Here is a 386792-nt window from a genome sequence, read left to right as displayed (position 1 = left end):
ATGGCCCGTCGCGGCGGCCCGCGGAACCGGGCCGGAGTGCGGGCATGCCGAGCCTAAGCGAGGCACCGAGTGGTGGGGCAAAGACCTTTTACTTTTGGCTGGGCCGGCATTCCGGGCGTTTGCCAAAAGTGACCCGCTGTAAGAGCGGAACCATAAGTCGCCGTTACCTAAATAGCGGATATGCCCCCAAGCAACCGCTCAGCGCCCCCTAGCGAACAATCTTGTCCACCTGAATCCCCAGCTTCTTCAACCGATACCAAAAACTGCGCTCGGAAATCCCGATCTTCTGCGCCGCCGCAGCCTGCACCCCGTTGCTCTCCTGCAACGCAGCCATGATGTAAGCCTTCTCCACCTCAGCCAGCGCCGCATCCAGATCCTGCGGCACACCCGGCCCGTTGCTGAGTATCGCACCCACCCCATCCTCAGCAGGCGTCGAAGCAAACAGATACGCCGGCAAATCAATATCCTCGATCACCGGCGTCGCCGCGACAATGGTCGCCCGCTCCACACAGTTCTGCAGCTCACGAATATTGCCCGGCCAGGAATACGCCGCCATGGCCTGCAACGCCTCGGGGCTGAAACCGGTGATGCGTTTGCCCGCCGTGGCACTCAAGGTCTGGGCAAAGTGCCGGGCCAGCGGCGCGATATCTTCCACCCGCTCACGCAAGGCCGGCAGCGGAATCGGAAATACGTTCAAGCGGTAGTAAAGGTCTTCACGAAACTCTTTGTTCGCCACCGCATCCAGCAAATTCTTGTTGGTGGCAGCGATCACTCGCACATCCACCTTGCGCTCGCGCGGGTCACCCACCGGCTCGATCACCCGCTCCTGCAAGGCCCGCAGGATTTTCGCCTGCAACGCCAACGGCATGTCACCCACCTCATCGAGAAACAACGTGCCCTTGTCGGCCTGCATGAAGCGCCCGACCCGATCCGCCACGGCGCCAGTGAAGGCGCCCTTGCGGTGGCCGAACATCTCGCTTTCCAGCAAGCCTTCGGGGATTGCCGCGCAGTTGACCGCCACAAACGGCTTGTCGGCGCGGTTGCCGTGTTTGTGGATGGCACGGGCGACCATCTCCTTGCCGGTGCCGCTTTCGCCCGTCAGCAGCACCGTAGCGTTGCTGTCGCGCACCGAGTCCACGGCGTGCAGCACGCGGCGGAACGCCGGGCTGTCACCCACCAGGCTGTCGAACTGCGCATGTTCATCCAACTCGGCACGCATGCGCGCGTTGTCGCGCATGATGTCGCGAAACTGCAGGGCCTTCGCCACCGTGATGTCCAGCTCGTCGATATCGAAGGGCTTGGCGATGTAGTCGTAGGCGCCGTTGCGCATCGACTGCACCGCGTTCTTCACGGTGCTGTAGGCGGTCATCACGATCACCGGCAGTTGCGGGTAGCGCACCTTGATTTCCGCCAGCAGCGCCGGCCCGTCCATGCCGGGCATGCGCCAGTCGCTGATCACCAGGTCGATGTCTTCCTGCTCCAGCACCTTGAGCGCGTGCAGGCCGTTGCCGGCGGTAAACACCTGGATCCCGCTCTGGCTCAAGGCCGACGAAAGCAAGTCACAGAGCTTGGGTTCGTCGTCAACTACCAATACGTTATGCGTCATCACCATCCTCATCATCGCCGTCGTCTGCACCCTGGGCCGGAATGTACAGGCTGAAGGTGGCGCCGGCATCTGTCTCGCTGACACATTCGATGCTGCCGTCATGACTTTCCATGATCGAGAACACTTTGGCCAGACCCAAGCCCGTGCCCGATGCCTTGGTGGTGACGAATGGTGTGAAGATCCGCTCGATCATGTCCGGCGCAATGCCCTCGCCGGTATCGCCGATGCTGATCACCGTGTTGCCGCCCACGCTGTGGATGCCCAGGGTCAGGCGCCCGCCTCCGGGCATGGCGTCGATGGCGTTGAGAATCAGGTTCAGGCACGCCTGCTTGAGCTGCTTGGCATCGGCATAAATCGTCGCGCCGGGAGCCGCATCATCAATTTGCGCGTCGATGTTATGGGTCGCAAGCTCAGGCCCGCAGAAGCCGAGGATCTCCTCCACCACCGGGCGTGCCGCCTGCACGGTGCGCAGCGGTGCACTGGGTTTGGCGAAGTCGAGGAATTCGGTGATCAGGTCGTTGATCCGGCTGACTTCGCTGATCACGTATTCGAGGTGACGCTTGTCGGTTTCCGGCAAATCGGCGCGGCGATGCAGCAACTGGGTGGCCGTCTTGATAATGCCCAGCGGGTTGCGAATTTCGTGGGCCAGGCCCATGGCCACTTCGCCCAGTGCATGCAGGCGGTCGCGGCGGCGCAGTTGCGCTTCCAGGTGATGCAACTCACCGAGGCGCTCGGTCATGTGGTTGAAGGTGCTGCTCAGTTGCGCCAACTCGTCGCCGCCGCTGACCGCCACACGGTGCTGATAGTTACCCGAGATCACCGCGCTGACGCCTTCGGACAGATCCCGCAATGGCCGGGTCAGGCGCTGGGACACCAGCATGCCCGCACCAAGGGACAACGCCGAGCTGAGCAGGAAGATCAACACGAACAGATTGCTCTGGTTCACCAGGCCCACCAGGCTGGTATGGCGCAGCAAGCCACTGAAGATCACCCCTTGCAGCTCGCCGGCATCGTTGAAGATCGGCCAGTACAAACCGCTGTAGTTGTTGGTGAATTGTTCGCTGGGCTGCTTGGTGCTGCGCAGCGCAGATTCGATACTCGAAGGAATCCGCGCGGGGTGATCGACAAAGCGCTGGGTGGAGAAAATCTCCGAAAACCCGCTGGGGTTGGCCAGGTACAAGCGCAGGTCGAGGGAATGCACATCGGCCACGCTGGTCAGGAAACTGCTGTCCAGATAAGTGGCCACCAGCAGTTGATAATCGACGCCGTCCTCGCTGGTCTCGAAGGTGGACACCACAACCCCGGTGGTCACGCCACCCACTTCGACCGTCTGCAACACCGCATTACTGGCCAGGTTTATTTGCTTGACGATGTCGTCGGCGGCGGTGGTAAACACGATTTTGTGGTCACTGCTGCGGATCAGCGCGACCACGTCGATGTCGGTGGCGGCGGCAATATCAGCGGTCAGCTTGTCGTGTTTCTCGGCCTGGCGCGACGACGGCGGCTTGGTGTAGCGCAGGAACAGTTGGGCGACCCGGGCGTTGTCGTGGAGGATGTCGCCGATCTCGTCCTTGACGATCTTGGTCGACTCCTGCAGCCAGATACGCACGTTACTGTCGAAGATCTGCGACAACGTCGTGGCGGCCAGCTCCGCCGCGATCATCGTCGGAATTACCGTCACCAGCCAGAACGCCAACACCAGCTTGCGCTGGACGCTCCAACGCGAAATGGCAAAGGGGCGGGCTTTTTGGCGGGTCTTGTTGATCATCAGGTTTCGCTTATCGCAGCAGCCATGGCAGGGTCGGATCGATCCGGTCGGAGAAACACTTTTGCAACGAACAGCGCACGGTTGACCAGCCAGTTACGGTGGCGGAAAAACATGCTGTTGCCCTGGAACTCGCAGCCCAGCAGCAACTTGCTGGCATAGCCGGCCTGACCACATTCATATAACGCAATATCGTTGCGAATACAGTAGTCGATGTTGGTTAACCAACTGCGCACCGCCAGGCTGTATTCGCGACTGTAGTTACTGTCTTCGCCGAAAAACTTGTCAATCAGGCGATCCCGGTTAAGCAGGATCAGGTTGAACGCCACCAGTTGCTCGTCCACCCAATAAAGCACACAGACCGCACGTTCCTGCAGCTGTTCAAGGATACCGGTGAAATAGCCTGCCGGCAGTCGCTCGAACTGCAGGTCGGAGCGTTCCAGGGTGGCCTCATACAGCGCCATGATGCGCGGCAGTACGTCGTCGATGTTGCGTCGCCACTCGACACGCGGCCCCGGCGCACGCAGTTTGCGACGCAGGTCCTTGCGGGTGGCTTTGTCCAGGGAACCGAGGTAGGCGTCCACTGAACCAAAAGGGATCGGCAACAAGGCCGTTGGCAGGCTGGGCATGCTCTGGAAACCCGCGCCAAGGCAGCTGTTTGACCAGCCTTCGTCCCTGGTCGGTGCATCCTTGACCGCCACCAGCCCGACGCCGAACGTATCGGCATCCTGGCGCGCGGCAGCGAGCAATTGCGCAAGCAGAGCCTCGCGCCCTGATTCGGCAACGTGGCTGGCGATGCCCGCATTGCACTGCTCCGCCACCGGCGAGCCGATGGCATACAGGCCCAACTTCAAAACACCCGGCCACAGTCGCTCCAGGCGCTCGGTAAAGCGCTTGCCTACGCCTGACACGGTGGTGTCGAGGCGATACCGCGTGATGAACGCCGGCGCGACCGCCACCAGCCTTGCATCGTCAAACACCGCGAGGTAGCGCCACTGAAAGTCATCAATAGCGGCGTTTTCCACGGCCACGTAATAGTCCCAATCCTCCAGGGCATCGGGAAAACAGTCGTTCCAGGCACTGCGTTCGATGGCCCGAATGGTCGAAAAGGCTTGGGCGGTGATCACGTCAAATCCTTAGGGTTCAAGCCAGCTGTCGATAATCTTCAGGTGCCTCTGTGGCGTGTGCGTGCTGCCCGACAAACTCGGCACTCAACTCGATCACCCGACGGTATTGCAGGTCGACGGTGATCATGTGGTAGCAGTTGTCCAGCAGGATCTTGGTCACGGGGCCGCCGAGATGGCGTTCCACGTAATCGGCGTTCCAACGGCTGGTGATGTCATCCTCGATGGAATGCAGCACCAGGGCCGGGGTCTTGATCGATGGCATGAGCTTCTTCACCACGGCATTCATCCAGTGCAACTCGCGCACCGTGACGCCCTCCATGGTCAAGAGACCCGCCTCGCTGCTCTCCCCTTCCTTCATCTGCCGCTCGACGATCGCCCGCAGGCGCTCGTTCTTGATGCCGTAGGGCGGCTTTTCAGTAAAGCGGAACAGGCGCACACCGAAGGGAATACGGATCAGCAAGGGCGTGATGAACGCCATCTTGTTGATGCTCCAGCCGTCGTACTTCAACGTCGTGGAGTACATCAGCAAGCCGGCAACCTGGCCGGGGAACTGCGACGCCACGTACATCGACATCACCGCGCCCATCGACAAGCCGCCGACGAATACCTGCTCGTGACGCTGTTTCACCGCGACGAAGGTCTTGCGCACGCCTTCGTACCAGTCCTGCCAGCCGGTGGCTTGCAGGTCGCTGTTGTCCCCGCAGTGGCCGGCCAGGGTCGGCACGTACACCGTGCAGTTACCGACCTTGGCCAACCCCTGGGCCACCCGACGGAGTTCCGTCGGGGTGCCCGTCAGGCCGTGGATCAACAGGATCCCAATCGGACCGCTACCGAGAACGAAGCCGGCATCACCTTCACCGAGGTCGATCTCGTGGCTGCTCACCGTTTGGTCGCTCGCACAAGCAGTTGCTCGAGCAGCTTCAGGCCCAGGTCGATTTCCGGGTAGCTGATTTCCAGCGACGGTGCCAGGGTGATCACGTTCTTGTAGTAGCCGCCCACGTCGAGGATCAGGCCGAGTTTCTGACCGTCAACCACCATGTCGCCCTTCATGCCTTCCTCGACCATGTAGTCCAGGGTCGCCTTGTCCGGAGTGAAGCCGTCCGGGCCGCAGATTTCGCAGCGCAGTGCCAGGCCCAGGCCGTCGACGTCGCCGATGATCGGGAAGCGTTTTTGCAGCTCTTGCAGGCCGGCCAGGAAGTATTTGCCCTTGGCCATGACCATTGCGCCGTAGTCGACTTCGCTGGTCATCTTGAACATTTCCAGGCCTACCGCGGTGCCCAACGGGTTGGACGCGAAGGTGGAGTGAGTGGAGCCTGGCGGGAAGATCTTAGGGTTGATCAACTCTTCCTTGGCCCAGATGCCGCCCAGCGGGTTCAGGCCGTTGGTCAATGCCTTGCCGAAGACGATCACGTCCGGCTTGACGTCGAAGTGTTCGATCGACCACAGCTTGCCGGTACGCCAGAAGCCCATCTGGATTTCGTCGACGACCATCAGGATGCCGTGCTGGTCGAGGACCTGCTTGAGCTCGCTGTAGAAGTTCATCGGCGGGATCACGTAGCCGCCGGTGCCCTGGATCGGCTCGACGTAGAAGGCGGCGTATTCGCTCTGGCCGACTTTCGGGTCCCACACACCGTTGTATTCGGTTTCGAACAGACGGGCGAACTGCTGCACGCAGTGGCTGCCGTATTCTTCCTTGGTCATGCCTTTAGGGCCGCGGAAGTGGTACGGGAACGGGATGAAGTTGGCGCGCTCGCCGAAGTGGCCATAGCGACGACGGTAGCGGTAGCTCGAAGTGATCGACGAAGCGCCAAGGGTACGGCCGTGGTAGCCGCCTTCGAAGGCGAACATCAGGCTCTTGCCGTTGGTGGCGTTACGCACCACTTTCAGGGAGTCTTCGATGGACTGCGAACCGCCCACGTTGAAGTGCACACGACCGTCGAGGCCGAATTTTTTCTTGGCGTCGACTGCGATCATTTCCGACAGCTCGATCTTGCCTTTGTGCAGGTACTGGCTGGCGATTTGCGGCAGGGTGTCGATCTGCTGTTTCAGCGCGTTGTTCAGGCGCGGGTTGGCGTAACCGAAGTTAACGGCCGAGTACCACATTTGCAGGTCGAGGTAAGCCTGGTCTTCGGTGTCCCACACGTAGGAGCCTTCGCAACGGCTGAAAATGCGCGGCGGGTCGATGTAGTGAACGGTGTCGCCGTAGGAGCAGTACTTGGCTTCTTTATCCAGAAGAACCTGGTCTTCTGCGGTAGCGATGCGGATATCAGACATGGTGGAAGAGTTCCTGATTGTCGGAAGAGGTGCTGAAGGAGGTGGCGTTGGCGGCGATGCCCTGAGGCAGCTTGGCCAGCAATGCCGGCAGTTCGGCGAAGGTGTCGAACCGCGCGTAAGGGATGTTGTTGGTTTCGCAGTAGTCGGCCAGGCTGGCCTTGGCGAAGACGAAGTCGGCGGTGGAGGCTACGCACATGTCGGACTTGCCGTCGCCGATCACCAGCACGCGCTTGTTGCGCGGCGTGGACTTGCACTTGCAGTTGCCGGAGGCGGCACGGCAGGCGTCGCTGGCATACGGGAAGTCGATGCGCCAGCTGTTCTGGTCGACCTGGCGCAGGCGGTTGGCGAGGATCGGCAGCAAGGTCACGTAGTTGCGCGACAGAATCCGCGCGATGCCTTGTTCGATGCCATCGCTGACCACTTCAATGGAAGCGCCCAGGCCCATGACGTGGTCGACGAAGTCCGGGAAGTCCGGATCGATCTCGACGCTGTCGAAATACGCCAGCAACTCGGCCGGGGTCGCCTTGATCAGCGCCAGTTGACGGCTCAGGCATTCGCGCGAACCGATGTGCCCATCCAGCCATTCCTGCTCGATGGTTTCCCACTCGGGGCCGGCGAAGCGTTGGAGGACGTTGTCGATGACGTCGGTAGGAGTGATAGTCCCGTCGAAGTCACACACGATATGCCAGTGGATCATCTGCATTTACCTATGAAGTAGGAACGCGCTGTTGCGCTTGCAGGGGATAGAGCATGGAGTGTGCCAAGTGCCACCAACCCCTGTTTTCAAAGGGTTTGGCGGGTATCGGCGTGTGGTTGTGTCGGAACTTGCTACAATTTTTGTAGCTTGCTACAACCTAGATGAGTGCTTGCCTAAGGCAGGGCGTTTGCGCGTTCATGCGCGCATGTTCACAAAAGGAAATGGCTCCATGTTCAGGGTTACTTTTGCTGTATTCACCGGTTTGCTGGGGCTGTGGGGCGTTTGCGGCGCTGCGCTGGCGGACGGAATTACCGGTGAAGCCGGCGCAGGCGTCAGCTATCAGCCCCACGATCCCACGGGCAGCCGCTACGAAACGCGGCCGATCCCTTATTTCGATCTGGATTGGGGGAGTGTCAGCCTGGGTACCGACGATGGGCTGACCTGGAGTGCGCTCAATACCAACGGTTTTACCGCGGGGCCCTATATCAATTACCTGCCGGGGCGCACGGCCAATGGCTCGTTGCGTGGGTTACGCGATGTTTCGGACATGGCCGAGATCGGCGGTTTCATCCAATACGCTCCGGCTGAGTTCTGGCGGGTGTATGCACAGGTGGGTCAGGCCGTGGGCGGGGCGCGTGATCAAAGCGGCGTGGTGGGCAAGCTCGGCGGCGAGTTGGGTTATCCGTTGGGGAGCGGCATTATCGGCAGCACCGGCTTGATGGCGCACTTTGCCGATGCCCGCCAGGCGCAGACGTTTTTCGGGGTGGATGCCAATGAGGCTGCGGCCTCCGGGTTTCGGCCGTATAACGCCAGTGCCGGGTTTCAGAACCTGACGTTGACGCAGAGTTTTGAGTTTCCTTTGGATGCGAAGTGGTCGCTGTTGACCAGTGCCAGTTGGATACACCTGGTGGGGTCAGCGGCCAATAGCAGCATCGTCAAGGAGACCGGGGATGTGAATCAGGGGCAGGTGCAGACGGCCATCAGCTATAAGTTTGATTGAAGCAACAGCAAAATCAAAGGCGGGCACGCTCCAAATGTGGGAGCGGGCTTGCTCGCGAAGGTCGTTAACGATGACTCGGGCATCCTGATTCAACGCGGCGCCCTCTGGTTCTTCGCGAGCAAGCCCGCTCCCACATAAAGCGGCTCTGCTTTTGCTTCTAACACTCAGGTCGGCTGCTTTTGATTTTTATCTGACAGCCCCATTCAGCCCTTGGCCTCACTGATAATCTGCCGAATCGCCCCGACAAACGCCTCAGCCGGCTGCCCACCACTCACCGCGTACTGATCGTTGAACACGATGGTAGGCACAGAAGTCACCCCGCGAGACACCCACAACTGCTCCTGCTCCCGCACCTCGGCGGCATATTCGTCCGAAGCCAGAATTTCCTCTGCCCGCACACGGTCCAGCCCAACACCCTCGGCAATCCCCGCCAACGTCCCGTGATCAGACGGATCCTGCTGGTCAGTGAAATACGCCTTGAACAATGCTTCCTTGAGGTTGTACTGCAACCCCTCAAGCCCCGCCCAATGCAACAGGCGATGCGCATCAAACGTGTTGTAGATACGACTCTGCCCGTCAGTACGAAACGCAAACCCCAACTCCGCACCCATATCACGAATCCGCGCCCGGTTAGCTTGGGACTGCTCAGCCGTGGAACCGTACTTTTCAGTGATGTGCTCGGTAATGTTCTGCCCTTCGGCAGCCATGTTGGGGTTCAGCTCAAACGGCTGGAAATGAATCTCGGCCTGCACCTCCGGACCCAGTTGGTCCAGGGCCTCGGTCAAGCCACGCAGGCCAATGATGCACCAGGGACACGACACGTCGCTGACGAAATCGATTTTCAGGGGAGTACTCATGACTAGGCAACCTCGCTGGCATTAAACGCCGGAAAGGTCCCACGATACACCCCGTCAAGCCCTTACAAAACCTTCGCAGGCACCACCGGGTCGATCTGCGCCCAATGCGCCGCATCCTGCCGATGCGCTTGCAAGTAGGGCAAGACCGCCGCCAGCAACGGCGCCTTGAACGCCTCCTGGAAACGATGGGCCAGCCCCGGAATCAGCCGCAACTGGCTGCCCTGGATATGCGCCGCCAGGTGCACCCCATGCATCACCGGCAACAACGGATCGGCCGTGCCATGCACCACCAGCGTCGGCACCCGCAGTTGATTGAGCAACGGCACCCGGCTCGGTTCGGCAAGGATCGCCATGATCTGGCGCTTCACACCGTCAGGGTTGAACGCCCGGTCGTACGACTGCGCCGCCTGCTGCAACAGCACCTTGCGATCATCCTTCACATAAGGACTGCCCAGCGCCGCCAGCAGGTCGGCCTGTTGTTCCAGGGCCACTTCACGATTGGGCGCGCTGCGGCGCGACAACAGTTGCACCAGCGCCGCACTCGGTGCCGGCAGGCCTTCGGCGCCGGAGCTGGTCATGATCAGCGTCAGGCTTTCCACTCGTTGCGGCGCCATGGCCGCCAGGTGCTGGGCGATCATGCCGCCCATGCTCGCGCCCAGCACGTGGAATTGCTGGATGTGCAAGCCGTCCATCAAGCCCAGTGCGTCGTCCGCCATGTCGGTCAGGGTGTAGGGCGCCGCCACCGGCAGGCCGAGCTTGTAGCGCAGCACTTCAAAGGTCAGGTTGGCGCTGGCCGGTGCCTGGCGCCAGGTGGACAGCCCGACATCACGGTTGTCATAACGAATCACCCGAAAGCCCTGCTCACACAGGGCCACCACCACTTCGTCCGGCCAGTGGATCAACTGCCCGCCCAGGCCCATCACCAGCAGCAAGGCCGGGTCGGAGGCACGACCAATGCTCTGGTAGGCCAGGCTCACCTGTTCCAGATCAACCCGTTCAGTCGGGACATTCACATCACATCGAGAAGCCGCAAAGGACGGCAGGCCGAATAACAGAGCGGCCATGAAAAACAACACGCGCATGAAAAACACCGAAACGCAGAACCCCAGTAGAGCGCGAGTCTGATGAACTTTGTACAAGCGCGCTGCCACAGTTCAGTGACAGTTTGATGAAGGGCGCCCAACGGTCATCCGCGTATCTATCTATCACCTCACGCCCTGGCCCCGCCTTTTTAATGGTGCATTCACCGGCAAGCCCGGTCTCACCAGAGCATGAACACACCATCATGAGTGACCTCACCCTACTTCCCCCGTCTGCCACCCTGAGCGACTTCGCCTCACCGTCGCTTCCAGGCCAGGCCCGCCTCCAGGACCAGAGCCTGTCCCTGCAAGCCTCAGCGCGCTGGCGCGAAAGCCAACAGGAACTGCATCAACTGATTGCCCAGGCACCCGGCGTGCGCGACTCCATCGAACAACTGCTCACAGAGCATTGGCAACTGGGCGCCGCACCGGTCGGCCTGGGTTTTCTCAAGACCGAAGATCACGACGAGCACTTCGTCAGCCTGGTGGATGCCTGGGGATTTATCTGCCAGTTTCCAGACATCTCCCCCACCCTGGATGCCCGCAGCACCGTGGTCGGCCTGGCGTCCCACCGCCTGTCAGCCCTCACGCCCGTGCAATTGCTCAAGCGGCTCCAGGCACTGGGCCTGGGGAAACTGCTCAGCGCCCGCTGGGAAAACTATTGGAGTACCCGGGCGCCGGGTACGCCGTTGTCCCGTCGCGAGCGGGCGGCACAACTGTACTGCCAGCATTTCGAGGCCTGCGGGCAATCGGCCTATGCCCAGGGAAGGCTGGGTGCCCAACAACTGATCTCGTTGCAGACAGTGCTCAACCCGGTCACCACCCCCAATGGCGTACGCCCCGTCGAGACCTGCCAGCTGGCGTTGCTGCTGCCCGACCAGAGCAAGGTCAAATTGGCTGGCGCCTGGGTCATCTCCGTGGGCCAGGAGCCGCTGTTGACACAAACCCTGTACCTGCCCTGCCGGCAACCCGGCGTGATGGTCTTCAGCCAACGCCGCGACATGGAGCAGTGGCTGGTCGCAGCGCATCAGCAACTGATCCCGCCGGACGTCGCGGCTGACGCTGTCACCGTCGAATACAGCTCGCGCACCGAACCCCTGGAGCACGGCATTCTGGACCTGCTGTCGCACCTGCACGCGGCTCAGCTGGAAAGCCTGCGCAACCGTCATCGCAATGGCAGTGACCTGGCCCGTTACGCCAGCCATGCCCTGGATGATGCCGACCGCCTGGACAGCCAGCGCCGGGAAATCCCGATGCTTATCGCACCGCATCAACCGGCAGATACGCCCGGCCCGGACGCTGACGACCTGCCTCCTGCCCTGCCCTTCGGCCATCTCAGCGCCGACATTGCCCTGGGCCAACGCTGGGCCGCGATCAGGCTGCAACGCAGCGCACTGGAGCGCTTCCTGGGCGATGGCCCTGAGCAAACCGCCCGGCTGGCGCAGTTGAAGGGTTTGATGCAAGCGCTGAAAGACGCAGAGCAGGCCGGCAATGATGCCGCCAGCGGCCTGCTGGCAAAAAAAGCCGCCTTCGATCAACTTGAGCTGCGGCAAAAACCCAATCCGGACTATGACGCGCTCTACCAGGCGCGGCTCGCCGCCCTGCGCGCCGAGGGCGCCATCCAGCACGCGCTCCAGCAGATCAGCGATGAAGAACACGGCCTGCTCCTGGCCGTCACGGAACACCCCGCGGCCCCGGAACGCCGCCCGGCTGTCGCGGTGACCCGCCTGATCCTCTCCAGCCGTGACCCAAGGGAAGGTTCCGAGGAGCTGACAGGCCTGTTGCTCATCACCCAGACCAGCGCGCTGACCTCTTCGGCGCCCCACAGCCTGTTGCTGTACTGGCCCGGCAATGCAGGGGGCCTGCAGCGTTTCGAATCCCGCCAAGCCCTGGAACACTCGCTGTTCAAGCTGTCGAGCGAAGCGCAGGACGTCACCCTGCAATTGTCGCTGCTCACCGGCGACCCGATTGAATACTCGTTGCAACAGCAGCTGTACGCCAGCGAACAACAGGCGTATGCGCTGATCTCCCTCTTCCCGGTGCCTCCGTTCGGCCAGGAGCGAACCGAAGGCCTGGACAGACTCAAAGAGCAAACCCTGTTTACCCTGCAAACCCCGGTGTGCCCGGCGCGGGAACTGGCGTATGGACAACTGCTCGAGCAACAACGCAGCAGCACCCTGGCCGGGGCACTGCCTGGGGAGTTGAGCCAGTTGCCGGCAGATGAACGCCTGGCACTCAAGCACCTGATACACGCGCAGATCAGCGCCCTGCATCGCTCGCAGCAATTGCTCGAACGCGAGCTGGAACCCTTCGACGACTTCGGCCAGCGCCGCCTGGACCAACGCCTGCGCGAAGACTTCCAGCTTGAACACACCTGGTCGGTGCAACTGGACCTGCCCGATACGGTCAGCCAGGAGCGCGAATACCTGTCCGAATACGCGGGCCCGGGTACACCGTTCAAGTATGTGACGGTGCCCAGTGCCCGCCGCAGCACCCTGTCATTGTTGCAACTGGCCCAGCAAAACATCGACCCGACGCTGGCCCAGCGCCTGACCTACATGAAGCTCGATGTCTCCGGCCCCAATGCCCCTGAAACCACCCGGCTGACCACCGGCCTGTCCCTGGAATACCTGAAGACCCTGGTCAAGGAGCTGGACCTCGCCGGGGCCTACGAAAGCTTGATCACCCGCACCTTCCTCGGTGATCCCGCGGCGGCGCCTTTCACCACGCAGCACCGTCGCGAATGCCTGACCGAGCCCCTGCGCCTGATGCTCATGCTGCAAGGCAAACGCGCGCGGGCCCTGGGGCGATTCGACGACAACGATCTGCGGCTGCTGAACATCGCCATCGACGCCGACAACGCGGATGCCTGGCAGGCGCAGGGCAAGAAAATCGCGCTGCTGCCGGCCACGCTGAGTGCGGGCGGTGAAGATACCGACTTTGGTCCGACCACCCTGTCAGGGATCACCTTCATCCAGGAACAAATCTCCGGCACAACCCTGCTGTACCTGCCAAACAGCCCGGACAACCAGGACCTGCGGCGCTACCCGAGCCTGGAACTGGCCCGCAAGGCGCTCTACGACCTCAGCCTGGTCAGCGGCATGAGCGCCTACCTGGCCGGCCTGGCCATCAAGGGCGACACCGCCGCCCACCTCGCCCGGATCGCCCAGGCCCAGCAACGGAATTTTGATCCGGTCTTTGCCGTCGGAACCCCGTGGCCGGCCACCACCTCGCTGGCCGCCCATTTGCTGAACGCCCATATGGGCCGCGTCATAGAAGCGCACCGCGCGACCTCGCGCTCCAACGCGGCCTTGTTGCTGGAGCAGAATGCGCTGCGCGCCGGGCTGATCTTCAACTACCTGAAAATCGCCCTGGGGCTGGTGCCTTTCGTGGGTTCGGTCGTCGCGTTGTATGACGCCTGGTCCAGTGCCAACCTGGCCACTGCTGCGTTCCTGCGCGGGAACGTCGGCCATGGCCTGGCCGAGGTCGAGGCGGTGCTGTTGTCGCTGATCGACTGCGCCATGGACATTCTGCCGGGCAGCCTCGTCCTGCCGGTCAACGCCCGCGCCGCCACGCGCCAGCGTCAATTGCGCCATCTGGCCAGCAGCGCCGCCAGCCTGCACCTGCCCTCGGTCACCCAGGCTCGGCGGGCGGCACAGCGTTTCGCCGGTTATGAATATGAAGGAGTGATCTCGCTGGCCGGGCTGCAACCGCAGACCCACGGTTTTTATCGCAATGTGTACCGGCATACCGAAGGCGACTTCATCATGCGGCGCGGGCGCATCTATCAGGTTGAGCTGGCCGGCGATCCCCTGGACTGGCGCCTGAGCCCGACCCGCAGCAAAACCTACAAGCAGCCGATTGCCCTGGATGAAAACGGCGAATGGGACACTCACTACGGCGTCTACGGCAGCGCATTCAAGGGTGGCCTGGCGGGTGGCGGCAGCGTGCTCGGGCATATGGCCGAAGTGCTTGATCCGATCTGGCCCCAGTCGATCCGTGATTACTTGCCACGCTGGTGGACCGACCGCGCCCTGCGCCGCCAACAGGCGCTGGCCAACAGTATCAACAGCCGCGAAGACCTGATTGCGCTCTCCATTAACCGAACCGAAGAACTGATGGCCCGCACCGACAGCGCAGGCCCGGCGATCCGCAGAGCCTTCGAGCAGGACATCGAGCTGTACAGCCGCCAGTATCAGGAACTGACGGAGTTCGTGCCCTTTACCAGCGGCAACCGCCAGCGCGCGATCAGAGAGGACATGAGCCGCAATGCGGCGCGCCTGACCCTGACCACCCTGAACCGGGCGCGCTATCACTTCAAGCAGATCGAGGCACGGATCCTGGAGCTTGGAACCCATAACATGACCGCCATCTCCCCCGAGGTTTTCGACACCTTGGCAATCGTTCCCGCCATGCTGGAGATCCTGCGGCAGCGTAAAAGGATCAGCAGCGAGATTCTGCGTGACCTGGACCGGATCGATGCCGACTTTTCCCAGTTCAACCGCTGGTTCGATCAGGTTACCGATGCCGCCCACCGTACCCGGCTAAGCCCGATGCTGGAGCAATTCCGACGTACGCTCAATGACAGCTACCGCACGCACCTGAAATTTTTACACCGCTTCGATACCCTTGAGACTTACCCCGAAGTTGCCGAGCTGTCTTGGTTCTACTTGCGGGCCCAGGCCCGGGACAGCTACGCCAAAGTCAACCGCGCATGGGCTTCGCATTTTGAACTGCCCAACGCCAGCGCCAACATCACACAGCGGCGCAAGGTGCTGGAAGACTGCATACAGGCCTATGAACAATTCCGGCTGACCATCCGCACCTGGAACCTCGGTTACCCCCAGCATTTCGACCAGGCGCAACTCAGTGCGTTTTTCGTCGACATTGACCAGATGATCGAACTCGCCCGCCGGGCCATCAAGGAGTCGCCGGCAAGCCGCCCACCGGCCGGGCAACCCGTGCGGCGGGTATTCGACACCGAGGACAATATTTCCCTGGTGGGCACCGAGAGCATCGACCCACAAACCCAAGCCACCACTTACCAGGTTGAGAGCGCCAGCGGGCGCGTCGAGACCTGGGTGAAGGGCCCCGGCGGCAAGTCCCGGCTCAAGGACATTGCCGCCTCGGAACCCGCGCCGCCGGAGTCCAACGTCAAGCCGTTCGTGGTAAGCGAAGCCAGGGCTCGCCTGGACAACGTCGCGCTGTACGAAAGCCGCGCCACCGCCTACACCGAGCAAAAAATGCTGCCGGTGGACCTGGAGCACCTGCTGGTCAGTGAAGCGGCCGAGTTGAACCTGCGGGCCAATCGCCTGGAACGCCTGGACCCTACCGAGGACCTCGTGCGCCAACTGCGGGCCAAGGCCATGGAGCTGACCATCAAGGGCCGCAACCTGCGAATCCGCCAGACCCTCGCCAGCAAAACCCCCACCGAAGGCTATCTGGACTACCTTCGCGAACAACGGGTGGTGGAGATTCGCAAGGGCGAACCGGCCCGCAACCTCAATGAAGGCAAGAAAGGACGGGCGGATTATCTTCAGGAATACGTGGTTCAGGACCTGACACAAACGCCGCCCGCCACCCTGTGGTACGCGCACTTTCACTACGACAAGGCCGGGGCGCAGTTCGACGAATTCACCAAGGCCCACTTGAAGATTCCTGAGCAGCGCAACCTGGGCCTGCAATGGCAAGTCGCCCAGGCGCAAGCCGGGGCCGCGGTGGACCCTATCTGGCGCGGCAATATCGGGCGAGCGCTGGCCACCCGGCACTTTGCCGGGGTGTGAGGCGGCGGGACTTGAGCACGACGGTCGACAGGCCTATCAACATGAGACAAACTCAACCGATCCGAATTTGTCACAAGTTATATTCATGGAGACCCCGTGCTCGAAATCCGCCATCTCAAGACCCTGCACGCCTTGCGCGAAGCCGACAGCCTGGTGGAGGCCGCTGAGCGTCTGCACCTGACGCAATCAGCACTCTCCCACCAGTTCAAGGAACTGGAAGAGCGCATGGGCATGCAGTTATTCGTGCGCAAGACCAAGCCGCTGCGCTTCACCAGCGCCGGCCTGCGCCTGCTGCAACTGGCGGACGCCACCCTGCCCTTGCTGCGCGGTGCCGAACGCGACATCGCGCGCCTGGCCGGCGGCACGGCCGGGCGTTTGCACATGGCCATCGAGTGCCACAGTTGCTTCCAGTGGTTGATGCCGACCATCGACCAGTTCCGCGATGCCTGGCCGGAAGTCGAGCTGGACCTGGCCTCCGGCTTCGCCTTCGCGCCGCTGCCGGCCCTGGCCCGTGGCGACCTGGACCTGGTGGTGACCTCGGACCCGCTGGAGCTGCCGGGCATCACCTATGTACCGCTGTTCACCTACGAAGCCATGCTCGCCGTGGCCAACCAGCACCCGCTGGCGAACAAGCCGTACATCGTGCCCGAAGACCTGATCAGCGAAACCCTGATCACCTACCCGGTGGAGCGGGATCGTCTGGACATCTTCACCCGCTTCCTGGAACCGGCGGATGTAGAACCGGCCCAGGTGCGCACCTCGGAACTGACGGTGATGATGATGCAGTTGGTGGCCAGCGGTCGCGGCGTGTGCGGCATGCCCCATTGGGCGCTGCATGAATACAGCTCCCGGGGGTATGTGAAGGCCAAGCGGCTGGGGGAGAAAGGTTTGTTTGCCACGCTGTACGCCGGGATTCGCGCCGACATGCTGGACGCGCCGTACATGCGTGATTTTCTGCTGACGGCCAAGGACACCTCGTTTTCGACCCTGGACGGCGTCAGCGCCGTTCGCTGACCTGTAGCGGATACCTGTGGCGAGGGAGCTTGCTCCCGCTGGGCTGCCCAGCAGACCCAAAAATCCTGGGGCCGCTTCGCGCCCCAGCGGGAGCAAGCTCCCTCGCCACAAGATCAGGCAGGGATCAGAGAGGCGCGATAGAACGGCAGAATCAAATCCCGAGTCAGCGGCGCAAGCTGCAAACCGCCGTCGCCCGCCGGGTCGATCCAGCACACCTCTTCAATCTCGGCAGCCGGCATCACCGCCACGTCGATGTGCACCTGGAACAAATCGGCCTGCACCACAAACCCCGGCTCATTCGCCGCCGGCGCCGAGAACTGCCCAAGGTACACAGCCGCCGCCGGATCAACTCGCAGGCCCAGTTCTTCGTGCAGCTCACGGGCCAAAGCCTCTGCGGGTTGCTCGCCGGCATCGATCTTGCCGCCCGGCTGCATGAAGGCCTGGGTGCCGCGCTTGCGTACCAGCAGGGTCTGGCCGTCGCTGCCGATCAGCAGGGCGGCGGCGATGCGAATGGTGGAGGTCATGAAAAGGTCGCCTTGAATACAAAGGCGCAAGGATCCCATGAACCGGTCTCACCCCGAAAGCAGTGCCTCATCCGGCTCCTTGATGAACACGCTGTACTTCGCCCCTTCCATGGCCTCGAACGCAATCAGCTTGTCCACCAGCAGCAGGTTCAACACCTTGCCGGCGTTGAGCAGCAGCATGCCGTTGTCGGCGTTGAGGTTGCGCGCCAGCACCATGCCTTCGGCCAGTTCGCGGGTGGTCAGGACCTTCACCGACGGGTCGCCCAGGGTCACGTCACTGAGGAACGCGGCGCAGGCCTGGATGAAGTCCTCGACCATGTCCGGGTCGTAAAGGCGCCCGGCGTATTTGCGGATGTAGAGCAGCGCTTCGTCGCTGTTCATCTGCCGTTCGAGGATCAAGCCGCGTTGCAGTTCGATGAAGTCCACCGCCAGTTTCAACAGGCGCGAACCTACAGGTATTGCTTCGCCCTTGAGGTGGTCGGGAAAGCCGCTGCCGTCCCAGCGTTCCTGGTGATGGCGGATCAAGCGTGCCGCGTCTTTCATCGGTTCCAGGGTCATCAGCAACGATTCGCTCTGGGCCGGATACGCCCGGTACCGCTCACGGTAGGTGCTGTGCAGCAGGTCGCTGGGAGAGACCATCATGTTGTCGCTCCAACTCAACTTGCCGATGTTGTAGAGCGCGGCGGCCATGGTCAGGTCGCGATTGCTGGCCTCATCCAGGCCGCGGCCGTGGCACCAGGTGCGCACCAGCTCGATGATCTGCCGGTTGGTTTGCTTGGCTCGGGGCAAGCGCAGGTTGGCCAGCAGCGAGAACACTTCGGTGCCGGTGGCGTAGCTGTGTTTGAGTTCTTCGTAGGCCAGGTCGAGCATGTCAGCGGTTTGCTGCAGCTCGCTGGTGCGTGAGGCCACGCGTTTTTCCAGGCTGGCGTTGAGTTGCTTGAGTTCGTCGTTCTGCTGGCGGGTCAATTGCTCCAGGCGCAGGCGCTCACGCTCGGAGTGTTGATGGGCCAGGGATTGCCGCAACGCCAGCAGCAGTTCTTCGTCTTTCCAGGGTTTGCTCAGGTAGCGGTAGATCTGCCCTTCGTTGATGGCCTTGATGATCAGCGTCAGGTCGGTTTCACCGGTCAGCAGGATGCGCACGGTGTGCGGGTAATCATGGTGGATCTGCGCAAGCAGGGTGGCGCCGTCCATGTCCGGCAGGCGCGCGGCACTCATCACCAGGTCGACGGGTTGCTGCGCCAGAATCGCCAGCGCGTGAGCGGCGTCGGTGGCGCTGCATAATTCAAAGGGTTCCAGGCGCAGCAACTGCGTCAGGCGGTCCAGCACGTCCGGGTGTGCGTCAATCAACAGCACCACCGGGCGGTCGGGATTTGCGAAGGTTACTGACTCTCCCATGGGGCACCTCGTATAGCGTCGATGTGCGTGTCCTACGGTCAAGGTAACAGCCTCCTGGCCATTACCCAGCAGTTTAGTCGGTTTTTCTTTGCAGCGATGGCCTTGCGACATCACTTCGTCAGATGGGCATAAAAAAGGGCCACTTCATTGAATGAAGCGGCCCTGAGGTAACGCGCGGTGCATCACGCCTCGGCGGTTTTACCGGCCGAACCAAACGACGCAAATCGCTTGTTGAAGCCGGCGATGCGGCCTTCGGACTGGGTCTTGCGCTGTTGGCCGGTGTACACCGGGTGCGAGGCGCTGGACACGTCCAGGAGCACGTAGGGATAGGTATTGCCGTCGCTGTGTTGTTGCGTACGGTCGGTTTCCACGGTGGAACCGATCAGGAAGAAAACGTCGGCGGCGGTGTCATGGAACAACACGGTGCGGTAGTCGGGGTGGATACCAGGTTTCATAAGGCCTCCGGGGCGTCTGGGTGAACATCAAGCGTTATACAGTAACACAAATGATGCACCCAAACGAGAACCGATTGCAATAAGAATAGACCCCGAGCTTCTATGCGGCTTCCTGGAAGTCCATTTCCGGGGGCTGCCGGGAGAAGCCCCGCGTCAGGAAACCCAGGTACACCAGGCCAATCGCCAACCAGCTCAGGCCCAGGTAAATCGCCAGGTGATCAAGGCTGACCATCAACCACAAATCCGCCACCAGGCCGATGGTCGGGAACACCAGGAACAGCACCAACTCCCGCAAACCGCGCTGCTTGGCACCGATCCAGTAGTGGAAGATCACCGACAGGTTCACCAGGCTGAAAGCCAGGAACGCACCGAAGTTGATGAACGAGGTGGAGGTGGTGACGTCCAGTCTCAACGCCAGTAACGCAACCACCGCGCACAGCAGGATGCTGTTGACCGGCGTACCGAAGCGCGCGTGCAAGGTACCGAAGAACGACTTGGGCAACACCCCGTCGCGCCCCATCGCAAACAGCAACCGCGAACCACTGGCCTGCGCCGACAGCCCCGAGGCGAACTGGCCGACGATCAGGCCGATCAGGAAGATCGACACAAACAGGTCGCCGCCAATGTTGCGGGCAATCTCGTAGGCGGCAGAATCCACGTCGGTGAACTCGAACGATGGGTGGGCGATCTGCACGAAGTACGACACACCGACGAAGATCAGCCCGCCGATCAGGGTGATCAGCATGATCGCCCGGGGAATCGTGCGGCGCGGGTCGCGGGTTTCTTCGGTCAGGGTGCTGACCGCGTCAAAGCCCAGGAACGAATAGCAGGCGATCGCCGCGCCACTCATGATCAACGGCATTTGCATCTGGCCGTTGAAGAACGGGGTGATGGTCCACAGCGGCTTGCTCGCATCACCGCCGATGTAGTGGATGCACAGCGCGACGAAGGCGACCAGCACCAGGAACTGCACCAGCATCAGCAAGGCGTTGATGCCGTTGGCGAGTTTCAGGCCGATGATGTTGATCACACTGGTGACCCCGATAAACGCCAGTACCCAGACCCATTGCGGCACGGCCGGGAAGGCCGAATGCAGGTAGGCCGCGCCGATCAGCCAGATGGCCATGGGCAGGAACAGGTAGTCGAGCAACACCGCCCAACCGGCGATAAACCCGAGCTTGGGGCTGATGGCCTTGCGCACATAGCTGTAGGCGGACCCGGCCACCGGGAACGCCGAGGCCATGCGGCCGTAGCTCATGGCGGTGAAGAACATCGCCACCAGGGCGGCCAGGTAAGCGGCCGGGACCATGCCGGCGGTGGATTGCGCCAGGATACCGAAGGTGCCCAGGACAATGATCGGTGTCATATAGGCGATGCCAAACAGCACCACCGACCCTAACGACAGGGTGCGTTGCAAACGAGCCATGAGCGATTCTCCGCGCAATTATTAGATTTATGGCAGAACTGAAGTCGGTGCAGCGAACGCAATAATTTTTATGGTTGAAGCAGCTTTTTGGTGAAATGCAGCTTCTGTGGCGAGGGGGCTTGTCCCCCGTTGGGCTGCGAAGCGGCCCCAGAAAAAGCGGGAGCGCTTCGCACTCCAACGGGGGACAAGCCCCCTCGCCACAACAGCATCCTTGCCACGAGACCCGTGTCAGGGTTTGGGGATCAACAATTCCCGCGTCCCGTCCTCGCGCTCAATCACCTCCCCCGGCAATTTCAAGCGCTGGTCATCCAGGTAGCGATAGTCCTGTCGCGCCGCCGCCAGTTGCCCCAGGTCCAGTTCAACGCTGAACTGCCCTTCCCCGCGCCCGGCTTCAAACAGCAAGCTGCCGAACGGGTCGACCAGCGCACTGCCACCGGCGAACATCAGGCCGTCGTCGCCCTCTTCCACTCGGTTGACCATCAGCGCGAACGCCTGGTTTTCCTGGGCGCGGGCCATGATCGCAGTGCGGTGGGTGGGGCCGTACGGGTCCATGTTGCCGTTGGTGACGATCAACACTTCAGCGCCCAACTGCGCCAGGGCCCGGGCGGTTTCCGGGAATTCGATGTCGTAGCAGATCAACAGGCCAACTCGCACGCCGTTCCACACGCAGGTGGCGTAGCGGTCACCCGGGGTGAAGACGCCGCGGTCCGAGGCCCACAGGTGGGTCTTGCGATAGCGCAGGGCGATGCCGTCCGGGGTGATCATCAAGGTGGTGTTATAGAATTGGCCCGCGTCGCTCTCGGCCATGCCGATCACCACGGCGATGTTGCGCGCGCGCGCGGCCTGGATAATCGCCTGCACGGTCGGGCCGTCCACCGGCTCGGCCACCTCGGCCACGGTGCCGGCGGTCGGGAAGCCCATCAGGTGGGTTTCCGGGAATACGACCAATTGGGTATCCGCCGCACACGCAGCAATTGCCGCCAACGCGCGCTCAAGGTTGTAAGCTGTGCCGTTATCGCGGCCTGCCAGCTGGGCAAATTCGACCTTCATGGTTATTCCTTGTTCTTTATCTGTGGCGCAGTATGCGCAGCCGCGAACACTCGGGAAATCACGCAGCCGGGTTAACCCTATGGGGGTAGATGCATGACATTGTCGCTGGAAGACATCGCCTGGCACCGTTCGGTGGGGCAGATGATAGACGCCCTGGACCAGCCGAATTTCTGGACGCAGCTGGTCCGGTTGCTGGACCAATATGTGCCGTTCGACAGTTGGGTGGTGTTGCTGTTCAGCAGCGAGCACAAACCCCTGGTGTTCGCCGAATGCCCGGGCCAGGACGGCGAACCCGACCATCTGTTCCAGGATTACCTCAACGGTTTATACCTGCTCGATCCCTTCTACATCGCCAGCCGCGAACACTCGCGCACCGGACTGTTTCGCCTGGCCGAAGTGGCCCCGGAGCATTTCGAGCTGACCGAGTATTACCAGCGCTACTTCCGGTTGAACGTGGTGGCCGATGAAATCCAGTTCAACTGCCAGCAACCGGACGGGCGAACCCTGTGCCTGTCCCTGGGCTCCAAACAGCGCTTTGACCCACAGCAGATTGCCCTGCTGTCGCTGATTCAACCGTGGGTACTGGGCTTGCTGCGCCAGCGCCTGCCCCATGAACTCAACCAGGTGAGCGCTCCGGAGCAGCCGATCCACAACGATGGCTGGGGCGCGCAACTCACCGCGCGGGAGCTGGATGTGGGCCGTTTGATGCTCAGTGGTTGCTCCAGCAAGGAAATCGCTCGTAAGCTGGAAATCTCTGTTGAAACCGTGAAAGTCCATAAGAAACACATGTACAGCAAGCTAGGGATCAAATCCCAGTCGGAGCTGTTCTCGATTTTTCTGCAGGCGCAAAACGCCTGATCGAGCCCTGTAGGAGCGAGCTTGCTCGCGAAAAACGTCAATGCACCGCGGTCATCCAGACAACCGCGCTATCGTTAACGACCTTCGCGAGCAAGCTCGCTCCTACAGGATAAAAACTAAGGAACCCTGTATGAGCCTGTCCTTGTTAAGCCGTTACGCGTTCTTTGCCGTCTGCGTCATTTTCACCCTCGCCAGCATGCCGTTTATCGAACACGAATGGCTGTGGCCGATCGCCGTGGTCACCGGCATCCTTAGCCTGATCGGCATTTTCGACCTGCTGCAAAGCCCCCACGCGGTGCGCCGCAACTACCCGATCCTGGGCAATATCCGTTACCTGGTGGAAGGCATCCGTCCGGAAATCCGCCAGTACCTGCTGGAATCCGACAGCGACGCCCTGCCCTTTTCCCGGGCCCAGCGCTCGCTGGTCTACTCCCGCGCCAAGAATGAAAGTGCCGACAAACCCTTCGGCACGCTGATCGACGTGTACCAGTCGGGCTTTGAGTTTATCGGCCACTCCATGCGCCCCGCGCCGCTGAGCGACCCCAGCGCGTTTCGCGTGATCGTCGGCGGCCCGCAATGCAAGCAGCCCTACTCGGCCTCGGTGTTCAACATCTCGGCCATGAGCTTCGGTTCGCTGAGCGCCAACGCGATTCGCGCGCTCAACCAGGGGGCCAAGCTCGGCAACTTCGCCCATGACACCGGTGAAGGCAGCATCAGCCCCTATCACCGGGAAAACGGCGGCGACCTGACCTGGGAGCTCGGCAGCGGCTACTTCGGCTGCCGCACCAGCGCCGGCCTTTTCGACCCGGAACGCTTCGCCGTGCAGGCGCAGAACCCGCAAGTGCGGATGATCGAAATCAAGATGAGCCAGGGCGCCAAACCGGGCCACGGCGGGATCCTGCCCAAGCACAAGGTCACCCAGGAAATCGCCGACACCCGCGGCATCATGATGGGCGAGGACTGCATCTCGCCGTCGCGCCACAGCGCGTTTTCCACTCCCATCGAAATGATGCACTTCATCGCCCAGCTGCGTGAACTGTCGGGCGGCAAACCGGTGGGCTTCAAGTTCTGCCTGGGCCACCCGTGGGAATTCATGGGCATCGCCAAGGCCATGCTCGAAACCGGCATCCTCCCGGACTTTATCGTGGTGGACGGCAAGGAAGGCGGCACCGGCGCCGCGCCGGTGGAGTTCACCGACCACATCGGCGTGCCGCTGCGTGAAGGCTTGCTGTTCGTGCACAACACCCTGGTGGGCTTGAACCTGCGGGACAAGATCAAGCTCGGCGCCAGCGGCAAGATCGTCAGCGCGTTCGACATCGCCAGCGTCCTGGCCATCGGTGCCGACTGGGCCAACTCGGCGCGGGGCTTCATGTTCGCCATCGGCTGTATCCAGTCGCAAAGCTGCCACACCAACAAATGCCCCACCGGGGTGGCCACCCAGGACCCGTTGCGCCAGCGCGCACTGGTGGTGCCGGACAAGGCCCAGCGCGTGTTCAACTTCCACCGCAACACGTTGAAGGCCCTGGCCGAAATGCTCGCTGCCGCCGGTCTCGACCACCCTTCGCAACTGTCGGCCAAGCACCTGGTGCGGCGCATGTCGGCCACCGAGATCAAGCTGTTCTCGCAGTTGCATGTGTTCCTGAAACCTGGCGAATTGCTCACCGGCGAAGTGAACGGCGAGTTTTATTCGCGCATGTGGCAGATGGCGCGGGCGGACAGTTTTGAGCCGAATGAAATCGCGGCTGCCTGATCTTTTTAACGGAACGATACGATGCTGAAAGTGATTGCCGAAGACTTCATCAAACCCGAACACCTCGACACCGTGCGCCCGTGGTATGCGGAACTGGTGGAAAAAACCCGCCAGGAACCCCTGTGTATTGCCTACGATCTGTTCGTCGACCAGAAAGACCCCGGACACTTTATCTTTATCGAGCAATGGCCCGACCAGGCCGCGCTGGATGCGCACTGTCAGACAGAGCACTTCACCCGCCTGGTGCCGCAGATCAACCAATACGAAGCCAAACCCTGCCGGGTTTTGCTGATGGACGCGTTCTAAACCATCCCCTTTCCTGCTGAACCGGACCACCGAACGGCATCGTTGAAACAAGGAGCTTCACCATGCCGTTACTCGACTTCACCGCCCTTGCCGCCCAACTGCCGGACACCTGGAAATCCACCCGCGTGGGCCAGGTCGGCCCGGCGCGGATCAAGGTGCTGCGCATGGATGCACAGGCTTATGAAGAAGAAACCCACGACTACAACGAAGGGCTGTTGGTGATCGACGGTCTTTTGCGCCTGTCTATTGGCGAGGAGGCCATCGACGTCGGCGCCGGTCAGATGTACCTGGTTGAAGCCGGCATCGCCCACGCGGTACTCGCCGGCAGCCAAGGCACGCTGGTGATCATCGACGTTTAAACAAAGCGATGAGACATTCAGCAAAAAACTCAGCTTTGCAATTGCTTACAAATACCGCCAACCTGCGCCCGCCCGACGTACGGCTCGACTGAAGCCGTCGTCCACTTGTCATTACTAAACCCCTTGTTCAAGAGCCCGCTGCCATGTTGAACGGACGCGACCCGCGCATCGATTTTTTTCGGGGCCTGGCGTTGATCTTTATTTTCTGGGATCACGTGCCCCACAACCCTCTGGGCCAGATCACCTTGCGCAACTTCGGTTTCAGCGACGCGGCGGAAGTCTTCGTGTTCCTGGCCGGTTATGCGGCCGTGCTGGCCTACGGCAAGATCCTGCAGCGCGACGGTTATCTGATCGCCTGCGTGAAGATCTGGCGGCGCACCTGGGTGCTGTACGTGGTGCACATCTTCCTGCTGGCGATGCTGATGGGCATCGTGTTCTTCGCCAACAGCCATGTGGAAACCCGCGACCTCGTTGAAGAGATGGGCCTGACGCACTTCGTCACTCATCCCCAGCAAGCCCTGGTGGATGAACTGCTGTTGCGCTTCAAACCCAACCTGATGGACCCGCTGCCGCTGTACATCGTGCTGCTGGGCTGCCTGCCGCTGGTGTTGCCGTTGCTGTTGCGCAAGACCTGGGCGGTGGTGGCTGTTTCGCTGGCGGTGTACTTGCTGGCGCCGCACCTGGGCTGGAACCTGGCGGCGATTGCCGACGGCGTGTGGTATTTCAATCCGGTGACCTGGCAGTTGCTGTTTGTGCTGGGCGGCGCGGCGGCGATTCATGCCGGGCAACCCCGCCCTGTCAAGACTCGGCGCCTGTTGCGTCAGCCATTGTTCGTCGCTGCGGCGGTGTATGCGCTGTTGGCGGGGGTTCTCACGCTCTCGTGGCGCTGGCCGGAAATCCACGACGCGCTGATGCCGTCGGCGCTCAGTGACCTGCTGTACCCCATCAGCAAGACCGACCTGTCGCCGGTGCGCCTGCTGCATTTTCTGGCCCTGGCCTATGTCACCGCCAAGCTGCTGCCTGGCCGCGAATGGACGCAGAACTGGCTGGCCCGACAAACCTGCCGTATGGGGCGCTACTCCCTGGAAGTGTTCTGCCTGGGGGTGCTGCTGGCGCCACTGGCAGACATGATCAATGCGATCACCGGCGATGCCTTCGCCATGCAGATTTTCACCGCACTGGTAGGCGCCGGGTTGATGGCGTTGCTGGGGGCCTGGCTGGACTTGAACAAGCGGCTCACGCAACCGGCGCGCGTTGCCACCGCCTGAAAAACAAAAAGCCCCGTAAGGGGCTTTTTGTTGAGCGCAGGAAACTCAGCTCGCGGTGCGTGCCGCCGCTTGAGTCGGCTGCAACTTGAACACGTAGAACAACACCGTCAGCAGCACCAGGAACACCGGCCCCACGTAGAGCGCCACACGGGTGTCCGGGAAGTACGCCATCAGGCCCACCACCAGCACCAGGAACGCCAAGGCCAGGTAGGAGCTGACCGGGTACAGCCACATGCGGTATTTAAGGCCGTCACGTTCGGCCTGGGTCAGGCTCTTGCGGAACTTGAGCTGGGCCAGGAGGATCATCAGCCAGGTCCAGATCGCGCCGAAGGTAGCGATGGAAGTGACCCAGACGAAGACTTTTTCCGGGACCATGTAGTTGAGCAGCACGCCCAGCAACAGCACGAAGATCGACAGCAGCAGCGCCTTGCGCGGCACGCCGTTGCTTGAGGTGGTACCGAACGTGGCCGGGGCCTGGCCGTTCTGCGCCAGGCTGTAGAGCATGCGCCCGGTGCTGAAGATACCGCCGTTGCACGACGACAACGCCGCGGTGATCACCACGAAGTTGATGATGCCGGCGGCGGTCTTGATACCCAGGCGCTCGAAGGTCATCACGAACGGGCTGCCCTGGGTGCCGATTTCGTTCCACGGGTAGATCGACAGGATCACGAACAACGCACCGACGTAGAACAGCAGGATGCGCCAGAACACCGAGCCGATGGCACTCGGGATGGTCTTCTGCGGGTTCTTCGCTTCACCGGCGGTGAGGCCGATCATCTCCACGCCCAGGTAGGCGAACATCACCATCTGCAGGGACATCAACACACCCTGCACGCCATTGGGCATAAAGCCGCCGTGGGTCCACAGGTTGGAAATGCCCAGGGCCACGCCATCGTTGCCAAAGCCGAACGCGATGATGCCGACGCCGCCGATCACCATGGCGATGATGGTGACGATCTTGATCAGCGCGAACCAGAACTCGAACTCACCGAAGGCCTTGACCGCGATCAGGTTGATGGTGCCCATGCTGATCAGTGCTGCCAGGGCCCAGATCCAGCGGGGTGTATCGGGGAACCACACGCCCATGTACACGGCGACGGCCGTGATTTCTGCCACGCAGGTCACCAGCCACAGGAACCAATAGTTCCAGCCGGTGAGAAAGCCCGCCAGCGGGCCGAGGTAATCCTGGGCGTAGCGGCTGAACGAACCGGCCACCGGGTTGTGCACGGCCATCTCGCCGAGGGCGCGCATGATCACCAGGATCGCCAGGCCGCCGATGATGTACGACAGCATGATCGCCGGGCCGGCCATTTCAATGGCCTTGGCCGAGCCTAGGAACAGGCCGACGCCGATGCATGCACCGAGGGCCATCAGGCGAATATGCCGTTCGCCGAGTTCGCGTTTCAGCGGACCGCCCTGAGCGGTCTCGCCGTGGGGCAGATGATTGCCAGCTGGCATAGGGATACAACCTCGTCTTGTTATTGGATATGAGCCACCGAGTCCGGGGCGTCATGGCGGGTCTGCCATGGCGTACCGTTGCCGGATCACCTTTTGGGTAAAACGGTCTGGCCGGGCCAGATCAGCGGGGGTGCAGTATAAAAAGCTAAACCCAGGGGTTTTCACTCTATAAACGGCAAGATTCAGCGGGAACTCTCGGTAAAGGCGCCTTTTGCGGAGGAGCATCACCTGGTTAGCGTAGGAATCATCGCCACCAAACGGCGGCGAGTATTGCACGGTAATGGTGCAGCGTCATGCCCCTACCTTTGGCGGGTTTACGGGTGGGGGAGGCTCTAGCTCGACGGTTTGGGGTTATGTGGCGGGGTTATCTGTGACGAGCGGGCTTGTCTGTGGCGAGGGGGCTTGTCCCCCGTTGGGCTGCGTAGCAGCCCCAAAACCTGCCATAAGTTCTATCCAGAAAATGCGGTGTCTTTACTGGGGCTGCTGCGCAGCCCAACGGGGGACAAGCCCCCTCGCCACGGACAAGCCCGCTCGCCACAAATCTACCTTCGAGAAACACGCCGACACTGAACTGCAAGAGAGCACTCCACAGCAGCTGCTAACGTCAATTGACTACTTCCCCTCAAGGAGCAAAGGAATGCTTCATCAACCCAACTCTCATCTGTTACGCCGTGGTCGACATTCAGAATCTGGCCGTCCTTATCTGATTACCGCCGTGGTTCACAACCGGCAACCCCTGTTCAAAGACTTCCATTTGGGAAGACTACTGGTAGCAGAATTCAGGAAGACCCATGAATTGGGAATGGTCGACTCTCTGGCATGGGTCGTCATGCCTGATCACTTTCATTGGCTATTTGAGCTGCAAGGCACAACGTTGTCGCAGGCTGTGGGACGTACCAAATCCCGCAGCACCCTCACCATTAATCGCGCACGCGGCAGCAAAGAACGATTCTGGCAACTTGGCTACCATGACCGAGCAGTGCGTAGCGATGAAGACCTTCGCAAAATTGCCCGCTACATCATCGCCAATCCTCTGCGAGCGGGCCTGGTCGAACATATTGGTGACTACCCACTATGGGACGCAGCCTGGCTCTGATTTTTCCTGTGTGGAGAGGGCTTGTCTGTGGCGAGGGGGCTTGCCCCCCGTTGGGCTGCGCAGCAGCCCCAGTAAACACACCGCATTTCTTCAGGAAGATCTTCATGGCAGGTTTTGGGGCTGCTGCGCAGCCCAACGGGGGACAAGCCCCCTCGCCACAAACAGCATCACACTCACAAATCCCCCCCACTCGCCCACCACCGTCTAAGCTTCAACCAAGTCCGATCAATCTACGTAAATGGATCAATCGACTATGGGCGCTTTATGGCAAAACGCTTCGACCAAGGCTGCGGTGTCCACCGATAGCCCGGATGAACAGCCGTTGCCACAAAGCCCTCCTCCCCGCCGACGGTTGTGGTGGCGGCTGTTCTGGCTGGTGCTGCTGATTGCGCTGATCGCCCTGGGCTTTGCCGCCCTGCGGGAAATGCGCACTTCAAGGTTGCAGGCCAAGACCTTCTCCGACATTGCCTCAACCCTCACCTACCAAATGCATTCGGGCCCCAGCGATGCACGGGTTTACCCTGGCGCCGGGCCCTTTGACAAGCGCCTGGGCTACAGCGCCCTCGGCGAGTTCCTGCCGCGCTTGATCAAGCGTGACTACCTGATCCAGGCTCAAGCGCGCTTCTCCCCCGACCTGATGGCCTACGCCCAGCGCGGCCTGTTCGTGCCCTACCCGGAAAAGATCCAGGCCGGCCTGACCATCACCGATTGCCGCGCCGCGCCGCTGTATCAGTTCACGTATCCACAACAGTTCTACCCAAGCTTTGCGGCGATCCCGCCGGTGGTGGTCAGCAGCCTGCTGTTTATCGAAGACCGCGACCTGCTGGACCCGAAAAACCCGCAACTCAACCCGGCCGTGGATTGGCCGCGCTTTGCCAAGGCCGCCTGGTCCCAGGTGGCGAAGCTCTTGCACCTGCCCGGCCAGACGGCAGGCGGCAGTACCCTGGCCACGCAGCTGGAAAAATACCGCCACTCGCCCGACGGCCTGACCCTGTCCGGCGGCGAGAAAATCCGCCAGATGATTTCTGCCAGCGTGCGCGCGTATCAGGACGGCCCGCAAACCCTTGCCGCTCGCCAGGACATCGTGCGCGACTACCTCAACAGCGTGCCCCTGTCGGCGGTACCCGGCCATGGCGAAGTGCACGGCATGGCCGAAGGCTTGCGCGTGTGGTACGGCGCCGACTTCAACCAGACAAACGCGCTGCTCATCGGCACCGACCCCAAACAGCTGCCGCAAAAGGGTCTGGCGTTGCGCGAGGTGCTGTCGCTGATGATCGCCCAGCGTCGCCCGTCTCACTATCTGTCCAAGGGCCACAAGGAACTGGCGGACCTCACCGACAGCCACATCCGCCTGCTCGCACAAAACAACGTGATCGACCCGGCGCTGGCCAGCGCAGCCCTCGCCAGCAAAGTCACCTACCGTGACTGGCAGCAACAACCGACGATCCAGCCAATCGAAACCAACAAGGGCATCAGCGTCGCCCGCACTCGCCTGGCCGCCCTGCTCAACCAGCCGCTGTACGACCTCGACCGACTCGATCTCTCTGCCACGAGCACCTTGCAAGCCGACCTGCAAAGCCAGGCCAGCACGTACCTCAAGCAACTCGCCGACCCCGCCTTCGCCGCGCAGATCGGCCTGCTCGGGCCCACGCTGCTGACGCCCGCCAGCACCGCTCAGGTTCGCTACAGTTTCAACCTCTACGAGATGACACCCGACGGTGCCCGCGTGCGCGTGCAAACCGACAGCACCGACCAGCCATTCGACATCAACGAAGGCAGCAAGCTGGAACTGGGTTCAACCGCCAAGCTGCGGGTGATGACCACCTACCTGCAAATCGTCAGCGAGTTGCACGACAAATACGGCGCGATACCCGCTGCCCAACTGCGCAAGATTCCGGTGGACGACCAGGACCGCATCACCCGCTGGGCCCTCGATTACCTGATCCAGAACAGCGACCGCAACCTGCCGGCCATGCTCGACGCCGCCCTCAATCGCCAATACTCGGCCAACACCGGCGAAGGCTTTTTCACCGGCGGCGGCATGCACCACTTCCACAACTTCCGCAGCCAGGACAACGGCCGCAATCCCACCTTGATCGAGGCCCTGCGCGAGTCCATCAACCTGCCGTTCATTCGCTTGATGCGCGACCTGGTGCGCTACACCACCTACCAGGGCCCGAACAACAGCGCCGAGTTGCTCAAGGACGACAACGACCCGCGCCGCCAGGAATACCTGGCCCAGTTTGCCGACCGCGAGGGCACTACGTTCCTGCTCAAGTTCTGGAAAAAGTACCGCAACAAAGATACCCAGGCGCGCCTCGATACTTTCCTCGATGGCATGCACCCCACCGCCATCCGCCTGGCCGCCGTACACCGCTACCTGCTGCCCAACGCCAGCCAGGCGAGTTTCAACAGCTTCGTCCGCTCGCACTTGAGCAGCGTCAAAAGCCCTGAAAAACTCACCGACGAGCGCCTCGAAAAGCTCTACCAGAATTACGGCCCCGGCGCCTACGACCTGCCTGACCAAGGCTATATCGCCAAGGTTCACCCGCTGGACCTGTGGCTGATGGGCTACCTGCTGAACAACCCCAACGCCACCTTCACCCAGGCCACCGCCGCCAGTGAACACGAGCGCCAGGAGGTTTACAGCTGGCTGTTCAAGAGCCGCCACAAGAGTGCCCGCGACAGCCGCATCCGCACCATGCTGGAGATCGAAGCGTTCCTCGATATTCACCAGCGCTGGCAAAAAGTCGGCTACCCCTTCGACCATCTGGTGCCGTCGCTTGCCACGGCCATCGGCAGCTCCGGCGACCGCCCGGCGGCCCTGGCGGAACTGGTGGGGATCATCCTCAACGATGGCGTGCGCCAGCCCACCCTGCGTATCGACAGCCTGCGCTTTGCCGCCGACACCCCGTACGAAACCCGCTTGGTCAACGACCCCAATCGCGGCAAGCGCGTGATGCCTTCCGAGGTGGCCACGGCACTCAAGGGGGCGCTGTCCCAGGTGGTGGACGCGGGCACTGCACGACGCGTGTCCGGCAGTTTCAAACTGGCGGACGGTACGCCTTTGGCCATGGGCGGCAAGACCGGTACCGGCGACAACCGGATCGAAGCCATCGGCGCCGGTGGGCGGATCCTCAGCTCCAAGGCGATCAACCGCACGGCGACCTTCGTGTTCTACATCGGCGAGCATCATTTCGGCACGCTGACCGCCTTCGTCCCCGGCGCTTCGGCCCAGGGTTTCAAGTTCACTTCGGCGTTGCCGGTACAGGTACTCAAGGGCATGGCGCCGATTCTTACGCCCTATCTGCAACCGGGCAACAACAGCTTATGCAGCGTGCGCTGATGGGCCTATCCCTGCGCTTTTCACTTGCGGATTACTGAGGGATCCGCCGCGGTTTCCACCCACTATTCAAACTTATCCGCAGCCGTGCCGGTGCATAGACTCAAGCCTTCTTTTTGAGCTCTACAGGTTGCCCCCATGGCCGACATACCCGACCAGTCCCTGCACCACGCGTTTATCGAAAACGCCCTGCCGCACTGGCTGAAAACCACCTCGCCACTCCGCCTGCGCGCACTCAACGACGTCGCCCACCAAGGCATCCGCCACTATCCCCATGCCAGCGCCAGCCAGCATCAAGCGCTCAAGCCCGCGATCGCCGCACACTGGCAGCAGCAGGCTGCGATGGACCAGCGATTCCAGGCATTGACCGACGTGTACGCCTTCGCCGAACCGCTGCTGAAAAATGCCTTGAAGGCCTATGGCGAGATTGACGTCAGAACCACCTGCCTGCGGCTGTATGCCAGCGCCAAAGTTGCCTGGTGGGTGCACGATTTCAATCGTGGGGAGCAAAGCAAAACCCTGTCGCTGCTGGACGTCGCGCTGGCCAACTTTGCCGCCTCGGACACCTTCGTCGACTACGCCTTCCTGTCCGCCGAAGACCCACGCGGGCAGCGGGATACACTGACCTTGCGCCACTCCATCACCGGCGCCGTATTGACCGCTGAACAGTTCAAGCACATCTGCCGCACCCTGGACCTGGGCGCCCGCTACCAGAAAAGCCTGCGCCAGGCCCTGGGATTCTATGACCCGGCGGTGACCCGGGCCGTGCGCCTGCAGATGGTTGCCACTCAGAAGACTGCCCTGGGTACGGCGGCGCACCTGGCCTTGATCAACCGGGACATCGACGCCGATGCCCACGGCGCCGTGCTCGACCTGATCGCCGGCCGCGTCGCGCTGCTGGACGGTCAGGCGCTTGGATGCCATACCCTGAGCCTGATGAACACGGCATTGACCGGCATCCTGTTGCTGTTTGTCCCGCAGCCCACCCGACCCGTCGGCAAGGTGCTGGTGTACATCCCCGCAGACCCCGAACACCCTCTGAAGCAATACCCTTCGCCTGCGGCCTTCCTCAGCCACCTCACGGAAAAACTGCGGGACAGCCAGCGCTACCAGACCTTCTTCAGCCAGTTCATCGACCACGCCAGGCGCGGTGAATTCTTTGCCGGGCTCAATACACGCTTGAGCCGTGTTCGCTGGCATCAAACCGCCCACACCGACCCGCGCCCCAGCTGGCGCGATACCCCGACCACCCAGCCAAACCTGCAATTCAGCGTGCAGGCTATCGGTGACGATCACGTCAATCGCTCAACGCTCGCCGCCGAAAATGACCTGTGGAATTACCAGTACCGCCTCAAGTTGAACAAGATCGTCAACGATGCCCTGGACATCGCCGTGCCCACCGCCACCGCCGACCGCCACGCGCGCTGGGCCTGGTGGGACAACCTGGAAAAAATCCTCGGGGATATCTTCAATGCGGCGCTGCTGGTGCTGACGCCCTTCGTGCCGCTGCTGGGTGAAGCGATGCTCGCCTACAGCCTGTACCAGATCACCGACGAGGTGTTCGAGGGGATTGTCGATTGGGCCCAGGGGCGTGGTGCCGAGGCGGCGGAGCAAGTGGTCGCGGTGGCCGACAGCGTGATCCAGTTTGCCTTGTTCGGTGCTGCCAGCCAGTTGGGCCATGTCGCACGGCTCAAGCTCAGCCCCTTCGTCGAAGGCTTGCGCCCGGTGGTGCGGCCCGACGGCAGCACGCGCCTGTGGCACCCGGATATTGCGCCCTATGCTGTGAAAAACCTCGACCAGCCGCCCATTGTCGACGGCCTGCACACCCATCGGGGCAAGCAGATCCTCGCGCTGCAAGGTACTCACTTCGAAGTGCAGGCAGACCCTGAAACCGGCGACACGCGTATCGCTCACCCGGAGCGCGCCAACGCCTATCAACCCCTGGTGCGGTTCAACGGCGACGGCGCCTTCGTACATGAAGCCGAGCAACCGCGCACCTGGGACAGCGCCACGCTGATGCGCCGCCTGGGGCCGCGCACGGCGCCCTTCAGCAACCAGCAACTGCAGCAGATGCAACGCATCAGCGGTGCCGACGACGGTGTGCTGCGCAACCTTTACGTGCAAAACCGGCCGACCCCGCCGCTGCTGGAAGCGACCCTCAATCGCTATGAAGCCCAGCACGCTGCCACACAGACCGTGCACACCATTCGCGCCGGCGCACCGCTGCCGCTGGATGCGACGTCCGCCTGGTTCGAGCAGACCATCACCGAGCTGCCGGGCTGGCCCCAAACCAAGGCATTGGAAGTGTTCGTGCGCTCGGACAAGAGCGGTGACTCCCACAAGTACGCCAACCCGCAGGCATCGCCGGCCGACACGCTGCAATTGAGCCTGGCCGAGGTGATGTCCGGCGAGTTGCCGGCGCGGGTGCTGGAGTTTCTCGATGAGCCGTCGATCAGGCACCTGCTGGGCGGCGACGTGCCGCAAGCACTGCGCGTGCAAACCTTGCGCGATCAACTGGCGGACTCGGTGGCGCGCCAGACCGGTGACATCGCCGACTACATCCATCAGGCCCGCCAGGTCAGCGCCGATCCCCATGAACGCCGTTTGCGCGAACAGGTCAGCCCGCTGGACCGGCCGCTGGCCGACACCCTGCTGGCCGGCACAACCCCGGCCGAACGGCAAACCCTGGACCACCACGTACCGCTGCGCCTGCTCAATCAGGCCAGGGAACTGAGCTTCGCCCAGCACAGTGTCCAGGCCTACGCGGGGTTCTTCCCGCCCTGGGCGATCACCGAAGGTACCGAACGCCTGGTGCTCAATACCCTCAAGCGCTACAGCGATGGCTTTGGCGACCTGCACCTGCAAATCCGCGATCGCCTGGTCAGCGGTACGCTGCGTTGTGAAGCCGGGCCGGCCGATGCCCGCCGGCGCCGGGTGCTGGTGCGCCAGAACGACATGGGCTACGAACTGTTCGATCAGCAGGGCCAGCGCCTGCATGGGCCGGATACCCTGTATGAATGCCTGTTGCGCGCGCTGTCCGAAGCGCAGCAACGTGAACTGGGCTACCGGCCCGGCCAGGGCGCCGGGCTCAAGCATTGGCTGATGGAAACCCTCGAACCCCTGGCCGAACGGCGCCGGGTGCTGGCCGAGCCACCGCTGCGCAGTACGGCAGATGTGCAGACCACCACCCTGCTCGGCGGCGCGGCCCTCGGCGGGTTGCGCCGCGCCCAGGAGCACTTGGGCCAGGCCCGCGCCCGGGAGGTGCTGGCCAGTCTGTTCCCGACCCTGGAGGAGGAACGCCTGCAGCGGTTCCTCAATGAGATCGGCCCGGGGCTGAACAACGATGTCCTCAATCGCCTGGTCCTGCAGCGGCACAACCTGTACCGGGAGCTGGAGCAATGGAAGCGCCTGCCCGGCCCCCATCCCAAAAACAGCCGCATGGCCCGGGAGGAAAAACTGCGTAAAAATATCATTGCGCACAAACTCTATCGCTGCTGGGAAGACCGCCTCGCCGAGCACCGCGACGACTTGGGCCAGGTGCAGAGCGGCGCGAGCCTGGACCTCAGCGCCCTCGACCTGCCCGGCAGCCTGCCGCTGCTGGGCAATGGTTTCGAGCACGTCACCCAACTGAAGCTGGCCAACTGCATGTTCAACGACAGCCAGTGGCCCTTTCTGCAGGCATTCCCGTCCCTGCGGGAGCTGGACGTCAGTGCGAACGAACTGACGCGGCTGCCCGAGCCCATCGCCAACATGCGCTACCTGCGCGACCTCAACCTGGGGGAAAACCAGATCACGCTGCTCAACGGCGACGTTGCGCGCCTGAAAAACCTCAAGCACCTGCGCAACCTGAACCTGTACCGCAACCCGCTGACGCAGCCACCGAACATCTCGAAAATGCCGCACCTGCGCCGCCTGTTCCTGAGCCGCACCCCCATCACCCAATGGCCCACCGGGCTGTTTGCCCACCCACGGGAGGAGGGTTTCCTGCTGGACCTGAGCCAAACCCGGATTGATCATGTGCCAGCGCTCATGGCCGATAGCGCCGAGGCCCGGACCGTCGCCCATACCCGCCTGGACCGCAACACCCTGCTCAACGACCAGCGCCTGCTGTACGAGCAGTACCGCGAAGCCGCCGGACTGGACCCCAACCGCAGCTATGAACCCCGTGGAGAGAGCGGCCCGTGGCTGGAACGGGTCAGACCGCCGTTACTGGGCAGGCGCCAGGAGCTGTGGCAAGCGGTGGAGCGCGAGCACGGCTCCCAGGGTTTGTTCGAGGTGTTCAAGGCCCTTGAAGCGCCCGACTTCTTCCAGCGGCCCCAGGACATGGACACCTATTGGGACAATCTTGAAACGTTGCGCGAGCGCGTCTGGCGTTTGCTGGAGGCGGCCCACAACGATACGGCGCTGCGTGAAAAGCTGTTCAAGATGGCCAGTTTTCCCGGCCTGTGCGCCGACGGCAGTGCACAGATTTTCAATGACCTGGGCATCGAAGTGCTGGTCAGCGAAGCCCAGCGTTACTCCGCCTCGGCCAGCGAGCGCGAGGGCAAACTGGTGACGCTGGCAAAGGGCAATGCACGGCTCAAGCAATTGAACCGCATCGCCAGCGAGGACATTGCCCATCGGCTCAAACCCGAAGCCGAAGGCGGCCTCGGCCAATGGCTGCGTTCGCAACGACGGGAGGGCGTGATGGGTAACGTGGACGACGTGGAGGTCTACCTGAGCTACCAGACCTCCCTGGCCAAGCGCCTCGACCTGCCCTGGCTGTCGGAACACATGCTGTACCGCGACACCGGCGACGTAAAACCCACGCAGATCGAACAGGCCTACAGCACGGTGCTGGAGCTGGGCGAAGGCGATGGCCTGGTCAACCAGATGTTGCTGGAGCCCTATTGGGAAGAGTACCTGCACGACCACCACCCGAACACCCTTGAGGCCAATGCCCGGCATTTCGACGAGCAATGCGCGCGCCTTGATGAGTTGCAGGAAGCCCAGGCCAGGCTGGCCCAGGCCAACGGCTTACCCGACGAGCAGAAAGAAGCGTTGAGGCTCACGCTGATCGGTCTCGCCGACGCCCTGGGTGTACCGCACCCGCAGGTGCTGACCGGGCAACCCATGACGGACGACAGCTACAACCTGCTGCTCAACGAACTGGGCTACCGCGAAAAACAATGGATGCGCGAGTTGACCCACCAGGCTTTGGAACGCCACAGCCAACAACGTAACCGCGTCACGCGCCAGGTCTGACCGTATGGGTGTGTCATGGCACCCCCATTACCAGTACGCCGCTGCCGTTCAACGGCCCCTCGACAGGCAGGGACCCCGCCTGCTTGACCAGGGCGAACGTTACAACGTCGCTCCCGGAACTGTTGGTGATACGGGTCAGGAACGAGCCATTGACTCGAACCGCAGTCCCCTGACGGACAAGGGCCGTGCCCACGTTCGGATTGCTCATCACCAGCGCATTGGCGTTGAACGAGGACGGCGTGCCTTTGTAGGTAATGGTGATCGGCGTGGTAATCCCCGGGTCCGGGCACCGGTAGGTGAGCGTGCGATCGGTACGAACGGTGGTTGATACGGGGTCGGTGCCTATCGCCCTCTGGTGCACGTTGCCGAAGTTGATTTCGATCGGTTGGTTATTGTTGATCGTGCACGACGACGGGGAGATGGTGAAGTCGTTGTTGGCGATGTACGTAAGCTGCAGGCTCGTGGAAAAGGAATCGTAGTTGTTGGTCTGGTCGAGACGTAACACGCCCAGAGTGTCACCTATTCGAATGTCGATCGGGTTGGTCGGGTTGTTGCGGATCAATATATAAGGGATGACATCGATCGGGATCGGAGACGTATTGTTAGGCATGGTCGCAATCCTGATACCCGCCTGGATAGGCGTGTTCCAATAACTGCCATTGATACGCAAGCCGGTCGTCTGGCTGACGAACTTCGGACCAGGCGACCAGGCCGGGCCGATCCTCGTCCCGGTGGCCCAGTAGTCCTGCCGTCCATCCGGGGTATAGCTGTCCGGTTCAAACCGGCATTCGATCCTCACCCCGGACAGGAGAATGCGCGGCTCATTCACCTCCAGCCGCACATTCACCGGAACCTGCAGGTTCAACGTCCCGCCAATGCTCACCCGTTGCCAATTGCCGCCATTGACCCGGCAATCAGCCGCTTTCACGGTCGTCGTGACGCCAGCCAGGGCAAGCAGCACAACGGCTCCAAATAGTCGTTTCATGTTGTTCTCTTTCATCCCATGCATAACGGTTTAGCGTTACGGATAATCCAGCGTAAACGTCGAAGTCACACGGTAGCTGCCGTGCCCGATGGTCTTGTCCCGCAGGGCATCCGGCTCACCCTGCACATAGGCCTTGAGCAGGATGACGTTGTTGCCGGGGCTCAATTTCTGTTCGTCGCCGACCTTGTTCACCGGCACCGGCTTGTCGCTCAGTGTCTCCAAACCCAGCCCGATACCAGAGGCACCGCTGCCACCGTCCAGCGCAAACAAACCGGGCAGCGCGCGGTTTTCCGCACCGTTGAACAGGATGGTCACCGAGTCGCTGATGGTGGTATTGCAGTCATCCAGGTGCAGGGTGAAACGTTTGCCCACTGAGCGTGTGTTGATGTAGAGGTGCTTGCTGGTCAGGTCCCACAGCTCCAGGGTGATGGCTTCATCGCCCGGGCGGATGGTGCAGGCCTGTTCCACCAGGTTGCCCTTGAACCTCAGGTTGTCCACCGCCTGCGCCGTGGCCGCCAGGCCGAAGGTCAGCAGCAGGACCAGCCCCTTATGAATCATTGCGTGTCGCATACACTCGACTCCTACTGGTATTCAGCCAACAGCGTGGCCACCGCCGTGAACCCTTGGGCCTTCAGGACCGAACCCGGCCGTTTGACCGGCACCACTTCCAAGGTCGGCGGTGCCGCCAGGCTGATGTCCAGCGGCGTGTTGAGGCGAAACGGCGCGTTGTTCTGGTACAGCCGAATCCCCAGGTCAGGCGCAGTGGTCTGCAGGGCCGCGTTATCAAAGGTTGTCTCTGCGCCCTTGACGCTCAACTTCAACAGCCACGGCAGCGTGGAGGCGCCGCAGCGGATGGTGTAGCCGACGGCCCTGCGATATTTCACGCCATCAACACGCTTGGTGCCGACATCCCCGAAATCGACTTCAATCGTGCTGCCCGAATCAATCGTGCAGGGCGGCGGCTCGTTCAGCGTTCCGTTGAACGTCAGGTTGGCCGACGCAGCACTGAAAAAGCCGAAGCAACACAAGCCGAGCAACGTTCGCTGTGGCCAACATTTCATTGATCGTTTCCTCATTATTGGTACTCGATCACGAGGGTGGCGGCGGTCGCAAATGCCCCGCCCGTCAGCGTGCTGCCTGCGCGCTTGACCGGCACCGCCTGCACGGCCGGAAAGGTCGGATGGGTAAACCTGAGCGGCGTGTTCAGCGGCCAGTCCGCCCCATTGGCGAAGAGCTTGACCCCCAGGTCGGTCTTGGGGGTCGAGAGCACTTTGTTATCAAACCCAGCTGCCGCGCCCTTGAGTTCCAGGGTCATCGCGTTGCTGTAAACGGGAGGACTGCAGGTGACGGTATACGGCACGTCCCGTCGATAATTCACGCCATCAATCCGTGACGTCAGCAGGTCATTGCCGAACGGCACATTCAGTGTGCCGCCGCTGTTAATCACGCACGGTGGAGGTGCAATGATGGTCGCGCGGATCGTCAGGTTGGTATCGGCCTGCACGCCCTGGCTGACCACCCACAGCAGTCCCGCACCGATAAAAATGGCCCACGGGCCGGTTAACCTGGTCATTGTTCTGCCCTTACTCATAATTGAGCCTGAAATCCACCACGGCCCGGAATGCACCGCTGGTCAGGGGTGCCGGGGTGCGCGTGGGCTGGACGTTCCAGGTCTGCGTGTTGCGGCCCAAGGGCAAGAACAATGGCTCCCCCCTTGAACCCAGCTGTACATCGCGCCCCTGGGAATCGGTCAGGCGCAGGCCCATCCCGGTGATGCCTTGCACCTTGACCAGCCGTGAATCGTCGGCATCGGCTGGTGCGATGAACGCTACCGAGAGCACCGGTTGATAAGCACTCCATGTCAGGTTCCCCGTGCGCTCACTGGCGATGCGGCCGGCGGTGCGCCGACAATCCTCGAACAGCAGTTGAAAGGCCACGGAGGTCGCCTGGTCACCCGGCCGTTGCAACTGGCTGGCCGATACCGGGCCCAGGTCGATCGTCTGGTGCAGGGATGCCATCTCCAGGCTGCAGGGGGTTTCATGCATGGACCCGAGAATGTTGAGCATCCCGACCATGCCCTCCACATCCTCGTCATCCGCGGCGTGCGCCGGCCCCATCAGGGCCAGCAACAGACCGCCCAAGACCTTCACTGTGTGCAACTTCATGACGTTCTCCGGCAGCAGGCACTACTGATTGGCCACAGACAGTTGCGTGTTCACCTTGCACGTCTCGCCACTGCAGGTGAACGCCAGCAGCGGACGGCCACCGTAATCATTCACGTAGGACAAATACGGGGTTGTGCCGAGCTCCTTGGCAGTCGGCCCCAGGGCCTGCGTGCCTTTGGGCGGGACCATCACCGGCTCGAAGCCCGGTATGGTCTTGCCGTCCTTGCTGCTGCGCGCATCCACCAGGGTCACGTAGTAAGGCGTGGGGTTATTCACCTGGTAGTGATCGCCTTGCCGGGTAAGGGTCAGCTTTTCCTGCCATGGGTTGGACAGGTCCTGCTGGGTGGGGGTAATTGCCTGCGGCCGGTAAAACAATTTGATCCGGGTTTGCAGGGCGATTTGCAGGGCGTTGGGCTTGTCGCTGCGCGGCGGAATTTCCCGCAGGTTGAAGTAGTAGACCGTCTCCCGATCCTGGGGCAGCGATTTGGCGGCCGGCAACGCCTGGACTTTTACCTGGCTTTGCTTGCCGGGCTCCAGGCGTTGGACCGGTGGCAGCACGATCAACGGCGAGGTGATCTTGTTGCCCTCTTCATCCTCGATCCAGCCCTGGGCCAGGTACGGCAACTGGGGGTTGTTGTTGGTGATGTTGACGCTGGTTGCGTCTTTGCCACCGTCGAAAATCACGCGGGTACGGTCCAGGCCGACAGCGGCGTTGGCGCTCTGGCTCAAGACCGCCAGCAGCAGTGCATAGGTAAAACGTGTGCTGTGTTTCATGAGGATGGGTTCTCCATAGTGTTTCGCTGGCCGGTCAGGGTGGCTGGCTCGGGTGAGGCTTGATCGACGGCTACCCTCTGGCAGCGCAGTTGCAGGGCATCGGTGAACGCATCCGTTGGCAACTCGACGGGCAGCGTCAGGACGCAACGCTCGGTGCCGCCCCAACTGACGATCATCTGCTCGCCGGCCTGAATGCCGCTCAGGTAGACATCCCCGCCGTCATTCACCACCCCGGTGTCCTGCTGCTTGCGGTTTTTCACCGTGGCGCCGAAGGGCGGTGCGCTGCCATCCGGCAGGCGAAGAACCGCCATGGCCTTCTGGCCGGAAATCACTTCCAGGGATCGGTAGCCAATGGCCCCCTCGGTGAGGGTCAGTTGCGTCACGGATTGAGTGGCCTCGACATCGCTGGGCAATTTCTCCAGGTCAACACTGGCCGCCGTACGCTGGTAGCTGGTGATGTCGGAGATGACCGCCTTGCCGAACGCGTTGCTGCGGGTCGGCGTGCCGTAGCCCCGCACGGGCACATCGGGCACACCGGCGGTATCGACCAGCAGCCGGGTTCCGCCGGTACTGGTGGTTCGATGCAGCGCCCCGCCGTAAGGCGTGAGCGTGCCGCCGCCACGCACGGATGCGCTGAGGGTGCGGTTATTGCCTTGTTGCGTCGTGGCGCTGAGGTCGATGTCGGCCTGGTCACCAATATGGCTCAGGTAGCCGCTGGCCGAGGTGTCGCTGGCACTGACCTGGTAGCTGTTACGTTCATCCAGGCGATCGGCGTAGCGTGTGGTAAAGCTGTTTTTGCCGCCGGCCCTGTTGGCATCCATCGACAGGGTGCCGGTGGGTCCCAATGGCAGGCTGACCGTCAGCGCTGCTCCGTTGTCCTTATATTGGTATTCATGGGTGCGATATAAATTCAGCGACAGGCTCATGTTCCTGACAGAGCCCACGTTGAAGTAACGAGACGCCGACAGGTTCCAGCGCTGGGTGTCCGGCCGGTTCCAATAGGTTTGTTTGTTGTAGCTGGCATACACCGTGGTGTTCAGATCGCGGAACTGTTTGTTCACCGTGACCGTATACAGCGCCTTGTTACCGCCAATGGGTTTCCAGTGTTCAATGAAGTTACCGTCTTCATCGAACACGCCGCGCCCACCCAATTCACCGTTCAACCCATAGTGCCGAGCATCCAGGTATTGGCTCATGCTCAAGTAGTTCTTCTCGGAGAACCGGTAACCGGCGAAGGTGACCTGGCTGTCGTACTCTTCAAAGTTCTTGGAATATTGAAGGCGGTAGGATTTGCCCGAAAGTGTCTGGTTCCACAGGCTGGCGCGAGACTGGGTGACGTCCAGGGAAACGGCCCCGAACGCCAGCAAATCCCGCCCCGCCCCCACCGACAGCGCACGGTAGTTGTTATCCGTTATCGCACCGCCCAGCAGCGACCAACCATTGCTGATTCCCCAGGAAAATTCGCCGGTGCCGAAAAAGTCACCGTGGGAGTGGTACTGCAGGTTGGACGGTCGCCCGGCAGACAGCTTGTAACGAACCTGCCCGGGACGCGTCAGGTAGGGAACGCCTGCCGTATCGAGCTGGAATTTCTGTACCGAACCGTCCTGCTCCTCGACCCGCACATCCAGCGTGCCGGACACGGCGTCGTTAAGGTCCTGGATCCGAAAAGGGCCTGCCGCCACCAGCGTTTCATAGAGCACACGCCCCTGCTGGCTGATGACAACCTTTGCATTGGTCTTGGCCACCCCGACCACTTCCGGTGCATAGCCCCGCAGGTTGGGCGGCAGCTGGCTTTCGTCTGACTTGAGCCCGGCACCGGTAAAGCGGAAGCTGTCGAACAGGTCCGAATACAGGTAGTCCTCGCCCAACACCAGGCGTGCCTTCAGCGCAGGAATGGCGCGATATGCGTAATAGCGACTCCACTCCAGTTTTTGCCGGCTGGCCTGCGCCTCGCGGTCTTTCTCGACACGCCCTTGCCAATCCGCCCGCAGGCGCCAGGCCCCGGCATTGGCCCCGAGTGTGCCGTTACCGCTGAGGTCATTGCGCGTACCGTCACCTTTGCGGTAGCTGGACTGCGCCGTCATGTTGTAGTCGACCAGCAGCCCCGGCACCCCCTCGTCCCAACGTGACGGCGGGTCCCAGTTGATGGCGCTGTATTCCAGGTAGGCCTGGGGAAGGTTGATGTCCAGGGTGGACGTGCCCAGGTCGGCACTGACTTCCATGCCGGGCAAGCCCATGACATCCAGGCACTGCCCGCCCTTCCACCACTTCAGCTGGTCAGCACCGGACGCCTTGAGGCCCAGTTGCTCGACAAGCTCGCGCGATAAACAGGGCACACTGCCTTTGGGATCATCATCGGGGGCAAAGAACGCCACCGATTGTTCAGATATAGGTTGGGTATTGAGCTGGACCACCATCGAGTAGGTGCCAGGCAAGATAAACCCACTGCGTGCAAACTGAGACAGGTCAATATTGGAGCGATCAATCAGATCAAGAACGTCGGTATTAAACTCAATATCCCCGGCGCCCATTGCAGTTCCAGCCAGTGATATCAACCCGCCAAAGAGGCTGGGGCGCAGCGTATTCATGACTTTCGACGTATTCAACATACACGCAACTCAATCTTCAAAAGTATTCCAACTTGAACCGCACTGCCGCGCGGTGAGCCCCTGCCAACAGCGGCACTCCGTTGCCCACCAGGCGGAGCCTGTAATGAAGTGTCATGTCGCCATCAACCACCGGCAGCAGCGCCATCGGCACTCCCGGCACACTCACCTGGCCAGCGGCGTCCTCAATATGGAAAGCAACCCCCTGCGAGGCCCCAAAGGCCGCAAAGGTGCGCCCGCCCATATCGCTGGGCCCGTCGAACGTCACGCGAAGATGCTCCCAGTCCGGCAGCGTTTCGCCGGGGCGCAGCGGGTCGGGACGCGTCACGGTGCAGTTGACCAGCCGTAGCTGGAACGGCTGCATTTGCCCCGCGCCCTCTCGCAACAGGCGGCCGATGGGTTCGGGAGGCATGTCGATGGTCTGATCGGCAGTGACCGCTTCCAGCCCGCAGGCCGAGTCGATGATCTCGCCTCCCAGCGTGACGAGCCCATCGCCTTGCACACGCGTCTGCGCGGCATCACAAGGGCTGATGAACAACGTCAATGAAGAGGCAATAGCGAGACTTATGAATGTTTTCACCTTGATCTCCCGCCAGTTTTCCCCCGCCACCAGTGGTGGCGGGGGAAACACTTACTGATAAGCCAAGGTGAAGTTGGTGACCGCGCTGAAATCACCAGGAACGATGTCGCCTGTCGCCTGGCCTTGTACGTAGGCGCCGAACTGCAGGGTGTTATTACCGGCAACAATGGCCTGCGGAGTGGTTGGCACGCCCAGCTCAATCGCTTTGCCGCCGTGGGTCATCATGATGCCGATGCCGCCCGCGCTGCCGACCGTGCCGATGCCGCCAGGCACAACGCTGGACGGTGCACCGGTGAAGGTAGTGGTCACGGTGTTATCGGTGAGGCCAGACAGGTCGCACCCTTCAAGCTCGATCGCCACGGGGCGGGCGGTGGACTTGCCGCCGGATTGCAACTGATGCTTTGCAATAGCGCCAAGTGCAACTGACTGATCCACAGACTCAGGCTTGATAGAGCAAGCACCCGAATGGACCGAACCGGTAAATGTAATCGTCCCGTCCGCCGCATTAGCAACAGAGATCGAACCCGCCAACAGGCCGACAGTCAACAGCGCAGCTTTTACTTTAGTCTTCATTTGCAGAGGCTCACATGTATTAAAAATCAAAACGAAATCCTGGCTTAGTTGCGCACAGGACTTAATTAACCCAGCGCCAGAACAATTTCCTGAAGCAATGGAAATCGGATGCTTTCCAATTACTTGTATTGCAATTCAGGAGTTCGTTCGAGGCCGGGCAATTATCCATTTCGATTTTGAATATGAAAGCCGGTCGATTCGCTTATTCACGTAGCCTTGTCACACCAAGACACATAGGAAAATTATGGCACTTTGCCAAAACTTTTGAATCAACCGTAAGAAACGGACTACATCAACTTAACGAGAATGATTTAGTGCAGAACAAGTCCGTAAGAATAGGATTACATATTATAAAAAACAACAGTAATTACTGGGGCACGTCAACTAACAAGTTGGCGAATATGTCGAAAGGGTCAGTGCGCTGATCGGCCCGTTTCGAGTCCCGTCTCACCAGACGCGAGATGACCGTTCGTCTGCCGGGGTTGCGGCGGCAATAAGATATATCTTACGTTGTATCTAAACCAAACGAGAGCACCCGAAATGAGAGACCATCATTCACACCGCGACCCCGGTGACAGCCGCGACGGCTTCGACAAACGTCCAGGCCGCGAGCGCGGCGGCCGTGGCCCACGGGTCTTCGCCCCCGGCGACCTGAAACTGCTGCTGCCGGCGCTGATCGCCGAACAGCCGTGCCATGGCTACGACCTGATTCGCCGGATCGAGACCCTGTTCGACGGCGCCTACAGCCCCAGCCCCGGCGTGATCTACCCCACGCTGACCTTTCTCGAAGAAAGCGAACTGATTACCGGCGACGCCGAAGACGGAAAAAAACGCTACACAATCACCGACGCCGGTCGTCTCTTCTTAAGCGAACAGGCGGTTGCCCTCGAAGGCATTCGCATGCGCATGGATGTGAGCAAACGTTCGCTGCGGGGCCAGGACCGTCCGCCGGAAATCCACGAGGCGGTGCATAACCTGCGCCACGCCTTGCATTCGCATCACGGGCGCTGGAGCCCGGAAGAAATCGTTCGTGTCGCGGCGCTGCTCAACAGCACCGCCCAAGCCATTGCCGACGGGAAAGCTCAATGAATACCCAAGCCATCCACCGCGTGACCCACGAAATCAAACGCCGCCGCCTCGAAGTCCTGCGGGTGGTCGACATCACCCCGCGCATGCGCCGCATCACCCTGGGCGGGCCGGAACTGGCGGGCTTTATCAGCCTGGGCAGTGACGATCACATCAAGCTGCTGTTCCCACAGAACGCCGCCGAACAAGCGGCGCTGGACAGCCCCGACTTCAACCTGCGCGGCGACGGCCCGCAACCCGCCATGCGCGACTACACCCCACGCCGGTACGACCTGGACATCGGCGAGCTGGACATCGACTTCGTACTGCATGGCGATGGCCCTGCCTCCACCTGGGCCGAGCAGGCCAAGGTCGGCCAGCACCTGCACATCGGCGGGCCGCGTGGCTCGATGATCGTGCCGGATATCTTCGACAGCTACCTGTTGATCGGCGATGAAACCGCGATCCCGGCGATTGCCCGGCGCCTGGACGAATTACCGGCGGGGCGCAAGGTATTGGCGGTGATCGAGATCGCCAATGCGGCGGAACAGCAGCCGCTGGCCAGCGCTGCCGAAGTGGAAGTGATCTGGGTGGTGCGCGGCCAGGATGACCTGCTCGAGACGGTGCAGAACCTGACGCTGCCGGGCGGTTCGCTGTACAGCTTTGTCGCCACCGAGAGCAAGCTCTCGCGCCAGGTACGGCGGGTGCTGCTGGACACGCACCAGGTCAATGAGGCATTCCTCAAGGCCGTGGGTTACTGGCAACAGTGATCCCTGTAGAAGCGAGCTTGCTCGCGAAGAACCTGAGAGCGCCGCGTTAAACCAGACACACTGCGTTATCGTTAACGTTCTTCGCGAGCAAGCTCGCTCCTACAGATTTTATCCAGCCCCACCACCCCCAGAGCAATCAGCACAAACCCCACCAGAATCCCCCCGGCATTGATGAACACCTGTGGATAACCCAGGGTGTCCACGTTAATGAACGGGTACTGATACAGCCCCCACACATACCCGCGCAACAACGCATAGGCGAAGTACACCACCGGGTAAATCACCCACAGCCCGATGTGTTTGAGGCGCAGACTGCCCTTGGGCACGCACCACCACCAATACGCGACAAACACCAACGGCATCACGTCGTGCAGCAACTCGTCCGCCACAAACTGCACCCCCGCAGGCTGCCACATGTGGCGCAACAACAGGCTGTAGGCGAGACTGACCACGACAATGCTCACGGCAATCCCGCTGCTGACTACGGGCCCGAGGAAGAATCGGCTCGCCGCGGTTGGCCGTTGCACCCACGCATGGGTCAACACCACCGCCACCAGGGTGTTGGTGAGCACGGTGAAGAAGCTGAAGAAATTCACCAGGCCCGGCAACAGGCTGGCGCCATCGACCCAGCGGAAGTAGAAAATGATGTACTGCTGCAGCGCCAGGCCGGCCCAACCGCCGAGGGCTGCGAGGCCGATAAGGTGACGTTTCACCTCAATCCTCGACCGGTCGCTTGGTGCGCATCAACTTCACGTACAGGCCCTCGACCTTCTCCCGCGCCCACGGGGTCTTGCGCAGGAACGACAGGCTCGACTTGATGCTCGGGTCACTGGAAAAACAACGGATGTTGATGCGTTCGGCCAGGCCTTCCCATTGGTAATGCGCCACCAGCGCGGTGAGGACCTGTTCCAGGGTGACGCCGTGCAGTGGGTCTTTGTTTGTCGCGGTCATGCCGGGCCTTTTGTGCAGAAAAGAAGAAAACGAAACCGCGCACCTTAGCGGACGGGCCGTGCGGGTGGAAGCGTTGCCTTCACTATAGGCCACTGTTCGATCGTTCCCACGCCCTGCATGGGAATGCCGAATTGGACGCTCTGCGTCCCTCGGTCGACGCAAGTTTTAACCCTGCGCAATGGTGACGCAGAGCGTCACGGCATGCATTTCCACGCAGAGCGTGGGAACGATCAGCGTGGGAGTGATCGAGCGGGGTTTGGGAAAGTTCCCCTTGGCAGGGAAAAAAGTGATGTTATATTGTAACGATAACTATCAAAGGGTATCGAATCCCTTACCGTTTGCAGCCTTCTCTTTTTGCCGTTTGCCAAGGAACGACCGATGTCCCTCTCTTCTCTCTGGCGCCTCACCCCGCTGGCCGCCGCCCTGTTGATCACCTCCCAGGCCAACGCCCTGGAACTGCAACCCCAAGTCATCACCGGCAACCCGCTGGGCAGCGAAACCCTCGCCTCGCCCACCACCGTGCTGGAAGGCGATGACCTGACCCTGCAACAAAAAGGCAGCCTGGGTGAAACCCTGAACAAGCAGCCCGGTGTGTCGTCGTCGTACTTCGGCCCGGGGGCCAGCCGGCCGATCATTCGTGGCCAGGATGGTGACCGCATTCGCCTCCTGCGCAACGGCGTCGGCGCGCTGGATGCCTCGTCGTTGTCCTATGACCACGCCGTGCCGCTGGACCCGGTCAACGTCGACCGCATCGAAATCGTGCGTGGCCCGGCCGCCCTGCTCTATGGCGGCAGCGCCATCGGCGGCGTGGTCAATACCTTCGACAACCGCATCCCCACCGAAGCCATCGAAGGCATTCACGGGGCCGGTGAATTGCGCTACGGCGGCGCCGACACCACTCGCAGCAGCGCCGGCAAACTGGAAGCCGGCAACGGCACCTTCGCCTTGCACCTGGACGCCAGTGCGCGGGAATTCAACGACCTGAAAATCCCCGGTTTTGCCCGCAGCCGTCATGCACCGCCAAGCGAAGACGGTGAAGGCAAGAACGGTCGCCTCGGCAACAGCGACGGACGCCAGGACGGTGGTGCAGTCGGCGGTTCCTACACTTGGGACGACGGTTACGCCGGGCTGTCCTACAGCAACTACGACAGCAACTACGGCTCCCCGGCCGAGCAGGACGTGCGCATCCGCATGAAGCAGGATCACTACGCCTTTGCGTCCGAAATCCGCAACCTGCAAGGCCCGTTCACCTCGGTCAAACTCGACGCCGGCTATACCGACTACAAGCACATGGAAATCGAAGGCGGCGAGACCGGTACCACCTTCAAGAACAAGGGCTATGAAGCCCGGGTGGAAGCGCGACACTTGCCGATCGGGCCGTTCAACGGCGTGGTGGGCGCCCAAGTCAGTCGCAATGAATTCTCGGCCCTGGGTGAAGAAGCCTTCGTGCCGCAGACCGATACCAACGCCGGCGCGCTGTTTATCCTCGAAGAAATGCAGGCCACCGAGCGCCTCAAGCTGAGCCTCGGCGGGCGCCTGGAACACACCAACGTCGACCCGGACGGCAAGGGCAACGCACGCTTCGCCAATGCCGACAAATCCGCCGACTTCACCGCCGGCAGCCTGTCGTCCGGCGCGGTGTACACCCTCACGCCGATCTGGTCCCTGGCCGCCACCCTCGGCTACACCGAACGTGCCCCGACCTTCTACGAGCTGTATGCCAACGGCGCTCACGTCGCCACCGGCACCTACGAACTGGGCGACGCCAACCTGTCGAAAGAAAAAGCCGTGTCCAGCGACCTGGCGCTGCGCTTCGACAACGGCACCCACAAGGGCAGCTTCGGCGTGTTCTACAGCCACTTCTCCAACTACATCGGCCTGCTGGGCAGCGGTCGCACCTTGAATGACGAAGGCGAGGAAGACGCCGGCGGCATCCCTGAGTACAAATATTCCGGTGTGCGTGCGCGTTTCGCAGGCTTTGAAGCCCAGGATCACATCAAGCTGGGGGAAGGTGCCTACGGCAAGTTTGCGCTGGAACTGTCGGGCGACTACACCCGTGCAACCAACCTGGACACGGGTGAAGCGTTGCCCCGCATTGCGCCGTTGCGTTTGAACAGCGGCCTCTTGTGGGAACTGGATCGCTGGCAGGCGCGGATTGACGTTGAACACGCGGCGGGCCAGGGGCGGGTGCCGGATAACGAAAGCGGTACCGACGGCTACACCACGTTGGGCGCCAGCGCCGGCTACCGCTTCAATGTCGGCGGCAGCCAGTGGCTGGCGTTCGTCAACGGCGAGAACCTGACGAACCAGACCGTGCGCTACGCCAGTTCGATCCTGCGGGACATCGCCCCGGCGCCGGGTCGAAGTGTGCAGGTTGGGTTGCGCACCACCTTCTAACTGACTGCACTCGGTTAAAACTGTGGGAGCGGGCTTGCTCGCGAAAGCGGAGTGTCAGTCAATACATGGGTGACTGACTCACCGTCTTCGCGAGCAAGCCCGCTCCCACATTGACTGTGCCCACTTCGAACAGGTGGTGGGGTTAGTACCGCGCATCCACGGGCTTACCCCCCTTCGGCCAGTCCTTCACCTTGTCCGGGAAATCCGGACGAGGTTGTTGGGAGAAGTACGCTGCCACATCCACCGCCTCCTGATCCGACAACCCGCCCTGCCCCAACGGGAATTTCTCGTGGAAACCGATCGGCATGTTGCGTTTGACGAACGCCGCCGCCGTGTACAGCCGCGCCATCCCCGCCCCGATATTGAACGACTGCTCGCCCCACAACGGCGGGTACACCAACTCGCCATCCGCCCGCGTCAAACCCTGGCCATTGTCGCCATGGCACACCGCGCACTGCTTGGCGTAGACCTGCCTGCCATTCTGCATATCCGGCTTGATCGCCGGGTCGACCTTGCCCACCCCGCGCCCGGCGACTTTATCTTCGGGCCTGGTGTTGTTTTTCATCCAGTCGAAGTACGCCACCATCGCCTGCATATCCGCCGACTCCGCTGGCAACGGCTTGCCATTCATCGAGCGACGGAAGCAGCCGTTGATCCGCTCTTCCAGGCTCACCACCTTGCCCGCACGCGGCGCATAGCTCGGGAAAAATGCCGAGACGCCCACAAACGGCGAACCATCCACCACGGTGCCGGCGTTGAGATGGCAGCTGGTGCAGTTCAGCGAGTTGCCCACATTATTGGGCAGCAGTTCCTTGGTCTGCAGGTGCAGGCGCATGCCGCGTACCACCTGATCGGCATTCGGCGCCGCCAACAATTCGGCCAGGCGTGGGGTTTCAAACGCTGACGAGTCGGTGGTGACCGGGTTGAGCTGGCCGCGCATTTTCTTCACTTGGGCAGCCGTGACAGGCGTACCTTCGTTGCCCCAACTGCTGCGCACGAAACTGAGGATTTCAGCGATTTCCTGATCCGCCAACCGCGCAAACCCAGGCATGGTGTAGACCCGTGGATGAGCTGCGGTCTCGGCGGTTTCCCAACCGGTGAGGGTGATGTGCAGCAGTGACGTCGGGTTGTTCGAGGCAACGCTCGGGTTGCCGGCCAACGGCGGGAACAGCCCTTTCACCCCGCCGCCATCGCTGCGGTGGCAGTCACTGCAAAACTGCATGTAACCCAGGCCACCACGGCTGGTGAACAAGTCCTTGGGCGCTGCGGCGGGTTCGTGGGCCACGGCGGGCATCGGCAGGTCGTCCTTGCCCGGCGGCAGGGATTTGAGATACGTCGCGATGGCGGTCAAATCGGCATCGGTGAAGTGTTGGGTACTGTGATGAATCACATCCGCCATGTTGCCCGCGACCGTGGCAAAGCGGTTCTGCCCGGTCTTGAGCAATTGCACGGTGTCGTCCACCGTCCACAGGTTGCGCAGGCTCAAGGCGCGCCAGTGCTCGACAGTCTCACCGGCCAGGTAATGCCGGCCACTGCGGCCCGCGTCGCTCATGGCTTTTTCCTGGAAGGCGATGCCGCGCGGGGTGTGGCACGAGCCGCAGTGGCCCAGGCCCTGGACGAGGTAGGCGCCACGGTTAAGCACGTCATCCTTCGCCGGGTCCGGCACGAATGGTTGCTTGTCGAGAAACGCCAAATTCCACAACGCCAGGCCCCAGCGCTGGTTGAACGGGAAGCCCATCTCGGCGTCCAGGTTGGGTTTGTTCACCGCCTCCACGCCCTGCATCAGGTAGGCGAACAAGGCGCGCATGTCGCCTTCGCTCATCTTCGCGTAGGACGGGTAAGGCATCGCCGGGTACAGGTTCTGCCCGGCCGGCGTCACGCCTTCACGCATCACCCGGTCGAACTGCTCGAAGGTGTACTGGCCGATGCCGGTGTCACGGTCCGGGGTGATGTTGCTCGAATAGATCGTGCCCATTGGCGTGCTCAGTTCAAGCCCGCCGGCCATTTGCGCGCCTTGCCTGGCGGTGTGGCAGGCGATGCAGTCGCCCAGTTGGGCAACGTATTTGCCCTGTTCGATCAGCGTGGGGTCGGCTTCGTTGGCGTGCAGGGGAAGGGACAGGCACAGCACCACCCCCACAAGGCCCAGACGTGACAGGGGAAAAATCATCGCACTATTCCTTTAATAACCCGGCCTGGGGCGGTCCCCTCGGCGCAGGTCTGCAATCGTTTTTATTGGGTCATCAGGCAGATAACCGGGGCATGGTCAGCCCCAGCTTCGTTGTAGCGGATTTTTTGCGCGCGGCCCTTGATGTGGATCAGGCGGCATGTTCTACAGTGGAACTGAAATTGACTAATTGACGCGGGCATCGATGTCGGCGAGGAGAGCAAGGATGCGTTATTCACCCTTTGTGGGGCGCATTGGCGGCGAATCCGTCAGTGCCTGGGATATTCACTACGCCGCCGCCGAAGCCCAACTGCGTGGCGAAGACGTGATTGTGCTCAGTGTCGGCGACCCGGATTTCGCCACACACAGCGCGATCTGTGAAACCGCCGTGGACGCCCTGCGCGCCGGCGACACCCACTACACCCCTGTGCTCGGCCGCCCGGAACTGCGGGAAGCCATCGCGGCCCGGCAGAGCCTGCTGCAAGGGATTGCGGTGCACGCCGACAATATCGCCCTGGTCGCCGGCGCGCAGAATGGCCTGTTCGCGGCCTGCTTGTGCCTGTTCAGCCACGGCGATGAAGTGCTGGTGCCAGAGCCGATGTACCTGACCTACGAGGCCTGTGTCCAAGCCTCGGGGGCACGCATTAGAACCGTCGAACAACCGGCCGCCAACGGTTTTCGCCTGACCCGCACCGCGCTGCAAGCCGCGATTACCGACAAGACCCGGGGCATCGCCCTCGCTACACCGTGCAACCCCACCGGCAATGTCTACTGCCGCGAAGAGCTGGAAGCCGTCGCCGAAGTGGCACGCGCCCACGACCTGTGGGTGATTTGCGATGAAGTGTATGGGCAGCTCATCTATGACGATCAACACCTGAGCATCAGCGCGTTACCCGGCATGGCCGAGCGCACGGTGGTGCTCAACAGCCTGTCGAAGAGCCACGCCATGACCGGCTGGCGGGTTGGCTGGGTGGCCGGCCCGCCCACATTGATCAACCATCTGGAAAACTTGCTGCTGTGCATGATTTACGGCCTGCCAGGGTTTATCCAGGCGGCGGCGATCAAGGCACTGGAACTGGATGAGGCCGTGGTCAGCGATGCCCGTGCGGTGTATCGGCGCCGGCGTGACCTGGTGGTGAACGCGTTGAGTGCGATCAGCGAGCTGGACTGCCGAGTCCCCCAGGCGGGCATGTTCATGCTGGTGGACGTACGCCGCACCGGGCTCAGCGGCCGGGAATTCGCCTGGCAACTGTATCGCCAGACCGGCGTATCGGTGCTTGACGCCCAGGCGTTTGGCCCCAGCGCCGAAGGGTTTGTGCGGGTTTCGTTTACCGTCGCCGATGACACCCTCAGGGAGGCTTGCCAGCGCATTGCCGGCTTCGTCGAAGGGCTTGGGGCCGACGCCGCGCCTTTACGTGATCGCCGATAACAGGTAGCGGCTGTACCAGGAATTGGGCTACGAAAAACGCGCCTTCGAAATGGGCAAGCGCCTTGGTTAAATCAACCGTTGGTAAGATGCCCCTTGATGACCTGTACGTATTTCTGTACGTTTCAGCCATTAAGCGAGGACTCAATTATGGAAACTATCAACTACACCCATGCACGGGCCCATCTCTCGGACACGATGGATCGGGTAAACGAAGATCGTGCCCCTCTGTTGGTGACCCGGCAAAAAGGTGAACCGGTGGTCATGATCTCTCTCTCAGAGTTCAACGCTCTTGAAGAGACGGCCTATCTGCTGCGCTCTCCCAACAACGCGGAACGCTTGATCAAATCGATCAACAGCCTGCGAGCCGGAAAGGCCAAGCCGAGACAGTTGATTGAAGAATGAAAATACTCTTTACGCCTGAAGGCTGGGACGACTACCTCTGGTTTCAACAAAACGACAAAGCTGGGCTCAAACGCATCAACTTACTGATCAAATCGATCCAGCGTGATCCTTTTGACGGCGTTGGCAAACCAGAACCACTCAAACATTACCTCAGTGGTTTCTGGTCCAGGCGAATCACAGCGGAACATCGTCTGGTGTACGGGATTGAGGAGGGTGAAATACAGATCCTCATGTGTCGCTATCACTATTGACGCCATTTACCGTCAGGATCCTGCCTTGACCTGATCCCCCTCCCCGCTGAAAATGCGCGACGCTTTTCCCGTCTCCCCGTTTACTGAAGTAGTGAAATTTCAATGTCTGATTCCCGCACCGAAGAATCCGTAGTCGCCTTGCAATCCAAAGCTGAATACGAAAACGCCATCAATCTTTCACAGCACGTGCCGGCGGCCAAGACCATCAGTGAAATGGTGCTGGACGCGTTCCACACCTCCAAGGAAAGCGACCAGATCCGCGAGCTGCGCGTGGCCATCCGCCAGGCCCACGACGCCTTCGACGACGACAAGGCCTACGACCTGATGGGCGAGCTCAAGCAGCTCAAGGACGCCGAAGCCGCCGACAACGCCGCCCTCGAAGACCTGAACAGCAAGTTCTCCATCAGCCGCATCCTGTCCAGCTTCAAGGACGACCCGGAGTTCCAGGAGCTGGTCTACGGCCTGGCCCTCAAGGTGCTGAACCAGACCCACCAGGCCATCAGCAACCCGAGCGCCGGCAAAGGCAAGGCTTCCCGCCCGAAGAAGGAAGTGGAAGTGTTCGCCATCAGCAAGGACGGCATCAGCGTCACCCTGCCGCTGCGTTCGCCGCGCTCCAAGCCGAACGTCGACCGTGAGGCGTTTGAATTCCTCGGCTTTACCTTTGTCGGTGAAGGTGACGAGGCGGAACTGGAAGTTGAAACCTTTGTGGATAACTCGGGCGCCGAGCAGCCACTGACGCGTAAAAGCATCATCACCGCGCTGCAGCAGCAGACGGCGTTTGAGGGCTACAGCATCGCCCAGCAGTAACTCGATCTAAATGTGGGAGCGGGCTTGCTCGCGAAGACGGTGGGTCAGTCACGTATGCATTGCTGACACTCCGCTTTCGCGAGCAAGCCCGCTCCCACATTTGACCTGCGTCGCAGCGAATTCAGCCTACGACTTGAGCCGCAAACACCTCGCGAAACCGCTGCATCTCATCAGCGTTGCCCACGGTGACCCGCACCCACTGCGGCCAGTTTTGCCACACGCGCCCAATCTTCACGCCCTGCTCGCCCAGCCGCTCGATGACCTGTTCCGCCGGACGGCGCACATCAATCATGAAGCAGTTGCTGTGAGACGCCGTGCAGGTGAATCCGCGGTTTTTTAGCCAGGCCACCGTCTCATCCCGCAACCGGGTATTGAGCGCCTTGCGCGCCGGCACCAGTTGCGTATCCGCAAGGCTGGCGCGGGCGGCCAGCAGGCTGGCGGCCGCCGGCACGTTGTCCCCGCCAAACACCGCCAGTTGTTCCAGCAGCTGCGGATGACCGATCGCAAGCCCCAGGCGTGCGCCGGCCAGGCCGTAGATTTTCGAGAACGTGCGCAGCACCAGCAAGTCGTCATGGTCCTTGACCCACGCCACACAACTGGGTGCGTCACTGAAGTCGATGTAGGCCTCGTCCACCAGCAAAATGCTGCCCTGGGGTTTGCGCGCCAGTGCCTGTTCGATGGCCTTGGCGGGTGTGAGGGTGCCGGTGGGATTGTTCGGGTTGCAGAGGTAGATCAGGCCGGGCTGGCGGTCAACGGTGAGCATGGCGGGAAGGTCATGGGCGTGATCGGCGTTGAGGTCCACTTCATGCACCCTGGCCTTGCACGACTCGGCTGCCTGGCGCGGAACTTCGTAGGAAGGCGTGGCCATCACCAGGCTGCGGGTTTCGCTGGTAAACGCCAGCACCGCGTAGCGCAACGCAGCCATGGAGCCGGCGAACACCGCCACCTGTTCCTCCAGAATGCCCTGCTGTTTGGCAAACTGTTCGACCAGCGCGTACATGTCCGGGTACGGGTAGCGCCCCGAAACGGCAATACCGCGCTGCATGGCCTGCCGCGCAGCCGGCGAGGGCCCGTAGGGGCTTTCGTTGTAGTTGAGCAGCACCTCGGGCGCCGCCACGGCGGGGCTTGCCTCAGCCCAGTCCAGGCGACCCAGCAACGGCAAGGCCGCGCCCAGTGCGATCAGGGAACGACGACTCACGTTGACCATGAAGACCTCTCCTTGTCGGCTCGCAGCTTCAGGTGCGGGATTCGCCCCCGTTCCTGCAATTGGGTATGACGAGGAAAACAGCCGGTGATTTACCCAACCAACAAAAAGCCCCGCACTTCATACCGAAGGCGGGGCTTTTGCGTGTCCGGCTAGTTGGAATGAAAACGCCGGTTCAACGCTATCCGCTTGGCCTCCACTGCCCGCAGGTGTTGGTGGTGACGGCGCCACAGCAACAGCACGATGATCAGCACCAGCACCACCAGGCCACCGCCCCACAGCAGGTACGGCATGGCCGTGATCAACAACGGCGCATCCCCGCCACGACGCAGGCTGGTGACTTCTTCGGAACTGACGCTCAGCGCCGGGTTGCCGAAGGTCTGCAGGCTGTAGTTGGCGATGGCGGCGATTTGCGCGTCGTTCAGGTCACCGCCCAGGGCCGGCATGCTCACGGCGCCGTCGGCACCTTTGCGGTCGATGCCCGCGATGATCGCCATCACCAGGTTGTTGGCCTGGTTGCCGTTGAGCGCGGTGTTGAGGCTCAGGGACGGGTAGAACTTGTCAGCCGAGCCCTGGCCATCGCGGCCGTGGCAGCTGGAGCAGGCCGAGTTGTAGAGGCGTGCGCCATCCAGTCCGGTGGCGTCGGCCAGTGAGGCTTGATCGCCCTGGCCGGTTTCCAGGGTGCTCATGTCCACCGGCTTGACGTCACGCACCACCCGCTCGGTTTGCCCGGGATCGCGGATCGGCGGCACGCTGTGCAGGTAGGCGGCCATGGCATGCAGGTCGCTGTCGCTGAGGTAGCGGAAGCTGTTTTCCACGGCTTCGGCCATGCCACCCGCGGCTTGGGCCTTGTCGGCGAGGTGACCGTTTTTCAGGAAGTTGACCAGGTCGTCCTCGCTCCAGTCGCCGAGGCCACTGACCTTGTCGGAGGTGATGTTGGGCGCAACCCAGCCACCCAGTTTCGCACCGGCCAGGTACTGGCTGTTGTCCTCGGCCATCAAGGCATTACGTGGGGTGTGGCAGGCGCCGCAGTGGGCGAGGTTGTCCACCAGGTACTGGCCACGGCTGGTCTGTTCGGTGGCGCCAGGCTTGGGCACGAAACCCTGGCTGTCGAGGAACACCAGGTTCCAGCCGAACATCAGTTGGCGGATGTTGAACGGGAACGCCAGGTGCGTTTCCGGCACCGGCTGGTCCACGGCTTTGACGCCCTGCTGCAGGTACACATACAAGGCGTGGATGTCGTCATCGCTCATGCCCTGGTAAGAGGTGTAGGGCATCGCCGGGTACAGGTGCTGGCCCTTGGCGTTAATGCCTTTGCGCAAGGCGTCCGCCAGTTGTTGCTCGGTGTAGTCGCCGATGCCGTAGGCCTTGGACGGGGTGATGTTGCTGGAGATGATCTTGCCCATGGGCGAGTCGATCACATACCCGCCGGCCAGCGGCGCGCCGCCATTCTCGGCGGTACGGTGGCAGGCTTCGCAGTCGCCGGCACGGGCGACATACGCACCTTTCTGGATCAGCGCGGCAGTGTCTTCAGCGGCAAACACCGGCAACGCGGTGAGCAGCAAGGCCAGCAGCGGAAATTTAAGCAATCCCATCACCTAGACCTCCCGCGCAATGATGTCGGCCATACGGATACTCAGCGCCACGCCGGCCAGGGTCGGGTTGATGGTGCCGGAGGCCGGTATCACCCCGGTGGTGGCGAGAAACAGGTTGGCGTGGTCGTGGGTGCGGCACTCGTGGTTGACCACCGAATCCTTGGGGTTGGCGCCCATGATCACGGTGCCCATCAGGTGGTCGCGGTTCTGGTAGCCGGTGTTGTCTTCCACCACCGTGCCGCCCATCAGCTGCACGAAGTGCGCATAGTCTTCAGTGACGCCGGCCTTGGCCGCCTTCACGTAGTCGCCCACCTCGTAGTTGACCACCAGCATCGGAATGCCCAGGGCGTCCTTGCGGGTGCGGCTCGGGCGCACGGTGTTGGTCTGCAATGGCAGGGTTTCATACACGGTAGAGACGTCGACCCAACGCGCCGCATCGTGGCGGATGCGTTCGTCCAGCTCCTTGCCGTACACGCCCTGGGCGATCAGCCGCTTGGCCACGGCAATGTTCGGCACGTTGTTGGAGATCGAGTGTTTGACCGAGGCCCGCTCCTTGCGGAACTCGCCGTCGCGGCGGTTGAAAATCCCGCCCTGCTGCACCGCGCCGCGTCCCGGCCACAACGGCTCGTCGGCGATAAATTGCAGGCCCTGGCCGGTGTGGTCCATCAGGTTGCGACCGACCTGGTCGGAGGAGTTGGCCACCTCGGAAATCAGCAGCAGCTTGGGGGTTTCCAGGCCGTGGGCGGCAACGATGAAGTACTTGGCAGTGAGCCGCACATCGGCGCCGGTGGAGCTGCGGTAATGGATGGCGACGATCTTGTCGTCCGCGCCTTTTTCCAGCTTGTAGGCGGTGGCGTCGGTGATCAGCTTGGCGCCGGCCTGTTCCGCATGGCGGGCGTGCACGTCGCCGCTGTACATCGCGCCGATGGGGCAGACCGGCATGCAGTTGTTGTTGCCGCTGCACGCCGGGCGCCCGTCGTAGGGTTCAGTGGCACGGCCATTGGGCTCATGGATAAAGTGATACCCCGCCGGGGCCATGCGTTCGCGCAGGCGCTGGAACAGGTAGGTATCACCTTCCGGCGCCATCGGGTACGGGCTTGAGCGTGGCGGGAACGCGCCGCCGCCCTGCCCGCTCTGGTCCTGGGTGTCACTGCCGCATACGCCCAGGGCAATTTCCGCACGCACGTAATAGGGTTCCAGCTCGCTGTATTCCAGCGGCCAGTCGCGACCTACGCCGTAGAGCGTCTTGAGTTTCATATCGTTGGGCAAGTAACGCCAGCACGCTGCCGCCCAGTGCCAGGTGGTACCGCCCACCAGTTTCAACATGCCGGGGCGGAACTCGAAAGAACCGGTGTTCTCGATGTATTGCTCATCATAAGAATGATGGGCCCACGGTTCATTCGGATAGGGTGAGTTGTAATTGCCCTTGTTCGACGAATTACGGAAGTTCTCGACTATCTTCCAGCGGGGAATATGTTCACCCGCTTCCAGAATAATCACCGACTTGCCGAGTTTGGCCAATTCAAAGGCTGCGTTACTGCCTAATGCGCCGGAGCCAACCACAATGACATCGGCGTCAAAATCCTGATTCATAAAAGTGCCTTGTCTTAGTCGTTGGCCAGCGTGGCCGGAGGATTGACCCAGTAATTGGTTTTTCCCCGGGAGTACGTCGGGATCACCGTGGCGTCCGCGGTCGGCGCATAGGCCAGGGCGCCGGTGAAGGTGACCAGCCGCGTGCCGTCGGTGGCGCGCAGGGACACCGGCGTGCCGGTGTAGCCCAGGTACCAGGCGGAGACGATTTTCTGCGTCGTGTCCTTGATCACCGGGTCGGCGTAGAACGGGCTGCCGGACAACTGGCCGACGTTGCGCAAGTGATGCTGGCCAACCTTGCTCCACAAGGCTTTGATCTTCTCGGGGAATGCAGGGTCGTTCCGGGTGCACTGAGCCAGGATGCGCAAGGACAAGGCGGCATCCAGGTTCGAGCGTTCGAGGAGGAACATCGACAGTTGGCGGAAGGATTCAATGTCGTCGCTGGCGGCGCTGCTGACTTCCTGCGCCAGCGCGGCACCTGCCCACAGCGGGGCAAACAGGCCAGCACCGGTCAAGGCTGCGCCTGAATACAGGAGTTTTCTTCGGGTTATCACGGGATATCTCCTCATGAGTCGAACAACTATCGGCGCACGGGCCTAGTTCGACTTCACTGCAAAAGGCTGAGTACTTCGTTCACGGAGGTTGAACGGACTTTAAGAGCCCTTTTTATAACTGCCAGGAGAACGCCAAGCTGTCGTGCAGCTTGTTAATGATGAGAATGAGCAACAACGCGACCGTCTATAACAGCCGCTTAAACACCGTACAGCAATTTATCCTGCAATAACATGAAACATCCATTTGGATGTTTGCTCAGTTGTGCAGGTAATCCGCGAGGGGATACTTCGCGCACAAGGCTTGAGCCTGCAAGCGCAGTGATTCCTGTGCATTCGGATCCAGGGTGAACTTGTGCTCGTTGAGGGGCGTGACCGCATCGAGTACCCGGCACACCAGTTCGACGACCTGCCGACATCCATCGGCGTCGAGCTGGCGTTGCGCCAGGGAGCCGGTGCCGATACACAACCCGCCAGCGACGAATGACGGTCGCGTCTCTCCCGGTGCGCGATGCTTGTCCACGATGATGCCGCACTGCTCCAGCGCCGCCTGGGCGATGGCGCCGGTGATGCCGCCACGCAACCGAATCAGCACCGAGTGGTTTTCACTGCGCCCGCCCACCACCTCGTAGTCACAGGCCTGGAACGCGTTGGCCAGTTCGTCGGCCGTGGTGCGAATACGCGCCATCCAGGCGTCGAAATCCGCGGACATGGCGTAGCCGAACGCCGCCGCCTTTGCCGCGATCATGTTGAAGGCCGGTGCGCCCTGCATTCGTGGGAACACGGCTTGATCGAGGAGCCGGCTGAAGCTGGTCTTAAGGCCCGGCACCTTGGTTTCGGCGTCGCGACCGGAAAGGATCAGGCCGCCACGCGGGCCGCCCAGTTGTTTATGGGTGCACAGCGTAGTGACGTGGGCTGCGTCGATCGGGCTCGGATGGCGCCCGGTGGCGACCAGGCCGGCGATGGTCGAAATGTCCGCCAGCAGGATCGACCCGGCTTCGTCGGCAATCCCACGCAAGCGCGCGAAATCAATGGTGTGCGAGTAGGCCGTCGCCCCGCAGATGATCACGCGCGGGCGATGGGCCAGCGCCAGTGTGCGCACCTGGTCGTAGTCGATAACACCCTTGGAGGTAGTGCCGTACCGGAGCGCCTTGTAGTTCGCGCCGGTGAACGCGACGGGGCTGGCGTGGCTCAGATGCCCGCCATGATCGGGGGCCATGCCGAGCACGGTGTCTCCCGGCTCCAGCAAGGCCGCCAGTACCTGATAGTTGGCAGTCGACCCCGAGTGTGATTGCACGCCGGCGTATTGCGCACCGAACAGCTCACGCGCTCGGCGCACAGCCAGGGCTTCGACCCGGTCGGCATTCTCGCAGCCGGCGTGATGACGCCAGCCGGGCGTGCCCTCGGCGGTCACGTTGACCAGCAGCGAGGCGGACGCCGCCAGGATATTCGGCCTCACTGCGCAGGACGAAGCGGCCAGCGACAGCGTCTGGTGTTGGCGCGTGACTTCCGCATCCAGCAACGCTGCCAGCTCCGCGTCTTCTGCCCGTAGATCCGCCAGCCCTCGTTGCAGCAGGTCGGCCTGGTGGGTAAGTGGTTGCGTGTCGACTGCCATTGTCCTGTGTTCCTTCCCTGAAAATCCCGTGCGCCTTTCCGTTGGGCGCAGGGCAATTAAGCAGAAAAATGAACATTTTCCAAATTAAATGATTCTTTTTGGCCGCACACACGGGGACAAGACGCGGTTTTTCCTGGCTGGATGATGGCCAATCGCCAAAAAACTGATCACGGTCTTTATTCTTGTGGCAGGCGCATGCAACACTTCGCGCCGCGGCGAAGCACGCACCCCAGCGCAACATGGACGCTCTGTGTAGAACATAAGGAAGTGGTGGGCATTTGATTCACAGAAAAGAACGCACCGAGTATTTGAAGAGCAATATCAAATACCTGATCAAGAGCCGCGGAGAGACGCAGCTGTCGTTGTGCAATGCGGCCGGGCTGACCAGAACCACGATCTACAACATTCTGGAAGGCAAGGTCGTCAACGTACAGCAGTCCACCATCCGCAAGATCTCGGATTTCTTCGGCGTTTCCTATGAAGAAATCGAGACCCTCGACTTCGAAGAAAAAGAGATCATCGACAGCAGTATTTCCCCCCAGGGCAACATGAACCCTGCTGCCGTGCCGATCATCAAGCAAAGCCAGGTCATGGCGAGCATGGACAAGCGCATTGGCGAACTCGCCACGCTGTACCCGCTGACCTACTACTTCGGCACTTCCTACAACTTGATAGCCGTGCTGCTGGAACATGCGATTGCCGGCGTCAACGAGCCGGGCGATTTGTTGATCGTGCAGAAAGGGACGTCGAGCGACGACAAGGAAAAGTTGGTGTACGACAGGCTCAGCAAAAAACTATTTATCACGGATCAAGCGTGTGTCAGCTCGGATCGTATCTGTGTGGTGGGAGATATCATCGAGGAGCGCTTCAATGACAACGTATGAGCACGAAGTCGAAAACAGCAAATACAAGTTGCTGGGGTTCGAGAATGACAAGAGCCTGGCGGTGATCATGGTGATCGCCACGGGCAAGATCATTCGGATAAAGCTGAGCGAAGTGCTGAACAGCGAAATCATGGACAATTTAAATAAAATGGAAGTCAAGAACATGTACAAGAAGTTCTACTCACAGGGCGGAGCGCTGACCGCGTACGACCTCAACGACCGCAACGAGAACTCATGGATGATTTACATCATCCTGAACCTGCTGCTCTTTACGTTCTATATCTTCACCAGCATCGCCGCTACCAAACCTATTTACCTGGAGTCGCTGGGCATTATCGTCACGCCCGGCACGTTCCTTTACCCGCTGACGTTTCTGATCGTGGACTTGCTCAACGAACAGTTCGGCCTGCGGCTGGCGAGACGGGCCATCCTGTTTGCGTTTGCCAGTAACGCGATGATCATCATCCTGCTCTACGGCTCGACCTTCCTCCCCGGCTTGCCGGGCTGGAAGCTCGACGGGCCTTACAACGACGTGATCATCCAGGTGTCGTCGGTGCTCATCGCCTCTTCGGTTTCGTTCCTGGTGTCGGAGAACATCAACTCGTACCTGCTGTGCAAGATCAAGGAGCTGACCAATTCCAGGTACCTGTTCCTGCGGATTTTCCTGAGTACGTTCTTCGCGGTGATCATCGACAGTTTCCTGTTCTGCTTCATCGCGTTCTACGGCGCCATGCAGACCAGCGACATCCTGAACATGATCTACGTGCAGATTGCGATCAAGGTCTGCTTTGCCTTCATCAACATCCTGCCGGCCTATGGCGCCCGCTCGCTGTTCAAGCGCTACATCACGGGCGATACCCAGGCCCAACCGCACGCCAGCTGATGATCGTTCCCACGCGGAGCGTGGGAACGATCGACATCACGCCAGTTTGCTTTTCAGGCTCTGCATGACGGCTGCCTTGTTTTCGAGGTAGTCGTTCAGGCCACGTGCGCGAAGGTTGCACGCGTCGCAGTTGCCACAACCCGTACCGATAATGCCGTTGTAGCAGGTCAGGGTCTGGTTGCGGATCAGGTCCAGCTGCTGATGATCGTCCGCCAGGGCCCAGGTCTCGGCCTTGTTCAGCCACATCAACGGCGTTTCCAGGCGCACGTCGTATTCCATGCCCAGTTGCAGCGCTTTGTTCAGCGCCTTGACGAACTCGTCCCGGCAATCGGGATAGCCGGAGAAGTCGGTTTCACACACCCCGGTGATCACCGTTTCCGCCTTGACCTGGTAGGCGTAGATCGCCGCGAGGGTCAAAAACAGAATGTTCCTGCCAGGCACGAAGGTGCTCGGCAAACTCTCGCCCGAGCTGTTCACCGTGGGTACCGGAATGTTGTCGCGGGTCAGGCTGCTGATGGCCAGCTCGTTCAACAGCGACACGTCCATCACTTTGTGAACGGTGGCGCCCAGCTGTTTGGCGAGTTTCTGTGCGACTTCGATTTCCGCCACATGGCGCTGGCCATAATCGAAGGTAATGCAGTGCACCTCGTCATACAGCGCCAGTGCCTGGATCAGGCAGGTGGTCGAATCCTGCCCACCACTGAATACGATAACGGCTTTTTTACTCATCACGCTGCTTCCTGCATTTGTAAGATTTGGCATAGTTTAAAGGCCCCTCAATAAAAAACCCCGCGCTTCTTTCGAAGGCGGGGTTTTTTACTGCTCGATCACTCAGTGAGCGTACGTCAGCAGCAACTCTTTCGGCACCTGGAAATCCAGGGACATCATCACGCTCAAGGCGGTGATGGTGAAGATCGAGAAGACGAACAGCTTGCGTGCCCAGACGGTGTCATCCACCGCCTTGTAGCCGGTCCAGGCCATGTACAACCAGTACATGCCCATGGCGGCGGCAACGGCGAGGTAGCTCATGCCGGCGTAGCCACTGAAGGTCAACATCAAGGTCGCCACGAGGAAGGCCAGGATGTAGAGCAGGATGTGTTTCTTGGCGACCTTGATGCCACGCTTGACCGGAAGGACCGGAATCGAGGCGGCCAGGTAGTCGTTGAAGCGGAAGATCGCGATGGCATAGGAGTGCGGCATCTGCCACAGGCTGAACATCACCAGTAGCACCAACGCGGCCATGTCGAAGCTATTGGTCACAGCCACATAACCAATCACCGGCGGCATCGCCCCCGACAGACTGCCCACCAGCGTGCCGTGAACCGACTTGCGCTTGAGGTACAGGCTGTAGAAGCCGACGTAGATGACAAAGCCGATCACGGCAAACAGCGCCGCCAGCGGGTTGGCCACCTTGTACAGCAACACCACGCCGGCGATACCCAGGATGGTCGCGAAGATCAGTGCCAGTTTCAGGGAGATAAGGCCCTGGACCAGCACACGATTCTTGGTGCGTTCCATCTTGATGTCGATATCGCGGTCGATGCAGTTGTTGAATACACAACCGGAAGCTACCACCAGGGACGTGCCGATCATCGCAGCCAGGAAAATGGCCAGATCGACATGCCCCTTGGAGGCCAGGAAGAAACCGCCTGCCACAGAAAGCACGTTACCGAAAATGATCCCCGGTTTGGTGATTTGGATAAAGTGCTTAAGCGACATCGGGTCTTACCTCACTTCGCCATCATGAACGTATGGATGCTGAACATGATCCATACCGACAGGCCAACCAGCAGGAGGATCACCAAACCTGCGAACACGAACGCAATCACGTTATCGCGCTGAGCCTTCGAGCGGTCCAGGTGCAGGAAGTACACCAGGTGAACCAGGACCTGGATCACCGCGAACGCCAGGACGATCATCAAGGTGATCGACTTCGGCAAGGTTGGGTACATCACCAGGCCGAACGGGATCAGCGTCAGGATGACCGACAGGATGAAGCCAATGGCGTACGACTTGACGCTGCCGTGGCTGTCATCATGGCTGTCATGGGAATGTGCATTAGCCATTACAGAGTCCCCATCAGGTAGACAACGGTGAAGACGCAGATCCAGACCACGTCCAGGAAGTGCCAGAACAGGCTCAGGCAGCTCAGGCGAGTCTTGTTGGTGTTGGTCAGGCCATGTTTGTTGACCTGATACATCATGGTCGCCATCCAGATCAGACCGGCAGTCACGTGCAGACCGTGGGTGCCTACCAGCGTGAAGAACGCCGACAGGAAGCCGCTACGGTGCGGGCCGTAACCTTCGGAGATCAGCAGGTGGAACTCGTTGACCTCCATGCCGATGAAGCCCAGGCCGAACAGGAAGGTCAGTGCCAACCAGCTCAGGACGCCTTTCTTGCTGCCCTTGTAGAAGGCCAGCATGGCGAAGCCGTAGGTGATCGAGCTGAACAACAGCAAGGCGGTTTCGCCGAGCACGTAAGGCAGTTCGAAGATGTCGTGGCCCGACGGGCCACCCGCTACGTTGTTTACCAGTACCGCGTACACCGCGAAGATCGACGCAAACAAGATGCAGTCGGTCATCAGGTAGAGCCAGAAACCGAATACGGTCATTGGCCCCGAGTCGTGGTGATGGTCATCGTGCCCATGGTCATCGACATGGGCGTGTCCAGCATTGGTCACTAAGTTCGACATGGTTTAAGCCTGTTCCAACGAGGTTTCAACACGGTTGGCCGGGATCTTCTTCTCGGCAACCAGGCGAGCGTGTTGCTCGGCTTCGATGCGTTCGATCACGTCGACCGGCACCATGTAGCCTTGGTCATCACGGGCAGCGTGAACGATGAAGTAGCCGATGGTGCCCACCAGGCTCACGATGGCCAGCCACCAGATGTGCCAGATCATCGCGAAACCGAACACGGTCAACAGCGCGCCCATCACAACGCCGGTAGCGGTGTTGTTAGGCATGTGGATCGGTTCGTAACGCGCAGGCTTCTGGTACGCAGTACCGTCTTCCTTGGCTTCGGTGAACGGATCGATGCTGTCAGCCTTCGGCAGTACGGCAAAGTTGTAGAACGGCGGTGGCGACGAAGTCGACCATTCCAGGGTGTGTGCATTCCATGGGTCGCCGGATTCGCACATGTTCTGCTTGCGATCACGCACGCTGACATACAGCTGGATCAGCTGGCAGGCGATACCCACAGCGATCATCAGTGCACCCACCATGGCAACGTACAGGTACGGTACCCACTCAGGGTTGGTCGTGGCGTTCAGACGACGGGTCATGCCCATGAAGCCCAGAGCGTAGAGCGGCATGAACGCGACGAAGAAGCCCGAGATCCAGAACCAGAATGCAGCCTTGCCCCAGCCTTCGTGCAGCTTGAAGCCGAACGCTTTCGGGAAGTAGAAGCTGAAACCTGCGATGTAGCCGAATACTGCGCCGCCGATGATCACGTTATGGAAGTGAGCAATGACGAACAGGCTGTTGTGCAGCACGAAGTCAGCACCCGGGATGGCCAGCAGTACGCCGGTCATGCCGCCGATCGCGAAGGTCACCATGAAGCCCAGGGTCCACAGAACCTGGCTGGTGATACGCAGACGACCGTGATAGATGGTGAATAGCCAGTTAAATAGCTTCACCCCCGTCGGGATGGAAATCAGCATCGTCGCCAGTCCGAAGAACGCGTTGACGCTGGCCCCCGAACCCATGGTGAAGAAGTGGTGCAGCCAAACCATGAAGCCCAGTACCGAGATCGCGCCCGAGGCGTAGATCATCGAGTGGTGACCGAACAGGCGCTTGCCCGAGAAGGTCGAGATCACTTCAGAGAAGATACCGAACGCTGGCAGGATCAGGATGTACACCTCAGGGTGACCCCATGCCCAGAACAGGTTCACGTACATCATTGGATTGCCACCAAGTTCATTGGTGAAAATGTGGAAATCCAGGTAACGGTCAAGCGACAGCAACGCCATGGTTGCAGCCAGGATCGGGAACGATGCAACGATCAGTACGTTGGCCCAGGTGCAGGTCCAGGTGAAGATCGGCATGTCCATCAGCTTCATGCCAGGGGCGCGCATTTTCAAGACGGTGGCCAGGAAGTTGACCCCCGTCAGTGTCGTCCCGAGTCCTGATAACTGTAGCGCCCAGATGTAGTAATCCACACCCACGCCCGGACTGTAGGCCAGGCCCGACAATGGCGGATACGCAACCCAACCGGTCTTGGCGAATTCGCCGACGCCCAGGGACAGGTTGATCAGCACTACGCCGGATACCAGCAGCCAGAAGCTCAGGGAGTTCAGGAACGGGAACGCAACGTCACGCGCACCGATCTGCAGCGGCAAGGCAAGGTTCATCAGGCCGGTGAAGAAAGGCATCGCCATGAAGATGATCATGATCACACCGTGGGCGGTGAAGATCTGGTCATAGTGTTCAGGAGGCAGGTAGCCAGGCGAACCCTCGGTGGCCATGGCCAACTGGGTACGCATCATGATGGCGTCGGCAAAACCACGCAGCAGCATGACCATGGCAACGATGACGTACATGACGCCGATTTTCTTGTGGTCGACCGAAGTCAGCCACTCGGTCCACAGGTAGGTCCACTTCTTGAAGTAAGTGATACCTGCAAACAGTGCCAGACCACCCAGCGCGATCATGGCGATGGTCACCATCACGATCGGCTCGTGGAACGGGACCGCATCCCAACTTAATTTACCAAACATCGTTTACTCCTCTGCCCCAGCAGTTGAATGCGAGCCCGTGTCAGAACCTTCAACCGCGGCCACTTCTTTCTTCTCGTGCTCGATCGGCTTGCCTGGCTTCATACCTTCGTACTTGTCGACGATTTTCTGAAACAGGTCCGGCTCGTACGTGGAGTACAGGGCGACTGGGTTGTTCTGGCTTGGTTTGGCAAGGGCGTCGTATTCAGCTTGATCAAGCTGTTTAGGTGCGGCCTTGACTTCGGCTACCCAGGCGTTGAAATCTTCCTGGCTCGTCGAGATCGCTTTGAATTTCATGCCGGTGAAGCCAGCACCGCTGTAGTTGGCGGAGATGCCTTCCATTTCAGCTTTCTCGTTCGCGATCAGGTGCAGACGGGTCTGCATGCCTGCCATCGCGTAGATCTGGCCACCCAGTGCAGGGATGAAGAACGAGTTCATCACGGCGTCGGAGGTGATCCGGAAATTAAGCGGGGTGTTCTCCGGGAACCGGATCTGGTTCACAGTGGCGATACCCAGGTCCGGGTAGATGAACAGCCACTTCCAGTCCAGCGCGACCACTTCGATGTTGATCGGCTTGACGTCGGAGTCCAGCGGACGGTACGGGTCCAGCTCATGGGTCGACTTATAGGTGATGTAACCCAGGGCGATGATGATGAGGATCGGCACCAGCCACACCGCGATTTCAATCTTGGTGGAGTGCGACCACTTCGGCGCGTAGGTGGCGCTGGTGTTCGACGCGCGGTATTTCCAGGCGAACGCGAACGTCATGATGATCACGGGCACCACGACCAACAGCATCAGCAGGGTGGCGGTGATGATCAGGTTGCGTTGATCCAGACCGACCTGACCTTTAGGGTCGAGCAAGGTCCACTTGCAGCCTCCCAGCATTAACATCATGCCAAGCAGCGGCAAAAAGCCTAGTAATCGGGGGTACCTGTTTTTACTCATCTCACGACCTCTAAAGCAGCTTGCGCAATGCAGTTGGGTTTTGATCGCCAACACTTCACCCTGCCAAGGGTTGGCATTTCTCTTCGATTGAATAAGGGCCTGCCCGTCGCACCTTGCGCGAATCGACACGTCCCGGGCTAGCGGTGAGTTCTTATTCGAATTCGTTGGTCAAAGGCCTTGTTACAGACCAATTCCATTTGGTGCGGATAGTTGAAAGGCTGCCGGCACCTGGGGTCGCATGAAACGTTACATCCGCTTCTCGACCGCCCTAGTTTGCTCAGGGGTGAGCAGCACCGGACATTCAGTGCGGGCGATTGTAGTTAGCTAGCGATGTATAAACCATGTCTTATCCAGAAATAATTTTTATCGTTTCCAGCAATAATCCTTCACCATTATTGCAAAGGTCCGCGATCGTATCGCGTTTGATTCTCGACAAAAACCACAAAAAATGCCGTGTTATTGGGCAATCTGCCACATCCCTTACAGCCTGTAAGGGCATCGAAAACGGATCCAAGTCCCCTAAAAACAAGGCATTCGGACATCGGGCAATGTCGCCGACCGCACGCCACTCGCGGCGTCGGCCAGACGACGAACTGACAGCCATAAAACGCCGCTTCATGCAAATTTATGGCGCGTTTACGAGCGTCAGAAACGTCCTGCGACAGCTTCCGTGTGACAACATGTCGCACGCTGCGCACACCCAAACTTGCCCCGCGTCACGGCCTCTTCACAAATGCCTACAAACAAAAACGCCCCAGCCTTCTTTAGAGGAAGGCCGGGGCGTTGAGTTGTAACCGCTTAGGCTTTGCCCTGGCGATTACGGTAAATGCCCAGTGGCACCAGGATCACCGTCAGCACAAAGGCCACCAGCGCCCACTGGGCCAGGGACAGGCCGAGCACGGGCGGGTACGGCGTCTCACAGAAGCCGTCGACCTGGAACCCCAGGGGAAACACCGAGGCCAGCGGCAAGCCATCGACAATCGGTTGCAGCACGTCGATGCCGCAGCTGACCTTCGGAAAGAACTGGATGTACACGTGATAGCCGGCAGCGGCGACGCCCCCCAGGGCGCTGAGGGTCACCAGTGCTTCAAACACCGTGACACTGCGGGTGGTGCGCATGGCGGCACCGATGAAGGCGAAGATCGCGATCAGCAGCAAGGCATAACGTTGCAGGATGCACAGCGGGCAAGGGGCCTCGCCCAGCACCACCTGCATGTACAGCGCCCCGCCGATCAGCGCCAGGCAGATGATGCCCAGCAGTACCAGAAAGCGTCGCTCCCTGCCCAAACGCAATTCGTCGATCATCCCCGTTTCCCTTTAGCCAATGATGGTTGTGCCAATGGCCGCAAGTTTACACGCGGACGGTGAAAGTTGAGCAGTTGGCGTGTGGAGGTTTAAACAGGAGGCATTAACAGGAGATTAATCAGGGAAAATGGAGATCAACATGTGGGAGCGGGCTTGCTCGCGAAGGCGGTGTATCAGACACACATTCAGTGACTGACACTCCGCTTTCGCGAGCAAGCCCGCTCCCACATTTTTGACCGAGTAAGTTATTCCAGGGCCGACGCCGGCCCAAAGAACTCATACCGGCTCTGCGCTTCCGGCACACCCAGGGCCTTCAAGTGACGCTTGATCGCCGCCATGAAGCCTTTAGGCCCCAGGAAGTACGCATCCACATCGCGCTCCTGCGGCAGCCACGCCGCCAGTTGCTCCTGGCTCAGCATCCCGACCTTGTCCGCCGCCGGGCTCACGCCATCATCCTCGGCGTAGCAATAGAAGCGCTTGAGTTGCGGATGCTGCGCGGCCAGGCCGTCCACCCATTCGCGGAACGCATGCACGCCGCCATTACGCGCGCAGTGGATAAAGTGAACCGGACGCTCGGTGGCCAGCGCCGCTTCGAGCATCGGCAATGTTGGCGTGATGCCCACGCCGCCGCTGATCAGCACCAATGGCTTGTCGCTGGCCGCCAGGGTGAACTCCCCCGAAGGCGGGAACAGATCGATGGTCGCACCCACCTGGAACTGGTCATGCAGGTAGTTCGACACCCGCCCACCGGCTTCGCGCTTGACGCTGATGCGGTACTGGCCCGAATCGCCACGCGCCGACAGGGAATAGTTGCGGCGCACTTCCTCGCCCTCCAGCACCAGCTTCATGCCGATGTACTGCCCAGGCTCGGCGGCCAGGATCGGGCCGTTATCCACAGGCGCGAAGTAAAACGAGACAATTTCCGCGCTCTCCTCCACACGCTTGACCAAGGTGAACGGCCGCGCGCCACGCCAGCCGCCCGGTGCTTGTTCCTTCTCTTTATAGATAGCCGCCTCGGCACCGATCAGGATGTCGGCCAATTGGCCATAGGCGGCGCCCCAGGCACTCATCACTTCAGGGGTGGCGATTTCGCTGCCCAGCACTTCGGAAATTGCCCGCAGCAGGCAGGTACCGACAATCGGGTAATGCTCCGGCAGGATCTGCAGGGCCACGTGCTTGTTGATGATCTTTGCCACCAGATCGCCCAACTGGTCGAGTTGGTCGATATGCCGGGCGTACATCAGCACGCCGTTGGCCAAGGCCCGGGGCTGGTCGCCGCTGGCCTGGTGGGCCTGGTTGAACAGCGGACGTACTTCTGGGTATTCGGACAGCATCATCCGGTAGAAATGGGTGATCAGGGCTTCGCCGCCACTTTCCAGCAGGGGCACGGTGGATTTGACGATGGCACGGTCTTGGGCACTAAGCATGGCAGACTCCTGAGTCTTCTTACTGAATACCCTTTACTACTCAGTATTCATGCCAACTAATAAATCCTTACAAATCAAATGCTTAATATTAATGTAGTCAGTATGACTTCCTACGTTATATAGTCACTATGACTACAAGGAGTCATTATGACTGCGAAGCCGCTGCTCACCACCCTGCTGCCCCTGGTCGCCGACCTGTCCCGCGAGTTGCCCGAAGGCGAGCGTTACCGGCGCCTGCTCCAGGCCATGCGCGCCCTGCTGCCCTGCGACGCGGCCGCCCTGCTGCGCCTCGACGGCGAATGGCTGGTGCCGCTGGCGGTGGATGGCTTGAGTACCGACACCCTCGGCCGGCGCTTCAAGGTCAGCGAACATCCGCGTTTCGCCGTGCTGCTCAGCAGCCCCGGCCCTACCCGCTTTGACAGCGACAGCGAACTGCCCGACCCCTATGACGGCCTGGTGGATGGCCTGCACGGGCACCTTGAAGTCCACGACTGCATGGGCTGCCCGCTGTTTGTCGACGACCGGCCCTGGGGCCTGCTGACCCTCGACGCCCTGGATACCGAGCGCTTCGAACGGGTGGAACTGGACGCCCTGCAAGCCTTCGCCAGCCTCGCCGCCGCCACCGTCAATGTGGCTGAACGCATTGAACGCCTGGCCCTGCGTGCCGAAGACGAACACCAGCGCGCCGAAATCTACCGCCAGGCCAGCGGCCAGCAGCACAAGGAAATGATCGGCCAGAGCAAGAGCCACAAACGCCTGGTGGAAGAAATCAACCTGGTGGGTGGCAGTGACCTGACGGTATTGATCACCGGCGAGACCGGCGTGGGCAAGGAGCTGGTGGCCCAGGCGATCCATGCTGCATCAAACCGCGCCGAGAAACCGCTGATCAGCCTCAACTGCGCCGCCCTGCCGGAAACCCTGGTGGAAAGCGAACTGTTCGGCCACGTGCGCGGGGCGTTTACCGGCGCGCTCAACGAACGCCGGGGCAAGTTCGAGCTGGCGAATGGCGGCACGCTGTTTCTTGATGAAGTGGGCGAGTTGTCCCTCACCGTGCAGGCCAAGCTGCTGCGGGTGCTGCAAAGTGGCCAGTTGCAGCGCCTGGGGTCTGACAAGGAGCATCAGGTGGATGTGCGCCTGATCGCTGCCACTAACCGGGATCTGGCCGAAGAAGTACGCAGCGGCCGCTATCGTGCCGACTTTTATCACCGTTTGAGTGTGTACCCGCTGCAAGTCCCGGCACTGCGTGAGCGCGGTCGCGATGTGCTGTTGCTGGCGGGCTTTTTCCTTGAACAGAACCGCTCACGCATGGGACTGGGCAGCCTGCGCCTGACCAGCGATGCCCAGGCGGCACTGCTGGCTTATACCTGGCCGGGGAATGTGCGCGAACTGGAACACTTGATCGGCCGCAGCGCCTTGAAAGCCCTGGGTAACTGCCGGGAGCGCCCGAAGATTCTCAGCCTCAGCGCGGCGGATCTGGACTTGCCGAACGCCACCGCGCCACCGCTCGAAGCGCAGCCCGACCCCGTGCCGGACGTCACCGGCGACCTGCGCCTGGCCACCGAGAACTACCAGCGCCAGGTCATCAGCGCCTGCCTGGAACGCCACCAGCACAACTGGGCCAGTGCCGCCCGTGAGCTGGGCCTGGACCGGGCCAACCTGGGACGAATGGCCAAGCGCCTGGGCCTGAAGTAATGAACGGTGATTCTCAGGTAAAGGAGATCAAATGTGGGAGCTGTCGAGCCCCCCACACTAAACCTGCTTCGCCTTGTAGATTGGATTGATCGGCGCGCCAGCCTTGGGCTTGCGAAACACCAACACATTCCCCAGCATCACCAGCACCAACCCCGCCAACGCCGGCGGCGTCCACTGATAGCCCTCGGCAAACGCCGAGACGTTCAACGCCACCACCGGGAACAGCACGGTGCAATACGCCGCCCGCTCCGGCCCCATGCGCCCGACCAGGGTCAGGTAGGCGGTAAAGCCAATCACCGAACCCGGGATCACCAGGTACAGCAGCGAACCGATGTACCGGCTGTTCCATTCCATGTCGAACGGAATGCCCTGCACCGCGCAGTACATCGCCAGCATCGACGCACCATAGGCCATGCCCCAGGCATTGGTGGTCAGTGGCTTGAGGCCCGCCTTCTGCTGCAGGCTCGACAGCATATTGCCCGCCGAGAAACACATGGTGCCGAGCAATGCCAAACCCAGGCCGAGCAAGGTTTGCGGGCTGGCGGTGTGCCCCACCAGTTCCGGCCAGAACAACAGCCCGAGGCCGAGCAAGCCAAGGCCGCCGCCCATCAACACATTGCGTGCGACCTTCTGCCCGAAGAACACCCGGGCGTTCAGCGCGTTCCACAAGGTGGCCGTCGAGAACACCACCGCCACCAGGCCGCTGGGAATCCACTGGCTGGCGGTCAGGAAGCACATGAAGTTGACGCAAAACAGGCACAGGCCCTGGGCCAGGCAGATCAGATGCCCGCGCCGGTTCACCACCTGCAGCTTGCGGCTGAGCAGCAGCATCACGAACAGCACCAGCGCCGCGAGGCCAAAGCGATAGACGATGGACACCGGAATCGCCACCACGCCCAGTTGCCACTTGAGGGCAATCCAGGTGGTGCCCCAGATCAATACGGTGAGTAAATACAGGAAAAGGTTCATGGCGGGCTCCGAGGGTTGAGCCACAGTTTCGCCCCTGGCGGCACCAGGTCTCTTGCACATTCTTGCGCTTTTGTCGGCTGCCGGGATCACAGCCGCCGCCGCTGGGAGTAGGATGCAAGCCGTCAGAGAGTACGAATATGCCGCCACTGGAAACCCTGCAAGTCTTTCAATCCCTCAACCGTTCGCCCAACGCTCGCCTCGAGCTGTGCGCCGAGCTCGGTGACGGCTTGTCTGCAGCCTTGTGGAGCAACCATCACGACGCCCAGGATTACGAAGCCCCCGAGCACCACACCTTGTCCTGCTACATCGGCGGCGGCACCGGCACCTTTCGCCGCGACCAGCCCGGCACCAAGGGCGGCCCGGACAAGCTGTGCATCCTGCCGGCCGAGCATCAGTCGGCCTGGGTGATCAACGGCGAAATCCGCCTGGCCCACGTGTATTTCAGCCCCGAGCAATTCGCCCTGGGCTGCGTCACCTTGCTGGACCGCGAACCCCGCGAGTTGCAACTGCGCGAGAGCACCTTCCTCGACGATGCGCGGCAGGCCCGGCGTTTTCACCAGTTGATCAGCCTGAACTGGAAAGAGCCCGGCGAACGCCTGCTGACCAGCAGCCTGGCCCATGAGATGCTCAGCCATACCTTGCTCAGCCAGGTGGGGATGCGCGAGGGTTTGCGTTTGAAAGGCGGGCTGGCCGCCCACCAGCGCCGGCAACTGGTGGAGCACATCGACCAGCAACTGGCGGAGCCGATCAGCCTGGGGCAGTTGGCAGGCTTGTGTGCGTTGTCGGAGTACCACTTTGCGCGGATGTTTCGCGAGAGTTTTGGACTGCCGCCCCATCAATATCTGCTGGCGCGGCGCCTGGCCCGCGCCCGGGAGTTGTTGCGGGGTGGGTCGTTGCCGCTGGGCGAGATTGCCCTGGCGTGCGGATTTTCCAGCGCGAGCCACTTTACCAACCGGTTCCGCCAGGCGATGGGCGCCACCCCTGGTGAATACCGGCAGGCGTTCCTGCCTTGAAATGCAATCTGCCTGACGGCACAGGTCCAATGTGGGAGCGGGCTTGCTCGCGAAAGCGGTGTGACAGTCAACACATGTACTGACTGAACCAGCGCATTCGCGAGCAAGCCCGCTCCCACCTTTGATCTTCGGTGCTCAATAGTCCGTGCTGTTGGCCAGTGCCGTGGCCAGGCGGTTTTCCAGCGCCTTAACCCGCGCGCCTGCGACCACGTAATTGTTGGTCACCATCGAAAACACCAGCTTGCGCCCATTGGCATCGGTGACATACCCAGTCAACGACGACACGCCACTCATGGAGCCGGTCTTGCCGTGCAGGTTGTTTTCCGCAGCGGTGCCCCGCAGGCGGTAACGCAGGCTGCCGCCCACCAGTCGCTGCGGATTACCGGCAACCGGCAACGCGTTGTACCAGGCGTTGAACCAGGGCTGTTTGCTGGCGGCCAGCAGCACATCCGTGAGGTTCTGCGACGACACCAGGTTACGCCTGGACAACCCTGAACCGTCCACCTGGTTCAACGTCGCCGTATCAATCCCCTGACGCTTCAGGAACCCGGCCACCGCCGCCACACCGGCAGGCGCCGTACCGGCATTCACGGTCTTGCGCCCCATGCTCTTGAGCAAGGCTTCAGACATGTTGTTATTGGAAAGCTTGAGCAACGGCGTGATCAGTTCCTGCAACGGCGCCGACTCATGCAGCGCGAGCACCGTCGCCGTGGTCGGCGTCACACCCCCGATCATCCGACGCCCCTGCACGACAATCCCCTGCTGCGCCAAGGCCTGTTCAAACAGGTTGGCCACCAGTTGCGTCGGCTCCCACACACTGACCAGTTGCGGGCTCTGCCTGCCCGGCGCCAACGCGCCACTGAGGCGCAACAGGTTGGTGCCGTGCTGGCGATTGATTCCATAGCTGTTGCCTGTGCCGCTGACCGCACGGTTGCTGAGCTGCACGTAATCGGTAGCCGGGCTGATCTCCACCGTCACCGGGCGCCCTGCCACGACCGGCGCCCTGGCCGTGACCAGCAGCGAGCCCGCATCAAAGTCGTCATTGGGCGACACCGTCAGCGCCGAAATCTGCGCGCCGTAGTAGGTGCTTTCATCGTCCTGGGACCAGTCGGTGCCCAGGCGCTCGGCGTCGAAGAACGTGTCGTCGAACACCAGGTCGCCCCGCACCTGCCGGATGCCCTGCTGCGCCAGGTTGGCCGCCAGCGCCTGGTAATCCGCCCACTGGATCGTCGGGTCGCCCAGGCCGCGCAGGTAGAGGTTGCCGTCAAGCACCGCGCCCTGGCGGATGCCGTCGCTCAACAGTTGCGTGGAAAACCGATACTGCGGCCCCAGCACATCCATCGCCGCCGCAGTGGTCAGCAGCTTGAGGCTCGAAGCCGGGCTCAGCCGCGTACGCGGGTTGTGCTGGTAGAGCGTGTTGCCGCTGCGGGCATCGCGCACCATCAGCGACACGCTGGCGCCGTGCAGTGCCGGGTCGGCCAGCAACTGGTCCAGGCTGGCGCTGGTGGAGGTTTTCGGCGCCGTGGCGCAACCGCCCAGCAACAAGCTCAAGCCCAGCAGCAGCCCGCCGGTGTGTGTCCATCGTCCCAACCGCATAAACCTGGTAGTCCTTGAATTTCGAGAGTGCGCAGCTTGTGGAATTCCTCCCGGTCAATCAAGGCCCGTAGGTCGTGACGGAAAACGTATTGGCATGAAACAGCGGGTCCGGCTTGGGCTCGGCCTTGCTCGGCGCCGGCTGGGTAAAGTCCATGGCCGGCAGGAATACCCGCTGGCTCGCCGGGTCGAACGCCATGTTGTAGGCCATCGGCAAGGTGCTGACGCTGGCGCGTACGGCGTAGTGGTCGGCATCCGTTTGATCCACCAGCGTCAGGTTGGCATCGACGCCACTGGGGATCAGCAAGCGCCGGTGCTGCTCGTCGTAGGCCAGGGCGTTGACGTCGCGGGTGATCGGCAGCTTCGCCTTGACTTCACCGGTTTTCCGGTCGGCAACGATCAACACCGGCACTTCACCGCGACACGCCACAAACAGTCGCTGGCGCGCCACGTCCTGGGCCAATGCGCTGGGCTTGGGGCAACCGGCAAACTGCCAGGTGTCAAGCAACGCAAAGGTGCTCGCCGAATAGCGGGCGACCTTGCCTTCATCGCGCATCGGCAGGAAGAAGCTGCCGTCGCCCTTGATCAGCAGCGGGTCGATTTTCTTCACCGCCAGTTCATGGGCGCCGGTGATTCGTTCCTGTTTCGGGTCGAATTCAAACAGCGTCGAACGATCCGCCCGACGCCCACTGACAATAATCACCTTGCCCGTCGATGGCTCGTACACCGCGCTGTTGAGGTTGCTTTGCGCCACCGGGATGCGCTTCAGGAATGTGAGTGTGGATAACTCCACCACACTCAGACTGCCGTCGGTGTTGAGCACGAATACGCGGTCTACCTCAGGCACGAACACCACGCCGTTGGCGCCTTCGGACTGCGCCACCGTCTCGACCAGGCGCTGCTGTTTCACATCAAACACGCTCAGGCCGTTTTCCCGGCGAGCCAGGAACAGATACGGCCGGGTCGGGTCCAGCCCGACAAAGCCCCAACTGTGGCCGGAGCCGGGCAATGTCACCCGGTGTTCGCGATGGTAGGTCGAGTCATCAGCCGATGCCGCGCCGCTGATCAACAGTGCTGCCAGTAACCAGTGTTTCATCAGAACTCCAGGGTGCTGGAGACGGACACCTGCCGCGCATCGCCGATGGACACGAACTGGGTGTTCACGGCCGAGGTGTAATAGGTACGGTCAAACAGGTTCTTCACGTTGAGCTGGAACTTGACCTTCTGCCCCTCGATTTTAGTGTCATAGGTGGCGAACGCATCGGCCACGGTGTAGCCCGGCAGGTCGAAGCTGTTGGCCGCGTCCCCTGCTCGCTCGCCGACATAACGTGCCCCGGCGCCGACCCGCAGTTGGTCGCCACCGAGAATGCTGCCGAAGTCATACACCGCCGACAGCGAGCCAGTGTTCTTCGCCACGTTTTGCAGGCGATTACCTTTGTATTCGGGGTCTTCGGTGACTTCGGCATCGGTGTAGGCATAGCTGCCGATCACGCTCCACTTATCCGTCAGTTGGCCGCTGGCATCCAGTTCCAGGCCTCGGGAGCGCACTTTGCCGGCGACGCTGTAGACCGAGGTCAGGCCATCGCCGACCTGCACCAGCACGTTGCGTTTTTCGATGTTGAACAGGGCGGCGCTGGCGGTGATGCGCCCCGGTATATCGAGCTTGGTCCCCAACTCCCAGGACTTCGACTGCTCCGGCTCAAGGCTGCCATCCAGCACACTTTTGTTCGCCAGCGGTGCGATGGTGGAGTTGGGCTTGAACGACTCGGTGTAGCTGCCATAGAACGACAGCTCGTCAGTGTAGCGGTACACCAGGCCCGCGCGTGGCACCCACTTCTGGCCATTGCCGTCGGTGTTGGCGGTGAACGGGACACCCTTGCCGGCGTATTGGTCGTACATCTGATAACGCGCGCCACCCACCAGGATCCACTGGTCGGTGAGGTGGATCGCATCCTGCAGGAAAAGCGAGTCGCTGCGCAGCAGGTCCATCTGGTTGCTGTCCGGCGCGCTGACGGTGGTGCCCGCCACTTCATTGCCATAGACCGGGTCGTTGTAGTTGAACGTGCCACGGGGCGCCTGGCGGATCAGGTCGGCCCGGTAGATCTTGCGGTATTCGTCATCCAGGCCGAAGGTCAGGTCATGCTGCATGCCCGCGACGTTGACCTTGCCTTCAAGGCTGGCGGTGGCGAAGCGGTCGGTGGTCAGTGCGCCCTGGGTGCCGTCCATGCTGCGGGTCAGGGTGCCATTGGCGTTGACCTTGACCACACGCACCTGGCTGGCATCGTAAGTCTCGCGGTTCCAGCTGTAGCCGAAGTGGGCTTTCCAGTCGTCATTCAAATCGTGGTCGGCCTCGAAGCGGTACAGGTCGGAGCGGCCTTCCATGTTGTTGAAGGGCTCGTCCAGGCGGCGAGTCGACGGGATGTTGAGCGGGTGGTTGGTCTTGGGGTCGATGGCGGTGCCCCGGTCGAACGGCGAGAGAAACTCCCGGTGCTCATAGGCAAACAACAGCTTGGTGTTGTCGCCGTACCAGGCCAGCGACGGTGCGATCAGGCTCTCGCGGTGAGTGCCGTAGTTGCGCCAGTAATCTTCGTCTTCATGGTCGACGATCAAGCGGTACGCCAACCCGCTGTCACCGATGGGCCCTGTGGTGTCGAGGTTGCCGCCGCTGCCGTTCTTGCCGTCGCCAAAGGTCGAGCCGCGCACGGTCAGCGAGGTGGATTGGATCAGCTCGGGTTTCTTGCTGACGATATTGACCACGCCGCCCGGATCCTGAATGCCATACAGCAACGACGACGGGCCCTTGAGCACTTCGACGCGCTCGGCGGTGGAATTCAGCGCGCGGCCCTGCACCAGCGGCATACCGTCCTGCATGATCGAACCGTTTCGGTTGTCACCAAAACCCCGCAGCATCACCGCGTCCTGGGTGCTGCCCAAGGTGTTGGCCTGGGTGATGCCACTGATGTTGGTCAGGGCATCGTCGAGGTTGCGCGGCTGTTGATCGCGCATCACCTGGGCCGGTACAACGTTGACAGTCTGTGGGGTTTCCAGCAGCAGGCCGTGGGAACGCATCACCGAACTGGTAGGCGGCGGTTGATAGCTGGTGGTATCCGAGGCCAGGGCGGCACCGTTGATGGTGGTGGCGCCGAGGTTCAGCGCGCCGTCGGTGGGCAGCGGTTCCAGGGCCAGGGTGCGGGCGTCGATCTGGCGGAAGGTGAAGCCGGAATTACCCAGCAGGCGTTGCATGGCCTGGGCCGCACTCATCTGCCCGGTGATGGCCGGGGCCTTGATGGCGTACGGCGCTTCGTCGGTGTAGACCACGCTGATGCCGGTCACCCGGGTGAAGTCGCTCAAGGCCTGGGGCAGCGGCTTGGCGGCCAGGGCAAAGTTGAACAGCGTGCTCTGCTGCTGCGCCTCGGCCGCCTGCGCCACGCCCAGGGGCAACAGCGCCAGCCCCGAAACTGCCAATACCGAGGCTCCCAGCCAATGTTTAACCGAACCCGCCGACGTTGCCCTGGACTTCATGCTTGAGAACCCGTGTGTAAAAACGCTGTTAATGCGAATTAATCGCAGTTTCAAGCACTACACGGATGGCCGACAGGTTTACCTCACACCGATTTGAAAATAATTTCAGTCACGCCGGTTGGATCCGAAATCCGAAGCGCGGAACGTGCACATGCACGGTGCCGGCGCGGTCATCGGTGCGCCGCAGAATCAGCTCTTCGCGGCCGGCAAACAGCAACTCCCCGGCCACCGGATCGGTGCCGTAGTCGGTGGCGCTGATGGTCACTTGCTGGCCGGGCTTGAAGCCGTTCGGGTCTTCGAAGATTTCTTCCGGCAGGTTGGCCGGCGTGGCATTGCGCGCGACTTCCAGGGCTTGCTCGGCACTCATCTGGCTCGACGTGCCATGCCCGAAACCCAACACCCGGGCGAGCCAGGCGGCCACCGCAGGATAGGTTTCCACCAGCGGCGAGGTGACCGACGATCCCATGAGGAACCACAGCGGGTGCGCCAGGGCGAAGTCGGCAATCGACGGCTCGCCGAACAGGAAGTCGCCCTGCTGGTGCTGCAACTGCTGATTGATACGACCGATGATCACCGGCCATTGATGCTTGGCCTGATCCAGTTGCACACGGGTGGCCGTGCCGCCACTGAACAATTTGCTGCGGTCGGCCACCAGCACCTGGAGCATTTCCGGCGGCACTTTGGCGAACTTGACCGCCAGGGATTCCGGCTGGAACACCAGGCTCACGGCATGGGAGAACACCGTCGAATCAGCCCAGGCGGCGAAGCTTTGGCTGACCAGTTCCAGGCCTTGGGGAAACAGCGCCGGCGCGGACTTTTCCTGCTCCAGACGGCGGGCGATCAGTGCGGTGTCGCAGTAGATATCGGCGCCCACCTGCAACACCGGGGTCTTGCGATAACCACCGGTGAGGGCCGTCAAGTCAGGCTTGGGCATCACCGGCGAGATGTGCACCGAACGCCAGGACAAGCCCTTGAAGCCCAGCAACAGGCGGGCTTTTTCGGCAAACGGGGATTGCGGGTAGTGGTGCAGGATCAACTCAGTCATGCCAGGCTCCGCTCAATGAGTGAGCGTCCAGCTTAGCCTGCAAACCCGGCAAAGGCGCGCATGGGAACCTATCAGTCAAACTGATGGGCCGATCGCCGCCAGGCACTCCTTGGCGCTTTTCTTGAGTTTCTTGATCAGCCGTTCCTGGCGCAGCGCCTCGGCCTTGCTGATGCATGCCTCGGTGTACACCAGCGCCACGGCTGGGCTCGAGAGGAAAAACCGTGCGCCCTTGCCACTCTGGTGCATGGCAAAGCGGCGCACCGGGTCATTGCTGATACCGCAATAGAGCGAGCCATTGGCGGCGCGCACCAGGTAGACAAACCACGGTTTGGCTTCAGAAGGAGTCGTCACGGATCAATTCGGCAAACCATAGGAACGCCAATCTTATCAACGACTGGCCTGGAACGCCTTCAACCCTTTCAGCGCCTGGGCCCGCACGGCGTTTTTCACCAGCGGCGTCCAGCCCAGCAACAGGCCTTTGGTGCCCAACGCCTGCCGCGACCAGCGCCACAGGTCAAAGTGGTCGTGATGCTCGCAGATCTTGCCGTCACGAAACACAAAGCGCGCCCGGATATCGTTGACCACGGTGTTGCCCGTCGCGCTGAACAGGTAGGTCGCCACCCAATGGGCGCTGCCGGTGATTTCATCGCTGCGCACACTGTCGAAGGTCAGGGAAAAGTCCTTGGCCCGGGTGGTCAGCATGCGCCACATGTCGCCGGCATCACGGCCACGCAGTTCACCGAATGCCGGGTCGCTGAACACCACGTCGTCGCTGTAGCAGGCGCTCATGGCCTCGGCATCCAGGCGCTGGAAGGCACTGTAGAACTCGGTGATCAAGGCGTTATGGGCGTCGCTCATGGGCAGGTTCCGCAAAAGAAGTTGGGATGGCCGGTACGATAATCCCCAAGGCCGGGGAACACTACTGGCATCAACGCCAGGAATACCTCATCCCGTCCCTTCAGGGCACCATTCCGCTGCTGCGAGCATAGTGGAACAAATCCACATCGGTGGAGATACACAGCCGGTTCATCGCGGTACTTTTCTGTTTGCTGATGGTGGAGATGCTGCGATTGACCCGCGCGGCAATCTGGCTGACGGTCATGCCGCTGGCCAGCATGCGCACCACTTCGCGTTCCTTGCCCGACAGTTGCGGCGGTTGTGATTGATCGCCCGTGCCGGCCTGCACCAACTGGGTCCGCAGGGACTCGCTGACGAAGGTCTTGCCCTCGCAGACTTCCTTGATGGCCGTGGGCAACTCCTTGGCCGACGCACTCTTGGCGACAATGCCTCGGGCGCCCTCGGCGAACGAGGCACGCAGGGTGGCGATATTGGCGAACATCGTCACCAGGATCACCGGCACCCCGGGGTATTGGCGTTGCAACAAGCCCAACAACACATAGCCGTCAGCCTGCTGCCCGCCCGGCATGGCGAAGTCCGTCACCAGCACATCGCAAGGGGTGCTGCCCAGTACCCGCAACAGCTCATCCGGGCCGTTGGCCTCACCGACCACCTTGCACTTGCCGTTGGCCTCGATCACCACCTTCTGCCCGATCCGAACAATGGGATGATCGTCAGCAATAATTACGCGAAGCATAGAAATCCATGAGTGATGGCAAATTGATTTGCGCAAAATAACCCTGTCCGTCCCGGGCAACAACCGCCCACCTGGGAGCGGTTTTCAATGGCGTCCCGTGTTCTTAAGCGGGTGATTTTTTACCTACAACAAAAAAGGAAACCACCTACAAACTAAGCCCACAGACAGAGGTAATACCCCCTACAGAATCGCTGAAAATGTCATAAATCTGTCAAATAGCGCAGATACACCAGCAGGTCCTGGTCGAACCGCTGCAATGCCCGCCTGTTGCACCGGATCCCGTGCTTGCGCACCTGTTCGATCAACTCCCCCGCACAGCGATCCAGCTCCGTCTCGCCAAAAAACGCCAGGCTTCCCGCCAGGCGATGCAGGCAGTCGACCAATGCATGCGGGTCGACGATGCGGCAAGCCTGTACCAGGCCTGCGTAATCAGCCTCGGCCTCGCGCACCAGGGTGCGCAACATTTGGTTCACCACCTGTTCATCACCAAATGTCCTGATCAGTTCGGCACGAGTCGGCCAGTGCGCCGCGGCGCAGGCTGTGGCAGGCGGGTTCGTACTGGCGCCCGGCGGCTGTGGCAGCCACTGCTCCAGCACCCCGCGCAATTGTTCCAGGGTCAGCGGCTTGAGCAGCCAGGCATCCATGCCGGCCTCAAGGCAGCGGCGCGCATCGTCCGCAGAGAGTTTGGCGGTCAAGGCAATGATCGGCACACGCGGGCGGCTGTGTACGGCCTCTCGCCGCCTGATCTCACGAGCCATGCTATAGCCATCCAGCACCGGCATGCGGCAATCGCTGATCACCAGGTCGAAATGCCGCAGGGCGATGGCGGTCAACGCGGCCTGCCCGTTGCACACCAGTTCGTGATCGACTTCGAATTTTTGCAGGAACCAGCCCATCAAGGCGCGATAGGCCTGATGGTCCTCGACGATCAGCACGCTCAGGTGCTTCCAGTGAACAGGAGGACTGCGCCATGGCACCGTTTGCTGCCTGGGGGCGTCGTCAGCAAACACGCTTGGCGTCATGGCCACCTCGATATCGGCGCCGACCTGCCAGGGCCATCAGACGGCCCTGGCATATCGTCTAGTGAGGGTGCGCTTGACGGTGATCCTTAACCCATCCGCCTGGCACCCATTACCGAATCAAGCTATCCACATGAATACCACTCTTGCGATACAAGAACTACGAAAAGACAGTTTTTCCTACAGCTCCGCCCACCTATTCCGACTTGACGCAGGCGAGCTAGAGGGATAGCGGATTGTCGTAATTCTTGTATTTCCCCTCCTCCCCCCCGGCGCTAAATTGCGCCCCACCCCAAGAGGGCAACCCGCCAACTCACCTGGCGGCCAACTATCCGAACTGACCCGACGCCCAACCGCGCCTCTTTCTGCGCTGCGGTGAGCTGCACCCGTCAGTTGATCCAACACCGAGACAATACAACCATGAACAAGCACCTGATCGCCGTCGCCAGCGCCCTGCTGATCACTGGCACCGCCCCCGCCTTCGCCGCCAGCACCGTGGACCTGACAGTCAAGGGCATCATCACCCCGAATGCCTGCACGCCGAGCCTGTCCAGTGGCGGGGTCATCGACCACGGCAAGATGTCGGCCAAGGACTTGAACGCCACCCAGATCACCCTGTTGCCGAAAGTCACGCTGCAAATGACCGTGACCTGCGATGCGCCGGTGATCTTCGCCCTCAAGGCGACCGACAACCGTATTGGCTCCGGCAGCGGCAGCGGCTTCGGGCTGGGATTTATCAACGGCACGCAAAAGCTGGGTTCCTATAGCTTGACCCTTGGCGCCACCGGTAGCCCGCCCCAGGCCGACGGCGAAACCGTGCAAGCCATCGGGTCTTTCGACAATGGCGTCACCTGGGAGCGTTGGAACAGCTTTGAAACCGGCACCTATCTCTCGGTCGCCACCCTGGCAGACGCCAGCACCCCGCGTGCCACCCAGCAACTGGTCACCCCCGTGGCCTACAGCGGCTACATCAACCGCACCGACGGCCTGGACCTGAGCAACGAAGTCAATATCGACGGCTCGACCACCATTGAAGTGCTCTACCTGTAACCCACCTTCGCCCCTGACCTGCAACCAAAAGGTGCTGCTCGATGATGAATTCCTCACCCGCTGTCTTTCTCGCCACGTTGCTGCTGGCCCCCACCGTACTGGCCACCAGCAGTACCGACTTCGCCGTCACGGGCACCATCACGCCGAATGCCTGTGAACCCATGCTCTCCGGCGGAGGCGTGGTGGATTACGGAAAAATGCCGGCCAAGGAACTCAACACCGACAGCCCGACCTCACTGCAGCCGCAGACCATGCAAATGGAAGTCCTGTGTGAGGCGCCAACGTTCATCGCGCTGAGCACGATCGATAACCGCGCCGGCACTTCGGCAATTAACGACTACTGGCATGGCCTGGGGTTGACGGACAGTGGCGAAAAACTTGGCGCCACCGCATTCGGCCTGCTCAACCCGGTCGCGGACGGCGTCACGGTCAAGACGATCAACTCGACCGATGGCGGGGTGACCTGGCTCCCGTCGATTTACCTGGGCCACTACACCCAAACCTCGGTCGCCACCAACGGCGGTGCGAACACCCCGATTGCGATACGGCAATTCAGTGCCGACCTGCGCGTGTACACGATGGTCGACGGCACCGACCGCCTGACCGTGCTCGACGAAGTGCCGCTGGACGGCCATGCCACCGTGCAACTGAAGTACCTGTAACCCTTTATTCAACCGGCCCCACTCGAAAGGAAACGTGTGCCCCATGAAACTTACGCTCAATGCCCTGGCCACCGCGCTGCTGCTCAGCACCAGCGCCTCTGCCCTGGCGGCGTCCACCGTCGACCTGACTGTCAAAGGGGTGATTACCCCCAACGCCTGCACACCTGGCCTGTCCGGCGGAGGGATGGTGGACTACGGCAAGATCTCCGCCAAAGACCTGAACCTCACGACCCCCAAACAACTGCCACGCACCACCTTGCAACTGACCATCACCTGCGACGGCGGCACCCTGTTTGCCGTCAAGGGCACCGACAACCGCGCCGGGTCCAACTCCAGCGGCGGCACCTACGGCCTGGGGTTGATCAACGGTACCCAGAAGCTGGGGGCCTACGACCTGATGCTGAATAACGCAGTCGCAGACTCTGTCGCCGTCACGGTGCTGGAATCCGGGGATAACGGCACGACCTGGGCAGAGTCGGCGGACGCGATCCTGCCACCCAGCGCATTGGCGGCTTTCGGCGATAGAACCTCGGGCACCTGGCTGCCGGTACCGATCCAGCAAGTCGTCAGCGACCTGGTGGTGTACACGCAGATCGCCCGGGCCGACAGCCTGGACCTGAGCGATGAACACCCGATCGACGGCTCGGCCACGCTGGAAGTGAAGTACCTGTAAACCCGCGGCCTCGCCGTTCGCAGCGAGGCGCCTTACTTGCACCGAACACATTGAAGACCGAATGATGAACAGAACCCTACGCCTGTGCACGGCGCTGTTATTGCTCAACACCGGCTCTAGCGTGTTTGCCAGCACCGCCACCGAGATGACCCTGTCGGGCCTGGTCACCCCCAGTTCCTGCACCATCGCGCTCTCCGGCAGCGGCATCATCGACCACGGCACCATCCCTGCCCATCTCCTCAACCAGGTGGCTCCCACCCCGTTGCCCACCCAATGGCTGGAGGTAGAGATCCACTGCAGCGGCCCCTTGTTGTTTGGCCTGATTGGCCTGGACAGCCGCGAAGATTCGTCCGCCGCACCGGACACTACCTACGGCCTGGGGAGAAACCCCATCGCGCCCGCGGAGCAGTTGGGTTACGTCGACCTGGCGTTCGAAGCGGCGCAAGGAGACGGCCAGGCCATGCAGTCACTTGTGTCAAACCCCGAAGGCGGCCTCTGGGCTCCCCAACCGGCCATCCACCCCAAGACTCTGATGGGCTTTGCCCGTCCCGGCCGACCGTTTCCGGAACCCATCGTCACCCTGACCACCCGGATCCGCGCACAGACCACCATCCACCCGGCGAACCGTCTGACCCTCAGGCAAGACGTTCCCCTCGATGGCTCACTGGTCCTGGATTTGCGTTACCTCTAAGCCCTGTGATCATTTTAGGAACTGCGTCATGAAGACCTATCCAACCTTGCTGGCCCTGGGCTGGCTGCTGAGCACCCAGGCGTTTGCCGACGGCATGGTGCCCGACACCTCGGTGGTGATCGTCAACGAGGCCGACGGCGAAGCTTCGGTGTCGGTGACCAACACCGACGGCAAACTGGCCCTGCTGCACGTCACCCTGGAAGACATTCCGGAAGACACCGAATCGCTGCTGTTCGTCACCCCGCCCCTGTCCCGGGTCGAGGCCGATAAAAGCCAGCTGGTGCGCTTTATCCTGCGCAACCCCACGCCCCTGAAAACCCAACGCCTGAAGCGGGTGATCTTCGAAGGCATGCCCAAGGACCGTGACGCCGCCCAGGCTGGCCATGCGCGGGTGGGCGTGACCGTGCGCCAGAACCTGCCGGTGATCATTCATCCCAAGGGCCTGGCGCCGAACCGCACACCCTGGACCGGGCTGACCTGGTCGTTGAACGCCGGTCACCTGAACGTCGCCAACCCCACGCCTTACGTGGTGCGCCTGGCCCAGGAGCTGCAATTGCTGCCCGGCAAGCAGAGCCTGGTGCTGCCGCGCACTTATGTGTTGCCCGGCGAAACCCTGCGGCTCAGCACGCCCCACACCGCCACGGCCGTACGCCTGCAACCGGCCACCGTGTACGGCTTTGCCGTCGCCGCCTATGAAGCACCGATAACCGCCGCAAACGCTGAATAACGAAGTGACAGCCCTGTGACTGTCACCGGGAAGCCCGCCAACCGTTGCCGGCTTCCATAACCTGAGTGCCTTTACGTGAACACAGTAACCACTGACCCGGCTGGCGAAGCCGTGCCCGACTGTCCTTTACGCCCCGCCCGGATGCGGGCCGCGCTGCCACTGACCATGGCGTTGCTGTCGGCCGATGCCTGGGGCGACGCCTTCGACGCGCAAACCCTGCACCAGCGCGGTATCGACCCGGAACTGGCCTACCTGTTGCTGGACGCACCGCGCTACACCAGCGGCCGCCACGCCGTGAGCCTGACGGTGAACGGCCAGCGCCGTGGCCGCCTTGATGTTCAGTTCGACAGCCAGGGGGCGCTGTGCTTTGACCGCCCGCTGCTGGACGCCGCCGACCTGGTGATACCCGCGCCGCTGGGCGACAGCACCTGCCATGACTTCCTCGGCGAATACCCGCAAACCGTGGTGGAGCAAGACCCCGCCAGCCTGAGCGTGAGCCTGATGGTGCCCACCGATGCCCTGCGCCCGCGCCAACGTGAGCTGTCCGGTTATGAAACCGGAGGGTTCGCCGGCTTGCTCAACTACGACCTCACCGGTTTGTACAACCGTTATGGCGACGGCGCCAGCCGCTTCGGCTCGGCCAATACCGAGCTGGGCTTCAACGCCGGCGACTGGATCGTGCGCAGCCGCCAGGTACAGACCTGGCAAGACTCCCGGTCCCGCAGTACCCACCTGGAAGCCTATGCCCAGCGCACCTTCGCCGAGCAGCAGGCGGTGTTGCAGGCCGGGCAGATCAACCTCTACAACCCGGTGCTGTCGTCCGCGCAGATCACCGGCATGCAGCTGTTTACCGAACAGGCCCTGCAGGACCAGGAACAGGGCTCGACCATCAGCGGCATCGCCAACAGCCCGGCCCAGGTCGAGGTGCGCCAGAACGGCGCGCTGATTCACTCCACGGTGGTGCCGGCCGGGCCGTTCTCGCTGACCGACGTGAGGCGCCTGAACACACGCTCGGACGTTGAAGTGACGGTCAAGGAAAGCACCGGCGAAGAGCGGCGCTTCACCGTGCCGGCGGCGATGCTCGGCATCGGCTTGCCAGCGCCGGGTTACTCGTTGGGGGCGGGCCGGGTGCGCAATATCGGCGATACGCGCGGCGACGATCCGTGGGTGATCAGTGGCGGCTGGAGCGGCGCCTTGAACCCGCGCCTGAGCCTGGGAGCCGGCGCGCTTGCCGCCGAAGACTACCGTGCCACGGGTGCCAGCCTCGGCCTGTTGCCGTGGCCAGACGGCCAGGTACAACTGTCGACCCAGATTGCCGATGCCCAACGCCTGGGTGAACGCGGCGTACAGACCGACCTGAGCCTGTCCCAGCGCCTGGGCCGGCAATGGTCGATCACCGCCGGCGCCTCCCACCGCACCATGGGCTACCGGGAGCTGGAAGACGCCGCCTACTACGATTCGCGGGACGACGAAGGTCGCCTCACCCGCTATCGCGACCAGCAGAGCCTGGCCCTGGGCTGGGCCCATCCATGGCTGGGAGCCTTCAATGCCGGCCTGTCGCGCACCACCACGTTCAACGGCGAAAACAGCAGCCGTGCCCTGGCCTCATGGGGCACCAGCGTGCGCGGCGTGTCGCTGTCGGCCAGTGCCGAGTGGCAGGTCAGCGGCCGGCAGAATAACGAGAACGCGGTGTACCTGAACCTGAGCGTGCCACTGGGTGAGAACCGGCGTGGGCGCTCCTGGGTGCGCAACTCCGGTGGCGAGCATCGCATCGGCCTGGGGGTGAACGAGCAGGTCAACGATCAACTCAGTTACCGGGTCAGTGCCGAGCACGACAGCCGCGACCAACAAGTGGAATCCACCCTCGGCGTGTCCTATCTGCCGCGCTATGCACAACTGGACATGAACTACAGCCGCTCTGACGCCGAGCGCTCCAGCTACCAGGGCGGTGTGCGCGGTGCAGTGGTGGCCCACAGCGGTGGCGTGACCTTCTCGCCTTATCCGGTGCGCGAGACCTTTGCGCTGGTGTCTGTCGGCGATATGGCCGGGGTCAAGCTCACCACGCCCAGCGGCCCGGTGTGGACCGACTTCCAGGGCCAGGCCGTGGTACCGCAGGTGTCCGCCTACGGGCGCAGCCCCGTGGAAGTGCAAACCCAGTCGCTGCCGCGCAACGCCGATATCAGCAACGGCCTGGCCGTCATCAGCGCCGGTCGCGGTGCGGTCGACCGCGTGGAATTCGGCGTGGCGCTGACCCGTCGTGCCTTGCTCACGGTGGCAACCGACCACGGTACGCCACTGCCCCGTGGCGCCACGGTGAGTACCGTCGATGGCGAGTTCGTGACCCTGGTGCAGGAAGGCGGCCAGGTGTTCCTGCCGAACGTACTGGACCCACGCCCCCTGTGGGTCAAGGCACCGGGCATGAGCCGCTGTGAACTGCAGGTTGAACTCGCGGAAAAAGCCGACCCGCAGGTGTATTTCGAAACCGCCCCGGCCCGCTGTGTGATGCCATGAGGAAGACTGTGATGAAGCGATTGTTACTGCTGGGATTGGCCCTGGGCGCCATCGTCCAGGGCCGGGCGCACGCCGACGAATGCCAACTGACCCTAAGCCAGTCGCGCCTGGATTTCGGCGTGATGAACCGCGCCGTGCAGCGCAACCCCGGCGCAGAAATCCTGCTGGGAGAACGCCGCCTGAGCCTCAACCTGAACTGCCCGACGCCCACCGATATGCACGTGTTCTACCGAGCCCTGGCCGCGACCGCCGAGCGCTACCGCTTTACCGAGCGTGGCAGTTACCGCGTGCACATCAGCGATGCGGTACTCGACGGCCAGGCTGTTGAACTGGGGTTGACCAGCGGGCAAGGCCAGGCGCCCAGTGCCAGGGGCAGGACACTCGACTGGCGGCCCGACCAGGCCATCGTACCGTTGCGCGACGGTGCGCCGACCACCGGCAGCAGCTTCTCGGCGCAATTGCTGGTCAATGCCTGGGCGCAGGCCGACGCCCTGCAAGTGCGCGACGCGGTGACCTGGGAAGCCAGCGGCTTGATCGACGCCGTCGCCAGCGGCCGCGCACGGGAGTTGTCGCTGCAAGCCGGCTTCGCTCCGGCGGCCTGCGAGACCACGCTGTCCAACGGCGGCATCATCGACTTTGGCCGTATGTGGTCCAGGAGCCTTAACACCGACAAGGAAACCGGGCTGGTCTCCCGCAGCCTGCTGTTGAGTATCGGCTGCGACGGCCCGACTCATTTCGCCTTGCGCATGCATGACAACCGCAAAGGCTCGGCCACCGGCGGCATCGACGAAACCGCCTACGGCCTGGGAGTGGACGACAGCCGTAATAAAATCGGCCGGTACTTCCTCTATTTCGACCCTTTCGACCTGCGCGCCGATGCCCTGCCCCAGGTATATCGCACCGACTCCACCACCGGTGGCGTGGCCTGGAGCAGCTCCAGCGCCTACCCCATTCCCATCGGCAGCAGCAGTTTGCTCGGCTTTACCGCTCTACCCGGCAGCAATGCCGGCCCGACCGCGATCCAGAATCTGAGTGGGCAGATCAGCGTGCGCGCCGTCCTGTCCCCCATGAACAGCCTGGACCTGCGTACGGAAGTACTGCTCGACGGTTCGGGCACGATTGAAATTATCTACCTCTGATCAAGGAGTATGGTCATGCACCTACGCCAGCGTTCTCTCGCAACACTTGCCCTGCTGACCCTCAGCAGCGGTGCCACGGCAGCCTCCAGTGTCGAACTCGGCGTCACCGGCTTGCTCACTCCCAGTGCCTGTACACCGGCGCTGTCGAGCAACGGGCTGATCGACTACGGCAAGATTTCCCAACAGGAGTTGAACATTGATCGCGGCAAACGCCTGCCGGTGCGCTACCTGAGCGTGACCATCAACTGCGAGGCAGCGACTCGCTACGCCCTGCGCATGAGCGACAACCGCGACGGCACCGCCAACGTCAACAGCGAAATCTACTACGGGCTGGGCCTGGACCCGAGTGGCAACAAGATCGGGCTGTACTCCCTGACCTTCGACCCCAAGCAGACGGTGATCGACAGCCTGCCGGAGGTTTACGGCACCGAGTCCACCAGCGGCGGGATCGCCTGGCGCACCGCCAACAGCAACCCGATCGACATCGGTTCGCGCAGCTTTCTCGGCTTTACCGACACCGTCGGCAGCACCAGCGGGCCGACGGCCTTTCAGACGCTGAGCAGCCTGGTCAGGGTCGATACGGTGATCGCTGCCAAGAACAATCTCGACCTCAGCAGCGACGTGCATATCGATGGTTCCAGCACTATGGAAGTGCTGTACCTCTAGACCTTTTCGCTGGTCACGCCGACATACCGCGCACGCCCGGCGCCCAACCCCGCGATGATCGCGCCCAGGCCGATCACCGCGAAAATCCAGCCGGTGGCGTTCCAGCCACCGGTCCAGTCATGCACCAGCCCGACCGCGAACGGCCCCATGGACGCCAGGGTGTAGCCGATGCCCTGGGCCATGCTCGACAGGTTGGCGGCTACATGGGAGTCCCGTGAACGCAGCACGATCAAGGTCAGCGCCAGGCTGAAAGTGCCACCCTGGCCCAGGCCCAGCAGAATCGCCCAGCCCCACAAGCCGTCCAACGGTGCATACAGGCAACCGAACAGGCCGCCCAGGGTCAGCACCATCACCACCACGATGGCCAGGCGCTGGTCCTTGCCACGAGTGGCCAACCAGGGCGCAGCCAGGGAACTGGCCAGTTGCACAATCACCGAACCGGAAAGCACCAGGCCCGCCTGGGTGGCGCTCAGGCCACGGCCGATCAGGATCGACGGCAGCCAGCCAAACACAATGTACGCCAGGGAGGATTGCAGGCCCATGTACAGGGTCACCTGCCAGGCCAGCGGATCACGCAACAAGCCCTTCACGCGATAGGCCACCTGGTGCGCGCCGTGTTTCTGGCCGACCTGTGGCAACCAGAACAACGCCGCGACCAACGCCGGGAGAATCCAGAACCCCAGGCCGATGTTCCAGCTGTCGCCGAAGTAATGACTCAGGGGCACCGTGGATCCCGCCGCCAGCGCTGCACCCAGGCACAGGGCCATGGTGTACACGCCGGTCATGGTGCCGGCCTGTTTGGCGAAATCGCGCTTGACGATACCGGGCAACAGCACCCCGATGATGCCGATACTCGCGCCCGCCAGCAGGCTGCCGGCGAACAGCCCGGCCTCACCGAATGAACTGCGCAGGATGATGCCGCCGGCCAGGGTCAGCAGAATGCCCAGCACCACCCGCTCAGCGCCAAAACGCCGGGCCAGGATCGGAGCCAACGGTGCGAACAGGCCCAGGCACAACACGGGCAGCGTCGTCAGCAGCCCAGCCTTGGCCGCCGAGAGCCCCAGGCTATGGGAGACCTCAGCGAGCAGCGGCGCCATGCTCGACAACGCCGGGCGCAGGTTCAGCGCCACCAGGATCAGGCCCAGCAGCAACAACCACGGACGGCTTACCACCGGCGGGCTGTGCTGGACCTCATCGTCATCGGCTTCGGCGTCGATCAGCAGTTCATCAAGGGCATTTTCTGAACGGGGCATGGTGGTCTCGGGTTCAAGGTTCATTGATCAACTGCCGGGACAGGGCCTTGGCGCGTTCCGGGTCCTGTTGCTCCACGGCATCGAGCAAGGCGCCGTGCAGGTCGAATACCGCTTGCCGGCGCGGCTGGATATTCAGGGTCTGGCGCAGTTGCGCGCCGACAATGCTCGAGAAGTACTGATACAGCTCGCTCAAGGCCGGGTTGTGGGCCGCGTCCACCAGGCGTTTGTGGAACACCAGGTCGCAGCTGATGTAGTGCTCAAGATCACCGTGGTAATGGTCGCCGCTGGCGTTGAGGGCCGCGCGCAAAGCGACCAGGTCTTCATCGGTGCGGCGCAACGCGGCCAAGCCGACTGCCTCGACTTCAAGAATCTGCCGCGTCTCCTGCGCCTGAGCCAGGGTGCAGTGGGACAAGGCTTTCATCGCGCCCAGCGGGTCGGTCATGGAGCGCAAATAGCTGCCGTCGCCCTGGCGGATCTCGATCAACCCGGAGAATGCCAATACGCGCATGGCTTCACGCACGGTGTTGCGGCTGATCCCCAACTCGGCAGACAACTCGGGCTCGGTGGGCAGGCGTTCGCCGATGGCCCATACGCCTTGGGTGATGCGCTGGCGCAACTGTTCGAGGGCTTGATCGACGAGGGAGCGTTTTATCAGGGGGGCGATGTCTGTCATGGGTTTCGTCCTTTCATCCAATCATAGGATGAATTTTCCCACAGCCTATTCGGAGTTGCCTACAAAGGCAACGCACTAGGGTTCTTGGGCAGGCAAAGGAGCAGTATTTTCGATTGGTAAAATTACCCTCAGAGGGTAATTATTGGACTCAGGTGTCTTATGGAAAAGTACACACCTCATTACGATTTGGCGGTGATAAAGGCGGATGTCAGGCGGCTTGGAAAGCAAGCATTTACTCAAAGCGCACGCCGTTGCGGCGAGGATCTTGATTTAAGCATCGAACAAATGCAGGCGGTCATTTTCGAGTTGAAAAACACGATGCTGTACAAGTCGATGACCACTCATGACGACCATCGAGTTTGGCAAGATGTGTATCACATTCACTCACATGATCTGGAGATCTACATCAAGGTGACCTACCGCACGGATGGTAAACCTCCGGTGATCTCCTTCAAGGAGAAAAACCCATGAAAACAGAGCAATGCTTCAGCTGCGGCAGGCATGACGGAATGCATCACTTCTCAGGACGTAGCGAAACATCGGAAGTCAAAGGTTTGCATCGCCGTATAGACGATCTGTCTGGATGGGAGTGCCAGGCATGTGGAGAGGTGATCCTGGACCCCGAAGACGCGGAACGCTATTCAGACCACTGCGATGAAATCGTTCACAGTTTCAGGCAGATGGTCGGCACCGAGATGAAGCGCATACGCCGCAAACTGCACCTTTCACAAAAAGAAACGGTACAACTGCTATCGGGTGGCGGCCACAACGCCTTATCTCGCTACGAGCGCGGTGAGGTATTGCCCCCCAAATCCCTGGTAGTCCTGATGCGTTTGCTTGAGCGTCACCCCCACTTGCTGGTCGAAGCAAAAATCCTGAGTGAAGGCGCAGATCTTCGCAATTCCGTGCATACGGTACATAAAGAGCACGAGACCCTGACGACAACTTGATTGATGGCAAAAATAAACCCGGCACCAGGCCGGGTTTATTGTTTCAAGCATCACTCATCGATCAATGCAAAATCTGGCTCAAGAACAACTTGGTCCGATCATTCTGCGGGTTGTCGAAGAAGTCATTCGGCGCCGCCTGTTCAACGATCTCGCCCTTGTCCATGAAGATCACGCGGTTGGCCACGGTGCGCGCAAAGCCCATTTCGTGGGTCACGCAGAGCATGGTCATGCCGTCTTCCGCCAGGCCGATCATGGTGTCCAGTACCTCTTTCACCATTTCCGGATCGAGCGCCGAGGTCGGCTCATCGAACAGCATGATTTTCGGCTTCATGCACAGCGCACGGGCAATCGCCACGCGCTGTTGCTGGCCGCCGGACAACTGCCCCGGAAACTTGTGGGCCTGCTCCGGAATACGCACGCGCTCAAGGTAGTGCATGGCAATTTCTTCAGCCTTGCGCTTGGGCATCTTGCGTACCCACATCGGGGCGAGCGTGCAGTTCTGCAGGATGGTCAGGTGCGGGAACAGGTTGAAGTGCTGGAACACCATGCCGACTTCGCGGCGGATCGCTTCGATCTGCTTGAGGTCGTTGGTCAGTTCCACGCCATCGACCACGATGCGGCCCTGCTGGTGCTCTTCCAGGCGGTTGAGGCAGCGGATGGTGGTGGACTTGCCGGAACCCGACGGGCCGCACAGCACGATACGCTCGCCCTGCTTGACGTTCAGGTTGATGTCTTTCAACACGTGGAACTGGCCGTACCACTTGTTGACGCCCTGCATCTGAATAATGCCTTCAGGGCTCACAGGCTGTTTGATCGCTTCACTCATCACAACACTCCTAACGCTTGTGGCCTGTGTCCAGCTTGTGTTCCAAATGAATGGAATAGCGGGACATACCAAAACAGAAAATCCAGAACACCAGGGCGGCGAACACGTAGCCTTCAGTGGCCATGCCCAACCATTTCGGGTCGGCGGCGGCTTGCTTGACGCTGTTGAGCAGGTCGAACAGGCCGATGATGATCACCAGGCTAGTGTCCTTGAACAACGCGATAAACGTGTTGACGATGCCCGGGATCACCATCTTCAGTGCCTGGGGCAAAATCACCAGGCCCATGCTGCGCCAGTAACCCAGGCCCATCGCGGCCGCAGCCTCGTATTGGCCCTTGGGAATCGCCTGCAAGCCACCGCGCACCACTTCGGCCACATAGGCCGACTGGAACAGGATCACGCCGATCAAGGCCCGCAGCAATTTGTCGATGCCCATGCCTTCCGGCAGGAACAGCGGCAACATTACCGACGACATGAACAGCACCGTGATCAACGGCACGCCGCGCCAGAACTCGATGAAGGTCACGCAGACCACACGAATCGCCGGCATGTTCGAACGCCGACCCAACGCCAGCACAATGCCCAGCGGCAAGGCCCCGGCAATGCCGACGGTGGCGATCACCAGGGTCAGCATCAAGCCGCCCCATTGGCTGGTGGCCACGTTGGTCATGCCGAAGATCCCGCCGTGCAGCAGGAAGTAGGCAACGATCGGGTACACCACCAAAAAGCTCAGGCCGTAGACCGCCTTGCGCGTGAAGCGCGAGATGAACAACGGCGCCACACCCACGATGGCCAGCCACACGGTCAGGTCGACGCGCCAGCGCAGGTCGCCGGGGTAGTAGCCGTACATGAACTGCCCGAAGCGCTGTTGGATAAACACCCAGCAGGCGCCCTCCTTGGTGCAGTCGGCGCGGGTGGTACCGACCCAGTTTGCATCGAGGATCGCCCAGTGCAGGATCGGCGGCACGACCAGGTAGATCAGGTAGAACGCCAGCAATGTCAGCAGGGTGTTGAGCCAGCTGGAAAACAGGTTGGCGCGCATCCATGCCATCGGCCCGAACACTTTGTTCGGTGGCGGCATATCAGGTTTGAAAGTATGCGTACTCATGCAGGTTTCCTCACCGCTCGATCAGCGCAATGCGCTTGTTGTACCAGTTCATCAGCAGGGAAATGCTGATGCTGATCGCCAGGTACACGCTCATGGTGATGGCAATAACCTCGATGGCCTGGCCGGTCTGGTTGAGCACCGTGCCGGCAAACAGCGAAACCATTTCCGGGTAACCGATACCGGCCGCCAGTGACGAGTTTTTCGCCAGGTTCAGGTATTGGCTGGTCAGCGGCGGAATGATCACGCGCAGGGCTTGCGGGATGATCACCTTGCGCAGGGTCGGACCGTTGCGCAGCCCGAGGGAACGCGCCGCTTCGGTCTGGCCGTGGCTGACGGACTTGATGCCTGAACGCACGATCTCGGCGATAAACGCCGCGGTATACACGGTCAGGGCCAGGGTCAGCGCCAGCAACTCGGGAATCAGTACCCAGCCGCCGACGAAGTTGAAGCCTTGCAGCTTGGGCATTTCCCAGTGCAGCGGCGCGCCGAACACCAAAGCGCACAGCGCAGGGATCACCACCAACAGCGCCAGGCCGGCCCAGAACTTGTGGAACGGAACACCGGTGGCTTCAAAGCGTTTATTTGCCCAACGGGCCATCAGCACAATGGCGATGATTGCCACCACGACGCTGATCACAAACGGCCAGAAACCCTCCGCCATCAACGCGGCGGGCATGTTCAGGCCACGGCTGCTGACAAAGAACGTGTCGCCGAAGTTGTGGCTGTTGCGCGGCCCCGGCATCGTCAGGAATACCGCGAAGTACCAGAACAGGATTTGCAGCAGCGGCGGAATGTTGCGGAACACTTCCACATACACCGTGGCCAGCTTGTTGATCATCCAGTTGGGCGACAAGCGCGCCACACCGATGATGAACCCGAGGATGGTCGCCAGGACCACACCGATCACCGTCACCAGCAGGGTGTTGAGCAGACCGATCACAAAGACCCGGGCATAGCTGTCCGATTCGGTGTAGTCGATCAGGTGCTGAGCGATGCCGAAGCCGGCACTGCGCTCAAGAAAGTCGAAACCCGAGGTAATGCCCCGGTGTTGAAGGTTGGTTTGCGTGTTGTTGAACAGGTACCAGCCCAACGAGACCACCGCCACAATCGTGATGATCTGGAATAGCCACGCACGCACTTTTGGATCACTGAAGCTGAGCTTCTGTTTTGGTGCGCCGATTTGATTTTGCATTAAGTGCCCCAGAAATAATGGAACAGAACATCACCCGGCGGTTGGCCCACCGGGTGATAGAACCATCAGCGATCAGCGCACAGGTGGTGCGTATTGAATGCCACCGTTGGTCCACAGAGCGTTCAGGCCACGATCGATTTCCAGAGGCGTGCTCTTGCCGAGGTTTTTCTCGAACACTTCGCCGTAGTTACCGACCTGCTTGACGATCTGTACGACCCAGTCCTTCTTCACTTTCAGGTCTTTGCCGTATTCGCCGTCAGCACCCAGCAGACGGGCAACGTCCGGGTTCTTGGTGGACTTGGCTTCAGCTTCGACGTTTTTGGAGGTGATACCGGCTTCTTCGGCGTTGAGCATGGCGTAGCCAACCCAGCGCACGATGGCCAGCCACTCGTCGTCGCCGTTACGCACGACAGGGCCCAGTGGTTCTTTGGAAATGGTTTCCGGCAATACCACGTAGTCTTTCGGCGAAGCCAGCTTGCTGCGCTGTGCGTAGAGCTGGGACTTGTCGGAGGTCAGTACGTCGCAACGACCGGATTCCAGCGACTTGGCGCTTTCATCGGAGGTGTCGAACGTGATCGGGGTGTACTTCAGGTTGTTGGCGCGGAAGTAGTCGGAGACGTTCAGCTCAGTGGTGGTACCGGCCTGGATGCAAATGGTTGCACCGTCCAGTTCCTTGGCACTTTTCACGCCCAGCTTGTTGTTCACCAGGAAACCAACACCGTCGTAGTAGGTGATGAAGCCCGGGAATTTCAGGCCCATGCCGGCATCGCGGGAGCTGGTCATGGTGGTGTTGCGCGACAGGATGTCGACTTCGCCAGACTGAAGCGCGGTGAAACGCTCCTTGGCATTCAACTGGCTGAATTTGACCTTGGTTGCGTCGCCGAATACGGCAGCGGCAACAGCACGGCACACGTCAGCGTCGATCCCGAGGATCTTGCCGCTGGCGTCCGGCACCGAGAAGCCCGGCAGACCGTCGCTCACGCCACACTGCACAAAGCCTTTCTTCTGCACGGCATCCAGAGTGGCGCCAGCCTGGGCGAAACCACTGACACCCAGTACGGTAGCCGCGGTCACGATGGCCAGGGTGGATTTCAATACCTTCATTCAAACCTCCAGTTTTGCTCTTGTTGTGTCGGAGCTCGAACCCCACCGCACCCTTATGAGGCGACATCGACCCGTGTTGGCTTTTTTTGGGGTCAAACAGCATGAGGTTTTTGCTTTAAGTCCAGTTGCTATCCCACAGGCGCCAGTCACTGATAGTGTTACCGCCTGGGGTGAGCCTTGACATCGGGTTTCACATAGCAAGCCCCGTACCAGACTGATGGCTGAGTCGTTTCAGCCCATGGTCAAGAGCAAAAGATTCAACCTTGCGACATTCTCTTAACAGATCAACCCGTCGCGCACCGTTCCGACGCACTCAATCGGAGCGCACGCACATTTATGGAGCAGACATGACCGAACCCTTGATTCTTCAGCCCGCCAAGCCCGCAGACGCCTGCGTAATCTGGTTGCATGGCCTGGGTGCCGATCGCTACGACTTCCTGCCCGTGGCCGAAGCCCTGCAGGAAAAACTCCTGTCGACGCGCTTTGTCCTGCCCCAGGCGCCGACACGCCCGGTGACCATCAATGGCGGCTACGAGATGCCGAGCTGGTACGACATCAAGGCCATGAGCCCGGCGCGTTCCATCAGTGTTGAAGAGCTGGAAGCCTCGGCAAAAATGGTTACCGACCTGATCAAGGAACAAAAAAGCAGCGGGATAGACGCCTCGCGGATTTTCCTCGCCGGTTTTTCCCAGGGTGGCGCCGTGGTGTTCCACACCGCTTTCCTGAAATGGCAGGGCGCATTGGGTGGCGTGATTGCCCTTTCCACCTACGCTCCCACCTTCGGTGACGAACTTGAATTGTCGGCCAGCCAGCAACGGATTCCGGCGCTGTGCCTGCATGGCCAATACGACGACGTGGTGCAGAACGCCATGGGTCGCAGCGCCTATGAGCATTTGAAGTCGCGCGGTGTCACCGTTGCATGGCAGGAATACCCAATGGGCCATGAAGTGTTACCCCAGGAGATACGCGATATCGGTGACTGGTTGGCCGCCCGCCTGGGCTGAAAACCACCCATTGTGTAGCCGCATGACCAACGCACTACGCCGCGCCCGATTCTTGCATTACACTGGCCGGCGTACATTCCTTAACCAATTGATGAGATGACCGTGCTCAAAGCACTCAAGAAGATGTTCGGTAAAAGCGAGGCTGAGCAGCTCGCGCCAGGTTCCAGTGCCCCCGCCCACGTTCAAGGCAGCCGCAATGACGGCCAGCAGCCTGGCCGGACCGCACCTGTAGCCTCGCCAAAAAAAGAGCCGGTGACCACACCCGCCACGGTTAACGTCGCTGAAGAGCCAGCCGCCGACCAACCACGCCAGGAGCCACGCCAGGAAAAGCCGCGCCGTGAACGCGCGCCCAAACCTGTGGTTATTCCCTGGAAACTGGAAGACTTCGTTGTCGAACCCCAGGAAGGCAAAACCCGCTTTCATGATTTCAAGCTCGCCCCGGAACTGATGCACGCCATCCAGGACCTGGGTTTCCCGTACTGCACGCCGATCCAGGCGCAAGTGCTGGGCTTCACTCTCGCCGGCAAAGACGCCATCGGTCGCGCCCAGACCGGTACCGGCAAGACCGCTGCGTTCCTGATCTCGATCATTACGCAGTTGTTGCAGACCCCACCGCCAAAAGAGCGCTACATGGGTGAACCCCGCGCACTGATCATCGCCCCGACCCGGGAGCTGGTGGTACAGATCGCCAAGGACGCCGCCGACCTGACCAAGTACACCGGCCTCAACGTGATGACGTTTGTTGGCGGGATGGACTTCGACAAGCAGCTCAAGCACCTGGAAGCGCGCCACTGCGACATCCTGGTGGCCACGCCGGGGCGCTTGCTGGACTTCAACCAGCGCGGCGACGTGCACCTGGACATGGTCGAAGTGATGGTGCTGGACGAAGCCGACCGCATGCTCGACATGGGTTTCATCCCACAAGTGCGTCAGATCATTCGCCAGACCCCGCCGAAAAACGAGCGCCAGACCCTGCTGTTCTCCGCGACCTTCACCGAAGACGTGATGAACCTCGCCAAGCAGTGGACCACCGACCCGTCCATCGTCGAGATCGAGGCACTCAACGTCGCCAGCGAGAACGTCGAACAGCACATCTATGCCGTGGCCGGTGCCGACAAATACAAGCTGCTCTACAACCTGGTCAACGACAACGGTTGGGAGCGGGTCATGGTGTTTGCCAACCGCAAGGACGAAGTGCGCCGCATCGAAGAACGGCTGGTGCGTGATGGCGTGAATGCCGCGCAACTGTCCGGCGACGTGCCGCAACACAAGCGCATCAAGACCCTGGAAGGTTTCCGCGAAGGCAAGATTCGCGTGCTGGTGGCCACCGACGTGGCCGGGCGCGGGATTCACATCGATGGCATCAGCCACGTGATCAACTTCACCCTGCCGGAAGTGCCAGACGACTACGTGCACCGGATTGGCCGTACCGGCCGCGCGGGCGCGGCGGGCGTGTCCATCAGCTTTGCCGGTGAAGACGACTCGTATCAGTTGCCGTCGATCGAAACCTTGCTGGGCCGCAAGATCAGCTGCGAAACGCCGCCGACGCATTTGTTGCGTCCGGTGGAGCGCAAACGCCCTTAAGCTGGAAGACCTCAGGCCGAATTCCATTCGGCCAGGATCGGTTGGCGAACACGCGAGGCCTCCTGCGAAAAGGCCTCATGGAAAGTGAAGCTGCTGCCCGACATATCGACAAGGCGATGGGCCTGAGGCTGGGGTTGCGGCTGCCCCAGTGGCTGCTGCAAGTTCTCGGCATCGCCCCCGATAGGCGCTGCCGGCTGGCGCTTTCTGATCCGACCGTCGACCGAGCGGTACAGATTGACCACGCGCAAGCCAAAACGCGTCACCCCCCAGGCTTGGCTTGGCAGCGTAATGTCATTGAAGAACTTGTAAGAAGCACCGGTCAGCAACTTGCCAGCGGCCTGCAATCCAGCCCTTGCTTGGGAACTCAATAGACTGAAGCTTCGGACCGCCGGGCTTGCGGCGACTTCAACCGCCCGGGAAGCGCCCGTCGCCGCTATGCCTGCGCCCCCTAAACTGGCCGCGACACCCACCGCTGCAAAGGTCAGCGATGCCCAGTTCAGGACGTTGATTTGACTGGAGCGATCCCAGCCCATCTGATTGTCGACCGCCTCAACGCTCAGTGCGGCAATCCCCAACGTCCCACCTACCGAGGCCGCGCCTGAGGCTACCAACAGCGCGCTCTTGCCGGCAATGGTCAGTGCAGCGGCTTGAGCGCCGATGGCAGCGAGCAAGCCCGCAGTTGCAAGCCCAGCGGTGACCACCGACATGCCCAGTGCAACACCGGTCAGTGCCCACCGGGCCCATGTTGGAAAACTGAAGAGGCCGCTGGGGTCCGACCAATTCACCGGGTCACCGCCACAATAGGCGTAGCTGTTGATCCCGCCCTCGTCAAAAGGACTGAGGGGATCAGGAGAGAGAAACACCATCAGTTCGGGGTCATAGGCACGGCGCCCATTACCCAGGTGATAGAGGTTGACCGGTACGTCCAGCCGCTCGCCGTTGTAGGCGGGCAATTGCATTTCCATCATCGTGGGCGACACGTCATCCCGCAACTCGATCCTGGCGTCACCGTAGGGTGCGTAATGCCGGCGCACCTTGTCCGTGATCGGTGCCACCACACCGCGGACGCTGCCAGCGCCGTCAAGAACCAGTAGTTTCTGGTAATTACCACTATCTCGGTAGGCCACCACCTGGTCACCGTCGCGCACGTAACGTGCCCGCATGCTGACCTGCGCCAGCGTGTCGAGCCGATCCCCGGCATAGGCCAGCATCACGGGAGCTTCGTTGCCTCGCGCAGCAAGCACCTGGCGTGCTTCGCCGTCGTACTGGTAGCTGTACTTGTCTGTGGCGGTCTGTACAGCAGTGAGCTGGTCAAAACCGTTGTACGTGAAACCGCGACCGAAGGTGCCCTGTTGCAAATTACCGGCGGCGTCATAGCTCAGGGTCAGGTTTCGTACCGGGTTTGTATGGGTCAGGTGCGTCAGGCAGGCAGGGTCCTTACCCTGGAAAAACCGCTCGCTGCGGTCGCTACTGCCATCGATAAACGTTGTCCGCACTTCAGTCATATTATCGAGACCGTCATAACTGAAACGCTGTTCCTTGATCGCCCGATCCAATTTATCCATCGGGTATTGCGTGCCCTCGCACACATAGGATTTGAGTCGCGAATAACCATCGTAAGTGAACGTCTCGCCCGTGACCACGGCGTCATTCGCGTCTTTCAACGTGCGAGTGGCCAGCAGGCCATCGTCGTAATAGGTGCTGACAATGTTCTGCAGTAGCGCACCGTCCTGTTCCAGCTTGCGTTCCGACTCACGCCCCCATGCGTCAAAGGTCACCGAGTCGGTAAGACGCATTTGATAATTGAGGGTTCGCGCCGAAAGGCGGCCCAGACTATCGTAAGTCCGGATCATGCGGACGAAACCGGTGGTGGTCTGTTGGAGGCGTCCGAACTGGTCATATACGAGGTCACTGTGCTGCCCATCCGCCGCGGAGTGCCGCAACAGCCGCCCACCCGGCGAATAACTCGTCAGGCTAGTCAAGGGCTGGCTGCCCAGCGTCTGGACTTCCTTGGCGAGATAGCCGTTCTCGTCGTAACTCATCTCATGCTTGAGCCCGGCGGTGAGTGATTGTCGCATCGCTCCACTGATGGGGTCGTACTCAAGGTCTATCGGTGCATGCCCTGCCATCTTGACGCTCGTTAATGTCTCCAGCTCAGGATCATGACCGTACTCTTGACGATCACCGCGCGGCGAAGTCACCGCCACTGGCGCAACCTGGTTGGGCTTGTACTCCCAGGTCGTGGCTGTTGCGTTGCCACGCGCTTGGGAAATGACGCGGCCCAGGCTGTCGTATTCACGCGTGCCAAGCAGCTTGCTGTCTACGGTGAGGGTGCGCACCATTGGCTCGCTGGTGCCAAGCGCATACGTCGTCAACCGCTCACGGGGCGGCGTTCCGTCGGATGGGGTTTCCAGGCTGCGCACCACACGATCAAAAATGTCATAGGCGTATTCAGTCTTGGTCTTCCTGGCATCGATGCGCTCCGTGCAGCGGCCCAGCCCGTCATAAGTACGGGTTTCCACCACAATGCGCGCACCGCCAACGCTCACCCGCTCAACCCGTGCCGGTTGATTGTGTTCGTTGAACCAGGTTTCCAGTTGCGCGTCACCTTGCACCCCCGTCACCCGGCGGTTGAGGAGCGGGTCATATTCATCGATCAATACCCGACCATCGGGTTGAGTTACCGTCCACGGGTTGCCCCAAATGTTATAGGCGTGGCTGGTTTTCAATGTACGCGGCCCATCACCCAGATAATCCAGACGGGTTTGCTTCACGAGCCGCCCGAGTGCGTCGTACGCCCAGTCCCCCAGGAGCCTGTCATTGCCTGCAATACCATCAAGCGATTGTGCAGCAGAGAGCTGGCGTCCCATGCCATCGAAATACGTGAAGAGCACGGTGCCTTGTGCATCCGTGGTGACCAAATGGGCCATCTTGGCCCCGGCCGAAAAGTGATAGGCATAACGACGTCGGGCCATCTGGAGCGTGCCTGGCGCGGCGGTTTCCGATGTCAGCCGCCCACTGACATCGTACGTCATCGCCAGGCTGCCGACGGCATCACGTGTCATGTCGAGCAGACGCTGATTGGTCAGTGACCACGTGCGCGCGGACTCGAGCCATTGACCAGGCTCACGCCCCTTCAAGCTCCGGACTTCGGTGATCGAGTCGCCATTGAAGGTGCAGGTGAAATCGGAGACCAGAGAGAGTTTGTCGATCGTCGTCGTGGAGCTTTTCAAGCGACCATGCAGGGCGGGGTTGGCGGCCACAGAATGATAGGTATAAGACGTATGGGTGCCCCCTTCAAGGTTGATGGCAAGCGGCATGACGAAGTAGCCGCCCCCCGTTATCGAGACGTCGGTGTGGGAATGTTCAGTGGTCCGAGCCGCAGTGGTCGATCTGGCCGGGAAAAGCTTTTCCAGCTTCAGGTAACGTTGAAAGAGTCCATGGGGGTCGGCAGGGCATCTTCGGGGCTCGCCGGTCACCGGGTAATAAGTGTATTCGGTGCGTACGCCGGAGGCCTCGGTGCGGCTTAGTTCGTTGCCGAAGTCATCGGTGGTGATACTGACCACTTCCGCCCTTGGGGGTTTGCCACCCTGGGGATACAGCTCAAAGGTCTTGGTGATGCGGCTCGGAAGTTGGAGATTGGCGGGCTGATTTGGAAACTGGATGCCCCGAACTTCATTGTAGACAGTCTCGGTTTTGACCTGGCTGCCATTGGCTAGCATTAATTCCTCAGTCATCAGGTGAAAACGATTATAAGTGGCGCGGGTCGACCGCAGGGGCTTGCCATTATTATCAACGTAAGTTTCTTCCGCCCAATAAGCGTACTCGCTATCCACCCGATACAAATTATCCTGGCCCTGGCGAAATCCGCCATTAAGAGGATATCCCGTGAAGTTACGGTTGGGACTGTAGTTATAAGAGCGGACGACTGAGGGCTGCCCGCGTCCGGGGTTTTGCTCCCAGTAGGTGACGACCGGAATATACAAACGGGCATCGTATTGATGCCCATTTGAGTTATACCGAATTATCTCCTGCCCCCCCATGGGTGTCATAACCTGCGAAATAGCTACCATTGCATCAGGCAACCTGAGGTACTGAAACGAATAGGCCTCACTTGCGACTGGCCCGGCCAAGTCATAAGGAACCGTGACCTTGGTCAGTTGATTGTCGATATGAGTATATTCAAATCGCGTACGGGCATAACGATTACCATCAATTAGTGTATCGGCGGTTACCAGCGATCCGGCGGAATACTTCAACATCAACAGGTCAGTTTCTTTATCGTCAACAATGCTCTGCAATAAGTTATTACCGCCATACCGGAAGGTCAGCCGCTCGCCATTTTCGAACTGGATAGCACTGATCTTATAGGGACCGGGAATGCTGAGGGGACGCAGGATTTCGACAGTGCCATCCTTGTAAATTACGTGCAGCGTATTTTGCGCAACCCGTTTTATGGTGAGGTCCTTCAACTTATGGTCGGTAATAACAGCATTGTCCCCTACGGAGGGCAGCCCTTGGGTTAGATATTGTTCACCGTTGAGTAGCGTAAGCTTGAAGCTGTTCGGGTCAAATTCGGTATTCGACAAGCTCCAGCCTTTACCGTAGCCACTGTTGCGGGTATCCATCATCGAGAACGCCAAGGCAATCTCTCGACTGACCTCTAACGGCCCTTTTGGGCTCAAGACTGCCAAACGAATCAGACACCCATACTGCCCGGTACGCAGGTCAACCGAACCGCCGAGGTGGGCACTGAAATTAAACGCGTTCGAATAGATGTCCATAGGTCCACCGCTTCGCACTTGGAGAGGGGATGAAATGCCTGGAACGTCAGGGTTTTGAAGTGGCGCGCAGCACCATCACATTGTAATTGTCGGTCTCGGTCAGGTAATAGTGATGCGAGCAGCCATAACTATCGACCATTGTCCAAATACTGGCCCCTTGTTGATCGGTGTTGGGGTTATCCAACCAGGCCTTGACTCGCGCAGCACGCATGATGGTATTGCGCTTGTTCGCAGGAATTGGGTCATTTCCCCCTGAAGATTTTTTCAGCAGGCTATTCATTGTGATGTTTCCAACAGTATTACCCCGTATGACACCGCCGATCTGTCTAATACCGTGCCCAATGTCCCGAGTGTAGTAAATATCAAAGTGATCCCCCTGAACAGATGAATCTTTTAATTTTACGGGATCAGTCGGAGGTATATTCTCGACAAATCTCAACCCAAGGGGGGGCGTCCAATAATAAATATCCACATCCACACCCTGCACTGAAAAGGCGTCGGTATCAGCCCAATGATCGAGCCGCTCAGCAGACAATGTATAGGGCTCTTGACACTTAACAGTGACAGATGATTGATAATTAACATTATCTCTCTCCATATTAGTTGTATATGTTTTACGTCCCACCGTAATTTTTGCCATAAACTGCTGATTACCACTTGATCTCAGATCACACCTCAGGTATCGCTTCTCATTTTCGAGCGGACCAATACCGGGCATCGGCTGAATAATAGGGTTAGAAGGGGCTGTAGCCATGCTGGGTTCCTCAAGCACCCCCGACCACCGACCCATGTTAAATTCGTTCCTTTTTGTATCACAATACCATCCGGCCGGAATTGTCGCTTCTGGGTTTGTGGAATACTCAACCACCGTGGCACTTTCAAGCTCCGTCGCCTCAAAGGCTGCCAGCTCCCATATACCTTCAGCGTTTCTCCTCTCCTTTTGGACAATTATATTGACTTGACATTGCTGTTTGCCACCCAGATACACCTCATTATTAACTACATTGCCACCATCGCGAGGGAATTCAATATCAAACGTTTTTAAACGAACATTGGGATCTTCCGCTTTCATTTCCTTCTCCTTATCCAACATAGGGAACAGTTATCATCAACGCCACATCTTGTACCGGCCTGATGCAAGTAAGCGCTTTATAGAAGGGACCGCCTACTGTTAGAAATAACAGTTTTTCCGGAATTTTCAGGTCAAAAGGAAATAGCGATTTCCTGCTTTATCGCCAGGCTGAATATAAATGTGAAAGCGGGCTTGTGGAGGAGCAAGCAAGCCTGCACATTTGGTTTCAGCATTTTCAAATCCAGGAGGAACACATGAACCAGGCCGACTACCTCATCATCGGCGGTGGCATCGCCGGCGCATCCGCTGGTTACTGGCTGTCACACCATGCCCGCGTCATCGTGCTGGAACGCGAGTCGATGCCGGGTTACCACTCCACCGGCCGTTCCGCCGCCCTGTACATCGCCGCCTATGGCACGCCCCAGGTCCGCGCACTGACGCTGGGCAGCCGCGCCTTCTTCGATCAGCCGCCCGCAGGCTTTGCCGAACACCCCTTGCTCACCCCACGGGGCGAATTGCTGGTGGACTTGATTGGCGACCCCGGTGAGTTGCAGCGCCAGTACCTGAGTGCCAAAGCCCTTGTGCCAGAAACGCGACTGCTCGACGTCGAGGAGTCGATGGCCATGATGCCGATCCTGCGCCGGGAAAAAGTCCATGGCGGGATCTACGACCCGACCGTGTGTGACATCGATACCGATGCGCTCTATCAAGGTTACCTGCGCGGCATTCGGCGCAATGGCGGAGAAATCCACACCGACAGTGACGTGCAGAAACTGACCCGCGACGGTCAGGGACTGTGGCAAGTGCGCACGGCCCAACAACACTTCAGCGCCCCGGTGATCATCAACGCCGCCGGCGCCTGGGCCGACCATATCGGCGAGTTGGCCGGTGCACAGAAAATCGGCCTGCAACCCAAACGTCGCAGCGCGTTCGTCTTCTCTCCACCCGCCGAGCTGAACATCCACGCATGGCCGGAGCTGGCGGCCCTCGACGGTTCGTTCTATATGAAACCCGACGCGGGCATGTTCCTCGGCTCACCGGCCAATGCCGACCCGGTGGAGCCCCACGACGTGCAGCCGGAAGAGCTGGACATCGCCACCGGCATCTATCACATCGAAGAAGCCACCACCCTGAGTATCCGCCGGCCTGCGCGGACCTGGGCCGGGCTGCGCAGTTTCGTCAGCGATGGTGATCTGGTCTGCGGGTTCGATCCACAGGTGGAGGGATTGTTCTGGATTGCGGCTCAGGGCGGCTACGGGATCCAGACGTCTCCGGCGATGGGCCAGGCCAGTGCGGCGCTGGTGCGCGGCAAGCCGTTGCCGGATGCATTGGCGGCGTTCGGGTTGACCGAAGCGATGCTGTCGCCCCACCGGCTGCAAACCTCGACCTGACCTGTGTGGCGGGGGAGCTTGCTGTGGGGAGGGAGCTCCCTCGCCACAGCAAGCCCCTCGCCACACGTTATTTCCAGCGGTCAGCGGCTGCGTGATCGCTGTCGCGCCCTTCCACCCAGCGCGGCCCTTCGCTGGTGTTTTCCTTCTTCCAGAACGGAGCGCGCGTCTTCAGGTAGTCCATCACAAAGGCGCAGGCATCGAACGCGGCCTGACGATGGGCGCTGGCCGCCGCAACAAACACGATCGGCTCACCCGGCTCCAGGGCGCCAATGCGATGCAACACTTCCAGCTTGAGCAGCGGCCAGCGTTGCTCGGCCTCCACGGCGATTTTGCCGAGGGCCTTTTCAGTCATGCCCGGGTAGTGTTCGAGGAACATCCCTGCCACATCCAGGCCATCATTGAAGTCGCGCACATAGCCGACAAAACTCACCACCGCGCCTACGCCCACATTGGCCGCATGCATCGCATTGACCTCGGCGCCGGGATCAAACGCCTCGGCCTGCACCCGAATCGCCATGGTCAGCCTCCGGTCACGGGCGGGAAGAATGCCACTTCGTCGCCAGCTTGCAGCGGCTCTTCAAGGTCGCACAGTTCCTGGTTACGAGCGCACATCAGGCTGGTCTCATTGAGCACTGCGAATTCCGGGTCACCGGCCAATGCCTGGCGTACAGCGTCGACCGTCGCGAAATCGCCTTCCATCTTCAGGGAGTCCAGGCCAATCGCTTCGCTGTAGCGCGCAAAAAACAGTACGTTGATGCTCATGCCTGGTCCGCCTTGAAATGCCCGCTCTTGCCGCCGAGTTTCTCCAGCAGCCGAATGGCTTCGATGGTCATGCCACGGTCCACGGCCTTGCACATGTCGTAGATCGTCAGGGCGGCAACACTGGCCGCGGTCAACGCTTCCATCTCCACGCCGGTCTGCCCGGAGAGTTTGCAGCGGGCGACGATGCGCACCGCGTCCAAGCCATCGGCACTGAGCTCGACCTTGACCCCGGTGAGCATCAACGGGTGGCACAGGGGAATCAGATCACTGGTTTTTTTTGCGGCCTGGATCCCGGCGATACGGGCCACGGCAAACACGTCGCCCTTGGGGTGGGCGCCGTCGACAATCATTTTCAGGGTCTCGGGCAACATGCGCACCCGCGCTTCGGCCACGGCTTCACGGAACGTCACGGCTTTTTCAGTGACGTCGACCATGTGGGCGCGACCTTGGGAATCGAGATGAGTCAGCACAGGGATACTCCTGATCAGGAGCTCCGATTGTAAACCCAACGCCGATCAAATGTGGGAGCTGGCTTTTGTGGGAGTCGGGCTTGCCCGCGATGCAGGCACCTCGGTATGTCAGTTACACCGAGGTGATGCTATCGCAGGCAAGCCAGCTCCCACATTAACCGTGGTTACAGGTGAGATTCGGCGTATTCGGCCAGAATCGAGCGAGGGACACCTTGCAGCGCAATGTGCACGCCGTTCGGGAAGTCCTTGAAGCGTTCCGTCAGGTAAGTCAGCCCGGAGCTGGTCGCGGACAGGTAAGGGGTGTCGATCTGTGCCAGGTTGCCCAGGCACACCACTTTGGAACCGGCGCCGGCACGGGTGATGATGGTTTTCATCTGGTGCGGCGTGAGGTTCTGGCATTCATCGATCAAAATCAGGCTCTGCTGGAAGCTGCGACCTCGAATGTAGTTGAGGGATTTGAACTGCAACGGCACTTTGCTGAGGATGTAATCGACGCTGCCATGGGTGTTTTCGTCATCCATGTGCAAGGCTTCGAGGTTGTCGGTGATCGCCCCCAGCCACGGCTCCATTTTTTCCGCTTCGGTGCCGGGCAGGAAGCCGATTTCCTGGTCCAGGCCCTGCACGCTGCGGGTGGCGATGATGCGGCGATAGCGTTTGGTAACCATGGTCTGTTCGATGGCGGCGGCCAGGGCGAGGATAGTTTTCCCCGAACCTGCGGCGCCGGTCAGGTTGACCAGGTGGATGTCCGGATCAAGCAAGGCATACAGCGCCAGGCTCTGGTAGATATCACGCGGTTTCAGGCCCCAGGCTTCCTGGTGCAACAGGGGTTCCTGATGCAGGTCGAGGATCAGCAGCTTGTCGACCTGGATCTCTTTGATCCAGCCCACAAAACCCTGTTCGTCGATGATGAATTCGTTGATGTGCACAGCCGGCAGGTTGTCGATCAGCTGTACCTGGTGCCAGGTGCGGCCATGGTCCTGACGGGTTTCGACCTTGCTGACGCGATCCCAGAACGAGCCGGTCATGGTGTGATAACCACGAGACAGCATTGACACGTCGTCAACCAGTTGGTCGGTACTGTAGTCCTCGGCAGCGATCCCACACGCTCGTGCCTTGAGGCGCATATTGATGTCTTTGGTCACCAGCACCAGGCGCAGGTCCTTGTCGCGTGCGTGCAGGTCGATCAATTGGTTGATGATTTTGTTGTCGTTCAGATTCTCCGGCAGCAAGCTGTTGGGCTCGCTGCGCTTGTTCATCAGAATCGACAGCAAGCCCTTGGGCCCGCCTTTGCCACGCTGGATCGGTACGCCCACCTCGACATCGTCGGGGGAGGCTTCGCCGAGGGTCTTGTCGATCAGGCGGATGGCCTGGCGGCATTCGGCGGCAACGCTGTGGTGCCCGCTTTTGAGTTTGTCGAGCTCCTCAAGCACGATCATCGGGATGGCGACGTGGTGTTCTTCGAAGTTGAGCAGTGCGTTTGGATCGTGAATCAGTACATTGGTATCAAGCACATAAAGGATTGGCTGGTCGGAAGAAGGGTTACGTCCATGATCATCCATACTCGGTCACCTTTGTGGGAGCCAGTCGACGCAATACCGCGACAGTGCTGCGCCTCGATTCGACCGTCGAACGCACTTGAGGGGCGTCAAGTGCGGTGCACACAAGAGGTGTCTTGGAAGACGCCACCTGTGTTGCAGGTTTCGGCTGTCTGTCTTCGTAATACCGCAAAACACATGACAGGAAAAAGCACTTTGACGCTTTTTTGAAGTTTATTTTTCAGGATGACGAATAGCACTAGGCGCGCCGGCATTGCACCGTTAAAGTCGGAAGTCCGCCTGTATCGAAATACCTCTCAAATTCCCCCCTGAAAAACCTCAGCCCCAACAGGGCCGGGCTTTTCGTGCGTTTTCAGCGAAACGCTTCGCGGCAATCCTGCCAGCCGAGTCCACTTTCCGCCGTGGCGTGTAAAAGCCAGGGTAAAGCGATGCGCGCCTTGTCCTGGGTGTCGTGGAAGACGATCACCCCGCGCCGCCACAACAGCATCAGTGTGAGCACGCGGTTCGCCGACTCATCAGCCTTGAGCTTGCCGGGTTCGTCTTCCGAGTCGATGTCCCACAAGGCCACTTGCAGCCCTTGTGACTGGAAAAATCCCTGGCTGTCGGACCGGCGCTGACCGTACGGCGGGCGGAACAGCGGCAGGTAGTTTTCCGGCATCAGGTTTTGCGCCAGGGAGGCGCTGCGAGTGATGGACGACTGCCAGTCGACCCAATGGCTATGGGAGCGGTACTGCCAGCCCTGGATGCCGACGCACTGGCCCTGGTACAGCGCCTGCACATCGGTGGCCGAGCTTTTCTCGACGCGGGTTTGCAGGCTGTTGCCCAGCACGAAGAAGAGGCTGTGCATTTTCTGTTTGCGCAGGTAGTCGGCGAGCCAGTCGGTATTGCCGCTGACCGGGGACGGTCCGCTGTCGAAGGTCAGCAGGAACATCCGGTCGTTGAGTTCGTCGCCGTTGCGCTCGTGGTCGCCGAAGCGCGCGATTTCGCTGCTGATCTGGGGGAACAGGGCGGCCTTGCGCAACTGTTCATCCAGGTAGCGCTCGTGGAATGCGCGGCTGGGGCCAGCCCAGCCTATATAGAAGGAGTTGTCGCTGACTTCGAATTTGGCAGCTTGTTCGCGCAGGTCGTCCATGTTTTCCACCAGGTAGCAGAAGGAGGCGTCCTGTTCGCAGCTTTGTTGGGCGAAGGTGTAGTTTTCCAGTAGCCGTTGCCAGAGTTGACGGCGCAGGTCGTCGATCGAGGCCTGGTTGATGATCTTCAGGCCCAGGCGCTGCTTGAGGGCGGGCTCGTCGAGGGATTCGCTGGCGAGCAGGGTGTGGGCGAACATCAGGATTTCTGCGCGTGAGGCGACGTCGAACAGGGCGGGGCTGCTGAGGCGTTCGGGCCAGGTGCCGCGGTCTAGGGTTGCTACATCCACGGGGGCGGCTTGGGCGCCCAGGCAGATGAGCCAGGCTGACAGTAAAAGCGCAATTCGCACGAAGGGTCTCCCTTTCCAGAGTCGTCGGGCACTATAGCCGATCGTGTGGGGGCGCTATTGGGTTGGTGTGTATATGCGTTATTTGAGTGATGGCTTGTATTGGTTCCGCTCTTACAGCGGCTCACTTTTGAACGCTTTTGCAAAGTGACTCACTGTAAGAGCGAAACCATAAGCCGCCGTAACCGCAGAAACGGATATGCCCCCCCAACGACCGCACAGCTATCTATCACCATCATAGGTGGAGTCAAACCGCCCTACCCCCTAGAATCCCCCCACGATTAAAGGAGACGACTTCATGCTGACGGTGATTTCCCCCGCCAAAACCCTCGATTTCGAGTCAAAGCCGGTCACCCCGCGCTTCACCCAGCCGCAATACCTCGACCACTCCCAGGAGCTGATCGAACAACTGCGCGAACTCAGCCCGGCGCAAATCAGCGAACTGATGCACGTCTCCGACAAAATCGGCGGCCTCAACGCCGCACGCTTCGGCAGCTGGACCCCCGCCTTCACCCCCGCCAACGCCAAACAAGCCCTGCTGGCATTCAAGGGCGACGTCTACACCGGCCTCAACGCCGAAACCCTCAAGGACGCCGACTTCACCTACGCCCAGGACCACCTGCGCATGCTCTCCGGCCTGTACGGCCTGCTGCGGCCGCTGGACCTGATGATGCCGTACCGCCTCGAAATGGGCACCAAACTGCCCAACGCCCGTGGCAAGGACCTGTACGCTTTCTGGGGCACCCGCATCAGCGAGTGGCTCAACGAAGCCCTGGCCGAACAAGGCGATGACGTGCTGCTCAACCTCGCGTCCAACGAGTACTTCTCGGCAGTCAAACGCCCGGCATTGAATGCGCGAATCATCAACACCGAGTTCAAGGACCTGAAAAACGGCCAGTACAAGATCATCAGCTTCTACGCCAAGAAGGCCCGGGGCATGATGAGCCGCTTTGTGATTGAAGAACGCATCAACGACCCGGCCCCACTCAAGGAGTTTGACGTGCAGGGTTATCGCTTCAATGCGGAGCAGTCGAAGCCGGATAACCTGGTGTTCCTGCGGGATCACGCACCGGAATAACCTGACAACGAAGATCCAAATGTGGGAGCGGGCTTGCTCGCGAAAGCGGTGGTTCAGTCGATGCCTTTATTGCCTGACACGCCGCTTTCGCGAGCAAGCCCGCTCCCACATTTTGTTTGCATTCCAATTCCGAATTCGCCATTTATTTGGCGTCAAAAATAATTCTTCAGATTCCCTAACATTTATTTCACTCGACATTCGTCAATTTTTTTCGTAGTGGCACCACTTTTTTAAAACAGTAGTGGCACAAAACTATTTACCCCTCGCAACTCCCCGCAACTACTGGCCTAAATAGCAAGTGCTATCAGAATAGTACTAGTGCCATCTTTCCTAATATTTCAAGAAATTTCCGGAAACAGGATGAGTGGACAGGAACTATGTCCTAAAGCACCGCTCATACCACCGGTAACGATTATCTCTGAAGATGTAAGAGATGACTTACGTGGCGACCAAGGGAAGTAGCAAAGTTGTCATATAACTTTGACTCAATGGTCAAATCATCAACTGATTAGTTGAAGGCGGACGCAAAGGTTTCACTACTTTCTCCGACAAGGCCAAGGCTGAGCTCACCTGTATGGGTCAGTGAGACAACCCAAGCCGTTGATATATAAGGGCTCAAAGCCCCTGCCAACGCCTTGCGGCACTGGCGCCAGGCCCTTCCCCAGGAAGGCTGGCTGCATTTCAGGGCAAGCCCCAACAATAAGGCCAAGTTGCGCACAACTTGAGTGCATTAGTTAGTCACTCGACTTTTAGTATGCCTGCACTGGATATACCGACGTTTATTCGTCGCACTTCCCAGTGCCTGGGTGACGCTTCAAAACATGAACTCCGGCCATCTAGTGGCACGATTAACAATGAGGTAAATGCGATGCGCATCAGCATATTTGGTTTGGGTTACGTCGGCGCGGTATGTGCCGGTTGCCTGTCTGCACGGGGCCATGAGGTCGTTGGCGTAGACATCTCCAAGGAAAAGATCGACCTGATCAACGCGGGTAAATCCCCCATCGTTGAACCGGGTCTGGGCGAGCTGTTAAGCCAGGGCGTTCAAACCGGCCGACTGCGCGGCACCACCAATTTCGCCGAGGCAATCCGTGATACCGACCTGTCGATGATTTGCGTCGGCACGCCGAGCAAGAAGAACGGCGACCTGGAACTCAACTACATCGAATCGGTGTGCCGCGAGATCGGTTTTGTCCTGCGTGACAAGACCTCCCGTCACACCATCGTGGTCCGCAGCACCGTACTGCCAGGTACCGTGGCCAATGTGGTGATTCCGATTCTCGAAGACTGCTCGGGCAAGAAAGCCGGCGTCGACTTCGGCGTCGCCGTAAACCCTGAGTTCCTGCGTGAAAGCACCGCCATCGCCGACTACGACCTCCCGCCGATGACCGTCATCGGTGAATTCGACACCGCTTCCGGCGATGTTCTGCAGTCGCTGTACGAAGAACTCGACGCGCCGATCATCCGCAAGGACATCGCCGTCGCCGAGATGATCAAGTACACCTGCAACGTCTGGCATGCGACCAAAGTGACCTTCGCCAACGAGATCGGCAACATCGCCAAGGCGGTAGGTGTCGACGGTCGCGAAGTGATGGAAGTGGTCTGCCAGGACAAGACCCTCAACCTGTCCCAGTACTACATGCGCCCGGGCTTTGCCTTCGGCGGTTCCTGCCTGCCCAAGGACGTGCGCGCCCTGACGTACCGCGCCGGCTCCCTCGACGTGGATGCGCCGCTGCTCAACTCGCTGATGCGCAGCAACGAGTCCCAGGTGCAAAACGCTTTCGACATCGTTTCCAGCCACGACAAACGCAAAGTCGCCCTGCTGGGCCTGAGCTTCAAGGCCGGCACCGATGACCTGCGCGAAAGCCCGCTGGTGGAACTGGCAGAGATGCTGATCGGCAAGGGTTTCGACCTGAGCATCTACGACAGCAACGTCGAATACGCTCGCGTGCACGGCGCCAACAAGGACTACATCGAAGGCAAGATTCCTCACGTGTCGTCCCTGCTCAACTCGGACTTCGACGAAGTGATCAACAACTCCGACGTGATCATCCTGGGCAACCGCGATGAGAAGTTCCGTGCCCTGGCGCACAACGCACCCCACGGCAAGCAAGTGGTCGACCTGGTGGGCTTCATGTCCAAGGCCACCAGCGTGAGCGGCCGTACCGAAGGCATTTGCTGGTAACAGCAACGGCAAGTTTCAAGCGGCAAGCGTCCTGATCCCCGGCGCTTGCTGCTTGAAGCCTCCTTCACCTGCGGAATGACGCCTATGTCCAAGTTAAAACACGTACTCCTCCAATCTGCCGGCTGGCTGTTTTTCCTGAGCCTGCTGATGGGACTCGCCCTGCTGTTGCCGGCGAGTACGTTCGACTCAGAGTCGAAGAATTTTATTTTCCTGATTGGCGCCGTCGGTATCTGGCGCTACTCGATGGGTGCTACGCATTTCTTTCGCGGCATGCTGTTCCTGTACGTGGTCTACCCGCACCTGCGGCGCAAAGTGCGCAAGCTGGGCAAGGCAGCAGACCCGTCCCACGTATTCCTGATGGTTACCAGCTTTCGGATCGACGCGCTGACCACGGCCCAGGTCTACAGCTCGGTGATCCGCGAGGCCATCGAATGTGGCTTCCCTACCACCGTGGTCTGCTCCCTGGTGGAAATGTCCGATGAGCTGCTGGTCAAGAGCCTGTGGGCCAGGATGAACCCGCCCGACCACGTCAAACTGGACTTCGTGCGCATCGCCGGTACCGGCAAGCGTGACGGCCTGGCCTTCGGTTTTCGCGCCATCTCCCGCCACCTGCCGGACGACCGTGCCGTAGTGGCCGTGATCGATGGCGACACCGTGCTCGCCGAGGGCGTAGTGCGCAAGACCGTGCCGTGGTTCCAGCTGTTCGGCAATGTCGGCGGCCTGACCACCAACGAGTTCTGCGAAGTGCGCGGCGGCTACATCATGAGCGAGTGGCACAAGCTGCGCTTCGCCCAGCGCCACATCAACATGTGCTCCATGGCCCTGTCCAAACGCGTGCTGACCATGACCGGCCGCATGTCGGTATTCCGCGCCAACGTGGTCACCGACCCGGGCTTCATTGCCGATGTGGAAAGCGACTCGCTGCAACACTGGCGCCTGGGCCGCTTCAAGTTTTTGACCGGTGACGACAAGTCCAGCTGGTTCAGCCTGATGCGCCTGGGCTACGACACCTTTTATGTGCCGGACGCCGCGATCCACACCGTGGAACACCCGCCGGAAAAGAGCTTTATCAAGGCCAGCCGCAAACTGATGTTCCGCTGGTACGGCAACAACCTGCGCCAGAACTCACGTGCCCTGGGCCTGGGTATGCGTCGCCTGGGCCTGTTCACCAGCATCGTGCTGTTTGATCAACGCGTGTCGATGTGGACCTCTCTGCTGGGGCTGACCGTGGCGATCATCGCCACCTTCAAATACGGCGGCGCGTTCATCCTCGCCTACCTGCTGTGGATCGGCATCACCCGCCTGATTCTGACCCTGCTGCTGTCGTGCTCCGGCCACAAGATCGGCCCGGCTTACCCGGTGATTCTCTATTACAACCAGATCATGGGCGCGCTGGTGAAGATCTACGTGTTCTTCCGCCTTGATCAACAGTCCTGGACCCGCCAGGACACCAAACTGACCCGCGATTTGGCCAGCTTTCAACGTTGGTTCAACACCTGGTCGTCTCGGACCATGACCTTCTCCGCCGGCAGCATTTTCGTCGCCGTGTTGCTGATGATGGTTTGACCCTGCCAAGCCTGAATTAACTAGGAACTAAACACCATGAATAGCCCAGTAAACGCCAACGTTGTCCACGAATCCGAAGCCCAGCGCCAACACGCCCGGGTCAAAATCCCGGCCAAGCTGCGCTTCTTCGGCGCCGATCAAACACCGATGGAAGTGCGGGTGATCGACCTGTCAGCCGGCGGCCTGGCCTTCAACGCCCCGCAGCAGCCGCTGAAAGTCGGCGATGTGCACAAGGGTCGCTTGCAATTCGTGATCGACAACCTGGGCCTGGCGATGGACGTCGAGCTGCAGATTCGCTCCTACGACCGCCAGACCGGCCGCACCGGTTGCCAGTTCCAGAACCTCGATGCACAAGACATCTCCACCCTGCGCCACCTGATCACCTCGCACCTGGCCGGTGACATCGTAACCATGGGTGACGTGCTGGCAACCCTGCAACGCGACAACTTCACCAAGGCGCGCAAGGTCAAGGACGGCGGCAGCAACATGAGCGTCGGTGGCCGCCTGCGGGCCGTGACTTTCAGCCTCGGGATCTTCGTGGTGGGCCTGGCGGCATTCGGCTTCGTGGTCAAATCGGTGTACGGCATGTACTTCGTCAGCCACGCCACCTCCGGCCTGGTGAGCGTGCCCGGGATGAACGTGACCATGCCCCGCGATGGCACCGTGCAAAGCCTGATCAAAGGCGATGCGGTCGCCGCCAAAGGCGCGCCATTGGCAACCTTCAGCACCAGCATGCTCGACGTACTCAAGGGCCATCTGGACGAAGACCAGCTGCAACCGGCCAAGGTCGAAGAGCTGTTCGGCAAGCAAATGACCGGCACCCTCACCTCCCCTTGCGACTGCGTCGTGGCCCAGCAACTGGTCGCCGACGGTCAGTACGCCAGCAAGGGCGACGTGATCTTCCAACTGGTGCCACGCGGCAGCCAGGCCAACGTTGATGCACGTTTCTCCTATCGCCAGTTTGCCGACGTTCGCCCGGGCACCCGCGTGAACTTCCAGGTAGCGGATGAAGAGCAGGTACGCACCGGCACCATCGTCAGCAGCACCAGCCTGAACAGCAGCGAAATGTCCTCCGACATCCGCGTGCAGATCAAACCCGACGCCCCGCTGGACAGCACCTACGCCGGTCGCCCGGTTGAAGTGACCAGCGATCGCGGCCCGTCCCTGAACTGGCTGATCGACAAAGCCATGGCCAACGGTCTGTAAGCAGAGGACATGCCTGTGATGACTCTCTCAAAAACACCGCAATCCCTGTGGGAGCGGGCTTGCTCGCGAAAGCAGTGTGTCAGCCAACACATGCATCAACTGACAGGGCCCCTTCGCGAGCAAGCCCGCTCCCACATGGGAACTGTGGCGTTGCTGGCTGTTGCGGTCAGCCTCGCCGGTTGCGCCGGCCTGCCCGACCAACGCCTGGCCAATGAAGCGCTGAAACGTGGCGACACCGTCACTGCCCAGCAGAACTACCAGCAGCTCGCGGATTTGGGCTACAGCGAGGCCCAAGTGGGCCTGGCGGATATCCAGGTCGGCACCCGCGACCCCGAGCAAATCAAGCAGGCCGAAGCGACGTACCGCGCGGCCGCCGATACCTCGCCCCGTGCCCAGGCACGCCTGGGCCGCCTGCTGGTGGCCAAGCCCGGCGCGACCGAAGCCGAACACCATGAAGCCGAAGGCCTGCTGAAAAAAGCCTTTGCCAATGGCGAAGGCAACACCCTGATTCCGCTGGCAATGCTCTACCTGCAATACCCGCACAGTTTCCCGAACATCAACGCCCAGCAGCAGATCAGCAAATGGCGCGCCTCGGGTTACCCGGAAGCCGGTCTCGCCCAGGTGCTGCTGTATCGCACCCAGGACACCTACGACCAGCACCTGGATGAAGTGGAAAGCATCTGCAAGGCGGCGCTGAACACCACCGATATCTGCTACGTCGAGCTGGCCACGGTCTACCAGAAAAAAGCCGAGCCGGAAAAACAGGCCGAACTGCTCAAGCAGATGGAAGCCGGCTACAGCCGCGGCACCGTCACCGCCCAGCGAGTCGACAGCGTGGCTCGTGTACTGGGTGATGCAAGCCTGGGCAAGACCGACGAAAAAACCGCCCAGGCCCTGCTGGAAAAAATCGCCCCCGGCTACCCGGCCTCCTGGGTCAGCCTGGCGCAACTGCTCTACGACTTCCCGGAACTGGGCGACGTCGACCAGATGATGAAGTACCTCGACAACGGCCGCGCCGCCGACCAGCCCCGCGCCGAACTGTTGCTGGGCAAGCTCTACTACGAAGGCAAGTGGGTCCCGGCTGACGCCAAGGCCGCCGAAGAACACTTCCAGAAAGCCGTCGGCCGCGAAGTCGCCGCCGACTACTACCTCGGCCAGATCTACCGCCGTGGCTACCTGGGCAAGGTCTATTCGCAAAAGGCCCTGGACCATCTGTTGACCGCTGCGCGCAACGGCCAGAACAGCGCCGACTTCGCGATTGCCCAGCTGTTTTCCCAAGGCAAGGGCACCAAGCCCGACCCGCTTAACGCCTATGTCTTCAGCCAGTTGGCCAAGGCCCAGGACACGCCGGAAGCCAACGACCTGGCGACCCAGCTCGAAGCGCCGCTGACCCCGGAACAACGCGCCGAAGGCCAACGCCTGGTGCAACAGGAGCTGGCCGTGCGCGGCACCCTGGCCCAAAGCACGCTGCAATTGCACGCCCTGCAAGAAGAAGACGGCGAGGAATCCCTATGAAGCTCAACCCATTCGTCAAGGCCGGCATCGGCCTGACCTTCGCCCTGCTGTGGTCGTGCCCGACCCTGGCGGCGCTGACCGAAGCCAAGAACTTCGGCCTGGAAGTCAAAGTCACCGGCCAGTCCGAAGATGACCGCGACCTGGGCACCCAGAAAGGCGGCGACGTCAACGGCATCGGCCTTGACCTGCGCCCGTGGATCTACGGTGAAGGCGGCAACTGGAGCGCCTACGCCATGGGCCAGGCCGTGACCTCCAGCGACATCATCGAGACCGACACCCTGCAACAGTCCTCGGATGACGCCACTCAACAGACCAGCAATGACGACCGCAAGAGCAAGAAGAACTACCTGGCGATGCGCGAGTTCTGGGTCGCCTATGGCGGCTTCACGCCCTACCCCGGCGAGATCCTCAAGCTCGGTCGCCAACGCCTGCGCAATGACGACGGCCAATGGCGCGACACCAATATCGAAGCGCTGAACTGGACCTTCGACACCACCTTGCTCAAGGCCAATGTCGGCGTCGCCGAGCGCTTCAGCGAATACCGCACCGACCTCAAGGAACTGTCGCCCAAGGACAAGGACCGTCAGCACCTGTACGCCGACGCCGCCTACCAGTGGACGCCAGGCCAGTGGATCGGCCTGCGCGCGCACCACACCCATGATGACGGCAAGCTCGACTACCCGGAACCGGGCGTGGCCACCGACTCGCTGGACAAGCGCGAGAACGGCGACCTGACCTGGCTCGGCATCGAAGCCAACAGCGACGCCTACAACTGGCGCAACACCAACACCGTCAACTACTGGGCGAGCGTCACCGGCATGCAGGGCGACCGCGACACGGTCAACGCCTTGAACGCCGACGGCACCCGCCCGGCCAACGCCAAGCGCAGCGATGACGTGAATGGCTGGGCCACCGATTTGGGTGTACGCCTGCGCCTCGACCCGCAGTGGCAAGTGGGCGCCGCCTACTCCCGCGCCAGTGCCGAATACGAGCAGAACGGCCTGCAAAGCAACCGTTCAAACTGGACCGGTACCCAGTCCCGCGTCCACCGCTTCGGCGAAGCGTTTCGCGGCGAGATGAACAACATGCAGTCCATGAGCCTGTTCGGTTCGTGGCAGCTGCGCGAGGACTATGACGCAAGCCTTGTGTACCACAAGTTCTGGCGCGTCGACGGCAACAAGCCGGTGGGCAGCAACGGCATCGATGCCGTGCAGAACAACACCGATGACGTGACCGGCGCGATCCTGTCCAGCACGTCCCTGCCGCTTGAAGACGGCAAGAAAGATCTCGGCCAGGAGATGGACCTGGTGGTCACCAAGTACTTCAAGAAAGGCCTGCTGCCGGCCGGGCTCAGCCAGTCGATCGACGAGCCGTCGGCCCTGGTGCGCTTCCGTGCAGGCGTGTTCAAGCCGGGCGACGCCTATGGCAGCCAGGTCGACTCGTACATGCATCGCGCCTTTGTCGACGTGATCTGGAAGTTCTGATGGGAGCCTGCGCAATGAAGTCTCAAAGCCTGCTCGTCGCGGCCATGCTGCTGGCCAGCGCCTCGGCCTTCGCCGACAAAGCGCCGACCATCGCCAAAGAGCTGCAACAGGCCAAGACCTACACCATCTCCAGCCCGCCGACCGAGCCGCTGGAGATGGCCAAGCCTGCGCTGCCGGACGTGTCCGGCTACACCGCGGCCAATATCGCGAAAAAGATCGTGCGTACCAAGCCAGGCAAAATCAGCATCCGCCGGATGATGCAGGAAGACGCCCTGAAGGACTTCATCGGCGGCGACAACAAGATGGCCGAATGGGTAGTGCGCCAGCACGGCATTCCCCAGGCGATCTTTGTCGACGACGGCTACATGAACCTCAAGGACCTGCTGAAGAAAGTGCCCAAGCAGTACTTCAGCGAAACCTCGCCGGGGGTGTTCCTGGCCAAGTTGCCGATCGTGGTGGGCCGTAAAGGCATCCTCGAAATCGACAAGCAGACTCAAGAGCTGCGCCTGTCCCAGGAAGCCGGTTCGTTCCTGATCAACGACGGCCAGCTGTTCGTACGTGACACCAGAATCACCGGCTGGCGCGAGAAGACCAACGGCCCGGCGACCTTCCAGTCGCCCAAGGAATTCCGCCCGTTCCTGCTGGCCTGGGGCGGCACCGAGACCTACATCGCCAACAGCAAGATGGCCAGTTTCGGCTACGCCAACAGTAAGTCGTATGGCGTGAGTATTTCCCAGTACACGCCGAACATGGCCAAGGTGCTCAAGCGCCCCGAGCCGACGGGCTGGATCGTCGACTCCGAGTTCTCGGACATGTGGTACGGCTTCTACTGCTACGAAACCACCGGCTTTGTGCTCAAGGGCAATACCTACAAGGACAACATCGTCTACGGCATTGACCCCCACGACCGTTCACACGGCCTGATCATCACCGACAACACCGTCTACGGCACGAAGAAGAAGCACGGCATCATCATTTCCCGGGAAGTGAACGACAGCTTCATCTTCAACAACCGCAGCTTCGACAACAAGCTCTCGGGCCTGGTGATCGACCGTAACAGCGTCAACAACCTGATCGCCGACAACGAGATCTACCGCAACCACACCGACGGCATCACCCTCTATGAGAGCGGCGATAACCTGCTGTGGGGCAACAAGGTGATCAGCAACCGTCGCCATGGCATCCGCGTGCGTAACAGCGTGAACATTCGCCTGTACGAGAACGTTGCCATGGCCAACGGGCTGACCGGCGTGTACGGCCACATCAAGGATTTGACCGACACCGACCGCGACATCGCCCTCGACCCGTTCGACACCAAGGTCTCGCTGATTGTGGTGGGCGGTGAGCTGGCCGCCAACGGCAGCGGGCCGCTGTCCATCGACTCGCCGTTGAGCATCGAGCTGTACCGCGTATCGATGCTTGCGCCGACCAAATCCAGTGGCATCAGCTTCTCGGGCGTTCTTGGCGATCGCCAGGAAGAGATCCTCGACTTGCTGGTACGCCAGAAGAAAGCCGTGCTGATCGACCCTGTCGAACGCCAGACCGAAATGCAGGACTGAGGATGACCTTTATGCACCCACACATGATCAAACTGCTCAGCCTTTCGGGTTTGACCCTCGGCCTGCTCGCGGCCAGCCAGGGCGTGCGCGCCGACGAAATCAAGGCGCCAACCTTCACCGCCGAACCGTGCTGCAGCCTGTGCCCGGCCGCCCACGACGCGAAGAACTACACCACCCGCTACCAGCAGAACTTCACCACCCTGGTGCAAGCCCAGGGCGACTGGCTGTTCCGGACCCAGGAAGACCTGCGCACCGAATTCGACACCAGCCCCGCCGGCTACAAACGCATGCAGCAGCTGCACGATGCGTTCAAGAGCAAGGGCGTGGAACTGGTGGTGGTCTACCAGCCGACCCGTGGCTTGGTGAACCGCAACAAGCTCAACCCTGAAGAGAAAGCCAGGTTCGATTTCGACAAGGCCCTGGGCAATTACAAGACCATGCTCGGGCGCTTCGCCAAGATGGGCTACGTCGTACCGGACCTGTCGCCGCTGACCAACGAGCAACTGCCGGATGAATTGCCGGCCCACGATTTCTACTTCCGCGGCGACCAACACTGGACGCCATACGGCGCCCAGCGCACCGCCAAAATCGTCGGCGCGAAAGTGCGGGCGATGCCTGAATTTGCCGGCATCCCCCAGCGCGAATTCGAGACCAAACGGTCCGGGCGCATGGGCAAGACCGGCACCCTGCATAACATGGCCGGGCAACTGTGCGGCACCAGCTACGCGATCCAGTACATGGACCAGTTCACCACCGAGCCCAAGGGCGAAGCGGCAGACGGCGACCTGTTCGGTGATTCCGGCAACCCGCAGATCACCCTCGTGGGTACCAGCCACAGTGGCAAGAACTACAATTTCGCCGGCTTCCTGGAACAGGAAATCGGTGCCGACATCCTTAACGTCGCCTTCCCCGGTGGTGGCCTGGAAGGCTCGATGATCCAGTACCTGGGCAGCGAAGAATTCCAGAAGACCCCGCCGAAGATCCTGATCTGGGAATTCTCGCCGCTGTATCGCCTGGACCAGGAGACCATCTACCGCCAGATGATGTCGCTGCTGGACAACGGCTGTGAAGGCAAGACCGCCCAGATGAGCGCCAGCACCACGCTGAAACCCGGCAAGAACGAATTGCTGGTGAACAGTTCGAACAAAGACCTGCGCAACAGCAGTCACCAGGTCGACATCCGCTTCGCCGACCCATCGGTGAAAACCCTGCAAGCCACCCTCTGGTACATGAACGGGCGCCACGAGGACATCAAGATCGAGAAACCCGAAACATCCGATACAGACGGGCGTTTCGCCTTTGAACTGCGCACCGATGAAGACTGGGCCACGCAAAACCTGCTGGCCGTGGAAGTGCAGGGCCCTGAAGCGGGCCAGGCCGCGCAGAAAGTCGAAGCGAAAATTTGCACACGCAACGTATTCCCCGCCGGTGGTCAACAGACTGCTTCAACGGGGCAATGAGGTTACTTATGCAGAAGTTATTGATTCCAACGCTGCTGGGCCTGGCAATGTTTGCCGGCCAAGTCAACGCCGCCGCACCACTGCGTCCGCCCCAGGGTTATTTCGCCCCGGTGGAAGCATTCAAGACCGGCGACTTCAAGAATGACTGCGACGCCATGCCGGCGCCGTACACCGGCTCGCTGCAATTTCGCAGCAAGTACGAAGGTTCGGACAAGGCTCGTTCCACCCTGAATGTGCAGTCCGAAAAAGCCTTTCGCGACAGCACCGCCGACATCACCAAGCTGGAAAAAGACACCAGCAAGCGCGTGATGCAATTCATGCGCGACGGCCGTCCGGAGCAGTTGGAATGCACGCTGAACTGGCTCACGAGCTGGGCCAAGGCCGATGCATTGATGTCCAAGGACTTCAACCACACCGGCAAGTCCATGCGCAAATGGGCACTGGGCAGCATGGCGTCGGCCTATGTGCGCCTGAAGTTCTCCGACTCTCATCCGCTGGCCAACCACCAGCAGGAGTCGCAGTTGATCGAAGCCTGGTTCAGCAAAATGGCCGACCAGGTGGTGAGCGACTGGGACAACCTGCCGCTGGATAAAACCAACAACCACTCCTACTGGGCTGCCTGGTCGGTGATGGCGACCTCCGTCGCCGTGAACCGCCGCGACCTGTTTGACTGGGCCGTGAAGGAATACAAGGTCGGCGCCAACCAGGTGGATGCCCAAGGCTTCCTGCCCAACGAATTGAAGCGTCAGCAACGGGCCCTGTCGTACCACAACTACGCCCTGCCGCCGCTGGCGATGATCGCCAGTTTTGCCCTGGTGAACGGTGTGGACCTGCGCCAGGAAAACAACGGCGCGTTGAAACGCCTGGGTGACAAGGTGCTGGCCGGGGTGAAAGACCCGGAGATTTTCGAGCAGAAGAACGGCAAGGAACAGGACATGAAGGACCTCAAGGAAGACATGAAATTTGCCTGGCTTGAGCCCTTCTGCACCCTCTACACCTGCGCCCCGGATGTGATCGAGCGCAAGCACGGGATGCAGCCGTTCAAGACGTTCCGCCTGGGGGGTGACCTGACCAAGGTCTACGACCCGGCGCATGAGAAAGGCAACAAAGGCAGCTAGTCGCTGATCGTTCCCACGCTCCGCGTGGGAATGCAGCCAGGGACGCTCCGCGTCCCAAAAGCGGACGCAGAGCGTCCAGTGAGGCATTCCCACGCAGAGCGTGGGAACGATCACATAGCCCTCTCATTTCGGTGGGGGGTTTGGGGGGGCCGTTGGCCCTTGACTGTTGGTTAAACATGGAGAGATCGGGATGGTTTTCTCGTCCAATGTGTTCCTGTTCCTGTTCTTGCCGATCTTCCTCGGCTTGTACTACCTGAGCGGGCAACGCTATCGCAATCTGCTGCTGCTGGTTGCCAGTTATGTGTTCTACGCCTGGTGGCGAGTGGACTTCCTGGCGCTGTTCGCCGCCGTGACGCTGTGGAACTACTGGATCGGCCTCAAGGTCGGTGCGGCAGGCGTGCGCACCAAGCCGGCCCAGCGCTGGCTGCTGCTGGGCGTGGCGGTCGATCTGTGCATCCTCGGCTACTTCAAGTACGCCAACTTCGGTGTCGACAGCATCAACCTGATGATGAAGTCGGCCGGCCTTGAGCCTTTCATCCTGACCCACGTGCTGTTGCCGATCGGGATCTCGTTCTACATCTTCGAGTCCATCAGCTACATCATCGACGTGTACCGCGGCGACACCCCGGCCACCCGCAACCTGATCGACTTTGCGGCGTTCGTGGCGATCTTCCCGCATCTGATTGCCGGCCCGGTGTTGCGTTTTCGCGACCTGGCCGACCAGTTCAACAACCGCACCCACACCCTCGATAAATTCTCCGAGGGCTGCACGCGGTTCATGCAGGGTTTCATCAAGAAGGTGTTTATCGCCGACACCCTGGCGGTGGTCGCCGATCATTGCTTCGCCCTGCAAAACCCTACGACGGGTGACGCCTGGCTCGGCGCACTGGCGTACACCGCGCAGCTGTACTTCGACTTCTCCGGCTACAGCGACATGGCCATCGGCCTGGGCTTGATGATGGGTTTTCGCTTCATGGAAAACTTCAAGCAGCCGTACATCAGCCAGTCGATCACCGAGTTCTGGCGGCGCTGGCATATCAGCCTGTCCACCTGGCTGCGTGACTACCTGTACATCACCCTGGGCGGCAACCGTAAAGGCACGCTGACCACCTACCGCAACCTGTTCCTGACCATGCTCCTCGGTGGCCTGTGGCACGGTGCGAACATCACCTACATCGTGTGGGGCGCCTGGCACGGCATGTGGCTGGCGATTGAAAAAGCCATCGGCCTCAACACCGCACCGCGCAGTTTCAACGTTGTGCGCTGGGCCTTCACCTTCCTGCTGGTGGTGATGGGCTGGGTGATCTTCCGCTCGGAAAACCTGCACGTCGCCGGCCGTATGTACGGCGCGATGTTCAGCTTCGGCGAGTGGTCGCTGTCGGAACTCAACCGCGCCAGCCTCACCGGCCTGCAAGTGGCAACCCTGGTGGTGGCGTACGCAACCCTGGCGTTCTTCGGCCTGCGGGACTTCTACAGCAACCGCCCACCGGAAAAAACCAAGCCTGCGGTGAACACCCAGGCCGATGGCCCGGCGACTGCGCAACCGGGCTTGATCAAGGCCGTACCGGGCGACAACCCGGGCAGCATCCATGAGCCCGGCTACACCGTGGGCACCGAGGCCACCGTGCAATCGGCCTACTGGAGCGCCACCTGGCCACGCTACGCCATGCGCGCCGCAGTACTGCTGCTGTTCGTGGCGTCGATTCTCAAACTTTCGGCGCAGAGCTTCTCGCCGTTCCTTTACTTCCAGTTCTGAGGGAGCCGACCATGACCCGTTCATTACGCGTCCTCTACATCGCCTTGTTCCTCGCCGTGCTGCTGGCGTTGGGCGCCTGGTCGATGCGCAGTTTCCTGGGCTTCACCACCAACGCCGACGCCACCGTGCTCAACGGCCGCTGGACCAAGGCCGTCGAGACCCACTACGACGACCAGTTCCCGATCAAGCGCCTGGGCACCAACCTCTGGGCAGCGCTGGACTACAAGCTGTTCAACGAAGGCCGCCCTGGCGTGGTGATTGGCCGCGACCACTGGTTGTACAGCGACGAGGAATTCAACCCCATCGTCAACGAAGACCAGAACCTGCAAGGCAACTACGCCTTGGTGGAAGGCGTGCGCCAGAAGCTCAAGGCCCAGGGTATCCAACTGGTGATGGCGATCGTGCCAGCCAAGGTGCGGCTGTACCCGGAACACCTGGGTGAAGTGCAGCCGGCGAGCATCCGCGCCGGTCTGTACCAAGACTTCCATGCCCGCATGGCCGCCGACAAGATCGTCGCCCCCGACCTGATGGGTCCGCTGCAACAGGCCAAGCTGCACGGCCAACAAGTGTTCCTGCGCACCGACACCCACTGGACCCCGGACGGCGCTGAAGTGGCGGCCAAAGAATTGGCCAAGACAATTGCCAACAAAACGCCCCTGAGCGGCGAGCCTCAACGCTTTGTCACCGAAGCCGAGAAGACCGAGCCACACAAGGGCGACCTGCGCCTGTTCCTGCCACTGGACCCGCTGTTCGAAAACCTGATGCCGCCCAAGGAGCCACTGCAAAAACGCGTGACGCACCTGGCTGAAACCAAAGGCGACGATGCGCTGTTCACCGACAGTGAAACCCCGGTGGCCCTGGTGGGCACCAGTTACAGCGCCAACCCGAACTGGAACTTTGTCGGCGCGCTGAAGCAAGCCCTGGGCAGCGACGTCATCAACTACTCCGAAGACGGCCACGGCCCGATCCTGCCGATGCTCAGCTACCTGAAAAGCGACGACTTCAAGAACAGCCCGCCACAGGTGCTGATCTGGGAGTTTCCCGAGCGTTATCTGCCTGTGAACAACGAAATCGGCGATGCCGACCCGCAGTGGGTTGCGCAGCTCAAACAAGCCGGTATGCGCCAACAGAACATGGCTATCAACACCCCCACCGTTAAAAACATGAACTCCGAGACGCCCGACCGGGCGCAAAACTGAAAGAGAGGTAACTCACATGACTTTCACTACTAACCTCGCAAAAACTTTTGCCCTCGTCGCCGGCATGAGCGTTGTTTCGATGTCCGCCTTCGCCGGTGGCGACGCCGCCCTCTACGGTCCCGTCGCGCCAAAAGGCTCGAGCTTTGTGCGGGTGTACAACGCCAGCAACCAGGAAGTCAGCGCCACCGTCGGCAGCACCAACCTCAACGAGGTTGCACCGCTGGCCAGCAGTGACTTCAGCTTCATGCCGGGCGGTGACTACAGCGCCAAGGTCGGCAGCCAGACCCTGCCGGTCAAGCTCGCCGCCGACCACTACTACACCCTGGTCAGCAGCGGCAGCGGCCAACCGCAACTGATCGAAGAACCGCCGTTCAAGAACAAGCAGAAATCCCTGGTGCGCGTGCAGAACCTCAGTGACAAGTCGCTGACCCTGAAAACCGCCGATGGCAAGACCGACGTGGTCCAGGCCGTGGCCGCCAAGGGCCGTGGCGAGCGCGAGATCAACCCGGTGAAGGTCAGCCTGGCGCTGTATGAAGGCGATAAAAAAGTCGGCGACGTGAAGCCGGTAGCTCTGGAACGCGGTGAGGCCGCAGTGCTGTACGTCACCGGCACCGGCGCCAACCTGTCGCCAGTGTGGGTGAAACGCCCTGTGTCGACCCGCTGATTAGATTTTCAGATTGACGCTGCCCCCTGTGGGAGCTGGCTTGCCTGCGATGCGGACAACTCGGTGTATCAGGTACACCGAGGTGATGCCATCGCGGGCAAGCCCGGCTCCCACAGGCTCTAACCAAATTTGATTCAAGGAGAAACACCATGATCCCAGTAATCCTTTCCGGTGGTAGCGGCTCACGTCTTTGGCCGCTTTCGCGTAAACAGTTTCCCAAGCAGTTCCTGGCCCTGACCGGCGAGCACACCTTGTTCCAGCAAACCCTGGAGCGCCTGGTGTTCGACGGCATGGACGCGCCCATCGTGGTGTGCAACAAGGACCACCGCTTTATCGTCAACGAGCAACTGGCTGCCCGCAAACTGGAAACCCAGCGCATCCTGATGGAGCCGTTCGGCCGCAATACCGCGCCGGCCGTGGCCCTGACGGCGATGATGCTGGTCAACGAAGGCCGCGACGAACTGATGCTGGTGCTGCCCGCCGACCACGTGCTGGATGACCAGAAAGCCCTGCAACGCGCCCTGGCCCTGGCCACTGTGGCGGCTGAGCGTGGCGAAATGGTGCTGTTCGGTGTGCCGGCCACCCGTCCGGAGACCGGCTACGGCTATATCAAGTCGACCAACGATTCGCTGCTGCCCGAAGGCGTCAGCCGCGTGCAACAGTTCGTGGAAAAACCCGATGAAAAACGCGCCGCCGAATTCGTCAAGAGCGGTGGTTATTTCTGGAACAGCGGCATGTTCCTGTTCCGTGCCAGCCGCTTCCTCGAAGAGCTGAAAAAACACGACCCGGACATCTACGACACCTGCCTGCTGACCCTGGAACGCAGCAACCAAACCGCCGACACCATCGACATCGACGAATCCACCTTCGCCTGCTGCCCGGACAATTCCATCGACTACGCCGTGATGGAAAAAACCCAACTGGCCTGCGTGGTGCCGTTGACTGCCGGCTGGAGCGACGTGGGTTGCTGGGCATCGCTGTGGGACGTGAATGAAAAAGACGCCAACGGTAACGTCAGCAAGGGCGACGTGGTGATCCAGGACAGCAAGAACTGCATGATCCACGGCAACGGCAAGCTGGTGTCGGTGATCGGCCTGGAAAACATCGTGGTGGTGGAAACCAAGGACGCGATGATGATTGCCCACAAGGACAAGGTCCAGGGCGTCAAGCAGATGGTCAACACCCTCAACGAGCAGGGCCGCAGCGAAACCCAGAACCACTGCGAGGTGTACCGTCCATGGGGCTCGTACGACTCGGTGGATATGGGCGGGCGCTTCCAGGTCAAGCACATCTCGGTGAAACCGGGCGCGTGCCTGTCGTTGCAGATGCACCACCACCGCGCCGAACACTGGATCGTGGTCAGCGGCACCGCCGAAGTCACCTGTGACGAGAACGTGTTCCTGCTCACCGAAAACCAGTCTACCTACATCCCGATTGCCTCGGTGCACCGTTTGCGTAACCCGGGCAAGATTCCACTGGAGATTATCGAGGTGCAGTCCGGCAGCTACCTGGGTGAAGACGATATCGAGCGCTTTGAAGATATCTACGGTCGATCCACGCCAATCGAGCGTGGCGTGTCGGTGAAAACCATCGCGCAGTAAACAGAGCAGCACAACAAGCCCCCGCCCCACCGACTGCGTCCCCTATCCGCAGCCGGTGGGCCGGGGGCTTTTTCTTTGGGGCCGGGGAACCCGAAGATGGTCAACTCCACCTACGCTTGGTTAGGATGCCCGTTCCGTTTTCGAGGTTGTTGCCATGTTCTTTGGTGTCTTGCTGATTATCACCTGGCTGATCCTCTTGCTGCGCTACCCCGCCAGGGCGTTGCCGGTTTCCCTCGCGGCCGCCGTCGGCCTGGGCCTGGTGGCGGTATGGGTGGTGTGGCTGGACAACCGCGAGGCCCAGCAATTGGCACGCCTGGAACTGCGTACCGTCTACGCGCCGAAAGAATGCCCCGCAGACCGCCCGCTCAAGCTCACCTTGAACAACGGCAACAACGTACCGCTGACCGAACTGCGTTGGCGCATCGCCGCGTATGCGCCGGGCGATACGGTCAACCTGGCAGACAACGTGTACGCTGCCCCGCGCTATCGCGGCCCCGGCGAACTGCAGGCCGGCGCCACCTGGGAAGACTGCCTGCCAGTGCCGCCGCTGCGCCCCGGCTACCGCCCGCAAACCCTGGAATTTCGTGCCGAGCATTTGCAAGGCAGCTTCTCTGACTGATAACGACAAAGGACTGATCCATGCCCAACGTACTGATCACCGGGTGCTCCAGTGGCATTGGCCGTGCCCTGGCGGACGCCTTCAAGCAAGCCGGCTTTGACGTGTGGGCCAGCGCCCGGCGCAGCGAGGATGTGGCGGCACTCGCCAGCGCCGGCTTTAACGCGGTGCAACTGGACGTCAACGACAGCGCTGCACTGGCGCAGTTGGCCGGGCAGGTCGGCGAGCTGGATGTGCTGATCAACAACGCCGGCTATGGCGCCATGGGTCCGTTGCTCGACGGCGGCACCCAGGCGATGCAGCAGCAATTCGAGACCAACGTATTCTCAGTGGTGGGCGTGACTCAGGCGCTGTTCCCGGCCCTGCGTCGCCGTAAAGGGTTGGTGGTGAATATCGGCAGCGTGTCCGGCGTGTTGGTCACACCGTTCGCCGGTGCGTATTGCGCCTCGAAAGCCGCAGTGCATGCCTTGAGTGATGCGTTGCGCATGGAGCTCGCACCGTTCGGCGTGCGGGTGATGGAAGTGCAGCCAGGCGCCATCGATACAAGTTTTGCAAAAAACGCCGGCACCCAGGCCGAACTGTTGATCAATGAAAAGTCGCCCTGGTGGCCACTGCGCGAAAGCATCCGCGCCCGGGCCAAGGCCTCCCAGGATCGGCCTACGCCCGCTCGCGATTTTGCCGTGGACGTGCTCAAGGCCGTGCAACAGGGCACGCCGCCGCGCCTGTTGCGCTCGGGTAATGGTTGCCGGGCACTGCCATTGATGGCGGCGTTGCTGCCCAAGGGCTTGCTGGAGACTGTCTTGAAAAAACGCTTTGGCCTGAGCGGCCAGCTCTAAGAGTCCCCGCCTCCCCGTGGCGAGGGAGCTTGCTCCCGCTGGGCTGCGCAGCAGCCCCAAAACCATCCGCCCAAGTTTCCTGAAAGAATGCGCTGACCTTTTCAGGGGTGCTTCGCCCCCCAGCGGGAGCAAGCTCCCTCGCCACACGGTTTCTCGGCTGATCAGCCTTTCATGAAATCAATGAAGGCCCGCACTTTCAGGGGCAAATGCCGGGTATCCGGGTACAACGCGTACACCCCCTGCGGCGCAAATCGATACCCCGGCAGCAACCGCACCAAACGCCCCGCATCCAGGTCTTCCTGCACCAGCCACAGGGGCAGGATCGCCACGCCATGCCCGCGCATGGCAAACGCCTGGAGAATGGCGGCACTGTCGGCAACCAGTGAAGCCTTGCCGGGGCCTGGACGGTACAGGTGCTCATGGCCGGCCGGGTCGAGCACCGTCAACTCCGTCAGCCGCCCGTGCCCCAGCTTGGGCAGTTGCTCCAGTTCTTCCAGCGTGGCGACCCCGGCAAACCCCGGTGCAGCCACGGCGAGGATTTCGTAGCTCGACAGCTGCACCGCCCGATGATTGGAGTCGAGCATCCGCCCCAATCGAATAGCCACATCGAAGCGCTCGGAGATCAGGTCGGCGTGGCTGGAGGAGGTGGATAACTGGATGTTCAATTCCGGGTGCAGGCCGCGAAAGGTTTCCACTGCCGGCACCACCACCGCCAATCCGTATTCGACGGTGGTGGTGATCCGCAATGTGCCCTTGAGCTGGCTGTGCTCCGAACGGGCCTCTTCCACCGCCAGGCGCGCTTCTTCCAGCATGCGCGTGCAGCGCAGGTAAAAGCGTTCGCCCGCATCGGTCAGTGCCAGTTGCCGAGTACTGCGGGTCAGCAGGGTCACGCCCAGCTCGGCTTCCAGGCGCTTGAGGTTGAAGCTCACCACTGCTCGCGTCTGCCCGAGGACATCAGCGGCTGCCGTCAACGAACCGGCCTCGACCACGGCCTTGAAGGTGTCGAAACGATCCAGGCTGACCATTAGCCACGCCCTCCTTTGTCAAAATATTTTTGACAAACTAACAGTCAAACCGCTGTTTCCCAAGTGCCCGCACCCACCTACCCTGCCGCCATCCACAGCAGGAACTGCGCAATGACCTACCGCTCGAAAGTCACCTGGATCTTTCTACTGGGCTTCGCCCTCGACCTGGTGAACATGTTTGTCGCCACCATCGCTTACCCGGACATCGCCCGCGAGTTGCACGCCTCGGTCACGCAACTGGCATGGATCGGCAACGCCTACATGCTCGGCCTGACCGTCGTCATTCCCCTGAGTGTTTGGCTGGCGGCGCTGCTGGGTGAGCGCCGGTTGATTGCCATCAGCCTGCTGCTGTTCGGCGTAGCCTCGGTGCTGGTGGGCCAGGCCGCCTCGATTGAAGCGCTGATCGGCTGGCGCCTGTTGCAGGGCTTGGGTGGCGGCTTGTTGATTCCGGTGGGGCAAGCCTTGGCCTATCGGCATTTTCCGCCGGCAGAACGCAGCCAACTGACAGCCAGGGTCATGCTGGTGGCGCTGCTGATTCCGGCGTTGTCGCCAGCATTGGGCGGCCTGGTGGTGGACAGCGTGTCGTGGCGCTGGATCTTTTTCGCCAACCTGCCGCTGGCGCTGATCACCTTGATGTTGACCTTGCGCTGGCTGGTGGCAGACACGCCCGCGTCCACACGCCCGGCGCTGGAGCTCGGTCACGTATTGGGCCAGGCTCGCCGCCCGATGCTGCGGGTCGCGATGCTGGTTTACCTGTTCATCCCGGGGGTGTTTATCGGCACCAGCCTGGTGGCGATTCTTTATCTGCACGGCCTCGGCTTTACCGCCAGCCACATCGGCGCGCTGATGCTGCCGTGGGCGCTGGCCTCGGGGCTGGCGATTGCCTTGAGCAAAAAACTGTTCAATCGCTGCGGGCCGAGGCCGCTGCTGCTGGCGGGCATGCTGCTGCAAGCCCTCGGCATCCTGTTGCTGATCGAGCCGCACCCGGTTGTCGTGGTGCTCGCCTACCTCCTGATGGGCCTGGGTGGCAGCCTGTGCAGCAGCACCGCGCAAACCCTGGCCTTTCTCGACATTCCGGCCGAGCGCATGGGGCATGCCAGCGCCTTGTGGAACATCAATCGGCAATTGAGTTTTTGCCTCGGTGCCGCCGTGCTCAGTGGGGTGCTGGCTGCGCTGGACTCGTTCACCGTCACCTTCGCGATTGCCGCGGCGTTGACCCTGTTTCCGTTATTTGCCGTACTGTGCCTGGATGCGTCCAAGGTACGGACACTGCTTCACCCTGCCAGCGAGCCCACACGATGATTGACTACCGCGATTTTTTTGATGAAGTGATCCAGGCCCATGTCGAGATCGAGCAATGGTTTGCCGGCACAGCCCCCGAGGGAACACTGGAGGTTTTGCTGAGGCGTTTTTCGCCGGACTTTTCCATGATCACCCCGGCGGGCAAACAACTGGATTTTGCACTGCTCAACCAGCTGTTCAGCCAGGCTGGCGGCAAGCGGCCCGGGTTCAAGATCAGCCTCAGCGAGTTTGCCGGGATTGACCGACATGCCCGTGGCGCGACGGTAAGTTATCGCGAACAGCAGGTGGATGGCAGCGGTGCCCAAACCGATCGGCGATCGACCGTGGTGTTTGAAAAACAGGCCAGTGGCGCCCTGCTGTGGCGCCATTTGCACGAGACGTTTCTACAGGCCTGACACGGTAAAAATGTGGGAGCGGGCTTGCTCGCGAATGCGGTGGATCAGTCGATATTTTCGTTGACTGACACACTGCCTTCGCGAGCAAGCCCGCTCCCACATTCAGTTCTGTGTTTGGTTGACGATCACGGTGCAGGTGATCCCCGCCGCCAACAGCACACCTTCCGGCACTTCATCGATATGAATCCGCACCGGCACCCGCTGGGCCAGGCGCACCCAGTTGAACGTCGGGTTCACATCGGCGATCAACTCGCGGCTCTCCGGGTTGTCCCGGTCGTAGATGCCGCGCGAAATGCTTTCCACGTGCCCCTTGAGGGTTTCGCCGCTCATCAACTGCATGTCGGCCTTGTCCCCGACTTTGACGTGGGGCAGCTTGGTTTCTTCGAAGAAGCCGTACACCCAGAACGAGTTCATATCCACCACCGCCATCTTCGCCTCGCCAATACGCGCGTAGTCGCCACGGTGCACGTTGAGGTTGGTGACGTAGCCGTCGACCGCCGCCACCACCTGGGTGCGCTTGAGGTTCAGTTGCGCCGCTTCAAGCTGGGCCAGGGCATGTTGGTAGTCGGCCAGGGCCGAGTCGGCGATGTTACTGGCGTCGTCGCGGTTTTCCTTGGAGATCACCAGGGCGTCGAGGTCGGCGCGGCGGTGGGCGTTGACCTTGCGCATCTCCCAGGTGGCCTTGCGGGAAGCCACCAGGGATTGCGCCTGCTTGACCGCAATCTGGTAATGCTCGGGGTCGATCTGCATCAGCAGGTCGCCCTTTTTCACCAACTGGTTGTCACGCACCGGAACGTTGACCACTTCGCCGGTGACGTCGGCGGCGACGTTGATGATGTCGGCGCGCACCCGGCCATCGCGGGTCCAGGGAGTTTCCATGTAGTGCACCCACAACGTGCGGCCAATCCAGATCGCCAGGGCCAGTACCAGCAAGGTCGCGAGCAGGCTGAAAAACTTTTTCATCGGGGCATTCTCAACGGTAGACGGTCAGCGCCAGGGCGCCGAACAAGCAAGCGAACAGGCTCAGGCGCAGCAGCGCCGGGTGCCAGAAAAAACGGTACAGGTCAAAGCCGGCCAGGAACCGGTCAAGGGCCCAGGCCAGGCCCGCCGCGATCAGAAACATCAGGGTCATGGTGGGCATGTAGACGCCGTGGAAGGCGATTTCACGAGGCATGGGCGGGTCCTTCGGGCTTGAGGGCAGCCAGGGGTGATTGCGGGTCCAGCAATGAGGTGCGGATAAAGTGCAGGTAGCTTTTCACCCGGCGCAGGGCCGAGGTGTCGAAGTGCGGGGCGAAGGGTTCGTCGGTGGCCTGCACCCGGCTGATGGCGTGGTCCACGGCGACCAGGCTGCGCTCCAGGTTGCTGGCGCTGGGTTGCAGGAACAGCCGCACCAACGAACGGCCCATAACCCGGATCGCCTGGCGCCACGGCTGGGACTCGGCATACGCCGGGTGCACCGGCAGGATCGCCTGTTCCTTGCGCAACTCGATGATCGCGTGGCCGACTTCCAGCACCACGAACATCCAGCGCAGCAGGTTGCGTTGCACCTGGGGTTGCCCGGCGGCAAAGCCGTAGGCCTGGTGCAGCAGGTCGCGGGTGCGGCTTTCGAAACCCGACGCCAGGCCCTTGAGTTTGCCGCTGATGGCGAACACCACTTGCTCGCGCAAGTCCTGCTCCAGCCGACGCCACAACCAGCGGCTGTTGGGCGGCAGGATGATCGCGCCCGCCGCCGCACACACCAGCATGCCGATGACCATGGCGATGTAGTCGTTGATGAAGGTGTAGGGGTTGTAGATCGTGAGGTTGTCCGGCACCGAGCCAGTGCTGAAGAAGATCAGCAACCCGACGCCGACTCCCGCGTACTGCGGGCGCGAAGCCAGGAACGAACCGAAGATGATCACCGGCGCGAGCATCACGCACAGCAACGGGAAACCGTCGATCCAGGGGAACACGAAGAACATTTCGACAAAGCCCACCAGCGCCCCGATCAAGGTGCCGCAAGCCATTTGAAAGGCCATGCGCTTGGGGTTGGGGGTGGCGGCCGACAAACCCACCGTCGCCGCGGCGATCAGGGTCATGGTGGCGCCACTGGGCCAGGCCGTGGCCACCCAGTAACTGCCGAGCACGATCAGGATAAACGAGGCGCGAATCCCCGAGGCGGCGCAGGCCAGCCAGTTGGTTTTGGGGGTGTAGGGTTCGTCCCAGTGTTCGCGCTCGTGGCTGTGATCCGCCAGGGAGGCGTGGGTCTGGGCGTAGTTGTGCAAGTCGTCGACGAAGCGGTACAGCAGCTCATAGGCGGTGTGAAAGTCCAACAGTTCGGCGTCGCTGGGGGCGCTTTCCTGGAAGCGGGTGCGCAGGCTGCGCACCTTGGCGGGCAGGCCTTCCTTGTAGGCGTTCAACTGATTGGCCAGGCGCGCCGCATCGGGGCTGGTGAGCGCACGGCCGGAAAAACCGTCGAGCAGTTCCGCCAGGTCTTGCAGGCCCGGCTTGATCGCAGCCACCACGTGATCGGCCTCCTGGCTGCGCAGGCGCTCGAGCAATTGGTGCAAGGCGTTGAAGCGCGTGGTGATGCCCATGAACTCGCTGTTCAAGCGCGTCAGCCGGCCATTGCGCCGACGCATGTGCGGGTCTTCGAACACGGTGATGCTGCGCAGCCCTTCCAGGCCCACGGCTTCGGCGATAAAGCGCACGTTGCTGCGCTCAAACCCTTCACGCTCACTGCGACCGCGCAGGCCATCGGTGACGAACAGCGCGAACACACCGAAGCGCTGGTACAGGGCGTTGCGCATCGCAGCGCTGGAGGTTTGCGGCAGGATCGCGGCGCTGACCAGCGTGGAGCAGACAATCCCCAACGAGATTTCCAGGACTCGCCACACCGCCGCCATAAACGCGCCGTCGGGATGGGCCAGGGCCGGCAAGCCAACCATCGCCGCGGTGTAGCCGGCCAGCACAAAGCCGTAGGCGCGAAAGTTGCGATTGCGGGTCGCGCCAGCAGTGCAGATGCCGACCCAGATCGCCAGCGAACCGAGGAACAGTTCAGTGTTCTGCGCAAACAACGCGATCAGGAACACCATCACCGCCGAGCCCGCCAGGGTGCCCAGGAAGCGGTAGAAACTCTTGGCGAACACCTGGCCGCTTTGCGGTTGCATCACGATAAAGACGGTGATCATCGCGGTACGCGGTTGCGGCAATTCCAGGCGCATGGCCAGCCACAGCGTCAGGAAGGCCGCGATCAGCACCTTGAAAATATAGACCCAGGTCACGCCATCACTGCGTGCCCAATCGAAGAAACCACGGCGCCACTCAAGCGAGTGCAACCAGCGCAGCGGTGCAGGCAAGGGAGTCATCGCATCCTACTCAGTGATCAAACACGGCGAGGGCCGCCGGGGTCTTGCTCGGTAAAGTCTGGCTGTCCTGAGGTACATCGCTGCCGGCACCGAGGCCACCGCCCAACGCGGTCACCAGTTCGGCGTGGGCACTCAGGCGTGCGGCCTGGACCTGCTGCTGCACCTGCTGCTGGCGGAACAACAGGCTCTGGGCATTCAGCACGTTGAGGTAGTCGGTGAGGCCGCGCTGGTAGGCGATCATCGCGATGTCATAGGTTTTCTGCGCCGAGGCCACCGATTCGGCGGCGAAGGCTTGCTGCTTGTCCATCGACTCGCGGCGGATCAACTGGTCGCTGATGCCCTTGAGCGCGTTGACCAGGGTCTGGTTGTAGTGCGCGACGGCGATGTCGTAGCCGGCGCTGGCTTCACCCAGTTGCGAGCGCAGGCGGCCACCGTCGAAGATCGGCAGGCTGATGGCAGGGCCGGCGGTGTAGTTGAGTTTCTTGCCGGTCAGGAAACTCAGCATTCCGCCGCCGGTGGCGACGTAGCCGAGGCTGCCCACCAGGTCGACGTTGGGGTAGAAACCGGCGTGGGCCACATCAATGCCACGGGCCTGGGCCGCCACTTGCCAGCGGCTGGCGACCACGTCCGGGCGCTGGCCGAGCAGTTCGGCGGGCAAGCTCGACGGCAGTTTCAGCGGTGCCGCGAGGGACAGGGTGGGCCGCTGCAACTGCGCGCCCGCCCCCGGCCCTTTGCCCGCCAGCGCGGCCAACTGGTTGCGACTCAGGGCGATCTGTTCATCCAGGGCGTCCAGCTGGCGATGGGTTTCCGGCAGCGGCGTCTCGGCCTGGCTGACTTCGAAGTGGGTGCCGATCCCACCATTCAAACGCTTTTGCGCAAGGTCGAGAATCTGTTGTTGCTGGGCCAGGGTGGCGGCCACGATATCGCGCTGGGCGAAGTGCAACGACAGCTGGATATAGGCGCGCACCACGTTGTTCTGCAATTCGAGCTGCGCCTGGCGCGCTTCGGCGGCGCTCATGTGGGCCATGTCCACGGCGCGCTCGGTGGCGTTGCTTTCGCGGCCCCAGAGGTCGAGGGCATAACTCAGCCCCAGGGACGCGTTGTTGTCCCAGGTGGTGGAATTGTCCAGCGCGCCCGGGCCGTAGAATTGGTCGCTCGGCCAGTTATGGCGCTTGAGCGTGGCATCACCATTGATCTGCAACGACTCGGCCGACTCGGCGATCCCGGCCATGGCCCGGGCTTCACGCACACGTGCAGCGGCCATGGCCATGCTCGGGCTGCCTTGCACGGCGAGGTCGATCCAGTGGTTGAGTTGCGGGTCGCCGTAGGCTTGCCACCATTGCGCGGTGGGCCAGTGGGCGTCCTGAGCGGCGCTTTTGATCGCCTCGTCGGTGGCCAATGAATTGGCGACGAGTGACTGGCCTTGAGGGGCAATTCCTCCGGTTCCGATGCAGCCGCTGATTGCTAACGATAAGGCCCAAACACTGAGAGTCTTCAGCTCTCTGCTGATGCGACGCGGCACTGCTGCGAATTCCTGAGAGGGTGTTGCGGGGAAGGTGGCGCAATTCTAAGGGGCGGGCCGGATGGCGATAAGGTGGGATTCTTGTGAATCTTTGTTACCGTTCAGGCGATAATCCGTTCGTAGGGATCACTGGATCCTGCAACTTCGTGTCACAATTTGCCATCTCCCCTGAGAGCACCTTAATGGACACCTTGCAAAACATGCGCGCCTTCAGTTGTGTGGCCGAAGCCGGCAGCTTCACCGCCGCCGCCGTGCAACTGGATACCACCACGGCCAACGTCTCGCGCGCGGTCTCCAACCTTGAGGCCCATCTGCAAACCCGTTTGCTCAACCGCACCACCCGCCGCATCGCCCTGACCGAGGCCGGCAAGCGCTATTTGCTGCGTTGCGAGCAGATCCTGGCGTATGTCGAGGAAGCGGAAGCCGAAGCCAGCGATGCCCACGCCCGCCCTGCCGGGCAGTTGAAGGTGCACACCATGACCGGCATCGGCCAGCACTTCGTGATCGATGCGATTGCCCGCTACCGCCGCACCCACCCGGACGTGACCTTTGACCTGACCATGGCCAACCGCGTGCCGGACCTGCTGGATGAGGGTTACGACGTGTCCATCGTGCTCGCCAGCGAGTTGCCGGATTCGGGGTTTGTCTCGCAGCGCCTGGGGATAACTTACAGCATCGCCTGTGCCTCGCCGGCCTACGTCAAGGCCAACGGCTGCGCGCAACGGCCCAGCGACCTGCTCAACCACGCGTGCCTGCGCCTGGTCAGCCCGGTGATTCAGCTGGATAAATGGTCGTTCAATGGCCCGGAAGGCCAGGAAAGTGTGGCGATCAACAGCTCACCGTTCCTGGTGAACTCGGCCGATGCGATGAAGACCGCGATCACCAGCGGCATGGGCGTTGGCCTGTTGCCGGTGTATGCGGCGATTGAAGGGCTGCGCAACGGCACCCTGGTGCGGGTGATGCCCAACTACCGCTCCCAGGAGCTCAACCTGTACGCCATCTACCCGTCGCGCCAATACCTGGATGCGAAGATCAAGACGTGGGTGGAATACCTGCGCAGTTCCCTGCCGGAAATCATGGCCGCGCATCAGGCGGAACTGGCGGCCTATGAGCTAAGTGGCAGTTTGGGCGGGGTACGACTGAGTAACTGAGGGGGGGCGGCCGCTACACCGGCAGCGTAATGCCAAAGGTGTTGCCGCCGCCCTCGCTGCGCACAAACACATCTCCGCCGTGCATCAACGCGATCGCCTTGACGATCGCCAGTCCCAACCCGTGATTCGCCCCACTATTGCTGCGGGACGCGTCCACCCGATAGAACCGCTCGAACAACCGGGGCAGATGCTCGCTGGCAATCTCATCGCCCGGGTTGGTCACCCCGATCGCCACGTGGTCCTCCAGCACTTCGATCTTCACCTCGATCACCTGGCCAGGCGCCGTATGCTGCACCGCATTGCTCAACAGGTTGATCAACGCCCGGCGCAAGTGCGCCTTCTCGATCTGCACCTGGGCATCGCCGGTCACACGCACCTGCACCTGGGCGTCCTCGAGGATAAAGTCCAGGTAATCCAGGGTGGTCGCCACTTCATCCGCCAGCGAACTGGTGATCAGCTTGGTGGCCTTGCTGCCCTGGTCTGCACTGGCCAGGAACAGCATGTCATTGATGATCGAGCGCAGCCGTTCCAGCTCTTCGAGGTTCGATTGCAGCACCTCGAAATAATGCTCGGCCGAACGCCCACGGGTCAGCGCCACCTGGGTCTGGCCGATCAGGTTGGTCAGCGGCGAGCGCAGCTCATGGGCCACATCGGCGTTGAATGACTCCAGGCGCGAATAGGCCTGTTCTACCCGGTCGAGGGTCGAGTTGAAGGAGTTGACGAACTGCTTCAGCTCCGGCGGCAATGGCGACAATTGCAGGCGCCCGGAGAGTTTCGGCGGTGCAAGTTTCTGCGCCTCGTCCGACAGCTTGATCAGCGGCTTGAGACCGATGCGCGCCACCCAGAACCCCAGCAGCGAGGCCAGCAGCACGCCGACAAACGCCAGGCCGATCAGCGCCACCAGCAGTTGATGCTGGGTGGCGCGGAAGTTCTCGGTGTCGACCGCGATCAGGAAACGCAGCGGCGGGCGCTGCTCCTTGGCTGGAAACTGGCTGACCAATACTTTGAACGGGTAGGCATGGCCCGGCAGGCGCAAGTCGCGCTTGCCGGTCGGGCCGGCGGCAAAGGCGCGAATCTGCGCGTCCGGGTTGCCGTATTCGTAGGTCGGGTCGCTGCTCACCACCCAGAAGCGAATGCGCTTGTCTTCCTCTCCCAACAACTTGAGCTTGGCGGTGATCTTCGCCCAATGGTCCGGCGTACCGAAGCGATTGACCGAAGACTCCAGCACGCTGTAGCGCGCATCCAGCTCGGCCCCGGGCAGCAGGCCCAGGCCTTTGTCCACCTGCTGGTACAGCGCGCCGCCGATCAACAGGAAGATCAGCAGCGCCACCAGGGTGAACATGCCGCTCAGGCGCAGGGCGATGGAGTTAGCCGACACTGCGGTTCTCCAGCACGTAACCCATGCCACGGATGGTGTGCAGCAGTTTCTGTTCGAACGGCCCGTCGAGCTTGGCCCGCAGGCGTTTGATCGCCACTTCCACCACATTGGCGTCGCTGTCGAAATTGATATCCCAGACCATTTCCGCAATCGAGGTCTTGGACAGGATTTCACCCTGGCGCCGGGCCAATACGCTGAGCAGCGAGAACTCCTTGGCGGTCAGGTCCAGGCGAACGCCGTTGCGACTGGCCTTGCGGCTGATCAGGTCGATCCACAGGTCGGCGATGGTCACCTGCACCGGCTCATGCCCGCCACTGCGACGGGTAAGGGCTTGCAGGCGCGCCACCAGTTCGAGGAACGAGAACGGCTTGCCGAGGTAATCATCCGCGCCTTCGCGCAGGCCGCGAATACGGTCTTCCACGCGCTCGCGGGCGGTGAGCATGATCACCGGCGTCTGCTTGCGCGCCCGCAGCGCGCGCAATACGCCAAAGCCATCCAGGCCGGGCAGCATCACGTCGAGCACGATGACCGCGTAATCGTTCTCCAGGGCCAGGTGCAACCCTTCGACGCCTTCACGGGCGACGTCGACGGTATAGCCTTGCTCCGTCAGGCCGCGGTGCAGGTAGTCGGCGGTTTTTTCTTCGTCTTCAATAATCAGTACACGCATGAGCCTTTTGTTCCAGGACGGGGCCTCAGCCTCAGTGTGTGATTGCCAGCTGGGGAGCTGGTTTGGGTCTGTGGAAAAACTTCTCGAGGTACAAGTATATGACCGGTGTGGTGAACAGCGTCAGCGCCTGGCTCACCAGCAACCCGCCCACCACCGCGATACCCAGCGGCTGGCGCATTTCCGCGCCGGGGCCGGAGCCCAGCATCAGCGGCACCGCACCCAGCAGGGCGGCCAGGGTGGTCATGATGATCGGCCGGAACCGCGTGACACACGCCTCGTAAATCGCTTCCTCGGGCGGCAGGCCGCGTACGCGCTGGGCGTCCAGGGCGAAGTCGATCATCAGGATACCGTTCTTCTTCACGATCCCGATCAGCAGCACCAGGCCGATCAACGCCATGATCGAAAAGTCCTGGCCCATCAGTGACAACATGATCAGCGCCCCCAACCCCGCCGACGGCAAGGTGGAGATGATCGTCAGCGGGTGCACGAAGCTCTCGTACAGCACACCCAGGATAATGTAGACCGCCACCAGTGCCGCGAGGATCAGCCAGGGCTGGCTGGCCAATGAACTCTGGAACGCCTGGGCCGCGCCCTGGAAGTTGCCGATGATGGTGGTCGGCATGCCGATTTCATTCTTCGCCTGGTTGAGCAGGATCACCGCATCGCCCAACGCGACGCCGGGTGCCAGGTTGAACGACAGGTTGGCCGCCGGGAACATGCCGTCATGGCTGATGGACAACGGCCCGACGGTAGGCGGGTCGACCTTGGCCACCGCCGACAGCGGCACCATCTCGTTGGTCAGCGGCGAGCGCAGGTAGAAGTAGTTCAGGCTTTCGGCCTTGCCGCGTTGCTGGGTGTCCAGTTCCAGCACCACCTGGTACTGGTTGATCTCGGTCTGGAATTCGTTGATCTGGCGCTGGCCGAAGGCGTCGTACAGTGCCTGGTCCACATCGGTGGCGGTGAGGCCAAACCGCGCGGCGGCCTGACGGTCGATGCTGATGTGGGTGATGCTGCCGCCCAGCTGCAAGTCGTTGGACAGGTCGCGGAACGCCGGGTTGGCCCGCAGTTTTTCGGTGAGGCGCTGGGTCCAGGTATTCAGGGTCGGGCCGTCATTGCTCTTGAGCACGTACTGGTACTGGGCGCGGCTGGGGCCGGAGCTCAAGTTGATGTCCTGGCCGGCCCGCAGGTACAGGACGATGCCCGGCACTTTCGCCAGTTTCGGGCGGATCCGGTCGATAAACTGGCTGGCCGACACGTCGCGGTCCCCGCGATCTTTCAAGGCAATCCAGAACCGGCCGTTGGCGATGGTCTGGTTGCTGCCGGTCACACCCACCGAATGGGAGAACGCTTCCACCGCCGGGTCATCCTTGACGATCTCGGCGATTGCCTTGTGCTTGGCGACCATGTCCGGGAACGACACGTCGGCCGCGGCTTCGCTGGTGCCGAGGACGAAGCCGGTGTCTTGTACCGGAAAGAAACCCTTGGGGATAAACACGTAGCCGACCACGGCCAGGGCCAGGGTCACCATGAAGATCGCGGCCATGGTGCGTTGATGGGCCAGGGCGCGGCGCAGATTGCGCGCATAGCCGGCCAGCAGGCGTTCGCTGAAACCGGGTTTGTCGTGGGCATGATGGGTTGGTGCGCGCATGAACAATGCGGCCAGGGTCGGCGCCAGGGTCAGCGAGACCACCACCGAAATCAGGATGGTCGAGGTGGCTGTCAAGGCAAACTCCTTGAACAACCGCCCCACGACACCGCCCATGAACAGCAGCGGGATAAACGCCGCCACCAGCGAGAAGCTGATGGAGACCACGGTAAAGCCGATTTCACCCGCGCCCCTGATTGCGGCTTCGCGCTTGTCGAGGCCCGCTTCCAGGTGGCGGTGAATGTTCTCCACCACCACGATCGCATCGTCCACCACAAACCCCACGGCGATCACGATCGCCACCAGGGTCAGGTTGTTCAGGCTGAAGCCCATCAGGTACATCAGGGCAAAACTGGCCACCAGCGACACGCCGAGCACGCTGGACACGATCAACGTGGCCGACAGCTGGCGCAGGAACAGCGCCATCACCGCCACCACCAGCAGGATGGCGATCAGCAGGGTCACTTCCACTTCATGCAGGGACGCGCGGATGGTCTTGGTGCGGTCGGTCAACACGCTGACCTGCACCGAGGCCGGCAGCATGGCTTGCAGGCGCGGCAGTTCGGCTTGAATGCGGTCCACGGTCTCGACGATATTCGCGCCGGGCTGGCGGGAGATCACCAGGTTGACGCCTGGGGTGTCGCCGGACCAGGCCTGCACGTAGGCGTTTTCCGAGCCGTTGATGACTTTGGCGATATCCCGCAGCTGTACAGGTGCCCCGTCCTTGTAGGACACGATCAGTTGGGCGTAATCCTCGGGGTGGAACAACTGGTCGTTGGTCGAGAGGGTCGACACGCTGTTCTCGCCGTAGATCGCGCCCTTGGCCAGGTTCAGGCTCGATTGCTGGATCGCCAGGCGCACGTCCGCCAGGGTCAGGCCGATGGCCGCGAGTTTATCGGCCGACGCCTGCACCCGGATGGCCGGGCGTTGCTGGCCGGTAATGTTGATCTGGCCGACCCCGTCGATCTGGCTGATCTGCCGGGCCAGCAGGGTTTCCACGTAGTCGCTCAGCTCGGTGCTGGGCATGCTGTCGGAGCTGACGCTGAGGATCAGCACCGGGCTGTCCGCCGGGTTGACCTTCTTCCAGGTCGGCAGGCTCGGCATGTCGCTGGGCAGTTTGCCGGACGCGGTGTTGATCGCCGCCTGCACTTCTTGCGCGGCGGTGTCGATGCTCTTGGTGAGGGTGAATTGCAGGGTCAGCAGGCTGGAACCCAAGGCACTGCTGGAAGTCATCTGGGTCATGCCGGGGATGGCGCTGAATTGCACCTCCAGCGGCGTTGCCACGGATGAGGCCATGGTGTCCGGGCTGGCGCCGGGCAGCGTGGCGCTGACCTGGATCGTCGGAAATTCCGCTTCCGGCAGTGGGGCGATGGCTAGGCGTGGGAAAGCGATCATCCCGAGCAATACCAAAGCGAAGGTCAGCAGCAAGGTGGCGACCGGGTGGTCGACGCACCAGGCCGACGGCGAACGACTGCCGCTCATGGCTGCACCTTGGCATCAACGGTCTGGATCACCTGCGGCGGCTCCTTGAGCACATCGACCTGGGCGCCCGCCTTGAGCCGGGACTGGCCGTCGCTGACCAGCACATCGCCGGCCTGCACACCCTGGAGGATGTTCATGTCGCTGTTCTGGTACAGCACCTGCACCGGCACCACCTCTACCTTGTCCCCCTTGAGCCGGTACACGAAGTGCGAATCCAGGCCTCGTTGCACCACGGTAGGCGGCACCACCAGGGCATTCTTGTGCAGGGCGGTCTGGATGCGGATCGTCACCAACTGCCCCGGCCAGAGTTTCTGTGCGCCGTTGCTGAACTCGGCCTTGGCGCGGATGGTGCCGGTGGTGCCGCTGATCTGGTTGTCGATCAGGCTCAGGCGACCTTCGCCCAACAGGTCGCCGGTCTGGCCGTCGGTGTCGGCGCCCATGTAGGCGTTGACGTCGGCGGGCAGTTGCGCGGCGATCAGGCCTTGCAGGGTCGGCAGCATCTGTTGCGGCAGGGAGAACTCGACGGCAATCGGGTCGATCTGGGTCACGGAGAACAAGCCCTGGGTGTCGCTCATGCGCAGGAAGTTGCCTTCATCCACCGTGCGAATCCCGACGCGACCGGTAACCGGCGAGCGAATCTGGGTGTACGAAAGCTGCACCTGGGCCGAATCAATCGCGGCCTGGTTGCCTTGGGCCGTGGCCTTGAGCTGGTTGACCAGGGCTTGTTGCTGGTCATAGGTCTGCTTGGACACGCCGTCGTCGATGCTCAGTTCCTTGTAGCGCTTGAGGTTGACCAGCGCGACTTGCAGTTGCGCCTGGCTTTCCCCGAGTTGCGCCTTGGCCTGGTCCAGGCTGGCGCGGATCGAGCGGTCATCAATGGTCGCCAGCAGGTCACCGGCCTTCACCAGTTGACCTTCCTTGACCAGCAATTTGGTAAGGATGCCGTCGATCTGCGGGCGAATCACCACGCTGTGCAACGACAGCACCGAGCCGATGCCGCTGACAAACCGCGGGATGTCCTGCTGTTTGACGCTGATCACCCGCACCGGGATCGCCGACGATACGGTCAGTTTGGTCTTGGCCGGGCGGGTCACCACCCAGGCAACCACGGCCAGTACCACAAGGACGCCCACGATCAAGGCAGGTTTTCGTTGAATGTGCATGGGGTGAGGCGCCAGGGCAAAGGATCGGAAGAATGAAGGCTCTTTATAGCCCGCCAACCGGGTCAGCAAAGTGACTGCTAACTGACAGCGCCGTCAGTAAAGTCCGACCATTCGTACGAGCAGTGGTTAAAGATCCGAGGCGCGCAGGTATACTGCGCGGCGGTGTGGCCTGCAAGTCGGGCCCGCGTCATTTTCAGTACTCCCCGGAGCTTCCATGAATTCCCCGACACAACCCGCTGTTGAAGCGGTCGACATCGACCAACAGGCCAACCCTGACAGCGTCGAAGGCGAAACCAAGGCCGAGATCCCGGCGTTCAAGTTTCCGTTCAAGCCGGGCGAACTGGCCGGGGCGAAAAACGCCAGCCAGCCGTGGTACAAAAACGGCGCCAAGAACGGCCACACCAAGAGCCCGGGCATGGCGCCTCCCGGCACCCGTCGCTCGATGGGCAAGCGCTGACCGGTAATAAATCCTCCGTAATGGAGATTTATGCCTACAACAGTTACTGACGTTTCGCCTTGTAGGCCTGCGGCCAATTCTTGAAAGCTTGCATGACACCCGCTTGCCCCGACTCTTTCGCTCGGGGCTGGACGTGGTAAAGCTGGTTTTCTGGAAAAGGACGTCCCCTGTGGTTCTGATACGCACCTGTGTCGTGCTGTTGTTGTCGCTGATGGCCAGCGTTTTCTCCACCACTGCGGCCAGCGGTCAACCACGGCATGAAATTCGTTTCGCCGTTGCTGCGCAATTTCCACCCTTCCAAAGCCGCAATCAACATGGCCAGCTTGCAGGGCTGAACATCGAGCTGGGCAATGCCCTGTGCATACAGCTCAATGTGCGGTGTACCTGGGTCGACCAGGTCCTTGTGGAAAACTTCCCCGCCCTTGAAGCCAGGCAATTCGACGCGATCATGGGCATGGCCCCTACACTGAAACGGCGCCAGCGGGTGAATTTCACCGATAACCTTTATCCGATCACCACGCGCCTGGTGGCCCGCAAGACATCAGGGTTGAAGCCGACCCCACGGTCACTGAAGGGCAAGCGCGTGGGCGTTCTGGTGGGCAGCAACCGCGAAGCCTTCGCCCTGTCGAAGTGGGCGCCCAAGGGGGTCATCGTCAAGGCATTCTGGCGCAATGACGAGTTGATCCGCAGCCTGCTGGCAGGCGACATCGATGCAACATTGCAAGGCACCGTGGAAATCCGTGAGGCGCTGCTCGACACCGCTGATGGTCAGGTTTTCGACTTCCTCGGCCCTCACGTCTCCACCGAACTGCTGGGTAACGGCGTGGCGATCGCACTGCGCAAGCCCGACACCGCCTTGCGCAGCGCCCTCAATCACGCCCTCGAGCAACTGAAGCAGAGCGGCGAATACCAACGCATCATCGAGCCCTACCGCCTGGACGCGCCGCTCTCCAGACCGTAATGGCCAATTAATTGCGCGGAACATGAGCTGGATCAGTATTTGCCCAACCGGTGCGCTTAGAGTCGACGCCCTGCCGACTCCTCCAACAATCACGAGCGCGCTTTTCCATGAAGATCAATCTGCCGGTCACCGGTCGAAATGTGGATTTTGCCCCCGACGCCAATATCCTCTCGACCACCGACCTGACCAGCGCAATTACCTACGCCAACCAGGACTTCATCGATATCAGCGGCTACACCCGCGAGGAGCTGCTGGGCACGCCGCACAACCTGCTGCGTCACCCGGACATGCCGGCCGCGGCGTTTGCGCACATGTGGCAGGTATTGAAAAGCGGTCGCTCGTGGATGGGTATGGTGAAAAATCGCTGCAAGAACGGCGATCACTATTGGGTCAGTGCCTATGCCACGCCGGTCACCCGGGACGGCGTGACGGTGGAGTATCAATCGGTGCGCACCAAGCCCGATGCACGGCGGGTGCGTCGGGCCGAACGGGCCTATGCCCGCCTGCGTGCCGGCACTCGGCGAGCACGGCCCGTGGTGGGCATGACCTTCAAGCTGTCGGCATGGGTCCTGGGGGCTTGCGCCGCAACCTGGGCATTGGGCCTTGGGCTGGCGCCTTATCCGCTGACCTGGCAACTGCTGGCGGGAACGGCGGCCTGCGCCGTGGGGGTAGCGGGTGTGCATGGCTTGTTACGGCCCCTGGCACAGTTGAACCAGCGGGCACGGCTGATTGCCGATAACCCGCTGAGCCAGGCGATCTACACCGGGCGCAAGGACGAGTTCGGGCGTATCGAGTTTGCCATGCAGATGCTGGAGGCCCAGGTGGGCGCAGTGGTCGGCCGGATTGGCGATGCGTCGCAACGTCTGTCCGGCCATGCCGCGGCGCTGGTGCAACAACTGGACAGCAGCCACACCAGCAGCCTCGGCCAACAGACCCAGACGGATCAGGTCGCCGCCGCGATCAATCAAATGGCCGCCAGCGTGGCGCAAGTCGCCGAGCACGCGCTGCAGGCGTCCAGGGCCGCTGACCAGGCCGGCAGCGAAACCCGCGAGGGCCATCAACGGGTGGATGAAAGCCGCGACGCGGTGCTGCGTTTGTCCGAGGAACTGGCGCGGGCCACCGCAGTGATCCATCAACTGGAAAGCCACAGCGGCGATATTTCCGGGGTGCTGGAAGTGATCCGGGCGATTGCCGAACAGACCAACCTGCTGGCGCTGAATGCCGCCATCGAAGCGGCGCGGGCCGGGGAGCAAGGACGCGGGTTTGCCGTGGTGGCCGATGAGGTACGAGGCCTGGCCCAGCGTACACAGGATTCGACCAATGAGATCCAGCGCATGATCAGCACCCTGCAAGGCGGCGCCCGGGATGCGGTGCAGGCGATGGCGCAAAGCAGCCAGCATGTGGAGGCCAGCGTCGATCAGGCCCAGCGCGCCGCTGCCGCACTGGATGGGATCAGCCAGCGAGTGACCCGGATTACCGCCATGAGCCAGCAGATTGCGGCGGCGGTGGAAGAACAGAGTGCGGTGAGCGAGGACATCAACCGCAACATCATCGGCATTCGCAATGCCGGGGAAGTGACGGTCAGCGCTGGCCAGCAGAGCCAGCTCAGCTCAGGCGACGTGGCGGGGCTGGCGGATGACTTGCGGCGGTTGGCGGAGGAATTCTGGGGCAAGCGCCGCTAGCGCTTAAGCCGCCCGCAATGAAATGAAGGCGTAGTTCGCCGGCACCTCGGTGGCAATCCGGGCGCCGGCATCCAGCAGTTGCTCGGCAATGTCCATCCCGGACACATGAAACACCCACTCATTGGCCTGCACGACTTCTTGCGTCGCCAACTCGATCGCCTGGGCAAACAGGCCCATGTCGGGCAAGTACGCGGTAAACCCATCGCCCTTGAGCGCCGTGGTACGGATGCCCAGCAACCCGCACACGGCTTCCTTGGCCTGGATATCATCGCGGTCAGCCTGGCGTGAGCGGCGGATCAACTCGGCCAGCTCCTTGTCCATCAACTCGCCCCCCACGATCAGCGCCGGCCCCTGCTCCCAGGATTCCGGCGGGCAGTCCTTGGCGCCGGGGTTCAACGGGATGTGCGGGTTGATCTCCATGGGGTAGATGCGGCACACCAACGGCCGCCGCTCGTAAATGCGGCAACGGTCGTCTTCGTCAAGATTCCGGCAGCGCCCGGCGTTATAGGCGGCAAAGGTGATTGCCACATACGCCTCGGTATTGCCGCTGGGCACGATGGCGGAACGGCGTTGTGCGTGGTCACGTTGCAACTCGGGCAGCCCCAGGCCACTGCCCAGGAAACCTTCCACCAGCACGATGACATTACCGCCGTCAGCCGCCCAGCTGCGGGCTTCTTCGAGGGTCAAGGGCACATGGTGGTCGGTGCAGCATTTACCGCAACCGACGCAGGAAAAATGGGTATTCATGGAGGATCTGTCACCAGGCAAGGTCAGAAGGCACTCATGAACGGTGGCGGGTTTTTGCCTCTGTTCACCGTTCTGCCTCTGTGCAAAGCAAGTTATGCGCCAGCGCCGTCATTCCTCGGGGACAAGGTCGCGAAGCACAAACACCATGCCCGCACGTTCATACAGCCGCCGTGCCCGCAAGTTGGACTCCAGCACCTTGAGGTCGACAAACGCTTCGCCGCGTTGCTTGAACACCTGGAAGGTGTGCAGCAATAACGCACGGCCCAACCCCATGCCCTGGGCACAGGGGTGAATGGCCAGGTTCTTGATGTAGGCGCTGGTCCAGCATTGGGACACACCCAGGATGCCGCTGGCGTTACTCGCCACCAGGCACAGTTTTGGGTCGAACTCGGCATCGGTAACGAACTGCTGGCGCCAGTGCTCAAGGGAGCCGACCCGTCCGCCGCCTTGTTCCTGGGCCAGGCTCAATACCGCGTGGATCGCCGGGGCCATGGCTTCGCGGTAATGATCCAGCTGGATGCCCGCCGGCCATTGCGGGGCGGGCAGGCTGCCGGTGAGGTCGCGACGCAGCAGCTGAAAATATTCACCCACCGGTCACAGGCCCTGTTGCGCCACGGTCTGGGCGGCTACCACCAGGCACTTGGTCAGTTCCGGCGAAGAAAACTTGGTGAGTACCGCATTGGCACCGGCCAGGCGGGCTTTTTCGCTGTTCATCGCACTGTCCAGGGAGGTGTGCAGCAGCACATAAAGGTCCTGGAAGTCCGGGGTTTCCCGCAGGGTGCGGGTAAAGGCGTAGCCGTCCATTTCGGACATTTCGATGTCCGAGACCACCACGTTGATTTGCTCGACGGTGCCTTGCAGCTCCAGCAAACGGTCAATGGCTTCCTTGGCACTGCGGGCGGTGTGGCAGGTGAGGCCGAGGTTGCGCAGGGTGTGCACCGACTGCTGCAGCGCCACCTGGCTGTCGTCCACCACCAGGATTCGGGCGTTGCCCAGCACTTCGGCTTCTTCCATGGTCAGGTCGGTGGGCGCCGCTTCGATCTGCGCCGGGGCGATGCCGTGGATGACTTTCTCGATGTCCAGCACTTGCACCAGGGCGCCTTCGACCTGGGTCACACCGGTGATAAACGAACGCGTACCGCCGGAACCAAACGGCGGCGGGCGAATGTCGGTGGTCAGGCAGTGCACGATCTTGCTTACCGCCTGCACATGCAGGCCCTGCTTGGAACGGCTTACATCGGTGACGATCAGGCAGCCGCCGTCCGGGTCTTGCAGGGGCATTTCCCCCAGGGCGCGGCTCAGGTCGATCACCGACAACGCGGTGCCGCGCAAGGTGGCGATGCCTTTGACGTGGGGGTGCGACTCCGGCAGCTTGGTCAGCGGCGGGCAGGGAATGATTTCACTGACTTTCAGCAGGTTGATCGCCATCAGCTTGCCGCTGCGCAAGGTAAAGAGCAGAAGCGAGAGTGAATCTGCGCGGGCTTTGGTGGTGGACATAAAAACCTTCTGTGGATCAGGGATGACGATCTATAGACCGTTATCGACTTGCACGCGAAAAACTGTAGGAGCGAGCTTGCTCGCGAAGAACCTGAGGGCGCTGTGTTTATCCAGGCTGCCCGCGTTATCGTTGACGCTTTTCGCGAGCAAGCTCGCTCCTACCTACAACAAGCAGTCGTCAGCCCTTCCACACCTGCGGGTTTACCAGATCCTGCGGACGCTCGCCCAGCAAGGCGCTGCGCAGGTTTTCCAGGGCGCGGTTGGCCATGGCTTCGCGGGTCTCGTTGGTGGCCGAGCCGATGTGCGGCAGGGTCACCGCATTGCTCAGCTGGAACAGCGGCGACTCGGACAGCGGCTCCTGCTCATACACATCCAGGCCCGCACCACGGATGGTCTGGTTTTGCAGGGCCTGGATCAGCGCCGGCTCATCCACCACCGGGCCACGGGAGATGTTCACCAGGATCGCACTGGACTTCATCAGGCCCAGTTCACGATGGCTGATCAGGTGGCGGGTTTTCTCGCTCAACGGCACCACCAGGCAGACGAAATCGGCTTCGGCCAGCAACTGGTCGAGGCTGCGAAATTGCGCGCCGAGTTCCTGTTCCAGTTCGGTCTTGCGGCTGTTACCGCTGTATAGAATCGGCATATTGAAACCCAGGCGACCCCGACGGGCGACGGCCGCGCCGATGTTGCCCATGCCGACGATACCCAGGGTCTTGCCGTGTACATCACAGCCAAACAACGGCGCGCCGACGCTGGCTTTCCACTGGCCGGCCTTGGTCCAGGCGTCCAGCTCGGCGACGCGGCGGGCGCTGCTCATCAGCAGGGCGAAGGCCAGGTCGGCGGTGCTTTCGGTGAGCACATCCGGGGTGTTGGTGAGCATGATCCCGCGCTCATTGAAGTACGCCAGGTCGTAGTTGTCGTAGCCCACCGACACGCTGGAAACCACTTCCAGTTTGCTCGCACCTTCCAGTTGCGCGCGGCCCAGTTTGCGGCCTACGCCGATCAGGCCGTGGGCATGGGGCAAGGCTTCGTTGAACTGGGCGTTGATGTCGCCCTGCTTGGGGTTGGGGGCGATGACATCGAAATCCTGTTGCAGGCGTTCGATCATTTCCGGGGTGACGCGGCTGAAGGCGAGGACGGTCTTTTTCATGGAAGGCAGGCTCATCGACTACGTGGGAATGGCAAGCACGCTAACATTCTTGGGTAGGGCTTGTCAGGCCGGCCCTCACACCCCACAGCCAGACTGTTGCGATTTGGGCAACAGTCATTATCTTGTTACACTCTGTATCGCACCGCTCACCTGCGCTAATTTGTCGCATCGATGAGCGCAGCGGTTAAGACCGACCCGCTCTCCCCCGATTTCCCTCGACTTATTTCCAGGGCTCTACACTGGGAATCTGTCTTAAAGCCGCTGAGTTCAGCGGCTTTTTTTTGCGCTGAAAAAAGGCCAGGAACCCCAACAACACTGGCCGGTTTCGATTGACCCAAAGGAGCTCCACCGGTGAAAACCTCGCTGACGTTCACCCCGTTATTCCTCGCGATTGCTGCAACGATCGTTCCCCTTGCCCACGCGGCAGACACCCCGGCCACCGACGGCTTCGTCGAAGGTTCCAGCTTCAAGATCAACACCCGCAACTACTACATGAACCGCGACCGTCGCGACATTCACACCGATGACAGCAAGGAATGGGGCCAGGGCTTCATCGGCATCTTCGAATCCGGCTACACCCCCGGCATCGTCGGCTTCGGCCTGGACGCCAACGCCATGCTCGGCCTCAAGCTCGACGGCGGTGGCGGCACCGATGGCTCGAGCATCCTGCCGGTAAGCTCCGGCAACGGCAAAGCGCCCGGCTCGTTCTCCACCGCCGGCGCCACCCTGAAAATGCGCGCCTTCGACACCGAACTGAAAGCCGGCGACCTGTTCCTCAACAACCCGATGATTGCCGGCGGCATGACCCGCATGCTGCCGCAGACCTTCCGCGGCGTGAGCCTGACCAATCACAGCCTGGACGGCTGGATGTTCGAAGGCGGCCAGGCCAGCTTCACCAAGCTCTACAACCAGAGCGGCCGTCGCCGCATCGGCACCAGCTACGGCGCATTGCCCAATGGCGAAGACAGCCGCCACCTGGACTGGGCCGGCGTGTCCTTCAGCGGCGTGCCGGGGTTGACCAGCAACCTGTACGCGTCCGAACTCAAGGACATCTGGAACCAGTACTACTACGACCTGGACTACACCTGGCAGTTGAACGAGCTGGTCAGCCTGAACCCGGGCCTGCACTACTACCACACCCAGGAGACCGGCAAAGCCTTGCTGGGCAACATCGACAACAACACCTACAGCCTGCATTTCACCGTGGGCGTGGGCAATCACAGCGTTACCGCCGCCTACCAGCGGGTCAACGGCAACACGCCGTTCGACTACATCAGCCAGGGCGACAGCATCTACCTGGACAACTCCCAGCAATACTCCGACTTCAACGGCCCCAACGAGCGCTCGTGGAAGCTCAAGTACGCCTATGACTTCGTCGGGCTGGGCCTGCCGGGCCTGACCTCGGCAGTGTCTTACATCAGCGGCAAGACCGACCTGACCACGGTCGATCCGGACAGCCGTGGTTACTCATCCTGGTACAGTGCCGACGGCAAGAACGCCAAGCACTGGGAACGGGACATCGACCTCAAGTACGTGGTGCAAGGCGGCAAGGCCAAGGATCTGGCCGTGCGCCTGCAATGGGCGACCAATCGCGGCGGCAATGGCTACGCGGCAGTGGACCGGGACGTGGATGAGTACCGCGTGATCGTCGACTATCCGATTGACGTTTTTTAACCTTCAGGCTTTCTTTTAGCGGCGACGACTTATTTTTCACAGCATGGAACTAAACTGCCAGCATCTTGAGTGCCGAAGCCAGTCCCATGAGTCAACGCCGCGCCTTCACCCTTCCTGCACGCCCGGAGCTTTTGCTGATTCTGGGCAGTGGCCTTACTGTCGTGCTGATCGTGGTCATCGTTGCCGTACTGCTGATCCGCGAACACGCCAGCGCCTTGCAGGCAGCCAAGCGTTCCACCAGCAATATCACCCAACTGATCAATGCCGATGTGCTGCGCAACGTCGAGCTCTACGACCTGGCGCTGAACGGCCTGATCACCGCAACCACTCGCGATGACCTGCCCCAGGTTTCCGCCGAAGTCCTGCATATGGTGCAGTTCGACCAGTCCACGGCCGCCCCTTTCAAAGGCGAAGTCCTGCTGCTGGACAAAACCGGCGCGGTCACCGCCGACTCTTCCACGCTGGCGCCCACGCCCCGCAACTTCGCCAATCGCGACTATTTCCAGATCCACCAGCAGAACCCCGATGCCGGGCTGTTCATCAGTCGGCCCTTCAAGATTCGTTGCGACTGCGATCAAGTCTGGCGCATCGCCTTCAGCCGCCGGGTGCCCGGACCCAATGGCGAGTTTGCCGGTGTGGCGGTGGCAACCATGCGCCTGGCGTATTTCGACCAGTTGTTCAATAGCCTGACCATCGGCAGCGGCAGCAGCATCAACCTGCTGAATAACGACGGCATCCTGTTGGCCCAGCAGCCGCTGCTCGAAAGAGACATGATCAACAAGGACCTGAGCGCGCGGCCCAACTTCAAGCGAATGCTGCGCGAAGGCAGCGGCAGTTTCAGCGCCATCTCCGCCATCAGTGGCGCGCAACGGCTGTACACCTTCACCAGCGTCGGCGCGCTGCCGCTGATTGTGGTGGTGGCGTTGTCGAGCGATGACGTGTTTGCCGCCTGGAAGCGCGCCGCCCTGCTGATCAGTGGCGCCACCGGCGTGCTGTGTGTGGGGCTGTTGTGGCTGACCTGGATGCTGCGCCTGGAACTGCGCCGCCGCTATCGCGCCGAGAAGGTGTTGTCGGAACTGGCGGCCACCGACGGCCTCACCGGCCTGGCCAACCGCCGCACCCTCGACCAGCGCCTGCGCCTGGAATGGGAGCGCGCGCAACGCTCAGGCGAGCCACTGGCCTTGCTGATGATTGATGTCGACCACTTTAAGGCCTTCAACGACCGCCATGGTCACCAGGGTGGCGATGAGGCCTTGCGCAACGTGGCCCGGGTCATCGGCAGCAATATTCGTCGCCCCGCCGACCTGGCCGCGCGCTACGGCGGCGAAGAGTTCGCGGTGATCCTGCCGGATACCGACGGCGAGGGCGCAAGCACCATCGCCGAACATATCCGCAGTGCGGTGGAGCACTTGCCACCGGCAGACGGCGACGCGCTGTCGGTCACCGTCAGCGTCGGGCTCAGTACCTGGGACAAACGCAGCCGTGGCTCGCTGGAAGAGCTGCTGCTGAGTGCCGATCGGGCGCTGTATGACGCCAAGCATTCCGGGCGCAACCGCATCGTTCACAGCCAGGCCACATAAGCCGTTATCAGCAACTACGCTAAGGGCATCCTCGAAGCAGAAGTACGCCCGATGAGCCCAGGCACTACCCGCCCGCCCCGCCCCACCCACCGCCCGGAGCTGCTGCTGATCATCGGCAGTTGCGTCACGGTGCTGCTGATCATGCTGGTGGTCGCGGTGCTGCTGATTCGCGAACACGCCAACACGTTGCAGGCGGCCCAGCGCACGGCCAATAACATCACCCAACTGATCGACGCCGACGTGCTGCGCAACGTCGAGCTGTACGACTTGTCGATCAAAGGGCTGATCGCCGCCACCGAACGCACTGATTTGGCTGGGGTATCGGCCGGCATCCGTCACCTGGTGCTGTTCGACCGTTCGGAAGCGGCGCCCTACAAAGGCGACATCCTGTTGCTGGACAAGGATGGCAACGTGATTGCCGACTCAGCCCTGCAGACACCCAAATCCGCCAACTTCGCCGACCGCGACTACTTCCAGGCCCATCGGCAGAATCCCGACCTGGGGCTGTTCATCAGCCGGCCCTTCATGGCGCGCTGCGTGTGTGACGACCAATGGCGTATCGCTTTCAGCCGCCGGGTTTCCGGGCCGGATGGGCGATTCCTCGGCGTGGCCGTGGCCACCATGCGCCTGTCGTACTTTCAGCAACTGTTCCGCAGCCTGAATATCGGCAGCGACAGCACCATCAACCTGATCAACCAGCAAGGCATCCTGCTGGCCCAGCAGCCGTTGCTGGAACGGGACATGATCGACAAGGACCTCAGCCAGCGGCCCAACGTCGCGCGCATATTGCACGAGCGCGACGGCAACTTTCGCGGCACTTCCAGTGTGGATGAGGAGCACCGCCTGTATACCTTCTCAACGGTGGGCGATTTACCGCTGATCGTCGTCGTGGGGCTGTCCACGAATGACATATTCGCCCCCTGGAAGCGCGCAGCACTGGTGATCAGCGGCGCTACCGGGATTTTGTGCATCGGCCTTTTGTGGCTGACCTGGATGCTCTGCATGGAACTGCGCAGGCGCCACCGTGCCGAACAGGTGCTGTCAGAACTGGCAGCCACCGACGCGCTTACCGGCCTGGCCAACCGCCGCACCCTGGACCAGCGCCTGCGCCTGGAATGGGACCGCGCCCAGCGTTCGGCCGAGCCGTTGACGGTGCTGATGATTGACGTGGACCACTTCAAGGCGTTCAACGACCGACATGGCCATCAAGGTGGCGACGAGGCACTGCGCACGGTGGCGCAGGTGATCGAGGGCAATATCCGCCGCCCGGCCGACCTCGCTGCTCGCTATGGCGGGGAAGAATTTGCAGTGGTGCTGCCGCATACCGACAGCCAGGGTGCACGCGTGATTGCTGAACATATCCGCAGCAGTGTCGAACACCTGCCGCGAGTGAGCGGGGATACGGTGCCGATTACAGTCAGCATCGGCCTCAGTACCTGGACCAAAAACAGCCGCACCACGCTGGAGGAATTACTGCTCAACGCCGACCAGGCGCTGTATGAGGCCAAGCATACCGGGCGTAATCGCGTTGTTGATGCCGGCGCTTTAAAGCCGTGACGCAAAGCGTCACAGGAGGCGTTACCACGCAGAGCGTGGGAACGATCAAAAAAAAGGCCACCCGAAGGCAGCCTTTAAAAACAAAAGGAAAGAGAGTTGTTACTTACACCGCCGCGACGGGACGCATGTAAGAGATCGGTGCGGTGCTGGCATCTTCGAAGGTCACGACTTCCCAGGCATCTGTCTGTGCAATCAGCTTGCGCAGCAGTTGGTTGTTCAGGGCGTGGCCAGACTTGAAGCCTTTGAACTCGCCTATCAGGCTATTGCCCAGCAGGTAGAGGTCACCGATTGCATCGAGGATCTTGTGCTTCACGAATTCGTCTTCATAGCGAAGGCCGTCTTCGTTCAGTACACCATCCGCGTCGACCACAATGGCGTTTTCAACGCTGCCGCCGAGTGCGAGGTTGTGCTTGCGCAGGTACTCGATGTCACTCATGAAACCAAAGGTACGGGCGCGGCTGACTTCTTTTACGAACGAAGTGCTGGAAAAATCCACGCTTGCACTTTGGGTGCGGTCACGGAATACCGGGTGATCGAAATCGATCTCAAAGCTCACTTTAAAGCCTTCGAACGGGACGAAGGTGGCGCGCTTGTCGCCGTCTTCTACTGTCACTTCCCGCAGAATGCGAATGAACTTCTTGGCTGCGTCCTGTTCTTCCAGGCCGGCAGATTGAATCAAGAATACGAAGGGTCCGGCGCTGCCATCCATGATCGGGACTTCGGACGCGGAGAGCTCGACGTAGGCGTTATCGATGCCCAGACCGGCCATGGCCGAGAGCAAGTGCTCCACCGTGTCCACTTTGACGTCACCGTTGACCAACGTGGTCGACATCGTGGTTTCGCCAACATTTTCCGCGCGAGCAGGTATCTGCACCACAGGGTCCAGGTCGGCACGAACAAACACGATGCCGGTGTCGACAGGTGCGGGCTTGAGGGTCAGGTATACCTTCTCCCCGGAGTGCAGACCTACACCTGTGGCACGGATAATATTCTTCAGGGTGCGTTGTTTAATCATGGCTTGGACCGCTTCAGCGCAAATTGCGAACTGGTATCAACAAAGGCTGGCGATAATAGCAGACCAGACCTTTGCTGAACACCAATCACCTTCATAGCCCTGATACATTCCATTAATCGGCCTGACGACGCAGGAAAGCCGGGATGTCCAGGTAGTCCAGGTCATCTTGCGGATTCGGGCTGCGGGATGCAGCAGCACCGGCCTGAGCCTGGTTGCGCATCACGGTCGGACGATCCAGGTCACGATAGTTCACAGACGGCAGTTCCTGGCGCGAAGGCGCTGGAGCGGCAGCTTGCTGGCTGGCGTGGCTGGTATGGACGGTGTTGTCGATGACCTTTACAGGCTTCTCGATTTTCGCACCCAGGCCGGTCGCAACAACGGTCACGTGCAGTTCGTCGCGCATGTCCGGATCGATAACGGTACCGACCTTGACCATGGCGTGCTCGGAAGCGAAGGCTTCGATGATGCTACCCACGTCGGAGTACTCACCCAGGGACAGGTCAGGACCGGCGGTGATGTTCACCAGGATGCCGCGTGCGCCTTGCAGGTTCACGTCTTCCAGCAACGGGTTGCGGATGGCCGCTTCGGTAGCTTCACGTGCACGGTTCGGACCGCTGGCGCAGCCAGTGCCCATCATCGCCATGCCCATTTCGCTCATCACGGTACGTACGTCGGCAAAGTCGACGTTGATCATGCCCGGACGCTTGATGATGTCGGAGATACCGCGAACGGCACCGGCCAGTACATCGTCAGCCTTGGCAAACGCAGACAGCAGGCTTGCGTCCTTGCCGAGGATGGTCAGCAGCTTCTCGTTGGGAATGGTGATCAACGAGTCGACGCTTTCGGACAGCAGACGGATGCCTTCATCGGCGATCTGCATGCGCTTGCGACCTTCGAACGGGAATGGACGGGTCACGACGGCAACCGTCAGGATCCCCATTTCCTTGGCCACTTCGGCAATGATCGGCGCAGCACCGGTACCGGTACCACCGCCCATGCCCGTGGTGATGAACACCATGTTGGTGCCTTGCAGCACTTCAGCGATGCGCTCGCGGTCTTCCAGGGCGGCTTGACGGCCGACTTCCGGATTCGCGCCGGCACCCAGGCCCTTGGTCACGGCTGTGCCCAATTGCAGGATGGTGCGTGCACCGATGCTCTTGAGGGCCTGGGCGTCAGTGTTGGCGCAGATGAATTCAACGCCTTCAATGTTGCTCTTGACCATGTGGTTGACAGCGTTGCCGCCGCCACCGCCGACGCCGATCACTTTGATGACCGGGCTTGCGGGGATGTTGTCTACGAGTTCGAACATTTTCCCTCTCCTTTCATTTCTCTAGTTTTTTCGCCTACTACTTGAAACGGTGTTGCGGTAAATCTTTAGAAATTGCCTTTCACCCAAGCCTGCAACCGCTCGAACAACGGCGCTTTCGCTTCGTCGTCGCTTCTGTAGCTGTCGCGGTTGCTCGGGCCCGACAGGGAAATGCCGTCGGTCTGCTTTTGCAGCCCGTACAACAGCAAGCCCACACCGGTGGAATAAATCGGGTTGCGCACTACGTCGCCCAGGCCTTTCACGCCATGGGGCACGCCCAGGCGGACCGGCATGTGGAAGATTTCCTCGGCCAGTTCGACCGCGCCTTCCATCTTCGAGGTGCCACCGGTCAGCACGATGCCGGCCGGGATCAAATCTTCGTAGCCGCTGCGACGCAGTTCAGCCTGGATCAGGGTGAACAGTTCGTCGTAGCGCGGCTCGACCACTTCGGCCAATGCCTGGCGCGACAGTTCGCGCGGTGGACGGTCGCCCACGCTTGGCACCTTGATGGTTTCACCAGCACCGGCCAGCTTGGCCAGGGCGCAGGCGTAACGGATCTTGATTTCTTCGGCGTACTGGGTCGGTGTGCGCAACGCCATGGCGATGTCGTTGGTCACCTGGTCACCGGCAATCGGGATCACCGCGGTGTGACGAATCGCACCCTCGGTGAAGATCGCGATGTCCGTGGTGCCGCCGCCGATGTCCACCAGGCACACGCCCAGTTCTTTTTCGTCGTCGGTCAGTACCGAGTAAGCCGAAGCCAACTGCTCGAGAATGATGTCGTCGATTTCCAGCCCGCAGCGGCGCACGCATTTTTCAATGTTCTGTGCAGCGTTGACGGCGCAGGTCACTACGTGAACCTTGGCTTCCAGACGTACGCCCGACATGCCCAGGGGCTCGCGAACGCCTTCCTGGTTATCGATCACGTAGTCCTGCGGCAGGGTGTGCAGCACGCGCTGGTCAGCCGGGATCGCCACGGCTTGCGCTGCGTCGAGTACCCGCTCCAGGTCGGCCGAGCTGACTTCGCGGTCGCGAATCGCGACGATGCCGTGGGAATTCAGGCTGCGGATGTGGTTGCCGGCAACGCCGACAAATGCCGAGTGAATCCGGCAACCGGCCATCAGCTGCGCTTCTTCGATGGCGCGCTGGATCGATTGCACGGTGGATTCAATATTCACCACCACGCCCTTCTTCAGGCCCCGGGACGGATGCGTGCCGATTCCGACGATTTCCAGCGTGCCGTCGTCCGCGACCTCGCCTACCAGCGCCACCACCTTGGAGGTGCCGATATCCAGACCGACGATCATTTTGCCGCTTTGCACGTTTGCCATGGGTCCTGCCTCTTCTTAATTCTTCGCGACAGCAGGTTGCGCTGCCGTGGGCGCCGCAGGGGCCCGCCAGCCGACGGCAAGGCCGTTGGCGTAACGCAGGTCGATGCTCGCAATGTTCGTAATCTGTTCTTTCAAGGTCTTTTCATAGATGGCGATAAAACGGCGCATCTTTTCCACCAGGTTGCCGCGTCCCAGCAACAACTCGATGCCCGGGCCGGAACTGCCTGCACCCGTGGTCAAAAACCAGCTGCCCCGCTCGCGCAATTCCAGTCGCGCAATCGAGAAGCCCAACGGCCGCAGCATCTGGCTCAACGCCTGGTACTGCTGCATCACTTGCTGCTGCGCCCGCTGCGGCCCGAACAACTGCGGCAGGTGCTCGTAATTCGCCACTTCGCGAGGTGCAAACGCCTGGCCCTGGTTGTTCAACAGCGCACCATCACCCCAACGGGCCACGGGCAGTTGTTCTTCCAGGCGGATCGTCACTTGATCCGGCCACACGCGACGTACTTCGGCGTGGGCAATCCATGGCATCTGTTCCAGCTCGGAGCGCATGCCTGCCAGGTCGATGGTGAAGAAGCTCGACGCCACAAACGGGGCGATTCGCTGCTGCACGGCTTGCTGGCTGATGTAGCTCAAGTCACCCTGCACGCTGATCTTGGTGATCGGCCGGTCGGCATACGGCAGCAGGCGCTGGGCGCCTTCATACGTACCGAACCCCAGGGCCACCAGGATCACCGGCCAGAACAGCGCCTTGAGAAAACCAAAGTTGGCTTTCGGCATGCGCGCCGACATCGGCTCTTTAGCCACCATTCGGCTGGCACCACGCGGCACCGGCTTGCGGCCGGGAGCGGGTTGCTGATGACGAAGCGATGCGCCGTTCATGGTCTTAGCCTCGTGGCTCTATGCTTGCTGCCAGGATCGCCAGCACCAACTGCTGGAAATCCAGGCCGGCGGCACGAGCGGCCATGGGTACCAGGCTGTGGTCGGTCATCCCGGGTGCAGTGTTGACTTCCAGGAACCAGAAGTTCCCCTGGTCATCCTGCATCACGTCTGCCCGCGCCCAACCGGCGATACCCAGCGCCTCACAGGCTTTCGCCGTGAGGTCCATCAATTCCTGTTCCTTGGCTGCGTCGAGGCCGCACGGGATCCGGTACTGGGTATCGGAGGCCACATACTTGGCGTCGTAGTCGTAAAAGGTGTGGGGCGTGCCCAATGCGATGGGCGGCAATACCTGGCCACGCAGAGTAGCGATGGTGAACTCGGGACCTTGAATCCACTGTTCCACCAACACTTGCGAATCGTAGGTACTGGCCGCTTTCCATGCGTCAATCAATTCGGCGGCTGAGTTCACTTTAGCCATGCCGATACTGGAGCCTTCATGGGCTGGTTTGACGATCAAAGGCAGGCCCAGTTCCTTGGCTGCAGAAATACAATCGTCTTCGCTGCACAGCACGCTGTGACGCGGGGTCGGAATACCCAGGCTGTGCCACACCTGCTTGGTCCGCAACTTGTCCATGGCCAGGGCCGAAGCGAGGATGCCGCTGCCGGTATACGGAATGCCCAGGCACTCCAGCAGGCCCTGCATGCTGCCATCTTCACCGCCACGTCCGTGAAGAATGATGAAGGCGCGGTCGATCTTCTCGGCCTGCAGGCGCGACAGGAAGTCATCACCCACGTCGATGCCGAACGCATTCACACCGGCACTTTGCAGCGCTTCCAGCACGGCATTGCCGGACTTCAGCGACACTTCACGCTCAGCGCTCTTGCCACCGAACAGCACCGCAACCCGGCCGAAGTCGGCAGGTTGAATGGTCGAGAACAGGGAGCCGTAGTCAGTGGTCATTTCGACTTCCCCTGTGCGGCGGCAAACAGCGGGCTTGCCAGCAATTTAGGGGCGAGGCCACCGATGTCACCGGCACCCTGGCACAGCAGGATGTCGCCGGCACGCAGCAGCGGCTTGACGATCGGCGCCAGGTCCACACCACGCTCGATGTAGATCGGGTCCAACTGGCCGCGTTGACGGATGCTGTTGCACAGCTTGCGGCTGTCGGCACCCGGGATCGGTTCTTCACCGGCCGGGTAGACTTCCATCAGCAGCAACACGTTGGCATCCGCCAGTACATTGACGAAATCGTCGTACAGGTCGCGGGTACGGCTGTAGCGGTGCGGCTGGTACACCATCACCAGGCGGCGTTCCGGCCAGCCACCGCGTACGGCCTTGATCACCGCTGCCACTTCGGTCGGGTGGTGACCGTAGTCGTCCACCAGCATCACGTTGCCGCCGTCCACCGGCAGTTCGCCGTAGACCTGGAAGCGACGACCCACACCGGCAAAACCCGACAGGCCTTCGACGATGGCTTCATCGCTGACGCCTTCGTCGGAGGCGATGCAGATGGTCGCCAGGGAGTTGAGTACGTTGTGGTTGCCCGGCATGTTTACCGAGACATCCAGCGGCTCGCGGTCAGGACGCAGCACGGTGAAGAAGGTCTGCATGCCCTGCTGGCGCACATTGATTGCGCGCACGTCGCAGTCTTCGCTGAAGCCGTAGGTCACGGTCGGACGCTTCACCAGCGGCAGGATTTCACGCACCACCGGATCGTCCAGGCACACCACGGCCAGACCGTAGAACGGCAGGTTGTGCAGGAACTCGACGAAGGTTTTCTTCAGTTTGTTGAAGTCGCCGTCGTAGGTCGCCATGTGGTCGGCGTCGATGTTGGTCACCACGGCCACCAGCGGTTGCAGGTGCAGGAAGCTGGCGTCGCTTTCATCGGCTTCGGCGATCAGGTAACGGCTGGTCCCCAGTTGTGCATTGGTGCCGGCTGCATTCAGGCGGCCACCGATGACGAAAGTCGGGTCCAGGCCACCGGCAGCGAACACCGAGGCGATCAGGCTGGTGGTGGTGGTCTTGCCGTGGGTACCGGCGACGGCGATGCCGTGGCGGTAGCGCATCAGCTCAGCCAGCATTTCGGCACGCGGCACTACGGGAATGCGGCGTTCAAGGGCGGTGGCCACTTCCGGGTTGGAGGTGTTCACAGCGCTGGAGACCACCAGCACGTCGGCTTCGGCAGCGTTCTCGGCGCGGTGGCCGATAAAGATTTTTGCGCCAAACGATTCCAGGCGCTCGGTGACCGGCGACATTTTCAGGTCGGAGCCGGACACCTGGTAACCCAGGTTCAGCAACACTTCGGCGATCCCGCACATGCCCACGCCGCCGATACCGACGAAGTGGATGCGACGGATGCGGCGCATTTCCGGCTGTGGCATGGCTTTCTGATTCTCAACCATGGGCCACCTCCAGGCAGATATCGACCACGGTGCGGGTTGCGTCAGGTTTGGCCAGGCGGCTTGCGGTGCTCGCCATGCTGTTCAGTCGTTCCGGTTGCATCAAAACCTCGGTCAGGCGTGCGGCCAAATCGGCGGCGCCAGTCGTTCTTTGCGGCAGCAGGAAGGCAGCGCCCTCCCCAGCCAAATATTCGGCGTTGCGGGTCTGGTGATCGTCGATCGCGTGGGGCAAAGGCACCAGCAAGGACGGCAGACCGGCGGCAGCCAGTTCACTGACGGTCAACGCACCTGCGCGACAGACCACCAGGTCGGCCCAGCCATAGGCTTGGGCCATGTCTTTGATGAAGGGCTGCACATTCGCCTCCACACCCGCATCGCGGTAGCGCGTGGCGGTCACTTCATCGTGGTTCTTGCCGGCCTGATGGAAGATCTCGGGGCGCAGCTCCACGGGGAGTTGCGACACCGCTTCAGGCAGCAATTTGTTCAACGGTTCGGCGCCCAGGCTTCCGCCCAGGATCAACAGGTGCGCCTTGCGACCGGCCAATGGCTGGCGGGCGATGTCCATGAACAGTTCGGTACGCACCGGGTTGCCGGTGGTACGCAACTTGTCCGCGGCACCAAAGGTCTTCGGAAACGCCTCGCATACCCGTGCAGCCAAGGGCACCAGCAGGCGGTTGGCAGTGCCGGCCACGGCATTCTGCTCGTGGACGATCACTGGCACGCCGGCGAGTCTTGCCGCAACACCACCCGGGCCGGTCACGTAGCCACCAAAGCCCAGCACGCATACCGGCTTCACTTCGCGGATCACCTTGCGCGCCTGCCACACGGCCTTGAGCAACACGAACGGCGCCTTCAGCAGGGACAATTTGCCCTTGCCACGCAAGCCGGTGACGTTGATCAAATGCAGCGGCAAGCCGGCATTCGGTACCAGATCATTTTCGATGCCGCGCGGCGTACCGAGCCAATGCACGGTGTAGCCACGGTTCTGGAACTCACGGGCACAGGCCAGCGCCGGGAACACGTGGCCACCGGTGCCGCCTGCCATGATCAGCACGTTAGCGCCCATGGTTCGGCTCCTCGGCGAAGTCGCTTTCGCTGAACTCCATCTCTTCGCTGCCCAGGTGGGTCCGACTCTCCCACTCGATACGCAGCAACAACCCGAGACAGGCGCAGCAAATCACCAACGAGCTGCCGCCGTAGCTGAGGAACGGCAAGGTCAGGCCCTTGGTCGGCAGCAGGCCGACGTTCACCCCGATGTTGATCAGGAACTGGCCGATCCACAGGAACGACAAGCCGTACGCCACGTAGGCGGCGAAATATTGCTTGGCCTTTTCGGCCCACAAGCCGATGTACATGCCGCGAACACACACGAACACGAACAGCGCGACGGTGCACAGCGAACCGACCACGCCCAGCTCTTCGGCGAGTACCGAGAACACGAAGTCGGTGTGGGCTTCCGGCAGGTAGAACTGCTTCTGCACGCTATTGCCCAGGCCCACGCCCAGCCACTCACCGCGACCGAAGGCGATCAACGCCTGGGTCAACTGGTAGCCGGAACCGAACTGATCGGACCACGGGTCGGTAAAGGTAATCAGACGGGCCATCCGGTAGGGTTGCGCCTGCACCAGAATGGTCACGGCGGCCACCGCCAGCACCACCATCAAGGTGAAGCGGAACAGGCCGACGCCGCCGAGGAACAGCATCGCCGCCGCCGCGCCCATCATTACGACGGTGGCACCGAAGTCCGGCTCCATCAGCAACAGGCCGGCCATGGGCAGCAGCACGATGAACGGCTTGAAGAAGCCCATCCAGCTTTCGCGTACTTCTTTCTGGCGCCGCACCAGGTAGCCGGCGAGGTAGATCACCACGAACACCTTGGCGATTTCCGAGGGCTGCACGTTGAACGCACCGAAGCCGATCCAGCGCATCGAGCCGTTCACCTCACGCCCGATGCCGGGCAGGATCACCATCACCAACAGGCCGAAGGCGCCCACCAGCATCAGCCAACCCAGGCGCTGCCAGGTGGCGATCGGGATCATCATGGTGACGATGCAGGCACCGAGACCGATCACCAGGTACACCAGGTGACGGATCATCATGTACAGGGTGTTGCCCGATTGCACCGCAGCCACTTCCGAGGAGGCCGAGGTGATCATCACCAGGCCCAGGCCCAGCAGCGCGAGGCAACCGGCGAGCATCGGGAAGTCCAGGTCGATACCGCGCCCGGTAATGATCGGCGACGGGTACGGCTTGATGATGTTACGGAAATTGATACTCATGCCAAGGCCTCCACGGCGCGGGCGAACAGCTGGCCGCGCTCTTCGTAGTTCTTGAACATGTCGAAACTGGCGCAGGCAGGCGACAGCAGCACCACGTCGCCCGGCTGAGCCAAGGCTTTGGATTGGGCGATGGCATCGTCCAGGGACTGCGCGCGCACCTGCGGTACGGCGTCGCCCAGGGCATCGGCGATCAGGCCGGAATCACGGCCCATCAACACCACGGCGCGGCAGTTGGCGGCGACCGGGCCTTTAAGGTCCTTGAAGTCGGCACCCTTGCCGTCGCCACCGGCGATCAGCACGACCTTGCCCTGAATGTCGGCACCCAAGCCTTCGATGGCAGCGAGTGCCGCACCGACGTTGGTGGCCTTGGAATCGTTGTAATAGCCAACACCATCCAGCTCGCGAACCCACTGGCAGCGATGCTCAAGGCCGGCAAAGCTGCGCAGGGCCGAGAGCATGGCGTCGAACGGCAAGCCGACGGCGTGACCGAGCGCCAGCGCCGCCAGGGCGTTGGCCTGGTTGTGGGCACCACGGATTTTCAGTTCGCGCACCGGCATCAGGTTCTGAAATTCGAAGGCCAGGTATTTCTCGCCGTTCTCTTCCCGAAGGCCGAAGGCCTTGAAGTCAGGCTTGTTCAGGCCGAAGGTCCAGCACGGCAGACCTTCGCCGATCAGCGGACGGCTCAGGGCATCCTGACGGTTCACCACCACTTGCCGCGCGCCACGGAAGATCCGGTGCTTGGCCAGGTGATACGCCGGCAGGCCGCTGTAGCGGTCCATGTGGTCCTCGCTGACGTTGAGCACGGTGGCCACCTCGGCGTTGAGCTGGTCAGTGGTTTCCAGCTGGAAGCTCGACAGCTCCATCACGTACAGCTCGACGTCGTCGTTGAGCAGGTCCAGCGCCGGCGTGCCGAGGTTGCCGCCCACGGCCACGTGCTTGCCGGCCGCAGCCGCCATCTCGCCCACCAGGGTGGTCACGGTGCTTTTTGCATTGGAACCGCTGATGGCCACGATCGGCGCCTTCGCGTTACGCGCGAACAGCTCGATGTCGCCGGACAACTTCACGCCACGGGCCGCCGCCGCTTGCAGGGCCGGGGTCGCCAGGGCCAGGCCGGGGCTCACGTAGAGCTCATCGGCACGGCACAGAAACTCGACATCCAGCTCGCCACAACGCACTTCCACGTGCGGGTAGTCACGGCGCAGCGTGACCAGCTCCGGTGGATTTTCCCGCGTATCGGCCACGGCAAACGACGTGCCCCGGTTCGCCAGGAAGCGAACCAGGGACATGCCGCTCTTGCCGAGGCCGACAACGATGCGGAAGTGGTCTGAAGCGATCAGGGACACTCGTTTCTACCTCAGTTTCAGGGTGGCAAGGCCGAACAGAACCAGAATCACGGTGATAATCCAGAAACGGACAATCACCCGCGGCTCAGGCCAGCCCTTGAGTTCAAAGTGGTGGTGAATCGGCGCCATGCGGAATACGCGGCGCCCGGTCAATTTGAAGGAGGCAACCTGGATCACCACCGACAGGGTTTCCATCACGAACACACCGCCCATGATGAACAGGACGATTTCCTGACGGACGATCACCGCGATGGTGCCCAGGGCCGCGCCCAGCGCCAGTGCGCCGACGTCGCCCATGAAGACTTGTGCGGGGTAGGTGTTGAACCACAGGAAGCCCAGGCCCGCACCGATCAACGCACCGCAGAACACAATCAGTTCGCCCGCGCCCGGTACATACGGGATCAGCAGGTATTCAGCGAATTTCACGTTACCCGACAGGTAGCAGAAGATGCCGAGGGCACCGCCCACCATCACCGTCGGCATGATCGCCAGGCCGTCGAGGCCGTCCGTCAGGTTGACCGCGTTGCTGGAGCCGACGATCACGAAGTAGGTCAGCACCACGAAGCCGACGCCCAGTGGAATGCTGGCGTCCTTGAGCATCGGGATGATCAGGGTGGTTTCCACCGCGCTTGGCGCAGTCATGAACAGGAAGATCGCCGCGCCGAGGCCGAACACCGACTGCCAGAAATACTTCCAGCGGCTAGGCAGCCCCTTGGAGTTCTTCTCGATCACCTTGCGGTAGTCATCTACCCAACCGATGGCGCCGAACAGCAGGGTCACCAGCAGCACGGTCCAGACATAACGGTTATGCAGGTCAGCCCACAGCAGCGTACTGATGCCGATGGACGACAGGATCAACGCACCGCCCATGGTCGGGGTGCCGGATTTGGACAGGTGCGACTGCGGGCCGTCGTTGCGTACCGACTGGCCAATCTGCAGGTTTTGCAGGGTACGGATCATCCATGGCCCGAGGAACAGCGACAACGACAGCGCGGTCAGCACACCCAGGATCCCGCGCAGGGTCAGGTACTGAAAGACCGCGAAGCCTTTGTGGAACTGTTGCAGATACTCAGCCAGCAGCAGCAGCATTAATGTTTCTCCGTACTTGAGCCACACAAGGCCGCGACGACGTTTTCCATCACCGCGCTGCGCGATCCCTTGATCAAAATAGTGGTGTGTTTGTCTTGTTCAGCCGCACTCAGTGCCTGGATCAGTTCGGCCTGGCTGGCGAAATGCCTGGCGCCCGGCCCGAAGGTGTCCACGGCGTGCAGCATGTTCGGGCCAACGGCGTACAGGGCATCGACCTTGCCGGCGGCGTACGCGCCGACTTCACGGTGAGACTGTTCAGCCCACTCGCCCAGCTCGGCGATATCCCCCAGCACCAGCACCTTGCGACCGTCGAAGCTGGTCAGCAGGTCGATGGCGGCACAGATCGAGGACTGGTTGGCGTTGTAGGTGTCATCAATCACGCGCATGCCGTTGCTGGCCAATTGCGCGACGGTACGGCCCTTGACCGGTTGCACGGCACCAAGGCCGGTGGCGATGCCAAACAACGACACGCCCAGCACGTGGGCGGCGGCGGCGGCAGCCAGGGCATTGGCGACGTTGTGGTTGCCCAGCAGGTTCAGTTGTACGTGCTCGTCACCTTGCGGGGTATGCAGGGTGAAGGACGGGCAGCCACGGGCGTCGGCCTTGATATTCGAGGCATGGAAATCGGCAGCGGCGTTGTGCACCGCGAAGCTCAACACCTTGCGACCGGCGGCACGTACACGCCAGGTTTCGAAGGCCTTGTCATCGAGGTTCAGCACGGCAGTGCCGGATGCGTCGAGGCCTTCGATGATTTCGCCCTTGGCTTCGACGATCTTTTCAGGGCCGCCAAACTCGCCGACGTGGGCAGTACCGGCGTTGCTGATCACCGCGACATGAGGCTTGGTCATGGCCACGGTGTAGGCGATTTCGCCGATGCGCGAAGCACCCAGCTCAATGACGGCCGCCGTGTGTTCCGGGGCCAGTTCGAGCAGGGTCAGCGGAGCGCCGAAGTCATTGTTCAGGTTGCCACGGGTCGCCAGGACCGGGCCGCGCGTGCGCAGGATGCCGGCCAGCAGTTCCTTGACCGTGGTCTTGCCGCTGGAACCGGTGATCGCCGCAACAGGCTTGGTGAAGGCGGCACGGTTCAGCGCCCCCAGTTGGCCGAGGGCCAGGCGGGTGTCGGCGACCAGCAATTGTGGCAGCGTCGAGTCAGCGACTTCGCGCTGCACCAGAGCGCCGACAGCGCCTTTGGCAGCGACGTCATTCAGGTAGTCATGGCCATCGAAGCTCGGGCCGGCCAAGGCGACAAACAGTTGCCCGGGCTTGATCGTCCGGCTGTCGATGCTGACGCCATCAAAGCTGCAATCAGCCGACAGCACGCGGGCCGACAAGGCCTGGGTCAGTTCGCTGAATTTAAGCGGCTTAAGCATGGGCCACCTCCCACGCGGTCAGGGCGTGATCAGCCTCGACCAGATCGGAGAAGGCGTGGCGTTCGCCGTTGATTTCCTGATAGTCCTCGTGACCTTTACCGGCCAGCACCACCACGTCGTCAGCACTTGCGCCGGCGATCAATTGGGCGATGGCTGCACCGCGACCGGCAACGAACGTCGCCTTGGACGCATCTTTAAAGCCGACACGAATGTCATCGAAAATCTGGCTTGGGTCTTCGCTGCGCGGGTTGTCGTCAGTCACGAGCACACCGTCGGCCAGGCGCTCGACGATTTCCGCCATCAGCGGGCGCTTGCCGCGATCGCGGTCACCGCCACAGCCGAACAGGCACAGCAATTTACCCTTGGCGTGGGGGCGCAGGGCCTGCAGGATTTTTTCCAGGGCGTCCGGCGTGTGGGCGTAATCGACCACCACCAGCGGCTGGGAGCCGCCGCCGAGGCGCTGCATGCGACCGGCCGGGCCTTCGAGCTTCGGCAACACCCGCAGGATTTCGTCGAGGGCGTAATCCAGGCCGAGCAAGGCACCCACAGCGGCCAACACGTTGCTCAGGTTGAAACGCCCGAGCAAGGTGCTGCGCAAATGGTGCTCGCCCTGCGGCGTAACCAGCGTGGCGCGCACGCCTTCGTCATCAAAGGTGGCTTCACGGCAATACAGGTAGGCGCTGGAGTCTTCCAGGCTGTAGCTGATCAGGCGGCCGTCGCCTTGGGCGGCGGCCAGTTGGCGACCGAATTCGTCGTCCAGGTTGACCACCCGGCACTTCAGGTCATTCCAGGCAAACAGCCGGGCCTTGGTGGCGGCGTAGGCCTCCATGGTCCCGTGGTAATCCAGGTGATCGCGGGACAGGTTGGTCATCACCGCCACGTCGAACGCCAGGGCAGTCACGCGCCCCTGGTCCAGACCGTGGGACGAGACTTCCATGGCAACCGCCTTGGCACCGGCCTTTTTCAGGTCGGCCAGGGTCGCTTGCACGGCAATCGGGTTAGGCGTGGTGTGCAGCCCGCTTTGCAGCGCTCCGTAGAAACCGGTGCCCAGGGTGCCCACGATGCCGCAATGCTGACCCAGCAGGTCAAGCGCCTGGGCGACCAGTTGGGTCACGCTGGTCTTGCCGTTGGTACCGGTCACGCCCACCAGGTTCAGGGTGCGGCTCGGGTCGCCATAAAAGCGCCCGGCGATGTCCGACAATTGCGCAGCCAGGCCCTTGACCGGAATCAAAGGCACGTCGGTGATCGGCAGCACGGTGGCGCCTTCCACTTCATAGGCTACTGCCGCAGCGCCGCGTTGCAGCGCGTCGGCGATATGGTCACGGCCGTCGAACTTGCCACCCGGCACTGCCAGGAACAGGTCGCCGGCACGCACATTACGGCTGTCCAGGGTCAACTCGCGAATCAGCAGATCGCGGCCGGCGTGGGCAAAAATCTTGTTCAGGCTCAGAGACATCAGCCGCGCCCTCCATTGGCTTTTACAGCAGCGGCCGGCGGGCCGGCGTTCGCTTGTTGGGTAGCCGGCAGGTTGTCCGGCGTGATGTTCATCAGGCGCAACGTCCCGGACATCACCTTGCTGAACACCGGCGCCGATACCAGGCCACCGAAGTAACCGGCTTTGCTCGGCTCATCGATCACCACGACGATGGCGTAGCGCGGATCGCTCATCGGGCCGAAGCCTGCGAACAGCGAGCGGTAGGAGTTTTCGGCGTAGCCCTTGGTACCCACGGCGGTTTTACGCGCGGTACCGGACTTGCCTGCCACGTGATACGCCGGCACCTGGGCACGGAACACGCCACGTGGTGCTTCGATCACTTGTTGCAGCATGCCTTGCATGGTCTTCGCGACGTTTTCCGGGATCACCTGGGTCGCAGGCGGCGCCTCGTCCAGGTGGATCAGGCTCAGCGGCACCATGCGGCCGTTGTTGGCCAGCACCGAGAAGGCGTGGGCCAGTTGGATGGCTGTTACCGACAGGCCATAACCGTAGGAAAGCGTGGCGGTCTCGGCTTTTTTCCAGTCACGGTAGTTCGGCAGGTTGCCCACACGTTCGCCCGGGAAGTCCAGGCCGGTGGGTTGCCCCAGGCCGACTTTCTGCGCGAGGTGGTAGATGGCTTCGCCGCCGATATCGAAGGCGACTTTACTCATGCCCACGTTACTGGAGTTGATCAGGATACCTGTCAAATCCAGCACCGGACCTTCGGTGCGCGACACGTCACGAATGGTGTATTTGCCCAGCTGCAATGTGCCCGGGTAAACCTCGACCTTATCGGCCGGTTTCCAGCGCCCGGTTTCCAGGGCGGCACTCATGGAAATGGCTTTCATGGTCGAACCCGGCTCGAACACGTCGATCATGGCGCGGTTGCGCATCATCGCCGGCTGCAGGTTGCGACGGTTATTCGGGTTGTAGGTCGGCTGGTTGACCATGGCGAGAATCTCGCCGGTCTTCACGTCCATGATCACCAGGCTGCCGGCTTTCGCACCGTTCTCGATGATCGCGTTACGCAGCTCACGGTTGGCCAGGTATTGCAGGCGCAGGTCAATCGACAACGCCAAGGGCTTACCGGCCTTGGCGTTTTTGGTGACCTGGACATCCTTGATCAGTCTGCCGCGCCGATCCTTGATGACCTGTCGTTTGCCGGGAACCCCGGCCAGCCATTCGTCGTAGGCGAGTTCCACGCCTTCGCGACCGTGATCATCAATGTCGGTGAAACCCACCATATGGGCGGTGGTTTCGCCGGCCGGGTAGAAACGCCGAAATTCCTCGATGCCGTAGACACCGGGGACTTTAAGGTCGAGTACTTGCTGGCCTTGTTCGGGGGTGAGCCCGCGAACCAGGTAGATGAATTCTTTATTGGCCTGGGCTTCGAGGCGTTCGCTCAGGGCTTTCGGGTCCTGGCCCAGGGCGGCAGCCAGTTCCGGCCATTTGTCCTTGGCGGTCTGCATTTCCTTGGCGTTGGCCCACAGGGTGGTCACCGGGGTACTGACGGCCAGGGGCTCGCCGTTACGGTCGGTGATCAGGCCGCGGTGTGCAGGAATCGGGATATGCCGCAGGCTACGGGCATCGCCCTGGCCGATCAGGAAGTCACGGTCCACCACTTGCAGGTCGATAATCCGCCAGGCAATCGCGCCCACCATCAGTGCCAGCAACCCCAGCACTACGCGGAAACGCCACGGGTAGAGTGCGCCCTCGAGTTTCATCATGGCGCCACCATGCGAACTTCTGCAGCGCCCGGGATGTGCATCTTCAGTTGTTCAGTGGCCAGCACTTCGATGCGGCTGTGGGCCGTCCAGGTACTTTGCTCGAGGATCAACCGGCCCCACTCCGCCTGCGCCTTGTCGCGCACGCTCAACTCCCCGTACAGGGTATTGAGCAGTTGGCGGTTGTAATGGGCGCTGTAGGACACCGCAATCGCGGACACCAGCACGCCAACAAATAGCAGCAACATAAAGAAGCTGCCGCCCGGGAGGGGCTTGGCGAAAAGCTTGCTCACCGCAACTTCTCCGCAACGCGCATGACAGCGCTACGGGCACGTGGGTTGGCCTTGAGTTCGGCTTCGGAAGCGAACTGCGCTTTGCCATGGATTTTGATTTTCGGCACAAAAGCTTCGTAACGCACCGGCAGGTTGCGCGGCAGGTTGTCGGACTCGCCCTTGACCAGGCGACGCATGAACAATTTGACGATACGGTCTTCCAGGGAGTGGAAGCTGATCACCACCAGGCGACCGCCCACTTCCAGAGCTTCCAGGGCGGCTTCGAGGCCGGCTTCCAGGTCGCCCAATTCGTTGTTGACGTGAATACGCAGGCCCTGGAACGCACGGGTTGCCGGGTTCTTGCCCTTTTCCCATGCAGGGTTGGCGACTTTCAGCACTTCAGCCAGGTCGGCCGTGCGCTCGAACGGCTGGATTTCCCGGCGTTCGACCACGGCACGCGCCATGCGGCCAGCGAAGCGCTCTTCGCCGTATTCCTTGAACACACGGGTGATTTCTTCGTGGGGAGCGGTAGCGATGAACTGCGCGGCGCTGATGCCACGGCTTGGGTCCATGCGCATGTCCAGCGGGCCGTCGTTCATGAAACTAAAGCCACGCTCAGGGTCGTCCAGCTGTGGGGAAGACACGCCCAGGTCCAGCAGAACCCCGGCCACCTTGCCCGCCATGCCACGTTCGGCGACTTCTGCACCGAGCTCGGCAAAGCTGCGCTGCACAACGACAAAGCGGCCGTCTTCGGCCGCTAGCGCTTGCCCGGTGGCAATCGCTTGAGGGTCTTTGTCGAACCCGAGGAGCTTACCGTCCGGACCCAGCTGGCTGAGGATCAGCCGACTGTGCCCGCCCCTGCCGAAGGTGCCATCCAAATAGCAGCCATCCGCGCGTACGGCGAGAGCCTCAACGGCTTCGTCAAGCAGTACGGTGATGTGGTTAAAGCCGCTATCAATAGTCACAGGATCAAATCACGCAGTTCATCAGGCATGGCGCCCGGTTGTTGAATAGCAGCCAGATCAGCTGCAGAAACAGCATCCCAGGCATCTTCGTCCCACAATTGGAACTTGTTCAGTTGGCCTACCAGCATCGCGCGCTTGTCCAATTTGGCGTATTCGCGCAGACGCGGTGGAACCAGGAAACGACCACTGCCATCGAGTTCGAGGTCGACGGCATTACCAATCAGCAAGCGTTGCAGGCGGCGGTTCTCTTCACGCAGTGAAGGCAGTGCACGCAACTTGGTTTCAATCAGCTCCCACTCATCGAGCGGGTACACACATAAACAGGGATCAACGGCATCGATGGTGATGATTAATTGCCCGGAACTTCGCGAAATGAGCTCGTCACGATACCGGCTCGGCATGGCGAGACGGCCTTTTGCATCGAGACTGATAGCGTTAGCTCCGCGAAACACAGATGCGTTTCTCCAAATTTTAGCGTTTTACGTTCAAAAAACCCACTTTGTGCCACTTTCCGCCACTTGCGCACACTATAGGAATGCGCCCACCACACCGTCAAGGCGCGGATTCAAGGAAAAGCCTTACAGAACGGAGATTTAGGAAGGTAAAGGGAGGAGAAACGAGAGTTTGACGGCGATTTTGACTCAACAACACCAAATAGCTCAAAGAGCTAAGGCTTAAAGTTAAAGTAATTTATTAAGAGTAAGATTTTTTCGGTATTACGAAGACGCATCTGCTGACGATTCAGCAGGGAGGGATTCTCGCGTTACTACCAGGTTCCTGCCCGAGATTCGGACAGAAGGAAAAAAGGTGGAGAGTCGATCTGTAAGCCGGGTTCTGTCTTGAACAGTCATTCGTCTACGATGGCCATCACTGGACATCTTTAGCAACCTACCCGGTCCCAGCGCGGGCCACGCCTTGGGACCCTATTTGGTCTTGCTCCAAGTGGGGTTTACCTAGCCACGAACTGTTGCCAGTCGTGCGGTGCGCTCTTACCGCACCTTTTCACCCTTACCGGTACCGAAGTACTTAGGCGGTTATTTTCTGTGGCACTTTCCGTAGGCTCACGCCTCCCAGGCATTACCTGGCACTTCGCCCTATGGAGCCCGGACTTTCCTCCCCCCTCTAATTTTCATAGAAGGCAGCGACTGTCCAATCGACTCTCCGCCGCGCAGGTTAACGGCACGGCGGCGTTAGAACAAGTATTAAAAGACACTAATGCCATCATGTTCAGACGGAGTGCAGGTTAGAACCCGGAACTATTCGCCCTTTTGTTTATCCAGCGCCACTTGATACAGGACGTTCTTGCGTACGCCGGTTATTTCCGCGGCCAATGCAGCGGCGCGCTTCAATGGCATCTCCTTGAGCAGCAGGTCAAGAATGCGCATTGCCTCGCTGCCCACGGCATCTTCGCTTTCCGGCGCCGACCAGCCGGCTACCAGCACCACGCACTCGCCGCGCTGCTGATTGCTGTCGCCTTCCACGAATTCGCGCAGTTCCTGCAGCGGCAAGCCCTTGAGGGTTTCGAAGGTCTTGGTGATTTCTCGCGCCAGCAGTGCCAGGCGATCGCCGCCGAACACCAGCTCCATATCTTGCAGGCACTCAAGGATGCGGTGCGGGGCTTCGTAGAAGATCAGCGTGCGTGGCTCTTCCTTTACCAGTTCCAGGCGCGCCCGGCGCCCGACGGCCTTGGCAGGCAGGAAGCCTTCGAAGATAAACCGGTCCGACGGCAAGCCGGCAGCAGACAATGCAGCAATCAGCGCGCACGCTCCCGGAACAGGCACTACATTGATACCAGCCGCCCGCGCCTGGCGAACCAGATGATAGCCAGGGTCGGAAATCAGCGGCGTACCCGCATCCGAGATCAAAGCCACGTCATCACCCGCCAGCAAACGAGTGATAAAACGACTGCCTTCTTCACGTTCGTTGTGTTCGTGACAGGCGGCCAAGGGGGTCGGAATACCGAAATGCTGCATCAACCGCTGGGAGTGCCGAGTGTCTTCAGCCGCGATCAGTTTTACGTCGCGCAACACTTTCAGCGCACGGGCACTGATGTCGTCCAGGTTGCCAATGGGCGTCGCCACGACAAAAAGCGAGCCTGCAGTGGAATTCAAAGGACCTGGAGCAGTCAAAACGCACACCTCGATGGTTGGCAAAAGCCACATTGTAGCGCGTAGACGCCTTGAATATATGCCCTCGGGGCGGGTTCGATTTCAGCCGCCTATTGGGTCCTGCAACATTTACACGACCTAAATAGACGGTTTCACGCCAGTAACATCGCGCCCCGGCCAGTGCTTGGGTACAATTCCACGCTAATTTGATCGGTATCAGGAACACTTACATGATCGCTTGCCTGCGGCTGTTCTCTGCCCTCTGCCTCGCTGCCCTGTTGGCGGCTTGCGCCAGCTCGCCCTCGTCCAGCCTTGGCGACCTCCCCCGGACTCCGGATGCCAGCATCGAGCAACTGCTCGAACAGGCGACTTCGGCCAAGACTCCGGAAAAAGCCGCGCTGTTGCGCTTGAGTGCGGCTGACCTGGCGTTCCACCAAAACAATCCGGGACGCTCGGCGCAGATTCTTGCCCAGGTGCCACTGGACGTCCTGAAACCGGCGGCGCAGGTATTTGCCAGCACCCTGTCGGCTGAACTGGCGATGGCCCGCAACCAGCCCAAGGCAGCGTTGACGGCCTTGAATCACCCGAGCCTGCAAAGCCTCAAGGAACTGCCGCCTGAACAGCAGATCCGCACGGGCACCGTGCATGCCCGTGCCTATGAGGCCGACGGCCAGACCCTGGCCGCCGCCCGCGAGCGCGTCGCCATGGCCCCGCTGCTGACGGGCGATGCCTACAACAGCAACCACGAAGCCATCTGGGCACTGATTGCCGCCTTGCCTGCCGATCAACTGCAAGCCAGCGGCAACCCGACGCTGGACGGCTGGATCAGCCTGGCCCAGGCAGTCAAGGGCGCCGGCACTCTGGAGCAACAGCAGGCGGCCATCGACACCTGGCGCGCCCAGAACCCTGGCCACCCGGCAGCCTCGCAATTGCCGCAGCCGCTGACCAAGCTCAAGGAACTGGCCAGCCAGCCGCTGAACAAGATCGCCCTGCTGCTGCCGCAGGAAGGTCCTCTGGCCGGCGTTGCCAAGGCGCTGCGCGAAGGCTTCATGGCCGCGCACTACCAGGCTGAACAAGCCGGGCAGAAGCCGCCGGTGATCGAGTTCTACGACAGCTCGCGCCTGACCTCCATCGACGACTTCTACGCCAAGGCCCAGGCCGCCGGCGTGCAACTGGTGGTCGGCCCGCTGGAGAAACCGCTGGTCAAGCAACTCAGCGCACGCCCGCAATTGCCGATCACCACCCTGGCCCTGAACTACAGCGAAGCCGACCAGAACCCGGCGCAACTGTTCCAGTTTGGCCTGGCCGCTGAAGACGAAGCCCGTGAAGTGTCCCGTCGTGCTCGCGCCGATGGCCTGCACCGCGCCGCCGCCATGGTGCCGAAAGGCGAATGGGGCGAGCGCGTCTACAAGGCATTCCGTCAGGATTGGGAAGCCAATGGCGGCACCGTGGTGGGCGTCGAGTACGTTGACCAGCCGGTAGCCCTGGCCCAGCAGATTGCCGACCTGTTCCAGCTGCGCAAGAGCGAAGGCCGCGCCAAGAGCCTGCAAAGCACGGTAGGTTCGGATGTTTCCGCCCAGCCATCGCGCCGCCAGGACATCGAGTTCATCTTCCTGGCCGTGACTCCGCAACTGGCCCAGCAGATCAAGCCGACCCTGAACTTCCAATACGCTGGCGACGTGCCGGTGTATGCGACGTCCCACGTGTTCAGCGCCAGTGGCGACAAGAACCAGTACCTGGACATGACCAACGTGATGTTCTGCGAAACCCCTTGGCTGCTGAACACCACCGACCCGCTGCGCAACCAGGTCGCTGCCCAATGGCCACAAGCCAACGGCAGCCTTGGCCGCCTGTACGCGATGGGTGTGGATGCCTACCGCCTGGCGCCGCGCCTGGGGCAGCTCAAGGCACTGCCGGACACTCGTGTCGACGGCCTGTCGGGCAACCTGGGCGTCAGCGCCAGCCAGCGTGTCGACCGCCAGATGCCATGGGCGAAGTTCGTCGGTGGCGAGATCCAGCGCCTGCCTGATACCCCGCGCTGATGCCCGAGCGGTCAAGCGCACAAAGCGGCAAGGACGCCGAACTTCAAGCTCTCGAGTACCTGCAACAACAAGGTCTGCGCCTCCTGGCGCAGAACTGGTTATGCAAACGCGGCGAGCTTGATCTGGTCATGCTTGACGGCGATACAGTAGTATTTGTCGAAGTCCGCTACAGAAAACACGCACAATGGGGTGGCGCGCTCGCCAGTATCGACGGGCGCAAGCGCCAGAAGTTGATACTCGCCGCGCAGTTTTTCCTGCTCAAGGAGCGTCGCTGGGCCGATCATCCCTGCCGTTTCGATGTGGTTGCCATAGAAAGCACTCCCCGGGGAACAGCCGATCTGAACTGGCTGCAAGATGCCTTTGACAGCTGATTCGCCGGACATCTACACCGCACACTTTTGCTCTTTGCTTTGCGGGCTGCACATTCCTGTGCCAAACAGCCGCGCTACTTAAGGTCACACAGATGGACATGCAATCCCGAATTCGCCAGCTTTTCCAGGCCAGTATCGATACCAAGCAACAGGCGATGGACGTACTTGCACCGCACATCGAGCAAGCCAGTCAGGTCATGGTCAACGCCTTGCTCAACGAAGGCAAAATGCTTTCGTGCGGCAACGGCGGTTCGGCCGGCGATGCCCAGCATTTCTCCTCCGAGCTGCTCAACCGCTTCGAGCGTGAGCGCCCGAGCCTGCCGGCCATCGCCCTGACCACCGACACCTCGACGATCACCTCGATCGCCAACGACTACAGCTACAACGAAATCTTCTCCAAACAGATCCGCGCCCTTGGCCAGCCGGGGGACGTCCTGCTGGCGATCTCCACCAGCGGTAACTCGGCGAATATTATTCAAGCGATCCAGGCCGCACATGATCGTGAAATGATTGTCGTAGCATTGACCGGACGCGACGGCGGCGGCATGGCCTCGCTGCTGTTACCCGAAGACGTGGAAATCCGCGTCCCGGCCAATGTCACCGCACGTATCCAGGAAGTCCACCTGCTGGCGATCCACTGCCTGTGCGATCTGATCGACAGCCAACTGTTCGGGAGTGAAGAATGACCGTTAAACGCCTTAGCCTATTGGCAATCACGCTGTGCCTAGGCATCAGCGGCTGCAGCTCGGTAATCGAAGCGAGCCGCGACACGCCCATCCAGGACGATAAAGGCACCCGCACTTTCGGCAGCAAAATCGATGACTCACTGATCGAGACCAAGGTTTCCGTCAACGTGTCCAAGGCCGCTCCAGACCTGGGCAACGGCGCGTCGCGCATCGTGGTCGTCAGCTTCAACGGCGTGGTGCTGCTCACCGGCCAAACCCCGCGCGCCGACTTGAAGGCCCAGGCTGAACAAGCTGCCGCCACTGTGCAGCGGGTCAAGAAGGTTCACAACGAACTGCAGGTGATGGACCCGATCACCCTGCTGGCAATCAGCAACGACGCCCTGCTGACCACCAAGATCAAGACCCAGATGCTGACCGACAGCGCCATTCCCGGCTCTCGGATCAAGATCGTCACCGACAACGGCATCGTCTACATGATGGGCCTGCTGACCCAGGCAGAAGCCACCCGCGCCGCCAACCTGGTACAAAGTGTGTCCGGCGTACAGAAGATCGTGAAGCTGTTCGAATACATCGACTGATTTATCGTCAGCCACAAAAAAGGGCGCCATGCATGGATTGCACGGCGCCCTTTTTATTGACTACAGGTTACTGGTACTGCTGGTACGGGTTGCCCTGGAACTGGTTGTTCTGCTGCGGCGCCTGTTGCTGCTGGGCGGCAGGCTGACCGTACTGCTGGCCCGGGATCGGGCCCAGGTTGACCTCCACACGACGGTTCTGGGCACGGCCATTGACATCGGCGTTGCTGGCGATCGGGTTATCCGGGCCGGCACCGCGGGCACTCAGGTTGGTCGGGCTGACACCTTGGGAGGTCAGGTAATTGGCCACGCTCTGCGCACGACGCTGGGACAGGTCCATGTTGAGCTGACGGCTGCCGGTGCTGTCGGTGTAGCCAACGATCTGGATGGTGTTCTGGTTGAACTGCTTCAGCGAGTTCGCCAGGTTGTTCAGCGGCGTGTAGAAGCTGCTGGAGATCGCATCCGAGTTGGTGGCGAAGGTGATGTTACCCGGCATGATCAGCTTGATCTGGTCGCCCTGGCGCTGCACTTCGACACCGGTGTTGGCCATGCTGGCGCGCAGTTTCTTTTCCTGCTGGTCGGCGTAGTAGCCGTAGCCCGCACCACCGATACCGGCGACGGCAGCGCCGATCAGCGCACCCTTGCCGCGGTTGTTGTGGTCGATGGCTGCACCCGCCAACGCACCGGCCAGGGCGCCCAGGCCACCATACTTGGCGGTGTTGCTCACACCGGAAGAGCCACCACCCTGTGCCTGGCTGCCGTCATAAGGATTAGGTGAAGCGCAGCCCGACAACAGGGCTACGGCAGTAGCAACAACAAGCAGACGACGAGAAGTGAACATGAAGGAAGCTCCTACTTTTGCATTCGGTGATGCAGAGGACATTGGCATTGGACCTGTGCCGAGCTTGGAACACGACAAACGGTAAAAATTCCATCTCCACACAAGCCCGGCCACACTCAAACCCTAGCAGAGACTTCCTGAACGGTGATTGTCATTTTCTCTATATGTTTCGTCTGATAGTTGCCACTTGGTATCCGAAAAACTACCCACATTGTGCTTCACGCGCGGACAAACGGATTCTCACGCATTTCATCTCCCAGGCGCGTGTCCGGACCGTGCCCTGTCACCACCACCGCCGCCTCATCCAGGGTGTAGAGCCGTTGCTTGATCGAGCGCACGATGGTCGCCTGGTCACCGCCCCACAAATCCGTACGGCCCACGCCGCGCCGAAACAGGGTGTCGCCGGCAATCAGCAACTTCGCATCGGCGAACCAGAAACTCATCGAGCCGGGTGTGTGTCCAGGTGTATGCAAGGCAACCCCGCAACCACAGGCCAGCTCTTCTTCATCCTCCAGCCAACGATCCGGCGACGGCACTGGCGTGTAAGGAACGCGGAACATCTGGCACTGCATTTCCAGGTTGTCCCACAGAAACTGGTCGTCCTTGTGCAAGTGCAGGGTAGCGCCGGTTTTTTCCTTCAACTGCCCGGAGGCCAGGAAGTGATCAAGATGGGCGTGGGTGTGAATAATGCTGACCACTTTCAGGCCCAGCGCATCGAGGCGCGCCAGGATCAGCTCATGGTTGCCGCCCGGGTCGACGACGATGGCTTTTTTGGTGACGGGGTCGCCGATGATCGTGCAGTTGCACTGCAACGGGCCTACCGGGAACGTTTCGCGGATCAGCGCGGGAGACTGAATATTCATGGGTATTCCTGCAAATTCAAAGGCACACTCTTTTGTACTGCATTCCGGCGCACAGTATGTTCGACCCTGCACCCGATCCGAAAGCGCTCGCGAGCGCACGGCTGTCAAACCCGGCAACTGCTAAGCTACTCTGGCGCCAGTCATACAACGCGCAACGTATAGCGCATGGAGTGGGACTTATGGCGACCCTCAGCCCATTGATCATCTGCGAACACTGCGATTGCGTGTACGAAAAAGTCACGCTCGCCAAACATCAGAAGACCCTTTGCACCCGCTGCGCAGGCGTACTCCAGCGTTATAACGGGCTATCGGTGGAACAACGCCTGGCCCTGACCCTGACCGCCACCGTGCTGTGGATTTTCGCCAACTTCTACCCGGTGATGAGCATCAGCCTGCAAGGCCTGAAAAGCAGCGCCACGTTATGGGATTCGGTGGTCGCACTGGCCCAGGGCCCGATCACCTTCATCGCGCTGGTGGCGGCGATTTCCATCATCATCGCGCCGGTGTTCCAGTTGCTGCTGTTGATCTGGGTGCTGGGCTTTGCGATGAAGGGCCAACGCTCGCCGGCGTTCAAGCTGTGCATGCGCTGGCTCGAAGCGCTTCGGCCCTGGAGCATGCTCGAAGTCTGCCTGCTGGGCGCCATGGTGGCGGTGTTCAAACTCGCCGGCATGCTGGATGTGTTGCCCGGCACCGGCCTGTTTGCCCTGGCCGCCCTCAGCCTGTTGCTGATCCGCATTGCCGGGCGTGATATTCGCGACCTGTGGGACATTTTATGAGCCGTCCACCGACCGCCAGCGAACTGAACCTGTGCCTGTGCCACAGCTGCGGCCAGGCTTGCGACGTCAGCACCGCGCCCGACGAATGCGAGCGTTGCGGCGCGCCGCTGCACCGGCGCAAGGTCCATTCGCTGACCCGTACCTGGGCCTATATGCTGACGGCGCTGGCGTTTTACGTGCCCGCCAACTTACTGCCGGTGATGAACACCTCGATGCTCGGCTCGGGCGCCGACAGCACCATCATGAGCGGCGTGCTGGAGTTCTGGCAGCACGGCGCCTGGGACATCGCCCTGATCATTTTCATCGCCAGCATCGCGGTGCCGGGTATCAAGTTCGTCGCATTGACGTTGCTGCTGGTCACCGTGCAGCGCAATAACCAGTGGGCGCGCAAGGAGCGCTCGAAGCTGTTTCGCTTCGTCGAAGTGATTGGCTACTGGTCGATGCTGGATGTGATCGTGGTGGCCTTGGTGGCCGCCCTGGTGCGGTTCCAGGCCCTGGGCACCATCGAGCCGCGCCTGGGCATTCTGTTCTTTGGCCTGGTGGTGGTTTTCACCATGCTCTCGGCAATGAGTTTCGACCCGCGCCTGATCTGGGAAAACCCACATAACGAGGAGATGCCGGATGGCGTCGCAAACCACTGAAAAACCGCAGCCTGCGGGCTCGCCTGCGATCAAGACGCGGCGCTTCAGCGTCTCGCTGGTGTGGATCGTGCCGATTGTCGCGGTGCTGGTGGGCATTTCGCTGGTGGTGCACAGCATCCTTCAGCAGGGGCCGAGCATTACCATTACCTTCAAGACCGGCAGCGGCCTGACCGCCAACAAGACCGACGTGAAATACCGCAACGTGGTGATCGGCCAGGTGACTGACGTGGAGTTGAGCGACGATCAGAAAAGCGTCAACGCCACGATCAAACTGTCCAAACAGGCTGAAAGCTTCACCCGTGAAGACTCGCAGTTCTGGGTGGTGCGCCCACGTATCGGCGCCGGCGGCGTTTCCGGTATCGACACGCTGCTCTCAGGGGATTATATCGGCGCCGATATCGGCCAGTCCGATACCCGCGCCAACCGGTTCACCGGCCTGGAAAACCCGCCGCCCATTACCTATGGCGAACCGGGCAAGCGCTTCACGCTGCACACCCAGGACCTGGGTTCGCTGGATATCGGCTCCCCCGTGTACTACCGCAAGATTCCCGTTGGCCAGGTGGTGGCCTATGCCCTGGACGCTGACGGCAAGGGCGTGAACATCGACGTGTTCGTGCATGCACCCAATGACGCCTACGTCACCGAGAACACCCGGTTCTGGAACGCCAGCGGGATTGATGTGAGTGTCGGCGCCAACGGGTTTGCGCTGAAAACCGAATCCTTGTCGTCCATGCTGGTGGGCGGCATCGCCTTCCTCGCCCCGCCCTACAGCCCCAACGACAAGCCGGCCGACGAAGAACACTCCTATGAACTGTTCGCCGACCAGCAAACCGCGCTGGCCCCGCCCAATGGCAAGGCGCAATACCTGAACCTGCGGTTCGACCAGGCCTTGCGCGGGCTTACGGTGGGTGCGCCAGTGGAATTCCTGGGTATCGAATTCGGCAAAGTGGTGTCGATCAACCTGGATTTCGACGAGAAAAAACGCAGCTTCCCGGTCAACGTCGGCATCGTGATCTACCCGCAGCGTCTCGGCGAAGCCAACACCAAAATGCTCACGGTCTTGAAGCATGACCCCAACGACGAAGCCGGCGGTGTGCGCCTGATAGGCAGCTTCATCGAACACGGCCTGCGCGCCCAGGCCCGCAGCGGCAACCTGCTCACTGGCCAGCTGTATATCGCCCTGGACTTCTTCCCCAAGGCCGACAAAGTCGTGTTTGACCCGAACCTGCGCCCCGTCAGTATTCCGACGATCCCCGGCAACCTGGAACAATTGCAGGAAAAACTCGAAGGCATCGTCAACAAGATCAACCAGCTGCCGATCGAGCGAATTGCCGGCAACCTCGACGGCAGCCTGGTGGAACTGCGCAAGGGTCTCGGCCAGTTCAACGCCAAGACACTGCCGGGGGTGCAAAACACGCTGGCCGACGTGAGTAAAACCCTGCAATCCGCCAGTTCGACCCTGGCCGAGGATTCGCCGCAACGGGAACAGTTGACCCAGACCCTGGACGAACTGAGCCGCATGTCGCGCTCCCTGCGAGAGCTGTCGGACTACCTGGCACGCCATCCCGAATCGCTGATTCGCGGTCGCCCCGACAACGCCGCGCCCTCCGACCTGCAAGGGCCACCGCGCAAATGACCACAGGAGCAACCACCATGGCTTTGCCGCTGAAGATCACGCTGCTCACCGGGTTGCTGCTGCTGACGGCGTGCCGCAGTGAGCCCATTCAATTTCATACCCTGACGCCGGTGCAGCGCAGCAATGCGTCATTGGCCGCGGGGGGCGAGATCCGGATTGAAAGCATCACGGTCCCGCCACAGGTCGACCGGCCACAGATTGTCATCCGCCAGGGTGACAGCGGCGTGGCCATTCTCGAGACGCAATGGTGGGCTGCCAGCCTGGTGGATGAGTTGCGCAGCGCGCTGGTGGATCAACTCGCCAGCAGCCGGAAAAACCTGGCGGTGCGCATTGAGGTCCAGCGCTTTGACTCGATCCCCGGGCAGTACGCCCTGCTCGACGTCAAATGGCGGCTTCGCCAGACGGGCACGGACGAACGCACGCCGCTGACGTGTCGCACGGTGGTGCAGTCGCCATCCGGCCCGACCATTGATGACCTGGTGATCGCGCAGCAAAACAACGTCAAGCGGTTTGCCGCGCTGCTCAGCCAGGCCGCCGACAAGTCATCGAGTGAGTGCCCCGCCGTGCGGTAAACATTGATCCGGGGGATCGAGCCATGCGCACATTCTGGAAGTGGTATCAGCAACTGCTGGAGAATGACTTCAGCACCCAGGTCTTCGACAATGTGAAGAACCTGCTGGTATGCGCGCTGTTGTTTGCTGCGGGCACCAACGCACTGGCCGGGAAACATGAGCTGTTCCTCGGCATCCTGGCGTCAAGCGTGGCCGGGTGGGGCTTGATCGTGGTCTCAAGCTTGCTGATGGTGCTGAATGTGAGCGATGGCATCCGCCGGCTCGCCAAGCTGCGTTATCACCTGGTCCTTCAGCTGCTGCTTATCCTGATCTATGTACTGGTGGCAGCCCGCGTGGTGGAAATCGTCTGGGGCTTTCGATCCCATTGATCCAGGTTTCTACCCCAGCAATCCCATCTCCTGCGCCCGCGCCACCGCCTGTGTGCGCCGCTCCACCCCGAGCTTGCTGTTGATATGGCTGGCGTGGGTTTTCACGGTGTGCAGGGAGATAAACAGCTGATTGCTGATCTCCTGGTTTGAACAACCCTGTGCGATCAGGTGCAGCACCGCCAGTTCACGGGTGCTCAGGGTCTCCAGTGTGTGTGGGGTTTCAACTACTGCAACATCCGGCAAGAGTGCCAGCAGACCCTGGTTCAACAGTCCATGGGGATCCCGGGAAAGCTGCTCCCGCGTCCACTCGGGATAGCGTTCCAACAGGCGCTGGAAAGGTTGCATCGCGCCACCGGCAGCCGCTTCAAGCGCGCGGGCAAACACCGGGCGGGCCTGGGCTTCCTGGCCACCGTCCAGCAGTAACAGTGCCTGCTGGGTCAGCGCCATCAGGCTGATCATCTGCCGGCCGCTGTTATGGGCCTGGCGTGCCAGTTCATCGAGCCGTTGCAGTGAAGCCGCCGGCTGATGACGGATGGCGTCGAGTGCCGCCTGTTGCAACTCGATATGTTGCGGCAGGTGCGGGTGGAACTCCGGTGCGGCAGCGGCCTGCTCACCGTTGTAGGTTTGCCCCAGCCGCGTCAGCCAGGCATCGGCCAGGTCGGTGCGGCCCTGAGCCAGCCAAAGCTCGCATTTGACCAGGGTGATCATCGCCAGATAGAAAATCGGCGGCACGTCCCAGATATGCATCAAGCGCTCGGCCTCGGCCAGTTCGGCAAAGGCCACGGAGAAGTCGCCACGGCGACCTTCGAAGCTGGCGATCACACAGTGGCCGATCAACACGCTGATATCCCGACAGGCTCGCGCCTCCGTCAATCCGGCACGCAGCCGAGCGAGCCCGGCTTCAGGCTGGCAGCGCATCAGCAGCAAATAGCCTTCGTACAACGCCAGGCGCGCGCGCACTGCGTACAGGCGTTGCGGCGCCAGGCCTTGCAAACGTTGCAGGCCCTGGCGCACTTCATCCAGCGACCGCAGGATCTCGCCACGGGCCTGCAGTACGCGCGCTCGGTCGTAATGGGCCAGCGCTTCAAACAATGGATTGCCGACCCGCTGCGCCAACTCCAGGGATTCGCGGTTCAGGCCGCGGGCGCGCCACAGGTCGGCGTCGACAATGGCCAGGTTGGACAGGGTCGACAGGCACATCAACCGCTGGCCATAGCGTTTGTGCGGCAGGCTTTCCAGGGCCTCGCTGCAATACGATTGGGTCAGCTCACGATCACCACGGCCCCGGGCAATAATCCCGCTGAGGGCCAGCCATTGCGCCAGCATCGACTTTTGCGCGGTGGCCGACGGGGCCGGTAAAAAACGGCTGAGGTGGCTGGCCAGTTCCTGCGCCGCATCCAGCTGGCAGGCCAGGCCCAACGCCCAGCTGTAGAGCACGATCAGGCGTGGCGTACTCATCAGCAAACTGTCGGGCAAGTCCATTTTCCAGCGCAGCAGCATGCCGACATTCTGCTCCGCCAGCAGTTGCTCTTCGGACAGGTTCTGCACCAGGTTTGCCGCCACATCCAGGTGGCCCGCACGCAGCGCCTGCTCCACTGCCTCGTCGATCAAGCCCTGGGCATTGAACCAGCGGCAGGCCCGCAGGTGCAGGCTGGCTGCCGGCAACACGGCATTGCTCGCGCGCCGGGTGCGCAGCAGGTCGGAAAACAGATGGTGATAACGGTACCAATGGCCCTGCTCGTCCAGCGGCACCAGGAATACCTGGTGGGCTTGCAGGTAGCGCAGGATTTCCGTGCTGTCGTGGGCCTCGCGCACGGCGTCGCACAGCTCGCTGCAAAAGCGCTCCTGGGACGCGGTGTCGTAGAGGAACGCCTGGACTTCCGAGGGCAGGCAGTCGATGACTTCTTCGAGCAGGTAATCGCGGATCAGCCCTTCCCCGCCGTGCAAACCCTGGGGCAGCGTACCTTCGCTGCCGGCCTCGGAAGCCGCCAGCAGCCAGAAACGCAGGCCGGCCACCCAGCCTTCGCTGCGCCGGATCAGGTTATCCAGGGCTTCACCACGCAATGAACTGCTGTGGCGATCCAGCAGGGCCAGGGATTCGCCGTGAGTCAGGCGCAGGTCCTGCTCGTGCAGTTCCAGCAAATGCCGGGACAGGCGCAGTCGGGCCAGGTGCCAGTCGGGACGCTGGCGGCTGGTGACCAGCACCAGCAGGCCGTCGGGCAGATGATTGAGGAAAAATTGCAGGCAGCGGTCGAGTACCGGGCCCTGGGCCAGATGGTAGTCATCCAGCACCAGCAACAGCGGCGCCTGGGTCGACAGGTGCACCGTCAGCTCATCCAGCAGGCCGTCGAGCCATTCTTCAAAGGCGAAGGGTTGGTGACGCTGGCGCATTTTCAGCAGGCCCAGGGATTGGGCGCCCAACTGCGGGAAGTATTGCTGCAAGCCGTCGAGCAGGCGTTCAAGGAAACGTCCCGGGTCATTATCGCGAGGACTGAGCCCCAGCCACAGGCTTTGCCAGTGGGCCGGCAGGCTCTGGCAGAACTCCACCGCCAGCGAACTCTTGCCGAACCCGGCCGGGGCGCTGACCAGCAACAGACGCCCGGCCAACCCTTCACTCAGCCGTTCGCACAGGCGCGGTCGCAACACATAGCCGTCAGGCAGTGGGGGTCGATAGAAGCGCCCTTCCAGGGTCGGAATCACCGCGCTGGCAGGCCCTTGAATTCGGGACAGATCAGTCATCGCCGGGCTCTTGTAGAAGGCTGTTGTCGGCATTGCAGATGTCCGCAGACTAGCGGTAAAAGCGGCAGCTTTGTAGATCTTTGCAACATTTGTCTGAAAAAGACTACAACAAAAAATATCCGGACTTCTTCTGTAACGACCGACACTCTGTGGCGAGGGAGCTTGCTCCCGCTGGAGTGCGCAGCGCTCCCGTTTTTGGGGCTGCTACGCATCCCTGCGGGAGCAAGCTCCCTCGCCACCGTGGTCGCGCAAAAAAAAGCCCCGAACCAGTCGGGGCTTCTTCGAGGATGCGGCCTCGTTTACAGCAAGTTAGCGAACACCATCCTGGCGCAGAGCCGCCGGGGTGAAGTCGCTGGTGGTGGCGGTGAAACCGAAGTCATAGGCCTGTTTCTCTTCGTTCTTCATGCCCAGGGCCAGGTAGCGGCCGGACTGCAGGTCGTAGAGGGTTTCGAGGGCGTACCACGGCACTTGCTTGTCGTAGTAGTTCTCGGCATGGGCTTCCGCCACGCGCCACAGCTGGCCACGACCGTCGTAGTGGTCGATGACCGCGGCTTGCCAAGTGTCTTCGTCGATGAAGAAGTCACGCTTGGCGTAGATATGGCGCTGGCCTTCCTTCAGGGTTGCAACCACATGCCACACGCGGCGCAGCTCGTAGCGCGCCAGGTCCTGGTTGATGTGGCCGGCCTTGATGATGTCGACATACTTGAGCTTCGGATCGTCAAGCTTGTAGCTGTTTTCGGCGATGTAGAGCTCTTTCTTGCCTTCCAGTTTCCAGTCGTAGCGGTCCGGTGCACCGTTGAACATGTCGAGGTTGTCGGAGGTACGCAGGCCGTCGGCGGCGGTACCCGGGCCGTCATACGACACTTGCGGTGCCCGGCGCACACGACGCTGGCCGGCGTTGTAGACCCACGCCGAACGCGGCTCTTTCACCTGGTCGAGGGTTTCGTGCACCAGCAGCACACCACCGGCCAGACGTGCCGGCGCAGTCACTTGCTGCTTGAAGTAGAACAGGATGTTGCCCGGGTTTTTCGGGTCGTAGTCCTTCATCTTGTCGCGGAACACGAACTGATCACGGAAATACACCAGGCTGAAGGAGCCGTTGGTTTGCGGCGTGGCCTGGGTCACCAGGCGGGTCACGCTGCCGCCGCGATAGCGGGTGATGTGGTTCCAGATCACTTCAACGCCGCTTTTCGGAATCGGGAACGGTACGGCGGTTTCAAAGTTTTCCAGGCCGTTGCCGCCGGACACCAGGTTGGTGCTGGTGGCGTTTTTCTTGATGGCGGCGAACACATCAGCTGGCACCGTGGCGCCGCGATGGGTCGGGTAGACCGGCATCTTGAAGGTGTCGGGGTAGCGCTTGAACATCGCGTACTGCCCCGGCGCCAGCTTGTCCTTGTACTGCTCGACGTTCTGCGCGGTGATGGTGAATTGCGGTTGTTCGTTGGCGTATGGGTTGGCGAGGAAGCCACGGGCATCCACGGCACCGGCGTTGGTGGGCAGCGGCGACCATTTAGGGATGGTGCCGGCCGCGTTACCGGCCATTTCAGCGCCCATCGGGGTCAGGGTCGTGCCGAGCTTGGCGGCTTCATCCGCCGAGACCGCCGCCATGACGCTACCCGCCATGATCGACAGCCCCAGCACACCCACCTGCAACAGATTTTTAGTTATTTTCATGTTCTGGTTCTTCCTTAAAACATACTGCTTAAAGAGAGTGTGCTTAGAAGTTCACGCCAACGCTCAAGGCGACAAAGTCGCGGTCGTCCACGGTGCTGTAGTCGCCACCAAAGAAGTTGGTGTAGGCCAGGCTCGCGGTGTAAGTGTTCTGGTACTCGGCGTCCAGCCCGAGGCTGATCGCCTTGCGGCCTTCCTCGAAGTTACCGCCAGGGCCAGGCGAGTAACCCTTAACGTCATGGGACCAGGCCACGTTGGGTTTGAGGTTGACGCCGGCAAACACATCCGGATATTCCCAGATCGCACGGCCACGGTAGCCCCACGAAGTTGCAGTAGTGAAGCCGTCGTTGTTGCAACTGGTGTTCAGGCCGTTGGCATTGGGAAGGCCAGCACCTTGGGCGGTAGAGTTGTTCAATGCCGCACACGCGCCGTTAGGCAGGGTACCCGGGCCAAACACCGGATCACGGCCATAGCGAACCTTGGACTTGCTCTCCAACCCGCCGACATAGGTCATACCGACTTCGCCCACCAGCGTCAGGCGGCTGGCGCCCATGACCTGGTCAAAGAAGTGGGTGAACGTGGTTTGGAGTTGAGTGATTTCCTTACGGCGATAACCATGCAAATCCTGGCCTGGTACACCGCTTAACAACGAAGCATCCTTGAGCACCGGGAAGCCCAGAGGGCGAACGCCGGCAAACAGGATGTCGGTGGAGTTCAACTGCACAGGCGCGTTGGGCCGGTAGCTCAACTCGCCGCTCCATGCCGTGCCGGTAGGCAACGTGGTGGAGAAACTCAAGCCAAAGAGGTGGATGTCTTCCGGATACTCAACGAAGTATTGCGAGTTGCCCGCCACCACCAGTGCAGCTGCCTGACCCAAAGGCCTGGCTCTGTCGTAGACCGACTGAGGCGCGCCAGTTGCACTGAAAATCGGCGCACGGCTGTGGTAGTTCATGTAGTAGGCGCCGAACTCGGTGTCCAGCGGCTCAAAGTTGTAGTGCATTGCGACGCCGTATTGGCCGCCGTCACGTGCGTTACGGTTCGGACCGCGGCGCACCAGGACGCCCTCGTCATTAACGTCGACGCCCAAGGCGGCCAAGCTCGGCAAAGCGGCCGGGTTGATCGTGGAACGCTTGTTCAACACCCGCAAATTATCGTTACAGCCGGTGGTAATGATGTCGGGCTGCGAGAAAAACGTGCCGCAGTTATCGGTCACGGTCTTGTCCCAACCGATCTGATAGAAGCCTTCAGCCGACAGGTTGTCGGTCAGCGTTTGCGACACGTAGAACATGTTGACCGGAATCAGGCCCTCCTTGATCTCGGCCCCCGGACGACGGAATGCAGCCACGTCGATCGGGTTGATGGCGTTGATACCGCCACCAATGAACGTGCTCTCACCCCAGCTCACTACCTGCTTGCCCAACCGTACGGAACCCGGTTCATCACCAATCGAGTAGTTGTGGTAGACGAAGGCGTCGAGAATCTGCCCGCCGGAAGATCGGGCGCCTGTTGGGCGGTTGTTGTCGCTGATGTTCTTGAAATCGAGGTCGTCGTCTTTAAGCTTGAAGTCATACCAGTACTTGCCCCGGACAAACACGCCGGTGTCGCCGTATTTCAACTCAAGGTCATGAATGCCTTTGAAGATCTTCGAGAAGGAATCACCCTTGTCGAAGTTCAGGTGACCGTCATCCGAGGTTTGCGACAACCCCCTGCCACCGTTGTTGGCACCGATCAGGTCTTTATTGCGACCCGCCGTCGACCAACTGGCCCCGACCGACAGGGACGAGTCAAAGCTGCCTTCGATTTCACCGATGTTGAAACTGACGCCGAATGCGGGCCCGGCGAGCGTAGAGGCGAGGCTGACGGCCAAAGGCAGTTTTGCCCGGCGCCAGAACTGGTGTGCTGAGATCATCGACGCTACTCCATGTGCATTATTGTTATGGCAGTGAGTCGTTTCTAAGGGCTTGTAACGGCCGGAATACAACGATTCCAATGCCGGGCGAACAGATGAACCCGCCAGGTTCACAGCACCGCACCTTGAAAAACTCTGGGATGGACTATAGCCAGCAGGGGGTAGCGCTTGATCCCTCTAAAGTGTGATTTGCATCACCAACCCGTCTGCCACAACCCTTTCGCCATGCCGGCGATAGCCAGCGCGGCAAGGATGGCTGAAAATTGGCAAATCACAAGTGAAGGCTTGGACTAGAGCGCTGCCGTGCCCGCGAGGGCACGGCAAGCAGCGTCAGAGAGTGGAAAGGAAGGTGCTGTTGTTGGCCTGCCATTCAATGATGTCGACACGGATACGTTTTTTGTCGAGCTTGCCGACGCTGGTCTTGGGAATTTCCGTAACAACGGCGATTTGGCTTGGAATCGCCCACTTGCTCAGGTGGCCCAATTCCACAAACGGCTTGAGATGTTCCTTCAGCTCTTTGGCCCCTATCACATGGCCATCACGCACCACCAGCAACGCAAACGGGCGCTCGCCCCACTGCGGGTCGGCAATCCCCACCACCGCTACTTCGCGTACCGCCGGGTGACGGCTGACCAGGTCTTCCAGCGCCAGGGAGGAGATCCACTCGCCGCCGGTCTTGATCACGTCCTTGATGCGGTCGCGGATATCGATCACGCCGAAGGCATCGAGGGTGGCCACATCGCCGGTGTGCATCCAGCCGCCGGCCCACAGCTCGGCGCCCTTCTGCGGCTCGTTGAAATAGCCTTCGCTGAGCCATGGCGCGCGCAGCACCAGCTCGCCCTGGGATTCACCGTCGGCGGGCAGGAAGTTGCCCTCGCCATCGATGATCGCCGCTTCCACCAATGGGCCGGGCACGCCGGCCTTGATGCGGTAGGTGGTGCGTTCGTCTTCGGTGCCGGCCATCAGTTCTTCATTGAGATGGGCGCAGGACACCAGCGGCCCGGTCTCGGACATGCCGTACGCCGCTGTCAGTTGGATCCCGCGGGCCTTGGAGGCTTCATACAGTGAGCGATTGAGGGCGCTGCCACCGATGACGATTTTCCAGCCGCCGAAATCCACGCCCTGGCCGGCCTTGGCGTTGAGCACCATTTGCAGGATGGTCGGCACACAATGGGAGAACGTGACCTTCTCCTTGCGCCACAGCTCCACCAGGTATTCGGGGTCGTAGCGGCCTGGATAAACCTGCTTCAGGCCGAGCATGGTCGCCACATACGGCAGGCCCCAGGCGTGCACGTGGAACATCGGAGTGATCGGCATGTAGACGTCGTTGGTGCCCAACAGCCGCACGCTGTCGACGCTGCCCATGATGGTCGCCACGCCCATGGTGTGCAGCACCAGTTGGCGGTGGGTGAAGTACACGCCCTTGGGATTGCCCGTGGTGCCGGTGGTGTAGAAGGTGGTGGCGACGGAGTTTTCGTCGAAATCCTCGAAGTCGTAGCGGGGGCTCGCCGCCGCGAGCAATGTTTCGTACTCACCCACGAGGTTGGGCAGCTCGGCGGTTTTGTCCGCGCCATCGGTGAGCAGCAGGGTTTTGTCGACGGTGGTGAGGTGGCCGGCGATGGCCTGGTAGAGCCCCACGAACTCGCTGTTGACCAGCACAAAGCGGTCCTCGGCGTGGTTCATGGTGTACAGAATCTGTTCCGGGGACAGGCGCACGTTGATGGTGTGGATTACCGCACCAATCATCGGAATGGCAAACATGCATTCCAGGTAGCGATGGCTGTCCCAGTCCATCACGGCCACGGTGTCACCGGCCTTGACCCCGGCCTCGGTCAGCACATTGGCCAGGCGGGCGACGCGCTCGATCAGCGTCGGATAGGTGTAGCGCAACTGGTCGCGGTAGACGATTTCCCGGGTCTTCTCGTAGCGTGTCCCGGACATCAACAGGCGTTTGATCAACAGCGGGTATTGGTAGGCGCCTTCGGCGGGCGGGATAACACGAGTCTGCAACATACGAATCCCTTATCTGACTGCACGGTCTTGGCTGAAACATCTGCACTTTAGAGCGCTTATGTTTCAGCCAAATCAGCCAAAGGAATGATTTGCAGAACCCAATGAATGCTAGCTTTGAGCCAGCATCCGGCTTATTTCATGCTGGTAAAGGCCAGCTTCACACCGATGGCAATCAGCACCGCGCCCATGGTGCGGTCGAACCAGTGGCCCATGCGTGCAAAACCGGCGCGTACGCGTTGCTGGCTGAACAGCATGGCCACCAGGCAAAACCAGATCGCGGTCGCCACGGCCAGGTACACGCCGTAACCGGCCTGGACCGCCAACGGCGTGTGGGGATTGATCACCACGGTGAACAGCGACAGGAAGAACAGCGTGGCCTTGGGGTTCAAGCCATTGGTGACAAAACCCGAGGTAAACGCACCACGGGCGGTGCGCTCGCCCGCTTCCAGGTGCAGGTCTTCTTCACTGGCAGGCTTGGCCGGCTGGGCGCGCAGGGCCTTGAAGCCGATGTACAGCAGGTAAGCCGCCGCCGCCCATTTCAGCGCATTGAACAGCACGATGGACTGGGACACGATCAAGCCGATGCCCAGCAGCGAATACCCCACGTGCAGGAAAATCGCCGAACCGACGCCCAACGCCGTCCAGGTGCCGGCCCGTCGGCCATGGGTCACGCTTTCACGTACCACCACGGCGAAATCCGGGCCAGGGCTGGCCACCGCCAACAGGTGAATCAGTGCCACGGTCAAGAACTCGGTGAGGTACATGCACACTCCAGGAAGTAACTGATTATTTCATCTGATAGGCTCGGCAGATTACGCCTTCGAATCCCGCCGCAAAAGGTACAGTTGATGACGAACAATCGCCGCGCCGTCTTCCTTGATCACCCTTCCCTGGACCTCGGGGACCTGGACCTCAGCGGGTTGCAGGCACTCTTCAGCGAACTGAGCCTGCACCAGCAGACCACACCCGAAAACATTATCGAACGCCTGCAAGGCGCGCAGGTGGCCATCAGCAACAAGATCGCGCTGAATGCCGAGACCCTGGCGGCCTGCCCCGAGCTGAAGCTGATCCTGGTGACCGCCACCGGCACCAACAACGTCGACCTCGCCGCCGCCCGCGCCCACGGCGTTACCGTGAGCAATTGCCAGGGTTACGGCACGCCATCGGTGGCGCAGCATACGATCATGCTGCTGCTGAACCTGGCGACGCGCCTGAACGACTATCAACGGGATGTGCAGGCGGGGCACTGGCAACAAGCCAAGCAGTTCTGCCTGCTGGACTACCCGATCGTCGAACTGGAAGGCAAAACCCTCGGGCTGCTGGGCCATGGTGAATTGGGCGGTGCCGTTGCGCGCCTGGCTGAAGCCTTTGGCATGCGCGTGATCCTGGGTGCGATTCCAGGCCGCCCGGCCCGCGCCGATCGCGTGCCGCTGGATGAGTTGCTGGCGCAGGTCGACGCGCTGACCCTGCACTGCCCGCTCAACGAACACACCCGCGACTTTATCGGTGCCCGTGAACTCGCCTTGCTCAAGCCCGGCGCGTTTATCGTCAACACCGCCCGTGGTGGCTTGATCAACGAACAGGCCTTGGCCGATGCCTTGCGCAGTGGGCACCTGGGCGGCGCGGCGACCGATGTATTGAGCGTGGAACCGCCGGTGAACGGCAACCCGCTGCTGGCTGGCGATATCCCGCGGTTGATCGTTACGCCACACAATGCATGGGGCAGTCGCGAAGCGCGGCAGCGGATCGTCGGCCAATTGATCGAAAACGCTCAGGGCTTTTTCAGCGGCGCCCCGCTGCGTGTCGTCAGTTGATAAACTGCGCCCCTTTTCAAGGAGCAGACCATGGATCCGCGCAGTGAAGTACTGCTTCGCCAGGCCGAACTTTTTCAAGGCGACGTGCTGCTGGTGGGCTTGCCCGCCGACGACCTGCTGGGCCGCCTGCCCAATGCCCATGGCTGGAGCTGGCACGCCGGCGACCAGGCCGCACTGGACGCACGTTTTGTCGAGCGCAGCCAGTTCGGTGTGAACGTGCCCGAGCGTTCGTTCGAGACCGCGGTGGTGTTCCTGCCCAAGTCCAAGGACCTCACCGACTACCTGCTCAATGCCGTGGCGGCGCGTTTGCCCGGCAAGGAGTTGTACCTGGTGGGGGAGAAGAAAGGCGGCATCGAAAGCGCGGCCAAGCAACTGAACCCGTTCGGCAAACCGCGCAAGCTCGACAATGCGCGGCACTGCCAGTTGTGGCTGGTGACGGTGGCCAACGCCCCCGAGCCGGTAGAACTGGAGAGCCTGGCGCAGGTCTTCGAGGTGCCGCTGGCTGAGGGCCCGCTCAAGGTGGTGAGCCTGCCGGGCGTGTTCAGCCACGGTCGGCTGGATCGCGGTACCGCATTGCTGCTGGAGCATCTGGACAAGTTGCCGAGCGGTCACTTGCTGGATTTCGGTTGTGGCGCGGGTGTGCTCGGGGCAGCGGTCAAGCGTCGCTACCCGCATAACACGGTGACAATGCTCGACGTGGATGCCTTTGCCGCTGCCAGCAGTCGCCTGACATTGGCGGCCAATGGCCTGGAAGCCGAGGTGTTGACCGGTGATGGCATCGACGCTGCTCCGATGAATCTGAACGCGATTCTGAGCAACCCGCCGTTCCACGTCGGGGTGCACACCGATTATTTCGCCACCGAGAACCTGCTACGAAAAGCGGCCAAACATCTGGCAAAAGGCGGCGAACTTCGCTTGGTTGCGAACAGTTTCCTGAAGTATCAGCCGCTGATCGAAGAGCATCTTGGGGTGTGCGCAATCAAGGCAGAAGGTCAGGGTTTTCGCATTTACCGTGCCAAGCGCGGCTGAGATCTTTTTCCAAAAGAAGGCTTGCCGAATGGATTTTGCCTAGGCAGAATCCGCTCCGTCCTAGGGGAGTAGTCTCCCACGAGCGCCACGCTCGTCCGGCATACGTCAACATACTTGGTCAACAGGCCATGGCGTATGCGACCCAGGAGTCCGCACAGACGGACCGGGGTTTGACAAGACCTATGACACGAACACCTTACCCGGGGCGGGAAGGCTGTACGTGTCATAGCCGTGTCGACCCGCCCCTGGAACTTACCTGATGCTGGATTCTCTGCTCGTCCCTACCGCAATCGTTGCCTTGGCCGAAATTGGCGACAAGACGCAACTGCTCGCGCTCATTCTCGCTGCACGCTTTCGCAAACCCTGGCCGATCATCGCCGGCATCGTCGCCGCGACCCTGGCCAACCATGCGGCCGCCGGTGCCGTGGGGGCCTGGTTCGGGAGTTTCTTCTCGGATGCGGTGCTGCACTGGATACTCGCGGCGAGCTTCTGCGCCACGGCGCTGTGGACCCTGGTGCCCGACAAGCTCGACGATGACGAAGCCAGCACTTCCCGCAAGTTCGGGCCCTTCCTGACCACGCTGATCGCATTCTTCCTCGCGGAAATCGGCGACAAGACCCAGATCGCTACCGTGATGCTCGCGGCGCAATACCCGGAACTGTGGCTGGTGATTATCGGCACCACCCTGGGCATGTTGATTGCCAACGTGCCGGTGGTGCTGGCGGGTAATTTTGCCGCGGACAAATTGCCGCTGACGCTGATTCGTCGACTGGCGGCTACGGCATTCTTCATCCTGGCCATTGTTGCGGTGTACAAGGCCATGCAGAGCAGTGGCTGGATCTAAACGCAACCCCCTATGAGGGCTGGGCTTTGGTGGGAGCTGGCTTGCCTGCGATAGCATCACCTCGGTGCAACTGACACACCAAGGTGCCTGCATCGCGGGCAAGCCCGACTCCCACACAAGCCGCGCCCCCAAATTCAGATTTGCATTTCAGCCTTATAAATCAGGATTTTTTCGCCTGCTGATACAACGGCATCACCTTCGGAATCGCCGCCTGCAACGAGGCGATCCGGCTGTCGGAGGCAGGGTGGGTGCTCATGAATTCAGGTGGCGAGCCTTCCGAAGCCTTGGCCATTTTGTTCCACAGGGTAATCGCCGCGTTCGGGTTGTAACCGGCACGCGCCGACAACTCCAGGCCGATCAGGTCCGCTTCGTTTTCATTGCTGCGGCTGTTGGGCAAGGTCATGCCGTAGTTGGCCACGGTATCGGCCAGCGCCAGGCTGTCCTGACCGAGGCCGAACAAGGCACCGGCCCCCTGCTTCGCCATTTCGATACCGTAGGCCTTGGACATGGCTTCGCGGCCGTGTTCACGCAAGGCGTGGGCAATTTCATGGCCCATCACGGCGGCGAGTTCGTCGTCGGTCAACTTGAGATTGTCGATCAGCGCGCTGTAGACAAAGATCTTGCCGCCAGGCCCGCAGTTGGCGTTCATCTCGTCACTTTTGATCAGGTTCACTTCCCACTTCCACTGCGCCGCATCCGGGCGGAAGGTGGGCGCCTGGGCGATCAGGCGGTTGGCAATCGCCTGCACGCGCTTGGCGTTGGCGCTGGTCTTGTCCACCAGGCCCTTGCCGCTGGCTTCACCCAGGGTCTGCTGGTAGGACTGCGCATACATCTGGTCGACTTCCTGGCTCGACAACATGCTGAACATGTACTGCTTGCGCTCAACCCCCACGGCGCCGCCGCTGGTGGTGTTGACCGACTGACAACCGGCGAGCAACAAAGCCGCGCCCAACGCACATACCGCCACTGTCTTTTTCATCAACCTGCTCCCTGAAAACATGGCGCGTATCGTAGTCGGCCAATTGTATCGACGCCAGATACAACAGACGTATAGCCACCTGATTTCAGATACATCCCACACTGCCGCAAAAAATTCACAAACGCTGGCAACCATTCCATTTACGACATTCGCCCATCCGGCACAGCCATTTTGAGGTAATGGCCCTCATGTCTCCCCCGCCCGCGGCCGATATACACAAGCAGCCAATCTCCCCCTGCGTTCGGAGCCGTCATGAAGTTCAAGTCGATTCAATTTTCTGTCGCGGCACTGGCCGGGGCCATTGTCCTGAGCGTGGTGGCGGTGTTGGTGCTGTATGCCTTGTTCGCCGGGGCGCGCACCCAGGAGATGGTGCAGGAACGCACCCAGGGCCAATTCGAACAAATCATCGAGCAGCGCCTGACCGCCCTGGCGCAAACCCAGGCGACGCTGATCCAGCGCGAACTCGAAGCGCCGCTGGTGACGGCCAAGGGCCTGGCCACCGCCAACGCCCTGATGGGCATGAAAGACGCCAACGGCAACCCGCAACTGGCGGTCTCCCGCGAACAGCTGATCAACCTGATCCACGAAACCGTGGTGCGTAACCCGAAGATTCTTGGCGCCTATATAGGCTGGGAAGCCAACGCCATCGACCACAACGATGCTGCCTACGTGAACAGCCAGGTGGTCGGCATCGAAACCAACGGCCGCTTCCTGCCGTGGTGGTTCCGTAATGCCGACGGCAGCCTGGGCCTGGACAAACTGGCTGACGTGGCCGACCAGACCATCCTGTCCACCGGCGTGCGCGCCAGTGAGTACTACCTGTGCTCCAAGGAAAGCAAAAAGCCCTGCGCCATCGACCCGGCCCCCTACAAGGTGGGCAACGCAATGGTGATGCTCGCTTCGTTTATCGAACCGATCATGATCGACGGCACCTTCCAGGGCATCGTCGGTGCCGACCTGTCGGTGAACTTCATCCAGGAAATGCTCACCAAGGCTGATCAGAATTTGTACAACGGCGCCGGTGAACTGGCGCTGATCTCCAGCAACGGCCGCCTGGTGGCCTACACCAAGGACGCCAGCAAGCTGGGAGAAAAAGCCAGCGATCTGCTCGACAGCAACGAGTTGGCCAACCTCGGCCAGTTGAAGATCGGCGAAGTGCGTTACGACGTGGATAAGGAACACGGGCATATCGAGTTGTTCCTGCCGTTCAACATCGGCCAGACCGATGCCCGCTGGACCCTGTTGCTGCAACTGCCCTTGAGCGCGGTGATGGCGGACCTGCAGGCGATGCAACACGACCTCGACGCCCAGCGCAAAACCGATATTTTCGGCATGGCCGTGGCCGGTCTGCTGATCGCCGGCATTGGCTTGCTGGTGATCTGGCTGGTGGGCCACGGGATTGCCCGGCCGCTCAAGCAAATGGTGGCGATGCTCAATGACATCGCCCAGGGCGAAGGCGACCTGACCCGGCGCCTGACCAGTGATCGCGCCGACGAACTGGGGGCGATTGCCAGCGGCTTCAATACATTCCTGGCCAAGTTGCAGGGGATGATTACCCAGGTGGTGAGTTCGGTGCAGAAGGTCAGCGACTCCTCGGAGCACACCGCCGACATCGCGATTCGTACCAACCAGGGCGTGCACAAGCAAATGGTCGAGATCGACCAGGTGGCTACCGCCGTGCACGAGATGACCGCGACCGCACAGGACGTGGCGCGCAACGCCACCCAGGCCGCACAGGCCGCCAGCCACGCTGATCAAGCGGCGAGCCAGGGCATGCAGATTGTGCGCGACACCTCCACCTCCATCGGCGCCCTCGCCGAGGAAATCGGCAAGGCGGTCGGTGTGGTGCAGGCGCTGGCCAAGGACAGCGAGAACATCAATGCCATCCTTACGGCGATTCGCGGGATTGCCGAGCAGACCAACCTGCTGGCGCTCAACGCAGCAATTGAAGCCGCACGGGCCGGAGAACAGGGACGCGGGTTTGCGGTGGTGGCCGACGAGGTGCGCAACCTCGCGCAGAAGACCCAGAAGGCCACCGAAGAAATCCAGGCCATGATCCAGCAACTGCAGCAGGGCACCCGCGACGTGGTGCGAGTGATGGAAGACAGCCAGAACCGCACCGATGAAAGCGTGGAGCACGCGGCCAAGGCGGCTCAGGCGCTGGAGACCATTACCCGGGCGGTGTCGGTGATCAACGACATGAACACCCAGATCGCCAGCGCCGCCGAGGAACAGAGCGCGGTGGCCGAGGACATTAACCGCAACGTGATCAATATCGGACAGGTGGCCAATGAAGTGGCAGGCGGAGCGGATGAGTCGAGCGCGGCCAGCGCAGACCTGACCAAGCTGGCGGAACAGCAGCGGCGGTTGATCAATCAGTTCAAGGTTTGAGTCAAGCGGCGCCCTTTCGGGCGCCTTCGCGAGCAAGCCCGCTCCCACATTCGATCGCATTCCTTCAGTTGAAATGCAATCAAATGTGGGAGCGGGCTTGCTCGCGAAGAGGCCGGCCGATTCAACACAACGCTCAACCCGGCGTCAGGCACTCCGGTCCATTCAGCTTCGGATCGTTGACCATATTGGCCAGCACCCGCTCGCGCAACGCGGTGGGTTCACTGGCCAACAAGGCCTGCAAGGTGTGCAGCGGGGTCTCGGGGTTCAGCCAGGCTGCCTGCCCCGCCGCATCCAGAATCAACGGTCGGCGTTGACTCTGCGCCGCCTGGGTCACCACCGCCGTACTCAACCAAACCTGCTCCTGCACCGGATACGCCTCCCAGATCGCGGCAAAGAACAGTGTGCTGCCCTCCCCCGGCGTCAGCCAGTACGGGCGCTTGCGCTGGGTGCCGCGCCATTCGTAGAAACCATTGGCCGGCAGCAGGCAGCGGCGCTGGCGAAACGCTTCGCGAAACATCGGCTGTTCGGCAAGGGTTTCCGCCCGGGCATGGGCCGGTGTACGAGAGAGATCGGTCAGCCAGGGCGGCGTCAGGCCCCAGCGCGCCCGCGCCAGGGTGTGCTGGCCGTCACTCAGGCGCTGGATCAGCACCGAGTCATTGGGAGAGATGTTCCACTGGGCCTGCTGGTCGGCCGGGAAGCCCGGCAAGGCAGCAAACGCGGGGTTCCAGCGAAACAGGGCATAACGTCCACACATGGGGCAACACGACTCTTGGAGAAACTGGCCGACAGCCTAACAGACCAGCACGTCGGGAAAGCTGTCGGGTTCATCACCGGGCAGTGGTTGCGCACCGTTGTAGGCGGTGATCAGCTCGCGGGCGTAGGCGGCCTGGTCGTTCTCCACCGCCAGCGCCAGCAGGCCATAGATCGGCAGTTCGCCGGTACCCCCGAGCAAATCGCGCCCCACCAGGTGCGCGGTGATGCCCTCGCTTTCGAGCATGCCTTGCAGCAGCTCGCCTTCCATCAGGTTTTCCGGCTCGTAGATTCGCTGCATGGGCGTACCTTTATTCGTTCTCGCTGCGCACGTTGAGCATCCATTCGTCGTCATGAACCTGCAGCTCGAAAACAATGGGCCGGCAGCACACCGGGCAGTCCTCAATATATTCCTGATCGCCCGCCGACAGGTCCAGTAGCGCCGTGACTACCTCTCCACAATAAGGACATTCGTACGACTCCTCTTCCATCGCGGTCTCCAAGGTGACTTGTGCGTATAATCGCCGGTCTATTTACAGGGCTATTTTTCGTCCCGGCCAATTGCCCGGACCACGCCCTGATATTTATTGTTCCAAACCTTTACTTACCCTAGCCGTTTCTAACAAGAGAGCATGATGGGCGAATTCGATACCATCCGACCTTACAACGACAGCGAAGTCCCGGCAGTGCTGGCCCGACTGTTCAGTGACAAGGCCTTTCTGGACATCCTGACCCACTTTCGCTTCCCGCGCTTTGCCGGCGCCTTCGGCTGGCTGCTCAAGCCGATGATCGCTCATAAACTGCGCCGTGAGTTCGCCGGCGTCACCACCGTGGCCACGCTGCAGGACAAAGTCGAGTTTTACGTCGACCACACCATCGAGCGGGCAACCGACGGCGTGACCTATACCGGCGTGGAGCAGTTCAAATCCGGCAGCGCCTACCTGTTCCTGGCCAACCACCGCGACATCGTGATGGACCCGGCCTTCGTCAACTACGCCGTCTATCACGCCGGCCTGCCGACGCCACGCATCGCCATCGGCGACAACCTGCTGCAAAAGCCGTTTGTCAGCGACCTGATGCGCCTGAACAAGAGTTTCATCGTGCACCGCTCGATCACCGGGCGCAAAGAGAAGATGGCGGCCTATCAGTTGCTGTCGGCCTACATCAACCATTCGATTCGCAACGACTGCCAGTCGATCTGGATCGCCCAGGCCGAAGGCCGCGCCAAGGATGGGGATGATCGCACCGAGTCGGCGATCCTCAAGATGTTCCACATGAGCCGCAAGGACGAGCCGTTCGCCGAAGTCATCCAGTCACTGAACCTGACGCCGGTGTCCATCAGCTACGAATACGACCCGTGCGACGCAGCCAAGGCCCGCGAGCTGTACATCCGCGCCACCACCGGCACCTACAGCAAGGCGCCGGGGGAAGATGACGTGAGCATTGCCCTGGGCATCACCGGCTACAAGGGCCGGGTACACGTCAACTTCGCGCCGCCGATCACCGAGGCGTTCGAAGACACCAAGCTGTTGGCGATCGAAATGGACCGGCAGATCCTGGGTGGGTATCGGTTGTTCCCGGTGCATTACCTGGCGTACGCCCAATGGAGCGATGCCGATCCGCAATTGCAGGTACCGACCGCAGCCGAGGTATTCCCGGCGGACGAGTTGGCCAAGGCGAAGGCAGAGTGGGAGCGGCGCTTGAATGCGTGCCCGGCCGAGCATCGGCCGTATCTGGTGTTGCAATACGCGACGCCGGTGAGGAATCAGTACCGGGTCAAGGCCGGGATTGCCCTGTAACCCGGTACCAGCAACAGCGCAAACCCAATGTGGGAGCGGGCTTGCTCGCGAAGGCGGTGGATCAGCCAATCATGTATTGACTGACACCGCGCATTCGCGAGCAAGCCCGCTCCCACAGTTGTTTTTAGGGTGTTCCTACAATCGGGTACTAAGAAAGGACACCAGCAACGCCAGCCCCAGACAGGCAAACCCCAACCGGTAGAACAGGCGATAGGTACGCTGCGTCAACACGTCCAGATACAGCATCGGCTGATCAATGGCACGCAGTTCGCTTTGCGCGGCAAGGCGGGCCATCGCGCGCTGTTCATGCAGGCGCGTGACAAACAGCAGCCATGCCGCCGGGCAGGCCAGTAACAGGGCAAGGGAATTGAGCAGTAGTGCGGTCAGCGACATCGCAAACCTCGATGTATCAGTGTCTTGGTATCAATCCAGATACAAACCTGAATGATATGCGCCGCCTGCGCGTCATTACTCCTTCCCCATTGACGGCTAATGTATCCAGTAATTTACAGCGTCACCTGAACGTCACCTTAACAAGCCACTCTGTTGCCCTTCGAAAGCCCGGGAGCTTGTCATGTTGCACGCGCAGAACCAGGATCGGCTGTATCTGATTGCCCCAAGTGATGAGCAAGAGGCCCTGGTGGGCGGCCTCGCGTTCAATGTGCAGGACCGCCACTGGCTGGTGTATTGCGCCCTCGGCGGGCATCAACATGCCGACCTGCCGGAGCTGGACTTGCTCACTGGCGTGAGTGTGCTGGACTTTTATGTCGAAACGGCTGCATGAAAACGGCAGGCGTAAAAAAACCGGGCTCAGTGATGAGCCCGGTTTTTTGATCGTTCCCACGCGCCGCAAAGGAATGCCGACTGGGGCGCTCCGCGCCCGCCTGACGGTTACTGCGAGCTGAGCAGCGAACCGATGCTCGGGTCCTTGAACAGGCGCGTCAGGGCATCGCTCAACACGTCGCTGACCAGCTTGGTGTTGGTTTCCTGGTTCGGCGCCATGCCGAAGCGCTGGTCCAGGGATGCGCCGTAACGGCCGCTGTAGCGACGGGTACCGGCAGTCACGTCGGACTTGAAGGTCGCGCCGATGGTGGCTTCAGTCACGTACAGGCCTTCCTTGGGCGACTGATACTTCAGCTCGGCCAGGGTGATGGTCAGTTGTGGCGCACCTGGCGAGTTGGAAGGGGTGAAGCCCAACAGGCGCACGGCCGCTTCGGCCTGGGCTTGCAGCTTGGGCAGCACGTCCGCACCGGTCACCGTAATGGCGCTGGTTTCCGGGTACAGGCCGCCACGGGTGCCGAGGGTCGGCGACGGACGACCGTCAACCACACGCACCGACACCGGCTGGCCATGGCCGACAGGCGCCAGCTGGGTGGTGATTTTCGGTTGCGGGCTGAGTTGTTGCGGGCTGTGGGCGCAGCCAACCAGGGTCAAACTGGTCACAGTGATCAAACCGAACAACAGGCGTTGCAACATACTCATTTCTCCAGGACTAGATGCAAACAGGGCGCCAGTATAACGGTGAGCGCTCGCCACTCACCAGAATTCCTGAACGGCGCCTGAACTGTCGGCGAAATTACAATTTTCACACAGAACCGTCACCTCAATGTCATGCCAGACTGCCAACCTTCGCAGCATGTAACGAACCGGGTACACAGCCATGCGCCTTCTCAAATCTTTGTTCTTTTCCCACGCCAGCCATCGCCACTTTGCCCTGCTCGACGCCCAAGGCTGCTGCCAGGCTTTCAAGCAGTGCAGCCTGCCGCCCGTCGGTGAAGGCTGGGTCGAAGTCGAAGAGACCCGCCTGAGCTGGATGCACCGCCCGCTGCCCGCCAGCGCGCGCGTCAGCCCCCGGGTTTCGCAGCCACAGGCACGGCACGCGTTGGCCTCCTGACCAGACTGCTAATAAAAGTCATTAAACACGTCCATTTGCGCGCATTTCTTCGCTACAATCTCCCCCCGATTATAAGGACGTCTCCTGATCGGGCCTCGCAGCATCGCTAATGCACTTGTATTAGCTCCCCCGCACCGCCCACAGAGAGCCGCCCACACAGATCGTGTGAAGCTGGCGAGCTTGCTGTTTTCTCTGCAAACCATCGTCTTTACCCGAATCTGCCAGAGCTGCCATGCGCTCGGCCACTTGAGTTGTTTGCCCGTTTTGCCGCTTGCCGGCAGTGATTTCGGGCCAGGTGCCAGGCTGGGGCAGCCCTTTTTTGAGGTTCACGTCTTCAAAAGAGCGTGAAAAAAACGGGTTTTCACAACTTCACAAGAGTGTGGCGAGCAAATGAATAGTTTTGCGTTTGTACAAGCACCATCAGCGTCTGGAACAGCCCCACCACACAGGACCGAGCACTCCTCAAGAACCGGAGCTTGAAGCCTGTCCGCTACGGATTTGGTTGCACGATCGGACGAGCTTGACCATAAGTCGAATTGCCACAGGCGCCCTTAAATGCGTTCATACGCAGATCAGGCCCGGTCGGCAGCGTCCGCTTGCGATAAATTGCGAAGAATCGGACATGGCGATCCTGGCCATGGGTAACCTGGGGCATCACGTGAACCGCCCCGTCACTCCTGGCAGCCATGCCGTCAATTTGGTGCTGCAGATTTTGGAGACGCGTTAAATGGCGCATAACGAAGCAGTCGACGTAGTACTGGTAGGTGCGGGCATCATGAGTGCCACCCTCGCCGTACTGCTCAAAGAGCTCGACCCCGGCCTCAAGCTGGAAGTCGTTGAGCTGATGGATTCGGGTGCCGCGGAAAGTTCCAACCCGTGGAACAACGCCGGTACCGGCCACGCCGGGCTGTGTGAGCTGAACTACACACCGCAGGCCGCCGACGGCTCCATCGACATCAAGAAAGCCGTGCACATCAACACCCAATTCGAGGTGTCGAAGCAGTTCTGGGCCTACCTGACCAAGAAAGGCACCTTTGGCTCGTCCAAATCCTTTATCAGCCCCGTGCCGCACCTGAGCTTCGTACAGGGCGAGAAAGGCGTGTCGTTCCTCAAGAAGCGCTTTGAAACCCTCAGCCAGCACCACGCGTTCTCGGACATGCACTACACCGAAGACCGCAGCGAGATGGCCGAGTGGATGCCGCTGATGATGCCCGGCCGCCCGCTGGACGAAAAAATCGCCGCCACCCGCGTGATGAACGGCACCGACGTCAACTTCGGCGCCCTGACCAACCAGTTGCTCTCGCACCTGACCAGCGCCCCGGATGCCCAGGTCAAGTACAGCAAGCGCGTCACCGGCCTCAAGCGCAACGGCGCCGGCTGGACCGTGAGCATCAAGGACGTCAACAGCGGCAATTCCCGTGATGTGGACGCCAAGTTCGTGTTCCTCGGCGCCGGTGGCGCGGCCCTGCCGCTGTTGCAAGCCTCGGGCATCGAGGAAAGCAAGGGCTTCGGCGGCTTCCCGGTCAGCGGCCAGTGGCTGCGTTGCGACAACCCGGAAGTGGTCAAGCACCACCAGGCCAAGGTCTACAGCCAGGCAGCCGTGGGTTCGCCACCGATGTCGGTGCCGCACCTCGACACCCGCGTGGTGGATGGCAAGAAGTCCCTGCTGTTCGGGCCATACGCCGGTTTCACCACCAAGTTCCTCAAGCACGGTTCGTTCCTTGACCTGCCCATGTCGATTCGTGCCGGCAACATCGGCCCGATGCTGGCCGTGGCCCGGGACAACATGGACCTGACCAAGTACCTGGTCAGCGAAGTGCGCCAGTCCATGGAGCAGCGCCTGGAATCCCTGCGTCGCTTCTACCCTGAGGCAAAAGCCGAAGACTGGCGCCTGGAAGTGGCCGGCCAACGGGTGCAGATCATCAAGAAAGACCCGAAGAAAGGCGGCGTGCTGCAATTCGGTACCGAACTGGTTGCGGCCAAGGACGGTTCGCTGGCCGCCCTGCTCGGCGCGTCTCCAGGTGCTTCGGTGACCGTGTCGATCATGCTGGAACTGATCGAACGCTGCTTCCCGACGAAAGCCGCCGGTGAGTGGGCGGCCAAGCTGCACGAGATCTTCCCGGCTCGGGAAAAGGTCCTGGAGACCGATGCCGAGCTGTATCGCAAGATCAACACGCAGAACAACATCAGCCTGGAACTGGTTGAGCAGAGCAGCGAGACCGAAAGCTACGCTTGAGCGTCGTGACGCAGAGTGTCAGTGGACGCATTCCCACGCAGAGCGTGGGAACGAAAAACGCCCCAATGGGGCGTTTTTTTTCGTCCGCAACAATCAGCCGCGGGCTTGTTCGATCAGCTCGATGTACTCGGCGGCGTTGCGCTGGTCCTTGATCACTTCAACGAAGGTCAGGCCATGCTCGTCCTTGCCATCGAGGTCCAGGCCGGCTTCCTTGAAGAAGACCAGGAAGCGTTCGAAGTCGTCGATACGCAGGCCGCGGTAGGCCTTGATCAGTTTGTGCAGGGACGGCGAAGTGGCGTCTACCGGCTCGAAATCCAGGAACAGCTTGATTTGCTCGTCGCCGATTTCATCACCAATCACCTGTTTCTTATCTTTACGCATTACCGACTCCAGCCTGCAGACATTTACACGGGAAAAGCAGTTTACCTGCGGCACAGCGGCTTCGAAAGCTACGCGAACCAATGTGGGAGCCGGCTTGCCTGCGATAGCGGTGCATCAGTAACAGATGGGCCAACGGACCCACCGCTATCGCAGGCAAGCCAGCTCCCACATTGACTGTATTTACACCGCCGAATGCGCGTCGGCTGGATTATTTGGCGCGCACCGCCCCGGTGTGCAAATCGGCCCAGATATGGCCGTTGGCGTAAGTGAGGAATTGCACATAGACCGTGTCATTGCGCAACAAGTCGACGATCACCCGATACTGGGTCACCGGATACGACAAGGTCAGGGATTTGCTTTTGTCGTCGAACACCGGCTTTTTCAGGCTTTTGCTTTCAGCATCGAAATTGAGAATCACCTGGGCGATGGTCGCGCCTTTGTTCAGGGACTTGCCCTTGAGGCGGATCATCAACGGCGAGGTCACCGGGATCGGCTGCTGGGTGGATTGGCGCTGGTTACCCACCACCACCGAATACTCGGTGACTTGCAGCAATTGCTGCTGGTCCGGGGTTTCGGCGCGCAGGGTCAGGTCGTCGGGCGGCAGGAATTGGCTGTGCAGCGGCGCCGGAGCAGCCGCCAGGGGCAAACTGAGGGTCAGCGCCAGGGCGGCGCAGGTGCGAATCAACAGGCTCATGAACAGCTCCAGACGCAGGGGCCAAGCACGATAGCATGACAACCCTGCGCCTGAATCCCGCTTACATCCCTTTGACGGCGTAGATCCCATTGGCGTTGCGCCAGTAGCCTTTGTAGTCCATGCCGTAACCGAAGATGTAACGGTCAATGCACGGCAGGCCCACGTAATCGGCTTTCAGGTCCGGACGGGCCTTGCGGTCGTGGTCCTTGTCGATCAGCACGGCAGTGTGCACCTTGCGCGCGCCGGCGTGTTTGCAGAAGTCGATGATCGCGCCCAGGGTGTGACCTTCGTCGAGGATGTCGTCAATGATCAGCACGTCGCGGTCGATGAACGAGACTTCCGGCTTGGCTTTCCAGAACAGGTCGCCGCCACTGGTTTCATTGCGATAGCGAGTGGCGTGCAGGTAGGACGCTTCCAGCGGGAATTGCAGGTGGGTGAGCAATTTACCGGCGAAAATCAGGCCACCGTTCATCACGCAAAAGACCACCGGGTTGGTGTCGGCCATTTCACGGGAGATGTGCGCGCCGACCTTGGCGATGGCCTCTTCGACTTGCGCTTCGGTGTACAGGCAGTCAGCCTCGCGCATGATTTGACGGATATGCTCGAGATCAGCGGACATGGCGCTCTCCAAGGGGGTGCTGTGGCAAGAAAAGCGGGCAAAGGTACGCATGTGAGGCGCAACGTTCAAGCCTTAATGGACTAACGTACTAGATGTCTATAGGACAACACCCTCGGATAGATTAATCTAGGCCGGTTTTTTTGCCCGCCGCCGGAGCCTTTCCCCATGCCCATCCGTGAGATCCGCCATCCGCTGATCCGACATAAACTCGGCCTTATGCGCCGCGCCGACATTAGCACGAAGAACTTCCGTGAGCTTGCTCAGGAAGTCGGAGCGCTGCTCACCTACGAGGCGACCAAAGACCTGCCCCTGGAAAACTACGAGATCGCCGGTTGGTGTGGTCCCGTCCAGGTCGAGAAAATCGCCGGCAAGAAGATTACCGTGGTGCCGATCCTGCGTGCCGGTATCGGCATGCTCGAAGGCGTGCTCAGCCTGATCCCGGGTGCCAAGGTCAGCGCCGTAGGCGTGGCCCGCAACGAAGAGACGCTGCAGGCCCACACCTACTTGGAAAAACTGGTACCGGAAATCGACGAGCGCCTGGCGATGATCATCGACCCGATGCTCGCCACCGGCAGCTCCATGGTTGCCACCATCGACCTGCTGAAAAAAGCCGGTTGCAAGGACATCCGCGCCATGGTGCTGGTGGCCGCTCCCGAAGGCATCGCCGCCGTCGAGAAAGCCCACCCGGACGTGTTGATCTACACCGCATCCATCGATGAACGCCTGAATGAACATGGCTACATCATCCCGGGCCTGGGCGATGCCGGCGACAAGATCTTCGGTACCAAGCAGAAGGACGCGTGACCATGCAGGATGAGTTCAACGACCCGCTTTGGCGCCAGATCCTGTCTGGCGCACAGATGCTCTTCGTAGCATTTGGCGCGCTGGTGTTGATGCCGCTGATCACCGGTCTCGATCCAAACGTCGCCCTGTTCACCGCAGGCTTGGGCACCTTGTTGTTCCAGGTCGTCACCGGGCGCCAGGTACCGGTGTTCCTGGCGTCGAGCTTTGCGTTTATCACCCCGATCATTCTCGCCAAGGGCCAGTTCGGCCTCGCGGCGACCATGGGCGGCGTGATGGCGGCCGGCTTCGTTTACACCTTCCTGGGCCTGGCCGTGAAGATCAAGGGCACCGGTTTCATCGACCGGCTGCTGCCGCCGGTGGTGATCGGGCCGGTGATCATTTCCATTGGCCTGGCCATGGCGCCGATTGCGGCCAATATGGCGATGGGCAAGGCCGGTGACGGCAGTGAGTTGATCCACTACCAGACCGCCATGCTGATCTCGATGCCGGCGCTGCTGACCACGCTGATCGTGGCGGTGTTCGGCAAAGGCATCTTCCGCCTGGTGCCGATCATCTCCGGCGTGCTGGTGGGTTTCGCCATGTCGTTCTACTTCGGCGTAGTCGACACCGCGAAGATCGCCGCCGCACCGTGGTTCGCCCTGCCCCACTTCACCGCGCCGGAATTCAACTGGCAGGCGATCCTGTTTATCGTCCCGGTGGCCCTGGCCCCGGCGATCGAACACATCGGTGGTGTGATTGCGGTGGGCAGCGTGACCGGTCGCGACTACCTGAAGAAGCCTGGCCTGCACCGCACCCTGCTGGGTGACGGGATCGCCACCACCGCTGCCGGCCTGTTCGGCGGCCCGCCCAACACGACCTACGCGGAAGTGACGGGCGCGGTGATGCTGACCAAGAACTACAACCCGAAGATCATGACCTGGGCGGCGGTGTTTGCCATCAGCCTGGCGTTTATCGGCAAGTTCGGCGCGCTGCTGCAAAGCATTCCAGTCCCGGTAATGGGCGGGATTCTGTGCCTGCTGTTCGGCTCGATTGCCGCAGTGGGGATGAACACCCTGATCCGCCACAAGATCGACCTTGGCGAAGCGCGCAACCTGGTGATTGTGTCGGTGACCCTGGTGTTCGGGATTGGCGGTGTGCTGGTAGGCACCGGCACTGGCCCGGATGACTTTGGCCTGAAGGGTATCGCCCTGTGTGCGGTGGTAGCGATTGCGTTGAATCTGCTGCTGCCGGGCAATGATGGCTGGAAGAACAGGAAGCCGGATGAGCCGCTGATCTAACTGCCAACGCAAAACCAATGTGGGAGCGGGCTTGCTCGCGAATGCAGTGTGTCATTCAGCACATCAGTGACTGAACCACCGCATTCGCAAGCAAGCCCGCTCCCACATTTTTTTGAGTTTCAGTGTGGCTTACAGCTCGCCCAACGCATCGATCAGCGCCTGGTTCTGCTCCGGCGTGCCAATACTGATCCGCAGGAACTGGGCAATCCGCTCCTGCTTGAAGTGCCGCACAATCACCCCCTGCTCCCGCACCTTGGCCGCCAGCCCGGCAGCGTCGTGCCCTGGATGCCGGGCAAAGATGAAGTTGGCCGCCGACGGCAGTACTTCAAACCCCTTGGCCTGCAGTTGCGCCACCAGCTTTTCACGGCTATCGATCACCAACTTGCAGGTGTTCCGGAAGTATTCGCGGTCTTCAAAAGCGGCGGCCGCGCCGACAATCGCCAGACGGTCCAGCGGGTAGGAGTTGAAGCTGTTCTTGACCCGCTCCAGCGCCTCGATCAGGTCCGGGTGGCCCACGGCCAGGCCCACCCGCAAACCGGCCAGGGAGCGCGACTTGGAGAGGGTCTGGGTCACCAGCAGGTTCGGGTAACGGTCCACCAGGCTGATGGCGGTCTCGCCGCCGAAGTCGATATAGGCTTCATCGACCACCACCACCGAGTCCGGGCTGGCCTTGAGGATTTGCTCCACGGCGTCCAGCGCCATCACGCAACCGGTCGGCGCGTTCGGGTTCGGGAAGATGATCCCGCCGTTGGGCCTGGCGTAGTCCGACACGCGGATCTGGAACTGTTCATCCAGCGGCACTGCGTCGAAGGCAATGCGGTACAGGCCGCAGTACACCGGGTAGAAGCTGTAGCTGATGTCCGGGAACAGCAGCGGCAGGTCGTGCTGGAACAAACCGTGGAAGATGTGCGCCAGGACTTCATCGGAGCCGTTGCCGAGGAACACCTTGCCCGCGTCGATCCCGTAGTACTTGGCCACCGCCTGCTTGAGCAGGTCGCTGTTGGGGTCCGGGTACAAACGCAGATTGTCGTTCAGCTCGGCCTGCATGGCAGCCAGCGCCTTGGGCGATGGGCCGTAGGGGTTTTCATTGGTGTTGAGTTTTACCAGCTTGGTCAGCTTCGGTTGCTCACCGGGCACGTAAGGCACGAGATCCTTGACGAGCGGGCTCCAGAATTTGCTCATGTTTCAGTTTCCCTGCTTATCGTCAACGATGCGGTATTCGGCGCTGCGGGCGTGGGCGGTCAGCGACTCGCCACGGGCCAGCACGGAAGCGGTCTTGCCCAACTCCGACGCGCCCTGTGGCGAGCAGAAGATGATCGACGAGCGCTTCTGGAAGTCATATACGCCCAGCGGCGAGGAGAACCGCGCAGTGCCCGACGTGGGCAGCACGTGGTTGGGACCTGCGCAGTAGTCGCCCAGGGCTTCGCTGGTGTGGCGGCCCATGAAGATCGCGCCGGCGTGGCGAATCAGCGGCAGCCAGGCTTGTGGGTCGGCGACGGACAACTCCAGGTGTTCCGGGGCGATGCGGTTGGCCACTTCGATGGCTTGCTCCATGTCGCGGACCAGGATCAGGGCGCCACGGCCATTGATCGACTTCTCGATGATCTCGGCGCGCTCCATGGTCGGCAGCAGCTTGGCGATGCTGGCGGCGACCTTGTCCAGGAATTCGGCGTCCGGGCTGACCAGGATCGCCTGGGCGTCTTCGTCGTGCTCGGCCTGGGAGAACAGGTCCATGGCGATCCAGTCCGGGTCGGTCTGGCCGTCACACACCACGAGGATTTCCGAAGGGCCGGCGATCATGTCGATGCCGACCTGGCCAAATACATGGCGCTTGGCCGTGGCCACGTAGATGTTGCCCGGGCCAACCACCTTGTCGACCTTCGGCACGCTTTCGGTACCGTAGGCCAGGGCCGCTACCGCTTGGGCGCCACCGATGGTGAACACGCGATCAACGCCCGCGATGCAGGCCGCTGCCAGCACCAGTTCGTTGATTTCGCCGCGCGGGGTAGGCACCACCATGACCACTTCGGTCACGCCGGCCACCTTGGCCGGAATCGCGTTCATCAGTACCGAGGACGGGTACGACGCTTTGCCGCCCGGCACGTACAGGCCGGCACGGTCCAGCGGCGTGACCTTCTGGCCCAGTACGGTGCCGTCGGCCTCGGTGTAGCTCCAGGAATCCTGTTTCTGTTTCTCGTGGTAGCTGCGCACCCGCGCGGCCGCCACTTCCAGGGCTTCGCGCTGGGGCGCGGTGATGCGGGTCAAGGCCAGTTCCAGGCGTTCGCGGGGCAGGATCAGGTCGGCCATGGAGGCGACATCCAGGCCATCGAACTGCCGGGTAAAATCAACCAGCGCCGCGTCACCGCGCTCGCGCACGGCCTTGATGATGTCGAGCACCCGCTGGTTGACCGAATCGTCGGACACGCTTTCCCAGCTCAGCAGATGATCCAGATGATGGGCGAAATCCGGGTCGGCAGCGTTGAGTCGGGCAATTGCAGTGGACGTGGTCATAGCGAGGGCCTCATAGGAATGGCAAAAATGCTCAGGCGCCGAAAGTTAGCAGTCGATCCGCTTGGGCACCTGAGAATTCTGGCTATGAGGCGGATAGACGGGCGCGGCTTGGGGCCGCGCGGGTGAGTCAACCGCGGTGTCGAGACTCCACTGCCTTGCGCAGGGTGTCGATCAACGCCTGGATACGGGCGTGCTGCATTTTCATCGAAGCTTTGTTGACGATCAGCCGGGAGCTGATGTCGGCGATAAAGTCCTGGGGCTCCAGGCCGTTGGCGCGCAGGGTGTTACCGGTGTCGACCACGTCGATGATCTTGTCGGCCAGGCCGATCAGCGGTGCCAGCTCCATGGAGCCGTAGAGCTTGATGATATCGACCTGGCGGCCTTGCTCGGCGTAGTAACGCTTGGCAACGTTGACGAACTTGGTCGCCACCCGCAGGCGGCCTTTAGGCTCGACGTCACCGACACGGCCGGCGGTCATCAGCTTGCACAGGGCGATACGCAGGTCCAGCGGCTCGTACAGGCCCTGGCCGCCATATTCCATCAACACGTCTTTGCCAGCGACGCCGAGGTCGGCCGCGCCATGTTCAACGTAAGTTGGCACATCGGTGGCACGCACGATCAGCAGGCGAACGTCGTCCTGGGTCGTGGGGATGATCAGCTTGCGGCTCTTGTCCGGATTCTCGGTCGGCACGATGCCCGCTTCAGCCAGAAGCGGCAAAGTGTCGTCAAGGATGCGGCCCTTGGACAGTGCGATGGTCAACATGGGAAACGTCAGTCCTTCATCAGGCTATTGCTGTCCGGTCGCAATCGGCGCCAGACACAGATCGAGGCCATTACAGCCTCGACTTGAAACAAATCAGCTAACAGCATACATCGTCGTGTGGCGAGGGAGCTTGCTCCCGCTGGGGCGCGAAGCGGCCCTGATCTTTGTTTAAAAAGACTGGGACTGCTGCGCAGTCCAGCGGGAGCAAGCTCCCTCGCCACAATGAACGTGTTTGCAGTTCCTGGAACTAGCCCGGTACGCGGCGGATTTTCGCGCCGAGCATCTGCAGCTTCTCTTCGATGCACTCGTAACCACGGTCTATGTGGTAGATGCGGTCGATGAGGGTGTCGCCGTCAGCGCACAGCGCCGAGATCACCAGGCTGGCGGAGGCACGCAGGTCGGTAGCCATCACTGGCGCGCCCTTGAGCTTCTCGATGCCGGTCACGATGGCGGTGTTGCCTTCGACCTGGATCTTGGCGCCCATGCGGTGCAGCTCGTACACGTGCATGAAGCGGTTTTCGAAGATGGTCTCGATCACGGCACCGGTGCCTTCGGCAATCGCGTTCAGGGAAATGAACTGCGCCTGCATGTCAGTCGGGAACGCCGGGTACGGAGCGGTACGCACGTTAACGGCTTTTGGCCGCTTGCCATGCATGTTCAGCTCGATCCAGTCTTCACCGGTGGTGATCTCGGCGCCGGCTTCCTTGAGTTTTTCCAGGACGGCTTCAAGGATGGTCGGATCAGTGTCCTTGACCTTGACACGGCCACCGGTGACGGCAGCCGCGACCAGGTAGGTACCGGTCTCGATGCGGTCCGGCATCACCTTGTAGGTAGCCGAATGCAGGCGTTTCACGCCATCAATGGTGATGGTGTCGGTGCCGGCGCCGGTGATGTTGGCACCCATGGCGATCAGGAAATTGGCCAGGTCGACCACTTCCGGCTCGCGCGCGGCGTTTTGCAGCACGCTGCGGCCATTGGCCAGGGCAGCGGCCATCATGATGTTCTCGGTACCGGTCACACTGACGGTATCAAAGAAGAAGTTTGCGCCACGCAGGCCGCCTTCCGGCGCCTTGGCCTTGATGTAGCCGCCTTCGACGTCAATGGTTGCACCCATGGCTTCGAGGCCACGGATGTGCAGGTCCACCGGACGCGAACCGATGGCGCAACCGCCAGGCAGTGCGACTTCGGCTTCGCCGAACCGGGCAACCATCGGGCCCAGGACCAGGATCGAGGCGCGCATGGTTTTCACCAGCTCGTACGGTGCGATCAGGGTCTTGATGGTGCGCGGGTCGATTTCGACGCTGAGTTTCTCGTCGATCACCGGCTCGATGCCCATGCGACCGAACAACTCGATCATGGTGGTGATGTCATGCAGGTGCGGCAGGTTGGCCACGGTAACCGGGCCATCGCACAGCAAGGTCGCTGCCAGGATCGGCAGGGCGGAGTTCTTCGCCCCGGAAATACGGATCTCGCCGTCAAGACGAGCACCGCCGGTAATAATCAATTTATCCATAAGAATCTCGACGCCTTGGGGGCTCAGGTGCGCTCGGCCCAGGCCGCGCGGCTGAAAAATTTCATAGTGACCGCATGGATGCTGCCATCGGTGATCCACGGGTTCAAATGGGCATAGATCTGCTGCTGACGCTTGACCGGGCTCAATGCCGCCAGTTCATCGCTAATCACGTTCAGCTGGAAATTGCAGCCTTCGCCCTCAACTTCAACATTAGTTTCGGGCAGCTTTCCTTCAAGGAAGCTTTTAACTTCTAGGGCCTGCATGATCAACCTCTATGGGCGCCCAGTGCGCGCGGGTCGCACATCATACAAAAAAGCCCCGCGCCTGCGAACCCCGCATAGCAGGACTCTGACGGGGGGCTTCTTTAATAATGTGTATTAAGGATGCGCCAACAGCTCGGTCAGACCGGAAACCTCAGCGATTTCACGCATGTCTTCGGGCAATGCACGAATGCTCACCGGCTTTTTGACGGCCTGTGCATCGCGCATGAAACACAGCAGCAACGACAAGCCGACGCTGCTGGACTTCACCACCGCCGAGCAATCCAGCACCAGCGCAGGAGCGGTACTGGCATTAATCAGCGCCTGGCCCTGCTTGCGCAGGGCGGGTCCAGTGCTGTAATCCAGCACGCCGCTGAGCAACAGCTCACCGGACTCGCCAAGGCGAATGGCCGACTCGGTCATTGGGCAGGCTTCCCGGCAGCTTTGTCGGTTTCTTCCTTGGCCTTGGCCACTTCACCGGCCCAACCGTTGATGGTTTTGTCCAGGTCGTTGCCATTGCGCTGCATGGCATCCGCGAACTGGTCACGGAACAGCTTGCCAATGTTGATGCCGTTGATGATCACGTTACGCAGTTTCCACTCGCCGTTGACCTTCTCGAGCGTGTACTGCACAGGGTAGACCGCACCGTTGTTGCCCTTGACGCTCATGTTGACGCTGGTGCGGTCACCTGACTCATCCCCGGCAGGGGCGACGGTAATCCCCTGGTTGTTGTACTCCAGCAGGGCGTTGCCGTAGAACTGGAACAAGCCCTTCTTGAAGTTTTCCTGGAATGTCTGCATCTGCGCAGGCGTAGCCTTGCGCGAATACTTGACGGTCATGATGCTTTTGGAAATACCTTCAGCATCAACAACAGGCCCGACAATCGTGTTCAGCGCGTTATAGAACTGACTCGGGTCCTGCTTGTACTTTTCCTTGTTGGCACTCAGGTCAGCCAACATCTTGTTGGTGGTGTCCTGCACCAGGTCATGCGCAGAACCGCCGGCAGCGGCGCTAGCCATCAACGGCAGTGCCGCGAGCAGTACCAACAGGCCACGTCGCAAAGTAGAGATCATGAACACATTCCTCATTTGGCGTCTTTATTGACGGTATTGAGCAGGAATTTACCGATCAAGTCCTCCAGCACCAACGACGACTGTGTGTCATGAATGGTCGAACCATCCTTGAGCAGGGCAGATTCCCCGCCGACGCTGATGCCGATGTACTTCTCGCCCAGCAGGCCAGCGGTGAGGATAGACGCAGTGGAGTCAGTCGGCAGGTTATCTACCTTCTTGTCCACCTGCATGGTCACACGGCCGGTGAAGCTGTCGCGGTCCAGATCGATTGCCGTGACCTTGCCGATGGTTACACCCGCCATGGTCACTTTAGCTCTGACAGTCAAACCGGCGATATTGTCGAAGTAGGCGTAAAGTTTATAAGTATCGGCGGTGGGGCTGGCCGATAGGCCGCTGACTCGCAGGGCGAGCAACAGTAAAGCCAGGATGCCAGCCAGCAAGAAAAGGCCGACACCGATTTCCACAGTGCGGTTTTGCATCAGAAATCTCCAAACATCAAGGCGGTCAAAATGAAGTCAAGGCCCAGTACCGCCAGCGAGGCGTACACAACGGTCTTGGTGGTGGCGCGACTGATCCCTTCTGAGGTGGGCTCACAGTCATAGCCTTGGAATACGGCGATCCAGGTCACTACAAAGGCGAAGACGATGCTTTTAATGATGCCGTTGAGCACGTCGCCGCTGAAGGTCACGCTGTTTTGCATGTTGCCCCAGTAGGAGCCGTCGTAGACCCCCAGCCAGTCAACCGCCACCCATGAACCGCCCCAGATCCCGACCACGCTGAACACCATCGCCAGCAGTGGTAGGGAAATGAAGCCGGCCCACAGGCGCGGGGCAACAATGTACTTGAGTGGATCGACGCCGATCATTTCCAGGCTGGACAGCTGCTCGGTGGCCTTCATGTTGCCGATTTCGGCCGTCAGCGCAGAACCTGCGCGCCCGGCAAACAGCAGCGCGGTCACCACCGGGCCCAACTCACGCAACAGCGTCAGGGCAACCATCTGCCCAACAGCCTGTTCGGACCCGTAGCTGGAGAGGATATTGAAGCCTTGCAGCGCCAGCACCATGCCGATGAACACCCCGGAAACCACGATGATCACCAGGGACATCACGCCCACGGAGTGCAGTTGCTTGATCAGCAGGCCGAAACCGCCGCCAATACCGCCGCGGCCGAGTAAGGCATGAAACAGGAAAATCGTCGAACGCCCCAGCACACCGATGATATCGATGCCGGAGCGACCGAAAAGGCGAACCTTTTCGAGTAATGATGTCTTGCGCATCAGCGCTTCCCCAGAAGATCTGAGCGGTAGTCCGCTGCCGGAAAGTGAAAAGGCACCGGGCCATCGGGATCGCCGGTCATGAATTGGCGAATGCGCGGGTTGTCTGCGTTCATCAGTTCTTCAGGCGTGCCCTGCCCCAGCACCTGGCCATCGCCCACTACATATAGGTAGTCGGCAATGCTCGCGGTCTCGGCCAGGTCGTGGGAAACCACGATACTGGTGATACCCAACGCATCATTGAGCAGGCGGATCAGGCGTACCAGCACCCCCATGGCAATCGGGTCCTGGCCAACGAAAGGCTCGTCGTACATGAGAATCTGCGGGTCGAGGGCGATGGCACGCGCCAGGGCGACACGACGCTTCATGCCTCCGGACAACTCGTCGGGCATCAAATCGATAGCACCGCGCAGCCCGACGGCCTGCAATTTCAGTAACACAATGTCACGAATAATTTCATCGGACAGCTGTGTATGCACCCGCAGCGGGAACGCCACGTTTTCGAAAACATCGAGATCGGTAAACAACGCGCCGCTCTGGAACAGGACGCCCATGTGTTTGCGGGCATCGAACAGGTCACTGCGCGAAAGGGTCGGCAAGTTCTGGCCATTGACCCAGACTTCACCGGCGGAGGGGCGCAATTGCATGCCCATCAGGCGCAGCAGCGTAGTCTTGCCGCAGCCGGAAGGCCCCATGATGCCCGTGACTTTGCCGCGGGGAATGCGAATATCCACATTATTGAAGATGCTGCGCGTACCGCGCTTGAAGGAAAGGCCCTTCAGCTCGACCGCGTAGGCGTTATCGGCACTCATCTAAACTCCTTGGGATGCAGCCTTTCACTCAGACACTTTGTTTTCGACAAATGCTTGCGCCGAATAGACAAAAAGGCCGTGCGGACCGAACTGGCCGCGAACTATATCACTGCTGGTACAGCGCCCCCAAGGCCGGAACAGAGCTTGTTCAGAAACAGGACAGCTAAAAAATCCTGGCTGAGGTTCAATCTCAACCACAGGTGGATTGAATAAAGCCTGACGAACTTGTGTGAGGGAATTGATCATTACCGTTATAATCGCCGACTTTTCGTCAGGCTATACGATTTCAGACATGAGCCAATCCAGCGACCTTATTCAATCCGCACAACGCACCATCCGCCTCGAGCTTGAAGCCGTAGAAGGCTTGCTGGCCCATATCGACGCGGATTTCGTACGCGCCTGCGAGATGATTCTGGCCAGCAAGGGCCGCGTAGTGGTGGTCGGCATGGGCAAATCCGGGCATGTCGGCAACAAGATCGCCGCCACCCTGGCGAGCACCGGGACCACCGCGTTCTTCGTGCATCCGGCCGAAGCCAGCCACGGCGACATGGGCATGATCACCCGGGACGACATCATCCTGGCACTGTCCAACTCCGGCACCACCAACGAAATCGTGACCCTGCTGCCGCTGATCAAGCGCCTGGGTATCCAGCTGATCAGCGTGACCGGCAACCCGGACTCGACGCTGGCAAAAGCCGCCGAAGTGAATTTGAACGTGCACGTTGCCCACGAGGCCTGCCCGCTGAACCTGGCACCGACCTCCTCCACCACCGCTGCCCTGGTCATGGGCGATGCGCTGGCCGTGGCATTGCTGGAAGCCCGCGGGTTTACCGCCGAAGACTTCGCGTTTTCCCACCCGGGCGGCGCCCTTGGCCGTCGCCTGCTGCTGAAAGTGGAAAACGTCATGCACGCCGGCGACGAGCTGCCACAGGTGCCACGCGGCACCTTGCTGAAAGATGCCTTGATGGAAATGACCCTCAAGCGCCTGGGCATGACCGTAATCCTGGAGTCCGACGGGCGGCTGGCCGGGGTCTTCACCGACGGCGACCTGCGCCGCACCCTGGACCGCAACCTCGACATCCAGACCGCCACCATCGACGAAGTCATGACGCCTCACGGCAAGACCGCACGCCCTGACATGCTCGCGGCCGAAGCACTGAAGATCATGGAAGACCACAAGATCCTGGCGCTGGTGGTGGTCGACAGCGACGACCGTCCGGTTGGCGCCCTGAACATGCACGACTTGCTGCGTGCGGGAGTGATGTAAATGACCACCGACCTGTTGCAACGGGGCAAGCACATCAAGCTGGCGATTTTCGACGTCGACGGCGTGCTGACGGATGGCCGCCTGTACTTTCTGGAAGACGGCAGCGAATTCAAGACGTTCAACACCCTCGACGGCCAGGGCATCAAGATGCTGATGGCGGCGGGCGTGCAAACCGGCATCATCAGCGGTCGCAAGACCCCGGTTGTGGAACGCCGCGCACAAAACCTGGGTATTCCTCACCTGTATCAGGGCCGCGAGGATAAACTGGTGGTTCTGGACGAGCTTCTTGGCCAACTCAACCTAAGCTATGAGCAGGTTGCGTACCTGGGTGACGATTTACCCGACCTGCCGGTGATTCGCCGGGTCGGCCTGGGCATGGCCGTGGCCAATGCGGCGGCGTTCGTTCGCGAACACGCCCATGGTGTAACCACCGCCCGCGGCGGCGAAGGCGCCGCCCGCGAGTTCTGCGAGTTGATTCTGCGCGCCCAAGGCAGCCTTGAAGCGGCCCACGCCGCCTACCTATAGAGCGTTTTATGCTGAGTAAAAAGATTCGCAATTTCCTGATACTTGCAGTCATCGCCGCGGTTTTCCTCGCGGTCGGCTACTGGAATATCAGCCCGGAGCGCTTCCTCGACAAGCCGGTTGCACAGGTTGACGAGAGTGCTATCGACTATTACGCCATCAACGCCCACAGCATCCAGTACCTGCCCGATGGCAAGGTCCAGTATGAAATGACCTCCGACAAGGTCGAACACTTGAAGGCATCCGAGGTCACTTTGCTGACCAAGCCGGACATGAACCTGTACCGCGGCGCCGAATTTCCGTGGCACGTCACCAGCGAGCGTGGCGAGGTCAACCCGGACGGCACCCAAGTGGAACTGATTGACTCGGTGCGGGTAGCCCGCACTGACGCCAAGAACCGCGACACCATTATTACCAGCAGTCGCATGACCGTATTCCCACAGAAGCAATATGCGCAGACCGAGCAAGACGTTAGAATTGACGGCGCTGGCGGTGTATCGACTGGCAAGGGAATGAAAGCGTATTTGAAAGAAAGCAGGATACACCTGCTATCGAACGTAAGAGGACAGTATGAGGCTCGTTAAAACCCTCCCTATTTTGCTCGGCCTGGGCGCAGCACTGGGAAGCGTGAGCGCCTGGGCTCTGCCGAACGATAGCCAGCAACCGATCCACATTCAGGCTGACGATGCGCAGCTGGATGACAAGCAAGGTATCGCGACCTACACGGGCAGCGTGATCATCACCCAGGGCTCGATGAAAGTGACGGGTAACACCGTGACACTGACTCGTACCCCGGCGGGCGATATCGACGTGGTCACTTCGGTGGGCAACCTGGCGTATTTCGAACAACTGCAGAAAGTGGGCGACCCTACGCCGGTCAAAGGCTATGGCAAGACGATCCAGTACCACGCCCAGCAAAACCGCATCGTGCTGATCGACCAGGCCCGGGTCATCAATGACGGCAACACCACCGACGGCGAAAAAATCGTCTACGACACGGTGAAGCAGATCGCCCAGGCCGGCCGTGCTACCGGCTCGAAAATCAGCACGCCGAAGCCGCGTATCGACATGGTTATTCAGCCGAAGCAGAAACCGGGCGCAGCCCAGCCGGCGCCGAAACCCGACGCAAAGAAGGCGAATTAATGGCAACCCTGAAAGCCCAGCATCTGGCCAAGGCTTATAAAAGCCGTCAGGTCGTGCGTGACGTCAGCCTGTCGATCGACAGCGGCCAGATCGTCGGCTTGCTCGGCCCCAACGGTGCCGGCAAGACCACCTGCTTCTACATGATCGTCGGCCTGGTGCAGGCCGATCAAGGCCGCGTCCTGATCGACGACCTGGACGTAAGCCACCAGCCTATGCACGGCCGTGCGCAAGCGGGTATCGGCTATCTTCCCCAGGAAGCATCGATCTTCCGCAAACTGTCGGTTTCCGACAACATCATGGCCATCCTCGAGACCCGCAAGGAACTCGACCGCGCCGGGCGCAAGAAAGAGCTGGAAAGCCTGCTGCAGGAATTCCACATCAACCACATTCGCGACAACCTCGGCATGAGCCTTTCCGGCGGCGAGCGTCGTCGTGTGGAAATCGCCCGCGCGCTGGCCACGGCGCCCAAGTTCATCCTGCTGGACGAACCTTTCGCCGGTGTCGACCCGATCTCGGTCGGCGACATCAAGCAGATCATCCATCACCTCAAGGCCAAGGGCATCGGTGTATTGATCACCGACCACAACGTCCGTGAGACACTCGATATCTGCGAAACCGCCTACATCGTCAACGATGGACAGCTGATTGCCGAAGGTGACTCTGCCACTATCCTGGCCAACGAACTGGTCAAGGAAGTGTATCTGGGTCACGAGTTCCGCCTGTAAACACGGTGGTATCAGGCCATTCGCCATGGAGCGCGGTAGTCAATAAAAACCTCAGTATTTTTATTGTTACCGCGCTCTAGGCAAAGCCCCCGATATCAGGCATATAATTTGCTTATGTTTGGCGCTCACGCGCCCTGTCGTGGATGGCGCATTGCGCCGGCGAATAAGGTGTTAAGCCCCTGCCATGAAACCATCGCTAGTCCTGAGAATGGGCCAGCAGCTGACGATGACACCGCAGCTGCAACAGGCCATCCGCCTGCTCCAATTGTCGACCCTGGACCTGCAACAGGAAATCCAGGAGGCCCTGGAGTCCAATCCGATGCTCGAACGCCAGGAAGAAGGCGACGACTTCGATAATGCAGACCCGCTGGCCGACAACATCGAGCAAAAGCCCAACCCCGACGTACAGGAACCCTCCTACCAGGAAACCGCCCCCACGGTGGATAACCTTGAGGAAGGCGAATGGAACGAACGCATTCCCAACGAACTTCCCGTGGATACCGCCTGGGAAGACGTCTACCAGACCAGCGCCAGCAGCCTGCCCAGCAACGATGAGGACGAGTGGGACTTCACCACCCGCACATCTGCCGGCGAGAGCCTGCAAAGCCATTTGCTCTGGCAGCTGAACCTGGCACCGATGTCCGATACCGATCGCCTGATCGCCGTGACCCTGATCGATTGCATCAACAACCAGGGCTACCTGGACGAGACCCTTGAGGAGATCCTCGAGGCGTTCGACCCGGAACTGGACATCGAACTGGACGAAATCGAAGCCGTCCTGCACCGCATCCAGCAATTCGAGCCGGCCGGCATCGGCGCCCGCAACCTCAGCGAGTGCCTGCTGCTGCAACTGCGCCAATTGCCGGCCAAGACGCCTTGGCTGAGCGAAGCGCAGCGCCTGGTCACCGACTACATCGACCTGCTGGGCAGCCGCGACTACAGTCAGCTGATGCGCCGCATGAAGCTCAAGGAAGATGACCTGCGCCAGATCATCGAGCTGGTGCAGAGCCTCAACCCGCGCCCGGGCTCGCAGATCGAGTCCAGCGAAGCCGAATATGTCGTGCCCGACGTGATTGTGCGCAAGGACAATGAGCGGTGGCTGGTGGAGCTGAACCAGGAATCGGTGCCGCGCCTGCGGGTCAATCCGCAATACGCAGGTTTTGTCCGCCGCGCCGACACCAGCGCCGATAACACCTTCATGCGTAACCAACTGCAGGAAGCCCGCTGGTTCATCAAGAGCCTGCAAAGCCGCAACGAAACCCTGATGAAAGTCGCCACCCAGATCGTCGAGCACCAGCGCGGCTTCCTGGAATACGGCGATGAAGCAATGAAGCCGCTGGTACTGCACGACATCGCCGAGGCGGTGGGCATGCACGAATCAACGATTTCCCGGGTGACCACGCAAAAATTCATGCATACCCCACGGGGTATATATGAGCTGAAATACTTTTTCTCCAGCCACGTCAGCACCTCCGAAGGCGGCGAATGCTCGTCCACGGCGATCCGCGCGATCATCAAAAAACTGGTTGCCGCGGAAAATCAGAAAAAGCCGTTGAGTGACAGCAAGATCGCTGGTTTACTGGAGGCACAAGGCATTCAGGTCGCCCGTCGAACCGTCGCCAAGTACCGCGAGTCCCTAGGGATCGCGCCTTCCAGCGAGCGTAAGCGTTTGATGTGACGGGCGGGCCATAGCGTTCCAGTGGCGGGTATTCCTACCCGCCGCTTTATGCACTGGCAACGAAGGAGAAGCTGTATGCAAGTCAACATCAGTGGACACCATGTAGAAGTCACCCCTCCATTGCGCGAATACGTCGAGCTGAAGCTGAAGAAGCTTGAGGGCCATTTCGACAAGATCACCAACGTGCAGGTCATCATGAAGGTCGACAAGCTTCAGCAGAAAATCGAAGCGACACTTCAGATACCCGGTGGCGAAGTGGTCGCCAATGCCGAACATGAAGACATGTATGCATCAATCGACTTGCTCACAGACAAGCTTGACCGCCAACTTAAAAAGCATAAGGAAAAGCAGCAGAGCCTTCTTCAAGGCACTGGCCGCTAACACTCCCCACCCATGATCCGACTTGAAACCATCCTGACCCCCGGCCGTTCCCTCGTGAACGTGCCGGGCGGCAGTAAAAAGCGCGCCCTCGAACAAATTGCCAACCTGATCGGCCGCGAAGTGCCCGAACTGGATACGCAAGCTGTGTACGAGGCCCTGATCGCCCGTGAAAAGCTCGGCTCCACCGGCTTTGGCAACGGCATCGCCATTCCTCACTGCCGCCTGCAAGGTTGTGAGTCTCCAGTCAGCGCCCTGCTGCACCTGGACGCCCCTATCGATTTCGACGCCATCGACGGCGCGCCGGTCGACCTGCTGTTCGTGCTGCTGGTCCCGCAAGCTGCCACCGATGCGCACCTGGAGCTGCTTCGGCAGATCGCCAGCATGCTCGACCGCAAGGACGTACGCGACAAACTGCGTAGTGCCTCAAGCAATGAGGCGCTCTACCAGGTTGTCCTGGATGAACAAAACGGGCATTAATCATGCGTTTGATCATCGTCAGCGGCCGTTCCGGCTCAGGTAAAAGCACGGCCCTCAATGTTCTTGAGGACAACGGCTTCTATTGCATCGACAACCTGCCCGCCGGCCTGCTACCGGAACTGGCGGAACGCGCGCTGATTCATACCGAGCTGGCGCAACCGCTGGTCGCCGTGTCGATCGACGCCCGCAACCTGCCCAGCCACCTCACACGCTTTCCTGAACTGCTCGAAGAAGTGCGGGCCAAGCATATCCATTGCGATGTGCTGTACCTGGACGCCGACGAAGAGACCCTGCTCAAGCGCTTCTCCGAAACCCGTCGCCGCCACCCGTTGAGCAGCCCTCATCGCTCCCTGGCCGAAGCCATCGAGGACGAGACCAAACTGCTGGGGCCGATCATTGACCTGGCCGACCTCAAGATCAACACCACCAGCCTGAACCTGTATCAACTGCGGGATGCGATCAAGCTGCGTCTGCTGAACCAGCCGGAGCCGGGCACGGCGTTCCTTGTCGAGTCGTTCGGTTTCAAGCGCGGCATGCCGGTAGATGCCGACCTGGTGTTCGATGTGCGCTGCCTGCCCAACCCGTACTGGAAGCCGGAACTGCGCGATCAGTCGGGGCTGGACCAACCTGTGGCCGAGTACCTGGCGGCGCAACCGGATGTCGAGGAGATGTACCAGGACATCTCCAGCTACCTGCTCAAATGGCTGCCGCGTTTTGCGGCCAGCAATCGGGCTTATGTCACCATCGCCATTGGCTGCACCGGCGGCCACCACCGATCCGTCTACCTGACCGAACGCCTGGGCAAGGTGCTGCAACAAACCCTCAAGAACGTCCAGGTTCGCCACCGCGACCTCAGCTGAAAGGAACACCCCCGCGATGCCCGCTCTGGAAATTGAAATCATCAACAAGCTGGGCCTGCACGCCCGGGCCTCGGCCAAGTTCGTCGGCGTCGCCGGGCAGTTCCCTTGCCAGATCCGCGCCGGGCGCACCCCGGAATCCATGGTCGACGGCAAAAGCATCATGGCCATGATGATGCTGGCTGCGGGCAAGGGCACGAAGATTCATTTGAAGACCGAAGGCGAGCAAGAGCAGGAAGCGATGGATGCCCTGGTAGCGTTGATCAATAATTTCTTTGATGAGGGCGAGTAGGTAATCACCCCTCCCCTGCGTCAGTTGGACAGCAGTTTGCCGTTGAACAGAATCTTCAACGTCTTGACCGTCAGTACGGCCAGGGCGATCGTCAGGAAAGCCAGGATCAGATAGGCAATCGCTTCCAGGATCACGCCTCCTTTGGCATCGGCATATTTCAACGCAGCGTTGCTCAATGCCGCAATCGGAAAGCTGATTGCCCACCAGGCAGGAGAAAAAGGCGCGGCCTGACGGAATACTTTGAATGCCAGCACGCCAAACAGGAACAGGCCAAAGTAGAAGAGCACGCTGGCAAAATAGTCGACGCTGCCAAAGAAGTTGGTGTAAGCCAGAAAGCCGACTTCAAAGGGGGCGATAAGTATCATCAGCGAAGGTGTCATACCTTTGGCCATCACCGGCTCGTGAACCAGACGTGAAAAAATTCGCGTGAAGAACACCAGCGCAATCACACTCCCTACCGCCATCGCGAACAGATTGAACTCGTATGCCCACGCCATGGGCATGTGGGCACCTGTCACCGCGATGTCGAGCGCCGCCACCCCCGGGATCAGCCAGGCAGGCACCGCATATTGCGACTCCTGATTACCGGACAACAGTCGCGAGAGCACAATTGCCGCCAGGATCATGGTCAGCAGGCTACCCAACATCCAAAGCCCCTGGCTGATCAGGGTGCTAGCTGAGCCTACGACTGCCGACAGCAGCAGCAACGCGATCGTCACCGTGCCAAAGAAATTTCCTGATATCGGGTGATTGAACTCGGCTTTGACCGCCGCAGGGTATTTAACCCATTTGGTGAGATACCCCGCCACCAGTGCGATAAACACCAGAATGGCAAACCCACCAATGACCGCTCCGATCATTTGCGCGTAAGCCACATATTCACTGGCGGACTGCCAGGCCAGGCTCAGGCCGGCCAACCCCATCACGGCGCCAAACAAATTGATGGGAAGGTTCTTGATGGACCCCGACCGCTCGCTCGATTCGACAGCGAAGGGGGGAAGTGGCGCGTTACAGATGCTCATGCGGGTCTCCGGTTGACGATAAAGCACGTGACGGACAGTGTCGCCTACCTCCCCTCTGTCCTATAGTGTCGCTTAACGACGATTTCAGCCATTTCCACTACGGAGACCGACACCATGCGAATTGCCCTCCTGGCGTTTCCCCGTGTGCAAATGCTGGATGTCGTGGGCCCTGCCGATGTGTTCGCTGAAGCGGCCAGGCAATTGGGCAATTCCCGTGCATACCGGATCTCGGTCATCGGTACCGTCGCCGGGCAGATCAAGGGAACCAATGGGCTTCGCCTGGCCACGGATGACTCCATCGAGACGTTCAAGGGGGCTATCGATACGCTGCTGATCGCAGGAAGCCCCAGCGTGAATGACGTGGCACACGACGCCCACCTGCGGGACTGGGTGCGCTACCAGGCCACGCGCGTGCGGCGGATAGGCTCGGTTTGCAGTGGCGCTTTTGTGCTGGGGGCTGCTGGTTTGCTGGTCGGGCGACGCGTCACCACGCACTGGAATTCCAGTGCATTGCTGGCCCGGCAATACCCCGATGCCGTGGTCGAACCGGACAGCATTTTTATCCGCGACGGTAACCTGTACACCTCCGCCGGTGTGACGGCCGGTATGGATCTGGCGCTCGCGTTAGTCGAGGAGGACCACGGCCGTGATTTGGCGCTCAGTGTGGCCAGGGAGATGGTGATGTACTTCAAACGGCCGGGCGGCCAGTCACAGTTCAGCGCCCAACTGGCGGCACAGACCGCAGAGCGCACGAACATTCGCCAGATACAGACCTATATCGTCGACAACCTGGCCGCAGACCTGAGCGTGGCATTGCTGGCCCAGCGCGCTGACATGAGCGAACGCAACTTTGCCCGGGTATTCAAGGCCGAGGGTGGATTCACCCCTGCCGAGTTCGTGGAGCTGGCACGTATCGACCAGGCACGGCGGCTGATCGAAGGCTCGAATGTCTCGCTCAAACGCCTGGCCGATCAGGTCGGCTATGCCAATGTTGATGGGTTCCGGCGCGCCTTCGTTCGCCGCCTGGGCGTTACCCCCAGCGACTACCGCAAGCGCTTCTTGTAGAAGCGCGACAGCCTCAGCCCAACGCCGTATCCATCACCATCATCAAGCAAAACCCGATACACAGCCCCAGGCTGGCGAGCTTGTCATGGCCATTGCGCCGCGACTCGGGAATGACTTCGTGAGTCACCACCAGCAGCATGGCCCCGGCCGCCAGCGCCAGCCCCAGCGGCAACAGCACCTGAGCCAGGCTCACCAGCCAGGCACACAGCACCGCAAACACCGGCTCCACCAGCCCTGACGCTGCGCCGATCAGGAACGCCTTGACCCGCGACATCCCTGCCCCGGCCAGCACCAACGCAATCACCAGTCCCTCCGGCACATCCTGCAAGGCAATACCCATGGCGAGGCTGTCGGCATCTGGCATGCCGCCGCCTGCCGAGACACCCACGGCCATACCTTCGGGAATGTTGTGGGCAATGATGGCGAACACAAACAGCCAGATACGCGGCGGTATCACCGGATGATCCGGACTGCCCACCAGCATTTCCGGGCTCGCGCCGGAGACCTTGCGATCCACCAGATACAGCCCGAACGCGCCCAGCATGATGCCGAAACTGATCAATCCACTGGCGCCCCATGGCGTCAGCCCCAGGCTTTGGGCAGCCGCAATACCCGGCACGATCAGCGAAAACGCCGTAGCGGCCAACATCACCCCGGCACCGAAGCCGAGCAGCGTGTCGCTCACCGCCAATGGCATCCGGCGGATCACCAGTACCGGCACGGCACCCAGGGCGGTGCCGAGCGCGCAGATGGCCCCGCCCTGCAAGGCACGCAGGATGCGCGGTTCCAGGTCAAGCCAGGCCAGCCCTTGGGCCACCAGCAATGCAGTTCCTGCCAATAGCAGCAGCGAGCCAAACGCATAACGAAACATTCGCACGCTGCTGATCGCCAGTGTTTCAGTGCCCATAGTCGGCCTTAGATCTTGTTATAGAGGAGTTTCAGCCCAGCGCAGCCTGGTAGCGGCCGGCAACTTCCGGCCAGTTGATGACGCTGTAGAACGCATTGATGTATTCCGGACGACGGTTCTGGTACAGCAGGTAATAAGCGTGTTCCCAGACGTCCAGGCCGAGGATTGGCGTATTGCCGTTCATCAACGGGCTGTCCTGGTTGCCGCTGCTTTCCACCACCAGGGTCTTTTGCGGCGTCACGCTCAACCACGCCCAGCCGCTGCCGAAACGGGTCAATGCAGCTTTGGTGAAGGCCTCTTTGAAGGCGTCGAAACCGCCCAACTGCTCGTCGATGGCGTCACCCAGCGCGCCGTCTGGCTTGCCGCCGCCCTTGGGCGACATGACAGCCCAGAACAACGAGTGGTTGGCGTGGCCGCCGCCCTGGTTGATCACCGCCGCCCGCAGCTTTTCCGGCAGTTGCTGGACGCTGGACACCAGTTTCTCCACCGGCCAAGCGGCAAACTCGGTGCCTTCGACGGCTGCGTTGAGGTTGTTGATGTAGGTCTGGTGGTGCTTGGTGTAGTGGATCTCCATGGTTTGCGCGTCGATATGCGGTTCAAGGGCATCGTAGGCGTAAGGCAAGGCCGGCAAGGTGTAGGACATATCAATGAGCTCCATAAAAAGGGCTGTTGCGGGTCGACGCATCCGATGGCGCCACGTTGCTGCCCAGCAGGCGGTGGGTACGTGGGTACTCACCGTGATCGCTGATGAAATTCAGCAGTTCGACGTAGGTCTTGCTGCTCTGGCGCAGGGCCGCTTCCCGCAATAGCGGGTTAAGACGGGTGTCTTGCATGGTCTGCAACAGGCGCTGGTGAATGGCGCAGAGGTATTCCGCGCTTTCTTCCGGCTGGTTCAGGCGCAAGTGCAGGTCGGCCAGGTTGTGATGGGAAATGACGCAAGCCGCCACCGCTTCGTCGGCATCCGCCCAGCGCTCAAACAACACTTGAGCCAGGGCCAGGGCTTGCAGGTAGGCCTCGCGGGCATCTACCAGCTCGCCCGCCATAAAGCAGCGATTGGCCCGTTCGATCGTGCGTTTCCAGTGCTCCATGGTGAGCCTCCAAAGCAGGGTCGGTGATTACACGCCGCCAGCCGTGAGCTTTTCCGGATCCAGCAGGATTTCCAGTTGGCTGCGGGGCAAGTCGGTATGTTCGAGCGCCACATCAATCACCGGGCGGCCTTGTTGATAGGCCTTCTTGGCGATTTCGGCGGCCTTTTGGTAACCGATGATCGGGTTCAGTGCGGTCACCAGGATCGGATTGCGCGACAGCGCTTCCTTGAGCTTGGCTTCGTTGACCTTGAAGCTGGCGATGGCCTTGTCGGCCAGCAGGCGGCTGGAGTTGGCCAGCAACTCCAGGCTGCCGAGCAGGTTCTGGGCAATGATCGGCAGCATCACGTTGAGTTCGAAGTTGCCGGACTGGCCGGCGATGGTAATCACCGTGTCGTTGCCGATGACTTGTGCGGCAACCATGGCGGTGGCTTCCGGGATCACCGGGTTGACCTTGCCGGGCATGATCGAAGAGCCCGGCTGCAGGCCTTCCAGCTCGATTTCACCAAGGCCCGCCAATGGGCCGGAGTTCATCCAGCGCAGGTCGTTGGCGATTTTCATCAGGGACACGGCGGTGGTCTTGAGCTGCCCGGAGACCGCGACGGCCGTGTCCTGGGAGCCGATCAGCGCGAACAGGTTCTTGCCTGGGGTGAACTGGACGTGGGTCAGGCTGCTCAGTTGCTGGCTGAAGCGCGCTGCAAACTCCGGATGCGCATTGATCCCGGTGCCGACTGCAGTGCCACCCTGGGCCAGCGCCTGCAAACTCGGCAGCAGGTCTTGCAGATGACCGATATTGGCCTTGAGCTGCTGCGCCCAGCCATTGAGCACCTGGCTCATGCGCACCGGCATGGCGTCCATCAGATGCGTCCGACCGGTCTTGACGAAACGGTGCACCTCCTCGGCCTTGTGCTCGATCACCTGGACCAGGTGCAGCAGCGCCGGCAGGGTTTGCTCATGCAGCACCAGCGCCGCGCTGACGTGAATGGTGGTGGGGATGATGTCGTTGCTGCTCTGGCCGCAGTTGACGTGATCGTTAGGGTTGACCGGCTCGCCCAGCAAGCGGCTGGCGAGGGTCGCAATCACTTCGTTGGCGTTCATGTTGGAGCTGGTGCCGGAACCGGTCTGGAAGATATCCACCGGGAAATGCTGCATGAAATCGCCTTCCAGCAAGCCTTGGGCGGCATCAACGATGGCCTTGCCCTGGGCTTCGCTCAGTTGTTTCAGCTCGACGTTGGCTTTAGCGGCGGCAGCCTTGGCCAGGATCAACGCACGAATGAACTGCGCCGGCATGCGCTGGTGGCTGATGGGAAAGTTGTTCACCGCACGCTGGGTTTGTGCGCCATACAGGGCCTCGGCGGGCACTTGCAGTTCGCCCATGCTGTCGCGTTCGATACGGGTGTTACTCATCGGAAGATCCTTGCACCAGGTCAGAGTGAGAAATGGATGGAAGCAATTCGCAGGTCGCCAATTGCCAGGCAAAGGCCTGCCAGCGCTTGAGGCGGCAGGCACAGTGGGAAAGTTTTTCCAGGTCGCGCAACGGGCGCCAGGCCTGGTCCAGGCACATGGACCGCCAGTGCCAGGGCAAGGCGATGTCGGAGGCGGTGTCCAGCAGCAGGCGGAATGAGGTTTCGCCGATGGTCCACGGGTGGGTCGCAGTGCAACAGGCGAGGTACCGGCCTTCGGCCAGGTAATGTTCGATCAGGCGGGGCTCGTCGGGAGCAAGGCCGCAACGAATCTGACGACTCATCCAACGCCAGCTTTCCAGGTAGGGATCCTCATGCAGGACAGAACTCATGATCCACACTCATCCGGTAATGATATTTATTATTAAATGATATTGAGAATCAAAACAAGAGCCTGAGGGAATCACCCGGAATTCCAGGCACAAAAAAAGGCGCGCCACCCAATGGGTGGCGCGCCTTCTTTATGGCGTCTGTCGGCGGATTAGCTGCCGGCGACGGTCATCTTTTCGATCAACACCGAACCGGTGCGGATGTTGCTGCGCAGTTCCAGGTCATTACCCACCGCGACAATCTGCTTGAACATGTCACGCATGTTGCCCGCGATGGTCACTTCCTGCACGGCGAACTGGATTTCGCCGTTTTCCACCCAGAAACCCGCCGCACCACGGGAGTAATCACCCGTGACCATATTCAGGCCATGGCCCATCAACTCGGTGACCAGCAAGCCACGGCCCATGCGCCGCAACAGCGCCGCCTGGTCTTCATCGCCATGGGTGATGAACAGGTTGTGTACGCCACCGGAGTTGGCGGTGCTTGGCAGGCCGAGTTTGCGACCGGCGTAGGTGCCCAGCACATAGGACACCAGCTCACCGTTCTCGACGAACGGCTTGGCATAGGTGGCCAGGCCATCACCGTCAAACGACGAACTGCCCATGGCGCGCATCAGGTGCGGGCGCTCATCGATGGTCAGCCATTCCGGGAACAGCTTCTGGCCAATCGCGCCTTCCAGGAACGACGACTTGCGGTACAGGTTGCCGCCGGAAATCGCCCCAAGGAAACTGCCGAACAAACCACCGGCCAGTTCCGCCGAGAACAACACCGGCACTTCACAGGTCGGCACCGGGCGCGCGCCCAGGCGGCTGGCAGCACGCTGCGCGGCACGCTGGCCGATGAGTACCGGGTCCATCAGCAATTCGCCCTGGCGGTTCACGTCGTACCAGTAATCACGCTGCATCTGGCCGTTGGCTTCGGCGATCATCACGCAGCTCAGGCTGTGACGCGTCGAGGCATAACCGCCGATAAAACCGTGGCTGTTGCCGTATACGCGGCAACCCTGATGAGTACTCAAGGTGGTGCCATCGGCGTTCTTGATCCGGCTGTCGGCATCGAATGCCGCCGCTTCACAGGTCAGTGCCTGTTCAATAGCCTGTTCCGGGGTGATGTCCCAGGCATGGAACAGGTCAAAATCCTTCAAGTCCCGAGCCATCAGGGCTGCATCAGCCAGGCCGGAGCTTTCATCTTCGGAGGTGTGCTTGGCAATCGCCAGCGCTGCAGCAACGGTTTCGCGAATCGCTTCCGGGCCGCTGGCAGAAGTGCTGGCCGAGCCCTTGCGCTGGCCCACGTACAAGGTGATGCCAAACCCCTGGTCGCGGTTGAATTCGACGGTTTCCACTTCCCGCTGGCGCACCGATGTCGACAACCCCTGCTCCAGGGACACCGCCACTTCACAGGCACTGGCCCCCTGGCGCTTGGCCTCGGCAATGATCTGCTCGACTTGTTCCTGCAGTGCCGGTAACGCTTGCGGACCGACGCTTTGGGCTGCACTCATGGTTTTCTCCACTCAAATTCTGCTTTCGGTTAAGGCCTTCTAGCGACCGGGCCGGACAAGCGGCCCCCGACTGGTTATCATGGCGGCGTTTCTTTGCGGACTGCCACCATGGTTGATTCTTACGACGACTCCCTCGATGGGGAGAAAAGCAAATCTCAGGTCAAACGCGAGCTGCATGCTCTGGTTGACCTCGGCGAGCGCCTTACAACACTCAAGCCTGACTTGTGTGCAAAACTGCCATTGACCGACGCCCTGCGCCGGGCTCTGAACGATGCGCCCAAGCACACCGCGAATATCGCGCGTAAACGGCACCTCATGTTCATCGGCAAACTGATGCGCGACCAGGACACTGACGCCATTCTGACGTTGCTCGATCAACTCGATGCCTCCACTCGCCAGTACAACGAGCGCTTCCATAACCTGGAACGCTGGCGTGATCGCCTGATCGCTGGCGATGACGCGGTACTGGAGAAGTTCGTCATCGAGTACCCGGATGCCGATCGCCAACAATTGCGCTCCCTGATCCGTCAGGCCCAGCACGAACTGGCGCAAAGCAAGCCACCGGCCTCCAGCCGAAAAATCTTCAAATACATCCGTGAGCTGGACGATAGTCAACGCGGCCTGCGCTGACCCTCTTCCCCGGGTGGCGGCCTTCGCCACCCGAAGCTCCCGCTCTTACGACCCCGTGCCACCCACGGTGATCGCATCGATTTTCAAGGTTGGCTGGCCGACACCCACCGGCACCGACTGACCATCCTTGCCGCACGTCCCCACACCGCTGTCCAGCGACAGGTCGTTACCGACCATCGACACCTTGCTCATGGCTTCCGGGCCGTTGCCAATCAACGTTGCACCCTTGACCGGCGCGGTGATCTTGCCGTCTTCGATCAAATACGCCTCGCTGGTAGAGAACACGAACTTGCCGCTGGTGATATCCACCTGCCCACCACCGAGGTTGGCGCAGTAGATGCCGCGTTTCACCGAGGCGATGATTTCGGCCGGATCGCTTTCGCCGCCGAGCATGTAGGTGTTGGTCATGCGCGGCATCGGCAGGTGCGCGTAGGACTCGCGACGACCGTTACCGGTGCGGGCCACGCCCATCAGGCGCGCGTTGAGCTTGTCTTGCATGTAGCCCTTGAGCACACCGTTTTCGATCAGCGTGGTGCACTCGGTCGGGGTGCCTTCGTCATCGACGCTCAACGAACCGCGACGCCCGGCCAGGGTACCGTCATCGACGATGGTGCAGAGCCTGGACGCAACCATCTCGCCCATGCGCCCGCTGTAGGCGGAACTGCCCTTGCGGTTGAAATCACCTTCCAGGCCGTGGCCCACCGCTTCATGCAGCAGCACGCCGGACCAGCCAGAGCCCAATACCACCGGCAACGTACCCGCCGGGGCCGGAATTGCTTCCAGATTGACCAGGGCCTGGCGCAACGCTTCACGGGCATACCCCATGGCGCGGTCTTCGGTGAGGAAATAACGGTAGTCGGTACGCCCACCGCCGCCATGGCCACCGCGCTCGCGACGGCCATTCTGTTCAACGATCACGCTGACATTGAAGCGCACCAGCGGCCGCACATCCGCCGCCAGGCCGCCATCGGTGGAGGCCACGAGGATGCGTTCCCACACCCCGGCCATGCTTACGGTGACTTGCTGGATACGCGGATCCAGGGCGCGGGTCGCCGCGTCCACACGCTTGAGCAGCTCGACCTTTTCGGCGCGGCTGATCACTTCCAATGGGTTATCCGGGGCATACAGCTGGGCCACGTCCTGGGTGCTGAACGCCTGCACCGTGCCGTTTTGCCCGGCACGGGAGATCGAACGCGCTGCGCGAGCCGCCAGCCCCAGGGCTTCCAGGGTGATGGCGTTGCTGTAGGCAAAGCCGGTTTTTTCACCGGACTGCGCACGCACACCCACGCCTTGGTCGAGGTTGAAGCTGCCTTCCTTGACGATCCCGTCTTCCAGAGCCCAGGACTCGGAAATCTGCCCCTGGAAATACAGGTCGGCCGCGTCGATGCCTGGCCCGGCCAGATCGCCGAGGACCGTTTGCAAGCTTTCGATGGTCACGCCACCAGGCGCCAGGAGGTGTTCACTGACTGAGGACAACAACTCGCTCATAGGTTTGGCCTTAAATTCATCGTTCTGAAGCAGGTCGCTGTGCGCCCTGCGAGAAAAAGCGCCGGTGGCCCGCCACCGGCATGCGCGTCCGTATCGACGCCTGTTCGCTGCTATCGCGTTCGGCCAACAACACCGCCTCGCCTTGATCCTGTTGTGCCAGCACGCGCCCCCATGGGTCGATGATCGCTGCATGCCCGAAGGTTTCCCTGGGCCCCGGATGCACGCCACCCTGGGCGGCCGCCAGCAGGTAGCACTGGGTCTCGATGGCACGCGCACGGATCAGCACATCCCAGTGCGCGGCGCCGGTTACCGCTGTAAAGGCCGAGGGCGCGGTGATCAACTCGGCACCCGCAGCGCGCAATTCGCTGTATAGCTCCGGGAAGCGCAAGTCGTAACACACCGTCAGCCCCAGGCGGCCGACGGGCGTATCCGCGACGACCACCTGGCTACCATGAGCATAGTCATCGGATTCACGATAACGACCCCGGGCATCGGCCACATCGACATCGAACAGGTGCAGCTTGTCGTAGCGGGCAACGATTTCGCCCTGATCATCGATCAGCAGCGAGCAGGCATTGGACTTGGCGTTCGGTTGGTCCTTTGGGGGCAGCGGCAAAGTGCCGGCCACTATCCATAAGGTGAGGTCGCGGGCGGTCTGTTTCAACCATGGCAGGATCGGACCTTCGCCCAAGGCCTCGGCGCGACCGATATCGGCCACATCGCGACGGCCCATGGCGGCGAAGTTTTCCGGGAGTACCGCAAGCCTTGCACCGCCCGCCGCCGCTTGCTCCAGCAGGCGCCGAGCCTGAGCCAGGTTGGCCAGCACATCGCTTTGGCTGACCATTTGAATTACCGCAAAGGACATGGGCCCACACTCCAGAAAAGGCATGCGGCCATGCTACTCCACAGGTACTCAGTTTGGCTTTTCAAATGGCTTGTCGAAGGTGATTTTCGGGTCCTTCCACGGGCCTTCTACCTTGTACTGCACGCTGGCGAAACGCGAAACACGGTCGCCAATCAGCTTGTCGATCAGGAACAGCGCCCCGCCAATGGCCGGCGCGCCGACGATCAATGCAGCAATCGGCAGGTTGTTGGTGACCGGCAGCGTCACCAGCAACTTGGCATCGACGCGGTCTGCCACCAGGTCCAGGGTGCCGTTGATCTCCAGGTTACTCGACGGGCCGGTCATGGTGATCGGCTCACGGGTTACAAACACGCCGTTACTGGCGGCCAGCAAGCCCTTGACCCGGTCATAACTCAAGCCCTTGCCAAGCAGGTCCGAGAAGTCCAGGCGCAACCGGCGACCGATGGAGTTGAAGTTCAGCAAGCCAAACACCCGCAGGGCCTGCGCACCGCCGTCCACTTCAACAAACTGGCCTTTGCGGAAACTGGCGTCCAGGCTGCCGGAGAAACGCTTGGGACCTACCCAGGCCGGCGAACCCGGCCAGCGGCCGTCCACGTCCACGTGAAAATCTTCGCTGGTCACGCTCGGCGCAAATCCCCAGCCCTTGAGCACGTCGCCAATGTTCTTGCCATCGAGGCGGCCCTTGTACCAACTGCTGCTGGCACCGGGTGCACCTTCCCAACCGCCGGCGCCCTGGAGCACCATGCCCTTGAGCCCCAGGTTCAGGCTGTTGAACGCCATGCCCCTGGTGGTCGGGCGAACTTTCAGAGACCAGGCACCTACCAGGTCCGGGCCCTGGAACAACTGGGCAATCGAGATATCCAGCGCGGGAATATCCTTGGGATCAACATCAGCCAATGGGTCCGGCGCATTTTCATCCGCCTGCACGGTCGGATCCACCGCAGGCAGCTTCACGTATTGCAGGTTGACTGCAATCGGCGCGCCCTTGGCGTCCGGCAACCCCACGGTACCCTTGGCCTGCTGGCTGTCGAACTGCAAGCCCCAGGCAGCGGGTTTGCGGTCCAGCTGCAAGCTGACCTGGTCGAACTGGGTGCCGAAACCGGTCAACTTGCCGACCTTGAAATCGGCCCCGCTCAACAACTGCTTGGCACTGCCACCCGGGTCGTTGCCGGCGTAGCGGTCCACGAGCTTTTTCCAGGGGTCGATATCCAGCTCCGACAACACGCCGCGGATTCGCAAGCCCTTGCCGGCCGGCAACACCGCATCGCCATCTCCCAGGAACAGCTCACCCCGGCCGTCGGCGAAATTGTCCGCCGGGGCGGCGAAGGTGAAGCTGCCCAACTCGCCATAATCGAACCAGTAACGGCGCTCCTTACCCTGCAAGGTCATGCGGAACACACTGTCGCGGCCCTGGCTCGCCGGCATGCCGAACGGCGCCGGCAGGTCCACGGCCACGCCCTTGAGATTGGAGCTGACCATCAACTGGCTGTCGGCGCCATCGAGGTTGAGCTGCAATTGGTAGGGGATATCGCCGGACACCGGCAACGGCTGGCTGACCTTCAGCCAGTCAGTCAGCCGCTTGACGGTCACCTGCCCTTTCGCGGTGACGCGGGTGTTGAGGTCGCCTGGCTTGCCATCGGCGAAAATCTGCGCGGTGATCGGTCGGTCGAAGGCCTGGGCGCTGATGTTCTGGCCACTCAGGCCCTTGGCGCTGTCGAAGCGGAAATCACCCTTGAGCTGGCTCAGGTCCAGCGTAGGCTCGGCCAGTTGCAGGCGGGACTTGTCGGTCTTGAAATCCACCACGATCTTGGGATCGGCGCCCTTGGCCAGGGGAATATCCAGGTCCAGCTTGCCTTGCAGGTCGCCCTCGCCTTTCCAGCCGGCGAAGGTCGAGGCGGTGCCGATCGGCGCTTCCTGAAGGATTTTCAGGCCATCGCCCAGGCCACCGGCAAAGTTGCCGGTGAGCAGCAGGTGGCTGTCCTTGCCTTCGGGGGCGTGGGGAATGTTGACGTAGATATCATTGACCTTGGTGTCGAGCAACTGGCCCTTGCTGGCCAGGATGCGCACGCCGCTTTCCTCGACAAACACTTCACCCTTGACCTTGCTCACGTGCGGCCAGCCCGGCTGGAATGCCAGCTCGGCATCATGCACCTTGAAGAACAGGCTGATATTGCGCGAGGCAGGCAGTGCGTCGTGGTTCAGCGAGCCTTGGTACTGGAAGAAGCCCTCGTCCACTGCCCCCTTGAGAATCGCAGTGCGCAGCCACTCATCGAGCGCCGGGCTCAACACCGCCGGCAGGTATTTGGGGGTGAAGCGGCCATCGCCGTCGACCATACCGACCCGCAGGTCCATGTAGTCTTCCTGGCTATGGTCGAAATGCAGGCGAATCAGGAAGTCGGCGGCGACCTTGCCCTCCTCGCCCAGCACCTTGATATACGGCGCGATCAGGGTGAAGCCTTCCTTGTCGAGCTTCCACGTCAGGCGAGCGTTGGCCTGGATGTACTGCCAGGGCTTGGCGAAGATCGGAAACAGGTGCAAGGAGAAATCCTTGCTGTCCATGCGCAGCTCACCCTTGCCCAGGTCACCGCTGATGCTGCCGCTGACATTGCGGGCTGCCGGCGCGCCGAAGTAAGCGTCGAAACCAATACGGTCGAGGTTGGCCGCGAAGCTCACGCGCTGGTCGGTGGTGTCTTGAGGCCGATAATCCAGCAACACGTTCCGCAGCGTGCCGGTGGCCTTCAGATGATCCAGGGTGGTGGCCACGGCTTCCGGCAAGGGTGCCAAGGCGTGCAGCAATGGCGTGATCGGCGTCAGGTCGAGGCGATCGGCCTGCAGGTTCCAGACTTCCTGGGCCTTGTCGGTGGCCAGGGTTTGCTGCAGTTGCAGGCGCGATTCCCAGCGGGTGTCGCCGAGGTTCATTGCGAGCGAGTCAAACAGCACCTTGAGGCCGCTGTCACTGCGTTGCAGGTACGCAGTGAGGGCCAGGTTCTCAATATGAGTCGGCTTGCGATCGGCATAGCTGCCCTTGAGCTGCGGGGCGTTGAGGCGCACGGCGGCGCTTTGCACGGTGCCCTTGGCCCAGGTCAGCCAGAATTCGCCGCCGGCCTTGAGTTCGGTAAGTTTCCATTGCTGGGTCAGTTTTGCCGGGATCCATTTTGCCCAGTCACTCTGGGGCAAGCTCAGGTAAGCCTCGGCTTCGCCGTCTTTCCACTGGCTGGCGCGGATTCGGGTGCGCAGGTTCAACGCCAGGGGCTGGCCGTCGGGCAGGGTCAGGCGCGCGTCCAGGCGCTGGCGGTTGGCGCCGGTCTGCAGGCTCACGCCGACATAGGTCAAGGTCAGCGGAGCCTGGTCGAACGGCTGCAGCGTCACCTGGCTGTCGAGCAATGAAACCTGCCCGACCATTTGCATGCGCGTCAGCAGTTGTTCGGGATCCAGCGGCTGGTCATCCTGCACCGGCAGGCCTTGCAGCGCCCAGTGGCCGTCCTGGTCTTCCTTCACGCTGACTTGCAGGCCGCTGACTTCCAGGTGGGCAATGCGCACTTCACGCGCCAGCAGGCTGGCCCAGATATCCGGCACCACTTGCACCTGGTCCAGGCGCAGGGCGCTGCTGCCCTCGCCGACCATCACGTCGTGAGCCAACAATACCGGCGCGAAGCCACTCCAGCGCCCTTCCAGGCTGCCGATGTTCACGGGCATATCCAGCGCAGTACGCGCCTTGGCCTCGATTTCGCCACGGTATTCCGCCACCAACGGCGTCAATTCACGGCCCAGGCTCACGTACACCGCCGCCAATACCAGCAGCAAGGCGCACAGGCCGAGGCCCCAGCGGGTCAATGCGGCAAAAAAGCGTATCAGACGCTCCATGTCAGGCGACCCTCAAAGGCAATAGTCGGACGGCAGATCAAGGCCTGCCCGTCTCGTTGATAAGAACTAACGCGAATCAGAGCAGCACCACGTCATATTGTTCCTGGGAATACATGGTTTCGACCTGGAAGCGAATGGTGCGCCCGATAAAACCCTCCAGCTCGGCTACGTTGCCGGATTCTTCATCCAGCAAACGGTCGACCACCTTCTGGTTAGCCAGGACTCTATAGCCCTCGGCCTGGTAGGCGCGTGCCTCCCGTAAGATTTCCCGGAAAATCTCGTAGCAAACCGTTTCCGGGGTCTTCAACTTACCGCGCCCCTGGCAACTGCTGCACGGCTCGCACAGCACTTGTTCCAGGCTTTCGCGGGTGCGCTTGCGGGTCATCTGCACCAGGCCCAGCTCAGTGATGCCGATGATGTTGGTCTTGGCGTGATCGCGCTCCAGTTGCTTCTCCAGGGTACGCAGCACCTGGCGCTGGTGCTCTTCGTCTTCCATGTCGATGAAGTCGATGATGATGATCCCGCCCAGGTTGCGCAGGCGCAGCTGGCGGGCGATCGCGGTGGCCGCTTCGAGGTTGGTCTTGAAGATGGTTTCTTCGAGATTGCGATGGCCCACAAAGGCACCGGTATTCACGTCGATAGTGCTCATGGCCTCCGCCGGGTCCACCACCAGGTAACCGCCGGACTTGAGCGGCACTTTGCGCTCAAGGGCTTTCTGGATTTCGTCTTCGACGCCATACAGGTCGAAAATCGGCCGCTCGCCCGGGTAATGCTCCAGGCGATCGGCGATTTCCGGCATCAGCTCGGCAACAAATTGCGTAGTGCGCTGGAAGGTTTCCCGCGAGTCGATGCGAATTTTCTCGATCTTCGGGCTGACCAGGTCGCGCAAGGTGCGCAGGGCCAGGCCGAGGTCTTCGTAGATCACGCTGGGGGCGCCAATGGTCTTGATCTGCGCGCCGATCTGGTCCCAGAGGCGGCGCAGGTAGCGGATGTCCATGAGGATTTCATCGGCACCGGCACCTTCTGCGGCAGTACGCAGGATAAAGCCGCCGGCCTCCTTGATACCTTCCAGCGCCACGCAGTCACTGACCACCTTTTTCAGGCGCTCGCGCTCGGCTTCATCTTCGATTTTCAGGGAAATACCGACGTGGGCCGTGCGCGGCATGTACACCAGGTAGCGCGAAGGAATCGACAGTTGCGTGGTCAGGCGTGCGCCCTTTGAGCCAATCGGATCCTTGGTGACTTGCACCACCAGGCTCTGCCCTTCGTGCACCAGGGCGCTGATGCTTTCAACCGCCGGGCCTTCGCGCAGGGAGATTTCCGAAGCATGGATAAACGCAGCGCGGTCCAGGCCGATGTCGACGAACGCCGCTTGCATCCCCGGTAACACACGCACGACCTTGCCTTTATAAATATTGCCGACGATCCCGCGCTTTTGGGTGCGCTCGACGTGCACTTCTTGCAGAACACCGTTCTCTACCACCGCCACGCGTGATTCCATCGGCGTGATATTGATCAGAATCTCTTCACTCATGGCTGGGTCTCGTTCAGGCGTTTTCACAATAGTGACCGATCGCTTAAGGCTTGGCGCTGGAATACGGCGTTTAGCGCACGGTAAGGTTTTGCCAACAGGGTATGCCGAATTGGCCCAGCAGTTCTGCGGTTTCGCAGACCGGCAGGCCAACGACGGCAGAGTAGCTGCCATTGAGTCCGGCGACGAACACCGCCGCCAAGCCTTGGATAGCATAGCCGCCCGCTTTGTCCTGGGGCTCGCCGCTGTGCCAATAAGTCGTGGCTTCGTCCGCTGAAATCCTGCGAAAGCGCACACGACTGCTGACCAGCTGCGTTTCGCAACGCTGGCCGTCAATCAGGGCAATGGCCGTCAAAACTTCGTGTTCACGCTCGGAAAGGGCCAGCAACATGGCCAGGGCATCGGCTTGATCCACGGGTTTACCGAGGATCCGGCCGTCGAGGATCACGGCTGTGTCCGCGCCCAGCACACAGGCGCCGGTGGCATCGGCCAAGGTCGCTCGACCGGCCGCAGCCTTGCCGCGCGCCAGGCGTTCTACGTAGGACGCGGGCGATTCATTTGTAAGGGGAGTTTCATCAATGGCGGCGCTGACGACGGTGAACGGCACGCCGATCTGTGTCAGCAGCTCACGCCGCCTCGGGGAACCCGAGGCCAGATAAAGCGAATTCATGCAGACTCTCCCTGTAGGGTTCGATAACCAGGCAGAGCCTCGCGATCCATTCAATTGATTTTATAGCGACGACGCAATCCACGCAGGCCAAAACTGACCCAGGGCCACAACAGCGCGCTGACCAGCGCGGGCAACACCAGCGCCAGGGTCGGTTGGCGGTTGCCGGTCAAGGCGCTGAGCCACAGCTGTACCAACTGCGCCAGGCCGAAGATCACCAGGATCACCAGGCACTGTTGCCACATCGGGAACATCCGCAGGCGCTGCTGCAATGACAGCACCAGGAAGGTAATCAGGGTCAGGATCAACGCGTTCTGCCCGAGCAGGGTGCCGTAGAGCACATCCTCCATCAGCCCCAGGCACATGGCCGTGACCATCCCGACCTTGTGCGGCAGCGCCAGGGCCCAGAACGCCAGCAGCAAGGCGAGCCACAGCGGGCGCAGGATCTCCATGAATTGCGGCAGCGGCGAAACGCTGAGCAGCAAGCCGATGGCAAAGGTCAGCCAGACGATCCAGCCGTTACGCGAATGAGTACCGGCCATTATTCTTCCCTCTGCCGAGTGGTTGCCGGGGCCGCGGCCGGTGGTTTGGCGGCGGCGGGCGGTTTGGCAGCGGCAGGTGTTGCAGCCGCAGGCTTGGCCGGACGCGCGCTATGGGCCACAGGCTTGACCGGTGTCGCAACCGGCGCGGCTGGTGTTGCCGGAGCGGCTGCCGGGGCAGCAGGTGCCGCCGGTTTTGGCACGGTGGCCGGAATGATCGGCGCGGTGCCGTTTTGCTTGTCTTCCGCTTCCTGGGCCTGGGCGGCTTCGTTGGCACGCTCTTCCGGGGTGCGGTTGTCACTGAACACCAGCAACAGGTAACGGCTGCGGTTCAATGCGGCGGTCGGCACGGCACGCACAATGGCGAACGGCTGGCCGGAATCGTGGATCACTTCCTTGACCGTCGCGACCGGGTAGCCTGCCGGGAACCGCTGACCCAGGCCGGAGCTGACCAGCAGGTCGCCTTCCTTGATGTCGGCGGTGTCTGCGACGTGACGCAACTCCAGGCGTTCCGGGTTACCGGTACCGCTGGCAATCGCCCGCAGGCCGTTGCGGTTGACTTGCACCGGGATGCTGTGGGTGGTGTCGGTCAGCAACAGCACGCGAGAGGTATAAGGCATCAACTCCACCACCTGGCCCATCAAGCCACGGGCATCGAGCACCGGCTGGCCGAGGACTACGCCGTCGCGCTCACCCTTGTTGATGATGATGCGATGGGTGAAGGGGTTAGGATCCATACCGATCAACTCGGCCACTTCGACCTTCTCATTGACCAGCGCAGAGGAATTGAGCAACTCGCGCAGCCGAACGTTCTGCTCGGTGAGGGCCGCGAGCTTTTGCATGCGCCCCTGCAGCAGCAGGTTTTCGGTCTTGAGTTTTTCGTTCTCCGCCACCAGTTCGGTGCGGCTGCCAAATTGACTGGCGACACCCTGATAGAGACGCTGCGGCAGGTCAGTGATCCAGTACGTCTGCATCAGGACCAGCGACATCTGGCTACGCACTGGCTTGAGCAGTGTGAAGCGGGCATCGACCACCATCAGCGCAACCGATAGCACGACCAGCACCAACAGGCGCACGCCCAATGAGGGGCCTTTGGAAAAAAGCGGTTTAATAAGCCGCTCCTCCCAGGCAAATGTTTTCTTTATTCATACGGCATCAAACCGGCCTGGATGCAGATTGAAGAAGATAAACGCCAACAGGCAGCACTGCAAAGTGCTGCCTGTGAGCGAAACATGGGCAAACCAGCAAATTCTTATTCGCTGGAGAGCAGGTCCATGGTGTGTTTATCCATCATTTCCAGTGCACGGCCACCGCCACGGGCGACGCAGGTCAACGGGTCTTCAGCGACGATCACTGGCAAACCGGTTTCCTGGGCCAGCAACTTGTCGAGATCGCGCAGCAAGGCGCCACCACCGGTCAGTACCAGGCCACGCTCGGCGATATCGGAAGCCAGTTCCGGAGGCGATTGCTCCAGGGCGCTCTTCACCGCCTGAACGATGGTGGCCAGGGACTCTTGCAGAGCTTCCAGCACTTCATTGGAGTTCAGGGTGAAGGCACGTGGAACGCCTTCGGCCAGGTTGCGACCGCGAACATCGACTTCGCGAACTTCGCCGCCCGGGTAAGCGGTACCGATTTCCTGCTTGATGCGCTCGGCGGTGGATTCGCCGATCAGACTGCCGTAGTTGCGACGCACGTAGGTGATGATCGCTTCGTCGAAGCGGTCGCCGCCAACCCGTACGGATTCGGCATACACCACACCATTGAGGGAGATCAGGGCGATCTCAGTGGTACCACCACCGATATCCACCACCATCGAACCGCGCGCTTCTTCAACCGGCAGGCCGGCACCGATCGCAGCGGCCATTGGCTCTTCAATCAGGAACACTTCACGGGCACCGGCGCCAAGGGCCGACTCACGGATGGCACGACGTTCCACCTGGGTGGACTTGCACGGAACGCAGATCAGCACACGAGGGCTGGGCTGCAGGAAACTGTTTTCGTGAACCTTGTTGATGAAGTACTGCAGCATCTTTTCGCAGACACTGAAGTCAGCAATCACGCCATCCTTCATCGGACGAATGGCAGCAATGTTGCCCGGTGTTCGGCCCAACATGCGCTTGGCCTCGGTGCCAACGGCAACGACACTTTTCTGATTACCATGGGTCCGAATGGCCACAACCGATGGCTCATTCAGGACGATACCGCGCTCGCGCACGTAAATAAGGGTGTTGGCAGTGCCCAGGTCGATGGAAAGATCGCTGGAAAACATGCCACGCAGTTTCTTGAACATGGGAAAGGGACCCTAGGCAACGCGTGGGTAAAAAAGTGCGGCAAACTCTAACAACGACAGGGATTTTGGGCAAGGCGCCAATGTGCTAAATTGGCCGACTTTCTGTGCACCAACCCCCACAATCGCGGCCATATGACCGTAGAAATGCGGTAGTGTTCCTACAATCTAACACACGGATAGCTTCCGTTCTGTTTTCCACTGGAGAATCCCATGGCGCTTGAACGCTCCGACGTGGAAAAAATCGCTCATTTGGCCTGCCTGGGCCTCAATGAAGCCGATCTTCCACAGACCACCGCAGCCCTGAACAGCATTCTCGGGCTGGTCGACCAAATGCAAGCCGTGAATACCGACGGCATCGAGCCCCTGGCTCACCCGCTGGAAGCCAGCCAGCGCCTGCGCGCCGACGTCGTGACCGAGCGCAATAATCGCGAGGCTTACCAGTCCATCGCGCCAGCGGTCGAAAACGGCCTGTACCTGGTTCCGAAAGTCATCGACTAAAGGGAAAGAGCCTGCAATGCATCAATTGACTCTGGCCGAGATCGCCCGCGGTCTCGCCGACAAAAAGTTTTCTTCCGAAGAGCTGACCACGACCCTGCTGGCGCGTATCGCCGAGCTGGACCCTAAGGTCAACAGCTTCATCAGCATCACCGAAGAGCTGGCCCTGAGCCAGGCCAAGGCCGCCGACACACGTCGCGCCAACGGTGAGAACGGCGCCCTGTTGGGTGCGCCGATTGCCCACAAGGACCTGTTCTGCACCCAGGGCATTCGCACCAGTTGCGGCTCGAAGATGCTCGACAATTTCAAGGCGCCCTACGACGCCACTGTGGTCGCCAAGCTGGCCGCTGCCGGGGCCGTGACCCTGGGCAAGACCAACATGGACGAATTCGCCATGGGCTCGGCCAACGAGTCGAGCCACTACGGCGCGGTGAAAAACCCGTGGAACCTCGAGCACGTGCCCGGCGGTTCGTCCGGTGGTTCGGCGGCCGCGGTTGCCGCTCGTCTGTTACCTGCCGCCACGGCCACCGACACTGGCGGCTCGATCCGCCAACCGGCCGCTTTCACCAACCTCACCGGTCTGAAACCGACCTACGGTCGCGTTTCCCGCTGGGGCATGATTGCCTACGCCTCCAGTCTCGACCAGGGCGGCCCCCTGGCACGCACCGCTGAAGACTGCGCAATTTTGTTACAAGGCATGGCAGGCTTCGATCCGCAGGACTCCACCAGCATTGATGAACCCGTGCCGGACTACAGCACCAGCCTGAATACCTCGATCAAAGGCCTGCGCATCGGCGTGCCGAAAGAGTATTTCAGCGCCGGCCTCGACCCGCGCATCGCCGAACTGGTGCACAACAGCGTCAAGGAGCTGGAAAAGCTCGGCGCCGTGATCAAGGAAATCAGCCTGCCGAACAGCCAGCACGCGATTCCGGCCTACTACGTGATCGCCCCGGCAGAAGCGTCCTCCAACCTGTCGCGGTTCGACGGCGTGCGCTTCGGCTACCGCTGCGAAAACCCGAAAGACCTCACCGACCTGTACAAGCGCTCCCGTGGCGAAGGTTTCGGCGCGGAAGTACAACGCCGGATCATGGTCGGTGCCTACGCCCTGTCGGCCGGCTACTACGACGCGTACTACCTCAAGGCGCAAAAGATCCGTCGCCTGATCAAGAACGACTTCATGGCTGCCTTTAATGAAGTCGACGTGATCCTCGGCCCAACCACGCCGAACCCGGCCTGGAAGATCGGCGCCAAGACCGGCGACCCGATCGCCGAGTACCTGGAAGACCTGTACACCATCACCGCCAACCTCGCCGGTCTGCCGGGCTTGTCCATGCCTGCAGGTTTCGTCGATGGCTTGCCGGTGGGCGTGCAACTGCTCGCCCCGTATTTCCAGGAAGGCCGCCTGCTCAATGTGGCGCACCAGTACCAGTTGAACACTGACTGGCACACTCGCACCCCTACCGGCTTCTGAGGAGAACACTATGCAATGGGAAGTCGTGATCGGGCTGGAGATTCATACCCAGCTCGCCACCCAATCGAAGATTTTCTCCGGTAGCGCCACCACGTTCGGCGCAGAACCCAACACCCAGGCCAGCCTGGTAGACCTGGGCATGCCCGGCGTGCTGCCGGTGCTGAACCAGGAAGCGGTGCGCATGGCGGTGATGTTCGGCCTCGCCATCGATGCCGAGATCGGCCAGCACAACGTGTTCGCCCGCAAGAACTACTTCTACCCGGACCTGCCCAAGGGCTACCAGATCAGCCAGATGGAATTGCCGATCGTCGGCAAGGGCTACCTGGACATCCCGCTGGAAGACGGCACCATCAAACGTGTCGGCGTGACCCGTGCGCACCTAGAAGAAGATGCCGGCAAGAGCCTGCATGAAGAATTCAACGGCGCCACCGGCATCGACCTGAACCGCGCCGGCACCCCGCTGCTGGAGATCGTTTCCGAGCCGGACATGCGCAGCGCCAAGGAAGCCGTGGCCTACGTCAAGACGATCCACGCGCTGGTGCGTTACCTCGGGATATGCGACGGCAACATGGCCGAAGGCTCCCTGCGTTGCGACTGCAACGTGTCGGTGCGGCCAAAGGGCCAGGCCGAATACGGCACCCGCTGCGAGATCAAGAACGTCAACTCGTTCCGTTTCATCGAGAAGGCGATCAACACCGAAGTACGTCGCCAGATCGAGCTGATCGAAGACGGCGGCAAGGTGATCCAGCAGACCCGCCTGTACGACCCGAACAAAGACGAAACCCGCGCCATGCGCAGCAAGGAGGAAGCCAACGACTACCGTTACTTCCCCGATCCGGACCTGTTGCCGGTGGTCATCGAGGACTCGTTCCTGGCTGACGTGCGCGCCACCCTGCCGGAACTGCCGCCGCAGAAACGCGAGCGTTTCCAGGCGCAGTTCGGTCTTTCGGTGTATGACGCAAGCGTGCTGGCGTCGAGCCGCGAGCAAGCCAACTACTTCGAAAAAGTCGTGAGCATTGCAGGCGACGCCAAACTGGCGGCCAACTGGGTGATGGTTGAGCTGGGCAGCCTGTTGAACAAACAGGGCCTGGAAATCGACGAAGCACCGGTGTCGGCAGAACAGTTGGGCGGCATGTTGCTGCGGATCAAGGACAACACCATCTCCGGCAAAATCGCCAAGACCGTGTTTGAAGCCATGGCCGCCGGCGAAGGCAACGCTGACGAGATCATCGAAAAGCGCGGCCTGAAGCAAGTCACCGACAGCGGCGCGATTTCGGCGGTGCTCGACGAGATGCTGGCAGCCAATGCCGAGCAGGTTGAACAATACCGTGCGGCGGATGAAGCCAAGCGGGGCAAGATGTTCGGCTTCTTTGTCGGCCAGGCGATGAAAGCCTCCAAAGGCAAGGCCAACCCGCAACAGGTCAACGAACTGCTGAAAAGCAAACTCGAAGGCTAAACGCGGTGAAATGGTCGGAGCAGGACCTCACGTCCAACTCTGCCCCCTTGTGGGAGCGGGCTTGTGTGGGAGCGGGCTTGCTCGCGAAAGCGGTGGATCAGTCAGCCTATTCGTTGCCTGACACACTGTATTCGCGAGCAAGCCCGCTCCCACCCAAGCCCGCTCCCACATCTGTAAGGGGGAAACCTTGAAAATGAAGCGTCTACTCGGCCTGTTGGCCCTGTTCTCTCTGCTCGCCGGCTGCGCCAGCGGCCTCATCGACCCCAACGGCTATGACGAAACCGGCTCCGCTTCCTACTACGGCGCCAAACACCACGGCAACCGCACTGCCAGCGGTGAACCGTTCAACCAGAATGCCCTGACCGCCGCCCATCGTCGCCTGCCCTTCGGCACGCAGGTGAAGGTCACCAATCTCGACAACAACAAAAGCGTCGTTGTCCGCATCAATGATCGCGGCCCGCATACCCGTGGGCGCCTGATCGACCTTTCACGCAAGGCCGCCGAACAGATCGGTATGATCGGCAGCGGCACCGCGCGCGTTCGCGTGCAAGCCCTCAGCAACTGACCGACGGAGCCCAGGCCATTTCCGCATTAACCGCCCTCTCGCCCTTTAGCCTGATCGAACTGATCAGCGGCCTGCTGCTGTTGATCTTCGGCGCAGAAGTATTAGTGCGCGCCGCCGTGCGCCTGGCGGCCAGCCTCAAGGTGCGCCCGCTGATCATCGGCCTGAGCATCGTCGCCTTCGGCAGCAGCGCGCCGCAGATGGCGATCAGCTTGCAAGCGACCCTGGCGGACAACACCGACATCGCCGTGGGCAGTGTGATCGGCAGCAGCATCTTCAACACCCTCGTGACCCTTGGCCTGGCAGCCCTGATCATTCCGCTGCGGGTCTCCCGGGAACTGGTACGCCTGGATATCCCGATGATGATCATCGCCAGCCTGCTGGTGTTTGTGCTAGCCGCCAATGAAGAACTCACGCCGATCGATGGCCTGTTACTGCTGGTGGCCCTGGTGGCCTACCTCGGCGTGCTGCTCTACCAGACCCGCCACTCCCGCCGCCCGCGCACCCGGGACACTGTGGTGCAGGCGCCGTGGCTGAGCAGCGTGCTGCTGATGCTCGGTGGACTGTTGATCCTCGTACTGGCCGGGCACCTGCTGCTGGGCGCGGCGGTGGACGTGGCCTCTGACCTGGGCCTGTCGGAACGCATCATCGGCCTGACGCTGATTGGCGTCGGCACTTCCCTGCCCTGCCTGGCCACCTCACTGATCGCCGCCCTGCGCGGCCAGCGGGAAATTGCCGTGGGCAACGTGATCGGCAGCAACCTGTTCAACCTGCTTGGGGTGCTGGGCTTTACCGCCCTGGTGGCGCCCTCGCCGTTGTCGGTGTCGCCCAATGCCCTGGATTTCGACCTGCCGGTAATGCTCGGCGTGGTCGCCCTGTGCCTGCCGGTGTTTTATTCGGGCTACCGCGTCACCCGGGCCGAAGGCCTGGTGTTCCTGGGCCTGTACCTGGTGTACGGGCTGCACGTGGTGTCGTTCACCTTCGGCATGCCGCTGGCCAACAAGCTTGAACAACTGATGCTGTATTACGTCCTGCCAGCGCTGGTGGCTTTCCTGTTGTTCACCTCGCTGCAAGCCTGGCGCCGCCAACACAAGAGGGAATCGCAATGACCGAACAGAAAAAGCCCGGCGTTGAAATGCGCCGCCAGGTGATGGGTGATGTGTTTGTCGATCGGGCGCTGGGCAATGCCACGGAGTTCAGCCAGCCGCTGCAGGATTTCGTCAACGAGCATGCCTGGGGCAGCGTGTGGAATCGCGAAGGGTTGCCGCTGAAAACCCGCAGCCTGATCACCCTCGCCGCGTTGACCGCCCTCAAGTGCCCGCAGGAACTCAAGGGCCACGTGCGCGGCGCGCTGAACAACGGTTGCACCGTGGAAGAGATTCGCGAGGCGCTGCTGCATTGTGCGGTGTATGCCGGTGTACCGGCGGCGATTGACGCCTTCCGCGCCGCTCAGGAAGTGATCGACAGCTACCAGCAAGACGCCTAGATCCAGCCGCCCGCCTGCAACACGAAAATCCCGATATTCGTGGTCACTGCCGCCATCAAGGTGGTGATCACGATAATCGCGGCCGCCAGCTCATGATTGCCCTCCGCCGCCCGCGCCATGACAAAACTGGCCGCCGCCGTGGGCGCGCCGAAGTACAGGAACAGAATCCCCAACTCCGGCCCGCGAAACCCCAGCAGCCACGCCCCCAGGGTCGCGATCACCGGCAGCCAGACCATCTTCATCAGGCTGGCGCTCAGGGCCATGTCGCCGCTTTTGCGCAGTGCCGCCAACGACAACGTGCCACCGATACAGATCAACGCCAATGGCAACGTCATGTCCGCCAGGTACTGCCCGGAGGACTCCAGCCAGCCAGGCAAGCCAATCTGGAAGTACGCGAAGGGCGCCGCCGCGATCACGCTGATGATCAACGGGTTGGCCAGCACGCTTTTGAAAATGCTCCACGGGTCGGACTTGATCACCGGGCTGTACACCGCCAGCACAATGGTCGACAGGGTGTTGTAGAACAGGATCACCAGCGCCGCGAGCACCGCGCCAAGGGAAATCCCGTAGTCGCCGTACATGCTGGCCGCCAGCGCCAGGCCGATCACCCCGTTGTTACCACGGAAAGCGCCTTGGGCGTAAATGCCACGGTCTACACGCGGGCACCGAAAGATCGCCCAGCCCCAGGCCAGGGCGAAGCTCACCAGCGTGGCGACGGCGAAGTAGATCAGCAGGCCGGGCTTGAGGGCTGAATGCAGGTCGGCATGGAGAATCCCGAGGAACAGCAACGCCGGCATAGTGACGTTGAACACCAGGGCCGAAGCGATGTGGATAAAGTTGTCGTTGATCCAGTTGATGCGCTTGAGCAGGACGCCCAGGAACAGCATGGCAAACACCGGCGCGGTGATGTTCAGGGTTTGTAGGAAGATTGCCAGCATGCCGGAGAGAACCTTGGGTGGGCGTCGGTAGGTGGCTAATGATAAGCCAGCATGGCCAGCTTCGTCTGGACTACCGCTTTCGCGAGCAAGCCCGCTCCCACATTTGACCGAGTTCTACCTTTGGAATGCAGTCAAATGTGGGAGCGGGCTTGCTCGCGAAGCAGGCGACTCGGTCTTAAGTAATCGGCGCGGGATTGAACAACGTAATGTCGTTATGCAGCTTGTGCTGCTCCGCCCACGTCTGTTTTTTGCCGCTGGCCACATCCAGATAGAAGTGGAACAACTCCCAACCCAACTCCTCGATCGTTGCCCGCCCAGTGGCGATCCGCCCGGCATCGATATCAATCAGGTCAGGCCAACGCTGCGCCAGCTCGGTGCGCGTCGAAACCTTCACCACCGGCGCCATCGCCAGCCCATAGGGCGTGCCACGCCCGGTGGTGAACACATGCAAATTCATCCCCGCCGCCAACTGCAACGTGCCGCACACAAAATCACTCGCCGGCGTGGCGCAAAAGATCAGGCCCTTGCGATTGAACCGCTCGCCCGGGCCAAGCACGCCATTGATCGCACTGCTGCCCGACTTGACGATGGAACCCAACGACTTCTCGACAATATTCGACAACCCACCCTTCTTGTTCCCCGGCGTAGTGTTGGCGCTGCGATCTGCCTCGCCCTTGGCCAGGTAGCGGTCGTACCAGTCCATTTCCCGCACCAGTTCCCGGGCCACGTCCTGGTTCTCGGCACGGGAAGTCAGCAGGTAGATCGCGTCGCGCACTTCGGTCACTTCGGAAAACATCACCGTCGCGCCCGCCCGCAGCAGCAAATCCGAGGCATAACCCAGCGCCGGGTTCGCGGTAATCCCCGAGAACGCATCACTGCCGCCACACTGCATACCGAGGATCAACTCCGACGCCGGTACGGTTTCCCGCCGGCGCAGGTCGAGTTTCTTCAGGCGGGTTTCGGCCAGTTCCATGATCTGTTCGATCATTTCGGTAAAGCCGTGGCTGGAGTCCTGCAACCGATACAGCCATGGCTCGCTCAGGTCTACCGAGCTGTCGTTTTCATGCATCACCTGCCCGGCCTGCAACTTCTCGCAACCCAGGCTGATCACCAGGGCTTCACCGCCCAGGTTCGGATTGCGCGCCAGGTTACGCACGGTGCGGATCGGGATGTAGGCGTCGGTGGCCGTGATCGCCACGCCGCAGCCGTAGCTGTGGGTCAGCGCCACCACGTCATCGACGTTCGGGTACTTGGGCAGCAACTCGTCCTTGATGCGCTTCACCGCATGGTCCAGCACGCCCGTGACGCACTGCACCGTGGTGGTAATTCCGAGGATATTGCGCGTGCCCACGGTGCCGTCGGCATTGCGATAACCCTCGAAGGTAAAACCCTCCAGCGGCGCCTGGGTCTCGGGCACTTCAGTGGACAGCGGCAAGCTGTCCAGCGGCGGCGCCGTGGGCATGCGCAGTTGATCTTCCTGCACCCAACTGCCGCGGGGAATCGGGCGCAGGGCATAACCGATGGTCTGGCCGTAGCGAATGATGCGGCCGCCTTCGGGGATGTCTTCCAGAGTCACTTTGTGGCTTTGGGGAATGAAATCCACCGTCACCAGGCCGTCGGGAAACTCGGTCCCCGCCGGTACGCCCTGGTCGTTGACCACAATCACCACGTTATCCAGTGCGTGCAAACGGATGGAGCGTGGCGAATCGGCATGTTCAATCAACTGCATGACGCGGGCCCCTTCAGGAATGCGCTTGGGAAAGTTTAGTCATCTCGGGGCCTTTGGCTGGCGGCTCCTTGAGCACTACACGCTTGATCGGGCCAACGATTACCAGGTAGCTGAACACCGCCAGCAATGCGTTGGCACCGACAAACACCAGCGCCCACTTGAAGGAGCCTGTGGTGCTGATGATGTAGCCGATCACGATCGGGGTGCTGATGGACGCCAGGTTGCCGAACATGTTGAACAAACCGCCACTCAAGCCAGCGATTTGTTTCGGCGAGGTGTCGGACACCACCGCCCAGCCCAGTGCGCCAACGCCTTTACCGAAGAAGGCCAGGGCCATGAAGCCCACCACCATCCATTCGATGTCGACGTAGTTGCACGCGACGATGCTACTGGAAATCAGCAAGCCACCAATGATCGGCGCCTTGCGGGCGAAGGTCAGCGAATGGCCCTTGCGCAGCAGGTAGTCGGAAATCACCCCGCCCAACACGCCGCCGATAAAGCCGCAGATCGCCGGCAAGGACGCGATGAAGCCAGCCTTGAGAATCGTCATGCCGCGTTCTTGAACCAGGTACACCGGGAACCACGTCAGGAAGAAATAGGTGATGCCATTGATGCAGTACTGGCCCAGGTACACGCCGAGCATCATGCGGTTGGTCAGCAACTGACGGATGTAATCCCACTTCGGGCCGTCGGTTTTCTTGCCTCTGCCCTTGTCCTGGTCCATGTCGACCATGGCCCCGTTGGCAGCGATGTGCTGGAACTCGGCCTCGTTGATCATCGGGTGCTGGCGCGGGCTGTGGATAACTTTCAGCCAGATCAGCGAGAATACGATACCGATGCCGCCCATCACCACGAACACGTGCTGCCAGCCGAAGGTGTAGACGATCCAACCCATCAGCGGTGCGAACAACACAGTCGCGAAGTACTGCGCCGAGTTGAAGATCGCCGAGGCGGTGCCGCGCTCAGCCGTAGGAAACCACGCCGCCACGATGCGCGCATTTCCGGGGAAGGATGGCGCTTCAGCCAGGCCCACCAGGAAGCGCAACATGAACAGCGCAACGATGGCCGTGGAAACACCGAACTCACCGACATAGCCTTGCAGCACGGTGAACAGTGACCAGGTGAAGATACTCAGGGCGTAGACTTTTTTCGAACCGAAGCGGTCCAGCAGCCAGCCGCCGGGAATTTGCCCGGCCACGTAGGCCCAACCGAATGCGGAGAAGATATAGCCAAGGGTGACCGCGTCGATGCCGAGGTCTTTTTGCAGGCTGGAGCCGGCAATGGCGATGGTGGCCCGGTCGGCGTAGTTGATCGTGGTCACCAGGAACAGCATGAGCAGGATCAAATAGCGGACATGGGTCGGCTTGGTCGCTTGCATGAAGATGTACTCCCACTAATTATTTTTTTTGCGGGTAATCAAATTGTAAGCCTGTGGCGGGCACGGACCCGCCACAGGGTGCAGCCGTTACGAACCGATGTAGCTGGTTTTCACCACGGTGTAGAACTCTTGCGCATAGCGACCCTGCTCACGCGAACCGTAGGATGAACTCTTACGGCCGCCGAATGGAACGTGGTAATCCACACCGGCAGTCGGCAGATTGACCATCACCATCCCGGCCTGGGAATGACGCTTGAAGTGGTTGGCGTATTTCAGCGAGGTGGTGGCGATACCGGCCGAGAGGCCGAACTCGGTGTCGTTGGCCATCGCCAGCGCCGCCTCGTAATCCGCCACGCGCACCACGTTGGCCACCGGGCCGAAGATCTCTTCACGGCTGATGCGCATCGCGGCTTCGCTGTCGGCAAACAGCGTCGGCGCGAGGAAGTAGCCTTCGGTGTCGCAGGTCACCAGCTCACCGCCGCTGACCAGCCGGGCGCCTTCGCTCTGGCCGATGTCGATGTACTTCAAGTCCTGGTCCAGCTGGGCCTGGGAAACCACCGGCCCGATGTCGGTGCCGGTTTTCAGGGCGTGGCCGACCTTGATCGACTTCATCCGCTCGGCCATGGCCGCGACGAACTGGTCGTGAATCCCGGCGGTGACGATAAAGCGGCTGGACGCGGTGCAACGCTGGCCGGTGGAGTAGAACGCGCTCTGCACCGACAGCTCGACGGCTTGCTTGAGGTCGGCGTCGTCGAGAATGATCTGCGGGTTCTTGCCGCCCATTTCCAACTGCACCTTGGCCTGGCGCGACACGCAGCTGACGGCGATCTGACGACCCACGCCCACCGAGCCGGTGAAGCTGATGCCGTCGACTTTCGGGCTGTTGACCATGGCATCGCCGACCACACGGCCGCTGCCCATCACCAGGTTGAACACACCGGCAGGGAAGCCGGCGCGGGAGATGATTTCGGCCAGGGCCCAGGCGCAGCCCGGTACCAGTTCAGCCGGTTTGAGCACCACGCAGTTGCCGTAGGCCAGGGCCGGGGCGATCTTCCAGGCCGGGATGGCAATCGGGAAGTTCCACGGCGTGATCAGGCCAACCACGCCCAACGCCTCACGGGTCACTTCAACGTTGACGCCGGGACGCACCGACGGCAGGTAGTCGCCGGACAGGCGCAGGCATTCACCGGCGAAGAATTTGAAGATGTTACCGGCGCGGGTCACTTCGCCGATGGCTTCCGGCAGGGTCTTGCCCTCTTCCCGGGCCAGCAGGGTGCCGAGTTCTTCACGACGGGCGAGGATTTCGGTGCCGACTTTATCCAGCGAATCATGACGCGCCTGGATCCCGGAAGTGGACCACGCCGGAAAAGCAGCGCGCGCAGCGTCGATGGCCGCGTGGACCTGGGCGAGGTCAGCCTTGGCGTATTCGCCAATGACATCAGACAACTCCGACGGATTGATGTTGGCCGAGTAGTCGGCGCCGGCAACCCACTGGCCACCGATGTAGTTTTCAAAACGCTTGGCTTGGGACACGAATTCTCTCCTGACGCAAAAAGCCGCTGATTACTCAGCGGCCTTGGTGATGGGTTATTGCGCGCCTTGCTTGTCGATCAACGCGGCCAGGGCTTCGTATTCTTCCGGCAGCAAATCGGTCAGCGGGGTACGCACGGGGCCTGCGTCGTAGCCGACGATTTTCGCCCCGGCCTTGACGATGCTCACCGCGTAACCGGCCTTGCGGTTACGGATGTCGAGGTACGGCAGGAAGAAGTCGTCGATGATCTTGCCGACGGTGGCGTGATCTTCCCGGGCAATGGCGTGATAGAAATCCATCGCGGTTTTTGGAATGAAGTTGAACACCGCCGAGGAGTACACCGGCACGCCCAGGGCCTTGTAGGCAGCGGCGTAAACCTCTGCAGTCGGCAAGCCGCCCAGGTAGCTGAAACGGTCACCGAGGCGACGACGGATCGACACCATCAATTCAATGTCACCCAGGCCGTCCTTGTAACCGATCAGGTTCGGGCAGCGCTCGGCCAGGCGTTCCAGCAGCGGCGCGGTCAGGCGGCAGACGTTACGGTTGTAGACCACTACACCGATCTTGACCGACTTGCACACCGCTTCAACGTGGGCGGCAACCCCATCCTGGCTGGCTTCGGTCAGGTAGTGCGGCAGCAGCAGCAAGCCTTTGGCGCCCAGACGCTCGGCTTCCTGAGCGTACTCGATGGCCTGGCGGGTGGCACCGCCGACACCGGCAAGAATCGGCACGCTGGTGGCGCAGGTATCAACGGCGGTTTTCACCACTTGCGAATATTCGCTGGCCGCCAGGGAGAAAAACTCACCGGTGCCGCCAGCGGCGAACAAGGCGGTAGCGCCGTAAGGGGCCAGCCATTCCAGACGCTTGATGTATCCCGCCTGGTGGAAATCACCCTGGGCATTGAAATCGGTCACCGGGAAAGACAGCAGACCGTGAGAGAGGATGGACTTCAGTTCTTGTGGATTCATTATTCGAACACCCTGGGCGAAGACTTTCTGTTGTGAGATTACGGATGGTTATCTTGATGTCGTACGTCATCGTACAACTATAAAAATATTCGTCAACTGCAATTCATCGCCGCCCTTCTCGATTGCTGCTTTCTTGACGTAGGAAGTTTTTCCTCTATGCTCGGGATAACTGTATATACGTACAGTTATTACGGAAGATTCCTACGACATAGCAAGGAGCTAACATGTCAGATCTTGAACTCGCCACACCTGTGAAAACCCCGCCAACCCTGCGTTTTGAAGGCGGCGAACACACCGCCATCGGCGACGACACCCTGTTGCGTTTCGTCAAGGACGCCCCGCCGATTCCCGCCCGGCAGGTCGAATTGCACCTGCCCAATGGCCTGGCGCTGAGCTACGGCCAGATCATCGCCCTGGGCGGTGATTTCTATGGCATCCCCGGGCGCCCCATCAACGAAGGTACATCGCCCGCTGATCGTGTGCAGCGCTTTACCGATGCGTTCAACTCGCTGGCGGTATTGCCAGCATCACGGGAAGAAGCGGGCAAGATCCTCGCGGTGATGCAAAAGGAGATCAATGCGGTCAACCAGGCGATCAAGGATGGCAAGCAACCCCATGAAGCCTATGACGCGCTGGGTGACACCTTGTCCGAGGAATGGAACCGCATCACCGGCGGCGGCAGTGCCGTCTCGGCGCTGATTCCACTGGGGCGCTACCTGAAACTGGCGGCAGACAATGCCGACCACTTTGGCGAATGGGCTTTGGCGGCCTATCTGGCGGGGCATACGGCAGCCTTGCAACAAGCCGTCGTGGCGCATCAGACCGGCACCGACCAGGCGCTGGAACTGGCCTATGCCATGAACAGCTTTGCTGATCACTTTTTGACCGATCTATTTTCCGCCGGGCACCTGCGGGTACCGCGCAAGCAACTGGCGGCAGTGGTGACACCGGGCGAACTGGGATCGCTGATCAGCCGCTTCATGCACGATGAAGACAGCAAGTTCGGGCTCAATGTGCGCAACGCCCTGGGCGAGCAGTGGCATGCCTACGGTGATAAACGCTATTTCGACAGCAACGATGCGGCCAACCGCGCCATGGTCAAACGCGCCGTGCAGGCCTCGGCCGATGAGATCTTCGAAACGTTTATCAGCGGCATGGCGCCCTCCCCGGCCAACTTCAAGGCACCGCTGTATGTGCCGGACCTGAACGCCGCGCAGAACCCGGTGAACAACTTCTCACCGCTGTTCAAGGCTGAAGGCGACAAGGTGCTGCGACGCAAGGACGTCAACAACCTGAACGACAAGCAGTGGACCAATGACTGGTGGGGTTGGAGCACGTATCTGCTGCTCAAGGACTACAAGCCGAATCAGCCGGCCTGAAAGACGTGAGTTAAGCCTCGCGCATTAACCTGTGGCGAGGGAGCTTGCTCCCGTTGGGCTGCGAAGCAGCTCCAGCAAGAACACGGGGTTCTTTCAGACAGAACTCGGGGCAATGGATTTGGGGCCGCTGCGCGGCCCAACGGGAGCAAGCTCCCTCGCCACAATGAGCTTTCAAGCCACACGCTTACGTCCAGCCTGGAATCAACCGCGCTGCGCTTCCGCCTCTTCATGGGCATGGCGCAGCCGCTCACGGCTGTTGGTCAGGTGCAACCGCATGGCCGCCCGCGCCGCATCCGAATCCTGGCGCGCGATCGCCTCATAGATCTCTTCGTGTTCGCGGCTCAGGCGGCTCATGTAGTGCTGCTGGTCATCATGGGCCAGGCGTGCCGAGTTCAGCCGCGTGCGCGGAATGATGCTGGTGCCCAGGTGGGTCATGATGTCGGTGAAGTAGCGGTTGCCGGTGGACAGGGCAATCTGCAGGTGGAACTGGAAGTCCGACGCCACCGCATCACCGGCGTGGGCCGCACTTTCGTTCAGCGCATCGAGGGCAGCACGCATGCCGGCCAATTGCTCGTCGCTACGGCGCTGGGCAGCAAGCCCGGCAGACTCCACTTCCAGGCTGATCCGCAGTTCAAGGATGGCCAGCACATCACGCAGGGTGACAACAGTGGCCGGATCAATCCGGAAACCGCTGGGGCTTGGCGTATCCAGTACAAAAGTGCCGATGCCATGGCGGGTTTCTACCTGCCCGGCGGCCTGCAATCGCGAGATGGCTTCACGCACCACGGTGCGGCTGACCCCATGGGCGTCCATGATCGCCGACTCGGTGGGCAGTTTGTCGCCACGTTTGAGTTGGCCGTCGCGGATCTGCTCGGACAACACCGTGACCAATTCCTGGGCAAGGCTGCGGCGCTTGCGGGGAAGACGAGGGGCGGCGCTGGAGTTTTCCATGATGAATCATCTATCTCGGCGATCTGAAGCACGCATGATAGCCCATGGCGGTTGTACGATCACCGTCCTGTCATGACTTTCATCTATAACCGCCGGGGTTTTCGCCAGGCAAAAAAATGCCCCGGCATCACCGAGGCATTTTCAACGCTGGCCCGAGGGCCCGCGCCTTGTTACTTCACCACTTTCAGACTCGGCCGACCGCTTGGACGCGGTGGCTCGGAATCCGGCGGCGGCACATCATCTTCGCCTTCGAGCTCGATCGCTTCGTCATCCTCAAGGGAAGACTCCAGATCAAACACCATGCCCTGGCCATTTTCCCGGGCGTAGATCCCTAGGATGGCACCGATGGGCACGAACAGCGTATGCGGCACACCGCCGAAACGCCCTTCAAAGCTGACCGCTTCATTGTCCATGTGCAGGTGTCGCACGGCACTGGGTGAAACGTTCAGGACGATTTGTCCGTCACTGGCAAAACCTTGCGGTACCTGAACCGCGGGAAACTCGGAATTGACCAGCATGTGCGGGGTGCAATCGTTGTCCACTATCCACTCATAGAGCGCGCGGACCAGGTAAGGTCGACTGGAGTTCATCAACGGCTCCTTAAGCCTTAGCGCATATCGCGTTCGACACCAGACAGACTCGCCTGGAAAGCCTCACGCGCAAACTGGCGCTCCATGTAGTCAAGCAGCGGCTTGGCAGGCCGCGGCAGTTCTATGCCCAAAATCGGCAAGCGCCAGAGTATGGGTAATAGGCAGCAATCCACCAGACTTTGTTCCTCGCTGAGGAAAAAAGGTTTGTCGGCAAACAACGGCGAAACACCGGTCAGGCTCTCGCGCAATTCCTTGCGCGCCTGAACCCGGGCCGCTTCCTTGCTGCGTGAATCCAGAATCAGGTCCACCAGGCCACACCAGTCACGCTGGATCCGATGGATCAGCAGGCGGCTGTTGGCACGCGCCACCGGGTACACCGGCAGCAACGGTGGATGGGGATAACGCTCATCCAGGTATTCCATCACCACGGTTGACTCCCACAACGCCAGGTCACGATCGACCAGGGTGGGCAAGCTGCCGTAAGGGTTCACTTCGATCAGTTTCGGCGGGTGACGTCCCACCTCCACACTGATGATCTCTGCGCTGACACCCTTCTCTGCGAGCACGATGCGTACTCGGTGGGAATAGTGGTCGGCGGGGTCGGAGTAACAGGCCAACCGATTGGTCACGCCCATGGCGGTCCTCCTCGCTTGTTGAAATTATCGGAAGCTCAAAAACGAGCGCGCCCAGTGAGCATCTCCGTGACGCCTGGATAAACCAGACTTACCTTCAGAGATGCCGCTGGGCGCGCAAGATTAACAGCAATTACTTACGGTTGGATCAATGCACATCCTTCCAGTATTCGCGTTTCAGCAGATAGGCGAACACGAAGAAGAAGGCCAGGTACAGCAACACATAGGTACCAATGCGCTGATGCTGCAGCTTCACTGGGTTGGCCGAGTAGGCCAGGAAGGTCACCAGATTCTTGACCTTCTCGTCGAACTGCTCTTCGTTCAGCGTGCCGGTCTTCGGCACTATGGTCAGCTGATCGCACGCTTCATGAGTCAAAGGCGTACCGGTGAGCGGATCATACTGCTTCTTGCCGTCTTCGACGATTTGTACTTGCTTGCATCCTACCACTTGGCGACCTTGCAGGCCGACCAGAACGTTAGGCATACCGACGTTCGGGAACACTTTGTTGTTCACTCCGTAGGGACGCGTCGGGTCTTCATAGAAGGATTTCAGGTAGCCATAGAGCCAATCGGTGCCACGCACACGGGCCACCAGGGTCAAGTCGGGCGGTGCAGCCCCGAACCAGGTCTTGGCGTCGGCCGGTTGCATGCCGATGGTCATGTGGTCGCCGATCTTCGCCCCGGTGAACACCGAGTGGCTCAGCATCACGTCATGGGGAATGCCCAGGTCGTCGGCCACTCGCTCGTAACGCTGGAACTTGGCGCTGTGGCAGCCCATGCAGTAGTTGGTGAACGTACGCAGCCCGTCCTGCATTGCGGCTTTGTCCGACACGTCGATGTCGACTTTTTCCAGCTCTGGGCCGTGTTCAGCGGCGAAAGACAGCAGCGGCAGGGCCGCAAGAATGAATGCAACGAATAATTTTTTCATCAGCCAGTCACCCTTTCCGGTACCGGTTTGGTCTTCTCGAGCCGGGTGTAGAACGGCATCAGAATGAAGTAGGCGAAGTACAGGAAGGTGCAGACCTGCGACAGCAACGTACGCTCCGGGGTCGGCGCCAATACGCCCAGTACACCCAGGATCACGAACGCAATGCAGAACACCCACAGCCAGATCTTGCTCAGCCAGCCCTTGTAGCGCATGGACTTGACCGGGCTACGGTCGAGCCACGGCAGCACGAACAGCACCGCAATCGCTGCGCCCATGGCGATAACGCCCATGAGTTTGTCGGGAATCGCCCGCAAGATCGCGTAGAACGGAGTGAAGTACCAGACCGGGGCAATGTGTTCCGGGGTCTTGAAGGCGTTCGCCTGTTCGAAGTTCGGTTTCTCGAGGAAATAACCGCCCATCTCCGGGAAAAAGAACACGATCGAGCAGAAGATGAACAGGAACACCACCACACCGACGATATCTTTCACGGTGTAGTACGGGTGGAACGGAATGCCGTCCAGCGGTACGCCGTTTTCGTCCTTGTGCTTCTTGATATCCACGCCGTCGGGGTTGTTCGAACCCACTTCGTGCAACGCCAGGATGTGCAGCACTACCAGGCCCAGGATCACGATCGGCAAGGCCACCACGTGCAAGGCGAAGAAGCGGTTCAGGGTGATCCCGGAGATCAGGTAGTCACCGCGAATCCACTGGGTCAGGTCGTTGCCGATGACCGGGATCGCACCGAACAGCGAGATGATCACCTGGGCGCCCCAATAGGACATCTGGCCCCACGGCAGCAGGTAGCCCATGAAGGCCTCGGCCATCAGCGCCAGGTAGATCAGCATGCCGAACACCCACACCAGCTCGCGAGGCTTCTGGTACGAGCCGTAGAGCAGGCCACGGAACATGTGCATGTAGACGACGATGAAGAACGCCGAGGCGCCGGTGGAGTGCAGCAGACGCAGGATCGAGCCGTACTCGACGTCGCGCATGATGTATTCGACAGAGGCGAAGGCTTCTTCGGCCGACGGGGTGTAGCTCATCGTCAGCCAGACACCGGTAACGATCTGATTGACCAGTACCAGAAGTGCCAGGGAGCCAAAGAAATAGAAGAAGTTGAAATTCTTCGGTGCGTAATACTTGCTGAGGTGGTCTTCCCACATCTTGGTCGCGGGGAAGCGCGCATCCACCCAATCCATGAACTTGCTCATCAGGCTTTCTCCCCCTCGTCGACGCCAATGACAATGACACTGTCAGTCTCGTAGTGATGTGGCGGAACTGGCAGGTTCAGTGGTGCAGGTTGTGACTTGTAGACGCGGCCAGCGAGGTCGTAGTGAGAACCGTGGCACGGGCAGAAATAGCCCCCGACCCAGTCCTTGCCCAGGTCCGCGGGCGCCACTTCCGGGCGGAAGGTGGGAGAGCAACCCAAGTGGGTGCAGATACCGATCAGCAGCAGAATTTCCGGCTTGATCGAGCGAATTTCCTTATCGACGTAAGCGGGTTGGTCGGAATTCTTCGAGTCGGGGTCGGACAGCTGGCCCTCGATCTTCTTCAGATTTCCCAGGATTTCCTCGGTACGACGAACGATGAACACTGGCTGACCGCGCCATTCAGCAATCATTTGCTGGCCTGGATCGATCTTGCTGACATTCACCTTCACCGGTGCACCTGCGGCTTTCGCCTTGGCACTGGGAAACCATGACCCCACGAACGGGACCGCAGCCCCCACCGCTCCTGCAGCACCCACCACGGATGTGGCTGCTACCAAGAAGCGACGCCGGCCTGCATTCACGCCGTCATTGCTCATTCAGTCCTCTCCCATCAGCTTTGTGGCCTGTTAAATCAGGCGTCTACTAAGTGTTAAATCTGAACTTATAAAAATTTTGCCGAATGGTAATGAAAAGCCCCACGTCTGACAAGGTAATTACCCCCGGCACTGGCTCCAAGCCTTTGAGTATAGGGGCTCTACGGATGTGGCAAGTTGTCACACAGATTTTTTTACATAAATAGCAGGCAATAAAAAACGCCCAGCTCCGTGAGGAGGCTGGGCGTTTTCTGGAACGTAAAAGCGAATTAACGCTTCGAGTACTGCGGACGCTTACGCGCTTTACGCAGACCAACTTTCTTACGTTCAACTTCACGAGCATCGCGAGTCACGAAGCCAGCTTTGCGCAGAGCGCCACGCAGGGTTTCGTCGTACTGCATCAGAGCGCGAGTGATACCGTGGCGGATTGCGCCAGCTTGACCACTTACACCGCCACCGATAACGGTGACGTAGATGTCGAACTTTTCAACGGTCTCGGTCAATTCCAGCGGCTGACGAACTACCATGCGGGCAGTTTCGCGACCGAAGAAATTTTCCAGAGTGCGGTTGTTGATCGAGATGTTACCAGTACCCGGACGCAGGAAAACGCGAGCGGTAGCGGTTTTGCGACGGCCAGTGCCGTAATTTTGAGTCGCCGACATAATGAACTATTCCGTTAAAACTTCAGTTCTTGGGGCTGCTGAGCAGCATGAGGGTGAGCAGCGCCCGCATAGACTTTCAGCTTGCGATACATGTCGCGACCCAGTGGGCCCTTCGGCAGCATACCTTTGACCGCGATTTCAATCGGGGCTTCAGGCTTTTTGGAGATCAGGCCTTCGAAGTTCGAAGACTTGATACCGCCTGGGAAACCGGAGTGACGGTAGTACATTTTGTCTTGCGCTTTGTTGCCGGTAACACGTACCTGCTCGGCGTTGATGATGACAATGTAGTCACCGGTATCAACGTGAGGGGTGTACTCAGGCTTGTGCTTGCCACGCAGACGGCTGGCGACTTCAGTGGCCAGACGACCCAGGGTCTGACCAGCGGCGTCGACGACAAACCAGTCGCGCTGAACTGTTTCTGGTTTTGCAGTAAAAGTTGTCATTCTTTAATAGCCTCAGGGGCCGCCCTGTAAATTAGACGGCGGATCTTACTGAATAGTGCGTACTTTGACAAGTCAAAGGCAGCCGGATACAGACGCTATCGGGGGCTCGGGTCGGCGCGTCCGTTCAACGGCAAGATTCTTCGGCAGGCGGCGCATCACTTCCACTGCAGAAAGAGGTGGGCAATTATGCAGATTGCCAAAAAAATTTCAACCTGCTTTTATGATTGTTTTCCCCGAAGGAGTACCCGATGGACTATCGACAGCTGGGCCGAACCGATCTGAACGTGAGCGCGATAGCCTTGGGCACCATGACCTGGGGCGAGCAGAACAGCGAGGCAGAGGCCTTCGCACAGATCGAACGGGCCAAGGCCGCGGGGATCAACTTCCTCGACACCGCGGAAATGTACCCGGTGCCGCCCAAGGCCGACACCTACGCCACCACCGAGCGCTACATCGGTAATTACTTCAAAAGCCGCGGCGACCGTGCCGACTGGATCCTCGCCAGCAAGATCGCCGGCCCCGGCAACACCATCGACTACATCCGCGATGGCAGCCTCAAGCACAACCGCAAGCACATCGCCGAAGCCCTGGACGCGAGCCTCAAGCGCCTGCAAACCGACTGGATCGACCTCTACCAGCTGCACTGGCCGGAACGCAGCACCAACTTTTTCGGCCAACTGGGCTACAAGCACAAGGCCGAAGAAGACCTGACGCCGCTGGAAGAAACCCTCGAAGCCCTGGATGAGCAGGTCAAGGCCGGCAAGATCCGCCACATCGGCCTGTCCAACGAAACCCCGTGGGGCACCATGAAGTTCCTGGCCCTGGCCGAAGCCCGTGGCTGGACCCGCGCGGTGTCGATCCAGAACCCCTACAACCTGCTCAACCGCAGCTTTGAAGTGGGCCTGGCGGAAATCGCCATCCGTGAACAGTGCGGTTTGCTGGCGTATTCACCGCTGGCGTTCGGCATGCTCAGCGGCAAGTACGAAGGTGGCGCACGCCCGGCCAAGGGCCGCCTGAGCCTCTATAGCCGCTTCAGCCGCTACTTCAACCCGCAGTCGGAAGCTGCATGCAGCCGTTATGTGGCACTGGCCCGTGAGCACGGCCTGGACCCGGCGCAGATGGCATTGGCGTTTGTGACCCAACAACCGTTCGTGACCAGCAACATCATTGGCGCCACGACCCTGGAGCAGCTGGACAGCAACATCGCCAGCGCTGATTTGAAACTGTCGGATGAGGTGCTGGCAGGGATTGAGGCGATTCAGAAGGATCATCCGAATCCTGCGCCTTGATTGATCTCTAGACCGCCTTCGCGAGCAAGCCCGCTCCCACATTCGACCGAGTTCCACCTTTGGAATGCAGTCGAATGTGGGAGCGGGCTTGCTCGCGAAGAGGCCCTCAAAAACACCAAGCATTCAAAGCGCCCGCGCAATAATCTCCTTCATGATCTCATTCGTCCCCGCATAAATCCGCTGCACCCGCGCATCTGCCCACGCCCGCGCAATCGGGTATTCCCACATAAACCCATACCCGCCGTGCAGTTGCACACACTCATCCAGCACCTTGCACTGCAGGTCCGTGGCCCAGTATTTGGCCATCGCGGCCGTGGGCACATCGAGCTTGCCTTCCAGGTGCAACTCCATGCACTTGTCGACAAATACCCGGCCGATCTGGGTTTCCGTCGCAATCTCCGCCAGCTTGAAACGGGTGTTCTGGAAGTCGATGATCGCCTTGCCGAACGCCTTGCGGTCGCGGGTGTATTCCAGCGTCCATTGCAGCGCCGCCTCGGCTGACGACAACGCGCCAATCGCCACCGTCAAACGCTCCTGCGGCAACTCCTGCATCAGGTAGGCAAAGCCCATCCCCGCCTGGCCCAGCAGATTCTCCTTGGGCACCCGCACATCCTGGAAGAACAGCTCCGATGTATCCTGGGCCTTCATCCCGACCTTCTCCAGGCGCTTGCCCTTGTCGAAACCCGGCGTGTTGGCCTCCACCAGGAACAGGCTGGTGCCCTTGGCGCCGGCCTTGGGATCGGTCTTGGCCACGACGATCACCAGATCAGCCAGGAAGCCATTGGTGATGAACGTCTTGGAGCCGTTGATCACGTATTCATCGCCATCCAGCACCGCCGTGGTCTTGACCCCTTGCAGGTCGGACCCGGCCCCCGGCTCGGTCATGGCAATCGCCGTGACCATTTCCCCGGAGATCAGCTTGGGCAGGTACTTGTGCTTCAGCGCCTCACTGCCGTAATGCAGGATGTAGGGCGCGACAATGTCCGAATGCAGGGAGAAACCAATCCCGGTCAATCCCAGGCGGCTGATCTCCTCGATCACCACCGCGCTGTAGAGAAAGTCCGCCCCGAGGCCGCCGTACTCTTCCGGCAAATGCGAGCAGAGCATCCCCGCCTCCCCCGCCTTGTTCCACAGGTTGCGGTCGATGTAGCCCTGCTTTTCCCATTGCCCGTGGAACGGCGCCGCGTCTTTTTCGAGGAAGGTGCGCACGCTCTGGCGGAAGAGTTCGTGCTCCGAGCTGAACAAGGTTCTGGGAATCATGGGTCACCTGTGTGAATTGTCGGACAAGACCGGGATCACAGAGCCTAAGCCGCGAAGGCGTCACAGGACACTGGACACATGCGACAAAAAATAAGACGATCCAGCCGTCTGGTGACCACTTTCCCCTATAAGAATAAATGAAATTATGTCTAACCAAATCTCCACGCCCTTGCGGCGCGTCAGCATTTTGGCCATTGATCGGGTATTCGCTTCAACCCTCATGCAAGCCAAGGATTTCTTCCACCTCGCGAGCCTGCGCTACGGCAAACAGCTGGGCCAGGGCCTCACTCCCGCCTTCGAAACCCGCCTGGTCAGCCCCGACGGGCAGTCGGTGCGCAGCTTCAGCGATGTGATCATGCCGGTGGATGGCGGCCTCGAAAACGCCGACATCATCGTGCTCCCGGCCTTCTGGGACGATTTCGACTCGTTGTGCCAACGCTACCCCCAAGTGCTGCCCTGGCTGCGCGAACAACACGCCCGTGGCGCGGTGCTGTGCGGCGAAGCCACCGGGGTGTTCTGGCTCGCCGAAGCCGGCCTGCTGGATGGCAAGGAAGCGACCACCTATTGGCGCTTCTTCAACGCTTTCACCGAACGCTTTCCCAAGGTGCAACTGAATCAGGACAAGCACCTGACCGACGCCGACAACCTGTACTGCGCCGGCGGCACCACTTCAGCCTGCGACCTCTACATCTACCTGATCGAACGCTTCTGCGGCGCCAACATCGCCCAGGCCGTGGCCCGCGACATCCTCTACGAAGTGCAACGCAGCTACGCCCCCGGGCGCATCGGTTTTGGCGGGCAGAAGCTGCACCAGGACGTGATCATCCTGCAGATCCAGCATTGGCTCGAAGAGCACTTCGCCGACAAGTTCCGCTTCGAAGACGTGGCCCGGGAACACGGCATGAGCATCCGCAACTTCATGCGCCGCTTCCAGACCGCCACCGGTGACAAGCCGCTGCACTACCTGCAACGGTTGCGCATCGAGACAGCCAAGGGCCTGCTGTCCGGCAGCCGCAAAAGCATCAAGACCATCAGTTACGAGGTGGGCTACGACGACGCGAGCTTCTTTGCGCGGCTGTTCCGCCAGCATACCGAGCTGTCGCCCAACCAGTATCGCCAGCAATTCCAGCAGGCGGCGTAACCAAAGGGTATACACAGTAAAAATGTGGGAGCTGGCTTGCCTGCGATGGCGGCGTGCCAGGCACCAGAGGCATCAGCTGACAGACCGCTATCGCGGGCAAGCCCGGCTCCCACAGTTGCTTTCTGTTGACCTGGAAATTTTGCATAAAAAAAGGCCCGCATCGCTGCGGGCCTTTTTCATTTCAAGCACATCGCTTACGGCTTGTGCGCCCGCGACAGGAACTCGTGGGACTGCATTTCCAGCAAGCGGCTCAAGGTGCGCTGGAATTCGAAGTTCAAGCGGCCGCCGGTGTAGAGGTCCTTGAGCTCGACTTCCGCCGAGATGATCAGCTTGACGTTGCGGTCGTAGAATTCGTCGACCATGTTGATAAAGCGCCGCGCGATGTCGTCGGTGGTGACGCTCATCTGCTCGACACCGCTCAGGATCACCGCGTGGAAGATCTTGCCCAGTTCGATGTAGTCGTTCTGGCTGCGAGGGCCGTCGCACAGTTCGCGGAATTCGAACCAGGCCACGTCATCGCAGGTACGCAGCGCGATGATTTCGCGGTTTTCGATGATCAGCTTGTCGTTTTCAATCGCCTGGGTGCATTCTGGCGTCAGCGCGCGGAAGCTCTTGCGCAGGCTTTCCTGGGCCACTTCGTTGAGCGGGTAGTGGAACAGTTCGGCTTGTTCAAGGTGACGCAGGCGGTAGTCGACGCCGCTGTCGACGTTGACGATGTCGGTGTTCTGCTTGATCAGGGCGATGGCCGGCAGGAAACGCGCACGTTGCAGACCGTCCTTGTACAGGCCGTCGGGCACGATGTTCGAGGTGGCGACCAGGGTCACGCCGTTCTTGAACAACTCTTCCATCAGGGTGCCGAGGATCATCGCGTCGGTGATGTCGGAGACGAAGAACTCATCGAAACAGATCACCCGGGCTTCTTCCGAGAAGCGCTTGGCGATGATGGTCAGCGGGTTCTTTTCGCCCGGCAGGGTCTTCATCTCTTCATGCACGCGCTTCATGAAGCGGTGGAAGTGGGTGCGGACCTTTTCCTTGAACGGCAGCGCTTCGAAGAAGGTGTCCACCAGGTAAGTCTTGCCCCGGCCAACACCACCCCAGAAATACAGGCCCTTGACCGGCGTATGGTCTTTCTTGCCAAACAGCTTGCTGAACATGCCCGGCTTGTTCTGCGAGGCCTGGACCAGGTCGTCGTACAGGCGCTGCAAATGGCGCACCGCAGTTTCCTGGGCAGCGTCATGGAAGAATTCAGGGCGTTTCAGATCAGCTTGATATCGTTCTAGGGGCGTCATAATTCGTTAGCAAGGCAACAAAAACGGGCCGCCACTGTAACGACGGCCCTGAAGAATGGCAATCAACCCTTGGTCGGGTCAATCCTCGATTGGGGTCAACGCAACGCGCAAGGCTTCGATCGCCGCATCCCGCGAGGCGCTGTCGGCGAACGCCGGGCTATCGGCGACGACTTCACCGTCCAGCCACACGCTGAAGCTCGAGGCTTCACTGCGTACATCCAGCGCCTGACCCGATTGCAGCTGCTTGGTTACGGCGCCTGCGGTTTTACCATCGGCAAAGTTGCGCGACAGCAGCAGTTGCTCGCCTTCGGCCGCCAGCAAACGGAAGCGGAAGCTGCCGTCGTCTTCGCGGAAGCTGACAAAGCGTGCGGCTTTCGCAGCTTTCTTCTTGGTGGTGGCAGCCACGGCGACCGGATTGACGAACGAGCGCAGGCCCACCGCTTCACGCAGTTCGGCCAGGAACGGTGCAGCCACGGCGCGGGCTTTGCGGGCGCCGACCAGCAGCAGGTCTTCCATGTCCGACGGGCGCGACATCAGTTGGTGATAACGCTCGCGCGCTTCACCCAACTGGCCGTCCAGCAGTTGGAACAGACGGTTCTTCGCCTCGCCCCAGCCCAGGCCTTGCAGCAGTTCACCGCGGAACTCTTCTTCCTGGGTCTGGGTGGCAAATGCCTGGTACAGGGTGAACAGGTGCGAGTTGTCCGGATCCTTGGCTTCGCCCGGCGCGCGGGAGTCGGTGACGATCCGCGAGATCGCGTCCTTCATGTCCTTGGCGCTGGTGAACAACGGGATGGTGTTGTCGTAGCTCTTCGACATCTTGCGGCCATCCAGGCCCGGCAAGGTGGCGACGCTTTCTTCGATCAGCGCTTCGGGCATGGTGAAGAATTCTTTACCCTTGCCGAACAGGTGGTTGAAGCGCTGGCCGATGTCGCGAGCCATTTCCACGTGCTGGATCTGGTCACGACCGACCGGCACCTTGTGGGCGTTGAACATCAGGATGTCCGCGGCCATCAGCACCGGGTAGCTGTACAGGCCCATGGTGATCCCCGCATCCGGGTCTTCGCCGTTCTCCAGGTTCTTGTCCACCGAGGCCTTGTAGGCGTGCGCACGGTTGAGCAAGCCCTTGGCCGCCACGCAGGTCAGCAGCCAGGTCAGCTCGGGGATTTCCGGGATGTCGGACTGGCGGTAGAAGGTTACCCGGTTCACATCCAGGCCACCGGCCAGCCAGGTCGCGGCGATTTCCATGCGCGAGCGCTGGATGCGCTGCGGGTCATCGCACTTGATCAGGGCGTGGTAGTCGGCCAGGAAGTAGAAGGAGTCGGCGTTGGCGTCCTGGCTGGCAAGGATCGCCGGGCGAATCGCGCCGGCGTAGTTGCCCAGGTGCGGCGTGCCGGTGGTGGTGATGCCGGTGAGGATGCGGGTACGGGTCGTCATGGGTGATCGCTTGTCATCAATTCGAAAGACGTGGCAGCACAAGATCCTTGAGATCGGTCAGCTTGCCATGAAAAAAGTGTCCGCATTCTGCCACTTTCAGCAGCTCATGGGGGCGATTCAGGGCCGCGGACCAGTCGTAGACGAGTTGCGGGTCGACCACTTCGTCGGTTTCCGGCTGGATCACGGTCAATGGGCAGCCTTGTGGCAACACGTCGTTATCCCGCAGGCGCATCACGGCCGCGGCCACCATGAACAGGTGCGCGAGTTTTTCGCCCTTGGCTTCCAGGCGGCCGCCGAGGGTGGCCGCGACAAACCCGCCGAAGGAAAAACCCAGCAGGGTGATCGGCAGGTCGGGATGCTTTTCACGCAGCCAGGTGGCTGCCGCTTCGGCGTCGTCGACTTCACCGGTGCCCATATCGTGCGTACCGGCACTGGTGCCGACACCGCGATAATTGAAACGTAACGTGATCAAGCCGGCATCGCGCGCGGTGCGTTGCAGGGTCGATACGACTTTGTTGAGCATGGTGCCGCCCTGCACCGGGTTCGGGTGACAGATCAGCGCCAGGCCACGTGGCTCGGGGTGATCCAGATACAGGGCTTCCAGTTGGCCTACCGGGCCATCGATCAAAACGGGGGTTTCACGCATCAGCAAGGAAGGAACTCCGTGACCTCTCAAGGGGTCGACTCGTCTAGCTAAAAGTCTGTGCATGGCATCATTGCGAGCTTAATCGCGGTATACAGCGCAGGTCCGAGCCGTTAACGTAAAGCAAAGCCGTTTATAGAGGAAGGACTCGTGGAACACTCGCTCTTAGTTTGGTTGTTGCCGACTCTCGCCTTGGTTGCCGGTGTCGCCATTGGATTCCTGGTCGCCCGCCTGCTGCCGAATGCCGCGCCTAACCGCACGCAGCGTCAGCTGGATGACATTCAGGAACGTTTTGACAGTTATCAGAACGAGGTTGTTACCCACTTCAACAGCACCGCGACCCTGGTGAAAAAGCTCACTCAGAGCTATCAGGAAGTACAGGATCATCTCGCCGAGGGTGCCAACCGCCTGGCCCTGGACGACATCACCCGCCAGCGCCTGCTGGCCGCGCTGCATTCCGATGCACCGCACGCTCCACGGGAACGCCTGACCCCTCCGCGGGAAAATCAGGAACCGCCACGGGATTACGCGCCAAAAACGCCAAATGCCCCGGGGATGCTGGATGAGCATTACGGCTTGAAGAAGTAATAGCTAGCCCGGCTGATCGATGATCAGCCGGGCTTTTTTGTTGGAATCAGGTCGACCAGACGACACTGATCCAATGTGGGAGCGGGCTTGCTCGCGAATGCGGTCTATCAGTCACCCGATGTATTAACTGACCCACCGTATTCGCGAGCAAGCCCGCTCCCACATTGACCGAGTCCGACTTCAGGACACTGGCTGTTCTTGTAGCTGCCCGTTCTCGATCCGCACGTGCCGCCCATGGAAACGCTTGAGGCTGCTGCGGTGCCCGACGCTGACGATGCTCAACCCCGGCAATTCATCGATCAACGCCTGATACAGCGCCGCCTCATCTTCCTCGTCCATCGCCGAGGTGGCCTCGTCCATGTACAGCCATTGCGGTTCAAACAACAACGCCCGCGCAAACGCCAGGCGCTGTTGCTCACCCGGCGACAGCATGCGCTGCCAGTGATTGGCTTCGTCCAAGCGTGGAATCAGATGCGCCAGGCGGCAGGTTTCCAGGACCTGTGCATAACGTTGCGCCGGGTACGCGCCCTCCTCCTGTGGATAACTCAACACACCCCGCAAGGTACCAATCGGCAGGTACGGCTTTTGCGGCAGGAACAGATAACGCTCGGCCGGCAAGCGGATGTTGCCGTGGCCGTTTGGCCAGAGATTGCCCATGGCCCGCAGCAAGGTTGACTTGCCGCTGCCGGAACGCCCGCTGAGCATCAATCGCTCACCCTCGGCAACCGTCAGGTTGGCGCCATCCAGCAGGTGACGACCATCCGCCAGATCGAGGCTGAGGTTGCTCATCTGCAAATTGCCGCCCTGGCGTTGCAACTCGATGCCCATGTTGCGGCCTTCGTTTTCCTCCATCGCCTCGCCAAAGCTCAGCAGACGATCACAGGTCGCACGCCAGCTGGCCAACACGGTGTACGCGTCGACAAACCAGCTCAGGCTGCCCTGCACGCTGCCAAACGCACTGGCCACTTGCATCAGCACGCCCAGCTCTATCTGGCCGGAAAAGTAACGCGGCGCTGCCACCACAAACGGGAAGATGATCGCGATCTGCGAGTAACCACTGGTGAAGAAGTTCAGGCGCTTCTTGAGCTGCATGATGCTCCAGAAGTTGCTCCACACCCGCCCGAAACGTGCACTCAGTTGTTGGTGTTCATTCGGCTCGCCATTGAACAGCGCGATGCTTTCGGCGTTCTCGCGCACCCGCACCAGGCTGAAACGCAAGTCGGCCTCGAAGCGTTGCTGGCGGTTGCTCAAGCCGATCAGTTTTCGACCAATCAAGTGGGTCAACCAACTGCCCAGCACGGCATATACCAGTGCCGCCCAGAACATATAGCCGGGAATCGTGATGCCCCAAACCTCGATACTGCCGGACACGCCCCACAGGATCACCGAGAACGACACCAGGCTCACCAGGTTACTGATAAACCCCAGGCCCAGGCTCAGGGTGCTGCTGGTAAAGGCGTTGAGGTCTTCGGAGATACGTTGGTCGGGGTTATCGGTGTAGCCGCCATATTCCAGGTGGTAGTAGTTCTTCTCGCTCAGCCACTTGGCGAAGTAGGTTTCAGTCAGCCAGCGCCGCCAGCGGATGGTGAGCATTTGCTGCAAATAGGAAGTGAACACCCCGGTGACGATCGCCACCACGGCGATCACGCTGAAATACATCAGCAGGTGGGTGAAGGCGTCGTAGTCCTTCTTTTCCAGGGCGTTATAGAAGTCGCGGTTCCAGCTGTTGAACCACACCGACACGGCCACACTGAACAGCGAAAGCCCCAGCACCACCAGCAGCAACAGCCAGGCCTTGAACTTCTCCTCACTGCGCCAGTAGGGGGTGATCAGCGCCCAGACTTTCCTTAAAAATTGCCCACGCACCGCGTCATTGACCGCGGAATACTCAGCGTTCTGATTCATTGTTCAGGCTCGGTAGGAAAAAAATAACAGGCGTTTGAACCGATCATAAACGATCGGTTCAGGGCTCCGTGCGGCCTGAAGCAGATTGTTCAGTCGCCGTTCAACGTCGAACCGGGCGTTTCTGCAACTTGCGCTGCAACGTTCGACGATGCATGCCCAGGGCGCGGGCCGTGGCGGAGATGTTGCCTTCGTGCTCGGTCAACACCCGCTGGATGTGTTCCCACTGCAGGCGGTCCACCGACATCGGGTTTTCCGGCACCAGGGTGTCGAGGTCGGCGTGCTCGGAGAGCAAGGCGGCCAGCACGTCGTCGGCATCTGCCGGCTTGCACAGATAGTTGCAGGCGCCACGCTTGATCGCCTCGACGGCGGTGGCAATGCTGGAATAGCCGGTGAGGATCACCACGCGCATTTCCGGGTCCAGCTCCAGCAGCTTGGGCAGCAGCACCAGGCCGGAGTCGCCGTCCATTTTCAGGTCCAGGGCCGCGTATTCCGGCAGGTCGGCCGTGGCGATGGCCAGGCCTTCCTCGGCGGAACCTGCGGTGCTGACGCGAAAGCCACGACGGCTCATGGCGCGGGCCATCACGCGGGTAAAGGTGGCGTCGTCATCTACCAGCAGCAGGTGCGGCAGTTCTTCGCCTTCGACTTGGATCTCGTCACTCATCGATGTCTCCTCGTGCGACACGGGGCAGGCGCAGCTCGGTGAGCGTGCCGCCTTCCTCATGACTATAGAGTTTCACTGAGCCGCCCGCGCGGGTCACGCTGGCCTTGCTCAAAAACAGGCCCAGGCCGAAGCCTTTGCCCTTGGTGGTAAAGAAGGGCTTGCCGATCTGCTCGGCAATCGCCAGCGGCACACCGGCGCCGTGGTCGCGAATGCTGATGGTGAAGTCTTCCGCATCCCAGTCCAGGGTCACTTCCAACCCTTCCGGGCAGGCATCGGCGGCGTTGTTCAGCAGGTTCAGCAGCGCCTGGGTCAGGTCCGGCGGCGGTGCCATGCGCGGCACCGTGCCCTGGCCCAGCAGGTGGAACCGGTAACTGGCTTCGGGACGCATCAGGTGCCAGCGGTTCAGGGCTTCGTCCAGCCACTGGGTGACGTCTTGCATCTCCACCGCCAGGCGGCGATTGGCCTCGGCGGCGCGCACCAGCTGCTGCAAGGTCAGCTTGCACTGCTTTACCTGTTCCTGCAGCACGCTCAGGTCGTCTTGCAGGGCCGGATCGTGATGGTCCTGGGTCATTTCCTTGAGCAGTACGCTCATGGTCGCCAGCGGCGTGCCCAATTCGTGGGCCGCGCCGGCGGCCTGGGTGGCAACGGCCAGCAGCTGCTGGTCACGCAGGCCTTCTTCGCGGCGAATGGCGCGCAGTTCTTCCTGGCGGCGCAGCTCTTCCGCCATTCGTGCGGCAAAAAAGGTGATGACCGCCGCCGACAGGGCAAAGCTCAGCCACATGCCGTAGATCTGCAGGTTTTCCCGGGCGATGGGGAAGGTCTGCAACGGGTAGAACTGTGCCAGCAGCAGGGTGTACAGGGTCAGGGCAATACCCGACAGCACCACCGAATAGCGCCACGGCAAGGTCACCGCCGCGATGGTCAGTGGCACCAGGTAATAGGACACGAACGGGTTGGTGGAGCCGCCGGAGAAGTACAGCAACACACTGTGGATAAACAGGTCGCAGGCCAGTTGCAGGGCGTATTCCAGCTCGGTCACAGGCCACGTGGTGCGCAGCCGGATGACGGTAAATACACACAGCACCGTGGAGAAGCCGAGGGTCACGGCCAACTGCAACCAGGGCAGCGGCAGCAGCTTGAACCAATAGGCGAGCCCCACCGAACCGGCCTGTGCGGCCAGCACCAGGGTGCGGATGAACGTCAGGCGCCAAAGGTTCTGGCGGGTGGCGGAAGTCAGTTTTACGGCGGCGAGCATGAGCTCTCCCGATGAGCGCTGCAGGCGGATCGCACGGAGTATAAACGAAGCGACAGCGCTGGCACGGCGTGTGTGGCTCTTTGACGCAGGGGTCAGGATCATGACCGTTCGTCGGCATCCGCCAACTTGTAGCGAATGTGTAAACCCGAAGAACTGAAACCTTGCGTCTACAGTCTTACCGAACACGAACATCTCAAGGAGCTTACATGTCTCGTTTCATTCGCAGTGCAGCCACCCTCACCCTCGGCGCCGCTACCCTCGCCAGCCTGCCGGCCATGGCCGCTGACGAACTGCATTACAACCAGATTTCCCTGCGTGCCGAAGTCAGCCAGGAAGTGGCGCGCGACCAGATGATCGTCACCCTGTACACCGAGTCGCAGAACACCGACTCGGCCAAGCTTGCCGCCGAAATCACCACCACCATGAACAAGGCGCTGGCCCAGGCCCGCGAAGTCAAAGGCGTGACCCTGCGCCAGAGTAGCCGCAACAGCTACCCGATCTACGACAACAAGAACCAGAAAATCACCGGCTGGCGTGAACGCGCTGAGCTGCGCATGGAAAGTGCCGACTTCGCCGCCCTGTCCAAGCTCACCGGCGACATGCTGACCAACCTGAAAATGGACAGCATGGACTTCGCCATCGCCAACCCGACCCGCAAGGCCAGCGAAGATGCCCTGCTTAAAGAAGCGGTCACCGCATTCAAGGCCCGTGCACAACTGGCCACCGATGCGCTGGGCGGCAAGGGCTACAAGATCGTCAACCTGAACTTCAACACCAACGGTTATCCACAGCCGTATGCCCGCGGCGGGATGATGATGAAAGCCGCAGCGATGGATTCGGCACCGACGCCGGAAGTCGAAGCCGGCACCAGCCAGGTCAACATGACCGCAGATGGCGTGATCGAAGTCCAGATGCCTTGATGGAGCGGTACCCCAGTTGCAATGACGCTGCCCACGGGCAGCGTTTTTTTTGCCTGCGCACTTCATTCAAGAAGTATCAGCGGTAATAACCGGATATCAGCTTAAGAAAATACTCAATGGCTGAGAGTGTTCTGGTCCACACACCTTGAAGCGCACCGGCGATAAATCTTTTCAGCTTATAACCCGCGTAATGGCGAACTACATCTTCCCCATCAAAGAACGGAACACGCCTACACGCTGAACCACCTATGGCGGACATCACATCATTCCTGCACACCATGCACATCAGGATTTGTCATATGACCACCATAGGTTCCATCGCGGCAAACAACGGCTTCTTCCTTGATACCCCCTCCTCGGCAGGTATTGCCGAAGAACAGGGAAAACCCCGCCAAGGTACGGATACTTCACGGCAGACATATTCGCCAGGGCAGCCCGTAAAGGCAGCCGATCGGGCCACCGACACTCCCGCATCACGACCCCGCCGTCACACTCACGACGTGTTGATCCCGGGATTGCCATACAACAAGACAGTCGAAAACTACATTCGCAGTGCAACGACAGGGTTCGAGACGCCCCTGGAAAGCACCGCCAACCTTATCAAGGCCGAAATCAAGAAAAAGTGGGGCGAGGACGTTGATCCGGACAACACGTTTATTACTACCTTCAACTACGACCCGACACGGGGAAGGCCTCCTCGCAATGCAAAGGTACTGAACCGGATAACCTTGACCCAGGCGGCCCTGCAAGATGTGCAGAAAAAAAACAACACCGATGAACACCAGACGCCCGAGGAAAAAACACGCACGACCCTGCATACCTGGCTGGAACGGCTACTGACGTTTTCGCCGCTGGGCCAGGCGGGGCTTGCCATTGACTCTGCCGTCAATGCCCAGCAGACCTATGAGTTTATATACCGCGCCTCCCCGCCCGGCCAGCGCCAGCAATACAACGAGTCGATGCGGATCAAAAAGACCCCGGAGCAATTCAGGGAATTGGTGTGGAACACCGAACGCGCCGCGCCGTATAAAACATTCCTGGATACGTTCTGGCCCAGCCACGAAAGCAAATACACGGCATTGACCAAGGCCTCCTTCGTTGCCGCCATCCTGCTCCAGGAAAAGACCGGCAGCCTGAGCCCAAGCGACAAGGAACTGGCGCTACGCGCAGCGAACTTGACCACCGATAAAGACTGGTCGAACCTCCGCGTCGAGGACCTGAAAGCCTCTGCCGCCCAGGACCCAGGCCTGGAAATGGGTCTGCTCAGCATCAACGGTTTTCAATCTTCGGACCTGCTGTACATCACCGACAAAAACCCCAAGGTCACCGATGACGGCAAGATCATCAGCCCCACGCTTTTGTATATTCCCGGCAACTCGTCGCCTATTCATCGCTTTGACAGCCAGGCCCAGATGAAAAACTGGCTGGCTGAGCAAGCTGCCGACCCCACCAAGCGCGAAGCCCTTTCAACCCATTTCACGCTGCGTGACCAGGCCGACCGGACGTTCTCCGACGGCGTGAACCAGACACTGACCGGGCTGGGTGGCTGGCACCGCAAAGACGCGCCGGATGCCGATGTGTTGGAGCGCCTGAATGAATTCAACCCGCAGACTTTCATCACCACCGAACCCCTCGCCCAGGACCCATTCGAGGCCATTACTGCCCGCCAGAAAGATCGCTCGTACAAGGATGCCGAGACCCAAATCGTCACCGACAGCGACGTGACCAAAGCCAACATCCTCAAAGGCCTGGAAACCGCCACCAAAGTCGCGATGCTGATGACGCCGCTGGCACTGGTGATGCCCGAAGTCGCCGTGGCCCTCGAGGTGTTCTACGTCGCCTCCGGCGTAGCGGAGGCCGGTATCGGCATCGATGACGTCAAGCACGGCAAGAAAGGCGGGGCCGACCATATCGTGTTCGGAGTGCTCAATGCGCTGCCGACGGTGGCTTCGGGCGCAACTTCACTGGTGGAGAAAGGGATAGAGAGGGCCTCGAAAGCCCTTGAGTCCTCCACCCGCATCGCCCTCACGCGCGAAGTCGAGCCGGGAGCTGCAGGGGCAAGCGTGCTGGTACCTGAGGGCCTGTCCGCAGACCAGACCTTCCTGATCAAGCGTGCAACCCATACCGATGTAGTGGTCGGGGATGACGTTTACCGCTACGACCCCGCACAACCGGACGCCTTGACCAAGATGGGGCCTACCGAGCATGCCGAGCCGCTGGAGGATTTTGAAGCCGTTTGTGCGCCGGTTGGGCGCCGCGTAAAGCGCAACATTGACAGCTTGTGCTACACAAAAATGATCGAGGACGCCGATACATCGGTCGCTCAAGACGCCCAGGCACTTGAGCATCGGCGTCTCTTGCCGGGCGCCCCAACGCAGGAAGGCGCGCGGACCGTGGTGCATGAGCACAGGCTGTATAGAGTGAGCGACACATCCAGCCAGGAGCTGATGTCGGTGCCCGGGCACACGCCGGTTACCTACCGCAACCAAACCAGCGGGGTGGTGCTCAATGAGCCGGACTTCGGCTATGAAGATATCGGTCAACCACGGGCGCTCAACCAGGAAACCGTGGTTGTAAAGCTGGACCAGATCAGTGATCTCAGTGATGACCAGCGCGTCCTGAGGGGCATAAAAATACCCTACGCAGGAATAGATTATGTGGTGGTCGAGGGCGATACCGGCATTTACTACGTGGCCGAATACGACGGTTCGAACCCTGCGCTCAACTTTCAACGCATCGCCGCAAACACCGATCCGGCCAGCCGGGACATCATCAGGCTGCATGACGAGTACAAGGACCTCTATCGTGACATTTCCGGAAAAACCCACAATAACGATCTGGTGATACTGCCCTCCCTGGACTCACTGGCAAAAAAACTGAGCCTTGAATACAACTTCACACCCGATCAAGCCACCCAACTGGACCGAGTCCTGGCCGGACTGTCCGATGAAAAGAAACGTGAAGTTCTACTGGCAGTCTATGCCTGGGACAAGAAGGTAGAGGTGGCCGCCAAGACCATACAACTTGAGCCCCTTCAAAAGCCTCACTATTTCGGGCAGCTCACGGTCAACGAGCAAAACAAGGCCTACGCCCGTTGGGGCAAGAGAACGGTGGAGGAACAGTTCCAGACAACCGGTATACGGTCGGCCAACCAGAAAACCCTGGCCGATGCCGGTAACAGTCTGCGCAGCGACGTGGCCAATGAAATAGTGACCTGGCTATACACTCGAACCGGCGCGCCCAACTACTCGGAGGTCATCCTGAAAACGGGTGCTGGCAATTGCGACCAGATGGCCAGGGTCGCCACCGATACCGTTAACGCCAGTGGCGGCTTTGCCCGCATTGCACAAGTGCAGGGACACACCTTCAGCGTGGTCGGCGGCCCCGCAAGTCAGCCTAACCTCTTGACCGCTGGATTTGCCGAGCCCGAATGGGCTGATGCGTGGATAGTGGACCCATGGGCCGGTATCACTTGTCCGGCCAACGAGTACCACGGCCAATTCGCACAACGCATGCAGGAATGGAGCGACGAGGGCCGGCAAATCCTGATCGGAGATGGTGGTACGCCGCCTCGGCACGTCTGGAGCGATCCTATGGACCCGCGGTGGATACAGTCCACCGTTTATGGCGGCGCACAGGTGTTTTAAGGCGATCGCCGCGACGCAGGCGCTTATCTCAACCTGGGTAACCCGAACGGCGGCAACCGTGGTGACCGCCGTTCTCGTTCGCGTAGCGTTTACCTGCCATTTCAGGGAGCAGGACTGCAATGCCGCTGCCTTCGGGCAGCATTTTTTTTGCCTGGCACTTAATTCAAGAAGTTTCAGCGGTAATAACCGGTTACCAGCTTCAGAAAATGCTTAATCGCCGGGCGTCTGCTGGTCCGGACACATTGAAGTGCGTTGGTGATAAATCTTTTCAACTTATAACCCGTGCAATGGACAACTACATCCTCACCCTCAACGAGCGGAACACGCCTGGACGCTACACCACTCATGGCGTAGATCACCGTACTCCTCATCCACAGTTTATGGCGGCGCAGATGCGTGCAATCAACATCCAGCCAGGTAATCTGAAATGACAAGCTCAGTTCAACTTAACATTGTCCATTACCCAAAAACACCGCTACCCGGTACGACTCAAGAACAACGTACCGAGGCGCTGGAACGGATACCGCCAACGCCATTGAAGAGTACCGATATTTATGAAACGGACAACGTTGGCACTGCCGCCAGGAACGAGTCTGATATCTACAAGGCAACCATTTACGGACCCGACTTTGTTCACGCGCCAGGCGATGGGTATATCTACAATGAGCGAGAGGCTCATATCGATGCCTATGCCAATCGTGTAAAGACGCAGATCGAAAATATAGAAAGTGGCACTGAAGGCGAACGCAACGTCAAGTTCCAGAACGTGCGCCTGTTCATGGACCCCGCAGGATACTTCAGTGGGGGTTTATTGGCAGCCGGGTTCGACCCGCATGAAAAGTTCACGGTAACGTTCAATACCTATGTCGGTATGGGCACAGCACAAAATCTCTCTGATACCCAGACACACACTTATTTCGCATGGGAAATTGCAGCGGGTGCTCTAGCGCACGACAGACCCGCACGTGGTGGGGTTTTAAATTTTCCTGAAATGGAAATAGAAAAAAAAGACCGGACAAAAATCAATGATTTGGAAGCGTTCGGCCGACAACTTCAAGCTCGCTGGGAGAAAGACATAGCCGCGCCGATGCGCGAGGGCTCCGGAACAATAGCAGAGCGATCGGGAAAAGCAGACGCCTATGTAACACGGGGCACGTTGCTGAGCCTTCGTAGTGACACGGAAAATTTCGCAAGGTTAAGCCCTGCCGGCCAGGAAGCGGTGAATCGCACGCTGGACAAGAATGGGCAAGTGATTATCCCCAATATTTACGGCTACCCCATGAGCGGGTATGCCTTTATCCCCTACACGCCTTACGATGGCAATCCCGCCAATCGCCCCAATCAGGGAGTCATGATCGACTTGAAGAACGGCGCTGTCCGCGAGATAAAAGGCGATGAAGAATTTGCGAACTGGGCCAAAGACAATCGTGATGAATTGATGCGCCGTTTCAATACCGGTGATATGCAAGGGGGACACAATGCCCACTGGCCACCGGCCGGGGCGGTGCTCGACAGCCTCATCCAGGATAATCGGTCGCGATATCCGGGGTACGAACACTGGTACAAAGATAAATCCGTGCCGGTACGAGAGCTATTCAACTACACCGAATCGCGAAAAGCAGGTTATGGGCTGCAATTTGGCGATCTGAACAAAGGTATCGCCCCCCACTATCAGGAGCAGAACGCCAACAATGCGGTGTGGGCCGACCAGACGGATGTGTTTGGTGCCTCGCAGCAAGCCTGGAAGTCGGTGAAAGACACCTGGGGCAAAACCTTTGGTAATCTGCCCATTGTTGGCAATATAGGCAATATCGTGTTTGGCGTGCATGACAGCCTCTATGGCAAGACCGCAGGCGAGCGCACAGGGGGAACTGCTGCGGCCGTCATCTCAAGTCTGATGCTGGCACACGAAGTTGCACCCGGTTTGGTCGAGGCGAGCCTGGGTGAAACTCCGATCACGTTCAACTCCACCGTTACTGAAGACTACCGCTGGAACTATAATTCGCAGAAGAGCGAATTTGAGCTGACACGCGTTTCGAAAGTATCCGGCGATAGTCATCCGGACCCGTCTTTAAATGAAATTGAGTCGAGTGGACCAGAGGTCCCCCCGGCATCTATCAACGTAGACGGCGTCGAACTGCCGCCCCTGAAAACGGTTAAAAATCTGCCGGTCGGCGAAGCCCTTTTTTCTACTGCTGAAAAAACCAGTATTCTCAGTGGAGAAATAGATAGCCTGAACACTATCAACGATAAACTTTACACGTTCGTGGATGTGAACAAACAAGGTTCGGCCCAGCGATTGAACATACTGGTACACGGTAAAGTCGATGAGACTACCGGGGTCGCAAAAGTTTCTTATGATGGAAAGCTCAATAGTCCGGAAGAATTGCTGGATACGCTTCACAGCAAAGGGATCCATCCGGAAGAGTTCGACAACGTGCGCCTGCTGTCATGTGATTCCGCAACCGGTGGGGATGCTTCGTTTGCCGCTCAATTCCAAAAGTTGATTGGTCGCCCTGTCAAAGGTTATAGCGGTACCTTGACCGCCAACCTGTCCCCGGAACAAGTAAAAGCAGCCATTGATAAAGTAGAACACCTCTACCTGGAGAACTTATCCGCACAAAAAATCCCGATCACCGACAACGTCCGTACCGCAGTAAGAGCTCAGGCTGAACAGTATGTCAGCGAAGAAATGGCGCGGATCAAGAAATTCAAGCCGTCAAAGAACAACCCGTACTGGAATCCGCTCAAGTGGTGGGCGTTCACTTATAAACCCGAACACTTTCCGGCTAAATCGTAGCGACCTGGAATAGCCGAATCCCGGAGACACTGGGGTCTCGCATGCTTATCTCTACCTGAGTGACAAGAACGGCGGTAACCTCGGTGACTGCCGTTTTCGTTCGGGCACTATTTGCCTGCCACTTCAGGGGTCTCCATGGAAAGAATCACCTTAAAACCGCTGCTCCTTGCTGCCGGCCTGCTGGCATTCATGCCCATGGCCCAGGCAGCCGGCACCCTGGTCTACTGCTCCGAAGCCAGCCCCGCCGGCTTCGACCCCAGCCAGTACACAAGCGGCACCGATTTCGATGCCTCCGCCGAAACCGTGTTCAACCGCCTGACCCAGTTCAAGCGTGGCGGCACTGAAGTCGAACCCGGCCTGGCAACCAATTGGGACGTGTCCAAAGACGGCCTGATGTATACCTTCCACCTGCGCGATGGCGTCAAGTTCCACACCACCGACTATTTCACCCCGACCCGTGATTTCAACGCCGACGACGTGCTCTTCACCTTCCAGCGCCTGCTGGATCCCGAGACCCCGTTCCGCAAGGCCTATCCATCGGAGTCGCCCTACTTCACCGACATGGGCTTGAACACCACGATCAAGAGCGTCGAAAAACTCGACGAGCACACCGTGCGCTTCAACCTGAACAACGTTGACGCCTCCTTCGTGCAGAACCTGGCCATGAGCTTCGCCTCGGTGCAGTCCGCCGAATATGCCGCGCAGTTGCTCAAGGAAGGCAAGGCCGCGGACATCAATCAGAAGCCGGTGGGCACCGGGCCATTTGTGTTCAAGCGTTACCAGAAGGATTCGCAGATTCGCTACAGCGCCAATAAACAGTATTGGAAGCCCGAAGATGTGAAGCTCGACAACCTGGTGTTCTCGATCACCCCGGACGCCGCCGTGCGCCTGCAAAAGCTCAAGGCCGGCGAGTGCCAGGTCAGCGGTTACCCGCGCCCTTCCGACATCGAAGTGATGAAGCAAGACCCCAACCTGCGGGTTCTTCAGCAAGCCGGCTTCAACCTGGGCTTTCTCGCCTACAACGTGACCCACCCGCCCCTGGACCAGCTCAAGGTGCGCCAGGCGCTGGACATGGCCATCGACAAGCCGGCAATTATCAAGGCGGTGTACCAGAGCGCCGGACAATTGGCGCAGAACGCCCTGCCTCCGGCCCAGTGGTCTTATGACCCGACAATCAAGGACGCGCCCTACGATCCGGCCAAGGCGCGGGCGCTACTAAAAGAAGCAGGGGTTGCACCAGGTACCACCCTCAACCTGTGGGCGATGACCGTACAACGCGCGTCGAATCCCAATGCCCGGATGTCGGCGCAGATGATCCAGCAGGATTGGGAAAAGATTGGCATCAAGGCCAATATCGTCAGCTATGAGTGGGGCGAGTACATCAAACGCGCCAAAGCCGGCGAGCACGACGTGATGATCTACGGCTGGACCGGCGACAACGGCGACCCGGATAACTGGCTCGGCGTGCTCTACAGTTGTGCCGCGGTGAAGGGCAGCAACTATGCAAAATGGTGTAACCCGGCCTACGACAAACTGGTACAGCAGGCCAAGGTCAGCAGCGACCGCGAGCAGCGCATCAAGTGGTATCAACAGGCACAAAAAATCCTTAAGGAACAAGTACCTATAACGCCTATCGCAAACTCGACGGTTTTCCAGCCCCTGCGAAAGGAAGTGCAGGACTTCAAGATCAGTCCTTTTGGACTCACTCCCTTCTACGGCGTCAGTCTGAATAAGTAACAGCCGTGCCCCAACCGAGTGCGCCAGACGCCTCGGTTGGGCATTCCTGGTGCAGCCCTCGCACCGAAAAAAACCCTCAAAAGTGCGTAAATGTGTCTGAACTTACACATATGCGACATTCGTGTACGTTCGTACCACTGTTTAGCCGTTGTAGGCTCTCAACATCTTGCATTGGGTATGGGCCCTGCATAAGTATCCGCAGGTCGACTCACGAGGTCGCCCTCACTACCAAAAATGACAACAAATCATGAGGCCAACATGCTTAAACACGCAGTCATTCCGTTATTAGTCAGCGCCGGTTTAATGGCTGCTGCACCTTTCGCCCAAGCGGCGAGCAACCTGGTGTTCTGCTCCGAAGGGAGCCCGGCCGGTTTTGATCCAGGCCAGTACACCACCGGAACAGACTTCGATGCTTCGGCCGAAACCATGTTCAACCGTCTGACCCAGTTCGAGCGCGGCGGCACCGCTGTTGTTCCTGGGCTCGCCACGACCTGGGACGTTTCCCCGGATGGCCTGACGTACACCTTCCACCTGCGTGAAGGCGTCAAGTTCCACACCACCCCGTACTTCAAGCCAACTCGTGAATTCACGGCTGACGACGTACTGTTCACCTTCAACCGGATGATCAATAAAGACGATCCGTTCCGTAAAGCCTACCCGACCGAGTTCCCGTACTTCACGGACATGGGTATGGACACCAACATCAAGAACATTGAGAAAGTCGATGACCACACCGTCAAGTTCACCCTTGACACCGTGGACGCCGCCTTCATCCAGAACCTGGCAATGAGCTTCGCCTCCATCCAGTCGGCTGAATACGCCGCCCAGCTGTTGAAGGAAGGCAAGGCACAGGACATCAACCAGAAGCCAATCGGCACTGGCCCGTTCGTGTTCAAGAGCTACCAGAAAGACTCCAACATCCGTTACACCGGCAACAAGGATTACTGGAAACCTGAAGACGTGAAGATCGACAACCTGATCTTCGCCATCACTACCGACCCGTCGGTGCGTATCCAGAAGCTGAAGAAAAACGAATGCCAGGTGACCCTGTTCCCACGTCCGGCCGACCTCAAGGCGCTGGGTGAAGACAAGGACCTGAAACTGCCGCACCAAGCCGGTTTCAACCTGGGCTACATCGCCTACAACGTAATGCCGGTCCTCAAGGGCCAGACCGCGCCTAACCCGCTGTCCGACCTGCGCGTGCGTGAGGCCCTGGACATGTCGGTGAACAAGCAGCAGATCATCGACTCGGTGTACCAGGGCGCAGGCCAACTGGCTGTCAACGCCATGCCGCCAACCCAGTGGTCCTATGACACCACCATCAAGGATGCGCCGTTTGATGTGACCAAAGCCAAGGCTCTGCTCAAGGAAGCCGGCGTCAAGGAAGGCACCGAGATCACCCTGTGGGCGATGCCGGTCCAGCGTCCATACAACCCGAACGCCAAGCTGATGGCCGAGATGCTGCAGAACGACTGGAAACAGATCGGCCTGAAAGTGAACATCGTCAGCTATGAGTGGGGCGAGTACATCAAGCGTTCCAAAGGCGGCGAGAACCAAGCCATGATCATTGGCTGGAGCGGCGACAATGGTGACCCGGACAACTGGCTGAACGTGCTGTTCGGCTGCGATTCCCTGGCCGGCAACAACTTCTCCAAGTGGTGCGACAAGAAATTCGACGGCATCGTGAAAGAAGCCAAGGCGACTTCCGACGTAGCCAAACGCACCGAGCTGTACAAGCAGGCGCAACATATCCTCAAAGATGCAGTCCCGATGACACCTATCGCGCACTCGACGGTGTATCAACCCATGCGCAACAACGTGCAGGACTTCAAGATCAGCCCATTTGGCTTGAACTCCTTCTACGGCGTGAGCGTAAGCGGCAAGTAAGGATCTCTGGCGGCGACGTTTCATAACGTCGCCGTTATTGCATCCGCCAAGACCGTAGGAAACAGACCACCTCCGCACACGCTGCCGTCCTACGGCAGCTAACTGCGAATCGCGGCTCCGTTACCTACAAGGTCTGTCAGATTCGTTGCATTTACTGCCTGGCTCCCGACCCATAACGTCGTGGTACGGCAGACGCATCGTCTCTGTAGGGCAACTGCCGTTGTGGGATCAGTGTTGTCGCAAGGTCGTGAATGACCTTGCGATTGCTCACTGACGAAAACAACAAACAAGGATCGGGATTGTTATGCGCCATACCACCGTTCTATCCGCGATATTTGGCACCAGCCTGCTGGCTGTGGCCTCGATGGGCCAGGCTGCCGAGAAAAAGAGCCTGGTGTTTTGCTCCGAAGGCAGCCCGGCGGGCTTCGACACCGCGCAATACACGACGGCCACCGATAACGACGCCGCCGAGCCTATCTACAACCGCTTGGCCGAGTTTGAAAAAGGCGCGACCAATGTCGTACCGGGCCTGGCAACCCGTTGGGATATTTCCGAAGACGGCCTGACCTATACCTTCCACCTGCGTGAAGGGGTGAAATTCCACGGCAACAAGGACTTCAAGCCGACGCGCGACTTCAACGCCGACGACGTGCTGTTCACCTTCAATCGCATGCTTGACCCCGAACACCCGTTCCGCAAGGCCTACCCCACCGAGTTTCCGTACTTCAACGGGATGAGCCTGAACAAGAATATCGCCAAGGTCGAGAAAACCGACCCGCACACCGTGGTGATGACCCTGAACACGGTCGACGCCGCGTTTATCCAGAACATCGCCATGAGCTTCGCCTCGATCCTGTCGGCCGAATACGCCGACCATTTGCTCAAGGTCGGCAAGCCCAGCGACATCAACCAGAAGCCGATCGGCACCGGGCCGTTCGTGTTCCAGCGCTACCAGAAAGACTCGCAGATTCGCTACACCGGCAACAAACAGTACTGGGAACCGAGCCGCGTGAAGCTCGACCAGCTGATTTTTGCGATCAACATCGACGCCTCGGTACGGGTACAAAAGCTCAAGGCCGGCGAATGCCAGATCACCCTGCACCCGCGCCCGGCCGACGTCGAAGCCCTGAAGGCCGACCCGAACCTGCAACTGCTGACCAAGCCGGGTTTCAACCTGGGCTACATCGCCTATAACGTGCGGCACAAGCCCTTCGACCAGCTCGAAGTGCGCCAGGCCCTGGACATGGCGGTGAACAAGCAGAGCATCCTCAACGCCGTGTACCAGGGCGCGGGGCAACTGGCGGTCAACGCCATGCCGCCGACCCAGTGGTCTTACGACGACACCATCAAGGACGCCGCCTACAACCCGGAAAAAGCCAAGGAATTGCTCAAGGCTGCCGGCGTGAAGGAAGGCACCGAGATCACCCTGTGGGCGATGCCGGTACAACGGCCGTACAACCCCAACGCCAAGCTGATGGCCGAAATGCTGCAAAGCGATTGGGCGAAGATTGGTCTCAAGGTCAAGATCGTCAGCTATGAATGGGGCGAGTACATCAAGCGCACCAAGAATGGCGAGCACGACATCAGCCTGATCGGCTGGACCGGCGACAACGGTGACCCGGACAACTGGCTGGGCACCCTCTACAGCTGCGACGCCATCGGCGGGAACAACTACTCCATGTGGTGTGACCCGGCGTACGACAAGCTGATCAAGCAAGCCAAGGTCGTCACCGACCGCGAACAAAGGACTGTTCTATACAAACAGGCGCAGCAACTGCTCAAGCAGCAGGTGCCGATCACGCCAGTCGCCCACTCGACGGTCAACCAGCCGTTAAGCGCCAAAGTCGAAGGTTTCAAAGTGAGCCCCTTCGGCCGCAACGTGTTCTCGGGCGTCAGCATCAACCCATAAAAAGATAACCGGATTGCGCAGGGCGAGCATTCGCCTTGCTGCAAACGTGCAGCCTTATTTCGGGTTTTACCCACGGGCAAACGTTTGCAAAGGCTTGAACGAGTTACACACCCAATAGCCGGTTCACCTAAAAAGACCGGCATTAAAAAGAGAACCAAAGGAGCTTCACCCATGAAACTGAGCAGCACCGCGCTACTGGCCCTGGCCATCAGCAGCATCACGGCTAACGCCTACGCTGATCCTGCAAGCCAGGACTTCGTTCCAACCACACTGGCCGGCACCAGCGCCCAAAGCGAGGCCAAAGGCTTTATCGATGGCGCAAGCCTGGGCGGTACAACCCGTAACTGGTTCTCCAACGAACAACGCTTCCGTGGCAGCAAGTTCACTTACCAGAAGCACGGCGAAGCCCGTACTGACAACTACCGTACCAACTGGGTGCAAGGCACCATCCTCAACGCTACCTCGGGTTTCACCCAAGGCACCGTTGGCGTGAGCACTGAAGTGGCGGTCTACAACGCTCTGGTCCTGGACCGCAGCAAGCGCGACATCAAGGGCGGCTCCAACCGTACCCTGGCCGACTCCGACGGCGACGCTGTAGACCAGTGGAGCAAACTGGGCCTGGCCAACGTCAAGTTCCGTGTCTCGAACACCACCTTGACCGCCGGTCGCCAGAACTTCAGCAGCGGCATCATCGACACCATCGGTAACCGTGCGCTGCCTTCGAGCTTCGAAGGTGTGAGCTTCAACAGCGAAGAGTTCAGCAACCTGTCCTTCCAGGGCGGCGTGTTCGACCGCGTTTCGCCACGGACCGAGCAGAGCCTGTCGAAATTCCGTACTGAATACGGCAATGGTCGCCAGGAAACCGACAAGGTCAACACCCTGGGCGTCAACTACCAGCCGTTCAAGAGCCTGAAGACCAGCCTGTTCGCCGCTAACGTGGAAGACTTCTGGAACCAGTACTACTTCGGTGCTACCCACGAGCTGGGTGACAGCCAGACCCTGTCCCTGACCACGGGCCTGAACTACTACAAGACCGTCGACGAAGGCAAAAAGTTGATGGGCAAGATCGACAACGATACCTACTCGCTGTCGTTCGGCCTGACCCACCAGGCTCACAGCCTGACCTTCTCCTACCAGGCCGTGAACGGCGACGAGTACTTCGACTACCTGCACGAAACCAACGGCATCTACCTGGCCAACTCCCTGACGTCCGACTTCAACGGTCCGAACGAGAAGTCCTTCCAGATCGCCTACGGCATCAACATGGCCGAATACGGCGTGCCGGGCCTGAAGTTCAACGTCTACTCGGCACGTGGCTGGGGTATCGACGGTACTCACTACACCGGCGACGGCGGCCGCGCTGGCTTTGCCTACAACGGCATTCAGGCCCAGGACGGCGAGAAGCACCAGGAATACGGTGTAGGCGCGGCTTACGCGATCCAGAGCGGCGCACTCAAGGCTACCACCATTCGTGGTACCTACGTGACTCACCGTGCCAGCGCCAACCAGGCTGACGGCAACCTGCGTGAGTTCCGCCTGGTGACCACCATCCCGTTCAACATTCTTTAATCAGCGCCAGGTCGGCGGCGGGCTCAGGACGGGCCCGCCGCCTACGCTTGTCTGGTCCAATCGATTGCAGAGGGCTCTTAGATGAAAATGCTCCCGTTACAAGCTGCCATTGCCGCTGCGCTGTTGAGCGTCGCTGTCGGCATCTCGGCCAAACCGTTGGTCGTCTGCACCGAAGCCAGCCCGGAAGGCTTCGATCCGGTCCTGTACACCACGGCTGTCACCGCCGACGCCGCGGCCGAAACCATCTTCAACCGCCTGGTGGACTTCAAGCCCGGCACCACCGAAGTGATCCCGGCACTGGCCAAAGACCTGCCCGAGATCAGCGCCGATGGCCTGACCTACACCTTTCACCTGCGTGACGACATCAAGTTCCACACCACCGACTACTTCAAACCCACGCGCAACATGAACGCCGACGACGTGCTTTGGAGCTTCCAGCGCCAGCTGGACCCGAATCACCCGTGGCACAAAAAGTCCAACGTGGGCTACCCATACTTTGAAAGCATGGGCTTCAAGGAACTGCTCAAGAGCGTAGAGAAGACCGATGACCACACCGTGGTCTTCACCCTGACCCGCCCTGAAGCACCGTTCCTGGCCGACCTGGCCATGGCGTTTTCCTCGATTCACTCCGCCGAATACGCCGACCAGTTGCTCAAGTCCGGCAAGACCGATGACCTGAACGCCAAGCCCATCGGCACCGGCCCGTTCATCTTCACCCGCTACGCCAAAGACGCCCAAGTGCGCTTCAAGGCCAACCCGGACTACTTCCGTGGCAAGCCGCCGGCTGACCCGCTGATCCTGGCCATCACCACCGACAACAACGTGCGCCTGCAAAAGCTCAAGGCCAACGAATGCCAGATCGCGCTGTATCCGAAACCGGATGACGTGCCGAGCATGAAGGCCGACCCGAACCTGAAGGTGGCGGAACTGGCGGCGATGACCACTGCCTACACCGCCATGAACACCACCCACAAGTACATGAGCGACGCGCGGGTGCGTCACGCGATCAACATCGCGTTCGACAAGAAGGGCTACAACGAATCCCTGTACGGCAAAGGCAACGCGGTCGACGCCACCGGCCCGTACCCGCCAACCCTGCTGGGTTTCAGCGACAAGCTGAAAAACCCGCCCCGCGACCTCGACAAGGCCCGCGCCCTGCTCAAGGAAGCCGGCGTACCGGAAGGCACCGAGTTCACCCTGTTCACCCGCAACGGCGGCGGCCCGACCAACCCCAACCCGATGCTCGGCGCCCAGCGCATGCAGGCGGATTTGGCGCAGATCGGCCTGAAAGTGAACATCAAGGTCATGGAATGGGGCGAAATGCTCAAGCGCGCCAAGAATGGCGAACATGACATGGTCTCCGCCGGCTGGGCGGGGGATAACGGGGACCCGGATAACTTCCTCACCCCGAACTTGAGTTGCGATGCAGCCAAAAACGGCGAAAACTACGCCCGCTGGTGTAACAAGGAGTTTCAAGACTTGATCGACAAGGCGCGCGCCATCGCTGAACCCACCCAGCGCGCTGCACTCTATGAACAAGCAATGGACGTTTTCGACAAGGACCAACCATGGATTCCCATGGCTTACCCGAAAATGTTCACCGCCATGCGTAAAAACGTCGAGGGTTATACCCAAAGCCCTCTGACCACAAATAACTTCGCCACCACCCAGGTGAAGTAGATAAGAGACGCTCGGCACCGTCGACATTGACGGTGCCGAACCTGCCTAACCGGCTGATTGAGGTACACAACAAGATGTTTAGTTTTATTGCCCGCCGATTGGGGTTATTGATCCCCACGTTTTTCGGCATCACCTTGCTGACCTTCGCGTTGATTCGCATGATCCCTGGCGACCCCGTCGAAGTCATGATGGGCGAACGACGAGTCGACCCCGAGATGCACGCTCAGGCAATGGAACGCCTTGGTCTGAATAAACCGCTCTACGCGCAATACCTGGATTATGTCGGCAAGCTCGCCCACGGCGACCTCGGCGAATCCCTGCGCACCCGTACCAGCGTGTGGACTGAATTCACCGCCCTTTTCCCTGCGACCCTGGAACTGTCCATGGCCGCCCTGTTGTTCGCCGGCATCCTGGGGCTGTTAGCCGGGGTGATCGCGGCCTTGAAGCGAGGATCCCTGTTCGACCATGGGGTGATGGGCATCTCCCTGGCGGGATATTCGATGCCGATCTTCTGGTGGGGCCTGATCCTGATCATGTTCTTCTCCGTCAGCCTGGGCTGGACGCCAGTCTCCGGACGGATCGACCTGCTCTACGACATCGAGCCGCGCACCGGCTTCATGCTGATCGACACCCTGCTGGCCGACGAGCCGGACGCATTCTGGGACGCGTTGCACCACCTGATCCTGCCGGCCATCGTGCTCGGCACCATCCCGCTGGCCGTTATCGCGCGGATGACCCGTTCGTCGATGCTCGAAGTACTGCGCGAAGACTACATCCGCACCGCCAAGGCCAAGGGCCTGTCGCCGGCGCGCGTGGTGTTCGTCCACGGCCTGCGTAACGCCTTGATCCCGGTACTCACCGTGGTCGGCCTGCAAGTCGGCACATTGCTGGCCGGGGCGGTCCTGACCGAAACCATCTTCTCGTGGCCCGGCATCGGCAAATGGCTGATCGAAGCCATTGGCGCACGGGATTATCCCGTGGTGCAAAACGGCATCCTGTTAATCGCCTGCCTGGTGATTCTGGTGAACTTCGTGGTGGATATCCTCTACGGCTTCGCCAACCCACGCATCCGTCACCAGCGCTGAGATCATGACCATGACCACACCTACTCCCACGGTAGCAGTCGATCAAAGCCTGCTGTACCCGTCCCCGTACAAAGAATTCTGGCAAGCCTTTTCCAAGAACAAGGGCGCCGTTGCCGGCCTGCTGTTCATGTTGCTGGTGGTGTTTTGCGCGCTCTTCGCCCCTTGGGTGGCCCCGCATAACCCGAGCGAGCAATACCGTGACTTCCTGCTGACCCCTCCGGCCTGGCTGGAAGGTGGGCAGATCCAGTTCCTGCTGGGCACCGATGAACTCGGTCGTGACCTGCTGTCGCGCCTGATCCAGGGTTCGCGCCTGTCGTTGCTGATCGGCTTGTCGTCGGTGGTGATGTCGCTGATCCCGGGGATCCTGCTGGGCCTGTTCGCCGGTTTCTTCCCGCGCCTGCTCGGCCCGACCATCATGCGCCTGATGGACATCATGCTGGCCCTGCCGTCGCTGCTGCTGGCTGTGGCGATTGTCGCGATCCTCGGCCCTGGCCTGATCAACACCGTGATCGCCATCGCGATCGTGTCGCTGCCGTCCTATGTCCGCCTGACCCGCGCTGCGGTGATGGGCGAACTGAACCGTGACTACGTGACCGCCGCACGCCTTGCTGGCGCCGGCCTGCCGCGCCTGATGTTCGTCACCGTGCTGCCGAACTGCATGGCGCCGCTGATCGTTCAGGCCACCCTGAGTTTCTCCTCGGCGATTCTCGATGCTGCAGCCCTGGGCTTCCTGGGCCTTGGCGTACAACCGCCAACCCCTGAGTGGGGCACCATGCTGGCTTCGGCCCGCGACTACATCGAACGCGCCTGGTGGGTCGTGAGCCTGCCTGGCTTGACCATTTTGCTCAGCGTGCTGGCAATCAACCTGATGGGCGACGGCCTGCGCGATGCGCTGGACCCGAAACTCAAGAACGCCGCCTGAGGAGATTCCCATGTCACTGCTAGAAATCAAGAATCTCAATGTCCGCTTCGGCGACAAGACCGCCGTGCCGGTGGTCGATGGCCTCGACATCTCCGTCGACAAAGGTGAAGTACTGGCGATCGTTGGCGAGTCGGGTTCGGGTAAATCCGTGACCATGATGGCGCTGATGGGCCTGATCGAGCACCCCGGTATCGTCACCGCCGACGCCCTGAACTTCGACGGCAAGGACATGCTCAAGCTGAGCAACCGCCAGCGCCGGCAGATCGTCGGCAAAGACCTGGCGATGGTCTTCCAGGACCCGATGACCGCCCTGAACCCCAGCTACACCGTGGGTTTCCAGATCGAAGAAGTGCTGCGCCTGCATTTGAAAATGTCCGGCAAGCAAGCGCGCAAGCGTGCCATCGAACTGCTCGAAAAGGTGGAAATCCCGGGCGCAGCCAGCCGTATGGATGCCTACCCGCACCAGCTGTCCGGTGGTATGAGCCAACGTGTGGCCATCGCCATGGCGATTGCCGGCGAGCCGAAACTGCTGATCGCCGATGAACCGACTACTGCGCTCGACGTGACCATCCAGGCCCAGATCATGGACCTGCTGCTGGCCTTGCAGAAAGAGCAGAACATGGGCCTGGTGCTGATCACCCACGACCTCGCGGTAGTGGCCGAAACCGCCCAGCGCGTGTGCGTGATGTATGCCGGCCAGGCCGTGGAAGTCGGCCAGGTGCCGCAGTTGTTCGACATCCCGGCGCACCCGTACAGCGAAGCGTTGCTCAAGGCGATCCCCGAGCACAGCCTGGGCGCCACGCGCCTGGCCACGCTGCCGGGTATCGTTCCCGGCCGTTATGACCGCCCGCAGGGTTGCCTGCTGTCGCCGCGGTGCCCGTATGTGCAGGAGTCCTGCCGCGCCCAACGCCCGGGCCTTGACCCGAAAAGCAACAGCCTTGCCCGCTGCTTCTACCCGCTGAATCAGGAGGTGGCGTAATGGCCGTCGTACTTACCGCCCGCGACCTGACCCGTCACTACGAAGTGTCCCGTGGCCTGTTCAAGGGCCATGCCCTGGTGCGCGCACTCAACGGTGTGTCGTTCGAGCTCGAAGCCGGCAAGACCCTCGCGGTCGTAGGCGAGTCCGGTTGCGGCAAATCCACCCTGGCCCGCGCCCTGACCTTGATTGAAGAGCCGTCTTCCGGCTCGCTGAAAATCGCCGGGCAAGAAGTCGCCGGTGCCGACAAGGCCCAGCGCAAGCAACTGCGCAAAGACGTGCAGATGGTGTTCCAGAGCCCTTACGCCTCGCTGAACCCGCGCCAGAAGGTCGGCGACCAACTGGGCGAGCCGCTGCTGATCAACACCAACCTGTCTGCCGCCGAGCGCCGGGAAAAGGTCCAGGCGATGATGAAGCAAGTGGGCCTGCGCCCTGAGCATTATCAGCGCTACCCGCACATGTTCTCCGGCGGCCAGCGCCAGCGAATCGCACTGGCGCGGGCGATGATGCTGCAACCCAAGGTGCTGGTGGCGGATGAACCGACCTCGGCGCTGGACGTATCGATCCAGGCCCAGGTGCTGAACCTGTTCATGGATTTGCAGCAGGAATTCAACACCGCCTACGTGTTCATCTCCCACAACCTCGCGGTGGTGCAGCACGTCGCCGACGACGTAATGGTGATGTACCTCGGCCGCCCGGTGGAAGTGGGCCCGAAGGAAGACATCTACGCACGCCCGCTGCACCCGTACACCCAGGCGTTGCTGTCGGCGACCCCGACCATTCATCCGGACCCGAACAAACCGAAGATCAAAATCGTCGGCGAGTTGCCCAACCCGTTGAACCCGCCATCCGGCTGCGCCTTCCACAAGCGCTGCCCGTACGCGACCCAGCTGTGCAGTACCGATGAACCGGTGCTGCGACCTCTGGACAACCGCCAGGTGGCTTGCCACTACGCGGAGCAATTTGTGGTCTGACGTGCAAAAAAATGCTCTGGAGGGTGAGTCCAGAGCATTCCAGTGTTCTACAGCCCTGCTTGTCGGATAGCGCATCTGTTCGGCAAGCGGGGCTTTCTTTTGCCTGCGTTACTTATGTATCGCTGTCGCCATCGTTGTAGGTGTCGCTGTCTTCGCCATCATTGTCCGGGTTCTCGGCATCGTCATCGTCCTTGGAACCGCCCTGGTTTTCGTCACCGGGCTCGGATTCACTCTTGGCCAACTGCAAGCCACCCGCCTGCACCGTCTTCGCCGCCACAAACCCCGTGCCATGGCTTTGCACAGCCGTATTGGCCCACGCGGCAGACATGCCCAATGACATCATCACCAGCACTTTGAGCAACAGCACCACACGTTGAAAGATACTCATGGTCGAATTCCGCCCAGTCAGAAGATGAATTGCGCACGACAGCCTTTTACCGTCGCCACGATAGACGCTAGACCCAATGCGGCGTTCTCGCAACACCTGGCCTGGATGGGCGGCACAATCACTTCAATCCCCTGCGAACGGTTTTCTACGCTTCTCGCCTGTCTTTCGAAAATCGGCTCTTGATCTTTTCATAGCCGGAATTGTCCAGCCCCTCGACTCGGCACGACCCATGGAAGTTTTCAACTTCGTGCTTGAATTCGCCGTGAAACTCAAAGCTAAGACGAAGAGAGGGCAGCGAATGATCGATATCCTCTACAGTAATTTTTCCGTCTACCGCCTCATGGATGCTGTTATCACCTTCGAACGTGTAATCAATCGCCGCCACTTCCAGGCCATCATGAACACCGACTTTGAAAACATCACCTTTTTGAATGCCTGAAAGACCTGTTCGAAGAAAGTGAATGGATACCCCATTAACCCCGCCATGGTATCCAGCGACTGCAACTAGACGGGACAGTGCAGTAAGCAAGACATCATGGGTCAGCATCATATTTTGCTCAGGCACTAAAACAACGTGCATATCACCTGAAGAACCGTTTGCTTTAGGATCAGTCATGTCATCACCTCATCTTTTAAAGGGACTCGCTGCATCGCCTTTATAGACCGAAGGCAAGGTAGGGAAATACTGTCAAGTCTCACAGAGAAACGATTCAGCAAGCATGCAACACCCGCCCATTCACTTTTCTCGGGCATGAAAAAAGGCGAAGCCATGACAGCTTCGCCTTTTGGTGTACCGCTCAGATCTTAATGATGCTCACGGGTCGCGCGGAATTTCACATCCGGCCAGCGCTCTTCCATCAGCGCCAGGTTGACCCGGGTCGGGGCCAGGTAGGTCAGGTGACCACCGCCGTCGATCGCCAGGTTTTCCACGGCCTTGATCTTGAACTCTTCCAGCTTCTTCTTATCGCTGCAGTCGATCCAGCGCGCGGAGTACACGGTGATCGGCTCATAGGAGCATTCCACCTTGTATTCCTCTTTCAGGCGACTGGCCACTACATCGAACTGCAGCACACCGACGGCGCCGAGGATGATGTCGTTGCTGCGTTCCGGGAAGAACACCTGGGTGGCACCCTCTTCCGCCAACTGCTGCAAACCTTGGCGCAGTTGCTTGGATTTCAGCGGGTCACGCAGGCGTACGCGGCGGAACAGTTCCGGGGCGAAGTGCGGGATACCGGTGAAGCCCAGCACTTCGCCTTCGGTGAAGGTGTCACCGATCTGGATGGTGCCGTGGTTGTGCAAGCCGATGATATCGCCAGCATACGCTTCTTCCAGTTGCTCACGCTCGGAGGAGAAAAAGGTCAGGGCGTCGCCGATGCGCACGTCCTTGCCGGTACGCACGTGGCGCATCTTCATGCCTTTTTCGTATTTGCCGGAGCAGATACGCATGAAGGCGATACGGTCGCGGTGCTTGGGGTCCATGTTCGCCTGGATCTTGAACACGAAGCCGGCGAATTTCTCTTCCACAGGCTCCACGGTACGCTCGTTGGCAACCCGGGCCAGCGGCTTGGGGGCCCAATTGACCACGGCATCCAGCACGTGGTCGACACCGAAGTTGCCCAGGGCGGTACCGAAGAACACCGGCGTCAGCTGGCCGTCGAGGAATTCCTGCTGGTTGAACTCGTGGCAGGCGCCCTGCACCAGTTCCAGCTGGTCGACAAACCGGTCGTACTCGTCACCCAGGTGGGCGCGGGCTTCGTCGGAGTCGAGCTTCTCGATGATTTTCACATCGGTACGTTCGTGGCCGTGGCCAGCGGTGTACACAATGATGTAGTCGTCGGCCAGGTGGTACACGCCCTTGAAGTCGCGGTAGCAACCAATCGGCCAGGTGATCGGCGCGGCCTTGATCTTCAGGACGGCTTCGATTTCGTCCAGCAGTTCGATCGGGTCGCGGATGTCACGGTCGAGTTTGTTGATAAAGCTGACAATCGGCGTATCCCGCAGGCGGCACACGTCCATCAGCGCGATGGTGCGGGGCTCGACGCCTTTACCGCCGTCGAGGACCATCAGCGCCGAGTCCACCGCCGTCAGGGTGCGGTAGGTGTCTTCGGAGAAGTCTTCGTGGCCCGGGGTGTCGAGCAGGTTGATCATGTGGTCGCGATACGGGAACTGCATGACCGACGTGGTAATGGAAATACCACGCTGCTTTTCCATTTCCATCCAGTCGGAGGTGGCATGGCGGTCGGATTTACGGGATTTCACCGTGCCGGCCACCGCGATCGCCTTGCCCATCAGCAACAGCTTTTCGGTGATGGTGGTTTTACCGGCATCGGGGTGGGAAATAATGGCGAAAGTGCGGCGTTTCGCGACTTCGGCGGCCTGGTGGGTCATGGGAAATCGCCTGGCAGGTGAGTCAAAAAAGGGCGGCGAGTATAGCGCAAACCCGGGGTGACGGACCACCGTTCACCCCATTGGGGGTGGCTAATTGCTGCCAAGTATGGAACCTTTTAAAAGGTAGAGACGTCCACTCCCCTGTTATCGCACTCGTAACAGGGGCTGAAAAATCAGCAAGTTAGCCTGACGAGGCTGCGCTCATGGCTCGACCGCATACCGCGTTGCCGGTAGGGGCGAGCTGCTATTCGCGACCACATTCGCCGACAGCCAGGAATGGCATTGCCGCTCGGAAATGTGTTCGCCGACAAAAGAAAAAAGGAGTCCGCCTGTGGCTATTCGCTATGGCAAAGGGCTGATAGGAGGAGCGGTTGTCGTCGCTCTCCTGGCCCTGCTGGTCCACTGGATCGGCATCAACACGATCGAACTGTACCGCGACGATTTGTTGTTTTACCTGCAAGCTCACTTGATCCTCGTCCTTGTTTCGATGCTGGCCGCCCTGATCGTAGGGATTCCCGCCGGTATCCTGCTGAGCCGACCCAACATGGTCGGGCGCGCAGAACGCTTCATGCAGATCTTCAACATCGGCAATACCGTCCCTCCCCTGGCCGTACTGGCCATCGCCCTCGGTGTCCTTGGCATCGGCAGCGGCCCCGCGATCTTCGCGCTGTTCCTCGCCTCGTTGCTGCCCATCGTGCGCAACACCTATGAAGGCCTGAAAAACGTTCAAGGTTCCCTGAAAGAAGCCGCCGTCGGCATCGGCATGACGCCGCGCCAGGTGCTGTTTCGCGTGGAATTGCCCAACGCCGTGCCGATCATCATCGGTGGTGTACGCGTGGCCCTGGCGATCAACGTCGGTACCGCGCCCCTGGCGTTCCTGATTGGCGCCAACAGCCTGGGCAGCCTGATCTTCCCCGGCATCGCCCTGAACAATCAGCCGCAACTGCTGCTCGGCGCCGCATGCACCGCGCTGCTGGCCTTGCTGCTCGACGGTCTGGTGACCATGGCCAGCCGCCTTTGGCTGGAACGCGGGTTGCGTCCGTCTTAAGGCTTTGGCCCCGTCTTGGGCCTGAAACAGGAATTCACATGAAAAAACTGACATTGATATTGAGCTGCGTCCTGCTGTTCGCAGGGTTTGCGCAAGCCGCTGAAAAACCGGTCATCCGCATCGGTGCCCGGGTGTTCACTGAACAGACCCTGCTCGCCGAAATCACCTCCCAGTACCTGCGCACCAAGGGTTACGACACCCGTGTGACCGGCGGCCTGGGCAGCAACCTGGCACGCAGTGCCCAGGAAAGCGGGCAACTGGACCTGATCTGGGAATACACCGGCGTGTCGCTGGTGGCCTACAACCACGTCGACGAGAAGCTCGACAGCGAACAGTCCTACGCCCGAGTGAAAGAACTCGACGCGAAAAAAGGCCTGGTCTGGCTCTCCCCGTCGAAATTCAGCAACACCTACGCCCTGGCCCTGCCAGAGAACGTGGCCAAGGAATTCCCGCAGATCAACAGCATCAGCGACCTGACCGCGGCACTGGCCGAGAAAACCAAGGAAAACCGCCTGGTGGCCCTGGACACCGAGTTCGCCAACCGTTCCGACGGCATGGCCGGCATGGTCAAGCTGTACGACATGAACCTGACCCGCAAGAACACCCGGCAGATGGACGCCGGCCTGGTGTACACCGCGCTGCGTAATGGCCAGGTGTTTGCCGGCTTGGTCTACACCACCGACGGTCGCCTGAACGCCTTCAAATTGAAGCTGCTGGAAGACGACAAGCACTACTTCCCGGACTACACCGCCGCGCCGGTGGTGCGTCAGGTTTACCTCGATGCCCATCCGCAACTGGCCGCTGATCTCAAGCCACTGGCTGCGCTGTTCGACGACGAAACCATGCGCCAGCTGAACGCGCGGGTCGACGTCGACCACGAAAGCCCGTCCGCCGTGGCCGCAGATTTCCTGCGCCAGCATCCGATCAACTAAGAGGAGAAGACATGGAATTCCTGAACGCCTTTTCCCATCTTGATTGGGCCCAAGTCCTGCACCTGACCTGGCAGCACATCACCCTGGTCGGCATTGCAGTGATCCTCGCAATCGTCGTCGGCGTGCCCCTGGGCGTGCTGATGACCCGCTTCCCGACGCTCGCCGGCCCATTGCAAGCCAGTGCCACGGTGTTGCTGACCGTGCCGTCGATTGCGCTGTTCGGCCTGCTGCTGCCGTTCTACTCCAAGTTCGGCCAGGGCCTGGGGCCAATGCCGGCGATCACCGCCGTGTTCCTCTATTCCCTGTTGCCCATCATGCGTAACACCTACCTCGCCCTCACCGGCGTTGAGCCAGGCATTCGCGAGGCCGCCAAAGGCATCGGCATGACCTTCGGCCAGCGCTTGCGCATGGTCGAGCTGCCGATTGCCGTACCGGTGATCCTCGCCGGTGTGCGCACCGCCGTCGTCATGAACATTGGTGTGATGACCATCGCCGCCACCATCGGCGCCGGTGGCCTGGGTGTACTTATTCTGGCTTCCATCAGCCGCAGCGACATGTCGATGCTGATCGTTGGCGCCGTGCTGGTCAGTCTCCTGGCCATCTTCGCCGACCTGCTTCTGCAATGGCTGCAACGCACGCTGACTCCAAAAGGACTGCTCAAATGATCGAACTTCAAAACCTGACCAAGACCTTCCAAAGCAACGGCAAGACCATCACCGCCGTTGATTCCGTAAGCCTGACCGTCAACGAAGGCGAAATTTGCGTATTCCTCGGCCCCTCGGGCTGCGGCAAGAGCACCACGCTGAAGATGATCAACCGCCTGATCAAGCCGACCTCCGGCAAGATCCTGATCAACGGCGAAGACACCACCGACCTCGACGAAGTGACCCTGCGTCGCAACATCGGCTACGTGATCCAGCAGATCGGTCTGTTCCCGAACATGACCATCGAAGAGAACATCGTGGTGGTGCCCAAGCTGCTGGGCTGGGACAAGCAGAAATGCCACGACCGCGCCCGCGAGTTGATGAGCATGATCAAGCTCGAACCCAAGCAGTACCTGCATCGCTACCCGCGTGAACTGTCCGGCGGCCAGCAACAGCGGATCGGCGTGATCCGCGCCCTGGCGGCGGATGCACCGTTGCTGCTGATGGATGAGCCGTTCGGCGCGGTCGACCCGATCAACCGCGAGATGATCCAGAACGAGTTTTTCGAGATGCAGCGCGCGCTGAACAAGACCGTGATCATGGTCAGCCACGACATCGACGAAGCCATCAAGCTGGGTGACAAGATCGCGATCTTCCGCGCCGGCAAGCTGCTGCAGATCGACCACCCGGACACCCTGCTGGCCCACCCTGCCGACGAATTCGTCAGCAACTTCGTTGGCCAGGACAGCACCCTCAAGCGCCTGCTGCTGGTGAAGGCTGAAGATGCGGCGGACAACGCGCCGTCGGTCAGCCCGGAAACCCCGGTGGCGGATGCCCTGGAGCAGATGGATGAGTTGGACCGTCGCTACGTGGTGGTCACCGATGCCGAGAACAAGGCCCTGGGTTATGTGCGACGTCGCGACCTGCATCGTCAGACCGGTACCTGCGGCCAGTACCTGCGGGAATTCAACGCCACGGCGGCGTATGACGAGCATTTGCGCATCCTGCTGTCGCGGATGTACGAGTTCAACCGCTCGTGGTTGCCGGTGATGGATGCGGAGCGGGTGTTCCTCGGGGAAGTGACCCAGGAGTCGATTGCCGAGTACCTGAGTTCCGGTAAGTCCCGTGGGGGCAAGACCAGCATTGTGTCGCCTGCCGAGACAGCACTGGCCTGACCTGACACACAGCGGTCAAAATGTGGGAGCGGGCTTGCTCGCGAAGGCGGAGTGTCAGTCACCGGATGCATTGGCTGATACACCGCATTCGCGAGCAAGCCCGCTCCCACATTGGATCTTCACTGTACCCGCAACACCTCAAATTGCCCCTACCGGGGAACATCAATCCGTCATACCGGTCGGTTACATAAGTAGCTGCACACGGCCGCACGACGAACGCGTGCAAAAACGCGACATTTTTAGTTGATCTATAGCCCCTCACGTCCTAAAGTTCGCGCCGAACGTCCATGCTGGAAACGATCCATCCGGCTCAAGTACTGACGACGAGACAGCAAGGCCAAGGGAAGCGGTTGATCCCATGGCCTTTTTGCTTTCGGCGACATGCCTTGGGAAGTAGGCGAACCAAAGTGGGGATACGGAGGACGTTCATTTGCACCCATTGATCAATCTAGTTTGCCAGTAGGAGTTCCCAGCATGTCGATCCAGGTCGAAGACTATTTCGCGCGCGCCACTTTTGACAAAATGAAGGCGTTCGCCGACACCCAGGAAACCCCGTTCGTGGTGATCGACACCGCGATGATCAGCCAGGCCTACGATGACCTGCGCGCCGGTTTCGAATTCGCCAAGGTGTATTACGCCGTCAAGGCCAACCCGGCCGTCGAGATCATCGACCTGCTCAAGGACAAGGGTTCGAGCTTCGACATCGCGTCGATCTACGAGCTGGACAAGGTCATGGACCGCGGCGTCAGCCCCGACCGTATCAGCTACGGCAACACCATCAAGAAATCCAAGGACATCCGCTACTTCTACGAGAAGGGCGTGCGCCTGTTCTCCACCGACTCCGAAGCCGACCTGCGCAACATCGCCAAGGCCGCCCCGGGTTCGAAAGTGTATGTACGTATCCTCACCGAAGGCTCGACCACGGCCGACTGGCCGCTGTCGCGCAAATTCGGCTGCCAGACCGACATGGCCATGGACCTGCTGATTCTCGCTCGCGACCTGGGCCTGGTGCCTTACGGCATCTCCTTCCACGTCGGCTCGCAACAGCGTGACATCAGCGTGTGGGACGCGGCGATCGCCAAGGTCAAAGTGATCTTCGAGCGCCTGAAGGAAGAAGACGGCATCCACCTGAAGCTGATCAACATGGGCGGCGGCTTCCCGGCCAACTACATCACCCGCACCAACAGCCTGGAAACCTACGCCGAGGAAATCATCCGCTTCCTCAAGGAAGACTTCGGTGACGATCTGCCGGAAATCATCCTGGAGCCGGGCCGTTCGTTGATCGCCAACGCCGGGATCCTGGTCAGCGAAGTGGTACTGGTTGCGCGTAAATCCCGCACCGCCGTCGAGCGCTGGGTATACACCGACGTGGGCAAATTCTCCGGCCTGATCGAAACCATGGACGAAGCCATCAAGTTCCCGATCTGGACCGAGAAGAAAGGCGAGATGGAAGAAGTGGTCATCGCCGGCCCGACCTGCGACAGCGCCGACATCATGTACGAGAACTACAAGTACGGCCTGCCGCTGAACCTGGCGATTGGTGACCGGATGTACTGGTTGTCCACCGGTGCGTACACCACCAGCTACAGCGCAGTTGAATTCAATGGCTTCCCGCCATTGAAATCGTTCTACCTGTAAACGCACGCCCTGATCGTTCCCACGCTCTGCGTGGGAACGCATCCGGTGACGCTCTGCGTCACGCCGTTAGAGCGGACGCAGAGCGTCCAGGGCGGCATTTCCACGCAGCGCGTGGGAACGATCAAGTTCAATCGCATGCTCTTGATAGATCTCGGCCATTGCCCGTATCTGCGGATCATTGGCGGCACACAACGCCTTGTGCGCCACCCGCAAGAACTTCAAATTCCCGCCCGCCAGTGCCTTGCGCAACCATTCCAGTGCCGTTTCTATCTCGCCCCGGTCCGCCAACACCGCCGCATAACTGAACTGCCCGCGAAAATCCCCGCCTTCTGCTGACTGGCGATACCACGCCACCGCCGCCTCCAGATCCCTCGGGCAGTCCTGCCCTTCTTCCAGATAACGCCCCAGCAGGTTCATCGACTTGGCATGGCCCAGTTCCGCCGCCTGTCGATAACACGCCAGCGCCTGGGTTTGATCCTCGGCAACCCCGCGCCCGGTCGCCAGCAGGTTGGCGTAGTTGTACAAACCCCAATCCAGCCCGGCCTCGGCCGCCCGACGATATTCCCGGGCCGCCGCCACGGCATCCGCCTCGCAACCCCAGCCATGCTCCAGGCAACGCCCGAGCATATTGCGCGCCATCAAATGCCCGCCCTTGGCGGCGATGCGGAACCAGCGCATTGCCAGTGCTTCATCGCGCTCGATGCCGCGCCCTTCCAGCAGGATTTGCCCGAGCAGCGCCTGGGCATCCACCACGCCCTCCTTCGCGGCGATCAAAATCGCCTGGGCGGCGCGCACCGGGGAGTCGTCGAGCATGCTCTGCAATTGCTCAACGTTGAGTACTTCTTCACGGCGCAATAAAAAGCCCACGCTCAGACCTCAACCCAGCGGCGCAGCAGGTTGTGATAGGTGCCGGTGAGCTGGATCAGCGCGGGGTGGTCGGGCACGTCGCGGCTCAGTTGCTGGATCGCCCCGTCCATCTCGAACAGCAAGGTACGCTGGCTGTCCTCGCGCACCAGGCTTTGGGTCCAGAAAAACGAGGCGTAGCGCGCGCCACGGGTAACGGCGTTGACCTTGTGCAGGCTGGAGCCGGGGTACAGCACCATGTCGCCCGCCGGCAACTTGACCCGCTGCAGGCCGAAGGTGTCCTGGATTTCCAGCTCGCCGCCGTCGTAGTCGTCGGGGTCGCTGAAAAATACGGTGGAGGAAAGGTCAGTGCGCACCCGCTCGTGGCTGACCTTGGACTGGCGCACGGCGTTGTCGATATGGAAGTCGAAACTGCCGCCGGCGGTGTAACAGTTGACCAATGGCGGGAAGACCTTGTGCGGTAACGCCGCTGACATGAACAGCGGATTTTTCCACAGTCGATCGAGGATCGCCGCGCCGATTTCCTTTGCCAGCGGGTGGCCTTCCGGCAGTTGCAGGTTGTGTTTGGCCTTGGCCGATTGGTGCCCGGCAGTGATTTTGCCGTCGGCCCACTCGGTGTGCGCCAGGGCTTCGCGGATGCGCAGCACTTCCTCGCGAGAGAACAGGCCGGGAATGTGCAGCAACATGGAGGCATTACCTGAAAACAGTGAGACGCCAATGGTAGTGATTCTTATTGACTGTGTACAACCCTACTCCCGCCCAAAGGACGAACGAGATCGTCAAAACCGTAAGCAAAAAGTGTAAAGAACGTAAATTCAGTGCGAATAGTAATGTATCGCAATTGATATGAAGTCTTGTTCTCCCTATATTCCGCGGCCTCACCTCCTTGGGGAAAGGACACACTCATGCCGCGCACTTCGATAAAAACACCTGCCAGTTCACCACGTTTGCTGGCCTCGGCCATCGGCGTTGCCATCAGCGCCAGCGCTGCCGCCCAAATGGCGCAAGCTGCTGAAGACACCGAGCAGAAAGGCGAGCGCAACAGCATTTCCCTGGGAGCCACCAGCATCACCGGCCAGGAACAGGACAGCACGTCCTACCAGGTCGAAAAAGCCTCCTCGCAGAAGTACACCGCGCCGCTGGTAGATACTCCGCGCTCGGTCACCGTGGTGCCGCAGCAAGTGCTCAAGGACACCGCCGCCACCTCGTTGCAGGACGCCTTGCGCACCGTGCCGGGGATTACCTTCGGCGCCGGTGAAGGCGGCAACCCGCAGGGCGACCGTCCGTTCATTCGCGGCTTCGACGCCCAGGGCGATACCTACCTCGACGGCGTGCGCGACACGGGCGGCCAGAGCCGCGAGATCTTCGACATCGAATCCATCGAAGTCAGCAAAGGCCCCAACTCGTCATTCGGCGGCCGCGGCTCGGCCGGCGGCAGCCTCAACCTGGTGAGCAAGACGCCACAGGCGCGGGACTTCACCAACGGTGGCTTCACCTACGGCTCCGACCAGACCCGCCGCTATGTGCTCGACGTCAACCGTCAGTTCCTCGACAGCGCGGCCTTCCGCCTGAACCTGATGAGCCACGAACAGAACGTCGCCGGGCGTGATGCCGTCAACTACGACCGCTGGGGCGTGGCGCCGTCGCTGACCTTCGGCCTGGGCACTCCGACTCGCGTCAACTTCAGCTACTACCACATGGAAAGCAACGACCTGCCGGATTCGGGCATTCCGTATGGCTACAGCAACAGCGGCGCAAGAGCCGCCCACGTGCATGACAAGCCAACCGACGGCGGCGACAGCAACAACTTCTACGGCCTCAAGGATCGCGACTTCCGCAAGACCCGCGCCGACATCAGCACGTTCTCCATCGAGCACGACCTGAACGACAACATGACGCTGAAAAACACCCTGCGCCACGGCAACACCGGCCAGGACTATATCGTCACCCAACCCGACGACAGCCAGCACAACGTCAACCAGTTCGGCACCGTGTGGCGCCGCGCGAACACCCGCGTGTCCACCACCGAGACCACCACCAACCAGACCGATCTGTTTGGCAGCTTCCAGGCGCTGGGCTTCAAGAACACCTACTCCACCGGGCTTGAGTTCACCGGCGAAGAAACCCGCTACAGCGGCTACACCGTCAGCCCGAACAGCAACCCCGGTTGCCCGGCGCCCGGCAAAGGCGGCCAGTGCACCTCGCTGGGCAACCCAAACCCGGACGATGCCTGGACCGGCAGCATTGCGCGCAACTACAACGGCACCAACACCAAGGCCACCAGCCGCGCCGCCTATGTGTTCGACACCATCGAGCTGGACCCGAAATGGCTGCTGAACGTCGGCCTGCGCTACGACACCTTCGACACCGTGGCCAACACCAATGCGGTGCCGACCGCCACCGTCAAGGCCCGCAGCAAGATCAAGAACGACAGCCAGTTCTTCAACTGGCAGGCGGGCCTGGTCTGGAAGCCGGTTGAAAACGGCAGCATCTATGCCTCCTACGCCACCTCAGCCTCACCGGCCGGCGGCCTGGTAGGTGAAGGCGCCGACGGCAACCCGCTGTCTGCCGGCGCCGCCACCAGCGACCTGAAACCGGAAGAGACCGTCAACTACGAGCTGGGCACCAAGTGGGACATGTTCCACGACCGCCTGTCCCTGACCGCCGCGGTGTTCCGCACCGAGAAGAAAAACACGCGGATCCTGGTGGACGCGCTGACCTATGAAAACGGTGGCGAATCCCGCGTCGACGGCCTGGAGCTTTCCGCCAGCGGCAAGCTGACCGATCAATGGCAAGTGTTCGCCGGCTACAGCTACCTGAAAAGCGAACTGGTGGACCCGGGCCTGAACGGTCGTAACGGTGTCGTCAGCGCCGGCTCGAACAAAGGCAACCAGATGCCCAACACGCCGAAGAACACCTTCAGCCTGTGGACCACCTATGACGTGACACCGAAGCTCACCATCGGCGGCGGCGCATTCTATGTCGACGAGGTCTACGGCGATGCGGGCAACACCGTCTACGTGCCGTCCTACACCCGCTACGACGCCATGGCCAGCTACAAGCTGACCAAGAACGTCGACCTGCAGTTGAACGTGCAGAACCTCACCGACAAGACCTACTACGACAAGGCCTATGCCTCGCATTTTGCCAACCAGGCGGCCGGTCGTACGGCCCTGCTGACCACCAGTTTCCATTTCTAAACCGATACAAATGACTGCACGAAACCCCACGCATCGGATGCGTGGGGTTTTTGCGTGTAAAAAAGAATCTTTCTCGACAACTCGCGGCATAATGCGCGCCGTGAACACCTAACCTGATGACGAGGCCGTACGACGTGTTGAAGAAAACCCTGTTCCAGTTGCATTGGTTCTTCGGCATTACCGCCGGGCTGGTGTTGGCCTTGATGGGGATCACCGGCGCAACGGTGTCGTTCCAGGATGAACTCATCGAGTTGCTGAACCCGACGGTGTTGACGGTGGAAAAGCGTCCGGCCGGGGTACTGCCGCCCGCTGAACTGGTGCACCTGCTGGAAGCCCGTGAAGGCAAAGTCGTGTCGATGCTCACGGTGCAGCCCGACAGCACCAACGCGGCCAAGGTCTGGTTCACCCCACCGCCCGGTGAACGTCGCGGGCAGATGCGCTACTTCGACCCGTACACCGGCGACTACCTGGGCGATGCCGTCGGCCAGGACTTCTTCGGCTTCGTGCTGCAACTGCACCGTTTCCTCGCCATCGGCGACACCGGCCGGCAAATCACCGGCGCCTGCACGCTGATCCTGGTGTTCTTCTGCCTCTCGGGCCTGTACCTGCGCTGGCCGCGCCAAGTGGCAAGCTGGCGTGCATGGCTGGCGGTGGACTGGCGCAAGAAAGGCCGTAGTTTCAACTGGGACCTGCACTCGGTGTTCGGCACCTGGTGCCTGCTGTTCTATCTTCTGGCGGCACTGACCGGACTGTTCTGGTCCTACGAGTGGTACAGCAACGGCATGACCAGACTGCTGTCCGACGCGCCGCAGAACGAACGCGTACGCAAGCGCGGCCCGGCCCCCGAAGGGCCTGCGCCGGTGGCCAATTACGCCGCGATCTGGAGCAGCATCTACAGCAACGCCGGCCCCGGCTTGAGCGGCTACAACATCCGCATGCCCGCGGTCGCCGGCCAACCCGCCACCGTCTACTACCTGCTGAAGACCTCGCCCCACGATCGCGCGCTGAACCAGATCAACCTCGACCCGGGCACCGGCGAAGTCAAATCCCATGACACCTACGCCGGCAAAAGCTTCAAGGCGCAGATCCTGACCAGTATCTATGCGCTGCACACCGGCAGCTACTTCGGCCTGCCCGGCCGGATCATCCTGACGTTCAGCGCGCTGCTGATGCCGCTGTTCTTCATCACCGGCTGGCTGCTGTATCTGGACCGCCGCCGCAAGAAACGCCAGGTGCGCGATGCCCGCAAAGGCCTGACCGGCAACCACAGCGACGCGCCGGCCTGGCTGATCGGCTTTGCCAGCCAGAGCGGCTTTGCCGAGCAACTGGCCTGGCAGACCGCCGGGCAGTTGCAGGCCGCCGGCGTGCCAGTGAACGTGCAGTCGCTGGGCAGCGTCAGCGAAGAGGATTTGCGCCAATCGAGCCATGCGCTGTTCGTGGTCAGCACCTTCGGCGACGGCGAGGCACCGGACAGCGCCCGCGGTTTCGAGCGCAGCGTGCTCGGCCAGGACCTGTCCCTCAAGGGCCTGAACTACTCGGTGTTGGCCCTGGGTGATCGCCAGTACCAACACTTCTGCGGCTTCGCCCGGCGCCTGCATTTCTGGCTGACCAACCAGGGCGGCAACCCGCTGTTCGCCCCGGTGGAAGTCGACAGCGGCGACACCGATGCGTTGCTGCACTGGCAACAACAACTGGGCCAACTGACCGGCCATGCACCCGCTGCGGCGTGGGCCAGCGCGACCTATGAAAACTGGACCCTGAAGCAACGCACCCTGCTCAACCCGCACAGCAGTGGCTCCGGCGTCTATTTGCTCGGGCTTACCCCGCCAACTCCCCGGGACTGGCTGGCCGGCGACCTGGTGGAAGTGCTGCCACGCAATTGCCCATGGGCCATCGAACACTTCCTGGAAGGCCTGGGACTGGCCGGCAACGAGGGCGTGGTAGTCGACGGCCTTGCACACACCCTCGACCAGGCCCTGGCCGGCCGCCAACTGCCGGACAATCGCGCACACCTGGTGGGCCTGCATGCCCAGGCGCTGGTCAATGCACTGGTGCCGCTGGGCATGCGCGAATACTCCATCGCCTCGATTGCCAGCGACGGTGTGCTGGAGCTGATCGTGCGCCAGGAGCGTCACCCCGATGGCAGCGTGGGCGTGGGTTCCGGCTGGTTGACCGAACATGCACCGCTGGGTTCGACCATCAGCCTGCGAGTGCGGCGCAACAGTGGTTTCCATCTGCCGACCGAGCCGCTCCCGATGATCCTGCTGGGCAACGGCACCGGCCTTGCCGGGTTGCGCAGCCTGCTCAAGGCGCGGGTTGCCGACGGCCAGCAGCGCAACTGGCTGCTGTTTGGCGAACGCAATATCGCCCATGACTACCACTGCCAGGATGAGTTGCAAGGCTGGCTGGCCAGCGGTGACCTGGCGCTACTGGACCTGGCCTTTTCCCGGGATCAGGCAGAGAAAATCTACGTGCAGGATCGCCTGCGCGAATCAGCGGATGTGCTGCGTAAATGGGTGGCGGATGGCGCCGCGATTTACGTCTGCGGCAGTTTGCAGGGGATGGCGGCGGGTGTGGATCAGGTGCTGCACGATGTGCTGGGCAGCGAAGCCGTCGAACGCTTGATCGAGCAGGGCCGCTACCGCCGGGATGTTTACTGACCCCCTGAAGATACACCGATCAAAATGTGGGAGCGGGCTTGCTCGCGAAGGCAGTGGATCAGTCCATACATCTGTTGACTGACACACCGCCTTCGCGAGCAAGCCCGCTCCCACATTGGATCTTCTTCAGTAGGTAGATTGCATTGCAATCACACTGGCGCCAGCTTCTGCTCAAACACCGAAACCCCATCCAGGTCCCGCAAAATCACCGTCAGCTCCGCCGTCTGCCCGTCAATCTGCACCTCGCCAAAAAACTGGAACCCGGCAAACGGCGAGCTGTTCTGCACCGTCGGCGCCTTCTCGAACACCACTTCCGGGCCAAAGGTTTTATCCAGCGGATTAGGCCCGAAACTCCCGGCATTCAACGGCCCGGCGACAAACTCCCAGAACGGCTCAAAATCCTGAAACGCCGCCCGATCCGGATGGTAATGATGGGCCGCGCAGTAATGCACATCCGCCGTCAGCCACACGTGATTACGCACCTGCTGCGCCCGCAGAAACGCGAGCAATTCGGCAATTTCCAACTCGCGCCCCTGGGCCGGGCCCGGGTCGCCGTTGGCGATCGCTTCCCAACGCGGCACGCCGGGGCTGACCTCACCGTCGGGCACGCCCAGGCCAATGGGCATGTCGGCGGCGATGACTTTCCACTGCGCCTGGGAGGCCTTCAATTCGCGCTTCAGCCAGTCCAGTTGCTCACGCCCAAGGAACGGTTTTTCACCGCCAAGGTTGTCATCGTTCGGCCCGCGATAGCTGCGCATGTCCAGCACAAACACATCCAGCAACGGGCCGTAGCTGAGCTTGCGATAAATCCGCCCGCCCTGGTCGGCGCTTTGCCGGCGCATCGGTGAATATTCCAGCCAGGCCTGGCGCGCACGGCCTACCAGGGTATTGATGTCGCGAGTCTCGTAGCGTTCATCCAGTTGCTTGCTCGGCGACCAGTTGTTGATCACCTCGTGGTCGTCCCACTGCCAGATCTGCGGCACTTCGGCGTTGAAGCGACGTACGTTCTCGTCCATCAGGTTGTAGCGGTAGTTGCCCCGGTATTCATTCAGGGTTTCAGCGACTTTGCTTTTGGCTTCAGTGGTGATGTTGCGCCAGATGCGTCCGTCCTCGGTGGTCAGTTGCGCGGGCACCGGGCCGTCGGCGTAGATGGTGTCGCCGCTGTGAATGAAGAAGTCCGGCAGGCGCAGGCGCATGGCTTCGTAGATGCGCATGCCGCCGATGTCCGGGTTGATGCCGAAGCCCTGGCCGACGGTGTCGCCGCTCCACACAAAGCGGATATCCCGGCGCTGCTGCGGCACGCTGCGCAGGTGACCGAACCAGGGCTCGCTGGCCACGCCGGTCTGGGCATCTTCAAAGTGCACACGGTAGAAGATCGCCTGGTCGACGGGCAGGCCGGTGAGTTCGACACGGGCGGTGAAATCGGTGCGGCTGTCGGCCAGGGGCGAGACGAATTTGCGCGGGTTGCTGAATACGCTACGGGTGTCCCACTCCACCACCATCCGGGCCGGGCGGTCGCTGCGGCTCCAGATCATCGCGCGGTCGCCCAGCAGGTCGCCGGACTGCACGCCGTCGGTGAGTTGCGGGCGATCCTTGACCGAGGCGATCACCGCAGGCGCGAGGCCCGGCAGCAACAGGCCGGCGCCAACGGCTTGCATCACGCGGCGGCGGCCGAGATTGAAGTGGCTCATGCGGGTTCCCTCTCGAGCAGCAAAAGGGAAACTTAAGCATGACGGGATGAACGAGTTATGACACCGGCCTTATTGCTCACGGAGGTCAAATGTGGGAGCTGGCTTGCCTGCGATAGCCTCAACTCGGTTGCGCTGATACACCGAGGTGCCTGCATCGCAGGCAAGCCAGCTCCTACATGAACCGCGTTATGCCTGGGCGGGTGCGACAGAAAGCTCTACGGTCTCAGGGCGCTTGAGGAATGCATACACCACGGCCGTCAACAAACTGCCCGCCACGATCGCCAGCAGATACAGCAGCGCATGGTTGATCGCATTCGGGATCAGCATCACAAACAATCCACCATGGGGCGCCATCAGCTTGCAGCCGAAATACATCGACAGCGCACCGGTCAGCGCACCGCCGGCGATGCTTGCCGGGATTACCCGCAGCGGGTCCTTGGCAGCAAACGGAATCGCGCCTTCAGAGATAAAGCACATGCCGAGGATCAGCGCGGCCTTGCCGGCTTCACGCTCGGTCTGGGCGAACTTGCGCCGCGCCAGGAAGGTGGCGATGCCCATGCCAATCGGCGGCACCATGCCGGCAGCCATGGTCGCGGCCATGGGTGCACCGCTTTGCGCTGCCAGCAGGCCGACGGAAAACGCGTAGGCCGCCTTGTTGATCGGGCCACCGAGGTCGACGCACATCATGCCGCCCAGCAAGATGCCCAGCAGCACGGCGTTGGTGGTGCCCATGGTGCTGAGAAAATCCGTGAGGCCGGTGAGCATCTTCGCCACCGGCGGCCCTACCAGGTAAATCATCGCCAGGCCGGTGAACAGACTCGCCAGCAACGGGATGATCAGGATCGGCTTGAGGGCTTCCAGGCTCTGGGGCAAACGGATCGCGCGGCTGATGAATTTGACGCAGTAGCCGGCGAGGAAACCGGCAAAAATACCGCCGATAAACCCCGCGCCCAAAGTGCTGGCCAGCAGGCCACCGATCATGCCGGGGGCCAATCCAGGACGGTCGGCAATCGAGTAGGCGATGTAACCCGCCAGCAGCGGCACCATCAGCATGAACGCCTGGTCGCCGACGGTTTTCAGCGCGGCGGCCAGGGTGCCTTTTTCTTCAAAGGCATGAATGCCGAACACGAATGACAGGGCGATCAGCAGACCGCCCGCCACCACCATCGGCAGCATGAACGACACGCCGGTGAGCAAGTGTTTGTAGACACCGGTCTTCTCCGGTTTGGCAGCGGCACCACTGGCAGCGGATTCCTGCTTGCCTTCGGCCAACGCCTTGTTGAGGGTCGCCTCGGATTGCTTGAGCGCGATCCCGGTACCGCAGCGATAGATTTTCTTGCCGGCAAAGCGCTCGGTGGCGACTTCGATGTCGGCGGCGAGCAGTACCACGTCGGCGTCACGAATCGCCTCGGGACTCAGCGGCGTGCGGGCGCCCACGGAGCCCTGGGTTTCCACCTGCAAGTCATACCCGAGGCGCTTGGCGGTTTGCTGCAACGCTTCGGCAGCCATGAAGGTGTGGGCGACGCCGGTCGGGCACGCGGTGATCGCGACGATACGCGGCGTGCTTTTCGCCGGTGCCGCGTCAGCCACCTGCACCTGGGCCTCCTCGGCCCCGCGACGCAACACCGCGTCCACATCCTGCAACGCCTGGGCCGGCGTGCTGCGGAATACGCGTTTGCCGACAAAACGCTGCATGTCCACCGGCGTGCTGCTGACCAGCAATACCCACTCGGCGGCTTCAAGGGTGGCCGCCGACAATTGGCGTTCCGGATGCTGCACGTCGACCACTTCGACGCTGGTGCTCCAGCCCTGGCGTTGCGCGGCGGCATCCAGCAAGCGGGCGCACAGCACACTGGTGACCATGCCGTTCGGGCAGGCAGTAACAATGGCTAACTTCATGACCAACCCTCTTATTGTTCTGTCAGCGGGCGCACGTGGACGCCGCTCTGCAAAGTCTCAAGCTGCGCTTCGTCGGTGATGCCAAAGCCGATCTGCGTGACCGCCATCGCGGCAATGGCGGTGGCGCGGCCCAGGGTCTGCTCCGGCGTATCGCCACTGAGCAAACCGTGAAGCATCCCGGCCAGCAGCGAGTCGCCGGCGCCTACGGTACTGGCCACGATTACCTTGGGCGGCGTGGCGTGCAGCGCCGTTTCCGGGCTGTACCAGCTCACACCCGCGGCACCGTCGGAGACCACCACATGCTCCACACCTTGCCGATGCAGTTGGCGGATGGCATCTGTGGAATGACCAAGGGCATCGGCCAGTTCTTCGGTATTGGGTTTGACCAACCACGGGCCGGCGTTCAATCCGGCGCGCAGCGCTTCGCCGCTGGTGTCCAGGGCGACTTTCAAGCCGAGGTTTTTCAGTTGCTGCAGCAGGCCCTGGAACCACTGAGGGGTGATGCCGCGTGGCAGGCTGCCGGCCACGACGACGGCGTCGTAGCCCGGAGCAATCCGCGCCAGTTGCTCAAGCAGTGCGTGTTGCGCCTGCTCGCTGACCAACGGGCCCGGCGCATTGACATCCGTGACCCGCCCATCCTGCTCGGCGATCTTGATATTGCTGCGGGTTTCTCCCGGCACCCGAATAAACGCATCGGTAAAACCGCGACGGGCAATCAGCATCTCGAATGCCTGGGGATTGTCCTCACCAAGAAAGCCGCCCACGGTCACCTGATGACCAAGGTCCGCCAGCACCTGGGCCACGTTCACGCCCTTGCCGGCAGCGTGGGTGATCATCGCTTCGCTGCGATTGACCTCGCCCGGTTCCAGGCGCGCCAGGCGCACCGTCAGGTCCAACGCCGGGTTCAGCGTCAGGCTTAAAATCCTTGCCATTTACACGGCCTCCACAAGCGCACGCACTTCGGCGGGAGAACCCACCGCCAGGGCTTTTTGTGCCAGGCCCTGGGCCTCGCTCAGACTGAATTCACGCACCCGTGCCTTGACCTCGGGGATGCTGCGCGCAGACACACTCAGCTCATCCACTCCCAGGCCGATCAGCACCGGAACTGCCAAAGGGTCGGCTGCCAGCTCGCCGCACACGCCGACCCATTTGCCATGGGCATGGGCGGCGCGCACGGTGATGTCGATCAGTTGCAACACCGCCGGATGCAGGCCGTCAGCCTGGGCCGACAGCGTCGGATGGCCACGGTCGATGGCCAAGGTGTATTGGGTCAGGTCGTTGGTGCCGACGCTGAAGAAGTCCACTTCCTTGGCCAGTACCGGCGCCAGCAACGCGGCCGACGGCACTTCGATCATGATCCCCAGTTGCAGGTCGGCCACCGGGATTTCCAGGCGCAGGCGCTCGGTCATGGCCCGAGCCTGTCGCCACTCGTCAACACTGCCAACCATGGGGAACATGATGCGCAGTGGACGGTTGTCTGCCGAACGCAACAGCGCGCGCAATTGCGCTTCCATGATCTGCGGGCGTTGCAGGGTCAGGCGAATGCCGCGCACGCCGAGGAAGGGGTTTTCTTCCTTGGCGATCGGCCAGTACGGCAGCGGTTTGTCGCCGCCCACATCAAGGGTGCGCACCACCAGCGGCCGGCCGCCGAGGCCGTCGAGCACGCGGCGGTATTCGGCTTCCTGGGTGGCTTCGTCGGGCGCTTGTTTGTGGGCCATGAAAATCAGTTCGGTGCGCAGCAGGCCGATGCCTTCGGCGCCCTGCTCCACCGCGCCGGCAACCCCGGCGCTTTCGCCGATATTGGCGAATACTTCGACGGCATGGCCATCGCGGGTCAGGGCCGGTTCATGGCGTTGGGCGGCGGCGGCTTGCAGACGTTGTTCGCGGGTGTCGCGTTCGACGGTGGCGCGCTGCAAGGTGGCGGCGTCGGCGTCCACATGCAGGCGACCGCGCTGGCCATCCAGCAACAACGGCGTGCCCGAAGCCAACAGCAATACAGCAGGGCCTGCACCCACCAGCGCGGGAATGCCCAAAGCACGGGCGACGATGGCGCTGTGGGCGGTGGCGCCGCCACGGGCAGTGAGGATGCCGGCGACACGCACCGGGTCCAGGCGCGCCACGTCCGAGGGACCCACTTCGTCCATCACCAGGATGTAGGGTTCGTCCGGCTCCTGGGCGGTTTCGACGCCGCACAGTTGTGCCAGCACGCGGCGGCCAATGTCACGCAGATCGGCAGCGCGCTCGGCGAGCAAGGCGTCCTGCAACGATTCCTGCTGTTTGGCGGCGGCTTCGATCACGCTCATCCACGCGGCCTCGGCGCTTTCGCCCTGCTTGAGGCGCGTCTCGACTTCGTCGGTCAGTTCCGGGTCGTCGAGCATCTCCTGGTGGGTGATGAAGATCTCGCGGATGGCCTTGGATTTGCTGCGCTCGATCAGGCCCTGGATGTCCCGGCGCACGTCGGTCAATGCCGCGTGCAGGCGCTGGCGCTCGATCACCGGCGACTCGCCGCGCAGCGGGTATTCGAAAGGTTGCAGCACCTGGATATGCGCCGGGCCAATCGCAATGCCGGGTGCGGCGGCAATGGCCTGGATCAGGCTGCCGGACACTGGCGCGCTGATGACCGGTTCGATCTCGGCCACGGCTTGTTGGGCGCTGACTGCCGGCAACGGCTCGACTTCTTCGCCGAGGCCGTCTTCCACTGCCGCCAGCAAGGCGGGCAAGGCGTCACCGGCAATGGTTGGCTCAGCGACAAACTCCAATACCTGGCCGCGACGCGCACCGAGGCTGAGCAACTTGCTCAGGCTTTTTACCGATACCGCGCCGACGTCTCCATCGACGATGCGCACACGGATTTCACCGTCAAAACTTTTCGCCAATTGCGCGAGGATCTTCGCCGGGCGCGCATGCAGCCCGTGGGCGTTGGCCAGGGCAATGCGCACGCTTGGCCAGTCGGCGGGCAGTTCACCGCCGAGCACTTCCAATACGGCGCGGCTGCTGGTGGCGCGGCCGAGTTCCTGGCCACGGCCTTCGATCAGCAAGGCACACAGGCGTTCGAGCAAGGTCTGGTGGGCCTCGCCGAGGCTGGCCAGGCAGAACAGGCCGCTCAAGGGCTGGCCCAGGTAACGCATGGGTTTGTCCGGGGTGACGAAGGCCAGGCCGGGACGCTTCACTGTCTGCTCGCTGTGCAGCCACCACAGGCCATCGCCCAGGGGCAGCGCGTCGACTTGTTGCAGCACGGCGGCAAAGCCATTGCTCACGCAATCGGCCTGGCGCAACAGGCGTGCGCCTCTCCACACCAGTTCTTCGAAATCATCAGCCGACACGCCCAGGCCAATCATCTGTGCGTCCAGCGCCAGCTCCTGCGGCGCACCTTGCAGCAGTTTCAGCAAGGCCTCGGCAGAACTGGCGCGACGCAGGGCCTGGCCCAGGTCGGTCTCGCCGAGGGCACGGGTCAGTAGTTGCAGCAGGCGCAGGTGTTCGTCGGATTTGGCGGCAATGCCGATCGCCAGGTAGACGATCTGGCCATCGCCCCAATCCACGCCGTCGGGAAATTGCAGCAGGCGCACGCCGGTGGCGAACACTTGGTCGCGGGTTTCGGGGGTGCCGTGGGGGATGGCGATACCCTGGCCGAGAAAGGTCGAACCTTGGGCTTCACGCGCTTGCAAGCCACTGAGGTAACCCTCGGCGACCAGGCCATCGGCCACCAGTTTTTCAGCGAGCAGTTGCAAGGCAGCAGACTTATCCACAGCCGTCTGGCCCATGGATATCTGCTCGTGGGTGAGCTCAAGCATGCCGTTCTCCTAGTTAGTGCGGCGGGCGCACTAGGTATTATTTTGAATAAATCAGTGCAAAAGCGTTCGAATAAAATTGACTGAGTGGTCAGTTGGCAGGACCACACTCGTCGCGATAATCGTAAAAATACGCTTGCTGAAACGTTTAATCTAGAATTTATGGCAGATTACGCGTTAATTTCCCATGATTGAAGAGCCACTCGGCTGTTGAGTTGCGACAATGGTCGCCTGCAGTAATCGGTTACGATTGGACAAAATGTCGGGGCAAGCTCTAAAAAACAAGGAAATCCCGGTTTGAAACTCAGTGATATCGCGCGCATTGCCGGTGTGTCTGTGACCACCGCCAGCTACGTCATCAATGGCAAGGCCGAACAGCAACGGATCAGCAGCGCAACCGTCGAACGGGTGCGCGCCGTGGTTGAAGAACATGGCTTTACGCCCAACCCCCAGGCCGCCGGGCTGCGCAGCCGGCACACCCGTACCCTGGGTTTTATCCTGCCGGACCTGGAAAACCCCAGTTACGCACGCATCGCCAAGCTGCTCGAACAAGGCGCCCGTGCCCGCGGCTATCAATTGCTGATCGCCAGCTCCGACGACGACGCCAACAGTGAGCGGCAACTGCTGCAACTGTTCCGCGCCCGCCGTTGCGATGCGCTGTTTGTCGCCAGCTGCCTGCCGGCCACCGACGACAGCTACCGCGAACTGCAAGCCAAGGGTTTGCCGGTGATCGCCATCGACCGGGTGATGGAGTCTACGCAGTTTTGCTCGGTGGTCAGCGATGATCGCCAGGCCTGCCAGCAATTGACCAGCAGCCTGCTGCACCCGCTGCCCAAGCAGATCGTGTTGATCGGCGCGCGACCAGAGCTGAGCATCAGCCAGGAACGTACCGCCGGTTTCAAGCAAGCGCTGAAAGACTTCAGCGGCGAAGTGCTGATCGAACAAGGCGAGTCGTTCAGCCGCGACTGTGGCCGACAGCTGATGGAGCAGTTGCTGCAAAGCCTGGGGCATTTGCCTGACGCACTGGTGACTACGTCCTACGTCCTGCTGCAAGGGGTGTTTGACGCGCTGCATGACTTCCCGCTCAAATCCCGGCCACTGCGACTGGGGACGTTTGGCGACACCCAACTGCTGGATTTCCTGCCGCTGCCGGTGAATGCCATGGCCCAGCAGCATCAGTTGATTGCCGACACCGCGCTGCGCCTGGCGCTGGCGGCCATTGAAGAACAGCACTACGAACCCGGCGTGCATGCCATCGGCCGTACGTTCAAGCAGCGGATTCACTCGGAGTAAGCGGTGTGGAGCTGATCGACAGCCACACCCATCTGGATTTTCCGGACTTCGATACGGACCGCCGCGAAGTCCTGAGCCGCAGTCGCCGCCTGGGCGTGCGCAGGATGGTGGTGCTCGGGGTCTATCAGCAGAATTGGCAACGGTTGTGGGACCTGGTGCAAACCGACGCGGATTTATTCGCCGCCTTCGGCCTGCACCCGGTGTATCTCGACGACCATCGCCCCGCCGACCTGACGGAACTGGGCGACTGGCTGACCCGCCTGAACGGCCACCGGCAACTGTGCGCGGTGGGCGAAATCGGCCTGGATTATTTCCTCGAACAGCTGGACCGCGAACGCCAGCAAAGCCTGTTTGAAGCGCAACTGAAGCTGGCGGTGGACTTCCAACTGCCGGCGCTGCTGCATGTGCGCCGCAGCCACGCTGCCGTGATCGCCACTCTCAAGCGCATTCGGCTGCCACGGGGCGGAATCATCCACGCATTTGCCGGCAGCCAGGAAGAGGCCCGCGAGTACATCAAGCTCGGCTTCAAACTGGGCCTGGGCGGCGCGGCCACGTGGCCGCAAGCCCTGCGCATGCACAAGGTGATCGCCCGGCTGCCGCTGGAAAGCGTGGTACTGGAAACCGACTCACCGGACATGGCCCCCGTGATGTACCCCGGCCAGCGCAACAGCCCCGAACACCTGCCAGACATCTGCGCCGCCCTGGCGGAGCGCATGGGCATCAGCTCCTCAGCGCTGGCCGAGGCGAGCACCCGCAATGCCTGCGAGCTGTTCAACTGGTAGGCGCCCATCCCCGATGCATGCCTGGCCATGCCTCACACTCGAAAGGCCCCGATCAACTGCTTCAGCTCGATCACTTGCAAGGACAACTGCCGGCTGGCCTCTTCAGTCTGGTGCGCGCCCTGCGCTGCATGTTCACCGGCGCGATTGATCTCGACGATGTTCTGATCGATGTCATGGGCCACGGCAGTCTGCTGTTCGACGGCGGCGGCAATCTGCTGGTTCTGGTCGACGATCATGCCTACCGCGCCGAGGATGTTTTCGAGGGCCTGCTGGACTTTTTCCGACTGCCCCACCGTGCCATTGGCCATCTCGTGGCTGGTGCCCATGGCCTTCACCGCAGCGCCGACACCGCTGTGGAGCTTGGCAATCATCTGCTCGATTTCCTCGGTGGAGTGCTGGGTGCGCCGGGCCAAAGTGCGCACCTCATCGGCCACCACGGCGAAACCGCGTCCTTGCTCACCGGCGCGCGCGGCCTCGATGGCGGCATTCAACGCCAGCAGATTGGTCTGTTCAGCAATGCTCTTGATCACTCCCAGCACGCGACTGATGGATTGGCTGTCGATAGCCAATTGGTTGATGACCCGTACCGATTGATCGATCTCCGAAGCCAACGCCGCGATACTGCCTTGCTGGGACTGCACCAGGCCGCGTCCGCTGACGGTTTCATCGTTGACGCTGTGGGCGCTGCTGACCGCCGCCGCCGCGCTGCGCGCCACTTCCTGGGCAGTGGATGACATCTGGTTCATGGCGGTCGCCACTTGCTCGATCTGGCTGCGTTGGCCGGACACGGCTTGGTTGCTGCTGGCCGAGACTGACTCCACTTGTCCGGCCTGGTGTTCGACCTGGTTGACGGTGTGCCCTACCCGCTCGATCAGGTCATGGATTTTGGCCACGGTGGCGTTGAACACCTGGCCCAAATCCCCCAGTTCGTCGCGGCTGTGGGCGATGATGGTGACGGTCATGTCACCGGCCGCCACCTTGTCCATCGTCGCCCCCAGGCGGCGCAAGGTGGTGCGGGTGGAGGCGTAGAAACCGGCATACAAATAGAAGATCAGCAAAAACACCGACGCCAGTGCCGCCACCAATCCGATCATGTGCGTGCGGTTTTCCGACAGGCGTTGCTCCAGTTGCTGCTCGAGAAAGGTCAGGGTGGCTTCGTCGAGCTGATAGGTCTTGGCCATCAACGTGCTGACGTCGTCGTAGAAGTCTTGCCATGGGGCGTCGAGGGTTTCGGCCATGACGACCTGCTCTTCGAACAACTCACTGCCTTGCTTGAGGCTGGCCTTGCTCGCGTCCGCCAGGCTCGCCAACGCTGCGTGGGCGGGCTTGCTGGAGCCGAGGGCATCCTGCAGTTTCAGGCCGTATTCCGCCTGGAGCTTTTCCAGTTGCTGCAGCAGCTCGTCAAAACGAGTGCTGGACGACGAATTGAGAAAACCCTGGCCCAACGAATAAGCCCCCATGGCCCGGCCTTCCCCCAGGGTCTGGGTGACTTGCGGGGTGACGCTGGTGATCAGTTCACTGAGTTGGCGCAGGTCGTCCTGAGGGTCACGGCTCAAACCCGACTGGCTGGCGATGATCTGGCTGAGCATCTGCGCCTTGTTGAGGAGTTTGCCGATCAGCGCGCTTTTGCTGAGCAGTGAAGTTTCCTGTTGCTGGGCCTTGAAGGCGGCGATCATTTCATCGCGCTTGGCTTCGAAGGCGGCGGCCTGCTCAGGGTCGGCGGACAGGGCGTGGAAGCTTTGCAGGCGCTGCAGCAGGCTGTCTTCGAGGGCGGTGATTTTGTTTTCGATATCACCGGCCTTGCCTGATTGGCCGAGGGTTGCGTTGATCTGTACCTGGTTGTTCAGGGTTTCCAGGTCGCGGCGCAGGGCCAGGCTGCTGCCCAGCAGGTCGAGGCTTTGCAGCTCGATGCGAGTGCCCTGGAATTCTCGCCAGGAATCGCGCACCAGGTAGTAGTTGGTGGCCAGCATCGGCAACAGGAACAGCACGCTGATAAGGCTGAACTTCATGCCGAAGGTCAGGCGGTTCATGAACGCGACGGCGGGATAGAGCAAGCTCTTCACAGGTGAACTCCCTTTTCTTTTATTTTTATTGAGGGCGCAGGGCGGCGGCAGATAGCCACTATTTGGCGCTCTGTCTGTATAGCTCAATTCGAAAAGGAGGTTTGTAACTTAAGGTTAACGAGGTAGGAGCGAGCTTGCCCGCTCCTACAGGGAGGCAAATCAGGGCAGCACGGTCCAGATGGCAAAGCCGGCGTACCACAGCACGGCGGCACGCAGCAGCAACTCCCAGATACGATCAAGGCTGTTGATGCCCTCGGCGCCTACCACCGGTGGCGGGATCTCCGCGGCCACCAGGCCCACCTTCTCCACCAGTTGCGCAGCACTGATGTCCCAGCTCAGCAGCTCATGCAGCATCACCCGGCCGACCGCCACAAAGTTGCCGACCAGGGCGAAACTCGCCGCCAGCAAACGTACCGGCAACCAGTCGAAGGCATGGCGCAATTGCCCGGCACGCTCGGCCACCAGTGGGTTCTTGCTGTTCTCGGTCGCCAGCGCCAGCAGACGGTAGGCCAGGGCGGCCACCGGTCCGAGGAGGAAGTACCAGAAAATCACCGCGAAGAAGCTTTGGTAGGCCTGCCACAACAGATGGCCCTGGACCCGCTCCAGCAACTGCTCACCACTGTCGGCACTGATGCTCAAGTCACGTTCGGCCACATGTTCGGCCGCTTGCAGGTCACCCCGGCGCCAGGCATCACGGAACGGGCCCAATCCGGCCAGGAGATCGCCACGGCCCAGGCTGTAGATCACCACCAGCAGGTGCACCGGCAGCGCCAACAGGCCATAGGCCACTGGCTCCAGCACCAGCAACAACAACGCAAGCAAGGCCACCGGCAGCAGCACCAGCAATGTGAGGATCAGCCACGGCTGCTTGCCCAGGCTGGCGCTCGACTCCAGCTTGGCCAGTTCCCGCAACCAACCGCCATCACGTTGTATTCGGTGACGCAGGGCCGAGAACTTCTCGATCCATACCGCCAGCACCAACACCAGAAAACTCATTGTGCGTGTCCTCCATCCTGCAAGGCGCTGCGAAAGCGCGCCCAATCAAATTCGGGTCCGGGGTCGGTCTTGCGTCCCGGGGCGATATCGCTATGGCCACAAATGCGCTGGCGGGTAATGCCCGTGTACGCCGCCAGTAACTGGCGCGTCAGGGCGATCAGGGATTGATACTGGGCATCGGTGAAGGGCAGGTCATCAGTGCCCTCCAACTCGATCCCCAGGGAAAAGTCGTTACACGTCTCACGCCCCTCGAAGCTCGATACCCCGGCATGCCAGGCCCGGTCCCGGCACGAGACAAACTGCGTCACCGCGCCATCACGCTCAATCAGAAAATGCGCAGAAACCCGTAGGTCGGCAATACCTTCAAAGTAGGGGTGTTCCGTGACATCCAGGCGATTCTGGAAAAACTCGTGCACCTTGCCGGTGGCGAATTGCGCCGGTGGCAGGCTGATGTTGTGCACCACCAACAGGGAAATCTCGCCACCGGGGCGCTCGTTGAAGTTGGGCGAGGGGCAATGGCGAATGCCCTGGCACCAACCGCTGGCGGGGTCCAACTGCATACTGGTTCCTTGAACGAGGCTGGGGTGACTCAGTATGCCGCGTTCCGCTGTCTGGTTGCGATCACTTGGCGCGATGAAGTTGGCGCAGGTTGCCAATCACCGAAGCCAGGGCGCGGTCGAACAACAGCGCATCATCCAGGGTTCGCACCGCGCCGCGCTTGAACTCCAGGGCCAGTTCAAGCGGATTTTTTTCCAATACCTTGAGGCCGGTTCGATTGACGAAAATACAGGTATTGCCCGGCGCAATAATCGCCGTCAGCTTGCAACGCAGGGTGTTTTCGGCGTCTTCCTGAAATTCCACCCAGCAACCGATCCGCAGTTGGCGAACCTTGAGCAGGTCGGGATCATCTTCCGGCAGGCTCGCCTCGATGGCCGGTGCCGCGGGACTGAGGACGAATGCCTCGCGCACCTCGACTTGCGACAGCGACGGTTGTTCCTCGGCACTGCCCCGGAACGATTGGACATGCAGGGTTTGCAAGCGGGTGAAAAATTCCCGGGTAATGAAGGGATCGAATGCCGCGCCGCTCAACCCATCGCGCAAGGCTTTCAGCAAGCCTGGCAACTGCTCCAGCAGGTGCCGGCCGGCTTCGGTGTCTTCGCTGAGGCCGACACTCCAGATCAACTCGTCCATGGTGCGCAACCCGGCCAGCCATTGTGGCGAGTGCTCGCCATGCTTCAGGCACGCCAGCAACAGCACCTGGCTCCAGGCCTGTTGCAGGAACTGCACCACGACCTCGGGCAGTACTTTGCCCAGCAACCGCAGATTGAGGGCTTCGGCTACACGCTGACGAGCGATTTCGGTACGGGCGCGCCCTTCTTCCGCATCGCGGGTACGTTGCTCCAGCAATTCGCTGCGGCGTCGCTCGTCATGGGTAAACGCGGTGAACTCGGTCAGTAACTGGGAAAAGATTGCCGGATCATCCACAAAATCGTTCAGCAACCGCTGCACCACCTGCTCGATGTGCAGGTACAGGCTGTCGCGCTGATAATCGTCGCGCTGGCTCCAGCCCATGGCCGCCGAAGCGATTTCATTGAGCAAGCGTCGCGCCGGGTGATTGGTGCGGCTGAAAAAACTCTTGTCCAGCACCGCCACTTTCAGCATCGGGATCTGCAGGCGGGCGATCAGCGCCTTGAGGGACTCGGGCACCGTACCGTCATTGAGGATGAACTCGAACAGCATGGCGATCAGGTTGATCACATCCTCGTCCGCATCCTCCACCACCCGCGACTTGCCGCTCTTGACGCTGACCCGGGTCAGCAGTTGTTCAAGCTGGTTGCGCAGGTCGAAATCATCCTCGACCTCAGGCTCAGGCACATATTGCTGCAAATGGGAGAGCAGGCGCAGCAAGTCACGGGTGGAGATGGGCTGGGTCTCGGCGCTGGCTTCCAGCGTGGGTGCCACGCTGCCGCGCACTGCCGACAGCAATTCCTGCAACGCCGCGAAAACTTCCTGGCCGCTGTCGTCTGCCGGGTGTCCGGCAATCGGCGGGGTGTCTTCAGGCAACTCGGCCGTGGCGACGGCGCGCCGCGATGGCACGGCCTTGAGTTCGGGCAATACGCCAGTGGCGATCAGCAACTGATTGGCTTCGCCGTACAACAGATCAGCGTCACTGAGCACGTATTTCTCAAACAGCTTGAGAATGATCAGCTTGACCCGGATTTCCACGCCAAGGCTGCGTCCTGCTTGCAGAAAAAACGCGCACAGCATTGCCGGGCCCAGGGGGTTGTCCCGATCATCCAGGCGTTTGTCGAGCAAGGCATTCAGCCGGGCTGTCAATTGCCCAAGGGCGAGCCCGTCACGGCGCAGCACCTTGCCCAGCATGGCCTCGAGCGCGACGGCTTTTTCCAGCTCATCGCCCGAGACCCCGGGCGCCGCGGTGTAGGACACCACCGGAATCAGTTGCAGCTCACCGCGCTCCACGTTGCCAAGATTGGCAAACGCTTCGTAGAGTTGCTCCATGAAGCCACGCTCGAAATTCTTGCGCTTGAGGCGCAGGTCGCGCATGGCCTCAAAGAAAATACCGTGGTCGACGTTACTGCGGGTCTTGTCGGCCATTTCGAACAGGGTGTCGTCGGCGTTATCAAACAGCTCCTGCAGTCCCTGCCTGAGTTGCTGCGCCGCCTTGTCACGGACCTGGAGCAACACCACCGGCAGGCGGGCGAGCGGCGATGGCGTCGCCCGTGCCTTATTGATCGGCACCACCTTCCCGTCATTGTGCATCCTGGCCTCCTGAAACGGCGGTATTCGATTGTGTGAAGGATCGGTGCAGCAACGGCGCGAAGCACGCCGGGGCACTGCGAAAATCGGGCTATCACCGTGACGTCAAAGCTATGACGCCAATTGCAAGGCGCGAGATTATCTTGCAAATGAGGGTTGTTGCGCCAGCGAACTCTGTGATTGCCGTGTAAATGAACATCGCGCACCGCACCCGTGGTGCCAGTTGCCTTGGGTTCAGGCCCGCCCTGCCCCTATAATCCAGGCACTTTGTTTGTGGAGCCTGTTATGCCCAATCTTCGTCTAGCCGACCTGACCGCCGAAATCGAAGCCAACGTGCGTCGCGCACTGCTGGAAGACATCGGCAGCGGGGATATCACCGCACAACTGATCCCCGCCGAACGCCTGGCCAAGGCCACGATCATCACGCGCGACGCCGCCGTCATCAGCGGCACGGCCTGGGTGGAAGCGGTGTTTCGCCAATTGGACCCACGCGTCGCGGTGCATTGGCAGGTGCGCGACGGCGAACGTGTCAGCCCCAACCAGGCGCTGTTTCACCTCGAAGGCCCGGCCCGCTCGCTGCTCAGTGGCGAGCGTTGCGCGCTGAATTTCCTGCAACTGTTGTCAGGCGTTGCCACCCGCGCCCAATACCTGGCGGACTTTGTCGCGTCCACCCAGGTCAAGCTGCTGGATACCCGCAAGACCCTGCCCGGCCTGCGCCTGGCGCAAAAATATGCAGTGACCTGCGGTGGTTGCCATAACCACCGCATCGGCCTGTATGACGCGTTCCTGATCAAGGAAAACCATATCGCAGCCTGCGGCGGCATTGCCCAGGCCATCAGCGCCGCCCACAAGATCGCCCCGGGCAAGCCGGTGGAAATCGAAGTGGAAAGCCTGGAGGAACTGCGTGAGGCACTGGCGGCGGGCGCCGACATCATCATGCTGGATGAGCTGAGCCTGGATGACATGCGCGAAGCGGTGCGCCTGAACAACGGCAAAGCCAAGCTGGAGGCCAGTGGCGGGATCAACGAAAGCACCCTGCTGCCCATCGCTGAAACCGGCGTGGACTACATCTCCATCGGGGCGATGACCAAGGATGTGAAGGCGGTGGATTTGTCGATGCGGCTTAGTCTCTGAAACGCCCTTGAATGTAAGCGCCTGCTTTTGTGGCGAGGGAGCTTGCTCCCGCTGGAGTGCGCAGCGCTCCCAAGGTTTTTGGGGTCGCTTGGCAACCCAGCGGGAGCAAGCTCCCTCGCCACATCAAACTTGTGTCAGATCGCGAGATTGTTCATCCCGCAATACTCGTTCCAGTCGACACCCAACACCTCGGCCGCTTCCTTGTGCAAAGCCAGGCGCGCCGCCTCGAACGCTTCGGGGGTGGAGGTGTACTTCAGCGTCAGTTCCCATGGCTGCAGGCCCTGGGCCTCGGCCTCATCCTCAAACGCCCATTGGATCTGGTCCCTTTGATCATCGGCGCTCAGGTCCTTGATCTCATCCAGCAGTTCCGGCGACTCCGCGACGTACTTTTTGAGGGCTGCTTCGTGCCGCGCTTCCTGGGTCATTTCTTGTGTGGTCATGTCGTTCTCTTAGATCGAGGAATGGGGATGCATCTGGGTCATCAAGGTCGCGCAGATACAAAAGAACAGGCATGAATACCGGTTCGTCTGGCCTTCAGAACCATTCTGGGATCATCTGAAAACTGTGTTGCCTTTGTGCCCGAGACAGGAATCGAACCTGCGACCTTCTACACGTAAGTCAGACTATCAAATAACGTCCGTGCTAGTGGCGGAAAATATGCCAAGCAAGCATGAGCAGATCGGTCCGTCGCTTAAAATGTGTCAGGCTCATGCATCGAGCAACTGGCCTCTGAACCTTGTCAGCGCCACTTCGATGGAATACTCAGGTGAGGTCGAAATACCTGGGAGTACGACGCGCCATACTCGTTACCACGTCACGGGGAAAACTCTGAGCATCCCAAATCGTTCACGGCGAGCGAATAACGATTAAGGAAGTAGAGATTCGTCGATGACGTTCCTCACGCGTTTTGGCTCGTTAACTCGAAACGCAACGAACTATTTATGAAATCGGACTGTCTGGGTGGGATTTCACTTGGTCGTTCAGCCTGGCCTTACCCAATAATTTGAGGGCCAACGAAGGTCACTATCATGAGCATATGGTACTGACGCTAAGGGGCGATGTGCGTTACCCGGAGAGTTTCAAGTACCCGGAAATCGAGTGCCAGGTATACACAGATCCTCAATTGATGCAGGACGCAGTCCCGCCGAAAGGGATAGGGTCTATGGCTGCGAGCGGGAAAAAGTTGATTGCGTACATAGCCGTCCCGTGCGAGCGCTTTGCTGCCTTGGTAAGAGCGGCCGAGCACTTGCAGGCTTTAGAGTTGAACGCAACACCGTTGCGTTACAGGCGTGCGCTGGTGATGTCGATTCATTCGGGGACAGTACCCGAGCCCGACTAGTCATCTGATGGATTCAACTGTGCGAGTTTCTCAGCAGCTTTAGGCTGCATTCGCTTGCGCCAATCAATACCAAGAGCCCATAGACGTCGCGGATTTTCGAATGCGCGGGAGACTTGACGCATCAATCGTAACCTATCAAATCCTTAGGCGTAGCTTCTAGTACGCCCCCCTTTACGTCAAAAATGAAAAAATTACGTGAAAAAATGACGTAGGAAAAGGTAAAATGCCGAAACTATGACATAGCCGGTTCACAAAACGCGTGGGAAACGATGAAGCCATTTGATGCAAAATACTGCTATTCCTTTCCAGCGGTGCGAGGGATACAGGCTGGTCGCCCTTTCTATATAGCCACTTGTCCTATGCGCATCATTCCGAAAATTTTCAGCTTTGATGAGACAGAGGTTCCACCAGAGCTTAGGGCCCAACGCACGCTGAACAAGACCCGCATACCTGAAATGGTTCGATATCTTCTCGACAATCCTGATGACTATGTTTTTTCAGCCCTAACCGCATCCATAGCTGTAGAAATCGCGTTTGAGGAATACCCCGATTCGCAAAACTTGGGAACTCTCCGTGTGCCGATGGATGCTCAAATATTAATTAACGACGGACAACATCGTCGTAAAGCAATTGAACAAGCTCTTCAGGAGCGCCCTGAATTAGGGCAAGACAACATTCCCGTACTTTTCTTTGTCGACGAAGGATTGCAACGTAGCCAACAAATGTTTGCAGATTTGAACAAGCATGCAATAAAACCTAGTCCCTCATTGGCGACACTCTACGATCACCGAGATCCGTCGTCTGAGCTAGCTCGCTTTCTTGCGAAAACGACTGAGCCGTTTGTTGGCCTCACAGAAATGGAACGGTCTAGCGTTTCAGCGCTCTCTAGTAAACTATTCACTTTGAGTAGCATAAAACAGGCGACACGCTCACTTTTGGGAAAAGGGCCGAAAGATGGGTACAGCGAAGATGAAGCAGCACTCGCTACAAAATTCTGGAAAACGTTATGTTCCCATATGCCAGACTGGCAGATGGCGATGCGTAAAGATATTTCACCAGCACATCTTCGACAAGAATACGTACATGCCCATGCAGTAGGCTTGCACGCACTAGGGTTGCTGGGCCGTAGTTTAATTGATAGCAACCCTAGAACTTGGGAAAATGATCTAGCAGAAATACGCAATGTTGACTGGCGTAAAACTAACCCGGAGTGGTTACGCCGAACGATGATGCACGGAAAGTTGAGCAAGTCTACTTCAGCTATTCGTCTCACCTGCAACGCACTAAAAAATGCATTGTCTCTTCCTCTTTCGACGGAAGAGATAACGCTTGAAGAACAGGCATTAAAAAATGAATAAGTTGGCTCTAGCTTACGACCTGGCGGATTACGAGGATTTTATAAATCAAGAAGAATTTGCCGGAAAACCGCTTGCAGAATCTATCAGCGAAATCCAACGAATGTATTGCATGGACTCTAGGCCATGGATCATCGGCTACAGTGGGGGTAAGGACTCCTCTGCGGTAGTGACGCTTGTATATCTCGCTTTGCTCGGGCTGCCAGTTGAATTACGCACTAAACAGGTTTTCGTAATTACATCAGATACACTTGTTGAGACACCAGTTGTCGTAGATTTGATAAAAAGCAGTATGCTACTTATTGAGCAATCAGCGAAAAGAGATCTTTTGCCAATAACTCAGCATACTGTGAGTCCAGAGTCTGATGATACATTTTGGGTGAACCTTCTTGGCAAAGGCTATCCTGCACCAAGCCGTAGCTTTCGGTGGTGCACGGAGCGTATGAAAATTGATCCGGTAAGTGACTTCATCCGACAAAAAATTAGTCAATTTGATGAAGTGATAGTCCTCCTTGGTGCCCGAAGCGACGAGAGTGCGTCCAGGGCACAGGTAATCGCTAAACATAAAATTGACGGTTCTAGGCTAGCGCGTCATACGACTTTGGCAAATGCCTTTATCTATACACCAATTGACTGCTGGAATACGGAAGAGGTTTGGAAGCTTCTTCGAGGAGCCTTTCGCTATTCGGACAATGATATTGACGAATGGGAAACACCATGGGGCGGGAATAACCGTCCGCTATGGACTCTATACATGCACTCCTCAGGCCAAGGCGAATGCCCGCTGGTTATCGATGAGAGTACTCCTTCATGCGGTAATTCTCGCTTTGGTTGCTGGACATGTACAGTAGTCACCAAAGATCGCGCTATGGAAAATCTCATTCAAAATGGTGAGGACTGGATGTTGCCATTATTGAAGTTTAGAGACGTTTTAGCGAAAACTACTGAGCCAGATCAGAAAGATACTTATCGTAATTACAAGCGTCGAAATGGTAAGGTTTCTTATCAATACGCGAAAGAGGGCGAGGACTTAGGCGCCGAACGCAAGCATATTCCTGGCCCCTACTGGTTAAAATATCGAAAACAGTGGATTAAAGAGCTTTTAGTCCTTGAGAAAGCCTTGAACGATGATGGCCATGTAATCAGCCTCATTACTGAACCAGAGCTGCATGCAATTCGCCAGCAATGGCTTAGAGATCCCAACGAGCCAGATTGGACGGATGAGCTGCCAGAAATTTATCGCAGTGTATATGGACGAGATCTAAATTGGATCGTTGACGACCAATCTCGTTTTGACACCTATGACGCGCAGTTGCTTCGCGAGGTATCCGAGAAATTTGATACTAGTAGTGAAATGGTTATGAAGCTTATTGAGCTTGAAGTGTCTATGGAAGGATTAAGTCGGCGTCATGGGATTTTCGACAAAATCGACAGTATTCTAAAAAAAGATTGGGGCTCTCTTGAGCAAATTGAAGAGAACCAAGTGTTACTCCAGAAGAGACATCAAAAGGACATTCACGCACTGGATATAAGTGAAATAGAAAACGAATTAAAAAATATTCAAGATCAACTCGCCAAAGCAGACTTACACGCCAGCTCAGACTCTAGGGTAATGTAAAATGATTATACAGAAATTGACCCTAGAAAATTTTAGAGTATTTCAAGGCGTACATGAAATTGATCTAGAGCCTAGAAGCAGCGAAACTAACGCGAAACCTATTGTGTTATTTGGCGGGCTTAACGGTGCAGGTAAAACCTCAATACTAACAGCCGTCCGCCTCGCCCTGTATGGAAGAATGGCTTTTGAAGGTATGCACCAAAATCAAGACTACGTAGATAAGCTAAGCTCTTTTGTACATAATGGTAATAGTTCAATAGAGCAACCTAGGCACGCCTCAATTTCATTGGTTTTTACCTATAATAAAGATGGTGAACAATCAATTTTCAAAGTCACCCGTGCTTGGAGTAGAGGCGAGAGGGATAAACTTACTCTTTCTCAAGATAACCAAATACTCACCGAATTGAATTACGAACAATGCCAAGGCTTCTTAAATGAGTTGATACCTAACGGCATTGCCGATCTGTTTTTCTTCGATGGAGAAAAAATCGCATCTCTAGCTGAGGACGAATCCGGTCGCGTTTTACAAGCAGCCGTACGTCGCCTGCTAGGTCTGGACTTGATCACAAAATTAAGAAACGATCTTTCGATATATTTGAAACGACAAACTACAGAAATTTCTGCTATTGAGCATCAGGATAAAATTCGAGAGTTAGAGGACGAAAGCACTAGGCTAAGTCAGAGTGCCGAAAATTTCAGATATGCTGCTGATTTAGCAAAAATCTCGTTGGAGATTATTTCGAAGGAAATTAGAAAACAAGAAAACCTTTTAGCCACACAAGGTGGCGCCTTTGCTTCTAGCAAAGCTCAAGAACAGGTGCGTGTGGACGAGCTGCTAAAAGAAAAGATTCAGCTTGAAAAGACAATACGCCATGAGTTAGAGGGAACCTTACCATTTGCTCTAGCCCCAACTGCGCTAAGTTGTCTACTCAAACACTTAGACATGGAATCAGATGTAAAGAAGCGGAACATTTTCTCTACAGAGCTACGAAATTTCATCAACGGACTGAACCAAAACAAAGATTTAAACGCGCTTTTAGTAAAGCCAACCTTAATGGAAGCTGTAGAAAACGAGTTTGCACGTTATTTGCGCACCCAGCCAGAGGGGACGTTAATACTTGATATTTCTGAACGTGAGCTGGGTGTTCTCCATCGAACCATTGACTCTGAAAGTTCTGCTTCATGGCAACGTTTCATTGATGCTCGCACAGCACTCGAACAGACAGAGAATGCTCTGGAGCAAGCTTCTAGCAATATTCAACGCGCACCTGACGATGAGCAACTTATTGGCGCTATTCAACATATCCGCGAACTTGATAAAAAATATCAAAAAGCGTTAAACGAATACAAAGAGCTACTGGTTAAGTCGCGTAAAGCCTTATTGGATAAATTAGACTGTGCAAAGAAGCTACAGAAACTGCACGACAAAGGAAGGTCACAGCATAACTCTACTACTGCTGTAGACAACGCTGAGCGGACTTTAACTCTATTAGATAGCTACGCAGTAGAACTAACAATCGCGCGGGTAAAGAAGCTTGAAAAGATGTTTGTAGCAGCGTACCAACGTTTGGCTCGTAAGGACGACCTTAAAATTAGCGCACGAATCAACCCGTCGACCTTTGATGTCGAGCTGATAGATGATGAGGGCGCTGCCGTAAATCGCGGTTCTCTGTCCGCCGGTGAAAAACAAATTTACGCAGTGGCCATTTTAGATGCATTAGCTAAAACATCAGGCCGGCAACTTCCAGTCATTATCGATACACCACTTGGGCGACTGGACTCTCGTCACAGAGATAAACTTATCGAAAATTATTTTCCATCAGCAAGCCATCAAGTTGTAATACTGTCTACTGACACAGAAGTAACGAAAAACTATTATTTAAATAAGCTTTCAAAATTTACTTCGCATAGTTACCAAATTAATTTTGATGGTATTACCAAGTCCGCCAAATTAAGCCCTGGTTATTTTTGGTCTAGTTCTCCCTCGGAGGTTATTTGATGTTGCCTAACAGAATGCAGCTAAATATCGAGACTGAAGAACAGCTAAAACGACTTAAAGGATATACCAGCATTACGCCCAATGTGGCGGCAAGACTGGCATTTTTCCGATCTATAGAAACGGATTTTCTGTATGAGCCAGACGATGTAAAACTCGATGGCTCACTTGTATTAGATAAGGTCACTTGGCTGGGTGAAACAGCCTTGGTTACCGAGCTGTTGCTGCAACTGCGATATCCCGATTATGATCAGAGACTTCTAGTCAAAGCGTGGGCCGCACATGTCAACGACGGAATATCGGCTCTCCGAACTCATAGAAACCTGCGGAGCTTAGCTGGCGCACTTTAGCGATCGGAGTCCCAATTGTTAAGGTTTTGACGGTTTTGCATGCCACCAAAACCTTAACTGATTAGCCGAGCGGCAATTTAATTATTCACTCGCAGAAATCAGCTTCAACTGCCAGAAAGCCATATCCTTCATCTTTACGACCTTTTTGTTGCCGTCAATGTACAAGCTGTAATGCTTATCTAACTTGCGAGTAACTTCCATCAGCCTTTCTTGCTCTTGCCTGTCGTCTTTGTTGAATATTGCCCTTATATCGCTTGTCTTTATTTCTGCAACCCTGTGGATTACCCAAGTAAGAATATAGGAGGCGTAATTATTGTCACCCGTTTTGAAGTGCGTTAGTTCTTGGGTCGAAAGTATTAATCCTACTCCATACTCTCGGCCTTCTTTTAAAATTTTGCGCAAGCTCTGAAAGTCTTCCTTCATAAAATTATCAGCTTCATCTACTAAAATCATCTTCGTAATTTGACGATGATCCCCGCAAACGCTAGGCTTTCCAAATTTTTGCATCTGTGAGTAAAACAGATCAAGGGTTAACGCTACTACAAGATTTTGAATCTGTGGGGTATAACCTGCAAGTTCGATTACTACGACACCATCCAGCAAATCATATAGCGACCCTGCACGATCCGATACAGATTCAAATATTTCATATGAGACCAAACTGTCGAGTGCCGCATAAAGCGAATCATGTTCAACCTTATCCGAGGATACGAACAGCTCCCACACGTCAGCTATGGTGGGAGCAGACTTAGCCCAGGAGCTGGAGTCTAACGCACTGATTCCCTTCTTTTCGTATGCATCCAGAATGAGTTTCTTTAATTTAAGTTGCTGTTTCTGACCAAGACCAAACGCTTTCGCCATGGTCTCGGAAAAACCAGTTGCAGTATGTACGGGCAGCTTGGGCATATCTCCATATAAGCTTAAAGGATTATAAGGAAGCCTATCCAACTTAAATGCTTTGGCGTTATTCGCTTTAACAAATGCCTGATCAACATAATCAGATTTATAATCAAAGATTAGCAAGCCAATACTAGCAGAATTGACATTGGATGTTTGGTTAGCAACAAGTTGTGTGATAATTGATTTGGTAAACTGAGTCTTACCAGTTCCCATTGTCCCAATTATGCCGGTATTAGTATTCATGAATTTTGCGGTATTAGTAGGCTCCCAGTATATAGGCTCCTGACGAAGTACATCGTGACCAAACAAAATCCGCAAATCAACTTGCTCATTAGTTTGAGCTATACTGTATAGCGGTGAGCCGGTGGCCGAGGTTACAGTCTTCGGGGGTATCGGTGAGTCTTGAGCGATTCCCTCATCTGAAGGAAGCACATAATTTTTATGACTGAATCTCTTTAGCAAGTATTCTGACGGAATTCCTAATTTATCAATTAGGTTTTTTATCGCTACTGGAGTATCAGCGGAAATCAGGGCGGAAAGAAGCGAATACGGTAACTCAACTTCCAAAATGTTAGCAGAAGTTAGCGTATATTTAGGCTCAACGCAGCTATCGCTGTCGATGTGTGCTAATACTATTCCATCGATGTAATTAGGGAGATTGTCAATCTTGTACTCCCCCTTCAGCCACCACTCCCGCCGACTCAGAAGCGGATCCATATTTTTATCAGTGATAACATTGTAGAGCTTGAATTTTTCAACCTGAATTAAAATTTGTCGAACGAAGAGCGCCCGGTACAGACTACTCGCTAAAGTACCGGGGCCAAGTACTTCGTCTTGCAAATATCTTTTAAGTTCTTTTGCCTGTTGTTCTGCGTACGAAAAATTAGGCCTAGCTCCCGTCTTTACCTCTAGTGGCAATAGAAATAGGGAGTCATTTTTGAAACCCACAAAAAGCACGTCGTCTGAAATTGCGCCGCTTTTGTAGCCTTTAAGATGTCTAGTAAAATCACTATCAGTCATTTTGAGGCCAACATTGCCAGATACTCTGATCATCTCAGCTACGGATAAGGGCACCCAGCAGATATCAGACTGACTCAACATCGCATTAACAAACTTATAAGCGCCGATGATACCCTGCTTTTCTTTCCGGTCTTTGGCATTGGAGGTCATCATTTTCAACAGCCATTCACCATTGAATGCGTTGAATTCAGATAAGAGACGATCACTCCCAACGTTATCACTAACTTTGAGCAAGCGTTGAAATAAGTCGATTTGTTTCGTTACTGTTATTGCGTCATATCCGGCACTGCTTGTATATTGATCAGAATAATGAATTAACACTACATCTTTTTGACTGGTAAAAAAATCGAGAGTTACTTTAGGATCGATTATAGTGGTCCACAAAGCACTGTCGTAGGAGCGCGTTAGAAGTTTTTTAAAATTTGCGCTAACAGCTAATCCTATCCCGGTACCGAGATATTGTGCATTTGGCTGTCGCGAGGGCTGCCATAATGAGCCAATAAGGTTAGAAATTCTTAACGATTGTACTTCGGTGCAATCTACATTTCTTAAACCAAACGCGGTGAAGTATGCATCGTTCATGGTTTCAGCGGCTTCTCCGCTGATCAACCCCTGGCATAAAACCCCACTTAGTGCAGTTTCAATGTTTACTGGATGGCATTCTACAGGAACACTATTACTGAAAAACGCAAGATGAGCATAATGTAAATTTTCTCCTTCATCTTTAGGGAAGGTAAACTTACTGTAGGTCAAACGACTACGGAGCTGATCAATAAGTGTATCCGCATCTGCTCTTAAAGCACTGGTACTCAAACCAAGCCAATGCTTAGCTTCTTCGTAACTACTAATTTCTGAGAACAGATCAAAATTATTTTCTATAAGACTATCGTCGTAGAAATTTACATGAATTGATCCTATTGACCCTTTTTCAGATCTAAAGTGATCAACTAGCCCTAGGAATATCTCTTCGGCCCTTGCTTGGTTGATTGCATTGATAATTAGGGAGCTATTTACACCAGACGTAAAAAGGCGAGAATACGCATTAGAAAATTCAGCTAATTTATCTTTAACTAGACGCCTTACATAGCTATGACTAACTTTCCTTTGCGGTATCAGATCCAGCCAAAACCTATTTTCTTTTACTGGAATTAAATTTGCGAATTCCGAATCTGAGTGATATGTATATGGAAGTAAACCAGAAGCGACTAGTCTATCCAATGTGACATCTGGAAGACTGTAAAATGAATTTGATCCTAGATCTGCTCTCTCTGACCGTATTGCTCCAACCAGTTGATGGTGATATGCCAAAACTAACGGGTGTATAGGCGAGAGACGTTCTTTACCATCAACATTATGTATGCCGATTTGCAGCAGATTTCGCTGATTTCTGGATAGCACTTGATTGAGGGGAATCGACCTCAGTTCATTCTCAAAGGCGTCTAGAACTTCTTTAACCAAAAAACAGTAGTCTTCACCCCATGCAACAAGACTTGGTAACGTTTTTCTCTGCCTATAATAGCTGTACAAATTCTCGTAAGTTTTAAGCAATGAGGGGTAATGTGAAGCAAGGTCCGCTATGCTTAGATTAAAACCATTACTAGCATGCAATAAATTTTGATCTATCAGATCAGCTTCGTAATCTAATAACTGTTGGCGCGTCCCTACGATGCTGTGTTCAATATTATCGAGAACTACCTTATTTTTCAGGCGATTATATTCTGCATTCTCATCATCAAGAAGAGACTTCGTAATTCTCTCTAAATCAAATAGTAATGGAATATTGACTCCGTCTTCAGCGCCTGGTCCCTCGACATTCACGTCCAATCGATGAGTACCGCTACACAAACTGAACCGGATCATTTCACTCTGGTTAGCCAATTGATCGAAATCGATCAGATGAAACTGCTGACAGTCAACATCCGCCGCATCTTCGTTGAGGGTGTACACGCTGTCGCCGCTTGGTGCTAACCTTAGAGAATTCTCTTCCAGCTGAAGAGTAATTTGGTTTTTTTGAGGTTCTATACGAAAAGCATTTTTAATTTCATCCAGATAGAAACGCCCAGCTTCTAGTATGAGACAACGAAATCTGTATTCTTCAGACCTATTATCCCGTTTAAGCTCTATTGAAAAGAAACATGGTGCGTGGGAGAAGGGAATATGGGCTTTTACCCTGGAGTATTTTCCTCCTGCCCTACTGACTTCAATTTCAACATCTTTCTGTAATTGTTTATTATGAGCAATCCGGATTTGATTTTTTTCGAGGTCGTTGCCAGCAAATACTAATTCTAGCAGTACTTCATTTTTCCCAGCCACAGGTTGTATCAATAAGCTGATTTCTTTTTGACCAGCTTTAGTACTGCTCTTGTTACGTTGTTCAAGCGTAGCGTCAAAAACTGAAGCCCTTTCGAATATCAGCTTCTGTAATTTATTTGCTTTTATTTCTTCCAAGTAATCATTGTATGGTAGCTGTTGCCAGTCTTTTTTATCTTCAAAGTGTTCTTTAATAAATTTCGGACTAAATTGCTTAAGCACTCCGTCGAGTTGGTCTCCAAAGTGCATTAGATTAAAATCTATTTGTTTGCGTAACTCACGATTTTCATCAAGACGATTTTTAACTTGATATGGTTGAATCGACATATTTTCGATGACAGGGTCGTTTAACAAACCTAGTTCTGAAAAATCAAGTACACCGCCGTTCAGTGTCTCAAATAACGGCGAGAACCCGAAGACCGTTGCACCTTCTTCAAGAATCACAGCAAGTTGGTTATCAAGTAAGCATCGTAGTAGCGCCGCTTTATTACTTGAAATATCAATCAATTTGCCCAATTCTTTCTCTAGGGTCTTGGGGTGCCATATCGCTCCGGGACCAGCAAGATCCATAGCGCTATTGATTAATGTATCCAGCATACTATTATGGATAAACAGCATTGAGCTGCGCGCAAAGGGCTCACTCCGACCAGCAATACAATCTCTAAGGTGGGAAATATAATTTTCGGTGTAGGCATCGGCGCCGCTGCCATGTAACACCGGGATCAATTGAGTTCCAGCACAGTCAATGTACGCGAGCTTTTGCCCTTCAAACTCGATTCGATCTAAACTGGTTTTATTTAGCAGTTCGTGGTAAAGAGCCAAAGAGTTATCGGAGTCTGGAGACTTGAACTGATACCTGCAACCAGGTTGGATATCAGCGCTAACCCATTCAAGAAAGCATTTTACCATATATGCTTCATACTGTTTTTCGGACATATACGGCGTCTCCACTATCACTCATTCGCTCAATGTTGCCCATGCGTTCGTAAAACGATACGAGAACTTGCTGGGATTGATTATCCAAATAAAATCCGCGCCTTTCAAACTCACGAATCAACTCATGCAGCCTAAGCTTTTCATTTGCCCCTATTGAAAGGTTTGTCAATAGAAGCAGCATATCTGGGTTGATAACTAATACCTTTCCAGCTCGGCCCCGAGCCTGGACAAAATGACTGCATAACTGAGTCTCTAAAGCAGCGATATATTTTTTGTTTACAGTGCCTCTATCGGTATTCTCAACGTGAAACTGCTCTATAGCTACATCTTGTAATTGTGCGAAGGCAGTTTTTACGCACTTACATTTGTCTCGCGGCTGTAGTTTTCTTTCGAAAATGAAAGATTGCAAGTAAACATTCAATGTGTTCAGTAGTTCGGACTGATCGGGATATTCGATTGCTTCTGAGTATACTTGCCACAGAGGGCGCTTTTCTTGGCCTTGCTGAAGTACTTCTAAAGCTGAGAGTATGGGGAACAACCATCCGCAAGTTGAAGAGAACACCCGATACCCGTTGTTTCTAATCTTCACACGTTCAGAACTAGCTTTTTCAGAATCAAGAATAAAATACAACGGTTTACTTTGTGGCGTGCCATCCCGCCAGCTTCTGACGTTTAAAGCTAGTTGCGCACAGTAGGTGAAGGAGTACAACTTAAGAGTATTCGAAAGTTCATCAAGCAAGTATTTCGGATGCGCAGCAAGAAAACTCATATCATCTTGGAACGCTTCTGAGATGTACGGTAAATAAGCGCGTTCACGCGGAAACTTATCTGCGAAATCGCATGTCAGATTTTTATCCAACACTTCTAACATTGCTGATTCTAAAAAGTTTAATGTGCCAGATAAATTCTCTGTACATCTATATTTTCCAAGCAGGTTTGAGAACAATGTCGCCATACGCCAATTTGCTGCACCAAATTCGCTTTTTAGATTGCCTGAATATGGCGCCTTAAATAGCAAAAACAGAGGAGATACTTTAAAAATATCTTCGTCTGTAAAATACATTCGCTCTAGAACCTGCCAGAAATCTGGCTCATCCATCAATGAACTGATCTTACTCTTGCAACCTTCCTGAAACTGTTGGAAGCTGTAATCACTTACTTGTTTACCTAATATATTACCAAGAACCAAACCTGTTACTACTTCCCAATCAAAATCATTGCCTTTATTCCTCAAGGGCAGATAGCTGTCTAGTTTATTTACTTTCGGGGCCACGAGATCCTTCGGGATAGGGTACATTATAATTCACCCCTTATTTCAAATCTTCCATCTTCATGACTAGCAAAATAAGTTTTATTCCCTTCATAAAACTTAAGAACTGACGTTGACTTTGCAATCGTCGTTATATGACCAACCACCTCATCCAGGAACACAACTGCACTCTTGTCATATTTATTAGGACGGTACCCGGAGTTAAGCTTACATATGAGTTCATAAAAATTTAAATTTATTTGAATTGGAGGTAATATCTGATTGGAAATTTTTAACCTAGCATTGAAGTACGTATTTTTTTCTTTTATGGATTTATCTATTGATTCGAAATCCACTTTTACTTTGATAGACGCAGACAATTTTACGGAGCCAAATGCGCCTAGAAATATTTCATCTTTTGCCATCCTAAGCTCTGGCGCACGCCTATTTGCATAACGTTGTATTCCCGTCATAAGCTCATTATTGTAAAATCGCTTCAGCGCAGTCTGTGACTCAGAGCTTCCATCATAGTCGTTATGTAGCTTCCAGACTTTTGAGTAGCGGGTAAGCAAGTTTTCGTCAAACTCGCCTTTATACTTTTGATGGTAACCATTTCCTAGGCTCTCGTTACGCATCAAGCTAAACAGTCTGATTAATGATGCAGCTGCTCCACGCGACTCATTTCCACGAGTCAAAGAAATATTAAACTCTTTCAATTCAAGTAGAAATACATCTAGCTCCTCGTCGGGCAAACCGAGTTCGTAGCGTAGTACAAACTGATCAAGTGATTGAGTGTGTATTCTGACCGGATCAAAATCTTCAAGTCTCCCAACCAAGTCGTTACCATTGCTTTCAAACAGATTATCAAATATATAACCAGGGCCTAAAAGCAGATGGTGCAAAAAATCCAATAATGCACGAGTAGTAATAAATTGATCTTTAATTAGCCGCGCTTTAAATAAATACGTAATTATTACGTCTTGCACACCACCTAATGCGAGTAGCTTGAAATTAGCAAGCAGCATCTGATCAGTTGCTCTTTTTTCGTCTTCAGTAGCCAAGCAATAAAATGGATTCTCACTGTCCGAACGAGTCAAATTTCTCATTAGCTCCTTCGCGAAGCTAGAGCTAGCGTAACCGTCTTCGGTAAAATTAAATTTCGGGTATTTTTCAAAGTCGAGAAAATATAGGTTGTCTACCTTCCTCTCCTCACTAGCTAAAAAAACATCCATTTTTTCTCGCAGGCACGCATGACGCGATGCACCTTCCTTCGCGAAATTAGCTAACATCCCAATATTAATACCTACGACAAGCGGCTGGGAACTACTTACGTTCGTATCGAAAACTTGATCTAAAGCGTCAATCGCTGATTGGTGTGGAGCAAAGCTATGAGTGGCATCCATATGAAAGGAGCACTTATCTTTGTACTCATTGTAGTATCGCGTTAATATTTCCGACTTACCGTCACCGCTGCTACCACAAAGAAATATAATTTCATTACTTTTGAGTGAACAAAGTAATTGGGCAAAGTCAGTTTCAATTTGTTGTTTTACGTAAAGCTTTTCTTTTAACCCATCAAAACAGTCGTTCTGCCTTTTACTCACGGTACTAACTGAAAACGGGGAAGATTTAGCGAGAACGCCCAGCGCTTTTCTTAATGTCATTGTCGTCATCAGCGGCTCTTGCTCCTTGATCGATATTTTCTCGAAAGCCGAAAGCGCATAAAATGTGCATGTGCTAGCAGATCCGAGCATTTCCGCGTGCATGTCCTCCAATCATAGCAATTTGCCAACTACTAGTGGTCTCGGTTTTCTAGCGGTATCGGTTTTCCGATTTCGTGTCGGAGCGAGCTTGTCGATAACAACAACATGTTTCTCCGCTTTCTTGGGCTTAGCACTGGTGCTCGGGCGACATTACCCTGAACGCCTAGGCGCTCGGAGACAGGCCTACAGCTTGTTGACGACCTCTCTAGCTACGCTAGCTTAGGACGGTTTGCTGCTACTTGCTTAGCTCTCTTTTCAGCGCCTGATCGATCGGCTTGGCTGCTTTCTGTTCCATTTTTTCGCGTATCCCCCTCAATCATCCATAGCACAGGTATCAGCCCGATCTTTAGTGGGGGCTCGATCGCAAGGCCAAAATTCCAGCAGGGCGGCCTGGTTAGCTCCATATGCATTCAACATACAGCTACCACTCCGTTGTGACCAATGAGGGAAATGTGAGAAGCTTTATTCCCTATTTCCTAGTTAGCTCAGTCATGACAATTCTCAAACATCTACTAGTCTATGTGGCTATTTCATTTTCTTGCTGTTCGTATGCTGGCGGCGAAAATACCTCTCCCCATACAGATGCGACGATAGAAGATGCCGCTCTAAAAAAAGCTGAGATTGCAATCCAGACACCCAAAATCGACGAAAAAAATACATTTATAGCCCCTTTAGCTTCGGATGATATGAAGCAGGTAGATGCAAAGCTTGAAAAGTTGACTTCTAAACTTGACGAAAACTCGATCAAGCCCTATATCCCCCTATACGCGGCTCTCGCTATCTCACTAATTGGAGCATTGGTTACCATATTCACGCAATCAAGGCTATTTTCGCATAATGCCGAATCACAGAACAAAAAATCTGGATATGACGCCAAGTCCAAACTTCTGGAGTATCGATACAAACAGATAAATGATTTCTACGGCCCATTATTAGTTTTAATCAAACAAAGTTACAATCTTAGCCGACAATTACATGAATTATTGATAGCCGATAACGCACAAATTTATTACTACTTCAACGACCCGCAAAACAACAACAAGGCGTCTCTCTACACTCGACAGTCAGATCCGAAGGGCGCTCCATTCAGACTTATCAGTAGCCTGCCATATTTACGTAAAAATCATGCTAGCTGCCTTCCGTACGTAAAACTTATACTAGACACCGGGTCTAGAATTGCAACATTAATAGAGGATAAATCCGGCTTTGCGGATCCGTCAAATGAACCTCTTATGCTTTGTTTCGCAGAGTATTTGTCTCATCGTTTAGCCCTGAACGATGCGTACGAGCAAGCATTGCTTCCTGAGGAAAACCATGCGCGATTACACAATGCTGTTTATCCGCGTAAGCTGGAAGAGTTGGTTCGCGGTGACTATGAAAAAATTGTTGGAGAGATTTCGGAATGGCCAAAAATAATTGATGCTCTTATTGATGGTAAAACGCTATGAGAGATAAAAATTCCGGGGCAGACCAGGAAACAATAGACTTTTACAATTACAATTCAGATAAATATGATCAAGCCACGTACAACTTAAAACTTGAGATTCCTTGGATGGAGTTCACGTCTCGAATAAAACCGAACGGGCGAATTCTAGATATAGGATGTGGGTCGGGTCGTGATATGGGTCATTTCATTAATCTTGGATACTATGTAGAGGGAGTAGAACCATCTAGAGAAATGGCAAAATTAGCTAGATATCGCACGGGGGCAATTGTTCACGAAATCGCTGCTGAACAAATAGACTTCAACAACCAATTTGATGGAGCCTGGGCCTGTGCATCACTTCTACATGTCAGCAAATCAAGCTTTGCGAAAACCTATAACTTGATAATGAGATCACTTAAACAGTCAGGTGTATTTTATTTCTCTCTAAAGCTTGGAGTTGGGACTATTCGAAAAGAGGATGGCAGGTTATTTACTAATTACAACCATGATGAAATCGAAGAGTTAGTTATCACCCGATCTGACACAAAGTCACTTTTCACGTGGGAAAGTACTGACGCCCTCCAGAGTAGAAACACAAAATGGCTAAATTTTATAGTCGTCAAAAATTAATGCAGGGTTTACCGCCTTATTTTCCCGCACTCCGTCGATACCCTGTCTGAGAGCGCGAGCCTTCATGGCGCATCGGCCTAGTACCTGATCGCCACAGCTCTCGCCAACGTCTCACAGGTCGTCGTGGATCTTGCCATAGCAACAAACACAGCCCCTTTCCAGCCTGGAATGCTTGATCAAGCTGAGCATTAATTGATCATCCTTGGCAGAAGCCCGCTTTGATTCGGTTAGCCATGCGTAGTAGCCGCGGGGATGAAACCTGAAAGATGAATGCCTAGCGACCTTTCAACTCCTCCAGCTCCTCCCTGACCTTCCCCAGCAAAATGTCAGCGTCGGTCTCGCTACCATAGGCCAGCGTGAAAAGCGTCAGGGGATGAACGTCCAGCAATTCAGCCAGCTCTTCAACACGAGCCCATGACGGCACTTTTGCCCCACTCTCAAGCCTGCTGATGTTGGATTGCGCGACCCCAAGCGCATCCTGAGGCAAGTGACGAGCGTCACGTACGGCCATCAATGCACGACCAAAGGTATGTTTCTGCTTCATTTTTTCCCTTGGCAAATACCAGCCATAGGGCCACAATGCTGCGAAACGAGCCATGCCCTATAGGGCATATTTTCTGGAATATTATATGTTTGAGACCTTTCCGGAATCGCGCATTCCCTCTCCTCCCTTTTTTGATGGGAACACCATCGAATGGGATTTCGTGACACTGTCCCTGGATTTGCCTTGGTTCTATGTGTCCTGGGGATTTCGGTCTTCAACCAAACCCTGCGAAGCAAAAGTCGACGTAAGGTTTATCTCATCGATTTCGCTGCTGAGACTGCATCTTGAGGAGAGCGACCCTGAGTACTTCGTACAGGACATCCAGTTGGTGTCCCCTGGATGGCTTAACCAATCAGAACGCACGCAGATGGAGCCGCTTGTAAGACTCATCTCTTATAAGAAGCAATACCCTGGCGTAATCAAAACTATGTTTGCCTATGAAGTTGCGGGCGGTATCCGCTATCCAATCGGGCTAGATTGGGAAAGCCTGCAATCAGCAACGACCATCTTCGACCACCACCAGTTGCAAAATTTCTGAGTTGAGTATCACGCATGAACGCACAGCTGGATAAAATTTTATGCGCAAGATACCCAACACTATTGCTAGCCAATACCAGGCATAACGATGATCAATTTTTCTTCGAGTGCGGTAGCGGATGGTTCGAAGTCATCAATGCTACGCTCGCCGTGATAAATAAGAGGTCAACCACAAACAACCTTGGTGTGACTGTAGATCAAGTTAAAGAAAAATTTGGCGCCCTTCGTATTTATTGTGCTCAGGCAGACGACTATATAACAACGGCAGCTGAAATCGCGGAGCAAATTTCCGAGTTAATTTGCGAGATCTGCGGAAATGAGGGATCAATTATCACCGTCAAGGGTTGGAATCTAACCCGCTGTGAAGTTCACCGACTGACAACTGCGTCCGATCCAGCTGCCGCTACTATGGTGTCTAGTGAATACTCTGCTAATTTAGCAGAAGCGATTGAGTCCATATTGAGCTTGTTCAGCTCCAATCCACGATGGGCTTTGGAGTGGCTAAAAAAATCCGCTTTCATCTTTGGTCACAATAAGCCATACGAAATGTTGCAAACCTGTGAAGGGTGCAAAGTGCTCATTAGCTTCATCGGTAAGTTGGAACATGGGGTTCTCCCCTAGTCTCGCTATCCGCCTTAACGAGGTGAATTGTGCAAAAACGTTTAGTGATGGCTAACACTCCGAATTTGATGGAGTACCTTCGTGATGAACTGCGGTATGAGTTCAGTCACGGCAAAGTCCCATTCCATAAGTTGCGAAATCTAATCTCATCACCTCGCCTTCTGGATGTATACGTCAAGAACGCTCCTATAGATTTCTTAACAAAGGCAGGGAGCACGTATCTTGATGAGCACACTATGTTGGCAGACAGGCATCAAAAAACCTATGCAGTTTCCATGAGAAAATGGAGTGAAATTGAAAGCGCTATTGAAATGGTCTCTGATTTCGAACCATTAGATAAATCAATCACGAACATACAGGTTTGGCCATTCGAACCGGCATTGTTAGACGTAGTGCAGTTCCGCATTGCTGTCGCGTTAAGTTTTACCCGCGCTGAGCTTATGTATGAATATCGCACCAGCGGAGCATTGGATTCATTGTTGGAGTCATACGGTATCTTCGTAGAGGAGCCGCTATATTAGACTCAGTCCTCGCGAATCCATTCGTGGTGCCTTAGATAAGGTGTCGACAGGTCAGAGATGCACGCAAATGATCGTGATGTGGAACCACGTGCCCACCATCGGATTTTTCGGTCGGATCAACGCGCTCCCGTGTACGGCCTATGCTGATAGCAATATCCAACACCTGCTGACGCATAGTTGAGATGTCGCCCCCCTATGAAGGGGATAATGCCCGGTAAGGGAGCAATCGCTATGCGTTCGCAGGCTTCTTCATGACCAAGGCCCTGCCTTATTCGCTTTAGCCTTACACGTAGTCTTGGAGGAATAGATGTCTAAAGAAAATCCGCAGGGTAAATCTGGAGAGGCATTGCCTATGCAGTCATCCGAAGCAGTGGATCAAGCTCTCCCATCCGTTCTGCCAGCACGTTCGAAGCCAACACTCGAAGCTCTTCTACGGGACACCCCTGTGGACAATCGAGACGATCAGTGGGAGCAAATGCGATCGGTGGGTCTGGAATTCCGATATGTCGATGAACCAGACCGTTCATACACACTACCTGAGCACTATTTGAAATCCCCATAAAAAAAGCCCTTCAGGGCCTTTTCATTATTCCTGCGACATTACTTCATGAGCCATGACTCAACGGTTGAAGCGCCATGCTCTGCCTTCCACTCTTTCAAAATCTTGTGATTTCCGCCCTTCGTTTCCACCACCTTCCCCGTAACAGGACTCTTGTATACCTTCAACTGGCGCGGCTTGCGGCTGCCCAATTTAGCTTCTGATGCTGGGGCACGACGAGCTGCCTGTGGATCAATCAGGTTGATGACATCCCGCAGACTGTATCCGTGCTCTGCGAGCAAAGCACGAAGCTTCGATTCGAATTCAATCTCTTTCTTTAGACCGGCATCACCCTTGAGCGCTTCGAGCGCGCTGAGTTGCTCTGCAAGGTGCTTTTCAAGTTGGCGATACTCTGCGAGTTTAGACATGACTCACTTCGTATGTAATATCGATGATGAAATCACTGACCTCAAACCATGCGTGGGTCGCTCCGTCTTTCAGCTTTGGGTGACGTGTACCGCAGACGCACTCCCCTTCATACTGAAGCGTTTCCCAAACTACTCGCCCCAAAATGTCGGAAGCGACCCCGCACGCGCCTGAGGGAAATCCGTTAAAGGTTGAGCCCTTTGCATCAACGACGCTAATGAGCCCAACCCTGCACGCAAGGGCCACCTTCTCAAGCTCTGTCCTGATTGCATTCATGGTCTAATCCGTGTTCGAGCCCTTTGGCTTCGAGCCAAGTTCTTTAGACCTGATCAAGGCACCCAAATTTGGCACGACCTTGGCGTCGAGGTGATCCTGCATTTGCTGGCTCAGATGGTGCTCGCTGGGAATACTAATGCCCTCTTGCTTCGCCCATTCCCGCAAAACGCCCAGCAATACCATGCTGACGGTCTGACCATCATCCATGTACTGGAGCAGGAAAGCCTTTAGTCTCCCCCGTCCTTCATCGGAATGCAGGTCAAGACCTCCGGGCACATCATGTAGCCGATGCGCGATGACGTTGCGATACTGGAGGAAGCGATCCAACTTGTCGTCGAAGGTGGGATGCAGGTCTACCCGCTTCCGCAGCGCATTGAGCAGTTGTCCCAAAGTGGCTTTTGAATGTCGCTCAAGTAGGATCTGAAGCTGTTCCACAGTTTGCAGTAGCTCGCCGTGCAATGGAAACGTTAGGCAGCTGCTCAACAGACGCTCAACACCCTGCCCCGTGATCACCGCAAGGCCCAATGTCTTCAGCACATCGTCCTGCACAGGCTTATAGCCCGATTGCGCTTCATCTTTCATGATCAAGTCAGTCCTTGATGTGCTGGAAGCCAAAGCGGCAGCGTCTACGGCCTCAGCCCCACAGATGCGGGACTTGGGCGAGAATTTCCTGTAATCAGGATTACTCTGCGTAGTGCTCCCATTTTCGGATTGCTGCTCTTGCTTCTACCTGGTCGACGCCGCTTATCAATGAATCAGCAAAGGCCAAATGGGCATCCATGTAGCGGTTAAAATCTTTCTCCGGAACACCATTTTTTTATCCCCATTTTTTCGAACCACTTGTAACGTAGTCCGATGATCGACTTGCTCACCGCTTCCCATGTCCGAAGCTACCCGGCAGGCGTGCCCACGAGTCGAGCATATCAACACGCTTTGGCGCCTTCCTCTCCTTCGTAGCAACAGGCTTCACCGGCACTTTTACTTTAAATTTCGCTCCTGCAAACTCTTCCACACTTACCTTAAAGCTCATATGCGTATTGGGAGGTTTCCCGCTCCTTGCGAAGACGGTTCCCACCGGCCCCATTTTGCTTGTTAGCCCAAGGCGTTCACAGATCCATGCTGAAACGAACAGCTTGAAGTCACGACCTTCGAATACGTTCACCAATGCACCAAGAAGGGTGTAATCGCCATGCTTCTCCGAATGCTCTATACAGTACTTAAGCGCCTGGCTATACAGGTAGGACATGAGAACCTTCTTTTCGTCGAGAAGTGTTCGTACAGTGCCTTTGCTCAGGGCTACGATTTGTTTATATGAGTCCTTCATACTGCTTCCAGCTCCTGCCGTTCGTGTATTGAAGTCAATTAAACCTAAAAAGCAGGGTTTTGAATCGTCCATCGTTTCGTAGGCAAACCATAACTCAATTTTTGCCAGAAGCCATCAGGGCTGATGGTCCGCTTTTGGCCGATTCTTGCCTGCCATGAGAGCAGAAAACGGCCAACCCGTGTCTTATCCACTCACCTGACCGAAACGATGTACTTCGGGAGAATGATCCATGGGTGTGTATGACTCTGCACCTCGGAGACATGATGGATTATTCTAAAAAGGTGCTCCTGCCCCCGACGATACTGGAACTTCATCATCGGGGGCGCTGTGGGTGTTGGTATGCGTGCGGGGTTCAATCCCATAATCGTCATAAGCCTTGAGCTAGGCTGATGTGGTCACTACTGAATTTGCCAATCACCCTCAAGAAGCTCATGCATGGAAGACCTTCCAAACTTCTTAGCCACCACTGCTGATTCGTCGGAGGACACCATTACTCGGGAGTCTCTTTACGAACAGGCTTGGTCTATACCTATGACCAAAATAGCTGAGCGGTATGGCGTTTCCTCCAGTTACCTAGCACGGATTTTCACCAACCTTAATATACCCCGCCCTCCGGTGGGATATTGGGCCCAAGTGGCTGTAGGGAAGCGTAAAACGCCGCCGGCACTCCCTGAGGCCCAACCAGGTGCGCTCGTTGCCTGGAGCAGGAATGGAGCGCCTGAGCAAATCTCCCGATCTCTTCCAAAAGGCCCTGTAAGGAGCCGCGGTAAGCTGGCTGATCGCCTTGCACTACTTCCTCGTCGGCATCCGCTGTTGATAGACATCGAGGAGCATTTTAAGAAAGCCCACGAAACAGATGAAGGCTATCTTCGTCCATCGAAACGCTCCATGGCAGACTTGATAGTAAGCCGCTCGGGAGTAAGCCATGCCGTCGACTTTGCTAATCAGCTGTACTTGGCGTTCATGGGAAAAGGCTTTGCGGTTGCACTGTCCGATCCAACCTCGCTTATGGGTCGCGCTTCCGTAGACCATCGAGAGCAAGAGTCTAAGAGGTACGTGCACCCTGCCCTATGGCGACCCCAACGGCCTACGGTGGTTCACATAGGGACGGTCGTCTTTGGCCTTTCCATCTATGAGATCAGCGAATACGTTCACGTTAAGCGACCGGATAAAAAATACATCAGGGTGGTGGATCTGCCGGTGACTAAACGGCGTTCCGATTACCGAGATGGTTGGATGATGAGCGCGGATATGCCGACGGGTAGACTTTGCTTGCAGGTGTATTCACCGTACTACGGCGTGGACTGGATTCAACGCTGGACTGAGAGCAAGCCTGGAGACTTGATCAGCAAAATTCCAAGCGTAGTGAAGTCACTGAAAGCCGAAGCTCCCATTCTCGCGGGTAAGGTTGAGATCGAGCGAGTGCGGAGCGAACAGGAACGCCATCGGCATGAGTTGCAGATGGAAGAATGGAGAAGAAAGGAAGCCGAGAAGCGTCGGCTGAAGGCGATTCAGGACAGCCGATATAGTCTTGAAGCGGTCATTCAGACCTGGGCGAAGGTGAACAGCATTCGCTCCTTCTTCGACGACATAGCGCTCAGCGCCGACCGTCTTGGTCCGGAGCAGCGACAAAGCGTCTTAGATCGGTTGGAAAAAGCGAAGGATCTGATCGGTGACTTGGACGCGCTCAAGCATTTTGAGGGTTGGGAACCTCCGGAACTCTAGGAGTTTCCATGACTGGTTTGTACGCGGGAGTGTCATGCCCTGCGCGCGTGAATGATATTTCAGGATCCTTCCGTGTTCATCGACGACTTTTCGACTGGAAAATCCCTCTTCTATAAAGCACCCGAGAGAAATGGGTTCTACGCTCCACCTCCTAAGCCCCGGCCCCCCAGAGTTAGGGCAAATCAGGAGAAAATGAAATGCATGGACTGACCCAGATCCACATTCAGAATTTTCGGGCGTGTAAAAACGTTTCTTTATCCCTAGGCAGCTTCACCCCTCTAGTGGGACAAAATAACGTTGGCAAATCCACGGTACTAGACGCAATCCGTATAGTTCTGGCGCCGAAAGCGTTCGCAAAAAATGACGCTTCTGACCCTGCGTTGCCAATAGTCCTCAGCGCCTGTATTTCCGGAATTACTCCGGAATTGATCGAGTTAATTCCAGAGCCAAGACACCGCCTAGCTATTGAACCCTATTGCGTTAATGGAGAGCTATGGATCCGCACCACCGGCACTGGCACCTCAAAGCCGGTTCAGGAGGTTTGGCAACCTGATGATAAGGATCCCAATGGCATTCCTACAACCTGGCGCTCATACCCGACAGGACTGCCGTCAGTTGTTTCTGCTCTGCTTCCTGAAGCTCTTCATATTCAAGCCATGGACGATGTGCCGGAGGATTTAGGAAAAGGAAAAGCTGGCAGCACTATTCGCGGGCTGCTTGATGAAATCATGACGCCAATCCTCACAGCACATGTCGAAGTCACACAAGCCTTGGAAGCAGTTCGACGCATATTGACGGTTGATGGCGATCAGAGATCTCCTGTTTTGGCAGGCTTTGACAATAGCGCTACCGCTGCCCTCGGAGAGTTCTTCCCGGGATTGCGCTTGGATTTAGATGTCCCCTCAATCGATGTAAAAGAATTCTTTAAATCGGGAGACCTACACGTTACCGACGAGGCTTCCGGTGACCGTCGACGATTTGATCAGGTGGGAAGTGGCGCACAACGAGCAATTCAGATGGCGCTTATCCGGTTGCTGACGGATTTGCGTCAAGCCACTGCCCAGGGAATTTCTAGGCGGATGCTGCTGATTGATGAGCCGGAACTTTTCTTACACCCACAAGGTGTCCGCAAGCTTCGAGAAGCGCTTAAACAACTTTCGGTGGTGGGCTTTCAGGTTGTGTTCACTACCCACTCTCCCCTAATGCTTAGCAGGGATAACGCTCCAGATACAGTCATCGTTCGTAGGCATCCCGTTGATGGCTCTGTCGTCCGCGCGCAGTTACGCGAAGCTGTAGCTGCTGCAATGGAGGAGGCTCAGGCTCAATCGCGGACTCTTTTCGAGTTAGGCAACGTTGCTGACATCTACTTCGCAGAGAAGGTAATTCTTTGTGAAGGTAAAACCGATCAGCGTCTGCTGCCGTTGGTGTACGAAAGGCTTTATGGATCGAGGCCAGAACTTGATCGCATCTGTTTCGTGGCGCTAGGCAGTTGCTCCAGCATCCCTAAAGGCGTTTCGGTGCTCTCAGCTATGGGTATCACCTGTGGAGTAATAGCAGACTTGGATTTTGCTTTCACACACGCCAGGAGTGGTGCCGAGTCTTGGTTATCAAAAGACGGTGAGGATATGGCCAAAGCAAGAAACGTGTTGGCCAGAATTGGAGAAGAGCAAGGTGTGCCGCTGGGTGGGAACGGTCTGCCCGTTAATGCTGGTGGATTGAGAGCGGCGGATACCTGGGCGCTTTTCGCACAGGACGCGGATGGCCTCAAATTAGCGGAGGCAGTTCACCAAGAGCTTCTGGCCCGAACTACGTGGGTATGGCCTATCGGCTGTATCGAGGATGTATTCGGTATTCACGAAAAAGGTGAAGAAGCCATTCTTGAACAAGAGGATTTTCTACGTGGCGCTGATGGTGCATCAACTGAGGCGAGGGCGCCGTTGCTGAAGGCCTGCTTGGAATGGTTGAGAGCAATTTGATCGGCTAATGAGTGAATTTAAGGAGGCCACGTATCGGAGGCTTTACCAATAGAAGCATGCGCCACCCTGCTCAAAATAGGACCTAGGCGGGCGCGGTGCCTGTCCTGAGAGCCTTGGGTAATTGCACAGATTGCCCACCCGTTTGTATTCGACCTGACCAATCATTTGCATTAGATTTGAGTAGCATGATTCGCGTACATGACGGGGTAGAAAACGACCCAATATAAACGGTGGCTATAGTCAGAGATCGGCCAAAAGCAGCCCCGCGAGACTGCTGCGAACTCAGGGGCTTTAGCCAGCCCCTATATGCCAAACGAACGACTTGAGCTGCTTGTTGAGTTCCGCAGTGTCCATTTGTTGGACGCTGCTCTGACATAGGATCCGATTGCTTCATCAACGTTACGCTGCGCCAGGTACTCTCTTGAATTGGCTTTGGCCAAATGCTGCTTGATCGTAAAATTGTTCTGTACTTAAAAGTAATTTATTACTTTTACTATCAATTGTGAAGGGCATATGTTCAAGAAAAGCATAGCGCTCTATCAACAGCTTGAAATTCCAGTATGTATCTTGAGGACTGGTGCAGTAGCAGTTTATAGCTAGAAGCTGAGTAATGTCATAGCTCAAGAAGGACCTCAGAATATTGCTGTACATTTTTTCGTTTTTTACAAGCCCACAGTCTTTAATGGTGCTCTCATTGAAGCTTACTCCAATATGACTATCAGGCACATTTGTTGAAATGAATTTTAATGTTTGATACAAAACCCTGAAGTAGTGGCCACACAAGCCGTTTTTCTCTTCGAGGGCATTTTTGGCTCCTGCTAAATCTGAGGCTGGCCTTTCAAAAACAGCCTCCCTGACAATATCGATGTCCGATCTACCGTTAGTCCATCTGCCTGTTGATGCTGATATTTTCTCCAATGCTTTATTGTGTTGATCTAGCAACGAAAAGAAGGTGCCTTCGAATTGCTGTTTTATTTGCGTTTTCGATTGTTCGGTTAGTGCCGATTCGGATTTTTCTTGAGCTAACGCTGAACGCTCTAGTTCTTTCCTAGTAGACTCAAGTTCCTTGCTTTGCAGGACAATTGTTAGCAGGAGGGCAATTAGCCCAAGAAAGCTTAGCAAGGGGTTCAGCGTACCGCCTATAAAGTCGCCAAAAGTTCCCCAGTCGGCGTTCTGGCTGCTAAAACCCCCATTAAATTCCATAAAATAAAATGCGAAAACAACACCTACAACTCCTGTTGCAAAGGCTAGTATCCATACTAACCATTTGAACAACAGCGCGGGTGTCAGAGCTTCAAATTTTTGTTCTAGATTCAGACGCGTCATATTTCCTCTTTAGACATAACGAGCAAGCTAAGGATCGACTTCATACGACTCAAGCGAACGAAGGAAGTAAGGTAAACCAATTGTTAAATTGATTACCAAAATACGGGCAAAACATTCGACGTAACTACTGTAATACCACTTTTCTTTCCATTGCAGCTTTCACAAAGCATTTGTAAATTAGTTGGATCATTTACTCCATTTAGAGCGATAGGAACTATATGGTCAACTGCAAGCTTTCCATAAACATGATACAAAGATGTCAAGTCTGACTTGCAAATTGCACAAAGACCTTTCTCTCTACAAAATAGCGCTCGCTCTAACCATTTAGGCCAGTATGTACATCTAGGAGTTCTTTTTTCCAAGCTCATAGCAATCTTTAGATTGAAGGCCTTCATTGCTTCACGATCAGCGAAAAGCAGTGTGAAAACCTCCGTAACAATCAAAGACGTTAGACCATCCAACGCTACATCTTCTAAATACTCTGATAAATATTCATACATATATTCCTCTATAAGATCCTGTGTGACTGATACTGTTTCTCCAGTTTCATCATCTCGAAAGTGCTCTTCGATATATTGCGTAAGTGTTAGATATTGGATTTCGTGCGAGTCAAGCATAGAAAATATGGGACGCACATCATCGTAATCCCATCCACCACCACGAAAGTACAAATTCAAATCATCACGAACTACATAATCTATGTAATCATGCAAAATAGAAAATTTTTTTTTGGCTTGGCGACTTGGTTTTCCAAATCGCTCGCTATATCTAATGGCTCAACCGAAAATTCACCTTCGAAAATAGCTTTGCGTACTTTGTCAGCGTAGGAATATGACTCGCTAAAATTAAAAGCATGACAGTTTTGAAGAATGTTAATCATCTTCTACACCATTTAAATATTTAATAGATGACGCGATTTTTGGGATACGCCACTTGTACATAATACTGTTCCTTATTCATGTCTAACTGCTTGACCGGCCTGTGTTTCGTGTTTGCACGTGCGATTTAGAGGGGCGGTAAAAAATTGACTTCTGCGCACATTACGGAGTCATTTGCATCATGTCTACGGTGTGATTCTGGTTGGCTCCTATCTGTCGCTATCGTCAGCTTTGGGTCGGCAACAGCCCTTCGCGACAGGCACGAATCGGCCAGAAGCGAACTCTCACGATGAGCCGCTGTCGGCCAATAGCTGCCTGTAGTGGTTGGAATCCTAAGACTTCTCCTTAGGGGAACCGCCAGCAGTGAAAGTTCGCAAACCGCCTTGATCATTAGCAGTTCGCGGTGCTTCGAATGAGAGCGCTAGATAGCGGCACTAGTCCATCATTAGGTCGGATTTCTTCAATCTCTAATTCGACACGCTGGAAGATTTTTTGCCCGACGACTTGATGATTTCAATCTGCCGCCATCGCCTCGCCCCCTAACCTGCAAGGGGCGTATGCGGATCCGTGTGATTTAGAGCTAAATATGGAACCAAAATCAGATGTACAACCAAAAGCCACCCAAGAAGGAAGAGGCTTATTAACGCGAACAGAAGCAGGGTTTAGATGGAATTAGGGCCGGAGAAATCTTTCCTAGTGGCTGTAAGGTAATGAAAATATTCGTTCGCGGTGACATATATGTTACTTATTCGACTTCGGGAAGCCCTTAGGTATTGATAATATCTGGCAGTATATCGTCCAGTTCATCAAAATCCTTGAAGTAAAGTAATTCTGGAAATTGAGTTTCGCTCTCATACTCATCAAAGTGAAATCTGGCATACCAATCTTCGGCCAAAAACGTATGTGGCCGATATTTAAGATGAGTGCAAAGATTTGGAAAGCGTTCGGAGAAATAATGGGCCTGATCTTGAGTAACTAACTCGTAAGCGACGATAATGCAGTCTCGATAATTACGCAGCATATAGCTCAGCATATTTTTCATAATTTTCATGTACAGAGTGGGAGATGACTCTATCTTGGTTTCTTTGCAGTGCTCGTGATTTTTCTTGTACCAAATATCGATCGGCTCTGTATCCTTCCCCAGCAAATACTTAGCCAAAATTCTAAAGTACTCATAATGCTGATTAACCAAGTACTGAATGGTAGTGCTAGACCTTTCGCTATCATGCTTACGTCGGCACATTAATACCAACGGGCCGAGGGTATTATAGAGCATCAAGCTTTTTTCGATGGCATTTTCGATAATGGTCCAGTTTTTCTCCTTTTGATACTCATACACAAAACGCTGAGTCCCCCGAATGCTACAGCCATCGTAACGCCTGATATTTACGATAACCGTTTTTGTTTTACCAGCAAACGCACCCTGCCTATTGAGGCTGTCAATATTTGCCCAAAAAGAGTATCTTGTCTTCAAGCAGACCATTATCACAAAAACAGGAACTGGAAGGGAAAGCCAATAATTCAAAGTTGAACGCTTGACGCCTCTTAAGACGATTCGACCATCTTTGAATTTCAGTTCTTTTGTACTCTTGAGCTGAATAGCGATCATGTCCCCGCGCAAAAGTCCGTCATCCTCGACTATCTCGACATAGAGGTCGACACCGTAATCTCGCTCACTAATCTCCCGAACAACCCAACTTTCAGGGAGTGTATCTTTAATTATGGTTAGTGAGCGCTTCTCTGATACATGCTGCTCTACTCGCTTGGGTAAATCCACGTAAACCGCCCCAATATTGATGTGGAGATTTTAAGTTGCATCATCAAATTTTTAGGTGCCACAGCTATACGAACTTCGATACAACTGATTTTGCAACCTCTCCATCATGACACAATCAACTTTAGTAATCCAATATACATATATTACTGCACTGGGCACCTGAGAAAGCCAAGCCCAAACAAAGAGAACCCGACTGGTTTTGAAAGCCGCTCTGATAAAGCGGTTTTTTCCGTTCTCATTTCGTTCTGAACCTTTTCAGAATCGATCTGAATCTGCTCTGTAAACGTTATGAACGAGTGGTAAACCCGCTCATCTAATGGTCATTAATAATTATTGTTGAGCTGTTGCAGCAAGGAATCATTTGCTTGATTGATCAAAGTCATCAAGAAGCCGCTACCTTCCCTGTCAGGATGAATCCTCTGAGAAAGCAGTTTAACTTTTTTCTTAAGTTCTTCTTTGGAAGGTATCTCCTTGAATCCTAACACATCCAATGGATTAAAATGACTGGCTTGCGGGAAGTTGCCGAATTGACTGCTGAATTTTAGATTGTTGTTTTCATTCAGTACTTTCTGATGTTCAAATCTCAAAGCCGCAAGCTCTGCTTGTAAGCGGCCAATTTCCGAGTTTGTATTTTGCTTCGCTATTTCTACTGCCCCGTTCGCAGTGAAGGCAGATACATACATCAGAAAAATATAACCTTGCTCCTGATAGTGGCCCTTTTCCCATTCCGTGTTCTGGTTAGCGAATACAGCCAAAAATTCATCATCCTTCTTGAAAATAGCAAAGTGATAGAACTGCACTCCAATCTCCTGGTGATCTGCTTTTGGATTTTGACTCCATCCCTGAGCGCGATACTTGGCGTCGGTAACGGATCAGCCTTTTCCTACTAACGTTTTCGCGGGCAAGTCGTGTCACGTGCCACTATGTCACTTGGCCATCAATCCCGGCAAGGCCATATTGTGCTTGGTGACCTAGCAGCTGCTGCTCGGTCCGTTTAAGAGAGCGGCAGAGCAAGGTAACGAACTGGCGAAGACAAAAATTTCGCCAGCTCAGTGATAGAGGGTAAACCTGCGCCGCTCAGCGTCTTTGGCGAGAAGGCACCTGCTCGTAAAAGCATCATGGTAAAGCCGACCACTCTGAGCCCACGTCCAACCCGCTGCCCCATCGCAACAAGATTGAGGTCGCTCCGTGTCCGGTCTGCAATGGCAAAATTCTAAGCATGTCATGAAGCGTCACATTGCCGAGTATCACCGGCCTGAGCCAAAGATCCACACGCATGCACCTCGACTCACTGGATTCAAGAAGCCTTCCTGGCCTGTCCTGCCCGTCTCATTAACTCTTGCACCTGCACCAGCGAAAGCTGCTCTCGAATCCTTGTGCCCTCGCTGTGGCGGTGATGGTGGTGTGAGAGGTGGATGCACAAAATGTGATGGCACCGGATGGGTGTCGCTCGCAATGGAGCATCACGCTGTCTATCGGCCAGACGACGGCTTGGTGAGAACTCCCGCGTATCGAATTCCGCCTATATCGGCCTAATCGGCGGCGCTCATTTCAGAGAGATCGATCGTCGGATCGGCACCATTCCTTCACACGACGATTACAGTGATGAAAGCTGATGGGATGGGCTTTGACGATGGCAGCTCTGGATTGTTTGCTCCAAAGCTGTAGCGTAGCGATTGAATTCAGCCGCCGCGTATTTGAGAAATCGCTCATCGACGATGATGCCGTTGAAAGGGTTTACCTCTACTCCCTCAGTTCTCTCAATTGCTTTGACTAACCTTTTCTCAAATTCGGTCTTCTTCTCTTTTTTGCAGAAAGTTTTCTGATAATCAGTGGCTATCCCATCATTGTGGATCATTATGTTTCTAATCATTGTGAGATGATCAATATCATCTATGTCTCTGGCATCAAATCCTTTCTTTAGTATGGCGTGAGCTTTTTCAATCGGGCCCTTGCATTTCAACTCATCGCTAAAACTGGCGAGCCTTATCATCAAATCAAGGCAGCCACTTATGCGATGCTCGAACAAACCGAACATCGTGAGGTAGGCAGAACGGCGTGTTAGGTCAGCTATCAATGATTTGTATTCGAGTTTAACTTCGTCATCGTCATATCCGACACACGACCCACATGAATAGTATGTTCGAGTGCGTGGATAGCTTTCTCCATTCTCATCATACGCCTCCTCTTCAAAGTCGCCTTCTTTCACTGCGCCAGGTTCATCTGCTGCATTTAGTGCCAGTTGCACATTCTTTTCGGCCTGTTCGGCAAGCATTTTCATAATTGAAATAGATGAGGTCAATTCGAAGAGCTTGACGCTAAACATAAAATCCAAGATTGCCATGGTTATTCCTCTTGGAATTTTCAAAAATCGTAAAACGGGGCAGACGCTTTCGAACATTCGGAATCGGTTCAGAACCAAATCTGAAAGCGTTCAGAACGTGGTATGCGGCTTGTTCCTACGATGTGCTTGCTTCGGCCTGGTGGTGCGTCGTGGGGCTTGATTTGCGTGTGTTCTTAATAAACATCGCGGTCCCACCGTGGCGTATATCGATCTCGAACAGCTCTGACGTGCGAATGAGATCGCCCAGCGTCCGATGGCCGTAATTGACTGCTGAGAACGAGCTGTTATTGCGGATGAATTCACCGACCTGACTGAGATGCGACCACCCGGCATCGTCTGCGGTTTTCTCTGCTGCTGTCCTCAGCAATCGGACAAGGGACGTGTCGCTGCGCAGCTCGTTCCGGGTTCGCTTAGTGGATTGTGGTGGTTCTCCCTCGGCAGCTTTCTCCTGATCTTCGCTCATCAGGTTCTCTGTGTAGATAAACTGAGAGCAGGCATCCACGAACGGCTTAGGAGTCTTCTTCTCGCCAAACCCATACACTGGCAGGCCGCTTTCAAGCAGTCGCAGCACAAGCGGGGTGAAGTCGCTGTCGCTGGTCATGAGTGCGAAGGCATCGACGTTCTTGCTGTATAGCAAGTCCATTGCGTCAATGATCATTGCAGAGTCAGTAGCGTTCTTGCCTTTTGTGAAAGCGAACTGCTGCATGGGTCGAATAGCGTAGGGGTGGACCTTCTCGACCCAGCCTGCAAGGTGCGGAGAACTCCAATTGCCGTGAGCGTGCCTGATGTTCACCATGCCATATTTGGCAAGCTCATCGAGCACACCGCCGATAGCGGCGTGACTTACGTTGTCGCAGTCAATCAGCAGTGCTATCCGTTTCGACTCCACGATGAATCCTTATCAGTCTCGATGAGTCGCCACTATGTCATCAGGCCAGCAAGGCTTCAAGACACAGTGCTGGCCTGTGATGCGGCTGGAGTCAGGACACTCACGCCAGATATTTCATTTTTTATAGTCCATGTGTAGGGTCGTCGTAAGCGGTTTTTTTTCCCATTCGCTGCTCTGGCCCTCAGGTCAACGCAAGCCAGCTTCGGGTCGATTGCTGCCCTTCGTTTCAGGCCGCTATCGGCCGATTGTGTTGAAAAAATCGACACCGCCAAATAGGCAATGCACTGAGCGGTGAAAACGTCATTTTGTACGCTGCTATGTAAAATCCGAGTCCTGATCCTTCTGCGCGTACTGAGGATTTCAATCTCGGACGCGTTCTTTTCTGATCCGAAAACCGAAGCCGACTTTTTCAACACAATCGGCCAGAACCGGACATCCACTAAGTGTGGTCCACGATGAATGCACCGATCCCAAAAAATATGCGACTTTCTATCTGAAGTTAATGATCGGAATTGTCAAGATCATAAAATCTAATTTTTACAACGCACCTCAAGCATTACCATAATGCACTAGAATTCGTGATATTTTTCCGAATCTGCGCATTCAAAATTAAGGAATATGTATGCCACCACTACCTGCGTACCAAGTACCTTCAAATTTTAGCGAAAAGCAAATTGAAGCAGATGTAGCCATATTTTTTGGAATGTGCAGTCTTGGGGATGACGAACCGTCATTTCGGTTGTTGGATGTTGACGAACAAATTTTTGGCGCTGATAAGAAATTTGATGGTGTCATCCCAATATTCATGCAATTCAAAAAATCCACTGGTTTACTATCACCAAAAGCATGCCCTGTCTCCAAAAGAAAAGGCCGAAGCCGCTTGGAAGATATACGCGAGTGGCGCGAAGCCCAAGGGTTTGATGAGCCGCGCTCGCTCTGTTTCAAAATTCATGACAAAGCTAAAACAGCAACTGAGTTTCAGCACAATGTTTTACTTTCATACGAATGCCCACCCAGTACGCGAGCCATTTACGTGGCTCCGCTATCTTTAGATAGCACAACATACTATGAGCAACTGACAGAATCGGCCAGAGGTACGATGTGGCCATATCATCACCACTTTAGCTATGAAGTTAGAACCGGGAGGGGATTAGTATATTATTTTGAAGTTCCATTTTTGAGGGCTCATATTTCTATTCCACCCCATGAGCGAGTGGAGGATGCGAACCATTATTACTCATACTCAGAAACCGCAACAAATGTGTCTTGGCATTCTCCGCTTCTTATCAACGATGGTCCATCGAGGCTATCTGATTATTTGAGGCGCATGATCAGAGATACCTTGCTGGGACCCGAGATCGAGACATCACTTGAAAGTACTGCAAAAAACGTTGTTAGGATTGCTGAGAGTTATGGGTTTGGCGACCAGTCCGGAAGGTTTGAAAATCCTCTGGAGATCTTGCAGGAACATGGAAGATGGATTAACAAATCATTCGGCATAAAACAGTTTTTATTTTGTTACAGTAAAGCTGACCGATACAAACTGGCCGCTTATCAGTGATATCGCTGATTGCAGTTGGGATCATCGCGGTCAACGCTTATAGTCGCAGATCCAGATCACTGACTAAAACACCGGGGACGGATGAGCACTAGAGGCGGAATGTCCGCTATAGGTTCAAGCTGTGTAAAAACGCACTGAATACGTCGAAAGCTGAGAGTTACGGGTGTTACCTGCGAAACAAGCAAACGGAACAGCGAATTGCCCTAGTCAGCGACATCGGCGTTCGTAAATGCTGTTTGGGCTGCGCCAGCGCCCCAAACAGCATTTACGAACGATCAAGCGGCTGGATTCATGCCCTGATCGCTTCAAGCAATCCTGAAATGCCGAAGATGCTCATTGTTCGTTTGAGGTTGTAGGCGAACACATGAAGGCTCATCTCGGTGCTTACCCTCGGCAGGGTTTTGGTCAGGAGTGGGTACTTCCCATCAGTATTTGAATTCCAAAAGGGTGTTCAACGGTTTGCCGGCGACGCCTCATCATCATTGGATCACTTTAAGCCGCCCCTGCATCGCATCGACTACAACTTCATGTTCCCAGCGCTTTACCCGGCGTACCCTACCCGTCGTGCATTGCTTGTGCAGTGCGCAGGACTGGCAAACAGAGAAGTAGTAACAATGCAATAATATGCCGCCTTCCATCGACGAATGCCGCCTGGTTAGTAACTCCCCCGCAGGGCATCGATGCTCGTCCGACGCAATAAGATAGATGAAGTCCTGCTTACCGAATCGACCTTCAACTTTGCTGCCTGAGGTCAGGGGTTTCGGTACGAAGGTAGTGTTGGCGGCTTGCTCGCACGCAAAAATTTCCAGACCTTAGTAGCCTCAGTCGGCCACCACCGTTAGCGATTCAGCCTCGATTTCTTCACGCGCTTGGTTCGCCATATCGCTCAGTTGCTCACGATCATTACCAACGTTGGTCACCTCATGGGCAATGAACAGATGGTATCTGTCGTCAACAGCAGTTTGTACGTTGTAGCCAACCGTTCCAGTGCCTCGGCTGCTCGTGGCCATTGATCACGCATATGGGCCTGTGAGGGAGATCTGCTGGTCTGGATCTTCGTGGAGCTGCGCCTCGATTTTCCTTGAGTTTTTACATCTGCTTTTTTCAGCGTTTCTATCTTTTCTTGCAGCCGCTCTGCTTTGGCCTTGGCCACTTCGGGCGTTGCCCGATCCGCTGATCGCCGCCAGATATCGCTCAATGCTCTGCTTGATCTGCTGCATGCGAGCCGTCACCTTGCCCTGAGTGAAATTTCGGTCGCGATTATTGACAGATTTGAATTTGCCGCCGTCGATGGCGATGATCGACTGGGAGAAGAGATTGAGGTTGGGGCAAAGAACTACGAACTGGCGGCATACGCTGCGAAGGGCTTTGCCGTTGCCCTTGCGAAAGTCGGCAAATGGTTTTGAAGTCCGGGGCTAAGCGAAAGGTGAGCCACATCAACTCGACGTTGCGCTCGGCCTCTCGCTCAAGCCGGCGGCTGGACTGAATCCGATAGAGATAGCCGTAGATATAGATCTTCAGCAAGATCGCTGGATGATAGGCCGGACGCCCCGTTGCAGCAGGATCAACACCTTCAAACTCAAGTGCACCCAGGTCGAGTTAATCAACGAAACCATCGACGACTCGCACTGGATTTTCTTAGGCAACGTAATCGTCCAGTCACTCCGGTAGCAAAGTGACTTGCGTCCGAGCTTCACCTTCAATGAATCGCTTCATTATCATCCCCGCCACGATCTAGACGATCTGAAGGTTAGACAGTCGCAGGCTTTTTCACACAGCGTAAGTCGCTAGTTGCCTGTTACGCCAGAGAGCGAAAAACTGTCCAACGGTACGCTTTTTTCCAACATCCCAATGGCGGTTAACCGACATCTGAAAATTATATTCGATGGGCCGACTTACTGCTGGTTACGTCTTCTGGTCCCAGACCAGCTGCGCGTAGAAGGCGGGTTTATTGGGCTTAATCTCATGACCTTACGGTGCGGTATCGAGAAGAACTTTAGGCACTTGCACGCGCCCGCGATGCGTTCAATGGTCGCCTTCGGAAACACGTGCTGGTTGATCGTGAATTTGCGCGGGTTGCCTGACGGGTCGGCTCGTATTTCACATCCATGCGCTTCGTACTAAGCCGCAAGGGGATCATTTGGTGCAGTAAAAGATATTGAAGATGCAGTGCTCGGTTGGTCGTTTTGATTACCATTACCTTCGCGGCTCGCTTAAAGGCAGCTGCGGTTACGACCAGCATAATGCATGCGACGTATTCAATTTTTTGGTAGTTACGGTATCGCCCTGCAAGTTCGGCAAGGATCAAGGACTGGGAACCCAGCCTATATCCTGGCTCTTAGCTGAGTAGGATCGTTGAGACCACGAGACCGTTCGTCGGCAAACAAGATAAATATCAATTAAAAAATTCAATTAATGCTTACGCAGCTAAAAGCTTGAACATCTATATATCCGATAAGTATGTCAACAACACAAACAAGTGCCCTTTTTAGGCGATTTTTGTCAACACCAAAAACATTGTATACAAAACGACTAAAGTACTCGAAACATACGCAGTTGAAATCAGAAAAAAACTGGGTCTATTATGACGCAACGGTAAACGCAATAAAGCAATCACAAATAAGCCAGAGTTCCTTTTATGAAAAAAAAGATGCTCAAAGGCGTACTTTGTGCTAGACCAGTATTAAATCCATCCTCTTCAGAGGATCGTGACTATTCCGCTATTACCCCGGATTGGTTTTATCCAACACCAACAATAAAAATTAAAGAGTTACCAATATTACGCCTCAATGACGGTTCACTTTGGAAAGAGGGTGTAGGTTTTTTAATAAGCCGCCTGTACGACTTAAACTTCAATCGCACCGGCATATCGTTGCCTACGGTGTCACGAAAAGCGGATGACTTGGCTTTCTACATGAAAGCACTAGACGAACTGCAAATTGAGTACAGCGCGGACGAACGGTTCAGAATAAATAGACCAACGTATGCATTCACTAGCTTACTTAAAGATCGTGTTGAATCTGGACAACTTTCAGATTCTAGTGCTCCAAGGATTCTGAGTACAGTACAGGAATTTCATCGATGGTATGATTTTCAGTTTCGAGCACAACGCATGTACCCCCTGTGGGAGGAGTTGACTCGAACTAGAACAGAAACGGATGATAAAGGTGTTCTAGTAGCTTTAACATATACCACAACAGACCTAATGGAGAGTATAAGAAAAGCAAAATCGCCACGTGACCCCAACTTTATTATTGACGATGGAAAGCTTAAACCCTTAACGGAGGAACAACAAAAAATAACCATAGGCGCTCTCTACGAATCCAAAAATACGGAAATGATTCTCGGTTTTTTAATATCTTTATCTTCATCTGCACGAATTCAAACCGCATATACTTTACGTGCGCAAAGCTTCTCCAGGAAAATTTCGGAAAAGCAAGAATTCGTTAGAGTACATACTGGCAAATCGACGGGTGTAGATACCAAGCGGAATAAATCTCACTACCTCGACATTCCATCGTGGCTATACAAAAAAATTCACGTTTATATCAGTAGCGAAAGGTATTTAATTCGCGCAGAAAAAAGCCTAATGAAAAATGTTGATAGATATGTTTTTTATACTGAGGAAGGGAATCCATACTACAGCTCGCGAGAGGACTCTGTTTCTGAAAGCAGAGATGGTTCAGCTATTAGAGTTTATATGACAGAGCAACTGTTTCCGAGAATCGCCCGGCTAGGACACAGCTTTCGGTTCAGATTTCATGATCTACGAGCGAGTTACTGCATGAACCGACTTGATGAGGGACTAGAAAGTGTTGAGCGTGGGGAAGCCACGCTGGACGGTGTACTTCGAGGCATACAGGACGCCATGGGTCATTCCGACATCAAAACAACTTATCGATACCTAGACTATAGAAGTTTTAACCCAATTATCAATTCAGTTAACAAAGCATGGACTGGGAAGCTTTTAGCTGACATCGTAAGGAGGCTTGATGAACAACATCCAGCTGATTAATCCATGCCGCACTATCATATCTTTGGAAGAACTAATAGAAACTAAAGATTTAACACCATATCTCGACGAGATAGAAAAAGTAGCGATATATACCGAAAAAAACAAAAGCTATATAAACTTTGGCTGTTACGCATACCTAAAGCGACAATCTGTAAACGATTGCACATATGTAGATCCTTCTACACTGGATCCAGCAAGGGTGGTCCTATTACAAAATCTGCTAGACGATATCGCAAATGATCTGCGGACGGGAAAAAAACGTATTATATCAGTGTGGAGTTCAGACCTAAATTATCTGAGTTCATTTTTCTATTGGCTGGATTCAGAAGCCCCAAGTAATTCGCTTACTAACGAGCATGAACTAAACTTGCGGTACGCTGAATACACAACACATCTACTACAGCTTAAAGCACAGAATAATAATTTAGATGACTTTACATCAAGACGACAACATGCCGCTAGGAAATTTTTTAGGCTTGCGTCTACTAACCCAAAGTTTTCATTAGGCCAGGGCGTCCCAATCATCGCTCGTACTGGAGGGCGTCCCACTCCCCCGCCAAAGGAAAAGGCGGTAACTGAAAACCTTGCAATGGCTTATCAGCTATTCAATCAACTGACCGATTTTGTATTAGGGTTTGCCCCATATCCGTTTACATTGATTCTACCGAAAGAATCGGTTTACGTCTTGCCCTGTAACACTTGGGCCCTCACAAAGGCTCGCCTGGCTCATCGAGCGCTTATGGAACACCCAAATTGGCGGTGGGATTATGAGACCGGACAATTAAATACTTTGGAATATGTAGCAGGTAAATACGGGTATCAAAGATCCAAGGCAAAAACTGAGATAGCTAAATCCGCGAAGCATTTAAAAGAAGCAAACGAAGATCCGCACCATCGTAGGAGACTCATTCTTGCCACTTGGGCTCAAACTGGCTTTCAGATACTAATGCTATCAACTACAGGAATGGATCTAGAGTCTTTCAGAAACTTGCCTTGGTCTGACGACATAATTTCAGTACCGAGTGATCGCCAAGGGTTCCGAGTATATAAAGCTAGAGCTAAAAAGCATGTTTACTTTGAAATTCAATCAGCATTTGTTCCAATGTTTAACAAATACCTAAAACTACGAACCTTTATTCTTAATGGCAAATCTAGTGAGTACCTCTTTTTTAGAATTCATAATAATACAACACTGAGGATCGATGACCAATTCCTCCAGACATACCATGATCGAATCAGCCATATGCTTGATAGGTCGCTACCCCGCATTACGGCGATTGAATACAGAAAATATAAGTCTAATTGGATTCTGGACAATAAAGGTTTAGAAGTCGCAAGTCTTGTTTCGCAGAATACCCCTAGAGTATTTAGCAATCGGTATTCTTCGTCCGCTAGAGGAATTCGTCTAAAAGAATTTACAAAATTCTACAGCTTTCTTACTGAGTTATCCGACACTGCAATACATAGTTCACTAAACACGCCATCAGGAGGTTGCGTAGATGGTCAAAAACCGACAGACATAGGATCGAATGCCGGCGTTGAAAAAGACTGCAATACCTTTTGGGGGTGTCTGTTCTGTACTCATTACGGGCTGCACGCAGACGCAGAGGACTTGTACAAGCTAAAGAGCATAGTTTATGTAATCGAAATTATAAGAGATAACACTCAAGATTTCACTACGGCGCTTTTAGAAACAATGGAGAGAGCTAAATTCTATATAAATCTTATCCTTGAGGAAAATTCAGAACTAAATGAAGTAAATGTTGAAATTGATAGAAAACTCATTGGCGGTTCACTTTATTCATACTGGCAGGCTTATATTGACCTATGGGCACTTACTGGGAAAATTAAATAATCATGGTTATACAACATCGCCAAAAAATGTTGGTCGCGCTGACACGGCCGTCTTTACTCCCCAGTACGACTATTTATGAAAAGACGCCCGTAGTCATCGCCATAAATGGCAGATCGATATCTACATTCGGTGACTGGCAATGGGACTATCGAACTTACGTTGCTTCTAATAAAGGCGAAGGGATATTATACTTTAACAAAGAGCCTTACCTATCGAACCCAGGAGTTCTCCAAGACATAAAATATCTTCTTTGGGTTTTGATTTGTCGGAATTACGAGATGAAGAAAACTCATTCCGTCAGCGCATATCTTAACTGGAACTCCGTGCTTCACCACCTTTCCAACTACTGCGTGGAAGAAAATGTAAGCATAGCTACTTGTTTATCACACGAACTGATTTTTGAAAAATTCATCAAACAATCTTGCCCGAAATCACGAAAAAGCGTAGCTGTAACTATCTTCAAAACTCTTTTCTCACTCCACAGTGAAGTTATCGGCTGCAAATTATTTGACATTTACCATTCCAACTTTGGAGTGCTCATTGAACCGTCCCAAGAAGAGCAAACACTCGTTATACCAAGCAGACTTCTGAGCCATTGTATTAATACCTCAAAAGCTTTCATTTCAGATTTTTTAACACACGTAGAGGGTTTAAAAAAGCTCACATTGATACTGCATCGTGAGTCAGCGAAATATTCAGGTGTAGTAGTCCCCTTAAGTAAATCAAAAATCCCCACCACCCGCGTGCAGAAATTAATTGCTGAATATGGATTAGGAAACCTCTCGGATCATCATAATTGGAGCAGCGCTACACAGTTCAGCCGCTACCTATCAGAGGTGCAGTTTGCTAGTAAAACCCTAATCCATGCCTATTCAGGAATGCGAGATGATGAGGCATATAGTTTATTACCGGGGTGCCTAAGTGACCAAGAAGTAGATGGCGTTAAGGGATATTGGCTGCACGGTTACACCACAAAGGGGTACGGTCGGAGAGAGCCTGCTGCATGGGTAACATCTGTGGATGTTATTCAGGCTATCGCAGCATGTGAACATATATGCAGCTGGATTCGGCGGGCGTGCACTATTAAAAATGACATACCACTTTTCTCAAACGTTAGCCATTTCGCCTTCTCGATTTCACACAATAGAACAAAGGTAAACGAAGGAAAAAATAAGTTGGCAAACCTGACTCACATTACTTTTAACAGAATATTTGACTCAGCCGACTTTATCATCACCGAAGAAGACGCAATCGAGATCCAATTCATAGAGTATGCTAGAAACTGGGATGCCGAAACCTCATATGTAACTGGCTCTTATTGGAACTTTAACACCCACCAGTTCCGCCGATCTCTAGCATATTATGGTATCGAAACCGGTTTAGTGCGCTATTCCTCGCTACATGAGCAGTTACAACATATTCGCATGCGCATGACAACGCACTACTCTAAAGGTGGAACTAACGCGAATGCGCTTGTCGGAAGCTCAAAATTGCATTTTAAACATGAGCTTAACCGGGTTACATCCATAGTTAAAGGTTTAGATTACGTTAAAACTATTTTGCTCTCCGATGAAACGTTGGTAGGCGGTCATGGCAGACACGTAGAAAGAAATATAAAACCTCTGGGAAAAGTGCACATACTAGAGAATCGGGGTCAAACCGTGGACCACGTGCGAGCAGGGCTCATTGCGTTTACCCCACGCGCTTCGGGGGGTTGTCTAAACCCAAATCCTTGCCACCTTCATCTTATACATCCATTGTCCGCCCGTACGGGTTGTGCTCAAGCTGCTCTAATCCCATCGCGAGTACGCCTAGCAGTTTCTAACTTCAAAAATCATGTAGCAACGTTGCAACCCAACTCACCTGAATTCAATACCGCAATTCGAGAGTTGGAAATTACTACTGACCAACTTAGACGACAAAATATTGAAATCGAATGAAAACACTTATTAATATAACTGATTGTTTTTTGGCGCTACAACGCCTATTAACAGGTCGCCCCATCCGTATAAAAGGGCCATACAAAATAAACAATGATACTGTCGCACTTGAGGCTGGGCATCCACGTGGCTCGATAAAAAAGTACAATCCAACCCATGACTTACTTATTCAAACCATATCCGAGCATTATGGGAAGAAATTCAAAACCAATGATAAAGCTCAGCAAAAAATTAGCGATGCTAAAGAAAAAATTAAATCATTGGAGAAAGAAATCAACGAAGCGCTTGGCCGTGAAGCAATGTACATCAAATATACATTGGAGCTGGAAGCAGCACTTCGTAAAGCGGGTAATGTAACGCCGATACGATAAGGGGTTACTTTATTCAAGAGCCCATTGAACTTCTGTCATAACGGATGGTGCCGCTTACCGGAATCGAACTGGTGACCTTTTCATTACGAATGAATTGCTCTACCAACTGAGCTAAAGCGGCTCACGCCCGTGTGCATGCCATTATTACCAATTCCTTCCACGCCACGTCAACACACGAATGCAAAACTGGGCACTTTCAGTGTTCACGGGCTGTGTTCAGACTTTAGTACAAAACCACACCTGCCATTCTAAAGGGCGTCTCAGCCTAAAGGAAAGCCATGAGTCCTGGTTGCGCCCGGCCCCCCCTGACTTTGGTGCATGCGAATGCGAATGCGTAGATTCGGAAAATTATGCCCCGCTCGCAAAAATAATCTTAATGTCGATGATGATTCAGTCAAGTGAGGCGCTAATGTAGGTCGGGACATTGATGCCGTTGAGTTTCTTCCCGATGGAAAAGCACATTCTTGGACGTCCAAACCTGCATATTTCATACAAACTAAAATGCAGAGGCTGAAAGCACCTAGCCCTTATAAATTAATGACTTAGTTCGGCATATTTCTACGTAACTAACAAGTAACCTAAGCGTTACGAGTGCGCTGCTCTACCGGCTGAGCTACACGGGCGGTGGGCTAAAGCTAGCACTGCCTTGGACGTCCGGCAACTCACTGCATTTCGAGGGCAATCACACCTTGCACCCAAAAGCGTGGCTGCAGGTGACCGTTGCCCAGACCCATGTAGTGCTCGCTGCGCTCCGTGAGTCGGGGCACGTCACGAATCGCGACGAACACCAGCAAGCCCACGGCCACGACGCTCGCGGCCATCCACACCCTGTACAACGCCGGCATCGGGGCGACCGATGGAACGCGCCACACATGCAATCCCATCAGCCAGCCAACCACCAGCGCCAGCCAGAGTTGCGACACCGGCATCACGATTACCCCATCCACCTGTGCCTGGGCCAGTGCACCGATCAGCGAGGCAAACAGGCACAGGCGCAGCAGGTCCACGGGCGCCAAGGACAACGCACGCTCACGCAACACGCCCAAGGTTGACCAACCCGCCCACGCAACCAACGCGATCACGCAGAGCGTCGACGGTACGCCCCATTCGCTGGCCCACTGCAGAATCGCCTGGTGAGGGTGAGCGGCAATGTCATTGGCGATGTCGGCAAAATGCATCGGCCCGAAACCCAGCCAGGGCCGCTCGATAATCATGCTCCAGGCCTGCCACCATATCGGCCCACGCCCCGAGAGGCTGGTGGTCAGTCGGTCTACGGCACCATTGGAAATTACAATCCCCAAGTACCCTGCCAGCACCGTGAAGACCAACCAATACAACACTAACCCACAGGCCAGTGCTGCCAACTGCCAGCCCAGCCAACGACGCCCCTGCGGCCCCAGGAACATCAGTACGCAGCCGGCAGCGCCCATACCGAGCCAGGTGCCGCGGGTACCGCCACCGATCGCGATCAGCCACCAGACACACAGCAGGGCGAACACTGCGCCCCGCGCTGGACGAGCGACGTTTGAAACCAGCAAGGGAAGCGCCAGCAGGGGCAGGGTGAAGGTCTGGAACTGACCGTAGAAACGTTTATTGGAGAACCCGGACAACAGCAAATCGGTATTCACGATTGCTTCGCCGCTGGTGAAGGCGAGGACCCCGGCGTGCAGATATTGAATACTTTTAACCATGCACAGCAGCAATACGAACAGGACCAATACACGATCCAGGGACTCATCCCCATTGCGCCTGGCCCGGCTGAAAGCCACAGCAGTGGCGCAACAACTGATGAGCAGCGCCAGCTCGGTCAACGCCCAGAGCGGCTGGTGGGCCAACAGGGCCGAAACCAGCCCCGCGCCCCCGATCAGCGACACCCCGAGCGCTGTCGACCTGTCTACGCATCGCTCTGCCTGCGGCAAGCACAGCCCATACACCACCGCACACAGCGCCACCCATATCTGCACCGCACGTTGCCAGTCATGACTACTGAAAGGCGCGCAGATCGCCAGCATCAGCAGACACATAACCACGATGAGGAATATGTTCCCCCGCTGCTGGACAGACGACGTCATCGGCGACCTCTACTTCCTTGTGATGGGCGTAGAGCGGTTTACACACACGCTCTTCCTTGCTGCGTAAACAGTAGACGACCTGATGATCACGCGCCGCCGGAAGCACAACCTTTAGCGGCGTATTGGTCTTCTGCCGTGGTGGTGCACTTCCAGCCGGTTGTGGCGCTACGGGTCAAGGTGATGATCTTGCCCAGGACCGGCGCGGGTGCATCGAGGATTTCACAGGCAATCGTGCCAGCACCGGTGGCGATGTCGCCGGTCACGTCAATCTTGCAGTTGGCCGTTGGGCTGGTCCCGCCAATCAACGCCAGGGTCGGTGGCGTCCCCTGGTTCAGCGTGTCTTCAAAGCCCGCCTTCAACGCGGAGACTTCGGCCAGCCCTGCGGTGAACTTGGCCTTGGCCTGGTGCTTGGTGTACATGGGCAGGCCGATGGTGGCCAAAATGCCGATGATTGCCACGACGATCAACAATTCGATCAAGGTAAAACCTTTCTGACGCATCACATTCACTCTCCAGAATAAAACCTTTCGCGAGGCGCATCCTGCACCCCGTCTCGGCAACCGCGCCAGTGTACTCACCCCCGCGCAACCAATGCTGAACAAGACGCACAAACTGACATTTTTTCGCTCACGGCGAGCCTGCCCGAATCCGTCACCTGACTAAGCTATAAATCTTCCACTGTCTGTGTGCGGAACCGTGAAATGAATGATGTTTCAGCGATCTATGCCTGGGAAGGCGTCAACCGCAAAGGGCGCAAGGTATCCGGAGAAACCCGCGGTCACAATCCCGCCCTGATCAAGGCACTGCTGCGCCAGCAAGGTATCAATCCTGGGCGCGTACGCAAGAAATTCGCCGGTTGGCCGAGCCTCGCCCTGCCGGTCAAACCGGCAGAGATCGCCCTCTTCACCCGCCAATTGGCGACGCTGCTGAAGGCTGGTATCGCACTTTTACAGGCGCTGGATATCATCGCCGAGGGCTTCGACAACCGGCATATGCGGGAGCTGGTACAAGGCTTGAAGCAGGAGATCGCCGCCGGCAGCAGCCTGGCTGTCGCCTTGCAGAAATACCCACGCTACTTCGATGATCTGTACTGCAACCTGGTTGCGGCGGGTGAACAGGCGGGCGCACTCGAAGCGCTGCTGGAAAGGGTGGCCATTCACCTGGAAAAAAGCGAACAGCTGAAAGCCAGAATCAAGAAGGCCATGACCTATCCCGTGACGGTACTGGCAGTCGCCACCGCTGTCAGCGCAATCCTGCTGATTCACGTGGTGCCGCAGTTTCAGGGGTTGTTTGCCGGCGTCGATGCACAACTGCCGGGCTTTACCCTGGGCGTCATCAGCCTGTCGGAGTTCATGCAGCAAAGCTGGTGGATGCTGATCCTGGCCGCGGGTGCCGGTTTCGCAGGAATGCGCAAAGCCTATCGCTCGTCCACAGGCTTTCGCCACTGGCTCGATGCCAGTTTGTTGAAAGCTCCCGTGGCAGGCACACTGCTGAAAAAATCGGCGGTCGCCCGCTATGCTCGCACGCTCTCGACCACCTTTGCGGCGGGCGTTCCATTGGTGCAGGCATTGGATTCCGTGGCCGGCGCCACGGGTAACGGGCAGTTCAAACAGGCAATCAATCGTATGCGGCACGACGTTGCAACCGGAATCCAGCTGAATGAATCCATGGCCATAAGCGGCCTGTTTCCAGGCATGGCGATCCAGATGACGGCTATCGGCGAGGAGTCGGGCACCCTCGATAACATGCTGGAAAAAGTCGCCTGCCACTACGAGGCTGACGTCGATAACCTGGTGGACAACCTTACCAGCCTCATGGAGCCGCTGATCATGGTGGTACTGGGTGGCATCGTCGGGGCATTGGTGCTGGCCATGTACCTGCCGATCTTTCAACTCGGTACAGCCTTTTGAGCACGCCATTGACTGAGGTCCTCGTTTATCAGCCGTGGGTGTTTGTGTCAGGCGCGTTGCTGCTGGGCATGATTGTCGGCAGTTTTATCAACGTGCTGGTATGGCGCCTGCCGAAGATGCTGGAGCGCGAATGGCGAGCCCAGGCCCATGAGGTCCTTGGCCTTCCCGCCGAGCCCATCGCGGCTCCCTATAACCTGATGCGCCCCAACTCCTGTTGCCCACACTGCAGCCACCCGATTCGCCCCTGGGAGAATATTCCGCTGCTCAGTTATGTACTGCTCAAGGGACGTTGCTCAAGTTGCCATCAACCTATTGGCGCGCGTTATCCCATCACCGAACTGGCGTGCGGGCTGATCTCGGCGGTTGTCGCCTGGCATTTCGGTTTTGGCTGGGCAGCCGGAGCGGTGTTGTTGTTGAGTTGGGGCTTGCTGGCGATGAGCCTGATCGATGCAGACCACCAACTGCTGCCGGATGTGCTGGTGCTGCCGTTGCTGTGGCTGGGGTTGATCCTCAACAGCTTTGGCGTTTTTGTGTCATTGCACGATGCGCTGTGGGGCGCGGTAGCCGGTTACATGAGCCTGTGGTCGGTGTTCTGGGTGTTCAAGCTGATTACCGGCAAGGACGGCATGGGGCACGGGGATTTCAAGCTGCTGGCCATGCTCGGGGCCTGGGGCGGCTGGCAGATCCTGCCGATGACGCTGTTGCTGTCTTCCCTGGTGGGTGTGATGGGAGGCCTGATTCTATTGCGCCTGCGCAAAGCCCAGGCATCCACTCCAATGCCTTTTGGTCCGTATCTGGCAATTGCCGGCTGGATTGCATTGCTCTGGGGTGGTCAAATAACCGACTTCTATTTGCAGTCTGTCGGTTTCAGATGACCACTTCTGTCGCAACACCCTGGATTCTTGGCCTCACTGGCGGCATCGGCAGTGGCAAAAGCGCGGCCGCCGAACACTTCGTCCGGCTTGGCGTGGACTTGATTGACGCCGACCACGCCGCGCGCTGGGTAGTCGAACCCGGGCGCCCTGCCCTGGCGCAGATTGCCGGGCATTTCGGTGCGGATGTGCTGCAGCCTGACGGGCAACTGGACCGCGGCGCGTTGCGCAAGCTGATCTTCGAAGTGCCCGACGAGCGCCGCTGGCTGGAGGCGTTGCTGCACCCGCTGATCGCCGAGGAGATTCGCAGCCACCTGGCGCGTGCACAATCGCCTTACGCGATCCTGGTGTCACCGCTGCTGATCGAGTCCGGCCAGTACACCATGACCCAGCGGGTGCTGGTGATCGACGTGCCGCAATCGTTGCAGATACAGCGTACCCTGCAACGCGATGGCATCAGCGAAGCGCAGGTGCAGGCGATTCTCAAGGCCCAGGCCACCCGTGAAGACCGCCTGCGCCATGCCGATGACGTGCTGGTCAATGACCAGGACCTGGCCCGGCTGCACGCCGAGGTCGAGCGACTGCACCACTTTTACCTTACTTTGCGTGGAGGCCGATCATGAGCCAACCCCTGAACGTCGAATGCCCAACCTGCGGCGCACCTGTGGAATGGAAAGCAGAAAACGTCAACCGTCCCTTCTGTTCGGACCGTTGCAAACTGATCGACCTGGGCGCCTGGGCGTCCGAGGAACACAAGATCCCGGTCAGCCCGGACGCCGAGGACGACCTGTTCTCCGAAGACTTTCAGCCCAAACACTAAGGCCGCATAAAGCCATAGTCCTGCTGGTCGTCGAGATTCTCTGCAAGGTACTGCAGCTCGTCGGCCAGGTCTTCAAAACTGCGCACGCCCTTGCTCTGCTGCACCACCGCACTGAGCATGGCGCGCAGGGTCAAGCCCGGGTCAAAGCCGATTTCCTGCGCCGCGTCCTGGCTTCTGCGTAACTCCTGCCGTGCCCACTCGTACACACTCATGATTCCGTGCTCCTGGAAATTTTGCAGAGCATGCGACCACTTGCGCGTGCGGCATTTGACCTGGATCAAGGCCGCGGATCGTCATCCTTCCAGGGCGCCGAGAGGTAGCGAGTGCGGTTGAATGTCTCCAGCCACTCGGGGCAGAACACCACCAGGGCGCTGATCACCATGCCGTTGATAAAGGCCTCGGGGAAAATGATCAGCCACAAGTAGCCGACAAAATCCTCGATCCATTCCGGCATCGCAAAACGGCCATCGAACCACAGCAGCCCCAGGCCTGCCAGCAGGCACAACAAGGCCGACAGTGCGGCGGCGAAAAAGCCCGAACAGAAGATATACACAAAGGGATTGCGTGGCCTCGCCCGCTCCACCAACAGCGCACAGCCTTCGGTGACCAGCACCGGCAACAGGATCAGCAGCATGCCGTTGATCCCCACGGCGGCCAGGTCCTGGCGGCCGAGCAACACCAGGCCGATTTGCGCGGCAAAGCCTCCGACGATCGCCAGGGGCCAATCGAGCAACAAGGTCACGGCGGTCATGCCGACGAAGTGGTAGGACACCCCAGTGTCGAAATCCCGGCGCACCAACCACAACATGAACAGTGCGAATACGGTGCCGAACAGCAAGTGCTGGCGTCGGCGGTCGGCAAACAGCTCGACCCACGGCGAACGCAGGAGCGCCCACATCACCACCGGCGCATACAGCAGCCAGCCGATGCTGAGGGTTTCCGGCGCCAGCACCGCTGCGCTGATCACGGCTGCACCTGCTCCAGGGCCTGGCGCAGTTCAGCGGCGGAATCGTATTCGTGCTGCGCCACCAGCGTCCCGTGATCCAGTTGCAGCCACAGCACTTTATCCACAGGTGCGGGATAGCGCGGGCTTACACGGGCATCGCGGTCGAGCATGACGCGATAGTTGTAGGCCTGCATCGCCGGCACCGCGAACATCTTCGCGATCAGCCGGGGCATGCGCTGGATATCGGCGAGAAACACCGCATGCCGAGCCTCCAGGTAACCCTTGGGCTGGCCTTGCAGCGCCGCATCGACGATCTTGGCGGCGTCCATGCTGCGCGCTACGAGCAAGGTTTGCGCCTGGTCATCCAGGGTGTAGGCCTGGTCGAACTGATCAAGCAACGTCCAGGGTGCAACGCGCTCACCCACTTCGACGGCGTGGGCCCACACGGGCAAAAGACTCAAGAACAGCACCACAAAACACTTCACTGCATACTCCTCATGCCACGGGACGCTGTCGAGTGGCCAGTCTACACCGACCTTTTGACGCGGGACTTCCTGCGGTCATCATTTGGACGCTAAGCTGGTGACATGGATGACTCAGATTACTTGCGCCTGCTCACCGTAGCGGCCGAACAAGCCAATGCTTTCCTGTCCAATGCCCGCAAATGGGAGCGTGAGCGTTGGGTCTGCCAGCGCCTGTTGCAAGGCTTGAACGTGCCCTATCGCGCCGAAGAATTCCACGCCGCCGGGCAAGAACCGCCGGACGTGCTGTTTCGCGACGCCAGTTTCGAAGTGTTTTTCGTACTCGATGAAGGCCGGCGCCTGAACGATGAATGGCGCGACGAACTGCTGCGGCGGCGCAGCGCGTTTTCCCTGAGCCAACTGGTTCGGCGAGAAGCCAAGCCCCGGCGCATTCCCGCCCACGAATTCCTGTTGCGCCTGGCGCCCACCCTGCGCAAGAAGGCCCACAACTATAAAGAGCGCGGGATGGACCTGGGGGAGCTGGACCTCATCGCCTTCGCCAGCCTCAAGCGCGAAGTACTGGACCTCAACAGTCACTTCCCTCCTCCCACCGAGTACCTGCGCCAGGGCTGGCGCTCGCTGTCCCTCGTGGGGCCGACCTTCGCCCGCGTACTGTTCGCGCACCCGGACGCGCCGGACTTCTTGCGCAACAATCTGGGGCGCAGCATAGTGTTTGATGTGGGCATCAGCCTGTGATCGGGTTGGCGACTATGCTTCAGGCAATGCCGCCAATCACCCGACTGTAACGTGGCGCCCTTCAGCAACGTCTACCTGACGAGGCCTTTATGACCAGCCGCCTGAACCCCGACGACCAACAGCATGTCGAAGAGTACCTGCAACTGTCCCAGAACCAAGTCGAGCGCAAGCCTTTCCGGCCCTGGCTGCTCCTTGCCGTGGTGCTGGTTGCAGTGATCGGCCTGGGTTTGCTGAGCCGCCTTTTGAGTTACCTGACGCTATGAGCTGCCTGGCGCTCGTTCGGGTAACTGCACCGATTTCCTTTAGCCTTGCGAGATATCCCCATGACCCATCGTATTATTATCGTCGGCGGCGGCGCCGGCGGCCTGGAGTTGGCTACCCGCCTGGGTAAGACTCTGGGCAAGCGCGGCATCGCCAGCGTCACCCTGGTGGATGCCAACCTCACCCACATCTGGAAACCCTTGCTCCACGAGGTGGCGGCCGGCTCGCTGAACTCTTCGGAAGACGAACTCAATTATGTTGCCCAAGCAAAATGGAACCACTTCGAGTTCCAGCTGGGGCGCATGAGCGGGCTTGATCGCGAGCAGAAAAAAATCCAGCTGGCCGCCACCCTCGACGAGGAAGGCCGGGAACTGGTGCCCGCGCGCGTGCTGGGCTACGACAGCCTGGTGATCGCCGTCGGCAGCACCACCAATGACTTCGGCACCGAAGGCGCGGCGCAACACTGCCTGTTCCTCGACACCCGCAAGCAGGCTGAGCGTTTCCACCAGCAATTGCTCAATCACTATCTGCGCGCCCATGCCGGGCAGACGGACGTGGTAGAGCAGATCAGCGTCGCCATTGTCGGCGCCGGTGCCACCGGCGTCGAGCTGGCCGCCGAGCTGCATAACGCCGCACATGAACTGGCCGCCTATGGCCTGGACAAGATCAAGCCGGAAAACATGCACATCACCCTGATCGAAGCCGGCCCACGGGTGTTGCCTGCCCTGCCGGAGCGTATTGGCGGGCCCGTACATAAAACCCTGGAGAAACTCGGGGTGACCGTCCTGACCAACTCCGCCGTCAGTGAAGTGACGGCCGACGCCCTGATCACCAGCAGCGGCCAGGTAATCCCGGCCAGTCTCAAGGTCTGGGCCGCCGGGATTCGTGCGCCAGGCTTCCTCAAGGACATCGACGGCCTGGAAACCAACCGTATCAACCAACTGCAAGTGCTGCCGACCCTGCAAACCACCCGCGACGAGAACATCTTCGCCTTTGGTGACTGCGCGGCCTGCCCGCAACCCGGCACCGATCGCAATGTGCCGCCACGGGCCCAGGCAGCTCACCAGCAGGCATCGTTGCTGGCCAAGTCGCTGAAACTGCGAATCGAGGGCAAGGACCTGCCGTCGTACAAGTACACCGACTACGGCTCGCTGATCTCGCTGTCGCGCTTCTCGGCGGTGGGTAACTTGATGGGCAACCTGACGGGCAGCGTGATGCTGGAAGGCTGGCTGGCGCGGATGTTCTATGTGTCGCTGTATCGCATGCACCAGATGGCGCTGTATGGCTTCTTCCGCACGGCGATGCTGATGCTGGGGAGCAAGATCGGGCGAGGGACCGAGCCGCGCCTGAAACTGCACTGACAGCACGTTCCGGGATAGGACTCGGTGAGTGTGGGAGCGGGCTTGCTCGCGAAAGCGGTGGTTCAGTGCCAGATGCACTGGCTGACACACCGCTTTCGCGAGCAAGCCCGCTCCCACATTTGTTTTGTGGTGCGGACAGGATTCCGCGCACAAAAAAAATCCCCGCATCTTTCGATACGAGGATTTTTAATATGGTCGGGGTAAGGGGATTCGAACTCCTGACATCCTGCTCCCAAAGCAGGCGCGCTACCGGACTGCGCTATACCCCGGTAAAAAAAAGGCGACCTCTCAGTCGCCTTCTTCGATCAGCGCTTTTGGCCTCTGATCTTAAGATTCGATTCCAGCGTTAACTGGTCTCAAAAATGGTGGGTCGTGTGGGATTCGAACCTACGACCAATTGGTTAAAAGCCAACTGCTCTACCAACTGAGCTAACGACCCAAATATGGTCGGGGTAAGGGGATTCGAACTCCTGACATCCTGCTCCCAAAGCAGGCGCGCTACCGGACTGCGCTATACCCCGGTTTTGAAATTGGCTCCGTGACCAGGACTCGAACCTGGGACCCAATGATTAACAGTCATTTGCTCTACCGACTGAGCTATCACGGAACTACATATTTCAAAGTGTTACGTTGTTGCATGTTACCTTCTCTTCGACGCTTCCGTATCGCTACGTTAGTGTCTCTGAGGCGCGCTATTCTACAATCTTAAAAACCCCTGTCAACCCTTTAAATTGCTTTTAAGACAATGATTTGCGCTTCTTTCTGATTTCTCCTTGGGGAGAAGAAACCGTTGGGCTGACGTTGCTGCGGGGCGCACTTTACAAGCCTTTGCCTTACAGTTCAACGCCCTATCGAAAAAAAAGGCCCCGCAATGCGGGGCCTCTTCTTATAGCAGTACCGCTTGGGCTTAGTGGAAGACGATTTCGTCGTTCTCCACCGTCGCCTCGACGCTGGTGCCCGGCATAAAGCTGCCCGACAGGATCAGCTGCGCCAACGGGTTCTCGATCCAGCGCTGGATCGCACGTTTCAACGGCCGTGCGCCATAAACCGGGTCGTAACCAACCGCGATCAGCTTGTCCAACGCCTCGCGGCTCAGCACCAGGGACAACTCGCGCTCCGCCAGACGGCTGCGCAGGCGGCCCAACTGGATCTCGGTAATGCCCGCGATCTGATCCCGCGCCAGAGGCTCGAAGATCACCACTTCGTCGACCCGGTTGATGAACTCCGGCCGGAAGTGGCTGGTCAGCGCGTCCATTACGGCTGCACGCTGGGCCTCACGATCACCCACCAGCTCCTGAATCTGTACCGAGCCCAGGTTGGAGGTCATCACGATCACCGTATTGCGGAAGTCCACGGTGCGCCCGTGACTGTCCGTCAGGCGGCCATCTTCCAGCACTTGCAGCAACACGTTGAACACATCCGGGTGGGCCTTCTCGACCTCGTCCAGGAGGATCACCGAGTAAGGCTTGCGCCGTACCGCTTCGGTCAGGTAACCGCCTTCCTCGTACCCTACATAGCCTGGTGGCGCCCCGATCAGGCGAGCCACGGAATGTTTCTCCATGAACTCGGACATATCGATCCGCACCATCGCCTCTTCGGTATCAAAGAGGAATTCGGCCAGGGCCTTGCACAGCTCGGTCTTGCCCACGCCGGTCGGGCCGAGGAACATGAACGAGCCGCTCGGACGGTTCGGATCGGACAACCCCGCCCGCGAACGCCGCACCGCGTTGGACACCGCGACCACCGCCTCTTCCTGGCCGATGACGCGCTGGTGCAACAGGCTTTCCATCTTCAGCAGCTTGTCGCGCTCGCCTTCGAGCATTTTCGACACCGGGATACCGGTCCACTTCGAGACGACTTCGGCGATTTCTTCCTCGGTCACCTTACTGCGCAGCAGCTGGTTCTCAGGCTTGCCGTGCTGGTCGACCATCTGCAGGCTACGCTCCAGGTCCGGTATCACCCCGTACTGCAACTCGGCCATGCGGTTCAGGTCGCCTTTACGGCGGGCTGCTTCCAGTTCCTGACGGGACTGCTCGATCTTTTGCTGGATCTGCGCAGAACCCTGCACTTCGGCTTTTTCCGAGGTCCAGATTTCTTCGAGGTCCGAATACTCGCGTTCCAGGCGAACAATTTCTTCCTGGAGTTTTTCCAGGCGTTTCTTCGCCGGCTCGTCTTCTTCTTTCTTCAGGGCCTGGGATTCAACTTTCAGCTGAATCAGGCGCCGATCCAGACGGTCCAGCACTTCGGGCTTCGAATCGATCTCCATCCGAATGCGGCTGGCCGCTTCGTCGATCAAGTCGATGGCCTTGTCCGGCAACTGCCGATCAGTGATGTAGCGATGGCTCAGTTTCGCCGCCGCGATGATCGCACCGTCGGTGATCGCGACTTTATGGTGGACCTCATACCGCTCTTTCAAACCACGCAGGATCGCGATGGTGTCTTCTTCGCTCGGTTCTTCCACCAATACTTTCTGGAAGCGACGCTCAAGGGCCGCGTCCTTCTCGATGTACTGGCGGTATTCGTTCAGCGTGGTCGCACCCACGCAATGCAACTCGCCCCGCGCCAGTGCCGGCTTGAGCATGTTGCCCGCGTCCATCGAGCCTTCGCCTTTACCGGCGCCGACCATGGTGTGCAGTTCGTCGATAAACAGAATGATCTGCCCTTCCTGCTTCGACAGTTCGTTCAGCAGGGATTTGAGGCGCTCTTCGAACTCGCCACGGAACTTGGCGCCGGCAA

The 386792-nt window shown here is 59.2% G+C and carries 331 protein-coding genes, 5 tRNA genes, 1 other RNA gene, 4 pseudogenes and 1 riboswitch (1 of these 342 only partly in view); of the genes and pseudogenes, 148 read left to right on the top strand and 193 right to left on the bottom strand.

Going from position 1 to position 386792, the window contains the following annotated elements; all coding sequences use genetic code 11:
* Positions 1-208 precede the first annotated feature (208 nt).
* Genes HX817_RS12310 through HX817_RS12285 form a run of 6 tightly spaced genes read right to left on the bottom strand, consistent with a single transcriptional unit; the run spans position 209 to position 7469 of the window.
* Positions 209-1606, bottom strand: coding sequence for a sigma-54 dependent transcriptional regulator (locus tag HX817_RS12310; RefSeq protein WP_003216481.1), 1398 nt, complete (start codon positions 1604-1606; stop codon positions 209-211).
* On the bottom strand, positions 1596-3374 hold the full coding sequence (locus HX817_RS12305) for a HAMP domain-containing sensor histidine kinase (RefSeq protein ID WP_102369840.1): 1779 nt from the start codon (positions 3372-3374) through the stop codon (positions 1596-1598). The genes HX817_RS12310 and HX817_RS12305 overlap by 11 nt, the downstream gene beginning before the upstream one ends.
* Positions 3374-4498 carry a GNAT family N-acetyltransferase gene (locus tag HX817_RS12300; protein WP_177020514.1) on the bottom strand — a complete coding sequence of 375 codons (1125 nt, stop codon included), beginning with the start codon at positions 4496-4498 and terminating at the stop codon, positions 3374-3376. The genes HX817_RS12305 and HX817_RS12300 overlap by 1 nt, the downstream gene beginning before the upstream one ends.
* A gap of 16 nt (positions 4499-4514) precedes the next feature.
* A complete protein-coding gene (locus tag HX817_RS12295; RefSeq protein ID WP_003216475.1) occupies positions 4515-5381 on the bottom strand; it encodes a carboxylesterase in 867 nt (288 codons plus the stop codon).
* Positions 5378-6772, bottom strand: a complete 1395-nt coding sequence (locus HX817_RS12290; protein ID WP_003216473.1) for an aspartate aminotransferase family protein — start codon at positions 6770-6772, stop codon at positions 5378-5380. Before HX817_RS12290 ends, HX817_RS12295 begins: the two co-directional genes overlap by 4 nt.
* Positions 6765-7469, bottom strand: coding sequence for an MtnX-like HAD-IB family phosphatase (locus HX817_RS12285; RefSeq protein ID WP_008435530.1), 705 nt, complete (start codon positions 7467-7469; stop codon positions 6765-6767). Before HX817_RS12285 ends, HX817_RS12290 begins: the two co-directional genes overlap by 8 nt.
* 229 nt (positions 7470-7698) lie before the next feature.
* On the opposite strand from HX817_RS12285, the gene HX817_RS12280 reads away from it, so the two are divergent.
* Positions 7699-8469 (top strand): MipA/OmpV family protein, encoded by a 771-nt coding sequence (locus HX817_RS12280; RefSeq protein ID WP_008435532.1) that lies wholly within the window; start codon positions 7699-7701, stop codon positions 8467-8469.
* Positions 8470-8672: 203 nt separating this feature from the next.
* Here the strand turns inward: HX817_RS12280 and HX817_RS12275 are convergent, their stop codons facing one another.
* Both HX817_RS12275 and HX817_RS12270 read right to left on the bottom strand, forming a co-directional pair.
* Positions 8673-9326, bottom strand: a complete 654-nt coding sequence (locus HX817_RS12275; protein ID WP_003216466.1) for a DsbA family oxidoreductase — start codon at positions 9324-9326, stop codon at positions 8673-8675.
* A gap of 62 nt (positions 9327-9388) precedes the next feature.
* Positions 9389-10408: an alpha/beta fold hydrolase gene (locus tag HX817_RS12270; RefSeq protein WP_032899419.1), complete on the bottom strand. Its 1020-nt coding sequence runs from the start codon at positions 10406-10408 to the stop codon at positions 9389-9391.
* Between the two features lie 203 nt (positions 10409-10611).
* Between HX817_RS12270 and HX817_RS12265 the strand changes: the two genes are divergently transcribed.
* Both HX817_RS12265 and metR read left to right on the top strand, forming a co-directional pair.
* Positions 10612-16188 carry a dermonecrotic toxin domain-containing protein gene (locus HX817_RS12265; RefSeq protein ID WP_177040306.1) on the top strand — a complete coding sequence of 1859 codons (5577 nt, stop codon included), beginning with the start codon at positions 10612-10614 and terminating at the stop codon, positions 16186-16188.
* A gap of 96 nt (positions 16189-16284) precedes the next feature.
* On the top strand, positions 16285-17202 hold the full coding sequence (metR, locus tag HX817_RS12260) for a transcriptional regulator MetR (protein ID WP_003216460.1): 918 nt from the start codon (positions 16285-16287) through the stop codon (positions 17200-17202).
* Positions 17203-17315: 113 nt separating this feature from the next.
* On the opposite strand, the gene HX817_RS12255 is transcribed toward metR, so the two are convergent.
* From HX817_RS12255 to HX817_RS12235, 5 genes are all read right to left on the bottom strand, one after another.
* On the bottom strand, positions 17316-17726 hold the full coding sequence (locus tag HX817_RS12255; RefSeq protein WP_177036176.1) for an NUDIX domain-containing protein: 411 nt from the start codon (positions 17724-17726) through the stop codon (positions 17316-17318).
* Positions 17727-17774: 48 nt separating this feature from the next.
* Entirely contained in the window at positions 17775-19121 is a 1347-nt protein-coding gene (locus HX817_RS12250) for an HD domain-containing phosphohydrolase (RefSeq protein ID WP_177040305.1), read from the bottom strand.
* Positions 19122-19303: 182 nt separating this feature from the next.
* Positions 19304-19576, bottom strand: a complete 273-nt coding sequence (locus HX817_RS12245) for a type B 50S ribosomal protein L31 (protein WP_003216453.1) — start codon at positions 19574-19576, stop codon at positions 19304-19306.
* Positions 19577-19676: 100 nt separating this feature from the next.
* Positions 19677-21002 (bottom strand): APC family permease, encoded by a 1326-nt coding sequence (locus HX817_RS12240; protein ID WP_003216451.1) that lies wholly within the window; start codon positions 21000-21002, stop codon positions 19677-19679.
* A 228-nt stretch (positions 21003-21230) separates the two neighbouring features.
* Positions 21231-22052 carry a carbon-nitrogen hydrolase family protein gene (locus HX817_RS12235; protein WP_003216449.1) on the bottom strand — a complete coding sequence of 274 codons (822 nt, stop codon included), beginning with the start codon at positions 22050-22052 and terminating at the stop codon, positions 21231-21233.
* Positions 22053-22145: 93 nt separating this feature from the next.
* Between HX817_RS12235 and HX817_RS12230 the strand changes: the two genes are divergently transcribed.
* The 5 genes from HX817_RS12230 to HX817_RS12210 all read left to right on the top strand — a co-directional run bounded on the left by HX817_RS12230 (position 22146) and on the right by HX817_RS12210 (position 26593).
* Positions 22146-22910, top strand: a complete 765-nt coding sequence (locus HX817_RS12230) for a LuxR C-terminal-related transcriptional regulator (RefSeq protein WP_003216446.1) — start codon at positions 22146-22148, stop codon at positions 22908-22910.
* A 130-nt stretch (positions 22911-23040) separates the two neighbouring features.
* Complete coding sequence (locus HX817_RS12225; RefSeq protein ID WP_003216444.1) at positions 23041-24660, top strand: FMN-binding glutamate synthase family protein; 1620 nt, start codon at positions 23041-23043, stop codon at positions 24658-24660.
* A 21-nt stretch (positions 24661-24681) separates the two neighbouring features.
* Positions 24682-24966 carry a putative quinol monooxygenase gene (locus HX817_RS12220; RefSeq protein WP_003216442.1) on the top strand — a complete coding sequence of 95 codons (285 nt, stop codon included), beginning with the start codon at positions 24682-24684 and terminating at the stop codon, positions 24964-24966.
* 62 nt (positions 24967-25028) lie between these two features.
* Positions 25029-25325, top strand: a complete 297-nt coding sequence (locus HX817_RS12215) for a cupin domain-containing protein (RefSeq protein ID WP_003216439.1) — start codon at positions 25029-25031, stop codon at positions 25323-25325.
* Positions 25326-25468: 143 nt separating this feature from the next.
* Entirely contained in the window at positions 25469-26593 is a 1125-nt protein-coding gene (locus tag HX817_RS12210; protein WP_177040304.1) for an OpgC family protein, read from the top strand.
* Positions 26594-26638: 45 nt separating this feature from the next.
* Here the strand turns inward: HX817_RS12210 and HX817_RS12205 are convergent, their stop codons facing one another.
* The gene (locus HX817_RS12205; protein WP_003216436.1) at positions 26639-28051 is read right to left on the bottom strand and encodes an amino acid permease; all 1413 of its coding nucleotides are present in this window, start codon (positions 28049-28051) and stop codon (positions 26639-26641) included.
* 637 nt (positions 28052-28688) lie between these two features.
* On the opposite strand from HX817_RS12205, the gene HX817_RS12200 reads away from it, so the two are divergent.
* The 3 genes from HX817_RS12200 (at position 28689) to HX817_RS12190 (ending at position 37734) form a co-directional block, all read left to right on the top strand.
* Positions 28689-29147, top strand: coding sequence for a transposase (locus HX817_RS12200; RefSeq protein ID WP_032899435.1), 459 nt, complete (start codon positions 28689-28691; stop codon positions 29145-29147).
* Between the two features lie 253 nt (positions 29148-29400).
* Positions 29401-32493: a transglycosylase domain-containing protein gene (locus tag HX817_RS12195; RefSeq protein WP_177040303.1), complete on the top strand. Its 3093-nt coding sequence runs from the start codon at positions 29401-29403 to the stop codon at positions 32491-32493.
* Positions 32494-32628: 135 nt separating this feature from the next.
* Positions 32629-37734, top strand: coding sequence for an NEL-type E3 ubiquitin ligase domain-containing protein (locus HX817_RS12190; protein ID WP_177040302.1), 5106 nt, complete (start codon positions 32629-32631; stop codon positions 37732-37734).
* A 13-nt stretch (positions 37735-37747) separates the two neighbouring features.
* On the opposite strand, the gene HX817_RS12185 is transcribed toward HX817_RS12190, so the two are convergent.
* The 9 genes from HX817_RS12185 to HX817_RS12145 are packed head-to-tail and all read right to left on the bottom strand — an operon-like array spanning position 37748 to position 45417.
* Entirely contained in the window at positions 37748-38719 is a 972-nt protein-coding gene (locus HX817_RS12185; RefSeq protein ID WP_008435561.1) for a fimbrial protein, read from the bottom strand.
* A gap of 36 nt (positions 38720-38755) precedes the next feature.
* A complete protein-coding gene (locus tag HX817_RS12180; protein WP_087692798.1) occupies positions 38756-39289 on the bottom strand; it encodes a fimbrial protein in 534 nt (177 codons plus the stop codon).
* A gap of 11 nt (positions 39290-39300) precedes the next feature.
* Positions 39301-39780, bottom strand: a complete 480-nt coding sequence (locus tag HX817_RS12175; protein ID WP_134327276.1) for a fimbrial protein — start codon at positions 39778-39780, stop codon at positions 39301-39303.
* Positions 39781-39794: 14 nt separating this feature from the next.
* Positions 39795-40292, bottom strand: coding sequence for a fimbrial protein (locus HX817_RS12170; RefSeq protein ID WP_177040301.1), 498 nt, complete (start codon positions 40290-40292; stop codon positions 39795-39797).
* Between the two features lie 10 nt (positions 40293-40302).
* A complete protein-coding gene (locus tag HX817_RS12165; protein ID WP_003216422.1) occupies positions 40303-40884 on the bottom strand; it encodes a fimbrial protein in 582 nt (193 codons plus the stop codon).
* Positions 40885-40905: 21 nt separating this feature from the next.
* Positions 40906-41658 (bottom strand): fimbria/pilus periplasmic chaperone, encoded by a 753-nt coding sequence (locus HX817_RS12160; protein WP_177040300.1) that lies wholly within the window; start codon positions 41656-41658, stop codon positions 40906-40908.
* Complete coding sequence (locus HX817_RS12155) at positions 41655-44267, bottom strand: outer membrane usher protein (protein WP_177027761.1); 2613 nt, start codon at positions 44265-44267, stop codon at positions 41655-41657. Before HX817_RS12155 ends, HX817_RS12160 begins: the two co-directional genes overlap by 4 nt.
* 16 nt (positions 44268-44283) lie before the next feature.
* Positions 44284-44844: a fimbrial protein gene (locus HX817_RS12150; RefSeq protein WP_023659209.1), complete on the bottom strand. Its 561-nt coding sequence runs from the start codon at positions 44842-44844 to the stop codon at positions 44284-44286.
* 51 nt (positions 44845-44895) lie between these two features.
* Positions 44896-45417: a fimbrial protein gene (locus tag HX817_RS12145; RefSeq protein ID WP_023659208.1), complete on the bottom strand. Its 522-nt coding sequence runs from the start codon at positions 45415-45417 to the stop codon at positions 44896-44898.
* Positions 45418-45957: 540 nt separating this feature from the next.
* Between HX817_RS12145 and HX817_RS12140 the strand changes: the two genes are divergently transcribed.
* Positions 45958-46506: a PadR family transcriptional regulator gene (locus tag HX817_RS12140; RefSeq protein ID WP_003216412.1), complete on the top strand. Its 549-nt coding sequence runs from the start codon at positions 45958-45960 to the stop codon at positions 46504-46506.
* On the top strand, positions 46503-47252 hold the full coding sequence (locus HX817_RS12135; protein ID WP_177040299.1) for a siderophore-interacting protein: 750 nt from the start codon (positions 46503-46505) through the stop codon (positions 47250-47252). The genes HX817_RS12140 and HX817_RS12135 overlap by 4 nt, the downstream gene beginning before the upstream one ends.
* Before the next feature lie 71 nt (positions 47253-47323).
* On the opposite strand, the gene HX817_RS12130 is transcribed toward HX817_RS12135, so the two are convergent.
* Entirely contained in the window at positions 47324-47965 is a 642-nt protein-coding gene (locus HX817_RS12130) for a Pr6Pr family membrane protein (RefSeq protein ID WP_003216408.1), read from the bottom strand.
* A 1-nt stretch (position 47966) separates the two neighbouring features.
* Entirely contained in the window at positions 47967-48203 is a 237-nt protein-coding gene (locus HX817_RS12125; protein ID WP_003216406.1) for a VF530 family DNA-binding protein, read from the bottom strand.
* 378 nt (positions 48204-48581) lie between these two features.
* Here HX817_RS12125 and HX817_RS12120 point away from each other — a divergent pair, with 378 nt between their 5' ends.
* On the top strand, positions 48582-50600 hold the full coding sequence (locus tag HX817_RS12120; RefSeq protein WP_177040298.1) for a TonB-dependent receptor: 2019 nt from the start codon (positions 48582-48584) through the stop codon (positions 50598-50600).
* A 142-nt stretch (positions 50601-50742) separates the two neighbouring features.
* Here HX817_RS12120 and HX817_RS12115 read toward each other — a convergent pair whose 3' ends face one another.
* Positions 50743-52767: a c-type cytochrome gene (locus HX817_RS12115; protein ID WP_177040297.1), complete on the bottom strand. Its 2025-nt coding sequence runs from the start codon at positions 52765-52767 to the stop codon at positions 50743-50745.
* Positions 52768-52990: 223 nt separating this feature from the next.
* Between HX817_RS12115 and HX817_RS12110 the strand changes: the two genes are divergently transcribed.
* The 4 genes from HX817_RS12110 (at position 52991) to HX817_RS12095 (ending at position 55653) form a co-directional block, all read left to right on the top strand.
* On the top strand, positions 52991-54193 hold the full coding sequence (locus HX817_RS12110) for a pyridoxal phosphate-dependent aminotransferase (RefSeq protein ID WP_177040296.1): 1203 nt from the start codon (positions 52991-52993) through the stop codon (positions 54191-54193).
* 147 nt (positions 54194-54340) lie between these two features.
* Positions 54341-54595 (top strand): type II toxin-antitoxin system prevent-host-death family antitoxin, encoded by a 255-nt coding sequence (locus HX817_RS12105; RefSeq protein WP_087692805.1) that lies wholly within the window; start codon positions 54341-54343, stop codon positions 54593-54595.
* Positions 54592-54846: a Txe/YoeB family addiction module toxin gene (locus HX817_RS12100; RefSeq protein ID WP_177040295.1), complete on the top strand. Its 255-nt coding sequence runs from the start codon at positions 54592-54594 to the stop codon at positions 54844-54846. The genes HX817_RS12105 and HX817_RS12100 overlap by 4 nt, the downstream gene beginning before the upstream one ends.
* A 102-nt stretch (positions 54847-54948) precedes the next feature.
* Positions 54949-55653, top strand: coding sequence for a hypothetical protein (locus tag HX817_RS12095; RefSeq protein ID WP_003216395.1), 705 nt, complete (start codon positions 54949-54951; stop codon positions 55651-55653).
* 121 nt (positions 55654-55774) lie between these two features.
* On the opposite strand, the gene HX817_RS12090 is transcribed toward HX817_RS12095, so the two are convergent.
* The 5 genes from HX817_RS12090 to glyA form a co-directional block, all read right to left on the bottom strand.
* Positions 55775-56860 carry a pyridoxal phosphate-dependent aminotransferase gene (locus HX817_RS12090; RefSeq protein WP_177040294.1) on the bottom strand — a complete coding sequence of 362 codons (1086 nt, stop codon included), beginning with the start codon at positions 56858-56860 and terminating at the stop codon, positions 55775-55777.
* Positions 56861-57009: 149 nt separating this feature from the next.
* Complete coding sequence (locus HX817_RS12085) at positions 57010-58452, bottom strand: cytochrome c (protein ID WP_177040293.1); 1443 nt, start codon at positions 58450-58452, stop codon at positions 57010-57012.
* A 3-nt stretch (positions 58453-58455) separates the two neighbouring features.
* Positions 58456-60045, bottom strand: coding sequence for a GMC family oxidoreductase (locus HX817_RS12080; protein ID WP_102369856.1), 1590 nt, complete (start codon positions 60043-60045; stop codon positions 58456-58458).
* A gap of 14 nt (positions 60046-60059) precedes the next feature.
* Positions 60060-60596, bottom strand: coding sequence for a sugar dehydrogenase complex small subunit (locus HX817_RS12075; protein WP_023659207.1), 537 nt, complete (start codon positions 60594-60596; stop codon positions 60060-60062).
* A gap of 256 nt (positions 60597-60852) precedes the next feature.
* Positions 60853-62208, bottom strand: coding sequence for a serine hydroxymethyltransferase (gene glyA / locus HX817_RS12070; RefSeq protein WP_177040292.1), 1356 nt, complete (start codon positions 62206-62208; stop codon positions 60853-60855).
* A 278-nt stretch (positions 62209-62486) separates the two neighbouring features.
* Between glyA and HX817_RS12065 the strand changes: the two genes are divergently transcribed.
* A complete protein-coding gene (locus HX817_RS12065; protein ID WP_003216382.1) occupies positions 62487-63092 on the top strand; it encodes a helix-turn-helix transcriptional regulator in 606 nt (201 codons plus the stop codon).
* A complete protein-coding gene (locus HX817_RS12060; protein ID WP_177008768.1) occupies positions 63079-63975 on the top strand; it encodes a queuosine precursor transporter in 897 nt (298 codons plus the stop codon). The genes HX817_RS12065 and HX817_RS12060 overlap by 14 nt, the downstream gene beginning before the upstream one ends.
* A 36-nt stretch (positions 63976-64011) precedes the next feature.
* Here the strand turns inward: HX817_RS12060 and queC are convergent, their stop codons facing one another.
* From queC to hmpA, 8 genes are all read right to left on the bottom strand, one after another.
* Positions 64012-64704 (bottom strand): 7-cyano-7-deazaguanine synthase QueC, encoded by a 693-nt coding sequence (gene queC, locus HX817_RS12055; RefSeq protein ID WP_003216378.1) that lies wholly within the window; start codon positions 64702-64704, stop codon positions 64012-64014.
* A gap of 102 nt (positions 64705-64806) precedes the next feature.
* Positions 64807-65694, bottom strand: a complete 888-nt coding sequence (cyoE, locus tag HX817_RS12050) for a heme o synthase (protein ID WP_003216376.1) — start codon at positions 65692-65694, stop codon at positions 64807-64809.
* An 11-nt stretch (positions 65695-65705) separates the two neighbouring features.
* Entirely contained in the window at positions 65706-66041 is a 336-nt protein-coding gene (gene cyoD / locus HX817_RS12045) for a cytochrome o ubiquinol oxidase subunit IV (RefSeq protein ID WP_003216374.1), read from the bottom strand.
* The gene (locus HX817_RS12040) at positions 66041-66667 is read right to left on the bottom strand and encodes a cytochrome o ubiquinol oxidase subunit III (protein WP_008435616.1); all 627 of its coding nucleotides are present in this window, start codon (positions 66665-66667) and stop codon (positions 66041-66043) included. The genes cyoD and HX817_RS12040 overlap by 1 nt, the downstream gene beginning before the upstream one ends.
* 3 nt (positions 66668-66670) lie before the next feature.
* Positions 66671-68689, bottom strand: a complete 2019-nt coding sequence (gene cyoB, locus HX817_RS12035) for a cytochrome o ubiquinol oxidase subunit I (protein ID WP_003216371.1) — start codon at positions 68687-68689, stop codon at positions 66671-66673.
* A 3-nt stretch (positions 68690-68692) separates the two neighbouring features.
* On the bottom strand, positions 68693-69634 hold the full coding sequence (cyoA, locus tag HX817_RS12030; protein WP_008435619.1) for a ubiquinol oxidase subunit II: 942 nt from the start codon (positions 69632-69634) through the stop codon (positions 68693-68695).
* Between the two features lie 798 nt (positions 69635-70432).
* Positions 70433-70939, bottom strand: a complete 507-nt coding sequence (locus HX817_RS12025) for a disulfide bond formation protein B (RefSeq protein WP_008435621.1) — start codon at positions 70937-70939, stop codon at positions 70433-70435.
* Positions 70940-71184: 245 nt separating this feature from the next.
* On the bottom strand, positions 71185-72366 hold the full coding sequence (hmpA, locus tag HX817_RS12020) for an NO-inducible flavohemoprotein (RefSeq protein WP_177040291.1): 1182 nt from the start codon (positions 72364-72366) through the stop codon (positions 71185-71187).
* Positions 72367-72513: 147 nt separating this feature from the next.
* Here hmpA and norR point away from each other — a divergent pair, with 147 nt between their 5' ends.
* Complete coding sequence (gene norR, locus HX817_RS12015) at positions 72514-74058, top strand: nitric oxide reductase transcriptional regulator NorR (protein WP_087692812.1); 1545 nt, start codon at positions 72514-72516, stop codon at positions 74056-74058.
* Between the two features lie 57 nt (positions 74059-74115).
* Here norR and HX817_RS12010 read toward each other — a convergent pair whose 3' ends face one another.
* Positions 74116-75027, bottom strand: coding sequence for a DMT family transporter (locus HX817_RS12010; RefSeq protein ID WP_177040290.1), 912 nt, complete (start codon positions 75025-75027; stop codon positions 74116-74118).
* A gap of 137 nt (positions 75028-75164) precedes the next feature.
* Here HX817_RS12010 and HX817_RS12005 point away from each other — a divergent pair, with 137 nt between their 5' ends.
* Positions 75165-76040 (top strand): helix-turn-helix domain-containing protein, encoded by an 876-nt coding sequence (locus HX817_RS12005; protein WP_134327290.1) that lies wholly within the window; start codon positions 75165-75167, stop codon positions 76038-76040.
* A 135-nt stretch (positions 76041-76175) separates the two neighbouring features.
* Here the strand turns inward: HX817_RS12005 and dacB are convergent, their stop codons facing one another.
* From dacB to HX817_RS11965, 8 genes are all read right to left on the bottom strand, one after another.
* On the bottom strand, positions 76176-77636 hold the full coding sequence (dacB, locus tag HX817_RS12000; RefSeq protein ID WP_177040289.1) for a D-alanyl-D-alanine carboxypeptidase/D-alanyl-D-alanine-endopeptidase: 1461 nt from the start codon (positions 77634-77636) through the stop codon (positions 76176-76178).
* A gap of 58 nt (positions 77637-77694) precedes the next feature.
* Positions 77695-78729: a YncE family protein gene (locus HX817_RS11995; RefSeq protein WP_102369863.1), complete on the bottom strand. Its 1035-nt coding sequence runs from the start codon at positions 78727-78729 to the stop codon at positions 77695-77697.
* The gene (locus HX817_RS11990; RefSeq protein WP_177040288.1) at positions 78729-81155 is read right to left on the bottom strand and encodes a TonB-dependent receptor; all 2427 of its coding nucleotides are present in this window, start codon (positions 81153-81155) and stop codon (positions 78729-78731) included. Before HX817_RS11990 ends, HX817_RS11995 begins: the two co-directional genes overlap by 1 nt.
* Positions 81156-81264: 109 nt before the next feature.
* The gene (locus HX817_RS11985; RefSeq protein WP_008435631.1) at positions 81265-82200 is read right to left on the bottom strand and encodes a glutathione S-transferase family protein; all 936 of its coding nucleotides are present in this window, start codon (positions 82198-82200) and stop codon (positions 81265-81267) included.
* 75 nt (positions 82201-82275) lie between these two features.
* Positions 82276-82551, bottom strand: coding sequence for a GIY-YIG nuclease family protein (locus HX817_RS11980; protein ID WP_003216354.1), 276 nt, complete (start codon positions 82549-82551; stop codon positions 82276-82278).
* Positions 82552-82587: 36 nt separating this feature from the next.
* The gene (locus HX817_RS11975) at positions 82588-83058 is read right to left on the bottom strand and encodes a nuclear transport factor 2 family protein (RefSeq protein WP_008435632.1); all 471 of its coding nucleotides are present in this window, start codon (positions 83056-83058) and stop codon (positions 82588-82590) included.
* A 100-nt stretch (positions 83059-83158) separates the two neighbouring features.
* Positions 83159-83794, bottom strand: coding sequence for a response regulator transcription factor (locus HX817_RS11970; RefSeq protein WP_003216351.1), 636 nt, complete (start codon positions 83792-83794; stop codon positions 83159-83161).
* Positions 83795-83994: 200 nt separating this feature from the next.
* A complete protein-coding gene (locus HX817_RS11965) occupies positions 83995-84729 on the bottom strand; it encodes a response regulator (protein ID WP_008435633.1) in 735 nt (244 codons plus the stop codon).
* 504 nt (positions 84730-85233) lie between these two features.
* On the opposite strand from HX817_RS11965, the gene HX817_RS11960 reads away from it, so the two are divergent.
* The 8 genes from HX817_RS11960 to HX817_RS11925 all read left to right on the top strand — a co-directional run bounded on the left by HX817_RS11960 (position 85234) and on the right by HX817_RS11925 (position 92932).
* Complete coding sequence (locus HX817_RS11960; protein ID WP_177040287.1) at positions 85234-85863, top strand: DUF1120 domain-containing protein; 630 nt, start codon at positions 85234-85236, stop codon at positions 85861-85863.
* Between the two features lie 44 nt (positions 85864-85907).
* Entirely contained in the window at positions 85908-86525 is a 618-nt protein-coding gene (locus HX817_RS11955) for a DUF1120 domain-containing protein (protein WP_168197537.1), read from the top strand.
* A gap of 43 nt (positions 86526-86568) precedes the next feature.
* Complete coding sequence (locus tag HX817_RS11950) at positions 86569-87198, top strand: DUF1120 domain-containing protein (RefSeq protein WP_177040286.1); 630 nt, start codon at positions 86569-86571, stop codon at positions 87196-87198.
* Positions 87199-87262: 64 nt separating this feature from the next.
* Entirely contained in the window at positions 87263-87889 is a 627-nt protein-coding gene (locus tag HX817_RS11945) for a DUF1120 domain-containing protein (RefSeq protein WP_250884758.1), read from the top strand.
* A gap of 28 nt (positions 87890-87917) precedes the next feature.
* Positions 87918-88616, top strand: coding sequence for a fimbria/pilus chaperone family protein (locus tag HX817_RS11940; protein WP_008435638.1), 699 nt, complete (start codon positions 87918-87920; stop codon positions 88614-88616).
* Between the two features lie 141 nt (positions 88617-88757).
* On the top strand, positions 88758-91127 hold the full coding sequence (locus tag HX817_RS11935) for a fimbria/pilus outer membrane usher protein (protein ID WP_177040312.1): 2370 nt from the start codon (positions 88758-88760) through the stop codon (positions 91125-91127).
* 11 nt (positions 91128-91138) lie between these two features.
* On the top strand, positions 91139-92266 hold the full coding sequence (locus tag HX817_RS11930) for a DUF1120 domain-containing protein (RefSeq protein WP_134327294.1): 1128 nt from the start codon (positions 91139-91141) through the stop codon (positions 92264-92266).
* A gap of 15 nt (positions 92267-92281) precedes the next feature.
* Positions 92282-92932 (top strand): DUF1120 domain-containing protein, encoded by a 651-nt coding sequence (locus tag HX817_RS11925; RefSeq protein ID WP_087692824.1) that lies wholly within the window; start codon positions 92282-92284, stop codon positions 92930-92932.
* Here HX817_RS11925 and HX817_RS11920 read toward each other — a convergent pair.
* Positions 92929-94209, bottom strand: coding sequence for a CynX/NimT family MFS transporter (locus HX817_RS11920; RefSeq protein ID WP_177021817.1), 1281 nt, complete (start codon positions 94207-94209; stop codon positions 92929-92931). The two genes, HX817_RS11925 and HX817_RS11920, sit on opposite strands and share 4 nt — an antisense overlap.
* Positions 94199-94858 (bottom strand): FadR/GntR family transcriptional regulator, encoded by a 660-nt coding sequence (locus HX817_RS11915; RefSeq protein ID WP_003216331.1) that lies wholly within the window; start codon positions 94856-94858, stop codon positions 94199-94201. Before HX817_RS11915 ends, HX817_RS11920 begins: the two co-directional genes overlap by 11 nt.
* Before the next feature lie 159 nt (positions 94859-95017).
* Here HX817_RS11915 and HX817_RS11910 point away from each other — a divergent pair, with 159 nt between their 5' ends.
* Positions 95018-95329, top strand: coding sequence for a type II toxin-antitoxin system MqsR family toxin (locus HX817_RS11910; protein ID WP_003216329.1), 312 nt, complete (start codon positions 95018-95020; stop codon positions 95327-95329).
* Positions 95326-95808 carry a type II toxin-antitoxin system MqsA family antitoxin gene (locus HX817_RS11905; protein ID WP_003216327.1) on the top strand — a complete coding sequence of 161 codons (483 nt, stop codon included), beginning with the start codon at positions 95326-95328 and terminating at the stop codon, positions 95806-95808. The genes HX817_RS11910 and HX817_RS11905 overlap by 4 nt, the downstream gene beginning before the upstream one ends.
* Positions 95809-95869: 61 nt before the next feature.
* Here the strand turns inward: HX817_RS11905 and HX817_RS11900 are convergent, their stop codons facing one another.
* The 4 genes from HX817_RS11900 to HX817_RS11885 all read right to left on the bottom strand — a co-directional run bounded on the left by HX817_RS11900 (position 95870) and on the right by HX817_RS11885 (position 100038).
* Complete coding sequence (locus HX817_RS11900; protein ID WP_003171943.1) at positions 95870-96634, bottom strand: amino acid ABC transporter ATP-binding protein; 765 nt, start codon at positions 96632-96634, stop codon at positions 95870-95872.
* A gap of 10 nt (positions 96635-96644) precedes the next feature.
* Entirely contained in the window at positions 96645-97742 is a 1098-nt protein-coding gene (locus tag HX817_RS11895; RefSeq protein ID WP_003216325.1) for an amino acid ABC transporter permease, read from the bottom strand.
* Positions 97743-97752: 10 nt separating this feature from the next.
* Positions 97753-98934: an amino acid ABC transporter permease gene (locus tag HX817_RS11890; RefSeq protein WP_003216323.1), complete on the bottom strand. Its 1182-nt coding sequence runs from the start codon at positions 98932-98934 to the stop codon at positions 97753-97755.
* Between the two features lie 72 nt (positions 98935-99006).
* Positions 99007-100038, bottom strand: a complete 1032-nt coding sequence (locus tag HX817_RS11885) for an amino acid ABC transporter substrate-binding protein (RefSeq protein WP_003216321.1) — start codon at positions 100036-100038, stop codon at positions 99007-99009.
* 347 nt (positions 100039-100385) lie between these two features.
* Between HX817_RS11885 and HX817_RS11880 the strand changes: the two genes are divergently transcribed.
* Together HX817_RS11880 and rhlB are read left to right on the top strand one after the other, a co-directional pair.
* Positions 100386-101042, top strand: coding sequence for an alpha/beta hydrolase (locus HX817_RS11880; protein ID WP_177040285.1), 657 nt, complete (start codon positions 100386-100388; stop codon positions 101040-101042).
* Between the two features lie 96 nt (positions 101043-101138).
* Positions 101139-102626 (top strand): ATP-dependent RNA helicase RhlB, encoded by a 1488-nt coding sequence (gene rhlB / locus HX817_RS11875; protein ID WP_023659203.1) that lies wholly within the window; start codon positions 101139-101141, stop codon positions 102624-102626.
* Between the two features lie 11 nt (positions 102627-102637).
* Here rhlB and HX817_RS11870 read toward each other — a convergent pair whose 3' ends face one another.
* Complete coding sequence (locus HX817_RS11870; protein ID WP_177040284.1) at positions 102638-107410, bottom strand: RHS repeat domain-containing protein; 4773 nt, start codon at positions 107408-107410, stop codon at positions 102638-102640.
* Positions 107411-107456: 46 nt separating this feature from the next.
* On the bottom strand, positions 107457-108482 hold the full coding sequence (locus HX817_RS11865; RefSeq protein WP_087692829.1) for a hypothetical protein: 1026 nt from the start codon (positions 108480-108482) through the stop codon (positions 107457-107459).
* Between the two features lie 254 nt (positions 108483-108736).
* Here HX817_RS11865 and HX817_RS11860 point away from each other — a divergent pair, with 254 nt between their 5' ends.
* Entirely contained in the window at positions 108737-109873 is a 1137-nt protein-coding gene (locus tag HX817_RS11860; protein ID WP_177040283.1) for an FAD-binding oxidoreductase, read from the top strand.
* Between the two features lie 67 nt (positions 109874-109940).
* On the opposite strand, the gene moaE is transcribed toward HX817_RS11860, so the two are convergent.
* The 5 genes from moaE to HX817_RS11835 form a co-directional block, all read right to left on the bottom strand.
* Positions 109941-110390: a molybdopterin synthase catalytic subunit MoaE gene (gene moaE / locus HX817_RS11855; protein ID WP_087692831.1), complete on the bottom strand. Its 450-nt coding sequence runs from the start codon at positions 110388-110390 to the stop codon at positions 109941-109943.
* A gap of 2 nt (positions 110391-110392) precedes the next feature.
* Entirely contained in the window at positions 110393-110635 is a 243-nt protein-coding gene (gene moaD, locus HX817_RS11850) for a molybdopterin converting factor subunit 1 (RefSeq protein WP_177040282.1), read from the bottom strand.
* Positions 110632-111105, bottom strand: coding sequence for a cyclic pyranopterin monophosphate synthase MoaC (moaC, locus tag HX817_RS11845; RefSeq protein WP_177040281.1), 474 nt, complete (start codon positions 111103-111105; stop codon positions 110632-110634). The genes moaD and moaC overlap by 4 nt, the downstream gene beginning before the upstream one ends.
* Positions 111106-111269: 164 nt before the next feature.
* Positions 111270-112664 carry a PhoH family protein gene (locus HX817_RS11840; RefSeq protein ID WP_008435664.1) on the bottom strand — a complete coding sequence of 465 codons (1395 nt, stop codon included), beginning with the start codon at positions 112662-112664 and terminating at the stop codon, positions 111270-111272.
* Between the two features lie 349 nt (positions 112665-113013).
* Positions 113014-114138 (bottom strand): polysaccharide deacetylase family protein, encoded by a 1125-nt coding sequence (locus tag HX817_RS11835; RefSeq protein ID WP_003216300.1) that lies wholly within the window; start codon positions 114136-114138, stop codon positions 113014-113016.
* 295 nt (positions 114139-114433) lie between these two features.
* Here HX817_RS11835 and yaaA point away from each other — a divergent pair, with 295 nt between their 5' ends.
* From yaaA to HX817_RS11760, 15 genes are all read left to right on the top strand, one after another.
* On the top strand, positions 114434-115213 hold the full coding sequence (yaaA, locus tag HX817_RS11830; RefSeq protein WP_177040280.1) for a peroxide stress protein YaaA: 780 nt from the start codon (positions 114434-114436) through the stop codon (positions 115211-115213).
* An 868-nt stretch (positions 115214-116081) separates the two neighbouring features.
* Entirely contained in the window at positions 116082-117398 is a 1317-nt protein-coding gene (locus HX817_RS11825; RefSeq protein WP_003216295.1) for a nucleotide sugar dehydrogenase, read from the top strand.
* Between the two features lie 84 nt (positions 117399-117482).
* The gene (gene alg8 / locus HX817_RS11820; protein WP_017477650.1) at positions 117483-118964 is read left to right on the top strand and encodes a mannuronan synthase; all 1482 of its coding nucleotides are present in this window, start codon (positions 117483-117485) and stop codon (positions 118962-118964) included.
* Between the two features lie 36 nt (positions 118965-119000).
* The gene (locus HX817_RS11815; RefSeq protein WP_003216292.1) at positions 119001-120170 is read left to right on the top strand and encodes an alginate biosynthesis protein Alg44; all 1170 of its coding nucleotides are present in this window, start codon (positions 119001-119003) and stop codon (positions 120168-120170) included.
* A gap of 135 nt (positions 120171-120305) precedes the next feature.
* A complete protein-coding gene (algK, locus tag HX817_RS11810) occupies positions 120306-121685 on the top strand; it encodes an alginate biosynthesis TPR repeat lipoprotein AlgK (protein ID WP_218167325.1) in 1380 nt (459 codons plus the stop codon).
* Complete coding sequence (locus HX817_RS11805; RefSeq protein WP_177040278.1) at positions 121682-123169, top strand: alginate export family protein; 1488 nt, start codon at positions 121682-121684, stop codon at positions 123167-123169. Before algK ends, HX817_RS11805 begins: the two co-directional genes overlap by 4 nt.
* The gene (gene algG / locus HX817_RS11800) at positions 123169-124728 is read left to right on the top strand and encodes a mannuronan 5-epimerase AlgG (RefSeq protein ID WP_177040277.1); all 1560 of its coding nucleotides are present in this window, start codon (positions 123169-123171) and stop codon (positions 124726-124728) included. Before HX817_RS11805 ends, algG begins: the two co-directional genes overlap by 1 nt.
* Before the next feature lie 11 nt (positions 124729-124739).
* Positions 124740-126188 (top strand): alginate O-acetyltransferase, encoded by a 1449-nt coding sequence (locus HX817_RS11795; protein ID WP_076014451.1) that lies wholly within the window; start codon positions 124740-124742, stop codon positions 126186-126188.
* Positions 126189-126196: 8 nt separating this feature from the next.
* Entirely contained in the window at positions 126197-127306 is a 1110-nt protein-coding gene (locus HX817_RS11790; protein ID WP_008434173.1) for a mannuronate-specific alginate lyase, read from the top strand.
* A 190-nt stretch (positions 127307-127496) separates the two neighbouring features.
* Entirely contained in the window at positions 127497-129062 is a 1566-nt protein-coding gene (locus HX817_RS11785; protein WP_177040276.1) for an MBOAT family protein, read from the top strand.
* Between the two features lie 11 nt (positions 129063-129073).
* Positions 129074-130261, top strand: coding sequence for an alginate O-acetyltransferase (locus HX817_RS11780; RefSeq protein WP_177040275.1), 1188 nt, complete (start codon positions 129074-129076; stop codon positions 130259-130261).
* Between the two features lie 16 nt (positions 130262-130277).
* Positions 130278-130925 carry an alginate O-acetyltransferase AlgF gene (locus tag HX817_RS11775; RefSeq protein WP_008434181.1) on the top strand — a complete coding sequence of 216 codons (648 nt, stop codon included), beginning with the start codon at positions 130278-130280 and terminating at the stop codon, positions 130923-130925.
* Between the two features lie 149 nt (positions 130926-131074).
* A complete protein-coding gene (locus tag HX817_RS11770) occupies positions 131075-132526 on the top strand; it encodes a mannose-1-phosphate guanylyltransferase/mannose-6-phosphate isomerase (protein WP_003216275.1) in 1452 nt (483 codons plus the stop codon).
* 154 nt (positions 132527-132680) lie between these two features.
* Positions 132681-133145, top strand: coding sequence for a hypothetical protein (locus HX817_RS11765; RefSeq protein WP_003216273.1), 465 nt, complete (start codon positions 132681-132683; stop codon positions 133143-133145).
* A gap of 20 nt (positions 133146-133165) precedes the next feature.
* Positions 133166-133978: an SDR family oxidoreductase gene (locus HX817_RS11760; protein ID WP_177040274.1), complete on the top strand. Its 813-nt coding sequence runs from the start codon at positions 133166-133168 to the stop codon at positions 133976-133978.
* A 161-nt stretch (positions 133979-134139) separates the two neighbouring features.
* Here HX817_RS11760 and HX817_RS11755 read toward each other — a convergent pair whose 3' ends face one another.
* Positions 134140-135003: a LysR family transcriptional regulator gene (locus HX817_RS11755; RefSeq protein ID WP_177040273.1), complete on the bottom strand. Its 864-nt coding sequence runs from the start codon at positions 135001-135003 to the stop codon at positions 134140-134142.
* 111 nt (positions 135004-135114) lie between these two features.
* On the opposite strand from HX817_RS11755, the gene HX817_RS11750 reads away from it, so the two are divergent.
* Together HX817_RS11750 and HX817_RS11745 are read left to right on the top strand one after the other, a co-directional pair.
* Entirely contained in the window at positions 135115-136305 is a 1191-nt protein-coding gene (locus HX817_RS11750; protein WP_177040272.1) for an MFS transporter, read from the top strand.
* Positions 136302-136700: a hypothetical protein gene (locus HX817_RS11745; RefSeq protein ID WP_003216266.1), complete on the top strand. Its 399-nt coding sequence runs from the start codon at positions 136302-136304 to the stop codon at positions 136698-136700. The genes HX817_RS11750 and HX817_RS11745 overlap by 4 nt, the downstream gene beginning before the upstream one ends.
* Positions 136701-136802: 102 nt before the next feature.
* Here HX817_RS11745 and HX817_RS11740 read toward each other — a convergent pair whose 3' ends face one another.
* Genes HX817_RS11740 through HX817_RS11725 form a run of 4 tightly spaced genes read right to left on the bottom strand, consistent with a single transcriptional unit; the run spans position 136803 to position 141569 of the window.
* Positions 136803-137663, bottom strand: a complete 861-nt coding sequence (locus HX817_RS11740; protein ID WP_087692839.1) for an HlyD family secretion protein — start codon at positions 137661-137663, stop codon at positions 136803-136805.
* A gap of 10 nt (positions 137664-137673) precedes the next feature.
* Complete coding sequence (locus tag HX817_RS11735; protein ID WP_003216262.1) at positions 137674-137874, bottom strand: DUF1656 domain-containing protein; 201 nt, start codon at positions 137872-137874, stop codon at positions 137674-137676.
* Positions 137864-140047, bottom strand: coding sequence for an FUSC family protein (locus tag HX817_RS11730; RefSeq protein ID WP_003216260.1), 2184 nt, complete (start codon positions 140045-140047; stop codon positions 137864-137866). The genes HX817_RS11735 and HX817_RS11730 overlap by 11 nt, the downstream gene beginning before the upstream one ends.
* 10 nt (positions 140048-140057) lie before the next feature.
* The gene (locus HX817_RS11725) at positions 140058-141569 is read right to left on the bottom strand and encodes an efflux transporter outer membrane subunit (protein ID WP_032899258.1); all 1512 of its coding nucleotides are present in this window, start codon (positions 141567-141569) and stop codon (positions 140058-140060) included.
* 182 nt (positions 141570-141751) lie between these two features.
* On the opposite strand from HX817_RS11725, the gene HX817_RS11720 reads away from it, so the two are divergent.
* Positions 141752-142720, top strand: coding sequence for a LysR family transcriptional regulator (locus tag HX817_RS11720; RefSeq protein ID WP_003216257.1), 969 nt, complete (start codon positions 141752-141754; stop codon positions 142718-142720).
* Positions 142721-142733: 13 nt separating this feature from the next.
* Here the strand turns inward: HX817_RS11720 and HX817_RS11715 are convergent, their stop codons facing one another.
* From HX817_RS11715 to HX817_RS11700, 4 genes are read right to left on the bottom strand one after another with little or no spacing between them, the layout of a single operon-like run.
* A complete protein-coding gene (locus HX817_RS11715) occupies positions 142734-144098 on the bottom strand; it encodes a heavy metal sensor histidine kinase (protein WP_003216256.1) in 1365 nt (454 codons plus the stop codon).
* The gene (locus HX817_RS11710; RefSeq protein ID WP_003216255.1) at positions 144088-144765 is read right to left on the bottom strand and encodes a heavy metal response regulator transcription factor; all 678 of its coding nucleotides are present in this window, start codon (positions 144763-144765) and stop codon (positions 144088-144090) included. The genes HX817_RS11715 and HX817_RS11710 overlap by 11 nt, the downstream gene beginning before the upstream one ends.
* 31 nt (positions 144766-144796) lie before the next feature.
* A complete protein-coding gene (locus HX817_RS11705) occupies positions 144797-147892 on the bottom strand; it encodes a multidrug efflux RND transporter permease subunit (protein ID WP_177040271.1) in 3096 nt (1031 codons plus the stop codon).
* Positions 147889-149055 (bottom strand): efflux RND transporter periplasmic adaptor subunit, encoded by a 1167-nt coding sequence (locus HX817_RS11700; protein WP_177040270.1) that lies wholly within the window; start codon positions 149053-149055, stop codon positions 147889-147891. The genes HX817_RS11705 and HX817_RS11700 overlap by 4 nt, the downstream gene beginning before the upstream one ends.
* Positions 149056-149269: 214 nt before the next feature.
* Here HX817_RS11700 and HX817_RS11695 point away from each other — a divergent pair, with 214 nt between their 5' ends.
* The 4 genes and pseudogenes from HX817_RS11695 to HX817_RS11685 all read left to right on the top strand — a co-directional run bounded on the left by HX817_RS11695 (position 149270) and on the right by HX817_RS11685 (position 152155).
* The gene (locus HX817_RS11695; RefSeq protein ID WP_003216247.1) at positions 149270-149512 is read left to right on the top strand and encodes a hypothetical protein; all 243 of its coding nucleotides are present in this window, start codon (positions 149270-149272) and stop codon (positions 149510-149512) included.
* Positions 149513-149681: 169 nt separating this feature from the next.
* Positions 149682-150473 (top strand): transporter substrate-binding domain-containing protein, encoded by a 792-nt coding sequence (locus HX817_RS11690; protein ID WP_008434195.1) that lies wholly within the window; start codon positions 149682-149684, stop codon positions 150471-150473.
* Positions 150474-150580: 107 nt separating this feature from the next.
* A pseudogene (locus HX817_RS31610) lies at positions 150581-150862 on the top strand (PAS domain-containing protein); the annotation flags it as partial.
* Between the two features lie 246 nt (positions 150863-151108).
* Positions 151109-152155: a methyl-accepting chemotaxis protein gene (locus tag HX817_RS11685; RefSeq protein WP_371132889.1), complete on the top strand. Its 1047-nt coding sequence runs from the start codon at positions 151109-151111 to the stop codon at positions 152153-152155.
* Between the two features lie 3 nt (positions 152156-152158).
* Here the strand turns inward: HX817_RS11685 and HX817_RS11680 are convergent, their stop codons facing one another.
* The 5 genes and pseudogenes from HX817_RS11680 to HX817_RS11665 form a co-directional block, all read right to left on the bottom strand.
* Entirely contained in the window at positions 152159-152902 is a 744-nt protein-coding gene (locus tag HX817_RS11680) for a YkgJ family cysteine cluster protein (protein ID WP_177040268.1), read from the bottom strand.
* A 108-nt stretch (positions 152903-153010) separates the two neighbouring features.
* The gene (locus tag HX817_RS11675) at positions 153011-153493 is read right to left on the bottom strand and encodes an N-acetyltransferase (protein ID WP_177040267.1); all 483 of its coding nucleotides are present in this window, start codon (positions 153491-153493) and stop codon (positions 153011-153013) included.
* Positions 153494-153496: 3 nt separating this feature from the next.
* Positions 153497-154399, bottom strand: a complete 903-nt coding sequence (locus tag HX817_RS11670; RefSeq protein ID WP_102369883.1) for a chemotaxis protein CheV — start codon at positions 154397-154399, stop codon at positions 153497-153499.
* A 51-nt stretch (positions 154400-154450) separates the two neighbouring features.
* Positions 154451-154549, bottom strand: a pseudogene (locus HX817_RS31300) (outer membrane lipoprotein carrier protein LolA); the annotation flags it as partial.
* Positions 154550-154577: 28 nt separating this feature from the next.
* On the bottom strand, positions 154578-155552 hold the full coding sequence (locus tag HX817_RS11665; protein WP_003216236.1) for a D-glycerate dehydrogenase: 975 nt from the start codon (positions 155550-155552) through the stop codon (positions 154578-154580).
* 351 nt (positions 155553-155903) lie between these two features.
* On the opposite strand from HX817_RS11665, the gene HX817_RS11660 reads away from it, so the two are divergent.
* The 3 genes from HX817_RS11660 to HX817_RS11650 all read left to right on the top strand — a co-directional run bounded on the left by HX817_RS11660 (position 155904) and on the right by HX817_RS11650 (position 160363).
* Positions 155904-157226: an OprD family porin gene (locus tag HX817_RS11660; RefSeq protein WP_177040266.1), complete on the top strand. Its 1323-nt coding sequence runs from the start codon at positions 155904-155906 to the stop codon at positions 157224-157226.
* An 86-nt stretch (positions 157227-157312) separates the two neighbouring features.
* Positions 157313-158806: a sensor domain-containing diguanylate cyclase gene (locus HX817_RS11655; RefSeq protein ID WP_003216231.1), complete on the top strand. Its 1494-nt coding sequence runs from the start codon at positions 157313-157315 to the stop codon at positions 158804-158806.
* 51 nt (positions 158807-158857) lie between these two features.
* On the top strand, positions 158858-160363 hold the full coding sequence (locus HX817_RS11650) for a diguanylate cyclase (RefSeq protein WP_008434209.1): 1506 nt from the start codon (positions 158858-158860) through the stop codon (positions 160361-160363).
* Between the two features lie 103 nt (positions 160364-160466).
* Here the strand turns inward: HX817_RS11650 and lpxC are convergent, their stop codons facing one another.
* From lpxC to rsmI, 18 genes are all read right to left on the bottom strand, one after another.
* Entirely contained in the window at positions 160467-161378 is a 912-nt protein-coding gene (lpxC, locus tag HX817_RS11645; protein ID WP_003216227.1) for a UDP-3-O-acyl-N-acetylglucosamine deacetylase, read from the bottom strand.
* A gap of 112 nt (positions 161379-161490) precedes the next feature.
* Positions 161491-162687 carry a cell division protein FtsZ gene (ftsZ, locus tag HX817_RS11640; RefSeq protein ID WP_003216225.1) on the bottom strand — a complete coding sequence of 399 codons (1197 nt, stop codon included), beginning with the start codon at positions 162685-162687 and terminating at the stop codon, positions 161491-161493.
* Positions 162688-162752: 65 nt separating this feature from the next.
* On the bottom strand, positions 162753-164015 hold the full coding sequence (gene ftsA, locus HX817_RS11635; protein WP_003216224.1) for a cell division protein FtsA: 1263 nt from the start codon (positions 164013-164015) through the stop codon (positions 162753-162755).
* A gap of 15 nt (positions 164016-164030) precedes the next feature.
* Complete coding sequence (locus tag HX817_RS11630) at positions 164031-164897, bottom strand: cell division protein FtsQ/DivIB (protein ID WP_023659197.1); 867 nt, start codon at positions 164895-164897, stop codon at positions 164031-164033.
* 4 nt (positions 164898-164901) lie between these two features.
* Entirely contained in the window at positions 164902-165858 is a 957-nt protein-coding gene (locus HX817_RS11625) for a D-alanine--D-alanine ligase (protein ID WP_003216220.1), read from the bottom strand.
* Positions 165855-167300: a UDP-N-acetylmuramate--L-alanine ligase gene (gene murC, locus HX817_RS11620; RefSeq protein WP_003216219.1), complete on the bottom strand. Its 1446-nt coding sequence runs from the start codon at positions 167298-167300 to the stop codon at positions 165855-165857. Before murC ends, HX817_RS11625 begins: the two co-directional genes overlap by 4 nt.
* Positions 167293-168363 (bottom strand): undecaprenyldiphospho-muramoylpentapeptide beta-N-acetylglucosaminyltransferase, encoded by a 1071-nt coding sequence (murG, locus tag HX817_RS11615; RefSeq protein ID WP_003216217.1) that lies wholly within the window; start codon positions 168361-168363, stop codon positions 167293-167295. Before murG ends, murC begins: the two co-directional genes overlap by 8 nt.
* Positions 168353-169576, bottom strand: coding sequence for a putative lipid II flippase FtsW (gene ftsW, locus HX817_RS11610; protein WP_003216215.1), 1224 nt, complete (start codon positions 169574-169576; stop codon positions 168353-168355). The genes murG and ftsW overlap by 11 nt, the downstream gene beginning before the upstream one ends.
* A complete protein-coding gene (gene murD, locus HX817_RS11605) occupies positions 169573-170919 on the bottom strand; it encodes a UDP-N-acetylmuramoyl-L-alanine--D-glutamate ligase (RefSeq protein WP_177040265.1) in 1347 nt (448 codons plus the stop codon). The genes ftsW and murD overlap by 4 nt, the downstream gene beginning before the upstream one ends.
* Positions 170920-170925: 6 nt before the next feature.
* Complete coding sequence (gene mraY / locus HX817_RS11600; protein ID WP_008434230.1) at positions 170926-172008, bottom strand: phospho-N-acetylmuramoyl-pentapeptide-transferase; 1083 nt, start codon at positions 172006-172008, stop codon at positions 170926-170928.
* Entirely contained in the window at positions 172008-173378 is a 1371-nt protein-coding gene (gene murF / locus HX817_RS11595; RefSeq protein ID WP_177008739.1) for a UDP-N-acetylmuramoyl-tripeptide--D-alanyl-D-alanine ligase, read from the bottom strand. The genes mraY and murF overlap by 1 nt, the downstream gene beginning before the upstream one ends.
* The gene (locus HX817_RS11590) at positions 173371-174834 is read right to left on the bottom strand and encodes a UDP-N-acetylmuramoyl-L-alanyl-D-glutamate--2,6-diaminopimelate ligase (RefSeq protein WP_177008738.1); all 1464 of its coding nucleotides are present in this window, start codon (positions 174832-174834) and stop codon (positions 173371-173373) included. Before HX817_RS11590 ends, murF begins: the two co-directional genes overlap by 8 nt.
* Positions 174834-176576 carry a penicillin-binding protein 2 gene (locus HX817_RS11585; RefSeq protein WP_166742205.1) on the bottom strand — a complete coding sequence of 581 codons (1743 nt, stop codon included), beginning with the start codon at positions 176574-176576 and terminating at the stop codon, positions 174834-174836. Before HX817_RS11585 ends, HX817_RS11590 begins: the two co-directional genes overlap by 1 nt.
* Positions 176576-176869, bottom strand: coding sequence for a cell division protein FtsL (gene ftsL, locus HX817_RS11580; RefSeq protein WP_003216203.1), 294 nt, complete (start codon positions 176867-176869; stop codon positions 176576-176578). The genes HX817_RS11585 and ftsL overlap by 1 nt, the downstream gene beginning before the upstream one ends.
* On the bottom strand, positions 176866-177813 hold the full coding sequence (gene rsmH, locus HX817_RS11575) for a 16S rRNA (cytosine(1402)-N(4))-methyltransferase RsmH (RefSeq protein WP_003216201.1): 948 nt from the start codon (positions 177811-177813) through the stop codon (positions 176866-176868). The genes ftsL and rsmH overlap by 4 nt, the downstream gene beginning before the upstream one ends.
* A complete protein-coding gene (mraZ, locus tag HX817_RS11570; protein WP_003171868.1) occupies positions 177810-178265 on the bottom strand; it encodes a division/cell wall cluster transcriptional repressor MraZ in 456 nt (151 codons plus the stop codon). Before mraZ ends, rsmH begins: the two co-directional genes overlap by 4 nt.
* Positions 178266-178620: 355 nt before the next feature.
* An RNA gene (gene rnpB / locus HX817_RS11565) (RNase P RNA component class A) lies at positions 178621-178974 on the bottom strand.
* A 95-nt stretch (positions 178975-179069) separates the two neighbouring features.
* Complete coding sequence (gene rsmI / locus HX817_RS11560; RefSeq protein ID WP_161635740.1) at positions 179070-179975, bottom strand: 16S rRNA (cytidine(1402)-2'-O)-methyltransferase; 906 nt, start codon at positions 179973-179975, stop codon at positions 179070-179072.
* Between the two features lie 176 nt (positions 179976-180151).
* Between rsmI and HX817_RS11555 the strand changes: the two genes are divergently transcribed.
* The 4 genes from HX817_RS11555 (at position 180152) to HX817_RS11540 (ending at position 183598) form a co-directional block, all read left to right on the top strand.
* Positions 180152-181963: a penicillin-binding protein activator gene (locus HX817_RS11555; protein WP_008434234.1), complete on the top strand. Its 1812-nt coding sequence runs from the start codon at positions 180152-180154 to the stop codon at positions 181961-181963.
* A complete protein-coding gene (locus HX817_RS11550) occupies positions 181963-182334 on the top strand; it encodes a YraN family protein (RefSeq protein ID WP_076014393.1) in 372 nt (123 codons plus the stop codon). Before HX817_RS11555 ends, HX817_RS11550 begins: the two co-directional genes overlap by 1 nt.
* Positions 182335-182426: 92 nt before the next feature.
* Positions 182427-183020, top strand: a complete 594-nt coding sequence (locus HX817_RS11545; protein WP_003216190.1) for a phosphoheptose isomerase — start codon at positions 182427-182429, stop codon at positions 183018-183020.
* Entirely contained in the window at positions 183017-183598 is a 582-nt protein-coding gene (locus HX817_RS11540) for a BON domain-containing protein (protein ID WP_003216188.1), read from the top strand. The genes HX817_RS11545 and HX817_RS11540 overlap by 4 nt, the downstream gene beginning before the upstream one ends.
* Before the next feature lie 67 nt (positions 183599-183665).
* On the opposite strand, the gene HX817_RS11535 is transcribed toward HX817_RS11540, so the two are convergent.
* Both HX817_RS11535 and HX817_RS11530 read right to left on the bottom strand, forming a co-directional pair.
* The gene (locus HX817_RS11535) at positions 183666-184436 is read right to left on the bottom strand and encodes an OmpA family protein (RefSeq protein WP_032899265.1); all 771 of its coding nucleotides are present in this window, start codon (positions 184434-184436) and stop codon (positions 183666-183668) included.
* A gap of 218 nt (positions 184437-184654) precedes the next feature.
* Positions 184655-185299, bottom strand: a complete 645-nt coding sequence (locus HX817_RS11530) for an MBL fold metallo-hydrolase (RefSeq protein ID WP_177040264.1) — start codon at positions 185297-185299, stop codon at positions 184655-184657.
* A gap of 179 nt (positions 185300-185478) precedes the next feature.
* On the opposite strand from HX817_RS11530, the gene HX817_RS11525 reads away from it, so the two are divergent.
* The 5 genes from HX817_RS11525 to HX817_RS11505 are packed head-to-tail and all read left to right on the top strand — an operon-like array spanning position 185479 to position 189292.
* Positions 185479-186075, top strand: coding sequence for a paraquat-inducible protein A (locus tag HX817_RS11525; protein WP_003216183.1), 597 nt, complete (start codon positions 185479-185481; stop codon positions 186073-186075).
* Positions 186072-186716 carry a paraquat-inducible protein A gene (locus HX817_RS11520; RefSeq protein ID WP_003216181.1) on the top strand — a complete coding sequence of 215 codons (645 nt, stop codon included), beginning with the start codon at positions 186072-186074 and terminating at the stop codon, positions 186714-186716. The genes HX817_RS11525 and HX817_RS11520 overlap by 4 nt, the downstream gene beginning before the upstream one ends.
* A complete protein-coding gene (locus tag HX817_RS11515) occupies positions 186697-188352 on the top strand; it encodes an intermembrane transport protein PqiB (protein WP_177040263.1) in 1656 nt (551 codons plus the stop codon). The genes HX817_RS11520 and HX817_RS11515 overlap by 20 nt, the downstream gene beginning before the upstream one ends.
* Before the next feature lie 17 nt (positions 188353-188369).
* A complete protein-coding gene (locus HX817_RS11510; protein ID WP_008434246.1) occupies positions 188370-188924 on the top strand; it encodes a membrane integrity-associated transporter subunit PqiC in 555 nt (184 codons plus the stop codon).
* Positions 188925-188947: 23 nt separating this feature from the next.
* Complete coding sequence (locus HX817_RS11505; protein WP_003216175.1) at positions 188948-189292, top strand: hypothetical protein; 345 nt, start codon at positions 188948-188950, stop codon at positions 189290-189292.
* A gap of 9 nt (positions 189293-189301) precedes the next feature.
* On the opposite strand, the gene HX817_RS11500 is transcribed toward HX817_RS11505, so the two are convergent.
* The 5 genes from HX817_RS11500 to HX817_RS11480 form a co-directional block, all read right to left on the bottom strand.
* Positions 189302-192031 carry a LuxR C-terminal-related transcriptional regulator gene (locus tag HX817_RS11500; RefSeq protein ID WP_177040262.1) on the bottom strand — a complete coding sequence of 910 codons (2730 nt, stop codon included), beginning with the start codon at positions 192029-192031 and terminating at the stop codon, positions 189302-189304.
* 309 nt (positions 192032-192340) lie between these two features.
* Complete coding sequence (locus HX817_RS11495; protein ID WP_003216172.1) at positions 192341-193705, bottom strand: DUF1329 domain-containing protein; 1365 nt, start codon at positions 193703-193705, stop codon at positions 192341-192343.
* A 43-nt stretch (positions 193706-193748) separates the two neighbouring features.
* Positions 193749-195611: a DUF1302 domain-containing protein gene (locus HX817_RS11490; RefSeq protein ID WP_003216171.1), complete on the bottom strand. Its 1863-nt coding sequence runs from the start codon at positions 195609-195611 to the stop codon at positions 193749-193751.
* A gap of 330 nt (positions 195612-195941) precedes the next feature.
* Positions 195942-197624, bottom strand: a complete 1683-nt coding sequence (locus HX817_RS11485) for a fatty acid--CoA ligase (RefSeq protein WP_003216170.1) — start codon at positions 197622-197624, stop codon at positions 195942-195944.
* A 131-nt stretch (positions 197625-197755) separates the two neighbouring features.
* A complete protein-coding gene (locus HX817_RS11480) occupies positions 197756-198388 on the bottom strand; it encodes a LysE family translocator (RefSeq protein ID WP_003216169.1) in 633 nt (210 codons plus the stop codon).
* An 84-nt stretch (positions 198389-198472) separates the two neighbouring features.
* Between HX817_RS11480 and HX817_RS11475 the strand changes: the two genes are divergently transcribed.
* The 3 genes from HX817_RS11475 (at position 198473) to HX817_RS11465 (ending at position 201311) form a co-directional block, all read left to right on the top strand.
* A complete protein-coding gene (locus tag HX817_RS11475) occupies positions 198473-199438 on the top strand; it encodes a 2-hydroxyacid dehydrogenase (RefSeq protein ID WP_003216168.1) in 966 nt (321 codons plus the stop codon).
* A 30-nt stretch (positions 199439-199468) separates the two neighbouring features.
* A complete protein-coding gene (locus HX817_RS11470) occupies positions 199469-200467 on the top strand; it encodes a class I SAM-dependent methyltransferase (RefSeq protein ID WP_177040261.1) in 999 nt (332 codons plus the stop codon).
* A 51-nt stretch (positions 200468-200518) separates the two neighbouring features.
* Positions 200519-200638: riboswitch (yybP-ykoY riboswitch) on the top strand.
* Between the two features lie 88 nt (positions 200639-200726).
* Positions 200727-201311, top strand: coding sequence for a TMEM165/GDT1 family protein (locus HX817_RS11465; protein WP_003216166.1), 585 nt, complete (start codon positions 200727-200729; stop codon positions 201309-201311).
* Positions 201312-201471: 160 nt separating this feature from the next.
* On the opposite strand, the gene HX817_RS11460 is transcribed toward HX817_RS11465, so the two are convergent.
* Entirely contained in the window at positions 201472-202290 is an 819-nt protein-coding gene (locus tag HX817_RS11460) for a M48 family metallopeptidase (RefSeq protein ID WP_003216165.1), read from the bottom strand.
* Positions 202291-202542: 252 nt separating this feature from the next.
* Between HX817_RS11460 and HX817_RS31605 the strand changes: the two are divergent.
* Both HX817_RS31605 and HX817_RS31600 read left to right on the top strand, forming a co-directional pair.
* A pseudogene (locus HX817_RS31605) lies at positions 202543-203823 on the top strand (HAMP domain-containing protein); the annotation flags it as partial.
* A 15-nt stretch (positions 203824-203838) separates the two neighbouring features.
* Positions 203839-204681 (top strand): methyl-accepting chemotaxis protein, encoded by an 843-nt coding sequence (locus HX817_RS31600; RefSeq protein ID WP_371317775.1) that lies wholly within the window; start codon positions 203839-203841, stop codon positions 204679-204681.
* A gap of 133 nt (positions 204682-204814) precedes the next feature.
* Here HX817_RS31600 and HX817_RS11450 read toward each other — a convergent pair whose 3' ends face one another.
* The 3 genes from HX817_RS11450 to HX817_RS11440 are packed head-to-tail and all read right to left on the bottom strand — an operon-like array spanning position 204815 to position 205922.
* Positions 204815-205435: an SOS response-associated peptidase gene (locus HX817_RS11450; RefSeq protein WP_003216163.1), complete on the bottom strand. Its 621-nt coding sequence runs from the start codon at positions 205433-205435 to the stop codon at positions 204815-204817.
* Positions 205436-205471: 36 nt separating this feature from the next.
* The gene (locus tag HX817_RS11445) at positions 205472-205732 is read right to left on the bottom strand and encodes a putative signal transducing protein (protein ID WP_017477710.1); all 261 of its coding nucleotides are present in this window, start codon (positions 205730-205732) and stop codon (positions 205472-205474) included.
* 10 nt (positions 205733-205742) lie between these two features.
* Positions 205743-205922, bottom strand: coding sequence for a CPXCG motif-containing cysteine-rich protein (locus HX817_RS11440; protein WP_102369897.1), 180 nt, complete (start codon positions 205920-205922; stop codon positions 205743-205745).
* A 144-nt stretch (positions 205923-206066) separates the two neighbouring features.
* On the opposite strand from HX817_RS11440, the gene HX817_RS11435 reads away from it, so the two are divergent.
* Entirely contained in the window at positions 206067-207230 is a 1164-nt protein-coding gene (locus HX817_RS11435; RefSeq protein ID WP_029615884.1) for a 1-acyl-sn-glycerol-3-phosphate acyltransferase, read from the top strand.
* Positions 207231-207365: 135 nt separating this feature from the next.
* On the opposite strand, the gene HX817_RS11430 is transcribed toward HX817_RS11435, so the two are convergent.
* Positions 207366-207623, bottom strand: a complete 258-nt coding sequence (locus HX817_RS11430; protein ID WP_003216159.1) for a hypothetical protein — start codon at positions 207621-207623, stop codon at positions 207366-207368.
* A gap of 181 nt (positions 207624-207804) precedes the next feature.
* Between HX817_RS11430 and HX817_RS11425 the strand changes: the two genes are divergently transcribed.
* Positions 207805-208014 carry a hypothetical protein gene (locus HX817_RS11425; RefSeq protein WP_008434269.1) on the top strand — a complete coding sequence of 70 codons (210 nt, stop codon included), beginning with the start codon at positions 207805-207807 and terminating at the stop codon, positions 208012-208014.
* A gap of 107 nt (positions 208015-208121) precedes the next feature.
* On the opposite strand, the gene HX817_RS11420 is transcribed toward HX817_RS11425, so the two are convergent.
* Positions 208122-208706, bottom strand: coding sequence for a YajG family lipoprotein (locus tag HX817_RS11420; RefSeq protein WP_003216157.1), 585 nt, complete (start codon positions 208704-208706; stop codon positions 208122-208124).
* Between the two features lie 184 nt (positions 208707-208890).
* Between HX817_RS11420 and HX817_RS11415 the strand changes: the two genes are divergently transcribed.
* Together HX817_RS11415 and mqo are read left to right on the top strand one after the other, a co-directional pair.
* Positions 208891-209124, top strand: a complete 234-nt coding sequence (locus HX817_RS11415) for a hypothetical protein (protein ID WP_003216156.1) — start codon at positions 208891-208893, stop codon at positions 209122-209124.
* 727 nt (positions 209125-209851) lie between these two features.
* On the top strand, positions 209852-211360 hold the full coding sequence (gene mqo, locus HX817_RS11410) for a malate dehydrogenase (quinone) (RefSeq protein ID WP_003216154.1): 1509 nt from the start codon (positions 209852-209854) through the stop codon (positions 211358-211360).
* Positions 211361-211453: 93 nt separating this feature from the next.
* On the opposite strand, the gene HX817_RS11405 is transcribed toward mqo, so the two are convergent.
* The 3 genes from HX817_RS11405 to HX817_RS11395 form a co-directional block, all read right to left on the bottom strand.
* The gene (locus HX817_RS11405) at positions 211454-211741 is read right to left on the bottom strand and encodes a PA4642 family protein (RefSeq protein ID WP_003216153.1); all 288 of its coding nucleotides are present in this window, start codon (positions 211739-211741) and stop codon (positions 211454-211456) included.
* Positions 211742-211949: 208 nt separating this feature from the next.
* Complete coding sequence (locus HX817_RS11400; RefSeq protein WP_177040259.1) at positions 211950-212435, bottom strand: hypothetical protein; 486 nt, start codon at positions 212433-212435, stop codon at positions 211950-211952.
* Positions 212436-212496: 61 nt separating this feature from the next.
* Positions 212497-213054, bottom strand: a complete 558-nt coding sequence (locus HX817_RS11395; protein WP_003216150.1) for a hypoxanthine-guanine phosphoribosyltransferase — start codon at positions 213052-213054, stop codon at positions 212497-212499.
* Between the two features lie 165 nt (positions 213055-213219).
* Here HX817_RS11395 and upp point away from each other — a divergent pair, with 165 nt between their 5' ends.
* Positions 213220-213858, top strand: coding sequence for a uracil phosphoribosyltransferase (gene upp / locus HX817_RS11390; RefSeq protein WP_003216149.1), 639 nt, complete (start codon positions 213220-213222; stop codon positions 213856-213858).
* A gap of 2 nt (positions 213859-213860) precedes the next feature.
* Positions 213861-215135: a uracil-xanthine permease family protein gene (locus tag HX817_RS11385; protein WP_087692860.1), complete on the top strand. Its 1275-nt coding sequence runs from the start codon at positions 213861-213863 to the stop codon at positions 215133-215135.
* Positions 215136-215264: 129 nt separating this feature from the next.
* On the opposite strand, the gene hisC is transcribed toward HX817_RS11385, so the two are convergent.
* The 10 genes from hisC to HX817_RS11335 form a co-directional block, all read right to left on the bottom strand.
* Positions 215265-216317, bottom strand: a complete 1053-nt coding sequence (gene hisC / locus HX817_RS11380) for a histidinol-phosphate transaminase (RefSeq protein WP_003216145.1) — start codon at positions 216315-216317, stop codon at positions 215265-215267.
* Positions 216318-216320: 3 nt separating this feature from the next.
* Positions 216321-217646: a histidinol dehydrogenase gene (gene hisD, locus HX817_RS11375; RefSeq protein ID WP_177040258.1), complete on the bottom strand. Its 1326-nt coding sequence runs from the start codon at positions 217644-217646 to the stop codon at positions 216321-216323.
* A gap of 127 nt (positions 217647-217773) precedes the next feature.
* Complete coding sequence (gene hisG, locus HX817_RS11370; RefSeq protein WP_003188599.1) at positions 217774-218409, bottom strand: ATP phosphoribosyltransferase; 636 nt, start codon at positions 218407-218409, stop codon at positions 217774-217776.
* A gap of 247 nt (positions 218410-218656) precedes the next feature.
* Positions 218657-219922 (bottom strand): UDP-N-acetylglucosamine 1-carboxyvinyltransferase, encoded by a 1266-nt coding sequence (gene murA / locus HX817_RS11365; RefSeq protein ID WP_003216140.1) that lies wholly within the window; start codon positions 219920-219922, stop codon positions 218657-218659.
* Between the two features lie 23 nt (positions 219923-219945).
* The gene (locus tag HX817_RS11360; RefSeq protein WP_008434291.1) at positions 219946-220185 is read right to left on the bottom strand and encodes a BolA family protein; all 240 of its coding nucleotides are present in this window, start codon (positions 220183-220185) and stop codon (positions 219946-219948) included.
* Between the two features lie 114 nt (positions 220186-220299).
* Positions 220300-220605 carry a lipid asymmetry maintenance protein MlaB gene (locus tag HX817_RS11355; protein ID WP_003216137.1) on the bottom strand — a complete coding sequence of 102 codons (306 nt, stop codon included), beginning with the start codon at positions 220603-220605 and terminating at the stop codon, positions 220300-220302.
* The gene (locus HX817_RS11350; RefSeq protein ID WP_177040257.1) at positions 220602-221255 is read right to left on the bottom strand and encodes a phospholipid-binding protein MlaC; all 654 of its coding nucleotides are present in this window, start codon (positions 221253-221255) and stop codon (positions 220602-220604) included. The genes HX817_RS11355 and HX817_RS11350 overlap by 4 nt, the downstream gene beginning before the upstream one ends.
* Positions 221256-221266: 11 nt before the next feature.
* On the bottom strand, positions 221267-221734 hold the full coding sequence (gene mlaD / locus HX817_RS11345; protein WP_003216133.1) for an outer membrane lipid asymmetry maintenance protein MlaD: 468 nt from the start codon (positions 221732-221734) through the stop codon (positions 221267-221269).
* Positions 221734-222531 (bottom strand): lipid asymmetry maintenance ABC transporter permease subunit MlaE, encoded by a 798-nt coding sequence (gene mlaE / locus HX817_RS11340; RefSeq protein WP_003216131.1) that lies wholly within the window; start codon positions 222529-222531, stop codon positions 221734-221736. Before mlaE ends, mlaD begins: the two co-directional genes overlap by 1 nt.
* Positions 222531-223340, bottom strand: coding sequence for an ATP-binding cassette domain-containing protein (locus tag HX817_RS11335; RefSeq protein ID WP_177040256.1), 810 nt, complete (start codon positions 223338-223340; stop codon positions 222531-222533). Before HX817_RS11335 ends, mlaE begins: the two co-directional genes overlap by 1 nt.
* Positions 223341-223632: 292 nt before the next feature.
* Between HX817_RS11335 and HX817_RS11330 the strand changes: the two genes are divergently transcribed.
* The 10 genes from HX817_RS11330 to HX817_RS11285 all read left to right on the top strand — a co-directional run bounded on the left by HX817_RS11330 (position 223633) and on the right by HX817_RS11285 (position 230682).
* Entirely contained in the window at positions 223633-224607 is a 975-nt protein-coding gene (locus HX817_RS11330) for a KpsF/GutQ family sugar-phosphate isomerase (protein ID WP_003216126.1), read from the top strand.
* Positions 224608-225132: an HAD family hydrolase gene (locus HX817_RS11325; RefSeq protein WP_087692862.1), complete on the top strand. Its 525-nt coding sequence runs from the start codon at positions 224608-224610 to the stop codon at positions 225130-225132.
* A gap of 8 nt (positions 225133-225140) precedes the next feature.
* Entirely contained in the window at positions 225141-225713 is a 573-nt protein-coding gene (gene lptC, locus HX817_RS11320) for an LPS export ABC transporter periplasmic protein LptC (protein WP_003216122.1), read from the top strand.
* Positions 225700-226272 (top strand): lipopolysaccharide transport periplasmic protein LptA, encoded by a 573-nt coding sequence (gene lptA / locus HX817_RS11315; RefSeq protein WP_023659193.1) that lies wholly within the window; start codon positions 225700-225702, stop codon positions 226270-226272. The genes lptC and lptA overlap by 14 nt, the downstream gene beginning before the upstream one ends.
* Positions 226272-226997 (top strand): LPS export ABC transporter ATP-binding protein, encoded by a 726-nt coding sequence (gene lptB, locus HX817_RS11310; RefSeq protein WP_003216119.1) that lies wholly within the window; start codon positions 226272-226274, stop codon positions 226995-226997. Before lptA ends, lptB begins: the two co-directional genes overlap by 1 nt.
* Positions 226998-227181: 184 nt before the next feature.
* Positions 227182-228675, top strand: a complete 1494-nt coding sequence (locus tag HX817_RS11305) for an RNA polymerase factor sigma-54 (RefSeq protein WP_177040255.1) — start codon at positions 227182-227184, stop codon at positions 228673-228675.
* A gap of 75 nt (positions 228676-228750) precedes the next feature.
* Positions 228751-229056 carry a ribosome hibernation-promoting factor, HPF/YfiA family gene (gene hpf, locus HX817_RS11300; RefSeq protein ID WP_003216115.1) on the top strand — a complete coding sequence of 102 codons (306 nt, stop codon included), beginning with the start codon at positions 228751-228753 and terminating at the stop codon, positions 229054-229056.
* A gap of 12 nt (positions 229057-229068) precedes the next feature.
* Positions 229069-229533, top strand: a complete 465-nt coding sequence (gene ptsN, locus HX817_RS11295; protein WP_003216114.1) for a PTS IIA-like nitrogen regulatory protein PtsN — start codon at positions 229069-229071, stop codon at positions 229531-229533.
* A 2-nt stretch (positions 229534-229535) separates the two neighbouring features.
* Positions 229536-230393, top strand: a complete 858-nt coding sequence (gene rapZ / locus HX817_RS11290) for an RNase adapter RapZ (RefSeq protein ID WP_003216111.1) — start codon at positions 229536-229538, stop codon at positions 230391-230393.
* A gap of 16 nt (positions 230394-230409) precedes the next feature.
* Positions 230410-230682 carry an HPr family phosphocarrier protein gene (locus HX817_RS11285; RefSeq protein WP_003216108.1) on the top strand — a complete coding sequence of 91 codons (273 nt, stop codon included), beginning with the start codon at positions 230410-230412 and terminating at the stop codon, positions 230680-230682.
* Positions 230683-230702: 20 nt separating this feature from the next.
* Here HX817_RS11285 and HX817_RS11280 read toward each other — a convergent pair whose 3' ends face one another.
* Positions 230703-231704 (bottom strand): SLAC1 anion channel family protein, encoded by a 1002-nt coding sequence (locus HX817_RS11280; RefSeq protein ID WP_102369902.1) that lies wholly within the window; start codon positions 231702-231704, stop codon positions 230703-230705.
* Between the two features lie 114 nt (positions 231705-231818).
* Here HX817_RS11280 and HX817_RS11275 point away from each other — a divergent pair, with 114 nt between their 5' ends.
* Positions 231819-232769, top strand: a complete 951-nt coding sequence (locus HX817_RS11275; RefSeq protein WP_087692865.1) for a GlxA family transcriptional regulator — start codon at positions 231819-231821, stop codon at positions 232767-232769.
* Between the two features lie 13 nt (positions 232770-232782).
* Here the strand turns inward: HX817_RS11275 and HX817_RS11270 are convergent, their stop codons facing one another.
* From HX817_RS11270 to pmbA, 6 genes are all read right to left on the bottom strand, one after another.
* The gene (locus tag HX817_RS11270; RefSeq protein WP_087692866.1) at positions 232783-233676 is read right to left on the bottom strand and encodes a ZIP family metal transporter; all 894 of its coding nucleotides are present in this window, start codon (positions 233674-233676) and stop codon (positions 232783-232785) included.
* Positions 233677-233707: 31 nt separating this feature from the next.
* Positions 233708-234319: a superoxide dismutase gene (locus HX817_RS11265; protein WP_008434313.1), complete on the bottom strand. Its 612-nt coding sequence runs from the start codon at positions 234317-234319 to the stop codon at positions 233708-233710.
* Position 234320: 1 nt separating this feature from the next.
* Entirely contained in the window at positions 234321-234764 is a 444-nt protein-coding gene (locus tag HX817_RS11260; RefSeq protein ID WP_003216099.1) for a hypothetical protein, read from the bottom strand.
* Between the two features lie 27 nt (positions 234765-234791).
* Complete coding sequence (locus HX817_RS11255; protein ID WP_008434316.1) at positions 234792-236168, bottom strand: aspartate ammonia-lyase; 1377 nt, start codon at positions 236166-236168, stop codon at positions 234792-234794.
* Complete coding sequence (locus tag HX817_RS11250) at positions 236161-236556, bottom strand: FagA protein (RefSeq protein WP_087692868.1); 396 nt, start codon at positions 236554-236556, stop codon at positions 236161-236163. Before HX817_RS11250 ends, HX817_RS11255 begins: the two co-directional genes overlap by 8 nt.
* Positions 236557-236705: 149 nt before the next feature.
* Complete coding sequence (gene pmbA / locus HX817_RS11245) at positions 236706-238052, bottom strand: metalloprotease PmbA (protein WP_003216094.1); 1347 nt, start codon at positions 238050-238052, stop codon at positions 236706-236708.
* 108 nt (positions 238053-238160) lie between these two features.
* Between pmbA and yjgA the strand changes: the two genes are divergently transcribed.
* Complete coding sequence (gene yjgA / locus HX817_RS11240) at positions 238161-238682, top strand: ribosome biogenesis factor YjgA (protein WP_003216092.1); 522 nt, start codon at positions 238161-238163, stop codon at positions 238680-238682.
* Positions 238683-238727: 45 nt separating this feature from the next.
* Here yjgA and tldD read toward each other — a convergent pair whose 3' ends face one another.
* From tldD to mreB, 8 genes are all read right to left on the bottom strand, one after another.
* A complete protein-coding gene (gene tldD / locus HX817_RS11235; RefSeq protein WP_003216090.1) occupies positions 238728-240170 on the bottom strand; it encodes a metalloprotease TldD in 1443 nt (480 codons plus the stop codon).
* 16 nt (positions 240171-240186) lie between these two features.
* Positions 240187-241035: a carbon-nitrogen hydrolase family protein gene (locus tag HX817_RS11230; RefSeq protein ID WP_008437218.1), complete on the bottom strand. Its 849-nt coding sequence runs from the start codon at positions 241033-241035 to the stop codon at positions 240187-240189.
* 48 nt (positions 241036-241083) lie between these two features.
* Positions 241084-244899: a YhdP family protein gene (locus HX817_RS11225; RefSeq protein WP_177040254.1), complete on the bottom strand. Its 3816-nt coding sequence runs from the start codon at positions 244897-244899 to the stop codon at positions 241084-241086.
* Between the two features lie 76 nt (positions 244900-244975).
* Positions 244976-246433 carry a ribonuclease G gene (gene rng, locus HX817_RS11220; RefSeq protein ID WP_003216085.1) on the bottom strand — a complete coding sequence of 486 codons (1458 nt, stop codon included), beginning with the start codon at positions 246431-246433 and terminating at the stop codon, positions 244976-244978.
* 70 nt (positions 246434-246503) lie between these two features.
* On the bottom strand, positions 246504-247100 hold the full coding sequence (locus HX817_RS11215; protein WP_003216083.1) for a nucleoside triphosphate pyrophosphatase: 597 nt from the start codon (positions 247098-247100) through the stop codon (positions 246504-246506).
* Positions 247101-247150: 50 nt separating this feature from the next.
* Positions 247151-247639, bottom strand: coding sequence for a rod shape-determining protein MreD (mreD, locus tag HX817_RS11210; RefSeq protein ID WP_003216081.1), 489 nt, complete (start codon positions 247637-247639; stop codon positions 247151-247153).
* On the bottom strand, positions 247639-248748 hold the full coding sequence (gene mreC / locus HX817_RS11205) for a rod shape-determining protein MreC (protein ID WP_080673268.1): 1110 nt from the start codon (positions 248746-248748) through the stop codon (positions 247639-247641). Before mreC ends, mreD begins: the two co-directional genes overlap by 1 nt.
* Positions 248749-248888: 140 nt before the next feature.
* Entirely contained in the window at positions 248889-249926 is a 1038-nt protein-coding gene (gene mreB / locus HX817_RS11200) for a rod shape-determining protein MreB (protein ID WP_002555108.1), read from the bottom strand.
* Between the two features lie 210 nt (positions 249927-250136).
* Between mreB and gatC the strand changes: the two genes are divergently transcribed.
* The 6 genes from gatC (at position 250137) to HX817_RS11170 (ending at position 255396) form a co-directional block, all read left to right on the top strand.
* The gene (gene gatC, locus HX817_RS11195) at positions 250137-250424 is read left to right on the top strand and encodes an Asp-tRNA(Asn)/Glu-tRNA(Gln) amidotransferase subunit GatC (RefSeq protein ID WP_003216077.1); all 288 of its coding nucleotides are present in this window, start codon (positions 250137-250139) and stop codon (positions 250422-250424) included.
* A 16-nt stretch (positions 250425-250440) separates the two neighbouring features.
* Positions 250441-251892: an Asp-tRNA(Asn)/Glu-tRNA(Gln) amidotransferase subunit GatA gene (gene gatA, locus HX817_RS11190; RefSeq protein WP_177040253.1), complete on the top strand. Its 1452-nt coding sequence runs from the start codon at positions 250441-250443 to the stop codon at positions 251890-251892.
* 10 nt (positions 251893-251902) lie between these two features.
* A complete protein-coding gene (gatB, locus tag HX817_RS11185; RefSeq protein ID WP_003216073.1) occupies positions 251903-253348 on the top strand; it encodes an Asp-tRNA(Asn)/Glu-tRNA(Gln) amidotransferase subunit GatB in 1446 nt (481 codons plus the stop codon).
* 193 nt (positions 253349-253541) lie between these two features.
* A complete protein-coding gene (locus HX817_RS11180; protein WP_003216071.1) occupies positions 253542-253913 on the top strand; it encodes a septal ring lytic transglycosylase RlpA family protein in 372 nt (123 codons plus the stop codon).
* 59 nt (positions 253914-253972) lie between these two features.
* Positions 253973-255019: a calcium/sodium antiporter gene (locus HX817_RS11175; protein WP_256348719.1), complete on the top strand. Its 1047-nt coding sequence runs from the start codon at positions 253973-253975 to the stop codon at positions 255017-255019.
* The gene (locus HX817_RS11170; protein ID WP_177040252.1) at positions 255016-255396 is read left to right on the top strand and encodes a carboxymuconolactone decarboxylase family protein; all 381 of its coding nucleotides are present in this window, start codon (positions 255016-255018) and stop codon (positions 255394-255396) included. Before HX817_RS11175 ends, HX817_RS11170 begins: the two co-directional genes overlap by 4 nt.
* Here the strand turns inward: HX817_RS11170 and HX817_RS11165 are convergent.
* The 5 genes from HX817_RS11165 to kdgD form a co-directional block, all read right to left on the bottom strand.
* The gene (locus tag HX817_RS11165) at positions 255393-256334 is read right to left on the bottom strand and encodes an AEC family transporter (protein ID WP_177040251.1); all 942 of its coding nucleotides are present in this window, start codon (positions 256332-256334) and stop codon (positions 255393-255395) included. The two genes, HX817_RS11170 and HX817_RS11165, sit on opposite strands and share 4 nt — an antisense overlap.
* 175 nt (positions 256335-256509) lie before the next feature.
* Positions 256510-258063, bottom strand: a complete 1554-nt coding sequence (garD, locus tag HX817_RS11160) for a galactarate dehydratase (RefSeq protein WP_177020453.1) — start codon at positions 258061-258063, stop codon at positions 256510-256512.
* A 13-nt stretch (positions 258064-258076) separates the two neighbouring features.
* Entirely contained in the window at positions 258077-259441 is a 1365-nt protein-coding gene (locus HX817_RS11155) for an MFS transporter (RefSeq protein ID WP_008437249.1), read from the bottom strand.
* Between the two features lie 87 nt (positions 259442-259528).
* Positions 259529-260974, bottom strand: a complete 1446-nt coding sequence (locus tag HX817_RS11150; protein WP_177040250.1) for an aldehyde dehydrogenase family protein — start codon at positions 260972-260974, stop codon at positions 259529-259531.
* Positions 260975-261028: 54 nt separating this feature from the next.
* Entirely contained in the window at positions 261029-261940 is a 912-nt protein-coding gene (gene kdgD / locus HX817_RS11145) for a 5-dehydro-4-deoxyglucarate dehydratase (RefSeq protein ID WP_003216058.1), read from the bottom strand.
* A gap of 224 nt (positions 261941-262164) precedes the next feature.
* Between kdgD and HX817_RS11140 the strand changes: the two genes are divergently transcribed.
* On the top strand, positions 262165-263319 hold the full coding sequence (locus HX817_RS11140) for a phospholipase (protein ID WP_177040249.1): 1155 nt from the start codon (positions 262165-262167) through the stop codon (positions 263317-263319).
* 201 nt (positions 263320-263520) lie between these two features.
* Here HX817_RS11140 and HX817_RS11135 read toward each other — a convergent pair whose 3' ends face one another.
* The 8 genes from HX817_RS11135 to rplM form a co-directional block, all read right to left on the bottom strand.
* A complete protein-coding gene (locus HX817_RS11135; protein ID WP_008437251.1) occupies positions 263521-264270 on the bottom strand; it encodes a FadR/GntR family transcriptional regulator in 750 nt (249 codons plus the stop codon).
* A gap of 170 nt (positions 264271-264440) precedes the next feature.
* Entirely contained in the window at positions 264441-264860 is a 420-nt protein-coding gene (locus HX817_RS11130; protein ID WP_003216051.1) for a ClpXP protease specificity-enhancing factor, read from the bottom strand.
* Positions 264861-264877: 17 nt separating this feature from the next.
* A complete protein-coding gene (locus HX817_RS11125; protein ID WP_003216049.1) occupies positions 264878-265495 on the bottom strand; it encodes a glutathione S-transferase N-terminal domain-containing protein in 618 nt (205 codons plus the stop codon).
* Between the two features lie 145 nt (positions 265496-265640).
* Positions 265641-266420, bottom strand: a complete 780-nt coding sequence (locus HX817_RS11120) for a cytochrome c1 (protein WP_003216044.1) — start codon at positions 266418-266420, stop codon at positions 265641-265643.
* A complete protein-coding gene (locus HX817_RS11115; protein WP_003216042.1) occupies positions 266420-267631 on the bottom strand; it encodes a cytochrome bc complex cytochrome b subunit in 1212 nt (403 codons plus the stop codon). The genes HX817_RS11120 and HX817_RS11115 overlap by 1 nt, the downstream gene beginning before the upstream one ends.
* Positions 267631-268227, bottom strand: a complete 597-nt coding sequence (gene petA, locus HX817_RS11110) for a ubiquinol-cytochrome c reductase iron-sulfur subunit (protein ID WP_003216040.1) — start codon at positions 268225-268227, stop codon at positions 267631-267633. The genes HX817_RS11115 and petA overlap by 1 nt, the downstream gene beginning before the upstream one ends.
* 266 nt (positions 268228-268493) lie before the next feature.
* Positions 268494-268886, bottom strand: a complete 393-nt coding sequence (rpsI, locus tag HX817_RS11105) for a 30S ribosomal protein S9 (protein ID WP_003216038.1) — start codon at positions 268884-268886, stop codon at positions 268494-268496.
* Positions 268887-268900: 14 nt separating this feature from the next.
* Entirely contained in the window at positions 268901-269329 is a 429-nt protein-coding gene (gene rplM, locus HX817_RS11100) for a 50S ribosomal protein L13 (protein ID WP_003216032.1), read from the bottom strand.
* A 248-nt stretch (positions 269330-269577) separates the two neighbouring features.
* On the opposite strand from rplM, the gene HX817_RS11095 reads away from it, so the two are divergent.
* Complete coding sequence (locus tag HX817_RS11095; RefSeq protein ID WP_008437253.1) at positions 269578-270618, top strand: NADP(H)-dependent aldo-keto reductase; 1041 nt, start codon at positions 269578-269580, stop codon at positions 270616-270618.
* A 123-nt stretch (positions 270619-270741) separates the two neighbouring features.
* On the opposite strand, the gene HX817_RS11090 is transcribed toward HX817_RS11095, so the two are convergent.
* Complete coding sequence (locus HX817_RS11090; RefSeq protein ID WP_003216028.1) at positions 270742-271878, bottom strand: acyl-CoA dehydrogenase family protein; 1137 nt, start codon at positions 271876-271878, stop codon at positions 270742-270744.
* Positions 271879-272098: 220 nt separating this feature from the next.
* Here HX817_RS11090 and HX817_RS11085 point away from each other — a divergent pair, with 220 nt between their 5' ends.
* Complete coding sequence (locus HX817_RS11085; protein ID WP_173406101.1) at positions 272099-273019, top strand: GlxA family transcriptional regulator; 921 nt, start codon at positions 272099-272101, stop codon at positions 273017-273019.
* A gap of 194 nt (positions 273020-273213) precedes the next feature.
* Here HX817_RS11085 and zapE read toward each other — a convergent pair whose 3' ends face one another.
* The 3 genes from zapE to HX817_RS11070 all read right to left on the bottom strand — a co-directional run bounded on the left by zapE (position 273214) and on the right by HX817_RS11070 (position 276388).
* Positions 273214-274308 carry a cell division protein ZapE gene (gene zapE, locus HX817_RS11080; protein ID WP_003216025.1) on the bottom strand — a complete coding sequence of 365 codons (1095 nt, stop codon included), beginning with the start codon at positions 274306-274308 and terminating at the stop codon, positions 273214-273216.
* A gap of 78 nt (positions 274309-274386) precedes the next feature.
* Positions 274387-275742 (bottom strand): tryptophan--tRNA ligase, encoded by a 1356-nt coding sequence (locus tag HX817_RS11075; protein ID WP_102604564.1) that lies wholly within the window; start codon positions 275740-275742, stop codon positions 274387-274389.
* A gap of 16 nt (positions 275743-275758) precedes the next feature.
* Positions 275759-276388 (bottom strand): alpha/beta hydrolase, encoded by a 630-nt coding sequence (locus HX817_RS11070; protein WP_023659190.1) that lies wholly within the window; start codon positions 276386-276388, stop codon positions 275759-275761.
* A gap of 147 nt (positions 276389-276535) precedes the next feature.
* On the opposite strand from HX817_RS11070, the gene HX817_RS11065 reads away from it, so the two are divergent.
* Positions 276536-276973, top strand: coding sequence for a YhcB family protein (locus tag HX817_RS11065; protein ID WP_003216019.1), 438 nt, complete (start codon positions 276536-276538; stop codon positions 276971-276973).
* A gap of 180 nt (positions 276974-277153) precedes the next feature.
* Here HX817_RS11065 and HX817_RS11060 read toward each other — a convergent pair whose 3' ends face one another.
* From HX817_RS11060 to HX817_RS11050, 3 genes are all read right to left on the bottom strand, one after another.
* The gene (locus HX817_RS11060) at positions 277154-278878 is read right to left on the bottom strand and encodes an ABC transporter ATP-binding protein/permease (RefSeq protein ID WP_003216018.1); all 1725 of its coding nucleotides are present in this window, start codon (positions 278876-278878) and stop codon (positions 277154-277156) included.
* Between the two features lie 100 nt (positions 278879-278978).
* Positions 278979-279539, bottom strand: a complete 561-nt coding sequence (locus tag HX817_RS11055; RefSeq protein WP_003216016.1) for a response regulator transcription factor — start codon at positions 279537-279539, stop codon at positions 278979-278981.
* Positions 279532-280794, bottom strand: coding sequence for an ATP-binding protein (locus HX817_RS11050; protein ID WP_003216013.1), 1263 nt, complete (start codon positions 280792-280794; stop codon positions 279532-279534). Before HX817_RS11050 ends, HX817_RS11055 begins: the two co-directional genes overlap by 8 nt.
* 206 nt (positions 280795-281000) lie before the next feature.
* Between HX817_RS11050 and HX817_RS11045 the strand changes: the two genes are divergently transcribed.
* The 13 genes from HX817_RS11045 to HX817_RS10985 all read left to right on the top strand — a co-directional run bounded on the left by HX817_RS11045 (position 281001) and on the right by HX817_RS10985 (position 300900).
* Positions 281001-281714 (top strand): SIMPL domain-containing protein, encoded by a 714-nt coding sequence (locus HX817_RS11045; protein ID WP_177040248.1) that lies wholly within the window; start codon positions 281001-281003, stop codon positions 281712-281714.
* Positions 281715-282013: 299 nt separating this feature from the next.
* The gene (locus tag HX817_RS11040) at positions 282014-285361 is read left to right on the top strand and encodes a dermonecrotic toxin domain-containing protein (RefSeq protein WP_023659189.1); all 3348 of its coding nucleotides are present in this window, start codon (positions 282014-282016) and stop codon (positions 285359-285361) included.
* A 119-nt stretch (positions 285362-285480) separates the two neighbouring features.
* Entirely contained in the window at positions 285481-285792 is a 312-nt protein-coding gene (locus HX817_RS11035; RefSeq protein ID WP_177040247.1) for a hypothetical protein, read from the top strand.
* Positions 285789-288161, top strand: a complete 2373-nt coding sequence (locus HX817_RS11030) for a hypothetical protein (RefSeq protein ID WP_218182593.1) — start codon at positions 285789-285791, stop codon at positions 288159-288161. The genes HX817_RS11035 and HX817_RS11030 overlap by 4 nt, the downstream gene beginning before the upstream one ends.
* A 135-nt stretch (positions 288162-288296) precedes the next feature.
* Complete coding sequence (locus HX817_RS11025; RefSeq protein ID WP_008437261.1) at positions 288297-289898, top strand: ABC transporter substrate-binding protein; 1602 nt, start codon at positions 288297-288299, stop codon at positions 289896-289898.
* 258 nt (positions 289899-290156) lie between these two features.
* Positions 290157-291785, top strand: coding sequence for an ABC transporter substrate-binding protein (locus tag HX817_RS11020; protein WP_177040246.1), 1629 nt, complete (start codon positions 290157-290159; stop codon positions 291783-291785).
* Positions 291786-292149: 364 nt separating this feature from the next.
* Entirely contained in the window at positions 292150-293694 is a 1545-nt protein-coding gene (locus HX817_RS11015; protein WP_371317774.1) for an ABC transporter substrate-binding protein, read from the top strand.
* Positions 293695-293865: 171 nt separating this feature from the next.
* Positions 293866-295263, top strand: coding sequence for an OprD family porin (locus HX817_RS11010; protein ID WP_003215995.1), 1398 nt, complete (start codon positions 293866-293868; stop codon positions 295261-295263).
* Between the two features lie 81 nt (positions 295264-295344).
* Entirely contained in the window at positions 295345-296943 is a 1599-nt protein-coding gene (locus HX817_RS11005; RefSeq protein ID WP_003215993.1) for an ABC transporter substrate-binding protein, read from the top strand.
* Positions 296944-297017: 74 nt separating this feature from the next.
* A complete protein-coding gene (locus tag HX817_RS11000; RefSeq protein WP_003215992.1) occupies positions 297018-298028 on the top strand; it encodes an ABC transporter permease subunit in 1011 nt (336 codons plus the stop codon).
* A 10-nt stretch (positions 298029-298038) separates the two neighbouring features.
* Positions 298039-298950 carry an ABC transporter permease subunit gene (locus HX817_RS10995; protein ID WP_177040244.1) on the top strand — a complete coding sequence of 304 codons (912 nt, stop codon included), beginning with the start codon at positions 298039-298041 and terminating at the stop codon, positions 298948-298950.
* Between the two features lie 10 nt (positions 298951-298960).
* Positions 298961-299929, top strand: a complete 969-nt coding sequence (locus HX817_RS10990) for an ABC transporter ATP-binding protein (RefSeq protein ID WP_008437263.1) — start codon at positions 298961-298963, stop codon at positions 299927-299929.
* Positions 299929-300900, top strand: coding sequence for a peptide ABC transporter ATP-binding protein (locus HX817_RS10985; protein WP_003215987.1), 972 nt, complete (start codon positions 299929-299931; stop codon positions 300898-300900). Before HX817_RS10990 ends, HX817_RS10985 begins: the two co-directional genes overlap by 1 nt.
* Before the next feature lie 112 nt (positions 300901-301012).
* Here the strand turns inward: HX817_RS10985 and HX817_RS10980 are convergent, their stop codons facing one another.
* The 3 genes from HX817_RS10980 to HX817_RS10970 all read right to left on the bottom strand — a co-directional run bounded on the left by HX817_RS10980 (position 301013) and on the right by HX817_RS10970 (position 303676).
* Positions 301013-301288 (bottom strand): hypothetical protein, encoded by a 276-nt coding sequence (locus HX817_RS10980; protein ID WP_003215984.1) that lies wholly within the window; start codon positions 301286-301288, stop codon positions 301013-301015.
* A 145-nt stretch (positions 301289-301433) separates the two neighbouring features.
* Positions 301434-301904 carry a hypothetical protein gene (locus tag HX817_RS10975; protein ID WP_177040243.1) on the bottom strand — a complete coding sequence of 157 codons (471 nt, stop codon included), beginning with the start codon at positions 301902-301904 and terminating at the stop codon, positions 301434-301436.
* A 188-nt stretch (positions 301905-302092) separates the two neighbouring features.
* Complete coding sequence (locus HX817_RS10970) at positions 302093-303676, bottom strand: peptide chain release factor 3 (RefSeq protein ID WP_003215978.1); 1584 nt, start codon at positions 303674-303676, stop codon at positions 302093-302095.
* Positions 303677-304007: 331 nt separating this feature from the next.
* Here HX817_RS10970 and HX817_RS10965 point away from each other — a divergent pair, with 331 nt between their 5' ends.
* The 5 genes from HX817_RS10965 to HX817_RS10945 all read left to right on the top strand — a co-directional run bounded on the left by HX817_RS10965 (position 304008) and on the right by HX817_RS10945 (position 309113).
* Positions 304008-304724 (top strand): ABC transporter permease, encoded by a 717-nt coding sequence (locus HX817_RS10965; protein ID WP_003215977.1) that lies wholly within the window; start codon positions 304008-304010, stop codon positions 304722-304724.
* A gap of 38 nt (positions 304725-304762) precedes the next feature.
* A complete protein-coding gene (locus tag HX817_RS10960) occupies positions 304763-305656 on the top strand; it encodes a glycine betaine ABC transporter substrate-binding protein (protein WP_003215975.1) in 894 nt (297 codons plus the stop codon).
* A gap of 11 nt (positions 305657-305667) precedes the next feature.
* Positions 305668-306321, top strand: coding sequence for an ABC transporter permease (locus HX817_RS10955; RefSeq protein ID WP_003215973.1), 654 nt, complete (start codon positions 305668-305670; stop codon positions 306319-306321).
* On the top strand, positions 306318-307475 hold the full coding sequence (locus HX817_RS10950) for a betaine/proline/choline family ABC transporter ATP-binding protein (RefSeq protein WP_008437274.1): 1158 nt from the start codon (positions 306318-306320) through the stop codon (positions 307473-307475). Before HX817_RS10955 ends, HX817_RS10950 begins: the two co-directional genes overlap by 4 nt.
* 474 nt (positions 307476-307949) lie before the next feature.
* Positions 307950-309113, top strand: coding sequence for a type III PLP-dependent enzyme (locus HX817_RS10945; protein ID WP_003215969.1), 1164 nt, complete (start codon positions 307950-307952; stop codon positions 309111-309113).
* 66 nt (positions 309114-309179) lie between these two features.
* On the opposite strand, the gene HX817_RS10940 is transcribed toward HX817_RS10945, so the two are convergent.
* Together HX817_RS10940 and HX817_RS10935 are read right to left on the bottom strand one after the other, a co-directional pair.
* Positions 309180-309980 carry a tetratricopeptide repeat protein gene (locus HX817_RS10940; RefSeq protein WP_177040242.1) on the bottom strand — a complete coding sequence of 267 codons (801 nt, stop codon included), beginning with the start codon at positions 309978-309980 and terminating at the stop codon, positions 309180-309182.
* Between the two features lie 2 nt (positions 309981-309982).
* Positions 309983-310663 (bottom strand): Fe2+-dependent dioxygenase, encoded by a 681-nt coding sequence (locus HX817_RS10935; RefSeq protein WP_177040241.1) that lies wholly within the window; start codon positions 310661-310663, stop codon positions 309983-309985.
* Positions 310664-310882: 219 nt separating this feature from the next.
* On the opposite strand from HX817_RS10935, the gene HX817_RS10930 reads away from it, so the two are divergent.
* Together HX817_RS10930 and HX817_RS10925 are read left to right on the top strand one after the other, a co-directional pair.
* Positions 310883-313177, top strand: coding sequence for a TonB-dependent siderophore receptor (locus HX817_RS10930; RefSeq protein ID WP_087694615.1), 2295 nt, complete (start codon positions 310883-310885; stop codon positions 313175-313177).
* 134 nt (positions 313178-313311) lie between these two features.
* A complete protein-coding gene (locus tag HX817_RS10925; protein ID WP_177040309.1) occupies positions 313312-315837 on the top strand; it encodes a sulfite reductase flavoprotein subunit alpha in 2526 nt (841 codons plus the stop codon).
* Between the two features lie 149 nt (positions 315838-315986).
* Here the strand turns inward: HX817_RS10925 and HX817_RS10920 are convergent, their stop codons facing one another.
* The 4 genes from HX817_RS10920 to ptsP form a co-directional block, all read right to left on the bottom strand.
* Complete coding sequence (locus tag HX817_RS10920) at positions 315987-317528, bottom strand: alkaline phosphatase (protein ID WP_177040240.1); 1542 nt, start codon at positions 317526-317528, stop codon at positions 315987-315989.
* A 186-nt stretch (positions 317529-317714) separates the two neighbouring features.
* Positions 317715-319427: a PTS fructose-like transporter subunit IIB gene (locus HX817_RS10915; RefSeq protein WP_003215951.1), complete on the bottom strand. Its 1713-nt coding sequence runs from the start codon at positions 319425-319427 to the stop codon at positions 317715-317717.
* Positions 319428-319438: 11 nt separating this feature from the next.
* Entirely contained in the window at positions 319439-320359 is a 921-nt protein-coding gene (gene pfkB, locus HX817_RS10910) for a 1-phosphofructokinase (RefSeq protein WP_177040239.1), read from the bottom strand.
* Positions 320360-323218, bottom strand: a complete 2859-nt coding sequence (gene ptsP / locus HX817_RS10905; RefSeq protein WP_177040238.1) for a phosphoenolpyruvate--protein phosphotransferase — start codon at positions 323216-323218, stop codon at positions 320360-320362.
* Between the two features lie 294 nt (positions 323219-323512).
* Here ptsP and cra point away from each other — a divergent pair, with 294 nt between their 5' ends.
* Positions 323513-324508, top strand: coding sequence for a catabolite repressor/activator (cra, locus tag HX817_RS10900; RefSeq protein WP_003215943.1), 996 nt, complete (start codon positions 323513-323515; stop codon positions 324506-324508).
* A gap of 5 nt (positions 324509-324513) precedes the next feature.
* A complete protein-coding gene (locus HX817_RS10895; protein WP_134327328.1) occupies positions 324514-325290 on the top strand; it encodes a TatD family hydrolase in 777 nt (258 codons plus the stop codon).
* A gap of 32 nt (positions 325291-325322) precedes the next feature.
* Here HX817_RS10895 and HX817_RS31595 read toward each other — a convergent pair whose 3' ends face one another.
* The 4 genes from HX817_RS31595 to HX817_RS10875 all read right to left on the bottom strand — a co-directional run bounded on the left by HX817_RS31595 (position 325323) and on the right by HX817_RS10875 (position 331130).
* Positions 325323-326027 (bottom strand): methyl-accepting chemotaxis protein, encoded by a 705-nt coding sequence (locus HX817_RS31595; protein WP_371317773.1) that lies wholly within the window; start codon positions 326025-326027, stop codon positions 325323-325325.
* Positions 326028-327512: 1485 nt separating this feature from the next.
* Complete coding sequence (ampE, locus tag HX817_RS10885) at positions 327513-328349, bottom strand: regulatory signaling modulator protein AmpE (protein WP_003215936.1); 837 nt, start codon at positions 328347-328349, stop codon at positions 327513-327515.
* Positions 328346-328909: a 1,6-anhydro-N-acetylmuramyl-L-alanine amidase AmpD gene (ampD, locus tag HX817_RS10880; RefSeq protein WP_003215934.1), complete on the bottom strand. Its 564-nt coding sequence runs from the start codon at positions 328907-328909 to the stop codon at positions 328346-328348. The genes ampE and ampD overlap by 4 nt, the downstream gene beginning before the upstream one ends.
* 61 nt (positions 328910-328970) lie before the next feature.
* On the bottom strand, positions 328971-331130 hold the full coding sequence (locus tag HX817_RS10875) for a DUF1631 domain-containing protein (protein ID WP_087694621.1): 2160 nt from the start codon (positions 331128-331130) through the stop codon (positions 328971-328973).
* Positions 331131-331412: 282 nt separating this feature from the next.
* On the opposite strand from HX817_RS10875, the gene nadC reads away from it, so the two are divergent.
* Positions 331413-332261: a carboxylating nicotinate-nucleotide diphosphorylase gene (gene nadC / locus HX817_RS10870; protein ID WP_008437288.1), complete on the top strand. Its 849-nt coding sequence runs from the start codon at positions 331413-331415 to the stop codon at positions 332259-332261.
* Between the two features lie 134 nt (positions 332262-332395).
* Here nadC and HX817_RS10865 read toward each other — a convergent pair whose 3' ends face one another.
* Entirely contained in the window at positions 332396-332701 is a 306-nt protein-coding gene (locus tag HX817_RS10865) for a DUF6388 family protein (RefSeq protein WP_008437299.1), read from the bottom strand.
* Between the two features lie 1168 nt (positions 332702-333869).
* Here HX817_RS10865 and dndB point away from each other — a divergent pair.
* Genes dndB through dndE form a run of 4 tightly spaced genes read left to right on the top strand, consistent with a single transcriptional unit; the run spans position 333870 to position 338919 of the window.
* Positions 333870-334958, top strand: coding sequence for a DNA sulfur modification protein DndB (dndB, locus tag HX817_RS10860; protein WP_177040236.1), 1089 nt, complete (start codon positions 333870-333872; stop codon positions 334956-334958).
* Positions 334951-336573: a DNA phosphorothioation system sulfurtransferase DndC gene (dndC, locus tag HX817_RS10855; RefSeq protein WP_177040235.1), complete on the top strand. Its 1623-nt coding sequence runs from the start codon at positions 334951-334953 to the stop codon at positions 336571-336573. The genes dndB and dndC overlap by 8 nt, the downstream gene beginning before the upstream one ends.
* A gap of 1 nt (position 336574) precedes the next feature.
* Positions 336575-338572 (top strand): DNA sulfur modification protein DndD, encoded by a 1998-nt coding sequence (dndD, locus tag HX817_RS10850; RefSeq protein WP_177040234.1) that lies wholly within the window; start codon positions 336575-336577, stop codon positions 338570-338572.
* A complete protein-coding gene (gene dndE / locus HX817_RS10845; RefSeq protein ID WP_177040233.1) occupies positions 338572-338919 on the top strand; it encodes a DNA sulfur modification protein DndE in 348 nt (115 codons plus the stop codon). Before dndD ends, dndE begins: the two co-directional genes overlap by 1 nt.
* A gap of 81 nt (positions 338920-339000) precedes the next feature.
* Here dndE and dptH read toward each other — a convergent pair whose 3' ends face one another.
* The 3 genes from dptH to dptF are packed head-to-tail and all read right to left on the bottom strand — an operon-like array spanning position 339001 to position 347007.
* Complete coding sequence (gene dptH / locus HX817_RS10840) at positions 339001-344085, bottom strand: DNA phosphorothioation-dependent restriction protein DptH (protein WP_177040232.1); 5085 nt, start codon at positions 344083-344085, stop codon at positions 339001-339003.
* Positions 344066-345382, bottom strand: coding sequence for a DNA phosphorothioation-dependent restriction protein DptG (gene dptG, locus HX817_RS10835; RefSeq protein ID WP_177040231.1), 1317 nt, complete (start codon positions 345380-345382; stop codon positions 344066-344068). The genes dptH and dptG overlap by 20 nt, the downstream gene beginning before the upstream one ends.
* Positions 345382-347007, bottom strand: a complete 1626-nt coding sequence (dptF, locus tag HX817_RS10830) for a DNA phosphorothioation-dependent restriction protein DptF (protein WP_177040230.1) — start codon at positions 347005-347007, stop codon at positions 345382-345384. The genes dptG and dptF overlap by 1 nt, the downstream gene beginning before the upstream one ends.
* 581 nt (positions 347008-347588) lie before the next feature.
* Here dptF and HX817_RS10825 point away from each other — a divergent pair.
* Both HX817_RS10825 and HX817_RS10820 read left to right on the top strand, forming a co-directional pair.
* Positions 347589-348545, top strand: coding sequence for a hypothetical protein (locus HX817_RS10825; RefSeq protein WP_177040229.1), 957 nt, complete (start codon positions 347589-347591; stop codon positions 348543-348545).
* Positions 348542-349153, top strand: a complete 612-nt coding sequence (locus HX817_RS10820) for a class I SAM-dependent methyltransferase (RefSeq protein ID WP_177040228.1) — start codon at positions 348542-348544, stop codon at positions 349151-349153. Before HX817_RS10825 ends, HX817_RS10820 begins: the two co-directional genes overlap by 4 nt.
* 274 nt (positions 349154-349427) lie before the next feature.
* On the opposite strand, the gene HX817_RS10815 is transcribed toward HX817_RS10820, so the two are convergent.
* Positions 349428-349751 (bottom strand): helix-turn-helix domain-containing protein, encoded by a 324-nt coding sequence (locus HX817_RS10815; RefSeq protein ID WP_177040227.1) that lies wholly within the window; start codon positions 349749-349751, stop codon positions 349428-349430.
* Between the two features lie 31 nt (positions 349752-349782).
* Here HX817_RS10815 and HX817_RS10810 point away from each other — a divergent pair, with 31 nt between their 5' ends.
* The 3 genes from HX817_RS10810 to HX817_RS10800 are packed head-to-tail and all read left to right on the top strand — an operon-like array spanning position 349783 to position 351376.
* The gene (locus HX817_RS10810) at positions 349783-350235 is read left to right on the top strand and encodes a hypothetical protein (protein ID WP_177040226.1); all 453 of its coding nucleotides are present in this window, start codon (positions 349783-349785) and stop codon (positions 350233-350235) included.
* A 14-nt stretch (positions 350236-350249) separates the two neighbouring features.
* On the top strand, positions 350250-350855 hold the full coding sequence (locus HX817_RS10805) for a hypothetical protein (protein ID WP_177040225.1): 606 nt from the start codon (positions 350250-350252) through the stop codon (positions 350853-350855).
* A gap of 29 nt (positions 350856-350884) precedes the next feature.
* Positions 350885-351376: a hypothetical protein gene (locus HX817_RS10800; protein WP_177040224.1), complete on the top strand. Its 492-nt coding sequence runs from the start codon at positions 350885-350887 to the stop codon at positions 351374-351376.
* Positions 351377-351976: 600 nt separating this feature from the next.
* Here the strand turns inward: HX817_RS10800 and HX817_RS10795 are convergent.
* The 3 genes from HX817_RS10795 to HX817_RS10785 form a co-directional block, all read right to left on the bottom strand.
* Positions 351977-352342 carry a histone-like nucleoid-structuring protein, MvaT/MvaU family gene (locus HX817_RS10795; protein ID WP_177040223.1) on the bottom strand — a complete coding sequence of 122 codons (366 nt, stop codon included), beginning with the start codon at positions 352340-352342 and terminating at the stop codon, positions 351977-351979.
* A 277-nt stretch (positions 352343-352619) separates the two neighbouring features.
* A complete protein-coding gene (locus HX817_RS10790; RefSeq protein ID WP_177040222.1) occupies positions 352620-353198 on the bottom strand; it encodes a hypothetical protein in 579 nt (192 codons plus the stop codon).
* Between the two features lie 286 nt (positions 353199-353484).
* The gene (locus HX817_RS10785) at positions 353485-353940 is read right to left on the bottom strand and encodes a hypothetical protein (protein WP_177040221.1); all 456 of its coding nucleotides are present in this window, start codon (positions 353938-353940) and stop codon (positions 353485-353487) included.
* A 435-nt stretch (positions 353941-354375) separates the two neighbouring features.
* On the opposite strand from HX817_RS10785, the gene HX817_RS10780 reads away from it, so the two are divergent.
* Both HX817_RS10780 and HX817_RS10775 read left to right on the top strand, forming a co-directional pair.
* Entirely contained in the window at positions 354376-355665 is a 1290-nt protein-coding gene (locus tag HX817_RS10780) for a hypothetical protein (RefSeq protein WP_177040220.1), read from the top strand.
* A gap of 197 nt (positions 355666-355862) precedes the next feature.
* Positions 355863-357641, top strand: coding sequence for an ATP-dependent endonuclease (locus tag HX817_RS10775; protein ID WP_177040219.1), 1779 nt, complete (start codon positions 355863-355865; stop codon positions 357639-357641).
* Between the two features lie 399 nt (positions 357642-358040).
* On the opposite strand, the gene HX817_RS10770 is transcribed toward HX817_RS10775, so the two are convergent.
* The 6 genes from HX817_RS10770 to HX817_RS10745 all read right to left on the bottom strand — a co-directional run bounded on the left by HX817_RS10770 (position 358041) and on the right by HX817_RS10745 (position 364855).
* Positions 358041-358967 carry a putative phage abortive infection protein gene (locus HX817_RS10770; RefSeq protein WP_177040218.1) on the bottom strand — a complete coding sequence of 309 codons (927 nt, stop codon included), beginning with the start codon at positions 358965-358967 and terminating at the stop codon, positions 358041-358043.
* 92 nt (positions 358968-359059) lie between these two features.
* Positions 359060-359638 carry an HNH endonuclease gene (locus tag HX817_RS10765; protein WP_177040217.1) on the bottom strand — a complete coding sequence of 193 codons (579 nt, stop codon included), beginning with the start codon at positions 359636-359638 and terminating at the stop codon, positions 359060-359062.
* A gap of 973 nt (positions 359639-360611) precedes the next feature.
* Positions 360612-361622: a DUF4365 domain-containing protein gene (locus HX817_RS10760; protein ID WP_177040216.1), complete on the bottom strand. Its 1011-nt coding sequence runs from the start codon at positions 361620-361622 to the stop codon at positions 360612-360614.
* A 323-nt stretch (positions 361623-361945) separates the two neighbouring features.
* Positions 361946-362422 (bottom strand): hypothetical protein, encoded by a 477-nt coding sequence (locus tag HX817_RS10755; protein WP_177040215.1) that lies wholly within the window; start codon positions 362420-362422, stop codon positions 361946-361948.
* A gap of 797 nt (positions 362423-363219) precedes the next feature.
* Complete coding sequence (locus tag HX817_RS10750) at positions 363220-363966, bottom strand: hypothetical protein (RefSeq protein WP_177040214.1); 747 nt, start codon at positions 363964-363966, stop codon at positions 363220-363222.
* 115 nt (positions 363967-364081) lie between these two features.
* Positions 364082-364855, bottom strand: coding sequence for an NYN domain-containing protein (locus HX817_RS10745; RefSeq protein ID WP_371317772.1), 774 nt, complete (start codon positions 364853-364855; stop codon positions 364082-364084).
* Between the two features lie 622 nt (positions 364856-365477).
* Here HX817_RS10745 and HX817_RS10740 point away from each other — a divergent pair.
* Positions 365478-366416, top strand: a complete 939-nt coding sequence (locus tag HX817_RS10740) for a hypothetical protein (protein WP_177040213.1) — start codon at positions 365478-365480, stop codon at positions 366414-366416.
* 289 nt (positions 366417-366705) lie between these two features.
* On the opposite strand, the pseudogene HX817_RS10735 reads toward HX817_RS10740, so the two are convergent.
* Positions 366706-368075: pseudogene (locus HX817_RS10735) on the bottom strand (IS1182 family transposase).
* 979 nt (positions 368076-369054) lie between these two features.
* Here HX817_RS10735 and HX817_RS10730 point away from each other — a divergent pair.
* The 4 genes from HX817_RS10730 (at position 369055) to HX817_RS10715 (ending at position 374597) form a co-directional block, all read left to right on the top strand.
* Positions 369055-370431, top strand: coding sequence for a tyrosine-type recombinase/integrase (locus HX817_RS10730; protein ID WP_177040212.1), 1377 nt, complete (start codon positions 369055-369057; stop codon positions 370429-370431).
* Complete coding sequence (locus tag HX817_RS10725; protein WP_177040211.1) at positions 370409-372286, top strand: hypothetical protein; 1878 nt, start codon at positions 370409-370411, stop codon at positions 372284-372286. Before HX817_RS10730 ends, HX817_RS10725 begins: the two co-directional genes overlap by 23 nt.
* A gap of 278 nt (positions 372287-372564) precedes the next feature.
* Positions 372565-374226 carry a hypothetical protein gene (locus HX817_RS10720; RefSeq protein WP_177040210.1) on the top strand — a complete coding sequence of 554 codons (1662 nt, stop codon included), beginning with the start codon at positions 372565-372567 and terminating at the stop codon, positions 374224-374226.
* The gene (locus HX817_RS10715) at positions 374223-374597 is read left to right on the top strand and encodes a hypothetical protein (RefSeq protein WP_177040209.1); all 375 of its coding nucleotides are present in this window, start codon (positions 374223-374225) and stop codon (positions 374595-374597) included. The genes HX817_RS10720 and HX817_RS10715 overlap by 4 nt, the downstream gene beginning before the upstream one ends.
* 45 nt (positions 374598-374642) lie before the next feature.
* Here HX817_RS10715 and HX817_RS10710 read toward each other — a convergent pair.
* The 3 genes from HX817_RS10710 to HX817_RS10700 all read right to left on the bottom strand — a co-directional run bounded on the left by HX817_RS10710 (position 374643) and on the right by HX817_RS10700 (position 377169).
* Positions 374643-374718 (bottom strand) — tRNA-Thr (locus HX817_RS10710).
* Between the two features lie 541 nt (positions 374719-375259).
* Positions 375260-376669, bottom strand: coding sequence for an O-antigen ligase (locus tag HX817_RS10705; RefSeq protein ID WP_177040208.1), 1410 nt, complete (start codon positions 376667-376669; stop codon positions 375260-375262).
* 86 nt (positions 376670-376755) lie between these two features.
* Positions 376756-377169 (bottom strand): pilin, encoded by a 414-nt coding sequence (locus tag HX817_RS10700; protein WP_087694624.1) that lies wholly within the window; start codon positions 377167-377169, stop codon positions 376756-376758.
* A gap of 201 nt (positions 377170-377370) precedes the next feature.
* Here HX817_RS10700 and HX817_RS10695 point away from each other — a divergent pair, with 201 nt between their 5' ends.
* The 4 genes from HX817_RS10695 to yacG all read left to right on the top strand — a co-directional run bounded on the left by HX817_RS10695 (position 377371) and on the right by yacG (position 380271).
* Positions 377371-378579 (top strand): type II secretion system F family protein, encoded by a 1209-nt coding sequence (locus HX817_RS10695; RefSeq protein ID WP_087694625.1) that lies wholly within the window; start codon positions 377371-377373, stop codon positions 378577-378579.
* 68 nt (positions 378580-378647) lie between these two features.
* Positions 378648-379454 (top strand): A24 family peptidase, encoded by an 807-nt coding sequence (locus HX817_RS10690; RefSeq protein WP_256348717.1) that lies wholly within the window; start codon positions 378648-378650, stop codon positions 379452-379454.
* Positions 379451-380074 (top strand): dephospho-CoA kinase, encoded by a 624-nt coding sequence (gene coaE / locus HX817_RS10685; protein ID WP_003215920.1) that lies wholly within the window; start codon positions 379451-379453, stop codon positions 380072-380074. The genes HX817_RS10690 and coaE overlap by 4 nt, the downstream gene beginning before the upstream one ends.
* Positions 380071-380271, top strand: coding sequence for a DNA gyrase inhibitor YacG (yacG, locus tag HX817_RS10680; protein WP_003215918.1), 201 nt, complete (start codon positions 380071-380073; stop codon positions 380269-380271). Before coaE ends, yacG begins: the two co-directional genes overlap by 4 nt.
* On the opposite strand, the gene HX817_RS10675 is transcribed toward yacG, so the two are convergent.
* The 3 genes from HX817_RS10675 to HX817_RS10665 form a co-directional block, all read right to left on the bottom strand.
* Complete coding sequence (locus HX817_RS10675; protein ID WP_003215917.1) at positions 380268-380483, bottom strand: hypothetical protein; 216 nt, start codon at positions 380481-380483, stop codon at positions 380268-380270. The two genes, yacG and HX817_RS10675, sit on opposite strands and share 4 nt — an antisense overlap.
* Before the next feature lie 65 nt (positions 380484-380548).
* Positions 380549-381238 (bottom strand): energy-coupling factor ABC transporter permease, encoded by a 690-nt coding sequence (locus HX817_RS10670; protein WP_177040206.1) that lies wholly within the window; start codon positions 381236-381238, stop codon positions 380549-380551.
* A complete protein-coding gene (locus HX817_RS10665) occupies positions 381235-381702 on the bottom strand; it encodes an FAD/FMN-containing dehydrogenase (protein WP_177027814.1) in 468 nt (155 codons plus the stop codon). Before HX817_RS10665 ends, HX817_RS10670 begins: the two co-directional genes overlap by 4 nt.
* 102 nt (positions 381703-381804) lie before the next feature.
* Here HX817_RS10665 and HX817_RS10660 point away from each other — a divergent pair, with 102 nt between their 5' ends.
* The 3 genes from HX817_RS10660 to HX817_RS10650 all read left to right on the top strand — a co-directional run bounded on the left by HX817_RS10660 (position 381805) and on the right by HX817_RS10650 (position 384056).
* Positions 381805-382434, top strand: coding sequence for a DUF1780 domain-containing protein (locus tag HX817_RS10660; protein WP_008437312.1), 630 nt, complete (start codon positions 381805-381807; stop codon positions 382432-382434).
* An 89-nt stretch (positions 382435-382523) separates the two neighbouring features.
* On the top strand, positions 382524-382697 hold the full coding sequence (locus HX817_RS10655; protein ID WP_010174986.1) for a DUF3094 family protein: 174 nt from the start codon (positions 382524-382526) through the stop codon (positions 382695-382697).
* Between the two features lie 60 nt (positions 382698-382757).
* A complete protein-coding gene (locus HX817_RS10650; protein ID WP_003215906.1) occupies positions 382758-384056 on the top strand; it encodes an NAD(P)/FAD-dependent oxidoreductase in 1299 nt (432 codons plus the stop codon).
* A 192-nt stretch (positions 384057-384248) separates the two neighbouring features.
* Here HX817_RS10650 and HX817_RS10645 read toward each other — a convergent pair.
* The 5 genes from HX817_RS10645 to clpB all read right to left on the bottom strand — a co-directional run.
* Positions 384249-384325 (bottom strand) — tRNA-Pro (locus HX817_RS10645).
* Between the two features lie 94 nt (positions 384326-384419).
* Positions 384420-384495: transfer RNA gene (locus HX817_RS10640), tRNA-Lys, on the bottom strand.
* A 5-nt stretch (positions 384496-384500) separates the two neighbouring features.
* Positions 384501-384577, bottom strand: a tRNA-Pro gene (locus HX817_RS10635).
* 10 nt (positions 384578-384587) lie between these two features.
* A tRNA-Asn gene (locus HX817_RS10630) sits at positions 384588-384663 on the bottom strand.
* A gap of 300 nt (positions 384664-384963) precedes the next feature.
* Positions 384964-386792: the 3' portion of an ATP-dependent chaperone ClpB gene (gene clpB, locus HX817_RS10625; protein ID WP_003215904.1), read on the bottom strand. 736 nt of this gene lie beyond the right edge of the window; the window shows 1829 of its 2565 coding nt (coding positions 737-2565); its start codon lies off the right edge, out of view; the stop codon is at positions 384964-384966.

It is taken from the genome of Pseudomonas sp. C6002 (genome assembly GCF_013385805.1).
Lineage (GTDB): Bacteria > Pseudomonadota > Gammaproteobacteria > Pseudomonadales > Pseudomonadaceae > Aquipseudomonas.
This window is presented reverse-complemented; position numbering and strand designations above follow the sequence as displayed.

Bases quoted from the DNA above. Each gene is read 5' to 3' on its own strand.
- HX817_RS12310 (WP_003216481.1), bottom strand. From the start codon at position 1,606: ATGACGCATAACGTATTGGTAGTTGACGACGAACCCAAGCTCTGTGAC.
- HX817_RS12305 (WP_102369840.1), bottom strand. From the start codon at position 3,374: ATGATCAACAAGACCCGCCAAAAAGCCCGCCCCTTTGCCATTTCGCGT.
- HX817_RS12290 (WP_003216473.1), bottom strand. From the start codon at position 6,772: ATGTCTGATATCCGCATCGCTACCGCAGAAGACCAGGTTCTTCTGGAT.
- HX817_RS12285 (WP_008435530.1), bottom strand. From the start codon at position 7,469: ATGATCCACTGGCATATCGTGTGTGACTTCGACGGGACTATCACTCCT.
- HX817_RS12280 (WP_008435532.1), top strand. From the start codon at position 7,699: ATGTTCAGGGTTACTTTTGCTGTATTCACCGGTTTGCTGGGGCTGTGG.
- HX817_RS12275 (WP_003216466.1), bottom strand. From the start codon at position 9,326: ATGAGTACTCCCCTGAAAATCGATTTCGTCAGCGACGTGTCGTGTCCC.
- HX817_RS12270 (WP_032899419.1), bottom strand. From the start codon at position 10,408: ATGCGCGTGTTGTTTTTCATGGCCGCTCTGTTATTCGGCCTGCCGTCC.
- HX817_RS12265 (WP_177040306.1), top strand. From the start codon at position 10,612: ATGAGTGACCTCACCCTACTTCCCCCGTCTGCCACCCTGAGCGACTTC.
- HX817_RS12255 (WP_177036176.1), bottom strand. From the start codon at position 17,726: ATGACCTCCACCATTCGCATCGCCGCCGCCCTGCTGATCGGCAGCGAC.
- HX817_RS12250 (WP_177040305.1), bottom strand. From the start codon at position 19,121: ATGGGAGAGTCAGTAACCTTCGCAAATCCCGACCGCCCGGTGGTGCTG.
- HX817_RS12245 (WP_003216453.1), bottom strand. From the start codon at position 19,576: ATGAAACCTGGTATCCACCCCGACTACCGCACCGTGTTGTTCCATGAC.
- HX817_RS12240 (WP_003216451.1), bottom strand. From the start codon at position 21,002: ATGGCTCGTTTGCAACGCACCCTGTCGTTAGGGTCGGTGGTGCTGTTT.
- HX817_RS12235 (WP_003216449.1), bottom strand. From the start codon at position 22,052: ATGAAGGTCGAATTTGCCCAGCTGGCAGGCCGCGATAACGGCACAGCT.
- HX817_RS12230 (WP_003216446.1), top strand. From the start codon at position 22,146: ATGACATTGTCGCTGGAAGACATCGCCTGGCACCGTTCGGTGGGGCAG.
- HX817_RS12225 (WP_003216444.1), top strand. From the start codon at position 23,041: ATGAGCCTGTCCTTGTTAAGCCGTTACGCGTTCTTTGCCGTCTGCGTC.
- HX817_RS12220 (WP_003216442.1), top strand. From the start codon at position 24,682: ATGCTGAAAGTGATTGCCGAAGACTTCATCAAACCCGAACACCTCGAC.
- HX817_RS12215 (WP_003216439.1), top strand. From the start codon at position 25,029: ATGCCGTTACTCGACTTCACCGCCCTTGCCGCCCAACTGCCGGACACC.
- HX817_RS12210 (WP_177040304.1), top strand. From the start codon at position 25,469: ATGTTGAACGGACGCGACCCGCGCATCGATTTTTTTCGGGGCCTGGCG.
- HX817_RS12205 (WP_003216436.1), bottom strand. From the start codon at position 28,051: ATGCCAGCTGGCAATCATCTGCCCCACGGCGAGACCGCTCAGGGCGGT.
- HX817_RS12200 (WP_032899435.1), top strand. From the start codon at position 28,689: ATGCTTCATCAACCCAACTCTCATCTGTTACGCCGTGGTCGACATTCA.
- HX817_RS12195 (WP_177040303.1), top strand. From the start codon at position 29,401: ATGGGCGCTTTATGGCAAAACGCTTCGACCAAGGCTGCGGTGTCCACC.
- HX817_RS12190 (WP_177040302.1), top strand. From the start codon at position 32,629: ATGGCCGACATACCCGACCAGTCCCTGCACCACGCGTTTATCGAAAAC.
- HX817_RS12185 (WP_008435561.1), bottom strand. From the start codon at position 38,719: ATGAAACGACTATTTGGAGCCGTTGTGCTGCTTGCCCTGGCTGGCGTC.
- HX817_RS12180 (WP_087692798.1), bottom strand. From the start codon at position 39,289: ATGCGACACGCAATGATTCATAAGGGGCTGGTCCTGCTGCTGACCTTC.
- HX817_RS12175 (WP_134327276.1), bottom strand. From the start codon at position 39,780: ATGAAATGTTGGCCACAGCGAACGTTGCTCGGCTTGTGTTGCTTCGGC.
- HX817_RS12170 (WP_177040301.1), bottom strand. From the start codon at position 40,292: ATGACCAGGTTAACCGGCCCGTGGGCCATTTTTATCGGTGCGGGACTG.
- HX817_RS12165 (WP_003216422.1), bottom strand. From the start codon at position 40,884: ATGAAGTTGCACACAGTGAAGGTCTTGGGCGGTCTGTTGCTGGCCCTG.
- HX817_RS12160 (WP_177040300.1), bottom strand. From the start codon at position 41,658: ATGAAACACAGCACACGTTTTACCTATGCACTGCTGCTGGCGGTCTTG.
- HX817_RS12155 (WP_177027761.1), bottom strand. From the start codon at position 44,267: ATGTTGAATACGTCGAAAGTCATGAATACGCTGCGCCCCAGCCTCTTT.
- HX817_RS12145 (WP_023659208.1), bottom strand. From the start codon at position 45,417: ATGAAGACTAAAGTAAAAGCTGCGCTGTTGACTGTCGGCCTGTTGGCG.
- HX817_RS12140 (WP_003216412.1), top strand. From the start codon at position 45,958: ATGAGAGACCATCATTCACACCGCGACCCCGGTGACAGCCGCGACGGC.
- HX817_RS12135 (WP_177040299.1), top strand. From the start codon at position 46,503: ATGAATACCCAAGCCATCCACCGCGTGACCCACGAAATCAAACGCCGC.
- HX817_RS12125 (WP_003216406.1), bottom strand. From the start codon at position 48,203: ATGACCGCGACAAACAAAGACCCACTGCACGGCGTCACCCTGGAACAG.
- HX817_RS12120 (WP_177040298.1), top strand. From the start codon at position 48,582: ATGTCCCTCTCTTCTCTCTGGCGCCTCACCCCGCTGGCCGCCGCCCTG.
- HX817_RS12115 (WP_177040297.1), bottom strand. From the start codon at position 52,767: ATGATTTTTCCCCTGTCACGTCTGGGCCTTGTGGGGGTGGTGCTGTGC.
- HX817_RS12110 (WP_177040296.1), top strand. From the start codon at position 52,991: ATGCGTTATTCACCCTTTGTGGGGCGCATTGGCGGCGAATCCGTCAGT.
- HX817_RS12105 (WP_087692805.1), top strand. From the start codon at position 54,341: ATGGAAACTATCAACTACACCCATGCACGGGCCCATCTCTCGGACACG.
- HX817_RS12100 (WP_177040295.1), top strand. From the start codon at position 54,592: ATGAAAATACTCTTTACGCCTGAAGGCTGGGACGACTACCTCTGGTTT.
- HX817_RS12095 (WP_003216395.1), top strand. From the start codon at position 54,949: ATGTCTGATTCCCGCACCGAAGAATCCGTAGTCGCCTTGCAATCCAAA.
- HX817_RS12090 (WP_177040294.1), bottom strand. From the start codon at position 56,860: ATGGTCAACGTGAGTCGTCGTTCCCTGATCGCACTGGGCGCGGCCTTG.
- HX817_RS12085 (WP_177040293.1), bottom strand. From the start codon at position 58,452: ATGGGATTGCTTAAATTTCCGCTGCTGGCCTTGCTGCTCACCGCGTTG.
- HX817_RS12080 (WP_102369856.1), bottom strand. From the start codon at position 60,045: ATGAATCAGGATTTTGACGCCGATGTCATTGTGGTTGGCTCCGGCGCA.
- glyA (WP_177040292.1), bottom strand. From the start codon at position 62,208: ATGGCAGTCGACACGCAACCACTTACCCACCAGGCCGACCTGCTGCAA.
- HX817_RS12060 (WP_177008768.1), top strand. From the start codon at position 63,079: ATGACAACGTATGAGCACGAAGTCGAAAACAGCAAATACAAGTTGCTG.
- queC (WP_003216378.1), bottom strand. From the start codon at position 64,704: ATGAGTAAAAAAGCCGTTATCGTATTCAGTGGTGGGCAGGATTCGACC.
- cyoE (WP_003216376.1), bottom strand. From the start codon at position 65,694: ATGTCGCTTAAGCACTTTATCCAAATCACCAAACCGGGGATCATTTTC.
- cyoD (WP_003216374.1), bottom strand. From the start codon at position 66,041: ATGGCTAATGCACATTCCCATGACAGCCATGATGACAGCCACGGCAGC.
- HX817_RS12040 (WP_008435616.1), bottom strand. From the start codon at position 66,667: ATGTCGAACTTAGTGACCAATGCTGGACACGCCCATGTCGATGACCAT.
- cyoB (WP_003216371.1), bottom strand. From the start codon at position 68,689: ATGTTTGGTAAATTAAGTTGGGATGCGGTCCCGTTCCACGAGCCGATC.
- cyoA (WP_008435619.1), bottom strand. From the start codon at position 69,634: ATGAGTAAAAACAGGTACCCCCGATTACTAGGCTTTTTGCCGCTGCTT.
- HX817_RS12025 (WP_008435621.1), bottom strand. From the start codon at position 70,939: ATGATCGACGAATTGCGTTTGGGCAGGGAGCGACGCTTTCTGGTACTG.
- hmpA (WP_177040291.1), bottom strand. From the start codon at position 72,366: ATGCTTAGTGCCCAAGACCGTGCCATCGTCAAATCCACCGTGCCCCTG.
- norR (WP_087692812.1), top strand. From the start codon at position 72,514: ATGACTGCGAAGCCGCTGCTCACCACCCTGCTGCCCCTGGTCGCCGAC.
- HX817_RS12010 (WP_177040290.1), bottom strand. From the start codon at position 75,027: ATGAACCTTTTCCTGTATTTACTCACCGTATTGATCTGGGGCACCACC.
- HX817_RS12005 (WP_134327290.1), top strand. From the start codon at position 75,165: ATGCCGCCACTGGAAACCCTGCAAGTCTTTCAATCCCTCAACCGTTCG.
- dacB (WP_177040289.1), bottom strand. From the start codon at position 77,636: ATGCGGTTGGGACGATGGACACACACCGGCGGGCTGCTGCTGGGCTTG.
- HX817_RS11995 (WP_102369863.1), bottom strand. From the start codon at position 78,729: ATGAAACACTGGTTACTGGCAGCACTGTTGATCAGCGGCGCGGCATCG.
- HX817_RS11990 (WP_177040288.1), bottom strand. From the start codon at position 81,155: ATGAAGTCCAGGGCAACGTCGGCGGGTTCGGTTAAACATTGGCTGGGA.
- HX817_RS11985 (WP_008435631.1), bottom strand. From the start codon at position 82,200: ATGACTGAGTTGATCCTGCACCACTACCCGCAATCCCCGTTTGCCGAA.
- HX817_RS11975 (WP_008435632.1), bottom strand. From the start codon at position 83,058: ATGAGCGACGCCCATAACGCCTTGATCACCGAGTTCTACAGTGCCTTC.
- HX817_RS11970 (WP_003216351.1), bottom strand. From the start codon at position 83,794: ATGCTTCGCGTAATTATTGCTGACGATCATCCCATTGTTCGGATCGGG.
- HX817_RS11960 (WP_177040287.1), top strand. From the start codon at position 85,234: ATGAACAAGCACCTGATCGCCGTCGCCAGCGCCCTGCTGATCACTGGC.
- HX817_RS11955 (WP_168197537.1), top strand. From the start codon at position 85,908: ATGAATTCCTCACCCGCTGTCTTTCTCGCCACGTTGCTGCTGGCCCCC.
- HX817_RS11950 (WP_177040286.1), top strand. From the start codon at position 86,569: ATGAAACTTACGCTCAATGCCCTGGCCACCGCGCTGCTGCTCAGCACC.
- HX817_RS11945 (WP_250884758.1), top strand. From the start codon at position 87,263: ATGAACAGAACCCTACGCCTGTGCACGGCGCTGTTATTGCTCAACACC.
- HX817_RS11940 (WP_008435638.1), top strand. From the start codon at position 87,918: ATGAAGACCTATCCAACCTTGCTGGCCCTGGGCTGGCTGCTGAGCACC.
- HX817_RS11935 (WP_177040312.1), top strand. From the start codon at position 88,758: ATGCGGGCCGCGCTGCCACTGACCATGGCGTTGCTGTCGGCCGATGCC.
- HX817_RS11930 (WP_134327294.1), top strand. From the start codon at position 91,139: ATGAAGCGATTGTTACTGCTGGGATTGGCCCTGGGCGCCATCGTCCAG.
- HX817_RS11925 (WP_087692824.1), top strand. From the start codon at position 92,282: ATGCACCTACGCCAGCGTTCTCTCGCAACACTTGCCCTGCTGACCCTC.
- HX817_RS11920 (WP_177021817.1), bottom strand. From the start codon at position 94,209: ATGAACCTTGAACCCGAGACCACCATGCCCCGTTCAGAAAATGCCCTT.
- HX817_RS11915 (WP_003216331.1), bottom strand. From the start codon at position 94,858: ATGACAGACATCGCCCCCCTGATAAAACGCTCCCTCGTCGATCAAGCC.
- HX817_RS11910 (WP_003216329.1), top strand. From the start codon at position 95,018: ATGGAAAAGTACACACCTCATTACGATTTGGCGGTGATAAAGGCGGAT.
- HX817_RS11905 (WP_003216327.1), top strand. From the start codon at position 95,326: ATGAAAACAGAGCAATGCTTCAGCTGCGGCAGGCATGACGGAATGCAT.
- HX817_RS11900 (WP_003171943.1), bottom strand. From the start codon at position 96,634: ATGAGTGAAGCGATCAAACAGCCTGTGAGCCCTGAAGGCATTATTCAG.
- HX817_RS11895 (WP_003216325.1), bottom strand. From the start codon at position 97,742: ATGAGTACGCATACTTTCAAACCTGATATGCCGCCACCGAACAAAGTG.
- HX817_RS11890 (WP_003216323.1), bottom strand. From the start codon at position 98,934: ATGCAAAATCAAATCGGCGCACCAAAACAGAAGCTCAGCTTCAGTGAT.
- HX817_RS11885 (WP_003216321.1), bottom strand. From the start codon at position 100,038: ATGAAGGTATTGAAATCCACCCTGGCCATCGTGACCGCGGCTACCGTA.
- HX817_RS11880 (WP_177040285.1), top strand. From the start codon at position 100,386: ATGACCGAACCCTTGATTCTTCAGCCCGCCAAGCCCGCAGACGCCTGC.
- rhlB (WP_023659203.1), top strand. From the start codon at position 101,139: ATGACCGTGCTCAAAGCACTCAAGAAGATGTTCGGTAAAAGCGAGGCT.
- HX817_RS11870 (WP_177040284.1), bottom strand. From the start codon at position 107,410: ATGGACATCTATTCGAACGCGTTTAATTTCAGTGCCCACCTCGGCGGT.
- HX817_RS11865 (WP_087692829.1), bottom strand. From the start codon at position 108,482: ATGAAAGCGGAAGATCCCAATGTTCGTTTAAAAACGTTTGATATTGAA.
- HX817_RS11860 (WP_177040283.1), top strand. From the start codon at position 108,737: ATGAACCAGGCCGACTACCTCATCATCGGCGGTGGCATCGCCGGCGCA.
- moaE (WP_087692831.1), bottom strand. From the start codon at position 110,390: ATGGCGATTCGGGTGCAGGCCGAGGCGTTTGATCCCGGCGCCGAGGTC.
- moaD (WP_177040282.1), bottom strand. From the start codon at position 110,635: ATGAGCATCAACGTACTGTTTTTTGCGCGCTACAGCGAAGCGATTGGC.
- HX817_RS11840 (WP_008435664.1), bottom strand. From the start codon at position 112,664: ATGGATGATCATGGACGTAACCCTTCTTCCGACCAGCCAATCCTTTAT.
- yaaA (WP_177040280.1), top strand. From the start codon at position 114,434: ATGCTGACGGTGATTTCCCCCGCCAAAACCCTCGATTTCGAGTCAAAG.
- HX817_RS11825 (WP_003216295.1), top strand. From the start codon at position 116,082: ATGCGCATCAGCATATTTGGTTTGGGTTACGTCGGCGCGGTATGTGCC.
- alg8 (WP_017477650.1), top strand. From the start codon at position 117,483: ATGTCCAAGTTAAAACACGTACTCCTCCAATCTGCCGGCTGGCTGTTT.
- HX817_RS11815 (WP_003216292.1), top strand. From the start codon at position 119,001: ATGAATAGCCCAGTAAACGCCAACGTTGTCCACGAATCCGAAGCCCAG.
- algK (WP_218167325.1), top strand. From the start codon at position 120,306: ATGGGAACTGTGGCGTTGCTGGCTGTTGCGGTCAGCCTCGCCGGTTGC.
- HX817_RS11805 (WP_177040278.1), top strand. From the start codon at position 121,682: ATGAAGCTCAACCCATTCGTCAAGGCCGGCATCGGCCTGACCTTCGCC.
- algG (WP_177040277.1), top strand. From the start codon at position 123,169: ATGGGAGCCTGCGCAATGAAGTCTCAAAGCCTGCTCGTCGCGGCCATG.
- HX817_RS11795 (WP_076014451.1), top strand. From the start codon at position 124,740: ATGCACCCACACATGATCAAACTGCTCAGCCTTTCGGGTTTGACCCTC.
- HX817_RS11790 (WP_008434173.1), top strand. From the start codon at position 126,197: ATGCAGAAGTTATTGATTCCAACGCTGCTGGGCCTGGCAATGTTTGCC.
- HX817_RS11785 (WP_177040276.1), top strand. From the start codon at position 127,497: ATGGTTTTCTCGTCCAATGTGTTCCTGTTCCTGTTCTTGCCGATCTTC.
- HX817_RS11780 (WP_177040275.1), top strand. From the start codon at position 129,074: ATGACCCGTTCATTACGCGTCCTCTACATCGCCTTGTTCCTCGCCGTG.
- HX817_RS11775 (WP_008434181.1), top strand. From the start codon at position 130,278: ATGACTTTCACTACTAACCTCGCAAAAACTTTTGCCCTCGTCGCCGGC.
- HX817_RS11770 (WP_003216275.1), top strand. From the start codon at position 131,075: ATGATCCCAGTAATCCTTTCCGGTGGTAGCGGCTCACGTCTTTGGCCG.
- HX817_RS11765 (WP_003216273.1), top strand. From the start codon at position 132,681: ATGTTCTTTGGTGTCTTGCTGATTATCACCTGGCTGATCCTCTTGCTG.
- HX817_RS11760 (WP_177040274.1), top strand. From the start codon at position 133,166: ATGCCCAACGTACTGATCACCGGGTGCTCCAGTGGCATTGGCCGTGCC.
- HX817_RS11755 (WP_177040273.1), bottom strand. From the start codon at position 135,003: ATGGTCAGCCTGGATCGTTTCGACACCTTCAAGGCCGTGGTCGAGGCC.
- HX817_RS11750 (WP_177040272.1), top strand. From the start codon at position 135,115: ATGACCTACCGCTCGAAAGTCACCTGGATCTTTCTACTGGGCTTCGCC.
- HX817_RS11745 (WP_003216266.1), top strand. From the start codon at position 136,302: ATGATTGACTACCGCGATTTTTTTGATGAAGTGATCCAGGCCCATGTC.
- HX817_RS11740 (WP_087692839.1), bottom strand. From the start codon at position 137,663: ATGAAAAAGTTTTTCAGCCTGCTCGCGACCTTGCTGGTACTGGCCCTG.
- HX817_RS11735 (WP_003216262.1), bottom strand. From the start codon at position 137,874: ATGCCTCGTGAAATCGCCTTCCACGGCGTCTACATGCCCACCATGACC.
- HX817_RS11730 (WP_003216260.1), bottom strand. From the start codon at position 140,047: ATGACTCCCTTGCCTGCACCGCTGCGCTGGTTGCACTCGCTTGAGTGG.
- HX817_RS11720 (WP_003216257.1), top strand. From the start codon at position 141,752: ATGGACACCTTGCAAAACATGCGCGCCTTCAGTTGTGTGGCCGAAGCC.
- HX817_RS11710 (WP_003216255.1), bottom strand. From the start codon at position 144,765: ATGCGTGTACTGATTATTGAAGACGAAGAAAAAACCGCCGACTACCTG.
- HX817_RS11705 (WP_177040271.1), bottom strand. From the start codon at position 147,892: ATGAGCGGCAGTCGTTCGCCGTCGGCCTGGTGCGTCGACCACCCGGTC.
- HX817_RS11700 (WP_177040270.1), bottom strand. From the start codon at position 149,055: ATGCACATTCAACGAAAACCTGCCTTGATCGTGGGCGTCCTTGTGGTA.
- HX817_RS11695 (WP_003216247.1), top strand. From the start codon at position 149,270: ATGAATTCCCCGACACAACCCGCTGTTGAAGCGGTCGACATCGACCAA.
- HX817_RS11680 (WP_177040268.1), bottom strand. From the start codon at position 152,902: ATGAATACCCATTTTTCCTGCGTCGGTTGCGGTAAATGCTGCACCGAC.
- HX817_RS11670 (WP_102369883.1), bottom strand. From the start codon at position 154,399: ATGTCCACCACCAAAGCCCGCGCAGATTCACTCTCGCTTCTGCTCTTT.
- HX817_RS11665 (WP_003216236.1), bottom strand. From the start codon at position 155,552: ATGAAAAAGACCGTCCTCGCCTTCAGCCGCGTCACCCCGGAAATGATC.
- HX817_RS11655 (WP_003216231.1), top strand. From the start codon at position 157,313: ATGAGTCAACGCCGCGCCTTCACCCTTCCTGCACGCCCGGAGCTTTTG.
- HX817_RS11650 (WP_008434209.1), top strand. From the start codon at position 158,858: ATGAGCCCAGGCACTACCCGCCCGCCCCGCCCCACCCACCGCCCGGAG.
- lpxC (WP_003216227.1), bottom strand. From the start codon at position 161,378: ATGATTAAACAACGCACCCTGAAGAATATTATCCGTGCCACAGGTGTA.
- ftsZ (WP_003216225.1), bottom strand. From the start codon at position 162,687: ATGTTCGAACTCGTAGACAACATCCCCGCAAGCCCGGTCATCAAAGTG.
- ftsA (WP_003216224.1), bottom strand. From the start codon at position 164,015: ATGGCAAACGTGCAAAGCGGCAAAATGATCGTCGGTCTGGATATCGGC.
- HX817_RS11630 (WP_023659197.1), bottom strand. From the start codon at position 164,897: ATGAACGGCGCATCGCTTCGTCATCAGCAACCCGCTCCCGGCCGCAAG.
- HX817_RS11625 (WP_003216220.1), bottom strand. From the start codon at position 165,858: ATGACCACTGACTACGGCTCCCTGTTCTCGACCATTCAACCTGCCGAC.
- murC (WP_003216219.1), bottom strand. From the start codon at position 167,300: ATGGTTGAGAATCAGAAAGCCATGCCACAGCCGGAAATGCGCCGCATC.
- murG (WP_003216217.1), bottom strand. From the start codon at position 168,363: ATGGGCGCTAACGTGCTGATCATGGCAGGCGGCACCGGTGGCCACGTG.
- ftsW (WP_003216215.1), bottom strand. From the start codon at position 169,576: ATGAGTATCAATTTCCGTAACATCATCAAGCCGTACCCGTCGCCGATC.
- mraY (WP_008434230.1), bottom strand. From the start codon at position 172,008: ATGCTGCTGCTGCTGGCTGAGTATCTGCAACAGTTCCACAAAGGCTTC.
- murF (WP_177008739.1), bottom strand. From the start codon at position 173,378: ATGCTTAAGCCGCTTAAATTCAGCGAACTGACCCAGGCCTTGTCGGCC.
- HX817_RS11590 (WP_177008738.1), bottom strand. From the start codon at position 174,834: ATGTCTCTGAGCCTGAACAAGATTTTTGCCCACGCCGGCCGCGATCTG.
- HX817_RS11585 (WP_166742205.1), bottom strand. From the start codon at position 176,576: ATGAAACTCGAGGGCGCACTCTACCCGTGGCGTTTCCGCGTAGTGCTG.
- rsmI (WP_161635740.1), bottom strand. From the start codon at position 179,975: ATGTGGCTTTTGCCAACCATCGAGGTGTGCGTTTTGACTGCTCCAGGT.
- HX817_RS11555 (WP_008434234.1), top strand. From the start codon at position 180,152: ATGATCGCTTGCCTGCGGCTGTTCTCTGCCCTCTGCCTCGCTGCCCTG.
- HX817_RS11550 (WP_076014393.1), top strand. From the start codon at position 181,963: ATGCCCGAGCGGTCAAGCGCACAAAGCGGCAAGGACGCCGAACTTCAA.
- HX817_RS11545 (WP_003216190.1), top strand. From the start codon at position 182,427: ATGGACATGCAATCCCGAATTCGCCAGCTTTTCCAGGCCAGTATCGAT.
- HX817_RS11540 (WP_003216188.1), top strand. From the start codon at position 183,017: ATGACCGTTAAACGCCTTAGCCTATTGGCAATCACGCTGTGCCTAGGC.
- HX817_RS11535 (WP_032899265.1), bottom strand. From the start codon at position 184,436: ATGTTCACTTCTCGTCGTCTGCTTGTTGTTGCTACTGCCGTAGCCCTG.
- HX817_RS11530 (WP_177040264.1), bottom strand. From the start codon at position 185,299: ATGAATATTCAGTCTCCCGCGCTGATCCGCGAAACGTTCCCGGTAGGC.
- HX817_RS11525 (WP_003216183.1), top strand. From the start codon at position 185,479: ATGGCGACCCTCAGCCCATTGATCATCTGCGAACACTGCGATTGCGTG.
- HX817_RS11520 (WP_003216181.1), top strand. From the start codon at position 186,072: ATGAGCCGTCCACCGACCGCCAGCGAACTGAACCTGTGCCTGTGCCAC.
- HX817_RS11515 (WP_177040263.1), top strand. From the start codon at position 186,697: ATGGCGTCGCAAACCACTGAAAAACCGCAGCCTGCGGGCTCGCCTGCG.
- HX817_RS11510 (WP_008434246.1), top strand. From the start codon at position 188,370: ATGGCTTTGCCGCTGAAGATCACGCTGCTCACCGGGTTGCTGCTGCTG.
- HX817_RS11505 (WP_003216175.1), top strand. From the start codon at position 188,948: ATGCGCACATTCTGGAAGTGGTATCAGCAACTGCTGGAGAATGACTTC.
- HX817_RS11500 (WP_177040262.1), bottom strand. From the start codon at position 192,031: ATGACTGATCTGTCCCGAATTCAAGGGCCTGCCAGCGCGGTGATTCCG.
- HX817_RS11495 (WP_003216172.1), bottom strand. From the start codon at position 193,705: ATGAAAATAACTAAAAATCTGTTGCAGGTGGGTGTGCTGGGGCTGTCG.
- HX817_RS11490 (WP_003216171.1), bottom strand. From the start codon at position 195,611: ATGATCTCAGCACACCAGTTCTGGCGCCGGGCAAAACTGCCTTTGGCC.
- HX817_RS11485 (WP_003216170.1), bottom strand. From the start codon at position 197,624: ATGTTGCAGACTCGTGTTATCCCGCCCGCCGAAGGCGCCTACCAATAC.
- HX817_RS11480 (WP_003216169.1), bottom strand. From the start codon at position 198,388: ATGTACCTCACCGAGTTCTTGACCGTGGCACTGATTCACCTGTTGGCG.
- HX817_RS11475 (WP_003216168.1), top strand. From the start codon at position 198,473: ATGACGAACAATCGCCGCGCCGTCTTCCTTGATCACCCTTCCCTGGAC.
- HX817_RS11470 (WP_177040261.1), top strand. From the start codon at position 199,469: ATGGATCCGCGCAGTGAAGTACTGCTTCGCCAGGCCGAACTTTTTCAA.
- HX817_RS11465 (WP_003216166.1), top strand. From the start codon at position 200,727: ATGCTGGATTCTCTGCTCGTCCCTACCGCAATCGTTGCCTTGGCCGAA.
- HX817_RS11460 (WP_003216165.1), bottom strand. From the start codon at position 202,290: ATGAAAAAGACAGTGGCGGTATGTGCGTTGGGCGCGGCTTTGTTGCTC.
- HX817_RS31600 (WP_371317775.1), top strand. From the start codon at position 203,839: ATGATTACCCAGGTGGTGAGTTCGGTGCAGAAGGTCAGCGACTCCTCG.
- HX817_RS11450 (WP_003216163.1), bottom strand. From the start codon at position 205,435: ATGTGTGGACGTTATGCCCTGTTTCGCTGGAACCCCGCGTTTGCTGCC.
- HX817_RS11445 (WP_017477710.1), bottom strand. From the start codon at position 205,732: ATGCAGCGAATCTACGAGCCGGAAAACCTGATGGAAGGCGAGCTGCTG.
- HX817_RS11440 (WP_102369897.1), bottom strand. From the start codon at position 205,922: ATGGAAGAGGAGTCGTACGAATGTCCTTATTGTGGAGAGGTAGTCACG.
- HX817_RS11435 (WP_029615884.1), top strand. From the start codon at position 206,067: ATGGGCGAATTCGATACCATCCGACCTTACAACGACAGCGAAGTCCCG.
- HX817_RS11430 (WP_003216159.1), bottom strand. From the start codon at position 207,623: ATGTCGCTGACCGCACTACTGCTCAATTCCCTTGCCCTGTTACTGGCC.
- HX817_RS11425 (WP_008434269.1), top strand. From the start codon at position 207,805: ATGTTGCACGCGCAGAACCAGGATCGGCTGTATCTGATTGCCCCAAGT.
- HX817_RS11420 (WP_003216157.1), bottom strand. From the start codon at position 208,706: ATGTTGCAACGCCTGTTGTTCGGTTTGATCACTGTGACCAGTTTGACC.
- HX817_RS11415 (WP_003216156.1), top strand. From the start codon at position 208,891: ATGCGCCTTCTCAAATCTTTGTTCTTTTCCCACGCCAGCCATCGCCAC.
- mqo (WP_003216154.1), top strand. From the start codon at position 209,852: ATGGCGCATAACGAAGCAGTCGACGTAGTACTGGTAGGTGCGGGCATC.
- HX817_RS11405 (WP_003216153.1), bottom strand. From the start codon at position 211,741: ATGCGTAAAGATAAGAAACAGGTGATTGGTGATGAAATCGGCGACGAG.
- HX817_RS11400 (WP_177040259.1), bottom strand. From the start codon at position 212,435: ATGAGCCTGTTGATTCGCACCTGCGCCGCCCTGGCGCTGACCCTCAGT.
- HX817_RS11395 (WP_003216150.1), bottom strand. From the start codon at position 213,054: ATGTCCGCTGATCTCGAGCATATCCGTCAAATCATGCGCGAGGCTGAC.
- upp (WP_003216149.1), top strand. From the start codon at position 213,220: ATGCCCATCCGTGAGATCCGCCATCCGCTGATCCGACATAAACTCGGC.
- HX817_RS11385 (WP_087692860.1), top strand. From the start codon at position 213,861: ATGCAGGATGAGTTCAACGACCCGCTTTGGCGCCAGATCCTGTCTGGC.
- hisC (WP_003216145.1), bottom strand. From the start codon at position 216,317: ATGAGCAAATTCTGGAGCCCGCTCGTCAAGGATCTCGTGCCTTACGTG.
- hisD (WP_177040258.1), bottom strand. From the start codon at position 217,646: ATGACCACGTCCACTGCAATTGCCCGACTCAACGCTGCCGACCCGGAT.
- hisG (WP_003188599.1), bottom strand. From the start codon at position 218,409: ATGTTGACCATCGCACTGTCCAAGGGCCGCATCCTTGACGACACTTTG.
- murA (WP_003216140.1), bottom strand. From the start codon at position 219,922: ATGGATAAATTGATTATTACCGGCGGTGCTCGTCTTGACGGCGAGATC.
- HX817_RS11360 (WP_008434291.1), bottom strand. From the start codon at position 220,185: ATGCAGGCCCTAGAAGTTAAAAGCTTCCTTGAAGGAAAGCTGCCCGAA.
- HX817_RS11355 (WP_003216137.1), bottom strand. From the start codon at position 220,605: ATGACCGAGTCGGCCATTCGCCTTGGCGAGTCCGGTGAGCTGTTGCTC.
- HX817_RS11350 (WP_177040257.1), bottom strand. From the start codon at position 221,255: ATGATCTCTACTTTGCGACGTGGCCTGTTGGTACTGCTCGCGGCACTG.
- mlaD (WP_003216133.1), bottom strand. From the start codon at position 221,734: ATGCAAAACCGCACTGTGGAAATCGGTGTCGGCCTTTTCTTGCTGGCT.
- mlaE (WP_003216131.1), bottom strand. From the start codon at position 222,531: ATGCGCAAGACATCATTACTCGAAAAGGTTCGCCTTTTCGGTCGCTCC.
- HX817_RS11335 (WP_177040256.1), bottom strand. From the start codon at position 223,340: ATGAGTGCCGATAACGCCTACGCGGTCGAGCTGAAGGGCCTTTCCTTC.
- HX817_RS11330 (WP_003216126.1), top strand. From the start codon at position 223,633: ATGAGCCAATCCAGCGACCTTATTCAATCCGCACAACGCACCATCCGC.
- HX817_RS11325 (WP_087692862.1), top strand. From the start codon at position 224,608: ATGACCACCGACCTGTTGCAACGGGGCAAGCACATCAAGCTGGCGATT.
- lptC (WP_003216122.1), top strand. From the start codon at position 225,141: ATGCTGAGTAAAAAGATTCGCAATTTCCTGATACTTGCAGTCATCGCC.
- lptA (WP_023659193.1), top strand. From the start codon at position 225,700: ATGAGGCTCGTTAAAACCCTCCCTATTTTGCTCGGCCTGGGCGCAGCA.
- lptB (WP_003216119.1), top strand. From the start codon at position 226,272: ATGGCAACCCTGAAAGCCCAGCATCTGGCCAAGGCTTATAAAAGCCGT.
- HX817_RS11305 (WP_177040255.1), top strand. From the start codon at position 227,182: ATGAAACCATCGCTAGTCCTGAGAATGGGCCAGCAGCTGACGATGACA.
- hpf (WP_003216115.1), top strand. From the start codon at position 228,751: ATGCAAGTCAACATCAGTGGACACCATGTAGAAGTCACCCCTCCATTG.
- ptsN (WP_003216114.1), top strand. From the start codon at position 229,069: ATGATCCGACTTGAAACCATCCTGACCCCCGGCCGTTCCCTCGTGAAC.
- rapZ (WP_003216111.1), top strand. From the start codon at position 229,536: ATGCGTTTGATCATCGTCAGCGGCCGTTCCGGCTCAGGTAAAAGCACG.
- HX817_RS11285 (WP_003216108.1), top strand. From the start codon at position 230,410: ATGCCCGCTCTGGAAATTGAAATCATCAACAAGCTGGGCCTGCACGCC.
- HX817_RS11280 (WP_102369902.1), bottom strand. From the start codon at position 231,704: ATGAGCATCTGTAACGCGCCACTTCCCCCCTTCGCTGTCGAATCGAGC.
- HX817_RS11275 (WP_087692865.1), top strand. From the start codon at position 231,819: ATGCGAATTGCCCTCCTGGCGTTTCCCCGTGTGCAAATGCTGGATGTC.
- HX817_RS11270 (WP_087692866.1), bottom strand. From the start codon at position 233,676: ATGGGCACTGAAACACTGGCGATCAGCAGCGTGCGAATGTTTCGTTAT.
- HX817_RS11265 (WP_008434313.1), bottom strand. From the start codon at position 234,319: ATGTCCTACACCTTGCCGGCCTTGCCTTACGCCTACGATGCCCTTGAA.
- HX817_RS11260 (WP_003216099.1), bottom strand. From the start codon at position 234,764: ATGGAGCACTGGAAACGCACGATCGAACGGGCCAATCGCTGCTTTATG.
- HX817_RS11255 (WP_008434316.1), bottom strand. From the start codon at position 236,168: ATGAGTAACACCCGTATCGAACGCGACAGCATGGGCGAACTGCAAGTG.
- HX817_RS11250 (WP_087692868.1), bottom strand. From the start codon at position 236,556: ATGAGTTCTGTCCTGCATGAGGATCCCTACCTGGAAAGCTGGCGTTGG.
- pmbA (WP_003216094.1), bottom strand. From the start codon at position 238,052: ATGAGTGCAGCCCAAAGCGTCGGTCCGCAAGCGTTACCGGCACTGCAG.
- yjgA (WP_003216092.1), top strand. From the start codon at position 238,161: ATGGTTGATTCTTACGACGACTCCCTCGATGGGGAGAAAAGCAAATCT.
- tldD (WP_003216090.1), bottom strand. From the start codon at position 240,170: ATGAGCGAGTTGTTGTCCTCAGTCAGTGAACACCTCCTGGCGCCTGGT.
- HX817_RS11230 (WP_008437218.1), bottom strand. From the start codon at position 241,035: ATGTCCTTTGCGGTAATTCAAATGGTCAGCCAAAGCGATGTGCTGGCC.
- HX817_RS11225 (WP_177040254.1), bottom strand. From the start codon at position 244,899: ATGGAGCGTCTGATACGCTTTTTTGCCGCATTGACCCGCTGGGGCCTC.
- rng (WP_003216085.1), bottom strand. From the start codon at position 246,433: ATGAGTGAAGAGATTCTGATCAATATCACGCCGATGGAATCACGCGTG.
- HX817_RS11215 (WP_003216083.1), bottom strand. From the start codon at position 247,100: ATGAATTCGCTTTATCTGGCCTCGGGTTCCCCGAGGCGGCGTGAGCTG.
- mreD (WP_003216081.1), bottom strand. From the start codon at position 247,639: ATGGCCGGTACTCATTCGCGTAACGGCTGGATCGTCTGGCTGACCTTT.
- mreB (WP_002555108.1), bottom strand. From the start codon at position 249,926: ATGTTCAAGAAACTGCGTGGCATGTTTTCCAGCGATCTTTCCATCGAC.
- gatC (WP_003216077.1), top strand. From the start codon at position 250,137: ATGGCGCTTGAACGCTCCGACGTGGAAAAAATCGCTCATTTGGCCTGC.
- gatA (WP_177040253.1), top strand. From the start codon at position 250,441: ATGCATCAATTGACTCTGGCCGAGATCGCCCGCGGTCTCGCCGACAAA.
- gatB (WP_003216073.1), top strand. From the start codon at position 251,903: ATGCAATGGGAAGTCGTGATCGGGCTGGAGATTCATACCCAGCTCGCC.
- HX817_RS11180 (WP_003216071.1), top strand. From the start codon at position 253,542: ATGAAGCGTCTACTCGGCCTGTTGGCCCTGTTCTCTCTGCTCGCCGGC.
- HX817_RS11170 (WP_177040252.1), top strand. From the start codon at position 255,016: ATGACCGAACAGAAAAAGCCCGGCGTTGAAATGCGCCGCCAGGTGATG.
- HX817_RS11165 (WP_177040251.1), bottom strand. From the start codon at position 256,334: ATGCTGGCAATCTTCCTACAAACCCTGAACATCACCGCGCCGGTGTTT.
- garD (WP_177020453.1), bottom strand. From the start codon at position 258,063: ATGCAGTTGATTGAACATGCCGATTCGCCACGCTCCATCCGTTTGCAC.
- HX817_RS11155 (WP_008437249.1), bottom strand. From the start codon at position 259,441: ATGCAAGCGACCAAGCCGACCCATGTCCGCTATTTGATCCTGCTCATG.
- kdgD (WP_003216058.1), bottom strand. From the start codon at position 261,940: ATGAATCCACAAGAACTGAAGTCCATCCTCTCTCACGGTCTGCTGTCT.
- HX817_RS11140 (WP_177040249.1), top strand. From the start codon at position 262,165: ATGTCAGATCTTGAACTCGCCACACCTGTGAAAACCCCGCCAACCCTG.
- HX817_RS11135 (WP_008437251.1), bottom strand. From the start codon at position 264,270: ATGGAAAACTCCAGCGCCGCCCCTCGTCTTCCCCGCAAGCGCCGCAGC.
- HX817_RS11130 (WP_003216051.1), bottom strand. From the start codon at position 264,860: ATGAACTCCAGTCGACCTTACCTGGTCCGCGCGCTCTATGAGTGGATA.
- HX817_RS11125 (WP_003216049.1), bottom strand. From the start codon at position 265,495: ATGGGCGTGACCAATCGGTTGGCCTGTTACTCCGACCCCGCCGACCAC.
- HX817_RS11120 (WP_003216044.1), bottom strand. From the start codon at position 266,420: ATGAAAAAATTATTCGTTGCATTCATTCTTGCGGCCCTGCCGCTGCTG.
- HX817_RS11115 (WP_003216042.1), bottom strand. From the start codon at position 267,631: ATGAGCAAGTTCATGGATTGGGTGGATGCGCGCTTCCCCGCGACCAAG.
- petA (WP_003216040.1), bottom strand. From the start codon at position 268,227: ATGAGCAATGACGGCGTGAATGCAGGCCGGCGTCGCTTCTTGGTAGCA.
- rpsI (WP_003216038.1), bottom strand. From the start codon at position 268,886: ATGTCGGCGACTCAAAATTACGGCACTGGCCGTCGCAAAACCGCTACC.
- rplM (WP_003216032.1), bottom strand. From the start codon at position 269,329: ATGACAACTTTTACTGCAAAACCAGAAACAGTTCAGCGCGACTGGTTT.
- HX817_RS11095 (WP_008437253.1), top strand. From the start codon at position 269,578: ATGGACTATCGACAGCTGGGCCGAACCGATCTGAACGTGAGCGCGATA.
- HX817_RS11090 (WP_003216028.1), bottom strand. From the start codon at position 271,878: ATGATTCCCAGAACCTTGTTCAGCTCGGAGCACGAACTCTTCCGCCAG.
- HX817_RS11085 (WP_173406101.1), top strand. From the start codon at position 272,099: ATGCAAGCCAAGGATTTCTTCCACCTCGCGAGCCTGCGCTACGGCAAA.
- zapE (WP_003216025.1), bottom strand. From the start codon at position 274,308: ATGACGCCCCTAGAACGATATCAAGCTGATCTGAAACGCCCTGAATTC.
- HX817_RS11075 (WP_102604564.1), bottom strand. From the start codon at position 275,742: ATGACGACCCGTACCCGCATCCTCACCGGCATCACCACCACCGGCACG.
- HX817_RS11070 (WP_023659190.1), bottom strand. From the start codon at position 276,388: ATGCGTGAAACCCCCGTTTTGATCGATGGCCCGGTAGGCCAACTGGAA.
- HX817_RS11060 (WP_003216018.1), bottom strand. From the start codon at position 278,878: ATGAATCAGAACGCTGAGTATTCCGCGGTCAATGACGCGGTGCGTGGG.
- HX817_RS11055 (WP_003216016.1), bottom strand. From the start codon at position 279,539: ATGAGTGACGAGATCCAAGTCGAAGGCGAAGAACTGCCGCACCTGCTG.
- HX817_RS11050 (WP_003216013.1), bottom strand. From the start codon at position 280,794: ATGCTCGCCGCCGTAAAACTGACTTCCGCCACCCGCCAGAACCTTTGG.
- HX817_RS11045 (WP_177040248.1), top strand. From the start codon at position 281,001: ATGTCTCGTTTCATTCGCAGTGCAGCCACCCTCACCCTCGGCGCCGCT.
- HX817_RS11040 (WP_023659189.1), top strand. From the start codon at position 282,014: ATGACCACCATAGGTTCCATCGCGGCAAACAACGGCTTCTTCCTTGAT.
- HX817_RS11035 (WP_177040247.1), top strand. From the start codon at position 285,481: ATGCCGCTGCCTTCGGGCAGCATTTTTTTTGCCTGGCACTTAATTCAA.
- HX817_RS11030 (WP_218182593.1), top strand. From the start codon at position 285,789: ATGACAAGCTCAGTTCAACTTAACATTGTCCATTACCCAAAAACACCG.
- HX817_RS11025 (WP_008437261.1), top strand. From the start codon at position 288,297: ATGGAAAGAATCACCTTAAAACCGCTGCTCCTTGCTGCCGGCCTGCTG.
- HX817_RS11020 (WP_177040246.1), top strand. From the start codon at position 290,157: ATGCTTAAACACGCAGTCATTCCGTTATTAGTCAGCGCCGGTTTAATG.
- HX817_RS11015 (WP_371317774.1), top strand. From the start codon at position 292,150: ATGGGCCAGGCTGCCGAGAAAAAGAGCCTGGTGTTTTGCTCCGAAGGC.
- HX817_RS11010 (WP_003215995.1), top strand. From the start codon at position 293,866: ATGAAACTGAGCAGCACCGCGCTACTGGCCCTGGCCATCAGCAGCATC.
- HX817_RS11005 (WP_003215993.1), top strand. From the start codon at position 295,345: ATGAAAATGCTCCCGTTACAAGCTGCCATTGCCGCTGCGCTGTTGAGC.
- HX817_RS11000 (WP_003215992.1), top strand. From the start codon at position 297,018: ATGTTTAGTTTTATTGCCCGCCGATTGGGGTTATTGATCCCCACGTTT.
- HX817_RS10995 (WP_177040244.1), top strand. From the start codon at position 298,039: ATGACCACACCTACTCCCACGGTAGCAGTCGATCAAAGCCTGCTGTAC.
- HX817_RS10990 (WP_008437263.1), top strand. From the start codon at position 298,961: ATGTCACTGCTAGAAATCAAGAATCTCAATGTCCGCTTCGGCGACAAG.
- HX817_RS10985 (WP_003215987.1), top strand. From the start codon at position 299,929: ATGGCCGTCGTACTTACCGCCCGCGACCTGACCCGTCACTACGAAGTG.
- HX817_RS10980 (WP_003215984.1), bottom strand. From the start codon at position 301,288: ATGAGTATCTTTCAACGTGTGGTGCTGTTGCTCAAAGTGCTGGTGATG.
- HX817_RS10975 (WP_177040243.1), bottom strand. From the start codon at position 301,904: ATGACTGATCCTAAAGCAAACGGTTCTTCAGGTGATATGCACGTTGTT.
- HX817_RS10970 (WP_003215978.1), bottom strand. From the start codon at position 303,676: ATGACCCACCAGGCCGCCGAAGTCGCGAAACGCCGCACTTTCGCCATT.
- HX817_RS10960 (WP_003215975.1), top strand. From the start codon at position 304,763: ATGAAAAAACTGACATTGATATTGAGCTGCGTCCTGCTGTTCGCAGGG.
- HX817_RS10955 (WP_003215973.1), top strand. From the start codon at position 305,668: ATGGAATTCCTGAACGCCTTTTCCCATCTTGATTGGGCCCAAGTCCTG.
- HX817_RS10950 (WP_008437274.1), top strand. From the start codon at position 306,318: ATGATCGAACTTCAAAACCTGACCAAGACCTTCCAAAGCAACGGCAAG.
- HX817_RS10945 (WP_003215969.1), top strand. From the start codon at position 307,950: ATGTCGATCCAGGTCGAAGACTATTTCGCGCGCGCCACTTTTGACAAA.
- HX817_RS10935 (WP_177040241.1), bottom strand. From the start codon at position 310,663: ATGTTGCTGCACATTCCCGGCCTGTTCTCTCGCGAGGAAGTGCTGCGC.
- HX817_RS10930 (WP_087694615.1), top strand. From the start codon at position 310,883: ATGCCGCGCACTTCGATAAAAACACCTGCCAGTTCACCACGTTTGCTG.
- HX817_RS10920 (WP_177040240.1), bottom strand. From the start codon at position 317,528: ATGAGCCACTTCAATCTCGGCCGCCGCCGCGTGATGCAAGCCGTTGGC.
- HX817_RS10915 (WP_003215951.1), bottom strand. From the start codon at position 319,427: ATGAAGTTAGCCATTGTTACTGCCTGCCCGAACGGCATGGTCACCAGT.
- pfkB (WP_177040239.1), bottom strand. From the start codon at position 320,359: ATGGCAAGGATTTTAAGCCTGACGCTGAACCCGGCGTTGGACCTGACG.
- ptsP (WP_177040238.1), bottom strand. From the start codon at position 323,218: ATGCTTGAGCTCACCCACGAGCAGATATCCATGGGCCAGACGGCTGTG.
- HX817_RS31595 (WP_371317773.1), bottom strand. From the start codon at position 326,027: ATGTCATCCACTGCCCAGGAAGTGGCGCGCAGCGCGGCGGCGGCGGTC.
- ampE (WP_003215936.1), bottom strand. From the start codon at position 328,349: ATGAGTTTTCTGGTGTTGGTGCTGGCGGTATGGATCGAGAAGTTCTCG.
- ampD (WP_003215934.1), bottom strand. From the start codon at position 328,909: ATGCAGTTGGACCCCGCCAGCGGTTGGTGCCAGGGCATTCGCCATTGC.
- HX817_RS10875 (WP_087694621.1), bottom strand. From the start codon at position 331,130: ATGCACAATGACGGGAAGGTGGTGCCGATCAATAAGGCACGGGCGACG.
- nadC (WP_008437288.1), top strand. From the start codon at position 331,413: ATGCCCAATCTTCGTCTAGCCGACCTGACCGCCGAAATCGAAGCCAAC.
- HX817_RS10865 (WP_008437299.1), bottom strand. From the start codon at position 332,701: ATGACCACACAAGAAATGACCCAGGAAGCGCGGCACGAAGCAGCCCTC.
- dndB (WP_177040236.1), top strand. From the start codon at position 333,870: ATGAAGCCATTTGATGCAAAATACTGCTATTCCTTTCCAGCGGTGCGA.
- dndC (WP_177040235.1), top strand. From the start codon at position 334,951: ATGAATAAGTTGGCTCTAGCTTACGACCTGGCGGATTACGAGGATTTT.
- dndD (WP_177040234.1), top strand. From the start codon at position 336,575: ATGATTATACAGAAATTGACCCTAGAAAATTTTAGAGTATTTCAAGGC.
- dndE (WP_177040233.1), top strand. From the start codon at position 338,572: ATGTTGCCTAACAGAATGCAGCTAAATATCGAGACTGAAGAACAGCTA.
- dptH (WP_177040232.1), bottom strand. From the start codon at position 344,085: ATGTCCGAAAAACAGTATGAAGCATATATGGTAAAATGCTTTCTTGAA.
- dptG (WP_177040231.1), bottom strand. From the start codon at position 345,382: ATGTACCCTATCCCGAAGGATCTCGTGGCCCCGAAAGTAAATAAACTA.
- dptF (WP_177040230.1), bottom strand. From the start codon at position 347,007: ATGACGACAATGACATTAAGAAAAGCGCTGGGCGTTCTCGCTAAATCT.
- HX817_RS10825 (WP_177040229.1), top strand. From the start codon at position 347,589: ATGACAATTCTCAAACATCTACTAGTCTATGTGGCTATTTCATTTTCT.
- HX817_RS10820 (WP_177040228.1), top strand. From the start codon at position 348,542: ATGAGAGATAAAAATTCCGGGGCAGACCAGGAAACAATAGACTTTTAC.
- HX817_RS10815 (WP_177040227.1), bottom strand. From the start codon at position 349,751: ATGGCTCGTTTCGCAGCATTGTGGCCCTATGGCTGGTATTTGCCAAGG.
- HX817_RS10810 (WP_177040226.1), top strand. From the start codon at position 349,783: ATGTTTGAGACCTTTCCGGAATCGCGCATTCCCTCTCCTCCCTTTTTT.
- HX817_RS10805 (WP_177040225.1), top strand. From the start codon at position 350,250: ATGAACGCACAGCTGGATAAAATTTTATGCGCAAGATACCCAACACTA.
- HX817_RS10795 (WP_177040223.1), bottom strand. From the start codon at position 352,342: ATGTCTAAACTCGCAGAGTATCGCCAACTTGAAAAGCACCTTGCAGAG.
- HX817_RS10790 (WP_177040222.1), bottom strand. From the start codon at position 353,198: ATGAAAGATGAAGCGCAATCGGGCTATAAGCCTGTGCAGGACGATGTG.
- HX817_RS10785 (WP_177040221.1), bottom strand. From the start codon at position 353,940: ATGAAGGACTCATATAAACAAATCGTAGCCCTGAGCAAAGGCACTGTA.
- HX817_RS10780 (WP_177040220.1), top strand. From the start codon at position 354,376: ATGGAAGACCTTCCAAACTTCTTAGCCACCACTGCTGATTCGTCGGAG.
- HX817_RS10775 (WP_177040219.1), top strand. From the start codon at position 355,863: ATGCATGGACTGACCCAGATCCACATTCAGAATTTTCGGGCGTGTAAA.
- HX817_RS10770 (WP_177040218.1), bottom strand. From the start codon at position 358,967: ATGACGCGTCTGAATCTAGAACAAAAATTTGAAGCTCTGACACCCGCG.
- HX817_RS10750 (WP_177040214.1), bottom strand. From the start codon at position 363,966: ATGGCAATCTTGGATTTTATGTTTAGCGTCAAGCTCTTCGAATTGACC.
- HX817_RS10740 (WP_177040213.1), top strand. From the start codon at position 365,478: ATGCCACCACTACCTGCGTACCAAGTACCTTCAAATTTTAGCGAAAAG.
- HX817_RS10730 (WP_177040212.1), top strand. From the start codon at position 369,055: ATGAAAAAAAAGATGCTCAAAGGCGTACTTTGTGCTAGACCAGTATTA.
- HX817_RS10725 (WP_177040211.1), top strand. From the start codon at position 370,409: ATGAACAACATCCAGCTGATTAATCCATGCCGCACTATCATATCTTTG.
- HX817_RS10720 (WP_177040210.1), top strand. From the start codon at position 372,565: ATGAAGAAAACTCATTCCGTCAGCGCATATCTTAACTGGAACTCCGTG.
- HX817_RS10715 (WP_177040209.1), top strand. From the start codon at position 374,223: ATGAAAACACTTATTAATATAACTGATTGTTTTTTGGCGCTACAACGC.
- HX817_RS10705 (WP_177040208.1), bottom strand. From the start codon at position 376,669: ATGACGTCGTCTGTCCAGCAGCGGGGGAACATATTCCTCATCGTGGTT.
- HX817_RS10700 (WP_087694624.1), bottom strand. From the start codon at position 377,169: ATGCGTCAGAAAGGTTTTACCTTGATCGAATTGTTGATCGTCGTGGCA.
- HX817_RS10695 (WP_087694625.1), top strand. From the start codon at position 377,371: ATGAATGATGTTTCAGCGATCTATGCCTGGGAAGGCGTCAACCGCAAA.
- HX817_RS10690 (WP_256348717.1), top strand. From the start codon at position 378,648: ATGATTGTCGGCAGTTTTATCAACGTGCTGGTATGGCGCCTGCCGAAG.
- coaE (WP_003215920.1), top strand. From the start codon at position 379,451: ATGACCACTTCTGTCGCAACACCCTGGATTCTTGGCCTCACTGGCGGC.
- yacG (WP_003215918.1), top strand. From the start codon at position 380,071: ATGAGCCAACCCCTGAACGTCGAATGCCCAACCTGCGGCGCACCTGTG.
- HX817_RS10675 (WP_003215917.1), bottom strand. From the start codon at position 380,483: ATGAGTGTGTACGAGTGGGCACGGCAGGAGTTACGCAGAAGCCAGGAC.
- HX817_RS10660 (WP_008437312.1), top strand. From the start codon at position 381,805: ATGGATGACTCAGATTACTTGCGCCTGCTCACCGTAGCGGCCGAACAA.
- HX817_RS10655 (WP_010174986.1), top strand. From the start codon at position 382,524: ATGACCAGCCGCCTGAACCCCGACGACCAACAGCATGTCGAAGAGTAC.
- HX817_RS10650 (WP_003215906.1), top strand. From the start codon at position 382,758: ATGACCCATCGTATTATTATCGTCGGCGGCGGCGCCGGCGGCCTGGAG.